Annotated in this window: 453 protein-coding genes, 12 tRNA genes, 1 pseudogene and 2 riboswitches (2 of these 468 running past the window's edge); of the genes and pseudogenes, 196 read left to right on the forward strand and 270 right to left on the reverse strand. The window is 59.0% G+C overall.

Annotated features, from left to right (window positions below; genetic code table 11):
- The 7 genes from NYR50_RS05305 to lipA all read left to right on the forward strand — a co-directional run.
- Positions 1–180, forward strand: partial view of a pyruvate dehydrogenase complex E1 component subunit beta gene (locus NYR50_RS05305; RefSeq protein ID WP_418136994.1) — the end only. Its footprint begins 1,242 nt before the window's first position; the window shows 180 of its 1,422 coding nt (coding positions 1,243–1,422); the start codon falls outside the window, past its left edge; its stop codon occupies positions 178–180.
- Between the two features lie 12 nt (positions 181–192).
- The gene (locus tag NYR50_RS05310) at positions 193–477 is read left to right on the forward strand and encodes a hypothetical protein (protein ID WP_418136995.1); all 285 of its coding nucleotides are present in this window, start codon (positions 193–195) and stop codon (positions 475–477) included.
- A gap of 2 nt (positions 478–479) precedes the next feature.
- Complete coding sequence (locus NYR50_RS05315; protein ID WP_418136996.1) at positions 480–1,838, forward strand: pyruvate dehydrogenase complex dihydrolipoamide acetyltransferase; 1,359 nt, start codon at positions 480–482, stop codon at positions 1,836–1,838.
- Positions 1,839–1,850: 12 nt separating this feature from the next.
- On the forward strand, positions 1,851–2,495 hold the full coding sequence (locus NYR50_RS05320) for an SGNH/GDSL hydrolase family protein (RefSeq protein ID WP_418136997.1): 645 nt from the start codon (positions 1,851–1,853) through the stop codon (positions 2,493–2,495).
- A 60-nt stretch (positions 2,496–2,555) separates the two neighbouring features.
- Positions 2,556–4,001 carry a dihydrolipoyl dehydrogenase gene (gene lpdA / locus NYR50_RS05325; protein WP_418136998.1) on the forward strand — a complete coding sequence of 482 codons (1,446 nt, stop codon included), beginning with the start codon at positions 2,556–2,558 and terminating at the stop codon, positions 3,999–4,001.
- 80 nt (positions 4,002–4,081) lie between these two features.
- Entirely contained in the window at positions 4,082–4,330 is a 249-nt protein-coding gene (locus NYR50_RS05330) for a GlsB/YeaQ/YmgE family stress response membrane protein (RefSeq protein ID WP_121690273.1), read from the forward strand.
- Between the two features lie 104 nt (positions 4,331–4,434).
- Positions 4,435–5,403, forward strand: a complete 969-nt coding sequence (lipA, locus tag NYR50_RS05335) for a lipoyl synthase (RefSeq protein WP_418136999.1) — start codon at positions 4,435–4,437, stop codon at positions 5,401–5,403.
- Between the two features lie 204 nt (positions 5,404–5,607).
- Here lipA and NYR50_RS05340 read toward each other — a convergent pair whose 3' ends face one another.
- From NYR50_RS05340 to NYR50_RS05350, 3 genes are all read right to left on the reverse strand, one after another.
- Positions 5,608–6,540 (reverse strand): DMT family transporter, encoded by a 933-nt coding sequence (locus NYR50_RS05340; protein WP_418137000.1) that lies wholly within the window; start codon positions 6,538–6,540, stop codon positions 5,608–5,610.
- Between the two features lie 357 nt (positions 6,541–6,897).
- Positions 6,898–7,632 (reverse strand): AraC family transcriptional regulator, encoded by a 735-nt coding sequence (locus NYR50_RS05345; protein ID WP_418137001.1) that lies wholly within the window; start codon positions 7,630–7,632, stop codon positions 6,898–6,900.
- 128 nt (positions 7,633–7,760) lie between these two features.
- A complete protein-coding gene (locus tag NYR50_RS05350; protein ID WP_006315364.1) occupies positions 7,761–7,937 on the reverse strand; it encodes a hypothetical protein in 177 nt (58 codons plus the stop codon).
- 249 nt (positions 7,938–8,186) lie between these two features.
- Between NYR50_RS05350 and NYR50_RS05355 the strand changes: the two genes are divergently transcribed.
- Positions 8,187–8,756: an AAA family ATPase gene (locus NYR50_RS05355; RefSeq protein WP_418137002.1), complete on the forward strand. Its 570-nt coding sequence runs from the start codon at positions 8,187–8,189 to the stop codon at positions 8,754–8,756.
- A gap of 9 nt (positions 8,757–8,765) precedes the next feature.
- Positions 8,766–9,221 (forward strand): type II toxin-antitoxin system RatA family toxin, encoded by a 456-nt coding sequence (locus NYR50_RS05360; RefSeq protein WP_174008367.1) that lies wholly within the window; start codon positions 8,766–8,768, stop codon positions 9,219–9,221.
- Here the strand turns inward: NYR50_RS05360 and NYR50_RS05365 are convergent.
- Both NYR50_RS05365 and NYR50_RS05370 read right to left on the reverse strand, forming a co-directional pair.
- Positions 9,203–9,712 carry a CinA family protein gene (locus NYR50_RS05365; protein ID WP_418137003.1) on the reverse strand — a complete coding sequence of 170 codons (510 nt, stop codon included), beginning with the start codon at positions 9,710–9,712 and terminating at the stop codon, positions 9,203–9,205. The two genes, NYR50_RS05360 and NYR50_RS05365, sit on opposite strands and share 19 nt — an antisense overlap.
- Positions 9,709–10,896 (reverse strand): bifunctional 2-C-methyl-D-erythritol 4-phosphate cytidylyltransferase/2-C-methyl-D-erythritol 2,4-cyclodiphosphate synthase, encoded by a 1,188-nt coding sequence (locus NYR50_RS05370; RefSeq protein ID WP_418137258.1) that lies wholly within the window; start codon positions 10,894–10,896, stop codon positions 9,709–9,711. Before NYR50_RS05370 ends, NYR50_RS05365 begins: the two co-directional genes overlap by 4 nt.
- 276 nt (positions 10,897–11,172) lie before the next feature.
- On the opposite strand from NYR50_RS05370, the gene dusB reads away from it, so the two are divergent.
- The 8 genes from dusB to hflX all read left to right on the forward strand — a co-directional run bounded on the left by dusB (position 11,173) and on the right by hflX (position 21,933).
- Positions 11,173–12,189 carry a tRNA dihydrouridine synthase DusB gene (gene dusB / locus NYR50_RS05375; RefSeq protein WP_418137004.1) on the forward strand — a complete coding sequence of 339 codons (1,017 nt, stop codon included), beginning with the start codon at positions 11,173–11,175 and terminating at the stop codon, positions 12,187–12,189.
- A complete protein-coding gene (locus tag NYR50_RS05380) occupies positions 12,186–13,334 on the forward strand; it encodes a two-component system sensor histidine kinase NtrB (protein WP_418137005.1) in 1,149 nt (382 codons plus the stop codon). The genes dusB and NYR50_RS05380 overlap by 4 nt, the downstream gene beginning before the upstream one ends.
- Positions 13,331–14,782 carry a nitrogen regulation protein NR(I) gene (gene ntrC / locus NYR50_RS05385; RefSeq protein ID WP_418137006.1) on the forward strand — a complete coding sequence of 484 codons (1,452 nt, stop codon included), beginning with the start codon at positions 13,331–13,333 and terminating at the stop codon, positions 14,780–14,782. The genes NYR50_RS05380 and ntrC overlap by 4 nt, the downstream gene beginning before the upstream one ends.
- Before the next feature lie 151 nt (positions 14,783–14,933).
- The gene (locus tag NYR50_RS05390; protein ID WP_418137007.1) at positions 14,934–17,195 is read left to right on the forward strand and encodes an ATP-binding protein; all 2,262 of its coding nucleotides are present in this window, start codon (positions 14,934–14,936) and stop codon (positions 17,193–17,195) included.
- Complete coding sequence (locus NYR50_RS05395; protein ID WP_174008373.1) at positions 17,185–18,549, forward strand: sigma-54-dependent transcriptional regulator; 1,365 nt, start codon at positions 17,185–17,187, stop codon at positions 18,547–18,549. Before NYR50_RS05390 ends, NYR50_RS05395 begins: the two co-directional genes overlap by 11 nt.
- A 48-nt stretch (positions 18,550–18,597) precedes the next feature.
- Positions 18,598–19,974 carry a Trk system potassium transporter TrkA gene (trkA, locus tag NYR50_RS05400; protein ID WP_006315355.1) on the forward strand — a complete coding sequence of 459 codons (1,377 nt, stop codon included), beginning with the start codon at positions 18,598–18,600 and terminating at the stop codon, positions 19,972–19,974.
- A 184-nt stretch (positions 19,975–20,158) separates the two neighbouring features.
- Positions 20,159–20,401, forward strand: coding sequence for an RNA chaperone Hfq (gene hfq / locus NYR50_RS05405; protein WP_003496145.1), 243 nt, complete (start codon positions 20,159–20,161; stop codon positions 20,399–20,401).
- A 92-nt stretch (positions 20,402–20,493) separates the two neighbouring features.
- Positions 20,494–21,933 (forward strand): GTPase HflX, encoded by a 1,440-nt coding sequence (gene hflX, locus NYR50_RS05410; RefSeq protein ID WP_418137008.1) that lies wholly within the window; start codon positions 20,494–20,496, stop codon positions 21,931–21,933.
- Positions 21,934–22,128: 195 nt separating this feature from the next.
- Here the strand turns inward: hflX and mazG are convergent, their stop codons facing one another.
- The 3 genes from mazG to NYR50_RS05425 all read right to left on the reverse strand — a co-directional run bounded on the left by mazG (position 22,129) and on the right by NYR50_RS05425 (position 23,881).
- Positions 22,129–22,974 (reverse strand): nucleoside triphosphate pyrophosphohydrolase, encoded by an 846-nt coding sequence (gene mazG, locus NYR50_RS05415; protein WP_092770358.1) that lies wholly within the window; start codon positions 22,972–22,974, stop codon positions 22,129–22,131.
- A 75-nt stretch (positions 22,975–23,049) separates the two neighbouring features.
- Positions 23,050–23,637, reverse strand: a complete 588-nt coding sequence (locus NYR50_RS05420) for a deaminase (protein ID WP_092770356.1) — start codon at positions 23,635–23,637, stop codon at positions 23,050–23,052.
- Between the two features lie 97 nt (positions 23,638–23,734).
- The gene (locus tag NYR50_RS05425) at positions 23,735–23,881 is read right to left on the reverse strand and encodes a hypothetical protein (protein ID WP_167304298.1); all 147 of its coding nucleotides are present in this window, start codon (positions 23,879–23,881) and stop codon (positions 23,735–23,737) included.
- Positions 23,882–23,898: 17 nt separating this feature from the next.
- On the opposite strand from NYR50_RS05425, the gene cysG reads away from it, so the two are divergent.
- From cysG to NYR50_RS05450, 5 genes are all read left to right on the forward strand, one after another.
- Complete coding sequence (gene cysG / locus NYR50_RS05430) at positions 23,899–25,362, forward strand: siroheme synthase CysG (RefSeq protein WP_092769093.1); 1,464 nt, start codon at positions 23,899–23,901, stop codon at positions 25,360–25,362.
- Positions 25,355–25,669 (forward strand): DUF2849 domain-containing protein, encoded by a 315-nt coding sequence (locus NYR50_RS05435; RefSeq protein WP_006315350.1) that lies wholly within the window; start codon positions 25,355–25,357, stop codon positions 25,667–25,669. The genes cysG and NYR50_RS05435 overlap by 8 nt, the downstream gene beginning before the upstream one ends.
- 8 nt (positions 25,670–25,677) lie before the next feature.
- The gene (locus NYR50_RS05440; RefSeq protein WP_418137009.1) at positions 25,678–27,348 is read left to right on the forward strand and encodes a nitrite/sulfite reductase; all 1,671 of its coding nucleotides are present in this window, start codon (positions 25,678–25,680) and stop codon (positions 27,346–27,348) included.
- 10 nt (positions 27,349–27,358) lie between these two features.
- Complete coding sequence (locus NYR50_RS05445) at positions 27,359–27,865, forward strand: DUF934 domain-containing protein (protein ID WP_418137010.1); 507 nt, start codon at positions 27,359–27,361, stop codon at positions 27,863–27,865.
- A gap of 146 nt (positions 27,866–28,011) precedes the next feature.
- On the forward strand, positions 28,012–28,824 hold the full coding sequence (locus tag NYR50_RS05450; protein WP_080808967.1) for a ferredoxin--NADP reductase: 813 nt from the start codon (positions 28,012–28,014) through the stop codon (positions 28,822–28,824).
- 70 nt (positions 28,825–28,894) lie between these two features.
- On the opposite strand, the gene NYR50_RS05455 is transcribed toward NYR50_RS05450, so the two are convergent.
- Positions 28,895–30,235: an MFS transporter gene (locus tag NYR50_RS05455; protein WP_418137011.1), complete on the reverse strand. Its 1,341-nt coding sequence runs from the start codon at positions 30,233–30,235 to the stop codon at positions 28,895–28,897.
- A 134-nt stretch (positions 30,236–30,369) separates the two neighbouring features.
- Between NYR50_RS05455 and NYR50_RS05460 the strand changes: the two genes are divergently transcribed.
- Entirely contained in the window at positions 30,370–30,873 is a 504-nt protein-coding gene (locus NYR50_RS05460) for a hypothetical protein (RefSeq protein ID WP_418137012.1), read from the forward strand.
- A 29-nt stretch (positions 30,874–30,902) separates the two neighbouring features.
- Here the strand turns inward: NYR50_RS05460 and NYR50_RS05465 are convergent, their stop codons facing one another.
- The 5 genes from NYR50_RS05465 to NYR50_RS05485 all read right to left on the reverse strand — a co-directional run bounded on the left by NYR50_RS05465 (position 30,903) and on the right by NYR50_RS05485 (position 36,895).
- Entirely contained in the window at positions 30,903–31,706 is an 804-nt protein-coding gene (locus NYR50_RS05465; protein ID WP_418137013.1) for an endonuclease/exonuclease/phosphatase family protein, read from the reverse strand.
- Positions 31,707–31,859: 153 nt separating this feature from the next.
- Positions 31,860–34,724, reverse strand: a complete 2,865-nt coding sequence (gene gcvP / locus NYR50_RS05470; protein ID WP_418137014.1) for an aminomethyl-transferring glycine dehydrogenase — start codon at positions 34,722–34,724, stop codon at positions 31,860–31,862.
- On the reverse strand, positions 34,724–35,086 hold the full coding sequence (gene gcvH, locus NYR50_RS05475) for a glycine cleavage system protein GcvH (RefSeq protein ID WP_006315335.1): 363 nt from the start codon (positions 35,084–35,086) through the stop codon (positions 34,724–34,726). Before gcvH ends, gcvP begins: the two co-directional genes overlap by 1 nt.
- Before the next feature lie 28 nt (positions 35,087–35,114).
- On the reverse strand, positions 35,115–36,254 hold the full coding sequence (gene gcvT, locus NYR50_RS05480; RefSeq protein ID WP_418137015.1) for a glycine cleavage system aminomethyltransferase GcvT: 1,140 nt from the start codon (positions 36,252–36,254) through the stop codon (positions 35,115–35,117).
- A 151-nt stretch (positions 36,255–36,405) separates the two neighbouring features.
- A riboswitch (glycine riboswitch) is annotated at positions 36,406–36,493 on the reverse strand.
- Positions 36,494–36,709: 216 nt separating this feature from the next.
- Complete coding sequence (locus tag NYR50_RS05485) at positions 36,710–36,895, reverse strand: DUF3008 family protein (RefSeq protein WP_418137017.1); 186 nt, start codon at positions 36,893–36,895, stop codon at positions 36,710–36,712.
- A gap of 172 nt (positions 36,896–37,067) precedes the next feature.
- Between NYR50_RS05485 and NYR50_RS05490 the strand changes: the two genes are divergently transcribed.
- Together NYR50_RS05490 and NYR50_RS05495 are read left to right on the forward strand one after the other, a co-directional pair.
- Positions 37,068–37,448, forward strand: a complete 381-nt coding sequence (locus tag NYR50_RS05490; protein WP_418137018.1) for a hypothetical protein — start codon at positions 37,068–37,070, stop codon at positions 37,446–37,448.
- Positions 37,449–37,534: 86 nt separating this feature from the next.
- Positions 37,535–38,518: a copper chaperone PCu(A)C gene (locus NYR50_RS05495; protein ID WP_418137019.1), complete on the forward strand. Its 984-nt coding sequence runs from the start codon at positions 37,535–37,537 to the stop codon at positions 38,516–38,518.
- 61 nt (positions 38,519–38,579) lie between these two features.
- Here the strand turns inward: NYR50_RS05495 and NYR50_RS05500 are convergent, their stop codons facing one another.
- Both NYR50_RS05500 and NYR50_RS05505 read right to left on the reverse strand, forming a co-directional pair.
- On the reverse strand, positions 38,580–39,008 hold the full coding sequence (locus NYR50_RS05500) for a plastocyanin/azurin family copper-binding protein (protein ID WP_418137020.1): 429 nt from the start codon (positions 39,006–39,008) through the stop codon (positions 38,580–38,582).
- A gap of 119 nt (positions 39,009–39,127) precedes the next feature.
- Positions 39,128–39,418, reverse strand: a complete 291-nt coding sequence (locus NYR50_RS05505; RefSeq protein ID WP_418137021.1) for a hypothetical protein — start codon at positions 39,416–39,418, stop codon at positions 39,128–39,130.
- Between the two features lie 198 nt (positions 39,419–39,616).
- On the opposite strand from NYR50_RS05505, the gene crcB reads away from it, so the two are divergent.
- From crcB to NYR50_RS05535, 6 genes are all read left to right on the forward strand, one after another.
- A complete protein-coding gene (crcB, locus tag NYR50_RS05510; protein ID WP_418137022.1) occupies positions 39,617–39,994 on the forward strand; it encodes a fluoride efflux transporter CrcB in 378 nt (125 codons plus the stop codon).
- 66 nt (positions 39,995–40,060) lie between these two features.
- The gene (locus tag NYR50_RS05515; protein ID WP_010971647.1) at positions 40,061–41,050 is read left to right on the forward strand and encodes an RluA family pseudouridine synthase; all 990 of its coding nucleotides are present in this window, start codon (positions 40,061–40,063) and stop codon (positions 41,048–41,050) included.
- A gap of 6 nt (positions 41,051–41,056) precedes the next feature.
- A complete protein-coding gene (locus NYR50_RS05520; protein ID WP_174008392.1) occupies positions 41,057–41,725 on the forward strand; it encodes an HAD family hydrolase in 669 nt (222 codons plus the stop codon).
- Between the two features lie 29 nt (positions 41,726–41,754).
- Positions 41,755–42,549 carry an ATP12 family chaperone protein gene (locus NYR50_RS05525; protein ID WP_174008393.1) on the forward strand — a complete coding sequence of 265 codons (795 nt, stop codon included), beginning with the start codon at positions 41,755–41,757 and terminating at the stop codon, positions 42,547–42,549.
- 60 nt (positions 42,550–42,609) lie between these two features.
- Positions 42,610–43,098: a hypothetical protein gene (locus NYR50_RS05530; RefSeq protein ID WP_418137023.1), complete on the forward strand. Its 489-nt coding sequence runs from the start codon at positions 42,610–42,612 to the stop codon at positions 43,096–43,098.
- Between the two features lie 235 nt (positions 43,099–43,333).
- Positions 43,334–43,723: a RidA family protein gene (locus NYR50_RS05535; protein WP_418137024.1), complete on the forward strand. Its 390-nt coding sequence runs from the start codon at positions 43,334–43,336 to the stop codon at positions 43,721–43,723.
- A 60-nt stretch (positions 43,724–43,783) separates the two neighbouring features.
- On the opposite strand, the gene fghA is transcribed toward NYR50_RS05535, so the two are convergent.
- From fghA to NYR50_RS05550, 3 genes are read right to left on the reverse strand one after another with little or no spacing between them, the layout of a single operon-like run.
- Positions 43,784–44,617 carry an S-formylglutathione hydrolase gene (gene fghA / locus NYR50_RS05540; RefSeq protein ID WP_418137025.1) on the reverse strand — a complete coding sequence of 278 codons (834 nt, stop codon included), beginning with the start codon at positions 44,615–44,617 and terminating at the stop codon, positions 43,784–43,786.
- Between the two features lie 29 nt (positions 44,618–44,646).
- Positions 44,647–45,336, reverse strand: coding sequence for a DUF1345 domain-containing protein (locus NYR50_RS05545; protein ID WP_418137026.1), 690 nt, complete (start codon positions 45,334–45,336; stop codon positions 44,647–44,649).
- 25 nt (positions 45,337–45,361) lie between these two features.
- Complete coding sequence (locus tag NYR50_RS05550) at positions 45,362–45,817, reverse strand: YaiI/YqxD family protein (RefSeq protein WP_418137027.1); 456 nt, start codon at positions 45,815–45,817, stop codon at positions 45,362–45,364.
- 165 nt (positions 45,818–45,982) lie between these two features.
- Here NYR50_RS05550 and NYR50_RS05555 point away from each other — a divergent pair, with 165 nt between their 5' ends.
- Positions 45,983–46,435 carry a DUF5680 domain-containing protein gene (locus tag NYR50_RS05555; RefSeq protein WP_174008398.1) on the forward strand — a complete coding sequence of 151 codons (453 nt, stop codon included), beginning with the start codon at positions 45,983–45,985 and terminating at the stop codon, positions 46,433–46,435.
- A gap of 53 nt (positions 46,436–46,488) precedes the next feature.
- Here the strand turns inward: NYR50_RS05555 and NYR50_RS05560 are convergent, their stop codons facing one another.
- The 15 genes from NYR50_RS05560 to NYR50_RS05630 all read right to left on the reverse strand — a co-directional run bounded on the left by NYR50_RS05560 (position 46,489) and on the right by NYR50_RS05630 (position 60,984).
- Positions 46,489–47,145: a peroxiredoxin gene (locus tag NYR50_RS05560; protein ID WP_418137028.1), complete on the reverse strand. Its 657-nt coding sequence runs from the start codon at positions 47,143–47,145 to the stop codon at positions 46,489–46,491.
- Between the two features lie 164 nt (positions 47,146–47,309).
- Entirely contained in the window at positions 47,310–47,930 is a 621-nt protein-coding gene (locus tag NYR50_RS05565; RefSeq protein ID WP_418137029.1) for a DUF1062 domain-containing protein, read from the reverse strand.
- Positions 47,931–48,287: 357 nt separating this feature from the next.
- On the reverse strand, positions 48,288–48,911 hold the full coding sequence (locus NYR50_RS05570; protein WP_418137030.1) for a cytochrome b: 624 nt from the start codon (positions 48,909–48,911) through the stop codon (positions 48,288–48,290).
- 3 nt (positions 48,912–48,914) lie between these two features.
- Positions 48,915–49,691 (reverse strand): anti-sigma factor family protein, encoded by a 777-nt coding sequence (locus NYR50_RS05575; RefSeq protein WP_418137031.1) that lies wholly within the window; start codon positions 49,689–49,691, stop codon positions 48,915–48,917.
- On the reverse strand, positions 49,688–50,194 hold the full coding sequence (locus NYR50_RS05580) for a sigma-70 family RNA polymerase sigma factor (RefSeq protein ID WP_418137032.1): 507 nt from the start codon (positions 50,192–50,194) through the stop codon (positions 49,688–49,690). The genes NYR50_RS05575 and NYR50_RS05580 overlap by 4 nt, the downstream gene beginning before the upstream one ends.
- Positions 50,195–50,199: 5 nt before the next feature.
- A complete protein-coding gene (locus NYR50_RS05585) occupies positions 50,200–50,589 on the reverse strand; it encodes a hypothetical protein (protein WP_418137033.1) in 390 nt (129 codons plus the stop codon).
- 110 nt (positions 50,590–50,699) lie between these two features.
- On the reverse strand, positions 50,700–51,266 hold the full coding sequence (locus NYR50_RS05590) for a YceI family protein (protein ID WP_418137034.1): 567 nt from the start codon (positions 51,264–51,266) through the stop codon (positions 50,700–50,702).
- A gap of 396 nt (positions 51,267–51,662) precedes the next feature.
- Positions 51,663–53,444 carry a chloride channel protein gene (locus tag NYR50_RS05595; RefSeq protein ID WP_418137035.1) on the reverse strand — a complete coding sequence of 594 codons (1,782 nt, stop codon included), beginning with the start codon at positions 53,442–53,444 and terminating at the stop codon, positions 51,663–51,665.
- Positions 53,445–53,543: 99 nt separating this feature from the next.
- On the reverse strand, positions 53,544–54,368 hold the full coding sequence (locus tag NYR50_RS05600; protein WP_418137036.1) for an MBL fold metallo-hydrolase: 825 nt from the start codon (positions 54,366–54,368) through the stop codon (positions 53,544–53,546).
- A 2-nt stretch (positions 54,369–54,370) separates the two neighbouring features.
- Positions 54,371–55,153 carry a TatD family hydrolase gene (locus NYR50_RS05605; protein ID WP_418137037.1) on the reverse strand — a complete coding sequence of 261 codons (783 nt, stop codon included), beginning with the start codon at positions 55,151–55,153 and terminating at the stop codon, positions 54,371–54,373.
- 10 nt (positions 55,154–55,163) lie between these two features.
- Complete coding sequence (gene metG / locus NYR50_RS05610) at positions 55,164–56,714, reverse strand: methionine--tRNA ligase (protein WP_418137038.1); 1,551 nt, start codon at positions 56,712–56,714, stop codon at positions 55,164–55,166.
- Between the two features lie 111 nt (positions 56,715–56,825).
- Positions 56,826–57,851 carry a DNA polymerase III subunit delta' gene (locus tag NYR50_RS05615; protein ID WP_418137039.1) on the reverse strand — a complete coding sequence of 342 codons (1,026 nt, stop codon included), beginning with the start codon at positions 57,849–57,851 and terminating at the stop codon, positions 56,826–56,828.
- On the reverse strand, positions 57,844–58,518 hold the full coding sequence (tmk, locus tag NYR50_RS05620; protein ID WP_035216759.1) for a dTMP kinase: 675 nt from the start codon (positions 58,516–58,518) through the stop codon (positions 57,844–57,846). Before tmk ends, NYR50_RS05615 begins: the two co-directional genes overlap by 8 nt.
- 131 nt (positions 58,519–58,649) lie before the next feature.
- Complete coding sequence (locus NYR50_RS05625) at positions 58,650–59,822, reverse strand: D-alanyl-D-alanine carboxypeptidase family protein (protein WP_418137040.1); 1,173 nt, start codon at positions 59,820–59,822, stop codon at positions 58,650–58,652.
- 73 nt (positions 59,823–59,895) lie between these two features.
- On the reverse strand, positions 59,896–60,984 hold the full coding sequence (locus NYR50_RS05630) for a septal ring lytic transglycosylase RlpA family protein (RefSeq protein WP_418137041.1): 1,089 nt from the start codon (positions 60,982–60,984) through the stop codon (positions 59,896–59,898).
- A gap of 329 nt (positions 60,985–61,313) precedes the next feature.
- Between NYR50_RS05630 and NYR50_RS05635 the strand changes: the two genes are divergently transcribed.
- Complete coding sequence (locus NYR50_RS05635) at positions 61,314–61,658, forward strand: hypothetical protein (protein WP_010971673.1); 345 nt, start codon at positions 61,314–61,316, stop codon at positions 61,656–61,658.
- Between the two features lie 107 nt (positions 61,659–61,765).
- Here NYR50_RS05635 and NYR50_RS05640 read toward each other — a convergent pair.
- From NYR50_RS05640 to NYR50_RS05655, 4 genes are all read right to left on the reverse strand, one after another.
- Positions 61,766–61,855 (reverse strand) — tRNA-Ser (locus NYR50_RS05640).
- 100 nt (positions 61,856–61,955) lie between these two features.
- A complete protein-coding gene (locus tag NYR50_RS05645) occupies positions 61,956–62,120 on the reverse strand; it encodes a hypothetical protein (RefSeq protein WP_010972605.1) in 165 nt (54 codons plus the stop codon).
- Positions 62,121–62,449: 329 nt separating this feature from the next.
- On the reverse strand, positions 62,450–62,677 hold the full coding sequence (locus NYR50_RS05650; RefSeq protein WP_080808875.1) for a hypothetical protein: 228 nt from the start codon (positions 62,675–62,677) through the stop codon (positions 62,450–62,452).
- Positions 62,678–62,692: 15 nt separating this feature from the next.
- The gene (locus NYR50_RS05655) at positions 62,693–62,956 is read right to left on the reverse strand and encodes a hypothetical protein (RefSeq protein WP_035258829.1); all 264 of its coding nucleotides are present in this window, start codon (positions 62,954–62,956) and stop codon (positions 62,693–62,695) included.
- Positions 62,957–63,093: 137 nt separating this feature from the next.
- On the opposite strand from NYR50_RS05655, the gene NYR50_RS05660 reads away from it, so the two are divergent.
- The 3 genes from NYR50_RS05660 to NYR50_RS05670 all read left to right on the forward strand — a co-directional run bounded on the left by NYR50_RS05660 (position 63,094) and on the right by NYR50_RS05670 (position 65,777).
- Complete coding sequence (locus tag NYR50_RS05660) at positions 63,094–63,813, forward strand: hypothetical protein (protein WP_418137042.1); 720 nt, start codon at positions 63,094–63,096, stop codon at positions 63,811–63,813.
- A 138-nt stretch (positions 63,814–63,951) separates the two neighbouring features.
- Positions 63,952–65,433: a D-alanyl-D-alanine carboxypeptidase gene (locus NYR50_RS05665; RefSeq protein ID WP_174008419.1), complete on the forward strand. Its 1,482-nt coding sequence runs from the start codon at positions 63,952–63,954 to the stop codon at positions 65,431–65,433.
- 83 nt (positions 65,434–65,516) lie between these two features.
- Positions 65,517–65,777, forward strand: a complete 261-nt coding sequence (locus tag NYR50_RS05670) for a hypothetical protein (RefSeq protein WP_174008420.1) — start codon at positions 65,517–65,519, stop codon at positions 65,775–65,777.
- A 97-nt stretch (positions 65,778–65,874) separates the two neighbouring features.
- Here the strand turns inward: NYR50_RS05670 and gyrA are convergent, their stop codons facing one another.
- Positions 65,875–68,667: a DNA gyrase subunit A gene (gene gyrA, locus NYR50_RS05675; protein WP_418137044.1), complete on the reverse strand. Its 2,793-nt coding sequence runs from the start codon at positions 68,665–68,667 to the stop codon at positions 65,875–65,877.
- 217 nt (positions 68,668–68,884) lie between these two features.
- On the opposite strand from gyrA, the gene NYR50_RS05680 reads away from it, so the two are divergent.
- Positions 68,885–69,514 (forward strand): MarC family protein, encoded by a 630-nt coding sequence (locus tag NYR50_RS05680; protein WP_006316239.1) that lies wholly within the window; start codon positions 68,885–68,887, stop codon positions 69,512–69,514.
- Positions 69,515–69,646: 132 nt separating this feature from the next.
- Positions 69,647–70,795, forward strand: a complete 1,149-nt coding sequence (locus tag NYR50_RS05685) for an HPP family protein (protein WP_418137045.1) — start codon at positions 69,647–69,649, stop codon at positions 70,793–70,795.
- 43 nt (positions 70,796–70,838) lie between these two features.
- On the opposite strand, the gene NYR50_RS05690 is transcribed toward NYR50_RS05685, so the two are convergent.
- The 3 genes from NYR50_RS05690 to NYR50_RS05700 form a co-directional block, all read right to left on the reverse strand.
- Positions 70,839–71,114, reverse strand: a complete 276-nt coding sequence (locus tag NYR50_RS05690; RefSeq protein WP_180217544.1) for a type II toxin-antitoxin system RelE/ParE family toxin — start codon at positions 71,112–71,114, stop codon at positions 70,839–70,841.
- A gap of 7 nt (positions 71,115–71,121) precedes the next feature.
- Positions 71,122–71,388 carry a type II toxin-antitoxin system ParD family antitoxin gene (locus NYR50_RS05695; protein ID WP_080808855.1) on the reverse strand — a complete coding sequence of 89 codons (267 nt, stop codon included), beginning with the start codon at positions 71,386–71,388 and terminating at the stop codon, positions 71,122–71,124.
- Between the two features lie 90 nt (positions 71,389–71,478).
- Complete coding sequence (locus NYR50_RS05700) at positions 71,479–72,048, reverse strand: single-stranded DNA-binding protein (RefSeq protein ID WP_162991783.1); 570 nt, start codon at positions 72,046–72,048, stop codon at positions 71,479–71,481.
- Between the two features lie 264 nt (positions 72,049–72,312).
- On the opposite strand from NYR50_RS05700, the gene uvrA reads away from it, so the two are divergent.
- A complete protein-coding gene (uvrA, locus tag NYR50_RS05705; RefSeq protein WP_010971680.1) occupies positions 72,313–75,234 on the forward strand; it encodes an excinuclease ABC subunit UvrA in 2,922 nt (973 codons plus the stop codon).
- Positions 75,235–75,287: 53 nt separating this feature from the next.
- Entirely contained in the window at positions 75,288–76,088 is an 801-nt protein-coding gene (locus tag NYR50_RS05710; protein WP_418137046.1) for a DUF72 domain-containing protein, read from the forward strand.
- A gap of 6 nt (positions 76,089–76,094) precedes the next feature.
- On the opposite strand, the gene dusA is transcribed toward NYR50_RS05710, so the two are convergent.
- Positions 76,095–77,105 (reverse strand): tRNA dihydrouridine(20/20a) synthase DusA, encoded by a 1,011-nt coding sequence (dusA, locus tag NYR50_RS05715; protein ID WP_418137047.1) that lies wholly within the window; start codon positions 77,103–77,105, stop codon positions 76,095–76,097.
- Between the two features lie 138 nt (positions 77,106–77,243).
- On the opposite strand from dusA, the gene NYR50_RS05720 reads away from it, so the two are divergent.
- Positions 77,244–77,933: a fumarylacetoacetate hydrolase family protein gene (locus NYR50_RS05720; RefSeq protein ID WP_174008427.1), complete on the forward strand. Its 690-nt coding sequence runs from the start codon at positions 77,244–77,246 to the stop codon at positions 77,931–77,933.
- 31 nt (positions 77,934–77,964) lie between these two features.
- Positions 77,965–78,495, forward strand: coding sequence for a gamma carbonic anhydrase family protein (locus NYR50_RS05725; RefSeq protein ID WP_418137048.1), 531 nt, complete (start codon positions 77,965–77,967; stop codon positions 78,493–78,495).
- A gap of 42 nt (positions 78,496–78,537) precedes the next feature.
- On the opposite strand, the gene zur is transcribed toward NYR50_RS05725, so the two are convergent.
- Genes zur through znuC form a run of 3 tightly spaced genes read right to left on the reverse strand, consistent with a single transcriptional unit; the run spans position 78,538 to position 80,694 of the window.
- The gene (gene zur / locus NYR50_RS05730; protein ID WP_080808835.1) at positions 78,538–78,951 is read right to left on the reverse strand and encodes a zinc uptake transcriptional repressor Zur; all 414 of its coding nucleotides are present in this window, start codon (positions 78,949–78,951) and stop codon (positions 78,538–78,540) included.
- Entirely contained in the window at positions 78,948–79,766 is an 819-nt protein-coding gene (gene znuB / locus NYR50_RS05735) for a zinc ABC transporter permease subunit ZnuB (RefSeq protein WP_418137049.1), read from the reverse strand. The genes zur and znuB overlap by 4 nt, the downstream gene beginning before the upstream one ends.
- Complete coding sequence (gene znuC / locus NYR50_RS05740) at positions 79,759–80,694, reverse strand: zinc ABC transporter ATP-binding protein ZnuC (RefSeq protein ID WP_006316254.1); 936 nt, start codon at positions 80,692–80,694, stop codon at positions 79,759–79,761. Before znuC ends, znuB begins: the two co-directional genes overlap by 8 nt.
- A 104-nt stretch (positions 80,695–80,798) precedes the next feature.
- Here znuC and znuA point away from each other — a divergent pair, with 104 nt between their 5' ends.
- Positions 80,799–81,788, forward strand: coding sequence for a zinc ABC transporter substrate-binding protein ZnuA (znuA, locus tag NYR50_RS05745; RefSeq protein ID WP_006316255.1), 990 nt, complete (start codon positions 80,799–80,801; stop codon positions 81,786–81,788).
- Between the two features lie 21 nt (positions 81,789–81,809).
- Here znuA and NYR50_RS05750 read toward each other — a convergent pair whose 3' ends face one another.
- Complete coding sequence (locus NYR50_RS05750) at positions 81,810–82,862, reverse strand: LacI family transcriptional regulator (protein WP_418137050.1); 1,053 nt, start codon at positions 82,860–82,862, stop codon at positions 81,810–81,812.
- Between the two features lie 488 nt (positions 82,863–83,350).
- Here NYR50_RS05750 and NYR50_RS05755 point away from each other — a divergent pair, with 488 nt between their 5' ends.
- The 3 genes from NYR50_RS05755 (at position 83,351) to NYR50_RS05765 (ending at position 87,502) form a co-directional block, all read left to right on the forward strand.
- Positions 83,351–85,849: a beta-mannosidase gene (locus tag NYR50_RS05755; RefSeq protein ID WP_418137051.1), complete on the forward strand. Its 2,499-nt coding sequence runs from the start codon at positions 83,351–83,353 to the stop codon at positions 85,847–85,849.
- A gap of 103 nt (positions 85,850–85,952) precedes the next feature.
- On the forward strand, positions 85,953–86,984 hold the full coding sequence (mgrA, locus tag NYR50_RS05760) for an L-glyceraldehyde 3-phosphate reductase (protein WP_418137052.1): 1,032 nt from the start codon (positions 85,953–85,955) through the stop codon (positions 86,982–86,984).
- A gap of 191 nt (positions 86,985–87,175) precedes the next feature.
- Positions 87,176–87,502: an RcnB family protein gene (locus NYR50_RS05765; RefSeq protein ID WP_003525025.1), complete on the forward strand. Its 327-nt coding sequence runs from the start codon at positions 87,176–87,178 to the stop codon at positions 87,500–87,502.
- A 66-nt stretch (positions 87,503–87,568) separates the two neighbouring features.
- Here NYR50_RS05765 and gndA read toward each other — a convergent pair whose 3' ends face one another.
- The 5 genes from gndA to ccoG form a co-directional block, all read right to left on the reverse strand.
- Positions 87,569–88,999 carry an NADP-dependent phosphogluconate dehydrogenase gene (gene gndA / locus NYR50_RS05770; RefSeq protein WP_110760435.1) on the reverse strand — a complete coding sequence of 477 codons (1,431 nt, stop codon included), beginning with the start codon at positions 88,997–88,999 and terminating at the stop codon, positions 87,569–87,571.
- Positions 89,000–89,150: 151 nt separating this feature from the next.
- A complete protein-coding gene (gene ccoS, locus NYR50_RS05775) occupies positions 89,151–89,312 on the reverse strand; it encodes a cbb3-type cytochrome oxidase assembly protein CcoS (RefSeq protein WP_174008434.1) in 162 nt (53 codons plus the stop codon).
- Positions 89,309–91,600 (reverse strand): cation-translocating P-type ATPase, encoded by a 2,292-nt coding sequence (locus NYR50_RS05780; protein ID WP_418137053.1) that lies wholly within the window; start codon positions 91,598–91,600, stop codon positions 89,309–89,311. The genes ccoS and NYR50_RS05780 overlap by 4 nt, the downstream gene beginning before the upstream one ends.
- Positions 91,597–92,097: a FixH family protein gene (locus tag NYR50_RS05785; RefSeq protein ID WP_418137054.1), complete on the reverse strand. Its 501-nt coding sequence runs from the start codon at positions 92,095–92,097 to the stop codon at positions 91,597–91,599. The genes NYR50_RS05780 and NYR50_RS05785 overlap by 4 nt, the downstream gene beginning before the upstream one ends.
- Positions 92,094–93,677, reverse strand: coding sequence for a cytochrome c oxidase accessory protein CcoG (gene ccoG / locus NYR50_RS05790; RefSeq protein WP_418137055.1), 1,584 nt, complete (start codon positions 93,675–93,677; stop codon positions 92,094–92,096). The genes NYR50_RS05785 and ccoG overlap by 4 nt, the downstream gene beginning before the upstream one ends.
- Positions 93,678–93,797: 120 nt before the next feature.
- Between ccoG and NYR50_RS05795 the strand changes: the two genes are divergently transcribed.
- From NYR50_RS05795 to NYR50_RS05805, 3 genes are read left to right on the forward strand one after another with little or no spacing between them, the layout of a single operon-like run.
- Entirely contained in the window at positions 93,798–94,202 is a 405-nt protein-coding gene (locus NYR50_RS05795; protein WP_418137056.1) for an SRPBCC family protein, read from the forward strand.
- 11 nt (positions 94,203–94,213) lie between these two features.
- A complete protein-coding gene (locus NYR50_RS05800) occupies positions 94,214–94,570 on the forward strand; it encodes a VOC family protein (protein ID WP_418137057.1) in 357 nt (118 codons plus the stop codon).
- Between the two features lie 16 nt (positions 94,571–94,586).
- The gene (locus NYR50_RS05805) at positions 94,587–95,033 is read left to right on the forward strand and encodes a VOC family protein (protein WP_418137058.1); all 447 of its coding nucleotides are present in this window, start codon (positions 94,587–94,589) and stop codon (positions 95,031–95,033) included.
- Between the two features lie 54 nt (positions 95,034–95,087).
- Here the strand turns inward: NYR50_RS05805 and ccoP are convergent, their stop codons facing one another.
- From ccoP to ccoN, 4 genes are read right to left on the reverse strand one after another with little or no spacing between them, the layout of a single operon-like run.
- Positions 95,088–95,951, reverse strand: coding sequence for a cytochrome-c oxidase, cbb3-type subunit III (ccoP, locus tag NYR50_RS05810; RefSeq protein ID WP_418137059.1), 864 nt, complete (start codon positions 95,949–95,951; stop codon positions 95,088–95,090).
- A 3-nt stretch (positions 95,952–95,954) separates the two neighbouring features.
- Entirely contained in the window at positions 95,955–96,107 is a 153-nt protein-coding gene (locus tag NYR50_RS05815) for a cbb3-type cytochrome c oxidase subunit 3 (RefSeq protein WP_174008442.1), read from the reverse strand.
- Positions 96,108–96,119: 12 nt separating this feature from the next.
- Entirely contained in the window at positions 96,120–96,851 is a 732-nt protein-coding gene (gene ccoO, locus NYR50_RS05820) for a cytochrome-c oxidase, cbb3-type subunit II (RefSeq protein WP_080825074.1), read from the reverse strand.
- Between the two features lie 11 nt (positions 96,852–96,862).
- Entirely contained in the window at positions 96,863–98,485 is a 1,623-nt protein-coding gene (ccoN, locus tag NYR50_RS05825; protein ID WP_418137060.1) for a cytochrome-c oxidase, cbb3-type subunit I, read from the reverse strand.
- Between the two features lie 346 nt (positions 98,486–98,831).
- Here ccoN and NYR50_RS05830 point away from each other — a divergent pair, with 346 nt between their 5' ends.
- From NYR50_RS05830 to NYR50_RS05840, 3 genes are read left to right on the forward strand one after another with little or no spacing between them, the layout of a single operon-like run.
- Positions 98,832–100,445 (forward strand): SulP family inorganic anion transporter, encoded by a 1,614-nt coding sequence (locus NYR50_RS05830; RefSeq protein WP_418137061.1) that lies wholly within the window; start codon positions 98,832–98,834, stop codon positions 100,443–100,445.
- Complete coding sequence (locus tag NYR50_RS05835) at positions 100,442–101,059, forward strand: ParB-like protein (protein ID WP_111807845.1); 618 nt, start codon at positions 100,442–100,444, stop codon at positions 101,057–101,059. Before NYR50_RS05830 ends, NYR50_RS05835 begins: the two co-directional genes overlap by 4 nt.
- Positions 101,056–103,131, forward strand: a complete 2,076-nt coding sequence (locus tag NYR50_RS05840) for a mechanosensitive ion channel family protein (RefSeq protein ID WP_418137062.1) — start codon at positions 101,056–101,058, stop codon at positions 103,129–103,131. The genes NYR50_RS05835 and NYR50_RS05840 overlap by 4 nt, the downstream gene beginning before the upstream one ends.
- Before the next feature lie 44 nt (positions 103,132–103,175).
- Here the strand turns inward: NYR50_RS05840 and cobU are convergent, their stop codons facing one another.
- Complete coding sequence (gene cobU / locus NYR50_RS05845; RefSeq protein WP_418137063.1) at positions 103,176–103,697, reverse strand: bifunctional adenosylcobinamide kinase/adenosylcobinamide-phosphate guanylyltransferase; 522 nt, start codon at positions 103,695–103,697, stop codon at positions 103,176–103,178.
- 502 nt (positions 103,698–104,199) lie between these two features.
- On the opposite strand from cobU, the gene NYR50_RS05850 reads away from it, so the two are divergent.
- Both NYR50_RS05850 and NYR50_RS05855 read left to right on the forward strand, forming a co-directional pair.
- A complete protein-coding gene (locus tag NYR50_RS05850; protein WP_174009101.1) occupies positions 104,200–104,892 on the forward strand; it encodes a DUF599 domain-containing protein in 693 nt (230 codons plus the stop codon).
- Between the two features lie 92 nt (positions 104,893–104,984).
- Positions 104,985–105,950 (forward strand): heparan-alpha-glucosaminide N-acetyltransferase, encoded by a 966-nt coding sequence (locus NYR50_RS05855; RefSeq protein WP_418137064.1) that lies wholly within the window; start codon positions 104,985–104,987, stop codon positions 105,948–105,950.
- Positions 105,951–106,138: 188 nt separating this feature from the next.
- Here the strand turns inward: NYR50_RS05855 and NYR50_RS05860 are convergent, their stop codons facing one another.
- Together NYR50_RS05860 and mgtE are read right to left on the reverse strand one after the other, a co-directional pair.
- The gene (locus NYR50_RS05860; RefSeq protein WP_003515319.1) at positions 106,139–106,525 is read right to left on the reverse strand and encodes a MerR family transcriptional regulator; all 387 of its coding nucleotides are present in this window, start codon (positions 106,523–106,525) and stop codon (positions 106,139–106,141) included.
- A 70-nt stretch (positions 106,526–106,595) separates the two neighbouring features.
- Entirely contained in the window at positions 106,596–108,023 is a 1,428-nt protein-coding gene (gene mgtE / locus NYR50_RS05865) for a magnesium transporter (RefSeq protein ID WP_006316295.1), read from the reverse strand.
- A 392-nt stretch (positions 108,024–108,415) separates the two neighbouring features.
- On the opposite strand from mgtE, the gene NYR50_RS05870 reads away from it, so the two are divergent.
- From NYR50_RS05870 to NYR50_RS05880, 3 genes are read left to right on the forward strand one after another with little or no spacing between them, the layout of a single operon-like run.
- Positions 108,416–110,716, forward strand: coding sequence for an FdhF/YdeP family oxidoreductase (locus NYR50_RS05870; RefSeq protein ID WP_418137065.1), 2,301 nt, complete (start codon positions 108,416–108,418; stop codon positions 110,714–110,716).
- 16 nt (positions 110,717–110,732) lie between these two features.
- A complete protein-coding gene (locus tag NYR50_RS05875; protein ID WP_418137066.1) occupies positions 110,733–111,032 on the forward strand; it encodes a hypothetical protein in 300 nt (99 codons plus the stop codon).
- A gap of 14 nt (positions 111,033–111,046) precedes the next feature.
- The gene (locus NYR50_RS05880; RefSeq protein ID WP_418137067.1) at positions 111,047–111,541 is read left to right on the forward strand and encodes a peptide deformylase; all 495 of its coding nucleotides are present in this window, start codon (positions 111,047–111,049) and stop codon (positions 111,539–111,541) included.
- Between the two features lie 3 nt (positions 111,542–111,544).
- Here the strand turns inward: NYR50_RS05880 and NYR50_RS05885 are convergent, their stop codons facing one another.
- Positions 111,545–111,973, reverse strand: coding sequence for an OsmC family protein (locus NYR50_RS05885; protein WP_418137068.1), 429 nt, complete (start codon positions 111,971–111,973; stop codon positions 111,545–111,547).
- A 121-nt stretch (positions 111,974–112,094) separates the two neighbouring features.
- Here NYR50_RS05885 and NYR50_RS05890 point away from each other — a divergent pair, with 121 nt between their 5' ends.
- Positions 112,095–112,262 (forward strand): Thivi_2564 family membrane protein, encoded by a 168-nt coding sequence (locus NYR50_RS05890; RefSeq protein ID WP_003502827.1) that lies wholly within the window; start codon positions 112,095–112,097, stop codon positions 112,260–112,262.
- 73 nt (positions 112,263–112,335) lie between these two features.
- On the opposite strand, the gene NYR50_RS05895 is transcribed toward NYR50_RS05890, so the two are convergent.
- Both NYR50_RS05895 and NYR50_RS05900 read right to left on the reverse strand, forming a co-directional pair.
- Complete coding sequence (locus NYR50_RS05895) at positions 112,336–112,761, reverse strand: PAS domain-containing protein (protein WP_418137069.1); 426 nt, start codon at positions 112,759–112,761, stop codon at positions 112,336–112,338.
- 581 nt (positions 112,762–113,342) lie between these two features.
- Positions 113,343–113,427: transfer RNA gene (locus NYR50_RS05900), tRNA-Leu, on the reverse strand.
- Between the two features lie 189 nt (positions 113,428–113,616).
- Here NYR50_RS05900 and lipB point away from each other — a divergent pair.
- The 3 genes from lipB to NYR50_RS05915 all read left to right on the forward strand — a co-directional run bounded on the left by lipB (position 113,617) and on the right by NYR50_RS05915 (position 116,489).
- Positions 113,617–114,348 carry a lipoyl(octanoyl) transferase LipB gene (gene lipB, locus NYR50_RS05905; protein ID WP_418137070.1) on the forward strand — a complete coding sequence of 244 codons (732 nt, stop codon included), beginning with the start codon at positions 113,617–113,619 and terminating at the stop codon, positions 114,346–114,348.
- A 66-nt stretch (positions 114,349–114,414) separates the two neighbouring features.
- Positions 114,415–115,482, forward strand: a complete 1,068-nt coding sequence (locus NYR50_RS05910) for an NAD(P)-dependent alcohol dehydrogenase (RefSeq protein WP_174008456.1) — start codon at positions 114,415–114,417, stop codon at positions 115,480–115,482.
- Positions 115,483–115,553: 71 nt separating this feature from the next.
- Positions 115,554–116,489, forward strand: coding sequence for a DMT family transporter (locus tag NYR50_RS05915; protein WP_418137071.1), 936 nt, complete (start codon positions 115,554–115,556; stop codon positions 116,487–116,489).
- 11 nt (positions 116,490–116,500) lie between these two features.
- On the opposite strand, the gene NYR50_RS05920 is transcribed toward NYR50_RS05915, so the two are convergent.
- The 5 genes from NYR50_RS05920 to yajC all read right to left on the reverse strand — a co-directional run bounded on the left by NYR50_RS05920 (position 116,501) and on the right by yajC (position 121,338).
- A complete protein-coding gene (locus tag NYR50_RS05920) occupies positions 116,501–116,959 on the reverse strand; it encodes a hypothetical protein (protein ID WP_418137072.1) in 459 nt (152 codons plus the stop codon).
- Positions 116,960–117,082: 123 nt separating this feature from the next.
- Complete coding sequence (locus NYR50_RS05925) at positions 117,083–117,928, reverse strand: phytoene/squalene synthase family protein (protein ID WP_418137073.1); 846 nt, start codon at positions 117,926–117,928, stop codon at positions 117,083–117,085.
- Between the two features lie 23 nt (positions 117,929–117,951).
- Positions 117,952–118,344 carry an Mth938-like domain-containing protein gene (locus tag NYR50_RS05930; RefSeq protein WP_418137074.1) on the reverse strand — a complete coding sequence of 131 codons (393 nt, stop codon included), beginning with the start codon at positions 118,342–118,344 and terminating at the stop codon, positions 117,952–117,954.
- On the reverse strand, positions 118,344–120,908 hold the full coding sequence (secDF, locus tag NYR50_RS05935) for a protein translocase subunit SecDF (protein WP_418137075.1): 2,565 nt from the start codon (positions 120,906–120,908) through the stop codon (positions 118,344–118,346). Before secDF ends, NYR50_RS05930 begins: the two co-directional genes overlap by 1 nt.
- Positions 120,909–120,990: 82 nt before the next feature.
- Positions 120,991–121,338, reverse strand: a complete 348-nt coding sequence (gene yajC, locus NYR50_RS05940; protein WP_006316308.1) for a preprotein translocase subunit YajC — start codon at positions 121,336–121,338, stop codon at positions 120,991–120,993.
- Between the two features lie 207 nt (positions 121,339–121,545).
- On the opposite strand from yajC, the gene NYR50_RS05945 reads away from it, so the two are divergent.
- Both NYR50_RS05945 and fdhA read left to right on the forward strand, forming a co-directional pair.
- Positions 121,546–122,418, forward strand: coding sequence for an ATP-binding protein (locus tag NYR50_RS05945; RefSeq protein ID WP_418137076.1), 873 nt, complete (start codon positions 121,546–121,548; stop codon positions 122,416–122,418).
- Positions 122,419–122,578: 160 nt separating this feature from the next.
- Positions 122,579–123,769 carry a formaldehyde dehydrogenase, glutathione-independent gene (gene fdhA, locus NYR50_RS05950; RefSeq protein ID WP_046800115.1) on the forward strand — a complete coding sequence of 397 codons (1,191 nt, stop codon included), beginning with the start codon at positions 122,579–122,581 and terminating at the stop codon, positions 123,767–123,769.
- A gap of 86 nt (positions 123,770–123,855) precedes the next feature.
- On the opposite strand, the gene NYR50_RS05955 is transcribed toward fdhA, so the two are convergent.
- Positions 123,856–124,518 carry a TetR/AcrR family transcriptional regulator gene (locus NYR50_RS05955; protein WP_174009102.1) on the reverse strand — a complete coding sequence of 221 codons (663 nt, stop codon included), beginning with the start codon at positions 124,516–124,518 and terminating at the stop codon, positions 123,856–123,858.
- A gap of 115 nt (positions 124,519–124,633) precedes the next feature.
- Here NYR50_RS05955 and NYR50_RS05960 point away from each other — a divergent pair, with 115 nt between their 5' ends.
- The gene (locus NYR50_RS05960; RefSeq protein ID WP_418137077.1) at positions 124,634–126,028 is read left to right on the forward strand and encodes a cytochrome P450; all 1,395 of its coding nucleotides are present in this window, start codon (positions 124,634–124,636) and stop codon (positions 126,026–126,028) included.
- Positions 126,029–126,086: 58 nt separating this feature from the next.
- Here NYR50_RS05960 and NYR50_RS05965 read toward each other — a convergent pair whose 3' ends face one another.
- From NYR50_RS05965 to NYR50_RS05975, 3 genes are all read right to left on the reverse strand, one after another.
- Positions 126,087–126,290 carry a DUF3126 family protein gene (locus NYR50_RS05965; protein ID WP_003502851.1) on the reverse strand — a complete coding sequence of 68 codons (204 nt, stop codon included), beginning with the start codon at positions 126,288–126,290 and terminating at the stop codon, positions 126,087–126,089.
- A gap of 120 nt (positions 126,291–126,410) precedes the next feature.
- Positions 126,411–127,235: a serine O-acetyltransferase gene (gene cysE, locus NYR50_RS05970; RefSeq protein WP_006316316.1), complete on the reverse strand. Its 825-nt coding sequence runs from the start codon at positions 127,233–127,235 to the stop codon at positions 126,411–126,413.
- Positions 127,236–127,434: 199 nt separating this feature from the next.
- Positions 127,435–128,211 carry an alpha/beta fold hydrolase gene (locus tag NYR50_RS05975; protein WP_418137078.1) on the reverse strand — a complete coding sequence of 259 codons (777 nt, stop codon included), beginning with the start codon at positions 128,209–128,211 and terminating at the stop codon, positions 127,435–127,437.
- 170 nt (positions 128,212–128,381) lie between these two features.
- On the opposite strand from NYR50_RS05975, the gene NYR50_RS05980 reads away from it, so the two are divergent.
- Positions 128,382–128,627 (forward strand): zinc-finger domain-containing protein, encoded by a 246-nt coding sequence (locus tag NYR50_RS05980; protein WP_003495891.1) that lies wholly within the window; start codon positions 128,382–128,384, stop codon positions 128,625–128,627.
- A gap of 29 nt (positions 128,628–128,656) precedes the next feature.
- Positions 128,657–129,838: an FAD-dependent monooxygenase gene (locus tag NYR50_RS05985; protein ID WP_418137079.1), complete on the forward strand. Its 1,182-nt coding sequence runs from the start codon at positions 128,657–128,659 to the stop codon at positions 129,836–129,838.
- A gap of 9 nt (positions 129,839–129,847) precedes the next feature.
- Here NYR50_RS05985 and NYR50_RS05990 read toward each other — a convergent pair whose 3' ends face one another.
- Positions 129,848–131,035: a cystathionine beta-lyase gene (locus tag NYR50_RS05990; protein WP_418137080.1), complete on the reverse strand. Its 1,188-nt coding sequence runs from the start codon at positions 131,033–131,035 to the stop codon at positions 129,848–129,850.
- A 376-nt stretch (positions 131,036–131,411) separates the two neighbouring features.
- Here NYR50_RS05990 and NYR50_RS05995 point away from each other — a divergent pair, with 376 nt between their 5' ends.
- From NYR50_RS05995 to NYR50_RS06020, 6 genes are all read left to right on the forward strand, one after another.
- Positions 131,412–132,434, forward strand: a complete 1,023-nt coding sequence (locus NYR50_RS05995) for an amino acid ABC transporter substrate-binding protein (protein WP_418137081.1) — start codon at positions 131,412–131,414, stop codon at positions 132,432–132,434.
- Positions 132,435–132,543: 109 nt separating this feature from the next.
- Complete coding sequence (locus NYR50_RS06000; protein ID WP_418137082.1) at positions 132,544–133,740, forward strand: amino acid ABC transporter permease; 1,197 nt, start codon at positions 132,544–132,546, stop codon at positions 133,738–133,740.
- A 2-nt stretch (positions 133,741–133,742) separates the two neighbouring features.
- Positions 133,743–134,900: an amino acid ABC transporter permease gene (locus NYR50_RS06005; RefSeq protein WP_174008510.1), complete on the forward strand. Its 1,158-nt coding sequence runs from the start codon at positions 133,743–133,745 to the stop codon at positions 134,898–134,900.
- Positions 134,901–134,911: 11 nt separating this feature from the next.
- Positions 134,912–135,685, forward strand: coding sequence for an amino acid ABC transporter ATP-binding protein (locus tag NYR50_RS06010; RefSeq protein WP_306018692.1), 774 nt, complete (start codon positions 134,912–134,914; stop codon positions 135,683–135,685).
- Between the two features lie 327 nt (positions 135,686–136,012).
- Positions 136,013–136,087 (forward strand) — tRNA-Glu (locus NYR50_RS06015).
- A gap of 451 nt (positions 136,088–136,538) precedes the next feature.
- Positions 136,539–136,613 (forward strand) — tRNA-Glu (locus NYR50_RS06020).
- 129 nt (positions 136,614–136,742) lie between these two features.
- On the opposite strand, the gene recJ is transcribed toward NYR50_RS06020, so the two are convergent.
- From recJ to NYR50_RS06045, 5 genes are all read right to left on the reverse strand, one after another.
- Positions 136,743–138,551, reverse strand: a complete 1,809-nt coding sequence (gene recJ / locus NYR50_RS06025; protein WP_418137083.1) for a single-stranded-DNA-specific exonuclease RecJ — start codon at positions 138,549–138,551, stop codon at positions 136,743–136,745.
- Positions 138,552–138,648: 97 nt separating this feature from the next.
- Positions 138,649–138,873, reverse strand: a complete 225-nt coding sequence (locus NYR50_RS06030; RefSeq protein ID WP_167305577.1) for a hypothetical protein — start codon at positions 138,871–138,873, stop codon at positions 138,649–138,651.
- 208 nt (positions 138,874–139,081) lie between these two features.
- Positions 139,082–140,392 carry a homoserine dehydrogenase gene (locus NYR50_RS06035; RefSeq protein ID WP_006316330.1) on the reverse strand — a complete coding sequence of 437 codons (1,311 nt, stop codon included), beginning with the start codon at positions 140,390–140,392 and terminating at the stop codon, positions 139,082–139,084.
- 61 nt (positions 140,393–140,453) lie between these two features.
- Positions 140,454–141,674, reverse strand: a complete 1,221-nt coding sequence (locus NYR50_RS06040) for an LL-diaminopimelate aminotransferase (protein ID WP_003524851.1) — start codon at positions 141,672–141,674, stop codon at positions 140,454–140,456.
- Between the two features lie 303 nt (positions 141,675–141,977).
- Complete coding sequence (locus tag NYR50_RS06045) at positions 141,978–142,937, reverse strand: nucleoside hydrolase (protein WP_418137084.1); 960 nt, start codon at positions 142,935–142,937, stop codon at positions 141,978–141,980.
- 182 nt (positions 142,938–143,119) lie between these two features.
- Between NYR50_RS06045 and NYR50_RS06050 the strand changes: the two genes are divergently transcribed.
- A complete protein-coding gene (locus tag NYR50_RS06050) occupies positions 143,120–143,923 on the forward strand; it encodes a TSUP family transporter (protein WP_418137085.1) in 804 nt (267 codons plus the stop codon).
- 56 nt (positions 143,924–143,979) lie between these two features.
- On the opposite strand, the gene NYR50_RS06055 is transcribed toward NYR50_RS06050, so the two are convergent.
- The 8 genes from NYR50_RS06055 to hemN all read right to left on the reverse strand — a co-directional run bounded on the left by NYR50_RS06055 (position 143,980) and on the right by hemN (position 152,075).
- A complete protein-coding gene (locus tag NYR50_RS06055; RefSeq protein WP_418137086.1) occupies positions 143,980–144,675 on the reverse strand; it encodes a hypothetical protein in 696 nt (231 codons plus the stop codon).
- A gap of 278 nt (positions 144,676–144,953) precedes the next feature.
- Positions 144,954–145,883, reverse strand: a complete 930-nt coding sequence (locus NYR50_RS06060; protein WP_418137087.1) for a lipid A biosynthesis lauroyl acyltransferase — start codon at positions 145,881–145,883, stop codon at positions 144,954–144,956.
- A 5-nt stretch (positions 145,884–145,888) separates the two neighbouring features.
- Positions 145,889–146,917 (reverse strand): zinc-binding dehydrogenase, encoded by a 1,029-nt coding sequence (locus NYR50_RS06065; RefSeq protein WP_006316337.1) that lies wholly within the window; start codon positions 146,915–146,917, stop codon positions 145,889–145,891.
- A 142-nt stretch (positions 146,918–147,059) separates the two neighbouring features.
- Positions 147,060–148,340: a beta-ketoacyl-ACP synthase gene (locus tag NYR50_RS06070; protein WP_006316338.1), complete on the reverse strand. Its 1,281-nt coding sequence runs from the start codon at positions 148,338–148,340 to the stop codon at positions 147,060–147,062.
- Positions 148,341–148,352: 12 nt separating this feature from the next.
- Positions 148,353–149,549, reverse strand: coding sequence for a beta-ketoacyl-ACP synthase (locus tag NYR50_RS06075; protein WP_418137088.1), 1,197 nt, complete (start codon positions 149,547–149,549; stop codon positions 148,353–148,355).
- Between the two features lie 208 nt (positions 149,550–149,757).
- On the reverse strand, positions 149,758–150,237 hold the full coding sequence (locus NYR50_RS06080) for a 3-hydroxyacyl-ACP dehydratase FabZ family protein (protein ID WP_418137089.1): 480 nt from the start codon (positions 150,235–150,237) through the stop codon (positions 149,758–149,760).
- Positions 150,238–150,326: 89 nt separating this feature from the next.
- A complete protein-coding gene (locus tag NYR50_RS06085; protein WP_003495848.1) occupies positions 150,327–150,611 on the reverse strand; it encodes an acyl carrier protein in 285 nt (94 codons plus the stop codon).
- Between the two features lie 114 nt (positions 150,612–150,725).
- Entirely contained in the window at positions 150,726–152,075 is a 1,350-nt protein-coding gene (hemN, locus tag NYR50_RS06090) for an oxygen-independent coproporphyrinogen III oxidase (RefSeq protein WP_418137090.1), read from the reverse strand.
- 212 nt (positions 152,076–152,287) lie between these two features.
- Between hemN and fnrN the strand changes: the two genes are divergently transcribed.
- Entirely contained in the window at positions 152,288–153,013 is a 726-nt protein-coding gene (gene fnrN / locus NYR50_RS06095) for a transcriptional regulator FnrN (RefSeq protein ID WP_418137092.1), read from the forward strand.
- A 554-nt stretch (positions 153,014–153,567) separates the two neighbouring features.
- Here the strand turns inward: fnrN and NYR50_RS06100 are convergent.
- Positions 153,568–153,993: a hypothetical protein gene (locus tag NYR50_RS06100; RefSeq protein WP_418137093.1), complete on the reverse strand. Its 426-nt coding sequence runs from the start codon at positions 153,991–153,993 to the stop codon at positions 153,568–153,570.
- 140 nt (positions 153,994–154,133) lie between these two features.
- On the opposite strand from NYR50_RS06100, the gene NYR50_RS06105 reads away from it, so the two are divergent.
- The 6 genes from NYR50_RS06105 to NYR50_RS06130 all read left to right on the forward strand — a co-directional run bounded on the left by NYR50_RS06105 (position 154,134) and on the right by NYR50_RS06130 (position 160,766).
- A complete protein-coding gene (locus tag NYR50_RS06105; RefSeq protein ID WP_418137094.1) occupies positions 154,134–155,993 on the forward strand; it encodes a PHA/PHB synthase family protein in 1,860 nt (619 codons plus the stop codon).
- Positions 155,994–156,024: 31 nt separating this feature from the next.
- Positions 156,025–156,744 (forward strand): DNA/RNA nuclease SfsA, encoded by a 720-nt coding sequence (gene sfsA / locus NYR50_RS06110; RefSeq protein WP_418137095.1) that lies wholly within the window; start codon positions 156,025–156,027, stop codon positions 156,742–156,744.
- Between the two features lie 31 nt (positions 156,745–156,775).
- Entirely contained in the window at positions 156,776–157,609 is an 834-nt protein-coding gene (map, locus tag NYR50_RS06115; RefSeq protein ID WP_169539112.1) for a type I methionyl aminopeptidase, read from the forward strand.
- A gap of 13 nt (positions 157,610–157,622) precedes the next feature.
- Positions 157,623–158,465 (forward strand): RadC family protein, encoded by an 843-nt coding sequence (gene radC / locus NYR50_RS06120; RefSeq protein ID WP_418137096.1) that lies wholly within the window; start codon positions 157,623–157,625, stop codon positions 158,463–158,465.
- Positions 158,466–158,602: 137 nt separating this feature from the next.
- Positions 158,603–159,025 carry a TadE/TadG family type IV pilus assembly protein gene (locus NYR50_RS06125; protein WP_418137097.1) on the forward strand — a complete coding sequence of 141 codons (423 nt, stop codon included), beginning with the start codon at positions 158,603–158,605 and terminating at the stop codon, positions 159,023–159,025.
- A gap of 1 nt (position 159,026) precedes the next feature.
- Entirely contained in the window at positions 159,027–160,766 is a 1,740-nt protein-coding gene (locus tag NYR50_RS06130) for a TadG family pilus assembly protein (RefSeq protein ID WP_418137098.1), read from the forward strand.
- A 65-nt stretch (positions 160,767–160,831) separates the two neighbouring features.
- Here NYR50_RS06130 and NYR50_RS06135 read toward each other — a convergent pair whose 3' ends face one another.
- The 4 genes from NYR50_RS06135 to rpiA all read right to left on the reverse strand — a co-directional run bounded on the left by NYR50_RS06135 (position 160,832) and on the right by rpiA (position 165,270).
- On the reverse strand, positions 160,832–162,208 hold the full coding sequence (locus NYR50_RS06135) for a class II 3-deoxy-7-phosphoheptulonate synthase (RefSeq protein WP_174008523.1): 1,377 nt from the start codon (positions 162,206–162,208) through the stop codon (positions 160,832–160,834).
- A gap of 251 nt (positions 162,209–162,459) precedes the next feature.
- Positions 162,460–163,848, reverse strand: a complete 1,389-nt coding sequence (gene gor / locus NYR50_RS06140) for a glutathione-disulfide reductase (protein WP_418137099.1) — start codon at positions 163,846–163,848, stop codon at positions 162,460–162,462.
- Between the two features lie 143 nt (positions 163,849–163,991).
- Positions 163,992–164,558, reverse strand: a complete 567-nt coding sequence (locus NYR50_RS06145) for a DUF2059 domain-containing protein (protein WP_174008525.1) — start codon at positions 164,556–164,558, stop codon at positions 163,992–163,994.
- A gap of 16 nt (positions 164,559–164,574) precedes the next feature.
- Complete coding sequence (gene rpiA, locus NYR50_RS06150; protein ID WP_418137100.1) at positions 164,575–165,270, reverse strand: ribose-5-phosphate isomerase RpiA; 696 nt, start codon at positions 165,268–165,270, stop codon at positions 164,575–164,577.
- Between the two features lie 190 nt (positions 165,271–165,460).
- Between rpiA and NYR50_RS06155 the strand changes: the two genes are divergently transcribed.
- A complete protein-coding gene (locus NYR50_RS06155; RefSeq protein ID WP_418137101.1) occupies positions 165,461–166,162 on the forward strand; it encodes an HAD family hydrolase in 702 nt (233 codons plus the stop codon).
- A 200-nt stretch (positions 166,163–166,362) separates the two neighbouring features.
- On the opposite strand, the gene NYR50_RS06160 is transcribed toward NYR50_RS06155, so the two are convergent.
- Complete coding sequence (locus NYR50_RS06160) at positions 166,363–168,231, reverse strand: L,D-transpeptidase family protein (protein ID WP_418137259.1); 1,869 nt, start codon at positions 168,229–168,231, stop codon at positions 166,363–166,365.
- Between the two features lie 208 nt (positions 168,232–168,439).
- Here NYR50_RS06160 and NYR50_RS06165 point away from each other — a divergent pair, with 208 nt between their 5' ends.
- Positions 168,440–168,730, forward strand: a complete 291-nt coding sequence (locus NYR50_RS06165; protein ID WP_143242099.1) for a hypothetical protein — start codon at positions 168,440–168,442, stop codon at positions 168,728–168,730.
- Positions 168,730–170,121, forward strand: a complete 1,392-nt coding sequence (gene fumC / locus NYR50_RS06170) for a class II fumarate hydratase (RefSeq protein WP_418137102.1) — start codon at positions 168,730–168,732, stop codon at positions 170,119–170,121. The genes NYR50_RS06165 and fumC overlap by 1 nt, the downstream gene beginning before the upstream one ends.
- A 259-nt stretch (positions 170,122–170,380) precedes the next feature.
- On the opposite strand, the gene NYR50_RS06175 is transcribed toward fumC, so the two are convergent.
- The 4 genes from NYR50_RS06175 to NYR50_RS06190 form a co-directional block, all read right to left on the reverse strand.
- A complete protein-coding gene (locus NYR50_RS06175; protein WP_174008529.1) occupies positions 170,381–172,009 on the reverse strand; it encodes a CTP synthase in 1,629 nt (542 codons plus the stop codon).
- Between the two features lie 159 nt (positions 172,010–172,168).
- The gene (gene secG, locus NYR50_RS06180; protein WP_418137103.1) at positions 172,169–172,621 is read right to left on the reverse strand and encodes a preprotein translocase subunit SecG; all 453 of its coding nucleotides are present in this window, start codon (positions 172,619–172,621) and stop codon (positions 172,169–172,171) included.
- Between the two features lie 115 nt (positions 172,622–172,736).
- Positions 172,737–173,507, reverse strand: a complete 771-nt coding sequence (gene tpiA, locus NYR50_RS06185; RefSeq protein ID WP_137084310.1) for a triose-phosphate isomerase — start codon at positions 173,505–173,507, stop codon at positions 172,737–172,739.
- 215 nt (positions 173,508–173,722) lie between these two features.
- On the reverse strand, positions 173,723–174,604 hold the full coding sequence (locus tag NYR50_RS06190; protein ID WP_418137104.1) for an alpha/beta fold hydrolase: 882 nt from the start codon (positions 174,602–174,604) through the stop codon (positions 173,723–173,725).
- 225 nt (positions 174,605–174,829) lie between these two features.
- Here NYR50_RS06190 and parE point away from each other — a divergent pair, with 225 nt between their 5' ends.
- Positions 174,830–176,950 (forward strand): DNA topoisomerase IV subunit B, encoded by a 2,121-nt coding sequence (gene parE, locus NYR50_RS06195; RefSeq protein ID WP_418137105.1) that lies wholly within the window; start codon positions 174,830–174,832, stop codon positions 176,948–176,950.
- Between the two features lie 233 nt (positions 176,951–177,183).
- Complete coding sequence (locus NYR50_RS06200) at positions 177,184–177,867, forward strand: patatin-like phospholipase family protein (protein ID WP_162695351.1); 684 nt, start codon at positions 177,184–177,186, stop codon at positions 177,865–177,867.
- 190 nt (positions 177,868–178,057) lie between these two features.
- Here the strand turns inward: NYR50_RS06200 and NYR50_RS06205 are convergent.
- The 4 genes and pseudogenes from NYR50_RS06205 to NYR50_RS06220 form a co-directional block, all read right to left on the reverse strand.
- Positions 178,058–178,135 (reverse strand): annotated as a pseudogene (locus tag NYR50_RS06205) (hypothetical protein); the annotation flags it as partial.
- A gap of 69 nt (positions 178,136–178,204) precedes the next feature.
- Positions 178,205–178,699, reverse strand: coding sequence for a hypothetical protein (locus NYR50_RS06210; protein WP_418137106.1), 495 nt, complete (start codon positions 178,697–178,699; stop codon positions 178,205–178,207).
- A 37-nt stretch (positions 178,700–178,736) separates the two neighbouring features.
- The gene (locus NYR50_RS06215) at positions 178,737–180,077 is read right to left on the reverse strand and encodes a hypothetical protein (RefSeq protein WP_162695347.1); all 1,341 of its coding nucleotides are present in this window, start codon (positions 180,075–180,077) and stop codon (positions 178,737–178,739) included.
- Entirely contained in the window at positions 180,046–180,882 is an 837-nt protein-coding gene (locus NYR50_RS06220) for a hypothetical protein (protein WP_418137107.1), read from the reverse strand. Before NYR50_RS06220 ends, NYR50_RS06215 begins: the two co-directional genes overlap by 32 nt.
- Positions 180,883–180,932: 50 nt before the next feature.
- Here NYR50_RS06220 and istA point away from each other — a divergent pair, with 50 nt between their 5' ends.
- Positions 180,933–182,459 (forward strand): IS21 family transposase, encoded by a 1,527-nt coding sequence (istA, locus tag NYR50_RS06225; protein ID WP_418137260.1) that lies wholly within the window; start codon positions 180,933–180,935, stop codon positions 182,457–182,459.
- Positions 182,449–183,261 (forward strand): IS21-like element helper ATPase IstB, encoded by an 813-nt coding sequence (gene istB, locus NYR50_RS06230; protein WP_418135855.1) that lies wholly within the window; start codon positions 182,449–182,451, stop codon positions 183,259–183,261. The genes istA and istB overlap by 11 nt, the downstream gene beginning before the upstream one ends.
- A gap of 713 nt (positions 183,262–183,974) precedes the next feature.
- Here istB and NYR50_RS06235 read toward each other — a convergent pair.
- Both NYR50_RS06235 and NYR50_RS06240 read right to left on the reverse strand, forming a co-directional pair.
- Entirely contained in the window at positions 183,975–184,676 is a 702-nt protein-coding gene (locus tag NYR50_RS06235; protein WP_112493532.1) for a hypothetical protein, read from the reverse strand.
- Entirely contained in the window at positions 184,666–185,589 is a 924-nt protein-coding gene (locus NYR50_RS06240; protein WP_162695346.1) for a hypothetical protein, read from the reverse strand. The genes NYR50_RS06235 and NYR50_RS06240 overlap by 11 nt, the downstream gene beginning before the upstream one ends.
- A gap of 551 nt (positions 185,590–186,140) precedes the next feature.
- On the opposite strand from NYR50_RS06240, the gene NYR50_RS06245 reads away from it, so the two are divergent.
- On the forward strand, positions 186,141–186,533 hold the full coding sequence (locus NYR50_RS06245) for a very short patch repair endonuclease (protein ID WP_418137261.1): 393 nt from the start codon (positions 186,141–186,143) through the stop codon (positions 186,531–186,533).
- Here the strand turns inward: NYR50_RS06245 and NYR50_RS06250 are convergent.
- From NYR50_RS06250 to NYR50_RS06290, 9 genes are all read right to left on the reverse strand, one after another.
- Positions 186,525–192,398, reverse strand: a complete 5,874-nt coding sequence (locus tag NYR50_RS06250; RefSeq protein WP_418137108.1) for a DEAD/DEAH box helicase — start codon at positions 192,396–192,398, stop codon at positions 186,525–186,527. The genes NYR50_RS06245 and NYR50_RS06250 overlap by 9 nt on opposite strands.
- A 2-nt stretch (positions 192,399–192,400) precedes the next feature.
- The gene (locus NYR50_RS06255) at positions 192,401–194,386 is read right to left on the reverse strand and encodes a hypothetical protein (RefSeq protein WP_418137109.1); all 1,986 of its coding nucleotides are present in this window, start codon (positions 194,384–194,386) and stop codon (positions 192,401–192,403) included.
- Positions 194,387–194,419: 33 nt separating this feature from the next.
- The gene (locus tag NYR50_RS06260; RefSeq protein ID WP_418137110.1) at positions 194,420–196,873 is read right to left on the reverse strand and encodes a hypothetical protein; all 2,454 of its coding nucleotides are present in this window, start codon (positions 196,871–196,873) and stop codon (positions 194,420–194,422) included.
- Positions 196,874–196,919: 46 nt separating this feature from the next.
- Positions 196,920–198,746 (reverse strand): DNA cytosine methyltransferase, encoded by a 1,827-nt coding sequence (locus NYR50_RS06265; RefSeq protein ID WP_418137111.1) that lies wholly within the window; start codon positions 198,744–198,746, stop codon positions 196,920–196,922.
- A 112-nt stretch (positions 198,747–198,858) separates the two neighbouring features.
- Positions 198,859–199,233, reverse strand: coding sequence for a hypothetical protein (locus NYR50_RS06270; RefSeq protein WP_418137112.1), 375 nt, complete (start codon positions 199,231–199,233; stop codon positions 198,859–198,861).
- Between the two features lie 93 nt (positions 199,234–199,326).
- Positions 199,327–199,473 (reverse strand): hypothetical protein, encoded by a 147-nt coding sequence (locus NYR50_RS06275; protein WP_418137113.1) that lies wholly within the window; start codon positions 199,471–199,473, stop codon positions 199,327–199,329.
- Positions 199,474–199,806: 333 nt separating this feature from the next.
- On the reverse strand, positions 199,807–200,415 hold the full coding sequence (locus tag NYR50_RS06280) for an ATP-dependent Clp protease proteolytic subunit (RefSeq protein WP_418137114.1): 609 nt from the start codon (positions 200,413–200,415) through the stop codon (positions 199,807–199,809).
- A gap of 43 nt (positions 200,416–200,458) precedes the next feature.
- On the reverse strand, positions 200,459–200,815 hold the full coding sequence (locus NYR50_RS06285) for an SRPBCC family protein (protein WP_006315391.1): 357 nt from the start codon (positions 200,813–200,815) through the stop codon (positions 200,459–200,461).
- Positions 200,812–201,126, reverse strand: a complete 315-nt coding sequence (locus tag NYR50_RS06290) for an ArsR/SmtB family transcription factor (protein WP_306018768.1) — start codon at positions 201,124–201,126, stop codon at positions 200,812–200,814. The genes NYR50_RS06285 and NYR50_RS06290 overlap by 4 nt, the downstream gene beginning before the upstream one ends.
- Before the next feature lie 156 nt (positions 201,127–201,282).
- On the opposite strand from NYR50_RS06290, the gene NYR50_RS06295 reads away from it, so the two are divergent.
- A complete protein-coding gene (locus NYR50_RS06295) occupies positions 201,283–202,839 on the forward strand; it encodes a phospholipase D family protein (protein WP_418137115.1) in 1,557 nt (518 codons plus the stop codon).
- Between the two features lie 15 nt (positions 202,840–202,854).
- Here NYR50_RS06295 and NYR50_RS06300 read toward each other — a convergent pair whose 3' ends face one another.
- From NYR50_RS06300 to NYR50_RS06310, 3 genes are all read right to left on the reverse strand, one after another.
- A complete protein-coding gene (locus NYR50_RS06300; RefSeq protein WP_174008540.1) occupies positions 202,855–203,688 on the reverse strand; it encodes a response regulator in 834 nt (277 codons plus the stop codon).
- Between the two features lie 158 nt (positions 203,689–203,846).
- Positions 203,847–206,360 (reverse strand): GcvT family protein, encoded by a 2,514-nt coding sequence (locus NYR50_RS06305; protein ID WP_418137116.1) that lies wholly within the window; start codon positions 206,358–206,360, stop codon positions 203,847–203,849.
- Positions 206,361–206,524: 164 nt separating this feature from the next.
- On the reverse strand, positions 206,525–209,170 hold the full coding sequence (locus tag NYR50_RS06310; RefSeq protein ID WP_418137117.1) for a mechanosensitive ion channel family protein: 2,646 nt from the start codon (positions 209,168–209,170) through the stop codon (positions 206,525–206,527).
- Between the two features lie 145 nt (positions 209,171–209,315).
- Here NYR50_RS06310 and NYR50_RS06315 point away from each other — a divergent pair, with 145 nt between their 5' ends.
- Both NYR50_RS06315 and NYR50_RS06320 read left to right on the forward strand, forming a co-directional pair.
- Positions 209,316–209,570, forward strand: a complete 255-nt coding sequence (locus NYR50_RS06315; RefSeq protein WP_418137262.1) for a GlsB/YeaQ/YmgE family stress response membrane protein — start codon at positions 209,316–209,318, stop codon at positions 209,568–209,570.
- 154 nt (positions 209,571–209,724) lie between these two features.
- A tRNA-Lys gene (locus tag NYR50_RS06320) sits at positions 209,725–209,800 on the forward strand.
- A 493-nt stretch (positions 209,801–210,293) separates the two neighbouring features.
- Here the strand turns inward: NYR50_RS06320 and NYR50_RS06325 are convergent.
- The 3 genes from NYR50_RS06325 to NYR50_RS06335 all read right to left on the reverse strand — a co-directional run bounded on the left by NYR50_RS06325 (position 210,294) and on the right by NYR50_RS06335 (position 213,433).
- The gene (locus NYR50_RS06325) at positions 210,294–211,196 is read right to left on the reverse strand and encodes a sugar phosphate isomerase/epimerase family protein (protein WP_418137118.1); all 903 of its coding nucleotides are present in this window, start codon (positions 211,194–211,196) and stop codon (positions 210,294–210,296) included.
- 121 nt (positions 211,197–211,317) lie between these two features.
- A complete protein-coding gene (locus NYR50_RS06330) occupies positions 211,318–212,490 on the reverse strand; it encodes a Gfo/Idh/MocA family protein (RefSeq protein ID WP_418137119.1) in 1,173 nt (390 codons plus the stop codon).
- A 19-nt stretch (positions 212,491–212,509) separates the two neighbouring features.
- Positions 212,510–213,433: a TIM barrel protein gene (locus NYR50_RS06335; RefSeq protein WP_418137120.1), complete on the reverse strand. Its 924-nt coding sequence runs from the start codon at positions 213,431–213,433 to the stop codon at positions 212,510–212,512.
- Between the two features lie 133 nt (positions 213,434–213,566).
- Here NYR50_RS06335 and NYR50_RS06340 point away from each other — a divergent pair, with 133 nt between their 5' ends.
- Entirely contained in the window at positions 213,567–214,577 is a 1,011-nt protein-coding gene (locus tag NYR50_RS06340) for a LacI family DNA-binding transcriptional regulator (RefSeq protein ID WP_418137121.1), read from the forward strand.
- 98 nt (positions 214,578–214,675) lie between these two features.
- On the opposite strand, the gene NYR50_RS06345 is transcribed toward NYR50_RS06340, so the two are convergent.
- On the reverse strand, positions 214,676–215,113 hold the full coding sequence (locus NYR50_RS06345) for an energy transducer TonB (protein WP_418137122.1): 438 nt from the start codon (positions 215,111–215,113) through the stop codon (positions 214,676–214,678).
- A gap of 319 nt (positions 215,114–215,432) precedes the next feature.
- Between NYR50_RS06345 and NYR50_RS06350 the strand changes: the two genes are divergently transcribed.
- The 4 genes from NYR50_RS06350 to NYR50_RS06365 all read left to right on the forward strand — a co-directional run bounded on the left by NYR50_RS06350 (position 215,433) and on the right by NYR50_RS06365 (position 217,094).
- Positions 215,433–215,765: a hypothetical protein gene (locus tag NYR50_RS06350; protein WP_174009110.1), complete on the forward strand. Its 333-nt coding sequence runs from the start codon at positions 215,433–215,435 to the stop codon at positions 215,763–215,765.
- 167 nt (positions 215,766–215,932) lie between these two features.
- Positions 215,933–216,184 carry a hypothetical protein gene (locus NYR50_RS06355; protein ID WP_006315380.1) on the forward strand — a complete coding sequence of 84 codons (252 nt, stop codon included), beginning with the start codon at positions 215,933–215,935 and terminating at the stop codon, positions 216,182–216,184.
- 202 nt (positions 216,185–216,386) lie between these two features.
- Positions 216,387–216,617, forward strand: a complete 231-nt coding sequence (locus tag NYR50_RS06360; protein WP_003502959.1) for a hypothetical protein — start codon at positions 216,387–216,389, stop codon at positions 216,615–216,617.
- Positions 216,618–216,905: 288 nt separating this feature from the next.
- Positions 216,906–217,094 carry a hypothetical protein gene (locus NYR50_RS06365; RefSeq protein ID WP_006315378.1) on the forward strand — a complete coding sequence of 63 codons (189 nt, stop codon included), beginning with the start codon at positions 216,906–216,908 and terminating at the stop codon, positions 217,092–217,094.
- A 144-nt stretch (positions 217,095–217,238) separates the two neighbouring features.
- On the opposite strand, the gene NYR50_RS06370 is transcribed toward NYR50_RS06365, so the two are convergent.
- Complete coding sequence (locus NYR50_RS06370) at positions 217,239–217,487, reverse strand: hypothetical protein (RefSeq protein WP_006315377.1); 249 nt, start codon at positions 217,485–217,487, stop codon at positions 217,239–217,241.
- A 679-nt stretch (positions 217,488–218,166) separates the two neighbouring features.
- Between NYR50_RS06370 and NYR50_RS06375 the strand changes: the two genes are divergently transcribed.
- A complete protein-coding gene (locus NYR50_RS06375; RefSeq protein ID WP_174020314.1) occupies positions 218,167–218,604 on the forward strand; it encodes a PACE efflux transporter in 438 nt (145 codons plus the stop codon).
- Positions 218,605–218,634: 30 nt separating this feature from the next.
- Here NYR50_RS06375 and NYR50_RS06380 read toward each other — a convergent pair whose 3' ends face one another.
- From NYR50_RS06380 to NYR50_RS06400, 5 genes are all read right to left on the reverse strand, one after another.
- A complete protein-coding gene (locus NYR50_RS06380; RefSeq protein ID WP_418137123.1) occupies positions 218,635–219,603 on the reverse strand; it encodes an alpha/beta hydrolase family protein in 969 nt (322 codons plus the stop codon).
- Positions 219,604–219,706: 103 nt separating this feature from the next.
- Positions 219,707–220,312 (reverse strand): ABC-type transport auxiliary lipoprotein family protein, encoded by a 606-nt coding sequence (locus NYR50_RS06385; protein ID WP_418137124.1) that lies wholly within the window; start codon positions 220,310–220,312, stop codon positions 219,707–219,709.
- 15 nt (positions 220,313–220,327) lie between these two features.
- Complete coding sequence (locus tag NYR50_RS06390; RefSeq protein ID WP_006315371.1) at positions 220,328–221,698, reverse strand: MlaD family protein; 1,371 nt, start codon at positions 221,696–221,698, stop codon at positions 220,328–220,330.
- An 8-nt stretch (positions 221,699–221,706) separates the two neighbouring features.
- Positions 221,707–222,543, reverse strand: coding sequence for an ABC transporter ATP-binding protein (locus NYR50_RS06395; RefSeq protein ID WP_080808643.1), 837 nt, complete (start codon positions 222,541–222,543; stop codon positions 221,707–221,709).
- A gap of 10 nt (positions 222,544–222,553) precedes the next feature.
- Positions 222,554–223,714 (reverse strand): ABC transporter permease, encoded by a 1,161-nt coding sequence (locus NYR50_RS06400; protein ID WP_418137125.1) that lies wholly within the window; start codon positions 223,712–223,714, stop codon positions 222,554–222,556.
- 143 nt (positions 223,715–223,857) lie between these two features.
- Here NYR50_RS06400 and dgcA point away from each other — a divergent pair, with 143 nt between their 5' ends.
- On the forward strand, positions 223,858–224,841 hold the full coding sequence (dgcA, locus tag NYR50_RS06405) for an N-acetyl-D-Glu racemase DgcA (protein ID WP_418137126.1): 984 nt from the start codon (positions 223,858–223,860) through the stop codon (positions 224,839–224,841).
- Between the two features lie 256 nt (positions 224,842–225,097).
- Here the strand turns inward: dgcA and NYR50_RS06410 are convergent, their stop codons facing one another.
- Positions 225,098–225,928 (reverse strand): UDP-2,3-diacylglucosamine diphosphatase, encoded by an 831-nt coding sequence (locus NYR50_RS06410; protein ID WP_174008554.1) that lies wholly within the window; start codon positions 225,926–225,928, stop codon positions 225,098–225,100.
- A gap of 238 nt (positions 225,929–226,166) precedes the next feature.
- On the opposite strand from NYR50_RS06410, the gene NYR50_RS06415 reads away from it, so the two are divergent.
- A complete protein-coding gene (locus tag NYR50_RS06415; protein ID WP_174008555.1) occupies positions 226,167–228,482 on the forward strand; it encodes an NADP-dependent malic enzyme in 2,316 nt (771 codons plus the stop codon).
- A 134-nt stretch (positions 228,483–228,616) separates the two neighbouring features.
- Positions 228,617–229,732: a DUF2865 domain-containing protein gene (locus tag NYR50_RS06420; RefSeq protein WP_418137127.1), complete on the forward strand. Its 1,116-nt coding sequence runs from the start codon at positions 228,617–228,619 to the stop codon at positions 229,730–229,732.
- A 205-nt stretch (positions 229,733–229,937) separates the two neighbouring features.
- Here NYR50_RS06420 and bluB read toward each other — a convergent pair whose 3' ends face one another.
- Both bluB and NYR50_RS06430 read right to left on the reverse strand, forming a co-directional pair.
- On the reverse strand, positions 229,938–230,654 hold the full coding sequence (gene bluB / locus NYR50_RS06425) for a 5,6-dimethylbenzimidazole synthase (RefSeq protein ID WP_418137128.1): 717 nt from the start codon (positions 230,652–230,654) through the stop codon (positions 229,938–229,940).
- Between the two features lie 95 nt (positions 230,655–230,749).
- Positions 230,750–230,933, reverse strand: a riboswitch (cobalamin riboswitch).
- A 70-nt stretch (positions 230,934–231,003) separates the two neighbouring features.
- Positions 231,004–231,834: a TolB family protein gene (locus NYR50_RS06430; protein ID WP_418137129.1), complete on the reverse strand. Its 831-nt coding sequence runs from the start codon at positions 231,832–231,834 to the stop codon at positions 231,004–231,006.
- A 190-nt stretch (positions 231,835–232,024) separates the two neighbouring features.
- Here NYR50_RS06430 and NYR50_RS06435 point away from each other — a divergent pair, with 190 nt between their 5' ends.
- Entirely contained in the window at positions 232,025–232,402 is a 378-nt protein-coding gene (locus tag NYR50_RS06435) for a glyoxalase superfamily protein (protein WP_418137130.1), read from the forward strand.
- A gap of 239 nt (positions 232,403–232,641) precedes the next feature.
- Here NYR50_RS06435 and NYR50_RS06440 read toward each other — a convergent pair whose 3' ends face one another.
- Positions 232,642–234,321 carry an NAD+ synthase gene (locus tag NYR50_RS06440; RefSeq protein WP_418137131.1) on the reverse strand — a complete coding sequence of 560 codons (1,680 nt, stop codon included), beginning with the start codon at positions 234,319–234,321 and terminating at the stop codon, positions 232,642–232,644.
- Positions 234,322–234,543: 222 nt separating this feature from the next.
- Between NYR50_RS06440 and NYR50_RS06445 the strand changes: the two genes are divergently transcribed.
- From NYR50_RS06445 to sthA, 3 genes are all read left to right on the forward strand, one after another.
- A complete protein-coding gene (locus tag NYR50_RS06445; RefSeq protein ID WP_418137132.1) occupies positions 234,544–236,484 on the forward strand; it encodes an LTA synthase family protein in 1,941 nt (646 codons plus the stop codon).
- Between the two features lie 115 nt (positions 236,485–236,599).
- Complete coding sequence (locus NYR50_RS06450; protein WP_418137133.1) at positions 236,600–237,133, forward strand: DUF1003 domain-containing protein; 534 nt, start codon at positions 236,600–236,602, stop codon at positions 237,131–237,133.
- A gap of 740 nt (positions 237,134–237,873) precedes the next feature.
- Positions 237,874–239,277 (forward strand): Si-specific NAD(P)(+) transhydrogenase, encoded by a 1,404-nt coding sequence (sthA, locus tag NYR50_RS06455; RefSeq protein WP_418137134.1) that lies wholly within the window; start codon positions 237,874–237,876, stop codon positions 239,275–239,277.
- A gap of 199 nt (positions 239,278–239,476) precedes the next feature.
- On the opposite strand, the gene NYR50_RS06460 is transcribed toward sthA, so the two are convergent.
- Positions 239,477–240,124 (reverse strand): hypothetical protein, encoded by a 648-nt coding sequence (locus NYR50_RS06460; protein WP_418137135.1) that lies wholly within the window; start codon positions 240,122–240,124, stop codon positions 239,477–239,479.
- 438 nt (positions 240,125–240,562) lie between these two features.
- On the opposite strand from NYR50_RS06460, the gene NYR50_RS06465 reads away from it, so the two are divergent.
- Entirely contained in the window at positions 240,563–241,552 is a 990-nt protein-coding gene (locus NYR50_RS06465) for a carbon-nitrogen hydrolase family protein (protein ID WP_418137136.1), read from the forward strand.
- 133 nt (positions 241,553–241,685) lie between these two features.
- Here the strand turns inward: NYR50_RS06465 and tig are convergent, their stop codons facing one another.
- On the reverse strand, positions 241,686–243,164 hold the full coding sequence (tig, locus tag NYR50_RS06470; RefSeq protein WP_418137137.1) for a trigger factor: 1,479 nt from the start codon (positions 243,162–243,164) through the stop codon (positions 241,686–241,688).
- Between the two features lie 239 nt (positions 243,165–243,403).
- A tRNA-Leu gene (locus NYR50_RS06475) sits at positions 243,404–243,486 on the reverse strand.
- A gap of 647 nt (positions 243,487–244,133) precedes the next feature.
- On the opposite strand from NYR50_RS06475, the gene NYR50_RS06480 reads away from it, so the two are divergent.
- From NYR50_RS06480 to NYR50_RS06515, 8 genes are all read left to right on the forward strand, one after another.
- Positions 244,134–244,280, forward strand: coding sequence for a DUF1127 domain-containing protein (locus NYR50_RS06480; protein ID WP_006314448.1), 147 nt, complete (start codon positions 244,134–244,136; stop codon positions 244,278–244,280).
- Positions 244,281–244,732: 452 nt separating this feature from the next.
- Complete coding sequence (locus NYR50_RS06485; protein ID WP_003515516.1) at positions 244,733–244,876, forward strand: DUF1127 domain-containing protein; 144 nt, start codon at positions 244,733–244,735, stop codon at positions 244,874–244,876.
- A 460-nt stretch (positions 244,877–245,336) separates the two neighbouring features.
- Positions 245,337–246,806 (forward strand): methylenetetrahydrofolate--tRNA-(uracil(54)-C(5))-methyltransferase (FADH(2)-oxidizing) TrmFO, encoded by a 1,470-nt coding sequence (gene trmFO / locus NYR50_RS06490; protein ID WP_418137263.1) that lies wholly within the window; start codon positions 245,337–245,339, stop codon positions 246,804–246,806.
- 150 nt (positions 246,807–246,956) lie between these two features.
- Positions 246,957–248,084, forward strand: a complete 1,128-nt coding sequence (locus NYR50_RS06495) for an S-(hydroxymethyl)glutathione dehydrogenase/class III alcohol dehydrogenase (protein ID WP_006314443.1) — start codon at positions 246,957–246,959, stop codon at positions 248,082–248,084.
- A 282-nt stretch (positions 248,085–248,366) separates the two neighbouring features.
- Positions 248,367–249,107: a hypothetical protein gene (locus tag NYR50_RS06500; RefSeq protein ID WP_418137264.1), complete on the forward strand. Its 741-nt coding sequence runs from the start codon at positions 248,367–248,369 to the stop codon at positions 249,105–249,107.
- 106 nt (positions 249,108–249,213) lie between these two features.
- On the forward strand, positions 249,214–249,477 hold the full coding sequence (locus NYR50_RS06505; RefSeq protein ID WP_418137138.1) for an acyl carrier protein: 264 nt from the start codon (positions 249,214–249,216) through the stop codon (positions 249,475–249,477).
- Entirely contained in the window at positions 249,474–251,006 is a 1,533-nt protein-coding gene (locus NYR50_RS06510) for an AMP-binding protein (RefSeq protein ID WP_418137139.1), read from the forward strand. Before NYR50_RS06505 ends, NYR50_RS06510 begins: the two co-directional genes overlap by 4 nt.
- Positions 250,990–252,267, forward strand: coding sequence for a type III PLP-dependent enzyme (locus tag NYR50_RS06515; RefSeq protein WP_418137140.1), 1,278 nt, complete (start codon positions 250,990–250,992; stop codon positions 252,265–252,267). Before NYR50_RS06510 ends, NYR50_RS06515 begins: the two co-directional genes overlap by 17 nt.
- Here NYR50_RS06515 and NYR50_RS06520 read toward each other — a convergent pair whose 3' ends face one another.
- The 6 genes from NYR50_RS06520 to coaD all read right to left on the reverse strand — a co-directional run bounded on the left by NYR50_RS06520 (position 252,268) and on the right by coaD (position 257,717).
- Positions 252,268–253,425, reverse strand: coding sequence for an aminodeoxychorismate synthase component I (locus NYR50_RS06520; protein WP_418137141.1), 1,158 nt, complete (start codon positions 253,423–253,425; stop codon positions 252,268–252,270).
- Positions 253,426–253,596: 171 nt separating this feature from the next.
- Positions 253,597–254,727, reverse strand: coding sequence for a tRNA guanosine(34) transglycosylase Tgt (tgt, locus tag NYR50_RS06525; RefSeq protein ID WP_174008610.1), 1,131 nt, complete (start codon positions 254,725–254,727; stop codon positions 253,597–253,599).
- The gene (queA, locus tag NYR50_RS06530; protein WP_418137142.1) at positions 254,727–255,827 is read right to left on the reverse strand and encodes a tRNA preQ1(34) S-adenosylmethionine ribosyltransferase-isomerase QueA; all 1,101 of its coding nucleotides are present in this window, start codon (positions 255,825–255,827) and stop codon (positions 254,727–254,729) included. Before queA ends, tgt begins: the two co-directional genes overlap by 1 nt.
- Positions 255,828–256,077: 250 nt before the next feature.
- Positions 256,078–256,587 (reverse strand): peptidylprolyl isomerase, encoded by a 510-nt coding sequence (locus NYR50_RS06535; RefSeq protein WP_174008612.1) that lies wholly within the window; start codon positions 256,585–256,587, stop codon positions 256,078–256,080.
- A 36-nt stretch (positions 256,588–256,623) separates the two neighbouring features.
- On the reverse strand, positions 256,624–257,193 hold the full coding sequence (locus NYR50_RS06540; protein WP_080808608.1) for a peptidylprolyl isomerase: 570 nt from the start codon (positions 257,191–257,193) through the stop codon (positions 256,624–256,626).
- A gap of 29 nt (positions 257,194–257,222) precedes the next feature.
- Positions 257,223–257,717, reverse strand: a complete 495-nt coding sequence (gene coaD / locus NYR50_RS06545) for a pantetheine-phosphate adenylyltransferase (RefSeq protein ID WP_418137143.1) — start codon at positions 257,715–257,717, stop codon at positions 257,223–257,225.
- Positions 257,718–258,155: 438 nt separating this feature from the next.
- On the opposite strand from coaD, the gene NYR50_RS06550 reads away from it, so the two are divergent.
- The 8 genes from NYR50_RS06550 to NYR50_RS06585 all read left to right on the forward strand — a co-directional run bounded on the left by NYR50_RS06550 (position 258,156) and on the right by NYR50_RS06585 (position 265,830).
- Complete coding sequence (locus NYR50_RS06550) at positions 258,156–258,335, forward strand: hypothetical protein (RefSeq protein ID WP_006314430.1); 180 nt, start codon at positions 258,156–258,158, stop codon at positions 258,333–258,335.
- Positions 258,336–258,376: 41 nt separating this feature from the next.
- The gene (locus tag NYR50_RS06555) at positions 258,377–258,511 is read left to right on the forward strand and encodes a hypothetical protein (protein WP_006314429.1); all 135 of its coding nucleotides are present in this window, start codon (positions 258,377–258,379) and stop codon (positions 258,509–258,511) included.
- 301 nt (positions 258,512–258,812) lie between these two features.
- Positions 258,813–260,672 (forward strand): peptidyl-prolyl cis-trans isomerase, encoded by a 1,860-nt coding sequence (locus tag NYR50_RS06560; protein ID WP_236776990.1) that lies wholly within the window; start codon positions 258,813–258,815, stop codon positions 260,670–260,672.
- A gap of 14 nt (positions 260,673–260,686) precedes the next feature.
- A complete protein-coding gene (trpD, locus tag NYR50_RS06565) occupies positions 260,687–261,715 on the forward strand; it encodes an anthranilate phosphoribosyltransferase (protein ID WP_418137144.1) in 1,029 nt (342 codons plus the stop codon).
- 10 nt (positions 261,716–261,725) lie between these two features.
- Positions 261,726–262,541 carry an indole-3-glycerol phosphate synthase TrpC gene (gene trpC, locus NYR50_RS06570; protein WP_418137145.1) on the forward strand — a complete coding sequence of 272 codons (816 nt, stop codon included), beginning with the start codon at positions 261,726–261,728 and terminating at the stop codon, positions 262,539–262,541.
- 7 nt (positions 262,542–262,548) lie between these two features.
- Entirely contained in the window at positions 262,549–263,055 is a 507-nt protein-coding gene (gene moaC, locus NYR50_RS06575; protein ID WP_418137146.1) for a cyclic pyranopterin monophosphate synthase MoaC, read from the forward strand.
- Positions 263,056–264,273 carry a gephyrin-like molybdotransferase Glp gene (gene glp / locus NYR50_RS06580; RefSeq protein WP_418137147.1) on the forward strand — a complete coding sequence of 406 codons (1,218 nt, stop codon included), beginning with the start codon at positions 263,056–263,058 and terminating at the stop codon, positions 264,271–264,273. It begins immediately after the preceding gene.
- 486 nt (positions 264,274–264,759) lie between these two features.
- Positions 264,760–265,830: a diguanylate cyclase gene (locus NYR50_RS06585; protein WP_418137148.1), complete on the forward strand. Its 1,071-nt coding sequence runs from the start codon at positions 264,760–264,762 to the stop codon at positions 265,828–265,830.
- A 209-nt stretch (positions 265,831–266,039) separates the two neighbouring features.
- Here NYR50_RS06585 and NYR50_RS06590 read toward each other — a convergent pair whose 3' ends face one another.
- The 3 genes from NYR50_RS06590 to NYR50_RS06600 all read right to left on the reverse strand — a co-directional run bounded on the left by NYR50_RS06590 (position 266,040) and on the right by NYR50_RS06600 (position 269,014).
- On the reverse strand, positions 266,040–266,648 hold the full coding sequence (locus NYR50_RS06590; RefSeq protein WP_418137149.1) for a pyridoxamine 5'-phosphate oxidase family protein: 609 nt from the start codon (positions 266,646–266,648) through the stop codon (positions 266,040–266,042).
- 51 nt (positions 266,649–266,699) lie between these two features.
- Positions 266,700–268,508, reverse strand: a complete 1,809-nt coding sequence (locus NYR50_RS06595) for a monovalent cation:proton antiporter-2 (CPA2) family protein (RefSeq protein ID WP_418137150.1) — start codon at positions 268,506–268,508, stop codon at positions 266,700–266,702.
- A 137-nt stretch (positions 268,509–268,645) separates the two neighbouring features.
- The gene (locus NYR50_RS06600) at positions 268,646–269,014 is read right to left on the reverse strand and encodes a gamma-butyrobetaine hydroxylase-like domain-containing protein (RefSeq protein ID WP_080808588.1); all 369 of its coding nucleotides are present in this window, start codon (positions 269,012–269,014) and stop codon (positions 268,646–268,648) included.
- Between the two features lie 132 nt (positions 269,015–269,146).
- On the opposite strand from NYR50_RS06600, the gene moaA reads away from it, so the two are divergent.
- The 5 genes from moaA to mobB all read left to right on the forward strand — a co-directional run bounded on the left by moaA (position 269,147) and on the right by mobB (position 273,699).
- On the forward strand, positions 269,147–270,196 hold the full coding sequence (gene moaA, locus NYR50_RS06605; protein WP_418137151.1) for a GTP 3',8-cyclase MoaA: 1,050 nt from the start codon (positions 269,147–269,149) through the stop codon (positions 270,194–270,196).
- A gap of 168 nt (positions 270,197–270,364) precedes the next feature.
- Positions 270,365–271,333 (forward strand): DMT family transporter, encoded by a 969-nt coding sequence (locus NYR50_RS06610; RefSeq protein ID WP_418137153.1) that lies wholly within the window; start codon positions 270,365–270,367, stop codon positions 271,331–271,333.
- A gap of 1 nt (position 271,334) precedes the next feature.
- On the forward strand, positions 271,335–272,534 hold the full coding sequence (locus NYR50_RS06615) for a multidrug effflux MFS transporter (protein WP_418137154.1): 1,200 nt from the start codon (positions 271,335–271,337) through the stop codon (positions 272,532–272,534).
- Entirely contained in the window at positions 272,531–273,187 is a 657-nt protein-coding gene (mobA, locus tag NYR50_RS06620; protein ID WP_418137155.1) for a molybdenum cofactor guanylyltransferase MobA, read from the forward strand. Before NYR50_RS06615 ends, mobA begins: the two co-directional genes overlap by 4 nt.
- The gene (mobB, locus tag NYR50_RS06625) at positions 273,184–273,699 is read left to right on the forward strand and encodes a molybdopterin-guanine dinucleotide biosynthesis protein B (RefSeq protein WP_418137156.1); all 516 of its coding nucleotides are present in this window, start codon (positions 273,184–273,186) and stop codon (positions 273,697–273,699) included. Before mobA ends, mobB begins: the two co-directional genes overlap by 4 nt.
- 96 nt (positions 273,700–273,795) lie before the next feature.
- On the opposite strand, the gene NYR50_RS06630 is transcribed toward mobB, so the two are convergent.
- The 13 genes from NYR50_RS06630 to NYR50_RS06690 all read right to left on the reverse strand — a co-directional run bounded on the left by NYR50_RS06630 (position 273,796) and on the right by NYR50_RS06690 (position 289,718).
- Complete coding sequence (locus tag NYR50_RS06630) at positions 273,796–275,364, reverse strand: peptidoglycan DD-metalloendopeptidase family protein (RefSeq protein WP_174008627.1); 1,569 nt, start codon at positions 275,362–275,364, stop codon at positions 273,796–273,798.
- A gap of 345 nt (positions 275,365–275,709) precedes the next feature.
- Positions 275,710–276,363, reverse strand: coding sequence for a protein-L-isoaspartate(D-aspartate) O-methyltransferase (locus NYR50_RS06635; RefSeq protein ID WP_035215918.1), 654 nt, complete (start codon positions 276,361–276,363; stop codon positions 275,710–275,712).
- Complete coding sequence (gene surE / locus NYR50_RS06640) at positions 276,360–277,130, reverse strand: 5'/3'-nucleotidase SurE (protein WP_174008628.1); 771 nt, start codon at positions 277,128–277,130, stop codon at positions 276,360–276,362. Before surE ends, NYR50_RS06635 begins: the two co-directional genes overlap by 4 nt.
- 209 nt (positions 277,131–277,339) lie before the next feature.
- Positions 277,340–278,623: a serine--tRNA ligase gene (serS, locus tag NYR50_RS06645; protein WP_418137158.1), complete on the reverse strand. Its 1,284-nt coding sequence runs from the start codon at positions 278,621–278,623 to the stop codon at positions 277,340–277,342.
- 99 nt (positions 278,624–278,722) lie between these two features.
- Complete coding sequence (gene tatC / locus NYR50_RS06650) at positions 278,723–279,526, reverse strand: twin-arginine translocase subunit TatC (RefSeq protein WP_418137159.1); 804 nt, start codon at positions 279,524–279,526, stop codon at positions 278,723–278,725.
- A complete protein-coding gene (gene tatB / locus NYR50_RS06655) occupies positions 279,523–280,263 on the reverse strand; it encodes a Sec-independent protein translocase protein TatB (RefSeq protein WP_418137160.1) in 741 nt (246 codons plus the stop codon). Before tatB ends, tatC begins: the two co-directional genes overlap by 4 nt.
- Before the next feature lie 53 nt (positions 280,264–280,316).
- A complete protein-coding gene (locus NYR50_RS06660; protein ID WP_006314389.1) occupies positions 280,317–280,529 on the reverse strand; it encodes a twin-arginine translocase TatA/TatE family subunit in 213 nt (70 codons plus the stop codon).
- Positions 280,530–280,659: 130 nt separating this feature from the next.
- Positions 280,660–281,394 carry an SMC-Scp complex subunit ScpB gene (gene scpB, locus NYR50_RS06665; RefSeq protein WP_418137161.1) on the reverse strand — a complete coding sequence of 245 codons (735 nt, stop codon included), beginning with the start codon at positions 281,392–281,394 and terminating at the stop codon, positions 280,660–280,662.
- Positions 281,387–282,232 carry a segregation and condensation protein A gene (locus NYR50_RS06670; protein ID WP_418137162.1) on the reverse strand — a complete coding sequence of 282 codons (846 nt, stop codon included), beginning with the start codon at positions 282,230–282,232 and terminating at the stop codon, positions 281,387–281,389. The genes scpB and NYR50_RS06670 overlap by 8 nt, the downstream gene beginning before the upstream one ends.
- Positions 282,233–282,290: 58 nt before the next feature.
- The gene (nagZ, locus tag NYR50_RS06675) at positions 282,291–283,307 is read right to left on the reverse strand and encodes a beta-N-acetylhexosaminidase (RefSeq protein WP_418137163.1); all 1,017 of its coding nucleotides are present in this window, start codon (positions 283,305–283,307) and stop codon (positions 282,291–282,293) included.
- A gap of 262 nt (positions 283,308–283,569) precedes the next feature.
- The gene (locus NYR50_RS06680; protein WP_418137164.1) at positions 283,570–286,602 is read right to left on the reverse strand and encodes an SPOR domain-containing protein; all 3,033 of its coding nucleotides are present in this window, start codon (positions 286,600–286,602) and stop codon (positions 283,570–283,572) included.
- Between the two features lie 66 nt (positions 286,603–286,668).
- Positions 286,669–288,426, reverse strand: coding sequence for an arginine--tRNA ligase (gene argS, locus NYR50_RS06685; protein WP_418137165.1), 1,758 nt, complete (start codon positions 288,424–288,426; stop codon positions 286,669–286,671).
- Positions 288,427–288,500: 74 nt separating this feature from the next.
- Positions 288,501–289,718 carry a deoxyguanosinetriphosphate triphosphohydrolase gene (locus NYR50_RS06690; RefSeq protein ID WP_418137166.1) on the reverse strand — a complete coding sequence of 406 codons (1,218 nt, stop codon included), beginning with the start codon at positions 289,716–289,718 and terminating at the stop codon, positions 288,501–288,503.
- A gap of 214 nt (positions 289,719–289,932) precedes the next feature.
- Between NYR50_RS06690 and erpA the strand changes: the two genes are divergently transcribed.
- Both erpA and xth read left to right on the forward strand, forming a co-directional pair.
- Positions 289,933–290,265, forward strand: a complete 333-nt coding sequence (gene erpA, locus NYR50_RS06695) for an iron-sulfur cluster insertion protein ErpA (RefSeq protein ID WP_010971818.1) — start codon at positions 289,933–289,935, stop codon at positions 290,263–290,265.
- 301 nt (positions 290,266–290,566) lie between these two features.
- Positions 290,567–291,364 carry an exodeoxyribonuclease III gene (gene xth, locus NYR50_RS06700; protein ID WP_418137167.1) on the forward strand — a complete coding sequence of 266 codons (798 nt, stop codon included), beginning with the start codon at positions 290,567–290,569 and terminating at the stop codon, positions 291,362–291,364.
- Between the two features lie 42 nt (positions 291,365–291,406).
- Here xth and exoR read toward each other — a convergent pair whose 3' ends face one another.
- From exoR to NYR50_RS06745, 9 genes are all read right to left on the reverse strand, one after another.
- Positions 291,407–292,201 (reverse strand): exopolysaccharide production regulator ExoR, encoded by a 795-nt coding sequence (gene exoR, locus NYR50_RS06705; RefSeq protein ID WP_006314377.1) that lies wholly within the window; start codon positions 292,199–292,201, stop codon positions 291,407–291,409.
- Positions 292,188–292,496 (reverse strand): hypothetical protein, encoded by a 309-nt coding sequence (locus NYR50_RS06710; protein WP_230057775.1) that lies wholly within the window; start codon positions 292,494–292,496, stop codon positions 292,188–292,190. Before NYR50_RS06710 ends, exoR begins: the two co-directional genes overlap by 14 nt.
- Before the next feature lie 268 nt (positions 292,497–292,764).
- Complete coding sequence (locus NYR50_RS06715) at positions 292,765–294,048, reverse strand: outer membrane protein transport protein (RefSeq protein ID WP_418137168.1); 1,284 nt, start codon at positions 294,046–294,048, stop codon at positions 292,765–292,767.
- Positions 294,049–294,500: 452 nt separating this feature from the next.
- On the reverse strand, positions 294,501–297,344 hold the full coding sequence (locus tag NYR50_RS06720) for a valine--tRNA ligase (protein ID WP_418137169.1): 2,844 nt from the start codon (positions 297,342–297,344) through the stop codon (positions 294,501–294,503).
- 218 nt (positions 297,345–297,562) lie between these two features.
- Positions 297,563–298,564, reverse strand: coding sequence for a cell division protein PopZ (gene popZ, locus NYR50_RS06725; protein WP_418137170.1), 1,002 nt, complete (start codon positions 298,562–298,564; stop codon positions 297,563–297,565).
- A gap of 391 nt (positions 298,565–298,955) precedes the next feature.
- Positions 298,956–299,627 (reverse strand): protein-L-isoaspartate O-methyltransferase family protein, encoded by a 672-nt coding sequence (locus NYR50_RS06730; RefSeq protein WP_006314372.1) that lies wholly within the window; start codon positions 299,625–299,627, stop codon positions 298,956–298,958.
- 185 nt (positions 299,628–299,812) lie between these two features.
- On the reverse strand, positions 299,813–300,022 hold the full coding sequence (locus tag NYR50_RS06735; RefSeq protein ID WP_162991794.1) for a hypothetical protein: 210 nt from the start codon (positions 300,020–300,022) through the stop codon (positions 299,813–299,815).
- A gap of 74 nt (positions 300,023–300,096) precedes the next feature.
- A tRNA-Cys gene (locus NYR50_RS06740) sits at positions 300,097–300,170 on the reverse strand.
- Positions 300,171–300,410: 240 nt separating this feature from the next.
- Complete coding sequence (locus NYR50_RS06745; RefSeq protein WP_080824959.1) at positions 300,411–300,563, reverse strand: DUF3309 family protein; 153 nt, start codon at positions 300,561–300,563, stop codon at positions 300,411–300,413.
- A gap of 757 nt (positions 300,564–301,320) precedes the next feature.
- Here NYR50_RS06745 and NYR50_RS06750 point away from each other — a divergent pair.
- Positions 301,321–301,626: a hypothetical protein gene (locus tag NYR50_RS06750; RefSeq protein WP_010971825.1), complete on the forward strand. Its 306-nt coding sequence runs from the start codon at positions 301,321–301,323 to the stop codon at positions 301,624–301,626.
- 94 nt (positions 301,627–301,720) lie between these two features.
- The gene (locus tag NYR50_RS06755; RefSeq protein ID WP_174008642.1) at positions 301,721–301,966 is read left to right on the forward strand and encodes a DUF982 domain-containing protein; all 246 of its coding nucleotides are present in this window, start codon (positions 301,721–301,723) and stop codon (positions 301,964–301,966) included.
- A gap of 508 nt (positions 301,967–302,474) precedes the next feature.
- Here the strand turns inward: NYR50_RS06755 and wrbA are convergent.
- Complete coding sequence (gene wrbA, locus NYR50_RS06760) at positions 302,475–303,074, reverse strand: NAD(P)H:quinone oxidoreductase type IV (protein ID WP_418137171.1); 600 nt, start codon at positions 303,072–303,074, stop codon at positions 302,475–302,477.
- A 276-nt stretch (positions 303,075–303,350) separates the two neighbouring features.
- Here wrbA and NYR50_RS06765 point away from each other — a divergent pair, with 276 nt between their 5' ends.
- The 5 genes from NYR50_RS06765 (at position 303,351) to NYR50_RS06785 (ending at position 311,129) form a co-directional block, all read left to right on the forward strand.
- The gene (locus NYR50_RS06765) at positions 303,351–304,142 is read left to right on the forward strand and encodes a competence/damage-inducible protein A (RefSeq protein WP_174009115.1); all 792 of its coding nucleotides are present in this window, start codon (positions 303,351–303,353) and stop codon (positions 304,140–304,142) included.
- A gap of 101 nt (positions 304,143–304,243) precedes the next feature.
- Positions 304,244–305,089, forward strand: coding sequence for a universal stress protein (locus NYR50_RS06770; RefSeq protein WP_080808530.1), 846 nt, complete (start codon positions 304,244–304,246; stop codon positions 305,087–305,089).
- A gap of 282 nt (positions 305,090–305,371) precedes the next feature.
- Entirely contained in the window at positions 305,372–305,869 is a 498-nt protein-coding gene (gene gpt / locus NYR50_RS06775) for a xanthine phosphoribosyltransferase (RefSeq protein WP_418137172.1), read from the forward strand.
- Between the two features lie 665 nt (positions 305,870–306,534).
- Positions 306,535–310,353: a vitamin B12-dependent ribonucleotide reductase gene (locus NYR50_RS06780; protein ID WP_418137173.1), complete on the forward strand. Its 3,819-nt coding sequence runs from the start codon at positions 306,535–306,537 to the stop codon at positions 310,351–310,353.
- Between the two features lie 47 nt (positions 310,354–310,400).
- Positions 310,401–311,129, forward strand: a complete 729-nt coding sequence (locus tag NYR50_RS06785; RefSeq protein ID WP_418137174.1) for a hypothetical protein — start codon at positions 310,401–310,403, stop codon at positions 311,127–311,129.
- A gap of 395 nt (positions 311,130–311,524) precedes the next feature.
- Here the strand turns inward: NYR50_RS06785 and NYR50_RS06790 are convergent, their stop codons facing one another.
- On the reverse strand, positions 311,525–312,850 hold the full coding sequence (locus NYR50_RS06790) for an Nramp family divalent metal transporter (protein WP_418137175.1): 1,326 nt from the start codon (positions 312,848–312,850) through the stop codon (positions 311,525–311,527).
- Positions 312,851–313,267: 417 nt separating this feature from the next.
- Here NYR50_RS06790 and NYR50_RS06795 point away from each other — a divergent pair, with 417 nt between their 5' ends.
- Entirely contained in the window at positions 313,268–313,495 is a 228-nt protein-coding gene (locus NYR50_RS06795; RefSeq protein ID WP_006314358.1) for a hypothetical protein, read from the forward strand.
- A 15-nt stretch (positions 313,496–313,510) separates the two neighbouring features.
- On the opposite strand, the gene NYR50_RS06800 is transcribed toward NYR50_RS06795, so the two are convergent.
- On the reverse strand, positions 313,511–315,244 hold the full coding sequence (locus NYR50_RS06800; protein WP_010971835.1) for an ABC transporter ATP-binding protein: 1,734 nt from the start codon (positions 315,242–315,244) through the stop codon (positions 313,511–313,513).
- Between the two features lie 231 nt (positions 315,245–315,475).
- On the opposite strand from NYR50_RS06800, the gene NYR50_RS06805 reads away from it, so the two are divergent.
- The gene (locus NYR50_RS06805; RefSeq protein ID WP_418137176.1) at positions 315,476–316,714 is read left to right on the forward strand and encodes an AI-2E family transporter; all 1,239 of its coding nucleotides are present in this window, start codon (positions 315,476–315,478) and stop codon (positions 316,712–316,714) included.
- A 401-nt stretch (positions 316,715–317,115) separates the two neighbouring features.
- Here NYR50_RS06805 and NYR50_RS06810 read toward each other — a convergent pair whose 3' ends face one another.
- Complete coding sequence (locus NYR50_RS06810; RefSeq protein ID WP_418137177.1) at positions 317,116–317,571, reverse strand: GNAT family N-acetyltransferase; 456 nt, start codon at positions 317,569–317,571, stop codon at positions 317,116–317,118.
- 107 nt (positions 317,572–317,678) lie between these two features.
- Here NYR50_RS06810 and NYR50_RS06815 point away from each other — a divergent pair, with 107 nt between their 5' ends.
- Positions 317,679–318,086 carry a hypothetical protein gene (locus NYR50_RS06815; protein ID WP_174008653.1) on the forward strand — a complete coding sequence of 136 codons (408 nt, stop codon included), beginning with the start codon at positions 317,679–317,681 and terminating at the stop codon, positions 318,084–318,086.
- A 67-nt stretch (positions 318,087–318,153) separates the two neighbouring features.
- On the opposite strand, the gene NYR50_RS06820 is transcribed toward NYR50_RS06815, so the two are convergent.
- The 3 genes from NYR50_RS06820 to NYR50_RS06830 all read right to left on the reverse strand — a co-directional run bounded on the left by NYR50_RS06820 (position 318,154) and on the right by NYR50_RS06830 (position 320,612).
- Positions 318,154–319,308 (reverse strand): DUF2336 domain-containing protein, encoded by a 1,155-nt coding sequence (locus NYR50_RS06820; RefSeq protein WP_418137178.1) that lies wholly within the window; start codon positions 319,306–319,308, stop codon positions 318,154–318,156.
- Between the two features lie 105 nt (positions 319,309–319,413).
- Positions 319,414–320,031 carry a flavin reductase family protein gene (locus NYR50_RS06825; RefSeq protein WP_174008655.1) on the reverse strand — a complete coding sequence of 206 codons (618 nt, stop codon included), beginning with the start codon at positions 320,029–320,031 and terminating at the stop codon, positions 319,414–319,416.
- Positions 320,031–320,612: a nitroreductase gene (locus NYR50_RS06830; RefSeq protein ID WP_418137179.1), complete on the reverse strand. Its 582-nt coding sequence runs from the start codon at positions 320,610–320,612 to the stop codon at positions 320,031–320,033. Before NYR50_RS06830 ends, NYR50_RS06825 begins: the two co-directional genes overlap by 1 nt.
- 109 nt (positions 320,613–320,721) lie before the next feature.
- On the opposite strand from NYR50_RS06830, the gene NYR50_RS06835 reads away from it, so the two are divergent.
- On the forward strand, positions 320,722–321,702 hold the full coding sequence (locus NYR50_RS06835; RefSeq protein WP_418137180.1) for a hypothetical protein: 981 nt from the start codon (positions 320,722–320,724) through the stop codon (positions 321,700–321,702).
- Positions 321,703–321,957: 255 nt separating this feature from the next.
- Here NYR50_RS06835 and thrS read toward each other — a convergent pair whose 3' ends face one another.
- From thrS to NYR50_RS06855, 4 genes are all read right to left on the reverse strand, one after another.
- The gene (gene thrS, locus NYR50_RS06840; protein WP_418137181.1) at positions 321,958–323,961 is read right to left on the reverse strand and encodes a threonine--tRNA ligase; all 2,004 of its coding nucleotides are present in this window, start codon (positions 323,959–323,961) and stop codon (positions 321,958–321,960) included.
- Positions 323,962–324,087: 126 nt separating this feature from the next.
- Positions 324,088–324,612 (reverse strand): DUF1697 domain-containing protein, encoded by a 525-nt coding sequence (locus NYR50_RS06845; RefSeq protein WP_418137182.1) that lies wholly within the window; start codon positions 324,610–324,612, stop codon positions 324,088–324,090.
- On the reverse strand, positions 324,609–324,968 hold the full coding sequence (gene yidD / locus NYR50_RS06850) for a membrane protein insertion efficiency factor YidD (protein WP_418137183.1): 360 nt from the start codon (positions 324,966–324,968) through the stop codon (positions 324,609–324,611). The genes NYR50_RS06845 and yidD overlap by 4 nt, the downstream gene beginning before the upstream one ends.
- A gap of 3 nt (positions 324,969–324,971) precedes the next feature.
- Positions 324,972–325,418 (reverse strand): iron-sulfur cluster assembly scaffold protein, encoded by a 447-nt coding sequence (locus NYR50_RS06855; RefSeq protein ID WP_418137184.1) that lies wholly within the window; start codon positions 325,416–325,418, stop codon positions 324,972–324,974.
- Positions 325,419–325,699: 281 nt separating this feature from the next.
- Here NYR50_RS06855 and folE point away from each other — a divergent pair, with 281 nt between their 5' ends.
- From folE to NYR50_RS06870, 3 genes are all read left to right on the forward strand, one after another.
- Positions 325,700–326,326: a GTP cyclohydrolase I FolE gene (gene folE, locus NYR50_RS06860; protein ID WP_418137185.1), complete on the forward strand. Its 627-nt coding sequence runs from the start codon at positions 325,700–325,702 to the stop codon at positions 326,324–326,326.
- 126 nt (positions 326,327–326,452) lie between these two features.
- Positions 326,453–326,905, forward strand: a complete 453-nt coding sequence (gene hisI / locus NYR50_RS06865) for a phosphoribosyl-AMP cyclohydrolase (RefSeq protein WP_418137186.1) — start codon at positions 326,453–326,455, stop codon at positions 326,903–326,905.
- A gap of 95 nt (positions 326,906–327,000) precedes the next feature.
- Positions 327,001–327,939 (forward strand): patatin-like phospholipase family protein, encoded by a 939-nt coding sequence (locus NYR50_RS06870; RefSeq protein WP_418137187.1) that lies wholly within the window; start codon positions 327,001–327,003, stop codon positions 327,937–327,939.
- A 79-nt stretch (positions 327,940–328,018) separates the two neighbouring features.
- Here NYR50_RS06870 and NYR50_RS06875 read toward each other — a convergent pair whose 3' ends face one another.
- A complete protein-coding gene (locus NYR50_RS06875; protein WP_006314341.1) occupies positions 328,019–328,453 on the reverse strand; it encodes a CBS domain-containing protein in 435 nt (144 codons plus the stop codon).
- Positions 328,454–328,607: 154 nt separating this feature from the next.
- Positions 328,608–329,345: a rhomboid family intramembrane serine protease gene (locus NYR50_RS06880; protein WP_418137188.1), complete on the reverse strand. Its 738-nt coding sequence runs from the start codon at positions 329,343–329,345 to the stop codon at positions 328,608–328,610.
- A 355-nt stretch (positions 329,346–329,700) separates the two neighbouring features.
- On the opposite strand from NYR50_RS06880, the gene NYR50_RS06885 reads away from it, so the two are divergent.
- The 4 genes from NYR50_RS06885 (at position 329,701) to NYR50_RS06900 (ending at position 332,391) form a co-directional block, all read left to right on the forward strand.
- On the forward strand, positions 329,701–330,258 hold the full coding sequence (locus NYR50_RS06885) for a PAS domain-containing protein (RefSeq protein ID WP_418137189.1): 558 nt from the start codon (positions 329,701–329,703) through the stop codon (positions 330,256–330,258).
- A gap of 182 nt (positions 330,259–330,440) precedes the next feature.
- Positions 330,441–331,058 carry a PilZ domain-containing protein gene (locus NYR50_RS06890; protein ID WP_006314338.1) on the forward strand — a complete coding sequence of 206 codons (618 nt, stop codon included), beginning with the start codon at positions 330,441–330,443 and terminating at the stop codon, positions 331,056–331,058.
- Positions 331,059–331,180: 122 nt separating this feature from the next.
- Complete coding sequence (locus NYR50_RS06895; protein WP_418137190.1) at positions 331,181–331,588, forward strand: DUF1993 family protein; 408 nt, start codon at positions 331,181–331,183, stop codon at positions 331,586–331,588.
- Between the two features lie 194 nt (positions 331,589–331,782).
- Positions 331,783–332,391, forward strand: a complete 609-nt coding sequence (locus NYR50_RS06900) for a transglutaminase-like cysteine peptidase (protein ID WP_006314336.1) — start codon at positions 331,783–331,785, stop codon at positions 332,389–332,391.
- 256 nt (positions 332,392–332,647) lie between these two features.
- Here the strand turns inward: NYR50_RS06900 and NYR50_RS06905 are convergent, their stop codons facing one another.
- Positions 332,648–333,082 carry a DUF1489 family protein gene (locus NYR50_RS06905; RefSeq protein ID WP_418137191.1) on the reverse strand — a complete coding sequence of 145 codons (435 nt, stop codon included), beginning with the start codon at positions 333,080–333,082 and terminating at the stop codon, positions 332,648–332,650.
- Positions 333,083–333,147: 65 nt separating this feature from the next.
- Positions 333,148–334,551: an L-serine ammonia-lyase gene (locus NYR50_RS06910; protein WP_174008667.1), complete on the reverse strand. Its 1,404-nt coding sequence runs from the start codon at positions 334,549–334,551 to the stop codon at positions 333,148–333,150.
- 93 nt (positions 334,552–334,644) lie between these two features.
- On the opposite strand from NYR50_RS06910, the gene NYR50_RS06915 reads away from it, so the two are divergent.
- Complete coding sequence (locus tag NYR50_RS06915) at positions 334,645–334,812, forward strand: hypothetical protein (RefSeq protein WP_174008668.1); 168 nt, start codon at positions 334,645–334,647, stop codon at positions 334,810–334,812.
- 391 nt (positions 334,813–335,203) lie between these two features.
- Complete coding sequence (locus NYR50_RS06920) at positions 335,204–335,554, forward strand: hypothetical protein (protein ID WP_418137192.1); 351 nt, start codon at positions 335,204–335,206, stop codon at positions 335,552–335,554.
- Between the two features lie 9 nt (positions 335,555–335,563).
- Here NYR50_RS06920 and NYR50_RS06925 read toward each other — a convergent pair whose 3' ends face one another.
- Positions 335,564–336,328, reverse strand: coding sequence for a phosphodiester glycosidase family protein (locus NYR50_RS06925; protein ID WP_174008670.1), 765 nt, complete (start codon positions 336,326–336,328; stop codon positions 335,564–335,566).
- A 107-nt stretch (positions 336,329–336,435) separates the two neighbouring features.
- A complete protein-coding gene (locus tag NYR50_RS06930; protein ID WP_003515706.1) occupies positions 336,436–336,597 on the reverse strand; it encodes an entericidin A/B family lipoprotein in 162 nt (53 codons plus the stop codon).
- Between the two features lie 192 nt (positions 336,598–336,789).
- On the opposite strand from NYR50_RS06930, the gene NYR50_RS06935 reads away from it, so the two are divergent.
- On the forward strand, positions 336,790–337,566 hold the full coding sequence (locus tag NYR50_RS06935) for a formyl transferase (protein WP_418137265.1): 777 nt from the start codon (positions 336,790–336,792) through the stop codon (positions 337,564–337,566).
- Between the two features lie 90 nt (positions 337,567–337,656).
- Positions 337,657–338,577: a methylenetetrahydrofolate reductase gene (locus NYR50_RS06940; RefSeq protein WP_418137194.1), complete on the forward strand. Its 921-nt coding sequence runs from the start codon at positions 337,657–337,659 to the stop codon at positions 338,575–338,577.
- A 53-nt stretch (positions 338,578–338,630) separates the two neighbouring features.
- Here NYR50_RS06940 and NYR50_RS06945 read toward each other — a convergent pair whose 3' ends face one another.
- The gene (locus NYR50_RS06945) at positions 338,631–339,569 is read right to left on the reverse strand and encodes a LysR family transcriptional regulator (protein WP_006314318.1); all 939 of its coding nucleotides are present in this window, start codon (positions 339,567–339,569) and stop codon (positions 338,631–338,633) included.
- Between the two features lie 238 nt (positions 339,570–339,807).
- On the opposite strand from NYR50_RS06945, the gene NYR50_RS06950 reads away from it, so the two are divergent.
- Together NYR50_RS06950 and NYR50_RS06955 are read left to right on the forward strand one after the other, a co-directional pair.
- Complete coding sequence (locus tag NYR50_RS06950) at positions 339,808–340,026, forward strand: hypothetical protein (protein WP_174008673.1); 219 nt, start codon at positions 339,808–339,810, stop codon at positions 340,024–340,026.
- 271 nt (positions 340,027–340,297) lie between these two features.
- The gene (locus NYR50_RS06955; protein ID WP_174008674.1) at positions 340,298–341,338 is read left to right on the forward strand and encodes a GlxA family transcriptional regulator; all 1,041 of its coding nucleotides are present in this window, start codon (positions 340,298–340,300) and stop codon (positions 341,336–341,338) included.
- 110 nt (positions 341,339–341,448) lie between these two features.
- On the opposite strand, the gene NYR50_RS06960 is transcribed toward NYR50_RS06955, so the two are convergent.
- Positions 341,449–342,924: an NAD(P)H-hydrate dehydratase gene (locus tag NYR50_RS06960; protein WP_418137195.1), complete on the reverse strand. Its 1,476-nt coding sequence runs from the start codon at positions 342,922–342,924 to the stop codon at positions 341,449–341,451.
- 358 nt (positions 342,925–343,282) lie between these two features.
- Between NYR50_RS06960 and NYR50_RS06965 the strand changes: the two genes are divergently transcribed.
- The 4 genes from NYR50_RS06965 (at position 343,283) to hspQ (ending at position 346,537) form a co-directional block, all read left to right on the forward strand.
- Positions 343,283–343,621, forward strand: a complete 339-nt coding sequence (locus NYR50_RS06965) for a P-II family nitrogen regulator (RefSeq protein WP_003508042.1) — start codon at positions 343,283–343,285, stop codon at positions 343,619–343,621.
- A 72-nt stretch (positions 343,622–343,693) separates the two neighbouring features.
- Complete coding sequence (glnA, locus tag NYR50_RS06970; RefSeq protein WP_065115890.1) at positions 343,694–345,103, forward strand: type I glutamate--ammonia ligase; 1,410 nt, start codon at positions 343,694–343,696, stop codon at positions 345,101–345,103.
- A 96-nt stretch (positions 345,104–345,199) separates the two neighbouring features.
- On the forward strand, positions 345,200–346,120 hold the full coding sequence (locus NYR50_RS06975; protein ID WP_418137196.1) for a DMT family transporter: 921 nt from the start codon (positions 345,200–345,202) through the stop codon (positions 346,118–346,120).
- Positions 346,121–346,207: 87 nt separating this feature from the next.
- Complete coding sequence (hspQ, locus tag NYR50_RS06980; protein ID WP_418137197.1) at positions 346,208–346,537, forward strand: heat shock protein HspQ; 330 nt, start codon at positions 346,208–346,210, stop codon at positions 346,535–346,537.
- Positions 346,538–346,635: 98 nt separating this feature from the next.
- Here the strand turns inward: hspQ and NYR50_RS06985 are convergent, their stop codons facing one another.
- Positions 346,636–347,292: an invasion associated locus B family protein gene (locus tag NYR50_RS06985; RefSeq protein ID WP_006314309.1), complete on the reverse strand. Its 657-nt coding sequence runs from the start codon at positions 347,290–347,292 to the stop codon at positions 346,636–346,638.
- 307 nt (positions 347,293–347,599) lie between these two features.
- Here NYR50_RS06985 and NYR50_RS06990 point away from each other — a divergent pair, with 307 nt between their 5' ends.
- From NYR50_RS06990 to NYR50_RS07000, 3 genes are read left to right on the forward strand one after another with little or no spacing between them, the layout of a single operon-like run.
- A complete protein-coding gene (locus tag NYR50_RS06990) occupies positions 347,600–349,447 on the forward strand; it encodes an extracellular solute-binding protein (protein WP_418137198.1) in 1,848 nt (615 codons plus the stop codon).
- A gap of 38 nt (positions 349,448–349,485) precedes the next feature.
- On the forward strand, positions 349,486–350,154 hold the full coding sequence (locus NYR50_RS06995; RefSeq protein ID WP_418137199.1) for a DsbA family oxidoreductase: 669 nt from the start codon (positions 349,486–349,488) through the stop codon (positions 350,152–350,154).
- Positions 350,155–350,206: 52 nt separating this feature from the next.
- Complete coding sequence (locus tag NYR50_RS07000; RefSeq protein WP_418137200.1) at positions 350,207–351,139, forward strand: DMT family transporter; 933 nt, start codon at positions 350,207–350,209, stop codon at positions 351,137–351,139.
- 58 nt (positions 351,140–351,197) lie between these two features.
- Here NYR50_RS07000 and NYR50_RS07005 read toward each other — a convergent pair whose 3' ends face one another.
- The 3 genes from NYR50_RS07005 to NYR50_RS07015 form a co-directional block, all read right to left on the reverse strand.
- A complete protein-coding gene (locus tag NYR50_RS07005) occupies positions 351,198–351,542 on the reverse strand; it encodes a hypothetical protein (protein WP_418137201.1) in 345 nt (114 codons plus the stop codon).
- A 387-nt stretch (positions 351,543–351,929) separates the two neighbouring features.
- The gene (mfd, locus tag NYR50_RS07010; protein WP_418137202.1) at positions 351,930–355,427 is read right to left on the reverse strand and encodes a transcription-repair coupling factor; all 3,498 of its coding nucleotides are present in this window, start codon (positions 355,425–355,427) and stop codon (positions 351,930–351,932) included.
- 3 nt (positions 355,428–355,430) lie between these two features.
- A complete protein-coding gene (locus tag NYR50_RS07015; RefSeq protein ID WP_418137203.1) occupies positions 355,431–355,742 on the reverse strand; it encodes a succinate dehydrogenase assembly factor 2 in 312 nt (103 codons plus the stop codon).
- A gap of 187 nt (positions 355,743–355,929) precedes the next feature.
- On the opposite strand from NYR50_RS07015, the gene recG reads away from it, so the two are divergent.
- Together recG and NYR50_RS07025 are read left to right on the forward strand one after the other, a co-directional pair.
- Positions 355,930–358,035, forward strand: coding sequence for an ATP-dependent DNA helicase RecG (recG, locus tag NYR50_RS07020; protein ID WP_418137266.1), 2,106 nt, complete (start codon positions 355,930–355,932; stop codon positions 358,033–358,035).
- 12 nt (positions 358,036–358,047) lie between these two features.
- Positions 358,048–358,320 carry a hypothetical protein gene (locus NYR50_RS07025; protein WP_080808398.1) on the forward strand — a complete coding sequence of 91 codons (273 nt, stop codon included), beginning with the start codon at positions 358,048–358,050 and terminating at the stop codon, positions 358,318–358,320.
- A 27-nt stretch (positions 358,321–358,347) separates the two neighbouring features.
- Here NYR50_RS07025 and NYR50_RS07030 read toward each other — a convergent pair whose 3' ends face one another.
- The 12 genes from NYR50_RS07030 to pcsA form a co-directional block, all read right to left on the reverse strand.
- Entirely contained in the window at positions 358,348–358,638 is a 291-nt protein-coding gene (locus tag NYR50_RS07030) for a type II toxin-antitoxin system RelE/ParE family toxin (protein ID WP_418137204.1), read from the reverse strand.
- A complete protein-coding gene (locus tag NYR50_RS07035; protein WP_418137267.1) occupies positions 358,635–358,883 on the reverse strand; it encodes a CopG family ribbon-helix-helix protein in 249 nt (82 codons plus the stop codon). The genes NYR50_RS07030 and NYR50_RS07035 overlap by 4 nt, the downstream gene beginning before the upstream one ends.
- A gap of 116 nt (positions 358,884–358,999) precedes the next feature.
- Positions 359,000–359,668 carry a DUF502 domain-containing protein gene (locus NYR50_RS07040; protein ID WP_174008682.1) on the reverse strand — a complete coding sequence of 223 codons (669 nt, stop codon included), beginning with the start codon at positions 359,666–359,668 and terminating at the stop codon, positions 359,000–359,002.
- Positions 359,669–359,681: 13 nt separating this feature from the next.
- Positions 359,682–360,185 (reverse strand): GNAT family N-acetyltransferase, encoded by a 504-nt coding sequence (locus tag NYR50_RS07045; RefSeq protein WP_418137205.1) that lies wholly within the window; start codon positions 360,183–360,185, stop codon positions 359,682–359,684.
- Positions 360,182–362,008 (reverse strand): glutamine--fructose-6-phosphate transaminase (isomerizing), encoded by a 1,827-nt coding sequence (glmS, locus tag NYR50_RS07050; RefSeq protein WP_418137206.1) that lies wholly within the window; start codon positions 362,006–362,008, stop codon positions 360,182–360,184. Before glmS ends, NYR50_RS07045 begins: the two co-directional genes overlap by 4 nt.
- A 204-nt stretch (positions 362,009–362,212) precedes the next feature.
- The gene (gene glmU, locus NYR50_RS07055) at positions 362,213–363,574 is read right to left on the reverse strand and encodes a bifunctional UDP-N-acetylglucosamine diphosphorylase/glucosamine-1-phosphate N-acetyltransferase GlmU (RefSeq protein ID WP_418137207.1); all 1,362 of its coding nucleotides are present in this window, start codon (positions 363,572–363,574) and stop codon (positions 362,213–362,215) included.
- A 210-nt stretch (positions 363,575–363,784) separates the two neighbouring features.
- A complete protein-coding gene (locus tag NYR50_RS07060; protein WP_418137208.1) occupies positions 363,785–364,522 on the reverse strand; it encodes a FadR/GntR family transcriptional regulator in 738 nt (245 codons plus the stop codon).
- Between the two features lie 214 nt (positions 364,523–364,736).
- Positions 364,737–365,810 carry a BMP family ABC transporter substrate-binding protein gene (locus NYR50_RS07065; RefSeq protein WP_418137209.1) on the reverse strand — a complete coding sequence of 358 codons (1,074 nt, stop codon included), beginning with the start codon at positions 365,808–365,810 and terminating at the stop codon, positions 364,737–364,739.
- 38 nt (positions 365,811–365,848) lie between these two features.
- The gene (locus NYR50_RS07070) at positions 365,849–366,769 is read right to left on the reverse strand and encodes an ABC transporter permease (RefSeq protein ID WP_418137268.1); all 921 of its coding nucleotides are present in this window, start codon (positions 366,767–366,769) and stop codon (positions 365,849–365,851) included.
- The gene (locus NYR50_RS07075) at positions 366,769–367,860 is read right to left on the reverse strand and encodes an ABC transporter permease (RefSeq protein ID WP_006314291.1); all 1,092 of its coding nucleotides are present in this window, start codon (positions 367,858–367,860) and stop codon (positions 366,769–366,771) included. Before NYR50_RS07075 ends, NYR50_RS07070 begins: the two co-directional genes overlap by 1 nt.
- On the reverse strand, positions 367,850–369,409 hold the full coding sequence (locus NYR50_RS07080; RefSeq protein ID WP_418137269.1) for an ABC transporter ATP-binding protein: 1,560 nt from the start codon (positions 369,407–369,409) through the stop codon (positions 367,850–367,852). The genes NYR50_RS07075 and NYR50_RS07080 overlap by 11 nt, the downstream gene beginning before the upstream one ends.
- Before the next feature lie 211 nt (positions 369,410–369,620).
- Positions 369,621–370,346, reverse strand: a complete 726-nt coding sequence (gene pcsA / locus NYR50_RS07085) for a phosphatidylcholine synthase (RefSeq protein ID WP_418137210.1) — start codon at positions 370,344–370,346, stop codon at positions 369,621–369,623.
- Between the two features lie 210 nt (positions 370,347–370,556).
- Here pcsA and NYR50_RS07090 point away from each other — a divergent pair, with 210 nt between their 5' ends.
- Complete coding sequence (locus tag NYR50_RS07090; RefSeq protein WP_418137211.1) at positions 370,557–371,765, forward strand: UbiH/UbiF family hydroxylase; 1,209 nt, start codon at positions 370,557–370,559, stop codon at positions 371,763–371,765.
- Here NYR50_RS07090 and NYR50_RS07095 read toward each other — a convergent pair.
- Positions 371,749–372,687: an AEC family transporter gene (locus tag NYR50_RS07095; protein ID WP_418137212.1), complete on the reverse strand. Its 939-nt coding sequence runs from the start codon at positions 372,685–372,687 to the stop codon at positions 371,749–371,751. The two genes, NYR50_RS07090 and NYR50_RS07095, sit on opposite strands and share 17 nt — an antisense overlap.
- Before the next feature lie 27 nt (positions 372,688–372,714).
- Positions 372,715–373,461 (reverse strand): cytochrome c biogenesis CcdA family protein, encoded by a 747-nt coding sequence (locus NYR50_RS07100; RefSeq protein ID WP_006314286.1) that lies wholly within the window; start codon positions 373,459–373,461, stop codon positions 372,715–372,717.
- 281 nt (positions 373,462–373,742) lie between these two features.
- On the opposite strand from NYR50_RS07100, the gene NYR50_RS07105 reads away from it, so the two are divergent.
- Positions 373,743–373,818 (forward strand) — tRNA-Lys (locus NYR50_RS07105).
- A gap of 479 nt (positions 373,819–374,297) precedes the next feature.
- Entirely contained in the window at positions 374,298–375,149 is an 852-nt protein-coding gene (locus NYR50_RS07110; protein ID WP_418137213.1) for an AbiJ-NTD4 domain-containing protein, read from the forward strand.
- Between the two features lie 355 nt (positions 375,150–375,504).
- Here NYR50_RS07110 and NYR50_RS07115 read toward each other — a convergent pair whose 3' ends face one another.
- The 5 genes from NYR50_RS07115 to NYR50_RS07135 all read right to left on the reverse strand — a co-directional run bounded on the left by NYR50_RS07115 (position 375,505) and on the right by NYR50_RS07135 (position 378,064).
- On the reverse strand, positions 375,505–375,972 hold the full coding sequence (locus NYR50_RS07115) for a dATP/dGTP diphosphohydrolase domain-containing protein (RefSeq protein ID WP_418137214.1): 468 nt from the start codon (positions 375,970–375,972) through the stop codon (positions 375,505–375,507).
- Positions 375,969–376,412 (reverse strand): GTP pyrophosphokinase, encoded by a 444-nt coding sequence (locus NYR50_RS07120; RefSeq protein WP_418137215.1) that lies wholly within the window; start codon positions 376,410–376,412, stop codon positions 375,969–375,971. Before NYR50_RS07120 ends, NYR50_RS07115 begins: the two co-directional genes overlap by 4 nt.
- Complete coding sequence (locus NYR50_RS07125) at positions 376,409–376,687, reverse strand: hypothetical protein (protein ID WP_418137216.1); 279 nt, start codon at positions 376,685–376,687, stop codon at positions 376,409–376,411. The genes NYR50_RS07120 and NYR50_RS07125 overlap by 4 nt, the downstream gene beginning before the upstream one ends.
- 208 nt (positions 376,688–376,895) lie before the next feature.
- Positions 376,896–377,597, reverse strand: coding sequence for a hypothetical protein (locus NYR50_RS07130; RefSeq protein WP_418137217.1), 702 nt, complete (start codon positions 377,595–377,597; stop codon positions 376,896–376,898).
- Positions 377,597–378,064, reverse strand: a complete 468-nt coding sequence (locus NYR50_RS07135) for a hypothetical protein (RefSeq protein WP_418137218.1) — start codon at positions 378,062–378,064, stop codon at positions 377,597–377,599. The genes NYR50_RS07130 and NYR50_RS07135 overlap by 1 nt, the downstream gene beginning before the upstream one ends.
- A 210-nt stretch (positions 378,065–378,274) precedes the next feature.
- Here NYR50_RS07135 and NYR50_RS07140 point away from each other — a divergent pair, with 210 nt between their 5' ends.
- Positions 378,275–378,403: a hypothetical protein gene (locus tag NYR50_RS07140; RefSeq protein WP_418137219.1), complete on the forward strand. Its 129-nt coding sequence runs from the start codon at positions 378,275–378,277 to the stop codon at positions 378,401–378,403.
- A gap of 5 nt (positions 378,404–378,408) precedes the next feature.
- On the opposite strand, the gene NYR50_RS07145 is transcribed toward NYR50_RS07140, so the two are convergent.
- Positions 378,409–379,662, reverse strand: a complete 1,254-nt coding sequence (locus tag NYR50_RS07145; protein WP_418137220.1) for an oxidoreductase — start codon at positions 379,660–379,662, stop codon at positions 378,409–378,411.
- A gap of 286 nt (positions 379,663–379,948) precedes the next feature.
- Positions 379,949–380,620: a S1C family serine protease gene (locus tag NYR50_RS07150; protein ID WP_418137221.1), complete on the reverse strand. Its 672-nt coding sequence runs from the start codon at positions 380,618–380,620 to the stop codon at positions 379,949–379,951.
- Between the two features lie 173 nt (positions 380,621–380,793).
- Between NYR50_RS07150 and NYR50_RS07155 the strand changes: the two genes are divergently transcribed.
- The 5 genes from NYR50_RS07155 to NYR50_RS07175 all read left to right on the forward strand — a co-directional run bounded on the left by NYR50_RS07155 (position 380,794) and on the right by NYR50_RS07175 (position 382,870).
- Positions 380,794–381,033, forward strand: a complete 240-nt coding sequence (locus tag NYR50_RS07155; protein WP_173992658.1) for a hypothetical protein — start codon at positions 380,794–380,796, stop codon at positions 381,031–381,033.
- A gap of 73 nt (positions 381,034–381,106) precedes the next feature.
- Complete coding sequence (locus tag NYR50_RS07160) at positions 381,107–381,313, forward strand: dehydrogenase (RefSeq protein ID WP_418137222.1); 207 nt, start codon at positions 381,107–381,109, stop codon at positions 381,311–381,313.
- The gene (locus tag NYR50_RS07165) at positions 381,297–381,776 is read left to right on the forward strand and encodes a hypothetical protein (RefSeq protein ID WP_418137223.1); all 480 of its coding nucleotides are present in this window, start codon (positions 381,297–381,299) and stop codon (positions 381,774–381,776) included. The genes NYR50_RS07160 and NYR50_RS07165 overlap by 17 nt, the downstream gene beginning before the upstream one ends.
- 2 nt (positions 381,777–381,778) lie before the next feature.
- The gene (locus NYR50_RS07170) at positions 381,779–382,441 is read left to right on the forward strand and encodes an SOS response-associated peptidase (RefSeq protein ID WP_418137224.1); all 663 of its coding nucleotides are present in this window, start codon (positions 381,779–381,781) and stop codon (positions 382,439–382,441) included.
- 12 nt (positions 382,442–382,453) lie between these two features.
- Positions 382,454–382,870: a hypothetical protein gene (locus tag NYR50_RS07175; RefSeq protein ID WP_418137225.1), complete on the forward strand. Its 417-nt coding sequence runs from the start codon at positions 382,454–382,456 to the stop codon at positions 382,868–382,870.
- Positions 382,871–383,598: 728 nt separating this feature from the next.
- On the opposite strand, the gene NYR50_RS07180 is transcribed toward NYR50_RS07175, so the two are convergent.
- The 3 genes from NYR50_RS07180 to NYR50_RS07190 form a co-directional block, all read right to left on the reverse strand.
- Positions 383,599–383,943, reverse strand: coding sequence for a hypothetical protein (locus NYR50_RS07180; RefSeq protein WP_418137226.1), 345 nt, complete (start codon positions 383,941–383,943; stop codon positions 383,599–383,601).
- Between the two features lie 117 nt (positions 383,944–384,060).
- On the reverse strand, positions 384,061–384,300 hold the full coding sequence (locus NYR50_RS07185; protein ID WP_418137227.1) for a hypothetical protein: 240 nt from the start codon (positions 384,298–384,300) through the stop codon (positions 384,061–384,063).
- On the reverse strand, positions 384,297–385,223 hold the full coding sequence (locus NYR50_RS07190) for a glycoside hydrolase family protein (RefSeq protein ID WP_418137228.1): 927 nt from the start codon (positions 385,221–385,223) through the stop codon (positions 384,297–384,299). Before NYR50_RS07190 ends, NYR50_RS07185 begins: the two co-directional genes overlap by 4 nt.
- 312 nt (positions 385,224–385,535) lie before the next feature.
- On the opposite strand from NYR50_RS07190, the gene NYR50_RS07195 reads away from it, so the two are divergent.
- The gene (locus NYR50_RS07195; RefSeq protein WP_418137229.1) at positions 385,536–386,210 is read left to right on the forward strand and encodes a class I SAM-dependent methyltransferase; all 675 of its coding nucleotides are present in this window, start codon (positions 385,536–385,538) and stop codon (positions 386,208–386,210) included.
- A gap of 86 nt (positions 386,211–386,296) precedes the next feature.
- Positions 386,297–387,736 carry a hypothetical protein gene (locus NYR50_RS07200; RefSeq protein ID WP_418137230.1) on the forward strand — a complete coding sequence of 480 codons (1,440 nt, stop codon included), beginning with the start codon at positions 386,297–386,299 and terminating at the stop codon, positions 387,734–387,736.
- 43 nt (positions 387,737–387,779) lie between these two features.
- On the opposite strand, the gene NYR50_RS07205 is transcribed toward NYR50_RS07200, so the two are convergent.
- From NYR50_RS07205 to NYR50_RS07245, 9 genes are all read right to left on the reverse strand, one after another.
- Positions 387,780–388,241, reverse strand: coding sequence for a hypothetical protein (locus NYR50_RS07205; protein WP_418137231.1), 462 nt, complete (start codon positions 388,239–388,241; stop codon positions 387,780–387,782).
- A 1-nt stretch (position 388,242) separates the two neighbouring features.
- Complete coding sequence (locus tag NYR50_RS07210; RefSeq protein WP_418137232.1) at positions 388,243–389,739, reverse strand: gp53-like domain-containing protein; 1,497 nt, start codon at positions 389,737–389,739, stop codon at positions 388,243–388,245.
- Complete coding sequence (locus NYR50_RS07215; protein ID WP_418137233.1) at positions 389,732–389,947, reverse strand: hypothetical protein; 216 nt, start codon at positions 389,945–389,947, stop codon at positions 389,732–389,734. The genes NYR50_RS07210 and NYR50_RS07215 overlap by 8 nt, the downstream gene beginning before the upstream one ends.
- Positions 389,948–389,965: 18 nt before the next feature.
- On the reverse strand, positions 389,966–392,863 hold the full coding sequence (locus NYR50_RS07220; RefSeq protein WP_418137234.1) for a phage tail protein: 2,898 nt from the start codon (positions 392,861–392,863) through the stop codon (positions 389,966–389,968).
- A 43-nt stretch (positions 392,864–392,906) separates the two neighbouring features.
- Positions 392,907–393,335: an N-acetyltransferase family protein gene (locus tag NYR50_RS07225; protein WP_418137235.1), complete on the reverse strand. Its 429-nt coding sequence runs from the start codon at positions 393,333–393,335 to the stop codon at positions 392,907–392,909.
- On the reverse strand, positions 393,335–394,000 hold the full coding sequence (locus NYR50_RS07230) for a hypothetical protein (RefSeq protein WP_121592272.1): 666 nt from the start codon (positions 393,998–394,000) through the stop codon (positions 393,335–393,337). The genes NYR50_RS07225 and NYR50_RS07230 overlap by 1 nt, the downstream gene beginning before the upstream one ends.
- A 19-nt stretch (positions 394,001–394,019) precedes the next feature.
- A tRNA-OTHER gene (locus NYR50_RS07235) sits at positions 394,020–394,129 on the reverse strand.
- A 17-nt stretch (positions 394,130–394,146) separates the two neighbouring features.
- On the reverse strand, positions 394,147–394,791 hold the full coding sequence (locus NYR50_RS07240; RefSeq protein ID WP_418137236.1) for a hypothetical protein: 645 nt from the start codon (positions 394,789–394,791) through the stop codon (positions 394,147–394,149).
- 3 nt (positions 394,792–394,794) lie between these two features.
- On the reverse strand, positions 394,795–397,107 hold the full coding sequence (locus tag NYR50_RS07245) for a tape measure protein (RefSeq protein ID WP_418137237.1): 2,313 nt from the start codon (positions 397,105–397,107) through the stop codon (positions 394,795–394,797).
- A gap of 54 nt (positions 397,108–397,161) precedes the next feature.
- On the opposite strand from NYR50_RS07245, the gene NYR50_RS07250 reads away from it, so the two are divergent.
- A complete protein-coding gene (locus NYR50_RS07250; RefSeq protein ID WP_418135477.1) occupies positions 397,162–397,494 on the forward strand; it encodes a hypothetical protein in 333 nt (110 codons plus the stop codon).
- A gap of 13 nt (positions 397,495–397,507) precedes the next feature.
- Here NYR50_RS07250 and NYR50_RS07255 read toward each other — a convergent pair whose 3' ends face one another.
- The 19 genes from NYR50_RS07255 to NYR50_RS07345 all read right to left on the reverse strand — a co-directional run bounded on the left by NYR50_RS07255 (position 397,508) and on the right by NYR50_RS07345 (position 409,758).
- Positions 397,508–397,657: a hypothetical protein gene (locus NYR50_RS07255; RefSeq protein ID WP_418135478.1), complete on the reverse strand. Its 150-nt coding sequence runs from the start codon at positions 397,655–397,657 to the stop codon at positions 397,508–397,510.
- A 29-nt stretch (positions 397,658–397,686) separates the two neighbouring features.
- Positions 397,687–398,067: a gene transfer agent family protein gene (locus NYR50_RS07260; protein WP_418135479.1), complete on the reverse strand. Its 381-nt coding sequence runs from the start codon at positions 398,065–398,067 to the stop codon at positions 397,687–397,689.
- Complete coding sequence (locus NYR50_RS07265; RefSeq protein WP_418135480.1) at positions 398,067–398,516, reverse strand: phage tail tube protein; 450 nt, start codon at positions 398,514–398,516, stop codon at positions 398,067–398,069. Before NYR50_RS07265 ends, NYR50_RS07260 begins: the two co-directional genes overlap by 1 nt.
- 37 nt (positions 398,517–398,553) lie before the next feature.
- The gene (locus tag NYR50_RS07270) at positions 398,554–398,952 is read right to left on the reverse strand and encodes a DUF3168 domain-containing protein (RefSeq protein ID WP_418135481.1); all 399 of its coding nucleotides are present in this window, start codon (positions 398,950–398,952) and stop codon (positions 398,554–398,556) included.
- The gene (locus NYR50_RS07275) at positions 398,945–399,403 is read right to left on the reverse strand and encodes an HK97 gp10 family phage protein (RefSeq protein WP_418135482.1); all 459 of its coding nucleotides are present in this window, start codon (positions 399,401–399,403) and stop codon (positions 398,945–398,947) included. The genes NYR50_RS07270 and NYR50_RS07275 overlap by 8 nt, the downstream gene beginning before the upstream one ends.
- Positions 399,400–399,756, reverse strand: coding sequence for a head-tail adaptor protein (locus tag NYR50_RS07280; protein WP_418135483.1), 357 nt, complete (start codon positions 399,754–399,756; stop codon positions 399,400–399,402). Before NYR50_RS07280 ends, NYR50_RS07275 begins: the two co-directional genes overlap by 4 nt.
- A 125-nt stretch (positions 399,757–399,881) precedes the next feature.
- Positions 399,882–400,229 carry a head-tail connector protein gene (locus tag NYR50_RS07285; RefSeq protein ID WP_418135484.1) on the reverse strand — a complete coding sequence of 116 codons (348 nt, stop codon included), beginning with the start codon at positions 400,227–400,229 and terminating at the stop codon, positions 399,882–399,884.
- A 1-nt stretch (position 400,230) separates the two neighbouring features.
- Positions 400,231–400,572 (reverse strand): hypothetical protein, encoded by a 342-nt coding sequence (locus tag NYR50_RS07290; protein ID WP_182590403.1) that lies wholly within the window; start codon positions 400,570–400,572, stop codon positions 400,231–400,233.
- Positions 400,550–400,810 carry a hypothetical protein gene (locus NYR50_RS07295; RefSeq protein WP_418137270.1) on the reverse strand — a complete coding sequence of 87 codons (261 nt, stop codon included), beginning with the start codon at positions 400,808–400,810 and terminating at the stop codon, positions 400,550–400,552. The genes NYR50_RS07290 and NYR50_RS07295 overlap by 23 nt, the downstream gene beginning before the upstream one ends.
- Positions 400,811–400,858: 48 nt before the next feature.
- Positions 400,859–402,061 (reverse strand): phage major capsid protein, encoded by a 1,203-nt coding sequence (locus NYR50_RS07300; protein WP_418137271.1) that lies wholly within the window; start codon positions 402,059–402,061, stop codon positions 400,859–400,861.
- A gap of 10 nt (positions 402,062–402,071) precedes the next feature.
- The gene (locus NYR50_RS07305; protein ID WP_418135485.1) at positions 402,072–403,190 is read right to left on the reverse strand and encodes a S49 family peptidase; all 1,119 of its coding nucleotides are present in this window, start codon (positions 403,188–403,190) and stop codon (positions 402,072–402,074) included.
- Positions 403,191–403,199: 9 nt separating this feature from the next.
- A complete protein-coding gene (locus NYR50_RS07310; RefSeq protein ID WP_418135486.1) occupies positions 403,200–404,426 on the reverse strand; it encodes a phage portal protein in 1,227 nt (408 codons plus the stop codon).
- Positions 404,426–406,066, reverse strand: coding sequence for a terminase large subunit (locus tag NYR50_RS07315; RefSeq protein WP_418135487.1), 1,641 nt, complete (start codon positions 406,064–406,066; stop codon positions 404,426–404,428). Before NYR50_RS07315 ends, NYR50_RS07310 begins: the two co-directional genes overlap by 1 nt.
- A 12-nt stretch (positions 406,067–406,078) precedes the next feature.
- Positions 406,079–406,534 carry a terminase small subunit gene (locus tag NYR50_RS07320; RefSeq protein ID WP_418135488.1) on the reverse strand — a complete coding sequence of 152 codons (456 nt, stop codon included), beginning with the start codon at positions 406,532–406,534 and terminating at the stop codon, positions 406,079–406,081.
- A gap of 119 nt (positions 406,535–406,653) precedes the next feature.
- Positions 406,654–406,974 carry an HNH endonuclease gene (locus tag NYR50_RS07325; protein WP_418135489.1) on the reverse strand — a complete coding sequence of 107 codons (321 nt, stop codon included), beginning with the start codon at positions 406,972–406,974 and terminating at the stop codon, positions 406,654–406,656.
- An 807-nt stretch (positions 406,975–407,781) separates the two neighbouring features.
- A tRNA-Met gene (locus NYR50_RS07330) sits at positions 407,782–407,858 on the reverse strand.
- Positions 407,859–407,998: 140 nt separating this feature from the next.
- Entirely contained in the window at positions 407,999–408,952 is a 954-nt protein-coding gene (locus NYR50_RS07335) for a hypothetical protein (RefSeq protein WP_418135490.1), read from the reverse strand.
- Positions 408,953–408,973: 21 nt separating this feature from the next.
- Complete coding sequence (locus tag NYR50_RS07340) at positions 408,974–409,504, reverse strand: VRR-NUC domain-containing protein (RefSeq protein ID WP_418135491.1); 531 nt, start codon at positions 409,502–409,504, stop codon at positions 408,974–408,976.
- A gap of 92 nt (positions 409,505–409,596) precedes the next feature.
- Positions 409,597–409,758, reverse strand: a complete 162-nt coding sequence (locus NYR50_RS07345) for a hypothetical protein (protein ID WP_019567255.1) — start codon at positions 409,756–409,758, stop codon at positions 409,597–409,599.
- 386 nt (positions 409,759–410,144) lie between these two features.
- On the opposite strand from NYR50_RS07345, the gene NYR50_RS07350 reads away from it, so the two are divergent.
- Positions 410,145–411,674 carry an alpha/beta hydrolase gene (locus NYR50_RS07350; protein WP_418135492.1) on the forward strand — a complete coding sequence of 510 codons (1,530 nt, stop codon included), beginning with the start codon at positions 410,145–410,147 and terminating at the stop codon, positions 411,672–411,674.
- 188 nt (positions 411,675–411,862) lie between these two features.
- On the opposite strand, the gene NYR50_RS07355 is transcribed toward NYR50_RS07350, so the two are convergent.
- The 5 genes from NYR50_RS07355 to NYR50_RS07375 form a co-directional block, all read right to left on the reverse strand.
- A complete protein-coding gene (locus NYR50_RS07355; protein ID WP_092733488.1) occupies positions 411,863–412,066 on the reverse strand; it encodes a CsbD family protein in 204 nt (67 codons plus the stop codon).
- Between the two features lie 57 nt (positions 412,067–412,123).
- Positions 412,124–414,337, reverse strand: coding sequence for a bifunctional DNA primase/polymerase (locus tag NYR50_RS07360; RefSeq protein WP_418135493.1), 2,214 nt, complete (start codon positions 414,335–414,337; stop codon positions 412,124–412,126).
- Positions 414,338–414,396: 59 nt separating this feature from the next.
- The gene (locus tag NYR50_RS07365) at positions 414,397–415,260 is read right to left on the reverse strand and encodes a restriction endonuclease (RefSeq protein WP_418135494.1); all 864 of its coding nucleotides are present in this window, start codon (positions 415,258–415,260) and stop codon (positions 414,397–414,399) included.
- 53 nt (positions 415,261–415,313) lie between these two features.
- Complete coding sequence (locus NYR50_RS07370; RefSeq protein WP_418135495.1) at positions 415,314–416,663, reverse strand: DNA cytosine methyltransferase; 1,350 nt, start codon at positions 416,661–416,663, stop codon at positions 415,314–415,316.
- Positions 416,664–416,847: 184 nt separating this feature from the next.
- Positions 416,848–417,222 carry a DUF6511 domain-containing protein gene (locus NYR50_RS07375; protein ID WP_418135496.1) on the reverse strand — a complete coding sequence of 125 codons (375 nt, stop codon included), beginning with the start codon at positions 417,220–417,222 and terminating at the stop codon, positions 416,848–416,850.
- 62 nt (positions 417,223–417,284) lie between these two features.
- Between NYR50_RS07375 and NYR50_RS07380 the strand changes: the two genes are divergently transcribed.
- A complete protein-coding gene (locus NYR50_RS07380; RefSeq protein ID WP_418135497.1) occupies positions 417,285–417,536 on the forward strand; it encodes a DUF982 domain-containing protein in 252 nt (83 codons plus the stop codon).
- Positions 417,537–417,538: 2 nt separating this feature from the next.
- Here the strand turns inward: NYR50_RS07380 and NYR50_RS07385 are convergent, their stop codons facing one another.
- Positions 417,539–418,597 carry a DNA-methyltransferase gene (locus tag NYR50_RS07385; RefSeq protein WP_418135498.1) on the reverse strand — a complete coding sequence of 353 codons (1,059 nt, stop codon included), beginning with the start codon at positions 418,595–418,597 and terminating at the stop codon, positions 417,539–417,541.
- Positions 418,597–420,006 (reverse strand): helicase, encoded by a 1,410-nt coding sequence (locus NYR50_RS07390; RefSeq protein ID WP_418135499.1) that lies wholly within the window; start codon positions 420,004–420,006, stop codon positions 418,597–418,599. The genes NYR50_RS07385 and NYR50_RS07390 overlap by 1 nt, the downstream gene beginning before the upstream one ends.
- A 99-nt stretch (positions 420,007–420,105) precedes the next feature.
- Between NYR50_RS07390 and NYR50_RS07395 the strand changes: the two genes are divergently transcribed.
- Positions 420,106–420,378 (forward strand): hypothetical protein, encoded by a 273-nt coding sequence (locus NYR50_RS07395; RefSeq protein ID WP_112539695.1) that lies wholly within the window; start codon positions 420,106–420,108, stop codon positions 420,376–420,378.
- Here NYR50_RS07395 and NYR50_RS07400 read toward each other — a convergent pair.
- Complete coding sequence (locus NYR50_RS07400) at positions 420,375–420,902, reverse strand: siphovirus Gp157 family protein (RefSeq protein ID WP_418135500.1); 528 nt, start codon at positions 420,900–420,902, stop codon at positions 420,375–420,377. The two genes, NYR50_RS07395 and NYR50_RS07400, sit on opposite strands and share 4 nt — an antisense overlap.
- 205 nt (positions 420,903–421,107) lie before the next feature.
- Here NYR50_RS07400 and NYR50_RS07405 point away from each other — a divergent pair, with 205 nt between their 5' ends.
- Positions 421,108–421,530, forward strand: a complete 423-nt coding sequence (locus NYR50_RS07405) for a hypothetical protein (RefSeq protein ID WP_418135501.1) — start codon at positions 421,108–421,110, stop codon at positions 421,528–421,530.
- Positions 421,531–421,560: 30 nt separating this feature from the next.
- Here the strand turns inward: NYR50_RS07405 and NYR50_RS07410 are convergent, their stop codons facing one another.
- A complete protein-coding gene (locus NYR50_RS07410; protein WP_418135502.1) occupies positions 421,561–423,369 on the reverse strand; it encodes a DEAD/DEAH box helicase in 1,809 nt (602 codons plus the stop codon).
- Between the two features lie 185 nt (positions 423,370–423,554).
- Here NYR50_RS07410 and NYR50_RS07415 point away from each other — a divergent pair, with 185 nt between their 5' ends.
- Entirely contained in the window at positions 423,555–423,869 is a 315-nt protein-coding gene (locus tag NYR50_RS07415) for a hypothetical protein (RefSeq protein WP_418135504.1), read from the forward strand.
- Here NYR50_RS07415 and NYR50_RS07420 read toward each other — a convergent pair.
- The 12 genes from NYR50_RS07420 to NYR50_RS07475 all read right to left on the reverse strand — a co-directional run bounded on the left by NYR50_RS07420 (position 423,866) and on the right by NYR50_RS07475 (position 431,075).
- Positions 423,866–424,402 carry a sigma-70 family RNA polymerase sigma factor gene (locus tag NYR50_RS07420; RefSeq protein WP_418135505.1) on the reverse strand — a complete coding sequence of 179 codons (537 nt, stop codon included), beginning with the start codon at positions 424,400–424,402 and terminating at the stop codon, positions 423,866–423,868. The genes NYR50_RS07415 and NYR50_RS07420 overlap by 4 nt on opposite strands.
- Before the next feature lie 23 nt (positions 424,403–424,425).
- Positions 424,426–425,355, reverse strand: a complete 930-nt coding sequence (locus NYR50_RS07425) for an oxidoreductase (protein ID WP_418135506.1) — start codon at positions 425,353–425,355, stop codon at positions 424,426–424,428.
- The gene (locus NYR50_RS07430; RefSeq protein WP_418135507.1) at positions 425,355–425,942 is read right to left on the reverse strand and encodes an HNH endonuclease signature motif containing protein; all 588 of its coding nucleotides are present in this window, start codon (positions 425,940–425,942) and stop codon (positions 425,355–425,357) included. The genes NYR50_RS07425 and NYR50_RS07430 overlap by 1 nt, the downstream gene beginning before the upstream one ends.
- Positions 425,921–426,976 carry a DNA polymerase III subunit beta gene (gene dnaN, locus NYR50_RS07435; protein ID WP_418135508.1) on the reverse strand — a complete coding sequence of 352 codons (1,056 nt, stop codon included), beginning with the start codon at positions 426,974–426,976 and terminating at the stop codon, positions 425,921–425,923. The genes NYR50_RS07430 and dnaN overlap by 22 nt, the downstream gene beginning before the upstream one ends.
- A gap of 136 nt (positions 426,977–427,112) precedes the next feature.
- Positions 427,113–427,670: a DUF669 domain-containing protein gene (locus NYR50_RS07440; RefSeq protein WP_418135509.1), complete on the reverse strand. Its 558-nt coding sequence runs from the start codon at positions 427,668–427,670 to the stop codon at positions 427,113–427,115.
- 187 nt (positions 427,671–427,857) lie between these two features.
- Positions 427,858–428,664 (reverse strand): ATP-binding protein, encoded by an 807-nt coding sequence (locus tag NYR50_RS07445; protein ID WP_418135510.1) that lies wholly within the window; start codon positions 428,662–428,664, stop codon positions 427,858–427,860.
- Positions 428,665–428,753: 89 nt separating this feature from the next.
- Positions 428,754–428,981, reverse strand: coding sequence for a hypothetical protein (locus NYR50_RS07450; RefSeq protein ID WP_418135511.1), 228 nt, complete (start codon positions 428,979–428,981; stop codon positions 428,754–428,756).
- The gene (locus NYR50_RS07455) at positions 428,981–429,181 is read right to left on the reverse strand and encodes a hypothetical protein (RefSeq protein WP_418135512.1); all 201 of its coding nucleotides are present in this window, start codon (positions 429,179–429,181) and stop codon (positions 428,981–428,983) included. The genes NYR50_RS07450 and NYR50_RS07455 overlap by 1 nt, the downstream gene beginning before the upstream one ends.
- Positions 429,182–429,218: 37 nt before the next feature.
- The gene (locus tag NYR50_RS07460) at positions 429,219–430,208 is read right to left on the reverse strand and encodes a hypothetical protein (RefSeq protein ID WP_418135513.1); all 990 of its coding nucleotides are present in this window, start codon (positions 430,206–430,208) and stop codon (positions 429,219–429,221) included.
- On the reverse strand, positions 430,208–430,489 hold the full coding sequence (locus tag NYR50_RS07465) for a hypothetical protein (protein ID WP_418135514.1): 282 nt from the start codon (positions 430,487–430,489) through the stop codon (positions 430,208–430,210). Before NYR50_RS07465 ends, NYR50_RS07460 begins: the two co-directional genes overlap by 1 nt.
- A complete protein-coding gene (locus tag NYR50_RS07470) occupies positions 430,486–430,734 on the reverse strand; it encodes a hypothetical protein (RefSeq protein ID WP_418135515.1) in 249 nt (82 codons plus the stop codon). The genes NYR50_RS07465 and NYR50_RS07470 overlap by 4 nt, the downstream gene beginning before the upstream one ends.
- On the reverse strand, positions 430,731–431,075 hold the full coding sequence (locus tag NYR50_RS07475; RefSeq protein ID WP_418135516.1) for a hypothetical protein: 345 nt from the start codon (positions 431,073–431,075) through the stop codon (positions 430,731–430,733). Before NYR50_RS07475 ends, NYR50_RS07470 begins: the two co-directional genes overlap by 4 nt.
- 103 nt (positions 431,076–431,178) lie before the next feature.
- Here NYR50_RS07475 and NYR50_RS07480 point away from each other — a divergent pair, with 103 nt between their 5' ends.
- The 8 genes from NYR50_RS07480 (at position 431,179) to NYR50_RS07515 (ending at position 436,449) form a co-directional block, all read left to right on the forward strand.
- On the forward strand, positions 431,179–431,781 hold the full coding sequence (locus NYR50_RS07480; protein ID WP_418135517.1) for a hypothetical protein: 603 nt from the start codon (positions 431,179–431,181) through the stop codon (positions 431,779–431,781).
- Positions 431,782–432,420: 639 nt separating this feature from the next.
- On the forward strand, positions 432,421–433,209 hold the full coding sequence (locus NYR50_RS07485) for a LexA family transcriptional regulator (RefSeq protein ID WP_418135518.1): 789 nt from the start codon (positions 432,421–432,423) through the stop codon (positions 433,207–433,209).
- Positions 433,210–433,314: 105 nt separating this feature from the next.
- Positions 433,315–433,683 (forward strand): hypothetical protein, encoded by a 369-nt coding sequence (locus NYR50_RS07490; RefSeq protein WP_418135519.1) that lies wholly within the window; start codon positions 433,315–433,317, stop codon positions 433,681–433,683.
- Entirely contained in the window at positions 433,680–433,814 is a 135-nt protein-coding gene (locus tag NYR50_RS07495; RefSeq protein ID WP_418135520.1) for a hypothetical protein, read from the forward strand. Before NYR50_RS07490 ends, NYR50_RS07495 begins: the two co-directional genes overlap by 4 nt.
- A gap of 375 nt (positions 433,815–434,189) precedes the next feature.
- Complete coding sequence (locus tag NYR50_RS07500) at positions 434,190–434,402, forward strand: hypothetical protein (protein ID WP_418135521.1); 213 nt, start codon at positions 434,190–434,192, stop codon at positions 434,400–434,402.
- The gene (locus tag NYR50_RS07505; protein ID WP_418135522.1) at positions 434,399–435,184 is read left to right on the forward strand and encodes a hypothetical protein; all 786 of its coding nucleotides are present in this window, start codon (positions 434,399–434,401) and stop codon (positions 435,182–435,184) included. The genes NYR50_RS07500 and NYR50_RS07505 overlap by 4 nt, the downstream gene beginning before the upstream one ends.
- The gene (locus NYR50_RS07510) at positions 435,168–435,410 is read left to right on the forward strand and encodes a helix-turn-helix transcriptional regulator (protein ID WP_418135523.1); all 243 of its coding nucleotides are present in this window, start codon (positions 435,168–435,170) and stop codon (positions 435,408–435,410) included. Before NYR50_RS07505 ends, NYR50_RS07510 begins: the two co-directional genes overlap by 17 nt.
- Positions 435,400–436,449 carry a tyrosine-type recombinase/integrase gene (locus NYR50_RS07515; protein ID WP_418135524.1) on the forward strand — a complete coding sequence of 350 codons (1,050 nt, stop codon included), beginning with the start codon at positions 435,400–435,402 and terminating at the stop codon, positions 436,447–436,449. Before NYR50_RS07510 ends, NYR50_RS07515 begins: the two co-directional genes overlap by 11 nt.
- Positions 436,450–436,821: 372 nt before the next feature.
- Here the strand turns inward: NYR50_RS07515 and NYR50_RS07520 are convergent, their stop codons facing one another.
- The 4 genes from NYR50_RS07520 to NYR50_RS07535 form a co-directional block, all read right to left on the reverse strand.
- Positions 436,822–437,379, reverse strand: a complete 558-nt coding sequence (locus NYR50_RS07520; RefSeq protein ID WP_418135525.1) for an ankyrin repeat domain-containing protein — start codon at positions 437,377–437,379, stop codon at positions 436,822–436,824.
- A gap of 323 nt (positions 437,380–437,702) precedes the next feature.
- Complete coding sequence (locus tag NYR50_RS07525) at positions 437,703–438,446, reverse strand: glycosyltransferase family 25 protein (RefSeq protein ID WP_418135526.1); 744 nt, start codon at positions 438,444–438,446, stop codon at positions 437,703–437,705.
- 132 nt (positions 438,447–438,578) lie between these two features.
- Complete coding sequence (locus tag NYR50_RS07530) at positions 438,579–439,841, reverse strand: YcbK family protein (RefSeq protein ID WP_418135527.1); 1,263 nt, start codon at positions 439,839–439,841, stop codon at positions 438,579–438,581.
- A 157-nt stretch (positions 439,842–439,998) separates the two neighbouring features.
- The gene (locus tag NYR50_RS07535; protein WP_006314281.1) at positions 439,999–440,439 is read right to left on the reverse strand and encodes a VOC family protein; all 441 of its coding nucleotides are present in this window, start codon (positions 440,437–440,439) and stop codon (positions 439,999–440,001) included.
- A 192-nt stretch (positions 440,440–440,631) separates the two neighbouring features.
- On the opposite strand from NYR50_RS07535, the gene NYR50_RS07540 reads away from it, so the two are divergent.
- Both NYR50_RS07540 and NYR50_RS07545 read left to right on the forward strand, forming a co-directional pair.
- A complete protein-coding gene (locus NYR50_RS07540; RefSeq protein ID WP_092768544.1) occupies positions 440,632–441,210 on the forward strand; it encodes a cold-shock protein in 579 nt (192 codons plus the stop codon).
- Positions 441,210–441,692: a DUF192 domain-containing protein gene (locus NYR50_RS07545; protein WP_418135528.1), complete on the forward strand. Its 483-nt coding sequence runs from the start codon at positions 441,210–441,212 to the stop codon at positions 441,690–441,692. The genes NYR50_RS07540 and NYR50_RS07545 overlap by 1 nt, the downstream gene beginning before the upstream one ends.
- Before the next feature lie 60 nt (positions 441,693–441,752).
- Here the strand turns inward: NYR50_RS07545 and NYR50_RS07550 are convergent, their stop codons facing one another.
- Positions 441,753–442,001 (reverse strand): BON domain-containing protein, encoded by a 249-nt coding sequence (locus NYR50_RS07550; protein ID WP_003522642.1) that lies wholly within the window; start codon positions 441,999–442,001, stop codon positions 441,753–441,755.
- Positions 442,002–442,214: 213 nt separating this feature from the next.
- On the opposite strand from NYR50_RS07550, the gene NYR50_RS07555 reads away from it, so the two are divergent.
- Both NYR50_RS07555 and NYR50_RS07560 read left to right on the forward strand, forming a co-directional pair.
- On the forward strand, positions 442,215–442,484 hold the full coding sequence (locus NYR50_RS07555) for a DUF982 domain-containing protein (RefSeq protein ID WP_006314278.1): 270 nt from the start codon (positions 442,215–442,217) through the stop codon (positions 442,482–442,484).
- Positions 442,485–442,694: 210 nt separating this feature from the next.
- Positions 442,695–443,837, forward strand: a complete 1,143-nt coding sequence (locus NYR50_RS07560) for a ceramide glucosyltransferase (RefSeq protein WP_418135529.1) — start codon at positions 442,695–442,697, stop codon at positions 443,835–443,837.
- A 52-nt stretch (positions 443,838–443,889) separates the two neighbouring features.
- Here the strand turns inward: NYR50_RS07560 and NYR50_RS07565 are convergent.
- Positions 443,890–443,966 (reverse strand) — tRNA-Pro (locus NYR50_RS07565).
- Positions 443,967–444,235: 269 nt separating this feature from the next.
- Here NYR50_RS07565 and NYR50_RS07570 point away from each other — a divergent pair.
- Positions 444,236–444,541 (forward strand): ETC complex I subunit, encoded by a 306-nt coding sequence (locus NYR50_RS07570; RefSeq protein ID WP_010971882.1) that lies wholly within the window; start codon positions 444,236–444,238, stop codon positions 444,539–444,541.
- A 62-nt stretch (positions 444,542–444,603) separates the two neighbouring features.
- Positions 444,604–444,680 (forward strand) — tRNA-Arg (locus tag NYR50_RS07575).
- 53 nt (positions 444,681–444,733) lie between these two features.
- Here the strand turns inward: NYR50_RS07575 and NYR50_RS07580 are convergent.
- The 3 genes from NYR50_RS07580 to NYR50_RS07590 all read right to left on the reverse strand — a co-directional run bounded on the left by NYR50_RS07580 (position 444,734) and on the right by NYR50_RS07590 (position 445,968).
- Positions 444,734–444,952 carry a hypothetical protein gene (locus tag NYR50_RS07580; RefSeq protein WP_418135530.1) on the reverse strand — a complete coding sequence of 73 codons (219 nt, stop codon included), beginning with the start codon at positions 444,950–444,952 and terminating at the stop codon, positions 444,734–444,736.
- A gap of 216 nt (positions 444,953–445,168) precedes the next feature.
- Entirely contained in the window at positions 445,169–445,519 is a 351-nt protein-coding gene (locus NYR50_RS07585; protein WP_418135531.1) for a cupin domain-containing protein, read from the reverse strand.
- A gap of 293 nt (positions 445,520–445,812) precedes the next feature.
- Positions 445,813–445,968, reverse strand: a complete 156-nt coding sequence (locus tag NYR50_RS07590; protein WP_418135532.1) for a hypothetical protein — start codon at positions 445,966–445,968, stop codon at positions 445,813–445,815.
- Between the two features lie 237 nt (positions 445,969–446,205).
- Between NYR50_RS07590 and NYR50_RS07595 the strand changes: the two genes are divergently transcribed.
- The 4 genes from NYR50_RS07595 to NYR50_RS07610 all read left to right on the forward strand — a co-directional run bounded on the left by NYR50_RS07595 (position 446,206) and on the right by NYR50_RS07610 (position 449,792).
- Positions 446,206–447,504 (forward strand): efflux RND transporter periplasmic adaptor subunit, encoded by a 1,299-nt coding sequence (locus NYR50_RS07595; RefSeq protein ID WP_174008699.1) that lies wholly within the window; start codon positions 446,206–446,208, stop codon positions 447,502–447,504.
- 14 nt (positions 447,505–447,518) lie between these two features.
- A complete protein-coding gene (locus NYR50_RS07600) occupies positions 447,519–448,238 on the forward strand; it encodes an ABC transporter ATP-binding protein (RefSeq protein WP_418135533.1) in 720 nt (239 codons plus the stop codon).
- A complete protein-coding gene (locus NYR50_RS07605) occupies positions 448,228–449,436 on the forward strand; it encodes an ABC transporter permease (RefSeq protein ID WP_080808281.1) in 1,209 nt (402 codons plus the stop codon). The genes NYR50_RS07600 and NYR50_RS07605 overlap by 11 nt, the downstream gene beginning before the upstream one ends.
- 65 nt (positions 449,437–449,501) lie before the next feature.
- Positions 449,502–449,792, forward strand: a complete 291-nt coding sequence (locus NYR50_RS07610; protein WP_006314125.1) for a hypothetical protein — start codon at positions 449,502–449,504, stop codon at positions 449,790–449,792.
- Between the two features lie 202 nt (positions 449,793–449,994).
- Here NYR50_RS07610 and sufA read toward each other — a convergent pair whose 3' ends face one another.
- The 4 genes from sufA to sufD all read right to left on the reverse strand — a co-directional run.
- Positions 449,995–450,384 (reverse strand): Fe-S cluster assembly scaffold SufA, encoded by a 390-nt coding sequence (gene sufA / locus NYR50_RS07615; RefSeq protein WP_418135534.1) that lies wholly within the window; start codon positions 450,382–450,384, stop codon positions 449,995–449,997.
- A 111-nt stretch (positions 450,385–450,495) separates the two neighbouring features.
- Positions 450,496–450,879, reverse strand: a complete 384-nt coding sequence (locus NYR50_RS07620) for an SUF system Fe-S cluster assembly protein (RefSeq protein ID WP_010971890.1) — start codon at positions 450,877–450,879, stop codon at positions 450,496–450,498.
- Between the two features lie 37 nt (positions 450,880–450,916).
- The gene (locus NYR50_RS07625) at positions 450,917–452,167 is read right to left on the reverse strand and encodes a cysteine desulfurase (RefSeq protein WP_418135535.1); all 1,251 of its coding nucleotides are present in this window, start codon (positions 452,165–452,167) and stop codon (positions 450,917–450,919) included.
- Positions 452,160–452,594 carry the 3' end of a Fe-S cluster assembly protein SufD gene (gene sufD / locus NYR50_RS07630; protein ID WP_418135536.1) on the reverse strand. The gene runs 837 nt beyond the window's last position, so only the last 435 of its 1,272 coding nucleotides appear in the window; the start codon falls outside the window, past its right edge — the gene reads right to left on this strand; the stop codon is at positions 452,160–452,162. The genes NYR50_RS07625 and sufD overlap by 8 nt, the downstream gene beginning before the upstream one ends.

Consider the following 452,594-nt stretch of genomic DNA (forward strand, 5'->3'; position numbering starts at 1 on the left):
TCGGTCGGTGACTTCATCGCCAACCAGGTCATGCGCGCCGCTTTCGATTATCTTGATGCGCCGATCCTGACGATTGCCGGCAAGGACGTTCCGATGCCTTACGCGGCGAACCTAGAAAAGCTGGCTCTGCCCAACGTCGATGAAGTCGTTCAGGCTGTCAAAACCGTCTGCTACAAGTAAGGGGAGGTGACTTTGAGTAAAATTAAACAAATCCTCCCCGCAACTGAAAATTGGTATCGTGTTCTCGGTTCCAAGGCGTCTCCTCAGTTCGAACGCGTCGTCTTTTGGGCTGTTGTCAATGACGGTGAAGGCGATGTGATTGCCGGTGTCCCACGTGAGTATATCGGCGTCATCGGCGCCGTTAGCGAATGGCTGAACGATGTCGCCGGATATATCGAAGTCTCGCCATCGCAGCTGGATCGGCTGGCGGAGCATCCTGAAGAGTTGGATCAATATAATCTCGTTTGGGGGGACTAGTCATGCCTATCAACATCACCATGCCTGCCCTTTCCCCGACGATGGAAGAGGGCAATCTGGCCAAGTGGCTGGTCAAGGAAGGCGACAAGGTCGCCCCCGGTGACGTGATCGCCGAGATCGAGACCGATAAGGCAACCATGGAAGTGGAAGCCGTCGACGAGGGCACGGTCGCCAAGCTCGTCGTTGCCGCTGGTAGCGAAGGGGTCAAGGTCAATGCCCTGATCGCCATTCTCGCCGCCGATGGCGAGGATGTGGCTGAAGCGGCAAAGGGCGGCGATGCCGCTCCTGCCAAGGCGGAAGCTCCCAAGCCGGAAGCCGCAAAGGCTGAAGCGCCGAAGGAAGAAGCTGCTCCAGTCAAGGCTGAAAAGCCGGTTGCCGATCAGGCGGCCGCATCTTCCACACCGGCCCCGGTCGCCAAATCCGGCGAGCGCATCTTCGCTTCGCCGCTTGCGCGTCGTCTTGCCAAGGAAGCCGGTCTCGACCTTTCGGCCGTCTCCGGTTCCGGCCCGCATGGCCGTATCGTCAAGACCGATGTGGAAAAGGCTGCCGCTTCCGGCGGCGCAAAGGCTGCTCCCGCCGCTGCTGCATCCGCAGGCGCACCGGCCCCGGCACTCGCCAAGGGCCAGTCCGACGAGGCCGTTCTCAAGCTGTTCGAACAGGGCTCCTACGAACTTGTGCCGCATGATGGCATGCGCAAGGTCATCGCCAAGCGTCTGGTCGAATCCAAGCAGACGGTTCCGCATTTCTACGTTTCCGTGGATTGCGAACTGGATACGCTTCTGGCGCTGCGCGCCCAGCTCAACGCCGCTGCTCCTGAAAAGGACGGTAAGCCGGCCTACAAGCTCTCGGTCAACGACATGGTGATCAAGGCGCTGGCGCTGTCGCTGCGCGATGTACCTGACGCCAACGTCTCCTGGACGGAAAGCGCCATGGTCAAGCACAAGCACGCGGATGTCGGCGTTGCCGTTTCCATTCCGGGTGGCCTGATCACGCCGATCATCCGCAAAGCGGAAGAAAAGTCGCTCTCCACCATCTCCAACGAGATGAAGGACTACGGCAAGCGCGCGAAAGAGCGCAAGCTAAAGCCCGAGGAGTATCAGGGCGGTACGACTGCCGTGTCCAACATGGGCATGATGGGCGTGAAAAGCTTCTCCGCCGTTATCAACCCGCCGCACGCCACGATCCTGGCGGTCGGTGCGGGCGAACAGCGCGCTGTCGTGAAGAACGGCGAGATCAAGATCGCCAACGTCATGACGGTCACGCTTTCCACCGACCATCGCTGCGTCGATGGCGCGCTCGGAGCCGAACTGATCGGCGCGTTCAAGCGCTACATCGAAAACCCGATGGGCATGCTGGTTTGATCGGAGAGTAACATGGTGAAGTCGGTCCTCTGCTTTGGCGATTCTCTCACCTGGGGATCAAATGCGGAAACGGGTGGCCGGCACAGCCATGACGATCTTTGGCCGAGCGTCCTGCAGAAGGCGCTCGGTCCTGACGTCCATGTGATCCACGAAGGACTGGGCGGTCGCACCACCGCTTATGACGACCACACCGGCGATTGCGACCGCAATGGCGCAAGGCTTTTGCCGACGCTGCTGCACAGCCACGCGCCGCTTGATCTCGTCATCATCATGCTCGGCACCAACGACATGAAGCCGTCGATCCATGGATCGGCCATCGTCGCGATGAGGGGTGTGGAGCGGCTGGTGAAACTTACGCGCAACCACGTCTGGCAGGTGCCGGATTGGGAAGCGCCTCACGTGCTGATCGTGGCACCGCCGCAACTATGCGAAACGGCCAATCCGTTCATGGGCGCGATCTTTCGTGATGCTATCGATGAATCGGCGATGCTGGCGTCCGTCTACAGAGACCTTGCCGATGAACTCGATTGCGGCTTTTTCGATGCCGGGTCTGTTGCCCGCACGACGCCGGTGGACGGCGTTCATCTCGATGCTGAAAACACGCGGGCCATCGGCCGCGGGCTGGAGCCCGTCGTTCGCATGATGCTCGGACTTTGACACTCATTCTGGTTTCGGGACGGCGTGCCGTCATCCGAATAAGACAAGGCAGGATTTCCTATGGCTCAATCTTATGACGTCATCATCATCGGTTCGGGACCGGGCGGTTATATTGCCGCGATCCGTGCCGCCCAGCTCGGCATGAAGGTTGCCGTCGTCGAGCGCGAGCATCTGGCGGGCATCTGCTCCAACTGGGGCTGCATTCCGACCAAAGCCCTGCTGCGCACCGCCGATGTCATGCACACCGCCACCCATGCCAAGGATTACGGTCTGACGCTGGAAGGCTCGATCAAGCCTGACGTGAAGGCAATCGTGGCGCGCTCGCGCGGCATTGCTGCGCGCATGAACAACGGCGTCGGTTTCCTGTTCAAGAAGAACAAGGTCGATATCATCTGGGGTGAAGCGAAAATCACCAAGCCCGGCGAAATCGTTGTCGGCAAGTCCACCAAGCCGGTGGTTCAGCCGCAGGGTCCGGTTCCAAAGAACACGCTGGGCGAGGGCACTTACACCGCCAAGCACATCATCGTCGCAACAGGCGCCCGCCCGCGGGCGCTGCCTGGCATCGAGCCGGACGGCAAGCTGATCTGGACCTATTTCGAGGCGATGAAGCCGGAAGAACTGCCGAAGTCGCTGCTCGTCATGGGCTCGGGCGCCATCGGCATCGAATTCGCCAGCTTCTACCGCACCATGGGCGTCGATGTTACCGTCGTCGAGATCATGAGCCAGGTCATGCCGGTCGAAGATGCAGAAATCTCTGCCTTCGCCAAGAAGCAGCTGGAAAAGCAGGGCATCAAGATTCATCTGGAGACCAAGGTTTCCAAGGTCGAGAAAGCCGCGAATTCCGTTACCGCGACGCTGGAGAAGAAGGACGGCTCGTCTGAGAAGATCACCGCTGATCGGATGATTTCGGCTGTCGGCGTCGTGGCGAATGTCGAAGGCATCGGCCTGGAGGCCGCCGGCGTGAAGACCGATCGTGGCTTCATCGTCATCGACGGTTACGGCAAGACCAATGTGCCTGGTATCTACGCCATCGGCGATGTCGTTGGCCCGCCGTTGCTCGCCCACAAGGCCGAGCACGAGGCCGTCATCTGTGTCGAAAAGATCGCCGGTCTGCCGAATGTCCACCCGATGGACAAGCTCAAGATTCCCGGCTGCACCTATTGCAACCCGCAGGTTGCCTCGGTTGGTTTGACCGAAGCCAAGGCCAAGGAACAGGGCCGCGACATCCGCGTCGGCCGCTTCTCCTTTGCGGCGAACGGCAAGGCGGTTGCGCTCGGTGAAGACCAGGGCATGGTCAAGACCATCTTCGACAAGAAGACCGGTGAGCTGCTCGGTGCCCATATGGTCGGTGCGGAAGTCACCGAACTCATTCAGGGCTTCGTCGTTGCCATGAACCTCGAGACGACGGAAGAAGATTTGATGCACACGATCTTCCCGCATCCGACCATTTCGGAATCAATGAAGGAAAGCGTGCTCGACGCTTACGGACGTGTGCTGAACGCATAAGTGTCCCGTGATGTCCGGCATTGTCTAACCTTGCCGGGTGTCCCATATGTCTCGATACTGGTTCTTTCAGGAGCGCGTGAATGGAAAGTGTAGGCTGGATTGCAGCAATCATCATCGGCGGTCTCGCCGGCTGGCTTGCGGGCAAGCTCATGGATATGCGCTTCGGCATTTTCATGAACATCGTGCTCGGCATTGTCGGCTCGGTCGTCGCGGTCTCGGTGCTTCGAGCTCTTGATGTCTTCGTGCAGGATAGCAGGCTCGGTTATTTCATCACCTCGTTCCTCGGCGCCAGCCTGTTGCTGTTTCTGGCAAAGCTGGTGCGGCGCTGAAAAGGCTTGGTGCCCGGAAGGGGCTTACGCTTTTTCTGGAATTGTTCTAAAGCATCCGGCCAACAGATGTTTAGGTCGCGAAAAGCGATGGAAGCAGGTTTTTAATGGTCACTATTCTCGACAGGTCGTCCGACGACAAGCGCATCCGCCATCCGGAAAAGGCGCATCGGCCCGATACCGAGGTTATGCGCAAACCGGAATGGATCCGCGTCAAGGCGCCGACCTCCAAGGGCTATCACGAGACGCGCGAACTGGTGCGCAGCCACAAGCTGGTAACGGTGTGTGAGGAAGCCGGCTGTCCGAATATCGGCGAGTGCTGGGAAAAGAAACACGCGACCTTTATGATCATGGGTGAAATCTGCACCCGTGCCTGCGCCTTCTGTAACGTCGCGACCGGCAAGCCCAATGCGCTTGACATGGACGAGCCTGAGAACGTCGCCAAGGCCGTCAAACAGATGGGCCTTTCACACGTCGTCATCACCTCGGTGGACCGCGACGATCTCGTCGACGGCGGTGCTGAACATTTCGAAAAGGTCATCTGGGCGATCCGTGCCGCATCTCCGACGACGACCATCGAAATCCTCACGCCCGACTTCCTGAAGAAGCCCGGTGCGCTGGAGCGTGTCGTCGCCGCCAAGCCTGACGTTTTCAACCACAACATGGAAACCGTGCCGGGCAATTACCTCACGGTTCGTCCCGGCGCGCGTTATTTCCACTCCGTGCGCCTGTTGCAGCGCGTCAAGGAACTGGACCCCACCATGTTCACCAAGTCCGGCATCATGGTCGGTCTGGGTGAAGAGCGTAACGAAGTGCTGCAATTGATGGACGATCTGCGCACCGCCGACGTGGATTTCCTGACCATCGGCCAATACCTGCAGCCGACCCGCAAGCACCACAAGGTCGAAGCCTTCGTGACGCCGGAAGAGTTCAAGTCCTACGAGACTGTGGCCTATACCAAGGGCTTCCTGATGGTGTCCTCCAGCCCGCTGACGCGTTCTTCCCACCATGCGGGCGATGATTTCGAACGCCTGCGTGCGGCCCGCGAGAAGAAGCTGCTGGCTGCTGCGGAATAAGGGACGGATAGTTCGGCAACATAGATTTCTGGATCGGGCGATATGCGCTCTCTCCACCGTCATGCTCGGGCTTGTCCCGCGCATCTGCTACCTATCGATTGTACGATACGTGATTGGATCCTCGGGACAGGCTCGAGGATGACTTGAGTGGGAGGTGAGGCTTGTGAAATAGGTCAACCGCCTGTTGCTGGCCTGCTAACCCCATCACACCACAACCTTCTCCGGCCGATGCGCCCGCATGCACAGCACGACGCTCAGCACCACCGAGCAGATCGCCACGATTTCAACAATGGTCGGCCCGCGCCCTTCCCACAGAAAACCATAAAGCAGAGCAAACAGCGTCTCGAACAGGATCATCTGCCCAACCATGGTGAGCGGCAGCATGCGGCTCATGCGGTTCCAGAAGGCATTTCCGAGAATGGAGGCGGTGAAACCGACCCCGGCGGCGATGGCGGCGAAATGCAGCCAGTCTCTCGAACTATGGCTTTCTCCGCCAAAGCCGAAGGCCGGAACGGCGAGCAGCAGGGCAAGCCCGCCCGTCACCACACCCGTCATCATATTCCAGTCATCGGCGCTGACATCGTGAAGACGCGACAGCCAGCGAGCATTGCCGACGGCAAAGGCCGTCCAGGAGGCCAGTGCCCCGAGCGCACAGGCAAGCCCGATGAGACGCGAGACATCCAGCCCCGCATCGTTTTCCGTCAGCGACTGCCAGGAAATACCGATAATGCCGATTGCGCCGAAGGCGAGCGATGGCCATAGCCGCTTTAGCGACACCGCGCCATGATCACGGCTGCCGATGATGGTGACGGCGACCGGCAGGAAACCGATGATGATCGAGGTGAAGGCGACGCCGCTCAGCTTCACCGCTGTCGAGATGAAGACATAATAGGCGATGTTACCGATCATGCTCAGCCAGCCGAGTGCAATCCATTCGCGCGCACCGAAATGGGCCGATACGCGTTTGAGGCGCGGCCCGATGATGATGAGGGAAATCAGTCCGTAAGTCAGATAACGCGCCGTCGATAGTTGCAGCGCGGAAAAATCTGGCACCAGTTTGGGCGCGAGGAATATGCCGCCCCAGAGCGCGCCCGCCAGCATGCCGTAAAAAGCCCCGAGACCTGTCCTGTTGTTCATGTCATGTCACATCCGCATTCACTTTGTCCGCGATGTGCCACAGCCCTTTGCGGCTGTCTTGACAAAAACTCCTGAGGATTTGTTCGCCGCTCTGATTGGAGTTTTTAGAGGGTTGTCCGTTTGCTGATCGAGGGTGCGTGTGGTTTACCCCCCTCTGCCCTGCCGGGCATCTCCCCCTCAAGGGGGGAGATCGGCAGGAGGCGCTATCTCCACTTCATTCTCAAGCTTAGAGATGAGCGAGACCTTGCCGCAGATCGATCTCCCCCCTTGAGGGGGAGATGCCCGGCAGGGCAGAGGGGGGTAAAGCCCCACGCATCTCAATCCGCTATAAACGGACACCCCCCGGAAAGCTCACATCTAGTGAATGCCGCGGTTCCGGCGATAGGCGGCCGGCGTTTCCCCTACCGCATTGCGCAGTGCGCGCGTCAGCGCCGTCTGGTCGGAAAAACCGGCCCTGAGCGCGATTTCCGCAATCGGCAGGCTGGATTCTCTAAGCAGCGTGCAGACCTTGTCCATACGCAACCCGGCCAGCCAACGGTGAGGCGGGAGACCGAATTCTTCGAGAAATAGCGCATGCAGGCGGCTGTCGCTGATCGACATGCAGGCCGCCAGCATGTCGATGGTCCAGGGGAAGAACGGCTCCGCCTTGACGACCGCACTGAGTTTGCGCAGGCGCAGGCGTATACCGGTTTTTTCAGTGGCTAGGCTGTCCATCAGCAGCGGCGCCCAGAGACCGGCGATATCGTCGCGCCGACCGTCGATTTTGATCAGGCCGCACATATAGGCAATCAATTGCCGTGTATCAGGCGCAATATCGAGAAACGGCACGCGTGCGAATCTCTCCAGCGTCTGCTCAGGAACGACACTTTCATCGATATCGACCACCAGCGAATGGTTGATGTCAGTCGCTTCCTGCGTGTGCGGCACATCGCGATGGATGAAGACGCCGCGCCCGGTGGAGAGTTCATCCTGCCGTCCGGCCACGTCGATCCGCAGGTGGCCGGAGACTGGAAGAACGATCTGCACGAAGCCATGCCGTTCCCTGGGTCTTTCCTGCCGGTAGGTTCTGATATCTGCCGATGCGACTGTCATGACGCTGTCGTTTCCAGTGTGCAAAGAAATGGCCGCCTCGAAAAAGCGGCCGGTTTCATTGCATGATTATGACATCGTCTTGAAGATTGGGCCAGCCGGCTTTATCGCTCGGTTATGGGAAACGGCAATTAACAGCCTTCCTTGACGGTCGATTCGCCGCGTTTGCGCTTTCGCAAAACCGGCTTGTTCTCTCTCGCCTCGCATTTGGCGACGTCGATGAGATAGGCAAGCATCGGCATTTCGTTCATCGATGCGAGTTGCTTGGCGGATTCGAGAAGGTTGATGATGTTGGAAAAATCGTCCATCGGCTCACTCAGTGGCTCAAAGCGGTTATGTATCGGGTGTGAACCCAAGGATGAATAAGCGCGGTGAAAATGGGAGGTTCCAGCGCCGTTGCATCCCATGGGTGTAATATTAGTCGCAAATAAATAGCAATCCCTGCGAGGGGGTTGCAATAGTTAAATTTCCGTAACGTCGGACGGTGGCGTCGTGCCGTTGCAGAATATTGCCCACTTTATTGGACAATCCACGGCGACGAGGATGAGGTTTATTCGATGCCGAACTATCTGGAAAACGTCAAGGATGCCGCTGCGATTATAGCGTCAGCACGCCGCATCATGGTCGTCGGCTGCTCCGGCGGTGGAAAATCAACCCTGTCGCAAAAACTCGCAGCCGCCTTCGGGCTTCGCTATATTTCCATGGACCGCGACATTTTCTGGTTGCCCGGCTGGCAGTTGCGCCCGCGCGAAGAACAGCGTCAGAGGATCGCGGCCATCATCACCGAAGACCGCTGGCTAATGGATGGCAGCAATCCGTCATCCTTCGATTTGCGTCTGCCAAGAACGGATATCGTCCTCTGGGTACGAATGCCGCGCTGGCTTTGCCTGTGGGGCGCCGTCAGCCGGATCGCGAAGGGTTATGGCAAGGCCCGGCCTGAAATGGCGGCAGGATGCCCGGAAAGAATAGACCTCGATTTCCTGCGTTATATCTGGAATTTCGAACGCCGCCATACTCCGGTCTTCGAAGAGAGTTTTGCGCTTCATGGCCCCAACGTGCCGATATTCCAGCTGAAAAGCCGAAAACAGATCCGTCGCCTTCTTGATCTTCTTGTTGTCGAGGATTAACTGCCGTTTATGCCACAGTTCGAAACGCATCGCCTTGTTAAACACTCGCCCGACCGCATGTACGACCTCGTCGCCGATGTGGAGAAATATCCGCAGTTTCTGCCGCTTTGCGAGGCGCTCTCTGTCCGCTCGCGCAAGGAACGGGATGGCAAGGTGCTGCTGGTGGCGGATATGACGGTGGGCTACAAGGCCATTCGCGAGACCTTCACCACGCAGGTGTTGTTAAACCCTGCCGAGCGCGCCATCGATGTGAAATATATCGATGGCCCGTTCAAATATCTCGATAATCGCTGGCGTTTTGAAGCGGCCGAAAATGGCGGCGCGGCCATTCATTTCTTCATCGACTATGAATTCAAGAACCGTCTGCTCGGCGCTGTCATGGGCTCGATGTTCGACCGGGCTTTCCGCATGTTTGCGGAAGCCTTCGAAACCCGTGCCGACAAAATTTACACCGACCCGGCCTGATTGAGGGCAATCAGCATCTCAAGCGCGGTCCTGACCGTCGCAAGTCGGATTTCAGTACGGCCGATATCTCCGTAACGCATTTCGTGATGCAGGAAGTTGCCGTTGCGCGCCTTGGCGGCCAGATGTACCAGCCCCACCGGTTTTTCGGCTGAGCCGCCGCCCGGGCCGGCAATGCCGGTCACCGCCACGGCAAAATTCGCACGCGAGCGGAAGAGGGCGCCATGCGCCATCTGCAATGCAGTCTGCCGGGAGACGGCACCAAATGTTATCAGCGTTTCGCTGCCAACCCCCAGCATGTCTCTCTTGGCGTCATTGGTATAGGTGACGAAACCACGGTCGACGACGGCGGAGGAACCGGCAATCTCCGTCAGCGCGCCGGCGATTAGCCCTCCGGTGCAGCTTTCCGCCGTCGAGACCATCAAGCCACGGCCGCTGAAATCGGTGATGATTCGCCGCGCCAGTTCTTCGATGTCTCCGGGGAAAAGGCTCATAGCGGTCTGCCTCGGTAGACGACGGTGGCGGTGGCGATGGCTGCTATGCCTTCCCGGCGGCCGACGAAACCGATCGTCTCATTGGTTGTCGCCTTCACCGAGCAGCGCTCCAGCGCAATGCCGAGCATGTCCGAAAGTGCTTCACGCATGGCCTGGCGATGTGGGCCGATGCGTGGCGCTTCGGCGATCAGCGAGACATCGGCATTCATGATCGTGCCGCCATTGTCGCGCACGACCTTTGCCGCATGTTCGAGGAAGATGCGCGAGGCCGCACCCTTCCATTGCGGGTCGGAAGGCGGGAAATGATCGCCGATATCACCGGCACCGCAGGTGGCGAGCAGGGCGTCCGTCAGCGCATGCAGCGCCACATCGGCATCGGAATGGCCTTTCAGTCGCTGATCGTGCTCGATGAAGATGCCGCAGAGCGTCACGCCGTCGCCGGCCTCCAGCTGGTGCACGTCGTAACCATTGCCGGTGCGCACATCGGGCAAGGCGTGGGAGAGCTTTTCATCAGCCATGGCGATATCCCGCTTGAGAGTGAGTTTCACATTATCGACCGAACCTTCGGTCAGCGTCACCGTCAGTCCCGCCCATTCGGCAATCGACGCGTCATCGGTGAAATCGGTTTTGCCGGACGCAGCGGCGGCACGATGCGCGTCGAGAATGTTGCTGTAGCTGAAACTTTGCGGTGTCTGCGCCGCATAAAGTCCCTGCCGGGAAATCGTCTCCACAACGCGATCATCCAGGCCGCGCTTCAGCGTATCGGTGACGGGCAGGGCAGGCAGAACGCCACCCGCACCCGCCCGATGCAGCGCCACGATACGCTCCAGCATGTCCGCGGCGACGAAAGGCCGTACGGCATCGTGTATCATCACATGGGTAAGGCGGTGCGACGAGAGTGCCTCAAGCCCGGCCAGTACCGATTGCTGACGTGTGGCGCCGCCCGTGACTGTGGTGATCCGCTCGCCGGCATCAAGCCGCGCAAGGATCGGTGACAGCAGGGTCGCATCGTCGGCATGGTTGACGACCACGATCGGGCAGGCGTCGTTCCAGCGCAGGAAGGTCGCCAATGTGTGCTCGATCACGGCCCTGCCGCCGATCGGGCGATATTGCTTGGGCCCTTCCTCGGGTGAGCCTGCTCTTTCACCGCGTCCAGCGGCGACGATGACGATGCCGAATTTCATAGTACTTTCCTGCATTGGTCATATGCTTTGTGTGCAACCCTTAGCGGTTGACAGTCCTGCTCTAGCGTTTCAAAACCCGGATGGCCAGCCCGATAAGACGCGCATTCGCCCCTGCATGTCGCAGGATCGATCGTCATCGCGCCTTTGAACCTGCACAAATTGCTGCCGACAGCAAAACAGGCAGGCAGCCGCCCAGCAAATAAAAGGTGCAACCCTCTAAAAGTGCTTGGCAACCGCACAAACACTGTCTAAAAATAATGCAAATAACCCTTCTGCATGAAAGATCATCATTTGCCTCTTCCGGAGTTGTCAGAACCGTTCAGCATCGGCTCAGTCACGATCCGTAATCGTGCGGTGCTGGCGCCCATGTCAGGCGTGACGGATCTGCCGTTCCGGCAATTGGCCTGGTGTTACGGCGCAGGTCTGGTCGTGACGGAAATGGTCGCCAGCCGCGAACTCGTCGCGAACAGGGGCGAATCCTGGGCACGGCTGAAAAATGCCGGCATGGTTCCGCATATGGTGCAGCTTGCCGGGCGCGAGGCGCATTTCATGGCTGAGGCCGCGAAGATCGCCGCCGATAACGGCGCCGGCATCATCGATATCAATATGGGTTGTCCGGCCAAGAAGGTGACGGGCGGTTATTCCGGCTCGGCTTTGATGCGTGATCCCGACCATGCACTGTCGTTGATCGAGGCGACGGTTAGCGCGGTTGATGTACCGGTAACGCTGAAGATGCGGCTCGGCTGGGACGAAAACACCATCAACGCGCCGGAGATCGCCCGCCGTGCCGAGGGGGCAGGTGTGCAGCTTATCACTATTCACGGCCGCACCCGCATGCAGTTTTATGAGGGACGGGCGGATTGGGACGCCATCCGCGCCGTGCGCGAGGTGATTTCCGTGCCGCTGATCGCCAATGGTGATGTGGAAACGTCCGAGGATGCGCGCGAAATCCTGCGCCGTTCCGGCGCGGACGCCGTCATGGTCGGCCGCGGCGCGCAGGGTCAGCCCTGGCTGCCGGCGGTACTCGCTGGCCATCCAGCGCCGCAGCGCGCCGATATTCCCGCCATTGCCGTCGAACATTACGAGATGATGCTGGAATTTTATGGAAGGGAAGCCGGTCTGCGGCATGCCCGCAAACATCTGGGCTGGTATCTCGACCGTTCCGCTCCTCAAATCGCCACGCCGGAAAAGGCTAGAATCATGACATCGCGTGACACGGGGGAGGTGGCGGATCTGCTGCGCTCCGCCCTGAGCGACAATGCGGATGAAGAAGCCGCAAGGAAGGCCGCATGAGCGCTGATAAACACAGCCCAGCAGATGCGAACCCGCTCGCCATGGCGGTTCTGAACGCGGTGCAGAACCCGGTCATTCTGGTGGATGGGGAAGGTTTCATTTCATTCGCCAATTGGGAAGCCGAAGCCTTTTTCGGGGCGAGCGCCTCCCATCTTGCGCGCTACCGCGTCTCCACCTTCATCCCCTTCGGCAGCCCGCTTCTGGCGCTGATCGATCAGGTGCGCGAACGCCGCGCGCCGGTCAACGAATATCGCGTTGATCTGAGTTCGCCGCGCCTCGGTCAGGACAAGCTGGTCGACCTTTATGTCGCGCCCGTCGTCAGCGAACCGGGGTCGGTTGTCGTCGTCTTCCAGGAACGGTCGATGGCCGACAAGATCGACCGTCAACTGACCCATCGCGCCGCCGCCCGCTCGGTCACCGGCCTTGCTTCGATGCTGGCGCATGAGATCAAAAATCCGCTGTCAGGTATTCGTGGCGCAGCCCAGCTGTTGGAAATGTCGGTGCCTGATGAGGACCGCGCCCTTACCCGGCTGATCTGCGACGAGACTGACCGCATCGTATCATTGGTCGATCGTATGGAAATCTTTTCCGACGAGCGGCCGGTCGACCGCGTACCGGTCAATATCCACTCCGTGCTTGATCACGTGAAGGCGATTGCCAAGGCTGGTTTTGCCCGCAACATCAAGATATCGGAGAATTATGATCCCTCGCTGCCGGCGGTCTATGCCAATCGCGATCAACTGGTGCAGGTCTTCCTCAATCTGGTGAAGAATGCAGCCGAGGCAGTTGCCAATCAGCCGGATGGTGAGGTTGTGCTGACGACCGCCTATCGCCCCGGTATACGGCTTTCGGTTGCCGGCAGCCGCGAGCGCATCTCGCTGCCGCTTGAATTCTGCGTGCATGATAATGGACCGGGAGTTCCCGCCGATCTGCTGCCGCATCTCTTCGATCCCTTCATTACCACCAAGACGAATGGTTCGGGTCTCGGGCTGGCGCTTGTCGCCAAGCTCATCGGCGCCCATGGCGGCATTGTCGAATGCGACAGCCAGAACCACCGCACGACTTTCCGCGTATTGATGCCCGTCTCGCCGGAAGTGGCGCTTGACGACAGCTCTTTGCCGAACACGACAGGAAATGACAGATGACAGCTACGATCCTCGTCGCCGATGATGATGCCGCAATCCGCACGGTACTGAACCAGGCGCTCAGCCGTGCCGGTTATGACGTGCGCATCACCTCCAATGCCGCAACGCTCTGGCGCTGGGTGTCGGCGGGTGAGGGCGATCTCGTCGTGACCGATGTCGTGATGCCGGATGAAAACGCGTTCGACCTTCTGCCGCGCATCAAAAAAGCCCGACCGGACCTGCCGGTTCTCGTCATGAGCGCGCAGAACACCTTCATGACCGCCATCAAGGCTTCGGAAAAGGGCGCTTATGATTATCTGCCCAAGCCCTTCGACCTAACGGAACTGATCGCTATCATCGGCCGCGCGCTCTCCGAGCCGAAGCGCAAGCCGGCCAAACTCGATGACGACATGCAGGACGGCATGCCGCTCGTCGGCCGCTCGGCGGCGATGCAGGAAATCTACCGTGTTCTCGCCCGGCTGATGCAGACCGATCTGACGCTGATGATCACGGGTGAATCCGGCACCGGCAAGGAGCTGGTGGCGCGCGCGCTGCATGATTACGGCAAGCGCCGTAACGGTCCCTTCGTTGCCATCAACATGGCGGCCATCCCGCGCGATCTCATCGAATCGGAACTGTTCGGCCATGAGAAGGGCGCCTTCACCGGCGCACAGAACCGCTCCACCGGCCGTTTCGAACAGGCCGAGGGCGGCACGCTGTTCCTGGATGAAATCGGCGATATGCCGATGGATGCCCAGACGCGTCTGCTGCGCGTGTTGCAGCAGGGCGAATATACCACGGTGGGCGGCCGCACGCCGATCAGGACTGATGTCCGCATCGTCGCCGCCACCAACAAGGACCTGAAGCAATCGATCAATCAGGGTCTCTTCCGCGAAGACCTCTATTATCGCCTCAACGTTGTGCCGCTGCGCCTGCCGCCGCTGCGCGATCGTGCCGAGGATATTCCTGATCTCGTCCGCCATTTCATCCAGACGGGTGAGAAAGAAGGGCTGGAGGGCAAGCGTTTCGAGACCGAGGCGCTGGAAGTCATGAAGGCCTATGCCTGGCCGGGCAACGTGCGCGAGCTGGAAAACCTGATCCGCCGCCTGATGGCGCTTTATCCGCAGGAAGTCATTACCCGCGAGATCATCGAGCAGGAATTGCAGTCGGATGTTCCCGATAGCCCGTTGGACAAGATGGCGGTTCGCACCGGTTCGCTCACCATTTCGCAGGCGGTCGAGGAGAACATGCGGGATTATTTCTCCAGCTTCGGCGATGGCCTGCCGCCGCCCGGCCTTTATGATCGCGTACTGCGCGAACTCGAATATCCGCTGATTCTCGCGGCTCTGACGGCAACCCGCGGTAACCAGATCAAGGCCGCCGATCTTCTTGGCCTCAACCGCAATACGCTGCGCAAGAAAATCCGCGAGCTCGGCGTTTCCGTCTATCGTAGTTCCCGCCCCAGCTGAGAATGTTGACAAGGCCGCAGTTGTCGTTGCATTTTCGCCACATTGTGTTGCTTGGAAAGCACTAGGAAGGATATAGATTCGCCTGATGAGGGACGAGTCTTGCCTGACTTCAGGACTGTGGTGCTGGCTGGCCAGCGATTGGGAGTAGTGCATGCGGAAACCCGCCGCCGAACACGACGTTGCCGACGAGGCAGCGGGAATGGTGGTTGCCGATCGCAGGATGTCATTTGCCCTGCCGGGGCTGGTGCTCGCCGGCGTTGCCCTTGTCTGTGCTATCATCACCCTCTTCGTGCTTATGGGCGTGACGCCGATTGCGCCGACCACCAATGTCGTCATTGCCTCGGTGGTGATCAATTCGATCTTAGTGATCGGCCTGATCTTCCTCATTGCCCGCGAAATTAACCGGCTGCTGAAGGCACGTAAAAAGGGCAGGGCGGCGGCACGACTCCATGTTCGCATCGTCGTGCTTTTCTCCATCGTCGCGATCACGCCGGCCGTCCTTGTCGCCATCTTCGCCAGTCTGACGCTGAATGTCGGTCTCGACCGCTGGTTTTCGATCCGCACCCAGTCGATCGTCGAGTCGTCAGGCAATATCGCTCAAGCCTATATGATGGAAAACGCCGGTTATCTTCAGGGCCAGACCCTGTCGATGGCCACCGACCTCGATCGCAACCGCGCACTTTTTTATCTTGATCGCACCGGCTTCGTCGATCTGATGACGCGTCAGGCCAAGGGCCGCGGCCTGCTCGGCGCATTTCTGGTGCAGGAGGATGGCGACGCGGTTGCGCAGGCCGATATCAAGACCGAAAAACCGCTTCCCGCTATTCCGCACGACGCGCTCGAAAAAGCCGCCGCCGGTCAACCGACCCTTATCCCGCCCGGTATTACCAACCTCGTTGGTGCCATCATTAAACTCGAAGGCATCAGCGGCACGTTCCTCTATACCGTGCGTGCGGTCGATCCGAAGGTGATGACCGCTATGCGGCTCATGGAAGAGAACCGGGCGGAATACAAGAACATGGAGGCGGGTCGCGCGCCGCTGCAGATCGCCTTTGCGATCCTCTATCTCGGTTTTGCGCTGATCGTGCTTCTGGTCGCTATCTGGACGGCAATCGCGGTTGCTGACCGGATTGTGCGGCCGATCCGTCTTCTCATCAGCGCCGCCGACAGTGTCGCCACCGGCAACATGCATGTCCTGGTTCCCGTTCGCGCCGTCGATGGCGACGTCGGGCGCCTGTCGCGTACCTTCAACAAGATGGTCTCGGAACTGCGCAGCCAGCAGGAGCAGATCATCGAGGCCAAGGACGATATTGACGACCGCCGCCGCTTCATCGAAGCCGTGCTGTCGGGTGTGACCGCCGCGGTCATCGGCATTGACGAGAACCGCAGGATCACCATCGTCAACCCGTCCGGCGAGGAATTCCTGGCGCTGAATTTCGACCAGTTGATCGGCGCGCAGCTTTCCGAGATCGCTCCCGAGATCGATCAGGTCGTGACCGAGGCAAACACCTGGGCGCGCGGAAACTTCCGCAAGCAGATCAATATCATGCGACGGGGCAAGGAACGGACGCTGAATGTGCAAGTGACCCGCGAGGATGCCCGCGACGGCCGCGACAGCTACGTCATCACCCTCGACGACATTACCGATCTCGTCATAGCCCAGCGTTCCACCGCATGGTCGGATGTGGCACGGCGTATTGCGCATGAAATCAAGAACCCGCTGACACCGATCCAGCTTTCCGCAGAGCGCATCAAGCGTCGTTTCGGCAAGCAGATCGACGAAAACGATCGCGCCATCTTCGATCAGTGTACGGACACTATTGTCCGGCAGGTCGGTGATATCGGCCGGATGGTGGATGAATTCTCGGCCTTTGCGCGTATGCCAAAGCCGACGAAGGAAAAGTCGGACCTGCGGGCGATCCTCAAGGACGCTGCCTTCCTTCGCGAAATCAGTGCCGCCGACACGAAATTCTCAACGGAGTTTGGCGATATCCCGCTGGAGGGTATGTTCGATGCCCGCATGCTGGGACAGGCCTTCGGCAATCTCATCAAGAATGCGACGGAAGCGATCGACGCGGTGGAAGGCGAAAAGCGGCCGGGTAAAATCCTGGTGCGCGCCTCTTTCGACGAGGCCAATTCGCGTTTCGTGGCTGACATCATCGACAATGGCCGCGGCCTTCCCGTCGAGAACCGTCACCGCATTCTCGAACCCTATATGACGATGCGGGACAAGGGCACGGGCCTTGGTCTGGCCATCGTCAAGAAGATCATCGAAGAACATGGCGGGTATCTGGAACTCCACGATGCCCCTGCCGAATTCGACCATGGCCATGGCGCCATGATCCGAGTGCTGCTGCCCTATATCGAGGCGGTCGGCGGCGAAAATAACAAGGAAGCAGCATATGGCGTCTGATATTTTGGTCGTGGATGACGAGGCGGACATTCGCGAAATCGTAGCGGGCATTCTTTCCGATGAGGGCCACGAGACGCGTATGGCCTTCGACAGCGACAGCGCGCTGGCCGCCATTTCCGAGCGTGTGCCGCGCCTGATCTTTCTCGATATCTGGATGCAGGGGTCTAAGCTCGACGGTCTGGCGCTGCTGGACGAAATCAAGAGCCGCCATCCCGATATTCCGGTCGTCATGATTTCCGGTCACGGCAATATTGAAACCGCTGTCAACGCCATCAAGCGCGGGGCTTTCGATTTCATCGAAAAGCCGTTCAAGGCCGATCGCCTGATCCTGATTGCCGAGCGGGCGCTGGAAAACTCCAAGCTGAAGCGCGAGGTGCAGGAACTCAAGAAACGCAGTGGCGATGCGGTCGAACTCGTCGGCGCGTCGCTTGCGGTGTCGCAGCTTCGCCAGACCATCGACCGGGTCGCCCCCACCAATAGCCGCATCATGATCCTCGGCCCCTCCGGTTCCGGCAAGGAACTGGTGGCACGTATGGTGCATAAGAAATCTTCGCGCGCTACCGGACCTTTCGTGGCGCTGAATGCCGCGACGATTACGCCCGACCGCATGGAAATTGCGCTGTTCGGCACGGAAGGCCTGCCCGGGCAGCCACGCAAGGTGGGGGCCTTGGAAGAAGCCCATCGCGGCGTTCTTTATCTCGACGAAGTCGGCGAAATGCCGCGCGAGACCCAGAACAAGATCCTGCGCGTGCTGGTCGATCAGCAGTTCGAACGTGTCGGCGGCGGCAAGCGGGTAAAGGTGGATGTGCGGATCATTTCCTCCACCGCCCATCACCTAGAAAGCTTGATCGCTGAAGGCCAGTTCCGAGAGGATCTCTACCATCGTCTCGCCGTCGTGCCGGTGAAGGTGCCGGCGCTCTCCGAACGGCGCGAGGATATTCCTTTCCTCGTCGACATGTTCATGCGGCAGATTTCCGAACAGGCCGGCATCCGCCCGCGCAAGATCGGCGACGACGCCATGGCCGTTCTCCAGACGCATGACTGGCCGGGCAATATCCGCCAGCTGCGCAACAATATCGAGCGGCTGATGATTCTCGCCCGTCCGGAAGGTGGCGAAGCGCCGATCTCCGCCGACATGCTGCCTTCGGATATTGGCGACATGCTGCCAAAGATTTCGGCGCAGGGCGATCAGCACATCATGACCCTTCCGCTGCGTGAAGCGCGTGAAATGTTCGAACGGGACTATCTGATGGCTCAGATCAACCGCTTCGGTGGCAATATTTCGCGCACGGCGGAATTTGTCGGCATGGAACGGTCGGCGCTGCATCGCAAACTGAAATCTCTCGGCGTATAAGGAACCAAGGCGCCTCGTCGCAACCGATTATTCCGTCAGAGAGACAGCATGAAAGTCATCATTTGCGGCGCAGGGCAGGTGGGTTACGGCATCGCCGAACAATTGTCGCGGGAGGATAACGAAGTATCGGTCATCGATACGGCCGCGCCGCTGATTACCGCCATTACCGAGACGCTGGATGTGCGCGGTTATGTCGGCCACGGCGCCCATCCGGACATGTTGGCCAAAGCCGGTGCGGATCAGGCCGACATGATCATCGCGGTGACATTGCACGACGAGATCAATATCGTCGCCTGCGAAGTGGCGCATGCGCTTTTCAGCGTACCGACCAAGATTGCCCGTATCCGCGACCAGAGCTATCTGAAGCCGGAATATGCCGATCTCTTCAGCCGCGAAAACATGTCCATCGATGTCACGATTTCCCCGGAAGTCGAAGTCGGCAAGATGGTGCTGCGGCGCATCGCCTTTCCGGGTGCTACCGATGTGGTGCGCTTTGCCGAAGATACGATCTACATGCTGGCCATCGAATGCATGGAAGATTGCCCAGTCATCAATACGCCGCTGCTGCAGCTCTCCAACCTGTTTCCGGACCTCATCGCCACGGTGGTGGGTGTCTATCGTGACGGCATTCTCAAAGTGGCGCATTCCTCGGAGCAATTGCGCGTGGGCGACCTCGCCTATGTCATCTGTCAACGCCAGCATGCACGCCGCACCTTGAGCCTCTTTGGCCATGAAGAGCAGGAGGCGCAGCGCATCGTCATTGCGGGCGCCGGCAATATCGGCCATTTCGTCGCGCATAAAATCGAGGAAATGCAGTCGAAAACGCGGGTGAAGATCATCGAGGCCGATCGCGACAGGGCGATCGCCGCATCCGAACAGCTGAGCCACACCATCGTCATGCATGGCTCGGCCCTCGACCAGAAAATTCTGATGCAGGCGGATATCCAGGATGCCGACCTGATCGTCACGCTCACCAATAACGACCAGACCAATATTCTGGCCGCCGTCATCGCCAAACAACTCGGCTGCAAATCGAACCTGGCGCTGCTGAACAGTACCTCCTTCCATGATGTCGCCCGCTCGCTCGGGCTCGATGCCTATATAAACCCCCGCGCCGTCACGATCTCCCGCGTGCTGCAGCACGTGCGCAAAGGTCGTATCCGCTCAGTCTATGCCGTGCAGCGCGGTTCGGCTGAGGTAATCGAGGCGGAAGCGCTTGAAACATCGCCGCTGGTCGGCCAGTCTTTCCGTGATATCGATATGCCCGACGGCGTGCGCATTGGAGCGATCTATCGCGACGGTGTGGTGATCCGTCCGGATGGCAGCACGAAGATCAAGGCGAAGGATCGCGTCGTGCTGTTTGCTTCCGCCGATGCCGTGCGGGACGTGGAACAACTTTTCCGTGTTTCGATACAATATTTTTGACTGTCCCGAATCGAAAAAGCGGGTCAATACTCGTACTCATTTGGCTGTTTTCGCCGTTGCGGAACGGAACATGATTTGATACCAGAGTTTGAGGTCGGCCAAGCGGGGGACAAGACTCGGCCGGCTTATTATTGATTGATTATTTTCCGGTATCCCTGCCGGCAATAAAGAAAGAAGCGGCGCCATGGCGGAACGTTCTCAAAACCTTCAGGATCTCTTCCTCAATACCGTTCGTAAGCAGAAGATTTCGCTCACGATTTTCCTGATCAACGGCGTCAAGCTGACGGGCGTTGTCACCTCCTTCGACAATTTCTGCGTGCTTCTGCGCCGCGATGGTCACTCGCAACTGGTCTACAAGCATGCAATCTCCACCATCATGCCCGGCCAGCCGATGCAGATGTTCGAGAGCGAAGAAGGCGCGGCCTGATCAGGCTCCTTTAACGGTATCTTCGACAGAGACTGACCTGAATCGGAACATTTCCGGTCCCGTCAGGTTAATCTCCATGGCCGTCCGCGCGGATGCGGTCGGCCGTAACATTCTTTCTGGATAAGGCCGAACCCATTTCAACACGCGACACCTCGAACGAATCGATCATTCCGGAGCAGGAAAAGCGCCGCGACGACATGCGCGCGGTCGTTCTTGTACCCGTCCTCAAGCAGCAGCGCGAAAATCGTGACGCGGCAGCAGGCCCGGCTGCTCCCGGCCGTTCTGTCGAAGCCAAGCTTGAGGAAGCGAAGGGTCTGGCGCTTGCCATCGATCTCGAGGTGACCCAGGGGCTCGTCGTTCCGGTCAACCAGCCGCGTCCCGCAACCCTGTTCGGAACCGGCAAGATCGAGGAAATTGGTCATCTTCTGGATGAGACCGATTCTGGTCTGGTGATTGTTGACCATCCCCTGACGCCAGTGCAGCAGCGCAATCTCGAAAAACAGTGGAACGCCAAGGTCATCGACCGAACCGGCCTGATTCTTGAAATCTTCGGCCGGCGTGCTTCCACCAAGGAAGGCACGCTGCAGGTCGATCTTGCACATCTCAACTACCAGAAGGGCCGCCTCGTCAGAAGCTGGACCCACCTTGAACGCCAGCGTGGCGGTGCGGGCTTCATGGGTGGCCCGGGTGAAACCCAGATCGAGGCCGACAGGCGATTGCTGCAGGATCGCATCGTCAAGCTCGAAAAGGAGCTGGAGCAGGTGGTGCGTACCCGCCAGCTTCACCGTGCCAAGCGCCGTAAGGTGCCGCATCCGATCGTCGCACTGGTTGGCTACACCAATGCCGGCAAATCCACGCTGTTCAACCGCATCACGGGTGCGGGTGTTCTGGCCGAAGACATGCTCTTCGCCACACTCGACCCGACATTGCGCCGCATGAAACTGCCGCATGGCCGAACCGTCATCCTGTCGGATACCGTGGGCTTTATTTCCGATCTGCCGACGCATCTCGTCGCCGCTTTCCGCGCAACGCTGGAAGAGGTGCTGGAAGCCGATCTTGTTCTGCACGTGCGTGACATGTCCGATCCTGATAATGCCGCCCAGTCTGCGGATGTGCTGCGTATTCTCAGCGATCTCGGTATCGACGAGAAGGAAGCCGAAAAGCGCATCATCGAGGTCTGGAACAAGGTCGACCGTCTGGAGCCGGAAGCGCACGATGCCATCATGCAGCGCGCCGAAGGCCGCTCCGATATCCGCGCCGTTTCGGCAGTCACGGGCGAGGGCGTCGACGCCCTGATGGACGAGATTTCAAAACGCCTGTCCGGTGTGCTGACGGAAACGACCGTGGTGCTTTCTGTCGAGCAATTGCCGCTGATCTCCTGGGTCTACAGCAATTCCATCGTCGACAATCGTGAAGATCACGAGGACGGATCGGTTGAGCTGGATGTGCGCCTGTCGGAAGCGCAGGCTGTGGAACTAGAACGGAAGCTTGGAAAGACGGCTGGTCGCGAGCGGGAAGACTGGGAACGCTGAGCGCTTCTTGAAGGTACAAATTCCGTCAAATGCGACGTCATCCTCGGGCTTGTCCCGAGGATCCGCTACGGTATTCAAAATCGATAGGCAGCAGATGCCCGGGACAGGCCCGAGCATGACGGAGTAGGGCCTTCGCATCTACACACAATCCTCGAAGCGCTGAGCGCTCCTGCTTTTAATGCATGTCCCGAGTGGTCAGGACGAAACCGTATCAAGCGAACGCTCGATCCGTTTCGCCGCCTGCCACAAATCTTCCATCCTCTCGAGGCTCGCCTCTTTCAATGTCTCGCCATTGTCGCTGAGCGACGTCTCGATGTGATTGAAACGCCTGCGGAATTTCGTATTGGTGCCACGTAGCGCATCTTCCGGATCGGCTTTAACGTGGCGGCCGATATTGACCAGCGCAAAGATCAGATCGCCGAGTTCGTCAGAGACTTTTTCCGGCTTTCCCTCCGCCAGCGCCTCCCGCAGTTCGGCGATTTCCTCCTCGATCTTGTCGAGAATGGGAGCAGGGTCCGACCAGTCGAAACCGACGCGCGCAGCCTGTTCCTGCAACTTGAGAGCCTCCGTCAGCGCCGGCTGGCTGCGCTGCACGCCGCCCAGAAACCCAGCCTTGAAATCTTCGGTGATGCCCCGCCGTGCACGGCGTTCTGCCCTTTCACGCTTCTCCTCGGCCTTGATCTGGTCCCATTGCAGCTTGACGCTGTCAGGCGTATCGGCATCGGAAACGTCGAAGACATGCGGATGGCGGCGGATCATCTTCGAGGTGACGGCGTGCACCACGTCGCCAAAGGCGAACTCACCCCGTTCCTCGGCAATGCGGGCATGGAAAACCACCTGTAACAGCAGGTCGCCCAGTTCCTCGCAAAGATCGTCCATATCCTTGCGCTCGATGGCGTCGGCAACCTCGTAAGCCTCTTCGATCGTATAGGGTTTGATCGTCTCGAAGGTCTGCACGACATCCCAGGGGCAGCCGGTTTCCGGCTGGCGCAGGGCTTCCATGATCTCGATCAGGCGGGAAATATCCTTCGAGGCTTCCATCGTGTCTAAACCTTCGTTTTTAATTTTACGCATTGTCCGGACGGAAAACCGCTACGCAGTTTTCCCTGGAAATGCTTAATTCAGCGGAATATCGTTATGGCTCTTGGATGATTGATAGGTGGTGGAGAGATCATCATAAGCGGCCTTGATGCGGGCCGTCTGGGCCTTCAGCGTGGTTTTCAACGGATCGTCTTCGCTCTCCACCAGATCGGCGACGAAGAAAGAATTCCAGAAGGCGTTGCTGCGGCGATATCCGCCTGGCTCCAGCCCGAAAACTTCCTTGAGGATTTTCAGGTCGTGCGGGATCGCGAAAGCGTCGCGCGAATCCTCGTGGCTGAAGAAGGAATAGAAATTATCAAAGCCGGCCCAGGTGATGGCGGACATGCACATGGTGCAGGGTTCGTGGGTGGAGAGGAAAATCAGGTCCTTGGTATTCGGCTTTTCGCCCAGCTCGTAAAATCGCTTCAGCGTATGCACTTCGCCATGCCAGAGCGGATTTTCCAGCTCGTTATTGGTCTCGGCAACGACGAGTGACAGATCCGATTTGCGCAGGATCGCCGCTCCGAAAACCTTGTTGCCGAGGCTGACGCCGCGAGCCGTCAGGGGCAGGATATCGTGTTCGATAACATCGAGGAGGCGGGCGGCGAGCGACTGGCTGGTCAAGGGTCTGATCCTTCGTGCCGCTTTAAGGAAAGCGGTCTTCGTATGGGAAAATCGACAGGTGATTGTCATTCCTTGTTCGGCGCGGGCACCCGCTTTGTCAAGGGATTCCGAAGGGTTCCAAAGCCCCGCCAAGGCTGGAAAAATCCTTGCCGGTTTGTTTTCCTCCAAAACCGGGGTGTTCGAGAAATAAAAATCCAGGTGTCGGAAAGGCTTGAATTTCTGTTTCTTCAATCTTGCGCCGCAATGCGGGATATATGTCCAATGCACAACGAACATGATTTTTCCGCTGCTGGCGATCGCCTTTCGACCTTCCCCGCTTTCTTCCGGGTCGAGGGACGGCAGGTCGCTGTTTTCGGAAATGGCGACGAAGCCTTCGCGAAGGTGAGGCTACTCGCCAATACCAACGCGCATATAGTTGCCTATGCCGATCACCCGGAAGCGGATTTTGCGCGTTACATCAGCGAAAACAATATCGATCACCGTGCTGTGGCCTTCGCCAACCCGTTAGTTGACGACGCCACCCTGGTGTTCGCCGCAACGGGCGATGAAGCGCTGGATCGCGAAATCGTCTCTGTAGCGCGCACGAAGAAAATCCCCGCCAATGCGGTGGATCAGCCTGAATTCTGCGACTTCTTCACGCCTGCACTCGTTGCCCGCGCGCCAGTTGCCATTGCCATCGGCACCGAAGGGGCAGGGCCGGTTCTCGCCCAGATGATCCGCGCGCGTATCGACCAGATGCTGTCGCCGTCGCTCGGCAAGCTCGCACGTCTTGCGGTGCAATATCGTGATGCGGCCGAGGAGAACGTGCCGAAGGGCGCGTTGCGGCGCAATTTCTGGCGCCGGTTCTTTTCCGGCGCGGTTGCGGATGCCGTTGCTCTCGGTGATACCTCTTCCGCCCGTCATGCCGCAGATCGCCTGCTGCAATCGCCGGAACGCAGCGAAGGCCGCGTCTGGCTGGTCGGTGCAGGCCCTGGCGCTGAAGATCTGCTGACGCTGCGCGCGCAGCGCGTGTTGATGGAAGCCGACGTGATCGTCTACGACGCCCTGGTGCCGCAGGCGATCGTCGATATGGGCCGCCGCGATGCCGAAAGGCTCTCCGTCGGCAAGCGCAAGGGCTGCCACAGCAAGTCGCAAAACGACATCAATCGCCTACTGGTGCGCCTCGGCCAGGAGGGCAAACGTGTTGTGCGGCTGAAATCCGGTGATCCGCTGGTCTACGGCCGCGCGGGCGAGGAAATGGCAGCGCTGCGCGAGGCCGGCATCGCTTATGAAATCGTGCCGGGCATCACCTCCGCCTTTGCCGCGGCTGCGGATTTCGAATTACCACTGACGCTGCGCGGTGTCGCCTCTTCGCTGATTTTCACCACTGGTCACGACCTGATGGGCGACGTCCTGCCTGATTGGGCACGACTTGCCGTCTCCGGGGCCACCATTGCCGTCTATATGGGCCGCAGTGTTGCCGCTTCGGTGGCCAAGCGGCTGATTGATGCGGGACTTGGCGTCGAAACCACCGTCGCCGTCATCGAAAATGCCAGCCGCGCGGATCGCCGCCTGCTGCACGGCACATTAAACGATCTGCCCGACCTCGAATATCGTGATGAACTGACCGGCCCGGTCATGGTCATCATCGGCGATGCGGTGGCGGGCGCTAATTTCGACAGATCCGAGGCGCTTGCGCTTGCAGCCAAGCCGGCGAGCCTCAAACGGGAGTATGTGAATGGTTGACAAGGTTTTGACCGCCAATCGCCTGAGCGACGGTATTGCCGTCTGGCTTGACGCCAATGGCGAATGGACCGAGAATCTGCAGGATGCAATCGTCGCTCGCCATGCGGAGGCGGTGGCCTCGTTCGAGGAAATTGGCAAGCGCGATTTTTCCGCCAACAAGGTCGTTGACGTCAATGTCGTCGATGTCGTGGAAGAGAACGGCAAGCTCTGGCCGACGCGGCTTCGCGAGCGCATCCGCGCCGCCGGCCCGACGATGCACTATGCCACCGGCTACAAGCCGGCCGATGCAGCATTTATCGCAGTCTGAGGAAGAATATGTACCGTTACGACGAATTCGATCACGCATTTGTTGAAGGCCGCGTGGCGCAGTTTCGCGATCAGGTCGAGCGCCGGTTATCGGGCGAGTTGGCCGAGGACGCATTCAAGCCGCTGCGCCTGATGAATGGTGTCTATCTTCAGCTCCACGCCTACATGCTGCGCGTCGCCATTCCCTACGGTACGCTGAATTCGCAACAGATGCGGATGCTTGCCCATATCGCCCGCAAATATGACCGGGGTTATGGCCATTTCACCACCCGCCAGAACATCCAGTACAACTGGCCGCGCCTCTCGGACACGCCGGATATCCTCTCCGAACTGGCAAGCGTTGAAATGCATGCTCTGCAGACGTCGGGTAACTGCATTCGCAACGTGACCGCCGATCATTTCGCGGGTGCTGCCGCAGACGAAGTCGCCGATCCGCGTCCCTATGCGGAAATCCTGCGTCAATGGTCTTCCGTGCATCCCGAGTTCTCGTTCCTGCCGCGCAAGTTCAAGATCGCTGTCACGGGTGCCGAGCGCGACCGCGCCGCCATTCAGGTTCACGATATCGGCCTGCATCTGAAAAAGAACGACAAGGGCGAGATCGGTTTTGCCGTTTATGTCGGCGGCGGGCAGGGCCGTACGCCGATGATCGCCAAGAAGATCCGCGACTTCCTGCCGGAAGAGGATCTCTTGTCCTACACCACGGCCGTCATGCGCGTTTATAACCTGCACGGCCGCCGCGATAACAAATACAAGGCGCGCATCAAGATCCTCGTGCATGAGACCGGTGCGGAAGAACTGGCCCGTCAGGTCGAGGTTGAATTCGCGGAGCTGAAAAACACCGAGTTGAAGCTGCCGGACGCCGATATCGCCGCCATCGCTGCCTATTTCGCCCCGCCGGCGCTGATGGATCGCCCCGAAGGCTGGGAAAGCCTGGCGCGCTGGAAGCGTGCGGATGAAGGTTTTGCCCGCTTCGTCGAGCAGAATGTCGCGCCGCACAAGCATCCCGATTACGGCATGGTGACGATCTCGCTGAAGCCGATTGGTGGCATTCCCGGCGATGCAACCGACGAGCAGATGGAACTCGTCGCCGACATCGCTGCGGAATATGCCTTTGATGAAATCCGCATCAGCCACGAGCAGAACATCATCCTGCCGCATGTGGCGCTGGCCGATCTCGAGCCTGTCTATCGTGCGCTCGTGGGCGCGGGACTGGCGACTGCCAATGCCGGGCTGATCACCGATATCATTGCCTGTCCCGGGCTGGACTATTGCGCGCTTGCCAATGCCCGTTCCATTCCGGTGGCGCAGGAAATCTCCACCCGTTTTGGTTCCCCGGAGCGTCAGGCGGAGATCGGCGAGCTGAAGATCAAGATTTCCGGCTGCATCAATGCCTGCGGCCACCACCATGTCGGCCATATCGGCCTGCTGGGCGTGGAGAAGAAGGGTGCGGAACTCTACCAGATCACGCTTGGCGGATCGGGTGATGAAAACACCTCGATTGGTGAAATCATTGGCCGCGGTTTCGAGCCGGAAAAAGTGACCGACGCGGTGGAAACCATCGTCGACACCTATCTGGGCTTGCGCCTTTCGAAGGAAGAAACCTTCCTCGAAGCCTATCGCCGCGTCGGACCGCAGCCGTTCAAGGATGCGCTCTACGGTTCCGCCGCCGAAGCCGCCTGAGGAAATGGATATGACGAAAATCTGGACCCGCGACGGCTTCGTGGAAAACGATCCCTGGATGATTGAAACGGAAGAAGTGAAGGTAACGGCCGATCAGAAGCCCGTGCTTCCACTTGCCGATTTCCTTGTCCGCGCCGCCGAAAGCAACGATATTGGCCTCGGCGTGCTGATTTCGCCGGCGGACGACGTTACCAGGCTCGAGCCTTATCTCGACCGTATCGACCTTGTCGCCGTGAGCTTCCCGGCCTTCAATGACGGGCGTGGTTTCAGCCACGCTTCGCTCTTGCGCAGCCGTCTTGGTTTTGCGGGCGAGGTGAGGGCGGTCGGCGATGTTTTGATCGATCAGGTACCGCTGATGCTGCGCACCGGTTTTACCAGTTTTGCGGTAACCAACGAGACGGCGATCCGCCGTCTGTCCGAAAATCGCCTGCCGGAAATCCCGGTCTATTACCAGCCGACGGCCCTTCCCGCCACCGGTGGTGAGGCCTATAGTTGGCGTCGCCGTGCGGCCCAATGACGCGTGGTGCGGAAATATGAGTTTTCGATGCATATTTTCTGCGCGCATGGCAGTATTGATATTCTCATGCCTTCAAACCGCGACAAAAATGGTATAATTCCCCGGTCGAAGAATGTCGCTTATCGAATGAATGGACGGAACCTGAAATGAACGCGCCAGCCAAGACGGAAGATTTCGCGATCAAGATACCTGATGGTGTTTACGCCGAGACGGTTTTGTCGGTGGAGCACTATACGGATCACCTGTTCCGTTTCCGCATGACGCGTCCAGCCGGCTTCCGTTTCCGTTCCGGCGAGTTCGCCATGATCGGCCTGATGGTCGGTGAAAAGCCGATCTATCGCGCTTATTCCATCGCCAGCCCGGCCTGGGACGAGGAACTGGAATTCTTCTCGATCAAGGTTCCGGATGGCCCGCTGACCTCGCATCTTCAGGCAATCAAGCCCGGCGATACCGTGCTGATGCGCAAGAAGCCGACAGGCACGCTGGTTCTGGATGCGCTGACACCCGGCAGGCGGCTCTACATGTTCTCGACCGGCACCGGCATTGCGCCTTTCGCAAGCCTGATCCGCGACCCTGAGACCTATGAGAAGTTCGAAGAGGTTATCCTCACCCACACCTGCCGTGACGTGGCCGAGTTGAAATACGGCTTTGATCTGGTCGAAGAAATCCGCAACCACGAATTTCTGAACGAGATCGTCGGCGACAAGCTCAAGCATTATGCGACGGTCACCCGCGAGGATTATCCCTTCAAGGGCCGCATCACCACGCTGATCGAAAACGGCAAGCTGTTTGCCGATCTCGGTGTGCCGGCACTCGATCCCGCCATTGATCGCGGTATGATCTGCGGTTCCTCGGCAATGTTGAAGGACACCAAGGAACTGCTTGAAAAGGCCGGCCTGAACGAAGGCGCCAACAACAAGCCGGCCGAGTTCGTGATCGAACGCGCTTTCGTCGGCTGAATGCCTGACAGACCACAAGATTTCAGGAGGCCGTCAGGCCTCCTTTTTGTTTGCGCACTTCAATATGCCGCTATCGTGAAGCGCCTTCATCATCCTGTTTCGGCGCGATTTCGTTGCGATAGAAAAGGAAAAGCCCGATCGCAATCGCCGCGACGCCGCCGCCGACAAGATGCGACAGCGAATAACCGCCCTTCGTCACCAGCCAGCCCGCAACGACATTGCTGAATGATGCGCCGACGCCCTGAACCATCATGACGCTGGCAAGGCCGACATTAAAACGGCCGGTGCCCTTCAGGATTCTTTCCACCGCGACGGGGGTAACGATGCCAAGCAGGCCGGCGCCCACACCATCAAGAAACTGTACCGGAAAGATGACCCAGAAATCCGTAAAGGCCGAGGCGAGAAGACCGCGTATGGGCAGGGCGACGAGCGCGACGATAAACACCGTCGAAAGACCGAAACGGCGTATCAGCCAGGGTGCCATCGCAGCGACAAAAATCATCGCGAATTGCGCGACGCCGGTGATAATGGCTGTGGTGCGGAAGGGCGTTTGCAGTTCTATGGCGAAATCCTGCGCGATCAACCTGCCCATTGGCGCATTGCCGAAGTGGAAGACGAGCAGGATGATGGCGAGAAAGATCAGGCCGCGTTCGTGCAGCAATACGTTGATGCCGGATGGCCCGGGCTCTCCCTTGTCTTCGGCGAGGCCACGCGCGACCTTGTGGTCTATCCTTGCAGGATCAATGGCCGCCGTCGCGACCAGAGCGCCTGCGGCGGTCAGCAGCATCAGGCCGGTGATCCCGTTCATGCCGAAGAAGGTGACGACCACATAAGTCGCGAAAAGCGACGCGAAATTACCGCCGTGGTTCCAGAACTCGTTGCGTGAAATCTGGTTGGAGAACAGGCGCTCGCCGACAAGGCCGAGTGTGAGGCCGGCAAGGGCTGGACCGACCACGGCGCCGACCACAGCCGTCATGATCTGGCCGGTCCAGACGATCCACGCATCCGGAAAAATCAGCGTGATCAGCGCACCGATGGTCACGAGAACGACGGGGATGGCAATCAGCATCCTCTTCCACGTCGTGCCATCCACCAGCGCCCCGCATAGTGGCGTCGCAAGCAGGCCGACGAGGCCTCCGACCGTGGCGATCATGCCCAGCGAGAGCGAAGACCAGCCCTGTGTCGCCAGAAATGCATCCAGAAACGGCCCGAGGCCGTCACGGGCATCGGCGAGAAAAAAATTCAGAGCGGCAAGGGCAAAAAGCGTGCGGTCTGAGATGCCGCCGCTGCGCGGCAAACCACCGGAAGGAAGGCCGCCATGCGGTGCCGAAACGCCGATAGTCGTCATGAAATATGCTCCGAAAAATATGCAAAAGGGAATGGAAAATCGATCGAGGCTGGCGAGAAACATCTGTGCCCGCATTTGGTTGCATTGGCACGACAGAAACAGAGGTCTCTGGATATTTTTGATCGTTATGGAATTGGCTGGAGGAACGTTTAACCGTACTGGTGAGTTAGTCTTCGTGGAAAAAACGGATACTCGCCATGAAGATCAAGGCTTTTGCACTTTTATTTTCGGCCGGATTGCTCGGCACGCAGCCAGCACATGCGGATGAACGCGCATTCCTCTCGTCGCTGAAAGGCACATGGGCGGGCAAGGGAACCGTGATTACCCGGATCGGCACACCGCCGATCAACGTGAGTTGCACGCTGAATTCCAATGCGGGAGCATCGTCGCTCAACATGTCCGGCACTTGCCGGGGCCTTCTGGTGGTCAAGCGCGCAATCGCGGCCGATCTCTCGGAGAAGGGCGGACGCTATAGTGGTGCGTATACCGGCCCTTCAGGCCGCCCATCCGCGCTTTCCGGCACAAGGCGGGGGAACGCAATCAATCTGACGGTCAGATGGAACCGCGACATCAACGGCGACCGCATTGCCGCCATGACCATTGAAAAGGTTGGAGCCAACGGCCTGCGGCTGCGCACCACCGATAAGGACGGCAGGACCGGCAAGACGGTGGTGACGAGCGACATCCGGCTGGTCCGCTGACAAGCGGCCCCAGTGCGGCGTCCGGCTCTTCAGCTGAATTCAAGCAGCAAGGGGCAATGATCCGAGACTTCCGGCTGTCTTACGACGTCGAAGTGACTGACCTTGACGGCCGGATTGACCAGCAGGTAATCCGCATATCTGTTCGGTTTGGCATAATGCGAGGTCCGGGTGTCGGTGAAACCGCGGGTCGTAACGAGTTCGACAAGACCAAGCTCACTCAACACGGCGAAGGTCCTGCTATCAGGCAGAACGTTGAAATCGCCACAGACGATGACCCGGTCGCCATCCTCCGCAATATTCTTGACGAGTTGCACAAGACGTTTTGCCTGCTCCAGCCGGGCAGGGATATCATGTTTGCCTTCGAGGTCGCGCAGCCCATGCATATGGGCAATGACGACGGGCTGACCGGTCGTAAAATCGAAAACCCTGATGGCGTGGGCTGTGCGTGATCGCGGATGATCGCCATATCCGTCAGCCGAAAAGACGCCGTGCACGAAACCCTGCGCCTGCGCTATGATGGCGATGGATTTGCGAACAAAGGTCGCGAGGCCAAATTGGGAAGGATATCGTGTCTCGCCCTGCCAGAGGTCGCCCTGCGCCGCGGGACAGAATATCGCCACATGGTCCGGCAAGGCCTCGGCGACATCGCGAAAGAAGTTCGCCCGCTGCGGCAGCTCGATGCCATGATCGCGATAGCTCAACCAGTCCTGCGTGGCCGCCGGCGTGTGCACCACCTCCTGAAGGCATAAAATATCGGGGTCGGATGAGGCAATATAGGGAACGAGCTTGTCATGAAGCTTTCCGCCCCAACCATTCAGGCAAATCAGACGCATTCCCACTTCATCCCCTAACCGCGTCGCCTTGTCTAGCATGGAACCGGTGCGGATCAATCGTGCGAGAGAGACGACTGCGCGGTCGCAAAACTATCCATAATGAAAAAGGCCCGGATCGCTCCGGGCCTTCGTATTTTGGTTTGCAGCGATGCCTTATTCGGCCGCTTCGGCGTAAGCTTCCATCGGCGGGCAGGTGCAGATGAGGTTGCGGTCACCATAGACGTTGTCAATGCGGTTGACGGGCGACCAGTATTTGTCGATCCGGAAGGCACCGGGCGGGAAGCAGCCCTTTTCGCGGCTATAGGGACGATCCCATTCACCGACTAGGTCTTCCACCGTGTGCGGCGCGTTTTTCAGCGGGTTGTTATTCTTGTCCGCACGGCCTTCCTCGATGTCGCGGGCTTCTTCGCGGATCGCCAGCATGGCATCGCAGAAACGGTCGATTTCCGCTTTGGTTTCGGATTCCGTCGGCTCGATCATCAGCGTGCCGGCCACCGGCCAGCTCATGGTCGGCGCGTGGAAACCGCAGTCGATCAGGCGCTTTGCAACATCGTCCACCGTCACGCCGCAGCTATCCGCGAGCGGTCGTGTGTCGATGATGCACTCATGCGCCACGCGACCGGTCTCGGACTTGTAGAGCACATCATAAGCGCCCTTCAGCCGTTCGGCGATGTAGTTGGCGTTCAGGATCGCCACCTTGGTCGCCTGTGTCAGCCCTTCGCCGCCCATCATCAGGCAGTAGCTCCAGGAAATCGGCAGGATGGAAGGAGAACCGAAGGGGGCCGCAGACACTGCACCCTCACGACCGTCCGTCGTCGGATGGCCGGGAAGGTAGGGAGCCAGATGCGACTTGACGCCGATCGGGCCCATGCCCGGGCCGCCGCCGCCATGCGGAATGCAGAAGGTCTTGTGCAGGTTGAGGTGCGAAACGTCCGAACCGATATCGCCGGGGCGGGCAAGGCCGACCATGGCGTTCATGTTGGCGCCGTCGAGATAGACCTGTCCGCCATGCTTATGGGTGATCTCGCAGATCTCGCGAACCGTCTCTTCGAACACGCCGTGGGTAGACGGATATGTGATCATGCAGCACGAGAGATTTTCCGCATACTGCTCTGCTTTTGCACGGAAATCATCGATATCGATGTCGCCGTTGTCTCGTACCTTCACAGGCACGACTTTCATGCCGACCATCTGTGCCGAGGCAGGGTTGGTGCCATGCGCCGAGGTGGGGATGAGGCAGACGTCGCGATGGGTGCCGCCATTGGCGAGGTGGTAGTTGCGAATCGTCAGAAGCCCGGCATATTCGCCCTGCGCGCCGGAATTCGGCTGCATGGAGAAGGCGTCGTAACCGGTGACCGAGCACAGTTTTTCCGAGAGATCATCGATCATCTCCTTGTAACCGAGCGCCTGATTGGCCGGTACGAAGGGGTGGATGTCGGAAAACTCCGGCCAGGTGATCGGCAGCATTTCCGCAGTCGCGTTGAGCTTCATGGTGCATGAACCGAGCGGGATCATCGAGCGGTCGAGCGCCAGATCGCGGTCCGAAAGACGACGGATGTAACGAGTCATCTCGCTTTCGGCACGGTTCATGTGGAAGATCGGATGCGTCATGTACTGGCTGGTCCGCAGCAGGTCCTTCGGCAGGCGATAGTCCGGCTTGAAATCCGAAATCGAGAAATTGCCGCCGAACGCACGCCAGACAGCTTCAAGCGTTGCCGGGCGCGTGCGCTCGTCAAGGCTCATGCCGATCTTGGTGGCGCCAACCTTGCGCAGGTTCACACCTTCAGCGACCGCCGAGCGCAGGATGACGCCCTGCATATGACCGACTTCAACGGTGATCGTGTCGAAGAAGGTTTCCGGCTCGATGGTGTAGCCGAGCTTTTCCAGACCCTTGGCCATCAAAACGGCTTTCTGGTGGGTCTGCTGGGCAATTGCCTTGATGCCCTGCGGGCCGTGGAAGACGCCATACATCGAGGCCATGACGGCGAGCAGCACCTGCGCGGTGCAGATGTTCGACGTCGCCTTCTCGCGGCGGATATGTTGCTCGCGGGTCTGCAACGACAGGCGATAGGCGCGGTTTCCGCGTGCGTCGACCGAGACGCCGACCAGACGGCCGGGCATGGAGCGCTTATGTGCGTCCTTGACAGACATGTAAGCAGCATGCGGACCGCCGTAACCGACCGGAACGCCGAAACGTTGCGAGGTGCCGATGGCGATGTCAGCACCCATTTCGCCCGGAGACTTCAAGAGCGTCAACGCCAGAAGATCGGCGGCGACGGCAGCGATTGCGCCTGTCTGGTGCAAACGGGAAATCAGGCCTGTGAAATCGCTGACATGGCCGTGGGTGCCGGGATATTGGAAGATCGCGCCGAACACGTCGACCGGGTCGAGATCGGTGAAGGGATTGCCGATGATGACTTTCCAGCCGAGCGGAGCCGCACGGGTCTCGATCAGCGCGATGGTCTGCGGATGGCAATTGGCGTCGACGAAGAAGGCGGTCGCCTTGGATTTGGCGACGCGCTGGCACATCGCCATGGCTTCGGCAGCTGCCGTCGCTTCGTCCAGCAGCGACGCATTGGCGACATCGAGACCGGTCAGATCGCAGACCATGGTCTGGTAATTCAGCAGCGCCTCAAGACGGCCCTGGGAAATTTCCGGCTGGTAGGGCGTGTAAGCCGTGTACCAGGCCGGGTTTTCCAGAATGTTGCGCTGGATGACCGGCGGCGTGATCGTGCCGTAATAGCCCTGGCCGATCAGCGAGGTCAGGACCTGGTTCTTGTTGGCCGTCTCGCGCAGACGATCCAGCGCCTCGCGTTCGGTCAGCGCCGCACCCCAGGTGAGCGGCACCTTCTGGCGGATGGAGGAGGGAACGGTGGCGTCGATCAGGGCGTCGAGGCTCTTATAGCCGACGACCTTAAGCATGTCAGCCATTTCCGACGGCGACGGCCCGATGTGACGCCGGTTGGCGAAATCATAGGGCTGATAGTCGGTGAAATGGAATTCCGTGGGCGTCGTCATTACGCGATCAGCTCCTTGTAGGCCGCTTCGTCGAGCAGCGTATCGGCATCCGCAACGTTGGAAAGCTTCAGCTTGAAGAACCAGCCGGCACCCTGCGGGTCGGAATTGACCAGCGAGGGATCGTCGACGATGGCCTGGTTGATTTCGACCACTTCGCCGTCCAGCGGACAATAGACGTCGGACGCAGCCTTGACGGATTCCACGGTCGCAGCATCGCCATCCTTGGCGAAGGTTGCGCCCACTTCCGGCAGCTCGACAAAAACGAGATCGCCGAGCTGTTCAGCGGCGTGGCTGGTGATGCCAACTGTGGCGATATCGCCTTCGAACTTCAGCCATTCGTGTTCTGCGGTAAATTTCAGCATCGTGTTCTCTCCAGAGATGGAATGAGGATTAGCGTTTGTAGGTGGGCTTGATGAAGGGCAGGGCGGCGACGGTGACGGGCAAATATTTGCCGCGCACTTCCGCAAAGATCGCCGTGCCGGGAGCTGCGTAGGAAACAGGCACGTAACCCATGGCGACGGGGCCTTCGACCGAGGGGCCGAAACCGCCGGAGGTCACTTCGCCGATTTCCGTCACGCCTTCGGCATCCGCAAAAAGCTTCGAATGGCCGCGCACCGGGGCCTTGCCTTCCGGCTTCAGACCGACACGGCGGCGCGATGTGCCGTCCTTGAGCTCGCCGAGAATGCGTTCCGCCCCCGGAAAACCGCCTTCACGGTCGCCACCGGCGCGGCGGGCCTTCTGGATCGCCCATTCGAGCGAGGCTTCGATGGGGGAGGTCGTGGTATCGATATCGTTGCCATAGAGACAAAGGCCGGCTTCGAGACGCAGGCTGTCACGGGCGCCAAGTCCGATCGCTTCGCAATCGGGATGTTCGAGCAGAGCCTTGGCGATCTCTTCGGCCTTGTCTGCCGGCACCGAAATTTCAAAGCCGTCCTCGCCGGAGTAGCCGGAACGGGAAACGATGCAGGGCACATCATGCAGCGGTACGTCCTGCACGTCCATGAACTTCATCTCGGAAACGCCAGCCCACAGTTCTGCCAGCACCGCTTCGGCGCGTGGTCCCTGCAGCGCGATCAGGGCGCGGTCATCGAGAAGGGTGATCTCGCAGGCATCGGAAAGATGCGCCTTCATATGGGCGACATCGGCATCCTTGCAGGAAGCATTGACGACGACGAAAAGATGATCGCCACGATTGGTGATCATCAGGTCGTCGAGAATGCAGCCGTTGTCGTCTGTGAAGAAACCGTAGCGCTGGCGGCCTTCCTTGAGACCGAGAATGTCAACCGGCACCAACGTTTCAAGCGCGCGTGCGGCATCGGCGTTGTCGCCAGATTTCGCCTTCAGGATCACCTGGCCCATATGGGACACGTCGAACAGACCGGCGGAGGTGCGGGTCTGAAGATGTTCCTTCAGCACGCCGGCCGGATATTGCACTGGCATGTCGTAACCGGCGAAAGGCACCATACGGGCGCCAAGCGATATGTGCAGGGAATGCAGCGGCGTGGTTTTCAGCGCGGCGGTATCGTCCAAGGACGCCTCCAGGGTTGCGCGAGATATCGCGCGGGCTCAGGTCATGGCGCGAAAGCGCCGGTTCAAGAGCCCCCTCTGTCCTTGTCGCCTGAGATTGTTATCCCTTCGGCGAGCCGTCCTTAGATCAAGGTGGCTTCTCTCCAGAGTTCCGTCGTCACCGCTGGTCCTTTTGCCTGAGAGTTTCCGGGGCGGTTGCTCCTTCGGCACCGCAGTGAAGCGGTTTCTCCCAACGATGATGCGACGCTCATTATCTTCGAAGCCCCGCTATTGGCAAGGACCAAATGACGCATCTGAACAGATTCTTGCTCCATCTGCGCCATCGTCATTTCAGCCGTCCCGTAGGCCGCGTCTGCGTACCCATTCCACGTTCGTCATGGAGAGTGGGCAGACGGGGTTCTCACGAACGTCACAAGTTGTTTCAGCGACAGGAATTCGGCTCCAACGACGAGGCGCGGCTAGTCGGATTTTTTCTCCGGCAGGCCCTTGCGTTTTGTCGATGCAAAATCATCAAGTTCCTTTTCTGTCATAGACTTCTCCATGCTTTTTGAAGCGCCTTGTAAACTGGATTTTTTCACTTCGCCGCGTTTGGCGGCGAGCGCGGCACCCGCCGCTTTCTGCTGGGCTTTCGATTTGGCTGGCATGTCTGCCTCCTTTGAAACGATGGCTGGGCAAGGAAAATGCCGCTTCGCGTCGATCGTTCCCTTGCAACTATAAAGCCTGCGGCAAAATTCCCCTTTGAAATCGGGAGGAAAGCGGGATATCGCCTAGGATATGGATGCAAATCGAAAACGACGGCTGACAGGGATGGAGAAGATGCTTCGCATTTTCTGCGCGACCTTGATGTTGTCGCTCGGTTTTGCCCACAAGCCCGCGCTTGCGGTTAGCCCGCAGGTTGTCCTCGATGAGAGCTACCGGCTGCCGGATGGCACGTTTCCCGAGATTTGCCTCGGCCACGTCGGTGGGGCGAATGCCTCCCACAGCAAGGAAGGTCCGGCCCATTCGGGCGACGCCATCCTCTTCTGCGAGGCCTGCCTGCTGGCATCGTCCATTCTTCTGCCGATGCCCGATACGGAAGGCTGGCTGAAGACCGAGTTCGCCTGGCTCGACAATCGCCTGTCCGCAGAATGGAGCTTCCGCTCCGTCCTGACGATCCAAAAACCGGCTGCTCGCGGCCCGCCGTCTCTATCCGCCTGATTTTTCACACTACGGAATCATTGCCGCCTGTCAGCGGCACGGAGCGGCTGCGGAGCCCCAGGGGGCGCAGTCGCAGGGACAAACAAATGAAAACCACCAAGATCATTACCTGCACTCTCTTCGCCGCATCGGTTTCGACCGCGCCGGCTTTTGCTCACGCCACATTCGTGGACGGTTCGGCCGAACAGGACAGCACCATCGTTGCCGCCCTTCAGGTGCCGCATGGCTGCGATGGCGGGCTTGCCACCACGGAAGTGCAGATCAAGCTGCCGGAAGGCTTCATTTCCGCCAAGCCGCAGCCCAAGGCCGGCTGGGAACTGGAAATCATTAAGGGCGACTACCAGAAGACCTACAAGAACCACGGCAAGGACATCACAAGTGGGGCTGTCGAGGTCCGCTGGAAGGGCGGCAACCTGCCGGACGAGTTCTATGACACCTTCGCCGTGCAGGGCAAAATCTCCGGCATCGAAGTCGGGCAGGACCTGCCTTTCAAGGTGACGCAGCTTTGCGGCGACAAGGGCAAGGTCTCCTGGGATGAGGTCGCAGCCGCCGGCGTCGATCCGCATTCGCTGAAAAGCCCCGCTCCGACCATCAAGGTCGCTGCAAAGGCGCATGCGGGCGGGCATGATCATTCCGGCATGAGCATGGATATGGATGTCGTGAAAGCCGGCAACCTCGAAGTGTCCGATGGCGCGACCAAGGCCATGCTGCCGGGCCAGCCGGTTGGCGGCGGTTACGTGACCATCAAGAACACCGGCGACAGCGACGACAAGCTGGTCGGCATCGAATCCTCCGCCGCTGGCCGTGCTGAAATCCACGAGATGGCCATGGTCAATGACGTCATGAAAATGCGCAAGCTGGATGAGGGTATCGTCATTCCCGCCGGCCAGACGGTGGAGCTGAAGCCCGGCGGCCTGCACATGATGTTCTTCAATGTGAAGAAACCCTTTGCCGAAGGCGACAAGGTTCCTGTGACGCTGGTCTTTGAGAAGGCAGGCAAGGTCGAGATCGTGCTTTCGACGGGTGCAGCCAAGGGTGGTGACGCTAAAAGCGAACATCAGCACAACTGACGATAAAAAGAGGCTGCCGGAGCGCAATACTAATCCGGCAGCCTCAGTTATTCGGCCATTCTTATTTTGTAACGGTCAGCCTGGCCTGCATCCCTGCTTCGTAGTGACCCTTGATGTTGCAGAAGAGGAGATAGGCACCGGGCGTCAGCTTTGCCTTCAGCTGCCCGTCTCCACCAGGCTTGAGGTCGGCCACCTCGCCAAGGCTCTTCAACTGCTTTTCATCGACGCGATGTTTGGCTGTGTTGAGAGGAATTTTCTCGTCGGCCGACTTCAACTTTACGAGGATCATCTCGTGCTGTTCGCCCATCGCGTCATTATGCACCTGGAATACCGCGTCGCCAGCCTTGACCGTTGTCTGGTCCAAGGCAAGCGTCATCGGGCCTCCGCCTTCACCGCCTTCGGTCACTTTGATGGTGGTGGCAGCAAAAGCCGGCGCAGAGACTGTCAGCACCGCTGCAAAGAACGTGGCGTAGCGGATCAATGATGTCATGGGGTTCCTCCAGTGAATGTCGGAGGATTAGGAAATCTAACTGACAGCAACCTGAACGCGTGAAATTACACTGACATATATCATAAAATGGATACGGAAATTGCTATAAATGTATGATATTAAATCAGTTTATTTCCTTCATTGTCTTCATATGCCTGCTGGGCCTGTTCCAGCGTTGCCTGTTGCTCCTGGCGCTGGCTGGCAACCGTTAGGAAATAAAGCGCCAGGGCCGGTGGCTTGATGACGGTCATCATGCCGCGAAGCTGGAAATCCTCACCGCGTTCGGCTTTACGCGCCAACTCGTGAATAGCGTCTTCGATTTCGGTTTTGCGCGGAGCGCGCTGCGATGGCTTCACCGCTTCCAGCGCATAGGCTGCCGTATTTGCAGAAACAGAAAGAACCTGTGTCATTCAACCCCCGGCCATCTTTGCGACCCTGAAAACCGAATATTAGCACCCGCATCTTGTTGGAAGGCTAAATCGCGACGCTGCAATTTAATCGTATTTTAATGGATGAAAGCGCCGGGCAAAGGGGTTTCGCCAGCGGTTTCCTTGGTCTAGAAATGCGTCGGGCTGCCCGGTCCGGCAAACTCCGGAGACATCATTTCCATGATCAATATCGCTCTTGTCGCCACAGGCGGCGCAATCGGTTCCGTATTCCGTTATCTGGTCGGGGTCTGGAGCATGCGGCTGGCGGGTGCGAATTTCCCGTGGGGAACGCTCGCGGTGAATATCGTCGGGTCTTTCCTGATCGGTCTGATGGTCGAACTTGTGGCGCGGCGGTTGAACGCGTCCATGGAAATGCGTCTGTTTCTTGTCACCGGCGTGCTTGGCGGGTTCACCACATTCTCGTCCTTTTCGCTGGATGCGGTTGCGCTTTTCGAGCGTGGTGCGCTGGGTCTTTCGGCCGTTTACATCCTTGCAAGCCTTGTGGTTTCCATCGCTGCTGTTTTCGCCGGGCTGGCCTTGGGCCGCAACTTGTTCTAAAGGCTTGAACCAAACGGCGCGCCGACGAACAGAGCGCGCGATCAAGACAGAAAGACTGGAAATTTCATGGCAGGTATCGAGCATATCAAGGTCGAGGCCGACGAGGCCGGTATGCGCCTCGATCGCTGGTTCAAGATTCACTATCCGGGACTTGGTTTCGGGCAGCTGCAGAAGCTGTTGCGCTCCGGACAGGTGCGTGTGGATGGCGGCCGGGTGAAGACGGATGCACGGGTGCAGCCGGGACAGATGGTGCGCGTGCCGCCGGTCGATTCCGATATGAAGACCAAGACCGGTCCGATCGGATCGAAGGATCTCAAACATTCGGCAGACGGCGAACTTCTGGCGCGCATGCTGCTGCATGAAGATGACAAGGTCCTCGTATTCAACAAGCCCGCTGGCATTGCCGTGCAGGGTGGTTCCGGCGTCAATCGTCATATTGACGGTCTTCTGGAAGCATGGACCAGCCCGAAGGGCGAAAAGCCGCGTCTGGTGCACCGTCTGGACCGTGATACGTCAGGCGTGCTGGTGGTTGCCCGCACCCGTGGTGCCGCGCAGAAGCTGACGGCCGCTTTCCGCGAGCGCGATACCAAGAAGACCTATTGGGCGCTTGTTCGTGGCGTGCCGCGCAAACATCAGGACAAGATTTCCACCTGGCTGGTCAAGGAACAGACCCCCGACGGCGACCGCATGCGTATCGCCAAACACGGCGAGGAGGGGGCCGACCACGCCATTTCCTACTACCGTGTCATCGATACCGCCGCGCAGAATCTCGCCTGGCTGGAAATGGAACCCTATACCGGCCGCACCCACCAGCTTCGCGTTCACGCACTGCATATGGGACATCCGATTATCGGCGATCCCAAATATTACATTGACGATCCGAACTGGGATTTCCCGGGCGGCGTACAGAAGCGACTGCACCTCCATGCCCGCCATATCGACATACCGCATCCGAACGGCGGCCGGCTTCGCGTCAGCGCGCCCTTGCCGCCGCATATGGTGCAGACCTGGAACCTGCTCGGCCTCGACGTGGCCGATGGCGATAGGGAAGACTGACAAAAGATGAAACTCGTCCTTTTCGATTGCGACGGCACACTGGTGGACAGCGCCGGCCTGATCCATGCCGTCATGTCCGAGACCTTTGCCGATTTTGGAAAACCACGGCCTGATATTTCGCAGACCAAGGCGATCATCGGACTGACGCTGGATATCGCCATCGCCCGCATGCTCGGCAAGACACATGTGGATGACGAGGCGCTTGCAATGACGCAGCGTTACAGGGAGGTCTATCATCCTCTACGGGAGCGTCAGGAGATGACGACGCCGCTTTTCGATGGTATCGCCTCGCTGATCGATACGCTTTCGAAACGGGATGACGTGCTGATCGGCGCTGTCACCGGCAAGGGTCGGCGTGGGCTCACCCATATTCTCGAAACCCACGGCCTTGCCGATCACTTCATCGTTTCGCGCACGGCGGATGACTGCCCATCCAAGCCGCACCCGGCCATGGTGATGGAATGTTGCCACGAAACCGGCATGGTTCCAGCCGATACTGTCGTCATTGGTGACGCGATCTATGACATGCAGATGGCGAAAGCGGCTGGTGCAAAAGCCATCGGCGTTGCCTGGGGTTATGCCTCGGTCGAAGACCTCTGGAAGGCGGGCGCCGATGCGGTGGTCAACCATCCGAGCGAAATTCCGGCCCATGTTCCGGCCGACATTACCGAATGACCTTTCTACCCGACTGACGAGGATGTGCCATGCGTGATCTCCTGAACGACCTTTCGGAGGGCCTCAGCCACCCCGACCCGATCCTGCGCGCGCAGATCCAGATGCAGAAACCTCTACCGAAGCGGTTCTACAAGGATGTCACTGTTGCTGACGTGGAAGAGGGCGGCTTTACCATCCTGCTGGACGGCAAGCCGCTGCGCACGCCCGCCAAGAAGCCGCTGGTTGCACCGTCGCGGGCGCTGGCCGAACTGCTCCGCGACGAATGGGATGCTCAGAAGGAAGTGGTGAACCCGGTCGTCATGCCGGTATCGCGGCATGTGAATACCGCCATCGATGGCATCGCCAACGACACGCAGGCGGTTTTCGAAGACATACTCCGTTTTTCTTCATCCGATCTCCTCTGCTATCGCGCCGGCGATCCGGAAGCGTTGGTTGCACGGCAGACGGACCATTGGGATCCGGTTCTGGACTGGGCTGCCAATGTACTCGGCGCGCGCTTCATCCTCGTCGAAGGCGTGATGCATCAAGACCAGCCGCGCGAGGCGATCGCGGCCTTCGCTGTGACGCTGAAGAAATACGATACGCCGATTGCGCTCGCCGCGCTGCACACCATGACGTCTCTGACCGGCTCCGCCATTCTGGCGTTGGCATTGGCGGAAGGCGAACTCACGCTGGAAGAAGCCTGGGCACTCGCCCATCTGGACGAGGACTGGACCGCCGAGCAATGGGGCGAGGACGAGGAAGCGCTGGAACGCCGCGCCGTCAGGCTCATTGACATGCGTGCTGCCCTCAACGTGCTGGAGTCGCTGAAGAGCGCTTCTTAACGCTTTTCTAACCCTGATCGCCGAACATGCGGTTACCTCACGTTAGGGGAGCCGCAGATCATGACCACCCCGCTGAAACGCCTTGGCATTCTTGTGCTGGCGTCTTTCGTGCTCATGTCTTTCAGGCTGGAACCGGAAGCGACAAACACCGACCGGCTGCTTTATGATGTGCGCGGCGCATTTGTCGCAGCGCGCCCGGATGTCGCGCCGGCACTGATGCAGTCCATCCATGCGCAGGTCCAGAATGCGATCAAGATGACGGCGCGGGGTGAGACCAGACCACGTGTGGTGCTAACCATCCGTCTTGCATCCGTCAAACGTGCCCCCTTCCTGTTCGGAGAGCGGGCATCGGCCAAGGTCATCGTCCGTGCCGCAGCCGTAGCGACAGGCGAAGTCATCGCCGAGGCCAAATTCACCGCCACTGTCGTCAGCTTCGACAATCAGTCGATCGAACAGGAACTCGCCTATGGTGTCGCCGAGCGGGTGATCCACGAATTCAGGCTGAACCGGCCCGGCCCGACGACGCTTGCGACGGCCCTGTTTCCATAAACAGCAGAAAAGGCGGGAGGGGGGACATCCACCCATCCCCATTTATCCTGGAAATCTCACGCTCTGAAAAATTGCATCGCGATGCAGTGGATTTCACATACATTACGTATCTTAATTGACATACGCTGCGTACGTAACTATCTCACATACGTACCGTATGTAAAATGGCGTTCGAAGTTTAGCAAACAGCACTTCGCTCGTCCAAGGCCACTCAAGCCACAAAGAGAGATGCTAGATGACTGAACGCGAAGCAATTTTCCCGGCCAACAGGCACGCGCTTTACGAAGAACACGGCTACTCGGCCGCCATTCGATCCGGTGACCTTCTTTTCGTCTCCGGCCAGGTCGGCAGCCGTGCCGATGGAACGCCGGAACCCGATTTTGAACAGCAGGTCCGGCTCGCCTTCGAAAATCTCAAGGCCACACTTGCGGCGGCGGGGTGCACCTTCGACGACATCGTTGACGTCACGACGTTCCATACGGACCCGGAAAACCAGTTCGGAACGATCATGACCGTCAAGCAGGAGATTTTCAGCAAGTCGCCTTATCCGAACTGGACCGCCCTCGGCGTCAACTGGCTCGCCGGCTTCGATTTTGAGATCAAGGTCATCGCCCGAATCCCATGACACCGGATCAAGACGGAAACGGCGGCGCTAACAGGGCGCCGCCGGCCTGTTTCTTCAGCCTCAGCCAAGCCGCTCCGCATGCCATTTCAGATGGTCATCCATGAAAGTGGAGATGAAATAATAGGAGTGGTCGTAACGATCATGCATGCGCAGCGTCAGGCCGATATCCGTGCCCTTGATCGCCTCTTCGAACAGCCAGGGGCGGAGGCCTTTTTCCAGGAAACTATCGGCCTTGCCCTGATCGATGAAGAACTCGGGAAACCGTGCGCCATCCTCAACCAGCGAGCAGGCGTCATAGCGACGCCATGCGGCCCTGTCAGTACCGAGATATTTCTCCAGCGCCGGTTCCGACCAGTCGGCCGAAGAGGGGGCAACGATGGGTGCAAAAGCTGAGCAGCTCTTGAAACGCTCTGGGTGTTTCAGCGCAATCGTCATCGCACCATGACCGCCCATCGAATGGCCGAAGATGGATTGACGGCTCATATCGGCGCGAAAATGCTGGCCGATGAGGGCAGGCAGCTCTTCCGTCACATAGCTGTACATCTGGTAATGCTCTGACCAAGGCTCCTCGGTGGCGTCGAGATAAAAACCTGCGCCCTTGCCCATCTGCCAGTTGGTCAGCTCATCCGGCACGTCATTGCCGCGCGGGCTGGTATCCGGGCACACGACGATCAAACCGAGTTCAGACGCCATGCGGCGATATTCGCCCTTTTCCATGACATTGGCATGGGTGCAGGTGAGGCCTGAGAGATACCAGACAACCGGGCAGGGCTCATGGATCGCCTTTGGCGGCACATAGACTGCGAAGGTCATCTCGCTTTTGAGCGTTTCGGATTGGTGCGAAAAAACGCCCTGCATGCCGCCAAAGGCCGTATTCTGCGAAATGATGTTCATGAAGCCATTCCCTTAAGAAAAATTCCGGTTCAGCCCGCAAGCGAGACCGCGGCATTGACCGCCGCCGCGACCAGAACCGTGTTGAAGAAAAACGAAACGATGGAGTGCAGCATCGTCACCTTGCGCATGGCGGTGGTGGTTACCCCCACATCCGAGGTCTGCGCCGTCATGCCGATCACCACGGCGAAATAGAGGAAGTCGTAACCGCAGGGTTCCTTCGTCGCCGGAAAATCCATGCCGCCGCGATGCTGAGGCTTGCCATCGACCGTGGCCGGACGCCAGTAAAGATGGGCGTAGTGCAGGGCGGTCATGGTGTGGATCGTCAGCCAGCCGAAGATAACAGAGGCGAAGGCGATGAGCAGCGTCCAGACCGTTTCACCCGTGTGGTTGAGCGCCTGAAACAGCGACACCACGGCAACACCGACCGCAAGCAGCGTGACGGCGATGATGGCGACCGCAGGCAAATCGTCGCTGTCGGCATGGGCTTTCAGCTGCTGCGCGGTCAGCTTCGGCAGACGGAGGGCGACCAGCGTCAGATAGGTCAGGAAAAACAGAACCGCCGCGATCTCTATGGCGACGGAAGGCGCAAATGCCAGCGCCAGGCCAAGGCTGAGGGCCCAGACGAGAAAGGCAATAACGAAAGGCCGATGACGGCGATAGATATTGCTCTTGGGACTTACGGGGCTCTTGGCCGGGCTTTTCGGACTGGCGCGGGTCATGGACGACACCTTTCTGTTTGCAGCGTCATTTTTTGACACGGCGGCAGAAACGGTCAAGCGTCTCAAGAAAGGCCGAGCGGTCGCGCGGTGAAAAGGCCGCGTTATAGCCCTTGCTTTCCCCGGTTTCGCGCAGATGCGCACCAAGATCACGCATCGCCGTCGCCATGCCGATATTCGACGGATCGAAAACGCGCCCCGTCGGTCCCGTCACCAGCGCCCCCTTGGCAACACAGCGCCCGGCCAGCGGCACATCGGCGGTAATGACGATATCGTTTTCGATGGCGTGCTCGGCAATCCAGTCATCGGCCGCATCGAAACCCGCAGATACGATGACGTTTTTCACCATCGGATCGCGCGAAGGGCGCAGGCCTGAATTGGCGACAAAGGTTACTTCCAGCCCATGCCGCTCCGCCACCTTCAGAATTTCCGGCTTCACGGGGCAGGCGTCGGCGTCGACATAGATTTGCGAGTTTTGCGGCATGAGCACTCTTTTGGGATAATTCCTTCGATGCTTTTAAGGGCAAACGCCGCAATTACCAAGCCCGTCAGCGCTGAAATAGCCGCTCGACGCCGCGCAGCAGGATGCTTGCGACGATCGCGAAAACCGGCTATGTTCACTTTATGTTCTGGATCGTGGAGAGGGTCAATGTTGGAGGAGTTTATCGTGCAAGCCAAGTCTGCAACATATGTCGGCGGCGGCGATAAATCTGCGACCCCCACGCGGCAGGGATCGCACGATCTCGGTTATCGGGACGGAGACTGGCATTATGTCGACAGCTATTTCGGGGGAACCGATTTCATCGGCCAGGAGGTCGTCTGGCACCAGGGAACCGCGGTGTGGGGGATGAGTTATTACGGCCGTATTCTCAGGCCTGATATGATCGACGGCACGACGGCCGGCATGGTCATTCAGCGGTCGCTTTCCACGCTCTATCGGCAAGGCCGGTTTCTCGGCGGCTTTACCCATCCGGTGGAAAATCTGATCTATGTCGATACGAATGCGGGTGAATTCGGATCCTTCACGGGTGTCGAGCGCATCTACCGGGGACATGTCGAGACGTACCGGCTTGACTATCATGGCGGGATCATAAAGCCATGAGACGTGCGATGATGGGGCGATGATAGTTCACCGCCCCCGTTTTCGTTACGAGTTCAGCCGGGCTGCTTCGTCTTGCGCAGATAAGGAAGAACCGTGTCGTAGGAGCCGAAACGGGCAATCGCATCTTCGTTGGAGACGGCGGCGGTGATGATGACGTCCTCTCCCTGCTTCCAGTTGGCGGGCGTCGCCACCTGGTGTTTGGAGGTCAGTTGGATGGAGTCGATGGCGCGGAGAATTTCATCGAAATTGCGGCCGGTTGTCATCGGGTAGGTGAGGACGAGCTTGATCTTCTTGTCGGGGCCGATGACGAAGACGGAGCGCACGGTGGCGTTATCGGCAGGCGTGCGGCCTTCGGAACTGTCGCCGGCACCCGCCGGCAGCATGTCATAAAGCTTCGCCACCTTCAGGTCCTTGTCGCCGATCAGCGGATAATCGACATTGAAGCCGGTCGCGGTGCGGATATCGGCCTTCCATTTTTCATGGCTTTCGACCGGATCGACCGAAATGCCGATGATCTTGACGCCGCGTTTTTCGAATTCCCGCTGCAGGCCGCCCATGGCGCCAAGTTCCGTCGTGCACACGGGCGTGAAGTTTTTCGGATGGGAAAACAGGACTGCCCAGCCATCGCCGATCCAGTCGTGAAAACGCACCGGACCCTGGGTGGTCTCGGCGGTGAAGTCGGGGGCAATATCGTTGATACGCAGGCTCATAGTGTGTTTTCTCCCTGACGATTTGAACTGAAAATCTGATGGTTCTCTGCAATTTGTGTCCGGCGCAGGAGCTTAAGGTTTTTGCCTGAAATGGCCAGAGCTTTTCAGCGCCTGTCGATGACTGAGCAGGCGAGGGCCTGAACCCACAGACCCTCGCGCCGCCCTCAGAGACCGGTCGCCGCCGGTTTCCAGAATCGCTCCCTATCAAGCCCGTCGCCGCACTCGATCACAATCCGTGTACCGTCCCTGAGACGCCGCCGCAAAAGGTCGGATTGCGCCCGTATCTGGCCACCATCATGGAGCTTCTGCAGCATCGAGCGTGAAAGCCCCAGTTCGGAGGCCAGCAGGCGATCGAGACGTATACCAGCCGGAAACGGAACCGTGAGATCGATCTCGGCCGCAGCCCAGTCGGGAGGTTCGTCCCGTATCTTTTTCTCGATATCGAAGTCCGGAAACTCGTCGATACGTTGCGACTTGCGTCTCAACGCTTCGAGGTTGAAGGTTTCGGCTCTTATCCATTGCGGATCGTTGCACTGCAGCGCCTCGAGAACAGGCGGGCTTATGTCGCGAACATTCTGCCGCTCGAAGATTGGCCGGTTCCAGCTCTTGTCGCAGATCAGGCATCTGTAGATGAGCCAGGCATCGAGTTTACGGCCGTTGGCATTGAGCCGGATCTTGCCGCTGGCCTGAAATGCCCTGAGCTCACCGCATCCGTTGCAGGCAAGCCAGGGCTGGGGCGCCGTTCGTGGCGTGATGGTCCATTGGACCCGAAGAAGATTGCACATGGTGTCTTGGTCTTCCGTCTGGAAGTCCACCAAGATGGTGCAGGAGAAAACCCTTGCGGGTACGGCGTGGCGATGTCCTGGGTGGGTGAAGAGCGAAAACAGCAGGGCTGTGCAAGGCACATTTTAACAATGCCAAACCGGTCTCTTGCCACCACCCGATGAACGTGATCATACGCCGACAGCCTGTGGCCATCCGCAATACGGGTGAAACTGGATTGAGACCGGTATTTACTTAGGCAAAGTCTACCTCGATGCGCCAATGCTCTTCGCCGGCAACGATAACAAAGGATGATCCTGAAAGGGAGTCCTCCGCGCATCCTGCGGCTGAAACAGGTTGCGCCTGCAGCTTTTACGCAACTATTCGACCGCCTCCCTATTGTCCGGAAGCGAAAGCATGCGACGAAGGGTCGGATCTCTGCGGATGAAATGGTGCCATAGCGCCGCTATCACATGAAGAAGGACGATAACGGCCGCGAGATAGGCGAGGGTGGCGTGAACGTCACTCCAGAAGGCCTCGGCTTGATCGGAGATCGTCAAGGGCAATCCCGGAACGACAACGAGATCAAAGACGTAGCTGGGGATCTGCAAGGGAGAGGTCGACGCCACCGCCCAACCGGCGAGGGGAACGGCCAGGGTCAGGAACAGCAATGCCGCATGAGCGGCCCGCGCGGCGAACCTCGAAACTGGACCTTCGCTATCGACAGCCCGCGGCTTCTTACTGAAAACCGACCAGATGCAACGCGGCACGGCCAGGGCCAGCACTACAAACCCGATCGACTTGTGATACTGGAAAAGATTAAACTGAAGCACCGGATCGATGCTGTCGCGGCTCATCAAATATCCCAATGCGAGCTGTACTACGAAAAGGATAGCGATCGTCCAATGAAACGCGATCGCCACCAGCCCAAAGGAGGAGGGCGTGTTGCGCCAGTTGCGTCCAATGGTCGGAACTCTCTCGGAATTTTCGCTAAAATCCTGCATCGGTTAACTCAGCTGCTGATAGGTGTCTTTGGCGATGGCGTCCATGCGGTCCGTCGGCAGGTTGCCGACCAGAGCGCAGCGGATCATTTCGTCGTCCCATGACACTGTCTCCAGCGAACCGACGCTGGAGCGCCGCATGGCGCTGTCGCTCGAGTCGGCCGCAGCAACGATGTAAAGCGTGATACGCTGCCCACCTTTATCTTCGTACATAAGCTGGGCGGCAGGGCCTTCGGAACCGGGCAGCACACGGCCACCAACGAGGGAGAGGCCGTGACGGGTGAGATCCGGGATGTTGATCTTACGGTCCAGCCGCTTCGAGAGCCATTTCGGCAGGTTCTGAGCATCCTCGCTATCGGCGCGGACCTCCACCGGATGCAGAACGTCGCTCGCAAAAAGCTTATGTGCCTGCGTTGCATCCGCCACGATGGAAGCAGGTTCGGCAACGTCGGATACAAGCCCGCGTCCAAACCAGCCGCCTGTCAGCCCGATGGCAAGAACAAGGACGGCTGCCGCCGCCCTGTTGCGCCAGTCAGCCCGTTCCGATCGCATGCGCCGCTCAATGCGGAATACATCGAGGCGATCGGGTACAACATTGGTGTCGAGAGGGCCATAAAGAGCCGTCAGCGTCGCATTTTGCTGCTGCCACATCTTGACCTTGCGTGCGTCGGCCGGATTGGAGGTGAGGTGGGCACGAACGGCATCGAGCCTGTCGTCTTCAAGCTGCCCGTCGACATAAGAGAGCAGATCGGCTTCGGTTATCTGTGGCTCGTTGCCGGTCATTTTATCACCTTGAGATTTGGCTGGTCTTCCTGGGTCATGCGGGCAAGCGCCGTTCGGGCTCGTCCCAGACGGGACATCAGTGTGCCAAGGGGAATTTCAAGAATATTTGCGGCTTCCGCATAAGTCAGGCCTTCGACAACGACGAGGAGCAGGGCCTCACGGTGTTCGCCGGACAGTTTTTCGATGGCGCGGGCCATTTCCGCCAGCGCGACCCGACCCATCTGCGCCGCCGGCACGACCAGTTGTTCCGTAGCATCGTCAATCGGGATTTGCTGGGGCCGGCGTTTGCTGCCGCGCAGATTGTTGCGGTAGACATTGACAAGCACCCGATATAGCCAGGGGCGCAACGGACCCTGCGGTCGCCATAGTGCCTTTTTGCGGATCGCTCTTTCCAGACAGTCCTGGACGAGATCGTCAGCCGTGTCGCGATCATGCGTCAGTGCATTCGCATAACGTCGGAGCGCTGGTATGCAACTTGTCATCTCGTCCAGAAAGTCCGGCATTGGAGTTACTCCTTGGCAACGTGCCAAACGCCGCCGACGCCATCGCCTGTAATGTCGCCGGGTTTCTTGTCCATCTGCCAGCGATAAAGCGGCTTTCCGTCATGCGACCACTGCATCGTGCCGTCCTTGCGGGCGATCGGTTTGTAGTCGCCATCCGCCTTGTCGGTTTTCAGGGCGGCGAGGGGTGGCCATTTTTTCGCGCAGCCATCATAGCAGGCCGATGAGGCGTCGCCGTCATTGTCGAAAGTATAAAGGGTCATGCCTTTGGCGTCGGTGAGGATAGTGCCCTTGGCCGTCGCCTTTTCAACCACGGCGCCACCGGCATAAGGCTCGGCAAAGGCGGCGGTGGAGGCGAGCGCCATGGCGCCGGCCAGAACGAAATGATGTGCACGCATGAGATAGTCCTTTGAGGAAACGGATCGGACACCTTGCCCGATATTGGATAAAACACCGGTCAGCGGAATTTATTCCCGCCGCGCTGATTTTTTGATGCGTCCGCGGCTTTTTATCTGACGCCCTTCAGATCGATGTCGAACGCCACCGTATTCGAATAGAGCGGTATACCGACGCCCATGCCATAGGGCAGGCGCGGGACATTGCCTGTCACATGGAAGGTAACCGATCCCTTTTGCTGTTCAACGAATGTCGCGTGAAAGGTCTCGGGTCGAGAGACGCCTCTGGCTGTCAATATGCCTTCGACCACGGCGCTGCGCGGTCCGTCCTGAACGACCCGGTTGGACCGAAACACGATTTGCGGGTAAGCGGCGATATTAAAAACCGCGCTGGATTTCAGGAAGTTTTCCACCCGCTCTTGCCCCGTCTTGACGCTGGACGGATTTAAGCTGATTTCCACGTAAGACTTGGCCGGCTGGTCCGGATCGATGTCGAACCGGCCGGATATGTCGATGATTGCGCCCTTGATTCCGGGACCGGCAACCTGGTCGATTGAAAACCCGATATGGGAGGCGGGATCGATGCGATACCGGCCGGCAGCGGACGAGAACGGGCTGGCGGACACCGGAGTGCAGGCCAGTGCCGCCATCAGGAAAGTGAGGGAGTAGCTGTATTTCACGGTGGAGGTTCCTTTGTGAGTACGTGATCGCACTCAGGAGAACACCGCAGGGAAGCATTTAATCCATGTGATTGGTGATAGATCGTCAAATCGATGCAATCCGATCAGCCACAGAGACGCGATCTATGGTGATACAATAATCGCATAAGATAGATTATGGAACTTATTCGTCTCTGAAACCCCTGGATTTGCGCGATTATCGTTCGTTCGAGCGCGCCATATATGCCGCAACTGACCGCTTAGATCGATTTCAGTGAAACGCGCTTTTCCAGTTCCTTGCGTTCACTATACCCAGAATAAATGACTGAACCGTGCATTCCCGGCAGTTTTGAAAAGGTATGAAACAGAAAAATAGCACTTATATATCAATATATAGAGAGACATTCCTAATGTAATTTAGAGTTCCCCGGAAGCCTCCCGGCGCCTCAGATCAAGCTCTTCGCTATAACGTCTCAGCGTATGGCTCTCGGTCAGCAAGCCGACGGGCCGGTTTTCGATCTTGTCGTTGACGACGACCAGCGCTTCGCTTTCCGCCGCGTCGAAGGCGGCAGCTGCCTGCCGTGCATTCATGGTCGGCAGCAAGATGTCGTTCTTGTAGTGCAGATAGGTTTCGAGGCTGATCTTGCTCGGGTCGCGGTCCATCGGATCGGCATAGATTTCCGGCACGAGCACCATACCGGCGTAACGCCCGTCATCATGGGTCATGATCACCCGCTGCGTCGAGCCGAGCGGGAACTTCTCCTTGAAGGCCGGAAGCCCCATGCTGACATTGGCCTTGCGGATGTCCGCACGCATCATCTTGCCCACAGTCAGATCGCGGATCCAGCCAATATCATGGGCGCTGCGAATACTCTCGCCGCGCAGGTGAAAACGCCAGGTGGCGAAGGAGTAACCGAAGGTGGTGCGCACCACCAGCGAGGTGGTGATGACGGCGGCCAGCACAAGCGCCGTGATCTGGAAGTCGCCGGTCAATTCCAGCGCCAGAAACGTCATCGTCAACGGCCCGCCGATAATGGCGGCGGCAAAGGCACTCATGCCGATCACGGCATAAACGATGGGAGCCGTCGAACCGTATCCGATATAGGGTGCGCAGAGCGCGAAAATCTTGCCGAGCAGCGAGCCCATGAACAGCGAGGCGAAAAACAGGCCGCCGCGGAAATTCGAGCCGATGGAAATGGCGCTGGCGGCCGCCTTCAGTACAAACAGCCCGGCCAGCCCGTAGATGGTCAGTTCGGCGTCGATGTTGAGATGCAGCGCACCATGGCCGCTCGAGAGAACCTGCGGCGAAATCAGCGCCAGCCCACCCACCGCCACGCCGCCAAGCGTGGGACGCAGCCAGCCGGGAATGGCGCTTTTGCGTGCCGTTTCCTCGATGAAGGATACCGCCTGCATCAGCACGATGCCGATGGCGGCACAGACAACACCGAGGAAGATGGCCGGCACATAATCCGCCGGCGTTACACGGCTGGCATCGACAATATCGATCGACAGGCCATGCCCGCCGATAAGCCCGATGACGGTGGTCGCCACCAGTGCAGAGACGATGAGCGGCGCCAGCGTCACCACGGTATAGGTGCCGATGATGAGTTCGATGGCGTAGAAGGCTCCGGTAAGAGGCGCGTTGAAGGCCGCAGCGATCGCACCTGCGGCGCCACAGCCGACGAGGATGCGCATGTCCCCTCGCCTCAGTTTCAGTTTGATGCCGATCTTGGAAGCGACGCCGCTGGCGATCTGCGTATAACCGGCCTCAAGCCCGACGGACGCGCCGAAACCGTTGGAAACGATGTTCTGCACGCAGACGATGATGCTGTCGGTCAGCGACAGGCGACCGCCATGCAGCGCATTCGCCTCGATCGGGTCGATCATGGGCTTCTTGCGAGTCTTCGACAGAATGAAGATGATGAGGCCAAGCAGGATGCCGCCGATGATCGGCCCGAACAGCACGATCCGCCCGGACAGGTCGCTGCTGCTCAGCCGCTCCACACCGAAGACCAAAATATGCAACGCCGTGCTCAAGGCCCCAATCAGCGCGACCAGCAGGCCCGCCGCAACGCCGATGAGAACGGCGAGCGCGACGAGACCTAGCTCGCCACGCCGGAACATGGCCCGCAGCCGACTGGCGCGCAGATTGTCGAAGAAGCTCGCCATACTCGGTGCACGGAAAGGCTTGGTCGACATGCTGTTCCTTTTCAGGCGGCGCCAAAGCGCAACGCGCCTTAATTTGTTGTTTCAAAGCACATCATGCCCAAAACCCGAATGCGGTTTTAGGAGACGTGCTCAGGGCGCTTCGATCTCAACCTCGAAACGCATCTGGTCGTAGGCCGGTTCAACATGATCCGGCGTCTCACGCATCACCGTGTCATAATCGAGCGGAATATGCATGTGGGTCAAGATCGCCCGTTTGGGTGCGAATGCCTCGATCCAACCGAGCGCCTGTTCCAGCGAAAGATGGCTGGGGTGATATCGATACTGCAAGGCATCGATCACGAGCGCATCGAGGCCGGTAAGCTTGGGCACGCTTTCCGCCGGAAAATCGCTGACATCGGTGCAATAGGCAACGTCGCCTATGCGAAAACCAAGCGAATGCACGTCGCCATGCTGCTGCATATGCACCTTAAAGGGGATCGGCCCGCCTGCCCCGTCGATGATAACAGGGTCGTTGATATCGGCGATAAGCTGCGGCCTGACGATCGGCGGATAGTTGCTGCCCGCCGGCGTCTCCAGGCAATAGGCAAAACCGTCGCGGATACGCGCCATGGTGACGGGATCGGCCCAGATCGGAATACGGTGTTTCTGAAGAGCGAAATAGATGCGCAGATCATCGATGCCGTGCAGATGGTCGGCATGGGCATGGGTGTAAAGCACGGCATCGACGGCTTCCACCTTCGCGGCAATCATCTGCTCGCGAAAATCCGGGCCGGTGTCGATGACGACGGTGGTCTTACCACCGTCAGGGCCGATCTGCTCGACCATGAAGGCCGCGCGCGTGCGCCTGTTCCTGGGGTTTTGAGGATCGCAGGCACCCCAGTCGCCGTTGATGCGCGGCACGCCGGGCGACGACGCGCAACCGAGAACCGTGAAGCGACGACGGTAGATTGCCACACCTACACCCTTGTCATCTTGGAAAAGCAACGGAAGGCGTTTTCGGTGGTGATTTCGGCCATATGCTCGAATGAAACACCATGCACTTCGGCCAGAACTTCCGCGGTGTTGACCACATAAGAGGGCTCGTTGCGTTTCCCCCGCCAACGCTTCGGCGCAAGATAGGGCGCGTCGGTTTCAACAAGCAGCCTGTCCAGCGGCACGGTGGCGGCAATATCGCGGATATCCTGCGACTTCGGGAAGGTCAGGATGCCGGAAAAAGACACGTAACCGCCAAGCTCGACGCCCGCTTTCGCCAGCTCCAGACCGGCGGAAAAGCAGTGCAGGATGAAGGGAAATGCGCCCTTCCCGCTTTCGGCGCGCAGGATAGCGGCCATATCGTCATCGGCGCTGCGGCTGTGGATGACGAGCGGCAGCTTCGTTCTTCTTGCGGCCTCTATGTGGCGAATAAGGCCGGTCTTCTGGTCTTCCGGCTTTTGCGTATCGTAGAAATAATCCAGACCCGCCTCACCGATCGCCACGATCTTGTCGTGGCTCTCCGCCAGTCGCACAAGCTCGTCGGCGGAAATGTCTAGTTCCTCGTCGGCATTGTTCGGATGTGTGCCGACCGAGCAGAAAACCGAGGGATAGTGTTCCGCGATCTTCAAAAGCTCCGGCAGACGGCGCACCCGGGTCGAGATCGTCACCATCTGGCTCACACCCGAGGCGTGGGCACGAGCGATGATATCGTCGCGCTCCGCCTCGAAATCGGGAAAATCCAGATGGCAATGGGTATCGATCAGCATGGTCTTGCCTTCACGCTTCCGGGGCGACGTAACGCGGGAAGACCGGCTTCGGCGCTTCGAGCGGTGTGCCTGGAACCAGACGTCCGGCCTCGCCAAGCGCTGTGAAATCTCTGCCGTCGGCAGGCGCCGCAACGAGATCGAGCAGCTTGTCGCAGGACTGAGGCATGAAGGGCTGCAGCAGGATGCCGATCTGGCGCACCACTTCGGCCGTCACGTAAAGCACGGTGCCCATGCGCTCCGGATCGGTCTTTTTCAGCGCCCACGGCTCCTGCGACGCGAAATAACGGTCGGTGTCCGAAACGATGGCGATGATGGCGGCAAGCGCACGATGAATGAGCTGTTTGCCCATTTCCTCGCGGCAGACCGCAAGCAGCCCGTCGGCGGAGCCAAGCATCGCTTTGTCTTCATCGTTGAATGCGCCGGGCGTCGGGATCTGACCGTCGCAATTCTTGACGATCATCGACAGCGAACGGCTGGCCAGATTGCCGATGCCATTGGCGAGATCGGCATTGATGCGGGTGGCGATGCCCTCTTCGCTATAGCTGCCATCCTGCCCGAAAGAGACTTCGCGCATGAAGAAATAACGAACCGGATCGAGGCCGAAATGGGCAACCAGATTGGCCGGGTCGACGACGTTGCCGAGCGACTTCGACATCTTCTCGCCCTTGTTGAGCAGGAAGCCATGCGCATAAACCCGCTTGGGCAGCGGCAGCTTGGCGCTCATCAGGAAGGCCGGCCAGTAGACCGCGTGGAAGCGGATGATGTCCTTGCCGATAATGTGCACGTCGGCAGGCCAATATTTGGCGCGGGGACCGTTCCTGTCCTCGATATAGCCGGTCGCGGTAATGTAGTTGGTCAGCGCGTCAACCCAGACATACATGACATGCTTGGGATCATCAGGAACCTTGATGCCCCAGTCAAAGGTGGTGCGGGAAATCGACAGGTCCTTCAGGCCGGATTTGACAAACGAGATGATCTCGTTGCGACGCTCGGCCGGACCGATGAAGTCAGGGTTCTCCTCGTAGAGCTTCAGGAGTTTATCCTGATATTCGGAGAGCTTGAAGAAGTAGCTTTCCTCTTCCACCCATTCGACCGGCGTGCCCTGCGGCCCGTAACGGACACCATCGGCGCGTACTTCCGTCTCGTCCTCGGCGTAATAGGCCTCATCGCGCACGGAATACCAGCCGGCATAGCTGTCCTTGTAGATGTCGCCGCTATCGGCCATCAGGTTCCAGATATTGCGCGAGGTCTCGTGGTGACGCTCTTCCGTGGTGCGGATGAAATCGTCGTTCGAGGCGTTTAGCAGCTTGCCCATTTCACGGAACTGGTCGGAATTGCGCTGCGCAAGTTCTTCCGGCGAAATGCCTTCCGCCCTTGCCGTCTGCTGCATCTTCTGGCCGTGTTCGTCCGTGCCGGTCAGGAAGAAAACATCCATTCCGTCCAGGCGCTGAAAACGTGCCATGGCATCCGTCGCAATCAACTCATAGGCATGGCCGATATGCGGCTTGCCGTTGGGGTAGGAGATCGCGGTGGTGATGTAGAATGGTGTCTTGTCTGTCATGACGGTCTATCGACTTTACAGGCTGTTTTTTGGATAGACCGCTCTTAAACCATTGTTCGCAGCAGCGAAACAACAACTTCCCCATTTTGGGTATGATTCATATCGCGGCGCCTAAACCGAACGGATATCTTCCAGAATGGAAAGCACCATCTGCTTCTTGTCGAGATTATAGGCCTGCGCCACGGTGATGCGTTCCAAAAGCGTCGAGGAAAGCCGCGCATGTTTTTCCGCCGCCGCGATATCGCCCGCCATTGCCGCCACCCGGGCCCGTTCCATTAGCTCTTCCGTCACATGCTCCATGAAGAAGCCGAGAACGATGTCGCCGTCCTTCTGCGCCAGAACCTCGGCAAGCTTGTGCATCTTCTTGCGGGCGCCCGGCCCTTCCGCAGACATCACCTCGGCAAAGGCCTCGACAATGTCGGAACCGCCGTAATTCATCAGCTTCAACGCCTGCGCGACACTGCCCTTGGACGCCGCAAGCAGGGCGTCGCGCTTTTCGCCTTCAGGACTGATGTCGAGTTGATCGAGCGCTTGCACCATCGCCGCATCGGAAAGCGGCAGGAGCCGTAGCGGCATGCAGCGCGAGCGGATAGTCGGCAGCAATTTTCCCGGTGCATGTGAAAGCACGAGGAACATCGCCCGTTTCGGCGGCTCCTCCAGAATTTTCAGGATGGCATTAGCGGCGTTGCGGTTGAGATCGTCGGCCGGGTCGATGATGACGATACGCCAGTTGCCGGTGCCCGAGGTCTGCGAAAAGAAATGCCCTGCACGCCGCACCTCATCCACCGTGATCGCGGATTTGACGCGACCGGTCTTCTCATCCACCGGACGGGTGAGATGCAGGAGATTGTGCGAGGCGCCGGCAGTGATCTGCCGGCTGACGAGCGATTGCGGATCGGGGTCAGCAATGAAATCCGGTGCGGATGCGGGATCGGGGTGGGTCAGCACATGATTGGCGAACCGGAAGGCGAGCGTCGCCTTGCCGATGCCCTCCGGTCCTTCGATCAGAATGGCGTGGTGACCTTTGCCGGAGCGATAGGATTGCGCAAGGAACGCCTCCGCCTCTTCATGCCCGAAAAGCTTCGTGTTCTGCTGCGGCGCAATCGCGCCGTCGAGAACGCCCTGAACCTCACTCATGCGCCGCGTCCGCTGCGTTTCCCGCACGCTCGAGCAATGGCTCAACGAACGACATGACGTCTTCCGTGACCTTGTCTTCCGGCTGGTCGGCATTGACGATACGGCACCGACGCGGTTCGGCCAGCGCAATATCCAGATAGGCCTCGCGCCGCTTCTCGTGGGTCTCGATTTCCTCTTTTTCGAAGCGGTCGGGGGTTGCGCCCTCATCCGCACGTTTTCTGGCGCGCGCGAGACCCTTTTCGGCAGCGATATCGAAGATCAGGGTCAGCTCGGGCACGACGCCATCGATGGCTATCCTTTGCAGCGTCTCAATGAAATCAGGCTCCAGATTGCCGGTCGTGCCCTGATAGACACGCGAGGAATCGAGAAAGCGGTCGCAAAGCACGATCTCACCGCGCGCAAGCGCCGGGCGAATGACCTCTTCGACATGGTCGTTACGCGCCGCCGCAAACAGGATCGCCTCCATCCGCACGCCGAACGATTCGGCCGCACCTGACAGAATAACGTGTCGGACCGCCTCTGCGCCTGGCGAACCACCCGGCTCACGCGTGACGACCACCTCGAAACCACGGCCGCGAAGCGCCTCGGCAAGCGTGCGAATCTGCGTCGACTTGCCAGCGCCTTCGCCGCCCTCGAAGCTGATGAACAATCCGGTCTTTTCGGCCAATGTCTCGTCCTGCACGGGTTTCCTGAAATTCGAAATGCCTGTTTACAGCATCGAAGCGAAATGTGTGAAGCGCTTTTGAGAAAAACCAGTGCGTGAACAAAAGCATAGGAATAAGGCGGCGAAAATGGCCACTACAGCCAGAAGAGGAGCAATTCCTTCAGCGCGCCCGTCGCATTCTGGGTGAGCGAACCCTTGCCCACCGCCGTCTTCGTATAAAGCGGCACTTCACGCAGCAGCCGTTCGCCCGAAAATATCTTGAGTGTTCCAGCGTTCGCGCCGACATCCAGCGGCGCATTCAGCGGCCAGCGATAGACGATACGGCCGGCAATGCGATCCGGATTATTGACCGGCACCAGCACGCTGACATCTTCCTTCGGTGAAAGATCGATATGCGAGACATCGCCGCCATAAACGCTGACGGCGCCGACGGCTTCATCCTTGCTGAAAAGATGGCGTTTTTCGAAAGCCGTCAGGCCCCAGTCCACCACCCGGTGGGCTTCTTCCTGTCGCGTCTTGTCATCGGCAATGCCTGCAAGCGCCAGATAGACGCGACGCCCTTCCCGTTCGGCCGAAACGACAGCTGCAAAACCGCTGCCTTCCGCAAAACCGAGACCGAGACCATCTATGCCGCTGCCCGGCATCAACAGCGTGTTCTTGTTGCGCTGGAAAATCCGGTTCCACTCGAAGTCGGGCTTGGTGAAAAGCGCGTAGCGATCGGGATAGGTGTCGTGCAGATGCTGGGCGAGACGCACCATATCCCTGGCGGTCGTCCGGTTGCCGGGATCGGGAAGTCCCGTGGAATTGGAAAATATGCTGCGGTTCATGCCAAGTTCGCCCGCCCGCGCCGTCATGCGCTTGGCGAAAGCGGCATCCGAGCCGGCCATGCCTTCAGCCACGATAATGCAGCCGTCATTGGCATTCTGCACGATGATGCCGGTCAAGAGATCGTTGATGCCGACGGAGGATTTCAGGGCCGCAAACATGGTGGAGGTGCGCGAGGGAGCGCCGCCCGTGCGCCATGCATATTCCGAGACCGGATAGGCGGTCTCCGGCGTCACCTGCCCTTTGGAGAGCGCATCAAGCACCACTTCCACCGTCATCAGCTTGGCAAGCGATGCTGGCGGAAAGGACTGATCTTCATTTTGCGAAAGAAGCACCGTGCCGGTTTCGGCATCGATCATATAGGCCTGTTCAGCCTTGGCGATGAAAGGGGCTGTCTGCGCTTGCGCCGCGCCCGCACTGAAAAATGCAAAGGCGACCACAATGATGGCCGACCGGTAAGAGCGATGTATGGCCTTGCGCATGAAACCGCCCAGTCCTGCGTGCTGCAACCGGCTGCACGCCATGAAAGCGAAAGGCAGCCTTACTCTCAATTCGTCAGCGAGACTTCGCCTGCTGACGCTTCACATGGGCGAGTATCGATTGCTCGTTGAGCGCACCACGGTCGACGAGCACACTGTCGAAGGCACGCACGGACTTCGAAACCGTAGCTGATTCTTCGGAATAGGCCGCCGAATATTTGGAGGACGGCGTTGGCACGCGCAGATAATTTCCGCCGGGCGCTGCCGGCTCACGCATGAAATTGCCCTCCGGTCGCTCGGCCAGGAATGGGCCGATTTCCGGCAGGATAACAAACTGTTCGAAAGCCGGCTGGACGCCGTTGACGAGTGGCATGGCCTGAAGTGCGGCATTCTTCTTGGAGCCAACCAGCGCCATCTGCGTGGAGCCGCCATAATTCGGGTTAGACGCCGGCGCAGGCACGAAGTTCGGCGAAGCTGAAGCGACCATCACGCCCGTTGCAATCTGCCCTTCCGGCGCCACGCCCGGCGAGCGCGAACCCTTCGGAATATAGGAGGCCATCAGATAGGGCATGTCGTGACCGTCAAGCGGCGCACGGCCGGCATATTGCACACGCACATTCGCCGTACCTGTCGCCTTCATGTCGAGAAGATCGGCGGTCTTGCTGGAAACGTCGATCAGGCGACCTTCATGAAAAGGTCCGCGATCGTTGACGCGTACCAGCACCGACGCGCCATTTTCCATGTTGGTGATGCGCGCATAGCTCGGCAGGGGAAATGTCGGATGTGCGGCGGAAAGATGTTCTTTATCGTAAACTTCGCCATTCGCCGTCAGGCGGCCGTGGAAGGCGGAACCGTACCAGGAGGCGAGACCGGTCTTGTTGTAACCCGGCTCTTCTTTCGGAAAATAACGGCGGCCCTTGACCGTGTAGGCATTGCCGACCAGCTCTCGTCCGCCGCCCTTGGGAATGCTCTTCCCATCGGCCACACGCGGGCTGGCTTTGACGCCATATTCCGATTCCGAGAAATATTCCTTGCTGCGCTTGGGCTTAGGCTTTGTCTCAGAGGTTGTGGAACACGAAGCTGTCGCGGCGCAAAGCACGGAAATTGCAAGCCACTTCGCACCCGATCTGGTGCTGATGCCGAGTTTCTTGACCGTAGATTTCAAATCGTCTGCCCCACGCTTATTGGCCCACGCTTATTGGCTTGGAGAACCGCACCCTCACTTGCCTCGATAAATTACCCCTGCCATCGAAGCACCTAACAGTCGCTTAATCTTGTGCATAACGTGGCGAAAATGCGAACGACTTCTGCAAATTCGATAAAATTGTAACGAACGTGGTTAATGATTTCTATCCTTTCGGCCCGCTCTTGGGGTGCGATCTAACCGCCCCCGCCGTCTCTTCCCGGCCTATATGCAAGGAAAAAATGGATGACGACGGCGTTTTCTCCCCGCAAACAAACGAGCTTCCGCCGGTTTCGGCTGAGGGAGGAAACATGATCAAGTTTATGAAAACCACAGGCCTGGCAATCGGCCTCGCCTTCGCATCCTTCGCCGCAACGGTACCCGCGGGGGCGCAGGACATGGAGCTCAGAATCGGGCCGGACGGCGTTCGCCCTGTCATCCGCGATCGTGATCGGGACCGGGACATGGACCGCCGGGGTTCTCCCCGTATGCGCGGCTGTAGCGAACGCGAAGCGCGCGCCGCCGCCCGGGAAGCCGGACTGCGCGATCCCGAAGTCGTGCGCGTCACCCCCGGCCGTGTCGTGGTCGAAGGGTTCACGCGCCGCGGCCAGGATCGCATCACATTCGCAAACGAACGGGGCTGCCCGGAAATCTGATGATATCAATCACCGCATGGAACCCGCCGGAAGGCGGGTTTCTCGTCATGCCGATTTTTAGCCATCCCAAATCCTGACGACACGTCGGAATCATTGTTTTGGCTGAATGGCAGATGGGGTGGGATTCGAACCCACGGTACGCTCTCACGCACGCCGGTTTTCAAGACCGGTTCCTTAAACCACTCGGACACCCATCCTTCGGTGGTGAGGCTTTATAGCGTTTTGAAAATGGCCGTCAATCCCGCTACTTCAAGCGGATGCCTCTCTGCACTTTCCCTGCCAGGATCCCCTTGCGGATCATTGTCCGGGCGTGGTTCCAGAAGGCAGCAGCGAGCCTTCCCCGGAAGGAACATTGGGAACCTGCTGCGCTGAATCAAACAGTGTCAGGCTGAGAACGATTGCGACAAGCACCAGCAAAAGCGCCACGAAGAGGATTCCCGATTTATCCATACGTTTGCTCATGTCACGTTATGTTAAAGGCGAATATGTGCAATTCGAGGCAATGCAAAGAATAAAGCAAAAGTCTGTCAAGTTGTCTTACAGATTCACATAACTCATCGTTCAAAAATCTGCATATTGAGCGAAATTTATGCATAGGCGTACTGTTTGGGACGGAAATGACCTATCGCGTCAGCACTATTGTCACTTATATCAAGCCATCGCTCCCGGGCATTGCCCAACTTTCCCCGAGCGATCAACCTGCCCCGCCCGTTTGCGGGGCTTTTTTCTTTTATGGTCACGCAAGAGGAAAAGCAGCCAAAAGGCCAGCGCCGCGCTATAACGTCTTTGCCTCAAACGCCGATGCCTGGTCCGCCATTGCCGTGCCGGCCGTCGCCCCTGAGAATATCCTCGAACAGGTTGAGCAGCGCCGGCGGCAGGGTGTCGGAGAATTCCGCAATGATCTCGCTGGCGCGATTATAGGAATAGATGGCCGAGAGAGTCAGAACCAGAAGCACGATCCAGGGCCAGATCGGCTTGCGCCTTTGCGGGCCACCGCTCTGTTGTTGCGGTAAAGTCATCCTACCACCTCCCGTTCAGGCCTTCACGCGCGGTTCGCCTCCAGGCGCATAGGCGGTTTTCTGCTGAAAGCGGAATATGTTGCCACATTGGGCGCAGCGGATCATGAAATCCGTCGGATCGCCCGAGGCGCGTTCCGTGCGAAATCCCCTCGGCATGTCATCGATGCGAAAATCCACGTCCCGGCGGCTCTTGTCATCCGATTCCGACGCCTCGGCAAAACCCTGATGACCACATTTGGAACATTCGAGCTTTCGGGAATATCTGTCGCGCGCTGCCATCTGCCGTCCTTTGTTTGGTTGGTATCAGGTAGCAGCGGCAAAACGTCATTTCAATGCCGGCCGCCTCGGGTTAAAGCTTTGTACGGCTATTTTCCGTCTGGAAAATCATCCGGCGGCCGGAACGAATATGGAAGCCCATGCACAACCAAAGACCCCTGCTTTCATCGTCTCTCGTGCGCCGCGCAGCCCTCATTGCCGGAATTCTTCTCATCATCCTCGCCGCCCTCAATGTCGGCATCAAATGGTATGGCGAGCGGATCCTCAAAGCGGGACATGTGACCGATACCGATGAGGTGGCGATCACCATCGGCAACGATCGGCTGAAACTCGCCAAGAACACGCTGCGAACGCCTTTAGAGAGACAGGGCGGCGAAAGCGAACGGGTCGACCTCTATCTCACCTGGCCTGACCTCAAAGGATATGAGGAGGCGAATCGCGCGATCTTCGACGATCCCGCCCAGGCGGCGCGGCTGATCTTCGTCAAGCTCTCGCAAAGCACCATGTCGGAAGATATGTCCGGCCGTTTCGGGCCGATCTATTCACGGCTGACCGAAGGCGACCCCGTGCCGCTGAAACACGGCCTCCTGCTGCATCGCCTGCGCGCCGATTCCGGCTATGGCAAGGAAGTCATCCTGGCCGGCGAACGTGAAAACGACGATACCTTTGTGGCGCGCTGCCTCCTGCCGCAGCCACCGCAGGAAGGAACGGGCAGCGACTGTCAGAGGGACATCCATATCGGCCAGGACCTCAGCCTGTTCTACCGTTTCTCGGCCAATCTTCTGCCGCAATGGCAAAAGCTTGATGCGGATGTGAAAAACTATATCGCGCAACGCCTCGTAAAAGACGGAAAGCCGTGACACGGCACGGCACAGATTGGGTGCGAAAAGTCGCATTTTATGGAAGGCGGATACCTTTCATAAACCACTTGGTAACGCCATCCCGATAAAGTTTCTTCCCGGAGCATCGGGCGGGGCGTGTCCGAGCGGAACAGAAATATGCGATTGAAGAGTTCAGCAGTGTTGAAAAGTCTATCTGGAGCACATTCGCGCAAAGCGGGTGCAACGTCTTTCGTGAGGTTTGTTGCATTGACCCTTGCTGCGGCGTTCATAGCCGCAACATCCGTTCAGACCGCAAAGGCCGACCCGAAATATGCGGGTATCGTCATCGACGCAAAGTCTGGCAAGGTCCTGTATGGTGAGGATCCTGACGGTCTGCGTTATCCGGCATCGTTGACGAAGATGATGACGCTTTATCTGACATTCGAGGCGCTCAACAGCGGACGTATTTCGCTTGATTCCAGGGTGACTGTTTCGGCCAATGCCGCCAAGGAGCCGCCGTCGAAGCTCGGCGTGCGCGCCGGCGGCAGCGTTACCGTGGAACAGGCTATCCTTGCCCTCGTTACCCGGTCCGCAAACGATATGGCGACCGCGCTCGGCGAACATCTCGGCGGCTCGGAAGACCGTTTTGCCAGAATGATGACAGCAAAGGCCCGTGCACTTGGCATGACCCGCACGACCTATCGCAATGCCAACGGCCTGCCCAACACGGCGCAGATGACGACGGCACGCGACCAGGCCCGTCTCGGCATCGCGCTTCGCCAGCATTTCCCGCAATATTACGGCTATTTCAACACCCGAACCTTCAATTTCGGCAAGCAGGTGATTGGCAATCACAATCGCCTCGTCGGAACCGTGAAGGGCGTGGATGGCATCAAGACCGGTTATACCCGCGCAGCTGGCAGCAATCTGGCGACATCAGCGCAGCTTGATGGCCGCTCTATCGTCGCCGTCGTTCTCGGCGGACGCTCCAGCGCTGCCCGTGACGCCACCATGCGCAAGCTCGTCGCAACCTATCTGCCGCAGGCATCGCGCGGCGGCAACAGCAACCTGATCGCACAGACGCGGCCTGCCCCGGTCGAAGAACCCGTTACCGTTGCGGCAGCCGTTCCTTCTCCTTCCGTGGCCGTCGCAGCGACCGATTCCGGCCTGCCCAACGCCGGACCGGTGCCGCAGGCCCGCTACGAAGAAGCACCTGTCACAGCCTTTGCAGGCTCTTCTTCCAATGCCGCCGTCAAGGCCATGGAAGCCGCCACCTGGCAGAAGGGCAAGGATCCGATCGTTCGCGCACCGGTCGCTCCCGATCGTAATCTGATCACCAACTCGACCAAGTTGGACAATATCGTCACGGCATCTACCGCACCTTCCGTCTCCCCCAGGGCAGAGGCGCCGCAGGGTGGCTGGGTCATCCAGATCGGCGCATCGCCGGACGAAAACTCCGCCCGTGGCCTGCTGCAGAACGCGCAGGAAAAAGGCGGCGCGGCACTGCGCTCCGCAAAACCATTCACGGTTGCCTTCAGCAAGGACGGCTCCCAGATCTACCGCGCCCGTTTCGGCGGCTTTGATGGCCAGAACGCTGCGGTAAATGCATGCAACGCATTGAAAAAGAAAGGCGTCAGCTGCTGGGCGTCACTCCAGTAACAGATGTTTCCGCAGGCGGTGCTTCATGGTCGAAACATCGCCTGTCTCCTCGAATTGTGTAATGAGTAGCGAGGCTTTCCAAGATGGCAGTCAACGAGAATTATTCGGACATTGCGTCTGGCAACGGGCATGGCAGCCAGTCGGTTCTGCATCCCATCCACGAGGCGGCAATGCGTATCGCCGATCTCGGTCTCAACCGTTCCAAGGCAAAGACGCGTGATCTCGTCAGCCTGCTTCTGTCGCACGGTGCCCGCGCCTGGCGCGCCAACCAGCCGGAAGCCCGAATCCACCTTCATGTCGCCCGCCGCTCGGGCCGCGCACCAATCCATATCCGCATCCGGTAACGAACCGGACGTAGCAAGCAAGACCCAAAGAAAAACCCCGCGGCGCCTGAGCACTGCGGGGTTTTCTTTTGCTTGACGAAGGCAGAAACGAGGCGGCTTACGCCTCGCTCTCCGGTGCTTCAGGCGCATCCGGCAGATTATCATCCGCCTCTTCGCCATGACCGTTCTCCACCTCATCGTCGCCCTCAGGCTCGTTGATGCGCTCCACGGAAACCACTTTCTCGTCCTTGGCGGTAGAGAATATCGTGACGCCCTTGGTGGCACGGCTGGCGATGCGGATGCCGTTGACCGGCACACGAATGAGCTGACCACCATCGGAAACCAGCATGATCTGGTCGCCCTCTTCCACCGGGAAGGCAGCGACGAGTTCGCCGATTTCATTGGTCTTGGCGGTATCGGTGGCACGGATGCCCTTGCCGCCACGGCCCGAGGTCCGGAAATCGTAAGAAGACGAACGTTTGCCGAAGCCCTTCACGGAAACCGTCAGCACGAATTCTTCGCGGGCCTTCAGCTCCTGATAACGCTCTTCGCTGAGTTCACCCTCTTCCGTCACCTCCTCACCGACGAGTGCGATATCGTCCTCATCGACGCCTGCGGCGCGCCGCTCGGTGGCCGAGCGCTTGAGGTAGGCGGCACGTTCCCACGGTTCGGCTTCCACATGGCCAACGATGGTCATGGAGATGATGCGGTCGCCATCGGCCATGTTGATGCCACGCACGCCGACGGAGTTGCGGCCGGCGAAGACGCGCACATCGTCCACGGGGAAGCGGATGCACTGGCCGAGCGCGGTCGTCAGCAACACGTCGTCACGATCGGTACAGGTTTCGACGGAGAGGATTTCATCGCCCTCCTCGTCCAGCTTCATGGCGATCTTGCCATTGCGGTTGACCTGTACGAAATCGCCAAGCTTGTTGCGGCGAACGGTACCACGCGTGGTCGAGAACATCACGTCAAGCGTTTCCCAGGTCGTTTCGTCCTCGGGCAACGGCATGATGGTGGTGATGCGCTCGCCGGGCTCCAGCGGCAGCATGTTGATGAGGGCCTTGCCCTTGGACTGCGGCGTGCCGATCGGCAGGCGCCAGACCTTTTCCTTGTAGACGATGCCACGCGAGGAGAAGAACAGCACCGGCGTATGGGTATTGGCAACAAAAAGACGGTTGACGAAATCCTCGTCGCGAGTAGCCATGCCGGAACGGCCCTTGCCGCCGCGGCGCTGCGCCCGGTAGGTGGTCAGCGGTACGCGCTTGATGTAACCGAGATGCGAAACGGTGACGACCATGTCCTCGCGGGCGATGAGGTCTTCATCGTCCATGTCAGGACCGCCCTCGACGATCTGCGACCGGCGCGGCGTGCCGAACTCGTCGCGGATCGAAACAAGTTCGTCCTTGACGATCTGCTGGATACGCACGCGAGACGACAGAATGTCCAGATACTCGCTGATTTCAGCGCCGATCTTGTTCAGCTCGTCGCCGATTTCATCGCGGCCAAGCGCGGTGAGGCGGGCAAGGCGCAATTCGAGAATGGCGCGCGCCTGCTCTTCGGAAAGATTGTAGGTGCCGTCTTCGTTGATGCGGTGGCGCGGATCGTCAATGAGACGGATCAGGCTTTCCACATCCTGCGCCGGCCAGCGGCGTGTCATCAGCTCTTCGCGGGCCGAAGCCGGATCGGGAGCGTGACGGATGACGCGGATGACTTCGTCGATATTGGCGACCGAAATCGCCAGACCGACCAACACATGCGCGCGGTCGCGTGCCTTGCGCAGCAGATATTTGGTGCGGCGGCTGACAACGTCTTCACGGAAGGCAACGAAGGCCCGCAGCATGTCGAGCAGCGTCATCTGTTCCGGCTTGCCGCCGTTCAGCGCCACCATGTTGCAGCCGAAGGACGTCTGCAGCGGTGTATAACGGTAAAGCTGATTCAGGATGACGTCGGCATTGGCATCGCGCTTCAGTTCGATGACGACGCGATAACCCTGGCGGTCGGACTCGTCGCGCAGGTCGGAAATGCCCTCGATGCGCTTTTCCTTGACCAACTCGGCCATCTTTTCGATCATCGAGGCCTTGTTCACCTGATAGGGAACTTCGGTGATGATGATCTGTTCGCGGTCGCCGCGCATCGGCTCGATGGTGGCGACACCGCGCATGATGACCGATCCACGCCCGGTCTCATAAGCCGAGCGGATGCCTGAACGGCCCATGATCAGCGCGCCGGTCGGGAAATCCGGTCCGGGAATGATCTGCATCATCTCGGGCAGTTCGATCGCCGGATTTTCAATCAGCGCGACGCAGCCGTCGATAACCTCGGACAGATTGTGCGGCGGAATATTGGTGGCCATGCCCACCGCGATGCCGCCTGCCCCGTTTACCAGAAGGTTCGGGAACTTTGCGGGAACGACGACCGGCTCCTGCAACGTGCCGTCATAGTTGTCGCGGAAATCGACCGTTTCCTTGTCGAGATCGTCGAGCAGAGAATGCGCGGCCTTTTCGAGACGGCATTCGGTGTAACGTTCGGCCGCCGGCGGGTCGCCATCGATGGAGCCGAAATTGCCCTGTCCGTCAATCAGCGGCAGACGCAGCGACCAATCCTGCGCCATACGCGCCAGCGCGTCATAGATGGCCGAATTGCCGTGCGGATGGAATTTACCCATCACGTCACCGGTGACGCGGGCGCATTTGACGTATTTCTTGTTCCAGTCGATGCCGAGTTCGGACATGCCGTAGAGGATACGGCGATGAACCGGCTTCAGGCCGTCTCGCACATCGGGAAGCGCGCGGGACACGATAACGCTCATGGCGTAATCGAGATACGACCGCTGCATTTCCTCCATGATGGAAATCGGTTCAATGCCTGGCGGAAGTTTTCCGCCGCCGGGGGGGCTCTGGTCAGTCAAAACGGATCACATTCTCTGTTAAGAATCGGATGGATTTTTATAGCGGAAACAGCAACGTTAAGCCAATTTCCCGGCGAGTTTTGAACAGGCTTTTGCGTCATTTGCAAGACGAGCGCCGCTTTTCACGATTTAGCCCGGCAAAAGCACCGCTGCTCCCTTTCAATGTTCCGGCGAGTTGCGTAGGCTTCGCCGTAAAAACAGATAAGACGGGGAAAGAATGGCCAGCAGCGAAACGCTCATCAACGCGCTTACCACACTTCTGGTCACGCTCGATCCGCCCGGTCTCGCCCCCGTTTTCCTGGCACTCACCGTCGGCATGACGCGCGATCAGCGCAGCCAGGTAGCGTTGCGCGGCTCCATCATCGCCTTTGGTATTCTCGCGGTCTTCGCGCTCTTCGGTCTTGCCATTCTCAACCTGCTCGGCATTTCGCTCGGTGCCTTCCGCATCGCCGGTGGCCTTCTGCTGTTCTGGATTTCCTTCGAGATGATTTTCGAGAAACGCCAGGAGCGCAAGGAAAAGACCTCGGAAATCGCCATCACCAAGGATCATCTGCACAATCTGGCGGTCTTTCCGCTGGCCCTGCCGCTGATCGCCGGGCCGGGCGCCATTTCCGCCACCGTGCTGCTTGCCGGTTCGATGAAAACCACCGTCGAGATGGTGGTGTTGATCCTCATCCTCGCTTTCGCCATGGCCCTCGTTTATGCCGCGCTGATCGTCTCGGAACGTATGGACCGTTTCCTCGGCAATACTGGCCGCGCCATCCTCACCCGGCTGCTGGGCGTGCTGTTGGCAGCACTCTCGGTACAATTCGTGGTCGACGGCATAAAATCGGCCTTCGATTTCTGATCTCCGGTATGATCGCATGTCTGCGCAACAAAATCCCGCATCCGGCGATAACCCAGGAAAATCCATCCTTTAAATCCGGCCGCCGTTTCGGCTAAAAGACGCGCATCTTTTCCGGATTCGAAAGTTGTCATCATGCGCTCCACGCTGCGCCGCCTCATCCCGGATGCCGCCCCTGTCAGCAACAGGGAAAGACTGCGCTCCGCAACCGGTGCCTTTGTCGGCATTCTGCTGACGGGTCTTCTCGGCAGTTTGGCTCTGCGTTTCGATCCCACCCTGCCCGCCATGATCGCGCCGATGGGCGCGTCGGCCGTGCTTTTATTCGCCGTACCGTCCAGCCCGCTGGCGCAGCCCTGGTCGATCCTGTGCGGCAATCTGGTATCGGCTTTCGTGGGGGTAACCGCAGCGCTGCTGGTGCCGGATCCATTCCTCGCGAGCGCGCTCGCCATCAGCTTTGCGATCGCCGCGATGATGGCGCTGCGCTGCCTGCATCCGCCAAGCGGTGCCGTCGCGCTGACGGCCGTTCTCGGCGGCCCCGCCGTGCACAGCCTTGGTTATGGCTTTCTGCTCTGGCCGGTCGCCGGAAACTCGCTGATCCTTTTGGCCCTGGCACTCCTCTATAACAATGCCACCGGCCGCGCCTATCCCCACGGGCTGAAGCTTGGAAAGGCCGTCCACGGCACTACCGATCCCAACCCCATCCAGAAGATCGGTTTTTCTTCGACCGATCTCGATGAGGTGCTGAAGGAATATGACGAGGTTCTCGATATCGACCGGGACGAACTCGAGACCATCCTGCGCAAGACCGAACTGCGTTCTTACCGACGCCGCGCGCTGCATCTCGACTGCGCCAGTGTCATGTCGCGGGATGTGGTCGGTGTCGCCCCCGATGACAGCCTGCGCCACGCCCATGCGCTGCTGCACAGCCGCCATTTCAAGGCGCTGCCCGTCACCGACGATAAGGCCGAGATCGTCGGTATCGTCACCCAGACGGATTTCCTGGAAAAGGCAAGCTGGAGAAACGGCCGCCCCTCCATCGGCTTCCTGCAGCGGCTGCGCCTCATTCTGTCAGGCGCAAGCGCCCCCAACGATACCGTCAAGGACATCATGACCTCGCCGGTGAAAACCGTGCGACCGGAAACCTCGATCGAGGAAGCCATTATCCGTTTTGCTGAGGAAGGTCTGCATTACCTGCCGGTCATCGACGCCAAGGGAAAAATGGTGGGAATCGTGTCGCAATCCGATGTCATGGTTGCGATGCTGGCGGACAAGGTGGCGGCCTGAGCCTTTCCTTGGAGCCAAGAAACCAACCTGCCGTCGGAAGCCGTCAAAGCTTTAAGCGGCGGATGCTCCGACCATGGACAATGGTGAGAATGAGCACGCCGGAACCGTCAGTTTCATAAAAAATGACATGGCTTCCATGTTCGTGTCTGCGTATGCCTTCTCCAACAATCGTGGCTGAACGTCCCATACGTGGATTATTGCCAAGCAATTGGAAACAGCTTTCCATGCCGTCTTTGTACAGACGTGCCTGATTCAATCCGAACTGTTCAATACCATAGAGGAAGATGTCGAGAATTTCGTTTTCGGCTTGCGTGCTCAACCGATAATTATTCACGCAAGACGCCATGCGATGTCGCTACACGTTCAGCTTCCGCGAATAAATCATCCATGCTGCGGGACCCGACACCACTGGCGCGGGACTCCGCAACGATTTGGCGAAGCTCGTCAATGCTGAAATCCTGCCCTCGCCGGGCCCAGTCACGTCGTACGAGATCCCGCACGTAGTCACTGGCGCTGGCGTATTCACCCTTCTGGATACGGCTTTCGATCCAGTCTTTCATCGGGTCTGGCAAGGAAAAGGTCATGTTCGCCATGTCTCAAATCTCCTGTCAGCCCGATGATGATATCAATACATCAAAAAAACCACAAAATTCTGACTTGCGGCAGTGTCGACAGTATCAGCCTCAGAACGGAATATCGTCATCCATATCGTTTGAGAAGCCACCGGAAGGCTGGCCGCCGCCACGGGAAGAGCCGCCGCGCGGTGAGGACTGCTGGTCGTAACCGCCGCCGCTACCATAATCATTGCCACCGCCGAAATCGCCGCCACCGCTGCGACCACCACCGCCGCCGCCTTCACCGCGACCATCGAGCATCGTCAGCGTGGAGTTGAAGCCCTGCAGCACGATTTCGGTGGAGTAGCGGTCGTTGCCGGTCTGGTCCTGCCATTTGCGCGTCTGCAGCTGGCCTTCAATATAGAGCTTGGCGCCCTTCTTGACATATTGTTCAACGACCTTGCACAGGCCTTCGTTAAAAACCACGACCGTGTGCCATTCGGTCTTCTCCTTGCGCTCGCCGCTGTTGCGGTCACGCCAGGTTTCCGAGGTGGCGATACGCAGGTTGGCGATGGGGCGGCCATCCTGCGTCCGGCGGATTTCGGGATCGGCGCCGACATTCCCGATCAGAATTACCTTGTTTACGCTACCAGCCATCTCGTCATCCTGTCCGCCAGCCTTCATGACCGGCAATTGCATTTCAAAAAATCCCGCACACAATAACCACCGTCGCCCGCAAAGGGCACCGCAGGCAGGGAACTATCCACAAAGAATAATCTTAAGCTGCGGGAGCAGATATTCGCGCTTGCAATTCGTTCCTTTTTTGTTCTATTAAATCGCAGATTTCGAGTCAAGCATTCCGAAAAGCTGCGATCGATTGGAAATAGACCTCGACACCTCCGGCTGCGTCACTACATAAGGACGCGCTGCCATCAAGCCTGTTATTTTTGTCCGAGCCTTGTCATGAGTGAACTGAAGACGATTTCCATCCGCGGCGCCCGCGAGCACAATCTCAAGGGCATCGATCTGGATCTACCGCGCAACAAGCTGATCGTCATGACCGGGCTTTCCGGCTCGGGCAAGTCGTCGCTTGCCTTCGACACGATCTATGCCGAAGGGCAGCGCCGTTATGTCGAGAGCCTTTCGGCCTATGCGCGCCAGTTCCTGGAAATGATGCAGAAGCCGGATGTCGACCAGATCGACGGTCTGTCGCCGGCAATCTCCATCGAGCAGAAGACCACCTCGCGCAATCCGCGCTCCACGGTTGGCACGGTCACCGAGATTTACGACTATATGCGCTTGCTGTTCGCGCGTGTCGGTGTGCCCTATTCACCTGCTACCGGCCTGCCGATCGAAAGCCAGACGGTCAGCCAGATGGTCGACCGCATCCTCGCTTTCGAGGAAGGTACGCGTCTTTACATCCTCGCGCCGATCGTGCGGGGCCGTAAAGGCGAGTACAAGAAGGAACTGGCCGAGCTGATGAAGAAGGGCTTCCAGCGCGTCAAGGTGGATGGCCAGTTCTACGAGATCGCCGACGTGCCTGCCCTCGACAAGAAATACAAACACGATATCGATGTGGTGGTCGACCGTGCCGTGGTGCGCCCGGATATGGCAGCGCGCCTCGCCGACAGTCTCGAAACCTGCCTCAAGCTCGCCGACGGGCTGGCAATCGCCGAATTCGCCGACAAGCCTCTGCCGCCGGAAGACACCGCCGCTGGCGGCTCAGCCAACAAGTCGCTCAACGAAACCCATGAGCGTGTGCTGTTTTCAGAAAAATTCGCCTGCCCCGTTTCCGGCTTCACCATCCCGGAAATCGAGCCACGTTTATTCTCCTTCAACAATCCCTTCGGCGCCTGCCCCAGCTGCGATGGCCTCGGTTCGCAGCAGAAGGTGGATGAAAACCTGATCGTTCCCGAGCCGGCCCGCACGCTGCGCGACGGCGCCATCGCCCCTTGGGCAAAGTCTTCCTCGCCCTATTACAACCAGACGCTGGAAGCGCTCGGCAAGGCCTTCGGTTTCAAGCTGTCGAGCAAATGGACGGATCTTTCGAAGGAGGCGCAGCACGCCATTCTTCAGGGCACGGATGACAAGATCGAATTCAACTATCAGGACGGCGCCCGCTCCTACAAGACGGTGAAGAACTTCGAAGGCATCGTGCCCAATCTGGAGCGCCGCTGGAAAGAGACCGACAGCGCCTGGGCGCGGGAGGAAATCGAGCGCTACATGTCGGCAGCGCCCTGCCCGGCCTGCGCCGGTTATCGCCTGAAGCCGGAAGCGCTCGCCGTCAAGATCAACAAGCTGCATATCGGCGAAGTCACCCAGATGTCGATACGCAAGGCACGCGACTGGTTCGAGGTGCTACCGGAAAATCTCAACGCCAAGCAGAACGAGATTGCGGTCCGCATTCTCAAGGAAATCCGCGAACGCCTGCGATTCCTCAACGATGTCGGACTGGACTATCTCAGCCTGTCGCGCAATTCCGGCACGCTGTCCGGTGGCGAAAGCCAGCGTATCCGTCTGGCCTCACAGATCGGCTCGGGTCTGACAGGCGTTCTGTACGTTCTGGATGAGCCTTCGATCGGCCTGCACCAGCGTGACAATGCCCGCTTGCTCGAGACGCTGAAACACCTGCGCGATATCGGCAATACCGTCATCGTTGTCGAACATGACGAGGACGCCATTCTGACGGCGGATTATGTGGTCGATATCGGCCCGGCCGCCGGCATTCACGGTGGTCAGGTGATCGCGGAAGGTACGCCGCAGGACGTGATGGCCAATCCGAAATCGCTGACCGGCAAATACCTCTCCGGCGAACTCGGCGTTGCCGTACCGGCCGAACGCCGCAAGCCGAAAAAGGGGCGCGAGATCAAGGTTTTTGGCGCCCGCGGCAACAATCTCCAGAATGTCACGGCGGCCGTGCCGCTCGGCGTTTTCACCGCGGTAACAGGCGTATCAGGTGGCGGCAAGTCCACCTTCCTGATCGAGACGCTCTACAAATCAGCGGCGCGCCGGGTGATGGGCGCACGCGAAATCCCGGCCGAGCACGACCGCATCGACGGTTTCGAATTCATCGACAAGGTGATCGATATCGACCAGTCGCCGATCGGCCGCACGCCGCGCTCCAATCCCGCCACCTATACCGGCGCCTTCACGCCGATCCGTGACTGGTTCGCCGGCCTGCCGGAAGCCAAGGCGCGCGGTTACGCGCCTGGCCGTTTCTCCTTCAACGTCAAGGGCGGCCGCTGCGAGGCCTGCCAGGGCGACGGCGTCATCAAGATCGAGATGCACTTCCTGCCCGACGTTTACGTCACCTGCGACGTCTGCCACGGCAAGCGCTATAATCGCGAGACGCTGGATGTCACCTTCAAGGGCAAATCCATCGCCGACGTGCTGGACATGACGGTGGAGGAGGGCGTTGAGTTCTTCGCCGCCGTGCCGGCGGTGCGCGACAAGCTGCAATCGCTGTTCGATGTGGGCCTCGGTTACATCAAGGTCGGCCAGCAGGCGAATACGCTCTCCGGCGGCGAGGCGCAGCGCGTCAAGCTCGCCAAAGAACTGTCGAAGCGCTCGACGGGCCGTACGCTCTATATCCTCGACGAACCGACGACGGGCCTGCATTTCCACGACGTCAACAAGCTCCTGGAAATGCTGCATGCGCTGGTGGAACAGGGCAATTCCGTCGTGGTGATCGAACACAACCTTGAAGTCATCAAGACCGCCGACTGGATCATCGATATCGGCCCCGAAGGCGGCACGGGCGGCGGCGAAGTGGTGGCAACCGGCACGCCGGAAGACATCGTCAAGGTCGAGCGCTCCTATACCGGCCACTTCCTGAAGGAACTTCTCGACCGCCGGCCGGCCGGGAAACGCGAGGCTGCGGAGTAATCCGCAGCTTTGGCAAAGGTTCAAAAGGCCGAAAGCCTGAGGAGGAACAGCATATGTCAACATCAGGAACGATCCGTACCGGTATCGGCGGATGGACTTTCGAGCCTTGGGAAGGCACGTTTTATCCGGAAAAACTGACGAAGAAACGTCAGCTCGAACATGCCAGCCGGCAATTGACGGCAATCGAGGTGAATGGCACCTATTATAGCAGTCAGAAGCCGGAAACCTTCGCCAAATGGGCTTCCGAAGTCCCGGAAGATTTCATCTTCTCGCTGAAGGCGAGCCGCTTCGTCACCAATCGCAGGGTTTTGGCCGAGGCCGGTGAATCCATGACGAAGTTTCTGACGCAGGGGCTGACGGAACTCGGGTCTCATCTTGGCCCGATCCTCTGGCAGTTCGCGCCCACGAAGAAATTCGATGCGGACGATTTCGGCGCCTTTCTGGCGCTGCTGCCGGAAAAACAGGACGGCATTTCCCTGCGGCATGTGGTCGAGGTGCGCAACGAGACATTCCAGGTACCGGAATTCATCGATCTCCTCGCCAAATACAAGGTCGCCGTCGTCTGCGCGGATCATCATGATTATCCGATGCTGCCGGATGTGACCGCCGATTTCGTCTATTGCCGCCTGCAGAAGGGCGAGGACGATATCAAGACCTGTTATCCGCAGACCGGGATCAGCGACTGGGCAAAGCGGGTCAAAACCTATGCGGCGGGCGGCGTGCCTGATGACCTGGCCCTGATCGCTCCCGAGCGGAAGGTCGAAAAGACCCCGCGCGACGTCTTTGCCTTCTTCATCACCGGCGGCAAGATCAATGCGCCCGTGGGTGCGCAGGAATTGCAAAAAGCGGTCTGAGGCGTCTCAGCCGGCCAGTTCTTTCATCGGGTTGAAATCGATGGCGGCGAAAGCTGCCTCGATTACCTCCGGCCCCGCTCCCGGCGGGGTGGCATCGCTGGAGAGGATTTGCCGGAAACGGCGCGCGCCCGGCATACCCTGAAACAGGCCGACCATGTGGCGGGTGACGTGATTGAGACGTCCACCTGCGGCAATATAATCAGCAGCGTAATCCATCATCGTGTCCCGCAAAGCCATCCAGTCATAGTGGCGGGTTTCCTCGCCATGGATGCGATGATCGACATCGGCAAGGATCGAAGTGTTGTGATAGGCGGCCCTGCCGAGCATCACGCCGTCCACGTATTTCAGGTGCTCGCTTGCCTGGTCGAGATCGGCGATGCCGCCATTGATGCCGATGAAGACGTCAGGATTGTCCCGCTTCATGCGGTAGACGAGATCATAATCAAGCGGCGGCACCTCGCGGTTTTCCTTCGGCGAAAGCCCCTGAAGCCAGGCTTTGCGCGCATGGACCCAGACCGCATCAGCACCGGCCGCCACGACCCGCGCCAGAAAATCCGGCAACACGGTTTCGGGCTCCTGGTCATCAACGCCGATGCGGCATTTGACCGTGACCGGCACAGCCGCAACCGCTTTCATAGCCGAAATACATTGCGCCACCACTTCAGGCTCGCGCATCAGGCAGGCGCCAAAGGTTCCGGATTGCACCCGGTCCGAAGGGCAGCCGACATTGAGATTGATCTCGTCATAACCGTAATCACCGGCAATCCGCACCGCCTCGGCAAGCTTGGCGGGGTCCGATCCGCCGAGCTGCAATGCAACGGGATGTTCCTGCGGGTGGTAACCGAGCAACTTGTCGCGCTGGCCATGGATGATGGCGTCGGCAACGATCATTTCGGTGAACAGCAAAGCGCGCTTCGACAGTTGCCGGTGCAGAAATCTGCACCTCGTATCGGTCCAATCGATCATCGGGGCCACGGCGAAGATTTTTTCGCCGCTGGCAAGCGCTTGTCTGTACATGGATAAACCTCTTTGCGCCGGCTTCTACAGCAACGGACTGTAAAAAGCCAGTTTCGCTCGCGACAGCATTTTGAACTGGAAATCGCCCCGGAATCGCGGGACAAGACTCGCAGCCTCAAGAGACGACAGGAAATCCCCATGGCCGCCACCGTCATCCCCGCTCCGAAACCCGTTCTGCTGCCCGTCGAGGGCACGGACGACCTTTTCCCCGTGCGGCGGGTCTATTGCGTCGGCCGCAATTATGCCGATCACGCCATCGAGATGGGCCACGATCCCTCGCGTGAACCGCCCTTTTATTTCCAGAAGAACCCGGACAATCTGCTGCCAGCAGGTAATGATTTTCCCTACCCGCCGCTGTCCTCCAACGTGCACTACGAAGTTGAGTGCGTGGTGGTCCTGAAGAGCGGCGGCGCGGATATTCCGGCGTCGGAAGCATTGAACCACGTCTGGGGTTACGCCGTCGGCATCGACATGACCCGCCGCGACCTGCAGGATGGGTTGAAGAAAATGGGCCGCTCATGGGAAGGCGCCAAGGCCTTCGAATATTCCGCACCGGTTTCGGCCATTGTTCCCGCCGATAAAATCGGCCATCCCGCGACCGGCGCGATCTGGCTCGATGTCAACGGCGAACGCAGGCAGACCGGCGATCTCGCCCAGATGATCTGGAAGGTGCCGGAAGTGATCGCCGAGCTTTCCAAGCTGTTCACCCTTGCCGCCGGCGATGTGATCATGACCGGCACGCCGGCCGGCGTCGGCCCGATCGTGCGTGGTGACAGGATCGAGTGTGGCGTCGATGGTGTCGGCACGCTCTCGGTCAAAATCGCCTGATCGGCAGGAAACGCAAAGGGAGGATACCGCCATGCCGCTTTACCGCCTGGCCGACCGGGTGCCACAGACCCCTACCCCGGATCGTTACTGGATTGCTCCCGATGCCAATGTCATCGGTTCGGTCACGCTTGGCGAGGATGTCGGCATCTGGTTCGGCGCGACGCTGCGCGGCGATAACGAGCCGATCAGCGTCGGGCGCGGTACCAATATTCAGGAAGGCGTGATGGTGCACAGCGATCCGGGTTTTGCCGCTGTTATCGGCGACATGTGCACCATCGGCCACCACGCCATTATCCACGGCTGCAGCATCGGCGACAATACGCTGATCGGTATGGGCGCAACGATTTTGAACGGCGCAAAGATCGGCCGTAACTGCCTCGTCGGCGCCAACGCGCTGGTGACGGAGGGCAAGGAGTTTCCGGATAATTCGCTGATTGTCGGCTCGCCGGCGCGGGCCATCCGCACGCTGGATGAGGACACCGTGGCGGGCATTCGCCGTTCGGCGGAAAAATACATCGAGAACTGGAAACGTTTTTCGACGGATCTGGCGATCATCGAATAATGATGGATGGCGGGCGCCGACGCCCGCCCCTCACAATTGGCGTTATGCCGCGCAGGCGGCGCAAAGGCCGCGGATTTCAATGGTGGTCTTTTCCGCCTTGAACTTGCTGTCCTTCACCCAGCGCTCCAGACGGTGGTCGATCTCATGGTCGTGAAACTCCGTCACCTGCCCGCAGGATTCGCAGATGGCAAAAGCCACGCTTCCATGGTGTTGCGAGCAGCATTCGGCCTGCGTATGGGTGCAGGCAACAAACGCATTGAGGCTTTCCAGCCGGTGCACGAGACCGAATTCCACCAGCTTTTCCAGTGCCCGGTAAACCTGCAACGGCGCGCGGAAGCCATCGTCGCGCAGCTTGTCGAGGATCATATAGGCGCTGAGCGGCTGATGCGCGTTTGAGAGGGCATTCATCACCAGCGACTGGTTCTTGGTCAGGTTCTGCTGGGTCTGCGCATTCATGGCTTGCCTCCTTCATCCGCGGAGCGGGAAAAACCCGGCGCCGGCAACAGGCTTATAACGAACAGGATCACCGCGGCAACCACGATGGACGGGCCGGACGGCGTATCATAGGTCAGCGAGCCGAACAGCCCGCCGACAACGGCAACCGCGCCGATCAGCGAGGCTATAACCGCCATCACCTCCGGCGTGCTGGAAAAACGCCGCGCGGTCGCGGCCGGTATGATGAGCAGCGAAGTGATGAGCATGATGCCAACCACTTTCATGGCGATGGCGATCGCCAGCGCCATCAGCAATGTGAAGATGAGCTTCGATCGCTCCGGGTTCAGCCCCTCGGCTTCCGCCAGTTCGGTATTGACGGTGGAAGCGAGCAGCGACCGCCACAGGAAGACCATGGAAACGATGACCACCACCCCGCCGCCCCAGATCAGCGCGATATCGCTGCGGGTGACGGCAAGAATATCGCCGAACAGGAATGAGACGAGATCGATACGCACCCAGCTCATGAAGGCGACAATGACAAGGCCGATCGCCAGCGCCGAATGAGACAGGATGCCAAGCAGTGCATCGGAGGAGAGCGCCTGCCGCCGCTGCAGGAAAATAAGCAGGATCGAGACGGCGGACGCCACCAGAAAAACGCTGACGATGAGATTGAGTTGCAATAGCAGCGAGAGCGCCACGCCGAGTAGCGCCGAATGGGCCATGGTATCACCGAAATAGGCCATGCGTCGCCAGACGACAAAACAGCCGAGAGGACCGGCGGTGAGCGCAACGCCGATGCCGGCGACCATGGCGCGTACGAAGAAATCGTCAAACATGGCGTTCTCCCTGCCGAAGGCCGTCGGGCGCATGGTCCCCATGCTCCCCATGATCATGGCCGCAACCGCATTCGCCATCCTCATCATGGTGGTGCCCATGGTCATGATGATGATCATGCGCGTGATGGTGCCCGTCCTCGGGATGGCAATGGTCCGTCACCGTTCCATCCGCATGCTGCACCCGGCCATCGGGCAGATGGGTGTGGTCGTGACGGTGGCTGTAAACGGCCAGTGCCTTGGCCGCCGTGCCGCCGAAAAGCCGCATATATTCCGGGCTCTGGCTCACCGCCTGCGGCGTGCCGCGGCAGCAGACATGGCCGTTCAGGCAGATCACAGTATCGGTTTCCGCCATCACCACATGCAGGTCATGTGAGATTAACAGAATGCCGCAATCGTTTGAATTCCTGATATTTTTAATCAGATCGTAGAGAGCGATCTCACCGGAAAAATCGACACCCTGAACGGGCTCGTCGAGAACCAGCAGATCGGGCTTGCGGGCAATGGCGCGGGCGAGAAGTGCGCGCTGGAACTCGCCGCCGGAAAGATGCTGCACCTCGGCATTGGCAAGATGTGCGATGCCTGTCGCATTCAGCGCCGCGTCGATTTCCCGCGCAGGCAGCGGCCCGGTTAGCGTCATCAGCCGGCGCACGGAAAGTGGCATCGTCCAATCCACCGAAAGCTTCTGCGGCACATAACCCACGCGCAGACCGGCCTTGCGCGAGACCTTGCCCTCGCTCGGTTTCGCAACACCGATCGCCATTTTCGCGCTGGTGGATTTGCCGGAGCCGTTCGGGCCAATCAGCGTGACGATCTCGCCCCTGCTGACGGAAAACTCCACGCCACGCACCAGCCAGCGGCCGTTGCGCTGCACGCCGGCATTGGCGAGGGAAACCAGTATTTCTTTGCCCTCAAGGGCGGAATGAAGCATGGGATTGTCCGTTCGGCGATGTTGCCTACCGCTATTGCATACGTTATAGAGTTACGCAATAAATGTAATAACATAACTATACTTGTTCAAGTGGAGTGCATTTCATGAAATCGATCCTGATCCCGCTCATGGCGTCGGCGGCACTAGCAGCCGTCGCTTCGGGCGCTACCGCCGCGCCCGATGTCGTGGTCTCGATCAAGCCTGTCCACTCCCTCGTTGCAGCCATCATGAAGGGTGTGGGCGAACCGCAGCTCATCGTCGACGGCGCGGCCTCGCCGCATACTTATAATCTCCGGCCCTCCAATGCACGCAAGCTCGAAAAGGCGGATGTGGTGTTTTGGGTCGGCCCCGGACTGGAAGCCTTTCTGCAAAAGCCGCTGGAAGCGCTGGCCAGCAAGGCGACCGTGGTGGAGCTAGAAGATGCCAAGGGTCTCGAAAAACTGCCCTTCCGCGAGGGCGGCCCCTTCGAGGCGCACGATGATGGTGAAGAAGGCCATGAGGCGCATGCGGGCCACACCGAAGACGAAGGTGCGCATGAACATGAAAACGACCATGCCGGTTCCGAGGAGCACGAGCACGGCACCTATGACACGCATCTCTGGCTCGACCCTGCCAACGCCAAGGCAATGGCCCAGGCGATCGAAACGGCGCTGATTGCGGCCGATGCCGGCAACGCCGCGACCTATCAGGCCAACACCAAGAAGCTGATCGATGATCTCGATGCGCTCGACGCCGAAGTCGCGGAGACGGTGAAACCGGTGAAGGACAAGCCCTTCATCGTTTTCCACGATGCCTATCAATATTTCGAGCATCGTTATGGCGTGAAAACCGCGGGATCGATCACCGTCAGCCCCGAAACCCTGCCGGGCGCGGATCGCGTCAAACAGATGCAGGAGAAGGTTCGCCAGCTGGGCGCAACCTGCGTTTTCGCCGAACCGCAATTCGAGCCGAAACTGGTCTCAGTCATCACCGAAGGCACGGCAGCGAAATCGGCAACGCTTGATCCGGAAGCGGCGACACTCACGCCCGGCCCCGATCTTTATTTCAAGCTGATGCGCGGCATTGCCGGTTCGCTCAAGAACTGCCTGTCCTGATCGGAAACAGCGCCGGATTTCCTATGGCTTGGGCGCCATCGACGACCAGACCGGCCCGCTGATGCTCTGCAGCGTTTCAGCAGCTTCACCATTGATGCGGGCCAGCAACGCCTTGGCAAGCTCCCTGCCCGCCAGCTTGATGTCCTCGTTGACGGTATGGATTTGCGGTTTGATCCAGTTCAGGAATTCGGCCGACTGTTTCGAGACGATGTCGACATCCTCGCCGATCTTCACACCGGCGGCTTCGAACCCTGCCACCAGCGCAATGGTACTGCTGCCGCTGATAGAAACGATGCCGTCGGGCCGATCGGAAGACTGCATCAGCCTCTGGCCGAAATCCCGGATTTTTTCGAGTGGCGTCTCGATGGTGATGGCATCGATTGGAAATTCGGTGAGTCCGAAATCCCTTATCCCTCGATTGAAACCCTTGCGGGCATGGTCGTGAAACGAAAAGCGCGACGGCGGCACGATGACGGCGATCCTCTTGCGCCCGCATTGCGCCAGCCGCTCGACCGCTTCATAGGCGTAGGCCTCATTGTCGAAATCGTGGAAGGCATGTTCGATGCCCATATCCGAGCGCCCATGGGTGACAAAGGGCATGTTGCGCTCGGTCATGAAACGGACGCGCGGATCATTGGGCTCGATCTTGGAAATGATCACCCCATCCGCCGAACCCGTCTCGAGAATGTAACGGATCGGCACCATGGAATCCTTGGCATGGATATGGGGCGTGACGACCAGATGATATTGCGTGGTGGAGAGAACCTCGGTGATGCCAAACACCATCTGGCTGGTGAAACCCATCAGCTCTTCGTCGACACTCAGCACCAGTGCGATAACATTGGTCTTGCCGGTACGAAGCCGCACGCCGGCGCGGTTCGGCTGGTAGCCGATCTGCCGGGCGATCAGCCGCACGCGCTCCTTGGTCTCGGCGCCGATGTCAGGCGCATCCTTCAGCGCGCGAGAGACCGTGGTGATGCCTAGGCCAGTCATATAAGCAATGGTCTTCAGTGTCGGGCGACCGCCCATCGCCGAAGGCATATCGCCTCCGCCGGATTTGCCAGTATCGTTCATGTTATTTCGCCACACTTTACCGAACGCTAATCATAGATAGCTTTTGCTCCGTTGCAAAGGCAAACGTCGCTGGCAAACGGCGGGTCCCTCCCGTTTATCCGTCAATCCCACTATAACGATATAGAGCGCGAAAATATTTCCGGACGCCGCCTTTTCCTCAGCGCTTCAAAACCGCGTATATCGACGGAAACTCCTCTTGATAATTTAGATTAAAAGACACCATTCAAATGCATAATGTAAATAGATAAAATAATGAAACATTTACTCTATAAAACTTCGCCATTCCACTCGAAAACCACCCCGAATTAATGAGGCGCCAAGAGGTCATTCAAGGGAATGACGGAACGATTGTTTTACGGTAACGTTGCCGGAGGGAGGAAATCGCAAAGCCGGATAACATGTCGCGGCCGCTTTGCGCCCATCCATTCTCCCCATATTCTGACACAAGCCTGCATCATAATGCCGGCCATCTCCGTTGAATTCATATTATGCAGGGTCCGATCATGATTTCTTCCTCCACGCCCGAAACCGTCATCGATCTGGCCGGGCTCTGGCACTTGGCGTCAGTGGAAGGAGACCATGCCACCGAGATTTCCATTCCGGGCGATATTCACTCCGCGCTCAAAAATGCCGCCATCATTCCCGACCCCTATCACGGCGCCAACGAGAAGGCCGTTCAATGGGTCGCACAGCAGGACTGGATCATCGAGAGGACCTTCATCCTCGATGATGCTGAGGCGAGCTGGTATCTCGATATCGATTATCTCGACACCGTCGCCATCGTCTTCGTCAACGACGTTCCGATCCTGAGCGCCGACAATTGCTTCCGCCGTTACCGGCCCGATATTTCCCGTGCCGTGCGGCCGGGTGAAAACACCATCCGAATCCATTTCCATTCCAACATCACGGCTGGCGCGGAGCGGCAGGCGCGGCAGCCCTTTTATATTCCCTATCACCCCGGCAATTCGCCGATCGCCAATGGCAACATGCTGCGCAAGCCGCAATGCCATTTCGGCTGGGACTGGAACATCGCGATTGCGCCGCTTGGCCTTTACGGCAAAATCCTGCTGAAACGCCTCGATACCGCCCGCATCGAACACGTCGTCACCTCGCAGCACCATGTCGAAGGCGGCGTCGAGCTGCATGTGGCCGTCACGCTGTTTGCCGAGGGACCGGCGAGCCTGCCGGTCTATCTGTCGCTGGGCGACGAAAGGCTGCGGCTGGAGTGCGGCGTCGGCGCTGGCGAAACGGTGGTACGCCACGTCTTCTTCGTTGAAAATCCAGACCTCTGGTGGCCGGCCGGCAGTGGCGAGCAGACGCTCTACAAACTCACGGTGGAACTGCCGAATGAAACCGTCACCCGCCAGATCGGCTTTCGAACCATCGAGCTTCTGACCGACAAGGATGAGGCTGGCAGCCGCTTCGCCTTCCGCATCAATGGCCGGGAAATCTTCTGCCGCGGCGCCAACTGGATTCCGGCCGACGCGCTCTATTCGCTGACCAGCCGCGAAAAGACCGAAGATATCCTCTGCTCCGCAGTCGAAGCAAATATGAACATGATCCGTGTCTGGGGCGGCGGCTTTTATGAGGAAGACTGGTTCTACGATCTCTGCGACCGTTTTGGCCTGCTGGTCTGGCAGGACTTCATGTTCGCCTGCAATCTTTACCCCTGCAGCGAGGATTTTCTCGACAATGTCGAACATGAGGTCGACTATCAGGTGAAACGCCTCTCCTCGCATCCCTCTATCGCGCTCTGGTGCGGCGATAACGAGCTGGTGGGTGCGCTGACCTGGTTCGACGAATCCCGCAACAATCGCGACCGCTATCTTGTTGCTTACGACCGGTTGAACCGCACCATCGAAAAAGCCCTGAAAAAAGCCGCTCCCGAAGCGCTCTGGTGGCCATCGAGCCCAGCCTCCGGTTATCTGGATTATGGCGATGCCTGGCACGCGGATGGTTCCGGCGACATGCATTACTGGTCCGTCTGGCATGAGAACAAGTCGTTCGACAATTATCATCAGGTGAAACCGCGTTTCTGCTCCGAATTCGGTTTCCAGTCCTATACGTCGATGCCGGTCATCCGCACCTATGCCGAGGACAAGGACATGAACATCGCCTCCCCGGTCATCGAGCTGCACCAGAAAAATGTTGGCGGCAATGAACGCATCGCCGGCACCATGTTCCGCTATTTCCGCTTCCCCAGGGATTTCGAGAACTTCGTTTACCTCAGCCAGGTCCAGCAAGCGCTGGCGATCCGCACCGCCGTCGATTACTGGCGTTCGCTGAAACCCCATTGCATGGGCACGCTTTACTGGCAGCTGAACGACACCTGGCCGGTCGCCTCATGGTCGAGCCTCGATTATGGCGGCGGCTGGAAGGCACTGCACTATGCCGCCCGCCGTTTCTTCCAGCCGGTCGCGGTGTCGGCCATCCCTTCGGCAGATGGACGCCGGGTGACTTTCTCCATGGTCAACGACACGGCGGAGGATGTCGAGATCGACATGAACATCGTCGCACTCGCCATGGACGGCAACCGCGTGCCGCTGAAATCCGCCAACGGTACTTGCACGAGCGACAAAGCTGCGACGCTGACCGATATCGACATGGGCAGCCTGCCTGATGGCGCGATCCTCGCGTGGAACTTTATCGCCTCCAATGGCATGACCGGCGAAGGTCATCATGTGCGCGACACCTACAAGGTGCTGGAGCTTCAGCCCGCCGGCCTGGAATTTTCCGTTGGCCCGCTGAAAAACGGCCAATTCGAAATCGATGTCACCGCCGCCGGTCTCGCGCTCTTCATCATGCTGGAGGCAGATCAGCCCGGACGGTACTCCGACAACCTTTTCGACCTTGCAGCGGGCGAAACGCGTCGCCTTATCTTCACTCCGAAGGCGGTCGGCCCCCAGCCGCATTTCCGCATCTTCGATCTTCATACCTGCCAATCCTCGCCCAATCCCGGCATTGAAACCATGCGGAGAAAGGCATAACCATCCCTCTTGGGAATGACAGGTTCATTCGCGCCTGTCTTCAACAGTTCAAAGGGTTGCCGGGTTCTCCGGCAGCCAGTCATCAGCAAGTGGAGGAAGACCCATGGTTTGGCAACCGGCCGAAAACCGATACGTATCCATGAAATACAATCATTGCGGCAAGACCGGCCTGAAACTGCCGGCGATTTCGCTCGGCCTCTGGCACAATTTCGGCAACGACACGCCGCACCAGACGAAACAGGCCATCTGCCGCCGTGCCTTCGATCTCGGCATTACCCATTTCGATCTCGCCAACAATTACGGCCCGCCTCCCGGCAGCGCCGAAACCGCCTTCGGTGAAATCCTCAAGACGGATTTCAGAGGCTACCGTGACGAAATGATCATCTCCTCTAAGGCCGGTTACAACATGTGGCCCGGCCCTTATGGCGAGTGGGGCAGCCGCAAATATCTGATCGCTTCCTGCGACCAGAGCCTGAAGCGCATGGGGCTGGATTACGTCGATATCTTCTATTCCCACCGTTTCGATCCCAATACACCACTTGAGGAAACCTGCGGCACGCTGGACCAGATCGTGCGCTCCGGCAAGGCGCTCTATGTCGGCATCTCCTCCTACAACTCGAAGCGCACCCGCGAGGCCGCCGCTATCTTGAAGGATCTCGGCACGCCCTGCATCATCCACCAGCCGAGCTATTCGATGATCAACCGCTGGATCGAGGAAGACGGTCTTGTCGATACGCTGGAAGAACTGGGTATCGGCTCCATCGTCTTTTCGCCGCTGGCGCAGGGCATGCTGACGACCAAATATCTCGGCGGCGTGCCGGATGGCAGCCGTGCCTCGCAGAGCAAGTCGCTCAACCCGGCCTTCCTCAACGAGCGCAATGTCGAAAACATCCGCGCGCTGAACAGCATTGCCGAGCGGCGTGGCCAGACGCTGGCGCAGATGGCAATTGCCTGGGTTCTGCGCGGCGGCCGCATTACCTCAGCATTGATTGGCGCAAGCCGTGTCGAACAGGTCGAGGACTGCGTGAAAGCACTCGATAATGCCGAGTTCTCTACCGAGGAACTGGCCGAAATCGACCGTTACGCCAAGGATGCGGATATCAACCTCTGGGCAAAATCCGCCGAACGCGTCTGACGTATTAAACAGACCGTCCGGTCTCCGCCGGGCGGTCTAAAACTCCAAGAGCGGGACTTATGTCTGCAACTGAAAGATTAACATCCGAACCTAACCATTAACAACCATTACATAAATGTAATTTTAAATTCAGTTTCCGTTCATTCGTTTATTCGTAAGTTCTCCTCATCGAAACACGAGAGGAAACTTCCATGAAAAAGTTCGTCACCATTCTTCTGGCAGCCACCGTTCTTGCAGCACCGATGGCGCAGGCACAAAGCCGTCACGACGACCGCCATCGCGGCGTCACCGTCGAACGTCAGGTCACCACCAAGAAGGTCATCGTCAAGAAGCACCGCTGGGATCGCGGCCAACGCCTTTCGGCCCGCGAGCGCCGCAACATGGTGGACCGCCGTGACTACCGCCGTTACCACCTCGCAGAACCGCGCCGCGACCAGCGCTGGGTCCGCGTCGACAACCAGTTCCTGCTCATCAACGCCGTCAGCGGCCTGATCGTCGGCCTCGCCGCCGCCCGCTGAGTTGAACCATAAACCGAAATGAAAAAGGCCCGCTTGCGCGGGCCTTTTATTTGTCGTTTCAGCCGATCAGAAAATGTCGGCGCCGCTGCCCCATGGGCCGTGCGGCTTGTCCACACCATCGGTGCGTTCAAAACCATGTGCACCGAAGAAATCGCGCTGTGCCTGAATGAGGTTGGCGCTGCCGCGGCCACGGCGATAGGCGTCGAAATAACCGAGCGCCGAAGCAAGCGCCGAAACCGGCAGACCGGAGAGCACGGCATAAGACACCACACGGCGCAGCGGCGCGTCGGTGTCCTTGACGATGGCGGAGAAGGCCGGCGTCACGATGAGGTTGGCCACATGCGGATCCTTGGTGAAGGCCGAGGTGATCTCATCGAGGAATTCCGAGCGGATGATGCAGCCGGCGCGCCAGATGCGGGCGATCGTCGGCATCGGCAGGTTCCAGTTGAACTCCTTGGAAGCCGCCGACATGATGGCGAAGCCCTGCGCGTAAGCACCGACCTTGGCGGCCAGAAGCGCGCTTTCGAGATCGGCGATAAACGCCTTTTTGTCGGCGGGTGCCGCTGCGAGGGTCGGCAGACCGAAGATCTTCTCGGCAGCTTCACGCTCATCCTTCTGCGACGACAGGATACGGGCAGCCACGGCCGCCTCGATGGCGGTTGCGGCGACGCCCATGTTCTGGGCTTCGATGACCGACCATTTGCCGGTGCCCTTCTGGCCAGCCTTGTCTAGGATCAGATCGACCATCGGCTTGCCGGTGATCGGATCGGCCGCGCGCAGAACCTTCTCGGTGATTTCGATCAGGTAGGAATTCAGGCGGCCCTTGTTCCATTCGGCGAACACATCGGCGATCTCGACGGCGCTCATGCCAAGGCCATCACGCAGGATGCCGTAGATTTCGGCAATCATCTGCATGTCGGCATATTCGATGCCGTTATGGATGGTCTTGACGAAATGACCAGCACCGTCATTGCCGAGCCATGCCACGCACGGATCGTCATTATACTTGGCGGAAATGGAGGTCAGAACCTTTTCGACGCGCTTCCAGCTATCCTCGGTGCCGCCGACCATGATCGACGGTCCATGGCGCGCACCTTCTTCACCGCCGGAGACGCCCATGCCGATAAAGGTCAGGCCGCTGTCCTTGAGGTTATCGAAACGGCGGATCGTATCGCGGAAATTGGCATTGCCGGCATCGATCATGATGTCGCCGTTAGCCAGATGCGGTTTCAGGATTTCCATCTGCTGGTCGACCGGATCGCCGGCCTTGATCATGATGATAATCGGGCGCGGAGGACGAATGGCGGCGACGAATTCCTCGATGGTTTCGCAGGGAATAATCTGGCTCTGCAGTTCGCCCGCATCAGCGTAGAATTTTCGTGTAACTTCCGGGGTTCGGTTGAATACGGCAATCTTGTTGCCCTTTTCCGCGATGTTCAACGCCAGGTTCGAGCCCATGACGCCGAGACCGATCAAACCGATTTCTGCCTGTTCCACGGATGTGCCTCCATCTTGCTTTTAGGTGGTCGTGTTGTGGCACTGTAATAGGCAAACGGCAAGGCTAGGGGCGACTGAAACGATTAAATTTTGATGACGCAAGTCAGCTTTGCATATTTGCGGCAGGTCGAGGCAGCAACCGCGCCTGCCGTCAAGATGGTGGCCGGGGCCGGTCATCGCCGTCGTCTATCGCCCGCCAGGCCGCCCCGTCCATATCCTCATATTGACCTGAGCGCACCGACCAGAGGAAAGCAAAAAGCCCGAGCGCGCCCAGAAACAGCGCGACGGGAATGAGATAGATCAGCATGTTCATGCCAGTTGCGCCCCCTCGCCCGTAAATCCCGACTTCGCTTCATTCCGAGGGAGAATGGTGTCAGCAGCACCGGCAAGGCGCAGCGCATTGGCAACGACGATCAGCGAAGATGTCGACATGGCAATGGCCGCAATCATCGGCGTCGCAAAACCGGCAATCGCAATCGGTACGGCGATGATATTGTAGCCGATAGCAAGCGCAAAGTTCTGCCGGATGAGGCTACCGGCGCGCTGCGATGTCTCGATCGCGAAAGGTACGGCATCGAGGTCCTCCTGCATGAACACGAAATCGGCGGCCTGCCGGCCAATATCGGCGGCGGTGGCGGGCGCCATCGATACGTGGGCGGCGGCAAGCGCCGGCGCGTCGTTGATACCATCCCCGACCATCAGCGCCCTGTGCCCCTCGCCGGCAAGCGCGGCACAGCGCGCCGCCTTGTCCTTCGGCGACAGGTCCGCGCGCCAGTTGCCGATCCCCAGCCGCTGCGCCATCGCACTGACGGCGGCGGCCCGGTCACCCGAGACGATTTCCTGCGCAAGGCCCCGCACAGACAAGCTGCGCAATGCAGCAATAGCACCCGCGCGCGGATTGTCCTCGAAGCCGAAGCTCGCCAGATGCCGGCCGTCGAGTGACAGCACCACTTCCGACCGCGCATCGCCATTGTCGATCAGTGTCTCATCCGGGCAGGCGAAACGGCGATTACCGAGCCGGTAAGTGCCAGCTTCCGTCTCGGCCTCGACACCCGACCCCGGAATTTCCCGCACCGTCTCATAGGCCGGCAAGGCACCGCTATAGGCGGCATGCAGAGCCTTCGACAACGGATGGCGCGAATGGGCCGCAAGGCCGGCGGCAATCGCCATGATGGCCGGCTTCACATCTCCGGTCTCGACCAGCCTCGGCTTTCCGACTGTCAGGGTCCCGGTCTTGTCGAACAGCACGGTGTCAATTTCGGCCAGGCGCTCCATGGCGGAACCTTCCTTGACCATGATGCCGTGCCGGAAGAGCCTTCCTGCGGCAACCACCTGCACGACGGGAACGGCAAGGCCGAGCGCGCAGGGGCAGGTGATGATGAGAACCGCAATGGCGATCAGCATCGCCTGTTTCCAGTCACCGCCGAAAATGCCCCAGCCGAGAAACGTCACCAGCGCCAGAAGATGCACCACGGGCGAATAATAGCTCGCGGCACGGTCGGCGATACGCCGGTAACGCGCGCGCCCGCCTTCGGCCGCCTCCATCAACCCGATCACTTCCGACAGGAAGGAATCCTTTGCGGACGCGGTCACCCGGGCGACAAGTGAACCGGTGAGATTGAGCGTGCCGGCCTGCAGGCTGTCGCCGGCCACGACGCGGCGCGGCGCGCTTTCACCATTGACGATGGACATGTCGAGATCGCTGCTGCCGGAGACCACCACGGCATCCACCGCCACCCGGTCACCCGCCGCAATCGCAATCGACATTCCGGGTGCGATATCCGCAAGCGACCGGTAGTCCCGCACCCCGTCCGTATCGATTACCGTTGCCCCTCGTGGCGAAAGCCGGGCAAGCCCGGCAATGGCCGAGCGCGCCTTGTCGCGCATGATATGGTCCAGCGTGCGGCCGATCAGGAGGAAGAACAGCAGCGACACGGTCGCATCGAACCACGCATGTTCGCCGTGATGGATCGTCTCCCACAACGAAACGGCATAGGAGAGCGTGATGGCGAGCGCAATCGGCACATCCATGTTGGTACGGCCGTGTTTCAGCGCGTTCCAGGCTGACTGGTAAAAGAAACGCCCGCCATAGATCAGCGCCGGCGCGGCGATCATCGCCGATATCCAGTGGAACATGTCACGCGTCGCGGCATCCGCCCCCGACCAGACGGAGACCGACAAAAGCATGATATTGGCGGAAGCAAAGCCGCACAGCGCCACCGCCCTGATCAGCTGCGAGCGCAAGGCGTCTGAAGCATCCTGCCCGCTGGCGAAAAGATGCGTGCGATATCCCGTCGCAAGGATGGCGCGGGCAATGTCGGCGGGATCGGTCCTGACGCCATTGACCTCTTCTTTCCAGACAACCACCGCACGTTTCGAGGACAGGTTCACCCGCGCCCGCTCCACTTGACCGAGACGGCCGAGCGCGGTCTCGATGGTGGTGATGCAGGCGCCGCAATAAACACCGGGCACGCTGAGATCGGTCTGGCGCAACCCCTGCCCCAGATCGCGGCTCGCCAGCATCAGCTCCTCCGACGATGGCGGATTGAGCGGTTCGCCGAGCTGCAGCGAACCTTCCGTTCCCGGTGCGCAGCAGCTCATTTTCGCCCCCTGATGACGGCGATCCGCGTGCCCTCATGCACGATGATCCTGCCTTCCTTGACGGCGGTGACCTCGACGATCCACTGACCGGGCAACATGTCATGCGCAGCGGTGAAGACACCCGTCGAAACCGGGGTGAGCTCCATGTCGAAATTCTGGCTCTCACCGACAGGTCGGCGGAAATGCGCCGTCACCGTATCCGTGTCGACGGGGCCGGTTTCGGCATGGAAGACCTCGTAGCGCACGGTCTTTTCATCCACCACCAGCCTGCCCTTGATGCCGGTCGCGGCCCTTGCCTTGGCGGCTTCCGTCTTGGCGTTGAACTGCTGGCTGGCCACATAGGTGTTGGGCACGACAAGCCCGCTCCAGCTGTGGACCGCGTTCCAGGCCATGATCATGTTGACGGTGATGACGGTGCCGAAGAACAGCACCATCACGCCGAGCATGTGCCAGCCGGTGAAAACAAACCCGGAAGCGCGTTGATTGTTCACTGTCATTTTTTCACTCCCGGAGCATTGAAGACCGCATCGTAGCGGGCCGTTTCGTGGCCGGCCGTATCGCTGACGATGAATTCGAAATTTTCCGCCGTCCGCGCGACATCCTGGCCCGGCAGGGTGACGAAGACCTTCAGCGTCGTCGCCTCGTCTGGCTCCACCGTCACCTCGAAGGCGCGCGCAGCCGTGTCCGGCATGCCGTTTATCTTCATCACCGCATTCGGAAGGCCCTCGATCGTCAGGCTCATTATGCGCGGCTGCGGCACCATGTTGAGGATGCGGACGGTGTAGCCGTTGCGGATCGAACCATTCGATTCCAGCACATATTGCGGATTACGGTCGTGCAGGACATTGAGCGCCAGCCGCTCACGCGTCACCAGAGCAACCAGAAGACCGATGCCGACGGCGGCCCAGATCATCGTGTAAAGCAGCGTGCGCGGGCGGAAGATGATGCGCCAGTTGAAGTGGCGGACGCGCTTGCTGAAATTGCCGTCCTCCTCGCGCACATTGGCGGGGCGGATGGCGTATTCGCCGTTGCCGGTCGCCAGCGCCATGTTGGACTGATATTCCGACAGCGTCGCATAAGCGATCAGCCCGCGCGGTTTGCCGATCTTGTCCATCACCCCGTCACAGGCATCGATGCAGAGCGCGCAGGTAATGCATTCCAGCTGCTGCCCGTCCCTGATGTCGATACCCATGGGACAGACCACGACGCAGGCATTGCAATCAACGCAATCGCCGATGCTCTCCCCTGCGGCCGCAGCCTTCTTAGCGTGACGCGAGCGCGGTTCGCCGCGCCAGTCATTATAGGTGACGACAAGCGAGTTCTCATCCAGCATCGCCGCCTGTATGCGCGGCCAGGGACACATGTAGGTGCAAACCTGTTCCCGCATCAGCCCCCCGAAAACATAGGTGGTGGCGGTCAGGATGGCGACGGTCGAATAGGCGATCATCGGCGCCTGACCCGTGACAAATTCCCTTGCCAGCGTCGGCGCATCGGCGAAATAGAAAATCCAGGCACCGCCGGTCAAAACGCCGATCACCAGCCAGATCGCATGTTTCAGCACCCGCTTGCGCAATTTGCCGAATGTGAAGGGCGCCGCATCCAGCTTCATGCGGGCGTTCCTGTCGCCCTCGATTGCCCGTTCAACGACCAGAAACAGGTCGACCCAGACGGTCTGCGGACAGGTATACCCGCACCATGCGCGCCCGATGGCGGAGGTCACGAGAAACAGCCCCAGCCCCGCCATGACCAAAAGGCCGGCAACAAAAAAGAACTCCTGCGGCCAGATTTCAATGAAGAAGAAATAAAAGCGCCGGTTGGCGATATCGATCAACACCGCCTGATCGGGCGCATAGGGCCCGCGGTCCCAGCGCAGGAACGGCGTCAGATAATAAATGCCGAGCGTGATCAGCATCACCAGCCATTTGAACCGCCGGAACCGGCCTTCGGCGCGCTTGGGAAAAATCTTCTTGCGCGCTTCATAGAGCGGTTTGCGCGTTTTTGCGGAATTGACGGCTTCCGCCTCCAGCCTTTCAACGGGCTGTTGCGGGCGATCCTGTCCGGCGCGATAGATGTTCATGATAGGAGTCCATTTTTATCTCCTTGCTTTCTCCCATCTCCGCGGTGAAACATCCTTGACTTACATCAAGTGACGACAAAGTGGCGCAGCCCGGGGAAAGCGCCGCCAGGGGAGGATGAAATGCCTGTCATGCAGTCGAGAATCATTCATCTGTCTGTCGAAAAACCGTGGGCTGAGGTTTATGACTTCGCCGCCAATCCAGAAAACATGCCCCGCTGGGCCGCAGGCCTTGCAGGCGGCCTCGAAGCCGATGGCGAAGACTGGATCGCGAAAGGCGGGCCGCTCGGTAAGGTGCGCGTGAATTTCGCACCCCACAATGAATTTGGCGTCATAGACCATGTCGTCACATTGCCTGACGGACTGAAGGTCTATAACGCGCTAAGGGTCACCCCGAATGGCAGCGGCACGGAGGTCAGCTTCACGCTGCTCCGACTCGAAGGGATGACGGATGAGGATTTCGAGCAGGACGCCAAGGCGATCACCGTCGATCTCGAAACGCTGAAATCGCTGCTCGAAGCGGATTGATGGAGTAAATGATGACAGAAAATACCAACGAACGGCGCATCGACTATGTCGAATTCAACGTCTCCGATATCGAGCGCAGCAAGGAATTTTACGGCGGGGCGTTCGGCTGGTCCTTCAAGGATTACGGTCCGCAATATTGCGAATTTTCCGATGGGCGGCTGACGGGCGGCTTTACCACCACCGCGCCGGTTTCGGCCAAGGGCGGACCGCTCGTTATTCTCTACGCCGCCGATATCGAGGATGTGCAACGGCGCATCGAAGCCGCTGGCGGCCAGATCAGCGTCGCAATCTTCGCCTTTCCCGGTGGCCGGCGTTTCCATTTCATCGATCCGGATGGATACGAGCTGGCCGTGTGGTCGAAAAACTGATCGGCAGGAGCCCGCCATGACTTTGACAACGCCGCCTTTTTCTTTGGTCGGTATCGATCATATCGTCTTTATCGTCGACGACATGACGCGGGCGCTCGATTTTTACCGGAACGTGCTGGGGTGTAGGGATGGTTACTCTTACCCTGCTCTCGGGATGGAGCAAGTCTGGTGCGGAAATGTCTTGATCGTGCTGTGGGATGTCACGCACCCCGGTGGCACGAAGGCTGCTCCGCCCGTCGCCGGAGGACGTAATGTCGATCACATCTGCATAGCGACCGGCCCTCTGAACCATGATGCGCTTCGCGCCCATCTGGCGAAATTTAACGTCACGATAGAACAGGAAGCCTTTCACGGCGGCGCGAGAGGAATGGGACATTCGTTTTATTTCCGTGATCCCTTCGGCAACAAGATCGAGTTGAAGGGGCCAGCCGAATATCCTGATGGACGGGCGGAAAACGCCTGATCTGAACAAAAAAAGGGCGCCTCCCCGGCGCCCCTTCTTTACATTCTACTTGCCTCATTCGCCCCCACCAAGCGAATGCACGAAGATCGCCAGCTGTTTGACGGTCGTATCGCCAAGACGTTCACCCCAGGCGGGCATGACCCCGTGCTTCGGCGAACGGATCTGCGCAACGATACCCTCTTCCCCATGCGCCTTCAGCCAGATCGTGTCGGCCAGATTGGGCGCGCCGAATTCGCGATTGCCCTTGGCATCTTCCCCGTGGCACGAGGCGCAATTGTCGGCAAAGAGCTGCTTGCCGGGCTCCACCAGCGCCGGGTTGGAAGGGGTGCCGGTGAGGCTGACGACATAGGCGGCGACCTCGCGAATTTCGTCCGATTTCAGAATGTCACCGAAAGCAGGCATTTCCGAAGCGCGTGTATCCGCATCATCTGCAAAACGGATGCCGTGCTTCACCGTCGTGTAGATATCGTCGACGCTGCCGCCCCACATCCAGTCGTCGTCATTGAGGTTGGGATAACCCTGTCCGCCTTCCGCGCCCGAACCGTGACACTGAATGCAATTGACCTTGAAAGCGGCAGCGCCGCCCGAAAGGGCAAATTGCATCAGGGTTGGATCCGCCTGAATTTCAGCAAGCGACGAATTGGCGATCTTGTCGACATAAACGCTCTGTGACTGTTTCGCATCCGCAATCTCCGCGGCGATTTCGCCACGGCTGCTCCAGCCGAGCAACCCTTTCGTTGCGCCTGATATCAGCGGATAGGCCGGATAGGCGATGGTGTAGCCAATGGCCCAGAGGATCGTGAAATAGAAGGTCCAGACCCACCAGCGCGGCATGGGATTGTTCAGCTCGCGAATACCGTCCCATTCATGGCCGGTGGTTTCGACGCCGCTGATGTCATCAATGTGTTTTTCGGACATATTCTAGTCCTCCCTGAGCGGAATGCTGGCGGCATCGTCCGCGGCTTTCTTGGAGCCGGGGCGAAGGGTGAAAACGACGACGCCGGCAAAGAACAGGGTCATGACAAGCAGGCCCCAGCTGTCGGCGAAGTGGCGCATGGCCGTGTAGGTTTCCATCGTGTCGCCTCCTCACCGGTATCCGGCGGCATCGTCGTAGGTCGAGAAATCGACCAGCGTGCCGAGCATCTGCAGATAGGCAACCAGCGCATCCATTTCGGTCAGCTTGGCCGGATCGCCGTCGAAATCGCCGACCTTCGCCTTCGGGTAACGAGCAAGTAGCTCGCTCGTATCAGCGTTGGGATCGGCTTGCGCGTGCAGATCGGCCGCCGATTTCTCGATCATCTCGTCACTATAGGGCACACCGACGGCGCGGTTGGCCTTCAGCTCCATGGACACATCCGTGATCTTCAGCGGCGTGGTCTTGAGGAACGCATAGGACGGCATGATCGATTCCGGCACCACAGAGCGCGGATTGGCCAGGTGCTGCACATGCCATTCGTTCGAATAGCGGTCACCGACACGCGCGAGGTCAGGCCCCGTGCGCTTGGAGCCCCACTGGAACGGATGGTCGTACATGGATTCCGCCGCCAGGCTGTAATGCCCGTAACGCTCCACCTCGTCACGGAACGGCCGGATCATCTGGCTGTGGCAGACATAACATCCCTCGCGGATGTAGATGTTGCGACCGGCCAGTTCCAGCGGCGTGTAAGGTCGCATGCCCTCCACCTTCTCGATGGTGTTTTCGAGATAAAAGAGCGGTGCGATTTCGACGATACCGCCGATGGAGACCACAAGCAGCGAGCCGACCAGAAGCAGGGTCGCGTTACGTTCGATGACGCCGTGTTTGTCGAGTATGGACATCGGCCCCCTCCTTATTCAGCAGGCTGTAGCGAAGGAGCCGCGCCTTTGCTGGCGCCCTCCTCGCGTTGATGACCGAGGATGGTCATGGTGACGTTGTAGGCCATGATCAGCGCGCCGCTGAGGAACATCAGGCCGCCCAGTGCACGCATCACGTAATAGGGGAACAGTGCCGCGACCGATTCCGCGAAGGAATAGACGAGGAAGCCCTGCGTATCGTATTCGCGCCACATCAAGGCCTGCTGGATGCCGGCCACCCACATCACGGCGGCGTAGATGACGATGCCGATCGTGGCGAGCCAGAAGTGCCAGTTGACCAGTTGCAGGCTGTAGAGACGATCCCTGCCCCACAGTTTCGGCGTCAGGTAATAGATCGCGCCGAAGGTGATCATGCCGTTCCAGCCGAGTGCGCCGGAATGAACGTGGCCAATGGTCCAGTCTGTGTAATGGCTAAGCGAGTTGACGGCCTTTATCGACATCATCGGACCTTCGAAGGTCGCCATGCCGTAGAAGGCAACGGCCATCACCATCATGCGCACAATGGGGTCGGTGCGGATCTTGTCCCAAGCGCCCGAAAGCGTCATCAGACCGTTGATCATGCCGCCCCAGGAGGGCATCCACAGCATGATGGAGAAAACCATGCCCAGCGTCTGCGCCCAGTCCGGCAGTGCCGTATAGTGCAGATGGTGCGGGCCGGCCCAGATATACATGAAGATCAGCGCCCAGAAGTGGATGATCGACAGGCGGTATGAATAGACCGGGCGGTTCACCTGCTTGGGAATGAAATAATACATCATGCCGAGGAAGCCGGCGGTCAGGAAGAACCCCACAGCGTTATGGCCGTACCACCATTGCGTCAGCGCATCCTGCACGCCCGAGAAAGCCGAGTAGCTCTTCACGCCGAGGAACGAAACCGGAATGGCGAGATTGTTGACGATGTGCAGCATGGCGATCGTCACGATGAAGCTGAGGTAGAACCAGTTGGCCACATAGATATGCGGCTCCTTGCGCGTGAGGATCGTACCGAGGAACACCAGCAGATAGGCGACCCAGACAATGGTCAGCCAGATGTCCACATACCATTCCGGTTCCGCATATTCGCGGCCCTGCGTGATGCCGAGCAGATAGCCGGTGGCGGCCATGACGATGAAGAGGTTGTAGCCCCAGAACACGAACCAGCCGAGATTGCCGCCGAAAAGGCGCGCCCGACAGGTTCTTTGCACCACGTAAAAGGAAGTGGCGATCAGCGCATTTCCGCCGAAAGCAAAGATGACTGCCGAGGTGTGCAGCGGCCGCATGCGGCCAAAATTGAAATAGGGTGCGATGTTGAGATCGGGAAAGGCGAGCTGAAGCGCCACGACGACGCCAACCAGAAAACCGACGACACCCCAGAACACAGTGGCGATGACGCCGTATTTCACCACCTCATCGAAATATTCGGAGTTGCGGCGAGCACGCGCGGCCGGATCGACGGGCGCGAAGGAGACACGGCGCAACAGAAGCACCGTGCTGACCACAAGTGTAAAGAACAGCACCCACATATGGGCGGCGAACAGACTGTCATGGGCAAAAGCCGCCCCGAGCAACGCGAGAAAGGCCCCGAGGGCCACGATCGCGGTTTCTAACGTATAATTCATTGTTGGTTTCCCCCAACGTGCAAGCCGACCGACGAAAGGCAGGTTATGCGCCTGGGAAAGCGGAAACGCGCCTTTGCGTCGGTTGGAGCATTGCCACCGGCAGGGCAACGCCACCTTGATCCAGATCAAGAAAGCAAAGCTGTCGCAGCCCAGGCAAAACAGGGTTCGGCTTCGTGAAAGGAATTGCGGAAGAACAAAAATGACCTGCTCCTGGCACGACGGCTTTCAACGGCCCCGGAACTCATCGATCCGCGCTGCCAAGCCACTGGATTTCCATCGAGACTTCACGCTAATCCTGATATTGTCGTGTTTGGCGCGAGAACTCCGGTGAGGATCATGGTGCGGCATGGGTAACAACGGGCGGGATATTCTCGCAGGGCTTTCCGTCGCCGGGCTGATGTTACCGGAGGCGATCGCTTATTCCGGCATAGCCGGTGTTCCGCCACAACATGCATTATATGCGGCCATGGCAGGCTGTCTTGTTTATGCCCTTCTTGGCCAGAGCCGTTTCGCCATCATCTCGCCAACCTCGTCATCCGCCGCGATTCTTGCAGCCATGCTGACCGCGCTCGTGCCGCAGCCCGGACAGAAAATGCTGCTGGTCGCCGTCGCGGTGTTTCTTGTCGGGCTGCTGTTCCTTGCCGCCGGCACATTGCGGCTCGGCGCCCTGTCGAGCATCATTTCGAGGCCCGTGCTGCGTGGCTTTGCATTCGGACTGGCGATTCTCATTTCGCTCAAACAGTTCCCCGCGATCTTCGGCATGCCGGAATCAGGAGCCGGCACATTCGAGGCGATCTGGCAGATATTGACCCACCCAAACCAATGGAACGGTTTCAGCCTGTCGATCGGCATCGCCGCTCTTCTCCTGCTGCTTTTCGCAAGACGTTATCCGCAGCTTCCGGGAAGCCTCATCATCATTGCGCTGGCAATCCCCATTTCGGTGCTGTTCGATCTTAAGCAGCGCGGCGTCGATGTCGTCGGCGCGATCGATCTATCGGGTATCTGGGGAAACTTCACCGCGATCTCCCTTGACGAACTGGCGCATGTGGCGCGTTTCGCCCTGCCTCTAGTGTTGATCCTGTTTGCCGAATCCTGGGGAACGATACGGGGCCTGTCGTTACGGCACGGGGAAAATGTGGATGCCAATCGTGAACTGAAGACGCTTGGTATTGCGAATGTCGCGAGTGCCGCCTTGCAGGGTATGCCTGTCGGGGCCGGATTTTCCGCCGGCGCCGCGAGCGAAGCGGCCAATCCGCGCACGAGAACGGCCTCGGCAATCGCGGCAATCGGGCTCGCCTGCTTCACCTTTGCCTCGGCCGACTGGTTTGCCTATATCCCGCATGCCGCCCTTTCCGCCATCATCATCGTGGCCTTGCTTCATGCGCTGGATCCATCTCCGTTTTTCCGGCTCTGGCGGTTGAGGCAGGACCTCGTGCTTGCCCTGGCGGCAACCGCCGGCGTGCTTTTCCTTGGCGTCCTCAACGGAATGCTGGCAGCAATCGTGCTGTCTTTCGCGGTATTCCTGCAAAGACTTTCCTCCCCGCGCATCGTGATGCTCGGCCGCCTCGGCGCGAGCCACGACTTCGTGGACGTGAAGCGACATCCGGACGCCGCGGAGCCGGCCGGCATGCTCGTCCTGCGCCCGGCGCAACCGCTTTTCTTCGGAAATGCCGAGCCGACATTCGCGGAAATCACCCGCCGCATACTCGCGAGCCCTGACATCAACGCCGTCATCATCAGCCTCGAAGAGACATTTGAACTCGATACGACAGCCCTTGAGGCGCTGCTGGAATTCGACGCCAGCCTGCGCGGGCGCAACATCGGAATTCGCTATGCCCGAATGCACGATGCGGTGCGCGACGTTGTCGCCGCTGGTGGCGGAGCGGATCTTTTGCGTCGGGCAAACTACAGCGTTGACGATGCCGTTGCCGCGATGGACGGCCTCAGGGAGGAAAAATGACGCATATTTATGAGCCTCGTCTGTCTCGTATTGCCATCGACAAGTTACGACCGACGCAGATCGCAGTGGGCTTCCGCGAGGTCGAGCTGAAAAGAAAGGAGTGGCGTGAAACCAGGAAAAAAGACGGAGACGATTTTCTGGGAAACCACATCGTTCCGGTCGTGGCTGGTCCAAAGGACAGGGCCTATCTCATCGACCACCATCACCTCGTTCTCGCACTCTCCAAGGAGGGCGTGGAACATGTGCTGACAAGCGAGGTTGCCAAGTTTTCCCACCTTGGCAAGGATGAGTTCTGGTCGGTGATGGACCATCGCAACCTGATCTATCCCTTTGATGCTCAGGGCCTGCGGCGGCAACCGGGCGACATCCCGAAAAACATACACGATCTCGAGGATGATCCTTTTCGATCCCTTGCCGGAGCCCTGCGCATGGCCGGCGGTTACGCGAAAGTCACTATTCCCTTCTCCGAATTCGGCTGGGCCGATTTTCTGAGACGACGAATCGATCGTGATCTCCTCAGCGACTCCTTTGACGAAGCATTGGCCGAAGCGATGAAACTGGCGAAATCACGGGAGGCCCGGCATCTTCCGGGCTGGTGTGGGGTTGAGGAATGAATGTTTTATCCCGCCTTTTGAGGTTCTGCGCCCGCTTGCTGGCTCTCTGGCTGGCCTTGTGCCTGTTTTCTCCCTCCGCCGTCTTCGCTCAGACTCTCACGCCCGCAAATCCGGCAAATCAGACCACGGAACAAAAAGTCGACCAACTCCTCAACCTCATGGGGCAGGACGATGTTCGCAGCCTGCTGGCGCAACGGCTGTCCGATACGTCTGACGTGGCCGCCCCTGATGACGGCAATATGAGCGTGCTCGACCAATGGGCAAGCAAGCGGCGCGAACATCTGGCACGGCTCGCCGGTGATGCCCCGGCTATTCCCGGGGAATTGTCGAAGGCGGGAACAACGCTCGTCAACGAAATCGAGGCTTATGGCGTTCTCCGTTTCCTCGCCCATGTCGCGCTGCTTTTCGGAGTGGGAATCGCGGCAGGGATCGCGACCTACTGGATAACCGCCGCCCGCACCGCGCGCGCCCTGCCCGGCAATGTCGCCGAATTTGCGCTGGCGACAGCCTCGAGACGCCTGCTGCCCGTGGTGGGATATGGCCTTTCGGCGACGATCATGTTTTTCACCATTCCGTGGCCGCCGCTCTTAAGCGCGGTGCTGCTTCCCTGGCTTGCGGTCAGCGTCGGCCTTCCGCTTGTGAAAGCGGTCGTCGATCTGTTGAAACGGGTCATCAACGACGGATTAAATTCGCGGCGCCAATTCTGGCTCACACGCTCTCTCGATCTCCTGGCCGTAGCGATCGTCTGCTGGGCCGTGCTGCGCATGCTTGTCAGCCTCGGGGTGACGGCGGCCGCAGTCAAACTCATCTCCTATACGATGATCGCGGCACTCTTTGCCCTTGGCGTTTATTTCATCTGGCGCCAGCCGCAGGCGGACGCGAATACCGAGCGTCGGCGGTCGCTGGATGTGGCCTTCACCTTTTACCTGTTCATCCTGTTTGCCGTCTGGATCGCGGGTGCTGGCGTGTTTTTCTGGCTGGGTTTTTTTGCGCTGGTTCTTCCCGGTGCCGTCGGCACGCTGGGAATAGCGGCGCGAAAAACCGCGACCGCGATGGGCGGCTATTCCGAAACGGACTTCCGCCCGGTTCTGGCGCAACGCAGTGTCCGGCTGCTGGTGCTGGGCGCCGCCGTCATATGGCTCCTGTTCCTCATTCGAAACCATCCGGGCGCGCTTCCGGGCGGATCGACCGTGAGCGCGATGTTCACCGGCTTGCTGCATGGTATTCTGGTCCTGCTCTTTGCCGACCTCTTCTGGGTAGCGATCAAGACGGTGATTTCGCGGCGGCTGGAAATGAATGCCCCGGCGGCGAGCGAGCATGGCGTGCCCGCCTCCGACGACAGATTGCAGACAATCCTGCCGATCCTGCGCAACATGCTGGGAATCCTGATTAGCGCCGTCAGCGTCATGACGGTTCTCTCCGAACTTGGGGTCGACATTGGCCCCCTGCTCGCCTCCGCCGGGATTTTCGGGATCGCCATTGGTTTTGGTTCGCAGACGCTGGTGAAGGACATCATCAGCGGTGTCTTCTACATGATCGACGATGCTTTCCGGGTGGGTGAATATATTCAGAGCGGTTCATACAAGGGAACCGTCGAGTCCTTCAGCATTCGCTCGGTGAAACTGCGCCACCATCGCGGACCGATCTATACCGTGCCCTTCGGGTCGCTCGGCGCTGTCGAAAATATGAGCCGCGACTGGTCGATCGACAAGTTTCTCGTCACCGTTGCCTTCGATACGGACCTCACAAAAGTGAAATCGATTACCCGCGAGATCGGCAAGGCATTGAAGGATGACCCGGAATTCGGGCCGATGCTCATCGAGACGGTCAAGCTCAAGGGTGTCGAACAGTTCGGAGACTACGGCATGACGCTCGGTTTCGGCATGATGGTGAAACCAAACGGCCAACAATCAATCATCCGCCGAAAAGCCTATTCGATGCTGAAGGATGCCTTTGAGAAGAACGGCATCGAATTCGCGACGATGAGCGGCACCTCTCCCGGAAAACCAAAGCCAGGTCCACAACCGCCCGAGGAGCCGCCATCGGAGATGACCGATAATTTCAGGCCCTAGCGGACAATAGCCCGAACATCTCCCGAAAACGTTAGGCTCGGGGTTCAGCCCTTCATCTTCAACGGCAGCCCGGCGGCGACAAAATAGACCTCGCCGGCAATGGCCGCGATGCGCTGGTGCAGACGGCCGGCATGATCGCGGAATTCGCGCGCCATGCGGTTTTCCGGCACGATGCCGAGGCCGACCTCGTTGGAGACGAGGATCAACTTTGCATGCGTCGACGCGATTGCCGATTCCAGTTCCGCGAAGGCCGTCTCCATATCGGCATTCTCCATCATCAGATTGGTGAGCCACAATGTCAGGCAATCGATGAGGATGACGCTGTCAGGGCTGTCGAGCCGCTGCAGCACGGTAGCAATATCGACCGGCGCTTCATGGGTGGTCCATTCCCCGCCGCGCCGTTCCTGATGATGGCTGATACGGTCCCGCATCTCGTCATCCCATGCCCGGCCGGTTGCGATATAATGCAGGCGTCCACCCGCTTTTCCCGCAAGCTCTTCGGCAAAACGCGACTTCCCGGAGCGCGCGCCGCCAAGAATGAAAACGGTGCGGTTTTTATCTGTCATGGAAAACCTGAAAGGAAAGAATGAAGCGGACCGGCATCTTTGCGGTATCGCAAGCCAGGGACAGACGGTCATGAAGGGAACGATTCGTAGAAAAAGGCGTCCCCCGGTTGCTCATGCCGGACTGCCGCTGATACCGGATCGGAGAAACAGGACCTGCCCGCAGTATGCGGGACATCAAAAGCCGTGATTACCCCGGATGCCGGAAACACCGGTCCTGATAAAAGGCTAGGTGCGAAAGACCATCCTGTCAATCGGCGGGCGGCCGTGCCGGAAAATGACGCGGAACCGGTACGCAAAACCTGACCCGGAACCGGCAGACCTGTCGTCCGCGAAGTGATTGATAAAGCGACTTGGTTACCGGAACGTTAGCGAAAATCCGAATGGTGCGGCGGCAACGCCACAAGAGAATATCCGGTGACGGCAATCGCCGCCATTGCCTTGCCATAGCCTTCAAATCAATATGCTTTCAAAGATTCGCAAACAGCAAGGTGCCCTGCCCGTGATGACCGTCATGGACTATATTTCGATCGTCGTTTTCATCCTGTTGTGGGTTACCTACAGCCATATCACGACGAGAAAGCGGCTGTTTTCGCGCGCCAGCCTCAATCAGGCCATGGCCGAGCGCCGTCGCGACTGGATCCTGAATTCGCTGAAACGCGACCTGAAGATGATCGATACGCAGATTATGGCCGGCCTGCAGAACGGCACCGCCTTTTTCGCTTCCACCTCCATCTTCGCCATCGGCGGATGTTTCGCCTTGTTGGGCGCCACTGACCAGGTCGAATCGGTGTTTCGCGACATGCCCTTCGTGCATTATGCCGGGCGCACGGCCTTTGAACTGAAGGTCATCGGGCTCACCTGCCTGTTCGGTTATTCCTTCTTCAAATTCGGCTGGTCCTATCGTCTGTTCAACTATTGCACCATCCTGTTCGGCGCCATTCCCATGGTCCACGATGTCAGTACGGACCGTGAGGCGGCGGAGCGCGCGGCCGAAAACGTCATAAAGATGAACATCATCGCTGCTAAGAACTTCAATGACGGCCTGCGGACGATCTTTCTGTCCATCGGTTATCTCGGTTGGTTCATCAGCCCCTATGTCTTCATCGCCAGCACCATCATCATCATCGTGGCGCTGTTGCGCCGCCAGTTCTTTTCAGAGGCCCGCCGCGCCATCATGGAAGAAAACCGGCCTTGAAATAGCCGCACTTAAAGGGCCAAGCCCACACGTCATTTCAAGCATATCCAAGTGAATGCCGGCCCCTCGAAAAGCTAAAAAAAGCGGAAAACATGGACACAGACGCAGCCGCAAATGAAAACCGCCGCAAAGGTCGCATCGGCGGGCTGGATACCCTCAGAGGGCTCGCGCTCCTCGCCATGGCGTCCTACCATTTCACATGGAATCTGGAATATTTCGGCTATCTCGAACCCGGCACGGCAACCACGGGGCTCTGGAAGCTTTATGCGCGCGGCATCGCAAGCTCCTTCCTGTTTCTTGCCGGCTTCAGCCTGTTTCTCGCCCATGGCAAGGGTCTGAACTGGCAGTCCTTCGGCAAACGTTTTGCGATGGTGGCCGGCGCAGCCCTGCTCATCACCGTCGCCACCTATTTCGCTTTTCCGGACAGTTTCATCTTCTTCGGCATATTGCACAATATCGCCGCCGCAAGCCTCGTGGGGCTACTGTTCCTGCGGGCGCCCGCGCCCGTGACGCTGCTTTTCGCGATCGTTGCATTTGTCCTGCCGCAATATCTGCAGTCCGATCTTTTCAACGCAAAATGGCTGGCCTGGATCGGCTTTTCCACCATACCGCCGCGCTCGAATGATTACGTGCCGCTGCTGCCATGGCTTGCGCCTTTCCTCGGCGGCCTTGCGGTTTCCCAATTCGTCACGCCGCGCGGCTGGCTTGATCGTTTTCGCAATCCAAGCGCGCCGCGCAATCTCGTCGCCAGCGCCGGCCGCCATAGCCTCGCCTTCTACCTCATCCACCAGCCGGTGCTGATCGGCCTCGTTTATACACTCTCCCTCGTCGCCCCGCCTCCGCCGGTCGATCAGGTCGAGCTTTATAAATCAAGCTGCGAAAAAAGCTGTGTCGAACAGCCGAACGCGGCGGAACTCTGCCAGCGTTTCTGCGGCTGCACGCTGGAAAAGCTGCAAGCGGAAAACCTGTTCGACACGATGATGGAGGGCAAGCTCAGCACGAATCAGCAGACGAAGGTCAGCGAAGTGGCGCAGCAGTGTACGGTTGAGGCGCAGTAGCCGTTGGTCTGCGAGACCGGCGAGCGTTCCCGTCACACTCGGCGTCATCCTCGGGCTTGACCCGAGGATCTATCCACGTTGCATAAAATCATACCGCTGCAGATCCTCGGGACAAGCCCGAGGATGACGGAGGAGGAATATTAATTCTTAACCGATGACGTACTGCGAATATCTCACGAAATCTTCGCTCAGGTCCCCACACCGATTTCGGCAAGCCGGGTCAGACATGCTTCTTCAACATTGTCGAGCTCCGCCAGCGTCTCTTCGATGTCCTTGCGTTTCTGCCTGAGATCGGCGCGCTTTTCATCGACCTTCTTCATCAGCAGCACCAGCTGACCCGATTCGCCCGGCGGCTCCTTGTAGACATGAATAATCTCGCGAATTTCGGCGATGGTGAAGCCGATCCGGCGGCCGCGCAGGATTTCCTGAATGAGACGGCGATCGGCAGACCTGAACAGACGGGTGCGCCCGCGACGCTCAGGGTGAATCAGCCCCTCGTCCTCGTAAAATCGCAAGGTGCGGGTGGAAACACCGAATTCGCGTGTCAGTTCGGTTATGCTATAATACTTGTCCAAAGGCCTATCCGATTCATGGTCGGAAGATATTATTTGACCTTCACGTAAAAGTCAATTTTTGCCATCTTGCCTATCCGGAAATACCGTACCACCAGGTCGCGATTCCCAGAAAGGCGAAAAAGCCGACAATGTCGGTCACCGCTGTCACGAAGACCGCGGAGGAAACGGCGGGGTCAGCGCCGAACTTGTCGAGAACCAGTGGTATGAGAATGCCTGCCAGCGCCGCCGCCAGCATGTTGAGACACATGGCCGTGGCGATGATGCCGCCAATATGGATATCCTGAAACCAGACCCCGGCGACGATGCCGATGGCGCAGCCGAACAGCATGCCGTTCAGGATGCCCACCCCCGCCTCACGCCGGATGATGCGGGCGGCATTGTGAATATCGAGGCTTTTGGTGGCAAGCGCCCGCACCGATACGGTCATGGTCTGCGAGCCGGCATTGCCGCCCATGCCTGCCACCGCCGGCATCAGGATTGCGAGCGCAATGATTTGCTGGATCGTCGCGTCGAACAGGCTGATGACGGAAGCGGAGAGAAAGGCAGTGAGCAGGTTGACCGCAAGCCAGGGCACGCGCGAGCGCGAGGTGCTGACGATACTGTCCGACAGTTCTTCGTCACCCACACCGCCGAGACGCAGCAAGTCCTCCTCCGCCTCTTCCTGAATGACGTCGACCACGTCATCGATGGTGAGAACGCCAACCAGTCGGCCGTTATTGTCGACCACGGCGGCGGAGAGAAGGTCATATTGCTCGAAAAGCTGCGCTGCCTCTTCCTGGTCCATCTCGGCCGGAATGGAGTGGTTGGTCTCGTGCATGATCGTTTCGATCTTCACCTGACGCTTGGCGCGCAGCACCTTGTCGAGATCGAGCGCGCCGACGAGCTTGAAGGTCGGGTCGATGACGAAGATCTGCGAGAAGGATTCGGGCAGTTCCTCTTCTTCGCGCAGGTAGTCGATGGTCTGCCCCACGGTCCAGAACGGCGGCACGGCGACGAATTCCGTCTGCATGCGGCGGCCGGCGGAGCTTTCCGGATAATCCAGCGCCCGCATCAGCCGCACGCGTTCAGTAAACGGCAGTTGCGAGAGAATATCCTCGCGGTCCTCGTCGTCGAGGTCCTCGAGAATGTAGACCGCGTCGTCCGAATCGAGTTCGCCGATACCGGCGGCGATCTGCTCGTTCGACATCTGGTCGACGATATCGAGACGGATGCCCTCATCCACCTCGGTCAGCGCCGTCATGTCAAAATCGGAACCCAGAAGCCTGACCAGCGCGTGGCGCTGTTCCGGCAGGATGGATTCGAGCACGTCGCCGAGCTCTGACTCATGCAGCCGCGCAACATTCTTGCGCAGGAAAAGCAGGTCGCGATCGGCGATCGCAGCGCCAACCATCGCCAGAAAATCGGAGCGGACGGACCCATCTTCCGCGTAAATATCGGAGAGCGCTTCTGCCGGCTTTACGTCGTCGGGCGCGACAGGATCGTCGTCACGGTCTGTCATCTGGCGTCCCCTCGTATTCAAATGCCGCAGTGCACGGATGCGCAGGCAGAATGGCGTTAAAAAGCATATTGTCAACAACCGGATAGCTGCAGATGCACAAGCTTCCCGGCTGCGGCGAAAAATCCATTCAACATTCCTCTTCCTATCCGCCGGCGGGGCATCGGCCGGCGGCAACAAGCATGTTTAGCCAATCTTTGCGGCTTGTTTTGCGACAACGTCCACCCCCTTTACGCCGTTCCCATTTCAATTGTCGAACAGCGAATAAGGGTTCTGCCGCAATGCACAATTAAGACATTGACAGCGGCCACGGATCGGGGCTTCTGAAGATGTTTTTGACAAACGGCAAACGCCGACAGCCAGAGACGAGAAGACAGTTTCCGGGAAAAAGAACCATGAGCAAAACGGATTTCATAGGCAAGGCGTCGACCGCCGCAGGTGGCTGGGGCGCACTCAAAAGCGTTGGCAAACGCCTGCTGGAATCCGGTGCACCGATTTCCGGCGCCCGCACCCTTTTGAAGACCAACCAGCCGGACGGGTTCGACTGCCCGGGCTGCGCCTGGGGTGACCCCGAACACGGCTCCTCCTTCGAATTCTGCGAAAACGGCGTCAAGGCAGTGTCATGGGAAGCGACCGAGGCACGGGTTCTGCCGGATTTCTTCGCCCGCCACACGGTCTCCGAACTGCGGGGCTGGTCCGACTATGATCTGGAAAAACAGGGCCGCCTTACCCATCCGATGCGGTATGACCGGGCGAGCGACACATATCTGCCCGTTTCCTGGGACGATGCCTTTGCCGAGATCGGCCGTATCCTCAACGGCCTCGATAGCCCCGACCGGGCTGAATTCTACACATCCGGCCGCGCCTCCAACGAGGCGGCCTTCCTATACCAATTGATGGTGCGGCTTTACGGCACCAATAATTTCCCCGATTGCTCCAACATGTGCCACGAGGCGAGCGGCGTTGGCCTCAATGCGTCGATCGGCGTCGGCAAGGGCACGGTGCTGCTCGAGGATTTCGAACAGGCGGACGCCATTTTTGTCATCGGGCAAAATCCCGGCACCAACCACCCCCGCATGCTGGGCGACCTGCGCCGCGCCGCCCTTCGCGGCGCCCGGATCGCCGTCTTTAATCCCATCCGGGAAAAGGGTCTGGAACGCTTCGCCGACCCGCAGGACAAGATCGAAATGATCACCGGCAGCAGCACGAAGATCGCCACCAACTATTATCAGCCGCGCCAGGGCGGCGACATGGCGGCGGTGCGCGGCATGAGCAAGGCGGTCTTCGCGGCAGACGATGCCACAAGGGCAGCGGGCGAGCCCGCCATTATCGACTACGACTTCATTGCCGACCATGCCGCCGAATTCGAAGCCTATCGCGCCGCGGTCGATGCAACGAGCTGGGAGAGCATCCTCGACCAGTCCGGCCTGACCCGCGCCGAGATCGAAGAAGCCGCACGTATCTACATGAATGCCGGCTCCGTCATTGCCACCTGGGCCATGGGCGTCACACAGCACCGCCACTCGGTCCTGATCGTTCGCGAAATCGCCAACTTCATGCTGCTGCGTGGTAATGTCGGCCGTCCCGGCGCCGGCCTCTGCCCGGTGCGCGGTCATTCCAACGTGCAGGGCGACCGCACCGTCGGCATCGACGAAAAAGCGCCGCCGGCGCTTCTCGACGCACTGGAAAAAGAACTCGGCGTTCCCATGCCGCGCAAGCCCGGCCACAATACCGTTGAGGCCGTGGCCGCCATGCTGGATGGGAAGGCTCAGACCTTCATCGCACTCGGTGGCAATTTCATGCGGGCGACGCCCGACAGCCCGCTGATCGTCAAGGCGTTCGAAAAGCAGAAGCTCACCGTCAACATCGCCACCAAGCTCAACCATTCGCATCTGGTGCCGGGCGAAACCTCCTTCGTGCTGCCCTGCCTCGGCCGGACCGAGATAGACCGCAATTCGCTGGGCCGGTCGCAGATCGTCACCGTCGAGGATTCCATGAGCATGGTGCATGGTTCCGGCGGCATTAATCCGCCGGCCTCGGATGCACTTCGCTCGGAAGTCGCCATCGTCGCCGGCATCGCCGAAGCCACGCTCGGCAATGTCAATGTAAACTGGAAGGCGCTCGCCGATGACTACGATCTCATCCGCGACATGATCGAGCGCGTCATTCCGGGTTTCGACAATTTCAACGAGCGTGTCCGCATTCCCCGTGGTTTTCATCTGCGCAACGCCGCCGCCGAACGGCAATGGAACACGCCGGCGAAAAAGGCCACCTTCTATAGCGGCCCCCTGCCCGAGAAAACCGAGCACCAGCAGGCGCTGACGCGCGACAATCTTTTCGTGCTGCAGACCTTTCGCAGCCACGATCAGTACAACACCACGATCTACGGCATGGATGACCGCTATCGCGGTGTCTATGGCGAGCGCCAGGTCATTTTCATGAACCCTGCGGATATGGAGGCGCTTGGCGCCCATTCCCGTCAGCGTGTGGATGTCATCGGTGAATATGGCGACGGGGTGGAGCGCATCGCCAGGAACTTCCGTCTGGTGCCCTATAATATCCCGCGCGGCAGCGTCGGCGGGTATTATCCGGAGCTGAACGTGCTGGTGCCGCTGTCGAGCTACGGCGAAGGCAGCTTCACGCCGACATCGAAATCGGTGCTGGTTTCCGTCCGCCTGCTCGCCGATGCCAGATGAGCCGGATGCCCGCTTGATGGATGAGGAACGATCCGCGGCGGCTTTTCTGGCAGCCGTGGGAAAACTCCAGCAATCGTCTCCAACGCTGACGATGACGGGAGCAGCAATCCTGCTTGCGATCCATCAGGACATCGCAACCGATAGCCGCAGCATTGCCAACCGGCTGGGGCTTGCACATGCCCTCGTTCTGCGCGAAATCACTATCCTGTCGCCCCGCTTCCTGCGAGTGACGAAACGCGACGCCCGCACCCAGCGCAGCTTTCTGGAGGCAACCGGGGAAGGACGGGCGCTTGCCGCCTCGTCCTCGCAGATTTAACGAAGGAGCATTTCTTGGCAATCAGGCCGATCCTGCCCTACCCCCATGTCGGTCTTTCCGATATCTGCGCACCGGTTACGGTTTTTGACGATCATCTGCAGGAACTGGTAATAGATCTGATCGACACGATGCGCGCCGCCCCCGGCGTCGGCATCACGGCGGCCCATATCGGCGTGCTGCAACGTGTCTTCGTGCTCGAATTGACGCCGGGAACCGTCCTGACCTACATCAATCCCGAAATCACCAGCCAATCTCCGCAGACGATGCGGCATATGGAAGGCAGCGTCTCGATGCCCGGCTTCACCGACGAGGTGGAGCGGCCTTCTACGGTGGAGGTCAGGTTTCAGGATATAACTGGCGCGGAACACGCTGAGACCGCCGAGGGCTTCCACGCCATCTGTATCCAGCATGAGATCGACCAGCTTGACGGTATCTTCTGGCTGAAGCGCCTCTCCAAGCTCAAGCGCGACCGGCTGGTGAAGAAGTGGGAAAAATCCCGAAATTCGTGACGGTCAGTCGTTTATCGACAGTGTAAATTCCGCATTGCCCTTCAGCGTGTTGCTGACGGTGCAGATATCCTCCGCCATATGGGCGAGTGCGGCGCGGGTCGCTTCATCGAAATTGCCCGTAATCTCGATCCTGATATCGAAACGCAGAATACGATACGGCTCATCTGCGGATTTTTCCCCTGACACGTCGACGGCAACGCCTTCGAAACGGTCAAGCATCCCCAACCGGCTCGCCGCAATCCGGGCGCTCAGCGCAAGGCACGCGGCAAGCGACGAATAAAGAAGATCGATCGGGTTGAAGCCCGGTTCCGAGACACCGGTCACGATCTCCAGAGCACCGCCGGTCACCGTCGACATCATCGGCCGGCCAAGCCGCCCGACTTTTGCCCTGGCGCCGACCGGCCTCAACTTCACTTTTGCACCATCCACCATCAAGCGAATCCAAATTTAATCGCGCGCAACCAACCGTATGGAACAAAAAACCGTCTGGCGCTTTTTATTCACACGACGGTGAACGACCGTTGAACCTTTATTTTACAGGGAGCTGGGACATATGGTTACATCTACGCTCGTCAGCATTCTGATCACCTTCCTGGTGATCGTGCTCGTCTTGTGGCTCATCGCGCGACTGCCGGTCGGTGGCGGCGCAAAACAGATCGCTCAGGTGATCGTCATTATCATCGGCATTATTTCGCTATTGAAATATCTCGCCGTATTCTGATGTCCCGGCGGAGCGAAACGAGAAAGGCGGCGAAAGCCGCCTTTTTTTTGCGCATTCGTCACGGGCATGATCGCTACTGGCGGGGCTCGAACTGAAAGGCTTTCTTGACGGTGATGTCCCGGACGCTGCCAATGCCGAGAAACGGCGTATTATCAGCATCGAAAATCGCCCTGCCTTTCGCCACGATCCACCGGCTCGAACCATCAGGCAGATGAATCTTGTAGCGCTGATCGAAAAATACCCCTGTCGTGATGCTCTCAAAAATTGCGTGCGCCACCTGATCGCGCATTTCGAGATCGATTCTCTCGAGAATCTCTTCGATCGTCACCCCGCGTGACGCGACCTCCTGGGAAAACCCATGACATTCCGCGGTGACCGCATCCATGATCAGCCTGTTGTCGGAAATGCTCCACATATAATAGCCAAGCGCATTGTCTGAATCCGTCTTGTCCCCCAGCACGAAAACCTCCAGACATTTTTTCCTGACAAAAGCTAACATCAGACCTCTAATATTCCACCCCTTGTTTTTGTAGGGGGAACCGTCCGACTACTACAGCGTGCATCGATATCCACCGAAATTTATTCTCTGTTTGATCCACACGCCCGTTAGACGGACCGATAAATTTCGAAGAGATATCGCAAAGTCAGCAACCTGCTCCTACATAATCGAGCGAAGAAATTTCAAAGGAGGTCAATATGCGACAAACCACTCTCGCTCTCGGATTGATGGTTGTGACTGTCGCTCTCACGGGATGTCAAACGTGGGAGAGTCCATATCGCGGAAGCGGATGGCGGATGGATCAGGTGATGGACGGCGATCCTTATCGCGTCGGCGATGGCAACCACCAGGAGAACGGAACGGCGTCGAATATCATTCGACGCTAGACCACAGTAAATATGCCCGGGTGGCGGCAATCCCATGATTTGCCGCCCCGAAACTTAACGACACAGCTGCGGAGAAAATCACGTCGGTATGGTTGGGGCTTGGTCCATTTCGGTCCAACGAGCCTGTCGGCTTCCAGGAAGCCAAGAGTTAACCGATTGGCTAAAAAAGAAAAAACCCGCCGAAGCGGGTTTCTTTGGTGCGGTCGAGAAGACTCGAACTTCCACGGGTTGCCCCACAGCGACCTCAACGCTGCGCGTCTACCAATTCCGCCACGACCGCATCGTGGTAGGCGTCGACTTGCGCCGACGGGGGTGCATGTAGCAAAAGGATTTTGGGTGCACAAGAGCGTCGTGACAGTTTTTTGAAATTAAAAATCGCACTGCACCATCCTATATGCAGGAAGCCCGGAAATGCTGGGGTTGCAGCCTTGTCGCCATTTTGCGAGAAGGCTGTGGAAAGGACTTTTTCATGCTCACACGCACGGATATCGAGACAAATATGTTTCCTCTCGCCGGTTCGCCGCCGGTTCGCTGGCGAATCTCGGAAGGCCTCGTCCCTTATGGGCAGGCTATCGAGGAAATGGAGCGTGAGGTTGCCGCTATCGCTAGCGGCGAGGCCGACGAACTCGTCTGGCTGCTGGAGCATCCTCCGCTTTATACCGCAGGCACAAGCGCCGATGTGGCCGACCTCATCGAGCCGGACCGTTTTCCCGTCTTCGCCACGGGTCGCGGCGGCGAATACACCTATCATGGTCCGGGCCAGCGGGTTGTCTACCTCATGCTCGACCTGAAACGCCGGCGGCAGGATGTGCGTGCCTATGTGGCGGCGCTGGAGGATGTCATCATCCGCACGCTCGACAAGATGAATGTCCGCGGCGAGCGGCGCGAGGATCGCGTCGGTGTCTGGGTCAGACGGCCGGAAAAGCCGCTCCTGCCGGATGGCGGCATGGCAGAGGACAAGATCGCAGCGCTCGGCATCCGTCTGCGCAAATGGGTGAGCTTTCACGGGCTTTCGATCAATGTCGATCCAGATCTCGGGCATTTCTCGGGCATCGTTCCCTGCGGCATCAGCGCCTATGGCGTCACCAGCCTTGTCGATCTTGGATTGCCGGTTATGATCGGCGACGTCGACGTTCTGCTGCGCGAGGCCTTCGAGGAGGTTTTTGGCCCGGCAGTGCCCGAAACCGGCGCAGGCGGCTGATCCTACCGCAACCTTTGTCGCAGGCCGGTGTTTGATGCATCGATCACCACAAGAGGAGGAACGACCATGTTCACAACGTCCGCCTATGCCTGCGATGACGGTTCTTCGCCGATGAAGCTCGCGACCATCAAGCGCCGCGATCCCGGTCCGCGCGATGTCGAAATCGAGATCGAATTCTGTGGCGTCTGCCACTCGGACATCCATACGGCCCGCAGCGAATGGCCCGGCTCCCTTTACCCCTGTGTTCCCGGCCACGAAATCGTCGGCCGCGTCGGTCGGGTGGGATCGCAGGTCACCCGGTTCAAGACGGGTGAACGCGTCGGTGTCGGCTGTATCGTCGATAGCTGTCGCGAATGCGCAAGCTGCGCCGAAGGGCTAGAGCAATATTGCGAAAACGGCATGACCGGCACCTATAACTCCCCTGACAAGGCGATGGGCGGCGGTGCGCATACGCTTGGCGGCTATTCCGCCCATGTGGTGGTGGATGACCGCTATGTGCTCAATATTCCCGAAGGGCTCGATCCGGCAGCCGCAGCACCGCTGCTCTGCGCGGGTATCACCACCTACTCGCCGCTGCGCCACTGGAATGCCGGTCCCGGCAAGCGGGTCGGTGTGGTCGGTCTGGGCGGCCTTGGCCATATGGCCGTCAAGCTTGCCAATGCCATGGGTGCGACTGTCGTGATGATCACCACCTCGCCAGGCAAGGCGGAAGACGCGAAAAAGCTCGGCGCGCATGAGGTGATCGTTTCCCGCGATGCGGAGCAGATGAAGAAGGCTGCTTCGAGCCTCGATCTCATCATCGATGCTGTCGCCGCCGACCACGACATCGACGCCTATCTGGCACTGCTGAAACGTGATGGCGCGCTGGTGCAGGTGGGCGCGCCGGAAAAGCCGCTTTCGGTGATGGCCTTCAGCCTCATCCCCGGCCGCAAGACTTTCGCCGGCTCGATGATCGGCGGTATTCCCGAGACCCAGGAAATGCTGGATTTCTGCGCGGAAAAAGGCATCGCCGCCGAAATCGAGATGATCGATATCGATCAGATCAATGACGCTTATGAACGCATGATAAAAAGCGATGTGCGTTATCGTTTCGTCATTGATATGAAGAGCCTGCCGCGCCAGAAGGCCGCCTGACCTTTGGAAGGGGGCGGCCTTGCGGACGTCCCCTCCCGTTAGACCTTCTGGTCGAAAGCGTAGCCTGACCCATGACCAGCCAGACCGGTTTCAACGACATCGCCAAGGGCATGACCATCATGGCGGGCTGCATGCTGGTGCTGCCGGTCATGGATGCGATCGCCAAATACATGGCGATGAGCGGCGGCATGTCGCCGGCGCAGGTGACTTTCTACCGATTCTTTTTTCAGGTTCTGTGCACCCTGCCGCTGCTGCTGGTGGTGTCACCCGGGGCGCTGTTCAGCGCCAAACGGCCATGGATGAACTGCCTGCGCGGCGTGCTGCATGCGTCCGCCAGCCTGATGTTCTTCGCCGCCGTCAAATACATGCCGCTTGCCGATGTCTTCGCGATCTATTTTGTCGAGCCTTTCATGCTGACAATGATGTCGGCCCTCTTTCTTGGCGACAGAGTTGGCTGGAAACGCTGGACGGCGATCGTGGTGGGTTTTGGCGGCGCGCTGATCGTCATCCAGCCGAGTTTCGAAATCTTCGGCTGGACCTCGCTCCTGCCGGTCGCCTGCGCCTTTTTCTATACGCTTTATCTGTTCCTGAACCGCGCCATCGGTGATGCCGACAGCCCGCTTGTCATGCAGACCATGTCCGGCATTGCCGGCACGCTGTTCATGGCGGCAGCACTTTTTGCCGGCGATGCGCTGGGAGACAAGGACTTCGCTGTCTCGCTTCCCCAATCCGCCTTCGCGCTTGTCCTGCTGGTTCTGCTGGGATCGATATCCGGCTACATGCACCTGCTGATCGTCAGGGCCTTTCGGCTGGCGCCGCTGTCTTTGCTGGCGCCATTCCAGTATTTCGAGATCATCTCGGCGACGATTCTCGGCTATGCGCTATTTTCGGACTTCCCCACCCCATCGAAATGGCTCGGTATCCTCATCATCGTCGCATCCGGCCTGTTCATCATCTGGCGCGAGCGCCAGCAGCCCGCCTCAACCCCGCCGCTCGACGGGCAATGACGCAGGCGGGCTCAGGCGCCTGAGGGCAGCGGCCCTTCATCGTGATGATCCTGCGCCTCCACGAGGCTGCCAAGCAGCCACAGCGAAACCTCGGCCGCCTCTCCGGCAGATTTGAAGCGGTATGAGCCGCTATATTTCGGCATATCGAAGAAGGTGACAACGAAACCATCACCGGTTTCCAGACTTTCGACCCGGATGCGCTCGGGATCGATCATCACACAGACATAGTGGGACCCCATATTGCGCATGAAACCCGCCTTGTTATCATGCAGCCGCACGAAAGCCGCGCCGCCATCCGCTGTCATGTGCAGGCTTCTGATCGCCTCATTAGGGAAGGCACGGGCGAAATCCATGATCGCCTGCCCCACATCATGGCTGCTATCGTCTTCGGTCGCCCGCGACATGCGCCAGGCATAAACGGCAAAGACCGAAAGCAGTACGAAAACGATAATCCAGATCGCCAAATTCATCCGGGACGCTCCCTCAGTACCGAAACCCTTCGATTCGCGACTCGAAACGACACGAACCCGATCTGGGTTCATAAAGCCCGAGGCTTGCGTGAAGTGTGGCTCCCGGTGACAGGCGCCCTGTGATCAGAAACGCTTGAGGAAAGAGGCCTTCGCAATCAGCCATTGCCGGCGAAGCGGCGACAATTGTAGATCGCCGTCAAACACCCCTGCCCCCGCCTTTCTGGCTGCAACGATGACCGGGCCGGACAAAGCGACGGGCAGATAGGCAGCAAAGAGGTTTTTCGAGATCATCGCGCGTCTTGCCTTCTCGATATGATCGAGCGCATGAGCAGCGAAAATTTCAACTGCGATGCCGATACGCTGCCTGTCCTGACCTGCAAGAAAGGTTTCACGATCGAGACCAGCCGCAGCCAGCATGTCCGCGGGAATATAGACCTGCCCGCGACGCCGGTGAAGCGGCATGAGCAGCAGCATGCCGGCCATCGCCTGGGCCACACCCGCATGTCCCGCCGCTTCGGCGCTTTGAGCGGCATCCTCAGCGGAAAGCACGAGGCTTGCGAGCTGGATCAGGGCCGAGGCGGTTTCGCCGGCGTATCCCTCAAGCGCGTTGCGATCCTCGAACAGATCGTCATAGAGATCGAAGATACGTGCCTCGATCATATTGCCGAGCACCGGGCGCGGCAGGCGATATTGCTCGATCGTTGTCTGAAGCGCTGCGGCCACCGGATGGGACTGGCTGTCACCGTGTGGATTGCCGTCGATAAGGTCACGCCACCATTGCATGCGCACCTCACCCGGCAGCGCTTCACGCACGGAATCGCGGATGCGGGCGATTTCGGCGTTAAAGGCATAAAGGGCAGCCAGAGCGTTGCGCTTGTCGGCAGGCGACAAAAGGCAGGCGAGATAACGGTCACGATCGGTGTCGCGCAGCGTCGCGAGGCAGACGTCGAGATTTTCTGTGGGTTCCATGGTTCCCCGCGCGCGAAACGCCCTCAGCCTTCGACTGCAATCAGCGCCGCGGCCACGGCGCGCGATTCCGAAAGCATGATATTATAGGTCCGCACCGCAGCACCCGTGCTCATCGGGTCAACCGAAATGCCCGCCTCTTTAAAAGCCGCACGCAATTCTTTCGGCAGGACCCGCATGCCGTCACCCGTGCCGATCAGCAGCACTTCGATATCCTGCGCTTCCGCCAGAACCTTTTCGAAATGCCCGACGGTCAATTCTTTCGCATCAATGGGCTCCCACCCGTAGATGCCCGAAGGCAAAAGCAGAAGGGAGCCGCGATGCGACATGTCGGCAAAGCGGAAGCCGCCATTGCCATAAGCATCGAGGGGCGCCCGGCCTGGAAAATGGGCCGGGCGTATTTCGATCCCGCCGGCCATCAGACGGCAGGCTTGCCGCCGATGGCATTGCCGGACTTCTCATCCTTCTCGTCTTCCGCATCCTTGCTGTCAGGACGCAGTTTGAAGGCGATCAGCACTGGCGCCGCGATATAGACCGAGGAGAACACGCCGATACCGACGCCGAACAACATGGCGAAGGTGAAGGAACGGATGACCTCGCCGCCGAAGAGATACAGTGCCAGCAGTGCCAGAAGCACGGTCAGGCCCGTAAGGATCGTGCGCGACAGGGTCTGGTTCAGCGAGACGTCGATGATCATCGAAAGCGGCATCTTCTTGTATCGCCGGAGGTTTTCACGGACACGGTCGTAGATGACGACAGTGTCGTTCAGCGAATAACCGATGATCGTCAGGATCGCCGCGATACTGGTAAGGTTGAACTCTATCCCCAGGAAGACGAACAAGCCGATGGTGAAGACCACGTCATGCACCATGGAGATGACCGCACCGAGCGCAAACTGCCACTCGAAACGAACCCAGATGTAGATCATGATCGCCGCCATGGCGAGCACGACGCCGATAGTGGAGGACGTGGTCAGGTCGCCGGACACGGCAGGACCGACAACTTCCACACGGCGGAAATCATATTTGTCCTCAAGCTCGCCGCGCACCATGGTGATGGCCGACTGCTCGGCATTTTCGCCGCCGTCCTGCGCCTGAATGCGGATGAGCACATCCTGCGGCGAACCGAAGTTCTGCGCCTGGATTTCACCGAGGTTGAGCTGGTTCAGACGCTCGCGAATGTCGGCAATATCGGCATCGCCCTGCTTGGAGCGTACTTCGATGACCGAACCACCCTGGAAATCGATGCCGAGGTTCAGGCCCTTGGCGACGAAGCCACCGACGCAGGCGAGCATGATCGCGCCTGTTATCACGAATACCACGCGGCGATAGCGCATGAAGGGAATGTCGCGACCATCGAACATGGCGGTGCGAACACCCTTGGGCAGATGTTTCGGACGGCTGCGGCGAACCCAGTAGCCGAACATCCAGGCCGTCAGCGTATAGGCCGTGAACACGGTGGTGATGATACCGACGGCGAGCGTCACGGCGAAGCCCTTGACCGGACCGGTGCCCATGTAAAACAGCACGCTCGCCACGATCAGCGTCGTCAGGTTGGCGTCGATGATGGTCGCAAAGGCGCGTGTAAAACCATTATCCAGCGCCTGGATCAGCGGTTTGCCGCTCTTCACCTCTTCGCGTATTCGCTCATAGATCAGAACGTTGGAATCCACCGCCATACCGATCGTCAAGACGATACCGGCGATACCGGGCAAGGTGAGCGTCGACCCGATGACACTCAACACGGCGATCAGCATCACGACGTTGACGATAAGCGCGATATTCGCCAGCAGGCCGAAGAAGCCATAGAAGACGAACATGAAAATGAGGACGCCAACGGCGCCGATAGCGCTGGCCGTAAGGCCGGCGGTGATGGAGTCGTTACCAAGGCTCGGACCGACGGTGCGTTCTTCAACCACCGTCAGCGTGGCCGGCAGCGCACCGGCGCGCAGCAGAACCGCGAGGTCGTTGGCGCCCTGCACCGAGAAGCTGCCGGAAATCTGTCCCGAACCGCCGATGATCGGCTCGCGGATGACAGGTGCCGAGATGACCTGATTGTCAAGCACGATGGCGAAAGGCTTGCCGACATTCTGCTGCGTCGCCTGCGCAAAGCGCTGCGCGCCGCGGCTGTCGAAGCGGAAGGTGACGACGGGTTCGTTGGTCTGCTGGTTGAAGCTTGCCTGTGCATCGACGAGATTGTCGCCGGACACGAGCGCGCGACGTTCCACCAGATAGGGAACCGGCGGATCGTCCTGCGAATAGAGAACTTCCGAGGTCGCGGGCGGACGGCCGTTCATGGCCTCCTGCGCCGGCATGGTCGTGTCTACCATGCGGAAGGACAGCTTTGCGGTCTGGTTGAGGAGGGATTTCAGGCGCTGCGGATCCTGAAGACCCGGCACCTGCACGATGATGCGGTCGGAACCCTGCCGCTGGATGAGCGGCTCGGTCGTGCCGACTTCGTCAACGCGGCGGCGCACGACTTCGATCGACTGCGAAACGGCCGACGACAGACGATAATCGATGCCCTCATCCGTCAGGTTGAGACGCAGCAGACTGTCGCCGCCGTCATTCATCGTCACTTCTGTAATGGAGCCGCCGACCAGCGTTCCGGCAGACACCGGCTGCGTCAGATCACGAAGTGCGGTCTTGGCTGCTTCCATCTGCGCGGGATCGCTGATGCGAACCTGAATTTGCTGGCCGTTGCCGGTGAGCCCCGAATAGCGGATGTTGGCGTCGCGAAGCTGCGTGCGCACATCGCCGACGATCGTTTCAAGCCGTTCCTTGACAATGTCGGAACGCTCGATCTTGAGCATGATATGCGAGCCGCCCTGAAGGTCGAGACCGAGCGTTACCTTGTTGTCCTTATACCAGGCAGGCATGCTCTCCAGCTGTTTTTCCGAAAACAGGTTGGGAGAGGCGATGAAGACGCTTGCCAGCACAAGCAGCCAGATGAAGACTGTTTTCCAACGGGAAAAATGAAGCATTTCGATCTCGGTCAGGGTTGGGGTTGCGCGGACAGCGCAACCCGTCAAAATTCGCAATCGGGCGTCCGGTTGTCCGGCAGGATCAGGAAGCGGCTTCCGTCTTGACCACTTCGCCCTTCACACGCACTTCGGCAATATAAGCGCGGGCAGCACGGATTTTCACGCCTTCGGCGATTTCGACTTCGAGTTCATTGTCGTCAATGACCTTGGTCACCTTGCCAACGATGCCGCCGCCAAGAACAACCTGATCGCCACGGCGAATGCTGGTCAGCGTTTCCTGGCGCTTCTTCATCTGTGCGCGCTGCGGGCGGATGAGGAAAAAATACCAGACGACCATAAGCGGCGCAAACAGGAAAAGCATCTCAAGGCCGGAACCGAAGCCCGATGCGCCACCAGATGCGTCCTGGGCAAAAGCTTGACTAAAAAACATATAAAACTCCTCAACGATTACGGCACGACCTCGTATGCCGCCCCAGCTTTCAAGCCGCCGGAATATAGTGGGGAACGCCGGGATTGCAACAGATGCAGGGCCCTCGCCGTACCGATTCCGGACCTCTTAACCTTTATGGGCTCGAAACACCATGCTAGGCCGGGCGCAAAACAGAGTTTTGAACATCAGACAAGCGGAACAAACACCATGATTCGAGAAGAAACGGCCTCCCTGCTTCTTTCAGAACTGCGCCGGCTCACCAACGCCGTGGAGCGGCTTGCCGGACCGGCGCCCGCTGCAAACGACTGGAATGCGGCGGATTGTTTCGTCTGGGTGCCGGTGAATTCTTTCCTTCAGCCGGTTGCCCGCCCCAACCGCATCGCGTTGAAACTCATTCGCGGCGTCGATCATGTGCGTGATATCCTCCACGAAAACACGCTGCGTTTCGCGGAAGGTTTTGCCGCCAACAATGTGCTGCTGTGGGGCGCGCGCGGCATGGGCAAATCCTCGCTGGTGAAGGCCGTTCACGAAGATGTGCGCACCGCAAGCGGCGCTTCCCTGAAGCTGGTGGAAGTGCACCGCGAGGACATTCACACCCTGCCCGCTTTGCTCGACATCCTGAAAATCTCGGATCAGCGCGTCATTCTGTTTTGCGACGACCTTTCCTTCGATCACGACGACACAGCCTATAAGTCGTTGAAGGCGGCCCTCGACGGTGGCATTGAAGGACGGCCCGACAACGTCCTGTTTTATGCGACCTCCAACCGCCGTCACCTTCTGCCGCGCCACATGATGGAAAACGAGCAGTCGACCGCCATAAACCCTTCGGAAGCGGTCGAAGAAAAGGTGTCGCTGTCGGACCGTTTCGGCCTGTGGCTCGGCTTCCACAAATGCGGCCAGGAAGATTATCTGGCGATGATCGACAGCTATGCCGAGCATTTCGATCTGGGTCTCGACCGCGAGACCCTGCATCACGAGGCGCTGGAATGGGCGACGACCCGTGGCGGGCGCTCCGGTCGCGTCGCCTGGCAATATATCCAGGATGCCGCCGGTCGCCTCAGAAAACCACTCGACAGATAACGCCACCATGACATCAGCCGACACGCGGTGTCGTTACGACCACACCGCGTGTCGTATTCCCGAACGCGACTTCTCCCGCCAAATGGTTTGCTAAGCCATGGAGTCATCCTGCCCGCGGAGGAGCTGGCAGGCACGGTGTTCAACCACGGAGGAGATGGATATGAGCAGGAACAGAGGCGTCGTTTACCTGAAGCCAGGCCAGGTCGAAGTCCGCGACATCGACGACCCGAAGCTTGAGGCGCCGGATGGCCGCCGCATCGAGCACGGCGTCATTCTCAAGGTGATTTCCACGAATATCTGCGGCTCCGACCAGCACATGGTGCGCGGCCGCACCACCGCGATGCCCGGCCTCGTCCTTGGCCATGAGATCACCGGCGAAGTCATCGAAAAAGGCGTCGATGTCGAGATGCTCGAAATCGGCGACATCGTCTCCGTGCCGTTCAACGTCGCCTGCGGCCGTTGCCGCTGCTGCAAGTCGCAGGATACCGGCGTCTGCCTGACGGTGAACCCGTCACGCGCCGGCGGCGCTTACGGTTATGTCGATATGGGCGGCTGGATCGGCGGACAGGCCCGCTATGTCACCATCCCCTATGCCGACTTCAACCTTCTGAAATTTCCCGATCGCGACAAGGCGATGTCGAAGATCCGCGACCTCACCATGCTGTCCGACATCCTGCCGACCGGCTTTCATGGCGCGGTCAAGGCGGGCGTCGGCGTCGGCTCCACGGTCTATGTCGCGGGTGCCGGCCCGGTCGGTCTTGCCGCTGCCGCTTCCGCCCGCATTCTGGGTGCGGCTGTCGTCATGGTCGGCGATTTCAACAAGGATCGCCTCGCCCATGCGGCAAGAGTGGGTTTTGAACCCGTCGATCTTTCCAAGGGCGACCGGCTGGGCGACATGATCGCTGAGATCGTCGGCACCAACGAGGTAGACAGCGCCATCGACGCCGTCGGCTTCGAAGCCCGCGGCCATTCCGGCGGCGAACAGCCGGCCATCGTTCTTAACCAGATGATGGAAATCACCCGCGCCGCCGGCTCCATCGGCATTCCCGGTCTCTACGTTACCGAAGACCCCGGCGCGGTTGACAATGCGGCAAAGCAGGGCGCCCTGTCACTGCGCTTCGGCCTTGGCTGGGCGAAGGCGCAATCCTTCCACACCGGCCAGACACCGGTGCTGAAATATAACCGTCAGCTCATGCAGGCCATCCTGCACGACCGCCTGCCGATTGCAGACATCGTCAACGCCAAGATCATCGCCCTTGATGATGCCGTGCAGGGATATGAAAGCTTCGATCAGGGCGCGGCCACCAAGTTCGTGCTTGATCCGCATGGCGATCTGCTGAAGGCAGCCTGATTAACCGACAATTCGTCCAGTGAATGAAAGCGCCCGCGGCAACCTCGTCGCGGGCGTTTTTGTCTCAATGTCTCCGACTGGAGATATTATGCTTCGCTTGTGGCAAGCGCTTCGAGCGCGGCGATGGCGTCCGCCGAGAGATAAGGCCTGAACAGGCTTGAGACCTGCCGCAAGCCCCACTCCAGTTGCTGCGGCCCAAATTCGCTGACACCTTCCTGCAGAGCGAGATAGGCGGCCCAATAGGTCGAGACGATCCAAAGATTGGTCAAAACCGCATCGTGCTCGCTTTCGGGAATAGTCACCAGCCCCGCTTTCTGCATGCGCCCGATAATGTCTCCGACGGCAAGCCGCATCGCGGCGCTTATCGTCCTCACCGGCTCCACCAGCCCCGGCGCAAGCGCAAGCAGACCGACGAGGTCACGAAACAGAAAGCGGTAGTTCCACACCAGCGAGAACCATTGCCGCAGGAAACCGGCATAGGTTTCCGCCGCCCCCTCATCCGCCCGATTGACACTTGCAACCAATGCCACCGCATCGGCCTCGAAGCGCGCGAACAGGGCAAGAACCAGCGATTCCTTGGTACGGAAATGATAATAGAGATTGCCCTCGTTGATCTTCACCGCTTCGGCAATCTCCGCCGTTGTCACACGGTCTGGCCCCCGCCCGTTGAAGAGATCGAGAGCGGAGTCCAGAATCCTGTCGCGCGTGGAGGATCGAGCGCGCGCCGGCCGTTTCGCATCATTGCTCATCATCGAAATCGCTTCCCGCTATTGAAACTTAAGGTGCCCACCTTAAATCAGTCAAAATAAGGTATACACCTTAACGGCAAGTTGCCATTATTCAACGGACATAAAGGACAAGCAGATGACCGAAACCGGCTTTCGCACCCCGTCCACCGATACGACCGGGCCGCAACACGTATCGAAACTCGCCACGGCGCGTCTCGCTCTTTCCCTTATCCGTAATCCGTTGAAGGCATTGCCGCCGGAGATTTTCAGCGAACCAGCGGTCTTCAACCGCCTCGGCGGTGTGATGCGGGTTCATCTGGCCGATCCCGTGCTGATCCACGAGGCTCTGGTGAAGAATGCCGCTCTGCTCGGCAAAGGTGAGGACGTGCGCCGGGCACTCGGCCCCGCGCTTGGCCAGGGCCTTCTGACGGCCGATGGCGATCACTGGAAATGGCAAAGGCAATCCGTCGCCGCCGCCTTCCGCCATGAAAAGCTGCTGGAGTTGCTACCCGTTATGATCGAGACGGCACGGCGCACGCAAACGCGCTGGCGCTCGTCTTCCACCGCCGACATCGATATAGGCCATGAAATGATGCGGACCACCTTCGACATCATCGTTGAAACCATGATGTCCGGCGGATATGGCATCGATATTGCGCGTGTCGAACAGAGCATTGCCGATTATCTGAAGCCGACAGGCTGGACCTTCGCACTAGCCATGCTGGGTGCGCCGGAATGGCTGCCGCATCCCGGCCGGCGCAAATCCCGCGCCGCTGTCGATTATCTGCGCGCCAGCCTTGCGACGGTGATCACCGGCCGGCGGCAAAAGCCAACCGACCGACCCGATCTCGTCTCCATGCTGCTGGAAGCCATAGATCCGGAAACCGGCCGCATGATGAGCGATGAGGAAATCATCGACAATCTGCTGACTTTCATCACCGCCGGCCATGAAACGACGGCGCTCGGCCTTGCCTGGACCTTCCACCTTCTGTCGCAGAACCGGGAAACGGAAAGAAAAGCTGTCGAGGAAATCGAGGCCGTTACCGGCGGTGAGCCGATTACGGCAGAACATATCGCCAGCCTCGGCTACGTCAGGCAGGTGTTTTCGGAAGCGATGCGGCTTTATCCGCCTGCCCCCGTCATAACGCGCACCGCGCTGCAGGACTTCAGGCTCGGCGAACACGATATCCCGGCCGGAACCGTTCTTTACGTGCCGATTTATGCCGTGCACCGGCACACGGCCCTTTGGGACGAGCCCGAACGCTTCGACCCATCACGCTTCGAACCCGAAAAGGTGAAAGCGCGCCATCGCTACGCCTATATGCCGTTTGGCGCCGGGCCGCGCGTCTGCATCGGCAATGCTTTCGCGATGATGGAGGCAGTGGCGATCCTTGCCGTCATCCTCCAGAAGAACCACCTCGAAAACAGAACCATGGCGTCGGCGGAACCGCTGATGCGGGTGACATTGCGGCCGCAGGAGCGGCTGATGATGCAGATCACAGAGCGACAAAACAAATCGCCCGCGGCGTAACCACCACGGGCGACTGTTTTATTGAATGTGAAACCCATCCGTCACCGGATGGTGACGATCAGAGATCGACGTCAAGGATCGCCATGGAGAAGTTGTACGAGCGGTCGCCGTCTTCGTCATCGATGTAGACGACGCCGAGAAACTCTTCGCCCAGATACACTTCGGCGGAATCATCCTTGCGCGGACGCGCCTTGACGATCATCTTCTCGTTGAAGGTGCGCTTGAAATAGGCGTCGAGTTTTTTGATTTCGTCGGCTTTCACCACTATTCTCCTGTGCGGTTCGGGTTGGGCCGCTTTTGGCATGGGACAAAGGCGAAAGTAAAGTGAAAGCGGCACATCGCCCATGTCTTTCCCATGGACGAGTGCAATATTCACGGCCTCTCAGATATCGGCCCCGATGAGCTGGTCCATCAGACGCGAGGGTTCCGAACACCCTGCTTCTCCCACCACCCGCGCCGGCACGCCGGCAACCGTGGTCTTCGGCGGAACGGGTTTCAGCACCACCGATCCGGCGGCAATACGCGAGCAGCTACCGATCTCGATATTGCCGAGAATCTTGGCGCCTGCCCCGATCATCACGCCATTGGCGATCTTCGGATGGCGGTCTGCCCCCTCCTTGCCGGTGCCACCAAGCGTCACGCCATGCAGGATGGAAACGTTGTCGCCGATAACGGCGGTCTCACCAACCACCAGTCCGGTGGCATGGTCGAGGAAGATGCCCTTGCCGATGCGCGCGGCCGGATTGATATCCGTCTGGAAAATGCTCGACGAGCGGCTCTGCAGATAAAGCGCCAAATCCTTGCGACCTTTCTGCAGCAGCCAGTGGGCAAGGCGATGCGTCTGGATCGCCTGGAACCCCTTGAAATAAAGCAGCGGCTCCATGAAGCGCGTGCACGCCGGATCGCGGTCGTAAACGGCCTGAATATCGACGCGCAGCACACTTCCCCATTCCGGCCAGTCCTCCAGCATGTCCTGGAAGGTCTGGCGCAGAAGCACGGCCTGCATGTCGGGATGATCGAGGAGCTCGCAGATACGGTAGATCACACATTCTTCGAGAGAGCGGTGATTGAGGATCGTCGAATAGAGAAAGGCTGACAGCAGCGGGTCCTGCGCCGCAGCGCTTCGGGCCTCATTCAGCAGGCTGCCCCAGATCGGATCGACGATCGCCAGCTGTTCAGGCTGACGGGCCTCAGTACGTGCGACCATGAATGGTCTCCTCGTTTGCAGTGGTCGTTCTTTATACAAAAAAAGACGCGCATTAGAAATGGGATTCGAATGACGACTTTAAAGACGGCAATGCTTCAGTTTTTCTTCATGCAGCATAAAAAACCGTTTCTTGCCATCCTCAGCGTTGCCGCATTTGTGGACGGAAAACCGGGCTCCGCTTTTCTGGAAACTTTTCAGATCAAAGAGAGCGGTAAAACTTCAGCACCGCCGCCTTGAACACCCGGTCGCCAACGGCCAGCATATGGTCACGGCCGGGGATGTCGATCGCCCGCGCATGCGGCATGATCGCGGCCAGCTCCGCACCCGATCCGGCGATGTCGTCCTTCGTTCCAACCGCGATCAGCGTAGGTGCATCGATCTTTTGTGCCTGTTCGCGCGTGACGAGAACCCGCGAGGTCTCGATGCAGGCGGCAAGCGCCAGCCGGTCGCTTTTCGTCTGGTCGGCAAAGGCGCGGAACATGCGGCCGCGCTCATGGGTGACTACATCGAGCGAAGGGGCAAGCAGCGCCTCGGCGATCGGATCCCAGTCTCCCACGCCTTCCACCATGCCGATGCCGAGCCCCCCGAACACCAGCGACCGCACGCGTTCCGGATGAGCCATGGCCAGAAAGGCGGAAATCCGTGCGCCCATGGAATAACCCATCACATGCGCTTCCGCGATGCCGAGATGATTGAGCAGCGCCACTGCATCCCCTGCCATGACCGGTGGATAATAAGCCTCGGAATCATGCGGCTTGTCACTTGCACCATGGCCGCGATTGTCGATGGCAATCACCCGGTAACCCGCCTCTCCCAGCGTCTTCACCCAGCCGGGATGCACCCAGTTGACGTTGGCGCTGGAGGCGAAGCCGTGGATCAACAAAACCGGATCACCCGCCGGATCGCCCTCGTCGAAATAGGCAAGGCGAAGGCCGTCATGGGAAAAATCGGAAAATTGCGGCAGGTTGAGATTCATCAAGGACATCCTTTTTGCCGGACCATATGGCAGGAAAGCGCAAGATTGAACATGTTTTGCTGACGATTTTTATGGAGATGCAATGCGTTTGAGGCTACATATCCGCAACGACGAGCCGATGCGAGAAGACGGATTGCGGCTCGATAACGATATTGCATTTGGAGACGAACATGGCCGGGCATTCCATTCCCCACTTCCAGAACGATGGCGGACACAGCGTGATCGAGATCGGCGTCAAGGAATTCATGTGCACCGGCGCTTCCGTGCCCTTCGATCATCCGCATATCTTCATCGATATGGGCGACGACAATGAGAAGGTCTGTTCCTACTGCTCCACCCTTTACCGTTACAATCCGTCGCTGAAGGCCGAGCAGACCAATCCTCCGGGCTGCGTTTTCCATGTGAAGGCCGCCTGACCTTCCACTCTTCCTGATCGGGGCGCATCATGCCCATAAAATCCGTAGCCATTATCGGTGCCGGCATTGCCGGTCTCACCGCTGCCCTTGCTTTTGCCCGGCACGGTATAGACTGCGACATCATCGAACAGGCCGGCGAGCTGGCGGAAGTCGGCGCCGGCCTGCAGCTTTCCCCCAATGCCGCCCGCATTCTGGCGACACTCGGCGTCCTGCCTGACATCGAGGCCCGCTGGACCGAACCGGTCAGCGTCGACCTCGCCTCCGGAAAATCGCTGGCCACGCTGCTCTCCCTGCCAATGGGCGCGGTCGCCCGCAGCCGCTGGGGCGCACCCTATGGGGTGTTGCACAGATCGACGCTGCAAAGCGCGCTTATCCAGGCGGTGACACGCACCCCCCTCTGCCGGCTGCACCTCGGCAAACGTATCGAAAACGCCACTGTGGATGTCATTGCCGCAACGACGTTTCGTGATCACGATCTGATCGTCGGCGCGGACGGCGTCTGGTCCACGGCCCGTTTTGCCGTGCCTTCCGCGCCCACCGCCACCTTCTCCGGCAATGTCGCCTGGCGCTTCACCGTCGCCGCAGACGAGGTGCCATCCGCCTTCAACAAAACCGCCGTCACGGCCTATCTCGGCTCCCGTGGCCATATCGTTGCCTATCCGCTGAAGGAAGTCGGAGGCTTCAACATCGTCGCCATCGCGCTCGGCGCCGATCCCGGTGCGACGTGGCGGGCGGAATCGAGCGGGCGGCAGAAAGCCCTGTTGCTGGAACAATTTCGTGGCTTCAGCCCTGACATCGTTCGATTGCTCGCTTCGTCTGAAAATCCGACCTTCTGGCCGCTCTATCAGGCCGGTCCCGGCCGCTGGCACAATGGTCGCGACACCGTGCTGATCGGCGATGCCGCACACGCCATGATGCCTTTCGCCGCCCAGGGTGCGGCCATGGCAATAGAGGATGCGTTCGAACTTGCGGGAACGATGGCAGGTAGTAACGGCGAAAAGCCCCTGCCCGTGCCACAGGCCCTCGCCGTCTTCGAGTCGCTGCGCCTGCCGCGCATAGAAAAGGCCCGCAAGCGGGCCTCTCTCAATCGTTTTGCCTATCATGCCAGCGGCCCGGTGCGGATTGCACGGGACCTGGTGTTTTCCACCCGTCCCCCGGAAGCTTTCCTGAAGGACTTCGACTGGCTCTACGGCTATCACGCCAGGGGCTGACGGCTGGGATCAGACCCCGGCCGCGGCTGAAAAACCGGCATCGAGGTCTTTCTTGAGATCGGCGATATCCTCAAGCCCGATCTGCAGACGGATGACCGGTCCTTCCGACGGGCCCTTCGCAATGGTCCTGTCGATGAGCGATACCGAAACCGCAAGCGATTCGTAGCCGCCCCAGGAATAGCCGAGCCCGAAGAACGTCAGCGCATCGAGGAAGGCAGATGCCGCCTGCTTGTATTTGCCCTCTTCCGCCTTCAATACGAAGGAGAAAACACCGCTTGCACCCTTGAAATCACGCTTCCAGAGTTCATGCCCGGCAAAGCTCGGCAAGGCCGGATGCAGCACGCGCACAACGTCGTCGCGACCTTCCAGCCATTGAGCGATATCCAGCGCGCTCTTCTGATGGTGTTCCAGCCTGATGCCCATGGTGCGCATGCCGCGCAGGATCTGATAGGCATCGTCAGGGGTGACGCAGATGCCGAGATTGGTATTGGCCTGATAAAGCGCCTTCCAGTGCTTTTCATTGGCCGAAACGAAGCCCATCAGCACGTCGGAATGGCCCGAGGGATATTTGGTGGCGGCGTGAATGGAGACATCGACGCCAAAATCGAGCGGCTTGAAATAAAGCGGCGTCGCCCAGGTATTGTCCATCGTCACCACGCAATCATGCCGGTGAGCGATGTCAGTGATCAGCCGGACATCCTGAATCTCGAAGGTGTTGGAACCCGGCGCTTCCAGATGCACGAGCTTCGTATTCGATCGGATAAGCGCCTCGATGCCAGCCCCGATCGCGGGATCGTAATACTCCACCTCCACGCCCAGCTTCTTCAGCATGGTGTTGCAGAAACGGCGGGTCGGGAAATAGACGGAATCAACGACCAGCGCATGATCGCCAGCACCGAGATAGGCAAGGAACGGCACGGTAATCGCCGCAAGGCCCGAAGGCACGAGAATGGTTCCGAAGGAACCTTCCAGCTCGTTGACCAGATTGCAGAGAGCGTCCGTCGTCGGCGTACCATGGGTGCCATAGGTGTATTTCTGGTTTTCGGTCGAAAGCGTCTCCGCATCGGGAAAAAGCACGGTCGAGCCACGCACGATGGGAGGATTGACGAAACCGAAACAGTCCGCGGGATCGTTGCCGCCATGGGTCAGGCGCGTATTCACACCTGCGGCGGAACGCAGGTCATTGGTCTTGGTCATTTCAGATCAGCTTTCGAAGGAACAGTGACGCGTGCGACAATGCTGAGAGCACACCGCAAGGTCAAGTCCCGCGAAGAGCCTCGAGGCGGGCCAATTGATCCATCATGGAGCAGCATACAAGAAGTATACAAAATTCGTGCAAGTGCATTTTCTCGCAAAAATATGCTTATATTTTCACCCTTTGCACACTTCCCGACCAAAATTTGGAAAATTCCGTTTTATAGGCACAATTATTGTCCCCACGTCTTGACCCCGCTGCCAATTGCGATTGTGATAGAAAAAGCGGATCGAAAAGGTCTTGCTGAAGGGGGAGCTGGGGTAAAAGAAAACATGCCGGTCCTCTTCCATCGACGATAACAAACAAAGGTTGGGAAAAATGAAAAAGGCAATTCTGTCGGCCGCTATCGGCGCAGCAGTTTTGGGAGGAGCCTCGGTCGCTTCGGCTGCGACGCTTCAGGATGTGAAGGGCAAAGGTTTCGTCACCTGTGGCGTCAGCGCCGGCATTCCGGGATTTTCCAATCCCGATGACAAGGGTGAATGGTCCGGCATCGACGTGGACTATTGCCGTGGTATTGCCACAGCGGTTTTCGGTGACCCTTCCAAGGCGAAGTTTGTAGCTCTTTCGAGCAAGGACCGATTCCCGGCTCTCCAGTCCGGTGAAGTCGACGTTCTGACCCGTAACACCACCTGGACGATCAGCCGCGACACGTCGCTCGGCTTCAACTTCCGTACCGTCAACTATTATGACGGCCAGGGCTTCATCGCCAAGAAGGGCCTCAACGTGAAGTCCGCCCTTGAGCTTTCCGGCGCCGCCGTCTGCGTTCAGACCGGCACGACCACCGAGCTCAATCTCGCCGACTATTTCAAGACCAACAATCTCCAGTACAATCCGGTCGTTTTCGAAAAGGAAGCCGACGCAACTTCCGCTTATGATTCCGGCCGTTGCGACGTCTACACCACCGACCAGTCGGGCCTCTATGCCATCCGCCTGAAGCTGAAGAACCCTGATGACAACATCGTTCTGCCTGAGGTCATCTCCAAGGAGCCGCTCGGACCGGCCGTTCGCCAGGGTGACGACCAGTGGTTCGACATCGTGACCTGGGTTCATTACGCCATGGTCAACGCCGAAGAACTTGGCATCACCTCCAAGAACGTCGACGAACAGAAGACCAGCGCCAACCCGGACGTGAAGCGTCTGCTCGGCACGGAAGAAGGCACCAAGATCGGTACCGATCTCGGCGTCGGCAATGACTGGGCCTACAACATCGTCAAGCTGGTGGGCAACTACGGCGAAGTCTTCGACCGCAACGTCGGCGCAGGCTCTCCGCTGAAGATCGAGCGTGGCCAGAACGCGCTGTGGACCAAGGGCGGCCTGCAATACGCACCGCCGGTCCGTTGATCGGCCCCATCATCGGCTAGATCACGACGGGAGGCTGGGCAACGCCCGGCCTCCATTTTAGAATTATATAAATAAGCTCGCAAAGAGCATATAAAAGGGAAAGGTGCCTATGGCAGGCAACGCGGTCAGTTCGCAACGATCGCGCGCGCAAAGCGCGTCGTCACTTATCAACGATCCACGCATACGCGGCATTTTCTATCAGGTCCTGACAGTCGTCATCCTGGCCGCCTTCGTCTGGGTCATCGTGACGAATACGATCACCAATCTTCAACGGTCAAACATTTCGTCCGGCTTCGGCTTCCTTAATGGAAGAGCCGGTTTCGACATCGGCCAGTCGCTGATCGCTTATACGAGCGACTCGACCTATGGCCGGGCTCTGCTCGTTGGTATTCTCAACACGATCCAGGTCGCATTTTTTGGCATCATCGCCGCCTCGATCATTGGTTTCATCGTCGGCATCGCCCGGCTGTCCAATAACTGGCTGATCTCGAAGCTCGCGCAGGCCTATGTGGAAATCTTCCGCAACATCCCGCCGCTGCTCGTCATCTTCTTCTGGTACAAGGGCGTCATCTCGGTTCTGCCGCAGGCGCGCGATTCGCTGGAGCTGCCACTTGGAAGCTATCTCAACAATCGCGGCTTCTTTTTTCCCAAGCCCCTCTGGGGAGAAGGCACCTGGCTGATACCGCTCGCCTTTCTGGTCGCAATCGTCATCAGCTTTTTCGTTTATCGCTGGGCAAAGGCGAGACAGGAACAAACTGGCCAGCAATTCCGCACCGGCATCACGGCCGCACTTCTCATCATCGGCCTTCCGGCCGCGACATTTCTGGCGCTTGGCTCACCGCTGACATTCGACTTCCCGATTGCCGGGCGGTTCAACCTGTCGGGCGGCGCGGTCGTTGCACCTGAATTCATGTCGCTCTTCCTCGCTCTCTCCTTCTACACCGCCTCCTTCATCGCCGAAATCGTTCGCGGCGGCATCAAGGCCGTGGCGAAGGGCCAGACGGAAGCTGCCGACGCGCTCGGACTTCGTTCCAGCACCACGACGCGCCTCATCGTCGTTCCGCAGGCGATGCGCATCATCATTCCACCGCTGACAAGCCAGTTTCTCAACCTCACCAAGAACTCCTCGCTCGCGGTCGCGGTCGGGTTTGCCGACATCGTCTCCGTCGGCGGCACGATCCTGAACCAGACGGGTCAGGCCGTTGAAGTCGTGGCGATCTGGCTGGTCATCTATCTCTCGCTGTCCCTGCTCACGGCCGTGGTCATGAACTGGTTCAACGCGAAAATGGCTCTGGTGGAGAGATGACGATGACAATCAGCAACCATGCCTTCGTGCGCCAAACCATTGAAGAAGCCCGCCCCGCGCCATCGAGTGCGGTCGGGGTAACCCATTGGCTGCGCACCAAACTCTTCGCCACGCCCAAGGATACCGTTCTTACCGTCCTTGCCATCGCCCTTCTCGTCTATATTTTGCCGCCGATCATCGAGTGGCTGTTTATCGACGCGGTATGGACCGGTAGCGACCGCCTTGCATGTCTCACCGCCTCTCAGGGCGGTGCGTTGCCGGACGGACAGTCCGGCGCCTGCTGGGCCTTCGTTTCGGCGAAACTCGGCCAATTCGTCTTCGGCCGCTACCCCATAGACGAGCGCTGGCGTCCGATCCTCGTGATGGTGATGTTCACCATTCTGTTGATCCCGATGCTTATTCCGAAAGCACCGTTCAAACGCCTCAACGCGCTGGCGCTTTTCATCATCCTGCCCTTCATTGCGTTTTTCCTGCTCATCGGCGGCGTCTTCGGCCTGCCTGTGGTCGAAACGCAGCTCTGGGGCGGCCTGATGGTCACGCTCATCCTGTCCTTTTTCGGGATCACGGTGTCGTTGCCCTTCGGCATTCTTCTCGCCCTTGGCCGGCGGTCAAACCTGCCTGTGATCAAGATGCTCTGCGTGCTCTTCATTGAAGTCATCAGAGGCATCCCGCTGATCACCGTGCTGTTCTTCGCCAGCATCATGCTGCCGCTGTTCCTGCCCGATGGATGGACCTTCGACAAGTTCCTGCGCGCGCTGGTCGGCGTGTCGCTGTTCTCGTCTGCCTATATGGCGGAGGTGATCCGTGGCGGTCTGCAGGCCATTCCCAAGGGACAATATGAAGGTGCCGACTCACTCGGCCTGAACTACTGGCAGAAAACGAGACTGATCGTGCTGCCGCAGGCACTGAAGCTCGTCATTCCGGGCATCGTCAACACCTTCATCGGGCTTTTCAAGGACACGTCGCTGGTCTCGATCATCGGTATGTTCGACCTGCTCGGTATTGTCACACTCAACCAGTCGGATGCGAACTGGGCGACGCCTGTCACCGCCATGACTGGCTATATTTTCGCAGGCTTCGTATTCTGGATATTCTGCTTCGGCATGTCGCGTTATTCGCTGTTCATGGAACGGCACCTCGACACCGGGCATAAACGATAAGGGACGCTCAAATGGCAGAAACCCAAGCAAAAAAACTGGCCGTCTCGACAACGGACGTGGCAATCGAAATCACCGGCATGAACAAATGGTATGGCGATTTCCACGTATTGCGCGACATCAACCTGAAGGTCATGAAGGGCGAGCGCATCGTCATCGCCGGTCCTTCCGGGTCGGGCAAGTCGACCATGATCCGCTGCATCAACCGGCTGGAAGAACACCAATCTGGTTCCATCCAGGTTGATGGCATCGAGCTTACCAACGACCTCAAGAAGATCGACGAAGTGCGTCGTGAAGTCGGTATGGTGTTCCAGCACTTCAACCTCTTCCCGCATCTGACGATCCTCGAAAACTGCACGCTGGCGCCGATCTGGGTTCGGAAGATGCCCAAGAAGGAAGCCGAAGAAGTGGCGATGCACTATCTGAAGCGCGTCAAGATACCCGAGCAGGCGCACAAGTACCCCGGCCAGCTCTCCGGCGGCCAGCAGCAGCGCGTGGCGATCGCCCGTTCGCTCTGCATGAAGCCGAAGATCATGCTGTTCGACGAACCGACCTCGGCGCTCGACCCGGAAATGGTCAAGGAAGTGCTCGACACCATGGTCAGCCTTGCCGAAGACGGCATGACCATGCTGTGCGTCACCCACGAAATGGGCTTTGCCCGCCAGGTCGCAAACCGCGTCATCTTCATGGACCAGGGCCAGATCGTCGAACAGAATTCGCCTGCCGAGTTCTTCGACAATCCGCAGCACGAGCGCACACGGCTGTTCCTCAGCCAGATTCTGCATTGAGACTGCGGTCTTCATCGCACCCTCCAGCGGGGCCGTTTCGGCCCCGTTTTCGTTTAAGGCGATAACTCCGCTCCAACATTAGGCGTCATCCCCGAGCCACTTCAGTGAATCACCGCCGTCGCCCATAAGGGTGTTCCGCATGTTTCTCTAAACGCGAAAAGCGCTTGTGCCGCACAATCGATCGCCATTTAACCATTTGTTACGAAACAAGAATCCTTGTTTTTCAGACCTTTTGGCGGTCCATGTCATTTTTTTGTCAAATCATGCATTTTTCCGCTTGCAGACCTTCGGGAGCCTGACTATAAGGGCGCCACACCACAAGCGCACGCGCCCTTCGTCTATCGGTTAGGACGTCAGATTTTCATTCTGAAAAGAGGGGTTCGACTCCCCTAGGGCGTGCCACTTGCCTTCGTGTTCCCCCTCTCCAAAGATTTGAACCCGACGTTCAACGTCGCGAATTTGTCGCGCGTCAACATTGCTGCGGAACCGATTCCCGCGCGGCACGTTAGATTGCCGTCCCCCCGATGGAAGGCAAGCCGGACGAAATGCCATCGGTCAAATCAACCGGCTTGCCTTTCCACTCACTTCGACTACAGCGCCCGTTCGTACCGGACTGCGGCTTGATGCCAGCTTAGGGTTAGGAAGCCGTCTACCCGGCATCGTACGAGACGCATGCAAATCGTCGGTCCACGGCGATAGGGGCGATATTTCAAGGTCTTGACCAGGTCCGTCGCAGTTTTCCACAGCCCTTTCAGCGTCCATAAAAAAACTCGTCTCGAAGCAAGAAAAATCAATTTTTCCGCTTGCAGACGTTCGGGAGCCTGACTATAAGGGCGCCACACCACAAGCGCACGCGCCCTTCGTCTATCGGTTAGGACGTCAGATTTTCATTCTGAAAAGAGGGGTTCGACTCCCCTAGGGCGTGCCACTTGCTTCTCCCAGAAAATCAATAGCCTGCATCAAGATGTTCACGCATCGCGTAAACACACTGGCGCATATTTGATCTGCCCGTTCAGGGCAATGTTTCAGTAAAATTCAGAACTGTTCGGAAGCCCCGTCAGGGCGCGAAAGCCGCATCCAGCACGCGCAGTTGGACGCGCCTCTGGCCCTGCCAGAGATCGGCACCCACTGTGCCTGCCACGTGGATGTTCCTGCCGCGCGCATTCAGCAGCATCTGCCCCAGAGGCGCTTCGGCAGCGCGAAAGGCGATACCGTCCAGCCGCGAGCCATCCATGGCCTCCAGCGTGATCTTGACGTGTGCTGTGCCCACAAGCCGAACATCGCGCAGGCGATGCGCCGGCACGGCAAAGATCGGCTGCGAATGACCCGACCCATAGGGACCCGCCTGCTCCAGCTGATCGACAAGCTGCAATGTCGCGCCCGAAGCGCCGATGGCGCCATCGATCTTCAGCACGCTGCTTTCAACCAGCTCGTTCACCGTCTTTGCGGCCGCTTCTTCAAAGAAAGTCCTGAGCTTGCCGAGATTGGCACGCTCCACCGTCAGGCCGGCCGCCATGGCGTGACCGCCGCCCTTGACCAGCAATCCCGTCTCCACGGCAGCGCGCACCATGCGGCCCATATCGAAGCCGTTGATCGAGCGGCCAGAGCCGGTGCCCTTGCCGGAAGGATCAAAGGCAATGGCGAAAGCCGGACGGCGGAAACGGTCCTTCAAGCGCGAGGCAAGCAGGCCGACGATGCCTGGATGCCAGTTCTCACGCGCCGTGACGATGACGCCCGCACCCGAGCCGTCGCCATATTCATACAGCGCCTCGGCTTCGGCCTCCGCCAGCATCGCCGCTTCCATGGCCTGCCGCTCGCGGTTCAACTCGTCCAGCCGCTCGGCAATCACCTCGGCTTGCGAAGAATCATCGATGGTCAACAAACGACTGCCCAGCGCGGCGTCGCCAATGCGGCCGCCGGCATTAATGCGCGGCCCGATCAGGAAACCGAAATGATAAGGGGTAACAGGCCCGCCCAGTCCCGCCTTCTTGAACAGCGCCGCAAGTCCCGCATTGTTCATATGCCGTGCGGCAATCAGGCCCTTCACCACATATGCGCGGTTCAGCCCCTTCAGCGGCACCACATCGCAGACCGTCGCAAGCGCGACGATATCAAGCAGCGACAGCAGATCGAGCGTGAAGGCCTGCCGGTTGCGTCTGTCCTTCAGCAGCCGCAACGTGGCCACCAGCACGAGGAACACCACGCCGGCGGCACAGAGATGCCCCTGCCCCGAAAGATCGTCCTCGCGGTTGGGGTTGACCAGCGCCACGGCCGGCGGCAGTTCCGTGCCGACCTGATGGTGATCGATCACCACCACATCCGTTCCGGCGTCCTTCGCGGCCTGAAGCGACTCATGGCTGGTGGAGCCGCAATCGACCGTCACGATCAACGTCGCGCCGTTGGCGGCAAGCTGCTGCATCGCCGCCGGGTTCGGCCCGTAGCCCTCGAAAATGCGATCGGGAATATAGATCTCCGGCGTCAGCCCGAAATGCGCGAGAAAGCGATACATCAGCGCCGAAGAGGCAGCGCCATCGACATCGTAATCGCCGAAGATCGCCACCTTCTCGCCGGTCTCGATGGCACGCACCAACCGCTCGGCGGCCTTTTCGCAATCGGTCAGCATATGCGGATCGGGCATCAGGGAACGGATGGTGGGATCAAGGAACGCCAGGGCGTCATCGACACCGACGCCGCGCCCGGCCAGCACCCGCGCAATCAATTCGGGAATGGCATGTATCTGGGACATGGCAAGCGCGCGGTTCTGCCCGGCCTGATCCAGCCGCGACACCCAGCGCTGCTCTGTCGCCGACCGCTCCACGCTTAAAAACGCGCGGGCCACGGTATCGGCCGGCTCCAACATTGCCATCCTGTCCCTTCATCCTGTCGTGCGCGTTCCGCGCCTTGGTTAGAACGGGCTAAATGGCGAAGGCGCGTTTTTCAAGCAAAAACGCGCCTTGATGGAGTCACACCGAGAAAATCGAGAAAAACGGGCTGACAATCGACACAGCGCCGACCAGCAGCAGCAGCGAGAAGACGGCGAGTGAACACCAGTTGCGCTCATGCTCGGCCATATCGAATTCCATGCTGCGAATATTGTCGTTGGCGGTGTGCGGCCGCGCCCGGTGATGGGTAGCCAGCATGCTTGCGCGCTTATTGTCCTTGAACAGGATGATCGATGTCACGGCCACGCCTCCCTCGCTTGGTGAACGGGATTAACCATAGGGCCGAATCGTGTCGTATTCCAGCGGTTCTGAAGCCATTTCCTCAAATTTTATGACAGCTGAAACATCGTCCCTCTAAATAGTTTTTGATATCCCCGCGAGGTTTCACGATGAAAAAAGGCCGCGCATCCATACGGAAGCACGGCCCTCGGCTTTGGACAAATCGTCAGGCGTTTCAGGTCCGCTCGATGCGGATGACCTGCGGTTCGCTGACGAGATATTTCTCGTTCTTGATCGCCTTCACGGCCTTGCGGATCGCATCTTCCATCGTCGCATGGGTGACGAGGATGATGGTCTGCGGCGCGCCTTCCACATGCACGCGCTGGCGCTGCACGATGGATTCCAGCGAGATGTTATTGTCGGCCATGCGCGTGGCGATGGAGGCGAAGACGCCCGCCTGATCCTTCACCGTCAGACGGATGAAATAACCGCCCTCATGGCTCTTCATCTTGGCGCGGCGGTACTCCGTCAGCGACTTGGCCGGACGGCCGAGCACAGGCACCTGCTGGGCGCCTGGACGGCTCTTGGCGATATCGGCGATGTCACCGAGCACGGCAGACGCCGTGGCGTTGCCGCCCGCCCCTGGGCCGACCATCAGCAATTCGCCGAGAATGTCGGATTCGATCGCCACCGCATTGGTCACGCCATCCACCTGGGCGATGACGGAGTCGAGCGGCACCATGGTCGGGTGCACGCGCTGTTCGATGCCGGAGTCAGTCACCTGCGCCACGCCGAGAAGCTTGATGCGGTAACCAAGCTCGGCAGCCGCCTGAATATCCTCGATGGAGATATTGGTGATGCCTTCGAGATAGATGTCGTCGGCAGCGATCTTGTTGCCGAAGGCAAGCGTGGTCAGGATCGACAGCTTGTGCGCGGTGTCATTGCCTTCGATATCGAAGGCCGGATCCGCTTCGGCATAACCGAGCCGCTGCGCTTCCTTCAGGCACGCCTCGAACGACAGGCCTTCCTTCTCCATCTTGGTGAGGATGTAGTTGCAGGTGCCGTTCATGATGCCGTAGATCCGCGACACATGGTTGCCGGTGAGCGATTCACGCAGCGCCTTGATGACCGGGATACCGCCCGCCACCGCCGCCTCGAAATTGAGAAGCGCGCCCTTGTCCTCGGCAATGGTCGCCAGTTCGACGCCATGCTTGGCAAGCAGTGCCTTGTTGGCTGTCACCACATGGAGACCACGTGAAAGCGCTGCCCGCACCGCGTTTTCCGCCTGTCCGGAAGCACCGCCGACCAGTTCGACGAACACGTCGATATCGGCTTCGCTCGCCATCTGCTCGGGCGTATCGAACCAGGTAATACCCTTGAGATCGATGCCGCGGTCGCGCGAACGGTCGCGCGCGCTCACCGCAATAATCTCAATCGCGCGTCCGCAGGTAATCGCAAGTTCGTTGCTTCTCTGCTGGAGGATGCGCACGAGCGAAGCGCCGACAGTGCCGAGCCCCGCTATGCCGATTCTCAATGAATCTGCCATGGGTATGTTCCTGATTTGCTGGTGATGGTGGCGGCCGAGGCCCGGCCGCCTTCGGTTGCCCTTATCTGTGGGCGTTGAGCGAAACGACGTTATGCATCGTTTCGTCAGCACTCGACAGGAAACGCTTCAGATTGCGCGCCGCCTGACGAATTCGATGCTCGTTTTCCACGAGCGCGAGACGGACGTAATCATCGCCCATTTCGCCAAAGCCGATGCCGGGAGCAACGGCGATATCGGCCTTCTCGACCAGAAGCTTGGAAAACTCCAGGCTGCCGAGATGACGGAACTTTTCCGGGATCTTCGCCCAGGCGAACATCGTCGCTGCCGGCGGCGGAACCTCGAAGCCGGCCTTGCCGAACGTATCGACCATGACATCGCGGCGGCGGCGGTAAACGCTGCGCACTTCGGCGATGTCGGAACCGTCGCCGTTGAGCGCATGCGTCGCCGCCACCTGGATCGGCGTGAAAGCGCCGTAATCGAGGTAGGACTTCACGCGGGTCAGCGCCGCGATCAGCCGCTCGTTGCCGACGGCAAAGCCCATGCGCCAGCCGGGCATGGAGAAGGTCTTCGACATGGAGGTGAACTCCACCGCAACGTCGATGGCGCCGGGAACTTCGAGAACCGAAGGCGGCGGATTGTTGTCGTCGAAGTAGATTTCCGAATAGGCCAGATCTGACAGCACGATGATTTCGTGCTTCTTCGCAAAGGCGATCACATCCTTGTAGAAATCGAGCGAAGCGACATGTGCCGTCGGGTTAGACGGATAGTTGACGATCAGTGCCAGCGGCTTCGGGATGGAGTGGCGCACGGCGCGCTCCAGCGGTCCGAAGAAGCTCTCATCCGGCTCGACATTCATGGAGCGGATAACGCCGCCCGCCATCAGGAAGCCGAAGGCATGGATCGGATAGGTCGGGTTCGGGCACAGGATCACGTCGCCAGGTGCCGTGATGGCCTGCGCCATATTGGCGAAACCTTCCTTGGAGCCAAGCGTGGCGACAACCTGCGTATCGGGATTGAGCTTCACGCCGAAACGGCGGGCATAGTAGGCAGCCTGCGCGCGGCGAAGGCCGGGAATGCCCTTGGACGAGGAATAACGATGGGTACGAGGGTCCTGAACGACTTCGCAGAGCTTGTCGACGATCGCCTTGGGGGTCGGAAGGTCGGGATTGCCCATGCCGAGATCGATGATATCGGCCCCGGCCGCTCGCGCGCTCGCTTTCAAACGGTTGACCTGTTCGAAGACGTATTGCGGCAGACGCCGGACCTTATGAAACTCTTCCATCACTTTCCTCATGGGAATGGACCGGTTCTGCCGGCCCATAACGAAGGTTCGTTTTTTGTTTTTAAACGCCGCCGACACGAACCGACCCGGCAGGCGTTATTCATTGTAGCGCAAAGCACGCGAAAACCTAAAAGGCTTTTCTCAGGCCCACGCTGCATCACGATCATCCGCCAGCGCCTCTGGCACAGCCTTTTCAGCCCCCTCGGCAAGGCGGATCACGTAACGGGATCAAGGAACTTGCATAACGCCAGATCCTGGGAAAATGCAAGGCAAGCCATGCTCAAGAACGGCCATTCCTGTCGTTCAGCCGCGCTCGCCCTTCACAATTGCCGCGCGGATGACCGAAAGCACGCGCTCCGGCTTGATATCCGTGCAGACGAGCTGGCTTGGATGCCCGTCCCAATCACCCGGCGGAAAGGCGCGGCCATCCGGCTTCTGGATCGTCTGGCCATCGGCAAGACCGCCGCAGACGACGCGCACCGGGCCGCTGCGGGCCTCGAACAGCTCAGGCGCCACGAGATAAACGCAGGCGCAGCTGTCATGCACCACCATGCCGTCGCCGGTGCGGGTCTTGTAGAAATCGATATAGAATTGCGACAGGTCGGACAGCAGCTGCACGGGTTTGCCGCCGGCTTCAGCCATCTCCGCCATGAAAGTGCTGGTCATTACCGTTTTTGTGGTGACATCGAGACCAACGACCACCACGCGCCACGGGGCGGTGAAGACGAGATCGGCCGCTTCCGGGTCGCCGTGAATATTGGCCTCGGCCGCCGGCGACACATTGCCGTTGATATCGAAAGCACCGCCCATGACGATGACCTGCTTCACCAATGCCGCAAAATCCGGCTCCTCGCGTAATGCCAGCGCCAGATTGGTCATGCGACCAACGGCAATAAGCGTCACCTCGCCGGGATTGGCCTTCACGGTCTCGATAATGAAGCGATGCGCGGGACGCGGATCGAGCGGCAGGTCGATGGTCTCGGGAATATCGATATCCCCGAGACCGTTCTCGCCGTGAATGAAGGTCGGCCAGTGCCCCTCCTTGCGGGCGGGATCGAAGGTCACGCCCGCCCCCCTGGCAACAGGCGCGGTCATCTGCCATTCCCGCTTGAGGAAAAGCGCATTGCGGGTGGTGATGTCGATGGGGGCATTGCCGAAAACCGTGGTGACGCCGATCAGATCAATATCGGGGTGCCGGTGCAGGAAAAGAAGCGCCATGGCGTCATCCACACCGGGGTCCGTATCGAATATCACTTTATGCATAATGCCCTCATCCATATGTCTCGAGCGCCATCCGTCCTTCCGGCGACGCGCCACGGAAACATAACGATAAGCGGCCACACCGCAATCCCCCTGCCCGCAGCCGAACGCACAGAAAGAGATTGCTTGGTCGCACTTTCGGTGAAAGAAGAAGCCCTCTCCTTCCGCCTGCCCGGACATATCAAGTGCAAGACATCGCCCTCAACGTTTTCATCGTCCTCTTCTGCGTCGCCATCTTTGCCGGATTTATCGATTCCATCGCCGGCGGCGGCGGTCTCATCACCATTCCTGCGATGATGATCATGGGCATTGCGCCGCTCGATACGCTCGGCACCAACAAGCTGCAGGCGCAGTTCGGGTCGGCCTCGGCGACACTTGCTTATGCCAGACGCGGCCACGTCAATCTGAAAGAGCAATTGCCGATGGGGCTGATGGCCATGGCCGGCGGAATGCTGGGCGCGCTGACAGCCGCCTTCGTGCCGGCCGATCTCCTGCGCACCATCATGCCGTTTCTGCTGATTACGATTGCGCTCTATTTCGCCTTGAAGCCGCAGCTCAGCGACATCGACAGCCACCGTCGCATCACACCCTTCGTGTTCGGCCTGATGGTCGCGCCGCTAATCGGTTTTTATGACGGCGTTTTTGGTCCCGGCGCGGGTTCCTTCTACATGCTCGCCTTCGTGGCACTGGCAGGTTTCGGCATGCTGAAGGCAACCGCCCACACCAAGCTGCTAAACCTCGGCTCGAATTTCGGCGGTTTTGTCGTCTTTGCGATGGGCGGAGCGGTTTTGTGGAAGCTCGGCCTCGCCATGGGCTTCGGCCAGTTCATCGGGGCGCAGGTCGGGTCACGTTTCGCGATGAAAAACGGCGCGAAGATCATCCGCCCGCTTCTTGTTGTTTCCTGTCTCGCCATGGCGACGAAGCTTCTTGTCGATGCATCTTCCGCCTGGTCGATCGCCACGATCTGGGAAACCATCTTCCCGAAATAAGGGATGGTGAGGCGCCTTTTCTCCGTCAGTCAGGCAACAGACCGGCGTCCGCTGCCTCAGCCTGCGGCGCGGCGCCGGCGATCAGCGATTTCGCGGATCACCACCATCGCGCCCACAAGCTTGTAGGCGGAGGAGTAGCAGGGCGACATTTCCAGCGACTTGACGACCGTGCGGCCATTCTCATCTTCCGCATAGGTATATTTCGACGTATCGCCCTTGAAGCAATTGTCGAGCTTTTCCCTGAGAATGTTCTGGAACCGGTGAACGCCGACCAGTTCGGCGATGTGGCAGCCGATAAGCCCTTCCGGCGCGTTACGCTGAAATGCATCGAGAGAATTGGCGAAGGAAACACGGTAACCGGGAGACACGATCACGACAGGCTCGTCCAGATCGTTGAGCATGTCCTCATCAAGGATCAGATGACGGTGATGCCACGCCAGCGTATCCTCGTCCTCGTCACCGACGACCTTTGCCTTTAATGGCATGCCGACATAACGATCGACCAGGGTTCGCAGCAGCTCGGAGTTGCGCTGCACGCAGCCGAGATCTTCCGCCTCGTGATTGAGGAGATCGATCGCAAAACGGAACTGCTCGCGAATATCTTCGGAACTTTCGGTCTTGCGTCCAACAATCCGCTCGAGGAGCAGCTCCAGTTCACGCTCCAGCACGGCAATCTTGTCGGATTCGTTCTTACCAACGGCAGATTGCAGCTCCGTATAACGCAACCAGAACAACTCAATCAAATCTTTCAACCCAACTCTCCCTGAACGGGCATATGCCCCGCTCTCAATGCGAACGGATTAGCCCATTACCCCTGTTTATAGCGTCTTCGCGCTTAAAAATGACGTAACGAAATGCAGGAACGCCGTGAGGATTAATGTTCAAAATATCACATCCACGGGTATTTTTTCAATTTCGATAATCCATGAACGAGAAATGAGGTTCCACCAATATGAAAAAATATCGAAATGCATGAATTCGCGGTCGACTTTTGTGAAATATCAAAAGATCCGGCCGCACGGCAATCACCTCAAATCTGGTGCTTCACGTCCCAGCGATCATGATACCAAAGCCATTGGCCGGGATATTCTCGCACCCAGCTTTCCACCTTGTCGTTCAGCAGCTGCGCCGTCGCCTGAATATCGACATTGCCCTTCTGATCCCGGGGAATTTCAACCTTCGGCTCTATTTCCAGCCTGTAGCGATTGTCCGGAAGGCGAATGCAACGGGCGGGATAGACATCGCAATTGAACTGCCGCACCAGCTTGGCAAGCAGCGGGTTGGTGCGAACCTCAAGCCCGAAGAACTTCGTCGTCAGCCCCTTGCCGAACTTCTGGTCGACAAGCACACCCACACCGCCGCCCTTTTCCAGCTGCCGCGCCAGCGCGAAGGAGGAGCCGGCATGCGACGGCACGAGATTGCCCATGCGTTCCTTGCGGAAATTGAACACCTTGTCGGCCACGTAGGGATTGTTCGGCGGCCGGAACAGCACCGTCACATCAAGACCAAAGGCCGAGCCTGCGACCGGCAGCAGTTCGAAATTACCGCTATGGGCGGTAAAGACGATGAAGGGCCGCGGATTGTCGCGCAATTCGAGAAAGGTCGGAGTACCCTCGACCTCGATGCGGCCGGGTTCGTTCTTTTCCGGGTCGAAATCGAACAGCCGGTCGAGAAACACATATTCCGCCGCAAGCCGGCCCATATTGGCCCAGCTGTCCATGGCGATCGCCAGCCGCTCCTCTTCGGATTTTTCCGGAAAGGCGCGCGCCAGATTGTAGAGCATCAGCTTGTGGCGGCCGGTTTTCGGCCCTATCAAGCGCGCCAACCGGTCCGCGGCGCGAATGCCCGCATCGGCCGGAAAGAGCTTCAGCAGGTTGAGAAGGCCAAAGGCGAATGTCGCGATCAGCCACTGCCGGAAGTGGTCCAGTTTCAGGACGATCCGCGTCAGGAATAATTTCACGCTGGTCAATCCATCCGCAGGACGATCTTGCCAAACACCTGGCGCGTTTCCATGCGCTCCAGTGCCCGGTCGATATCGTCGAAGGTGACTTCGGTGTCGATGACGGGATGAACGATGCCGCGCGCCATCTTCTGCATGGCATTGGCCATGTTTTCCATGCGGCAGCCGAAGGAGCCGAGCAGCTTCAACTGCTGCTGGAACAGCATCATCAGGTTGATTTCGGTGGAAACGCCCGAGGTGGAGCCGCAGGTGACGAGACGGCCACCGCGCTTCAGCGAGAACATCGAGGCGACGAAGGTATCCTTGCCGACATGTTCGAAGACAACGTCAACACCCTTCTTTTTCGTCAGCTTGCGCACGACGCCTTCGAAACGGTCGGTCCGGTAATTGATGACATGATCGGCCCCGAGCGCCTTCGCCCGTTCGATCTTGTCGTCGGAACCGACCGTGGTGATGACGGTGCAGCCCATCTTCTTGGCAAGCTGGATCGCCGCCGTGCCGATGCCGGAACCGCCGGCATGGATGAGGATGGTTTCGCCGGGCTCAAGCTTGGCATTGTCGAACAGCATGTGCTCGACGGTGCCGAAAGTCACCGGCGCGAGCGCCGCAGCGACGGCGTCAATACCATGTGGGGCCGGCACGAGCTGGCGGGCGGGAATATTGATCTTCTCCTGCGCGAAACCGTCGAGATGGAAACCGTGGACGCCCTGGACATGTTCGCACAGATTGTCGCGGCCTTCACGGCAGGGCTTGCAGAGCCCGCAGGTGCGCGCGCCATAGACCGAGACCAGCTGGCCCGGCAGCACATTCGAAACGCCGGGACCGATGGCCTCGACCACGCCGGAGGCTTCCGCACCGATGGTGAGCGGCATCTTGCGCTTGGCGAAAGCCATGCCGCGCCAGCCCCAGACGTCGATGTGGTTGAGCGCCACGGCCTTGACGCGCAGCGTCACCTCGCCCGGTCCCGGAGCATCCGGTTCAGGCAGGTCCACTTTTTCGAGCTTCCGGTCGTCCACGAGTTGAAGAGCGCGCATATTTCAGTCCTTCGCCCGAGGGCGTTATCTAAAAATCATTCCAGCAAAACTCTGTAACGGTTTTGCGGCTGGAATGCGTAATCAAAGAGACGAGAGCGTTTCCGCAGTGCTTTTGGAAACGATCCTGTTGTGGCGGAACCGGTTAAGCCGGTTCCCGCGTCATGACAAGGCTTGCATTCTGCCCGCCAAACCCGAAGGAGTTGGAGAGAACCGCACCCACCTGCGCATCCCGCTTCACATTCGGCACCACGTCGAGCGTAATGGTCGGATCGGGATTGTTGTAGTTGATCGTCGGCGGCAGGGTCCCGGTCAGCATGGTCTGCAGCGAGAACACCGCTTCCACGGCGCCTGCGGCCGTCAGCGTATGGCCAATCATCGACTTGTTGGACGACAGCGGAATGTTCTTCAGGCCTTCGCCGAAGACGGCCAGCATCGAGCCATATTCCATCTTGTCATTCTCAGGCGTCGAGGTGCCGTGAGCATTGATATAACCAATGTCGCTTTCGGCCACGCCCGCATCGGCAAGTGCCGCACGGATCGTCGCGATCGCCGGGCCGCCATCGGGCGAGGAGCGCGTGCGGTGGAAGCTATCGGCCTTTTCGCCGGCGCCCTTGATGATGCCGAGAACCTTTGCGCCACGAGCGACGGCGGCTTCGAGCGATTCCAGCACCAGCGTTGCAGCACCTTCAGCGATCACGAAACCGTCGCGATCCTTGCTGAACGGCTTGGAGGCCTTTTCCGGCGGGTCGTTCTGGGTCGAAAGAGCCGACAGAAGCGAAAAGCGGATCAGGGCCTCGGCGCTGACGGAACCGTCGGTGGCAACCGTTAGAGCGCGCTCCGTGCGGCCCTGGCGGATCGCCTCGACGCCAAGCTGAATGGCGGTCGCACCCGAAGCACAGGCCGTAGACAGCGTGACCGGCAGGCCGCGTGTGCCAAAACGGTCGGAAAGACGTTCGGAAATCGCGCCGAACAATGCGGCTTCCTGGAATGCCGGATCGGGACGCTGGCGCAACGCCGTCATGAACCGCTCATAGGCGTCACCCGGCTTTGCGGCTGGCGGAGATCGGTCGGCAAGCTCGAAACGGGCGCTCCATTCCGGCTCAATCGGTGGCGCTGCGAGAAACAGCGGCCCATCGAAATCACCCGATATACCGGCCTGCGCCAGCGCCTCAATGGTGGTTTCACGCGCGAAAGCATAAGAACGCTCGACGGAGTTCGGAACCGGGATATCGATGAAATCCACCGTGCCGCTGATGCGGGTCGAGAGCCCTTCAGTCGGGAAGCGGGTGATCTTGTGAATACCCGACTTGCCTGATGTCAGCGCTGCCCAGTTGTCGGCAAGTCCCTGACCGAGCGAGGTGATGATGCCCATGCCGGTCACGGCAACGATCGGGCGACCGAGATGATCCTTAAAATTGGTCATGGTCTTTTCTCCTCACACGTCACGGGACAGGACGGCGACACCTTCGCCGCGCACATGGCCAACGGTGGTGACGACAGCCTCCGTGGCCGCCTCGCCCATCGGCTTTTCCGCAGCCGCATCGAAGGTAGGAACCTTCGCGCCGCTTTCAAGCGTCAGCGCCGCAAGAGCGAGCCCGAGCGGAAACTGCGCCTCAAGTCCATGACCGGTGACACCGCCGAAACCACGAATGACCGAATTTGGCAGTACTTTTTCGAGAATATCCTTCTCGCGGGCTGTCACCTCGTCATAACCGCTCGCACCGGAAAACACGACGGTCGCAGCGCTGTCCTTTGCAGGCGCAAGCAGGCGCTCCATGCGCTTTTCCATCTTGCCGTCATCGCGGCTGCCACGGTCGCCCTCGATGGCGTCGATGCGGGCATAGATGCGCGCGCCACGCTCGCTGGCATGCCTGCGCGATTCCAGCACGAGGAAGGCACCAAGCGAACCGGAAATCATGCCGCCGCCGTCCTGGTCGCCACGCGACCAAAGCGGCTGCCATCCACCCTGCGCATGTGCGCCGATGGCTTCGAACAACAGGATCATGTCGGGACGTTCAGCCGAGAAAGCACCACCGACGAGCGCGTGGCTCGATTCGCCGGAACGGATGCGGTGGAATGCGGTTTCGACGGCAGAAATGCCGGCCGCTTCTTCGCCCATGAAGGTGCGGGAAGACCCGGTGACCTTGTGCACGATGGAGATATTACCGGCCATAAGATTGGAAAGCTGGGCGAGAAACAGCGTCGGGCGCAGTTCCGTCGTCAGTTTCTCGTTGAGCAGCTTTTCGCGGTCGTTGCGCTTCAGGGCCTCATCGACGATCAGCGTGTCGACATTGATGTCGCGCTCGCCGCCGCCGGCGGCAACGATCATGTCCATGGTGGCGCAGGCTTCGGTATTCTCCTTCAGCCCGGCATCGTCGAGTGCAAGTCCTGCGGCAAAAACGCCGAGACGCTGCCAGTTTTCCATCTGGCGCTGGTCGCCGCGCTTGGCGATCTGTGCCGACCAGTCGATTTCCGGCATGGGATGGACCGGGTAGGGCTTGAATTTTTCGGTCTCGACAACCGGCTCCGGCACGGCGGCTCCAGAAAGAAGCGCCACATGCGCCTGGCTGCCAACGCCGTGACAGGTCACGATGCCGACCCCTGTTATCACCACATCATTGTCAGATTTCATCGTCTGTCATCCTTTGCAGCCGGCCCCGCCGAAACGGTCACGGCTATCCACAGCGGTTGCGAACAACCACTTCATGCGTTGCGGAATAAAGCGCGCGATGCGGATTGGCAATGGTGAAGGCCCGTTCGGCCATCGCGAGCCCACGATTTTCATGCATCGAAACCGGGCCGACGGGAAAAACGCCCTCTTTCGAAACGGGCGGAAGCGCTTATTTCTGCGCATCCGCGGCAATGGCCGCCATCAGGCCAACTTCCTCGGCCCGCTTCTTGACGACGGGACCGAGCGGGATTTCGCTGAACGGCATGGTGCGCAGTTTCAGCTGCGCATCGCAGACCTTCTTGCCGGCAGATGTGATCTTCGCCTTGGTAACGGCAAAGCCCGAACCGTCATGCTCCAGCACCGCCTCGATGTCGAGAACCGCGCCCGGCTCCACGAAGGTGCGCATCTTGGCGCCATCGACCGACATCAGGAACGGCATGGACGCAAAATCGGAAAATGCCAGAACCATCATGCCGGAAGCCTGCGCCATGGTCTCGATCAGGAGCACACCCGGAACCAGCGGCATGCCGGGAAAGTGGCCTTCGAAAACCGGGCTCTGGTCCGGAACGACCGACTGCGCCTTCAGCGTGCGCGTCGCCATATCCACGGATTCGACCTTGTCGATCATCTGGAAATATTCAAGCAGCATCGGTCCGGCCCGTTTCTGGTCGGTTGCGACCCGCCCAACAAGGCCGGGTCCAGAAAAAGAAATGCCCGCTTGACGCGGGCATTGTCACATCAGCCCTTGGCTGCGCGCAATTCGTCGATCTTTGCACAGAGGTTCTTCAGCACGAAGTATTCTTCGGTGGAAACCTTGCCTTCGTTGACTTCCTGCGTCCACTGCTCGAGCGGAATCTTGATGCCGAATTCCTTGTCGATCGCGAAAACGATATCAAGAAAGTCGAGGCTGTCGATGCCCAGATCGTCGATCGTGTGGCTCTCCGGCGTAATGGTTTCGCGGTCGATTTCGCTGGTTTCGGCGATAATGTCGGCAACCTTGTCGAATGTAGCTGTCACGCCCATAATCCTTATTGTCGTTCGTATGAATTATCCTGTCTGACGCACCACATAGGCAAGTCGCACAAAAAAGCCAATGGTTTCGTGACGTAACTTTGAAATTTGCCCTGAAACTGTTGCCTAAACAGCAACCGAATGACGACCGCGTCCATTGCCGAGATAGGTATCAAAGATTGCAGCGATATTACGCACGAAGGGTTTCCCCGTCTCCGTGACGGCAAAAATTCCGGCCTCCATACGCACCACACCGTCGCTGTTGCCGGCGGCGAATTGCTGCGCCTGCGTCCGCACGGAATGGCTCGCTTTGCCGAAACGCTGGTCGATATCAGCAAAGTCGAGCGCAAAATCGCACATCAGCCGCTCAATGACATGCGAGCGCACCTGATCCTCTTGCGACAACTCTATGCCCTTGACCACGGCAAGCCCGCCCTCGCCCACTATGCGCTGATATTCCCCTGTTGCCACCATGTTCTGCACATAACCCTGCGGCAGCCGGCCGATCGAAGACGCGCCGAGCCCGATCAGCGCATCGGCCGTATCGGTGGTGTAGCCCTGGAAATTCCGCCGCAGGGCCCCGGCCTCGACGGCCTGGCACAAGGTATCCGCCGGCTTGGCAAAGTGGTCGATGCCGATTGCACGATATCCCGCCTGCTTCAGCATCTCGCCCGCCATCGTCATCTGGCGGTAACGCTCAGCAATATCAGGCAGCGCGTGTTCGGGGATCAGCGACTGGTGTTTTTTCATCCACGGCACATGGGCATAACCGAAAAGCGTCACCCGGTCCGGATCGAGAGAGACGATCTGACCAACCGTCTTCTTCAATGTCTCGCAGGTCTGGAACGGCAGGCCATAAAGAATGTCGCAATTGACCGAGTGCACGCCCCTCGCCCGCACCGCATCAACGACGGATTTCGTCTGTTGGAAGGACTGGATCCGGTTGATGGTTTTTTGCACTTTGTCATCGAAGTCCTGCACACCAAGGCTTGCCCGCGACATGCCGACGGCAGCAAGCGCATCGTAACGGCTGTCATCCAGATCGTTCGGGTCCATCTCGACGCTGATTTCGGGGTCTAGCCCGAAGGTGAAATGGCGCCGCAGACAGTCCATCAGGCTGACCATGTCATCAGGCTTCAGCATGGTGGGCGAGCCGCCGCCGAAATGCACGGCACTCACCACCGCATCGGGCGAAACAAGCGCGCCAACGGCAGCAATCTCCTGCTTAAGTGCTTCCAGATAAACGGCAATCGGCTCGTATTTCAGCGTGTGCTTGGTGTGACAGGCACAGAACCAGCAGAGCCGGTCACAATAGGGAATGTGCAGGTAAAGCGATATCCGGTTCCTGTGGTTGAGCGCGCCGAGCCAGCCGCGATAGGTCGTGTCATCGATTCCCTCGTGGAAATGCGGAGCGGTCGGATAGCTGGTGTAACGCGGCACTGCACCCGAATATTTGCGAAGAAGTTCCGTATTCATCACCGGATTTGCCTTTTATCAAGAAAATGTCGATTTCCTTCCTCTCAGTAGCGGCTGCGACAGTTTGCAACTTTGACTTCAATCAAATTGCGCCATAAGTTCTTGCTAAAGTAGACGCGGGGACGACGGCTACATGGCTCAAGCCCTAAAGAGACCGGATTTGATACCCACGGTCGCATTTCGTTCCTAAAAGCCAGCATTGGAAAAGGCTTATGGACACGCTGCAGAAGACCATCCACAATTCGGAGTACCCCGTCGTATGCCGCTCCTGCGAGGCGCGTCACGGCGGTCTCTGCAGCACGTTGACGCCGCAGCAGCTCTGCGACCTCAACCGTCACTCCAGCCGCAAGAAACTGGAAGCCGGCAACGAGCTGTTGGGCCAGGGTGAGCTCGTCACCTCCTATGGCAACATCCTCAATGGCGTGGTGAAGCTTTCGAAAATGATGTCGGACGGTCGCCAGCAGATCGTCGGCCTGCAATTCGCACCGGATTTTCTTGGCCGCCCGTTTATGGCGGAAAGCAAGATGACGGCGGAAGCTGCGACCGATGTGGAGATTTGCCTTTTTCCGCGCCGTATCGTCGACCGTATGGTCACGGAAGTGCCTGACATGGAACGCAAGCTGCACAGCCAGTCCCTGAAGGAACTGGACGAGGCGCGCGACTGGATGCTGACGCTGGGGCGCAAATCGGCGCAGGAAAAGGTTGCCAGCTTCCTTTATATGATCGCCACTCATATCGACCCGGAAAATGAAGACAAATCCTGCTTCGATCTGCCGCTTTCACGCGCCGATATCGCTGACTTCCTCGGCCTCACCATCGAGACCGTTAGCCGGCAAATGACTAAGCTGCGCAAGGAAGGCATTATCCGCATCGAGAACAACCGCCATATCACGGTGCCGAATCTCGACGTTCTGAGCGAAGCCGCCGGTAACGACTGACGAAATTAGCCCTTTCACCGCCCCTGAAGCGCGGATGCCCCGAAATTGATGTGTGGCGCCCGCGCCTGAGCGGGTGCGAGCGCAAAACCGGCAAGAACCAGCAAAGCGGCGATGCATTTCATGATATTTCACCCCGTGCCCCGCTGTTTCAGCGGCCTGTTTGTTATGGCTGCATCATAGCAACCAAACCGCCTCTATCCGCTTAACATCTTGGGTAAGCGGATGGTTCAGAGGCAGGGTAAAGAAGGGGTTAGGATTGCCGGACGGCGCGCGCCGTCTAATGTCTTTACGGAAGGCTCGGCATCGCCACAAGTTTCTTCTCCCGGGGGGAGAAGGTGGCCCGAAGGGTCGGATGAGGGGGCAAGCTCGCGGTTTATCACTACCCTCGCCCCCTCATCCCGCTGCCGCGACCTTCTCCCCGGCAGGGAGAAGAAACAAGCGGTAATCGCTCGCTTCATATGCAGCCTTTGGCTCATATGGAACGGTTCCATTGGGGGGTATGTGAAGACGTTAAAGCGCAGTCTAGCGAACCGCGTCAAATGCGCGGTCGAATCTCACTGCGAAGCACCAGGCGTCGCAACCGGCTTCTGGTTTTCGACAAGCGCCCGCAACTCGGCAACCCGGCGTTTGTATTCGGCTTCCGAAATCTGACCGTTGCGCCGTGCCGCACCAAGGTTCGAAAGGCTTTTTTCCATCTTGGAGGCCTCGTCATCGCCCATCTGGCTGCCGGCAGCCGTTAGAGGCTGGGAAAAGGTCGGATAGGTGCCGGTGTCGCGCTTCTGGCTTACCGCATTGTCGCTGACGGGGCGCGGGCCGACAATTTCGGTCGTCGGGCGGCGCATATGGGCGGGTGCGACGATCGGCTCCGGGGCCTTGCAGGCCGCAAGCGTGGTGGCGAGCATGGCGCCGGAAAGCGAAAGCACGGCGATTCTCGCGGCATTTTCCGCATATGTTCCGAATGTGCCCATCTGCTTGCCCATCGTCGTGTTCCGCCTGTAAGGATATCTTCCGATATCGAATTCGACTGCGGTTCGGCGCTTTATGAGCCTCCCCTTGCTGGTGGAACTTGTATTCGTTTTCATGCAGAATGTGCAAACACAAATTTGGTGGAGGATCGTGCATGGCAGGTGTTGACGGTGGGGCTGGGAAAAAGGGTGGCAAAACGCCCGGCTTCGACGCCAGTACCGCCGAGGCCTACCTGATCCGCGACCCCGAAACCTTCGCGATCAATATCGCCCGTGCGCTCGAAAACCTCGGCAAGGCCGCCTCCGAATGGCTGGCCCCGCGCGAACGCGGCGACATTCCCCAGGCAAGCGCCGATCCGGTAACCGATCTGGTCAAGACGCTGTCGGATGTCGCCGAATATTGGATGGCCGAACCGAAACGGTCGCTGGAGGCGCAGACCCATCTTCTCTCCAGCTATTACGATCTGTGGACGAAATCGCTGGCGCAATTTTCCGGCGAAGCCGATTCGCCACCGGAAAATGCGGCCGAAAGCGGCCCCGCACAGCGCAGAAGCAAACGTTTTGCCGATGCCGACTGGCAGACCAATCCGTTCTTCGATTTCCTGCTGAAAGCCTACCAGACCACCGTCGGTTTCGCCGACCGGATGGTGACGGAAGCTGATGGGCTGGATGAGCATACCCGCACCAAGGCGCTGTTCTACATGCGGCAGGTGACGGAAGCGCTTTCGCCAGCCAATTTCGTCTTCACCAATCCGCAGGTCTTCCGCGAAACGGTCGCCTCCAGCGGCGCCAATCTCGTCAAGGGCATGGCGCAGCTGGCGGAGGATGTTGCCGCCGGCAATGGCCACCTGAAACTGCGCCAGACCGATTACAGCAAATTTGTCATCGGCCAGAATATCGCCGTCACACAGGGCAAGGTGGTGGCGAAAAGTCCGCTCTGCGAAATCATCCATTATGCGCCGACGACGGAAAAGGTCTTCAAGAGGCCGCTGCTGATCGTGCCGCCCTGGATCAACAAGTTCTACATTCTCGATCTCAACCCGCAGAAATCCTTCGTTGGCTGGTGTCTTGAACAGGGCCATAGCGTGTTCATGGTCTCCTGGATCAACCCGGATGCGCGCCTCGCCGACAAGAGCTGGGACGATTACATCCGCGAGGGTATCGATTTCGCCCTCGACACCATCGAGGAGCGGACCGGCGCGAAAGACATCAACGCCATCGGTTATTGCGTCGGCGGCACGCTGTTATCCTCAGCGCTGGCGCTGCATGCGCAGGACGGCAATGAGCGTATCCGCAGCGCCACGCTGCTGGCCGCCCAGACCGATTTCATCCATGCCGGCGATCTCAAGGTCTTCATCGATGAAGGCCAGCTGGCGGCGCTGGACAAGCACATGCAGGCGGTCGGTTATCTCGATGGCTCGATCATGGCCACCGTCTTCAACATGCTGCGCGCCTCCGACCTCATCTGGCCCTATATGGTCGATAACTACCTGCGCGGCGCCGAACCCCTGCCCTTCGATCTTCTCTACTGGAATTCCGATTCGACCCGGGTGACGGCCGCCAGCCATTCCTTCTATCTGCGCAATTGTTACCTCGAGAACAATCTCGCCCGCGGGCTGATGCGCGTTGACGGCAAGCGCATCAATCTCGGCGATATCACGATACCCGTCTACGATCTCGCCACCCGCGACGATCATATCGCGCCGGCGAAATCGGTCTTCACGGGAGCTGCCCTGTTCGGCGGGCCGGTGGAATTCGTGCTCGGCGCTTCCGGCCACATTGCCGGTGTCATCAACCCGCCGCAGCTTGCGAAATACCAATATTGGACAGGGCCGTCACCGTCTGGAGACTTCGAGGCCTGGCAGGCGGACGCCACGGCCCATAAGGGTTCCTGGTGGATGCACTGGCAGAACTGGATCGAAAACCAGAGCGCCGAGAAGGTGAAGGCGCGTAAGCCGGGAGACGGCAAGCGCCCGGTGCTCGGCGATGCGCCAGGAACCTACGTCCTTTCCTGATCTCATCCACCACTCTCATCTTTCAGGCCCCATGCTCTTCACGCCCCCGCTTGTTCCCGCCACACTGATTTCCCGCTACAAGCGTTTCCTGTTCGATGCCGTTCTGGAGGACGGCACGGCGATTACCGGCTCCTGCCCCAATACCGGCTCCATGCGTGGGCTGACGACACCTGGCTCCCGTATCTGGCTCTCCGAACATGACAGCCCGACCCGCAAGTACCGGCACATGTTTGAAATGGTCGAGGCCGATGGCACCGTGGTCGGCATCAATACCGGCATGCCGAACCGGCTGGCGGAAGAGGCGATCCTGAATGGCCGCATCCCGGAACTGGCCGGCTATTCGACAATCCGCCGCGAACAGAAATACGGCCGCAATTCCCGCATCGATTTCCTGCTGTCGGAACCCGGCCGGCCGGATGCCTATGTGGAAGTGAAGAACGTGCATTTCATGCGCGAGAAGGGTCTTGCCGAATTCCCCGATACCGCCACCAAACGCGGAGCCAAACATCTGGAAGAACTGGGTGACGCAGCGGAAGCTGGTTACCGCACAGTGATGCTCTATCTCATCCAGCGCGACGATTGCGAGCGGATGCGCATCTGCGCCGATCTCGACCCCATCTATGCACTGGCGTTTCAGCGGGCGATGGCACGCGGTGTGGAGGCCTATGCGGTGAAATGCACGGTCTCGCCGACACAAATTTCGGTCAGCGGAACGGTTAAGATGGACGAATGGCGTCCGGCTGTTTTATGAACAGGGACGTAAAGACACAGAAAGCACTATGATGGTCACCTATATAGACGCAGCCTCCGCCCCCCTCAAGAACACGGGCGTCATCCGCCTCTATACCCCTGAGGATTTCGATGGCATGCGCAAGGCGTGCCAGCTGACGGCGCGTTGCCTCGATGAGCTGGCGGCGATCGTCAAGCCCGGCGTGACGACCGACGCCATCGACCGTTTCGTCTTCGAATTCGGCGCCGACCATGGCGCGCTGCCGGCAACGCTGAATTATCGCGGTTACACGAAATCCGTCTGCACCTCGATCAACCACGTCGTCTGCCACGGCATTCCGGATGAAAAGCCGCTGCGTGACGGTGATATTGTCAATATCGACGTCACCTATGTGCTTGATGGTTGGCATGGCGATTCGAGCCGCATGTATCCTGTCGGCCAGATCAAGCGCGCCGCCGAGCGGCTGATGGAAGTGACCTATGAATGCCTGATGCGCGGTATCGCGGCGGTGAAGCCCGGTACACGCACCGGCGCGATCGGCGCGGCGATCCAGGCCTATGCGGAAGCGGAACGCTGCTCCGTGGTGCGTGATTTCTGCGGCCACGGCGTCGGGCGTCTGTTCCACGACACGCCCAATATCCTGCATTACGGCCAGCCGAATGAAGGCCCGGAAATCCGTGAGGGAATGATCTTCACCATCGAGCCGATGATCAACCTCGGCAAGCCGCATGTGAAGGTGCTCTCCGACGGCTGGACGGCGGTGACCCGCGACCGCTCCCTCTCCGCGCAATATGAACATGCCGTCGGCGTCACGGCCACCGGCTGTGAAATCTTCACGTTGTCGCCGGGCGGCTTCGATCGCCCGGGCCTGCCGCCGCTCGCATAAGGCCAGACCGCCTATGGCAAAACGCCCTGCCCCGCCTTCCGCCGATCTTTCCCCGACGTCAGGCTTTGAGGCGGGCGAAGGCGATCTGTTCGACGGTGCGGATGAGCGCGGCTTTTTCGCTGAACCGCGAAGCGCGCCGAAGAAGGCCGCGCGGGCCGCAGCCGCTACGGAACAGGGACCGGATGCCGCTCACTATCACGGCCACCGCGACCGGCTGCGGGCACGTTATCGCGATGGCGGCGATGCAGCGCTTGCCGATTATGAATTGCTGGAACTCCTGCTGTTCCGGCTGATCCCGAGACGCGACACCAAGCCAATTGCCAAGGCGCTCATCGCCCGTTTCGGAACGCTCGGCAGCGTGCTCGGCGCCCCATTGCCGCTATTGCAGGAGGTGAAGGGCGTCGGCGAGGCCGTGGCGCTTGATCTGAAGCTCGTTGCCTCCGTGTCTCAGCGCATGCTGAAAAGCGAAATACGCAACAAGCAGGTCTTGAGTTCCTGGTCGTCGGTCATTGACTATTGCCATGCCGCCATGGCCCACGAGACGCGCGAGCAGTTTCGCATCCTCTTCCTCGACAAGCGTAATGTCCTCATCGCCGACGAGGTGCAGGGTCAGGGAACCGTGGATCACACACCGGTCTATCCGCGCGAAATCGTGCGACGGGCACTTGAATTATCTTCTACAGCCTTGATTTTAATACATAATCACCCAAGTGGGGATCCGACCCCTTCGCGTGCAGATATTGAGATGACCAAAACCATCATCGATACGGCAAAGCCGCTCGGCATCACCGTCCACGATCATATCATCATCGGCAAGGACGGCCACGCCAGCTTCAAGGGCCTTCGGCTGATCTGAAGCAGACGCGAATGATTAAGAACAGCTGCAACCCATAAGAGCGGCATCAACAAAAAATTAACACCTATAAATTAGCATTTCCGAAAATAATAAAACAAGGCATCGAACCTTGGTGCCTTTAGGAACGGGGGTGCTTTATGCGTAATGCAGTGCGTTTCCTTCGCGACAGGGCCGGCTCATCTGCCGTCGAGTTCGCCATTGTTGCTCCGATCTTCTTTCTCGTCCTGCTTACCATGATCGCATACGGCATCTATCTGATGGCGGCCTATTCGGTACAGCAGATCGCCGCCGATGCGGCGCGAACGGCCGTTGCCGGGCTGAACACGAGCGAACGTCAGCAGCTTGCCCGGGATTTCGTCACCAAAAGCGATCTCAGCTACGCTTTCATGGACAAGACGCGCTTCACCGTCAATGTCGCCACCGATCCCGCCAATGCCAACCAGTTTACGGTGAAGGTCGAATACGACGCCCGCAACCTGCCGATCTGGAGCCTCTACAGCTACACCCTGCCTGAGCCAGTCATCCGGCGTTTTTCCACCATTCGGATCGGAGGAGCATGACATGCGGACCATTCCTTCCCTGCTTCCCCGCTTCCTCAAGGATAAAACGGGCAACATCGCCATTTCGGCCGGGCTCACCGCGCCGCTCTTCATCGGCATATTGGCGCTGGGCGTCGACTACGGTTACCTGACATTGCAGAAACGGCAATTGCAGCAGACCGCAGATCTCGCGGCCATCTCGGCGGCAGCCAATGCCACGGACGCCGAAAAGGCGGTCCAGCAATATTTCGCCCTCAACGGCATGGATCTCGGCGTCAAGACCGACAAGGGTCTCTTGACCGCCAATGGGCTGCAACCCTTCGACCCCTTGAATGAATTTGCGAGCAGCAAGGGTTATGCCGAAGTCATCAAGGGCCACTACGAGCCGGATGCGACCGTGCCCGTCGGCCAGCGTTTCATCGACAATGCGCTGCCCACCAATGCGATCAAGGTGAACATCGTCGAACAGGGGCAGATATTCTTTGCCTCCGCCTTCACCAAGCCGCCCAAGGTCTCGGCAGTCGGAACGGCCTCGTCCCAGAAGATCGCCGCATTTTCGGTTGGATCGCGGCTGGCGAGCCTCGATGAGGGAATTCTCAACAGCCTGCTCGGCGGCCTGCTCGGCACCACTGTGTCGTTGAAACTCATGGATTATCAGGCGCTTCTCGCCGCCGACGTCAATGCGCTGAAGATCGTCGAGGCGCTGGCCATCGATCTCAACCTCACCGCCGGCACCTACAAGGATGTGTTGCAGACGGAAATCAGCTACGGCAAATTCCTCGACGTGCTGACCAAAACCACCGGCTTGCAGCCGGCCGTTGTCAACATTTTGAATACACTGCAAAAAACGGCCAACAAAAGCAACGTCAAGATCAAGCTCGAGGAAATCCTCAATCTCGGTCCCTTCTCCGACAAGCTGATCGGCACGGGTGAAAACCTCAAGGTGACAGCCGGCGTCTTCGATCTCATCAATGCCGCTGCCGTGGCGGGCAATGGCGGCAACCAGCTGGCGCTTAATCTCAACGCCAATCTTCTCGGCCTCGCCTCGGTCAAGGCAACGCTTGCCATCGGTGAGCCGCCCGTCGAAACACCGTCGCTCGCCGTTGGCGGCCAGGGCACCATCGTGCGCACCGCGCAGACCCGGCTGGCGGTCAATGTCGTGGTCGACGGGCTGCAGGCCATTGCCGGCCTCAAGGTTAATCTTCCACTTTATGTGGAAGTCGCCCATGCCGAAGCGCGGCTTGCCGATATTCGCTGCACGGGTGGCGGACAGGGAACGGTGGATGTGGAAGTCGTTCCCGGCGTTGCGGAAATCGCGCTCGGCAACGTCGACACCACGGCTTTTGCCAATTTCGGCAAGGACCCGCGTGTCACCAAGGCGGCCATCGTGGATTCGGCGCTGCTTGCCATCAATGGCAGCGCCATGATCAATGCCACCAACATGACGAAGACCAAACTGACCTTCACGCAATCGGATATCACGCAAGCCAAGATCAAGAGCGTCTCGACCAAGGACACGGTCACCACCCTTGTCAGCTCGCTGCTGAAGAACCTCAATCTGGATATCCGGCTTCTCTTCCTCAACCTCGATCTGGGAGGTCTGGCGGGCATCCAGGCAGCGCTTGCCAACACGCTTGCGGTGGTCACCGCTCCGGTCGATCAGCTGCTCTACAACGTGCTTCTGGTTCTCGGCGTCAAAATCGGCGAAGCCGATGTGCGAGTGACGGATGTTCGCTGCCAGCAGCCGGCGCTGGTGCAGTAATTTAGCACTACGCATGAAAAAGCCGCCGGAAGGTCTCCCGGCGGCTTTTTTGTTATTGCGCCAGATCAGGCGTTGGCGATTGCCAGACGCTTCTCGTCGCGGCCACTCTTCATGCGCTCGGACAACAGAAACGCCAGTTCCAGTGCCTGATCGGCGTTGAGGCGCGGATCGCAATGGGTGTGGTAACGGTCGGACAGCGAATCCGCTGTCACGGCGCGGGCGCCACCCGTGCATTCCGTCACGTCCTTGCCGGTCATCTCGATATGGATGCCGCCCGGATGCGTGCCTTCGGCACGGTGGATCTGGAAGAAGCTTTCGACTTCCGACAGGATGCGCTCGAACGGACGCGTCTTGTAGTGGTTGAGCGTGATGGTGTTGCCATGCATCGGATCGCAGGACCAGACAACCTTGCGGCCTTCCTTCTCGACGGCACGAATAAGCTTCGGCAGGCTGTCGGCTACCTTGTCGTGACCGAAGCGGCAAATCAGCGTCAGGCGGCCGGCTTCGTTTGCCGGGTTCAGTGCATCAATCAGCTCGATCAGATTGTCGGGCGTCAGCGACGGACCGCACTTCAGGCCAATCGGGTTCTTGATGCCACGGAAATATTCCACATGCGCATGGTCGAGCTGACGCGTGCGGTCACCGATCCAGATCATATGGCCCGATGTCGCGTACCAGTCGCCCGACGTGGAATCGACGCGGGTCAGCGCCTCTTCGTAACCGAGCAGCAGAGCCTCGTGGCTGGTGAAGAAATCGGTCTCGCGCAGGCTCGGATTGTTCTCCGCGCTGATGCCGATCGCCTGCATGAAGTTCATGGTTTCGGAAATGCGGTCGGCCAGCTTGCGGTAGCGGTCCGCCTGCGGGCTGTCCTTGATGAAACCAAGCATCCACTGGTGGACGTTTTCGAGATTGGCGTAACCACCCATCGCAAAAGCGCGCAGCAGGTTCAGCGTCGCCGCCGACTGGCGATAGGCGTCGAGCTGGCGCTCCGGGCTCGGAATGCGCGAGGCCTCGTTGAAGTCGATGCCGTTGATGATGTCACCGCGGTAGGACGGCAGCGTCACACCATCGAGAACTTCCACGTTGGAAGAGCGCGGCTTGGCGAACTGGCCGGCAATGCGTCCCACCTTAACCACTGGCAGCTGCGCGCCATAGGTCAGCACCACGGCCATCTGCAGGAAGGCGCGGAAGAAGTCGCGGATATTGTCGGCGCCATGCTCGAGGAAGCTTTCGGCGCAGTCGCCACCCTGCAGCAGGAAGGCGTTGCCTTCAGCCACATTGGCAAGCTGTTTTTTGAGGCGGCGGGCCTCACCGGCAAAAACCAGTGGCGGATAGGTCGCAAGCGTGGCTTCCGTGGCCGCAAGCGCCGCCGCATCCGGATATTCGGGAACCTGCTGGATCGGTTTTTGACGCCAGCTGCCGGGGGTCCAATTCTGTGCCATGTTCTTACCCTTTTTTCGCCCGCGCAATAGCGACGCGGCCGCCTCCAAAATTTGAGCGGCTTATAGCTCCAAGCATCGACTTTGCATAGCCGATGTCAGGGCTAACAGGCTCATTCTGCCCGTTTTGGGCGCTCCAGACGTACAAAAGTCAATTCAAACGATTTAACGAACCCGCCGCCCTCCAAAAAACACCCGTTTTCGAAGGGCGGCGGGCGAATTTGGACAGCAATCCGATCACGCCTGTATCGGCGTTACACGCGCTCGCCGTTCACCACGCGGTAGCTCGGCGAATACATCGTCACCAGTTCTTCGGCAGCCGTCGGGTGAACCGCCATGGTGCGGTCGAAATCATCCTTGGTGCAGCCGGCCTTCAGCGTGATGCCGAGAAGCTGCGCCATCTCGCCCGCCTCGTGGCCAAGAATATGCACGCCGACAACCCTGCGGTCGCTAGCATTGACGATCAGCTTCATGATCGTCTTTTCCTGACGGCCGGAAAGCGTCGCCTTCATCGGCCGGAACTGGGCGCGATAGACTTCCAGTTCCGGATGTTTCTTGCCCGCTTCCTCTTCCGAAAGACCGACCGTGCCGATTTCCGGCTGCGAGAACACCGCCGTCGCAATCAGCTCGTGATCCGGCTTGGTCGGGTTGTTCTTGTATTCGGTCTCGATGAAGCACATAGCCTCGTGGATCGCTACCGGCGTCAGCTGTACCCGGTCGGTGACGTCGCCCAGCGCGAAGATGCTGGGCACGTTCGTGCGCGAATAGTCGTCGACGATGATCGCGCCCCGCGCATCCACCTTCACACCGGCATTTTCAAGACCGAGGCCCTTAGTGTTCGGATCACGACCGAGCGCCAGCATCACCAGGCCGACATGCAGCGAGCTGCCCTGCTTGGTGCGCGCCACGAATCCACCGGCGCCATCCTTGCTGACTTCCTCGATGATATCTTCCAGAATGATGCGGATGCCCTTGGCCTCCATCGCCTCATGCAGGCCCTTGCGCATGTCGTGATCGAAACGCGACAGGATTTCCTTGCCGCGATAGATCAGCGTCGTTTCCACGCCGAGCCCATGGAAGATATTGGCGAATTCGACAGCGATATAACCGCCGCCGGCAATCAGGATCGATTTCGGCAGTTCTTCCAGATTGAAGGCCTCGTTGGAGGAGATCGTCAGCTCATGGCCGGGCAGCGCCTTGTGCTCGTTCGGCGTGCCGCCAACGGCAATCACGATACGCTCGGCCGTGTAGGTCTCACCGGTTTTCGTAAGCTTCACGGTATGGGCATCGACCACTTCCGCGCGGCTGTCGAAAATATCGGCCTTGGCGTTCTTCAGCCCCTTGCGATAGAGGCCTTCGAGCCGGGTGATTTCCTTGTCCTTCGCCGCGATCAGCTTTTTCCAGTCGAAGCTACGGTCGCCGACGGTCCAGCCAAATCCTTCGGCATCCTCGAAATATTCAGGGAATTGCGAGGCATAAACGAACAGCTTCTTCGGCACGCAGCCGCGAATGACGCAGGTGCCGCCATAACGGTATTCTTCAGCAATTCCCACGCGCTTGCCGAGCGAGGCCGCCACACGGCCGCTGCGCACACCGCCGGAACCGCCACCGATAACGAAGAGATCGTAGTCATAAGCTGTCATAGTCAAAACCCCTGCTCAAAACCGCCATGACCGCGATATGGGCCAGCGGTCTGTTCACGCCACATATAGGTGCTGCGACGCACAAATGAAAAGCCCGGTCTTGCGGCCGGGCTTTGAAAATTTCTGAACCTTTGAAGGTCGCCTTACGGCTTGGCTGCGGGCGCGCCGCCGGTAGCGTTATGATCAGCCGGAAGCGGCTTCAGATCGGCGCCGGCAACCTTCTGCAGTTCCGTCATGCTGGCGGCGTTGAGATCGCGGTTAATGCCGGCGGCCCAGATGTCGGCAGCCTTCATCAGTTCGCGCGTCGCGATCGGGCCATCCTTAAGGAGCTTCTTGCCGGCTTCGCTGCTGTAGAAGGCGGAAATGGCATTCAGCTCGTCAACGGTGAAGGCGCGCGCATAGGTGAGTGCCGCTTCGCGTTCCAGATCGGCGCGGCGCGGCGCAAGCTCAAGCGCCTTGGCATCAACCGTCGTGGTGATGGCGTCCTGCACGTTCGGTGAGGCCTGAATGAGTTCGCCCTTCAGGCGCTCGGCCAGACCCGGCAGAATGTCGTCAAAACGGTCAGTAACGCCAAGAGAGGTGATTGCCTTGCGTGCGGCAGCGATGTGCGCTTCGGAAATCTCCTGCGCGCGTGCGGCAGTACCGAACACGATGCCGGAAATGAGGATCGAAGCAGCGGCAGCTTTGCCCAGTCCCGCTAGTTTGATCATGAAAATCTCGCTCCTGTTATACTGCCTGCATCACGCGGGCACCTTCAGGGCCGGCGATGATGGCAAGCGATGCCAAATTTATGAAAAGTCCGTGCTCGACAACACCGGGGATAGTGTTCAGCTCGCGTGCCAGTGCTTCTGCATCAGGAATACGGCCAAAAGATGCGTCGAGGATCAGGTGCCCGCCATCCGTCATGAAGGTGCCGTCACCGGAAGAACGCATCGTCAGTTCGCCCGAAAGACCCGACCGAGCCGCCAATTTTTCGATGGCGATGCGTGTCGCCACCTGACCGAAGGGATTGATCTCGATGGGAAGCGGAAACGCGCCCAGCGTCTCCACGACCTTGCTCTGGTCGGCGATGACGATCATGCGGCCCGATGCTGCCGCCACGATCTTCTCCCGCAACAGCGCACCGCCGCCGCCCTTGACGAGGCGTAGCGCATGATCGACTTCGTCGGCGCCGTCGATGGTCAGATCCAGTTCCGGCAATTCATCGAGGGATTTTAGCGGCACGCCAAGCTCCACGCACAGACGCGCGGTACGCTCGGATGTCGGAACGCCCTCGACCTTCAAGCCGGCCGCGACCTTCTCGGCCAGAAGACGGACGAATTCTTCGGCCGTCGAACCGGTGCCGATACCAAGCCGCATGCCGTCCTGCACATGGGACAATGCGGCCTCGGCGGCCTTGATCTTCATCTGGCGGGCATCCATGTGCCTGAAACTCCGGTAGCTTTGTCGTCGCCGTGCTGTTTACACGGGTCGAAAGCCAAACGAAAGCCTTTTTCAAGCCAACGAACAGAACGTTGTGGCGCGGTTGCAAAGACAGACCCGTTTGCCTAGGCTTGGCGTCAATCAAAGCACTGATCGTTCAGCACCCGCATTCTGCAAGAGGCCCGTTTCCGTGACATCCCGCCCGCTCTCCCCGCTCGCAATTTTCGATCTTGACGGCACGCTCGTTGATACCGCCGCCGATCTCGTCTCCAGCCTCAACCACACCATCGCCGCAGCCGGGCTTGCCCCCGTCACCTATGACGATCTGACGCATCTGGTCGGCCAGGGCGCCCGGGTGATGATCAAGCGTGCCTTCGCATTGCGCGAAACGGAATTGCCGGAGGCCGATATCGATCCCCTCTATGAGCGCTTCATCACCCATTACCGCGCAGAAATGCCCGGCGAAAGCCGCCCCTATCCCGGCATCGTCGAAACGCTGGACGCGCTCTCGCAAGCCGGCATCACGCTTGCCGTCTGCACCAACAAGACAGAAATCCTCGCTGTGCCGCTGCTCGAAAAACTCGGCCTGACACCTTATTTCGCGGCGATTACCTGCGGCGACACCTTCGCCTTCCGCAAGCCGGATGCGCGCCATATTCTCGGCACCATCGAAAAGGCCGGCGGCGACTTGCAGCGCTCGATCATGGTCGGCGACAGCATCAACGATATTCTCGCGGCAAAGAACGCCGCCGTGCCGTCTATCGGCGTGACGTTCGGTTATACGGATGTGCCGATGGTGGAACTCAAGCCGGACGTCGTACTCGACGATTTCGCCGCTCTGACGCCAGCGCTCTTTGAGAAGCTGGTTTCCAAGGGTGCTGCGGCGGCCTGAGAGGCTGTACGACATAAAAACAGAAATGGGGCGAATGAGGATGACACCTCCTCACGCTCGACGTCATCCTCGGCCTTGCGCCGAGGATCTAATCACATCCAATAGAATTGAGACGTTGCAGATGCTCAGGACAAGCCCGAGCATGACGGAAGAGGGAATTCAGCGCCGTTTCCGGCGCTTTTTCTCTCGATTGTACTCTATCAGATCGACGCGGCCCGCGCCTTCGTCGTCACGGCGAATGCCTTCTGCACATAGCTGTCGCGGTCATAGACATCGTCGAAGAACTGCACCTTGCCGTCCTTGTCCGGCCAGGCGGTGAAATAGGCCACATAGACCGGTATCTTCACCGGCACCTGCACCGCGCGGTTCTTACCCGCTGTAATCTGCTCATTGACCTTGTCGATGCTGGAGCCAAGAACGGCAGCAGCCATGCGGCGTGGATCGACCAGACGGATACAGCCGTGGCTCAGTGCCCGCATGTCACGGTTGAAGAAGCTCTTGGCCGGCGTATCGTGCATGTAGATCGCATGCGCGTTCGGGAACAGGATTTTCAGGTCGCCCAGCGCATTGTCGCTGCTAGGCGGCTGGCGCACGGAAACGGCGTTGGTGGAGCCGTACCAATTGACGCTGCTGGAGGAGACCGCACGGCCGCCCACCTGCACTTCGTAACCCAACCGGTCGAGATAGGACGGGTCGCGGCGCAGCTTCGGCAGCATCTCGTTGACGATGATCGACTGCGGCACGCCCCAATAGGGATTGAACTCGACGGTCTGGATTTCGTCCTGGAAGAAATAGGTCTGGTTCGCCTTGGAACCGACCACCACCTTCATGCCGAACTGCTCCACGCCGTCATTGTGGTAATAGGCCATGAATGCGGGCTGGTTGATGAAGACGTAACGCTGGCCGAGATCGGCCGGCAGCCAGCGGATCTGCTCCATGGCCACCTGCACCTTGGCAATCTTGGCATCGTTGCTTTCGCCGACCATGGCGCGCACGGTCGCACGGCCGATGACGCCATCCGGCTTCAGGCCGTTTTCGCTCTGGAACGCCTTCACCAGATCAACGAGATCAGGCGTATAATCCGGCGTCTGCTGATAGCCGGAAATGATCGCCGCATGTTCGGCCTTGAAGGCCGGCGATGCGCGATGCTCGATCGCCTTGACGACACTGGCCATATCGGCGCTGCTATTGCCGGGCTTCAGCACCAGATCGGCGGGAACGCGAACGGTGTGAGCCGCATCGCCCTCGCCGCGCAGGCGGGCAAGTTCCGCTTTCAACGCCAGGTATTCGGCGCTCGATGGTTCACGGCTGCGCAGATAGGCGGCGACATCAGGGCTCAGGCCCGCAAGCTTCAGCACCGGCGCAAGGTTGACGGTCTTGCGCTTGAAATCATGGTAGCCCGACAACCGGTTCGGATCGACGCGGCCACGCGTCGTATCCTGCACATAGGCCAGAACCTTGGCCGACAGCGCCAGTTCGAACTGCATCTGGGCCCGCTGATAAGAATCCGAGGTCGATACGGAGGCCGTTTCGACCGGCGTGCCGGTCGCAGTCGTGCCGGCAGCATTGTTGCTGATGCTGGCGGTCACATCCCTTGCCGGTGCGGAAATGCTGTAATCGGCCGGATCGAGGCCGCTCTCGCCAACCGTCTCGAAGAAAGCGAGGACGGCGTTGGCGCGCTCGGTCAGTTCACCGCCGGAAACCCACAGCGTCTTGCCGCCCGCGCCGTAATAGGCCTCCAGTGCCTTGCCGATCTCAGGCGTGGCGCTGAACTTCAGGTTGGCAAGGCCTTCGCCGAAATTCGCCGTGTTTACCACACGAGCCGCATCCGCCTTGTAATCGTAATAACGCGGGCCGGAAACGCGCGGCAGAGGCTCGGGATCGGAGGCATCCGCACTTTGTCCGGCGCTTGATCCGGAGCCGGATGGCGAGGTAACGATGCCGGCCGGCGGCAGTTCACCGCGATCACGCGCGATCTTGCCCGGGCCGCCGCGCAGGAGGTCCATCAGCGTCACCGCGCCGGCGCTGCCGGGAAGAGCGGTGGAAACGGAAAGACCGAGAGCCAGCACCAGTGCTGCCGATGATTTTCCAGATGTGACTTGCAATTTGATCCTCGTAGCACCCAGCACCGCCCGAAAACGGCGGGCATCAGTTTCATGCCTGTCTAGCCGATAGACGGCCCGTTGAAAAGAAAACGCCTAAAGCCCACAACCGTGCCGAAATGAACCTCATGATACAGCCAAAGCCATAAAAACGTAATTTCCAGAATTGGCGAGAATGGTTAAATTTCCATTTATTTCATTCACTTTGCCGTGGCCCGCCACTGCCTTTTCGCATCACGGAAAGCCCGGTCTTCAAGGCATTTCAAGCCGTAGTAAAAATGACACGCCACGCCGTTTTTCACGCCATCACCCTGACGAGGTCGAAATCGCTCAAGGTCGTGGGAAATATCTGCCTCTGCCGCATTGCAGCGCTTTCATTGCCGGCGCGATGATTCTATATATCGGCCGCGCAAGGCGGGCGAAGTGCCGTTTTGGCGGAGGAAAACGAGTAAAAAGGCAAGATTGATGACAGCCACACGGACAGAAACCGATACATTTGGCCCTATTGAAGTTCAGGCCGATCGCTACTGGGGCGCGCAGGCGCAGCGCTCGCTCGGCAACTTCAAGATCGGCTGGGAAAAGCAGCCCGCCTCTGTCGTTCGTGCCCTCGGCATCGTCAAGCAGGCCGCTGCCCGCGCCAACATGGCGCTTGCAGGCCTCGACCCCAAGGTGGGAGATGCCATCATCGCCGCCGCGCAGGAAGTCATCGACGGCAAGCTGACCGAGCATTTCCCGCTCGTCGTCTGGCAGACCGGCTCCGGCACCCAGTCCAACATGAATGCCAACGAGGTGATTTCCAACCGCGCGATCGAAATGCTCGGCGGCGAAATGGGCACCAAGAAGCCTGTTCACCCGAATGACCACGTCAATATGAGCCAGTCCTCGAACGACACCTACCCGACGGCGATGCACATCGCCTGCGTGGAAGAGATCGTTCACCACCTGTTGCCTGCCCTCAAGCACCTGCACACGGCGCTGGAAGCCAAGGTCAAGCAGTTCGAAAAGATCATCAAGATCGGCCGTACCCACACGCAGGACGCGACCCCGCTGACGCTCGGCCAGGAATTCTCCGGTTACGCCGCTCAGGTCGCCTCGGCAATCGCCAATATCGAACTCACCCTGCCCGCGTTGGCGAAGCTCGCCCAGGGCGGTACGGCGGTTGGCACGGGCCTCAACGCGCCGGTAGGATTCGCCGAAAAGGTCGCCGAGGAAATCTCCAAGATTACCGGCCTTTCTTTCGTTACCGCGCCGAACAAGTTCGAAGCGCTTGCCTCGCATGATTCCATGGTCTTCTCCCATGGCGCGATCAATGCGGCGGCTGCGGCACTCTTCAAGATCGCCAACGACATCCGCTTCCTCGGCTCCGGCCCGCGCGCCGGTCTCGGCGAATTGTCGCTGCCGGAAAACGAACCCGGCTCGTCAATCATGCCGGGCAAGGTTAACCCGACCCAGTCGGAAGCACTGACGCAGGTCTGCGCCCACATCTTCGGTAACAATGCAGCGCTTTCCTTCGCAGGCTCGCAGGGCCACTTCGAACTCAACGTCTATAATCCGATGATGGCCTACAACTTCCTGCAGTCGGTCCAGCTTCTGGGCGATGCCGCCGTCTCCTTCACCGACAATTGCGTCGTCGGCATCGAGGCCCGCGAAGACAATATCAGGAAGGGCGTCGAAAACTCGCTGATGCTGGTAACGGCGCTTAACGGCAAGCTTGGCTACGACATCTGCGCCAAGATCGCCAAGACCGCCCACAAGAACGGCACGACGCTGCGCGAAGAAACCGTCGGCGGCGGATACCTCACCAACGAGGAATTCGACCAGTTTGTGCGCCCGGAAAACATGATCGGCCCGAAGTGATCGGTTTCGATTTTGAGGAAATGGAAAACGGGCCTTCGGGCCCGTTTTTTTGTTTAAACATATATGGCCGCAGACGTTATCGGGTAGGCGACAGACCTCTCCTCAAACGCGGCGTCATCCTCGGTCTTGTACCGAGGATCTGCCTACATATCGCCAATCGCAGCGTAGCAGATCCTCGGGACAGGCCCGAGCATGACGACGGAGAGCGCATCAATAAAAAAGGGCCGCAAAAGCGACCCTCCTTGCATCATTCAAACCGTCAAACCAGCCGGCTCTGCTCCACCGCCGCTTCGACGAAGCTGGCGAAAAGCGGATGTGGGTCAAGCGGGCGGCTCTTGAGTTCCGGATGATACTGAACGCCGATGAACCACGGATGGTCAGGATATTCCACCGTTTCCGGCAGGACACCATCCGGAGACATGCCCGAAAAGACGAGGCCGCAATTTTCCAGCCGGTCCTTGTAGTCCACATTCACCTCGTAACGGTGACGGTGGCGCTCGGAAATGTCAGTGGTGCCATAGATTTCGGCGATCTTGGTGTCTTTCTTCAGCGCCGCCTTGTAGGCGCCGAGACGCATCGTGCCGCCGAGATCGCCCTTCGACGAACGCTTCTCCAGCTCGTTGCCCTTCACCCATTCGGTCATCAGGCCAACAACAGGCTCGGATGTCGGACCGAATTCGGTCGAAGAGGCATTTTCGATACCGGCGAGATGACGGGCCGCTTCCACGACCGCCATCTGCATGCCGAAGCAGATACCGAAATAGGGCACGTTGCGCTCACGCGCGAACTGCGCCGCCATGATCTTGCCTTCGGAACCGCGCTCACCGAAACCGCCGGGCACCAGAATGCCGTTGACCTTTTCGAGATAGGGCGTCGGATCTTCCTTTTCGAAGACTTCCGACTCGATCCACTCCAGCTTGACCTTAACGCGGTTGGCGAAGCCACCGTGATGCAGCGCCTCGATCAGCGACTTGTAGGCGTCCTTGAGGCCGGTATATTTGCCGACGATCGCAATCGTTACCTCGCCTTCCGGCGTGCGGATGCGGTTGCAGACCTCTTCCCACTGTTCCAGGCGCGGCTTCGGTGCCGGTTCGATGCCGAAGGCGGCCAGCACTTCCGAATCGAGACCTTCATTGTGGTAGGCGATCGGAACGTCGTAGATGTTGGCAACATCCAGCGCCTGAATGACGGCGGAAGGACGCACGTTGCAGAACAGCGAAAGCTTGCGGCGTTCCGCTTCCGGGATTTCCCGGTCGGCGCGCACCAGCAGGATGTCGGGATGGATGCCAAGCGCCTGCAGTTCCTTCACGGAATGCTGGGTCGGCTTTGTCTTCAATTCGCCGGCCGCCGGAATGTAAGGCATCAGCGTCAGGTGAACATAAATTGCGGTGCCGCGCGGCAGGTCGTTGCCGAGCTGGCGGATCGCCTCCATGAACGGCATCGCCTCGATGTCACCCACCGTGCCGCCGATTTCGCAGATGACGAAGTCGTAATCGTCATTGCCTTCGGTCACGAAATCCTTGATCTCGTTGGTGACGTGCGGAATGACCTGAACGGTCGCGCCGAGATAGTCGCCGCGGCGTTCCTTGTCGATGATGTTCTTGTAGATGCGACCGGTGGTGATGTTGTCGGTCTTGGTGGCCGAACGCCCGGTAAAGCGTTCATAGTGGCCAAGGTCGAGGTCCGTCTCGGCACCGTCATCCGTCACGAACACTTCGCCGTGCTGTGTCGGGCTCATGGTGCCGGGATCGACGTTCAGATAGGGGTCGAGTTTACGAAGCCGCACCCGATAACCACGGGATTGCAACAAAGCTCCGAGTGCTGCTGCGGCGATGCCCTTACCTAGAGAGGAGACCACGCCGCCTGTGATGAATACATATCGCGCCATGGGATTCACCGGTTACCTTTTTACCTCTGATTCCGCCAGCCCAAATTTCATGCTTTCGAAAATTCGCTGTTGACGAATTTACGATGGGACGCGGCGGAATGCGAACAAAAGAAAACCGGCAGGCTTTTGGCCTGCCGGAGCGTTAAATCAGAACCGGGCTTATTGACCGGTCGGAACTGCGTTCGGATCGGCGGGCTGCGCCGGTGCCGGGGCGGCCGCGCCGGAAGCGGCAGGAGCCGTCTGGGCGGGCGCTGCTGCGCCACTATTGGTCGGAACGCCATTTCCAGCCGGAGCCGGCGTTGCGGGCGTCGTGGCCGGGCCAAGCGTGTCGAGAATGCCGTTGCCCTGGCCTTGCGTGGCCGGAATACGGTTCAGAATATCGGTTGGACGCGATTCGTAACGGGTCATAAGACCAAGGCCGAGCGACGTCAGAAAGAACAGCGCGGCGAGGATACCCGTGGTGCGGGTCAACGCATTGGCCGTTCCGCGCGCGGACATGAAGCCCGAACCGCCGCCGATACCGAGGCCGCCGCCTTCGGAACGCTGGATCAGGACCACGCCGACAAGCGCCAGCACGATCATGAGGTGTATAACAATCAAAACGGTCTGCATGACAATCCATTCCATGCCCCGCGCGGAGCACTACAAAGAAGGTTTCGCGGCTCTTTACATGAGGCGAAGGTTTATTCCAAGCCCCTTTCCAACCCCTGTGACAGGAAAGCTGGTCTCAGGCCGTCAGTTGCTCATATGCCGCATAGATGGAAAGGAAGTCCGAGGCTTTCAAGCTGGCGCCGCCGATCAGCGCGCCATCGACATTCTCGACGCCCATCAGTTCCAGCGCATTGGCAGGCTTTACAGAGCCACCATAGAGAATGCGCATGGTCTTGCCGGCGTCACCGAAGCGCTTGACGAGTTCGTCGCGCATGAAGGCATGCGCCTCGCGCACATCCTGCGTGGTCGGGGTAAGACCGGTGCCGATCGCCCAGACAGGCTCATAGGCAATGACGGTGTTTTCAGCGGTCGCCTCGTCCGGCAGGGAACCGGCCAGCTGGCGCTTGAGGATATCGAGCGTCTGGCCCGCCTTGCGCTCATCAGCCGTCTCGCCAATGCAAACGATGGCGATAAGATCGGCCTGATGGGCCGCAACGGCCTTGGCGCGCACCAGATGATCGGTCTCGGCATGGTCGGTGCGGCGCTCGGAATGGCCGACGATGACATGGGTGCCGAAGCAATCGGCGATCATCTCGGCAGAAATATCGCCGGTATGCGCGCCAGACGCGTTCTGATGGCAATCCTGTGCGCCGATCAGCAGCGGGCTGTCATCGCACAGCGCCGTCGCCACATAAAGCAGCGTCGAGGGTGGGCAGATCAACGCATCCACCTTCTCCGACAGCGCGCCCTTGACGCCCTCTGCCATGGCCTTGATCTGATCGAGCGAGGCACGGGTGCCGTTCATCTTCCAGTTTCCGGCAACAAGCGGTCGAACATTCGGCGTCATGCGTATCCCATTCCCTTTGTCTCGAGGCTGCAGCCTTTGGCAGCACCCCTTCCCTCGGCCGTCTCACGGCCCATAATCGCGACAGAAACACTGCCGGAAATCCCAGGATATTCCTTTAAACGGCCCCGGCAACAAATGGTACAAAAAAGCGGGCCAAAGGTTCAAAACGTCGGCCAATTTCTGGAAATTCGCCGCCGCTGACCCAAACAGAGGCCTCAGCGGCTTAAAATCCAGTTCAAAACCGCCCGCCAGTCGGTCATGCGCACCGGCGTTCCGTGGCTGCCGGTTTCGAACCGCGTAAACCGCGCCGGCTCCCCGGCCTTCAGCAACGTACGGAAGATCGTCGCTTGGCTGTCGGCCGAATAGACCTTGTCGGCGCTGCCATGGGTGAACCAGACGGGTTTCTTCGCCTTGGCAAAGGCGCTTTTCGGAAAATCGGGATCGACTGCACCGCCAAGGATCGCCATCCCCTTGAGATTGGCGACGGCAACCTTGTCGCGGCTGACGCCATAACAGATGAAACTACCCATAGACGCGCACGTCAGCACCACCGGCTTCCCACCCGATTTTCTGGCCGCATCGGCAATCAGCGCCGCGACGTCAGCAACGCCGTTTTCATCGAAGGAGCGCACGCTCGGCACATAATAGGTTCCGCCATTGGCGACTGCGAGATTCTTCAGCCGGTTGAAATTGCCGCCGAACGTATAGTCATTCATGCCGAGCCGCCGATCGCCGCCGCGCCCGTGGATGAAGATGACCGTGAAGGCCTGACCGCTCGCCGGCCCGACGCGACCAACCTCAAGCGCCCTGCCCTCGACGGACATGGTTTCCAGCGCCTGCGCCTTCTTCGGCGCCATATCGACATATTGCCGCTTTACACGGCGTTCCGGCACCTCGTCACGGCCGTTAATGTCGCGAATTTCCTGATAGTGGATGACTTCGGACGCGCCGCCATCGGCGGTGGAAAGCACCGTCTGGGCGGAAAACAGCTCATCCTTGAAAGGCCGCAGCGGCCCGTCGGCAGCCGGGGCCGCAACCGGCATGGCCGCAACAGTGAGGCTGAAAAGAGTACAAAACGTGAAATGAGCTGTGGACATGCCTTGGCTAACCGTTCATTCGTGGCTGCGAGACTTGCCATCGCAAGGCCGGCAGCGCAATCCTCCTGTTGCGAACCCCTGACACAATCGTGGCATAGGATGCGCCGCGCTCGCCCAAGCGGACCCGGTTCAATCGGACGGGAACCGCATTTGGCGTTATGATTGACGCGACTGACATAATGATTCGCATGGCGAAATTCTGACACACGCTTTTGAACTTTGGACATGATGGACGACAGCAACGATCTCTTCTCCGGTCTTCCGGCGGCACAAAACAGCGAAACGGCAACGAACGAGGACGCGGGTAAACCCGTGAAGGCCCCGGTGACCGCAGCTGCGAATGTGAACGTGCAGCCGAAACCCGCAGCCGTTGCGGCAGTCGCTTCACCCGCCCCGCCGCCGCCCGTGTCTCCATCCGGTGACGACTACGGCGCATCTTCGATCCGCGTGCTCGAAGGGCTGGAGCCGGTGCGCATGCGTCCGGGCATGTATATTGGCGGCACTGACGAAAAGGCGCTGCACCACCTCTTTGCCGAAGTCATCGACAACTCCATGGACGAGGCCGTCGCCGGCCACGCCAATTTCATCGAGGTCCATCTCGATGCCGAAGGTTTTCTGACGGTCACTGACAACGGTCGCGGCATTCCGGTGGAAAACCACCCGCAGGTTCCCGGCAAATCGACGCTTGAAGTCATCATGACCAAGCTGCATGCCGGCGGCAAATTCGACGGCAAGGCCTATGAGACATCGGGCGGCCTGCATGGTGTCGGCGTTTCCGTGGTCAATGCGCTGTCCGACCTGCTGGAAGTGGAAGTCGCCCGTAACCGCAAGCTTTACCGCCAGCGCTTTTCGCGCGGCGCGCCGATCGGCGGACTTGAGGAACTGGGCGATGTGCACAATCGCCGCGGCACCCGCGTGCGTTTCCATCCCGATCCGCAGATTTTCGGCGATCACGCGAAATTCGAACCGGCCCGCATCTTCCGCATGGCCCGCTCCAAGGCCTATCTCTTCGGCGGCGTCGAAATCCGCTGGAGCTGCGACCCCGGCATGGTGCCGGCCGATGGCGAAATCCCCGAAAAGGCCGTGTTCCATTTTCCGGGTGGGCTGAAGGATTACCTCGCCGCCACGCTCGGCAAAGAATTCACCGTCACCCGCGAGATTTTCTCCGGCCGCACCGAAAAGACCGGCGGCCATGGCGCGCTGGAATGGGCCGTCACCTGGTATGGTGGCGACACGCAGATCCACTCTTATTGCAACACCATTCCGACCCCCGAAGGCGGCACGCATGAGGCCGGTTTCCGCATCGCGCTCACCAAAGGCCTGAAGAATTATGCCGAGCTGACGCAGAACAAGCGCGCCAAGGAAATCACCACCGATGACGTGATGATTTCTGCCGCCGGTATGCTCTCCGTCTTTATCCGCGAGCCGGAATTCGTCGGCCAGACCAAGGACAAGCTGGCGACCGTCGAAGCCCAGCGCATCGTTGAGAACGCGCTGCGCGATCCCTTCGACCATTATCTTGCCGGCAATCCGGGCGAAGCGGACAAGCTGCTCGACTGGGTGATCGAGCGCGCCGAAGAGCGCCTGCGCCGTCGCAAGGAAAAGGAAGTCAACCGTAAGACGGCGGTGCGCAAGCTGCGCCTGCCCGGCAAGCTGGCGGACTGCTCGCAGAACACAGCTGAGAATGCGGAACTTTTCATCGTCGAGGGTGACTCGGCTGGCGGCTCGGCCAAGCAGGCGCGCAACCGCGCCAATCAGGCCATCCTGCCGCTGCGCGGCAAGATTTTGAACGTCGGTAGCGCCAGCCGCGAAAAACTCTCCGCCAACCAGCAGATCGCCGATCTCATCCAGGCACTCGGCTGCGGCACACGTACCAAATATCGCGAAGAAGACCTGCGATATGAGCGCATCATCATCATGACCGATGCCGACGTCGATGGCGCCCATATCGCCTCGCTGCTCATCACCTTCTTTTATCAGGAAATGCCGGAACTCATCCGCGGCAACCACCTCTATCTGGCCGTGCCGCCGCTCTACGTCATCCGCCAGGGTGCCAAAAGCGCCTATGCCCGCGACGACGCCCACCGCGCCGAGCTGATGGAAACCGTCTTCAAGGGCAAGAAAGTCGAAATCGGCCGCTTCAAAGGCCTCGGTGAAATGATGGCCGCGCAGCTGAAGGAAACCACCATGGATCCCGAAAAGCGCACCCTGCTGCGCGTCGAGATCGACGACGTGGATTTCGAAGGCACCCGCGAGGCGGTCGACAATCTGATGGGCACCAAGGCCGACGCCCGCTTCCGCTTCATTCAGGAACGGGCGGCCTTCGCGGATAATCTGGATATCTGATTGAGAAACCAATCCAAGTACTGGCCAATTAACGATAGTTTTGGCCATTTCGGAAGCTAAAACTGGCCAACGTCGCAATTGACTATCTCCGGGCGTCGACAGGTTCCCGGAGAACTGCCAGCAAGGTGAAACTGAAATATAGGTGAATTGAATGCATCGGGGGATGATCAACCGAGGAAGGCGGCCGTAACTACCAGCAGAGCACACCCGATGATGCGCAGGATCCAGTCGGCCTGGCATTTCCTGCGCAGTCTGAACCACTACAGGTACGAGCGCGATGCGCTCGAACGAAGCCTGACCGAAACCTTCGGGAACAAGCTTCTCGGCCATGCCGAACGGCGGCTCGTGATCCCGTCCTTCAGCATCTCTTCAAGACACCGCATCACGGTGATTACCAGCGGGACTGGAAACAGCGGATGGTGGATGTCGCCCTTTCGACCTCTTCGGCGCCGACCTTCTTCTCGACCTACCGGAACGGCGACAGACATTTCGCGGACGGCGGCGTATGGGCGAACAACCCGATCATGACAGCCCTTGTCGATGCGCTGGCATGCTTCGACATCGACCGCAGGGACATCCGAATCCTGTCATTGGGATGCGTCGAATCTGACTTTGCATTCTCGCAGCGTCAAATGACGAGAGGCGGTATCTGGCACTGGAAGGAAATCATCTCGTCCGCGATGAGGCTGCAGAGTCAGAACGCGCTGGGTCAGGCCGGACTCCTGATCGGTCAAGATCATCTGCTCCGCATCGACGGAGACCCGATGCAAGACGCCATCCAACTTGACGATTACCATCGGGCGGCCGCCGAGCTCCCTGTGATCGCGGAGCGTCTAGTTTCGATGAACTACGACACACTTGCAGATTTCTTCGCCCAACCGCGGAGGCCATTCTCGGCCTTCCACGGGCCGCGCTAGGCTCGGGTTTCAGCCGACGTCGTATGATTTTCTTGCAGAGCTCACCGCGCGAGTGAAGGGTCTTCCCAGTTCGAAGTCATTCAAGGAACTGGAAGAGCTCTTCCGAAGGGCGGTAGCCGTATGGCGTCGGCGGCTGACGCCATCTTGTCGTGGACGATCCTCAGCCTTAGGCGGCTTTCGTTGCTACGAACTAAACAGGCTCCCTAACCTCCTCGATGATGTCCGGGTGCTTGTCGAGAATCGACAGCAGCTTGACTAGGAATACAGAAAGCTTCGCTTGGCCGCGCTCATAACGAGAGAACGCATTGTCGCCCCCTCCAAAACACGCGTCCCTAGTTCATGGACAGGTGAATGTCAGAACTCTGCGTTTGGCCCAGCCATGTATGAACTGGCGGAGTTCTTCTGTGCGGTCGGCAGGAGACACTTTTCCATCACGCATGGCGACAGTCGCTCCGTGACCGACTAGCCATGGCTGCAATCCGAGCCTGTCGAAATTCTCCCCGGCGTCATGCCGCCCAGGATTCAGCCATTGTATAAAAAGGTCGAATTCGTTGCCGATAACGTAGTTGAGCGTGTCCTTCACATTTTCGATGTATTGGATTGAGCACAGAACAATCTGACAAGTTTGATCATTGAGGATCTCGCCCGCATACAACTGTCGTTCTTCGGGTGATCCGCTAATCAGGAACACCTCGACGCACTCGCCTCCATACAGTGTCAGCGTCCGCGTTCTTGTCCCAGTTCGAACGGTCGCGCCGAAGAGGGCGTTCCATGTTGTCGATTTACCGGAATTGCGGTTTCCCAACACCCCCACGAACAGGCGATTTCTCATTAGCTCTTACCTCAGATGAGATTGATAGTGATGAATGTCATTGCACAGGGGCTGGTACTGGGAGTGGTCCAGATATCAGGAAGACGACAACAACCGCCAAAGCCAAGACCGATCCTCCGCCGAGAAAGCATGCGACCTTGAACGCAAATTCGGAGCGTCCGGTCGGATCCGTGACCAGTTCCTTGTAATCAACAGGAGGAATGAATCGGTACAATCGCTCGTGCCATTTCTTTCGCGCTTTGCGTTGCATGTTTACAAACACCCAGCCAGTAAGGATCACCATGAGCACATAGGCCACCGCGACGGACATCAATCCCGCGACAAGGATGCCGTTTACCGAAGTGGTGACCTTCGCAGCGAGTAGGCCGAGTCCAACTGCAAGCGCGCTAGCTACCGCTGCCGAGGTCTGGCGGGTTGCTTCGGTGACCTTGCCAGTCTCCTCAGTTATGGCCTTCCGGAGTTCTGCGAGTGACTTGAGGGTGTCCGCACCCACTGACGAGAGGTGCATTTCATAGGCTATGCGTGCCCCATCGAGCGCCGTTTTTAACTCCTCCAGCAGTAGCTTTGTCGCCGATTTCGTGGTTGCGGCTGATCTGGCTATCTCCGACGCGAGCAGCAGGTGCCTCGTCTCGGTTTCCCGTTCACTCTCGAACACCCAGTTCGCCGCCCTCTGAAGATCGTCAAAACCGCTTCCAGTGGCAAACGCGGCAGCATCCTCCTTCGAAGGTTTTTCAAGAAACAGTCTAGGTGGTCCACGGAACTTCAATGAGCCTGTTTCTGCGTCAATCTCATTAGAGAGCGACAATGCAAGTGCTATGGTCGCCGCTTCAGCCCATGAATTGCGGCATCGATCGGCTACACCTCGGTCTCCGTCGGGGTTGCGCAGGATCCACCGCCCAACACTGGATGGAACGATCCTTTCGGCCGAATATTCCCGAACGAAGTAGCGAGGGTTTTTCGTCGGAATCTCATCGAAAGCTTCGGTCTCCCTCCCCCACGGAAGAAACGCTCTTTCCCAAGTGCGTATCGGCGCTAGTAGGCCTGCGATCCACCAGAACCGATGCGTGACGCCGGGATCCATGAGGAGGTCGCGGAAGCCCTGCTCCGACAACACCTGGAGAACATCGTTATCTGTAGCGGATTTGGTTATGACGATCCTGAATGGTTGCAAAGCCTCAGTGAGATCATCGACCTCCCATCGGGTTCCCGCCTCGTCGGAGATCGAATGAACGAAGCCATTCGAAAAGCAAAGACCAGCAAGCTCACGCGCATCGGGCGCAGTGAGATTCGAAATACTGACCGAGCGCTCACCCTCTCGGACATAGCCTCCGAGGGTGACGAGTTCGTCAATGCGTTGTCCTAGATCCCTCGCGGACAACATCTTCCTCCGTTGGTCTTGCTGTTCTGATTGTGATGACCTCACCGCCGCCAGGCAGGCGCTGCAGTTCAATCACGCTCCGGTCGACGTCGTCAGGATAGAGGACGGTGACGCCCTCTTTGGTTTTGAGCCGTCGAAGCGAAGGCTTCTGCAGCACCGACCTGTCCGGCGGGAACTCAAGGCCGTCCAAGTTGGCGGACCTCAGCTTTCGGCTCACTCTATTGAGGACGTCTTCTGTAAGAGTTTCATTTCCGATGCCGTCCGCGGCTGCAATTATTGCTTCGGAAATCGCGGCGCTGGTCACAAGACTCCGATCACGCAGGGTGGCCTGCGCTCGACGGAAGGCTTGTGCAACTCCGCCATCCGGTAAATGCTCACGTATCTGAGTGAGCGTATCCAAGAGAATACCGCGAACTGTTTTAGTGAGTTCTTCATCAGATCGGTTTCGCTTGACGTGCAGGAACTGGGAAAAGTATTCGGCTATGTCGAGGCCCGGCATAATCCGATCGGTCGCAGATATGCAAGCGACGGCTGCGCCGCCACTCACACGTATGATTGCGGATTTTTGTACGGCCTTCTTTTGAGCTACGAAAGCCTGAAGGATCAACCTTAACAGGTCGCCGCTTTGGCCCGAAGATTGCTCTATGACTTGCTGGTAGTCGTACTTGATCAGGCTGTACAGACGGTCGTTGGTGTCGGACGAGCGCAGCTCGAACACAAAAAACGCGCCAGGTTTGCTTGACTGTTGATTTCCACTGAGAGCTGACCCGGCGCAGCCCGATATTTCCATTGAGAATTGACCCATGTTTCAACCGTCCCTCGCATGTTTTCAGTGGGGGCTCTGGAGTGATCGACATGGCGTTACTGAGCGTGATCCGACGCTGGCATTTTCGAGACCATCTCTCAATCCGGGAGATTTGCCGCAGGACTGGCTTGTCCCGGAATACCATCCGCAAATACCTGCGCGCCAACGGCGTGGAGCCGAAGTTCAACGTCCCGGAGCGGCCGAGCAAGCTTGATCCGTTTGCGGATCGACTGTCGGCCTGGCTGAAGACAGAATCCAAGAAAGGCCGCAAGCAGAAGCGGACGATGAAGCAGTTGCATGCCGATCTTATGAGCATCGGCTATGAGGGCTCCTATAACCGCGTTGCGGCATTCGCTCGGGAATGGCGTGATGATCGGCAGAGAGAATTGCAAACGACGGGCCGTGGGACATTTGTGCCGCTGGCATTCGAGCCCGGAGAGGCTTTCCAGTTCGACTGGTCGGAAGACTGGGCGATCATCGGCAATGAGCGCACCAAGTTGCAGATCGCCCATACGAAGCTGAGCTACAGCCGCGCCTTCATCGTCCGGGCCTATCTGCTGCAGACGCATGAGATGTTGTTCGATGCCCATAATCACGCGTTCCGCGTCTTCGGTGGCATCCCTGGCCGCGGCATCTACGACAACATGCGCACAGCGATCGACAAGGTCGGCCGTGGCAAAGAGCGAGACGTCAACGTGCGCTTCATGGCAATGGCCAGTCACTACGTGTTCGAGCCCGAGTTCTGCAATCCAGCGTCCGGATGGGAAAAGGGACAGGTCGAGAAGAACGTTCAGGATGCCCGTCATCGCTTCTTTCAACCGATCCCTCGCTTTCCATCATTGGAAGCCCTGAATGATTGGCTTGAGCTTCGGTGCAAGGAGTTCTGGGACAAGACGCCACATGGCCAGATGCGTGGCACTATCGCCGACATCTGGGCTGAGGAAGTTCCAGCCCTCATGCCCGTTTCCAGGCCGTTCGACGGGTTTGTCGAATACACGAAGCGGGTCACACCTACCTGCCTCGTGCATCTGGAGCGTAACCGCTACAGCGTTCCGGCATCCTTTGCTAATCGACCGGTGAGCCTGCGGGTCTATCCGGATCGTGTTGTTGTTGCCGCGGAAGGCCAAATCGTTTGTGAGCACCGTCGCATCATTGATCGCTCGCATGATCGACCGGGCCAAACCATTTATGACTGGCGGCATTATCTGGCGGTGGTGCAGCGAAAGCCAGGGGCGCTTCGCAACGGCGCTCCATTCGTCGAGCTTCCCGATGCATTCCGGACCTTGCAACAATATCTGCTCAAGAAGCCAGGTGGCGACCGCGAGATGGTCGATATCCTGGCACTCGTTCTTCAGCACGACGAGCAGGCAGTGCTCTCGGCCGTCGACATGGCGCTAAAGTCCGGTGTTCCGACGAAGACGCATGTCCTGAACCTGCTGCATCGCCTCGTCGACGGAAAAACCTTCACGCCGCCGACCCTCGACGCACCTCAGGCCCTGACGCTCACCAACGAGCCCAAGGCCAATGTCGAACGATACGATACCTTGAGAAAGACGGAGGTTCGCCATGCGTCATAACCCGGCAAGCGGCGCGATCGTCATCATGCTGCGGCAACTGAAGATGCACGGAATGGCCCACGCCGTCGGTGATCTGACCGAACAGGGATCGCCGGCGTTCGAGGCTGCCATTCCAATCCTGTCCCAGCTTCTCAAGGCGGAAACGGCCGAACGAGAGGTCCGATCGACGGCATATCAGCTCAAGACGGCACGCTTCCCCGCTTACCGTGATCTGAATGGCTTCGACTTTGCCAGCAGCGAGATCAACGAGGCGCTCGTGCAACAGCTTCATCGCTGCGACTTCCTCGATGACGCAAACAACATCGTTCTGGTCGGTGGTCCCGGCACGGGCAAGACGCATATCGCAACCGCGATCGGCGTCCAGGCCATCGAGCATCATCACAAACGGGTCCGGTTCTTCTCCACCGTCGAGTTGGTCAATGCGCTGGAGCAGGAGAAGGCCCAAGGTCGTTCGGGACAGATCGCCAATCGCCTCGTCCATTCCGATCTCGTCATCCTCGACGAGCTGGGATACCTGCCGTTCAGCGCCTCAGGTGGTGCACTGCTCTTCCATCTGCTGAGCAAGCTTTACGAGCGCACCAGCGTTATCATCACGACCAACCTCAGCTTCAGCGAATGGGCCAGCGTCTTCGGTGATGCGAAGATGACCACCGCGCTGCTCGATCGCCTTACTCATCATTGCCACATCCTCGAGACCGGAAACGACAGCTTCCGCTTCAAGAACAGTTCGGCTCATGAACCCAAACCGACGAAGGAGAAACGCAGGACCTTGACCACTACGACCACCACAAACGATACCTAAAGGCGGGTCACTTCTCGGTGGAAACGCCGGGTCAGCTCTCAGTGGAAATCAACAGCCGTGCTGGTTTCCACAAAAGGAATCAGCCTGATGAACACCAAGTTTCGCCTTTCTGATTTGGTACCTGCTGGCTTTATCGCCGAACGCATCACTCACATTGACGATGAGACTTGCATCTTCCTTTCCGGAGCTGGCGCGACTGCGTCATGTCCGGCATGCGCGTATCGAGCATCTCGTCCACCATTTAGCGCTTGCACTGGGAGGACGCCCAACGGCGCGGTTTGCGCAGCGGTTGATGCTTCCCGTCAGTAACGATACCTACTACGAGTTATCCGCAGACAGGGATTCCTCTCAAAGTCGTTCAAGGAGCTTGAAGAGATCTTCCGCAAGGCGGCGCGTGACGAGGATCACGAGTTCCTCCGCCTCCTGAATCATAATCTCACCTTCTGGCAGAAGATTCAGAAGACTCCCGCACTCCGCGCCTTTCAGGGGCTAATTCACACTCCGCACGGAAGTCGCTCGGAGCCTTGCGAAGATCCGCGAATTCCGAAGATCGGCCGCTCGACCCGTGCCACCTCAAGTCTCATCCTGGACTCGGCCAACGATGCTTGGAAAGGCAACGGAGCGGGTAAATGCACCTGCGCAGTCTCGTTTCCTAGTCAAACCGTGGAGCTCGAATGGTATCCGCCGTTGCCTGTCATAAGATGCAATTCCCGTTAGAACTGTATCCCTTGCGTAAGACGCCCAACTCGATACTGGATATACCGCTCCCGCAATTGATCGAGATCGCCTGGGTATCGATAGGTGTCACCGGGAATATCGTGTGACTGCCGTTCCTTCAGGCGCAATCTTACACGATCCCTGTATGACGGTTCTGCCGCCAACAATAAACGCGCGTCGTAAATGCGATCTTCACGCAGATAGTGATCGAGCGTCTCGATCTCATCGTAGGTTGCTGTGGGGGTGACTACCAGCAAATCTCTTGGTCCGAAACGCTCGCGGACTCGCCTTAAGTTTCCAGAAACTGCCGCAGGTTCTATCAGCCCGGATGTTACGAGCACCGCCACGTCTGAATGTTGTTCGTTGAGGCTGTGAAACTCTTTTTGGACAGGTGCAATATCTTTGAGAAGTGGCTCTGAAGACAGAGCATGATACTTATTCCAGAAGCAAGTGACGCCAAGGTCCGCGGGTAAGCTTTCAACGTCCATCTGCAACCCGAAACTACTCAGAAAGCCAATGGCAAGATTGTAGTCTGCAGCCCTCACGATCAACTGGACGATCTTCTGGCCTGTTTGAACGCTCTCCGACAAGAATTGTCCGAGAATATTTCCGGCCATGATATCGGGTTCGAGCGAAGCGTCCCTATCGATAAAATCGAGGAGCTGATCTTGGATTTCCTCTGATTGTTCAAAAACCACCGTATTCCCCCCATAGGATGGGCGATAGCTCACCCCATGTCATAGGCTCTCTCAATCTTATCATCTCCTCGAAATCGTCCCCGGATTGTCGGCCTATATGACAACCCGATACCTGACCTCGTACTTTGGGCTTTGTACACTTAAAGTGAACCTGATCTCCGCAAACGACAACCGACATCCCGGGGACGGCAAGAATTATCTCCTCTGTTCGGCTATCAAGCTTTTCATCGCCAGCACAGGTAAATGCTCCGTCGTACTTTGTTGAGAGTTTTCCGGAGACGTATGCCAAGTCAAGCATCTCGTTATTCGGTAGATTGAGAGCGATCGCCTGAAGACCCATGAAGAAGTCTTCGTAGTCACGGCGCGTTGCGTCAAGCGGGATGAGTTTCGATAGGCTGTCAGGGAACCAAGCGTAGTGCCTTTCAATGTCGTTGACGTTGCTTGAGTTAGGGAAAACGACGACTTTCATCTCTTTAGACTTGAAGTCGCGCGTATCGTCGAGTTCTTTTTCGTGCTGACTTGTCGGCACTACAAGACTGTAGGTGGCAGTGATCTTCCGGCCCATATCGAGGAGCATTTGGGACAGGAAGTTTTCAGCGATTGTATGAGGGCCTGAATTCCACTCGACCACCGCGCCTGACTTGATTTCATACCAATAGATGCCATCGGTATTATGTACGACGAAATCATCGATGAACGAGCGAACCTGGACGCCGAATTTAATCGTGGTCGGATCCGCATTCGCTTTCTTAGCCCGGATTGCCTCCTGAGCGATGCGATAGGCTATAAAACGTAGTTCAAATACGACCCCGTTCCTTCCCGAGCCTCCCCCCGTGATCTTGTTTTTCAAATATCGCGCGTCTTCCGCGCTTGATATCCGGTCGACTTCAGCCTGAGTAGGAATAAGTGTCATGTCGATCCCCAATTAGATGTCGATGCGGATAGCTAGCCGGGCGACATTAAATTTCAGTAGACATTCCTTCCAAACTCTCGGACTCAAATACTAAAAAGCAAGGTACTTGGCTCAAGAGAAATCATCGAAAGTCCGGCGTCTTCACCCTGATCTGATCGCTATGCCCTTAGGTATCCACAATATCCCGGGCCTTTGGCATTCCACGCGGATGTGGTGCTGGTCTCCCTCATCATTCCGTTCATGCGCTAACCATTTCTCGCAGATAGCTGCGCGCGGAGGGCTCAATATGGGTATCGCCCTTGTCGAAATCCGCCGGTGGAATCAAGATGGCGCTAGGAATGTTTCTCGTTCTCGCAGGCACGATGAACTCTCACTGGGATGGATCGCATCCTCTAGGCGGCATTGGAGAGAACCATGCCCAAATGGCTCCTCGGCTTACCTCTAGGCCTCCGCTGACGTGGGAGGAAAGGTATTCGCCATTTTCAGGCCATGCGAATATCGCAAAGTTAAGCATGGATTATACTCCTCCCTCTTCTCCTGTACGCCGACGAATGCAGAGAACTCGCGGCCGCGACAATCCGTTCGAGCGCTCCGTAAGATCACGAGTACATGCCATGGGCATTCGTTACAGGATCCATTACCCGGTCCCGGGCATGAAACGCTTCACCTGCGACTTCGCAATACCCGGCCTGAAGATCGCTGTTTTCCTAGATGGCTGCTTTTGGCATGGATGCACCACGCATCCGCCTTCCGTAAAGAAGAACAGCGTTTTTTGGCTGGAAAAGATCGCCCGAAACCAGGCACGCGACATCCGTGTGCGCGAGCATCTCGAAAAAATCGGATGGACGACATTGCGCTTCTGGGAGCATGAACCGGTCGAGTTCATCATTGATAAGATAGCTTCGACCGTCCAAAATCTCCGAGCCGCCGCAATCTCATCTTGAGGACGAGCGCGCGCGCTGTAACACATGAAGGGGGCGTCGTGACAGTTCGAAACTGTCGATCGCGACGTAATTCCGATCCAGACCCAAGGAATCTAATAGACGCTCCGCGTTCCATAGGGGATGGACGACCACGCCCCAGCGGCTGTTGCGCTCGTCGAGGGAGAAGACCGGGATTTCCGGCCTCCCCTTCACGCTCGATACCGTGTTGCCGGGGATGAATGTCCTCGTCTGCAGGGCGAGTTCCCTAGCGGTCGCGGGCCAGTCGTTCAGTTCGAAGTGGCCGTAGTTGCCGTCGATCCCGCACTCATAGCAGGGATCGAGCATCGCCCGAAGGTAGGAAAGCCCGAGCCGCCAGTCGAGGAGGCCGTGAAAGTTCCTGTTGTTGTACCTCTGCAGACACCTGTAGCAGGAAGCTCCGCACCGCTTCATGTGATCGGGGTCCGCGACGTCGGTTCTCGGCCACGCGCCCTCCTCGTTAAGGATGCTGCCGATCAGGGCTGAGACCGGAATGGTGCTGTCACCCAGCAGGTGGCGGCAGAAACCCGAGCCGTTCGGAAGCGCGTCCGATATCTGAAGATACGGCAAACGCTCCCCGTTCCGCGTGTGCATGATGTTCGGCGCCAGCGCGTCGAATTCCTCCGGCGCGATGTCGAGATCGAGGGCTGCGCGCTGGACGATGATCTCCGTCGCCGAGATGGCCGCGGCGCGGACGCTCGTGCGGGATGGATCTCGGCGGCCCATGGAGAGGCCGATATCCATGTCTAGCAGGCGGAGGTTCGGATTGAGGTTGATCGGTCCGATCTGCAGCGAGTTGGTGACCTTTGTGGAGGCGAGCCATGCGCTGATGGGCGGCTCCTCGACAGCCCTGTAGCGGCCGTTCTGGTCGTCGGCAAGGACATCCGTGGCAATGGCCTGTCCCGAAAGCCTCAGAAGCGGCTTGTCAGGCCACCACCAGATGCGCTGGGCGTTGTTGTCGACCACTTCCTGCACCTCGAAGCCTGTGAAGTCCGTTTCATCCCTGAAGCCCGGATTGACAAGGAAGATCTCGGACTGCTCCGCGAAGTTGACGCTGAGATTTGCGTCGGTCTTCTGCTCGTCGGGCTTGCCAAGGCTCGCGAGCGTCATGCGCTGGCCGACCTTGGCTGCAAGGTTCTCGTCCGTGGGGATGAGTTCCGTACGGTATGCCGCGGGCGTGATACACCGGATCCCTGCATCGGCCAGAGGTGCGTCGCAGGCATGGCAGGCAACGGTATGTTCTGTGCCTCTGCTCCACGCGCCACACTGGCCGCAGAAGCGGAGGTGGAAGTCGTCCTTCCTCCATTCAGAGATGGGATCCACCGGGCCATCGAAGTTCGTCGCATGCTGATCAGGATCGAGCAGCACGCCTGTGAACCCGATGCAGCGGTGGCGCAGCTTCTCGCGTGTTCGCACGCTTCCAGGCGCGAAATCGAAGATCGCCATGTCCTGGTCGCGATCAATGGTGTCCCACTCGGCCTCGAAGTTCCCCTTCCCGTTCGCCTTCTTCAGCTCCACGTAGAGATTCCGCGACCGCGTCGGCATGCCGTATAGCGGCAGCAGCCCGCGTTCGGCGAGCGCCGCCGCGATGCCAACCGCCTGGAGTCCGAACTCCTCTTCGAGGCTGTCGATGGCCGCGAGCACGGTGTCCGCCGAGACCGCTGTCAGGATCCTGCCCATATCGCATCCGGACACCGCGGCGAGGATAGTAGCAAGACGGATGCGCTGATGATCTGTCCGCTCCAGTGCATCGGCCAGCCGACTCCGCCAGTTCATATCCTCCCTGAAATACTCTCTGCAGTAGAGGAACTCTCCGTGAATGTCGCCGGGAACGACATCGTCACCGGCCCATGTCCCGCCGGATTCCTCGCGCAGGATGCGGAAGGCTTCAACGAGCCAGAACTTTCGGAGCAGGCGGGACGGAATGTCCGTAAGTCCAGTTGTGATGAACGGAGGCGGCGGGGCCGAGCCCGTGATCTCGATCGGGTTGTGGAAGTAGTGGATGTCGTGGCTCTTGCTGCGGCAGACCGTCAGAACCGTCGAGAAGGCCTGTCCTCGGCGGCCGGCACGGCCCACGCGCTGCTGATAGTTGAACCGCTGCGGGGGCATGTTGCCCTGATAGACAGCCTGCAGGGAGCCGATGTCGACACCCACTTCCATGGTCGTCGTGACGGAAAGCAGATCGGCCGTGTCGAAGAGCCTTCGCCAGCGGAAGTCCTCGTCGCTCTCGTTGTCCTCCTTGACGAACACGCCCTTGAACTGCTGCAGCCTCTCGGCCGGATCGCTCGTCTGGCCCGTAAGCTCCTCGCATTTGAGCCTGAAGTGCGGCTCGTCGCTCGAGATCGCCCGCATCACCCTGCGTCCGAGGAAATTCTCTCCGGATATCTTCGAAGCCGTCAGATGCTCGGGCCGGGTGAGCGTCTCCCCGCATCGCGTGCAGCGTCCGAACCCGGAATGCAGATGAACGCGGCCGCAGCGCTTGCACCGCCAAGCGGCTCCGGCCTGATCGGCGGCACGGAAGTAGAGCATGCTGATGTCGATCGATCCATCGCCTCTGGTCTGCCCAAGTGTGCTGCGAAGCTTGGCCAAGAAGTCATTGCACTCCTGCTCCGGATGCTGGAGGATCTTCTCCATCAGGCGGCGGAACTTGTTGTCGCCCCTGCCGAGCATGTCGAACGCGTTGCTCCAGGCATTGCGGGTCACGTCCTGGAACTGGTTGGGCGTGATCCGGTACGCGTCTGCGAAGATGCGTAGCATCGCGTCGTCGCGCGACTTCTCAGGCGTGTATTCCTCGGAGCGATAGAAGCTGGGCCATCCGAGCCCGGTCTCCTCGAGCGCGAAGTATGTCTTGCTGAACAGGAGGTCTGTCGCGTCCAGCGGCTGATCGTCCTGCACCTTTTCGCGGGCCTTCCGGATCAGCTTGAGCTGTTCCTCGGGAACATCATGCTTCCACGATATCTGATCGTTTCCATCCCTTTCGAAGAACTCGTACCAGGCGTGGCGCTTGTTGATGCGGTTAAGCTTGGTGTCGGCACCCTCAACCGGAGTGGAGCCGAGCTTCATGAGTTCCGTAAGGATCGGACGCGTGAGGTTGCCGACCTTGTCGCGCTCGAACTCGAAGAGCTCCTTGAGGGGGATGCTCGGAGGGTGGCCGGCTGCGTCCTTGCGCTTCTTGAGGGCCTTGAGGCGCGGCTGGAGATGGTCAGCGTCCTTGTCCGCCATCATCAGCGCAGTGATTTCCTGCTTGAGGCGCTGGTACTCGTCCTCGTCTTGAGCACCGTAGGCATGATCGAGCGCAATGCGGGTCGCCGCCGAGATGAGGATCTCACGACGTAGGTCGCGCTGATGCTGCACTTCCACCTCAAGCGCGAGGTTCGCCGCATCCTCGCGGCTGTCGCTGAAGGCGACGAGCTTTCCATCGCCGCCCTGCGCCTTCAGCGAGGCGACCAGTTCGGTAGCGAGGAGCTGGGAAGTCTTGCCGAAACCTGTCCTAAAGCTTCGGATAGGCGACAAGCGGCCTTCGCGCCTCTTGGAGTTCGCCTGACGATAGCGTCCCGAGTAGTCGGTTCCGCACTTGGCGCAGCAGAACGGCACGGCAGTGCCGTCGTCTTCGGCGGTGCGGCTCTGAAACCCGTCGGTGCCTGACCAGCGAAGCAGGTGGCCGGGCACGTCGCCATTCTCTTCCTTTTCACTCACGACACCCGTTCGCGGATTGAGATATCCCGGTGTCCAGCGATATGGTGTCCTGCCTGTCCGGATCTCGACTTCGGGCTGCACCTGGCTCGGCCAGAAGAGCGCAAACTCACGGAAGCTAGCATCCTCGAACCGTATGGAGGACGCACTTTCGGGAAGCTTTTCGAGTTCCTGCGGAGCCGGAAGAAGCGAAACCCTGCGCGACGAGCCTGGATCCGTCTCCCCGCGCTTGCCGCCTAGATAGAGATCTCCGCACGCCTCGCAGTAGAGCATCTCGAAGAGCCGCTTGCGGCCTTCCTGGTCGATTTCCCCGTCGTAGTTCTGGCCACGCTCGATGCTGGGTGCGCCCCAGACCACGGCACCGTCGTCGCCTCGATGGATTGACGCGAATAGGCCTTCGATGTTGCGGACGAAGCAGTGCATCCTGAAGCCGGGCAGCGCCGCGACAGTGGCGCGCTTCGGCGCGAGTTCGCCTGGCAGGACGGTGGCGGGAAGGTCAGGGATGGCGCGCAGGGCAAGCAGACCGCGGACGGCCAGCCTGTCGTCGGCGTCGAACAGCGCATTGCCGATGTCTGTGACCGTGCGCGGGAGCTTCGCACCGGGTTTTTCGGGGTTCTGAAGTGCGAAGTCGAGCATTGCCGCCGCAGTCGCCGTGGCCTCTTTCAGCATGGTGGCCGGGGTCTTTCCGGCAGCGCCGGGTATGCTCGCAGCCGCCGCGAGGAAGCGGTCGAAGAGTTCGCGAGGGCTCCTTCGATGATCCAGTTCCTCCACCACGCGTGCTAGATCGGCGAGGGTTTCGCGGGACGGCATTGCCTCGGGGCGCTGGACTTCGATCGGGCGGCCTGTAACGACGCTCTTTCTCCAAACTTCGTTGATGTCTTCGGCCCCGGCGGTTCCAGCGTCGCCGAACATGTTCTTGAGGTAGTCGATGCTCGCAGGAGCGTTTTCCTCGTCCATCGGCAGCGACGCTGACGAGGCGAGAATGCGCAGCTTGTGGGCGTGGGCCGGATCGGTGAGACCGAGACGCTCAAGTAGTACCTTGAGCAATCCGGCCATTTCTGCACCCGCGGATCCGCGGATAAGGTGGAGTTCGTCGAGCACGAGGAAGAAGCGCGCATCCTTGTTCTCCATGAGCCATGCGCGTGTCTGCGACAGGATCGGGTCATCCACCTCGCGCACCAGCATCGCATTCAGAATCGACTGGTTGGTGACGAGGATGTCCGGCGGGGTCGCCTGCATGTCCCAGCGCGAGATCAGTTCGGCGCCGTCGGTCGTCGGGAAGATGTATCGCAGGTCGGGATCATTTTCGGCCGCGAGCCGCTGCTGGATGGACTGGTAGTGCTGCAGCTCCGTCTTCAACTTCTTGCGTGCGCGCGCGTTCCGCTTCTTCCATGCCTCGTCCTTGCTCTTGCGGGGATGGCTCAGGAAGCCCGTGACAGGGGACTTGCCCGTGTACCGTCCGAAGAAGATGCGGTTCCCGTTGAAATGACGGGCCATGACATCCTGCGCGCCGTCTGAATCAAGCGCCTTGCGCAGGCGCACCATCTGGTCCTCGACGAGTGCGTTGAGCGGGTAGAGAACGAGGGCGCGGACCGCCTTGGGCCTGTCGGGGTGCTCGTTCCTGCGGTGGTGCTGGAATCGGGCACGGTCTTCGAGCCAGTCGTCATCGAGAGGCTGCACGGGTGCAGGCCACGACGTGGCTTCCCGTGCAAGCTGGGCGAGGATCGGCAGCATGAACGATTCCGTCTTACCGGAACCCGTGCCCGAGGTGACGATGCCGGGCGTTCCGTCGCGTGCGCCCTTCTCCAGCATCTCGATCTGATGGAGGTAGGGTGCGTAGGCTCCCTTGATCGCGGGGCTGGACTTGTCCCGGTCGAATAGGCCGGAAAGCGCGAGTTCGACGAAGGCCTGACGTTCGGAACGGGAGAAGTGAGGCAGGCGGCTTTCAGGATCATCGATCAGCCCCTCCAGTCCGTATCCGATGGGTTCGTAGCGTGGAACCGTCTCGAAAATCGGGTCGAGTGCAAGTTGCCCGGGAGTGGTGAGAAGCTCCCGCCTCATCGCCGATACGCGCGGATCATCGATCCGGTACGCCGTATCCAGATAAGCGAGAAATTGATCGATCATCCGGTTGAAGCCGCCAATCGGATCAAACATGTTCAGCCCTCTATGTTCTTAAAGTATTTGTTGTGTTCGTGCTCGTCGCCTGCGGATGTCGCCGCGAGCCATTTCGCCTGCCGCAGGAAGACGTCGGCGAGATCGGAAACCCTCATCCACGATGGAGTACGCGCAAGTGCCTTCGCCAGCCCCTGCACAACCGGGCCTTCCAGTCCGCGTTCGATGAGGAGATCGATGGCCTCGCGGTTCCGCTCCTGATCAGAATTCATCGACGGCCAGAGACCCTCGAACTTCGCGGAGCCGGGGCGTGCAGACTTCGTGGTCGCCAGCGGAAAGAGATGCCGGAGCGCGGAATCGGGGATGGAGATCCGCATGCCGTCGGTGCCTGCGCTCGCGATGACCGCAAGGTTGCGGGGCAGCTTGCCGACCCGTCTCATCTCAACGATCTGCGGCAGCCAATATTCGCAGGGAGCGCTGGTGATGCTACACAATGCCGCTGCGGCCAGCGCCTCTGGCCGCTCTTTCGCTTTGCCTATTGCGGTGAGGAGGCCGGAATGTTCGTCGTTGAGGATATCCGCCAGAGAGACCTTGGTCGGGTCGCAGAACACGATCGCCGCCTCGCCCCCGGCCAGAGCCGTGGCGATGTCTACCGCCGCAGCCGCGGCATTAGCGCCGATGAGCACCGGAACGCTGTCAGTGCTCGTCGCGATGACGGCGGCGATCTCCGAAGCCGACAGACCCGTCGCGACAGCCATCTCGCGGAGGGTCTTTTGCCTCTGTTCGTCGGAAGCCATTGGCTGCATCGGAGGCTGTTCCGGCGGGGCCGCCACCGGATTGGCGGGGACGGCGGTGATCTGAGCGATTTCGTCCCGCATACGGGCGACTTCGTCGCGGATGGCTGCGGTCTCGCGGGAGGATTCGCTCCTAATCCCTTCCGCTGCGCTCGCAAGCCTGTTGCGGAGCGTGTCCTCGTGCTTCTCGGTCTCTTTTCTGAGGAGTGCTTCCCGGTGCGAGAACGTTGCAAGCTTGGCTTCCGCGTCTGTGATGTCGCCTCGAAGCGCAGCTAGCCGTGCGTTGCTCGCCTCCGTCTCGCCGCGGATCTCTGCCTCCAGTTGGATTCGAAGCCGGGCCTTCTCGGATTCCTCGAAGCTGGCGAGCATTTCCTTGAATGCTGGATCCCGTCCCAAAATGTCGGGCAAGATTTCGGCAAGCTCGCTGCGCATTGCCAGTAGTCCCGCAACGGCCGCCAGGTCAGCCTTCTCGTCCTCGCTAACAGCCCTGTCGGCGAGGAGGCGCAGCAGCTCCGCCGGAGCCACAGACCGTGCGCCAACCGGAAGGCTGACCGCAGCAATCGAGCGGGACAGCCATCGCTCCGCCGACTGAAAAATCTCCTCCTCGGAGCGAAGATCGGCGTTTTTCGGTTCCGACCATTTAGGCTGGGAGACGAACACGACGAGGCCATGCGCCAGCCTTATCATGTCGGGTCGGTTTTCTAGCGAGACCGTGGCGACTGAGCGCAGCGACTGATGCCGCAGTCCATAGCGCCCCGCTGGCAGGGCATCGAAGCCCGCGGCCAGCCATTGGCCGGGCCTGACCTCGATCGATGAGACAGGAGCCTCGAGCGGAATATGCAGCGTTCCGTCCAAGAGCGCGGAAAGCCGCTCGTCGGGGTCGCCATCCTGAGGGCTGAAGCCAACATTGAGCCTTGTGGCGGCCGCGAATGACACGGCATCGAGCTTACCGGGCACGGCGAAGTCGTTGGCGATCTTTGGGAGGTCGAAGATGGAGCTTTTTCCACGGATCCTCGTTGTCATCGGTGAAATGGCGGCCGCCAGGGCGGGGACAGGTGTGTCGTCCTTGTGAAGAGCGAGCTTCTGCTCCTTCTTCTCACCACCAACCAGCCAGAAGGAATCCGTGCCGCCAAGAGTCATCCTGCTGTCGCGGGTCTCCTTGACCTTGCCGCCATGGGTGTCGCCATCCTTGACCTCGGCGATGATCGCGATATCGTGTGCGATGACCTGTTTCACCCTGTAAACCGTTTTCCCTGAAACTGACATTCGCTATCTCTTTCCCGGTATGCCGCGGGCGATCCGCGTCGTCCGTGATCTGCTGTCATAGATCGCCCGGCCCCGGTTGGAGGCCGATGCGAGAAGCCTGTCTATCCACCGCGTGCCTTCGGCTTCTTCCTCCCCTTCGTTGTCCGTGACAGACACGAGGCCGGAGATGGCCGCGAGGGAGGAAGCGCCGACGGCGTACTGGTACTGCCACCCGTCTTTGTAAGCGCCAGGAGCGGCATTGCAGAGAACCCTGTCGGATGCCCATCTCGCCCAGCTCGACGGAAGGAGGACGCGAGCGCGCCGTGGCTTGAGGACACCGCCGGACTGGAAGAAAACCGGGCCCCTAGCGCGCAGATGGTGGGAGAGGATCGCCACGGACGGCGAGACGAAGGTCTTCACAGGCTTTCCCTCCACTACCGAGCGATAGAGGAAGGGATTGCGCGATTCCTTCCTTTCAAGCCTGTAGAGACCATCGACGATCTTGTCGTCGTACCGGACTGCGAAGAAGCCACGCTCCTCATCGAGCCTGCCGATCACCTGGTAGCCGTGCACGCCGTCGGGATCGCCGACATCGGCGCGCCCCAGCTTCGACGTGGGCTTGTCGGCGATGGCCATCCTTTCGATGAAGTCGCGGCGCACGCCCTCGTCCGGACACCTGACGGCATATCTGGGCAGCGCCCACTTCGACAGGCCGTTCCATGTCTCTACCCTGGCTCCGGCCGCTCCCGCCGCGGCATGAAGGCGTTCGAGCACCGCGATCGGCGTCGGGCCGCTGATCCTGACGAGATCGGAGCCGACGCGCTCGGCCATCAGAGGATTCTGAAGTATCCGGCGGACCGGGAAATGGCGCAGCAACGTCATCTCCAGCCAGCCAGCATCGGAGAAGGATCGAAGCAGATCCCATTCGGAAGGACGGTCGTGCTCCGGCATGCCTCTTTGGATGATCTCGATGGCCTCGGAGAACGAAAGCCCCCGCGCCGTCCGTTCGTAGAGCGCCTCGCCGATCGTCACTAGCTCATCGCAGGGAGCTATGCGGTCTCCAGCCCATTCTTCGACGGTGGTGATAAGTGATGGCGCCGTGTCGTGGTGGAACTCATCCTCCGAGACCTCCCTCGATAAGTCGAAGGAAAGGCGGCGAAGCTCCCCGACCTCGTTCGCCCGCAGGACAAGCAGTATCTCGCGGGTTTCCCGGTTGCTGCGGGCGACGAACGTTCCTGAATGGATTCCATTCAGGAACGAGAGACCCTCTTCGCTGCGAACCATGTCAATCGGCTTGCCATTCCTCTCCACGCGGATGGCGGCCGGCATCGGACCTGCAATCATCGGAGCCAGCGGCGTGCGGCCAAGGTACGCGCCGCCAACCCTGATGCCGTCCCGCCATCCGAATTCCCTCGGCGCGCTCGCCGTCTGGGCGCCGCCTCCGACCTGGTTTCGAAAGTGGGCAACCACCCAGTTTGCGTTCAGTCCGGCAACAGATCGAATTGCATCAGCATCGCATGCAGCGAGTTTCGCGCTTGTCATCAGGAGGATGTTGGATGGCGATGTTCCTGCCCGGTATTTGCCCCAGCCGCGGCTTTCGAGGAACACGATCCCGTTACGAACCAGCTTTCCCAGAGCCTTTGGAATGAACTTAAGCGCTTCCTCGGGGGTCGAAATCGGTACCCGGTCGCCGAGTGGAGACACCCGAAACAGCTCGTGCTCGCCGAAATTGCCTTCCGCGATCTCGACTTCCTCGAATGCAGCCTGTTCCGCCACGAGCGAATACCACGCCTGCCAGAAGGGTGTTCCCATATATTCGCGGACGCCGCGTTTCCGCGCGATGTCGAATTTTTCGAAGTTGTACACGAACGACTGCATAGTCTGACCGCTCATGTTGGCTGTCGCGATTTTGTTGGCGACGGTAAGTGGGTCGAGAAGCCGTTCCGGAGGAATGGAATCCCGCACCTTTCGCAGCTCCACCTTGTGTCGCCAGGTCGGAAAGGCCATCTGCAGCGTGCGGCCGATGCGGCTGATGTTGTTTGGAATGTTCTCCGGCAGCACAAGATCGATCTGGTGTTCCCGCCAGAGAAACTCTTTCAGGTGCCGCCACATCAGGTCGAGACCGTTCATCGGGAACCCGGTGAAATACTCGTTGAGTTGCTTTGCGAGAAGATCGTCGCGGAAGTCTCGATCCCCGCGCTGCCTTGTCTTGGTCGTCTGCATCCAGCAGAGGAACACGAGGATCCTCACGTAGTCCGGAACACTTCCCTTCCTCGGTGCCATGTCGCCGGAAAAGCGAGCCTTGAGGATGTCGATGTGCGGAAGGGTCTTGATGAGCTGCTTGCGAGCCTCTTCCAGATCGGTGACCCCGAAGATGTCGAGGAGATCGTCATCGGCTACGTAGACACTGGCAACCGGACCGGTGCTGCCCGGAGCCAGAAAATATCTTTCGATGCATTCCGTCTCGAAACTTCTCAATTTTCGCCTCCCCTTCAGATCCCCAACCGAAGCCTGCCCCGAGACCCTACTGGTAGCGCAGGTCGTCCTCCGCTGACTTGCCCCTGCCCTTCTGGCGCGCCGGCTGCGGGTGGAGCACAAGATGCGGAGCCTTGAGCGATGCTTCCGGCGACATGTCCGTGTCCTCGAATGTCAGCCGCGCGAGACGGAACGTTCCGTTGTCGCTTCCGAGCAGGACAGCAGCGCCATCCTCCGGCATCGTCAGTGGGGGAAGGTCCGAGACGCGCCGCTCGGAAAGCTGGTCGTGCAGCAGCTTCAGGCGTGAGCGGAGGTAGCGAACAGGGATGTCGAGTTCGACCTGGCCCGGCTTCGATCCGACGACGGCGAGAAGCTGGACGATCGCCCGGTCGATCGCGTCGACGTCGCCTTCCTTCGTCAGGGGCAGCGCAATCATGCCTGCGGCACCGATGCCGCGGCGCTGCTGTTCCTCGTAGACGGCGACGAGATCCTGATCGGTGAACTTGTCGCGGGAGGCGCGCCACTCGTCCCGCCTGCGGTACCGAAGCTTCGTGTTGCTCAAGCGGTATCCGTTCGCGGCCACGGCACCGGCAGGAATCGGTTCGCCCCATCCTACTGGCCAGTATGTTCCACTGCCATATCCGTCGCGCGACCGCTCGGAGTCGTTCTTCTTGTTCATGTAGCGCTTCACCATCGGGGGAAGCTTGCGTCCGCTGGCGATCACCTCGGAAGTTATCCTGGCTGGGACACCTTCGGCACCTCCCGCCAGAAGATGGCTGACAAGTTGCATCATGAATAACGGAGGAACGGCATTGCCGACTTGCCGATACTGCGCGTCGCGGGCTCCAAAGAACTCGAACGAATCCTTGAAACCCTGTAGTCGGGCACCTTCACGTACGGTAAGCGCGCGGTCATGGATCGGATGTGTAAAGCACCCTGAAGTGACGTTGCCGAAGCCAGCCGAAATTGTATAGGCGGGAGACGCCTCATGCAGACGTCCATACAGCGTCGCGTAGTCGGTTAGACGGACCCGGCGAAACCTATCGGGAAGAAGCTCCGGGGGAATGTCCTTCCAACAGCCCCCTTGAGGAACCTTGGAAATTCGCTTTTTGTTGATCTCGGAAAGAGTGTAGCAGTGATGGTTGGGAGCCTTGCCAGCCCCATCGCGGACGAAGCCCTGAAACGGAGTGAGCGATTCGGCCGCCACCAGTGTAGCTACTGCAGACGTATCCGTATGAGAATCGAAGAGATCTGAGAGGGCTTCGTGGACGCTGACATATTCAGGCATCTCGCCGGACGCGTCAGGGATGTGTGTCGGAATCGGGAAGTTTGCCGGAATGGAGTCAACTGTGGCAACAAGGATGAAGCGGTTGCGGAGCTGCGGCAGGCCATAGTCGGCCATGTTCACGACATCGGCGAAAACGTTGTATCCCCTGTCCTCGAATAGCTTGAAAAGCTCCTTCACGATGACGAGGTTCTTCCCGTAGACCACGCCGGGGACATTCTCCATGATGACGCGCCGCGGCTTGCGCCCGACGGCGGTGAACCCGTCCAGAAGTCTGATGAAGTGAACGAACAGAGCGTTGCGCGGGTCATCGAGATGGAACACGCCCATCGTGCTCACCGCCTGGCAGGTCGGACCCGCAAAGAACCAGTCGATCTGTTCGATCCCGGCGCGCTCGACCACGTCGGCTGCGGAGACAAGCGATACATCACAGCAGTCGACCAGGGCATCGGGATGGCTATTGCGGAAGGTTCGGGTTGCATCGGTGTCGATGTCCAGAGCCCATTTGACTTCGAGATCAGGGATCGCAGCGCAGGCGCCTGCCGACATGCCGCCGCAGCCGGAATAAAGGTCGATAGCTGTCTGCTTCATGATTCCCCCATACATTGAATCAATAGTAGCAACACAACGTGGGTGCGGCGACAGTTTTGTTGACTTGAAAGAATATTTGGAGGCACGAGATCTCGACACATGCCAGCGTGGATCACCCTAATCCACCCTTTGGCCTAGAAACGATATGCATCACCTCACATCCCCGAACCACGCCGCGATTTACGATGGCTCGCGCAATCTCTTCCGCCTCCTGCCTCCGAGCTTGGATGATCATCGTCGCTCTCAGTAGCCCCGCCTCTAACAACCGCTCGATCCTCCGCCGTAGAACAGGATCATCACGCCGCAGTTGTTCCAATTCCTTGGAGCTTGAGACATCACAGTATTGGAGTGATTCCAGCCCCAGACTTGCGAGCATAATCGTAGCAATATCCGAAGCTCGCTGCAGATCGGATCCAGCAACGCCGCCGGAACCATCAAAAACATCACCAAGGATGACTTCTTCGGCTGCCATTCCGCCCAGCAGCATCGCAATCTCGTCCAGATAGGACTGGCGGCTTCGATTTGGTGTGTAGCTCCGCCGCCATTGCACGTGCCCGATACTCGCGTCTCTATGGCTGGCCTATCTCGTTACGACAATCATCTCGATCTCGGCCACGGACAGAACGGCACCGACGATCGCGTGACCGGCTTCATGCACAGATGCTGACCAAAGCTCATCGTCGCCGATGGGTGCGGCCACTGGCACAACTGAAAGCACATCCGACATTCGGACTTCCCTACCTTGGCGACGGGCCATCCGACGAGCATCCTTCGCGACCTGCGCGATATCCGTTGGAGCGGGAGTGGCCAGTATTCGGTTACATTTCTCACTGATCATCCCCATTGTTTCCGGCGGGGCAGTGCGTCGAACGACCTTCAGATCACTGAGGACGTGCAAAGGCTCTCTTCCGTCATGCTCGGGCTTGTTCCGGGCATCTGCAACGTATTGATTTTAGGCGATGTGGTCAGATCCTTGGGACAAGCCGAAGGATGACGTCGAGTATCGAGGAAGTGCTGCCGGCCGGCGCCAATATCAGCAGGAAATCCGAATAGGCCAGCCCTATGCCGCCGCATCCTCTCGCACTTCCAGAATGCGGTCGATCAGCCCCCATTCCAGAGCCTCCTGCACCGTCATGAAGCGGTCGCGATCCATCGCGGTTTCGAATTCTTCGTAGCTGCGCCCGCAATGCTCGGCATAAAGCCGTGTCATGCGATGTTTCGTCTGCCTGATCTCTTCGGCATGGATGAGCATGTCCGACGCCTGCCCCTGGAAGCCACCGGAAGGCTGGTGAATGAGGATGCTGGCATTGGGCAACGCCGCCCGCGTGCCCGGCTCACCCGCCATCAGCAGGAACGACCCCATCGAACGGGCCGTGCCCATGCAGAGCGTATGCACCGGCGCGCGAATGTAACGCATGGTGTCATACATGGCGAAACCGCTGGTCACCATGCCACCCGGCGAGTTGATATAGAGGTGGATCGGCTTCTTCGGGTTTTCCGCTTCGAGAAACAGCAATTGCGCGCAGACCAGCGCGGACACCGTATCGTTGACCTCACCGTTGAGAAAAATGATCCTTTCCCGCAGCAGGCGGGAATAGATGTCGAAAGACCGTTCTCCCCTTGAGGATTGTTCGACTACCATAGGGACGAGTTGCATCGCTTCGCGCATCGGCGAACTCCTGTCGTTTGAAAATGTTGGGAAACGTGCCGGATCAGGCCGCGAGCTTGATCGGCGAACCGTTGTGGTTTGCAGCAGCCTTCGTCATCCGGCCGGACTTGATGGCGGGCAGGTCGTGAATAATACGCAGACTGGTGCCGCCACGGTCATTCGACGCGATCTGGAACGTCACGGTGCTTTCCAGGAATGGCGGCGTGTCCTCCCGCAGCCTGTAGCAGACTTCCTGTCCAGGCGTGACCTTGATCGCTTCGGGCTGCGCCAAGGCCTCCTTCGGCAACCAGTGTTCCCGAAAGGCGGGAATGCTGATCGCCCGCCACACCTTCTGCGGCGGCTCGTCCAGATCATATTCAAGCTCGATGGCATCCGGCACTTTGGGTATCTGCCTGTTCATTGATCCATATCCTTCAGCAAGAGCTTGAGTGCGTCGATACGCTGCGGCCAGTAGGCGCGGTATTTGTCGAGCCATGCCGCGATGCGCGTCAGCCCGTCCGGATCAACCTCGTAATTGACAAAACGGCCCTGCCGCCTCTCCACCACGAGCCCCGCCCCGCGCAGTACCGAAAGATGCTGCGACATGGCCGGCTGGCTGATCTCGATCCCTTCACGCAGGGCGGAAGCGTTCATGGCGCCATCCGCCAGCTTCTCAAAAATGGCACGGCGCGTTGGATCAGCCAGCGCTCGGAAAATATCATTCTCTGTCATGACAACACATAAGCACGTACTTATGTCATTCACAAGTCCTCTGATGCTGAAGCCGGATTTTTTTGTCACTCCAGCATCTGCTGTGGTGAACGCTTTATCCCCCTCGCGCGTTTGTATCCCGCCTGATAATCTTCGGGCCGGGAGTGACAAAAAACAGTGACTGCATTTACGGTCTTCATCATCATTCTTCTCATGCTTATTGGGCCGAGCCTGTTCGTCGTCATCGGCAAACAGCGGGAAAAGGCCATTCCCAAACGCCCCTCCACCGCCCTGCCGGTTACCGAAGACGAAACGGCGCTGGACCGGCACTGGCAATCGATCAGAAACGGCTGGAACGAGAAGAATGCACTCTGCCTCTTACATTCCAACCTCGATGCCTTTGCCGTGCGTGTGGCGGCGGCGCGGGCCGCCGGGCGCAGCCTCGATCTCATGTATTACATGTGGAATGCCGACCTGACCGGGCGGCTGATGATGCGCGAGGTCATCGCCGCCGCTGATCGCGGCGTGCGGGTGCGGCTGCTGCTCGATGATCTCGGCGTCTCCATGTCAGACCGCATCTTCCATGCCATCGACAGCCATCCCAATATCGAACTTCGCCTGTTCAATCCCACCCGGGCACGGGAAAACATCCTGCATCGCAGCCTCGAACTGGTACTGCGCTTTCGAAGCGTCAACCGGCGCATGCACAACAAGGCATGGATTGCCGATGGCCGCGCCGTGATCGTCGGCGGCCGAAATATTGGCGACGCTTACTTCGACGCCGCCGAACGGGCGAATTTCCACGATTTCGACATTCTCGGTTTCGGCGGGATCGTTGCCGACGCCACCGAAATCTTCGACGATTACTGGAACAGCGCCGTTTCCGTGCCGGTACGCTCGCTGCTGGCGCGCCGACCGAACAAACTTGCCAAACTGCGGCGCGAACTGGACGCCCTGCCGCAAAGCGAAGCCGCGAGACCCTATCTGGAGCGGGTGGAGAGCCAATATGGTCGTGATCATTTCCTGATGTCGGACCGCCTGCACTGGGTCGATACGGCAGATGTGCTTGCCGATCCGCCCGAAAAAGCGGCGGGAAAACGCCGCAAGGGCCATAATTTCCTGATGGAAAGCCTGTTGCCGCTGATGCAGGCGGCGGGAGAAAGCCTGCACATTACTTCTCCCTATTTCATTCCCGGTAAACAGGGTGTGGAGATTTTTCTCGATCTCGCCGAACGCGGCGTGTCGCTCGCCATCCTCACCAATTCGCTGGCCGCAACCGATGTCGCCGCCGTTCACGCCGGTTATGCGCGTTACCGGAAACCGCTCCTCTCCGGCGGGGTACGTTTGCATGAATTGCGTTCGCAGGCGGATCAGGGCAGCTTCACCCTGCGCGGTTCGGGACAGGCAAGCCTGCACACCAAGGCCTTCACCCGCGATGGCGAGACCGGCTATATCGGCTCACTCAATTTCGATCCCCGCTCCGCCTCGCTCAATACGGAAATGGGCGTAGTGTTCAATTCAGCCCCGCTGGTGGCCCGCATGGACGAGATATTCGCCGAAGAAATCCGCCGCACGATGAGCTTCGAACTTGATATCGACAGCGCCAACCGCATCGTCTGGATGACGGAAGAACAGGGGCAGCCCAAAATCTACCGGCGCGAACCCGACGCGGCCATCAGCCGGCGGATCGTCGCCGGCATCATGCGTTTCCTGCCGCTTGAATCGCAGCTCTGACGGGGAAAACCAGGCTCAGGCCGCTGGCCTTATCCCCGCTTTTGCCAGCTGTATCTGCACCAGCGTATCGAGGTTCTGATTGACGCGGCAATAGAACTCCTCGTCGATGAAGGGCCGCAGCATGAAGTCATTGCCGCCCGCCTTCAGGAACCGCGCCGAAAGCAGCCGGTTGGTGGAGGACGACACGCCAATGATGCGCAGCTCATGCGATCCGCGCACGGTGCGGATGCGCCGCGTCAGTTCGAAACCGTCAATATCGGGCATGTTATAGTCGGTGACGACAAGACCGATATCGGGATTGGCCTTGAGGATTTCGAGCGCCTTCGCACCGCTATCGGCAAGGCTGACGCGGAAATTATAACGCTTGAGGCGGCTCGACAGCAGCGCCCGCGCCGTCGGGCTGTCATCGACGATCAGCACATGGTGGCGGTGGTTGGTGAGGAACCGACAGACCGATTCCGTCAGCATGTCCACAGCGAAGACATTGTCCTTCAGGATATAATCCACCACATCCTTGGCGATCAGCGTTTCGCGGGTCGCTTCGTGAAAGGTGCTGGTGAAAACGATGGTCGGGATCGAAAGATCGATCAGATATTCCAGCGCCTCACCCTTTTCCGCCCCCGGCAGGTTGATGTTGGAAATGGCGAGCGTCACCGGCTCGGGCGAATGTTCGTAACAGGCCTGCAACTCTTCGAACGAGCGGCATACCTCCACGGAAACACCCAGCATCTCATTGAGCCGCATGCTCACCATCTGGGTGAACACATTGCTGTCTTCCGCCAGTAAAATGCGGTTGTTGGTAAAAGGCACGCCCGAATATTGCATGCCCGTAATGCCCAGGAAATTCATTCTGCCCCGATCCCCAATCGTATGTGAGGAAAACATATCAGGCTCATTTTTCAGAATCATTAATAGCACTTTTGCCGGCAAGGAATGCGGGCATATGCTTACCTAAACGGAAATACGGCCCGCGAGGGGCCGTATTCCAGCTTTGGGAGGGAATGATCTTATGCGCGCAGCAGCGCATTTTCCGTGTCGAACGGGCTTTCTTCCACCACTTCGGCATCATAAAGCGTACCGAGAATGCGGATCTTCAGCTTTGTGCCAACCGCCGCATATTCCGGTTTGAGCATGGCAAGCGCAATCGACTTGCCGATACGCCAACCGAAACCGCCGCTGGTGACACGACCGGCAAGAACGCCGTTTTCATCCGAAATCGCTTCCGACCCGCGGGCATCGACATCCGTATTGCCCGACACGGTCAGCGTCGAAAACACCGATTTCAGCCCGGCTTCCTTGTAGGCCACCAGCGCATCACGGCCGATGAAGGATTTTTCCGGCCGCAGGAAGCGGTCGAGACCGGATTCATAGGCGTTATATTCCACCGAAAGCTCGCGGCCCATGTTGCGATAGGACTTTTCGAGCGACATCGACACCATGGCCCGGATGCCGAACGGCTTGATGCCGAATTCCGCACCCGCTTCCATCAGCCGGTCGAAGATGTAATTCTGCATCTCGATCGGATGATGCAGCTCCCAGCCCAGTTCGCCGACGAAGTTGACGCGCAGCGCATGCGCCGTCGCCACGCCAACGGAAATCTGCTTGCCGGTGAGCCAGGGGAAATCCTTGTTCTCGAGGCTGGTGCGGGTCAGCTTCTTCAACAGATCTCGCGACTTCGGACCGGCCAGCACCAGCACGCCGTATTTTTGGGTGATCGGCTGCAGCACCACGGAACCGTCGGTGGGTGCAAGGCGGCGCAGCACGTCATGGTCATGCGCTTCGAGACCGCCTGCCGAAACCATGTAGAACCGGCCAGGCGCCCATTCATAAACAGTGAACTCAACCTTCACGCCACCATTCGGCGTCAGAAGATGTGTCAGCGCAATGCGGCCGCGCTTCTTCGGCACGATATTGGCCAGAATGCTGTCCAGCCAGGCGCGCGCGCCGGGTCCGGAAACCTCCATCTTGGCGAAGGCCGACATATCAAGCACGCCGACATTGTTCGTGACGTTCTTCACCTCGTTGCCGACATGTTCGAAATAGTTCGAGCGGCGGAACGACCATTTCTCTACGATGCGGCCGTCATCCAGCGGCGGCGCGTAATTGTGGCTGGTGATGACATCGGCGCCAACGCCGAGGTCTTCTTCCCGCAGCGCATAACCTTCCGGCGCATACCAGTTGGCACGCTCCCAGCCGTAGACGGAGCCGAACACGCCGCCGAGCTTTTTCAGACGGTCGTAAACCGGCGTCGTCTTCAAGGGACGAGCGGCGGAACGCTCCTCATCGGGATAATGCATGGTGAAGACGTTGGCATAGGCTTCCTCGTTCTTGGCAATGAGGTAACCTTCCGTCGCATGCGGTCCGAAACGACGCGGATCGACGCCCATCAGGTCGAGCGTGGGTTCACCATCGACGATCCATTCGGCCAGCTGCCAGCCGGCACCGCCGGCAGCGGTGATGCCGAAGGAATGGCCTTCGTTCAGCCAGAAATTCTTGAGGCCCGGCGCGGGGCCGACAATCGGGTTACCGTCAGGCGTATAGGCGATCGCGCCATTATAAACCTTCTTGATGCCCACTTCACCGAAGGCGGGAACGCGCACCATCGCGGTTTCGATATGCGGCATCAAGCGGTCGAGTTCTTCCTGGAACAGCTCATATTCGCTGTCGTCGGAGGGACCATCGACATAACAGACCGGCGCACCGACTTCATAAGGACCGAGGATCAGACCGCCCGCTTCCTCGCGCATGTACCAGGCAGAGTCCGATTCACGCAGAACGCCCATTTCCGGCAGGCCCTGACGGCGGCGCTCGAGAATGGCCGGATGCGGCTCGGTGACGATATATTGATGCTCGACCGGAATGACCGGAATATCGATGCCAACCATCTCGCCGGTCTTACGGGCAAACGAGCCGGTGCAGGACACGATATGTTCGGCAATGATCTCGCCCTTGTCCGTCGTCACCTTCCAGTGACCGTCTTCCAGCTGCTCGATGGCGGTGACTGTCGTGTTGCGATAGATCGTCGCTCCACGGTCACGCGCGCCCTTGGCGAGCGCCTGCGTTAGGTCGGCGGGCTGGATATAACCGTCGTCGGGGTGCTGGATGGCGCCGAGCAGGCCATCGGTTTCGCAGAGCGGCCAGATTTCCTTCACCTGCTCCGGCGTCAGCATGTTGACGCGCACGCCAATGGTCTCGGCGATGCCGGCATAATACATATATTCGTCCCAGCGGTCCTTGGTGCGGGCGAGACGGATATTCGAGACCTTCGAGAAACCGACATTCATGCCGGTCTCTTCCTGAAGCTCCTCATAGAACTTTACGGAATATTTGTGGATCTGGCCAACCGAGTAGCTCATGTTGAACAGCGGCAAGAGGCCTGCCGCATGCCAGGTGGAACCGGAGGTCAGCTCCTTGCGCTCGATGAGAACGCTGTCGCTCCAGCCCTTTTTGGCAAGATGATAAAGCGTCGAGACGCCGACAACGCCGCCACCGATCACCACCGCCCGTGCATGTGTCTTCATTTACAGAACCCCTGAAAAGCGCCGGCCTCGCCTTATTCCGCCGACATTGGATGGGAGGAATATGAAGCGCTTGCCTGCCGTTCAGCCGCCTGATTGCGACATGGCCATGGGGTGCTGCGACAGGGAAGAAATTGCTGTCGCAGACAAGGCCATGTCGCTGATCATCATTTGCCTTTGCCGGGGGTCTTGGCGGTTGCGGCGTTTGCGGGAGCCGCCTCGTCGTCCCTCTTGGGTCCGTCTTTCGGGGGCGTTGCACCAGGACCCGGCGCAGTAGCCGCCCCTGTATGGCCCACCACGGCCTTGTCGCCCTCTTCCGAAAGCAGCGCCGCCAGCATCTGCGGATTGGCGTCGCCTTCCACGTGGATGTTGAGGTTGCGTTGCGGGAACGGGATGGCGATGCCCTCTTCGCGGAAACGGTGGAGGATGGCGATCCGCAGCGCATTTTTCACCGCAAGCCCGTTCGACAGGTCGGCAAGGTGGAAACGCAACTCGAAATCCAGCGAAAAATCGCCGAAACGCAGGAATTCCACATGCGGCTCCGGGTTGCGCAGCACCGGCGGCTGGGCGCGCACCAGCTCCAGCAGAATATCCATCACCTGCTGCGGATCGGAATCATAAGCCACGGAAACCGGAATTTCCGCCCGCATGATGCGGTTGCGGTGTGTCCAGTTCCCGACAGAAGAATTGATGAATTCCGAATTCGGCACGATGATCGACTGGCCACGAAAAGTTTCGATTTCGGTGGCGCGCACGGAAAGCCGCTTGACGGTTCCCTCCGTCGTGCCGGTCACCACCCAGTCTCCCACCTTGAAGGGGCGTTCGACCAACAGGATGAGGCCCGAGACGAAATTCGAGACGATGTTCTGCAGGCCAAAACCGATACCGACCGAAAGCGCGGAAGCGACCAGCGCCAGGCTCGAAAGATTGAGCCCGGCGGAAGAGACGCCAAAGATGGCCGCAACGGCAATGCCGAGATAACCGATGCCTGTTTTGACCGAGTTGCGCACCCCGGCATCCACCTGGCCCCGCGCCATGACGTTATTGTCCAGCCACTTCTGAAACCAGCGGGTGATGATATAGCCGATCGCGAAGACAAGGACGCCGCCGAACAGGCCGATCAGCGAGATGGAGGCATTGCCGACGGTGATGCCGGTCAGCAGGCGATAGGCCCAGCTTTCGATATCGCCCGGCTGGAAACCCCAGGAAAACAGGATGAGCGGCACGCCGAAAGCAAGCGCCACGACATAGATGCCGAGCCCTGCAGCAAGGCCGGCCTGATCGAGCGCAACCGGGCCGAGACCGAAACGTCTGCCAAGATAACGTCCGGCAAGGGATTCGCCAAAGGCACCCTGCCGCGAAATCGCCTTGCCGGAGAGAATGCCGATATACATGGTCGCCAGCACCGCACCGGTCGCGACGATCTGCGTGGCGAGGAACCGTGCAAGCCCGACATAACCCGTGAGGCAGGCGCCGATGAGGATGAGGCCACCCACCCGCAGCAGAATGACGAGCCAGCGCGGCAGGCGCTGGTTGCCGGTGTCGTAATCCTGTCCCTCGCCGATCATCGGCCGCAGGAACGATACGGTGAGCAGAATGAGCCCGATGATGATGGAAGCGATGAAACTCTTGGCGACGGTAACGATCAGCGGCGAATAAAGCGTCTCGCTGATCGTGCCGAACAGATAATCGAGACCGTTGACCAGCGCCATCAGCAGCACCGCCGAAGACAGCGTATGCGCGCCCTTGTTGGATACCTTCAGCAGGCGCCATTCCGGCTGCGTCGGCGCAAAGATCGCATAGCTCAGCCGCGAGACGAAATAAACGAAACCGGTGATCGCCATCGCCCCGAACAGGATCGGCGCTATGTCGGACCGCAATACGTTGAAATTATCGAGGAAGAACGCCGAAGTGACGAGGAACAGGAACAGCGACAGCGACTGCACCATGGTTGACCAGAAGGCCACCGAAAGCCTTCTGAGATAAGAAGGCTCGCCCGTAAAGGCGCGCCGGTCCATGCGGCTGCCAAAAAAGCGGTAACCGCCGACCAGAAACAACAGCGCCGCCATGATCGACAGCATCACGGCCCCGAACATCGGCAACCGCTTGTAGTTCCAGACATAGGCCGTCCAGTTGCTGAAGGCATTGTTGAGGTTGGTCAGCTCCGCCAGAAAGGCGGAGGATGCGTCGCCCAGCGTCTGGGCGGAAACTTCGGTGCGCTTGAACAGGGTGGCGGCAAAAAGCGCCCGGCGAACCGCCGTGATATTATTGGAAATCTGCGCGGCATTGTTGGCGGTAGCCTCCACTTCGCCCGCCATGGCATTCACCTCGCCGCGCTCCGCCGTCAGCCGGTTTCGCTCTTCCGTGACGAGGCTCGCTTCCGGCGGCTGGCCTTCGCCTGGCGCCGCACCCAGTGCATCCAGCCGGGTCTTGATCTGGTCCAACCGCGCCCGAAGTTTGGCATTGGCGGCTGCGGCATCGGCAGCGATGCCATCGGCCCGCCCCTTGAGGTCGACGAGCTGGACGTCGTCGCGTCCACCCGCCTCCACCTGCCCCGAGATGAATGCGATATCCGTCTTCCATTTTTCGAGATCTGATCTCGTCTGCTCGACCGTCGAGGCCTGGATGGCGCCCGGCGCTGCCGGCGTCGTTGTTTCCTGCGCGAGGGCCGGCATCACCCAGAGGCTGCTGAGGAGGGCAAAAAGAACGGCCAGAATCGGGGTCAGGCCGCCACCTCGCCGACCAGCGGCCGCTCGCCCGCGCAACACCCGCCCGCCATTCATCCATCCGCCGAACATCAATCGCACATCCATGCCTTTCGTCTCTTTGCGCCGCTTCAGGCTATTTAGCGCCTGTGGCGCGGAAAACCACCCGCATCAGGCGAGGTTTTCAGGAGTTTGCTTGCTTTTCACCACAGGAATCATCACCTTTGATGATGCAGCAACATGGGAGGAAATCATGGAATCTGCTGGCATTGGCTGGATTGCAGCTATCATCATCGGTGGTGTCGCCGGGTGGCTCGCCGAACAATTCATGAAAAGCAATATGGGTGTTTTCATGAACATCCTTCTTGGAATCGTCGGCGCGATCATCGCCAACGCCATTCTTGCAGTATTTGGAATCGTTTTGACCGGCTGGCTCGGTTATCTCATCGCCGGCTTCGTTGGCGCCTGCATCCTCATCGCCATCGGCAGAGCTTTCAGACGCGGGTGAATAAAAGGAAAAATCCATAAACCCCGGATTTCCAGGCTTTTCCAGCGCGACTGAAATTTTTTCGTCACAAAAATCGAAGAAATTTCATTTCCGCGCTGGACAAGCCCAAACTTCCTCTTTATAGCCCCCCTCACACCGCCACACGGTGCCGGTCGGGTGATTAGCTCAGTTGGTAGAGCAGCTGACTCTTAATCAGCGGGTCGTAGGTTCGAGCCCTACATCACCCACCAAATCTTCTTGAAATGACAAGACGTTGCGATGCTTAGTTGATGCATCGCATCAATGTCCGGCGGAGGAAATCTTTCCTCCGGGTTGCCTTTGCCAGCCGGCCTGGCCTTCCAAAAATCTGCAACTTCCGTTCCGACGCTCTCCCTCGCACCTTAACCACATTCCGCGGTCTGCATTCTGGCAATACTCCACTGATCTCGATGGCAAGGAATGGCGCGCTAGCGCCAAGACCGCCAGTCTGACGCTCGCCAAAGAGTTTGCCGAAGACTGGTATCTGGAACTTCGCGGCAAAAGCCGCATCGGCCAGTTGGAGATAGAACGACCTTTGCGGACGCAGCCAAGCAGTTCGTCAAGGAGTACGTGACCATCGGTTATCGCCGATGGTCATTAGCCTACAACTCGATCTGCGCGCCAATCCCAAGAGCATCGTCCACCACCACACCAAGGTACCGGACGGCGCTTTCCTCATTGAGGGAGTGCCATCGGCGCTGGTGTCTATTTGGGCCAATATTTCTCGATGTAGCGGTTCATCTCCGACAGCATGAACTTGCCGGAGTGATCGGCCCTGTCTTCCCAAGCGAAGACGCAGGCCGTCATGATCCCGTCAAAACCGATCTCCGCCAGAGTGCCAAAGAAATCGTCCCACGGAACCTCTCCCTGGCCAATATTGAGGTGCTGATGCACACGAGCCTGCGTTCCAGGTGGGTTCAGGATGTAGCGCAGGCCTGAGCTTGCCTTGTGATTGAACGTGTCGCCCACATGCACGTGAGCGAGAACATCCTTGGCCTCGCGCAGCATCGCCTTGGTATCATCGCCGAAGTAGAAGGTGTGCGGCGCGCAATAGAGGAACTTCACATTCTTCGAGTTGACGGTCCGGATGATATCCAGAGCCGGCTGCAGTGTCTCGCACCAGTCTTCCGGATGCGGCTCGATATTGAGCTGGATGTTTTCACGTTCGAACACCGGCACCAACTCCTCCATTGAGCGCCACCAGGCGTCCTCGCAGGCCTCGATCATCGATCCCGTGTGGCAGCAATAGCAACTTCCCTTGTCGGGATGCGGTCCACGGCCGAACTCGGAATTCATCGTGTCGATTTCCATCTCGACGGCAATTTCGATAGCACGCTTCCAGTGCTTCACGGCCGCCTTGCGCTCCGTCTCATCGTTCGATGCCCAACGATACATGGGGAGAAGCGAAGCGATCTTGACGTTCTCGGCCGCCAGCGCCTTCTTGAACTCCTTCATGCGCTGCGGGAACACGCGCGGCGCCTTGAACCATTCGAGAAAATCGGCGCGCGGGCTCATCTCGATCCAGTCATAGCCAAGCTCGCGCACCTTGCGCGGCAGTTCCTCAAGGCTCAAGTGACGATGCATGAACGGGTCTATGGCGATACGCATTTCTGCCTCCGGGCGAATATGTGTTGAGGTTGCGCTTTCTGGCGCGGCTGTAGCTATTGCGGGCCAGAGGTGTGGCCCGCAATCAGAGGCACGGGTCCGACCGTCGTACCCTGTTATCCAGTCACCGATAGTCGACCCAGACGCCGCCGAGGTCGGCAGACCGCACGCAATTCTCCACCCAGCGAACGCCTTCCACTCCTGCCTCCACCCCCGGATACCGAAGGTTGGCAAGGCGTTCGCCATCGTTTTCGTTGCGCGCTTCCATGGCGATGGCGAAGCGGTCGTAAAGGTTCGCCCACGCCTCGAAGAGACCCTCCGGGTGACCTGCACCAATACGATCGTCGGCAAGCGCCTTTGCATGCAGATAGCCCATGCCACGCTCCAGGATGCGAACTGGTTCGCCTTGAATCTCAAATCGAAGCTGGTTCGGCTGCTCGTCCCACCATTCGATCGAAGCCTTCGAGCCAACGATGCGAACCTTCTGTCCGTGCATGGAACCCGCATTGATAGCGCTCGACCAGACCGTGCCAAACGCCCCGTTGTCGTATTCCATCAATGTCACGGCGTTGTCCTCAAGCGGCGCACGCGTCCTGACGAAGCTCTGGCGAGCGCAGAGGAGCCGTTTGATATGAAGATCAGGCAGAATGACCTCGGAAATATAGAGCGGATGTGTTCCGATATCGCCAAGCACATAGCTCGGCCCCGCAAACCGTGGATCTACTCGCCAGCGTGTGGCCGGATTCTGGAGTTCGACAGCCTCGTTATGGAAGCCGTGGGCGAATTGAAGGTTGACGAGCCGGATTTCGCCCAGTTCGCCTGCCGCTACAAGTTCCCGTGCATGCTCGATCACCTGATGCCCGCTATAGCCATAGGTCACGCCGACAATACGACCGCGTTCCTCTGCAATACGTTTCAGATCCTCGGCCTCGGCGACTGTGAAGCAGAGCGGCTTTTCGCACACGACATGCAATCCGCTTTCAAGAGCGGCTTTCGTGATTTCGTAATGGGTGTTGTTGGGGGTCGCGATCGATACCGCCTCGATTCCATCTGGACGCTTTGCTTCCTCCGCAAAAAGCGTCCGCCAGTCCGAGTAGCATCGAGCCTCGTCCAATCCCAGCTCCACGCCGAAGGCACGGCCACGGTCTGCATCGATATCGAACGCACCCGCGACAAGATCGAAGTAGCGATCACGAAGCGCGGCACTGCGGTGAATGTAGCCAATCTGGCTGCCGCGGCCGCCGCCCACCATGGCCCAGCGAAGAGGTCGTTTCGTTTGACGAGTTCCGTAAATCATAAATTTCTGTCCCGAATTGTTAGAATCCAGCCGACTTGAGATAGTCGCGGCTGAGTTTCACATCGGCGAGGCTACCGCCGGCATTGCGAGGATCACGCTCTTGCTCCACCGTGATGAAGCCTTCATAGCCAAGCTCATCGAGAAGAGTCCGGATTGCCGGATAGTCGATGCAACCGTTTCCAATCGGGCACATCACGCCTTGCCCGCAAGCTTCGAAGAAACGGATGTGTTCGCCCATGACGCGGTCGAAAACCGCCTTGTCGATATCCTTGAAGTGAATGTAGTCGAGGCGGGCGGCGTACGTGCGTAGAGTTTCGACAGGGTCCATTCCGGCATACCAGGTATGGCCGGTGTCGAGACAAAAGCCCGCGACCTCCTGTGGAATGTCGGCGGCGAGACGGGCAATCTCGTCCTCGAATTCAATATAGCCGCCGGCATGCGGGTGAATGGTGGCGCGAACGCCATATTTGTCGCGGGCAAGCTCGGATATGGCCCGTATATTGTTCATCATGCCGGCCCACGCAGCGTCATCGAGCCGGGGCGCCCTGTCAGAATGACCCGCCGCATAATCGCGCTCGTCGTGTCCCCAATCCATCACCGTCAGATAGGGCGCGGAGAAGCGCTGACCTGCGGATTTCTGTGGCCTTGGCAGGCGGGTGATCAGAGAGCAGATCTCGTCGGTCTGTCGCAGAAGGCTCTCGCGGTTTTCCGAAGCGACAAGGTCGTTGAAGATCGTTCCGGCCACGATATAGAGCCCTCGGCTCGTCAGCGCCGAAGACACCAGCTCGATGTCCAGAGGCACGTAGCCATAGGGTCCAAGCTCCATTCCGCCGTATCCGGCAGCCTTAACCTCATCGAACACAAGCTCCCATGGGGGCAGGTTCGGATTGCGCACGTCATCGACGCCCCAGCAGCACGGTGCCGTGGTGACTGTAATACTCATGATGTTCTGGTCCTTCCCTGGCGCCGCTCACCTTGTGGGCGACCCTCCTCGACGCAGAGATGTAGCTTGAGATATTCGGTTTACAAAGTTCGATTTTGATGGGATTCCATCAGAATGAGCGATGGAGCGGCAGATGGTTGCACGAAAGGTGAGCATTACGGATGTGGCGAAAGCAGCCGGCGTCTCGACTGCCACCGTCGATAGGATTTTGAACAATCGCGGCGGGGTGCGCGCTGATAAAGAGGACCTCGTGCTGGCCACGGCGCGTGCGCTTGGTATTGATCGGGCGTTGGACCGGACGCCCTCTCGAGCCCTGCGCGTCGCGGTCCTCATGCAGCCTCCGGTCAATCCATTTCATGCAGCGTTGAGAGAAGGCATCGATCTTGCTGGGAGAATGTACACAACGCTGAATGTGCAATTTTTCGTCCACCACATTGATCCCCGCAAGCCCGCAGCTATTGCCGCAGCCGTCCGCGATTGTCGCTCATATGACGGTCTCGTCATCACGAGCCCTGACGATATTCGCGTCAGGGAAGCCGTCGCGGTGCTGTCGCGCAAGATACCCGTGGTGACCCTGGCGACGGACCTCACGGATTGCGGACGCGCTGCCTACGTCGGACCGGACGATCGGCAAGCGGGCCGCGTAGCCGGAGACCTGATGGGGCTTTTCCTGCGGCAGGGCGGGCGGGTGATCGTGATCGCCGGGTCGCGCGACATCACCGGCCACCGGGAAAGGGAGGAAGGCTTTCGCGCAGTCCTGACCGAACGTTATCCGGAATGTAGCCTTGCTGCGGTTCTTGAGACGGGGGAAAACCAGGAGGAAGCAGGCAGAGTGGTGGAGATTGCATTCCGCGACGATCCCGGCCTGCGCGGCATATATCACCTGTCCGCCGGTGCAGTGCCGATCGTGAGCACCCTTCAACGCCTTGGGCGGATCGATGATACGGTGGTCATCACGCACGAACTCACTCCTGATCGACGAATGCTTCTGAAATCCAGGAAGATCAACGCGGTCATCGACCAAAAACCGCTCTTGGAGGCGCGACTTGCCGTCGAGACAATCTCGAAACTCCTTGGCCGCTTACCGGGAGATGGACTTTCCGTCGCCACGGACATTCAGATCTTTCTGTCTGAAAATGCGTAGCAGATCGTTGGACTTCAGCGATCTCTGCGAAGTGCTTGGGGACCCCCACCACCCGTAGGCCTCGACAGCTACTCTTGCGAAATTGCGGTACGAGATGGCTACAAAGCCGTTTCCGAAGAGTTTTTTGTCCCCACGAAGCGCGGCTCCAGTGGGCGGCCAGCAATGCGGCTTCCGAATTCCTCCGTGAAAGGTACCGGCGCTGCCTGCTTTACTGCATTGATGGCGGCTTCGATAAAGGCCTGCCGTCTCGGGCTCTCTTCTTGCGGACGCGCGGCAATGACGACCACTTTTCCCCTTATCTGCCCATCCTTGTGGAGAATAAACCGCAGCGTCACCACCAGCCCTTCCGTATCCTCCGGCGGTACCCAGCAGGCATAGATCGCATCAAACATTTCGTTGAGATTACGGGCCGGGGTCGGATCCCGGCAGATACGCGACTGAGCTGAAACCTGCGTCATGTCAGCTGCGAGCAGAATGCTCAAAGCCACAAGAAAGGGCAGCTTGAAACAACGGCACAAGGACATGCAGCCGATCATTCAACAATCCTGTTGTTAAAGCAATATTTTAGATATCAATAAATTAAAATCAATAATAACTGGATATACCATAAGTAAAAATACAAAAAAATCAAACAGAAATAATACGATAAGAAATCGAGAATAATATAATACATGAAATTATTTAATATAAATGATTTTAAATTACGTTTTCAAAATTAATAAAAGCATAAAAACACACGAAGAAGACTATACGGAAACGCAATTTCGCCTCTTAACCAACGACAGCAGTTTATATTGCAAGTCTCTGATTTAGCTGTATGGATGACCTGCCAGAACAAGTGGCAAAGGGGATATCATGACATCAAAATGGGTTATGGCAGCATTTTTTGGCGCCACAATGGCGGCTGCCGGTGCGGCGCAGGCGGAGGACCTTGTGTTCACGCTGAAGAACGGAACAGGGTCCGTTCTCAACGCCTTCTACACCTCGCCCGTCGGCGTTGGTGAGTGGGAAGACGACGTCTTCGGAAAGAACGCGCTTGGTCCGGGCGAAACAATAGAAATCACAATCGCCGATGGCCGCAAAGTCTGCAAATACGACATGCGCTTCGAGTTCCAGGGCGATGCGCTCGAAGACCTGGAAGACACGCAGAATCTGTGTGAACTCGGCGAATACACGATCACCGAATAAGTCAGCGTCCATGCAGCCCTGCCTGGTTCTGGCGGGGCTCGCAACGCCATTAGGTATTGCCCCTCGGTTTCGACCTCCAGCGACGACGGTCCAGCAGAAAACTGCCGGAACGATGATTATCGGCGTTGCCGCAGCACCTTCTCCCCAAAGCTGTCTCAATCATCCCTATGATCGGGGCCATGAGATTACTCATCAACATATCGCTTTTCATTCTCGGCGCTGTCGGGAGCGGCATATGCGCGTTTTTATTATCGGCAGCCCTGGCCGATTCCGGCTTTCTCGGCTCCTGTTTTGAGGGAAACTGTGCCTATGCGGCGCTTTTTATGGTGCTGCCTGTCACGTGGTTCGTGCTTTTTGCGCTTTATGTCATGGCGCTTTTGATCTGGCGGCGAAAACCGTTCCGGAACGGAAGGCTCTGAAAAAGAGTATGGCGGCATCATCGCTACCGAACGTTCGTTGACAGCGATCGAGACTTGTCGTTAACGTCCGCCTGCTGGGGGATTCGCTGCCAGTGATATGCGGTGCTCTTAAACGTGCCCGATATCACGGGCCTCTGAATGTGCATGTTCCGATTTGCGTTTTGCGTAGGATGAGCATGTCGGAAAACAGGGAGACCAAAGGATGCGGGCCGCAATTAATTCCCCGTCGCTTTCGATCGACACCATGGACTATCAGGCCGAGTGCCAATTCGCGCTGGAGCCTTCCATTCAAGGGCTGATCGAAAAAGCGGAACATGCCGGCTGGAACCGCCAGCAGGCCGCCCTTGCCATCGTCGCGCTCGCCAGCGAGCATCTCACCGATCTCCTGACCGCCGGCGGCCTCCCCGCGCCGGACCAACGCCCCCTCTCCTGATCTCCTCCTGATGCCGGGCGGATCCAAGCCCCGCCATATCGAGACATCATCACGAAAATCGACCCTGTTGACCCGGAGTGTCCCGACCGACACTGCCGGAACGCTGACTCGCGTGGTGGAAGCTGCCACGCAGCTGGAGTCGGTCTCGTGTGACCTCGCGGCCGGCTGCCCTGCTTCAGGCCATGCTCATCCTCGAACACATATCGTTTGCCCGTCAGAAACCGTGCCATAGTGTTGACACAAGCCACCAATAATTAGAACATAAAGTGAACATTATGGAGGTCAGCGATGAATACGTCAGACGCAGCCATAGAAAATGCCCTTTCCGTCGTCGCCCGCTCCCGCGACATGCGTGAGCGCGCGCTTGAACGGCGCCGCGAACTGCAACGGCGCACGGAAGTCATCATCACCCGGCCGCTTTACGTTCTCAAAAAGAACGAAGGGCCGAAGCAGCTGTCGCTTAAACTCGATAGCTAGTCGCCATGGACACGCTGGAGAAGGCTCGCGAAGCAGGCCTTGAGCGCCGGATATCCCCTGCTGGCCCTGGTTTTCAAAAAGCGAAATCCCGTGCGGATCACCTTACGCATGGGATTTTCTGAATGAAGAAGTTATTGTTCTTGTCTATTGCATGCGCTGCATTGCGGCTTCGGGCTCACCGGTCGTGGCAACTGCTGCCGGAAGTCGGTCAGTCTTTTTCAGGACGACGATGGGCTTGTCCACCGGGTCCGTCGGCGGAACGATACTTGCGGTTTTGAATTCACGGTCGACGGCAGGAACGGAAGCGTTGATCTTTTCATGACCTGCGCATTCCGCAAGCGCTGCACTGGCGGAAAAACCAAAGACAGCGGCGATAATGAGAACTGATTTCATGTCATTCTCCGTTCGCTTTTATGGCAATCTCCAGTCTAGGTGGAGACGAGCCGGATTGAAAATCACACTTTAGAGACATCTAAAGCTCATCATCATGTCGGCAGTCGCCGTTTCGATGTGCGGACAAGTCGAAGGGCTATTAAATCGCCCTAGTTGTTCCGCACATCCAGCGGATTTCGGCAAAGCGGTCTGCGAAATATCATCGCCACGTAACTTCCCTTCAGGGAAATGAGACTGGGCGTATAAGTCGAAACCGTCGCCGTGTTGGCGGCCTTGATCGTTCTTCCCTCAGAGGGTTTCTGTTGCATGGCACGCCTCCTTCCATGAGCGATAACGAAAATGCGCCGATCTTGTTCCGCATTCATGCGAAGGGTGGTCAGCCGAGAAGGTAAGGAGCGTGGCGTGTTTCTTCTCCCCGCCGGGGAGAAGGTGGCCCGAAGGGTCGGATGAGGGGGCAAGCTCAGCGATAACCAGCACGAACGCCCCCTCATCCCGCTGCCGCGGACTTCTCCCCCTCGGGGAGAAGAAACAAGCAGCGACCTCCCCGTCATCCAAACTCCAAAAAATGCCCTATACTTGAAAAATCCACCCGAAACCTCTATATGGTCAAGCGCGAGGACGACCTCGGCCAAATCGGCGACAGCATGCGGGACGGCCCGGTCATATACCGGAGAATGAAATGCGCTCCCTGCAAGATCGTATCCGCCACGCGCTCAGCTTTGAAATCATAGGCCTAATGCTCGTCATTCCCTTGGGCGCGCTGCTCTTTGGCATGCCCATGGAAGATATCGGCATCGTCGGCCTCGTCAGCGCCACGCTCGCCACGGTCTGGAACTATGTCTACAATCTCGGCTTCGACCATGCCATGCAGCGGCTGAAGGGCACGACGCTGAAGACGCCGGCCATACGGGTCGCCCACGCCGTGCTGTTTGAACTCGGCCTGCTGATCGTGCTGATGCCGTTCATCGCCTGGTATCTGAATATCAGCCTTGCCCACGCGCTGGTGATGGATATCTCCTTTGCGCTGTTTTACGTGGTCTATGCTTTTGTCTTCAACTGGAGCTACGACCGGATTTTCCCGCTGCCGGAATGGAAGTCGCAGCAGGACGCCGCCTGATCGACGACGGCCACAGCCGGCAAAGACGGTTCAGAGCAGCGACGCCTTGAAGAAGCTCACGACATCAGCATTGAACCCACGATGGAACTCCGCCCGGTCGAAGCCCGCCGCGTCGCTGCAAATCTGGGGCGCGGCTTTTGCCATCTCTGCCGGGCAAGGTGCGATGAAGGAAAAATGCCCTGCCCCCTTCACCATCCGATAATCCGGTTTCACCGGCAGATCGTCGCGCAGCCTCACAATATCCTGCGGCATGACGCCATCGCCACCATCCTCGGAACTCCAGAGTTGCACGGGAATTTTGACCGTCTTCACATCGCCTGAGCTCGGGAAGGCATTGAGCGGATCGGCAAGAACGACAGCCTTCACCCGTGCATCCTGGCCTCGGTGTTGCGGCAATGCCGTCTTCTGGCGCATCTGCGCGCAGATCGGCGCCTGCGGGTCCGGACAGGCGAGCCCCGCATTGGCAAAATCGGGAATGCCGCCGGCAAGCACCAAAGCCGCATAACCGCCGCGCGAAAAGCCGAAGACGCCGACCCGGTCGGCATCGATCGAACGGGCTTCACCCCAGCCTGCCAGCAGATAATCGAGCAGGCCGATAATATCGGCCGGCCGGTCCGTCAGCGCCGAGAGATCGCCCGCCCGCTTCATGTCGAGCGCGTTGTCGCCGGGATGATTGATCGCAACAACGATGAACCCAGCATCCGCCAGCGCCGTCGCAGTGTCGCGATGGCTGAAATATGTCCCGGCAAAACCGTGGGAGATCAACACCAGCGGGTACTTCCCGTCAGGGATCGGGCAATCGCGCACTGCAGGCAGAAGGAAGGGACCGATCCGGACCTCTCCCGGCGCCGCCGCGCAGGGCGACCACACAGCAGCCTTCAAGGGCGGCTCTCCGGCAGCGGATGCAATCTCGATCAGCCGCAGGCCGGCCGCCATGGCGCCGCCCGTTCCGGACAGGCTGGAAAACACGAAAAGGCAGAACAGCAGCAAAAATCGCATCGCAAACTCACAGGCCCGAAACATGATGTGCGAGGGCCGTCAGCCACCGCCCTTGGCCCGATGCTAGAACGATTTCTTGTCGCGGAAATGACTGCCCTGGCGCTTAAAGTGACTTCAGCGTCCAGGCCACAATCTCCCGCGTGGCAGCGGCGAAGGCCTGATCCAGCGCCTTCACGAAATTGGCGTTGCCGGAACCGCTGACACGGGCGCTGGCGCGGAACACTTCCTGCGCCTTTACCGTGCCGTTGCGGTCGTTCAGCAGCTTCACCGATATCTCGATATTGGCGACATTTCTTGCCGTATCGATCTCGAAGGCGCGGATATCGCTCACGACCTGATAGTCGATCGCCAGCCCCTGCCCCGGCCGCCCGACGCCGCCGAGCTTGCCAGTATCCTCGAAGGCTTCCACGAGCTTGGATTGCACCATGCGCGGCAGACGGTCGCTCCATTGCGAGTTGCCGAGATATTGCACTTCCGAGCCGGAAAGCCGCACCACGATGTTTTCGCTATCCAGTGCCTTCAGCGCCGTCGGATCGGCAATCAGCAATTGCCGGCTTTTCAGCGAAGGCCCCTGGGTAACGGCCGCCGAAGAGACGGAGAGATCGAAGGTGTCGTTATTCGGCGCACCCGCACAGCCTGCCATCAAGGCGGCAAACAGCGGAGCCACGAAGAGGGCGCGGCACTTTTGGCCGTTCATCGATAGTCTCATTGGCCTATACCCCTCTTAGCGCCTTGTTCTGCCATCATATTGTTTCACGGTTTCGCCGCCGAAAATCAACCGCTGCGGATCACGGTCGATATTGGTGATGGCATTGTTGAGATTGTCGACCGTCTGTCGCGTGCTGCCGATCAGCGCCTGGAAATCTTTCAGGCCGGAGCTGGAGAAGCGGGTCAGATTATCGGCAATCGGCCCGATGCGGGCATTAAGATTGTCCGCTACCGCCTTGAACGAGGTAAGCGTCTCGCGCGCCTTGGCAAACAGCGAGTTGGCGTCGTCGGTGCCGAGCATGCCATCCACCTTGGCGAGAATGCCGTCGACGCGGCTAGAGGCGAGGTTCAGCTTGCGACCCATCTCAGTGAAATCGGAAACCGCCTGGTCGATATCGGCGCGACGGGCACCGACATCGTCGGCTATCCGCTTGAAATTCGCCACGGCGTCACGCGCATCGGCGGTCGCTGCGGAAACATCGCCCACCACGGTGCTGACCTTGGCGGGATCGACGGAGGCCAGAAGCTCATCCGCGCGCTTCACGACCGTCTGCACCTCCGTGCTCGCCGCCTCGAAATTGCGCGCCGTGCTCTGCACCGTCTCCATGATGCCCTGGATATCGCTGGAAGCGGAGGCAACATCCTTCGTCACCTTGTCGACATTCGACAGGATGGAGTCGATCTTGCCGGCATCCACCGCCTTCACCAGATTCTCGACGGCGGTCAGCGTGCCGTCGAGGCGCACCGAGACCGACTGTACGGTGGTGGAAAGCGAGCTGAGGCTGGCAATGAAATTCTTGATGCCATCGGAATTGGCCGCCAGCGCATCGGAGAACTTTTCGGCATTGCGCACCGTCTGCGTCAGCGGGCCACGGGCATCCTGCACGAAACCCTGCAATTCGCCGATCGCGCCATCGGCGCGCTTCAGGATCTTGTCAGCCGTGGCAAGCAGGTTGGTGACGCTGGAAAGATCGGCCGTCAACTCGGCGGGAACGCCGCTTTCGACGGACTTCTGGAGAATGCGCTCGCCATCCTTGTTGCCACCGGAAAGCTCGATATAGGCGGCGCCCGTCAGGCCCTGAATTTCAAGCACGGCGCGTGTGGAAGGGAAAACCGGCGCATCCGCCTGCACTTCGGTAAAGGCGATGGAATAGGCCGGGTCGTCGCGGTCGATCGCAAGACCACGCACCGTACCAACCGGAATACCGTTAAAACGCACCGGCGAGCCGACGGAAAGACCGTTGGCGGAACCGGGAATACGCACCACGAGCTGCGCTGTCGGGCCGCCACGGCCGAATTCCGCCATCCAGTAAACGAAGCCGAATGCGGCCGCGATCACGATCAGCGTGAAAATTCCGACTATGGTGTAGTTCGCCTTGGTTTCCATGCTTCCCGTTACTCCACCGGATTTTCATGTTTGCCGTCCGGAAGAACGACAGAGCGCGCCCGTTTGCCGCGGAAATAGGACTGCACCCAAGGGTCGTCGCAGGCAAACATGTCCTGCAATGTCCCTTCCACGAGAACCCGCTTGTCGCCGAGGACCGCAATGCGGTCACAGACGGAAAACAGGCTGTCGAGGTCGTGCGTCACCATATAAACGGTCAGGCCGAGCGAATCGCGCAACCGCGCAATCAGCATATCAAATTCCGCCGCCCCGATGGGATCGAGGCCGGATGTCGGCTCATCGAGGAAAACGAGGTCGGGATCGAGCGACAAAGCCCGGGCAAGGGCCGCACGCTTGATCATGCCGCCCGAGAGTTCGGACGGGTATTTGTCGCCGGCATCGGGCTTCAGGCCCACCATCTCGATCTTCAGATAAGCAAGCTCGTCCATCAGCTTTTTCGGCAGATCGAGATATTCCCGCATCGGCAGCTGGATGTTTTCCTTCACCGTCAGGCCGGAAAACAGCGCGCCCTGCTGAAACAGCACGCCGAGCCGCTGGTCGAGCATCATGCGGTCGTCTTCACTCGCCTTGTCGTAATCGGTGCCGAGAATGCGGATCGCGCCCGCCTGCCTGGGCAGCAGCCGCAGGATCGCGCGCATCAACACGGATTTGCCGGCGCCTGATGGCCCGATGAAGCCGAGGATTTCGCCGCGATAGACATCGAGATCGAGATTTTCCAGCACGTTCCTGCCGTTGAAACCGACAGTCACGCCCTCGACGGAAAGCACCGCCTCGCGGCCGTCCTTCGCCGTTTTCGTCTCTTGCGGTTTCTGGTCCAGTGTTTCCAACGCGCCCTCCCTAAAAATCGATGGCTGCGTAGAAGATGGCGAAAAGACCATCCACCAGAATGACGACGAAGATCGATTTGACCACCGACGAGGTGACGTGTTTGCCGAGCGATTCCGCCGAACCGCCCACCTTCATGCCCTCGACCGCCGCAACGATGCCGATGATCAGCGCCATGAACGGCGCCTTGATCATGCCTGCGGCGATGGTCGATTCCTCAACCGCACCATGCAGGCGCGACAGGAACACCTCGAAGGTAATGCCGGAATAGGCCAGCGCCACGATGGCCGCGCCGAAAAGTGCGGCGAAATTGGCAAGGATGGTCAAAAGCGGCAGCGCAATCGTCAGAGCCACCAACCGCGGAAACACCAGCACGCCAACCGGATTGAGCCCGATCACCTTCAGCGCGTCGATTTCCTCGCGCATCTTCATCGAGCCGATTTCCGCCGTGATCGCGCTGCCGGACCGGCCGGCGATCATGATCGCGGTCAGAAGCACACCGATTTCACGCAATTGCAGAATGCCGACGAGATCGACGACGAAGACTTCCGCACCGAAATATCTGAGCTGGAACGCGCCCTGCTGGGCGATGATGGCGCCAATCAGGAACGACATCAGCATGATGATCGGCACGGCGCGCACGCCCATATGGTCGATCTGGTTGACGATCGCCGCCGGCGATACGCCGCGCCCACGCCCGAGCTTCATCTGCGCACCGCGCACGGCCGAGCCGAGAATATACATGCCCGCCAGGAAATCCGCGCCGTTCTGGACGACGGCCTGACCGATGGGCGCGAAGATCCGTTCGGCAAGCCCAAACTTCTTGGCGGCCTCGCCTTCCATCTCCACCTTCTCAGGCAATTGCCCGATGACCTCTTCAATACGGTCATTTCCCGTAACAGCGACGGTGGCGCCCTTCGCCTCGAGATCCCTGCGCAGACGCTGGATGATCCAGGCTCCGGTCGTATCGATAGCCTCGACGGCGGACAGATCGAGTTCCACTGCGCCGCTCGACGCATTCTTCTCTATCTTCTCGAGAATAGGGAAAATGCCGGAGAGATTGCTGTTGCGCCAGGAGCCGCTCATGACATAACGCGAGCCGCCGCCGGAGACGGCATCGTCTTCGGTGATTGCGGCCGGGTTCGCCTGTTGCCGTGTGTCCTGTTCTTGCATAATGCTCCGAGCGAGTGCAGCCGTCACGAGATTCTTAATGGTTTCATAACGGTTTGGCCTTCGGCAAGCCACAGTGACGGCCGACAATTCGCGATAAATTTGGCGTCATGTGTCTTTTGACGCCTATTAGGAAGTGAAAAAACATGCCCCGTTACCTTCAAGCCACAACTGAACGTTTCGCCGTTGCTGGCAGCTTCACCATTTCACGCGGCACCCGCACGCATGCGGATGTCGTAACGTGCACCATCCGCGATGGTTCCTTCACCGGAATTGGCGAATGTGTGCCCTATCCGCGTTATGGCGAAAGCATCGAAGGCGTCATCGCCGATATCGAAGCGATGGCGGATCGAGTAGCCGCCGGCCTGACACGGCAGGAATTGCAGCAGGCCATGAAACCGGGTGCCGCCCGAAATGCAGTTGATTGCGCGCTCTGGGACCTCGAAGCGAAGATGAGCGGCAAGAGCGCCGCCGAACAGGTTCTCGGACAAGCGGCACAACCACTCATCACCGCCTATACGATTTCGCTCGCCGACCCGGACACCATGGCCGCAAAGACCGCGGAAAATGCCGGCCGCCCGCTCCTGAAGATCAAGACCGGCACCGCCGATGACGAAGCCCGTCTGCGAGCCGTGCGCGCCGCCGCACCCGAGGCGCGTATCATCATCGATGCCAACGAAGGCTGGAACGACGACAATATCGAATATTATCTGAAGCTTGCGGCGGAACTGAAGATATCGCTGATCGAACAGCCCATGCCCGCCGGCAAGGACGCCATGCTCGCCCGCATCGAACACCCGGTGCTGATCTGCGCCGATGAAAGCGTGCATTCCACCGAAGACCTCGCCGGCCTTCGCGACCGTTACGATGCAATCAACATCAAGCTGGACAAGACCGGTGGCCTGACGGAAGCGCTCGTCATGAAGGCGGAAGCCGAACGGCTCGGTTTCACCATCATGGTCGGCTGCATGCTCGGCACCTCGCTCGGTATGGCCCCCGCCGTGCTGGTCGCCCAGGGAACAGCCTTTGCCGATCTCGACGGGCCGCTGTTGTTGGCGCAGGATCGTGAGCCGGGGCTGGTTTATGAGGGTTCGCTGGTTTATCCGGCGCGGCCGGAACTGTGGGGGTAAGCCCTGAAATTAAAAACAGATGAGGTGCTACGCCGCCGCGTATTTCTTCTCCCCGCCGGGGAGAAGGTGGCCCGAAGGGTCGGATGAGGGGGCACCGTTGCCGGATTTCGGAGAGCTTGCCCCTTCATCCCGCTGCCGCGACCTTCTCCCCGGCGGGGAGAAGAAACAAGCGACATCCACTCGCCCCACACGAGCGCGTATTGATCTCAAGGAAAACACCGAAGGCCGGGTATCCCTTTAGCCCGCAGGCCCCAACTCACGCCGCGTGCTTGCCGATCAGCCCCGGAATATTCACCGGTTCCATTTCATCCGAAGCATGTTCAGCGGTGGCTTCACTCGTCTGCATCCAGGTGATCAGCTCGAAGCTGCCATCGGCATTTTCGGCGATCGCCGTGCAGCTTTCCACCCAGTCGCCGGTGTTGATGTAGCGAATGCCGTCCATGTCTTCCATGACAGCGTGGTGAATGTGACCACAGATCACACCATCAACATTGTTGCGCCGCGCCTCGTCGACCACCACACGCTGGAATTCGCCGATGAAGTTGACGGCGTGTTTGACCTGCAGTTTGGCCCAAGCCGAAAACGACCAGTAAGGCAGGCCGATGCGGCGACGCACGGCGGCAATGGCGATGTTAATGGCGATTGCCGCGTCATAGGCCCAGTCGCCGAGATAGGCGAGCAGGCGGGCGTTGCGCACCACCACGTCGAACTCGTCGCCATGGATGACGAGATATTTCTTGCCGTCGGCGGCCTCGTGGATCATGCGCTCGGCCACTTCGATGCCACCGAAATGCATGCCCGGAAATTCCCGCAGGAATTCGTCGTGATTGCCGGGAATATAGACGATGCGCGTGCCCTTGCGGGCCTTGCGCAGCAGCTTCTGCACCACGTCGTTGCAGCCCTGCGGCCAGTACCAGCTGCGGCGCAGCCGCCAGCCGTCAACGATGTCGCCGACCATGATGATCGTCTCGGCCTCGTGGTATTTCAGGAAGTCGAGCAGGAAATCCGTCTTGGCCGCCTTGGAGCCAAGATGAACATCCGAAATGAAAAGCGTTCTGAACTGTCTGGTTTCGATTTGACCGGCCACGGATTTATTCCCCCTGTTCGGTTGCGTCCCTGCGGCTTTCTTACCTCTCAGAACCAGACTCGTGTTTCAGCAACATGACAGAGGTGGGTTTTTGTATGGAATATGACGAAACGCTTCACGAAAACGCGAATAAGCCATGCCTGCATTTGCATGAGGAGGCGGTAAATAACGGCTGTACCCCGGGGAAGTTTGTTGTATTCAGGGGGCCGGAATTGAACCAGATATGACGGTGGAAGACATGACCTCTCACGATAAGAACAACACGCCCGCCAACACGGCAAAGGCCGACATCGAGGAACAGGCGCTCTTTTTCCACCGCTACCCACGCCCCGGCAAGCTGGAAATCCAGGCCACCAAGCCGCTCGGCAACCAGCGGGATCTGGCGCTTGCCTATTCGCCGGGTGTCGCCGCTCCCTGCCTCGCCATCCATGAGAACCCGGAAATGGCAGCGGAATATACCGCGCGCGCCAATCTCGTCGCCGTCATTTCCAACGGCACGGCGGTGCTGGGCCTCGGCAATATCGGCCCGCTCGCTTCCAAGCCTGTTATGGAAGGCAAGGCCGTCCTCTTCAAGAAATTCGCCGGTATCGACGTCTTCGACATCGAGATCGACGCACCCGGCATCAACGACATGGTCTCGACCATCGCCGCGCTGGAACCCACTTTCGGCGGCATCAACCTTGAGGATATCAAGGCGCCGGAATGTTTCGAGGTGGAACGCCAGCTGCGCGAAAAAATGAACATCCCGGTCTTCCACGACGATCAGCACGGCACGGCGATCATCGTCGCCGCCGCCGTCACCAACGCGCTGGAACTGGCCGGAAAATCGCTCTCCAGCGTCAAGATCGTTGCATCAGGCGCCGGTGCGGCAGCGCTTGCATGCCTCAACCTGCTGGTCGCCATGGGTGCCAACAAAGAGAACATCTGGGTCCACGATATCGAAGGCCTCGTTTATGAAGGCCGCAACACGCTGATGGACGAGTGGAAGGAAGTTTACGCCCAGAAAACCGACAAGCGCGTGCTGGCAGATTCGATCGACGGTGCGGACGTCTTCCTCGGCCTTTCCGCCGCCGGCGTGTTGAAGCCGGAACTTCTGGAGCGCATGGCGGAAAATCCGCTGATCCTGGCGCTTGCCAACCCCAATCCGGAAATCATGCCGGAGGCGGCCCGTGCTGCCCGCCCGGATGCGATGATCTGCACCGGCCGTTCGGATTTCCCGAACCAGGTCAACAACGTTCTCTGCTTCCCCTATATCTTCCGCGGTGCGCTGGATTGCGGCGCAACCACGATCAACGAGGAAATGAAGATGGCCGCCGTGCAGGCCATCGCCGAGCTTGCCCGCGAGGAAGTCTCGGAAGTCGCCGCCAGAGCCTATAGCGGCGAAACGCCGATCTTTGGCCCGAACTATCTCATTCCCTCGCCGTTCGATCCGCGCCTCATCCTGCGCATTGCACCCGCCGTTGCCCGCGCTGCGGCTGCAAGCGGCGTCGCCACCCGGCCGATCACCGATTTCGAGGCCTATTTCGACCAGCTGAACCGTTTCGTCTGGCGCTCCGGCTTCATCATGAAGCCGGTCTTCAATGCCGCCAAGGCGGCCGAAAAGAAGCGCATCATCTTTGCCGAAGGCGAAGACGAGCGCGTGCTGCGCGCCGCCCAGGTGCTTTTGGAAGAAGGCACCGGCATCCCGATCCTGATCGGCCGTCCGCAGATCATCGAGACGCGCCTGAAGCGTTTCGGCCTGCGCATCCGTCCGCATACGGATTTCGCCGTGGTCAACCCGGAAGACGATCCGCGCTACCGCGAATATGTCGATGACTATTTCGCCCTCGTCGGCCGCGCCGGCATCAACCCGGAGGCGGCCCGCACCATCGTGCGCACCAACTCCACGGTCATCGGCGCGCTATCGGTGAAGCGTGGCGAGGCGGATGCGCTGATCTGCGGCCTCGAAGGCCGATATGACCGGCATCTGCGCGACGTGAACCAGATCATCGGCAAGCAGGAAAGCGTGCGGTCCTTTGCTGGCCTCAGCCTGCTCATCACCCAACAGGGCGCACTGTTCCTCACCGATACTTTCGTGAACAACGATCCGGCCTCCGAGGAAGTGGCTGAAATGGCCATTCTCGCGGCCAGGGAAATCCGCCGCTTCGGCATCACGCCGAAGATCGCGCTCGCCAGCCATTCCAACTTCGGCTCACGCGATTCCGAAAGCGCGCGCAAGATGCGCCGCGCGCTGAAGATCATCCAGCAGGCAGCACCCGAACTGGAAGTGGATGGCGAAATGCAGGGCGGTTCCGCACTTTCAGAAGCGCTGCGCAAGCGCGCCATGCCGAACAGCGTGCTGACCGGCGAAGCGAACCTTTTGGTCTTCCCGAACCTCGATGCCGCCAACATCACGCTTGGCGTCACCCGCACGCTGACGGAGGGCCTGCATGTCGGCCCGATCCTGCTCGGCACTGCCCTGCCCGCCCACATCCTGTCGCCCAGCGTCACCTCGCGCGGCGTCGTCAACATGGCGGCCTTTGCGGTGGTGCAGGCCTCGCACCCTTCGGTGTGATGAAAGCGCATTAACGCAATTTTGAACATGCTGTTGCCGCAATGCGGCAACAGCTTATGTTATCTTCCTGAAACACGGATTTCCTGAAGCATAACACCCCTGCCACCGGCCGGGGACATCAAACGGATCGACAATTGACCCGCCGCAGCCGCATCATCGGCCTCCTGCTTCCCCTTGTTTTGATCGCTCCGGCCGCCGCTTTTGCGGATCAGGTCTGCGATACGCTTTATGCGCAATTGCGTGAACCGCCACGCGTCATCGGCAATACGGCCGAGGTGCGGCGTTACGCCAATGCGCTCGCCCGCCAGAATATCGTCATCCGCAAGATCAGGAACGACATGCGCAGCTATGGCTGCTCCTCGGGCAGCGTCATCGTTTATGGCAATCCCAATGCCGGCCTCTGCGCCGAGATCGGCGATGCGCTGGTGGATGCCGAAGCCGAACGCGACGAGATCATCCGCGACCGCGACGATGCCATGGCCGCCGCACGCAATGATGACGGCGACGTCAGGCGCCAGCGCATTCTCGCCGCGCTCGATGCCAATGGTTGCAGCACAATGCCGGAAATGGACATGCGATCGCCGCCAACGCCGGACGTGACGCGTTATCCCGATGCCTTCCGGCAAAATGGCATCGATCCCGGACAGGCGGGCCTTTCGCCCTACCCCAACGCCGCCGCCGAGGGCGGGCTTCGCACACTCTGCGTGCGCACCTGCGACGGTTCGTTCTTCCCGATTGCCTCCAACGCCTCGCCGCTCGATTTCCGCGCCCAGGCAGAGCAATGCCAGAAAATGTGCCCGGGAACCGAGACGGAACTCTATTTCCATTCCATGGCGGATCAGGAAACATCAGACATGGTGTCCGCCGAAAGCGGCAAACCCTACAAAGACCTGCCGACCGCCTTCGCCTATCGCAATTCCTCACCGAAAGCGCCGGGCTGCGCCTGCAACATGGCCGCCTACCACCAGGACATGCAGAAGCAGGAAGAGGCCGCCCGGCCGCAAGCCGAAAAGCCCTATTCCAGCATCACCACCATTCCATCACCCCAAGGTGACAAGAATGGTGACAGGCCGCAAAAACCCGCCGAGCAGCAACAGGCCGCAAAGCCGCCGGAGCAGCCGGTTCCCGAACGCGACTACGACCCGAACGACGCAAAAGTGCGCGTCATCGGCCCAAAATTCCTGCCGGACCGGACAGGCCGCATCGACCTGAAGAACCCGGCGCTGAAGGGCATCCAGCCGCAGCAATGACCCCTGTTATTTGCCAATAATAGAACAAGCGTGTGCCACTTGTTTCTTCTCCCCGCCGGGGAGAAGTCCGCGGCAGCGGGATGAGGGGGCAACGTCGGCGATATTCGGAGAGCTGGCCCCCTCATCCGACCCTTCGGGCCACCTTCTCCCCGGCGGGGAGAAGAAACACGCGGCAACGTCCCGCCTTATTCACAGGCCTCCGCGTCTACACCCCACCCCAGCGATTACGAAACACCAGCTCTTCCAGCGGCACGCGCTGCCGCCAGCCCTTCACCGCCAGCTCCGGCTCGGTATAGAGCGCATCGACGCGCCCGAGGCACAGCCAGGCGACGATTTCGATATGCTCGGGGATATCGAGAATGGCGCGAACATCGCTGTCGTGGAAAATGCTGACCCAGCCGACGCCGATGCCTTCGGCGCGGGCGGCGAGCCAGAGGTTCTGGATGGCGCAGACGGTGGAATAGACATCCGTGCGCGGGTTGTGGGTGCGGCCCAGCACCACCTTGCCGCCGCGGGTGGGATCGCAGGTGACGCAGATGCTGAGCGGTGCCTTGCGGATGCCCTCTAGTTTCAGGCTGCGATAAAGCGCCTGCCTCTCACCCTCAAACATCGCCGCCGCCTCCTCATTGGCGCGGCTGAAGGCCACAAAGGCCGCCTGGCGCACCGCGCCATCGGTGACGAGGGTGAAATTCCACGGCTGCATGAAACCGACAGAGGGAGCCGAATGCGCCGCTTTCAGCAGGCGTTCCACCAGCTCCTCCGGCAAGGGATCGGGCAGGAACTGGTCGCGCACATCACGCCGCGTCTCGATGGCGCGGTAGATCGCCTCGCGTTCCGCAACGGAAAACGGGCGGGCGGCTGAAAGCGCGTGATCGAATGGATTGGTTTGCAATGAATTGCCATCGGACGGATCGGTCGGCATCGTTTAACTCCAACAATGCGGGCACGCCGGTGCCGAAACCATGCTGGGTTCGCAAGCGCGGCGCGCCTCTTCAGCAACCTGCCGCCGTCCGCGCGGTTCGGTCTATCCTGCCAGGCCGGTCTTCTGACTAGGCTTCATCCGCCCCTTTCGCCTTCCCGAATTGCTTCAGTGGCATGAGAAAAAGAGCATCCGCCTCACAGCGTTGGGCACGTTCCGGTCTTTCACCGGATTCCCGATTCTCCCGCCACAAGGGCGGGCACCTGACCGGAGAAGCTATGGGCAAAAAAGCTTGCAAGCACAAGTGTCCTGCGGGTGGTGCGGCAATGTGGCCTGCCGCACCTTACCGTCATCATTCCACCGGAAAATACCTGACATAAGCAAACTCATCGCCATCCGGCGACCAGTTGGGCGAGTTCATCGTGCCCTGCCCGCCAAACAGGTCGAACAGCGTTTCGACATTGCCGCCATCCATATCCATCAGCCGCACCCGCACATCGAGATCACGCGGATGGTCGAAGACGTCGGCGTCATAAGAAACGAACACCACCTTGTCACCCAAAGGAGACGGATGCGGAAACCAGTCGCCATAGGCGCTGTCGGTGATCCGCTCGACAGCCGAGCCATCCACCCGCACGCGCCAGATCTGCATCTGGCCGGTGCGGCTGGAGTTGAAATAGATCCACGCACCGTCAGGCGAATAATCCGGGCCGTCGTTGCGGCCTTCACCATGGGTGAGGCGCGTTTCAACACCGCTGTCTATGTCCATGGAATAAATATCGAAAACCTGATCGCGAATGCCGCAATATGCAAAACATTTCCCATCCGGCGACCATCCGTGCCAGTAGGAAGGCAGGTTCTTCGTCATCAACCGCGGCGCACCGCCCGCCGACGGCAGCAGATAGATGGCGCTTTTGCCGAATTCCACCTTGTCGGAGATGGCGTAGAGCGAACCGTCGGGCGAAATGCCGTGGTCGTTATTGCAGAGCGTGGCAAAGCCGGTATCGACCTTTTCCGGCGACGCATCACCGGCAAGAGACAGGCGATACAGCAACCCTTCGCTGTTCAGCAGCAGATATTGTCCATCCGGCGACCAGTTCGGTGCTTCGAACAACTCAGGCGTCTGCCACACAACCCGCATCTGCCGGGTGCGGATGTTGAAGATTTCGATGGAGCTGCGCATGCTGCCTCCCGGGCCTGTCTTCACTCTGGATCGGCGTTGAATGGGGCGCATATTCCGTTTGCATCCGCCACCACCGTGATTATGATCCTATGGCCGCAGGCACCGTCCTGCAAATTCAAATCGGAAAAAACGCCAGCGTTCCGGCACCGCCCGCGCCGCTCCCCGTTTCTCCCAGATCCGAGGTCCCGCGATGACTGCCATCGCCGATCACGGCATCCGCTTCGGCCGGATCGCCGCAATGCTTGCTGTCAAAAATATCGAAAAGGCCCATGATTTTTATGTCGATGTGCTCGGTTTCGAAAAGACCTTCGAAAACGGCAACCCCGTCGGTTTCATGATCCTGAAACAGGGCAATGCCGAGCTGCATCTGACATTGCAGCCGGCCCACAAGGCAGCCCCTTTCAACGTCGCGCATATGATGGTGAGCGATGTCGATGCGCTGCATGCGATTTGCAAGAGCCGGGGGCTGCGCGTCATCAAGGGCCTGCAGGACAAGGATTACCGCCTCAGGGCCTTTGTCTTTGAAGACCCTGACGGCAACCGCATCGATGTGGGGCAGGTTATTTGAGATGAGTGAAGAGTGGCGCGGAGTTTTCTCCGCGCCATTCATGAACCCCCATCGTGGACCGAGCGCATGCCGCTTGTTTCTTCTCCCCGCCGGGGAGAAGTCCGCGGCAGCGGGATGAGGGGGCAAGGGTAGTGAGGTACGGCAACGTTGCCCCCTCATCCGACCCTTCGGGCCACCTTCTCCCCGGCGGGGAGAAGAAACAAGTGGCACCGCCGAACCTACCAGCATTGTCCCTTCGACTACCGATCCCGGAACCGGTTGGTAATCGGATAACGCCGGTCACGCCCAAAATTCTTCTTGGTGATCTTCACACCGGGAGCCGATTGCCGGCGCTTGTATTCGGCCAGATAAAGCAGATGCTCCACCCGGTGCACGGTTGCCACATCATGGCCACGCGCCAGAATTTCCTCGACCGACATCTCCTTCTCGACAAGGCATTCGAGAATATCATCCAGCACCGGATAGGGCGGCAGCGAATCCTGGTCGGTCTGGTTGGGGCGCAGTTCGGCCGATGGCGCCTTGGCGATGATATTGGCGGGGATCACCTCGCCGGAAGGGCCAAGCGCGCCCGGCGGCACATGGGCGTTGCGCCAGCTGGAAATGGCATAGACCTGCATCTTGTAGAGGTCCTTGATGGGATTGAAACCGCCATTCATGTCGCCATAAAGCGTCGCATAACCCACCGACATTTCCGACTTGTTGCCGGTCGTCACCACCATCGAGCCGAACTTGTTGGAGACGGCCATCAAAATGGTGCCGCGCGTGCGGCTCTGCAGGTTTTCTTCGGTAATGCCCTCTTCCGTGCCCTCGAAGAGTTCTGAAAGTGCCGCAAGAAAGCCTTCCACCGGCTCGACGATCGGCACGATATCGTAACGGCAGCCGAGCGCTCTCGCACAATCGGCGGCGTCCTTCAGCGATTCTTCCGAGGTGTAGCGGTAGGGCAGCATGATGCAGCGTACCCGCTCTTCGCCCAGCGCATCAACGGCAAGGGCTGCGCAGATCGCCGAATCGATGCCGCCGGAAAGGCCGAGAACCACGCTCTTGAAGCCGTTTTTGTTGACGTAGTCCCTAAAGCCCAGCATGCAGGCGCGGTAATCTGCCTCCTCACCCTCGGGAATTTTCGAGAACGGCCCACTTTCGCATCGCCAGCCGTCTGCCGTGCGTTTCCAGTCGGTGACGGCGAGCGTAGCCTCGAACTGGCTCATCTGGAAGGCCAGCGTCTTGTCGGCATTAAAGCCGAAGCTCGCACCATCAAATACCAGCTCGTCCTGCCCGCCCAGCTGATTGGCGAAAACCAGCGGCAGGCCGCTTTCGATCACCTGGCGCAACGCCACCTGATGGCGCACATCCAGCTTGCCGCGATAATAGGGCGACCCATTCGGCACCAGCAGGATTTCCGCCCCGCTTTCGGCCAGTGTCTCGCACACGCCCATGTCGTTCCAGATTTCCTCGCAGATCGGAATGCCGATCCGCACACCGCGGAAATTATAGGGTCCGGAAATCGACCCTTCTTCGAAAACACGTTTTTCGTCGAACTCGCCGTAATTCGGCAGATCGATCTTGTCACGCAGCGCGATGATCTTGCCACCATCCAGAAGCGCCACCGAATTGTGCCGGCCCGTCTCGCCCTGACGCGGAAAACCGATGACGACGCCCGGCCCGCCATCGGCAGTCTCCGCCGCCAGTTCTTCCACCGCCTTCAGGCAGGCCTTCAGAAAAGCCGGCTTAAGCACCAGATCCTCCGGCGGATAGCCTGAAATGAACAGCTCTGTCAGAAGCAGGAGATCGGCACCCTGCGTTGCCGCATCGGCCCGCGCCTCACGCGCCCTGGCGAGGTTACCCGCCACGTCGCCAACAGTCGGATTGAACTGCCCGACGGCAATTCGAAGATGGTTCTGGATATCGTGTCTGTCGCTCATGCCATTTCAATACCGCGCCCGTGGCCGCTCCGCAACGCGGCAATTGCATGCCGTCGCTTGGGCAAGACGCCATGGCTGCGTTCACGCTAAGGTTATCACCGCCCCAGCCATCCTCCGCAAAGTTCATGTCGCGTTCATCGCGCTTATGTGACAGTTACATGACACTTTTGCGACGCCCGATTCACCTCCCCGGATCGGCGCTGCCGCCTGAAATACCGGAGTATGAGTTTGAGAGATTCGGCGCCAAAAACAACGGCTTCCGAAAAGGCTGATCTTGTCTTTTCGCCTGCGGGACTGAGGAGCCTTTCGAAGCTTTCTGGCATGGCCTATACGCTTGCCAATCTGACGGTCGCATCCATTGTGCTCGTCGTGGCGCTGGAATGGATCGCCCGCGGTTCGCTCCGTGATGTCGGCACTTTCCTCACCTCCCCGGCCCGCCCGGGCGTGACCACCATTGCCGCCGTACTCGCCCTTCTGGTGGCGCTGGATGCGCTGCTTGGCCGGCGTTACCTGTCGCTGATTGCCGTCGCGCCGCTCTGCGCGCTGACGGGACTGATTTCTGCCCAGAAACAGACCTATCTCTCCGATCCACTATACCCTTCCGACCTTTTATTCGGCCGGCAGATCCTCGAGCTTTTGCCGACCATGCTGAAGGCCCAGCCCCTGACGGCGGCACTGATGGGCCTCGGCCTCTGCGCCGCCATCGCAACCCTTGTAGCGCTATGGCTGCTGGCGCGCCGCCATTCGCCGGGCCTGAGCTGGCGCGAGCGGGCCGCGGGTCTTGTGCTGGCGTTGCCGCTTCTCGCCGGTCTTGCCTCGCTGATGGACTATTCGCATTATTCCTGGGTGCGCGATCGCCTCAACATCATTCCCATGATGTGGGATCAGCAGGAGAACTACCGCCATAACGGTTTCCTGATGGCCTTCGCCTTTAATATCCCCATGGCCAATGTCGCGGCGCCAGAGGGTTATGGCGACAACAGCATCGCCGACCTCACCTCGAAATCCGCCTCCTTCGCCGCCAACAAGGGCGATTACCCTGATGTCATCATGCTGATGAGCGAATCGCTATGGGATCCGACCCGGCTGGAGAATGTCGAACTTTCGGCCGATCCCATGCCGACGATCCGCGCCAAACAGTCCGGCAATGTGTTTTCGCCGGAGTTCGGCGGCATGACGGCCAATGTGGAATTTGAGGCGCTGACCGGCTTTTCCAACGCCTTCCTGCCCTATGGCAGTATTCCCTATCAGCAATATATCCGCCGTCCGGTGCCCTCGCTCGCCAGCTTCTTCCGGGGCGAAGGATATTCCGCTATCGCCATGCACCCGTTCCAGGAATGGTTCTGGAACCGCAAGCAGGTCTACAAGAATTTCGGCTTTGAAGAATTCCGCTCCGAAGAGACGCTGCCGGCGATGGAAAAACGCGGCAACTTCGCCTCCGACGATGCGCTGATGAACGAAATCATGGCGACCGCCGATACGGCGAAGAACCCGCTCTTCCTTTTTGCCGTCACCCTGCAGGGACACGGCCCCTACGAAGCGGCCCGTTATGCCGAAAACACCATTGACGTTACGGGCGGTCTTACCGCCTCAGCCTCGCAGGCGCTTGCAACCTATTCGCAGGGCATCGTGGAAGCCGATGACGCGTTGTTGAAACTGATGCGCTGGGCAAAGAAGCGTGACCGCGAAACCATCATCGTCCTCTTCGGCGATCACCTGCCGCCGCTCGGCCAGACCTTCGTGGAGAGCGGTTACATCCCGGGCATGGTGGCCAGCCGCCGCGCACCGCTTGATGTGATGAAGAAGGAACATGAGACACCGCTCGTCGTCTGGTCCTCCAAAAAGGGCGTGCGCAAGAATATTGGCACCATCAGCCCTGCGCTCCTGCCCTATCATGTGCTGAAGACCGCAGGCTTCTCCGATCCTTTCTACACCGGCACGCTGGGTGACGTTCAGCAGGAATTTTCCGTCATCGACCGGCACATGCTGGTGACGAAGGACGGCAAGGCCATGCCCGACTGGTCGATCGCGCCGAACGCCGTTCCCGATGTGGTGCGCGATTATCGCCTGCTGCAATTCGACATGATGTTCGGCGCGCAATATGGCCGCGAGCGTTTCTTCCCCGGCTTTAACTGGCTGCATGAGGGAACACCGGCGGTGTGATGGTTCTGGCTAGGGCGCCTGAACCGCATGGCGGTGGAAATCGTTTGAATTCCGCCACCATGCGGGTTTATCTCGGAAAACCGCACAGGCACCTCATCAGAACCGGAGACACACCGTGTCAGATATCTCCGACTTTATCGTCTCGCATTTCAAGCGCTCCTCCCGTGAAATCGGCGAGGTGGAACGGCGCATCCTGGAACTGTCGCACCAGAAGAAGCTGGTTTCGAGCGACATCAATGCGGAATTTTCCGCCGGCGCCAGTTTGGGCGACAGGCTGGCGGATAATATCGCCAAGGTCGGCGGTTCCTGGGGGTTCATTCTCAGCTTCTGCTTTTTCCTGATCTTCTGGGCCATCATCAACACCATCGTGCTGACCACCCGCGCCTTCGACCCCTACCCCTTCATCTTCCTCAACCTGCTTCTGTCGATGCTGGCCGCCATCCAGGCGCCGATCATCATGATGTCGCAGAACCGCCAGGCCGCCCGCGACCGTTTCGAGGCCGCCAAGGACTATGAGGTGAACCTGAAGGCCGAGCTGGAGGTTCTGTCGCTGCATGAAAAGATCGATGTGAAGGTGCTCGCCGAACTGGCGTCACTGCGTCAGGACATCGCCGCCATCCACCACCACGTCACCCGCAAAGACGACTGACGCGAAAAAACATCTTCCCCGCTTTTCCCCACCCCCCGCCGCACTGTTAGAGTGAACGCAGTCCTGCCGGGTGGACGCCAGACGTGGCGGAAACTAAAGGACGGTCCTGGTGGTGGAACGCTGGCAACGTTCGTGGAAAGGACCATTTCGCAAAGCGCCGTGCACGGCCCTTGCGAGATACGGCATGGTGAAAGACCCGGCTGCGCACCGCATCCGACCCACACCAACCTCACGTGAAGCGCAGCCGGGGATCGCCCGGTGCTCTCCATCCCCCGCTCGGCAACGCCGTGCGGGATGAAGGTGTTGGTTTTTTTGGGGGGTTCAGGAAGTGAACGGAAGTGCGTGTGGCTTACCCCCCTCTGCCCTGCCGGGCATCTCCCCCACAAGGAGGGAGATCGGCAAGCGGCGCTATCGTCACCTCATTCTCAAGCTTTGAGATGGGCGAAACCTTGCGGCGTATCGATCTCCCCACCTGTGGGGGAGATGCCCGGCAGGGCAGAGGGGGGTAAGCCCCGAGCACCTCCGTAAATCGACGACTCCCGAAAATCCATCCCCAGTTACGAATCCGTCAGATTCTTACGCTACAGATTGACGCAGGCGTTTGTTGCATTGCACACTTGCGGGCAAGGCTGATACGGGAATCACTCCCCATCGTCCAAATGGCATCACGACCATTTCGCGACGACGCCACGCCGGATGCGACATCCGGTATCGAAATGCATTCTGTTCCGGGGTTTTTCATGTACCAGTTCGATCTGATTGTTATCGGCAGCGGTCCGGCGGGAAGACGGGCCGCCATTCAGGCCGCCAAGCTCGAAAAGAAGGTTCTGGTCATCGAGAAAGGCAGCCGTGTCGGCGGTGTTTCCGTGCATACCGGCACCATCCCGTCCAAGACCCTGCGCGAAACCGCGCTCAATCTCACCGGCTGGCGCGAGCGCGGTTTTTACGGCCGTGCCTATCGCGTCAAGCAGGAGATCGACGCCGACGATCTGCGCCGCCGCCTGCTCATCACGCTCGATCACGAGGTCGAGGTGCTGGAGCACCAGTTCGCCCGCAACCGCGTGCAGCACATTCGCGGCACGGCAAGCTTCGTCGACGCTAACACCATGAAAGTGGTGAAAAGCGACGGTGAAGTCATGACCGTCACTGCCACCTCCATTCTGCTCACCATCGGCACCCGGCCCTACCGGCCACCGCATATTCCCTTCGATGGCGCAGCGGTGCTCGATTCGGACGAAATCCTCGAGATCAAGGAATTGCCGCGCTCGATGGTCGTCGTCGGCGCCGGCGTCATCGGCATCGAATATGCGACGATCTTCAGCGCGCTCGACACGCAGGTAACGGTGGTGGAACCGCGCGAGACCATGCTGGAATTCATCGACAAGGAAATCGTCGAGGATTTCACCTATCAGCTGCGCGACCGCAACATGAAGCTGATCTTCGGCCAGAAGGCGGAAAAGGTGGAGCGCGACGAGAGCGGCAAATGCCTCGTTTCGCTCAGCAACGGCCGCGTCCTGAAAGCCGAGACCGTACTCTTCGCCGCCGGCCGCGTCGGCGCAACCGATACGCTCAACCTGTCCGCCTGCGGGCTGGAAGCCGACAGCCGTGGCCGCTTGAAGGTCGATCCCGAGACCTTCCAGACCTCGGTGCCGAACATCTATGCCGCCGGCGATATCATCGGTTTCCCGAGCCTTGCCTCCACGTCAATGGAACAGGGCCGCATCGCCGCCCGCCATGCCGTCGGCGCACCGGCCGGCGAACCGCCGCAATTCTTCCCCTACGGCATCTATGCCGTGCCGGAAATATCCACCTGCGGCCTCACGGAAGAGGAAGTGGTTGAACGCGGCATTCCCTATGAATGCGGCATCGCCCATTTCCGCGAAACCTCGCGCGGCCACATCATGGGCCTCGACAGCGGGTTGCTGAAGATGATCTTCTCGCTGAAAACCCGCCGCCTGCTCGGCGTCCACATCGTCGGCGAAGGCGCGACAGAACTGGTGCATATCGGCCAGGCGGTGCTAAACCTCAAAGGCACGGTGGAATATTTCGTGGAGAATACGTTCAACTATCCGACGCTGGCAGAAGCCTACAAGATCGCCGGGTTGGATGCGTGGAACCGCATGGGTGAGCTGAAGAAGGATTGAGGCTTTGTTGCAGGTAAGAGATCATCTGCGATGTGCGAAAACCTCTCCTGCCGTCATGCTCGGGCCTGTGCCGAGCATCTGCAACGTTTCGCTTGATGCGACGTGATCAGATTCTTGGGCCAAACCCAAGAATGACCCCGCCTATGGAACGAGGATGCCTATCACCTTGCATTCATTCGATGATGGGTGACGCGCATCCTCACCACCGGATACTATACCGCGCACTCACTCCCGGCCGGAAATGATCCTCATATCCCTGATCAAGCGTCCCCCGCACCGTCAGATGATCGCCCAGTTTCTGCTCCACCGCCACACCGCTGCTGAACTCGTTGAAGCTGTTGCGGCTCGCCCCCGTCAGCACGAAGGCAGTGCCGGTTTCGGAGCGGGACAGGCGCAGCGACTGCGATACATCAAGCCCGTTCCATTGCTGCGCCGTGCCGTCATAACGCACGGTGAAATTACGGTTCGCCTCGATATCGAGTTCCGGCGTGACGATGCGCTTCTGCTGCGAGGTCATGGAAACACTGCTCGACCCCGTCAGCGCGTTGAACATGACGCCGACGTCCCGCGCGAGTGAAACACCAGGCAGCTGCTCGGCCAGCAACGTAACATTGCCCCACACCCGCACCGGCGTATCCACCACCTGCCCCGACTTCGAAGCACTCATGCCCATTTCCAGCCCGGCGCGGATCGGCGTATCGACCGGCAGCTTCGCGCCGATGCGCGCGGTATAAGATCGGTCGGAATTCTTGACCGGCTTCCAGATCAACCCGGCGTCATCGGCACGGGCTGCACCCGCGGCGATGAAGAGCGATAATACAAGGGCAAAACCCGTTCGGAGCGACATACTTGTCCCTGGCAAATTAAGGGCGCGCCGGGAGAACCCGGCAAGCACGGTAAAAGCTTAAGGCCAATGGTTTGGCAGCGATGAGGCCACATCAGAGCGGCGCACGAGGCCCGAACGGCCGCAATGCGCGACCGGGGCAAATCATGCTGCGCAGGGTGCCAGATGAACGGGAGATGAACAAGAGCAGATGCAGCAAAAATTCATGCTGCACCGCATTGTGATCGGAGATCGTCACGCAGCCGAGTGCCCCGGCCGCTTGACGAATCGGTGTTTTCCAACGGATATTTGTCACCGCGTAGCCTGCGCTAAACCTCCATGACCTTCCCCAGCAGGGTCTTCAACGGAGGCAAAGGGACTATTGTCTCAGGTAACTGTCTTGGTCCGATCGTTTCGGGTGGGTTGCTGGGGAACTGCGTCCGAAACGTGAAAGGCCCGACAATGACTGAAAATAGCAATCTGAAACGTCGTGTAAGAGCTCGCGCAGCCAAAACCGGCGAATCTTATACAGCTGCTCTCCAGCATGTTCGCAGAATACCGGACGCTCCTTCGAGCAACTCAATACGAGTGGCGGTCGCGCAGACATCCTTGTTCAACGATCCTCGCGACGTTTCCGCCCTGAAGACCTGCGGAAACGAGATACGCCGTCTCATGGGTAATGCCCACAAAGCTGGCGCTCGCCTCATACATTTCCCTGAAGGGGCAACGTGCTGGCCTCATAAACGGATCATGTCAGAGACTGGTCCGAGGGAAATCGGACCTTCTGACTGGACACGCTTTGAATGGCAAACTTTGCGCCAAGAACTCGAGGCGATCAGAAAACTGGCGCGTAAGTTGAAACTCTGGACAGTTCTAGGTGCCGTCCACCGACTGACACCGCCGCACCGGCCATATAACAGCCTCTATGTCATCTCTGATCGTGGGAAGCTCGTAACCCGATACGATGAGCGCCTGTTGTCGAACACCAAAATCTCGTTCATGTACTCGCCGGGCAACGCCCCAGTGACGTTTGAAGTCGATGGATTCCGTTTCGGTGGCGCGCTCGGCATGGAGGCGCACTATCCGGAAATATTCATGGAATATGAGAAACTGAATGTTGATTGCGTGCTGTTTTCTACCGCGGGCGAAGACGCTTCAAATGCCCCTGCGTTTGCCGCCCAGATATTGGGTCATGCAGCGAGCAACACCTATTGGGTCAGCTATTCCACACTTGCCGCCCAAAGTCCCGGCGCCCCATCGGGAATAGCAGCACCGGATGGTCAATGGGTCGCTCAATGCCCAATGAGTGGTTTACCGGCAATCGCGCTGGCGGACGTCATCATCGATCGGGAACATCCCGCGCGACCATGGCGGCAAAAAGCTCGTACCGATCTATATGCCCCTCATCAGGTGGATAACGATCCGAGAAGCGATAGCCGGAAGGAGTTCTAGCGTAGCGCCCAGTGGCGATGATTATGCCGCTGGCCAACCGGTTCAAGGCCGAACACATCGCATCCTGAATCAAACGAAAAGGCCGCAGCTTTCGCCACGGCCCTTCCATTCAATCAGCTTGCACTGAAGAAGATTATTCGGCGTCGGCCTCAGTGGCCTTCTTCTTGGCCGGAGCCTTCTTCTTCGGAGCGGCTTCTTCGCCTTCAACGGCGTCGTCCGCCTTGGCGGCAGCCTTTTTCTTGGCCGGAGCCTTCTTCTTGGTTTCCGTTTCTTCTTCGCCGTCGTCAGCCAGCAGCTCTTCCTTGGAAACGGTCTTGTCCGTTACCGAGATTTCGGTGAGCAGCTTGTCGATGACCTTCTCTTCGAAGATCGGAGCGCGCAGCGAAGCCGAAGCGCCTGGCGTGTTGCGGAAGAAATCGAGGATTTCCTTCTGCTGGCCGGGGAACTGCTGCAGCTGCTGGAACAGCGCGCGCTGCATTTCTTCTTCGGTCACTTCGACGCCGGCCTTTTCGCCGATTTCGGAGAGAACGAGGCCGAGGCGGACGCGGCGTTCAGCAAGCTTGCGATATTCTTCGCGGGCTTCTTCTTCGGTCGTGTCTTCGTCAGCAAAGGTCTTGCCGGACTGAGCGAGATCGGTGTTGATCTGGCGCCAGATGTTGTCGAACTCGGCGTCGACGAGGCCAGCCGGCGTGTCGAACTTGTACATTTCGTCGAGCTGGTCGAGGATCTGACGCTTGACCTTCTGGCGAGTGACGTTGCCGAACTGGCTTTCGATCTGGCCCTTGACGATTTCCTTCAGCTTTTCAGCCGATTCGAGACCGAGCTTGGTGGCCAGTTCGTCGTTGATTTCGACAGCAGCAGCGGCAGCAACTTCCTTGACGGTGACGTCGAAGGTGGCGTCCTTGCCTGCGAGGTTCGCAGCCGGGTAGTCGGCCGGGAAGGTCACGGTGATGGTCTTTTCGTCGCCGGCCTTAACGCCAACGAGCTGGTCTTCGAAGCCGGGGATGAAGCGGCCCGAACCGAGGACCAGTTCAGCGTCTTCAGCAGCGCCGCCATCGAAGGCAACGCCGTCAACCTTGCCGAGATAGTTCATGGTGACGCGGTCGCCATCAGCGGCCTTGCCCTTCTTGGTCTCGTAGGTACGGGCGCTTTCGGCGATCTTGAGGATCTGCTCGTTGATTTCGTCTTCGGAGACTTCAACAACTTCGCGGGTAACCTTGATGCCGTCATTCGCCTTCAGTTCGATGGCCGGAATGATTTCGTAGGCAACGGTGAATTCGAAATCGGATTCGGCCGACAGGATCTTTTCGGCTTCCTGCTCGTCTTCGGTCATGGAGATGGCCGGCTGCGTTGCAGACTTCTCGCCGCGGCTGGAAAGGATTTCGGAAGGCTTTTCACGAACCAGCTCGTTGACGAGGTCGGCCATGATGGACTTGCCGTACATCTTCTTCAGATGGCCCATCGGCACCTTGCCGGGACGGAAACCGTTGATGCGAACCTTGTCCTTGGCGTCAACCAGGCGCTCGTCAAGACGGGCCTTCATGTCGGCAGCCGGGATAACGATTTTGAGTTCGCGCTTCAGCCCATCAGCGAGCGTTTCGATAACCTGCATTTTCCTAACCTTCACATCATGGCGGCGGTGCTCAGACAGCCGTTGGTTTACTTTCGAGCACTGCGCCGGAAACATCGTTCCCCGGCCGTGGCTTCCCTTATTTCTTTACACAAGCGCCTGCCGGACACCGTTACGCCTGCACCGGAGAAAAGACCAAAGGGGAGAAATGAACCCCGAAGCTCCCCGCATCTTATGAAGATGCACTCTGGCACAAGCGTGGCACAGCCATGCTTTTCTTGTGGTGCGGGTAGAGAGACTCGAACTCCCACGCCGAAGCGTTGGTACCTAAAACCAATGCGTCTACCAATTCCGCCATACCCGCACGTTGGGCGGCGGTATGTCACAATGTTCTGAAAGGGTCAAGCACGCCTTGTCGCCGCCTTTCGTTTCGTCCGGACTTTTATTGACCGCACCGAACTGATGGAAGGCGGCGAGCCCTCTTCCGCTGCTTGCCACCAGTGCGGGATGGAAATGAGCAGGCAATCAGGCAGGCGTTATCCCGAACAGGAAAACCACCCGCATCTCCACCCTTCGTTCTCAATGCAGCCCCGCGCCTGCTAGGGAAGCGCATCCGGCAAGGTGGGCAATATTTATGCGGCTATGCTGACATTATATATAGCACCGCCTGCGGCTGGCAGTGCCGAAGGTCGCCGGCCGTCAAATCCGCAATTCAGACTTCCGCCCTTGCCCACCGCCCCGCACCGGCTTGCCGCGCACGTCTACCCATCACAGACGCCTCCAAAGCCACCAAAAGCTCATAAATTGGTCACAAATTATGCATAAATCGCCGCAATCGGGTCAATTTCCCGGCTTGCCTTGCATTCCTTGCATAGGTGACATCTTGCTTTGTCTGTTTTTGTTTCGCTTAAACCGATTATATTCATGGTCATACAGAGATCAGTTCAGCCCCGGACCAAAGCCTCCCAAGACTGGCCGCAGAGACTGAACAGCACGAAGAGGAAGATGAAAATGAACATTGCACGCTCGCTGACCAACTGGCGCAAGTATCGTCAGACCGTAACCGAACTCGGCCGCATGAGCGACCGCGAACTGAATGACCTCGGCATCGGCCGTCAGGACATCCGTCGCGTCGCCAAGACCGCCGTCGGCTTCTAATAATAAAACGCGCCGCCGCTCATTGCGGCGGATGCGCAGACGATTTCCCCAAAAAGGCCTGAGGCTCCCGCCTCTGGCCTTTTTTCGTTTGGGCTCCGAACACCCAAATGCATCGTCGTGCATCTTTCACGGCATGACGCATCAAAACGCATGCGTCAAAGCAGCACCGGCAGGCCCTCCGGCCTCCTCCGCCGGCCCGAAACACCCGCCAAAACCCTCCGCATCAGCCGAATCCAGCAAAAACGCCCGAAACGCAGGCACTTCCGCCCATATTTTGCTCAGGTGCCGCTCGAAGCCGCAAATTTAGCCGACATAGTGCACAAATGCATGGCAGTAGCCTAAATTCTGCACTGCACAACATGGCTCAATGTCTATATATAAAACATCAACAGCCGAGAGCACAGAAACACTGAGCCGGCCGACGAAATCAAAGAAAGATTGAGGAAAAGATCATGAACCCTATCCGCATTGCAAAGAACTGGATCTCCTACCGCCGCACGATCAACGAACTTGGCAGCCTGTCCAACCAGGCCCTGAGCGACATCGGCCTGACCCGCTACGACATCCGTAACGTTGCTTCCCGTTCGTTCCGCTAAGGCGTAAAAGATCGTCCCGCTGCCCGACCTCCAGGGCGCGACGATCGAGCGACAGGTTTTAAGAAAACGGCGCCTCTGGCGCCGTTTTTGATTCTGGGGTTTGCTAAAGACACCAACCTCTGGAAAAGCGCCCGGCATCGCAGCATATTTCTTCTCCCCGCCGGGGAGAAGGTGGCCCGAAGGGTCGGATGAGGGGGCAAGCCCGCGGTCTATCTCTACCCTCGCCCCCTCATCCCGCTGCCGCGGACTTCTCCCCGGCGGGGAGATGAAACACGCGGCATGCGCTCGATCCACAACGCCAACCGGCTCTTCCCCCGCTTATGCCCCCGCAAAAACATTTGGCTGCCCCGGCCATGCATGCTAGTGCATCCCGCAACAATGCCGCGTCCCCAAGGGACCCGCGCGGACCCATCACTCGAATGACAGCCGCCTGACGGGAGCGTTGCCCCGCATGCGGTTCATGGACGCCAGCATGCAAGACAAGACCCATTCTCCCATTCACGTCGTGGGCGGCGGACTGGCCGGTTCGGAAGCCGCATGGCAGATTGCGCAGAGCGGCGTGCCCGTCATCCTGCACGAAATGCGCGGCGTGCGCGGCACGGATGCGCATAAGGGCGATACGCTGGCGGAACTGGTCTGTTCCAACTCCTTCCGCTCCGACGATGCGACGGCCAATGCGGTCGGCGTCATCCATGCGGAAATGCGGCTTGCCGGCTCACTGATCATCGCCTGCGCCGACAAACATCAGGTGCCGGCCGGCGGCGCACTTGCCGTCGACCGTGACGGGTTTTCGCAGGCCGTGACGGATATGCTTGAAAATCACCCGCTGGTGACAATTGTCCGCGAAGAAGTAACAGGCCTGCCCCCGAAGGAATGGGGCAGCACCATCATCGCCACCGGCCCGCTCACCTCGCCGGATCTGGCGGCGGCGGTTCAAGCAGAGACGGGCGAAGACGCACTGGCATTTTTTGATGCCATTGCCCCCATCCTGCACCGCGACAGCATCAACATGGATATCTGCTGGTACCAGTCGCGTTACGACAAGGTCGGTCCCGGCGGCACGGGCAAGGATTATATCAACTGCCCGATGGATGAGGAACAGTACAACGCCTTCATCGACGCGCTGATCGCCGGCGACACGGTCGGTTTCAAGGAATGGGAAGGCACGCCCTATTTCGACGGCTGCCTGCCGATCGAGATCATGGCGGAGCGCGGCCGTCAGACGCTGCGCCACGGCCCGATGAAGCCGATGGGCCTCACCAACGCCCATAACCCCACCGTCAAGGCCTATGCGGTCGTTCAGTTGCGGCAGGACAATGCGCTCGGCACGCTCTACAACATGGTCGGTTTCCAGACCAAGCTGAAATACGGCGTGCAGGCGGATGTGTTCCGCATGATTCCGGGTCTGGAAAAAGCGGAATTCGCGCGCCTCGGCGGCCTGCACCGCAACACCTATATCGATTCCCCCATCCTGCTTGATCGCTCGCTGAAGCTGAAGTCGCGGCCCGACCTGCGTTTTGCCGGCCAGATCACCGGCTGCGAAGGGTATGTGGAAAGCGCCTCCGTCGGGCTTCTGGCCGGCCGCTTCGCCGCTGCGGAGCGGAAGGGCGAGGCCCCGAGCCTGCCGCCGGCCACCACGGCGCTGGGCTCGCTGCTCAACCATATCACCGGCGGCCACCTCTCCTCAAATGATGAGCCGGGCAAACGTTCCTTCCAGCCGATGAACATCAATTTCGGCCTGTTCCCGGAACTGGAGCCGGGCTCCATCGTCAAGCCTGATGGTGTGAAACGTTTTCGCGGCAAGGACAAGACGATCATGAAACGCCAGCTGGTTGCAGCGCGGGCGCTGAAGGATTGTGCGGCGTGGCTTGGCGTGGAACACGTCGCGACGGAAGTCGCAACGGAACAAGAGAGCGACGCAACGCCATAGGCCCTGCCCGCATCTATCAGCCAGAATAAAGGGGCGTGTGACCGCACACGCCCTTTTTCCATTCCGGGTCACCGGATTTTGCCTTGCCCGGCCAGCCGCGCTCGGGCAAAACCATTTTACTTTGATATTAAAAGACTGAGGAGATCGAATATGGACGTTCGCGCCGCCGTTGCCATTCAGGCAGGAAAACCGCTCGAGGTCATGACCGTTCAGCTTGAAGGTCCCCGCGCCGGTGAAGTGCTGATCGAGGTCAAGGCCACCGGCATCTGCCACACCGACGATTTCACCCTCTCTGGCGCTGACCCGGAAGGCCTCTTCCCGGCGATCCTCGGCCATGAAGGTGCGGGCATCGTCGTGGATGTCGGCCCCGGCGTCACCTCGGTCAAGAAGGGAGACCATGTCATTCCGCTCTACACGCCGGAATGCCGCGAATGCTACTCCTGCACCTCGCGCAAGACCAATCTCTGCACCTCCATCCGCGCCACCCAGGGCCAGGGCGTGATGCCTGACGGCACCTCGCGCTTCTCGATCGGCAAGGACAAGATTCACCACTATATGGGTTGCTCGACCTTCTCGAACTTCACCGTCCTGCCGGAAATCGCGCTGGCCAAGATCAATCCCGACGCGCCATTCGACAAGGTTTGTTACATCGGCTGCGGCGTGACGACCGGTATCGGTGCCGTCATCAACACCGCCAAGGTCGAGATTGGCTCCACGGCGATCGTCTTCGGTCTCGGCGGCATCGGTCTCAACGTGCTGCAGGGCCTGCGCCTTGCCGGTGCGGACATGATCATCGGCGTCGATATCAACAACGACCGTAAGGCCTGGGGCGAAAAATTCGGCATGACCCACTTCGTCAATCCGAAGGAAGTCGGCGACGATATCGTGCCCTATCTCGTCAACATGACGAAGCGCAATGGCGACCTGATCGGCGGTGCTGACTATACGTTCGACTGCACCGGCAATACCAAGGTCATGCGTCAGGCGCTGGAAGCCTCGCATCGCGGCTGGGGCAAGTCGGTCATCATCGGCGTCGCCGGCGCCGGCCAGGAAATCTCCACGCGTCCGTTCCAGTTGGTCACCGGCCGCAACTGGATGGGCACCGCCTTCGGCGGCGCGCGCGGCCGCACCGATGTGCCGAAGATCGTCGACTGGTACATGGAAGGCAAGATCCAGATCGACCCGATGATCACCCACACCATGCCGCTCGAAGACATCAACAAGGGCTTTGAGCTGATGCACAAGGGTGAATCGATCCGCGGCGTCGTTGTTTATTGATTCCAGGCGAAGGCGGGCGCGCCTGACGGTGCGCCCGCCATTCATGCAAATGTGATCGCCGCCGGCCTCCTGCAGCCATGGCGATTAACGGCACGGTAAATCTATCGTCGTAAGCCAATACTGCGCGGCGGAGTTGAAAATCTCTCCCCGGCCAGAGCAAGGCCAGTGAGCGGAGAGCGACCCCTGAAAATCATACCGATAGACAACGGAAACCGCGCCGCCGCCGTTGGACTTCTGGCGAAAGGTTTCCCTGAAAAAAGCGAGGCCTTCTGGGCGCGTGGCCTGTCGCTTATCGGTGAACATCACGAGCGGCGTCATCTCGGCCCGATCGGCCAGTTGCTGATGAAGGGCGACGATGCCGCAGGTGTGCTGCTGACAATCAGGAGCCGCCTGCCCGATACCGGCCGGGTTATCGTCAATCTTTCAAGCTGGTATGTCGAGCCGTCCTGCCGCTGGTTCGCGCCACGTATGCTGCAGATGGCATCATCTGATGAAAACGAACTCTTCACCGATCTCACCGCCTCGCCCGAAGCCAGCAAGCTAAACGAGCGACTGGGTTTTCACACGGTGACGGATTGCACTTTGTTTTATCCCCTGCCGCTTTCGGCATTTCGTCCGGCCGGCGCGCGGCTTCATCCGCTGACGCGGACAACGGCGGAAACCCTGTCTTCTGAAATACGCGACATGCTGGAAGACCATGCCCGTCTCGGCTGCATCGTGGCCATCCTGGAGGCGGAAGGCCGTGCCTATCCCTTGGTGTTCTTGAAAACCACGACGAAGAAACTGCCCTCCGCCCGCCTGATCTATTGCGAGGACCGGCAGATCGCGCAGAGGCACCTGCCCGCCATTGCCCGCCACCTGCTTGGCAAAGGCCGGCTTGCCCTGACCATGGCGGCTGTCGAAAAAGACCGTCGCGCCGGTGGCTTTGCCGCACATAAATTCGCGCCAATACAAGTAAAAGGCGCATGGAACCCACAGTTTATTAACGAAACATACTCAGAGTTGGTGTTATTGCCACCCTAGGTATTCTAGTGAATCTTGCGTGACCTGATGGAATCCTGGCCTTCACAGGCAAAGCGTCATTCCGGGCCGGGTCCATGGGGATCAAACGGGGAATTGGAGAACAAGCATGCTCGTAGCGAAAGAAAATGAAATCGACGTTGCCGACACCATTTATTCCTACCTTGCTGACCGTTTTCCCGCCTACGCGCCTTTCTCCGCCGACACCGAGCTTCTCGAAGGCGGCGTGATCGATTCGCTCGGTTTTCTGGAACTGATGGTCTTCCTCGGCGAAAGTTTCGGCATCATTCTGAATGACGAGCATTTCACCCCTGACAATCTCGGCACGCCCGCCGATCTCATCACCTTCGTTCTCAGGGAACGGAGGAGATGACACCGCATTTCCTGCTGCACCACCTTCTGGCTGCCCGCGCGGCAAGCGAGGATCAGGCGCTTGTGCATAAGGAACAATCGCTGAATTACCGCGAATTCGCGGAGGCAGCGGCACATTGTGCAGCGGCATTGCAAGAAGCCGGCGCAGAGCGCGGCGATCGCGTCGTCATCTACCTGCCGCGCGGCTTCGAGGAATGCTGGTCGATCTTCGGCGTCAGCATGGCATCCGGCGTTTTCGTGCCGGTCAATGCGCTGCTGAAGGCGCAGCAGATTCGTCATATCGTTACCGACTGCGGCGCGAAGATCGTCATCAGCAGCTTGGCAATGATGGATGAGTTGAAGGCAGCACTGACTGACCTTCCCAATGTCAAGATCCTGCCGGTGGAAGAGATCACGGGACGCAAAGGCGCTCCCGTCAGCCCCTCGGCGGCGATCGGCGAAGACCTCGCGGCCATCCTTTATACATCCGGCTCCACCGGCTCGCCCAAGGGTGTGATGCTGTCACACCGCAATCTTCTGGCCGGCGCCCGCATCGTGCGTACCTATCTCGATATTACCGGCAAGGACCGCATTCTCTCCCTCCTGCCCTTCAGCTTCGATTATGGCCTCAACCAGCTGCTGACGGCGGTGGAACAGGGCGCGACCACTATTATCTCCACCTTCCGGCTCGGCGACGAGATCGTCCGCGATCTGCGCGACCAGGCCGTGACCGGCCTTGCCGGCGTGCCGACCATCTGGGCGATCCTGACGCGGGCGGCCCCTTTGCTCGCGAAAACCCACTTGCCGCATCTGCGCTACATCACCAATTCCGGCGGGCGTGTGCCGCAGGAAACCGTGAAAGCACTGCGCGAAAAGCTGCCGGACACGCAAATCTACCTGATGTATGGCCTGACCGAGGCCTTCCGCTCCACCTTCCTGCCGCCTGATGAAATAGACCGCCGCCCCACCTCCATCGGCAAGGCGATCCCGGAATGTGAAATCTTCATCGTCACCGATAAGGGAGAAAGGGCGAAACCGGGCGAGCCCGGCATTCTCGTGCATCGCGGCCCGACAGTCTCTCTCGGCTACTGGAACCGGCCGGAAGACACGGCAAAGGTGCTGCGCCCGCATCCCTTCATTCCGGCAACGCTCGGCGGCGAGACGGTGTGTTATTCCGGTGATCTGGCGGTGGAGGACGACGACGGTTTCTTCAGCTTCGTTGCCCGCAACGATGCGATGATCAAATCCTCGGGTTATCGCATCAGCCCGACTGAGGTCGAGGAAAGCCTGATGTCGACGGGGCTCTTCCGAGAGGTCGCCGTCATCGGCCTGCCGGACCCGTTTGCCGGCGAAAAGGTACACGCCGTGGCAACCGCGGCCAATGAGACTATCGATGTTTCGGCAGCGCTGAAGAAGGCCGCCGAAATGCTCGCCCCCTTCATGATCCCGCGCGCCATCGAACTGGTCGAGCGGCTGCCGATCACCGCCAATGGCAAGGTGGATTACCGCGCGCTGGTGCGCGAACGGACGGACAATGGCGCCCACGGATAAATCCCAGAACCACGGCCCGGCCCTTGCCGCCGGACTATTCGATATTAACGAAAACGATCTATTGATCGGCGGACTTTCGGTGCGCGATATCGCTGCCAAGACCGGAACCCCTTGTTTTCTCTATGATAACAGCGCCATGCGCCGCACCTATCGCGATCTCGAAACAGCGCTTTCCGGTTTTGCCGATATCTATTATTCGGTGAAGGCCAATCCCCTGCCCGCCATCATCTCGCTTTTCCGCGAAGAAGGCGCCGGCGCGGAAATTGCCTCCGTTGGCGAATATCGCGCTGCCGTGAAGGCCGGTGTCGCGCCTGATAACATCATCTTCGCCGGCCCCGGCAAAAGCATGGCCGAATTGCGCGAGGTGATCGAGGGCGGTATCGGCGAAATCCACATCGAGAGTGCGGAGGAAATCGCCCGCATCGAGGCGATTGGCAGGCCGGTCAAGGCGTCGATCCGCATCAATCCGGTGCCGGATGCGCAGGCAGGCGCCATGCGGATGGGCGGCAAGGCCACGGCCTTCGGGTTCGACGAGGAAGAGCTGGAAAACGTCCTGAAGCTCTTTGCGAACGTTCAGCATATCGATCTCGTCGGTATCCATATCTACGGCGGCACGCAGATCCTCGATGCCGACATGCTTGTCTCCCAATGGCGACACGGCATTTCCCTTGCAGCTCGCATGGCTGACATGCTCGGCAAGCCGCTCGAAACCATCGATCTCGGCGGCGGCCTCGGCATCCCCTATTTCGCCGGGGAAACACCGCTCGATCTCGCCAAGGTGGCTGCCGCCATTCCCGATCTCAAGGCGCTTCTAAAGGCGCATCCGCTGATCGCCGATGCCCATGTCATCGTAGAACCCGGCCGCTTCCTCGCCGGCCCCGGTGGCCTCTATGTGGCGGAAGTGAATTCGGTAAAGATCTCCCGCGGCACCACCTTCGTGGTAACGAATGGCGGCATGCACCATCACCTTGCCGCCTCCGGCAATCTCGGCCAGATCGTCAAACGCAACTACCCCATCGTCGCACCGGCCATGATGCAGGCGGCGTATGAGGAGACGGCCACCATCGTCGGCCCGCTCTGCACCCCGCTCGATACGCTCGCCCGCAATGCGGCCGTGACGAAACTGAAAGCCGGCGATCTCGTGGCCATCCTGCAATCGGGGGCCTATGGCGCAAGCGCCAGCCCGGTCGGATTCCTCAGCCATGCAGCAGCCAAGGAAGTGCTTGTGGAGAATGGGGCGTTTGAGGTGATCGGGCGATAATCACACCCGCAGCAACCTGTCCCCCACCGCGAATTTCGATTTCAGCAAGCACTCATCATATTCCGCCTCCGCATTAGAATCGAACACGATGCCGCCGCCGACATTGAAGACCGCACGGCCGTCATCGAACAGCGTCATCGTGCGGATCGCCACCGAAAAGCGCATATCACCATTGGGGGACATAAAGCCGATCGCGCCGCAATAGGCGTTTCGCGACGACGCCTCCAGTTCACGCAGGATTTTCATCGCCCACATTTTTGGCGCGCCGGTAACCGAGCCGCAGGGAAACAGGGCCGAAAAAATGTCCTCCACGGTCACCTCGGGCAGAAGCTTCGCCCTGACATGGCTGACCATCTGGTGCACGGTGGGATAGGTCTCGATATCGAACAGGCGCGGCACATCGAGGCTGCCGACTTCGGTGATGCGGGAAATGTCGTTGCGCAGGAGATCGACGATCATGCGGTTTTCGGCCAGCGTCTTTTCGTCCGCAAGCATCGCCGCGATGATCGCCCGGTCCTCTTCCGCATCCGCGCCGCGCGGCGTGGTTCCCTTCATCGGGTGGGTCTCGATGAAACCCTCGCCATCGACCGAGAAAAACAGTTCCGGCGAGCGTGACAGGATGACCGGGCCGCCAAGATCAACCAGCGCACCGTATTTCACCGGCTGCCGTTCGATCAGTGACCAGAAGGCCGTCAGCGGATCGCCATTCCAGCGGGCATGCACGGGCATGGTCAGATTGCCCTGGTAACAGTCACCCCGGCGCAGATGCTCGTGCAGCTGCTCGAAACGCTGCCGATATTCGGGAAGTGTCCATGCCGCGATCGGATCAGTGAGAAACGCGTCCGCATCCGGCACCGCGTCAGGCCGGGCAAAGCGGCCCTCATCCGGCTGCGGGCCGGAGAAGACGCCGAAGTTCAGAAACGGCACATTGCGGGGCTCCGCTGCAAAGGGCGCAAGCTTTGGCTCGAACAGGAAACCAGCCTCGTAGGACATGTAGCCGGCAAGGTATTTCCCGGCACGCCGCAACTCTTCCATGCGCTGAAGCGCGGTAAAAAACGCCTCTGGCTCGTCCGCGACGATGATTTCTTCCGGCTCGGTGAAGGCTGTCACCGTGCCGGTCGTATCATCCCGGAAAAGAACATAAGGCGCATGTGCCAAGGAAAAATCCGTAGAAGGAAAGTTTGGGGCGTTTAAAGCGGCGGATGGAAACCTCTCCTCCGTCATCCTCGGGCTTGTCCCGAGGATCTGCCGCTCGTTGATTTCTGCTACAGTGGTGGATCCTCGGGACAAGCCCGAGGATGACGTCGAGTGAGGGGAACGCTCTGCAACCTAGACCGGGTCTATGTCGCCTCGCGCCCACATTTCGACGGTTTCCGCATAAAAATCGGCGAAACGGCCTTCTTCGATCGACTTGCGGATACCCTGCATCAGCTCCTGGTAATAGGCAAGATTGTGCCAGGAGAGCAGCATGCCGCCCAGCGCTTCATTGGAACGCGTGAGATGATGCAGATAGGCGCGGGAATAATCGCGCGAGGCCGGGCAGTTGGACTGCTCGTCGAGCGGGCGCATATCTTCGGCATGGCGGGCGTTGCGGATATTGACGCGGCCACGGCGGGTAAAGGCCAGCCCATGACGGCCCGAGCGGGTCGGCATCACGCAGTCGAACATGTCGATGCCGCGCGCCACCGATTTCAGGATATCGTCTGGCGTGCCGACACCCATCAGGTAACGCGGCTTTTCGGTGGGTAGCACCGGCAGGGTGATATCGAGCATGCCGAGCATCACATCCTGCGGCTCGCCGACGGCAAGACCGCCAACGGCATAACCCTTGAGATCAAGCTCTTTCAGCCCTTCAGCGGAACGGATACGCAGGTCCGGCTGGTCGCCGCCCTGCACGATGCCGAACATGGCCTTGCCGGGCTGTTCGCCAAAGGCGACGCGGCAGCGTTCCGCCCAGCGCAGCGACATTTCCATGGCACGTTCGATTTCTTTGCGCTCGGCCGGCAGCGCGATGCACTCGTCGAGCTGCATCTGGATGTCCGAATCGAGCATGCCCTGAATTTCGATCGAGCGTTCCGGCGACATGTGGTGCAGCGAACCGTCCACATGGCTCTTGAAGGTCACGCCCTTCTCGTCGAGCTTGCGCAAACCGGACAGCGACATGACCTGAAAGCCGCCGCTGTCGGTGAGGATCGGGTGCGGCCAGCGGATCAGCTCGTGCAGACCGCCGAGACGGGCAACACGCTCCGGACCCGGCCGCAGCATCAGGTGGTAGGTATTGCCGAGAATGATATCGGCGCCCAGCTCGCGCACCTGATCCAGATACATGGCCTTGACGGTGCCAACGGTGCCAACCGGCATGAAGGCGGGCGTGCGGATGACGCCGCGCGGCATGGCGACTTCGCCGAGGCGCGCGCCACCGCTCGTGGCTTTCAGGGTGAAGGTGAATTTCTCGTGCATCAGTTTTTCCGGAACAACAGGCTGGAATCGCCATAGGAATAAAAACGGTATCCGGTTTCGATGGCGTGCCTGTAAGCGTCACGCATCGTTTCGAGACCGCAGAAAGCCGAAACCAGCATGAACAGCGTGGATTTCGGCAGGTGGAAATTGGTCATCAGCATATCGACAGCGCGGAAACGATATCCGGGCGTGATAAAGATGCCGGTCGCATCGGACCATGGGTGGATGGTGCCATCTTCGGCAGCCGCACTTTCGATCAGGCGCAGCGACGTGGTTCCGACGCAGACGATGCGCCCGCCCCGCGCCTTCACCGCATTCAGCCGGTCGGCGGTTTCCTGCGAGACGTGGCCGATCTCGAAATGCATCTTGTGATCGTCCGTATCGTCGGACTTCACCGGAAGGAAAGTGCCTGCCCCAACGTGAAGCGTCACGAAATGTCGCTCGATGTCGGCCTTGTCCAGTGCTTCGAACAGAGCGGGGGTGAAATGCAGCCCGGCGGTGGGGGCAGCGACAGCGCCCTTCTCTCGGGCGTAAATGGTCTGGTAGTCGGTCTGGTCCTGCGCATCTTCCGGCCGCTTGGCGGCGATATAAGGCGGCAAAGGAATATGGCCGACCGAGGCAATCGCCTCGTCCAGCACCGGGCCGGAAACGTCGAACAGCAGCGTGATTTCGCCATCCTCGCCCTTTTCCTCGACGGTGGCTTCCAGATGGGCAAGCCCGCAGGCCCCGCTGAATGAATTAGCAGTGTCGCGCTCATAACCGAAACGGATACGGTCGCCTTCCTTGATGCGTTTGCCGGGCCGCGCGAAAGCCTTCCAGCGCGACTGGTCGGTGCGCATGTGCAGCGTGGCCGAAATCGCCGTCTCCGGCGCACCGTCGCGCAGGCGCACGCCTTCCAGCTGGGCGGGAATGACACGGGTGTCGTTGAAGACAAGCGCATCGCCGGGCCTCAGGAAGGACGGCAGGTCGAAAACGCGATGGTCCTCCATGCAATTTTCATTCGGATCGACCACCAGCAGGCGCGCGCTATCGCGCGGGTTCGCCGGGCGAAGGGCGATATTCTCCTCGGGCAGATCGAAATCGAACAGGTCTACACGCATTGCAAGGGCTCTCGAAAATATCAAAACCCGCCCTGCATTGCGTGGGGCGGGTGGAAGGTGATGACAAGGGCGCCTCTACACTCGACGTCATCCTCGGGCTTGTCCCGAGGATCTAACCACGTTGACGTTGTGGATCGCTAGATCCTCGGGACAAGCCCGAGGATGACGTCTGAGTGGTTGGCAACCTTGTCATCAATGTGAAACGCCCCGCAGTTTCCTGCGGAGCGGGTAAACGCTTTATACGCTACGCTCAAGCCGCAGAAGCAAGCTTCATGGAAACGATGGAATCGGGATCCTTCACCGGCTCGCCGCGCTTGATCTTGTCGATGGCTTCCATGCCTTCGATGACCTGGCCCCAGACGGTGTACTGCTTGTTGAGCCACGGGGAATCCGTGAAGCAGATGAAGAACTGCGAATTGGCGGAGTTCGGGCTCTGCGAACGAGCCATGGAGCAGGTGCCGCGTACGTGCGGAATGGCGGAGAATTCGGCCTTCAGGTCTTCCTTTTCGGAGCCGCCCATGCCGGCGCGAGCCGGGTTGAAGCTTTCCGAACCCTTCTTGCCAAACTTCACGTCGCCGGTCTGGGCCATGAAGTCCTGAATGACGCGGTGGAAAACGACGCCATCATAAGCGCCTTCCGATACCAGTTCCTTGATGCGGGCAACGTGGCCCGGCGCAACTTCCGGAAGCAGCTGGATCACGACCTTGCCGGTCGTCGTTTCCATGATGATGGTGTTTTCCGGATCCTTGATCTCGGCCATGGTTATTCTCCTCTTTTCGGGCTCTATTGCCCTACCTTACTTCTTGCCGACGGTGACCTTGATCATCCGGTCGGGGTTGGAAACTTCGCCGTTGCCGCCGGCGCCACGCTTGATCTTGTCCACGGCTTCCATGCCGGACACGACCTTGCCGACCACGGTGTACTGACCGTTCAGGAACGGACCGTCGGCAAACATGATGAAGAACTGCGAATTGGCGGAATTCGGATCGCTGGAGCGGGCCATGCCGACCACGCCGCGCGTGAACGGCGTCTTGGAGAATTCAGCCGGAATATCGGCCATGTCGGAACCGCCGGTGCCGGCGCGCTGGGCGTTGAAGCCCTTCTCCATGTTGCCGTATTGCACGTCGCCGGTCTGCGCCATGAAACCGTCGATGACGCGGTGGAATGCGACGTTGTCATAAGCGCCCTTTTTCGCCAGCGCCTCGATCTGCGCCACATGCTTGGGCGCAACCTGAGGCATCAGTTCGATGACAACAGGGCCGTCCTTCAGCTGGACGGTCAGAAATTCAGCAGCCGAAGCGAAAGTGCTGGCGGCAAGCGCACCGGCAAACAGGGCGCCGGCAAAGGCAAATCGAACGAGTTTCATCGGATTGGCTCCAGAATGTAGGGCTGAAGTCAGCGCTTCAGCTTGGCGTTGAGGGCTTCAAGCACGGCTTTCGGCACGAAGGCGTCGACATTGCCGCCCATGGCGGCGATCTGCCGGACCAATGTGGCTGTAATGGGTCGCGACGAGGTGCCGGCGGGCAGGAACACGGTCTGAATATCAGGCGCCATCTGGCGGTTCATGCCGGCCATCTGCATTTCATAATCGAGATCGGTGCCATCGCGAAGGCCGCGCAACAAAAGATGCGCGCCATGCTGGCGGGCGGCATCGACAACCAGATTGTCGAAGGAGACGACTTCCACGCGCGCCGCCTCGCCCGGCAGGGTTTCGGAAAGCGCCCGGCTTATCAGTGTCGCCCGCTCCTCGAAGCTGAACAGCGGTGCTTTTCCGGGATGGATGCCAACGGCGACGATGACTTTGGACGCCACGTTCAGCGCCTGGATAAGCACATCCAGATGTCCGTTGGTCATCGGATCGAATGATCCTGGATAAAAGGCAATCGTCATATCGCTCTCAGATGGTGGGCGCGCTTCGATGCTGGGTATTCATGTGCCCGCCTTTTGTCATGGAGAGCCACGCGGCGCAAGACTTTATAACCACGCACCACAACCGGAAGGGTGGCGTGAACCGCGCATGAACGGGCCGTTCAGTGCGGTTTCACAGCTATTTTGTTTAAATGCACAGCATCGGGAAACCGAAACGCTCCTCACCCGTTAATCACCCGGAGAATTGAAAATGCTGGCCTTCATGATCGTCCTTTCGGTCATCGCATCATTCGCAGCTGAGTATCTTTTTCTCGAATGACGCCCCTCGCCAGTTTTCTGAACGCCAGATGAACGAGCCATTCAAGGAAGTTTCACCGGGGCGATGCTAATCGATTTTTACGGTTAACGCGGAACATGTTGAAACATGGTGCGTTAATAAAACACCAAAGGAACAGACAGATGTTTGTAAGAGAAAAACAGTCTACTTCGGCGAAAATCAGCGTCATCAGCACCGCCTGGACAGTACTGGTTATCGCAATGGTAGCAACGACGTTTAGCCTTTATGATCAGAAGCCTGAAGCCCAGGGACCGGACTACCCGCAGCTGACTGCCCGTTATCAGTATATGAATTATTACTGAGTAGCGGGGAGAATTTCCTCAAAACCCTAGGAGACGATATCATGTTCACATTTCTGACGATGCTTCTGGCCCTGATCAGCGTGATGTTCGTGACGTCAATGATCTCCGTCGTCGCCGAGATGCGGCGTGAGGATGAGGAATTCAAGGCGACGATCCGTCGAAACCGCGCTTTCTGAGCGCGGCGGATCGGCCTCAGCGCTTTTTAAAATGATTCTTCGCGACCGCCTGGACCCTCCGGGCGGTTTTATTTTGCCGCCTCACGGGGCACTACGGAGAAGATGACGGCGGAAAAACCGCCCTCCAATCACACAAGCGTTTTCAAAACCCCGTTTTTCCAAGGCAAATTCCCTTCAATTTCCCTTTGGATTGATTTAAGGAACGCCGATACGTTGCGGGCCGGAAGGCTGGCGACCGCGATGACGTTCCTGTGAGGTTTGCATAACGATGCTCGATTCCCTGAGAAATGCTTCTCGAACCATGGCAGCCAAGCTGCTGCTTCTCCTGCTTGTTGTTTCGTTCGGCGTCTGGGGCGTCTCCGCATCGCTTGTCACCGCCAATTCCCATGCCGTCATGACGGTGGGCGACCAGACGGTCAGCCCGCAGGAATTCCGGCTTGCCTATCAGCGCCAGGTTTCCGATCTCAGCCGCCAGTTCGGCACGAGACTGACGACCGAGCAGGCCAAGGCCTTCGGCATCGATCGTCAGGTGTTCAGCCAGCTTGCGGCCGGTGCGTCGCTTGACGAACTGGCCTCGAAGATGAATCTCGGCCTTTCGGAAAACCGCCTCGCCAACCTCATCGCCGAGGACCCGGCCTTCAAGTCGGTCAACGGCCAGTTCGACCGTAATCTCTTCAGCGAGCGCCTGCGCAATTCCGGCTTCCGCGAGGATGACTATATCAAGGAACGCAGCAAGGTTGCCGTCAGAAGCCAGATCGTCGAAGCCGTCTCCGATGGTTTTGCCGCACCGCAGGTGCTGGTAGATGCGCTGAAGCAGTATCGCAACGAACAGCGCGCCGTCGATTACGTCATTCTCTCCAACGCCGTCATCCCGCCGGTGAAGGCACCGGGCGACGACGTGCTCACGCCCTGGTTCGAAACCAACAAGTCGAAGTACCGCGCGCCTGAGTTCCGCAAGTTCACCTATGTGAAGCTGGAACCGTCCGATATCGCCGAGCCGGCTTCGGTAACGGACGCGCAGATCGCCGATTATTATAACAGCCACAAGGACAGCTTCCGCACCGCCGGTCGCCGCACCGTCGAGCAGCTGACCTTCCCGGACAAGGAAATGGCCGCCGCTGCCGCCGAGCAGATCAGGCTCGGCAACACCACCTATGACCAGGTGGTTAAGGATCAGGGCAAGACCGCCTCCGACGTCACGCTTGGTGAATTCACCAAGGATACCATCCCCGACCAGTCGATTGCCGATGCCGCCTTCGCCATCCAGAAGGATGGCGGCGTATCGCCGGTGGTTGACGGTTCCTTCGGCCCGATTCTTCTGCGCGTCACCGGCATCAAGCCGGAAACCACCCGCACGCTTGACGAAGCGAAAGAAGATATCCGCAAGGACCTCGCCACTGCCGCCGCTGCGGAAGAAATCACCAATGTGCATGATCGCTATGAGGATCTGCGCGCCGGTGGTTCTTCGCTCGCCGATGCCGCCAAGCAGCTCAACCTGAAGCCCGTCACCATTGACGCCATCGATGCCGCCGGCCTCAATGAAAAGGGCGATGCGATCGAGGGCCTGCCATCGCCGCAGCTGGCGCAGGACGTGTTCAAGACCGAACCCGGCACCGACGCCCTGCCGATCAATCTCGGCCGTGAAGGTTATATCTGGTTCGACGTCGAGCAGATCATCCCTGCCCGCGACCGCACGCTTGCCGAAGTCCGCGACGATGTCGTGGCCGACTGGACGGCGGAGCAGCAGCGCACCGCGCTGGCCGCCAAGGCAGACGAGCTGAAGGCCCGCGTTGAAAAGGGCGAAACGCTGGAAGCCGTCGCCGGTGAGCTGAGCCTTGCCGTCGAGCAGAAATCCGGCCTGCGCCGCACCAGCGAGGATGCGATTTTCGGCCGGCAGACCATCGCCGCCGTTTTCTCGGGCGCCGAAGGCGTGGTCGGCACCTCGGCCGATGCCGACGGTTCCAGCCGCATCCTCTTCAAGGTCACCTCCGTTGACACCAATGCGCCTGCAGACGCGCTTGCCAATGACGACCAGCAGTTTGCCGCCATTGCCCGCGCGGCCGGCGACGACATGCTGGATCAGATGGTCAACCGTCTGCAGAATGATTATGGTGTGACCATCAACCAGGCCCTCGCCGATCAGGCGATGGTCGGTTTCTAACCGGGGGGCGAGACATGGCCGAACTGAAGCCGCTGATCGCCAAGGTCGCGAACGGAGAAAGCCTGAACCGCGAGGATGCGCGCACGGCTTTCGACATTCTGATGTCGGGCGAAGCCACCCCATCGCAGATCGGCGGTTTCCTGATGGCGCTGCGTGTGCGCGGCGAAACGGTCGACGAAATCGTCGGCGCGGTTTCTTCCATGCGTGCCCGCATGCTGCCGGTTTCGGCCCCCGCCAATGCCATCGATATCGTCGGAACCGGCGGTGATGGCATCGGCACCTACAACATCTCGACGCTGGCCTCGATCATCACCGCCGGCACGGGCCTGCCGGTCGCCAAGCACGGCAACCGGGCGCTGAGCTCCAAATCCGGTACGGCGGATGCCCTCTCCGCGCTCGGCGTGAGGCTCGATATCGGCCCCGATCTCATCGCCCGCTGCATCGCAGAGGCCGGCCTCGGTTTCATGTTCGCGCAGATGCACCATTCCGCCATGCGCCATGTCGGCCCGAGCCGCGTCGAACTTGGCACCCGGACCATCTTCAACCTGCTCGGCCCGCTCTCCAACCCGGCCGGCGCAAAACGGCAATTGCTCGGTGTCTTTTCGCCACGCTGGCTGGTACCGCTTGCCGAAGTTCTGCGGGATTTGGGTTCGGAAAGCATCTGGGTCGTGCACGGCGACGGCATGGATGAAGTCACCACCACGGGCGTCACCCATGTAGCCGCGCTGGAAGACGGCAAGATCCGCACCTTCGACCTGACGCCGAAGGATTTCGGTGTCGAGCCGGCACAGATGAATGACCTCAAGGGTGGCGATGGCATCGCCAATGCGGCAGCCCTGCGCGAAGTTCTCTCCGGCAAGCGCAACGCCTATCGTGACATATCCTTGTGCAACGCGGCTGCGGCGCTGGTCATTGCCGGCAAGGCGGAGACGCTGAGCGAGGCGATGACGATTGCCAACGAGGCACTCGACAGCGGCAAGGCCGCCGCGGCGCTCGACCGTCTGGTCGCCGTATCCAACGAAGCCAATTCAGGGCAGGAATGAGAGCGAGACCATGAGCGACATTCTCAAAAAGATCGAGACCTACAAGCTGGAGGAAATCGCCGCCGCCAAGGCCAAGGTTTCTCTGGCCGATCTGAAGGCCATGGCTGCGGACCAGAGCGCACCGCGCGGTTTCTATAAGGCGCTGCGGGCTAAACAGGCCGCAGGCAAGTTCGGCCTCATCGCCGAAATCAAGAAGGCCAGCCCCTCCAAGGGCCTCATCCGCCCGGATTTCGACCCGCCGGCGCTGGCCGCCGCCTATGAGGCAGGTGGTGCCGCCTGCCTCTCGGTCCTGACGGATAGCCCAAGCTTTCAGGGCGCGCCGGAATTCCTGACCGCCGCCCGCAATGCCTGCGCTCTGCCGGCGCTGCGCAAGGATTTCATGTTCGACACCTATCAGGTGCATGAGGCCCGCGCCTGGGGTGCGGATTGCATCCTGCTGATCATGGCATCGCTTTCCGACGACGAGGCGAAGCGCCTCGAGGACGAGGCTTTTGCGCTTGACATGGACGTGCTGATCGAAGTTCATGATGCGGAGGAAACCGAACGGGCGCTGAAGCTCACTTCCCCCCTTCTCGGTATCAACAACCGCAACCTGCGCACCTTCGAAGTCGGCCTCGAAACCAGCGAGAAACTAGCGGGCCTGGTGCCGGCCGACAAGCTGCTGGTGGGCGAAAGCGGCATCTTCACCTTCGAGGATTGCCAGCGTCTCGAGAGAAGCGGCATCAGCACCTTCCTCGTCGGCGAAAGCCTGATGCGCAAGGACGATGTGACGGCGGCGACCAAGGCCCTGCTGACCGGCCAATCCGGCATTCTGGCCGCGGAATAATGCGCCCATGAGCGATAGCCAGAAGCTCACCCATATCGATGCCAGCGGCGAAGCCCATATGGTCGATGTCGGCGACAAGGCCGAGACGATCCGTGTCGCCGTCGCCGAAGGTTTCGTGAAGATGAAGCCGGAAACGCTGGCGCTCATCCGCGACGGCAATGCCAAGAAGGGTGACGTCATCGGCACCGCGCGCCTCGCCGGTATCATGGCCGCCAAACAGACGGCAAACCTCATCCCGCTTTGCCACCCGCTGATGCTGACCAAGGTGGCGGTGGATATTACCGAAGAGGCCACCCTGCCCGGCCTGCGGGTCGAGGCGATGGTGAAACTGTCGGGCAAGACCGGCGTGGAAATGGAAGCGCTGACCGCCGTCTCCATCGCCTGCCTGACGATCTACGACATGGCGAAAGCCGCCGACAAGGCGATGGAAATCGTCAACATCCGCCTTCTCGAAAAGAGTGGTGGCAAATCCGGTGATTTCAAAGCCAGCGTTTTCGGGCGACAGGAGAACTGAATGAAACCGCTGCTGCCCGTGGACGAGGCCATTACACGCCTTCTGGATGCAGCAGTTCCGGTAACGGACAGCGAGACCCTGCCGCTCGCCGACTGTGATGGCCGCGTTCTCGCAAGCGATGTCGCGGCGCGCCTCACCCAGCCCCCTTTCGATGCCTCCGCCATGGATGGTTATGCGCTGCGCAGCGCCGACGCGCCGGAGATCGGCTCGGTCCTCACCCTCATCGGCCAGGCGGCTGCCGGCCATGCCTTCGCAGGCAAGGTGGGCAAAGGCGAGGCCGTGCGCATCTTCACCGGTGCACCCGTGCCTGAAGGAGCCGATACGATCCTCATTCAGGAAGATGCGGAAGTGCTGGAAGGCGGCAAGATCCGCACCACCTTCGCTGTCGCCGCCGGGCGACATATCCGCCCGCGCGGGCAGGATTTCACTGAGGGCGAAACGGCTCTGGAAGCCGGCCGCGAACTCGGCTTCACCCACCTGACGCTGGCGGCGGCGATGAACCACGCAACGCTGTCAGTTTATCGCAGGCCACGCATCGCCATTCTCGCCACCGGCGACGAATTGCTGCCACCGGGAAGCGCGCCCGAACCCGCACAGATCATCGCCTCCAACACCTTCGGAGTCGCTGCACTGGCCCGGCAGGCAGGCGCGGAGGTTATCGATCTCGGTATCATCGCCGATGATGACAGCCTCATCCGCGCCGCCATCGGCAAGGCCGTTGCGGCCGGGGTGGATATACTGGTGACGCTCGGCGGCGCTTCCGTCGGTGACCATGATCTGGTGCAGGCGGCCCTGAAGGCGGAAGGCATGCAGCTCGATTTCTGGCGCATCGCCATGCGCCCGGGAAAACCGCTGATGGTCGGCGCGATCGGCAGCACGCAGGTTCTCGGCCTGCCCGGAAACCCGGTCGCAAGCCTCGTCTGCGGCCTGCTCTTCCTGGAGCCGCTGATCCGCAGGATCGCCCGTCGTGCGCCGCTGCAGCGCGGCACATCGGCCCGCACCGCAACGCCGCTGAAAGCCAACGACCATCGGCAGGACTACCTGCGCGCCCGTTTCAGCACCGACGAAAACGGTGCGCTGGTGGCGGAAGCCTATGCGAAGCAGGATTCATCCATGATGAAGATATTGGCCCATTCCGATGGCCTGATCGTGCGCCCGCCGCACGCGCCGGAGGCCGCGTCCGGGGCGACATGCCCGGTTATAAGGCTAAAGCCCTGACAGGCAGCGGTCCGGATTTCGACCCGCAATGAGCAGCCTTTTCCAAATCGTGCCGAATGGTTGCCCCCCTTCACAAAGTGGAGCCAGTGCCAGCCGCATGGCAGGGGAAGCACAGATAAAACTGTAACATCCCTGTATCTCGACACGGATGATAAAAAGAACCGCCTGAAAGCAGAGTCTCCCCGGCGTCATGCCTTTCCCCCAGCGGAAAGCTTCTCCATATTGTTGTGCCAAAATAAATCACATGAATCCTGTTATTGGGATTGACAGAATAAATGCGATACTGGCACCAAGACGAACAGTAGAGACAAAAACTACGGAAATCCTACAAAATGAAAATTACTTATTATTATCAATTAAATAAGATAAAAATCGACGAAAAAGAAATTTCAGGGAACAGAAATTAGTTTTCCATAAATTAAGCTTTCCAAAACAGCTCGTGTAATAATAATCATAGTCGATAAGCAGACTCACTGGAGTTTCTTGATGAACACGGCATCCACGCCCAAAACCACGGGGCCCGACATTGCCGGGCAGATTGCCTATGCCATGCGGAGCATGGGTGTTTCGCCGATCCCGCGTAATTATAGTCTGTTTTACGAAGCCTATATCGGCTCGAACCCGGCGCTCACGAAAGATCTGGCGGCGCTTGGCAACCGGGTCACGCAGGAGGATCTGGACGAGCTGTCATCGCGTTACGGCGAAGGCAATCCCAACCGCTCCATCGACGACGCGCAGGACAAACTGCGGCGCGAACTGGAGGCGCTGCTGGGCACGCTGAAGCGCGAACAATCCTCCATCGAGAACTACAACCGCATTCTCGGCGAAACGCGCCAGCGCATCGATGACAAGAACGCCGCCAGCAACAATATTCTGAGAAATGCGATTTCACTGCTGGCCGATGCCACCGGCTCGAAAATCATCGATGGCGAAAAGACGTTCAACGACGTCAACCGCCATGCCGAGGAAATGCATCAGGTGCGCCTTGAGCTCGATGAATATAAACGCATCGCCAACACGGATTCGCTGACGCGCCTCTCCAACCGGCGCGCTTTCGACGACCGGCTGGCCTCCGTTTATGACAGCTCCATCGGCCTGCAATATACCACGCTCGTCCTCCTGGATATCGATCACTTCAAGCGCATCAACGACACCTTCGGCCATCCGGTCGGCGACAAGATTCTCGCCACCGTCGCCTCCGTCATCCGCGCCAATGTGCGCAAGGATGGTTTCGTCGCCCGAAGCGGCGGCGAGGAATTCGCCATCATTCTGGACGGAAACACGCCGGAAGAGGTGATGGTGATGTGCGAGCGCATCCGCCTGTCGCTGGAAAGCACACCCTTCCGCAATTCGAGATCAGGTGCCGATTACGGCACGGTCTCCATCTCGATAGGCTTCGCATCAGCCGCACGCGCCACCAATCCCAGCGAACTTTACGGCCATGCCGATACGGCGCTCTACCACGCCAAGGAAACCGGCCGGAACCGTTCCGTCTTTTACGAGGACGGCATGCAGAACAATTATACCGGCAAGAACTGGCTGATTTATCGGACGTGAAAATTAGAGGGCAGCAGCCGTTCCGTTGACGCCCTCATTCATGTGCTTGTCACAGGAATCCAGCCAGACCAAGTCCTTGGGCTGAGAAGACTCTTCCCGCCGCGCAGATGCGCGTCGACTGGATTCCTGTGACAAGCACAGGAATGAGGGCGGGGTGACACAAGTGCATGCCCTTTAAGTGCCAACCTGTTGCTGCGGCAATTGATGCCTCACCACATGGTCTTCGCCGCCCGCACCGCCCATTCCCGATCATAAGTTTCCTGATCGAACTCCGCCTTCGCCGCCTTGAGGAGCAGGCCGGGTGTCGGTAGCGAGGCAGGGTCTACGAAATTGGCGGGGTTCCACAGTTCCGAGCGCATCAGCGCCCTGGCGCATTGGAAATAGACCTCGTCAATCGTCACCACGATGACGGTGCGCGGATGTTTGCCGTCCATCTCGAAGCTCTGCAGCAACTCCGTATCGACGGAAACCACGGCGTGGCCATTGATGCGCATGGTCGTATTCGAACCGGGGATCAGGAACATCAGCGCCACCCGCGGGTCACGCACGATGTTCAGAAGCGAATCGACGCGGTTGTTGCCGCGCCAGTCCGGCAACAGCACGGTCCTGTCATCGGCCACCCGCACCACGCCACCCTTGTCGCCGCGCGGTGAACAGTCCATGCCTTCAGGCCCCACCGTCGCCAGCGCGAGGAAGGGCGATGCCTCGATCATCTGCCGGTATTCCGCCGTCAGCGTGGCCGTCACCTTGGCGACCGAGGCTTCGCTCGTGCCGTCATAAATGGCATTCAGTTCCTCAACCGTGCGAATGATGGTCATGTCAGTTCCAATCCCTCGAAATCACCCCGCGCCGCCGAAAGGCGCAATCCCCTATTCTTCCGCTTCCGCCTTTTCCCGTTCCGCCCGCTCGCGCGCGGTGCGCGCGGCGACGAGATCGGCCGGCTGGGCATTGCCGCGGATCAGCGAACGGCCGGCATAGATGCCGCCGACGACTTCCATGGCGAAACGCTCCTCGTCGCGGTCGCGGAATTCCTCCACCAGGCGGGCGGCGTCTTCCCGCTCCTCGCCCATGGCGCCCAGCACTTCCTCGCTGAAATTCAAGGCTGATTCCAGCGTCTCGCGAATCTGGTAGTCGACGCCAGCCTTCAGAAGATCGATCGCATGGCCGCGGTCATAGGCACGGGCAAGCACGGGAACCAGCGGGAATTCATGCTTGACGATTTCCGCGATCCGCACGGCCGCGTCCTTGTCATCAACGCAGATAAGCACGGCCCGCGCCGTGCTGGCGCCCGCCGCATGCAGGATTTCCGCCCGCGATCCGTCGCCATAATAGACCTTGAAGCCGAACTCCGCCGCATCGCGCACGAAGTCGGCATCCTTGTCGATCAGCGACAGCGTATAACCGCGCGCCAGAAGCGGCTGGCTGACGATCTGGCCGAAACGCCCGAAGCCGATCAGCAGAATGCTGCCTTCGACATTCTCAGGCACATCGAGATCGTCGGTATTGGGAACCGCCGCCGGCACCAGCCGGTCATGCAGGATGACCATCAGCGGCGTCAGCACCATGGAAATGATGATCGTCGCCGTCAGAATGGCGTTGGCCTCCCGGTCGAGAATGCCGGCGCTGACGGCGGCGGAATAAAGCACGAAGGCGAATTCGCCGCCTTGCGCCATCAGCACCGCCCGCTCGAGGCTTTCACGCCGCGTGGTGCCGAGCGCCCGCGCCACGCCATAGATCAGGAAGGCTTTCAGCAGCATGTAGCCCGCGACGCTGACGACCACGAGCTGCCAGTTGGCGGCAATGACGGCAAGGTCGATCGCCATGCCGACGCCAAGGAAGAACAGGCCGAGCAGAATGCCGCGAAACGGCTCGATATCCGCCTCCAGCTGATGACGGAAGGATGATTCCGACAAAAGCACGCCGGCCAGAAACGCCCCCATGGCCATCGAAAGACCGCTGACCTGCATTAGCAGTGCCGACCCCAGCACCACCAGCAACGCCGCGGCTGTCATCACCTCGCGCGCGCCGGAGGCCGCCAGCAGGCGGAAGAACGGGTTGAGCAGATAACGCCCGGCGAGGATGAGTGCACCGACAGCGGCAAGCGCGATGCCGATCGAAAGCCAGCGCTCGGAGGCGGTCACATGTTCCCCACCCGAACCGAGAAAAGCGACGAGCGCCAAGAGCGGCACGATGGCGAGGTCCTCGAATAGCAGGATGGCGACGATGCGCTGCCCTTTCAGGCTCGACATGCTGTTGCGTTCCTGCAGCATCTGCATGACGATCGCCGTCGAGGTCAGCACGAAGCCAGTACCGGCAACGAAGGACATGATGACGGGAAAACCGAGGCTGACACCCACCAGCGTCAGGCCACCCATGCAGACCAGAACCTGCAATGCGCCGAGCCCGAAAATATCCTGCCGCATCGACCACAATCGCGACGGCTGCATTTCAAGACCGATGATGAACAGGAACATCACCACGCCCAGTTCGGCGACATGCAAGATAGCCTGCGAATCGGAAAAGAAACCGAGGCCATAAGGCCCGATCACGAGGCCGGCGGCCAGATAACCCAGCACCGAGCCGAGGCCGATGCGCTTGAAGATCGGCGCGGCGATAACGCCCGCCGCCAACAGCACGACCACCTGGGCCAGATCATTTCCGTTCGCTTCTACAGCCACACGCCACCCCGTTTTAATAGTGAGACGAGAGCTTTGCCCTCGCCTGATTATCCGCAATGCGTAAGAAGATTTCCGCCGTCATGCCGGACTTGATCCGGCATCCAGCCACGGCGAGGGTGCCTCCCCCGGTATTTTCTCTACCGGAAGCGCGGCTCCCTGCTCAAGCCCTTCTCCGCAAGCTGCCGCTCATAATCGGCAAACAGCGCGTCGCCGGTTTCACCCAGCTCCTTCAGATATTTCCAGGTGTAGATGCCGCTATCGTGGCCATCGTCGAAAACGATGCGAACCGCATAATTGCCGGTGGCGACCATCGAACGGATCGTGACATCGCGTTTGCCGGGCACCGTGACCTTTTGTCCCGGCCCGTGGCCCTGCACTTCCGCCGAGGGCGAAAGCACCCGCAACATCTCGGCGCCAAGCCGGTAAATGCTTCCATCGTCGAAGGAAACGGTCAATTCCCGCCGGTCTTTCGACACAAGCAGCTCGGTCGGCCAGGCATCACTCATTTTTCACTTCCGCAGGCTCGTCATATGCGTCAGAATTACGGACTTGCCTCACGATAGGCAAGCCACTACATCAGCTATAAGCCACATAGTCGGCCCCGTGTGTCCGGCGCGTGACGCGGTGAGGATGGAGACGTGAACAGTTTTTCCGGCTCGCTTGAAAAAGCGAAAACCCTGACGGAAAACAACGCCCCGATGGTGGACCCTTTCGGCCGCGCCATCACCTATCTGCGCGTCTCCGTGACCGACCGCTGTGATTTTCGATGCACCTACTGCATGTCCGAGCAAATGACCTTCCTGCCGAAGAAGGACCTGCTGACGCTCGAAGAACTCGACCGGCTCTGTTCCGTCTTCATAACGCGCGGCGTGCGCAAATTGCGGCTGACCGGCGGCGAGCCGCTGGTGCGCAAGAACATCATGTCGCTGGTGAGGAACCTTGGTCGGCATGTCCAAAGCGGCACGCTCGATGAATTGACGCTGACCACCAACGGCTCGCAGCTTGCGAAATTCGCAGCCGAACTTGCCGATTGCGGCGTGCGCCGCATCAATGTCTCGCTCGATACGCTCGACCGGGATAAATTCCGCCAGATCACCCGCTGGGGGGATATCGACCGAGTCATGGAAGGGCTCGATGCCGCGCAAGCAGCGGGCATCAAGGTCAAGCTCAACGCTGTGGCTCTGAAGGATTTCAACGACGCCGAAATGCCGGAACTGATGCGCTTTGCCCATGGCCGCGGCATGGACCTTACCGTCATCGAAACCATGCCGATGGGCGAAATCGAGGAAGACCGCACCGACCGCTACCTGCCGCTCTCGCAGCTGCGCGCCGATCTCGAACAGAACTTCACCCTTGTCGACAGCGACTTCCAGACCGGCGGCCCCGCCCGTTACGTGACGGTGAAGGAAACCGGCGGCAGGATGGGCTTCATCACGCCGATGACCCATAATTTCTGCGAAAGCTGCAACCGCGTTCGCCTCACCTGCACCGGCACGCTTTATATGTGTCTCGGCCAGGACGATGCCGCTGATCTGCGCACGGCGCTGCGCGCCTCCGACAGCGACGCCTATCTTTCCACCGCCATCGATGAAGCCCTGCTGCGCAAGCCGAAGGGGCATGATTTCATCATTGATCGCACCCATAACCGTCCCGCCGTCTCCCGCCATATGAGCGTGACTGGCGGCTGAGGCCGGCTGAACTTCTTTCTCGTCCACCCACCCATATAAACGGTTGAATTGCCAGCTCTACCGTGCCACGTCTCTATGCATGGAGGAATGCGTGGTCGTGCCTGGGAGGCTGCCCACTTCGCCCGGCAAGGGCGGCGGGATACTGCGCATGGTCTGGGATATTTGGGAATGGCATTGACGGACAATACGCGCGGCGCACTTTTCATGGCGCTCGCAATGGCAAGCTTCACGGCCAATGATGCGCTCACGAAGTCCGTCACCCCCTACATCAATACCGGCCAGATCATGTTCGTGCGCGGTATCATGACCGTGGTGCTGATCTATATCGCCGCCCGGCATTTCGGGGCGCTGCGGCCGCTGAAGACCCTGCTGCGGCCCATCATCATCCTGCGCTGTCTCTGCGAGGTGACAGCCGCCGTGCTTTATCTGACGGCGCTCGGCCTCATTGAATTCTCCAACGCATCGGCCATCCTGCAATCCCTGCCGCTGGTGGTGACGCTGGGGGCTGCACTTTTCCTGCGCGAGCCGGTCGGCTGGCGGCGCTGGGTGGCCATCATCGTCGGTTTCATCGGGGTGCTCGTCATCATCAGGCCGGGTCCTGAAGGTTTCACCCCGGGCGCGCTGCTGGTCGTCGCATCGCTCGCCGTCACCGCCGCGCGTGATCTCCTGACCCGGAAAATGTATGCCGATGTGCCCTCGCTCGCCATCACCGTCATCACCGCCTTCGTCAACATGGCGGTGGGCGGACTTCTGATCGTGCCATTCGGCGGCTGGCAGCCGATGAATTTTACGATCGTGTCGCATCTGGCCGGTTCGGCCATTCTGGTGATGGTCGGTTATCAGGCCATCATCCTGTCGATGCGAACAGGCGAAATCTCCTTCGTCGCACCCTTCCGTTACACCGGCCTGCTCTGGGGTTTCATGATCGGTGTGTTCTTCTTCAACGAAAAAATCGACAGCTACACCATCATCGGCGCCATGATCGTCATCGGTTCGGGCCTTTATACCTTCTATCGCGAAAGCCTGCGCAAACGCTCGCAGATGGCCAAGCGCGCGGCCGCGACACCCACGGCCGCAACCACGGTACGACCGGCTTCCGTTACGAAAGCTACCGTAACGGAAGAGGCTGGAGAATAACATGAAGAGCAGCCGTTTCCTCGACCGCACCACCCCGCCCCACATCATCACGCTTGTGGTCATCGCCGGCGTCGCGGCGCTGTGCATGAACCTGTTCCTGCCTTCGCTCTCCGCCATGGCGCTTTATTTCGAGATCGATTACGCGGTGATGCAATTTGCCGTGTCGGGTTATCTTGCCGCCACCGCCTTGCTGCAACTGGTCATCGGCCCGCTCTCCGATCTCTTCGGCCGCCGTCCTGTGATGCTGGCCAGCATCGCGATCATGATCGCCGCCACGCTGGTCTGCATGTTGGCCTCCGATATCACCGTTTTCATGATCGGGCGCGTGGCGCAGGCGGCCGTGGTTTCCGGCTTCGTGCTCGCGCGCGCCATCGTGCGCGACATGGTGCCGATGGAGCAGGCCGCCTCGATGATCGGTTATGTGACCATGGGCATGTCCGTGGTGCCGATGGTTGGCCCCACCGTCGGTGGGCTGCTGAACGACTTCTCCGGCTGGCAGTCCAGCTTTGCGCTGCTTGCGCTTCTCGGCGCCGGCATTCTGGTGCTCGCTTGGTTCGATCTCGGCGAAACCAATCAAAGCAAGTCGGCGAGCTTTTCGCAGCAGTTCCACGCCTGGCCGGAGCTTCTGCGCTCGCCGCTGTTCTGGGGTTATGCGCTGACCTCGACCTTCTCGTCAGGCATGTTCTTTTCCTTCCTCGGCGGCGCGCCCTTCGTCGGCAGCGTGCTTTACGGGCTGACACCCGCCATGCTCGGGCTGCAGTTCTTTTTCATGGCCAGCGGTTACATGCTCGGCAATTTCGTCTCCGGCCGTTATGCCAGCCAGATCGGCATCAGCAGAATGATGCTGTCGGGCAATGTCATCGCCATCGCCGGCATCGTCACCGCCATCGCGCTGATAACGGGCGGGGCCGAAAGCGCCTATGCGTTTTTCGTGCCGCTTGCCCTGATCGGCGTTGGTAACGGTGTCACGCTGCCCAGCGCCAATGCCGGCATGGTCAGCGTCCAGCCGCATCTGGCAGGCTCCGCCTCCGGGCTGGGCGGCGCCATGACCATCGGCGGCGGGGCGGCGCTTTCGGTGCTCGCCTCCTCGGTCCTGTCCAAGGAGGACGGAACCTGGCCGCTTCTTATGGTGATACTGGCGACCGGCCTTGTCGCCCTTCTCACCACCTATGTCGTAAGGCTGCAGGAACAGCGGCAATGATCGCCCCTCCCCGAAAAATACCCGGTCTCGTGCCCCCTGGTCTCATATTGGCCGGCGGGCTCTCGCGCCGCATGGGCAGCAACAAGGCAATGGTGACGCTGGGCGATGCGCCGCTGCTTTCCCATGTCATCCGCCGCATTACACCGCAGGTCTCAGACGTCACCATCAATGCCGCCATCACCGACAAAGGCAGCTGGGCAGAAGGGTTCGGCCTTCCGCTTTTGCCAGATACGCTGAACGGCCATGCCGGGCCGCTTGCGGGCGTTCTTGCCGGCATGCGGCATTTTCGCGATAGCGAGGCCGCCGGCGGCCATTTCCTGACAGCGCCCGCCGACTGCCCGTTTTTCCCCGACGATCTCGTGGCGCGGCTTTGCGAGCACCTCTCGGACGATGCGATCATCATCGCCGCCTCCAGCGGCCAGCTTCACCCCGTCTTCGCACTGTGGCCGGTGGCGCTTGCCGACGATCTCGAGGACTGGCTGAAGAACGATACAAACCGCCGCATCCGTGCCTTCCTCGCCCGCCACGTCACCATCGGCGTGGCGTTCCCGCCGCTGGAAACGGCCAGGGGCAGCCTTGACCCGTTCTTCAACATCAACACGCCGGATGAACTGGCGCTGGCGCGCAGCCATCTGGAGACTATGGAAACATGAGCAAGCAGAAGGTCTTCGGCATTGCCGGCTGGAAAAATTCGGGCAAGACCGGGCTTGCGGTGCGCATCGTCACCGAATTGACGGCCCGTGGCTACCGTGTCTCCACCATCAAGCACGCCCATCATGATTTCGATATCGACAAGGTCGGCGCCGATAGCTGGCGTCACCGCCAGGCCGGCGCACACGAGGTCACCATCGTCTCCGGCACCCGCTTCGCCATCATGCATGAGCTGCGCGGCGAACCGGAGCCCTCGTTCGAGGACATCCTCTCCCGCCTCGCCCCCTGCGATCTGGTGCTGATCGAGGGTTACAAATACGAGCCCGTGCCGAAGATCGAGGCGCGCCGACTGGAAGCGGCAAAAACCGAACCGCTCGCGCCGCTCGACCCGCATATCGTCGCGATTGCCGCAGATCATGAGGTGGCGGACACTGCCCTGCCCGTTTTTGATCTCGATGATACAGGTGCCATTGCCGATTTCATCGAGAGGACGGTTGGATTGGTGAGGGGATAATTGCCCCTGGAACTGGGGGACGATTACCGAGCCGACAATAAAAATGAAAAAGCCGGGCTCATCACCCGGCTTCATCATTCCTTGAGAACGCAATACCTATTCAAGGAAACCTGATGGGTTCACCGGCGTCGCATCCTTGCGAACTTCGAAGTGAACCTGCGGACGCTTGGCGCTGCCAGTCATGCCTGATGTGGCGATGGTCTGGCCACGCTGAACCTTCTGGCCGCGCTGTACGTCGAGATTGGCGGCGTTGCCGTAAACCGTGACTTTGCCGTCGTCATGGCGGACCAGCACCGTGTTGCCGAGCTGCTTCAGGCCGTTGCCGGCATAGATGACCACGCCGTTTTCAGCGGCCTTGATCGGCGTGCCCTCGGGAACCGAGATGTTGATGCCGTCATTGCGGCTGCCTTCGACATTGTCACCGAAATTGTTGATGACCGCGCCGCGAACCGGCCAGCGATATTTGCCGATGCCGGTGGATTCCGGAGCGACGGACGCCATGTCGGCCTTCTTCTCGATATCACTGACGCTGGCGGTGGCCGGTGTTGCGGGCACAGAGGTGGCGGGAGCAGCAGCCGGGGCCTTATAGGGCTCGGGCTTCACCGATGCGGTTTCGACGGCCTTGACTGCAGCAGCTTCCTTGGCAGGAACGGAGGCGGTCTTGATTGCATCCGTGCCGGCACCCGGCATGTTGAGCGTCTGGCCGACACGAATGCTTTCGGTGGAAATGCCGTTGGCGGCCTTGAGAGCGGCAACCGAGACACCGTTTGCACGGGCGATCTTGGCCAGGCTGTCGCCCGGCTGAACCTTGTAACCACCGGTCGGCGGCAGCGGCTTGCCGCCCGGAGGCGTCAGCTTGCCGGCTTCGGCGGAAAGCTTGTCACGGGCGGCGGCCTGCGACGGCAGCACGGCCACATTCCCATCCGGGGCACGCAGCGGTGTCGGCTGGTCGCCATTGCGGTTGAGAGCGATATTGCCGGCGGCATCCTTGGCGGCGTTGCGGGCCTGACCGAATTTCGGAATGAGGATCGACTGGCCAGCCTGCGCCGAAGACGCGGTTTTCAGGCCATTGACCCGCAGCAGTTCCTTTTCCGGCACGCCGTAGCGGTTGGAAATGGTCGCAATGCTTTCGCCGGGGCGCAGCGTGACCGAAGACGCGCCGTCCGTGTGCCAGCCGTTCTTGTCGGAACGAACCGTCGCGGTCGTCAGATTGTCGGTTGGCGCGGCGGCCTGCCGGGCAGGTGCCGCAAGAGACGGCGCGGCTGGGCGCTGGGCCGACGGGAAAGGCTGGGCCATGGCTTCGTTGCGGGTCGACGGATCGCGGCTTGCCACCGCCGTCGGCGCCGACAGCTCGGAGCGCTGCACCGGCGAGGCCGAAGCGCGGGCGGTCGAAGGCTGAACGCCGCCATAACCACCGGATTGCTGCGGATAGGAATTGCCCGCCATGTTCTGATTGGCGTATCCGCCCTGCGGCGCGGCAGAGGCGTAACCGCCGTTCATGTCGCCCTGCGGAACCGGGGCCTGCCCATAAGCACCGCCGCCCTGACGGGCTGGAATTGACGCCGTTGTCATCCGATCCGGTCCACTGGAAAAGAGGCCGCTGAACCGCGTTGCATCCGAGCTACAGCCCGTTGCGACGCTTGCCAGCAATGCCGCTGCGAACATTTTTGCGACTGATTTTCCGATTTTAGACGAATGTCTCATACGCATGACTCGATCTACACTGACGCCAACCCGCCGCATCGAGATCGACCCGGCACAAATTTCACTTCTTGCAAGGCCCATTTCCCGAGGTGGGGAAAACCATGCGTCGATGTTTATGATTAAAGCGCGTTAGTGTTACCACGCCGTTAAAACGTTAAGCCGCTCAGCGCTTTTTTGACACTTCGATAACCATGACGAAAACTGGATGCGTCATGTCGAGACAATAATGATATTGAAAATCAGATAGTTGCGACAATTCAGAACATTAGAAGACAAAAATGAATTGCCTTCAAAATTTTCATTTCGTCACAAATGCCGCGCAATATGGCTGCCGAGTGGCAGATACGGCGTCTCGAACAGCTCTTCCTTCTCGAAGCGGCTGCCGGTCTTGGAGAAGCGGGTCATCACGCAGCGCTCATCTTCCAGGATGATCGGCGCGATCATCATGCCGCCGGAAACGATCTGCTCGGCAAAGAAGCGGGGCATAGTGGTGAAGGCGGCGGTGGAGACGATACGGTCGAAGGTGCCCTCACCCACCAGACCGTTGCTGCCATCCGCCTGGCGGATGACGACGTTGCGGATGGAAAGATCGTCGAGACAGTTCTGCGCCTGCTGCACCAGCGTCTTGTAACGCTCCAGCGAAAACACCCGCTCCACCCGGCGCGCGATGATCGCCGTCATGAAACCGCTGCCGGTGCCGATCTCAAGCACGCGCTGGCCGGGTTTGAGCTGCAGGCGGGCAAGGATTTTCACGGCCATGTCCGCGCCTTCCATGAAGGAACCGCAGTCGATCGGGATCGTGCGGCTGGAATAGGCGTCGGCCGCAAATTGCGGCGGCACGAATTTGGAACGCGGCGTCTGCTCAACCGCCGTCAACAGGTCGAGATCGGAAATCCCCTCGCCCCGCAGGCGGAGAACGAGAGCGGCAAAACCTTCCTTTTCGACCATGGCAGATTTCAATCGGCGACTCCGAATCCAAGCGCTTGCGCAACCCGATCCTTGACCGTGTAGTCCGTCAGGTCAAGCTTAAGCGGCGTGACCGAAATCTTGCCGTGCTTCAAAGCGTGGATATCCGTGCCCTCGCGGAAGGTACCGAGGCGTTCGCCGAAGCGTAACCAGTAATAAGGAAGACCACGACCATCCTGGCGTTCTTCCACCGTCAGGCCGAAATCGAGCTTGCCCTGCCCGGTGACTGACACGCCCTGCACATCCTTTGGCGCACAATTGGGGAAATTGAGGTTGAGGAAGGTGCCGTCAGGCAGATCGACATTCATCAGCTTGCTCAGAAGATCCGGCGCATAGGTCTCGGCAACCTCCCACGGCACGACACGGCCTTCGCCGTGGCTGAAGGCCTGGCTAAGCGCGAAGGAGCGCACGCCTTGCAGCGTGCCTTCGATGGCGCCGGCAATGGTGCCGGAATAGGTCACGTCATCGGCCATGTTGGCGCCGGCATTGACGCCAGAGAGCACGAGATCGGGCTTTTCCGGCAGGACTTCGCGAATACCCATGATGACGCAATCGGTCGGCGTGCCACGCAGCGCGAAATGCTTGTCGGAAACCTTGCGCAGCCGCAGCGGCTCGGAAAGCGTGAGCGAGTGTGCGAGACCGCTCTGGTCGGTTTCCGGCGCAACGATCCAGACATCGTCAGACAGCGTGCGGGCGATACGCTCCAGCACCGCCAGACCCTCGGCATGGATACCGTCGTCATTGGTCAGCAAAATCCGCATGTTTCTCTCTCCGCTCTTTATGTCTTCAGGGACGGAGCATCCTCTCCTCCGGCGGTGAAGTGTGCAGTTCTCTCAACGTCATCCTCGGGCCTGTCCCGAGGATCTAATCACGTCTCAATAAATCGACAGGTTGCAGATCCTCGGGACGGGCCCGAGGATGACGTCGGCGTAATTGGCAGAACTCGCCCTTCCAATAACGCTGCGCTCCTTCAAGCCGCCTTCTCGATCCGCGTCAGACCGCCCATATACGGCAGCAGCACGTCCGGAATTGTGACGGAACCGTCGTCGTTCAGGTAATTTTCGAGAACCGCGATCAGGCAGCGGCCGACAGCCGTGCCGGAGCCGTTCAGCGTGTGCACGAACTTCGTCGCCTTGTCGTCCTTGCCGCGATAACGCGCATTCATGCGCCGCGCCTGGAAATCACCGCAGACCGAGCAGGAGGAAATTTCACGATAGGTGTTCTGGCCGGGCAGCCACACTTCCAGATCATAGGTCTTGCGGGCGCCAAAGCCCATATCGCCGGTGCAGAGCGTCAGGGTGCGGAAATGTAAGCCCAGACGCTTCAGCACTTCTTCGGCGCAGGCCGTCATGCGCTCATGCTCGGCAACGGCACTTTCCGCATCGGTGATGGAGACAAGCTCACACTTCCAGAACTGATGCTGGCGCAGCATGCCGCGCGTGTCGCGTCCGGCCGAGCCCGCTTCCGAACGGAAGGACGGTGTGAGCGCGGTGAAACGCAGCGGCAGTTTTTCCTGCTCGAGAATTTCGCCCGATACGAGGTTGGTCAACGTCACTTCCGCCGTCGGGATCAGCCAGCGGCCATCGGTGGTCCTGAACAGGTCCTCGGCGAATTTCGGCAATTGCCCGGTGCCGAACATCGCCTCGTCACGCACCATCAGTGGCGAAGAGACTTCGGTATAGCCGTGTTCGCGGGTGTGCAGGTCGATCATGAACTGGCCGAGCGCCCGTTCCAGGCGCGCCAGCTGGCTGGTCAGCACCGTGAAACGCGAACCGGAGAGCTTGGCCGCCCGCTCGAAATCCATGTAGCCGAGCGCTTCACCAATCTCGAAGTGTTCCTTTGCCGCGTGGTTCCAGCCGGGCTTCTGGCCGGTGACGCGGGTCACCACATTGTCATGCTCGTCCTTGCCGTCAGGCACATCGTTGAAGGGCATGTTCGGCAGGCGCGACAGGGCGTCGTTCAGCTCGGCGGAGACCTGACGGTCCTCCTCCTCGGCGCGCGGCATGTTTTCCTTGATGTCGGCGACTTCGGCTTTCAGCTTTTCCGCCAGTTCCATGTTCTTCTGCGCCATGGCGGCGCCGATTTCCTTGGAGGCGGCATTGCGGCGGGACTGCATGTCCTGCAGGGACTGGATGACGGAACGGCGCTTTTCATCGAGAGCGATCAGACCTGCCGCCGCGGGCTCTACGCTGCGCCGTGCAAGGGCCGCATCAAAAGCTTCGGGGTTTTCGCGTATCCATTTAATGTCGTGCATCGTCGTTCCAGACCGTTGTTGCATCGTCGCGTTTTACAGCAAAACGCCGGGAATGAACCCGGCGCGAGGATTTTTTGAGCGGTGAGACCTTCAGAAAAATCAGGTCTCTTCCAGCTCCGTGCTTTTGGATTCCGCCGCACGTTTCCTCTCCACGAGTCGAGCCATGTAGATGGAAATCTCGTAGAGAATGATCGCAGGCAGCGCAAGACCGATCTGGGACATGGGGTCCGGCGGCGTCAGCACGGCGGCGACCACAAAGGCCATGACGATGGCGAATTTGCGCTTTTCCCTGAGCCAGTCGCTGGTCAGAAGCCCGACGCGCGCCAGAAGCGTGGTGACGACCGGCAACTGGAATACCAGACCGAAGGACATAACCAGCGTCATGATGAGGCTTAGATATTCTGACACCCTCGGCACCAGCGAAATCGCCACCTCGCCTGTCTCTGGCAATCTCTGCATTCCGATGAAGAACCACATCATCATAGGAATGAACATAAAATAAACCAGCGCGGCGCCGATCAAAAACAGAATCGGCGAAGCGATCAGAAACGGTAAAAAGGCCGCTCGTTCGTTTTTATAGAGGCCGGGAGCGATGAATTTGTAGAGCTGGGAGGCGATCACCGGAAAGGAGATCACCAACGCCGAGAACATGGCGACCTTAATCTCCGTGAACAAGAGTTCTTGCGGCGCGGTATAGATCAGCCCGGATTTCGACACATCAAGACCGGCCCATCCGATAGCCCACTTATAAGGCAGGACAAGCAGGTTGAAGAGGTGCTTGGCGACGGCGAAACAGGCGATGAAGGCGATAAAAAACGCGCCGAGCGACCAGATCAGCCGCGTGCGCAGTTCCATCAGGTGTTCGATAAGCGGCTGCGGCTTGTCCTCGGTATCCCCGCTCATGCTTCATCCTTTTTGGGCTTTGCAGCCTTGGTTCTCGCCGCTTTTACCGGCTTCGCATCAGCCACCGCCACGGATTTTTCGGCCGCGATCTTCTTGACGGTCGCCTTTTTGGCGACGGCCTTTACGGTCGGCTTCGGGACGGCCGGTTCACCGGCATTGGTGGCGACGGTGGTTTCCGGCGTTGCCACGGCCTTGCTGCGGCTCACACGTTTCGGCGTGGCGGCAACCGCTTCGGCCTCGACGGTGGCAATCGATTTCACCCGTGCGCGTTTCGGTTTCTCTGCCGCGACCGCGGCTGCGGCAACTGGAGCCGGTGCTGCGACGACGACTGGCGGCGTATCCGGAAGCTTCATATCCGGCTCGGGCACGCTGACCAGCGGCGCAACAGGCTCACTCGTGGCCGGTGCTGCGGTGGACGACAGCCCATCGGAAGGGCTCGTCGCCTTCTGCAGATCGGACTTGATCTCATTGCCAAGCTGGCGAAGCGGGTTCATCGCATCGCGCAGCGAGTTGGTCGGGTTGAGATTGCGGACATCGGAGATGGTCTGGCGCACATCGTCCATGTCGGCCTCTTTCAGGGCCTCATCGAACTGGGTGCGGAAATCCCCCGCCATCTTGCGAAGGCCGGCCATCGTCTTGCCGAAGGCGCGGATCATGGGCGGCAAGTCTTTCGGTCCGACAACCACGATCAGCACGACCGCAATCACCAGAAGCTCGCTCCAGCCGATATCTAACATCAATATGCTCCCGAGACCCGAACGCCAGTCTCACAACAAACGGAACAGGCCGCTTACTTGATCTCGTCAGCCTTGTGGTCGACAGTCTTGGCATTCGCGTTGGCATCGGCCGGCGGCGGCGTCTGGTCTTCGTCAGCCATGCCCTTCTTGAAGCTCTTGATGCCCTTGGCGACATCACCCATCAATTCCGGAATCTTGCCGCGTCCAAAGAGGACGAGAACGATCACCAGCACGATGAGCCAATGCCACACACTAAAAGAACCCATAACTGCAACTCCTGAATTTCGCTTTCAGACGATGTAAGACGTTTGAAAGGCTTTTTCAAACGACAAATCGTCACTGCGACGGGCCGTGCCCATAAACTTTTCGCGTGTATCCCGTGGGCCTATGACGATATCAATCGTCACCATCGCCGCCACCCGGCGCAAGGAGGCCCAGTTCCTCCAGATCGAGCTGCGTGATCGGGTCTTCATCCTCACGCAATTCGTCGCTCATCATCGGCAGAGGCACGCCGAAATTGGACGGTATACGGCCCGAAAGCAGCCCCGCTCCCTTCAGTTCCTCAAGGCCCGGCAGATCCCGTAACTCCTCAAGGCCGAAATGATCGAGAAACTCCACCGTGGTGCCGATCGTCACCGGCCGGCCCGGCGTACGCCGACGACCGCGGAAACGCACCCAGCCTGCCTCCATCAACACGTCGAGTGTGCCGCGTGAGGTCTGCACACCACGGATTTCCTCGATCTCGGCGCGTGTCACCGGCTGATGATACGCGATAATCGCCAAAACCTCCAGCGCCGCGCGTGACAGCTTCTTCGGTTCCTTCTCCTCCGTACGGATGACGAAGGAAAGATCACCCGCCGTGCGGAACGCCCATTGCCCGCCCGCCTGCACGAGATTGACACCACGCTCGCCATAGGCAGCTTTGAGCCGGTGCAGAATGGCGACAATATCCATGCCGCGCGGCAATCGCTCGGCAATAAAAGCAACGGAAACCGGTTCGGCCGAGGCGAAAACCAGCGCTTCTGTGATCCGCTCGGCCTCCTTCAGCTGGCGTTCGGAAAATACGGTGGGTTCTATTCCCACCCCATCTGTCACGATCGTTGCTTCGGCTGTCTCATCGTTATCAATCACTGTCAGCCCTCTCGGCATTCACCGCACGGTCGTCCCTTGTGCCACGGCGCATATAGAGGGGCTGGAAAGCGCCCTCCTGCCGGATTTGCAGCGATCCCTCGCGCACCAACTCCAGCGAGGCGGCAAAGGCGCTGGCGATGGCCGTCACCCGCATGGCGGGATCGGGCACATATTGCAGCAGATATTGATCGAGCACCGTCCATTCACCGACATCTCCGAGGAGACTGTTGAGAAGCTCGCGCGCCTCCACCAGCGACCAGACCTGCCGTTTTTCGATCGTGACCTGGGTGATGGCCTGCCTCTGCCGCAGATTGGCATAGGCGCTCAGAAGGTCGTAGAGGTTCGCCTCGTAAGCCGAACGGTTGATATGCGGAATATGCTCCGGGGCACCACGGGCAAAGACATCACGGCCAAGCTGGGCACGGTTGACGAGGCGTTCCGCCGCCTCGCGCATCGCTTCCAGGCGTTTGAGCCGGAAGGCCAGCGTCGCCGCCATTTCCTCGCCGGACGGGCCGTCGTCCTTCGCCTGCTGCGGAATGAGCAGTTTGGATTTGAGAAAGGCGAGCCAGGCCGCCATGACCAGATAATCGGCCGCAAGCTCGATGCGCACGCGGCGTGCGCTTTCCACGAATTGCAGATATTGCTCGGCAAGCGCCAGCACCGAAATGCGCGACAGATCAACCTTCTGGGTGCGGGCAAGGTGCAGCAGCAGATCGAGCGGGCCTTCAAAACCCGCGACATCGATGACCAGCCCGGCCTCGCCCGTCAGCCGCTCCGGCGTCACATCCTGCCAGAGCTTGTCCATCGGCGTTGAATTGCGAGACTTGTCTGCGGCCATTGTTCCATCCGCCGGATGTCCGGCCTGTGATCCCGAGTGGACGACCGCCGCCCGATCGTCAGGAAACGGCCCACATGGCGTTGAATTCGGCTCTCAGTTCCGCCTCGTCAGACGGGTCGGCGGCGGGAAAACCCGCTTCCACGGCCCGCACCCGCTCCAGCGAACGGCCGGAAAGAACGGGAACCTCCTTCACGACTTCAAGCATTTCACCCATCACGCCATTGCAATGCAAGACTATATCGCAGCCACCCGCAACAATATTCGCAGCCCGCTCGCCGAGCGTGCCCTTCAGCGCATTCATGGAGCTGTCGTCGGACATCAGCAGACCGTCAAAACCGATGCGGCCGCGAATGATCTCATCGATCACCTTCTTCGACGTCGTCGCCGGCCGCTCGCGGTCGACGGCGTTAAAGACGAGGTGCGCGCTCATCGCCATCAATTCATGCTTCAGGGCCCGGAACGGCACGAAATCACGGGCATCCAGCTCATCAAGCGGCACATCGACTACAGGCAGTTCGTGGTGCGAATCGACCATGCCGCGACCGTGGCCTGGCATGTGTTTCATGACAGGCAGCATGCCGCCCGCCTTCAGCCCGTCGGCCGCCGCCTGCCCCATCTCGGCTACCATGGTCGGCGAGTAGCCATAAGCGCGGTTACCGATGACGTTGCTGGCGCCTTCCACCGGCACGTCGAGCACCGGCAGGCAATCGACATTGATGCCGAATTTCATCAGGTCAAAGGCATGCAGGCGCGACATCAGCCAGGCGGCGCGCAGGCCTTCTTCGCGGTCGCGCTCGTAAATTTCACCGAGAATGCGGGCATTCGGATAGGCCTGCAGGATCGGTGGCTTGATGCGCTGAACGCGTCCGCCTTCCTGATCGATCAGCACTGGCGCGTCCGGCCGTCCAACGGCATCACGCATCGCGGCGACGAGATCGGTGATCTGCTGCGGCTCGCCAATATTGCGCCCGAACAGGATGAAACCCCAGGGCTGCTCGCCGCGGTAAAGGGCGATCTCGTCGGCAGTCAGCGAAAGCCCGCTGCATCCGAGGATCATAGCTTTGCAATCGGTCATGGTATCACGCCTGTCTTGGAATAGATGGGAAGAACTTTGCCTGCTCCTCGGCCGGTGCGAGGGCGGCGACGTTTAACGTTCGTCACCCCGGCCTCCGAGCCGGGGTCCAGCGCGATCAAGTCCTTGATCGCATAAGACTCGTCTCACGGCGCAGACGCGCCGTGGCTGGATGCCGGATCAAGTCCGGCATGACGGAGGTTAGGTGCTCCGTCACTGTTGTTAGACAATCAGCGCCGGGGGTACTCCCCCCGGCGCGTCTCTATTACCGCGCGACCAGGCAGCTGCCACCGGCTGAGCGGAACTTTTCGCACAGCGCCACGGCTTCGTTCTTGTCGCCGGCCGGGATACGGACGCGGTAGAACGTGCCCTTGCCGGCGATTTCGGCAGCCTTGATGTCGACGCCGCGTCCACCGATGACCGAGCCGAACTTGGCGGACATGTTCTGGTAGGACTTCTGGGCTTCGGCCTGGCTCGGCAGCGAGGCGATCTGGATATAATAACCACCGGCAGACGGCGTGCTGGTCGCAGCGGGTGTTGCCGCTGCGGTCTGCTGCTGTGCAGCCTGCGGCTGGGCAGGAGCGGTCGTCGCGGGGCGGACATTGCCCTGGTTGGTCACCGTTGCCACCACATTGGCAGGCTGCGAGGACGGGCGCGCCGCCGGAAGCGGTGCTGCCGATTGCGTAGACGGCTTGGCGGCGGCAGGCGTGTTGGCCTGCGGCTGAGCCTGCTCCGGCGCCACCGGAACCCGCGAAGCGGCGATGACGGCGGGAGCGCCCTCACCCGGCTTGGCGGCCTGGGGTGCTGCAAGCTCCGCGACCTTGTCGGCCTTTGGCGGCTGGGCAGCCGGTGCATCGACTTCCTGCGCCACCAGCGTACCGTCAGGCTTGACGATCATGGTGCGGACCTTGCGTGGCGAAACGCCTGTGGCACCAGCGCCCTCGTTCTGTGAGGCCTTTTCTTCCGGCGAAAGCAGGCGCGGATCCTCGGTCTCGCCAACCGGCGTGCCGGCTGCTTCCATATCCGCGTCGTTTTCGCCTTCCAGCGGCAATTGTTCGGGGATCAGCGTGCGCTGAACCACATCGACCGGTTTTTCGTTGCTGGAGATCAGCGCCGGCTGCTTGGGATCAGCAGCGGCGCCGCCGGCCACGCGGTCATAAACCGCCTTGTCCTGATTTGGTACGACGCGACCGCCCGGATTTTCCGGTACGACCTTCATCGGATCATTGTCAGCCGAGATGATGACCGGCGCGCCATTCGAGCCGGTGCCCGACGAACCGCCTGACACCAGCGCGTAAACGCCGCCGCCGATCAGCACCAAACCGATTGCAGCTGCCACCGGCATGATCCAGCGGCGACCACCGCGTTCATCCTCATCGCGATAGGCGGCCTGATGATCGACATAGGTTTCGGCATCGCGGGGGGCATTGCCACGGGAAGCGGCAGCCTCCTGCATGGAGCGGCGGAAATCCTCTTCCAGCGCCCGCTCGAACTCATCGGCCTCTTCCGGAGCCGGCGCAGGGCGCGCCTGGGCGGCACCGCGGTTTTCCGCATGTTTGTGACGGTCAAGACCACCGGCGACTGCGGGCGCAAACAGCGTCGCAAGCTCGGTATCGATATCGAGATCTTCCTCGTGACGGCGAGCGGCCGGCTTGGGCTCGAAAACCCCGACCGGCAGTTCCGGCACATCCATCTCGATGATGGTTTCCGGATGCTCTTCCGTCTCGCCGATCTGCGACGGATCGAATGGCAGGCTTTCCAGCGTCTGCGGCACGGCCGGCTGCGCGGCAACAGGGCGCGGCTGAACCGGAGCGGCAACGACCGGCGCTGCGGCGATCGGAGCGGCGGCAACAACGGACGCGGGGCGCGGCTGCGGCGCAGGCTCGTGCCTCACCGGCTGCGGCGCAACAGCAGCAATCGGCGCGGCAGGCTGCGGACGCACGGGCTGCGGCGCGGGTGCAACCTCCGCCTCGGCGATTTCGGAAAGATCCAGATCAAGGTCGAGATCATCAAGCGCAAGCTCGAAATCATCATCATTGAAGCCGGCGAAATCCGCGAAATCCGGTTCCTCGATGGGCGACGCGGGCGCGGCGGCGGCAACTGTTACTGCCTTCGCGGGCGCTGCGGTAAACACAGGCGGCTCGACTTTCGCAGCCGGAGCCGCGGGTTCGGTCTTGACGGGCTGCGCCTCACCGCGCTCGGGAATGGAATATTGCGCAACGCCGTAAATCAGCTCATCCATCGGCGAGAGATTTTTTGCGGCCGGCCTCTCGGCAATTGCCGGCGCCAGCGGTTCTGCGGCAGGCGTGAACACCTCGGCGACCGACGGGGCAAAGGATGGTGCGGTCTCTTCGGCCTGAACAACAGCAGGAGCGGGCTCGACCTGCGGTTCAACCCGCGACGCAGCCGGGTAAAGTTCGGATCGCGGTTCGACCCGTCGCGGATCGACGGCCGAAACATCACGGCGCGCGCCGAAATTGGCGAGCGGCAGCCTCAGGCTGGAAAATTCCAGCGAAGAACGGCCGCCATGCGACGGAGGACGGACCGAAACCGGCGCGGGCGCTGCTTCCGCAACGGCACTCTCCACCTCGTCAGCGAGATCGAAAGCCTGCGGCTCCGGTGCGTAGGCGTGAGCATCGGCAGAAATATTGCTGGAAACATCGGCCGGGAGTTCCGGCATGGCATGCCATTCAGGCTGGGACGGCTCGATGGCCTGCGGCTCTTCCCATGCAAGCTCGGGGGCGACCTGCGGGGCGGCCTGCTGATAGACAACCGGCTCGGCAGCGCGCGGCTGGCGCGAATGCACATCAAAAACTTCCGCCACCGCACCGGCGTCGTCACGGAAATCCGCGCGAATATCCTGCTGTCCGGATGTTTCGACGTAATTGTGGATATAGGCCTGATCGACCTCGGGAAGCGGCTCCTGCCTCACCTGCGGCTGCGGCGTGGGTTCGGCCATTGGCGCAAGCTCGGGCTCGCGACGGGCGAAAACCTCCTCGACGCGCTGCATGAAGTCGGTGGGGTGGATGCCCGCACGAACATCGTTTGCCGGATCAAGAACGACCGGATCGGCGTGCGGCGCATCGTAAACCTCAAATTCACGAAGCAGCTCGTCTTCGAGATTGAATTCGGGTTCGCGGCGGACGACCGGCGATGCAGCGCGTGGCTGGACCTCGGAACCCGCATGCGAAGGACGATCGTCAAAGCCGACGATACGCGCCAGTTCTGCCAGAGGATCGTTGTCAGCGAAGCCTTCGGACCGGGCGTCCCGGTTATACGCGACATTTTTTTCGACCATTACGTGTTCCACCATCTACGCATTGCAGCTCTTGCCAGCGTATTGTGAGCAAATAATGGTGATATGTTATCGCATTTCGTCAGGTGCGTCCGCTCCTAAAAGCGTAAGGCCGGACTTCAAAACATTCGCGACAGCATTCACCAGCCCGAGTCTGGCAATGCTCAATTCTCGGTTTTTATCGTTAATAAAACGTAATTCCTGCTGGTCTTTGCCTTTGTTCCAGTGTCCATGGAAGGAACCGGCGAGATCATAGAGGTAAAAAGCAAGCCTGTGCGGCTCATGCGAAAGGGCCGCGGATTCGATCAGGCGCGGATATTCGGCGAGCTTCGCAACCAGCTGCAACTCGTTGATATCGCTAATTAAAGCAACAGACGCCGCCATGTCTTCGGCAGACGGCGCAAGGCCCGGAAACGCCTCTTGCGCCTGACGGAAGATCGACTTGCAGCGGGCATGCGCATATTGCACGTAAAAGACCGGATTATCCTTCGATTGTTCGGTCACTTTCGCGAAATCGAAGTCCAGCGGCTCGGAATTCTTCCGATAGAGCATCATGAATCGCACGGGATCGCGACCCACTTCGTCGACAACATCGCGCAGCGTCACGAAGTCGCCGGAGCGTTTCGACATCTTCACCGGCTCGCCGTCACGGAACAGCTTGACGAGCTGGCAGAGCAGCACCGTCAGCTTCGACTTGCCTTCGGAGACGGCGCGCGCGACGGCTTCCAGCCGCTTCACATAACCGCCATGGTCGGCGCCGAGCACATAGATCATCTCGGAAAAACCACGGTCGAACTTGTTCTTGAAGTAGGCGACGTCGGCGGCGAAATAGGTGTAGGAACCATCCGACTTCATCAGCGCGCGGTCCATGTCGTCGCCCACTTCCGTAGAGCGGAACAGCGTCTGCTCGCGGTCTTCCCAGTCGTCAGGCAATTCGCCCTTCGGCGGCGGCAGCGTGCCCTTGTAGACATGGCCCTTGAAGGTGAGATCGTTGATCGCCGAAAGGATCGGGCCGCCATTGCCCTCATGCAGCGTGCGCTCCGAGAAGAACACGTCGTGCCGCACATTGAGCAGCGCAAGATCCTCGCGGATCATCACCATCATCGCGTCGATCGCCTTGTCCTTGACGATCGGCATCCACTTTTCTTCGGGCATGGCGCGCAGCTTGATGCCAAATTCATCCGCCAGCGCCTGGCCGACCGGAACGAGATAATCACCGGGGTAGAGACCGGACGGAATGGAGCCGATATCCTCGCCCAGCGCCTCGCGGTAACGCAGGAAGACGGAACGGGCCAGCACGTCGATCTGCGAGCCGGCATCGTTGATGTAATATTCCTTGGTGACGCCGTAACCTGCGAATGCAAGCAGGTTCGCCAGCGTGTCACCCACGACAGCACCACGGCAATGGCCGACATGCATCGGGCCGGTCGGGTTGGCGGAGACATATTCGACATTGATCTTCTGGCCGGCGCCGACGGTGGAGCGGCCGAAATCGACGCCCTGCCCGATCATGTCGGCCAACAGACACTGCCAGTAACCGACGGAAACCTTGAGATTGATGAAGCCGGGACCCGCGACATTGACGCCGTCGACATCGCCATCCGCCTGGAGTGCAGGCACGATAAGTTCGGCAAGCGCGCGCGGATTGGTGCCAAGAGGCTTCGCCAGCACCATGGCTGCATTGGTTGCGACATCGCCATGGCTGAGATCACGCGGGGATTCGACGGTAATTCGACTGAAATCGACCTTTTCGCGGTTCTCTTTCACGAGATCGAGGGTCTCGAGCGCGTTTTTGATCCTGGTATCGAAATCGGCAAAAATGTTCATCGTTCCAACCTGCGCGAAGGGCTTCTGTTTGTCTCGGTCGTCATAACCGGGTGGCTTCGCGATCGCCCGCTGCCCTATCGCAAATCGGGAGTGTGGTCAAACAGCCGCTGGTGGGCGCGCAGTGCATAACTGTCGGTCATGCCCGCCAGATAATCGCCCACATGCCGGGCCTTCGCGGCCACGCTCATGCCGGAAATGCTGTCCACCCAGTAGTGGCTCTGCATCTCCGCCGGCGTTTCCATATAACGGTGGAAAAGATCAGTGACGATCTGCGTGGCGCCGGCGCGGATGCGCATGATTTCCGGATGGCGGTAGATATGGCCGAACAGCAGCTTCTTGATCTGCCGGTCGGTTTCGGCCATTTCGGGCGAAAACGTCGCGACGGTGAAATCGGCGGCGCGGATATCGGCCGCACTCTGCGGCTTGAGCCGGGCGAGATTCTGCTGCGCGACACCAATCACGTCTTCCACCATATGGGTGATCTGCCGGCGCATGATTTCGTTGGCGAAACGCTCCTTGTCTAGCACGGGATATTTACCCCGCACCTCGGCCATCAGCTTGCTCAGGAACGGCACTTCCTCCAGCATCTCGAAGGTGAGATAACCGGCGCGCAGACCGTCATCTATATCGTGGGTATTATAAGCGATGTCGTCGGCAATCGCCGCCACCTGCGCTTCAAGGCTGGCATAGCTGCCGATCTCGAGATCCTGCAACTCGCAATATTCGAGGATGGGCAGCGGAACCGGCCCTTTTATCCCCTCCCCCTTGGCATCCACCAGCGGGCCATTGTGCTTGACGAGGCCTTCCAGCGTCTCCCAGGTCAGGTTGATGCCGTCATATTCGGCATAACGGCGCTCCAGCTTGGTGACGATGCGCAGCGACTGGGCATTGTGGTCGAAACCGCCATAGGGCAGCAAAACCGCATCCAGCGCGTCTTCCCCGGTATGACCAAATGGCGTGTGGCCGAAATCATGCACCAGCGCCACGCCTTCGGCCAGATCCTCGTCCAGCTTCAGCGCGCGGGCGAGCGCCCTTGCGATCTGCGCCACCTCGATGGTGTGGGTAAGCCGCGTGCGATAGTGGTCGCCGTCAGGGCTGATGAAGACTTGCGTCTTGTGCTTCAGGCGGCGAAAGGCCGTTGTGTGGACGATGCGATCCCGGTCACGCTGGAATTCCGAGCGGGTGAGGCTTCCGGCTTCGGGAAAAAGACGCCCGCGCGTCGTCCATGGATCCGAGGCGAACACCGCCCTCTCCCCACTTCCGAAACCCAATGCGCGCTGGTCTATGATCATACATTCACCTGTTGTCTTCTCCGGCCGTGGCATCCTTTTGGGCTCGGCCATTGACCTTTTCATTCACCCTTCATACCTATCGCAGAGGTCAGCGCAAAGCGTCATCGCCGCGTGGACCGCCTTCCACAGGCTATAGACCGTTAATTTGACCGGTTTATAATGGTGGCAACGAGATTATTGCTCTCCGGTTCTTGACCCCGGCAGGAGAAACGACATGGAAAACAGCGACATTACCCTTTCGGAAGCAGCGGCGAAGCGAATCGCGCAGATCGTCGCCGCCGATGCCGGCAAACAGGCGCTGCGCGTCTCCGTCGAAGGCGGCGGCTGCTCGGGCTTCTCCTACAAGTTCGATCTGGCCGAAAACCCGGCCGATGACGACATCGTGATCGCCCGTGGCGACGCCAAAGTGCTGATCGACAGCATGTCGGTCATCTATATGGCCGGCTCCGAAATCGACTTCGTCGACAATCTTCTGGGCCAGTCTTTCCAGATCAAGAACCCCAATGCGGTGGCCAGCTGTGGCTGCGGGACGAGCTTTTCCATTTGATTAGGAATGACGCGCGGACCGTGCGTCAAACGCTTCCGGTATTAAGTAGCTCGCCATTTTTCCCCTCCCTCATCCCTGTGCTTGTCACAGGGATCCAGCCGACGCGCGTCTGCGCGGCGAGAGAGTCTTTTCCAGCCCAAGGACTTTGGCTGGCTGGATTCCTGTGACAAGCACAGGAATGAAGGAAGAGAGAACTCCGCCATTCTCATCGCTTTCCACCACATCCTCGCCACCACCTTCCAAAAACGGTAGCAATCGGTTTTGCATCGGGTAAAAGTACCCCCACAAAAGGGAAACTCCGATGAAGATTGCCACCTGGAACATCAATGGCGTCAAGGCGCGTATCGAAAACCTCTGCCAGTGGCTGAAGGACTCCTCGCCTGACATCGTCTGCCTTCAGGAAATCAAGTCGGTCGACGAGGGTTTTCCCCGGCTGGAGATTGAGGCGCTCGGTTATCACATCGAAACCCACGGCCAGAAGGGTTTTAACGGCGTCGCCCTGCTCTCGAAAGTGAAGCCGGACGAGGTCAATCGTGGCCTGCCGGGCGATGATGCCGATGAACAGGCCCGTTTCATCGAAGGCGTGTTTTCCGTGGAAGGCGGCGCGATCCGCGTCTGCTCGCTTTACCTGCCAAACGGCAATCCGCCCGACGATCCGGTCAAATATCCCTACAAGCTTGCCTGGATGGAGCGCCTGCGGCGCTTTGCGGAAGATCGCCTCGCCATGGAAGAGCCGCTGATCCTTGCCGGCGACTACAACGTCATTCCCGAACCCTTTGATTGCCACGACCCACGTGTGTGGGAAGGCGACGCATTGTTCCTGCCGAAGACCCGGGCGGCCTTCCGCAAACTGGAAAATCTGGGCTTTACTGACGCCGCGCGTGCGACGACCGACGCGGCAGGACTTTATTCCTTCTGGGATTATCAAGCTGGCGCATGGCCGAAAAACAATGGCATCCGCATCGATCATCTGATGCTGTCAGCGGAGGCAGCCGACAGGCTGCACTCGGTCGAGATCGAAAAACATGTTCGGGCCTGGGAAAAACCGTCCGACCATGTGCCGGTCTGCGGTTATTTCGATTTCAGCCCGGTCAACTGACGGGACGTCTGCGGGCGGGAAAAGCCGCCCCGATTGCCATTCTCAATCCGGATCGTTGAACTGCATGTTCTGCGCCATGGCGATGGCCGCGCGGCGATCGTTTTCGCCGGCGAGAGAAAACGCCTGCTCCTGAAGGTTCTGGATCCAGGTACAGTCGGCCACCGTGCACTTGTCGAGCGCCGCCGTCATGAAGGCCAGCCCCTGCGTCGTCTGGCCTTCCTGGAAGATCAGGTTGCCGAAAATCGACATGGCGCCGGCATGGCCGTGCTTGCGGGCCTGGTTGAGCCACTTCTTGGCCTGCTGCACATCGGCGCGGCCACCCTCGCCCGCGAGGATCATCTCCGCCAGCCGGAACTGCGCTTCAGCCACGCCAAAGGTGGAAGCCACCTGGAAATAAAGCTGGCGGGCCTGCGAAAGGTCCATTTTCACGGGGCTGCCGGGAATGCCGTGACGGTAATAATCGGCAAGGGAAAGAAGGGCGTTGACGAAGAAGCCGGTATCTTCCGAACCCGGTTCCACACCCTGGCTGGCGATTTCGCTGTAGATCTTGAAAGCTTCCAGATCGTTCTTGGCGACGCCGTCGCCATAGGCATACATATTGGCAAGCGCCCAGCGCGAGCCGGTATGGCCCTTTTCCGCCGCATAACGATAGGCCTCGACGGCTTCGTCCTTGTTGCCGTTCTTGTAGGCCTTGAAGCCAAACTTGAACAGGTCGAAGGGGCCGGATTCCTTGGTCACGCCCGCATTAATGTCAAAAGCCAGCACCGGCATTGCGAGCGACGCAAGCAACATGCCCATGAGGAGCGGCTTTAAAACGTTGGCTTCACATTTCAGCATTTCGGCGAACTTCTCTCACTCTTCCCGGCATATAGCCAATACTTGCGGAATACTGCAAAGCCGAACCCCGCCGGGTCGCGATTTTTCGAACACACTGCGTCTTTCCGGCAGCACTTTTCAGCGCACCACCGGTGGTCTTATGCGGCGATTGCCCTAATTTTCCAGTGAGACAGATATAGGCATAATTTCCGGCAACATAACGGCATTCCGTTATCTGCCGGCCAGCGCCAGACAAGAAAGCCGGGCGATATTCCCGCATTACTTGCTTAAACGCTGAATCCAAACCCGTTTTCACTTTCTGCAACTCCGCAGGCCCACATCAAACGCCTGCATGTTCTTCCATTCCCGCGCTCTTAAACATAAGCCAAGCACTCTGTTTGTGGCGGGAAATGGACAAATATGCCCACATTCCAACGCGACCACACGCTTGCAGAAAAGTGTTGCCAAATCGTCACAAAACTTTCGGGTTGGAAATTTTTATCGAGCAGGAATCATAGTCGCGCATGAAAAAAGGCCCGGTTGGTAAACCGGACCTTTATTTTAGCATCAACGAAAGGATGAGGTCAGAACTTGACCTTCACGCCCGTGGAGATCGCCGCAACGACATCGCTGCCGAAGCTATAGCCAGCCTCATCGCCGCACGTCGCGGTGCCGATGTTGCTGCAGCGTCCGCCGCCGATCGAGGATTCACCTGAGGTCAACAGGCCGACAGCACCAGCAATCTTGAACTCGACATTCGGAGTAGGCGAATAGACGACCTGGGTACCGATCATCCAGGTATCGGTCTGTGTGCCGATAACCGTCGAGGTGCCACGATCCCAGGTCAGGCTGACGGCACCGCTCCACTGGTCATTGAACTTGTGGCCGATACCGCCGGTAACCGTCCAGCCGTCACGATAATAAAGATCGAGCGAGGTGAGCGAAGTTACGCCCGCTATACAGGAGGAAACACCGACCTGGCAGAAGGGCACGACCTGAATCTGGCTCCAGTCCGTCCACTTGACCGAACCGAAAGCAAGCCAGTTCGGCGCGATACCGGACTGCAGCTTGAATTCGAGGCTATCAGGCATGGAAACCGAGCCATAGACCGGCGTGACTTTACCGCCATAAGCGACGAGGGCCGGGCTGCCGGCTGCCGGAAGGCTTCTGAGGTCGACCGTTCCGTTCAGATCGTGATCGACGGAACTGTTGTAGACAAGGCTGGTGCGGAAAGCGATTTCCGGGATTTCATAGGCGACACCCGCACGCCATCCCCAGCCGTCGCCTTCCATATCCAGCTTGCCGACGCCGGAATAAACGGACGGATAGGCCGGACCGAGCGCTGTCGGCGAAACGACCTGACGGTATTTATAACCGCTGATTTCCTGATAGAAGCCACCGCCGATGATCGAGAAATCACCCTTGCCGAGATCGAACTTCACCCGGCAGGTCGTCGCGTAATTGTGCGACTTGACCTTTGTCTCGATATTGTAGCTCGATCCCTGCCAGATGCCGGGGTTAAGGTCCGCCCCCCATGGCTGTGAGTAATCGAACATGCAGTCACCGAAATCGCCAATCGCGGCCTTCGCGCCAACACGTGTCGACCAGTAGTTTTCGGAATCATCGGCGGTGGTAGACCAGGATGCGGGCAGCGGACCACCGCTCTTAACCGGATTGTCCCGCGCATTCTCCACCTTGCGCTGCGGTGCGACGAAGGTTGCAGAACTATCGAGAACATAATCGGACGGATCGAACAGCAGGTCGATATTGTAACCGCCACGCTCAAGGCCGCCGGCCAGTGAGGGCGTTACCGCCGCGATGCTGACTGCGAAACATACCGCGCCGCGAAAAATTGCAGTTTTTGCCATCTCTCTCCCCAATCAAGGCAATGTGATCATCAAAAGAGTGAAGTGCTTCGCGGCAAATGACAATCTGCCGCACCCTGGCACAGTTCTGCGGCACTTCTCCATTTTTTACGTAAGAATTCTATGCGGATGCCCTTAAATAGTCATTTTAGGTTATTTTTCTAATCCATATGGGCAGACCCGTCACGAAACGAAACAAATGCCTAAGGCAGACGGGAATTGTCGCCAAATAACCACAGTGAAAAGTTTCCCAAAAAACACTCTTATCGGGCCGTTTTTATTGGGTTTTTTCGACGTTCCACGGTCATTTTCACCGTCTCGTCCTTGAAATACCCTTGCTGAGCAGCCACAGCGATTCGACGCTGCAGCGCAACATTCCGGAACTGACAAAACACAAAAGCGCCCCGTTGGTACGGAGCGCTTTCGTTTATTCTGGTCATGGATGATTGCGCGGATTAACCGGCTTCGCTGACCCTCGAGAGAGCCGTTCTCAGACTTGCCAGCTGAACGTCCAGCTCAGCCTTGCGCTCGCGCTCGGCAGCCACGACTTCCGGATCGGCATTGGCGACGAACTTCTCGTTTGACAGCTTCTTGTCGATGCGTTCCATTTCCGCATCCACCTTGCCGATCGCCTTTTCGAGCCGGGCCTGTTCGGCCGCAAGATCGACGAGATTGCCGAGCGGCAGGCAGACCGTCGCCTCACCAACGATGATCTGCGCGGAACCCTTCGGCGCAACATCGCCGCCACGAATTTCATCCGCACGCGCTAAGCGCCGGATGGCGGCGGCGTGGCGGTCAAGCCGCGCTTCGGTGGAGGTGTTGGCGCCAACGACGACCAGCGAGGCGGTGGCGCCCGGCGGCACGTTCATCTCGGCGCGCGCGGAGCGGATGCCGGAGACGAGATCGATCAGCCAGTTGATTTCGGCCGCCGCCGCATCGTCGCGGAATTCCGGCTCCGGCCAGTCGGTGAGGCAAAGCAGATCATCCCGCTCTTCTCCCTCGCCGGCCGTATGCGCCCACAGCTCTTCGGTCATGAAGGGCATGAAGGGATGCAGGAGCTTGTAGATCTCCTCCAGAACATAGGCCGCGCAGGCCTGGGATTCCCGCTTCGCCTCTTCATCTTCGCCGCTGAAGACGGGCTTCAGCAGTTCCAGATACCAGTCGCAGAACTGGTTCCAGACGAAACGATAGAGGATGCCGGAGGCATCGTTGAAACGGAAATTCTCAAGCGCCGCCGTCACGTCGCGCGCCGTATTGGCAAGCTCGGTCAGAATCCAGCGATTGATGGTCAGCGACGCGGTTTCGGCCAGGAAATGCGGATCGCGCTTAACGCCGTTCATCTCGGCAAAACGCGTGGCGTTCCAGAGCTTGGTGCCGAAGTTGCGGTAACCGGCGATACGCGCCGGATCGAGCTTCACGTCACGCCCCTGCGCCGCCATGATGGCGAGCGTGAAACGCAGCGCATCCGCACCATATTCGTCGATCAGCTCCAGCGGATCGATCACGTTGCCCTTGGACTTCGACATCTTCTGGCCGTTCTTGTCGCGAACCAGCGCATGGATGTAGACCGTGCTGAAGGGTTCGACCGGATTGCCCGCATCGTCCTTCATGAAATGCAGACCCATCTGCATCATCCGCACCACCCAGAACGGGATGATGTCGAAGCCGGTGACCAGCACATTGGTCGGATAATAACGCGCCAGTTCCGGCGTCTGCTCGGGCCAGCCGAGTGTCGAGAAAGGCCAGAGCGCCGACGAGAACCAGGTGTCGAGCACGTCTTCATCGCGCGTCAGGATTTCGCCTGGCGCGAAGTTCTCAAGCTTCTCTTCAACCCAGGCCTTCCACGGGCCTTCATGGGCGATATAGTGCTGGATGGCCGCCTGCAGCGCCTCTTCCTCGGTCTTTTCAACGAAGACCTGCCCGTCCGGGCCGTACCATGCCGGAATCTGGTGTCCCCACCACAATTGCCGTGAGATGCACCAGGGCTGGATGTTTTCCATCCACTGGAAGTAAGTGTTTTCCCAGTTCTTCGGCACGAAATTGGTGCGGCCTTCGCGCACCGAGGCGATTGCCGGCTGCGCGAGCGTCTTGTTGTCCACCCACCACTGGTCGGTCAGGCGCGGCTCGATCGGCACGCCGCCGCGGTCGCCATGCGGGACCACATGCTTGTGCGGCTCGATCTTGTCGAGCAGACCGGCTTCCTCGAAGATTTCGACGATGATCTTGCGGGCGGTAAAGCGGTCCTGCCCTTCCAGACGATCCCAGGCGCCATGCAGGGCTGCGGGATGGCTGAGGCCCTCGAGGAAATCCTCGTTGTCCTTGATGAAGATCGTACCATCGATGTTCATGACGTTGATCGCGCGCAGGCCGCAACGCTTGCCGACTTCGAAATCGTTGAAGTCATGCGCAGGCGTGATCTTCACCGCGCCCGTACCGGCCGTCGGATCGGCATAATCATCGGCAACGATCGGGATTTTGCGGCCGACGATCGGCAGGATGACGTGCTTGCCGACGATGCCCTTGTAACGCTCGTCCTCCGGGTTCACCGCAACGCCGGTATCACCGAGCATGGTTTCCGGACGCGTGGTGGCGACGACGATGTAATCGCGTGTTTCGAATTCGGTGGGCGTGCCGTCGGCGTCAAACGCGACGGGGTATTCATAGGTCACGCCCTTTTCCAGCGGATAGCGGAAGTGCCAGAGGTTGCCCTTGACCTCGATCTGTTCGACTTCCATATCGGAAATCGCAGTCTGCAGCTTCGGGTCCCAGTTGACGAGGCGCTTGGCCTTGTAGATCAGGTTCTGCTTGTAGAGCGTGACGAAGACTTCGAGGACGGCCTCGGAGAGACCTTCATCCATGGTGAAGCGCTCACGCGACCAGTCGCAGGAGGCGCCGAGACGTTTCAGCTGGTTGAAGATCAGGCCGCCGGACTCGGCTTTCCATTCCCAGACCTTCTCCACGAAGGCCTCGCGGCCCATCTCACGGCGGCCCGGCAGCTGGTTCTCCATCAGCTTGCGCTCGACGACCATCTGCGTGGCGATGCCGGCATGGTCCATGCCCGGCTGCCACAGCACGTCCTTGCCGCGCATGCGCTCGAAGCGGACCAATATATCCTGCAACGTGTTGTTGAGCGCGTGGCCCATATGCAGGGAGCCGGTCACATTCGGCGGCGGGATGACGATGGTGAAGGTTTCCGCGCCCGGCTTGGCGTTGGCGCCGGCACGAAAAGCGTTCGCCTCGTCCCAGGCTTTGGCGATCTTCGGTTCGACGGATGCGGAATCGTAGGTCTTTTCGAGCATTTCCTGACCTGAATTTTAGAGTTCTTGTGTGGATTTTTTAAATAAGGATGGATGGGGGAGAGTCAACAGAAACCAACCCGGGTGCCAACCATTGCGTGGACCCACGGATGACTATGCCCCGATAACACCTTCATCTTCAACAAAAAAGCCGCTCCCATGCCGGAGCGGCTCCTGTTTCATCGCATCGGCAGCGATTACAGCCTGCGGACGGGCCGGCCTTAGCGGCGCGAGCCGCGCGCTACACGCTCGATTTCCTCACGCACGAGGCGCTCCACCAGCGTCGGAAGATTGTCTTCCAGCCAGTCCTGCAGCATCGGGCGCAGCATATCGGCAGCCATATCCTCGATCGAACGCCGTTCGACGCCGTCGAAAACCTCCGCCAGCTCGCTGAAGGATCGGGCGATCTGCGCACCGGCGGCGGCGGAAAGGAGATTGAGCGACAGGCCGTCCGCAATGTGCGCAGTTTCTTTCACGTCTGTCTCACCCGGCGCTTCCGGCTCCCGCAGATCGAAGATCGACTTTTCAGCGACAGGTTCGAGCGCGATGTCGAACCGTTCCGCCGTCACCGTCGTATCGATGGCACCGCGCAGCGAAAGCTGCTCGAAACGGCTCTCGGCCAACGGCGCATTTTCGATGGCAGCAGCAGCGGCACGATCCTCGGCGGCGAAGGATGCCGGTTGCTCAACCGCGCTTGTGGCAGCCACGGCGGCCATCAGCGGACGAATATCCGTCGGGCGCTGCGGCGCGGCGCGTTCAGGCGACGGCACTGCCGAAGGTTGCGAAACATTCGATACGGCGGAAGCCGGTGCAGCGGTCTCGGCCGCGCGCTGTTGCGCCTGTGCGGCGAAGGCCTGCGGCCCCATGGCGGCGTTGCGGTCTGCGGCGGCGCGCACACGGGCAGCGACATCGGCAAGCGACATGGTCTTTTCGGCCTGGCTTTCCTGCCGTTCAACCAACGGCGCGTCAAATGCCGGTGAAAAATCCGGCATCGGGCGCGCGGCATAGGCCTGGTTTGCGGCGGGGGGAACGCGCGCCGGCGGGCTCACTGGCTCCGCGGCGAACGCAGCTTCGCCGGAAGCCTCGTCCTCATCGTCATAGACCGGCGGCAACTGCCCGGAAAACGCACCGGCAGGTCCAGGCTCGTTGCTTTCGATGATCCGGCGTATCGACGCCAGAATCTCTTCCATGGACGGTTCACGCGCGACACTTGGCTGAGCCATATCAATCCCCGGTTTCTACTCTTAAGCACGCTTGCCGCATCCCCTTTGGGATACCGGACACGGCGCTTTACACCTGTTCAATCTATACATCGCGCCCATGACAACCAAAGCAGATCGCCGTGCCGATGCTCTGAAACAGTTCGGTCAAAACCGCCGGGCGTTTTTGCCGTCCCTGTTGCAGGGTCATGCGGGGCAGAAATACGCACACCCCGAATCACACCTAGTCTAGGGCAGCACAGTTAGGAACTAAATCACTGATTCGACAAGTTTCGCGGTGATGCACAGCTTTGTGAAAACCGCCGGTGATCACGCATTTTACCAAGACACCGGCCACAAAAAAGCCGAGGTGAAAAATCCACCCCGGCCCTCAAAAAAAACGATCGCGTAGGGATCAGAAAACGAACTCGGCCGCCTTGGCAAAACCCGGTACAGGCTTGACCGAGGCGTTGAAAAAGCTCGCAGCAGACGTGCTGTTGCCATCACGGCGATAGACCGTGGCCTTGGCGGCATTGCCATATCCGACAACGACGACAAGACGTCCGCCGTCGCGCAACTGGTCGGTCAGCGCCGCCGGCACTTCCTCGACCGAACCATTGATGAAAATCAGATCATAGGGCGCTTCACCCGCATAACCCTTGGCGAGATCGCCGGTCACGACAGCGACATTGTCATAACCGAGCGAAGCGAGCGTCTCGGTCGCCTGTGCGGCCAGCGCTTCGTCGCTTTCAAGCGAGACCACCGAACCTGCAAGCTGGGACAGGATGGCAGCCGCATAACCGGAGCCACCACCGACTTCCAGCACCACATCGTCCTTGGAGACGGCAGCGAGCTGCAAAAGCTTGGCCAGCGGCGATGCCTTCATGACATAACGGGCCGGGCGACCGTCAAGCGCCGGACAGATCTGCAGATCCTCATCCGCATAGGCAATCTGCCGCACACCCGCCGGCACGAATGCCTCGCGCGGCACGCTCAAAAACGCCTTCAGCACGGAATGCGACGTCACGTCGGTCGTGCGCAACTGGCTGTCGACCATATTGGCGCGTGCGGTTTCGAAATCCATCATGTCCTTATCGCCTCAATTTCAAGGATAGGGGCTGGAAACCAGCCCGAAGTCGGAAGATGCAGCCGACCGTTAAAACAATCTCATAATTGCCAGAAGCCGCGCTTTCAAGCGCGCTCATTGGCTGCGCTCCCAAAAAGCACTGGAGGGTGATGCAAATTTCTCGCGATTGCCAGGAAAATACGTCGTCAGGAGGCGGGAATATCCGGCATGATCCACCAGAAAAGCTGAACGAGATCGCTCCACAGCCGTGCCATATCCTCGATCATCTCGATCGTCGTCACATAGGCATAGATCGCCAGAATAGTAACGACACCGAGAAGCAGCCATGGCCACAGCCTTCGCTTCTTGTTGCCCGCGTCGTCCCGCTGATCCTGATCCACGCTCTCCTCCTGCATTCTGGCCGAAAACGGCGCGCGTCCGCATCATCTACGAGCGCAGATATTATATAATGCCGATGGTGAGAGAAATTTGGAGGCCTCGCCCGGAATTGAACCGGGGTACAAGGATTTGCAGTCCTCTGCGTCACCACTCCGCCACGAGGCCTCACACGCTCTTTTATTCAAGCGATGGCGGGCATTTAGAACGAATCCATTTTGGGCGCAAGAGGCTTCGTTCTGAATGTGGTGTTTTTTCGAACCGTAAGAGCGTAACGGATGAGCCCATCCCCTAAGCGCTTAAGATTACGTTGTTTTTTGTATCTTCCTCATATTTCAGAAGAAACAATGCCCGCATAGCGCGCGTTTGCGGCAATGCGGGCATGACGTATTCCCTTGGGGTGATCGATCAGATTCGCCCGATCAGCACCAGGATCAAGACGATGACCAGAACCAGTCCGAGGCCGCCCGACGGGCCATAACCGTAATTATGATACCCCCAGCTCGGCAGCGCGCCGATCAGGAACAGGATGAGCAGGATGACGAGGATGGTGCCGAGCATGTGTAACCCTCCACTGTTGGCATGTGTCTGTCTGCTTTAATGATGCAACCTGAGAAAAGTTCCCTTGCACTCCCCTCGCCGCGGCCTGTCCTGCGCAATGCATTCCAGCCGTTTCAAAGGGTTAAGCGATCATCGCACATGGTATGGCGGATCAAACTCCCGCCGCCCGCCGCATGATATAATTTGCCGGATAAGAATATTCGCTGTCGGGTGTCGTGGTCTTCCCGGATTTCGGTGCAGGCACCCGGCTGCCGGCTTACCGGGCCATGGCAGCGAATTATTCGAGGTGATTTCTCGGCCTATGTCGATTGGCCGTTGTCCGTCATAGTAAAAAAAGTCCCCCGTACCCTGAAACCGGCGGGAGACGGAGAGATCTGGCATTACTGGCAGTGCGCCGGATCTCTCCCGCCCCTCCCAAATCCTCTGGCACCTCCTAAATCCTCTGGCCCCTCCTAAATCCTCTGGGCAGTCACACGGATATTTTACCGGTGGTGCCATGCGCTCCCCTTGCCTTGCCGGTTTCACTCCGGCTAGACCCCGGACCGGGAGGAAGAAACGAGAATCATATGTCCGGTTTTGCGAACCTCATCCCGCTTTTCATCTTCGGCCTCCTGGTCTACGCTTTCTTCCGCTGGGTCGCGCGCGACATTCAGAATCCGAAAGGCAAATAGCCGGGACGCATTATGCCCGATATTCTTGCCCGCCGGGAACCGCAGCGCCTCCATATCGTTTTTATAGACGCACTTCGGAGGACAGGATGAAAACGCTCCTATCATCGGCCGCTATCACGCTTTCACTGGCACTTTCTGGATGCACGACCGCCGGGCCGGGTACCTATTCCGGACCTGCGCCCTATGTCGAACCCATCCCCGGCAGTATCATCTACAGGGGCCAGCCGCGCACCAAGCTGACGAAATCGCCGATCGGCAGCACCTTCACCCATGATTTCCGCATCGATGGCAGTACCAGGGCGGTAGAGACCTATCGCATCGCGCCTGACCGTTCGCTGGAACTCATCGACCGGCGCATCATTCGCGAATGGCTGTTCGGGCGCGACGACTGACCGCACCGCAACGGCGAGAAACGGGCCGGGAGCTGGATTGCGCATCCTGGCCGCTTGGTTTAGAGCCGGGCGCAACAACCAATATGGATAGGCGATGAACACGCGCTGGCAAAAACCCGTCCTGATCGCGTTTGAAACGCCGGGCGACTACACAAGCATCGAGACCACGCAGGCGGCATCCTGGGCCCTGATCGAGGATTGGCCGATAGAAGACGGCGATGCGCTGGACAAGGCCCTGCTGGTCTGCGCCGCCGTCGACGCCGGCAGGAAAAAACCGGAGGATGCGCGCAAGGCCTTCATCGCCGCCGCCATCGAGGCCGGTCTCGACATCAAGGCCTGATGACATCGGATCATTTGTCCGGGAAATGCGCCCTGCGGCGCGAAAACGTCAAGACAACGGGTTCGAAGGGTAAAAACAGATGGAAGCGTCCGCAAACATGAAAAAAGCCCTGTTCATTTTCCTCCTCTCCTGCCTCGCCATCGGGCTTGTTGGCCATCTGGTAGTCGCCTTCGTCGTTAACGGCTAAAGCACCAATATCCCCTTGGTCCGAGAACTGAGAGGCACGCGCTAGAATTTTCCGAATTTTACGTTTCTGTTATGGAACCGCGATAAACTCTCTTCGTTCTCTTTTCGCTCACCATGAGGAGGATTGAAATGCGTGACGGATTGAACGGTTTTCTCGAAATTTCGATGCTCGGCTTCGTGATCGCAAGCTGCTTTTTCATGGTCAATCCGCCGATCTGACCAGCCTCAAAAAACCATAAGTTCCACAGGTCCGGCGTCTCAAATGCCGGCGAGAAGAAAATACGGCCTTTTGGGCCGCATTTCTTTTTCAATCAAATCTGGCTCAAGCGGAAAGCTTGGCGGCCAGCTTGGCGACATGTGCGCCTTGATAACGCGCGGCTTCCAGCTCGATTGCGGAAGGCTGGCGCGAGCCGTCACCATCGGTGATGGTGGAAGCGCCATAGGGCGAGCCGCCCTTGATTTCATCGACACCCATCTGTCCCTGAAAGGCATAGGGCAGACCAACAACGGCCATGCCGTGATGCAGGAAGGTGGGAATGAAACCGAGAATGGTCGATTCCTGACCGCCGTGCTGCGTGGCGGACGAGGTAAAGGCCGAACCGACCTTGCCCACCAGCTTGCCGCTGAACCACAGGCCGCCGGTCTGGTCCCAGAAATTGCGCATCTGCGAAGCGACCGTGCCGAAACGTGTGCCGGCGCCGACGATGATGGCATCGTATTCGGCCAGTTCGTCCACCGTCGCCACCGGTGCCGGCTGATCCATCTTGAAGTGCGAGGACTTGGCGACCTCTTCCGGAACCAGTTCGGGAACGCGCTTGACCACGGCTTCCGCGCCGGTGGACTTCACGCCTTCGGCAACCGCATAGGCCATTGTCTCGATATGGCCGTAAGAGGAGTAATAAAGTACCAGAACCTTCGTCATTCTCTTCGTTTCCTTTGCTGGAACTGTTTCCGGCGTACCGGCCAGAAGCTTCTACAAAAACTCGATGATCATCGGTGTTGACCCGTCAACTCAATTTGAAGGCAACGTATCTGACAGACCCCGATACCGCCAGCCGGGGATTGCATACGCACTGTTCACCATGAGTGAACGGAAAACCGGAACGTCAACCATTTACAAAAAGACATTTTGCCAAAACCGCTTTGCATTCCCCGGGCGCAGGGCTAACGTCTGACGAAACAGATGACGAGTGCACCCATGTCCAATCCCTCCTCCACCTCCTCCGTCGTGACTGCCGCCATGCTCGCCATCGGCGACGAACTGCTGTCCGGCCGCACCAAGGACAAGAATATCGGGCACCTCGCCGATGTGCTCACCATGTCGGGGATCGACCTCAAGGAAGTGCGCATCGTCGCCGACGAGGAAGAATCGATCGTCGAGGCGCTGAACGCGCTACGCAGCCGTTATGATTATGTCTTTACCTCGGGCGGCATCGGTCCGACGCACGACGATATCACCGCGGATGCGGTCTCTGCGGCATTCGGCCTGCCCTGCGAACACGATGCCGAGGCGCTACGCCTCCTGGGCGACATGTATCGAGCCCGCGAGATGGAATTCACCGAGGCGAGGAAGCGCATGGCGCGTATGCCGAAAGGTGCCGCCCATATCGCCAACCCCGTTTCCGTCGCTCCCGGCTTCGTCATCGGCAATGTCTATGTCATGGCCGGCGTGCCGCAGGTTTTTCAGGCCATGCTCGACAATGTCATGCCGACCCTGCGCACCGGCGCGAAGGTCATGTCGCAGGCGGTGCGCTCGCCCTACGGCGAAGGCGATATCGGCACGCCGCTGACGGCCATCCAGAAGGCGCATCCCGAAACCAGCATCGGCTCCTATCCGAAATATGACGGGCAGCGTTTTTCAACCGAAATCGTTGTGCGCGCCCGCGACGCCGGCGTGCTGAAGGCGGCAGCCGAGGCGGTGGCGGCCATGATCGAAGCGATCGGCCAGGAGAAGCAGCTGGCCGCAAGCAAGGGCGATGCAACCGCCTGAGACAGAAGTTTCAAAGGCACGGAGTTGACCAAAATCAAGGTGGCCATCGACAAAAACGGCCATTCTCCGCACAGCAACCAGATGTCACCGAGGAGAGAGAAATGGGTTACAAAACGATACTGGCAGTGGTCGACAATGTTTCGAACACGCAGAAGCTCGGCGAATTCGTGGTGAGCCTTGCCGACCAGTTTTCCTCGCATGTGATCGGCCTGCATATGGAAACGCTCGCCGCCGTTCCGCTCGTCGCGCCGATGGAAATTCCCGATCCCGCCACCGTGCAGGCGCTGCAGGACGTGGCGCACAAGGAAACCACCGATGTCGGCACGCTCTTCGAGCGCACGCTTTCGGCCAACGGCATCTCGCATGAATGGCGCAGTTTCGTCACCTCGGTCGGTTACGCTTCCGCCTCCGCCATTGACAGCGCCCGCTGCGCCGATCTCGTCGTCGCGCGCCAGAGCAGCTCATCGGCATTGTCCGACAGTCGCTCGGATATTGACGGTTTTCTTTATGAAAGCGGCCGCCCCGTTCTTCTCGTGCCGCATGTGTTGACCGTCGCCAAACCGATCAAGCGCGTCCTGATCGCCTGGAATGGCTCCCGCGAGGCGACCCGCGCCACCTTCGACGCCCTGCCCTTCCTGAAGGCGGCCGACAGCGTCGAGATTTTCTCCGTCGACCAGTCCGAAAGCGAAACGCAGTCTGCGGGCCTTGCCGGCGCGGAACTCGCCGCCACGCTTGCCCGCCACGGCGTGAATGTCACGGTCACCTCGCAGGAAAAGATCGCCGGGCTTTCGCCGCAGGCCGCCATCGAGAACCGCCTGTCCGACAACAGCATCGACCTTCTGGTCATGGGTGCCTATGGCCACTCCCGCTGGTGGGAACTGCTGTTCGGCGGCGTGACGCGCACGCTGCTCGATTCCATGACGGCTATGACGTTGCTGTCGCGTTGAAAACGCGCATAGCGCCCTCGGCATCCCACCTGGACCGGGCGATTGCCGCTTGTTTCTTCTCCCCGCCGGGGAGAAGTCCGCGGCAGCGGGATGAGGGGGCAAGCTCTCCGCATATCTCTACCGTTGCCCCCTCATCCGACCCTTCGGGCCACCTTCTCCCCGGCGGGGAGAAGAAACAAGCGGCAATCTCTCCCCCTGCCCTTACGCGGAACGCTTGCCTTTTTGCCGGTCTTGCGGCTATTAGCCAAAGCCATCGACAATTTTGACCAGATGGTAGACGACATGTCCCTTCCCGATAAAGCCTTTCCCGTCTCCTGGGACCAGTTCCACCGTGATGCCCGTGCGCTTGCCTGGCGTCTTGCCGGCCTCGACAAAGAGTTCCGGGCGATCGTCTGTATTACCCGCGGCGGCCTCGTTCCGGCGGCGATCATTTCCCGCGAACTGAACATCCGCATGATCGACACGGTCTGCATCGCCACGCGTCACGACTATGTCAACCAGGGCGACACGGTTCTTTTGAAGGGCGTGGCCCCGGAACTGATGACCGATGCCGGCGAAGGCGTGCTTGTCGTTGACGACCTGACCGATACTGGCAAAACCGCGCTGGAAGTGCGCGAGATGCTGCCGCGCGCACATTTCGCCTGTGTTTACGCCAAGCCGAAGGGCGTGCCGACGATTGACACTTTTGTCACCGAGGTCAGCCAGGACACCTGGATTTATTTTCCCTGGGACATGGGCTTTACCTATCAGGAGCCGATCGCCAAGGGATCGCGCGGCTGATTGCCTGTCTCCGCTGCTATCCGCTCTTAAAAGCCGCCCCGTCGAGGGCGGTTTTTTGTGGGGAAACGTCTTTTTTGAAAGCTGCGGAAAACACGGAAAAACCGCAGTGTCGCCATTATGCCTCACCCCGGAAATGCGGGGTTTTGCCTTTCCGTTGCGGAAACCAGCCTCACGCAAGCTTCAAATTTTCCCGCCAAGTCACTGATTTTTCTAATTGCTTTTCCTATCCCCGTTTTCCACAGGCACTCCACACAATATCTTGTGGTTAAAAATGCGTTCCAATCTATGTCTTGACGAATCTATGTCACGAGAGGAAAGTGACACTTATGTTGCGGCGGCAACGGACCGGAAAGTAACGAGGCCGGTTCTTCTCCATATTCAGCGCGCAGATCCAGAGCGGCGTCCCGACCATGAGGGGGCGGTTCGCCGGTGGCTTTTCTGTGCCTATGGAGCCGCCGGAAACATAAAGCGGGGACTGGCAGCAAGAATGTGTTAACACTATATATAGTAGGCTTGCAGCCATCTTAAACACGAGATACAGGGATCGCATCCAAGGATGAACATCCCTTACAGATCGGCAACAACCGGCTGCGCGCACAGTTCGCACGGCTGGAACGGATTTTTGCGCCCTTTGCCGGGCGCCCAATAGACGAGGACACGAAACCATGCGCATCGAACGCCGCTTCACGAAGCCCGGCCAATCGTCTTATGCGGAAATCGAATTCCGCAAGGCCGTCAGTGAAATCAAGAACCCGGATGGTTCAATCGTGTTCCGTCTGGCGGATATCGACGTTCCCGCGCAGTTCAGCCAGGTTGCGACTGACGTTCTGGCGCAGAAATACTTCCGCAAGGCCGGTGTGCCGAAGCTGCTGAAGAAGGTTGAGGAAAACGACGTTCCTTCCTTCCTGTGGCGTTCGGTTGCCGATGAAAAGGCCTTGAAAGACCTGCCCGAGGGTGAACGTTATGGCTCCGAAACCGATGCGCGCCAGGTTTTCGACCGTCTGGCCGGCACATGGGCCTATTGGGGCTGGAAGGGCAAATATTTCTCAACCGAAGAAGATGCGTCCGCCTTCAAGGATGAGCTTGCCTATATGCTGGCGACCCAGCGCGTTGCGCCGAACAGCCCGCAATGGTTCAACACCGGCCTGCACTGGGCCTATGGCATCGATGGCCCGGGCCAGGGCCACTTCTATGTCGACCCCTTCACCGGCAAGCTGACCAAGTCCAAATCCTCTTACGAACACCCGCAGCCGCATGCCTGCTTCATCCAGTCCGTGGAAGACGATCTGGTCAACGAAGGCGGCATCATGGACCTGTGGGTGCGTGAAGCGCGCCTGTTCAAATATGGCTCCGGCACCGGCTCCAACTTCTCCTATCTCCGCGGCGAAGGCGAAAAGCTCTCCGGCGGCGGCAAGTCCTCCGGCCTGATGAGCTTCCTCAAGATCGGTGACCGCGCAGCCGGCGCCATCAAGTCCGGCGGCACGACCCGCCGTGCGGCCAAGATGGTCGTCGTTGATGCCGACCATCCCGATATCGAAGCCTATATCGACTGGAAGGTGAACGAGGAGCAGAAGGTTGCCGCTCTCGTCACCGGCTCCAAGATCGTCGCCAAGCACCTCAAGGCCATCATGAAGGCCTGCGTCAATTGCGAGGCTGACAATGGCGATTGTTTCGACCCGGCCAAGAACCCTGCCCTGAAGCGCGAAATCCGCGCTGCCAAGAAGGACATGGTGCCGGAAAACTACGTCAAGCGCGTCATCCAATTCGCGCAGCAGGGTTACAAGGACATCCAGTTCAAGACCTACGACACGGACTGGGATTCGGAAGCCTACCTCACGGTTTCAGGCCAGAACTCCAACAACTCCGTCTCGCTGAAGGATGACTTCCTGCGCGCTGTCGAGAACGACGGCGACTGGAACCTCACCGCCCGCAAGGACGGCAAGGTCATGAAGACGCTGAAGGCCCGCGATCTCTGGGAAAAGATTTCCCACGCCGCCTGGGCATCGGCCGATCCGGGCCTGCACTTCAACACGACGATGAACGACTGGCACACCTCGCCGGCCGCCGGCTCCATCCGCGCGTCGAACCCGTGCTCGGAATATATGTTCCTCGACGACACGGCCTGCAACCTTGCCTCACTGAACCTGCTGCAGTTCAAGGATGCCAAGACAAAGCGCATCGACATCGCCGATTACGAACATGCCGTTCGCCTGTGGACCGTCGTTCTCGAAGTCTCGGTCATGATGGCGCAGTTCCCGTCGCGCCAGATTGCCGAACGTTCCTACGAATACCGCACGCTCGGCCTCGGTTACGCCAATATCGGCGGCCTCTTGATGTCGTCTGGCATTCCCTATGACAGCGACGAAGGCCGCGCTATTGCAGGTGCCCTGACCGCCATCATGACCGGCGTTTCCTACGCCACCTCGGCTGAAATGGCCGGCGAGCTTGGCCCCTTCCCGGGCTTTGCGCCGAACCGCGACAGCATGCTGCGCGTCATCCGCAACCACCGCCGCGCCGCCCATGGCCTGTCGGATGGTTATGAGGGGCTGTCGGTCAACCCGGTCGCGCTCATCCATGCCGATTGCGCGGATCAGGACCTCATTGCCCATGCGACAGCCGCCTGGGACAAGGCGCTGGAACTTGGCGAAAAGCACGGCTACCGCAACGCCCAGACCACCGTTATCGCGCCAACAGGCACGATCGGCCTCGTGATGGATTGCGACACAACCGGTATCGAGCCCGACTTCGCGCTGGTGAAGTTCAAGAAGCTCGCCGGTGGCGGTTACTTCAAGATCATCAACCGCGCCGTGCCGGAATCGCTACGTTCACTCGGTTATTCCGAAAGCCAGATCGCCGAAATCGAGGCCTATGCCGTTGGCCACGGCAATCTCAACCAGGCGCCTGCCGTCAACGCCTCGACGCTGCGCGCCAAGGGCTTCACCGATGAGAAGATCGAAGCCGTCAATGGCGCGCTGAAAAGCGCCTTCGACATCAAGTTCGTCTTCAACCAGTGGACGCTCGGCGCTGACTTCCTCAAGGGCACGCTGAAAGTTTCCGACGAGCAGCTTTCCGACATGAGCTTCAACCTGCTGGAGCATCTGGGCTTCAGCAAGAAGGACATTGAAGCTGCCAACGTGCACGTCTGCGGCGCGATGACGCTGGAAGGCGCACCGTTCCTCAAGAACGAGCATCTGCCGGTGTTCGATTGCGCCAACCCCTGCGGCAAGATCGGCAAGCGTTACCTCTCGGTCGAATCGCATATCCGCATGATGGCGGCGGCACAGCCCTTCATATCAGGCGCGATCTCCAAGACGATCAACATGCCTAACGATGCAACAGTGGAAGATTGCGGCGCCGCCTACATGCTCTCCTGGAAGCTGGCGCTGAAGGCCAACGCCCTTTACCGCGATGGTTCCAAGCTTTCCCAGCCGCTCAACGCCTCGCTGGTGGAAGATGAGGACGACGAAGACTTCGTCGAGGAACTGATTCAGCAGCCGCTCGCCCAGCAGGCCGTGACGATCACCGAGAAGATCGTCGAACGCGTCATCGAGCGTGTATCGCGCGAGCGTGAAAAGCTGCCGAACCGCCGTCAGGGTTACACCCAGAAGGCAACCGTCGGCGGTCACAAGGTCTATCTGCGCACCGGCGAATTCGGTGATGGCCGCATCGGCGAAATCTTCATCGACATGCACAAGGAAGGCGCCGCCTTCCGTGCGATGATGAACAACTTCGCCATCGCCATTTCGCTCGGCCTGCAATATGGCGTGCCGCTGGAAGAATATGTGGAGGCCTTCACCTTCACCAAGTTCGAACCGGCCGGCATGGTGCAGGGCAACGACGCGATCAAAAACGCAACCTCGATCCTCGACTACGTGTTCCGCGAACTCGCCGTCTCCTATCTCGGCCGCCATGATCTCGCCCATGTCGATACGTCCGACTTCTCCAACACGGCGCTCGGCAAGGGTATCCAGGAAGGCAAGACCAACCTGCTCTCCACCGGCTGGACACGCGGTTACAAGCCGACGCTGGTTTCCAGCAACGAAGGTGACCGCGCCGCTTCCGAGCCCAAGGGTTCGGCAACGGCAGCCCCTGCCCGCGGCTCCGCCAACGTCACCTCCTTTGCCGGCTCCGCCGCCCGCAAGCTGGAACCGACAGTCGCGATCTCCACATCGGAAATCGTCTCCTTCAAGCGCGATTATGAAGAGCGTGCCAAGGAACTGGCGGTAGAGATCGCAGAAGAAGTGATCGACGAGGTGGTTCAGGAAGCCCAGCAGACCGCCACCGCCCTCTTCTCCGACAAAGCCGCCGCCGACGCGGCATCGGCCAAGGCGGAAGCCAAGAAGAAGGAAAACGAACGCCGCATGCGCTCGATCGCTCAAGGGTATACCGGCAACATGTGCTCGGAATGCCAGAACTTCACGATGGTGCGCAACGGCACTTGCGAGAAGTGCGATACTTGCGGTGCGACGAGCGGTTGCTCTTGATAAAAATGCAACCTCTCGGAATCATTCCAGATGAGAGACTTCAATACATGCCGCGGGAGATAATTCCGCGGCATGAGTACTGTTTTTGGCTCCACGACGAAATTACCCGGTTATTGGTTGAGGCAACTCAATCTGGGCACGTTGAGTTCTGGCACGACCTTTTAGAAGATGCACTAAGGAAAAATGGTAAAAGTGCAAGTGACGAATCGATATGGACTAAAGTAGCGGAAGCTGGAGGAATAGTATCGACTCCAATAAAGCTAGATATACTGTTGGGGCTGATTGCTGACACAATGCATTTCATTTACGAAGCGCTTACGGCCTTCGAAAAAAGAAAATTTAACGTCGCGTACGCCCTTCTTCGAAAACCGCTCACCGAAAACTTGATCATTATCTCGAAGCTAATACAGAACGATGATGCGTTAATAAAATCTTTCGCGGATGGTTCACTTCAAACAAAACAGGTAATGCAAATAGATCCAAAAGATTGCGTATCCTTGTTTGATGACGTCATCAAAGAACTATATTTGCAGGATTTCGCAACGGGCGATTTAATATATAAAATTGTCTTTGATAAAAAAACACCCAATGGATTACAGCTGAATATGCAGAAATCCATGCACCTTATCACCACCCGTCACCCAGCTCTAGCGACACCAAAATTTGGTCTAAATAGAATTTTTTATTACGAACATGGAGATGATAAATATAGTGTTTACAATACTTTGCCCATACTGCTTTTTTTCATTCTTCAACTATCCCTGAAAGGGTTCTAAAAATACTTTCCAATACATGAAATTACTGTCAATGAAATTTTGATTAGATCGGTTGGACTGTTCGGAAATCTCTATGAAGGCCGTTTAGATTCTTTATCTCGATCACTCAATAAACAGATAAATTTTCTATTTAAATGCGAATGGTGCGACCAAAGTGACGTGAAAATAAGAAAAAAATACGCTCCTTTATTTTACTTGAAAGATCAGGTGCATTGCAATAATTGCGAGCGATTGAGTCACACGCCGTTCACATATCTTCTGCGATCAGGGTCGTTGAATCTATTCGTTGAGGAGTCAGGGAAATTACCATCAGAATACGCAAAGCTCATTCCTGATGGCGTTGAAGCCTCGACCTAATGAGGTTGAAGAGGCGAGTTTCGGCACGCCCCGATCCATCACCCTATAAAATCAAACAGCAACTTCACATTCAGCACCGCGATCACCACCGCAATCAGCCACGCAAGAGCCGAGAGCCATAACGGTGCTTTCAGCTCGCCCATCTTGGCCTTGTCGGAGGTGAACATCACAAGCGGGAAGACGGCAAAGGAAAGTTGCAGGCTGAGCACAACCTGCGTCAGGATCAGCAGTTCGCCCGTGCCGCTGTCGCCATAAAAGATGGTGACGCCAGCGGCAGGAACGATGGCGATGGCGCGGGTGATGAGGCGGCGCAGCCATGGGGCAAGCCGCATCTTGAGGAAACCTTCCATCACGATCTGGCCGGCGAGCGTTGCCGTGACGGTGGAATTGATGCCGCAGCATAAAAGCGCCACGCCGAACAGCGTCGGCGCTATGGCAAGGCCGAGCAGCGGCGCAAGCAGACTATGCGCTTCCCCGAGTTCGGCGACATTGGTCTGCCCCGTCTTGTTGAAGGTCGCCGCCGCGAGAATGAGGATCGAGGCGTTGATGAGCAAAGCGAACATCAGCGCGATGGTGGAATCGAGCGTCGCGAATTTCAATGCCTCACGCTTTTCGGGTAGCGTCTCGCCGATTTCGCGGGTCTGCACGATGCCCGAATGCAGATAGAGATTATGCGGCATGACAGTCGCACCCAGAATGCCGAGCGCCAGATAAAGCATGTCCGGATTGGTGACAATCTCCGTCGTCGGCGCAAAACCGAGGATCACCTGCCCCCAGTCAGGGTCGGCCAGCGCCACCTGAATGGCGAAACACACGGCGATGACGCCGAGCAGCGTGATGACCAGCGCCTCCACCCAACGAAAACCGAGCCTCTGCAGATAAAGGATCAGGAACACATCGAGCGCGGTGATGAGGACGCCGATTTCCAGCGGAATGCCGAAAATCAGGTTGAGACCGATCGCAGTACCAATGACCTCGGCGATATCTGTCGCGATGATGGCGATTTCCGCCAGCAGCCACAAAACCATGGCCACGGGTTTCGGATAGGCATCGCGACAGGCCTGGGCGAGATCCCGCCCGGAACCAATCGCAAGACGCGCGCAGAGCGACTGCAGCACAATCGCCATGATGTTGGAAACCAGCGCAACTGTCAGCAGCGTGTAGCCGAATTTGGAGCCGCCGGCGAGCGAGGTCGCCCAGTTCCCGGGATCCATATAACCGACCGCAACAAGATAGCCGGGGCCAAAAAAGGCCATCGCCCGGCGAAACGTGCTGGCATCCGGTTTGATGCGGATCGAACTGTGAACGTCAGACAGCGAGAGATCATCGCCGTTCCGTCGCCATCCAAAAACTGGCTTGTCCATCTTCTGAGCTTTCATGGAAATCAAATTAATGCAATTGCAAATCATTCTCATAAAGAACAGGAACTGGCAAGCGGAGTTTCGCGGAAGACTGCCGGTTCTCCCCCCCCCTCCCGTCATTCTAACCCCAAGCCGGAGACCAGTCGGCCGAGGGGCCTGGAGGTGAAAATGGCTCCTCCCGCCACGCCAAAGCGTACTGCCGGAACTGCGGCTCAAGGCCTGCATGACGGAAATCGGAGTCAGACGTCTAGCGGCGCGTGCAGAATCACTACGCACGGACCAGTGGAGAATGGGAGCTATCGAAAGCCGGGGCTTCCACCCCTCACGGCCTTGTCATCACCGCTGCCCGGCCATTTCGGAACAGCTGCGAACCCGCCCGCGTTGAATGATCAGGACACAATTCAATAACCGAGGAAGTTCATGCGACACGGCCATAAATTCAGCCTGGCGAACCATCCGAGCCGATGGCCCAGATATATCATGGCGCACCGAAGGCCGCGCGACTGGCTGATGACGATCAGCGGCATCGTCCTGCTGTTCATCGTCGCCGCGGCGGTGGCCATGGGTTACCTGGTCACCAGCCATCCCGGCAAGCCGGAGCCGAACCCCGGCATCGTGGAGGAACAGGCTGCGGAAAACGGCGGGTAAGCGCAAAACCAGGCGTTAGCTCAGGCCCGCCAGATGCCCGCTGAATTGGGCCTCGTGCAACCGGCTGTAGTGGCCCTTGGCGGCCAGAAGCTCGGCATGGGCGCCGGTTTCGGCAATGCCGGTCTGGTCCACCACCACGATGCGCGAGGCATCACGGATCGTCGCCAGCCGGTGGGCGATGACGAGCGTGGTCCGGCCCTTGGCAAGCTCCGTCAGCGATTGCTGAATGGCGCGTTCGGTTTCCGTGTCGAGCGCCGAGGTCGCCTCATCGAGAATGAGGATCGGCGGGTTTTTGAGGAACATGCGGGCAATGGCAAGACGCTGCTTCTGCCCGCCCGACAACTTCACGCCGCGCTCGCCGATGACGGTGTCGAGCCCGAGCGGCATGGCCTCGATGACGCCATCGAGACGGGCGCGCCTTGCGGCATCCATGATTTCCTCATCGGATGCGCCAAGCCGGCCATATTCGATATTCTCGCGGATCGTGCCGCCGAACAGGAAAACATCCTGCTGCACGATGCCGATCTGGTTGCGCAGCGAGGCGAGCTTCATTTTCCTGATGTCGATGCCATCGATGGTGATCGAACCGCTGGTGACATCGTAAAAGCGCGGCAGCAGCGAGCAGAGCGTCGTCTTGCCCGCACCGGAGGGGCCGACAAAGGCCACGGTCTCGCCGGCGCTGATCTTCAGGTCGATATTGTCGAGAACCCGTTTGCCCTCGGCATAACCGAAACCGACATGGCGATATTCGATGGCGCCTGACAGAGCCGGCGCGTCGATGGCGTCAGGCGCGTCGACGATGTCGGGCGCTGTATCCAGAAGTTCGGTGAAGCGGCGGAAACCGGCAATACCCTTCGGATAGGTCTCGATGACCGAATTGATCTTTTCCACCGGGCGGAAAAACACGCCGACCAGCAGCAGGAAACCGACAAAGCCGCCTTCCGTCAGGCTGCCATTGAGAACGAACCACGCACCGCAGATCATCACGATCATCTGCGTCAGACGCATGCTCATATAACTGAGCGAGGTGCTGGCCGCCATGATCTTGTAGGCATCCAGCTTGGTGCGGCGATATTTCTGGTTGTCCTTCTCGAACAGCGAGCGTTCATGGTCTTCATTGGCGAAGGCCTGCACCACCCGCATGCCGCCGACATTTTCCTCGATACGGGCGTTGAAATCCCCCACCCGGCCATAAAGCGCGCGAAAATTCTGCGTCATGCGGCCGCCATAACGGCTGGTTACCCAGGCGGTGACCGGCACGACGGCGGCGGTGACGAGCGCCAGTTGCACATTGACCGACATCATAAGCAGGAAAGCGCCGATGAAGGTCATGATGGCGATGAACAGATCCTCCGGGCCGTGATGGGCCACCTCGCCGATCTCTTCCAGATCCTTGGTCAGCCGCCCGACCAGATGGCCGGTCTTCTGGTTGTCGAAATAACGGAACGAGAGTTTTTGCAGGTGATCGAAGGCCAGCCGCCGCATGTCGGTTTCGATATTGATGCCGAGCATGTGTCCCCAATAGGTGACGGTCGCCATCAGCCCGGTATTCAGCACATAAATGACCAGCAGACCCACCGAGGCGGCGAGGATGATCCCCCATTGGCCGCCCGGCAGAAGCACGTCGACAAAGGCCTTCACCGCCATCGGAAAACCGAGTTCGAGCACGCCCGACAGGACCGCGCAGGAAAAATCGAGAATGAACAGACCGCGATAGGGACGGTAATAGGCGAAGAAACGGCGAAGCATGGCATGACCTGGAGATCGGGCGCGGCAATCTGACGCCGCGGAAAACGGGAGTTTAATTGTCATATTTCAATGCGCGCGCCAAGACCGATGTTCTATTTTTACCAAAATCGTTCAATAGCTTCCGCAATAAACACACAACGGTAATGTGATCCGGTTATATTGCACTTATATGTATCGGTGTGACAAAGTGAATGCACCCCTTTGAGGGGAGAATGCGAGAAAGAGCCTGCCGTGAGTAACATTGACAGCCGTAAGCAGAATGGCGAACCGAGATGGCTTGGTCCCGCCAGCCCGACGCGGATCGCCCTGATACCGCCCATATCGGCTGCGCGCTGGCTGCTCCTTCTGGTCGTCCTTGCGGGCATCTATTTCTTCAACGGCTTTCTGGTTCCGGTTCTCGCTGCCCTCGTCATCGGTTTCGCCAGCTGGCCGGTCTATACGCGGCTTTTGCGGCAGGTGGGCGGCAACACCACGCTCGGCGCCACCATTGCCATCATCCTCATCATCGCCTTCCTCGTGGTGCCGATCTTCATCGCCGCCTCCTATACGGCAACCGAAATCCGCGAATGGTTCGGCTGGGCGGTGCATGTCAACAAGGCGGGCGCTCCCGTGCCGGACTGGATCGCGGCGCTGCCGGGCATCGGCCCCTGGCTCGGCGAACAATGGGTGAAATATATCGGCACGCCGGGCGCCATCGGCGAAGTGATCCAGCTCGTCAGCGGTGCCAATATCGGCAATATCTACCGGGCGATCCTCGCCGCCGGCAACGGCGCGTTCCATCTGGTGCTGACCCTGCTGTTCATGTTGATCGCGCTGTTCTTCGTGTATCGCAACGGCGCCGGCTTCACCCGCCAGATCGATCTCGTGGGTGAGCGCATCCTGCCGACGCGCTGGGAACGCATCTCCCGCGTCGTGCCCGCCACCATCAGCTCCACCGTCACGGGCATGACGCTGATCGCCATCGGCGAAGGCATCATCCTTGGCATCGCCTACTGGATCGCCGGCGTGCCCTCGCCCGTCACGCTCGGCGTGCTCACCGGCGTCATGGCCCTCATTCCGGGCGGCGCGCCGCTCTCCTTCACGCTCGTCTCGATCTATCTGGTCGCCAGCGGCTCGCCCGCACACGGGCTGGCGCTGTTCGTCTGGGGTTCGGTCGAACTCTTCATCGTCGACAAGACCATCCGCCCGAAGCTCGTCGGCGGCCCGATCAAGCTGCCCTTCCTGCCGACCTTTTTCGGCCTCGTCGGCGGCGTCAAGACCATGGGCTTCCTCGGCCTCTTCATCGGCCCGGTGCTGATGGCGCTGCTGGTCGCGATCTGGCGCGAATGGGTGCGTGAAGTGGAAATTTCCGCTGCCGTCAGCGCCGAGCTTCCGCCTCCGCCGCTCACACAGAACGATCCGGCCACGGAGGCTGTTTCGCATGAGGACGACAACGACGAAACGACAGCGTTTCGGAAAGCGGCTTTTTGATTGGTGAAGCCTGAGGCAGATGCCGCGGTTTGGATAAAGATAGATAATCCGCGAATCTTGCATCCGTCCATGCTCGGGCTCGTTTCGCGCATCTACGACTTATCGGTTCTCCGGTACGGGATTTGATTTTCGGTACGTTGCCGTCAGCCTCAAGTTTAAGTTCTCATTGAGGTCTGAAACGGGTTGGGAACGGTAAATACACCATCGGCGTCATCCTCGGCCCTGTGCCGAGGATCTAATCACGTCGAAAAATCAATCGGTTGCAGATAACAGGGACAAGCCCGAGGATGACGTTGGAGTGTTTGACGCGATCTGTTGTCCGTCGTCCGCGCTACTTTTCATGGCGTGTCAATTCCTTCGTTCCGGACACTGCAAGGTCGCGGCGAACCTGTGCCGTAGACTTAAAGCACCTTCTCCATGAACAGGCTGAGCGGATCGGGCTTATAGGGCGCAAAGGCCTCGATCTCCACAAATCCCGCCTTGCGGTAAAGGCCGATCGCCTCCGGCTGGCTGATGCCGGTTTCGAGCCGTATGGCGGAGAGACCAAGCTCCATGCCACGCGCAACAAGCGTGTCCATGATCAGCTGGCCGATCCGCAATCCCCGCGCCTCGGGATCAACGAACATGCGCTTCACCTCCGCCGTGCCGTCACCCGCCTCCACCAGCGAGCCGCAGCCGACGACTCGGCCATCGTGCCGCGCCACGAAAAACGAGACATTGTCCTTCTCGAGCGCGCCGATATCGACCAGGTGATTGCTCTCGGCGGGGTAAAGCGAGGCCATATAGGTGTTGGAGAGATCGATGAGGCGCAGAACGGCTTCCTGGCGCGGCGTTTCAAGCTTGATTTCGATGGCCAATGCGATGCCTGCTTTCTTTCAAAAAATGCGTATTTCGTCGTAATGTCACTGCAATCGGGATAGATGAGTTTCTAGAGCATTATTCCCGACAGAGGCAACCACACCCCATGAAAACAGCCCTCGTTCTCATGACCTTCCTTGGCTGCGACGACAGCGCCACCGATTGCCATTACCTCGCGACTTCACAGCAGCGCTGGACGAGCATCGAACTGTGCGACGCCGTGTCGGAAAAGGAGCTGGAACGCTTCGCTAACGCCTCCTATCCGGTCGTGGTGGCCGTGTGCCAGACACCGGGTGAGCAGACCCCGCAGACGGCCGGCACACAGCCTCCCGCCAATGCACAGCAGGCAACCGCAGAGGTTACGCCGAAGGAAGAGGAAAGCCTCACCAAACAGGCGATCGGCCGCGTCAGCCGCATCCTTCCTTCCACCGAGGGCATAAAGCACTTTCTGGGAACGCCGGTGAGGATGGTTGAAAACAGCTATTCGTGGATTGCCAAGCGATTCGATAAGTGATTGCGGGTGATGACTTTGGGCTGTTGTGGTGGATATCGCAGCTGAGCATTGCAAAAATGCTCAGCCCTCACGCCGCCTCGACCGAAAGTGCTTCCGCATAATAGCGGGCCTTTTGCCGCTCTTCCGCAATGGCGAGCTTGCGCACGGCATGCAGCAGTTCGAACAACGTTTCCGAGCCGCTGACGTCGCGGAAATGCGCCAGCAATTCGGCCGAGACGGAGGCCGCCGCTTCCGAAAGCTGCGAACGGGCGGCGCGGCGCCACATCAGCGTTGCCGCAATGAAGACGTCGACGACATCACCCGAAAGGCCGATCGACTGGAACAGGGCCTTCAGCGCATGCGGCCGCCCGGTTGCCAGAATGGCCCGCACCTTGCGGTCATCCAGACCGGAGAGATTGACCATTGCCGCCGTGAAGAACTCCAGCCGGCCCGAACAGACGGCATGGATCAGCAGCGCAGGCGTCAGCTCCAGCCGCTGGCGAAGATGCTCCACCAGCGCCGGCAGTTCCGGTGAAGAAACGCCGGCAGCGATGAGAATGGTGGCGGAATCTTCCGCTTCCCGAAACAGACTGTCGGCGCGGTTGCGGGCGATCATCGCATTGACGAGCCCCGACCCGGCGAGCGCTTCGCTGATGCGGCCCACCAGCAGGTGGCGCGCATCGGCAGGCAGCGACTCACGGCGAAGCAGGAGATCGCGGATGTCGGCATTCGAGCCGTGACGCTCGGCAATGCGCCGCAGCGAAAACGGCGTGATGAAGGCATCGTCATTTTCGAGCAGGATGAAGGTTTCCGGCAGGTCACCGACCTCGGCGAGCGCTGCGCAGACGCCACGCGGCAGGCCCGGTCTTGCAGCGATCAGGGAACGCGTCAGGCTTTCGCCGCGCCCGGCCAGATCGACCAGATCGGCCTCACCGAGAACCGGCGAACGGGCAATCACCGTGCAGGCGATTTCCGGCTGATCTTCGGCAAGCGAAACGAGAATAGCGCGCGGTGCGTCATGGGCATCCGCCAGCGCCTCGGCAAGCGCCAGCCGCACACGCGGTGAAGGATCATCCAGCAGATAGGTCATCGCCATATAGGCGGCATCGCGGTTTTCCCGCGCCATGTCGGCCTGCAGATAGGCACGGCCGAGCGCATTGGCGGCTTTTGCCCGCTCGCCCGATCCGGCCTTTTCAGACCAGCGAAGAAATGCCTGTACGATCACCTGAGCCTCGAAACACATTCATACACTGGATGACTGCATCATCGCCGCCACCATGTATGAAACTCTAGGCACAAATGGTTTACGTTTGGTTCACCATAAAATTTAACCCTTGCCGGCGAAGGATTATACTGACGGCGCAGCAGAGGGGCGCTGTAGCTGGAATACATCGCTGCCGCCATCGCAATAATCCATATAGCCCATGCGCGCCACCGGACGCGCAAGCCCCATATCGATGCGGCCATCCCGAATGATCGTCTCATCGATATGGATCGCCATGACCTGCCCGATCACCATCCATGATTCGGTCGGTTTGCCGTCGATATCGGTGAGCTGCTGGATCTGCGTCGCCCGGCACTCCAGAACCGCCAGAGCTTCGCGCACGAAGGGTGCATCGACCACCCGCCCGTCAACGGCGGTGAGACCGGCAAGGGCGAACTCATCGACATCATACGCAACCGGCGCGGAAGACGCGTTCATCCGGTCGACAAGATGGCGGCTGACGAGATTGGCGGTAAAGACGCCGGTCTCCTCGACGTTGCGCAGGCTGTCCTTGCGGCCGCTCGAGGAAAACATGACGAGCTTCGGCCTGTCCGAAATCGCGTTGAAGAAGGAATAGGGAGAGAGGTTCAAGACACCCTCCCTGCCCTTCGAACCGATCCAGCCGATCGGCCGCGGCGCGACGATCGCCTTGAATGGATCATGCGGCAGGCCGTGCTGATTGGTGTCGGTCGTATAGAACATCAGACGTCACCAACCCAGGTGACGACATCCGCCAACTCGGGGCGTGGCCGCTCCACCGGCGGGAATGTCGTCGAGCCGATGTGGATATAACCCGCGACCTTCTCTTCTCCGCTGACGCCGATCTCCGCAAGGAAGGCCGGGTCGAAAGCAAGCCACTCCGTCAGCCAGTTAGCAGCAAAACCGCTGGCATTGGCTGCGAAGATGACGTTGAGGCACACCGCGCCGGCGGACATGATCTGCTCCCATTCCGGGATTTTGAAATGCGGTTTTGCGGTGCTGATGACGGCGATGACGACAGGCGCGCGGGTGAAGCGCGTGCGTTCCACCTCCTGCTGCTGCAGATCGAGATCGGGGTTCTTCTCGCGCGCGATCCTGAGCGCCGCCTCACCGAGACGCACCCGCTCCTCGCCGCGATAAACGACGAAGCGCCAGGGGGCGAGCTTGCCATGGTCGGGCACGCGCACGGCAAGGCGCAGGATTTCCTCGATTTCCCCTTTCGAAGGGCCGGGTTCGCTGAGTTGCAGGGCCGGCGTGGAGCGGCGAACCCTGAGGTAATCGAGGAGCTTGATATCGCTGGTCATGATCAAAAATCTTCCATTCTGCTGTCATCGCGAAACTAGGGCCTTGAAATAGCCATGGCATTGGTTTTGAAGTGATCCGGGAAAAACAAGAAGTCAATCGGTATCGAAAATGTCGGCAATCAAAATCGCGGCACGTCTGGCCATTGCGTTCGCCGCGATCGGCGTTTTATCGGAAGCGGCCTTTTCGCAGGATGCCTTTAAAGACTTCAAGCAGCTCGGCGGCACGCCGAAAATGCCCAAACTCAACGCTTTCACCGCCCCTTCCGCTCCCGATGCCCCGACAAGCACCGCGCGCGATATCGCCATGGAAGCGAAGTTGACGAGCGAAGGCGACGCGGTGAAGGAAGGCCTCTCCTGGCGTGTCTTCAGCCCCATTCCGGGCACTGACGGCAAGCTGCCGATGCTGGCAAGTTCCGAGGGTGGTTCGGCGCAGTTTCATCTCGTGCCCGGCGAATATTTCGTCAACGTCGCCTTCGGCCGTGCGGGCGTTACCAAGAAGCTCAACGTGCCGGCCTCCGGTAATGTCCAGAAACAGGTGCTGATCCTCGATGCCGGCGGCTTCGTGCTGAATGCGATTGCAGGCTCCGACAAGCAGATTTCCGGCAACCAGCTGAAATTCTCCGTCTATTCCTCCGACGCCCGTCCGGATGGCGAACGCGGCCTCGTGATGGCCGATATCAAGCCCAACACCATCGTGCGGCTGAATGCCGGCACCTATCATGTGGTTTCCGAATATGGCAACGTCAACGCGGTGGTGCGCGCCGATATCCAGGTCGAAGCCGGCAAGCTGACCGAAGCGACGCTGCAGCACCAGGCAGCACAGATCACTCTCAAGCTCGTCTCCGAAGCCGGCGGCGAAGCCATTGCCGATACGGCCTGGTCGGTGCTGAACGGCGGCGGCGACGTGGTGAATGAAAGCGTCAGCGCCTTTTCGACCATGGTGCTGGCCGAAGGCGAATATACCGCCATCGCCCGCAACAAGGAAAAGGTCTACCAGCGCAACTTCAAGGTCACGTCCGGCCGGGATTCGGATGTGGAAGTGCTGATGAAGGACCAGGCGCCGGAAGACATGACCGGGGATTTTGAGTAGGTCGCGAAGCCGATCCTGAGACAGGTGGCGAAATCCGAAAAGCTCTCCTCCGTCATGCCGGACTGGATCCGGCATCCAGCCACGACGCGTCTGCGTCGTGAGAGGAGTCTTTCGCGATCAAAGACTTGATCGCACTGGACCCCGGATCTAGTCCGGGGTGACGGAGTGCGGATGCTCCTTTTCTGCCACTGTTAGCACCGCCTAAAAACATCGCCCCGCAAACAAAAACGGCCCCCGAAGGGGCCGTAACTGTTATCAGGCAACCTGCTTTTTCGCCGCAAGCTTGCGCTTCACATCCGGCGGCGTCGCCTCGTCCACAAGGCTGGTGATCGCCTCTTCGAGCGACATCGACGTCTGGTTCTGCGAACCGAGACGGCGAATGTTGACGGTGCGCTCTTCCGCTTCCTTGCGGCCGCAGACGATGATCACCGGAACCTTGGTCACCGAGTGTTCGCGGACCTTGTAGTTGATCTTCTCGTTACGGAAGTCGGTTTCCACCGCCATGCCCGCCTCGCGCAGCGCTTCGGCAACCTCGCGGCCGTAATCGTCCGCATCCGAGGTGATCGTCGCGACCACGACCTGAAGCGGCGCGAACCAGAGCGGCATGTGACCGGCGAAGTTCTCGATCAGAATGCCGAGGAAGCGCTCCATGGAGCCGCAGATGGCGCGATGGATCATCACCGGCTGCGTCTTTTCCGAATTCTGGTCGATGTAGAAGGCGCCGAAACGTTCCGGCAGGTTGAAGTCGACCTGCGTCGTGCCGCACTGCCATTCACGGCCGATGGCGTCCTTCAGCGTATATTCGAACTTCGGCCCGTAGAACGCACCCTCGCCCGGCAGGATGCCGGTCTTGATGCGGCCGCCGGACTGCTCCTCGATGGTCTTTAGAACCTCCAGCATCACGCTTTCGGCGCGATCCCAGAGATCGTCGGAACCCACGCGCTTGTCCGGGCGCGTCGAAAGCTTGACGACGATCTCGCTGAAACCGAAATCCTCATAGACGGAGAGGATCAGGTCGTTGATGCGCAGGCATTCCGCCGCCATCTGCTCTTCGGTGCAGAAGACATGCGCATCGTCCTGCGTAAAGCCGCGAACGCGCATCAGGCCGTGCAGCGCACCCGACGCCTCATAACGATGCACGTTGCCGAATTCTGCAAGACGCACAGGCATTTCGCGGTAAGACTTCAAGCCATGCTTGAAGATCTGAACGTGACCGGGGCAGTTCATCGGCTTCAAGGCAAAGACGCGCTGATCGGCTTCCTTGTCATCGGGATGGGTAAAGGCATGGGCGGATTTCACCGCGAACATGTTCTCCTGATACCAGCCCCAGTGACCGGAGGTTTCCCACAGCGACTTGTCCAGCACCTGCGGCGCATTGACTTCCTGATAGGTATTGGCGAGACGCCGGCGCATATAGGCCGTCAGCGTCTGGAACATGCGCCAGCCCTTGCCGTGCCAGAACACCACGCCCGGACCTTCTTCCTGGAAATGGAACAGGTCCATTTCGCGGCCAAGGCGGCGGTGGTCGCGCTTTTCGGCTTCGGCCAGCACGTGCAGATAATTGTCGAGCTCTTCCTGCGTCGCCCAGGCGGTGCCGTAGATGCGCGACAGCATCGCATTGTTGCTATCACCACGCCAATAGGCGCCGGCCACCTTCATCAGCTTGAAGGCCGTACCGATCTGGCCCGTCGAGGCCATATGCGGACCACGGCAGAGATCGAACCAGTCGCCCTGATAATAGATCTTAAGGTCCTGACCTTCAGGAATGGCATCGACCAGCTCGACCTTGTAGTTCTCACCCTTGGCGGCAAAAACTTCCTTGGCCTTTTCGCGCGACCAGATTTCGCGGGTGAACGGCTTGTTGCGCTGAATGATCTCCTTCATCCGCTTCTCGATCTTCGGCAGATCTTCCGGCGTGAAGGGTTCGTTCTTGGCGAAGTCGTAATAAAAGCCGTTCTCTATGACAGGACCGATCGTCACCTGCGTGCCGGGCCACAGTTCCTGCACGGCTTCCGCCATGACGTGAGCGGCATCGTGGCGGATGAGCTCCAGCGCACGGCCGTCTTCACGCGTGACGATCTCTATTTTGCCATCGGTGATGGTCTCGGACAAATCGCGCACGGTGCCGTCAAGCGCAATGGCGACGGCCTTCTTGGCAAGCGATTTTGAGATGGATTCGGCGACCTCACGGCCGGTCGTACCGGCGGGGTAGCTGCGCACGGATCCATCGGGAAATGTAAGGGAAATGGCTTCAGACATCGTCTCGTGCTCCTGTCCAGTCCCGCCAACGAATGCGGGTGGTGTTGGAATAATGATCTGCCCGCGATAAGCGAACAGGCAGGCTGATAAAGGCTTTTGCCATTCCAGTCAAAGGTGAAGGGCAGGTCAGCGAAGCATTTCCGCGAGACCATTGACCGTATTGGCGTTGCGGGTCGTGCCGATACCAAGCCGTTTGGTGGTCAGGACCGACAGCAGCCGGCTCTCGCTTGGTTTACCCTGAAAATCGATCCACAGGTCGCCGCCGACCACGGCAACCTCTTCCCGCTGACGGGACTTGTCGAATAATCCGAGAACGTTCCCGTCCAGCGGCTCCCGCATGACCCGAACGCAGACGTCAGGCGGATTGCCGTGCGGAAACGGATTGTCCTCCGCCAGTTTCAGCCAGTCGCTACCCGAACGAACGAGAATATCGACATGTTTGCCGAAACGGGCCTCAAAGGCACGCTCCAGCCTGTCCTCGATCGCGCGAACAGGTGCCGCCTCAGTGCTAAAAACCAGATTTCCGGTCGCGACAAGCGTCCTGCAGTCGGCAAATCCCAACTCTTCCGCCAGTGTCCTGAGATCGGCCATGATGAGCCGCTTGCCGGGGCCGAGCACGATGCTGTGCAGCAGGGCCACATAGTCATTCATCGATGCCGGCTCCAATAACGCCACGGCATCCACCAGCGCTTGCTGCCATCGAGTTCTTCCGGCACCGGATCCAGCCCGCTGGTGCCGCCAGGGCCGCAGCGCGCCACACGAAACAGCGCCATCCAGCCGCCAGCCCAGAGCCCATGGCGGGCAATCGCCTCATAGCCATATTCGGAACAGGTGGGAATATGACGGCAGGAGTTGCCGACAAAGCCCGATAGCGTCAGCTGATAAAGCCTGATGAAGCCGACGCCGAAAAGCCGTCCCGGTGTCTTCGCAAAGCTGCCCGCCCAATTGCGCGATCGCCCGGCTTTCGCCGCTGTCTTCTCATGCCGGCAGCCCGGTTCGCCGCACATCGACTAACCCGCAACGTTGAGAGCCGGCCGGCCTTCGATCTGGTCGAGCGCATCGACCACCGCCTCGAAGGTCAGCATGGTGGAAGCGTGGCGCGCCTTGAAATCCCTGACCGGCAAAAGCACTCGCATGTCCGCAAAACGGCCCGTCGGCCCTTCACCGTCCTGTTTCAGCATGGCGAGCATATCTTCCCGCGCCTGCCGGATTTCGCCGGTGGAAGCCCCGACAATGTGATGCGCCATGATGGAGGCCGAGGCCTGCCCCAGTGCGCACGCACGCACTTCATGCGAAAAAGCCGTCACGGTGCCGTCTTCGACCTTCAGATAGACCTTGAGTTTAGAGCCGCATAACCGCGAGTGTTTTTCAGCACTGGCATCGGCATCATCGAGAACTCCCGTCAATGGGATATTCCCTGCAAATTCCAGAATGCGATTATTGTAGATATCGTCCATCGAAAGTGTCCGGCGCGCTCAAAAATGCCCAAAACGGGACAGGTCAGATTTTTCAAACACAGCGTTTGTCGCAGTGAAGCTTTCCTGCCCTTCATTCTCATTATATGCTAACGAGCTTTCTGGACATCAAGCCGTGATCAAATTAACGGCTCCGATACCGAAAAAACAGCATCGGTCTTGCCAAAATGCTGTAAAACAACCAGATAGCAGCAGCTGCGAACATGAGTTCGCGATGAAAAACGAATTCAGGTGCGGCCTTTACCCGCATCGGGAGAGACGGAATGGATGCGATCGTGAAGAATTTCCCCGGCGCTGGCGCAAAACCAGACGTGGCCGAAGCTCGCCCAAGCCAGGCCGAAGCGGAAGAAGCCGTGCGCGTTCTCCTGCGCTGGGCAGGAGAAAATCCGACCCGCGAAGGACTTCTGGATACGCCGAAGCGCGTCGCCAAAGCCTATCGCGAGCTTTTTGCCGGTTATGAGCTGAATGTTCAGGACGTGCTTGGCACGACCTTCGAGGAAGTCGGCGGTTATGACGATGTGGTGCTGGTGCGCGACATCCCCTTCTTCTCCCATTGCGAGCACCATATGGTGCCGATCGTCGGCAAGGCGCATGTCGCCTATCTTCCGGCCGGCCGTGTGCTTGGCCTGTCGAAGATCGCCCGCGTCGTCGAAATCTTCGGCCGCCGCCTGCAGACGCAGGAAAACATGACGGCGCAGATCGCAAGATCGATCGAAGAAACGCTGAAACCGCGTGGCGTGGCCGTCATGATCGACGCCGAACATATGTGCATGTCCATGCGCGGCGTAAACAAGCAAGGGTCCACGACGCTGACCACCAGCTTCACCGGCACGTTCAAGAACGATCCGGCCGAGCAGGTGCGCTTCATGACCATGGTGCGGAACCGCTGAACATCGGACCGGAAACTGTAGCGCGGGTTTCCTGAAACCCGCTGCTCACACAAAATTTTGGAGTGGCGGACTGATTCCATGTCCTCCGCCGCTTTGAAACCTTCCGCTTTTCTCCCCGGGGTAGCCATGTCCATTCCCTTTCCGTCCGCGCCTGCGGACAAGGAAGTGCTCGAAAACGCAGGTCTCTTTTCGCCGAAATTCGATGCCCACGGCCTCGTCACCGCCGTGGTTACCGATGCGCGCGATGGCGAATTGCTGATGGTCGCCCATATGAATGCGGAAGCCCTGTCGCTGACGCTCGAGACCGGCATCGCGCATTATTACAGCCGCTCCCGCGACAAGATCTGGAAGAAGGGCGAAACCTCCGGCAACCTGCAGACGGTGAAGGAATTCCGCACCGATTGCGATCAGGATGCCGTATGGCTGAAGGTCTCCGTCGCCGGCCATGACGCGACCTGCCATACCGGCCGCCGCTCATGCTTTTACCGCGCTGTCGAGCTATCAAACGGCGATGCTGTGACGAAAATCACCGACGATACCCGCCATTTCGATCCGGCCACCACCTATTCGAATACATAATCGGCGACCTTCCATCGGCCGCACCAATTTGCTACCAATATAGCAGGCTCCGGGGATAAGGGCGGAACCTGAAAGGCAGGCAGGGAATGCGACCAATGTTGGGATGGGGAAATCGTCACAATAATCTTGCGGCTGGAAATCCCGAAGCCACCGGCAATGAGCCGCCCGTCACCCAGATTGTCGATACGCGCAGAATAGCGCTCGCCCTTGGCGGCGGGGCGGCCCGCGGCTGGGCCCATATCGGCGTGCTGCGGGCGCTGGACGAAGCGGGCGTGAAGATCGGCATGATCGCCGGCACCTCGATCGGCGCGCTGGTGGGCGGTTGTTATCTCGCGGGTAAGCTCGATGAACTGGAAGAATTCGCCAGGTCGCTGACGATGCGCCGCATTGCCGGCCTGCTCGACCTGACGATCGGCGGCGGTGGCCTCTTCCGCGGCATGCGGCTGACCAAGCGCATGCAGGAACATCTGGAAGGTCTGCGCGTCGAAAACCTCGACCACCCCTTTATCGCTGTCGCCACGGAACTGCGCACAGGCCATGAGGTCTGGATCCATCAGGGCGATCTCGTCACCGCGCTGCGCTCCTCCTATGCGCTGCCCGGCATCTTCGAGCCCGTGCAATGCAATGGCCGTACCCTGATCGACGGCGCGCTCGTCAATCCCGTGCCCGTTTCCGTCTGCCGGGCCTATGAGCAGGCGCTGGTCGTTGCGGTGAACCTCAATTACGATCTTTTCGGCCGTTCCGCCGTGGTCAAACACGCGGCCTCACCACAGGGCGGCGGCACACCGCCCGCGGAAACGGCGCCGCGTCCCGGCCTGCCGGGCGTCATGGTGCAGGCCTTCAACATCATTCAGGACAGGATTTCGCGCTCGCGCCTGGCGGGCGATCCGCCCGACCTCATGCTCCATCCGCGCATCAACGATATCGGCCTGTCGGAATTCCATCGCGCCAGCGAAGCCATTGACCGCGGATATCAGGAAACGCGCGCGCGTATTCCCGAACTCGAGCGCATGCAGCAGGCATTCCGGCGCTGAAGGCGAGCCCCTCGCCTCCTCACCGTGTCAGTTCCTCGTCGGAATGCCCGCCAGAACCCACCTTGCATGACAAATGGGATCATCCGGCAATATAGGCCTTGATATGCTCGGCCTCGGCCTCGATTTCGCCGATCCGCGCCTTCACCACGTCGCCAATGGAGATGATGCCGGCAAGGCGGCCATTTTCTTCAACCGGGACATGCCTGAAGCGTCCGCCGGTCATGATTTCCATCAGCTGATCGGTGGTGGAATTGTGCTGGCAGCGCACCACATTCTTGGTCATGGCGACGGAGACGGACTGCTGAAGGGAAGCCGCACCCTGGCCTGCAACGGCCTTCACGAGATCGCGCTCGGTGAAGATGCCGAGAACCACACCATCCGCGTCTGTCACGACGACGGAACCGATCTTGTGCGCATGCAGTGTGCCCGCCGCCTCACCGATGCTGACGTCGGGACCGACAGTCACGACATCCCGGCCCTTGCGGTCGAGAAGATCCTTTACGAATGTTGCCATGCCTTCCTCCTCTTTGCAGCGATTTGCAGTGCCGCAGTCTCCCCCGGCGGTTGCAAATCATGCGGTATGGTGCGCTGAGGCCCGCATGAATGCAATCCCGGATGGGACGCGCACAAGCAAATTTGCGCCGAAGCCGACAAGGAGCGTGATCGGCTTAACGTGACGGGCGATCGAAAAGGCTAAAGAACAGGAAGCCGAGCAGGAAGCCGAAGACATGTGCATCCCAGGCGATTTGGCCACCGACATCACCGAATAGCGGCACGCCGACTGCAATCAGCACATTGCCGAACAGCCACATCAGCGTGAAGATCAGCACGGTGCGGTTGGAAAGCGCCGCAAGAATGCTCTGCCGCGGCATCAGATGGCCGAAGGAGGCGCTGTAGCCACCGCGTACGGGAAAGGCGAAACGACAGGCCGCCCCCATCAGCGCCGAAACGACGCCGGACGCGCCGATCAGCACCGTGACATCACCCCAGTTCAAAGCCGCATGACCAAAGGCCGAAACGGCGGCGGAAATGCACCATAACAGCACGAAGCGCACTGTTCCGATCCGGCGCAGAACCGGCGCGCCGAAGGCCATCAGCCACAGGCCGTTGAAGAGAATATGCTCGATGCCGCCATGCAGGAAAGAATAAGTCACCGGCGTCCAGAGCCATTCCAGCCCCTGCTGAGAAAAAGGCACCGCATAACGCAGCGGAATGAAGCCGAAGGTGAAGATGAACCAGCCATTGCCTTCCTCGGAAAGGAGGTAGGCAGGAACGACATAGGCAATGGCCAGCGCTGCCAATATGCCGACGAGCAGCCCCGGCAGGTTGAAGATGGGATTGTTCGTGTCGTCTTTCGGTTCCGGCGTTTCCGAAACCGGCGGCTGTTCGCCGTCCTCATAGGACATGATCCCATCCCTGTTTTGGTCGAAATTGGTGTTCCCCGAGCAATATAGGAAGCCCGAACGAAAAAAAAGCCGTCCCGCCTTTGTAGTACGCGACGCCGAACCGCAACCGGTTCGAGCGCCGAGCCACGGGCGGTCCGGCTTGCCGGCACGCCCTTGGAATCACGGGCGGCGCCATCAATTGTGCTGAAGGGAGAGTTCCCCCGACATGGCGGAACGGATGCCATGACTGTGGTCGCCAGACAATCTCAACCATTTGTTAACCTTAACAAATCCGGTTGGCACGAAAATCGCTACACATAGAATTACAGACGTTCGGATGGACATGATGTCCCAAAAGCGAACAAGGAGAAATGCTATGAAAAGCATGGCCGGACTGGACATATATGCCTATTGGGATGAATTGCGCGGCAGCAGATCCGCGCCGCGTCGCGAGGATATCAATCCCGCAAAACTCAAAACCCATCTTGGCGATCTTTTCATCCTCACGGACAAAGGAGAGGCCACCCCTTTCTTCCGCCTTGCGGGCACGCGTCTCTGCGACCTGTTCGGCCGGGAATTACGCGACCGGCCGTTTTCGGAGCTGTGGCATCAGGTGAATGCCATTTTCCCCTGCCGGGTGGCGCGCGGCATCCTGCACCATCAATTGCCCGTTGTCTTCGATGTCGAAGCGGAAGACGATTATGGCGCGGTACCATTGGCGTTCGAAATGCTGCTTTTGCCGCTCCGCACGGATGCCGATGCCGCCCCGCGGCTGCTTGGCGCGCTGCTTCCCGAACGGCCGCGCCACGAATTCGCCGCACCCATCCGCTGCCTGTCGATGAAAAGCAGCCGCCTGCTGCGCATGGACATCGCGCCGTCAGAGCATCGGGCAGACATGGAAACCGCCTCTACGCCATTTGCGGGACGCTTCTGACGACCTGTCCCGCTACGCATGCCCAGGCCGCAGGGTTACCGTTGTCGCTGATTTTTAAGAAAAATAGGTCAAAGCTGTAACGATTTTACCGATCAGAAGAATTGTAGAGATTAAAGAATACAGTCTGTTAACTCGCGCAATGTAGAAACCTACCGTCATCATTCATTATAATTGCGCTGCTCATGTTTTCGTCCCGCTCGGTCAACACCGCCCAAATTATGCGCCCGGTTGAGGAAGCCCACCTCGACGATGCCGTCCGTGTGTCCTTCACCGGCCGCCTGATGTTGCCCGACCATGAAGAATATGATTGCACCGCGACCGAGATGACCGCCGAACGGGCGCAGTTCACCTGCTCGGGCATGGCCCGCAATGGTGACCGCGTCATCGCCTATCTCCAGCATATTGGCCGGATCGAGGGCACGGTGACGGCGCTGACCCCAGCAGGCTTCCTCATCGCCATCAACGCGCCGGAGCGCAAGCGGGAAAAACTCGCCGCCCAGCTGGCATGGATCGCCAAACGCCAGTTGCTCGGCCTGCCGGAAGACCGCCGCCATGATCGCCTGACGCCGCGTAACGCAAAAGCGCAGCTCGTTCTGGAAGACGGCGTGCTCGTCGCCTGCCGGCTGATCGACCTTTCCCTGTCGGGTGCAGCCATCGAGATCGAAAACCGGCCGCCGCTCGGCAGCCGGGTCCAGCTTGGCAAGAACATGAGCGGCAAGATCGTGCGCCACTTCATGGAAGGCGTCGCAGTCGAGTTCGACCGGGTGCAATCACCCGACGCGCTGATCGAGTTCATTTAAGATCGTCCAACGGATATGGTGCGGCTTCGCGCCGTTAAGCTGCGTGCGGTATTTTCAGCGCGCGGTGCCCTTCGCCATGGCCTCATAGTCGAGAGTAACCCCAGGCTGGGTTATCTCTCCCCTTGCGCCAGAGCAGGATGCAAAGATCGCCTTCCCGCAAGCGCCGCTTCACCTCGGAAGCCTTCATTCTCCCGTTCTCTCTGCCGAACTTCCATGTCCATACCGTGACTGCCTACGCCATCCTGCGCATGCGCGGCGTGCCGATCGGAAAACGCGATTATGAGGGCCAGCTGCGCACCAGATCGGCCCAGATTATTGCTCCCAGCGACCGCAAAAGCCGGTTTTCAAAGATTTTTCCAAGAAAAATGCGATTTTTTCGAAGTTTTTTTGCCGCCCTTTTCGGACTGTTCCAGCCTGAAACACTCATCCCAAAACGGGAAATCCACGTCTTCGCCAAGCCCTGCGAGCCGACCGCAGGCCACCACAAAAATCGCGGGGTGTGGAAAACCGCTTTAAATCCAGCGGTCTAGATGACTACCAAAAACCTAAAGCGGGAATGCGTAAAATTGTAATAAAAATTGGCTCAAAAACGCGTAAAAACTCACTCAAATACAGTTCAAAATAGCCGCTAATTTGCTGAAATTTAAGCTCAAATTGCCCCACCTAAATTTCCGTCGGCTCAAAATATAACTGCGAATGTCTCCTCACCACGGGGAGACAAGCAATGAACAAGAACAACCGTTTCGTATTCACTCTGATCGCATTCATCGTCAGCGCCTTCGCCCATCAGGCCAGCGCTTCGCCGGCCGCCGTCATGCGTGTGATCGGCAAGGCCAATCCGCCGATCGGCCACTATGAATTCTGCCAGACCTATCAGAGCGAATGCCAGCCGACCTCGCTGGACAACGGCCCGTTGCAGCTGACCGAAGAGCGCTGGAAGACGATGCTCGACGTCAACTACACCGTCAACACCACGATCACGCCGATGACCGACATGGAAATCTATGGCGTTGAAGAGCGCTGGGCCTATCCCACCACCGTCGGCGATTGCGAAGATTTCGTGCTTCTGAAGCGCAAGATGCTGATGAACAAGGGCTTCTCCCCCTCCAACCTGCTGATCACCGTCGTTCTGCAGCCGAATGGCGAAGGCCACGCCGTTCTGACCGTCCGCACCGACCGTGGCGATTTCGTTCTCGACAACATGCGCAACAAGGTGATGAACTGGTCGGAAACCGAATATACCTACCTGAAGCGTCAGGACACGGCCAATCCGGGCCGCTGGGTGAAAATTCAGGACGGCCGCGCCACCGCTGCGGTCGGCGGCATCCGGTAAATCACGGCAAGCCCCACAGCATACCGTCTCCGTCTCCCCAAATAAAAAGCCGGCTCCGCAAGGGCCGGCTTTTCATTTGCCGATGAACGCCTGACACTCGACGTCATCCTCGGGCCTGTCCCGAGGATCTGATCACGTCCAACTCAATTGAGACGTCGCAGATGCTCGGGACAGGCCCGAGCATGACGGAGGATAGCTTTCAGGACACCATCGACTCGGCCGGCGACACAAGGATTTCATTTTCATCCATGGAACGTCAGAGCAAGCCAAGCTCGGCCAGTTCCCGCCTGAGGTCGGATGGCATGTCTTCCCCGCCACCGCCGCCACCGAGATCGCGTGGCGCCTCGTCATTCTTCAGGTAACGCCAGCCCTGAAACGGCCGCTTTGGCGCAGGCGAGGTCTCGATCACCTCGGGGCCGAGAATGAGGTCGCAGCGGGTAATGCCGTCTTCCCCCTTGAAGGAGCGGATATCGAGCAGCTTCTGCCGCGCCTGCACCTGTCCCTTGATGACCCAGTAAAGCGAACCGCCTTCCAGCAGTTCCTCGACCCGTTTCGGGATCATACGGGTAGTGTGGACGCTATGCGGCTCAAGGCCGGCGGCAATGGCCGTCAGGGATCGATGCGCCACCCATTCCCTCAAATCCTGAAGGGAGTCCGCACCGACGCAAAGTTTAATGAGATGTAGAGGCATGCCCCTATCAATGCCTTTTTGCGACGGGCGTCAAGCATCTGGACGGTGCCTCACGCCCTGCCCGCTCAGCACTCCACAACGTTGACGGCGAGGCCACCGGTGGAGGTTTCCTTGTATTTTTCGCTCATGTCATTGCCGGTCTGGCGCATGGTCTCGATACAGGCATCGAGCGGCACGAAATGTTGTCCGTCGCCCTTCAATGCCAGCGAGGCAGCCGTTACCGCCTTCACGGCGCCGAGCGCGTTGCGCTCGATGCAGGGCACCTGCACCAGTCCCGCAATCGGATCGCAGGTCATGCCAAGGTGATGTTCAAGCGCGATTTCGGCAGCATTTTCGATTTGTTCAGGTGATCCGCCCATGACGGCAGCGAGCCCTGCCGCTGCCATGGCAGCAGCCGAACCGACTTCGCCCTGACAGCCCACCTCCGCGCCCGAAATGGAAGCATTATGCTTGATGATGCCGCCAATGGCCGCCGCCGTCAGGAGGAAATCCCGCACGTCGTCGACAGTCGCATCCTCGTGAAAATGCCGGAAATACCTGACCGTGGCAGGCACGACGCCCGCCGCACCGTTGGTCGGCGCGGTGACGACACGCCCGCCTGCGGCGTTCTCTTCGTTCACGGCCATGGCATAAACACTGAGCCAGTCATTCGCCATGACGGGGTTGAGCCGGTTGCTGCGCCACTCCTCATTGAGTTTCTCATAGATGGAACGGGCGCGGCGGCGCACTTTCAGGCCTCCGGGCATGATGCCATCCACCTTCAGACCGCGCTCGATGCAGCCGTTCATCGCGTCCCAAATCTGGTCGAGGCGCTCGTTCAGCTCGTCGCGTGAGACCGCCGTTTCTTCGTTGGCGCGCTTCATCTGGGCGATGGTGCGGCCGGAACGGGCAGCCATATCGAGCATTTCCCGCGCGGACGCAAAGGGATAAGGCACACGCGGACCGTTATCGATGGTCTTGCCGCGCTGCTTGATCGCCTCCAGTTCCGTATCGGTCACGACGAAACCGCCGCCGACGGAATAATAGATGCGCTTGATGAGCAGCCTGCCCTGATTGTCGAAGGCGGAGAAGATCATGCCGTTGGCATGGCCGGGCAGCGGGTTCTTCTTGTCAAAGACCAGATCTTCGGCCGGGCGGAACACATAGGACGGGTGGCCGGGCGGCGTGACCGTGCCTGCCTTTTCCACCGTCTCGATGATGGCGTCCATCGCATCGGGATCGACAAGGTCAGGCCGCTCACCGGTGAGACCGAGAACGACGGCACGCCCGGTGCCGTGGCCGATGCCGGTAAAGGCGAGAGACCCGTGCAGGCTGACCTTCAGCTGCGCAACGGCCGCACCCGCCGGCCGCGGCCACTCATCACTGAGGATCAGCGCCAGAAAGCGGTTCGCAGCCGTCATCGGCCCCATCGTATGGGAGCTGGAAGGACCGATACCGATCTTGAAGACGTCGAAGACCGAAAGAAACATGAAATATACCCTGCATAATGGATTTCAGCCCATCATATCCAAAGCTGCGGCGGATCGCCACAAAAGAGCGGCACCGGCTTTTGCAGCTGCGACATGAAGGTGCCGGAAACGAAAACAGCACGGTTTCCAGAGGAAACCGCGCCGTTTCAAAACCCGTCATTCAGGAGAGAAGCTTATGGGCTGCCAAAAATGTACGTCAATGCGAGAAAAGCGGCAAAGCCTGCAAGTGCGCGTATGGTGACGCCCCAGCAGGATTTCTGAGCGGTTTCTTCCATGATTACTCCAGCTATTCACTCTCCGGGGGATCTTCAAGACCCGGCCCGTTGAGGCAAGCATTTATTAAAATCCGGCGGCGAACGCAAATGCAAAAAGCGGCTAAATGAAGGCGTTTTCGATAAGCTGCCATTCGCCCCGTGCATAGGTCCGTGAAAAAACAAGGTGTTAGCAGCGGGCTTGAAAAGGCACGGTTCGGGGCTCCGCCGCAATTTAGGCTAAAGTGTAACCGTTTTTTAATGCTTTCCTACAAACCCCTGTTGAAAACCATCGCCGCCGGCACGTTACGGTCGAATTTCCTGCGGTGAAGGACCGCGGCTTGAAAGGCCACGGGCGCTGCTTTATCGACGATGGCAATGACAACGGGGCGAGTCTTTCCATGCAGCAGGCATCCTCTTTTCCCGACCGCGACACGGTCGCATCGAAACTCACCTCGCTGACCAGCGAGGACAAGGCCTGGGTGCTGCTGTTGATGGAAAACGCCCTGCAGGATGAAAATCTGCTGACTGGCCTCAATCTTTATCTCGACCAGCAGACAAGCGCCCGCTTTCTCAACAGTCTGAAGCTGGAAGCGACCGGCGAATGGCTGGGGGGCAATGCCCCTGCCCGCCTGCAGATCCGCATCGCGGAAATTGGCAAGGCGAGCCAGCACCCCGCCTATCTCGCCTTCCGCAAGGGGCTGACGGCATCGGCCGGTCTCGAAAAAGCCTATCCCAAAGCGCCGATCTGATTTTTCCGGCTAATCCGGTACCCTGTCGACAACGGCGATGATCGGCCCCATGGAAAACAGCTGGTCCCGCCGGTTCATCGCGGGAATATCGACGCTGGATATCGTGCCGTCCAGATAAAGCGCATTGGGCGCATCCAGCACATCCCTGAACAGCGTGCCGAAATCATAGAAGCGGACGGTCGTTTCCGAAATGGCGAAATGCACCCTGCCGTCGCGGGAGACACCGACGCCGTTGCGGCGTTTCAGGCTGTCGCTATCGGGCAGGAAGCGCGGATGCAGCTTCCCGTCGATTACCAGCATCGGCCCGGACTGGGTGGCGAAATCGGGTTTCGGGTCTGCCGCCAGATAGGCCTCGGTCTCCAGCACCCCGGCACTGTTGCCCTTAAGATAAAACACGCCATTCGGCAGAAGGTGGAAATTTCCCCAGCCGCCCAGCGTGCTGACCGGCGAACGCTCCACGCCGTTTTCGACGAACAGGCCAACGGGCGAATAGTCGGAATGATACATGCCGCCATTCATGGCGAAGACGCTGAACATGTGCTGCCCCCACAGAGCGGAGGACAGATCGGCAAAGCTCCGGTATCCCTGTCCGGAGACATGATCCTGATCATAGATGCGGATGGTGTTTTTTGCCGGGTCGAAGCTACAGACGGTATAGCGGCCGCCGGCATGGTCGATGCTCTTGCAGAAATCCGGCTGCCCGCCGGCCTGCGCCGAAAACGGCAGAAGCAATGGCAGCAATACCTGCGCCAGTTTCTTCATCGATACGATCATGCCCGCCCCTCTGATTCTCGTCAGGCGAACATTCGCAGGGAAATTCGGTCAAAGAAAAGGCGCTACCCGGGTTTTCGGGTAACGCCTTTCCGGGAGGGGAGCCTAGATTAGCGGCGTGCGGCGCGGTCCACGCTGCGGCCGGCATCCTGGGTCGCGTCAACGGCGTTCGCCGTATCCCGGCCTACGCCGCGAATGGTGTTACCGCAGGAACTGAGGGTGACGACAGTCAGCAAAGCGACAAAAACGGTCGAAAGAATACGTGTGATCATGTGAAACTACTCCCCTATGACTTGCCGTCCAACGGCAAGCGCCGATGTGATATGCGTCACAATAACGTGAGTCCGCAAAAACAGTTCCCGCTGCATTTCAAAAAATCCTGTCGATGAAAATTAACAGGGTTTTGAAGTTCCCAAGAGAAACTAGGTGCCAGGATCGTGGCTTAGGAAATTTCCGTGGGTGATATGACTGACATCAACAATCGGCTTCTCGTGATGACGGCAGGTGGCGCAAACCCCAATGTCATGATCAATGCATTGGCCGCCCGTTTTCCGGATATCCACATCTTCATGGAGCAGCCGGAAAGCAAGTCGGCCATTCTCAAACGCCGGGCACGGCGGCTCGGCTGGTTTGCCGCCGCGGGCCAGATGGCGACGATGGTTGCATCCCGCCTCGGCAAACGCTTCACGGCCCGAAGAAGCCACGAAATCATCGCCGAACACGGCCTGTCTTCCGATCTCCACCACGGTCTTCCCGTCACGCAATTTACCTCGCTCAACGACGAAGAATGCCAGAAAGCCGCCAATCTGCTGAAACCAGCGGTGATCTTCACCATTTCCTGCCGCCTGTTGACGCCGGCGACGCTGCGCACCCTGCAATGTCCGGTCATCAATTTCCACGCCGGTATCAATCCCGCCTATCGCGGCCAGATGGGCGGTTATTGGGCGCTGGTGGAAAAGGACCGCGGCAATTTCGGCGCGACCGTGCATCTGGTCGACAAGGGCGTGGATACCGGCGCCACGCTTTATGAAAAACGGCTGAAACCCTCGCCTTCCGACACCATCGCCACCTATCCGCTGCTTTTGACCGCCGCCTCGGTGGATATCGCCGTCAGCGCCATCGAAGACGCCCTGTCCGGCAGCCTCGCGCCGCAGCCGCCCTCGCCCGGAAAATCGGTGCTGCGCTTTCCGCCACCGATCTGGACATGGCTGTGGAACGGCCTGACGAAACGGATCTGGTAAAACTGCACGCAGGCACTCGCAGCCAAGCCTCGTCGCAGATGCAAGCCTGTCTTGCCGCAACAGACACAGACTTCGGCGGAAAAACGGTGCATGGTAATAAAAAGGATCATGCTCAAATTGCCAGATATTTCCGCCGCCTACCTCATTCCCGCCTCCATCGAAGCCTCACCCGCGCAGGTACTCGGCCCGGCAAGCCTCGCCGGGATCTTTCCTCGGGGTGTCCGCGTCTATCTGACGGACACCGGAGCAGCCTCGCAGGAAAAGCTGGTGGATGCCGCCACACATCTGCGCAATCTCGGTTATGAACCGGTGCCGCATCTTGCAGCGCGGCGCATCCCCTCGCGTGTGGAATTTGAGGAGCAGGTCAAGCGGCTGGCGGGTGAAGCGGGTGTTACCGATGTTCTGGTCGTCGGCGGTGGCGTCGACAGGCCGGCTGGTCCCTTCGCCTCCAGCATGGACATGCTGTCATCGGGCATTTTCGACCGTTACGGCATCAAAAAGATCGCAATCGCCGGCCACCCCGAAGGCAGCCCCGATTTCAGCGAGGAGACGGCGATTGCCGCCCTGAGGCTGAAACGCGATTTTGCCGAAAGAAGCGATGCGGCCATGCGCATCGTCACCCAGTTCGGTTTCGATCCCGCGCGCTTCATCGCCTGGGCGGAAGGCCTTGCGGCGTCAGGCATCGATCTGCCGGTGCATATCGGCGTTTCCGGCCCGGCCAAGATCACGACGCTGCTGAAATATGCAGCACTCTGCGGTGTCGGCAATTCCATCGCCTATCTCAAGAAAAATGCGCTTTCCCTGACCACGCTCGCCAGAGGCCATTCGCCTGACAGCATCGTTGGGCCGATCGAGCGGCACTGGCAGGCCAATCCGCAGGGGCCGATCCGGCAAATTCACGTCTTCCCCTTTGGCGGATTGCAGAATTCCGCCGACTGGCTGGTCAGCCGCGGAAGCTGGCAGACCGGCGACGCAGGCCGTTCGGCGCCGGTGGATTCAATGGCTGGCTGAAAGCCGCCTTCCTCACGGCGCGACGGACGAGGCCGTCGCGCGCGCTTCACACTTTACGCCGCCTTTGCGACCTCGACAAAGGCATTGCGGATGCTCTCTGCCACCGCCAGAACGGGACGGGACGCCTTGTCGCCCATGATCAGGCGAATATCGAAAGAGCCCAGCTCCGGCAGGCCTTCCTTGTCGCCCAGAATGACGAGATCATTCTGCACGTAGGACCGTGGCAGCGGCGCGATGGCGAGATCGGCGGCAATTGCCGCGCGCTGCGCCATGGTATGGCCGCTGAGATAGGCCACGCGGAAATTGCGCCCGCGCCGCTCCAGCGAAACGATCGCCTCCGAGCGCCAGATGCAGCCCTCTTCCCAGATCGAGATTGGCAGCGGATCACGCAGATACGCCGTGCCGCATTTGGCGCCGGCCCAGACGAGACGTTCGCGCATCAGCACCTCGCCCGTATCCCGAAGCGGATGCGAGGCACAGTTGACGAGCGCGAGGTCAAGCCGCTGCTCGTCCATGCGCTTGTAGAGGTTGGAACTGGAATCGATCGTGACATCGATCATGATGCCGGGGAAAACATCGGCAAAGCGCTTGAGAATGCCGGGCAGCAGGCCGCGCTCGCCGATATCCTCGGGCGCGCCGAGCCGCACCACGCCTGAAAGTTCCGGCATAACGAAACGCGAGACCGCCTCGTTGGAGAGCGCGATCATGCGCCGCGCATAGGTCAAAAGCGTCTCGCCATGCGCCGTCAATGTGACCGAGCGCGCATCACGCAGGAAAAGCGTCGTCTTCAACTGCTCTTCGAGCTTCTTGATCTGCATGGAAACAGCCGAAGGCGTTCTGAACACCACTTCCGCGGCGGTGGAGAAATTCCCCGTTTCGGCGATGGCGACGAAGGTTCTCAATATGTCGTTATCCAGCAACGGCAGCGGTTGGCGGAAAGTCACGGTCATGGCACGCACCTTCAAATATTTTGATTTATAGATGGATATCATTTCGTTTGATTGAATGTCAACAACCGCGCACCATCCGGGACATCGACAAACGGGGTGGATGAGCCTCGCAGGAAATGAAGCGACACCGTGGCACGGACTGAAATGCTCCTACAGCCGCTGCCATCAATTCATTCCCGCTGTTGATGGATGGCATAAGATTCATTCGCTTGCCTGATGATAAAGGCGAGCACATACCGAAGCCATAAACAGGATCGTGGTTCACGAAAGGATCAAAGACATGACCATGATACATTATCTGCCGGTGACAAACCGCTCTTCACTCCGCCCGTCGCCCAGCGGCTGGCTTGATCGCCTGTCCAGCCATTTGTCCGCCCGTTACGCGGAATGGCGCCGCGACAGGATGCTTCGTGCACTGGAGGCACTGCCACCCGAAACATTGAAGGATATCGGATGGCCGACGACCGACACCACCCGCATACATGCCGTCCGCAAATGATGGCCGACCGATGGCTCGCAACCAGTGAATGTGTTGCGAGCCACTATCTCCAATCCTGAGTTATGTTATGAAGGACGCAAATACACCTGCCTGTTTTGCATGCGACAGACCGCCTGTTTAGAAGGCGCGTCGCAAAATTTGCATATTTCAAAAGCTATTCTTTGACAGCTCCATTTTCGCGACGTATTTTTCGCGAAAGATGTCGCAATGAGGACATCCAGATTACCAATTCCAAGAGAGGAATTGTGTATTCGCAACGGAGCACGGGCAAATGAGCAGAGACTCCCAGAAGAAACGCTCAATCGTCTTTTTTCTCATTCCGCAATTTACCATGCTGCCTTTTACCGGAGCCATCGAGACCCTTCGTCTGGCAAACCAGATGCTGGGTTACACGGCCTACCAATGGCGTCTGGCGTCTCTGGATGGCGGCAAGGTCATGTCATCAAGCCGTATCTGTCTTGAAGCCGATACCTGTCTTGCCGACGAACGACGTTTCGTAAACGGTGAAAACCGTCCGGATATGGCGATCGTCTGTTCGGGTTTGAATGTCGAGCAATATGGCAATAAATCCGTCAATGCCTGGCTGCGCGAAGCCTATAATCGCGGCATCGCCATCGGCAGTCTCTGTACTGCGACCCATATTCTTGCCGAGGCGGGGCTTCTCAACGGCAAACGCTGTGCAATCCACTGGGAAAACCTCCCAAGTTTTGCCGAAGCCTTTCCTCAGGTGGAGGTCTATGCCGACCTCTTCGAAGTGGACAATAATATCTATACCTGCGCCGGCGGGACTGCATCCCTTGATATGATGCTGAGCCTGATCGGTCAGGACTTTGGCGAGAGCCTCGTCAACCGTGTCTGCGAACAGCAGCTGACCGACCGTGTGCGCAGCCCGAACGACCGCCAGCGCCTGCCATTGCGTGCACGCCTTGGCGTTCAGAACAACAAGGTTCTGTCGATTATCGAGTTGATGGAAGGCAATCTATCAGAGCCGCTTTCGCTTCTAGATATTGCCGACGCTGCCGATCTGTCGCGGCGACAGGTGGAACGCCTTTTCCGCCAGGAAATGGGCCGCTCCCCCGCCCGATATTATCTCGAAATCCGCCTCGATCGGGCACGGCATCTGCTGATCCAATCCGCCATGCCGGTCGTTGAGGTTGCGGTCGCCTGCGGCTTCGTTTCCGCTTCGCATTTTTCGAAGTGTTATCGCGAAATCTACAATCGCACGCCGCAACAGGAACGTGCCGAGCGCAAACTGCTGATGAGCGCATCGCGGATGGCAATGGCGAGCGAGGGAGGCAAGGCCGCACATTGAATGCCGGCGCATCTGCGTCGTGGGTCCTGGGTCGTGGGAAGCGTGCCGCGCGATCATGGAATTAACCGCACCGGACCTCGTCCGGGGCGACGCAGCATTGTCGGGCGACATCAACCGAATGGCATGACCGCGTCAGCGAGGTCTTCCGCCGTCATGCCTGCACCCACCCTCTGTCCCGCCTCGCCGTGCAGCCAGACACCGGCCGCAGCCGCCTCGAAAGCGGGTGTGCCCTGTGCCAGCAGCGCGCCGATGATGCCGGCCAGCACATCGCCCGATCCGGCCGTCGCAAGGCTCGCCGGCGCATTGGTGTTGACCAGCGCCCGGCCGTCAGGTGCGGCGATCACCGTGTCCGCACCCTTATAGACCAACACCGCGCCGCTGCGGGCCGAAGCGACCTGCGCCTTCTCGATCTTGCTGAGCGTTCTGTCGGCAGCGAGATCGGGAAATAGCCGGGCAAACTCGCCCTCATGCGGTGTCAGCACGAATTTGCCCGTACCGGATGTGATGCGCTCGAACAGGGCCGCCGTATGATCCTTGAAAGCGGTGATCGCATCGGCATCCAGCACGGCCGCCTTATCTCCGAGCAGCGACACGAATTGTCGCGCCTTTTCGAGATCACCGAAACCCGGGCCGAGAACGAAGGTGCCGTGACGCCGGTCGTCCAGCCAGAGCCCCAGATCATCGGCATTGTCCATCGGCGCATTCATCACAGCCGTCAGCGTCATGGAAAGCACGTCAAGTGCCTCTTTCGGCGCAGCGATGGTGACGATGCCCGCCCCCGCCTTCAGCGCCGCAAGCGCCGTCATGCGGCTTGCCCCGGTCGCATGGGCCGGGCCGGAAAAGACGGTCAGGTGCCCACGGCGGAACTTATGCGTCTCGAGATCGCTGGCGGGCAAGGCATCACGCCAGACAAGCGGATGGTTTTCCGCAACGGAGCCCGCGTGATCGGCAAGGAAGCGCAAGGGAATGCCGATATCGAACACCTCGAGCGACCCGCAAAGTTCCCGTCCAGGCATCAGCAGATGGCCGGGCTTGCGCGCCATGAAGGTCACGGTCCGCTCGGCCCTGAACGACGCGCCGAGCGGTACGCCCCGCCGTCCGCAGAGGCCGGAGGGCAGATCGACGGCGAGCACCGGCACCCTGGCGCTGGTCACCGCTTCGATTATACGGGCCAGTTCCTCGGGCAAATCGCGGGACAATCCAGCCCCGAAAACCGCATCGATCACCACATCACCGGCAAGAGGCGCATAGTCGTCAAGCGGCAGCGGCACGAGCCCGCTCCGTTCGAATGCCACCCGCGCATCGCCCTTCAGCGTGCCGGCATCGCCGAGATGATGAACCGTAACCGTCGCCCCGCTTTGCACAAGCACCCGCGCCGCCACATAGCCATCACCACCATTATTGCCGCCGCCACAGAGCACGACGAAACGCAGCGCCTGTGGATAATACCGCAGCGCAGAAGCGGCGACCGCCTGCCCCGCCCGCTCCATGAGATCATAAAGCGGAATACCGGATTGCCCGGCCGCCGCATCGATGCGGGCCATATCAGCAGGGTCGAAAAGGGAAAGCTGAGAGAGGAATGTCATACCGCGATCATCCCTTCAAAACGCCGGAAAGGCAATCGATACAAAAATAAGCATTTATGGATGAATAAAATATAGCCATTTGCACAAAATATAAACAAATCAATATTTAAGCGCTCCATGATCTTTAAATATTCAAAATCACTAAAATAATACAAATCAGCAGAATTGCTGCGGAATTTTTCGGGGTATAGCGAGAAATTGGCTGGAAAACCGCCAAAACCGAATGCATTTTGTCTCGGAAAGCCGGGTCAGCGAAGTTTTTTCTTCAAGCCCGCTTCCGATCTGGCACAATACGTGCATTCTTGTGGCAGAGCGGGAGTTACCTGCTTTAACGGGAGAAGCGGAGAGATATTTTCTCATGAAAAAGATCGAAGCGATCATTAAGCCTTTCAAGCTCGATGAAGTGAAGGAAGCCCTTCAGGAAGTCGGACTTCAGGGCATCACGGTCACGGAAGCAAAAGGCTTTGGTCGTCAGAAGGGCCACACGGAACTCTACCGCGGAGCAGAGTACGTCGTGGACTTTCTGCCGAAAGTGAAAGTCGAAGTCGTATTGGCGGACGAGAACGCGGAAGCCGTCATCGAGGCGATCCGTAATGCGGCGCAGACCGGACGTATCGGCGACGGAAAGATTTTCGTTTCCAATATCGAGGAAGTCATCCGCATCCGTACCGGTGAAACAGGCGTGGACGCCATATAATCAGAACCAGGTCTCAAGCCGGGGAGGCTTGGGTTTCACCTCGTCATCATCACACTCAAGGAAAACGTTTAAATGACGACCGCAAACGATATCTTGAAGCAGATCAAGGATAACGACATCAAGTTCGTGGACCTGCGCTTTACCGACCCCAAGGGCAAGCTGCAGCACGTCACCATGGATATTGTCTGTGTGGACGAAGACATGTTCGCCGATGGCGTCATGTTCGACGGCTCCTCGATCGCCGGCTGGAAGGCCATCAACGAGTCCGACATGGTGCTGATGCCCGATCCGGCCACCGCCCACATCGACCCGTTCTTCGCCCAGTCCACCCTCGTCGTCCTTTGCGACATTCTCGACCCGGTCTCGGGCGAAGCCTATAACCGCGACCCGCGCGGCACCGCCAAGAAGGCTGAAGCCTACCTCAAGGCGTCGGGCATCGGCGACACCGTCTTCGTCGGCCCCGAGCCGGAATTCTTCGTCTTCGACGACGTGAAGTACAAGGCAGACCCCTACAACACCGGCTTCAAGCTCGATTCGTCCGAACTGCCATCCAACGATGACACGGATTACGAGACGGGCAACCTCGGCCACCGTCCGCGCGTCAAGGGCGGCTACTTCCCGGTTCCGCCGATCGACAGCCTGCAGGACATGCGTTCCGAAATGCTGACGGTTCTGGCCGAAATGGGCGTTGTCGTTGAAAAGCACCACCACGAAGTGGCTGCCGCACAGCACGAGCTGGGCGTGAAGTTCGACACGCTGGTTTCCAGCGCCGACAAGATGCAGATCTACAAGTACGTCGTGCACCAGGTCGCCAATGCCTATGGCAAGACGGCAACCTTCATGCCGAAGCCGATCTTCGGCGATAACGGCTCGGGCATGCACGTGCACCAGTCGATCTGGAAGGGCGGCAAGCCGACCTTCGCAGGCGACGAATATGCGGGCCTGTCTGAAAATTGCCTCTACTACATCGGCGGCATCATCAAGCATGCCAAGGCAATCAACGCCTTCACCAACCCCACCACCAACTCCTACAAGCGTCTGGTGCCGGGTTACGAAGCGCCGGTTCTGCTCGCCTACTCCGCGCGCAACCGTTCCGCATCGTGCCGTATTCCCTTCGGCTCCAACCCGAAGGCAAAGCGCGTCGAAGTCCGCTTCCCGGACCCGACCCAGAACCCCTATCTCGGTTTTGCGGCCATGCTGATGGCCGGCCTCGACGGCATCAAGAACAAGATCCACCCCGGCAAGCCGATGGACAAGGACCTTTACGACCTTCCTGCCAAGGAACTGAAGAAGATCCCGACCGTCTGCGGTTCGCTGCGTGAAGCGCTGGAAAGCCTCGACAAGGATCGCAAGTTCCTGACCGCCGGCGGCGTGTTCGACGACGACCAGATCGACTCGTTCATCGAGCTGAAGATGCAGGAAGTCATGCGTTTCGAAATGACCCCGCATCCGGTCGAATTCGACATGTACTACTCGGCCTGATCGGCCTTCGGAGCGCCGTCCTTTCGGCGCTCCTCCCTCTCGGCGGTTTTCCACGGAAAGCCGCCGTTTTCTATTCTGCCGAATGTGACGTAAACAATGCCGATCAAGCCAGCCTCTCAGCAAACGCGCCCCATGGACTGGCTCATCTTTCTGGCGGTGCCGTTCTTTTTTTCCAGCAATGTCATTTTTGGCCGCGGCGTCGTTGGCGAAGTTTCGCCTTTTATCGCCGCCTTTATTCGCTGGATGGGATCGACGCTCATCATCGCCCCTTTCATGATTGCCGACTGGCGGAACTGCGTTGCTTTCGTGCACCGCAGAACGCTGCTCTGGCTCGTGCTCGGCATTCTCGGCATGGGCATCTGCGGCGGCGTGGTCTATTGGGGCCTCACCATGACGACGGCCGCCAATGGCACGCTAATCTACACCACCTCGTCGCTGTTCATCATCCTGTTCCAGCGCATCTTTCAGGGTCGGCCGATCCGAAAGCTTGAAGTGGCGGGCATGGTCATCGCCTTTGCCGGTGTCGCGGCCATCGTGCTCAAGGGCGATATCTCCGCTCTCCGGCACATGAATTTCAACATCGGCGATTTCGCGATTTTGACGGCGGCGATCGCCTTTGCCATCTATTCGCTGCTGCTGCGCGATCCCGCGGCGCGGCAAATGGCATCCTTCAGCCTTTTCGGCCTGATCGCCCTTTCCGGCGCGCTGGTGCTTCTGCCGCCGGCCGCATTGGAACTCGCGCAGGGCGGCATGCTGCCGGCCACCGGCATAGCCTGGGCGAAGATCGGCGGCATCATCCTCTTCGCCTCGCTGCTGGCGTTTTATTGCTTCACCCATACGGTGCGCGTTTTCGGCCCGGCCACGGCCGGCATCACGCTTTACATGATGCCGCCGGTCTCGATCCTCATGGCGGCGATATTCTTGGGAGAGAGCTTCGAGACCTATCACGCCATCGGCATCGTGCTTGTCACCGGCGGCGTCATTCTCGCCACCGCGCCGATTGGCAGAAAGCGCTGAGCTTTGCGGCAGACCGGCACTGGGACCGCTAGGTCTTGATATTTCGCATTCCGACACCAACTAGTATTGGGAAAGGAAATTCATGCCATGAAACAAAGAGACGCAAAATTCACGCTTGGCGAGATCGTCCGCCACAAGGTGTTTCCGTTCCGCGGCGTGGTCATCGACGTGGACCCGGAATATGCCAATACCGAGGAATGGTGGAACGCCATCCCCGCGGAAATCAGGCCGGAGCGCGACCAGCCCTTCTATCATCTTCTGGCCGAAAACGAGGAGACGGAATATGTCGCCTATGTTTCCGAACAGAACCTCGTGCACGATGAAAACAATACGCCGCTGAGAAACCCCAATATCGGCCGCATATTCGACAAGGCGCCGAACGGCGAATGGCGTCCGAAGATATCGACGGCGCATTAACGCCTGCCAACCATCTCCCCCCTCCCAGGGACATCAAGCGCATAAAAAAACCGGTCTGTTGCCAGACCGGTTTTGTCATTCTTGATGCTTTGTAGCGATCAGGGCTTGGGCGCCTTGGCGGCGTCCTGAGCGGCTTCCAGCTTCTTGCGGGCCTCTTCAGCCTTCTTCTGCATGCCTTCCTGCAGGCTGCGCTGGCTTTCGGCCAGCTGCGACTGGGTGATGGCAGCACCGTCGTAAGCACCGGTGAAACCGGAAAGCGCGATCTTGATCGGGTTCGGCGCGCGGCGGAAGTTGATGGAGGTGAAGACCACCTCGCTACCCTTCTTCAGCGAAGCGATCATGGCATCCGTCAGCGGAACTTCAGCCGTGCACTTGTCGGGAAGGCAAACGGCGTAATCGAGCTTCTGGCCCTTGCCGCCGTCGATCTGCATCATCACACCCGGGGGAATGAGACGCGCGGTCGGAACGGAAACCTGCAGCAGCTTGCGGTTGACCTTGCCTTCAACGGTGATGAGGCCGACAGCGGTGATCATCTGGCCGTTCTGGGCGAGAACCACGTTCTGCACGACGCAGACATCGTTGTCTTCCTGCTTGGAGCAGGTCTTGAACCAGCCGAGCGGCGGAGCGCCAGCGCCGCCCTGAGCGGCCGGGGCAGCATCCTGCGCCTGCGAAATGGCCGGAGCGGAAACCGCGCCCAGAGAGAGGACCAGAGCGGACAGAGCCGTCCGGGTGAATGTGTTTGCCTTTTGCATCATAAGAGTTCCGTCTCCTGAATGTCTGCCAGAACAGAACCTTTCAAGGCCCTGTCCGCCGATGGCGGTATCCTTCTGCCCGTTCAACTGTCGTTTAAATGAGGCAAATGCGTGACCCGTCTCTTCCGGCCACCCTGTTACATGCCGTTCGCGGCGATATCCAGCACTTCTTTAACTTTTTCTTGAGCGGACCCAAGATTTCCCGGCCCCGCATGGGTCATGCGATGTCCTTATGCTACATATCTGCCAGAATCATGACGATAAACCGGTTGTGACGCAAATCGGACGGACAGTTAGACAGGATAGTGACATGCGCAACCTTGCGGCCCTCCTCCCCGCATTGTTCCTTTTGGGATCATCCCTGCTTCCCGCCGGGACCGCCCTGGCGCAACCGCTGCACGGCATATCCATGCATGGCACGCCGGAGCTTCCCGCAGACTTCCGCCACTTCCCTTATGTCAATCCGGACGTGAAGAAGGGCGGCCGCATTTCTTATGGCGTCGTCGGCACCTTCGACAGCCTCAATCCCTTCGTGCTCAAGGGAATGCGCACCACCGCCCGCGGGGTGTGGGATCCGGAATTCGGCAATCTTCTCTATGAACCGCTGATGCTGCGCTCGAGTGACGAGCCTTTCAGCCTTTACGGTCTGCTCGCCGAAACCGTGGAATGGGACGAGGAGCGCAGCTTCGTCCAGTTCAACATCAATCCCAAGGCAAAATGGTCGGATGGCCAACCCGTCACGCCTGACGATGTGATCTTCAGCTTCAACCTCCTGAAGGAGAAAGGCCGCCCGCCCTTCAACACGCGACTTGCCGGCGTGGCCAGGATGGAGAAAATTGGCGATCGCAGCGTTCGGTTCACCTTCAACGACAAGGCGAATCGCGAAACGCCGCTCATTCTCGCCTCCTCCACGCCGATCCTGCCGAAACATGCGACCGATCCTGAAAAATTCGAACAGGCGGGCCTTGGCGATGTCATCGGCTCCGGTCCCTACCGAATCAAGACGCTGCGCCCGGGTGAGCGAATCGTCTGGGAGAGGAACCCCGATTACTGGGGCAAGGATATTCCCGGCAAAGTCGGTTTCGACAATTACGACGAAATCAGCATCACCTATTTTCTTCAGGTCACGACTATGTTCGAGGCCTTCAAGAAAGGCGATATCGACATCTACCCGGAGGGCGATGCCATCAATGGCACCTCCGATACATCCCATTGGGGACAAGCCTATAATTTCCCGGCCGTGCATCGTGGCGATATCGTCAAGGACGTGTTCCAGCCACAGCTTCCGACCGGCATGTTCGGGCTCGTCTTCAATACGCGTCGAGCCGTCTTTGCCGACGAGAAGGTGCGCGAGGGCCTTACATATGCATTCGATTTTGAATGGATGAACAAGAACATCCTCGGCGGGTCCTTCAAGCGCACCCAGAGCTACTGGCAGAACTCCCCGCTCGGCGCCTATGGCAATGCGGCCGATGAGCGCGAACTTGCGCTACTGGGCGACGCGGCAAAGTCCATGCCCCCGGAGCTTCTGGCCGGCACTTACGCCCTGCCCACGACTGACGGCACCGGTGCGGACCGCAAGGTATTGAAACTGGCCGTCGATAAGCTGAAAGAGGCCGGATACAGCATCAAGAATGGCAGGATGTCCGACGCCAACGGCCGTCAGCTCGCCTTCGAGATCATGACGCAGAACCCGGCGCAGGAGCGCATCGCGCTTGCCTATCAGCGCTCGCTCAACCTGATCGGCGTCGCCATGGGCATCCGCTCGGTCGATGACGGGCAATATCAGGCCCGCTCGAACAGCTTTGATTACGACATGATCATCCGCTCCCTGCCCTCATCGCTTTCACCGGGCATGGAGCAGCTGAACCGCTGGGACTCGATGTCGCGCGATGCACAGGGCAGTTTTAACTATGCGGGCGTTGCCAATCCCGATATCGACCGGATGATAGAGGCGCTGTTGCAGGCGCGCTCGACGGAAGACTTCCAGGCGGCCGTGCGCGCCTATGACCGCCTGCTTGTGGCCGGCCATTATATCATTCCGCTCTATTACATCGGCGCGCAATGGGTTGCGCGCTGGAAATATATCGACCGTCCGGATATGACCCCGATATCAGGAAATCAGAAACAGACCTGGTGGGATGCAAGGGTGCAATAACCCACCGCCGCCCGGTCCAGACAAGGGAAGATAAAACCATGGAACGCATCGTTGTCGACGTCGTATCGGATATGGTCTGCCCCTGGTGTTATCTCGGCAAGGCAAGGCTCGATCTCGCCATTGCCGAGGTTCAGGACGAAATCAGCGTCGATGTGAACTGGCGCCCCTATCGCCTCAATCCCGACTACCCGCCTGAAGGTGTGGACCAGAAAGCCGCTCTCGAAGAAAAGCTCGGCAAGGAGCGTCTGGAGCAGGCGCATGCCTCGCTGGTGCAGCTCGGCAAGGAAGTCGGCATCAACTATGATTTCGATGCGATCAAGATCGGCCCGAACACGCTCGACGCCCATCGCCTGTCGCTCTGGGCTCATTCGGAAGGCCGCGACATCCAGGAAAAGGTCGTGACCGGCCTGTTCAAGGCCAATTTCGAGGAAGGCCGCAATATAGGTGATCACGCCGTACTGTCTGACGTCGCCGCAAAGGCTGGCATGGATGCGAAAGTGGTCGAGCGGCTTCTCGCCTCGGATGCTGACAAGGACACGGTCGTTGCAGAAATAGACGCCGCGCAGCAGATGGGCGTTGCCGGGGTGCCGTTTTTCATACTCGATCAGAAATACGCCATAAGCGGTGCACAAACGCCTGACGTATTGATTGCTGCACTGCGGGATATTGCAAAAATCAAGGCGGACGAGCATAAGGCGATGAACTGACGGTCGAACCACCGGCAGCTTACCCTAACCGATAAACTGTTGGTGTTTTCCCGTGTCCGACAAGACCCTGAAAGGCATTCTGCTCGCCTTTGCCGCCTTCGCTGCCTACGCCTGGAGCGATGCCAGCGTTAAACTCATAGAAGGTCAGATTTCACCGATCGAATCGGCCTTCTTCGGCGCCTTGTTCGGCCTCATCGCCCTGCCCTTCATCCGCAAGCGTAATGACAGCTGGGTGGATGTGGTGAAGACGACCAACCGGCCTTTGTGGATCATCCGCTTTTTCGCCGCCGGCACGGGTGCCGTCGGCAGCGTCACGGCATTCACCCATCTTTCCATGGCCGAAGCCTTCGCGCTGATCTTCCTGCTTCCTTCCTTCGTCACCATCATGTCGGTGGTGTTTTTGAAGGAACAGGTGGGCATTCGCCGCTGGTCCGCGGTCATCATCGGTTTCCTCGGCGTGCTGGTCATCCTGCGTCCGGGCTTCCGTGAACTGGGTATCGGCCATCTCGGCGCCATCATCGGCGGCTTCAGCGGTGCGCTCAGCATCGTCATCTTCCGCGCCATAGGCCCCTCGGAAAAGAACGTCTCGCTTTATGGGGCCGGCGTGCTGGGCTGTCTCATCATCAGCGGCATCGCCATGGTGCCGACCTTTGTCATGCCGGGCGGCGAGCAATGGCTGCTGCTGGCGGGATATGGCCTGCTCGGCGCGCTTGGCAACGTGCTTGTCATGTATGCCGCCAAATATGCGCCCGCCGCCATGATCGGCCCGACGCAATATAGTCAGATGCTCTGGGCCATTCTGTTCGGTTATCTGATTTTCGGTGACCGCATCGACGGATGGATGCTCATCGGCATCGTCCTTATTGTCGGATCCGGCCTGCTGACGCTGATCCGTGAGAAGCAGAGAAAAGTGCCGCTGCCCGCCTCCATCGCCGCAACCGACCAGAACGTGGCTGTCGGCATTACACCGGAAGACGGGCGCTGACGCCTGAAGAATACAAAGAACCGGCGACGCATATTCACGTCGCCGGCATGGCATTCGATCAATCACAAACCCTGACCCGATACATGTCGCCCCAGGCATTCTGCCTCCAGGCAACGTGGCAGCGTGGATAAACGGGCTGGTAAACCACCGGCGGACCGTAGACGGGCGCAGCATAGGCTGGCGGACCATAGGCCGGAGCATAATAAGCGGGGCCATAGCCGTAACCGGGATGTCTTGCCCCGGCGATAAGCGCTCCGCCAATGATCGTGCCGGCAATACCGGCGGCAAGGCCGCGGCCGAAATTATTGCGCGCTTCCGCCTGGGTGGTGGTGGCAATTGTGGTGCCCGCAATTGTCAAAGCAACCAGACCAGCGGTGGCAAACCTGTTGATATTGGTCCACATCGTCCTGCTCCTTCATGACCCGGCGGCCTGAACGATCCGCCGCACCGGGTATGAAGGAAAGATTACGCCCGCGAAGACTACCGAGACATGTCCGTTTGGTTACATCGCCGTAATGTCGCTGAGCCTTTGCGGGTGGGGCTTTACGAGGGATTGGCCATTTGTTAGCGGGCCGAAGGTGGTTGGGGCTTTACCCCCCTCTGCCCTGCCGGGCATCTCCCCCTCAAGGGGGGAGATCGATATGCGGCGAGGTTTCGCCCCTCTCAACGTTTGAGGATGAAGCGACAAAAGGGCCTCCTGCTGATCTCCCCCCTTGAGGGGGAGATGCCCGGCAGGGCAGAGGGGGGGTAGCCCCACCCGTCAATGCCGTCAATGCCCCCAAAGCTCCCATCACGACCGCGCCAGCTCCGCCAACTGCGTCATGACCATCGCCGCACCCGTCAGCCGTTTTTCCGGAGTCGGCAGATCGCGGTTCAGGAACAGGCTGTGGTCCGGGCGGATTTTCGCCATGGATCCCTGCTTGCCGATGTAACCGACCAGCGCCGCCGGGTTCGGGAATTCCTTGTTGCGGAACTGCACGACGACACCCTTCGGCCCGGCATCCACCTTCTCGACATTGGCAATGCGGCAGAGTGACTTGATGTAGACGATCTTGAGGAGATGCTGCACCTCTTTCGGCAGCGGTCCGAACCGGTCGATCATTTCCGCGCCGAACCCGTCGATCTCGCTGATATCGGCAAGCTCGCCGAGACGGCGATAGAGACCCATGCGCAGATGCAGGTCCGGCACGTAATCTTCGGGGATCATCACAGAGGTGCCAACCGAGATCTGCGGCGACCAACCGCTGTCGCGCACCTCCTCATCACCCTTCACTTCGGCAACAGCTTCTTCCAGCATCTGCTGGTAAAGCTCGAAACCGACTTCCTTGATGTGGCCGGACTGCTCCTCGCCAAGCAGATTGCCCGCACCACGAATATCGAGATCGTGGCTCGCCAGCTGGAAGCCGGCGCCGAGTGTGTCGAGCGATTGGAGCACCTTCAGCCGCCGCTCCGCCATCGTCGTCAGCACCTTGTTGACCGGCAGGGTGAACAGCGCAAAGGCGCGCACCTTGGAACGACCGACACGGCCGCGCAGCTGGTAAAGCTGGGCGAGACCGAACATATCGGCGCGGTGCACGATCAGCGTGTTGGCGGTCGGCACGTCGAGACCGGATTCGACGATGGTGGTCGACAGCAGCACATCATATTTGCCGTCGTAGAAAGCATTCATGATGTCTTCGAGTTCGCCCGCCGGCATCTGGCCATGCGCCACCGCCACCTTCAGCTCCGGCACGTCCGATTGCAGGAAAGCGTGGATATCGGCGAGATCGGCAAGCCTCGGGCAGACATAAAAGCTCTGGCCGCCGCGATAATGCTCGCGCATCAGCGTTTCGCGGATTACCAGCGGATCAAAGGGCGAAATGAAGGTGCGCACCGCCATGCGGTCCACCGGCGGCGTGGTGATGAGCGACAGTTCGCGTACACCTGTCATGGCGAGCTGCAGCGTACGCGGAATGGGCGTCGCGGACAGCGTCAGCACATGCACGTCGCTCTTCAGCTCCTTCAGGCGCTCCTTGTGCTTCACGCCGAAATGCTGCTCTTCGTCGATGATGAGAAGACCGAGATTGGCAAAGCTGATGCCAGCGCCCAGCAGCGCATGGGTACCGACGACGATATCTGTCTTGCCATCAGCCACTTCCTTTTTCGTCAGCGTCAGTTCCTTGGAACCAACAAGCCGCGAAGCCTGCTGTACCCGGATGGGCAGGCCACGAAAGCGTTCCGAGAAGGTGCGGAAATGCTGGCGAGAGAGAAGCGTAGTGGGCACCACCACCGCCACCTGCACGCCATTCATGGCGGCAAGGAAGGCGGCGCGCAATGCCACTTCAGTTTTGCCGAAACCGACATCGCCGCAGATCAACCGGTCCATCGGTCGCCCGGCGCCGAGATCCTCGCGAACCGCTTCGATGGCGTTCAGCTGGTCCTCGGTCTCGTCATAGGGGAAACGGGCAGCGAATTCGTCATAAAGCCCGTCTGGTGCAACCAGCGCCGGCGCATGGCGCACCAGCCGCGCGGCCGCAATGCGGATAAGCTCGTCGGCCATGTCGAGCAGGCGCTTCTTGAGCTTGGCCTTGCGCATCTGCCATGCGCCGCCACCGAGCTTGTCGAGCGTGGCTTCCGCAGCGTCAGAACCATAACGCGACAGAAGATCGATGTTTTCGACCGGCAGGAACAGCTTGGCGTCGTCGGCATAATGCAGTTCCAGACAGGCGCGCGGCGCACCCGCCGCCTCGATGGTGCGCAGGCCGACGAAGCGGCCGATACCATGTTCGGCGTGAACGACCAGCGAGCCCTCATCCAGCCCCGCCACTTCCGCGATGAAATCCGCACCGCGCTTGCGACGCTTGGAGCGCCGCACCATGCGGTCGCCCAGAATATCCTGCTCGCCGATAACGGCCAGCGTTCCGGTCTCGAAACCGGCTTCAAGGCTCAGCACTGCTGCGGCCGCCTCGCCCTTGCCAAGCTTGTCCACTTCTTTCAGCGAAGTCACCGGCTTGATCTTCTCAAGCCCGTGCTCGTTCAGCACCTGCAACAGCCGGTCGAGCGACCCTTCCGACCAGCCTGTAATCAGCACCTTCCAGCCCTTGGCGCGGCGCTCGGCAATGTGTTTTACCGCCAGATCGAAAACATTGACCCGCTCTTCGTTATTGCCTTCGGTCGGAGGACGCGCCCAGCGCGGCCCGACATGCGCATCCAGCGTTGCGACCGGACGACCTTCCGTATCGTGTTCATTGAATGGCGTCAGCCGCACGGCGTTGACGGCGGCGAGTGCCGCATCGAAGCTCTTGCCGTCGAGATAAAGCTGTCCCGGCGATACCGGCTTGTAGGGCGCGCCCTGTGTCGAACCCTTGGTTTCGCCAGATGCGCGGCGAGCCTCGTAATAGTCGAGAACCAGCTTGGAGCGTTCCTTCGCCGCTTCGCGTGCCGTGTGGTCGGTGACGATGCGGAACCCGCTCAAATAATCGAAGGCGGTCTCGAGCTGCTCGTAAAACAGCGGCAGCCAGTGCTCCATGCCGGCGTAACGGCGACCCTCGGACACGGCCTGGTAAAGCGCATCATCGCGGGTCGCAGCGCCAAACAGCGACAGGTAATTCTTGCGGAAACGCCCAATCGTATCCGGCGTCAGCGTCACTTCGCTCATCGGGTTCAAGTCAAGCGAGCGCGCCTGGCTAATGGTGCGCTGGCTGGCCGGATCGAAAGTGCGGATGCTTTCCAGTGTATCGCCAAAGAAATCGAGCCGCACGGGCTCTTCCGTGCCCGGCACGAAGACATCGAGAATACCGCCGCGCACGGCAAATTCGCCAACTTCGCGCACCGTCGCCACCCGGTCGAAACCATTGCGCTCCAGCCGCGCGGCAATCTCCTCCATGCGGATCTGGTTGCCGGGCTTGGCCGAAAAGCCGAGATTTTCGATGATGTCACGCGGCGCCATCTTCTGCAGCATGGCGTTGACTGTAACCAGCACGATGGCCGGATGCGGTTTCTTCGCGTGACTGGTGAGACCGGTAAGCGCCGCGAGCCGGCGCGCCGAAGTGTCTGCACTCGGTGACACGCGGTCATAGGGCAGGCAGTCCCAGGCCGGCAGGGACATGACCGGAATGTCAGGTGCCACGAAACCGAGGATCTGTTCAAGATCGGCGACCCGCTGGCCATCCGACATCACGTAAGCCACCGATGTGCCCGCCCGCGCCATATCGGCAAGCAGCAGGGCTTCCATGCCTGATGGTACGTTTCCGATGGTCAGCGGCGTATCGGCCGACGACACCAGCTTTGCATCGAATCCGGCTATCATGTTTCAGGCCTTCAGGGTTTCGGCGGTGACGAGATCAAAATCGGGACGATAAGAGGCAATCTTTTCAAACAGAGGTGTCCGGAACTTTTCCGGCACCGGCTGCGCGCCCGTCACCATCTGGACAAGGTCGTTATCCTCTTCCGCCATGATAATCTCAAGCTCATCCAGCTGATGATCGGAAAGCCCGGCAATATTGTCTTCTGCGAATTGCCCGAGCACCAGGTCCATCTCGCGAATGCCCCGGTGCCAGCAGCGGTAAAGAATCCGCCGGCGTCTCGGATCGAGATCGGCACTCGTGCGCACCAGTCCAGTCATCGCATTCACCTTTCGGTTGGCTATTCAACAGGATGTTGATTGCGACCTCCTATAGAACAGGAGGCGAACGCTTGAAACCGGTTTTTATAGAAATAATGCCACGGCGGCTAAAATCTGCCGGTGATAAACCCTGTTTGTCGGACGCCAAGTCTTGCATAACGCGTCCCCTTCCCCGATTTTGCTGACCATGCGCCCGGCCATTCTCGATCCGCTGTTTGCCTCCGTCTTCACCCTTGCCGGTGTAGGGCCGAAGCTTGCCGATCTGCTGGCGAAATTGTTGAGCCGGGAAAGCGCCGACGACACCCGCGTCATCGATCTCCTGTTCCACGCCCCGTCGAACGTCATCGACCGTCGCAACCGCCCCGGCATTGCGCTTGCCGCACCCGGCGCCATTGTCACCATCCAGGGACGTGTCGACCGGCACCAACCGCCACCCGCAGGCAATCGCTCCGCCCCCTATCGCGTTTTCCTGCATGACGAGACCGGCGAACTGGCGCTGACCTTCTTCCGTGCCAAGGGCGACTGGCTGTCCAAGGCCCTTCCCGTCGATGAAGAGGTGCTCGTCAGCGGCAAGGTGGACTGGTTCAACGGCCGCGCCTCCATGGTGCACCCGGATTTCATGGTGAAGCTTTCCGAGGCGGAAAACCTGCCGCTGGTGGAAGCGGTTTACCCCATGACCGCAGGTCTTTCCGCAAAGGTGCTGCGACGGGCGATCGAAGGCGGGCTGTCGAAGCTGCCCGTATTTCCGGAATGGATAGACGAGACGCTCAAGACCCGGCAGGGTTTCGGGGATGTCGCCTCGAGCTTCCGCGAGCTGCATGACCCGCGCGACAGCGCCGATATCGACCCGCAGGCCCCGGCGCGCAGACGGCTCGCCTATGACGAATTCCTCGCCGGGCAGCTATCACTGGCGCTGGTGCGGCAACGACTACGCAAGGTGGCGGGCCAGCCGATCCGCGCCAAGGGTGATATCGCCGCAAAGATCCTGTCGCAGCTGCCCTTCTCGCTGACGGCAAGCCAAAGCGCGGCGGTGAAGGATATCCTGACCGATATGGCCGGCGAAGACCGCATGTTGCGGCTGCTTCAGGGCGATGTTGGCGCCGGCAAGACGCTGGTGGCGCTGATGGCCATGGCGACAGCAGTGGAGGCCGGCGGACAGGCGGTGCTGATGGCGCCGACTGAAATCCTCGCCCGCCAGCACTTCGCCACCATATCTAAACTTGCAAAGGCCGTAGGGCTTACAGTCGAGGTGCTGACTGGACGGACGAAAGGCAAGGAACGCCGCGAGATCGAGGAGCGCGTCGCATCAGGCGAAGCACAGATCGTCATCGGCACGCATGCGCTGTTTCAGGACAGCGTGAGTTACAAAAACCTCGTGCTGGCCGTGGTGGACGAACAGCACCGTTTCGGCGTGCACCAGCGCCTGCGCCTTACTGCCAAGGGCATCACGCCCCATATGCTGGTCATGACCGCCACGCCCATTCCGCGCACGCTGGTGCTGGCAGCTTTCGGTGACATGGATGTCTCCAAGCTCACCGAAAAACCTGCCGGCCGAAAACCCATCCAGACGGTCACAATTCCCACCGAACGCATCGGAGACATTGTCGAGCGTCTGCGTGCGGCGCTGAAGGACGGCAAAAAGGCCTACTGGATCTGCCCGCTGGTGGAAGAGACGGAAGAATCCGACCTGATGTCGGCCGAGGAGCGGCATGCGGTTCTGTCGCAGATGCTCGGCGCAAATATCGGTCTCATCCATGGCCACATGAGCGGCCCGGAAAAGGACGCCGCCATGCTCGCCTTCAAGAGCGGCGAAACCCGGCTGCTGGTGGCGACGACAGTGGTGGAAGTGGGCGTCGACGTGCCTGACGCGACGATCATGGTCATCGAACATGCCGAACGTTTCGGCCTTGCCCAGCTGCACCAGCTGCGCGGCCGGGTCGGGCGTGGCGATGAGGCCTCCACCTGCATCCTGCTCTACAAGGGGCCGCTCAGCGAAAACGGCCGCGCCCGACTTTCCATCCTGCGTGACAGCGAGGACGGCTTCCTGATCGCGGAAGAGGATCTGAAGCTGCGCGGAGAAGGCGAACTGCTCGGCACCCGCCAGTCCGGCACGCCGGGCTTTCGTATCGCCAGCCTCGAAGCCCATGCCGACCTCCTGGAAATCGCCCGTAAGGATGCGGCCTATGTCATCGAGCGCGACCCCGAATTGACCGGCCCGCGCGGCGAAAGCCTGCGCACCCTGCTCTATCTGCACCGCCGCGACGAAGCGATCCGCTTCCTGCACGCCGGCTGAAAGTGACCTGCCATGAACATGATCGACCCACGCCGCCCGCCACCCGCCTTCCGCAAGGGCTACGCGCTCTGCTCGCCGCAGAATATCCTGCAACCCGACACCTTCGCCAAAAGCCAGAAGAAGGCAATCGGCAAACAATTCAAGAAACCCGGCCGCAAGAGCGCCTGGGCGCAGGCGCTGGAAGAAGGCTGGACCGTGCGGCTAGTCTATATGCGGCTTTTTGTTCCGGTTTTCCACGCGACCACCACGGGGACAGAGGTGGACGATCTGGATGACGAGGATTGATTTGGGCACACTGAGAGTGTTGTTTGGTCAGAGCGCCGAAGGCCAACGCTGCGAGGTATGGATGATCGTCAAGATTTCGATATCCCGGCCGACGCGATAGGCGATGATATAGGAAATGTCGGAAAGCACAGCTTCCCGTGTTCCCTTGATACGCCCGACTCGTCCCACCGCCGGCTGCTCCTCCAACATATCGGCTGCCGAAACAATGCGGGAAATCACTCTGGCCGCAGCAGCCGGGTTATCCTGTTCGATATGCGCACCAATTTCATCGAGCCGTCGTAGCGCCCGCAAGGTCCACCGAATTCCCCGGTCACTCATAAGGGCCGGGCGGGTTTTACATATCTTCCGACAATGTTTGCGAGATTTTCCGGCGTTCCGAATTCGCCGCGATCCGCTTCAGCCAAACCGGCCTCGATTTCGGCAAGCTGCCACTCCTCGCGGGCAACAAAGTCCTCAATCGCTCGCACCGCCATATAAGACCGCGAGCGATCAAGCTTTTCCGCCAATTGATCCAGCTTTTCGGCAACCTCATCAGGCAAGCGCACCGTGAATGCAGTCATGATCGCAACCTTTCCTGGTTCACTATGATTATTTGTGAACCATATTGGTTCGTCAAGCTTGTGGTATTTCATCCTGTCGTGGGAATGGAGGAAACAATCTAATGCCTTGCTAAGGCCCTTCAAACCGGCGCGATCACCTTCGGCGGTGTGAAGTCCGGTGCCACCAGGCCGCCCGATATCAATAGTTTCGCCGCGTCCTCCGGCGTCATATCAAGCATCACGATCTTGTCTTTCGGCACGAACAGCAGGAAACCCGCCGTCGGCACTGGGGTCGGCGGCAGGAAGACCGCCACCATCTGCTGGCCCATCTCATTGAAACGGTGAGCAAGCTCGCCCTTGACTTCTGAGGATACGAAAACCATCGCCCACGTCCCGGGAGAGGGAAATTCGATCAGGCCGACTTTCTTGAAGGAGTTCGAATGCTCCTTCAGCACGGACTCGAACAGCTGCTTGATGCTTTTATAGATCGGTCGCACCAGCGGCATGCGGTTGAGAACGGATTCGCCGACGCCCACGATCCATTTGCCGATCAGGTTATTGCCGAGAAAGCCGATGAGCGTGATGCCGATAACGGCAATCAAGAGCCCGAAACCGGGGATCGCCACATCGAAATATTGCTCGGGATCGTAACGGGCGGGGATATAGGGTTTGACCCAGCTATCCGCCCATTGCAGGAAACTCCACACCAGCCACATGGTGATGGTGACAGGGGCGAGGATCAGAACACCCGTCAGGAAGCTGTTGCGCAGACGGGCTGCGAATGAAATTTTGACTGGAATATCGGTCATTTACCGTTCGGAATTAAGCGTTGTCGCCATCGAAACCCGGATGAAAACCGACAATGCCGGATGGAGTTCCGCCATGCAAGCGAAGAACTGTGAAATATTCGTCAGGAATCCCCTCGGCACTCAGGCCCTCGACAGGGCGAAAACCGAAGCGGCCGTAATAGGCGGGATCGCCGACAACAACGCAGCCGGCAGCGCTCAGCCGCTCCAGCACGGCAAGCCCGTCACGCGCCAGCTTCGAACCGACACCTTCGCCCTGCCTTTCCGGTGTAACGGAGAGCGGCGCAAGGCAGAACCAGCCGGTCTCGCCACTTGTCAGCGTCACCGGCGAGAAACCGACATGGCCGATGATGCCTTCGCTGTCTTCCGCAACCAGTGAAACCGTCAGAGCGCCGGCGTCCCGCAGCCGCGCGACGATCAGTTGTTCTGTCCCGCTACGGTGTTCGACGTTACGGAAGGCATCTTCCGTAACGCGAGCGATCGCTTCCTCATCACTCGGCTGTTCCGGCCGGACAATCATTCCACTGTCACCGATTTCGCCAGATTGCGCGGCTGGTCCACATCCGTGCCCATGAAGACGGCGGTGTGATAGGCGAGCAGCTGGATCGGCAGCGAGAAGACCATCGGCGCGATCAGCTCGTCGACATTGGGCAGCGTGATCGTCGCCATGGTGTCGAGCTTGGAAGCGGCAGCCCCCTTTTCATCGGTGATGAAGATGATACGGCCGCCGCGCGCAGCCACTTCCTGCATGTTCGAAACGGTCTTTTCAAAGAAGCGGTCGTGCGGGGCAATGACGATAACCGGCATGTTCTCGTCGATCAGCGCGATAGGCCCATGCTTCAGCTCGCCGGCGGCATAACCTTCGGCGTGGATATAGGAGATTTCCTTGAGCTTCAGCGCGCCTTCCAGCGCCAGCGGGAAGCTGGTGCCGCGGCCGAGATAAAGCACATCCTTGAAACGCGACAGATCACGCGACAGCGCCTCAATCTGCGGCTGGATGACGTTCAACACCTTGCTCATGATGCGCGGCATCTCGATCAGCTGCTGCACCAGCTGCTTTTCTTCACCCGGTTTCAGCGTGCCGCGGGCCTTGGCCGCAGCAACGGCCAGCGACGCAAGCACTGCAAGCTGGCAGGTAAAGGCCTTGGTGGAGGCGACGCCGATTTCCGGACCGGCGAGGATCGGAAAGATCGCATCGGATTCGCGCGCCATGGTCGATTCACGGGTATTGACCACCGCGCCGATCTTCAGACCCTCCTGCTGGCAATAACGCAGGGCCGCCAGCGTATCGGCGGTTTCGCCAGATTGCGAAATGAACAGCGCCGCCTGCGTGGGAACAAGCGGGATCTCGCGGTAGCGGAACTCCGAGGCAACATCGATTTCCACCGGCAGACGGGCATAACGCTCGAACCAGTATTTGCCGATCAGGCCGGACAGATAGGCCGTGCCGCAGGCGGAAATGGCAAGACCGGAAAGGCTGGCGAAATCAATCGCCTTGTCGGCATCCTTCACGGTCTTGGTGGAGAAATCGACGTAATGGCTGAGCGCATGGGAAATCACTTCCGGCTGCTCGTAGATTTCCTTTTCCATGAAATGGCGGTGATTGCCCTTGTCGACCACAAAAGCCGTCGCCTGAGAGATCTGCCGCTCGCGCTTCACCGGCCTGCCGGAGAAATCGATGATTTCCGCACCCTGCCGGGTCACGATGGCGCAGTCGCCATCGACCAGATAGGTGATCTCGTTGGTGAAGGGCGACAGCGCGATGGCATCCGACCCCAGGAACATTTCACCGCGGCCATAACCGACGGCAAGCGGCGGGCCGGAGCGCGCAGAAAGCAGCGTGTCGGGATCATCCTGGAACATCACGACCAGCGCATAGGCGCCAGTGACGCGGTTCAGCATCTTCAGCATCGCTTCCTGATGGCCAAGGCCGTCGCGGGTATATTTCGCCAGAAGCTGCGCCACCACTTCAGTGTCGGTCTGGGTGGTGAAGGTCGCGCCCTCGGCGGTCAACTCCTCGCGCAATTCGGCAAAGTTCTCGATGATGCCGTTATGGACGACGGCCACGCCATCAACGAAATGCGGGTGGGCGTTGGTTTCGTTCGGCACGCCGTGGGTCGCCCAGCGCGTATGCGCAATGCCGACGACACCCGGCAGCGGCTTTTCCGAAACCAGCTTTTCCAGATTGAACAGCTTGCCTTCCGCCCGGCGACGGTCCATCGCGCCATTGTCGATGGTGGCGACACCCGCCGAATCGTAACCGCGATATTCGAGGCGCTTCAGCGCATCGACAAGCCGTTCAGCAACGGGCTGCGTTCCGACAATTCCGACAATTCCGCACATATATTTCTCCAGACGGCGATCTCTTCACCGAAACTTCCAGAGTATTTCCGCCTTTCCCTGAAATGCGAAAATACACCACCTTTTTGTTCTGATGCATTTCCGGACGTAAAACCGCTGCGCACCTTTACTGGAAATGCTTTAACCGTTTCTCTGAAATCGGCAATTATCCCGCCGGTCACTTTCAGTATCGCTCGGTAACGTCTCTCAAGAGGATTTTTTCTTCGCTTCCTTCAGCGCTTTCGCCCGCTCGCGCAGGGCAACGGCCCGGCCCGGCTTCACCTCCTGGCGCGCGCGCCCGAAAGCCAGCGCATCATCAGGCACATCATCGGTAATCACGCTGCCGGAAGCGATATAGGCCCGCTCTCCAATGGAGACGGGAGCAACCAGAGACGAATTCGAGCCGATGAAGCTGTTGGCTCCGATCCGCGTTTCGGACTTGTTGTAACCATCATAATTACAGGTGATGGCACCCGCGCCTATATTGCTGCCTGCACCCACGAAAGCATCGCCGATATAGGTCAGATGGTTGACCTTGGCGCCCTCGCCGATCTCGGACTTCTTGACCTCGCAGAAATTACCGACCTTGGCGTTGGCGTGCAGGTTTGCACCCGGACGCAACCGCGCAAACGGACCAACAACCGCACCCTCGGCCAGATAGGCCCCTTCCAGATGCGAAAATGCATGAATGACGGCGCCCGGCTCGACCGTCACGCCGGGTCCGAAGACGACATTGGGCTCAATCAGCGCGTCCTGCCCGATCTTCGTATCGAAGGACAGGAACACGGTCTCAGGCGCGATCATCGAGACGCCATCGACCATCAATTCATGACGGCGGCGCTCCTGCCAGAGCTTTTCGATAAAGGCCAGTTCGGCGCGGTTGTTGCAGCCGACAAGTTCGTTTTCCGGCGCATCGATGGCAACGGCGCGGCGACCGAGCGAACGGGCGATCTCAACGATGTCAGTCAGATAATATTCGCCCTTCACATTGCCGTTGCCGATCCGGCCGAGCAGATCGAGCGCATTGCGGCCATTGATCGCCAACAGGCCGCTATTGCACCAGGTCACCTTGCGTTCTTCGTCGGTGGCATCCTTTTCCTCGCGGATCGCCACCAGCTCGCCATTCTCGACCAGCAAGCGGCCATACCCCGTGGGTCGGTCGGTATGAAAACCGATGACGGCAACGTCGGCACCGGCAGCAATCGCCTCGCGCGCCCGGTCGAGCGTTGCCGAGGTGATGAGCGGCACGTCGCCATAAGCGACGATCAGGTCGTCAAAACCGCGCTCGATGGCGGCGCGGGCAGCCAGAACGGCGTGGCCGGTACCCTTGCGTTCCGTCTGCAGAAAGGCTTCCACCTCAAGGCCAGGCAGGCTCGCGGCCGCAGCAACATTGTCGGCATCGCGCCCGACGACGAGCGCCACCGTGCCGACACCCGATCCAGCCACCGCCCCAACCACATGCGTGATCATCGGACGCCCGGCGACCGGATGCAGCACCTTGGATTTTGACGATTTCATGCGCGTGCTGTCGCCCGCTGCGAGAATAATGGCTAGAGAGCTGCGCTCCATAAGACCTCCAACACCCTGTCAACCGCCGCAAAGCGGATGGGACAGGGGCATATGTTTGACTTCACGCCATCCGGCCGGCCGGAAAGGCGCATCGGTAATGTAATTCCGGCATTGCTATAACGGCGGCCCGCTTAAGAAACCATGCAAATCCCAACCAAAATTTCCGCGGCGATTTTCATCAAACGTGATCAGCGGCAGGAGGCTCGTGATCTATTTGCGGGGATTGCGGGCGGTGAATTGCAGGATCTGCTGGCGGCCATTTTCGATCAGCCGTTCCATTTCACGGCGGGCCCCCGCCTCGTCGCGCAGGCGAAACGCCTCGACAAGCCTCAGATGCGAGGCGGAGACGTCGGAAATCTCGTGGGGATCGGCTTCCGGATTGCTCATCCGGAAAATCCCCACCAGCGCCGCCTTTATCAGCGAACCGACGGTGCGCATGAACGGATTGCCGGACATTTCTGTGATGAGCACATGGAAATTCATGTCGGCAAGCGCCCGCTTTTCCTTGGAATAGGCAGTGTTGCCCATCTCGTTGGCGTAAGCGGCAAGTTTGGTGATATCGGCGTCCTTTGCCCTCACGGCGGCCAGCCCGGCACCATAGGGCTCGAAAGCCTGACGGATATCATAGAGATGCAACAGGAATTCATCACTGACACCAGCCTCGAAATGCCACAGCAGCAATTCGCTGTCGAACATGTTCCAGCTTTCTCGCTCCGTCACCCGGGTGCCGATGCGCGCCTTGGGTGAAATCATGCCCTTGGCGGTCAGCGTCTTCATCGCTTCGCGCAGTACCGTGCGAGACACTTTCAGCCGCTCCATCAAATCGGCATCACCCGGCAGGATATCCCCCGTTTTGAAGGTGCCGGAGACGATATCGAGACCGAGCTTGTGAACGACCTGTGCATGATTTGTCCGCAGCTTTCGAAAACCGATCGCTGCATCGAGCATTCCGCGCTGCAAATGTCATGTCCTTCCGTTCGGCTGGCGATTTCAAAAAAATCGCGCCAGACGTGTGTATCTCAAGTCAGATTATAGTGAAAAACATCAAGTGGCGTGAAAAGCAAAGACAAACTTCATCCGCACAGTAAAACGTATGAAAATAAGCAAGGCCGCACATGAGTTTCATGCGCGGCCTTTCATCAGTAATGGAAGACAATCCGCATTATTGCGGCAGCTTGTCGTCCACGCCGGCAACGTAGAAGTTGAGGCCGAGCAGAACCTTGTCTTCGGCCTTTTCACCCGCCTTCAGCCATTCCGAACCGTCCTGCTTCTTCACCGGACCGGTAAAGGGGTGCAACTCGCCTGACTTGATCTTGGCTTCGGTTTCCTCAGCCATCTTCTTCACGTCGTCAGGCATGTTGGTGTAAGGCGCCATGGTCAGGATGCCGTCCTTCAGGCCGTCCCAGATGGATTCGGACTTCCACGTGCCGTCAAGCAGGGCCTGCGTGCGCTTGATGTAATAAGCGCCCCAGGTGTCCTTGATCGCGGTCAGCTGTGTCTCCGGACCGGCCTTGATCATATCGGAAGCCTGACCGAAGGCCTTGATGCCGCGCTCGGCTGCAACCTGCATCGGAGCCGTCGTGTCGGTGTGCTGCGTCAGGATATCAACGCCCTGGTCGATAAGCGCCTTGGCGGCATCGGCTTCCTTGCCGGGGTCAAACCAGGTGTTGGCCCAGACAACCTTGACCTTGAACTCAGGATTGACGGACTGCGCGCCAAGAACGAAAGCGTCGATGCCCATCACCACTTCCGGGATCGGGAAGGAAGCGATGTAGCCGGCAACACCCTTCTTCGACATCTTTGCGGCGATCTGGCCCTGAATGTAGCGGCCTTCATAGAAACGCGAATTGTAGGTCGCGACGTTTTCAGCCGTCTTGAAGCCGGTGGCGTGCTCGAACTTCACCTTGGGGAACTTCTGGGCCACCTTCACGGTCGCATCCATGAAGCCGAAGGAGGTGGTGAACACCAGTTCGCAGCCGGAACGGGCCATACGCTCGATGGCGCGCTCGGCATCCGGGCCTTCCGGAACGCTTTCGAGGAACGGCGTTTCGATCTTGTCGCCGAAATGCTTCTGCAGCTCTTCGCGACCGATTTCATGCGCCTGCGTCCAGCCGCCATCGGTGCGGCTGCCGACATAGATGAAGCAGACCTTCTTGGCGTCGGCGGCTTCAGCGGAGGAAACAACGCCTCCGAGCGCCGCGACGGACGCGGCAAGTGCGATGACCAGTTTTTTCATTTTTACCCCTGTTGGTTTGGAGACTTGCGGATTCTTCTTCACCTGTCCGGCACGAAGGATTTGCCCAGCGATGCCGGTGTGTTGATCAAGGTCGTGCGGCGATTATGCGAGATGATCACGAGCACGACAATAGTTGCAAGGTAAGGTAGCGCCGAAAGCAGCTGCGACGGTACGCCGATACCGAAGGCCTGCGCATGTAATTGGCCGATGGTGACGGCGCCGAACAGATAACCGCCCGCCAGCAGGCGCCACGGACGCCAGGAGGCGAAGACGACGAGTGCGAGCGCAATCCAGCCGCGCCCGGCCGACATGTTTTCCACCCATTGCGGCGTATAGACGAGCGACAGCTGAGCTCCTGCAAGGCCCGCACAGGCGCCGCCGAACATGACCGCCAGATACCGCGTGCGGATGACATTGATACCGAGCGCATGGGCCGAGGCGTGGTTATCGCCGATGGCGCGGATTTTCAGGCCCGTGCGGCTCTTGAACAGGAACCAGCTGATTCCAAAGACCAGCGCGATGGACATGTAGAAGATCAGGTCCTGCCGGAAGAGCAATGGCCCGATAAAGGGAATTTCCGACAGAACCGGAAAGACGATCGGCTGCAGCTTGATGCCCGGCAGGCCGACGAAACTTTCGCCCAGCATGCCGGAAACCCCAAGCCCGAGAATGGTCAGCGCAAGGCCCGTTGCCACCTGATTGGTGACAAGCGTCAGTGTCAGGAAACCGAACAGCAGTGAGAAGACCGCGCCCGACGCGATGCCGGCCAGAATGCCGAGATAGGGCGACCCCGTCATATGCGTGATGGCGAAGGCGCAGACCGCGCCCATGATCATCATGCCCTCGACGCCGAGATTGAGCACGCCGGAGCGCTCCGCCACCAATTCGCCCGAAGCGGCAATGACGAGCGGCGTGGCGGCGGTAATGACGGTGAGAAGAATGGCCTGAAGCATATCCATCATGCCGCTCCTTCTTTACGATGTGCCTTGCCGGTGAAGACGACCCGGATGCGGTAAAAGATCAGCGTGTCGCAGGAGAGGACGAAGAACAGCATCAGCCCCTGAAACACCCGCGTCACCTTGTCTGACACGCCGATGGAGAGCTGCGCCGCTTCGCCACCGAGATAGGTCAGCGCCAGCACCAGCCCGGAAAGGATGATACCGAGCGGATTGAGACGGCCGAGAAAGGCAACGATGATGGCGGTAAAGCCGTAACCCGGCGAAATGCTGGGCTGGAGATGGCCGATGGAACCGGAAGCTTCCGAAATGCCCGCAAGCCCGGCCAGTGCACCCGATAGCAGCAGCGAAAACCAGACCATGCGGCTCGATGAGAACCCCGCAAAACGTCCTGCTCTTGCCGATTGGCCAAGCACGGTGACTTCAAAGCCCTTCAGCATGTAGCGCATCATGAACCACAGTGCGATTGCCGCGACGATGGCGAACACGAAACCCCAATGCGCCCTACCCGAGGCCAGCATTTCCGGCAGCACGGCGCTGTCGTTGAAGGGTTTCGTCTGCGGGAAGTTGTAACCGCCGGGATCGCGCCAGATGCCGCGCGTCAGCCAGTCGAGGAAAAGCTGCGCGACATAGACCAGCATCAGGCTGACGAGGATTTCATTGGTGTTGAACTTCGTTTTCAACAGCGCCGGAATACCCGCATAAAGCGCGCCGCCGATGGCACCCATGACCATCATCAGCGGCAGGATGAGCGGCGAGTGCCAGTCGGGATAAAGCACCGGCAGGATGGAACCGGTGATCGCGCCGATGGTGAATTGCCCCTCTGCGCCGATATTCCAGTTATTGGAGCGATAACAGATCGACAGACCGACACCGATCAGGATCAGCGGTGCTGCCTTGATCGCCAGCTCGTGAAGCGACCAGACCTCGAGCAGCGGCTCGACAAAAAAGGCGTAAAGCGCATCGAGCGGGTTCTTGCCGAGCATGGCGAACATGACGGCGCCGACAAGCAGCGTCAAAACCAGCGCCAGAAGCGGCGAAAGCAGGGTGAAAAGCCGGGAGACCCCTGCCCGTTTTTCAAGCTCAATGCGCATGCTGGGCGGCTCCCGAATGTGACGTGTGAATGCCGCCCATCAACAGGCCGATCTTTTCTAGCGTCATCTCTTCCACCGGATGGGCCTCGGAAAGCTTGCCGTCGGAAATGACGGCGATATTGGTGGCAACCTCGAAGATTTCATCGAGATCCTGACTGATGACGATGACGGCAGAGCCCGCTTTTGCAAGGTCGACAAGCGCCTGGCGGATGCGGCTTGCGGCACCCGCATCCACACCCCAGGTCGGCTGGTTGACGACGAGCACGGAAGGCTGACGATCGAGTTCGCGCCCAACGATGAATTTCTGCAGGTTGCCGCCCGAAAGCGAACCCGCCAGCGGATCGGCTCCGCTTTTGCGCACATCCATGGTTTCCGAAATGCGCCGCGCCGCCGCCTTGATGGTCGAGCCCCTGACGATGCGCAGGAAACCGCCGGTCAGAAACGCCTTGCGGTCGGACCGCGCCCGCGCCAGCAACAGATTGTCGGAAAGGCTCATGCCGGGAACCGCGGCATGGCCATGGCGCTCCTCCGGCACGAAACCGGCGCCCATCAGCCGCCGGCCATTGATGCCGAGACGACCGACCGGCTTGCCGCGCAGATGGATGGCATCATTATTATAGACGGGATATTCGCCCGAAAGCGCATCGAACAGCTCGCCCTGCCCGTTGCCAGCCACACCGGCAATCGCCAGCACTTCACCGGCACGCACCTGCATCGAAATCGACTTCAGCGCCACGGCAAAAGGCGTGCGCGGCGCAACCGAGAGCCCCATGACCTCGATCTGCGGCGCACCGAGTGCATCGCCTGTTGGTCGCGAAACGCTTGCGACATCGCTGCCCACCATCATGCGCGCCAGCGATGCGGGGGTTTCCTTGCGCGGATCGCAGGCGCCCGTCACCTTGCCATGGCGCAGGACGGTGGCGCGGTCGCATATGCGCTGCACCTCTTCGAGGCGATGGCTGATATAAAGCACCGAGCGGCCTTCGGCCTTAAGCTTTGCCAGCGTCTCGAACAGCTTGTCGGCCTCCTGCGGCGTCAAAACCGAGGTCGGCTCGTCGAGAATGATAAGGCGCGGGTTCTGCAACAAAGCGCGGACGATCTCGATGCGCTGGCGCTCGCCGACCGACAGATCGGCCACATGCGCATTGGGGTCGAGCGGCAGACCGTAGGCGCGCGAAAGCTGTTCCGCTTCCCTGGCGATTTCCTTCAGTGAAATTTTCGGGTCGAGCGACAGGGCAATGTTCTCAGCAACCGTCAGCGCCTCGAACAGCGAAAAATGCTGGAAAACCATGCCGATGCCGAGCCTGCGGGCCTCGCTGGGCGAAGCCACCGAAACCGGCTGGCCCTGCCAGATGATGTCGCCCTCAGTCGGCGAGAGCACGCCGAACAGCATCTTGACAAGCGTCGACTTGCCGGCACCGTTCTCACCCAGAAGCGCATGGATTTCGCCCGGCGCTATATCGAGATCGATACCGTTGCAGGCGGCGAAATTGCCGAACAGCTTGGTCAGCTTGCGAACGGACAGGAGAGGCATGGCCTCCGGTGCCAAAGTTCCAGTCACGAGTTCCCTCTCTCACCGGACGTCCATGCCTTCTGCGAGGCGTTTCAACGGCCGCGGTCATTGTTCCCAATAGCGCCGCAAGTCGTATGCAATGCCGCGCCATCATGATGTATTGATAACTGTTTTGCTGCTGCGCACAACTGAAAAAGACGCTGCTTAAATGCAATTTGCACAAGCAATAAACGGCTTTATCTTTTTCCTATTTCGCGCCGAGGGAGGGGAAAAACTGCAAAATTCCACCGATGCAATAGAGATAGATGCCGCTCGCCACGAAGGCGATCACCGCCCAGGTCGGCGTTTCGAAATGCATCAGCAGCGCATAACCGCCAAGCGCGCACCAGATGGCCACGACGAGGAGATTAAGCGGCCGCAACCGCTTCACCCGCACCGGATGCAGGAAGTTGATCGGCAGGAATGTCAGGAACACCGAGACGGTGACGACGGTCATGGCCGTGGTGGCGCTGGCATCCATGACGAACAGGGTGAAAACCACCATGTTCCACACCACCGGAAAGCCGGAGAAGAAATATTCATCCGTCTTCATGCCCATATCGGCATAATAAATCGCACTCGACACCACGATCATGCCGGCCGCCACGAAGGACAAAGGCTCGCCGATCATGCCGCTCTGGTACAGCGCAAAGGCAGGCAAGAGCACATAGGTGACGTAGTCGATGATATTGTCGAGCGTATCGCCGGACCAGTTGGGCAGCACGTCCTTCACCCGCACCTTGCGGGCAATCGGGCCGTCGATACCATCAACCAGAAGCGCAAGCCCCAGCCACCAGAACATGTCGACAAAACGGTGCTCAGACGCGGCGACGACACCAAGAAAAGCCAGAAACGACCCGGAGGCAGTCAAGATATGAACGGAAAAGGCGCGGATTTCCGCATAGGGAACACGCTTGTAGTTGAAAATTTTCATGGTCAGCGCCTGCGCCCCGTTTTTTCATCCGCCCTGTTCATTCCGGTATGCGGCCATTCACCACGCTTTGCAACCGGCTCAATCCGCTTATCCTAAGACTAATATAGCGTCGCAACCCACGAATGTTTGTGTGCGGATGTTCCGGCGCGAAAGTGGATTTACCCGCCCAAAGCCTCTATGATGTTTTGGAAATAACAATGGATCACGACCATGAGACACTTCGATATCGCCATAACAGGTGCGGGACTTGCGGGCCAGATCGCGGCCATCGCACTGGCGCGGGCCGGGCGCCATGTGGCGCTCATCGCACCTTCAAGCGATAAGAAGGACCAGCGCACCACGGCGTTGATGGACCAGTCCATTCGTTTCATGGACCGTCTCGGCCTCTGGTCACGCGTAGCGCCTGCCGCCGCACGCCTTTCCACCATGCAGATCATCGACGGCACCGACCGCCTGCTGCGCGCGCCGACCGTGCAGTTCCGCTCCTCCGAAATCGGCCTCGATGCTTTTGGCTGGAATATCCCGAACGAGGCGCTGCTCGGCGTTCTCGGCGAAGCAGTGGAACAGGAACACAATATTACCCGCCTCGACACGACCGCCGAGACGATCAACATCGGCAATGACCGGATTTCGGTCACGATCGCGGATGGTGACGTGCTTTCCGCCGATTTTCTGATCGGCGCAGACGGCAGGAAATCGATGGTGCGGGAAGCGGCCGGCATCGGCGTCAAATCCTGGTCCTATCCGCAGACCGCCGTGGTTTTGAATTTTTCCCACAGCCGTCCGCATGGCAATGTGTCCACGGAATTCCACACACCGACGGGGCCTTTCACCCAGGTTCCCCTGCCGGGTGACCGCTCCAGTCTCGTCTGGGTCGTCACCCCACAGCAGGCGGAAGAACTGACGGCGCTGCCGCTGGAAACCTTGAGTCTTAAGGTCGAGGAACGCATGCAATCCATGCTCGGCGCGGTTACCGTGGAAAACAGCGTGCAGGCATGGCCGCTCTCCTCCATGACGGCGCACCGCTTCGGCAAGGGCCGCGTCGCCCTGATCGGCGAAGCTGCGCATGGCTTCCCGCCCATCGGCGCGCAGGGGCTGAACCTCAGCCTGCGCGACATCATTGCACTGACAGAACTGCTTGGCGCCGTCTCCGATCGGCCGATTGCGGCGGACGCCGGCAGCAGCTTCGACCGCAAACGGCGGGCGGATGTTTATAGCCGCACGCTGAGCGTTGATCTCCTGAACCGGTCGCTGCTTTCCGACTTCCTGCCCATCCAGATGGCGCGCGCGGCCGGTCTGCATGTACTCTCCGGCATCAGCACGCTCAGAAGCATGGTGATGCGCGAAGGCATCGAGCCGGGGCGCGGATTGAAGGCCTTGCCATCATTGCTGTTCGGCAGCTTCAAAAAGGCTGGATGAAATAAACCACGCCCGTCAGCGTGAAGACCGACAGCACCGTCGAGATCAGGATCGTCGCGGACGCCCTCTCCTGCCAGACATGATATTGCTGGCCGATGACGAACACATTCGTCGCGGTCGGCAGCGCCGCCAGCAGCACCGCGGAATAAATCCACACCGGCTCGAAGCGCCCGAGCGACGACAGCAGCAGATAGGCGGCGAGCGGATGCAATATCAGCTTGGCCGGCACGATATAGCTGATCTCCACAGGAACCCGTTTCATCGGCCGAAGCGCCAGCGTCACCCCCATGGCAAACAGCGCACACGGCGCCGCCGACTGCGCCAGATAATCCACCAGCCGCTGCACCGCCTCCGGCGGCTGCCATGACAGCGAAGCAGCGAGAAATCCGGCGATGACCGAGACGATGAACGGATGGGTGATGACCTTGCGCGCCACATCCAGCGCAAGCCTTCCAGCCGAGCGTTTATCCCCGCCCGCAACCGCCATCATCGCCGGCGCGACGATGAAATGGGCCGCGTTTTCAAGGCAGACGATCAGCGCCACCGGCACCGCCGCCTTCTCGCCAAGCGCCAGGAGCGCAAGCCCCGGCCCCATGTAACCGATATTGCCGTAGCTGGCCGCGAAACTCTGGATGGTGGTTTCGGCGAGGCTGTTCCGGCGCACGAACCGGCCGATCAGGAACACAGCCAAGAAAATGCCGTAGGTGCAGGCAAGGCTGGCGGCGACAAAATCCATCCGCGCCAGCTCTTCCACCGGCGTCTTGGAAACAAGCTTGAAAAACAGCGCCGGCAGAGCGGCATAGATAATGAAGGTATTCAGCCAGCCCATCGCCTCGACCGGCTGTTTTGTTATGCGCGCTGCACCGTAGCCGATGAAGATCAGGCCAAAAAACGGCAACAGCAATCCAATGATATCAGCCACGGTCGTTCCCTCACATCCGCGAGAGGCTTAGCCGATTTGCATCAGGATCGGAAAGGTCTCCTGGAACCAGATTGCGACATTGGTGATGAAACCGGACATGAAAGCGAGACCGGTGAGCACCAGCAGCACGCCGAGCAACTTTTCCACCAGCCCAAGATGGCGGCGAAAACGGACGAGGAAACGCATGAACGACCCGGAAAACGCCGCCGCGATCCAGAACGGCACCGCAAGGCCAAGCGAATAGACCGCAAGCAGCATCGCGCCATCGCCCACCGTATCACGCGAAGCGGCAACCCCGAGGATAGCCCCCAGAACCGGGCCGATGCAGGGCGTCCAGCCAAAGGCGAAGGCAAGACCCATGACATAGGCCCCGGACAGCGTGGCAGGCTTGCCCGCCCCTTGAAAACGCGCCTCGCGCGAAAACAGGCCGATGCGGAAAACACCGAGGAAATTCAGGCCCATGAGGATAATGATGAAGCCGCCGATCTTGGCGAGAATATCGAGATTCTGGCGCAGCAGCGTGCCGATCGTCGAAGCGCCTGCCCCCAGCGCCACAAACACGGTGGCAAAACCGAGCGTGAAGCAGAAAGCCGAAAACAGCACGGCTCTGCGAACCTCCGGCCGCGGCGCGGTCTCTTCCGTCCTGAACTGCTCGACCGAAACGCCCGCCATATAACAGAGATAAGGCGGCACCAGCGGCAGGACGCAGGGCGAGAGAAATGAAAGAGCGCCGGCCAGAAGCGCACTGAACAGGGAAATATCGGCAATCGACAAGAAAGAACTCCGCATCCCGCAAAGACCGGCGATTCTCAATAATCGCCGATGCTTCACGCTTCATTTTCGTGCATGTCATTGCTGCAAAACGATTTCACCCGTCTGCCCGACACGCCTGAAGCCGGTTTTATCCCCAGCCGCCCCCTCTCTCCAATCACCTTTTTGGGGGTGCGACAAAAAAAACCGTATTGAGTGTCGAAACCGCTTTTTTTGGGTTGACCGAACGGATCGCTCTACCTATGTTCCGCGCACTTCCGAAGGGCAGCCAAGCCCGGACACGGGAGAGCGTAGCTCAGCCGGTAGAGCAACTGACTTTTAATCAGTAGGTCCAGGGTTCGAATCCCTGCGCTCTCACCACCTAACCACCTGAAATCTTTGATAGAACCGGCAAGTTAGCGAGCGCTTGCGTACATCGCGGTTTGCGTAGTTTGCTGCCAGTTTGCAGAGTTCGTTCTGCGGGCGTTCTCGTGGTGCAACTTTTTGTTGATTTTCCTCTTGCGGGAATCGGTGCCGACAACCATCTCTCATTATGACTAGAGACAGCCGCGCATGAGGGGGCAACCTGGCTGTTCAAACTGGAAACACCCTCAAAAAGTCTGGCGGGCGATACGCGGTTACCCAAGACTTCGCCCAGAGATATAGGAGCTCCTTATGGATGCATCTTTGCTTCTCGAAGCCAGTCAGTCCGAACGGTCGTTTCGGTTGAAGCTTGACCTGAAGGTCAGTGTGGCTTTGATCCTCGGCTGGCTCGGCCTGTAATGCAGAAGCCTCTCCTGCTCGCGCGGGGGAGGCTTTTTGATACGCACCGGTGATGTCTTGGACTGCGAGGCCCTAAATTGGATAACGAGTTTTCATATCGCAAAGAGTTGACTTTTGAGCAGGCGGAAGGCGCAGATTCATTGCCCTCACAATTAGCTCTCAAAGAGGTATCAGACGCTCTTGTTGCAAAGATGTGGCAACTGTTTCACGACGAAATTGAAAATACTTCGGGAACGTGGCTTGGACCGCCATGGCGCGTTATACTGAAAGACCATTATGTTGATAGGCTTCGGCAACCCATAGACAAATTTGACACTCGAACCGCTTTTGCCAAGGCACACGTGAAGCATGTTATGTTCACGACCGACTACATTAGATTCTTTGGATTCATACAATATGTCCTTAGACATCCGAGCTGCCCCACCTCGCTCCGCAATCGCGTAAACCTCATTTTGTCCAGCAACCGTGCCGCGTACCGAGTTGTTGACGGTGACACTATCGCTCCATTCGCTACGGAGGAGGAAGGTGCGGCCGCTCAAAACGCTCTTGATGAATTGAAAGCGGCAGGAATGGATGGCGCTCGCTCCCATCTGAGAAATGCTATGAGTAGTCTTACGGCGGGTGCGTGGGCCGATTCCATTAGAGAGAGTATTCACGCCGTGGAATCGGTCGCCAGAACTATTGCACCTAATACTAATACGCTCGGGCCTGCACTGACAGCTCTCGAAAAGAACCGAGTGATTCACACAGCGTTGAAAACTGCTTTTGGATCAATTTACGGGTTCACGAGTGACGCCGGAGGAATACGACACTCTCTTTTGGAGAAGGGTGATGCTGATGTCGATGAAGCGGACGCTATGTTTATGCTTGGCGCTTGTTCTGCATTCGTCACGTACCTTATTCAAAAAAAGAGGGCGGCTGGACTCTGATTAATACTCGCTCCCTTGTAAGCGGCAATGTGCCTACCTAGATAATTTTCAACAAGAGACAGCCGCGTGCATTAGGGAGCCCCGGGCTGAGAAGCACTTCCGATAAAAAGGAATTAGCGAGTTAAACGGAAAAACCCTAGCATTGGTCAACGTGCGTCAGCGGTTCAATAAGGCCAGGCACACAGCGATAGAAAGGACCGTCCATGGACGCTCTTTTGCTCATCGAGACCAACCAGTCGGAGAGGAGTTTTCGATTGGCTTTTGCTGTGAAAATCAGCTGGCCCTCGATTTTTAGAATCTTCGGTTGGTAACCAAAGGAGCTCTTGTGCGGTTTATCCACACAAGAGCTTTTTCTTTAAGCCGCCATCCTCAACCGCTCGACAGCCTCGCTAGCTGACGCGCACTTAGGCCGGTCATCGATCAGCGTTCCCGCTGCCTTCGCGTCCAGCAAAATACCCATGCAGGCCCGAACGTGCGCCAGATGAGATGCCCCGCTCTCCGGATCGATATCCTCACCTGAGAACCATTGCAGCAAGTGCCGAATAGCTGCGCTGTAATATGTGGTGGCGTCGACGGGATCGTATTGCCAATTGAAAGCGCCGTACTTGGCGGCGCCGAGCGCCATGACGACGCTTTCCTCAATGATCGCAACAGGCGGGATGAACTGCGCTGACGGCTTCTTCACGCCAAAGGCTCGCTTCGGATTGGAGGAAGGCAACTTGCCGATGGCTTCCGCCAACGGCACTAGCTCTGCAGGAACCGGAACGTTATCATTCGCCGGTACGGCTGTGAGGCAGCCGGCGTCTTTGGATGTGATTGTCATACGCCGGTCTCCTCGATGATCGCCATGGCCTTTCGGTATTTCTCCAAGCGCGCCCGGTTCTTCTCGTCGTCAGGCAGCGCGCGCGAAACATCCATGTTGTCGCGGAGGTCGGCGATCTTCACCTGTCGCGCGATCGAGTTAGAGATCGCCCGCCGCACGAAATCGAAGTAGTCCTCACCTTCCTGCCGAGAGACGGCGAAAACAGCCGCGTGCACTTCTTCACCGAAGATCGCCAAGATATCGGCGTGGCTGACGCCAGTGTCCTCGACGACGTCATGAAGTACGCCGACGATTCGAGCGGTTTCGCTTTCCAGCGTGAGCATTACGCGAAGCGGATGCAGGATATAGGGCTGCCCCGCCTTGTCGGGCTGCCCCGCCTTGTCGGTCTGCCCTGCATGCGCATCGACTGCCAGTTTGATTGCTGTGTCTAAGTCACTCATACCGTCTCCTCAACCTTCTTTTCTTCATCCACCTTCGGCTTCACCACTGGCTTAAAGCGGCGCAGCGCAAACGGTGGATCCTCTTCGCCAAACTGCGGGCAAACACCGCGGTTCACGCCAGCCAGGCGGATGCCCGCGTAGTCTCCGCCGAGATATGTGCGGCACATGCCTACCCACGTCGCTGTGTAGGTCTCCCCGGCACGAATGCCGAGGTATTGCTCTGGAAGGGTGGCGTCGTCGATGCAGATCACTTCGTCGCCGGGTTTGATGCTCATGTGGAGACCTCGCGCGGCACAAACGGCCACGTCTCTGTGGTCACCTTGCACTCCATCCGTCCCGACCCTTTGCACCGGCAACAATTGTGTATCTCTGTGTCGTATTCCCTACGGTGATAGTCAGTCAGCACATCTCGAGTAGTGTATCCCTTGCCGTCACAGGTGCCGCAGACAACAACTGAATAGGCGTAAGAAGTCCTCGTGTCGCTCATGCCGCCCTCCTTGCCATCAACGCATCAAAAGTCGCCAGAAACTCCAGTTCCGCCTCTTCCGGCGACCAGTACCGCAGCTTCACGCCCAACTCTTGGCCAGCGTACCGCGCATGCCAAGGCATTGGCACAAGATTGACGAGCTCGTCGGCGATGATGCGATTGTCGGCATCGTGCACCGATCTCGGCAGTTCGCGGTCTAATTGAAACCGCGCCGCTATAGCCAGCCAGTTGTCTTGCTCGATGGCCCGGTAATTCGTTAGATAAGGCTTGAGCGGACGCGGAATGTCCACGCAGTACGCCTCCGACGCATCGTGCAGAAGGCCAGCCAAAGCAACCTCTGGCGCGTGTGTAGCCGCTAGGTGGCGTGCGATGAGAACCGAGTGTTCCGCGACACTGTAGAACTTGATGCAGTGACCAGCGTATCGGCATTGCAGGCCGAGCGAATGCGCGATGTCATCGATGTAGACTTCGTGCGGTCGCGGGTCCATCGGCCAGTATTGGCGGCCGGTGTATGTCTGCATGAAATCGCCGGTGCGAGGTGGTTCAGCTGGCACGAACACGCCGCGAGAGGCAGTATTGCTGCAGTCGGGGATCCACTGGCCTTCACGGTTATCGTTCGCAGCCACGTACTTGTCGAGCGGGCCGAAGGTGGTGGTGGCGAGTTCTGCCGGTACGGCTTGTTCTATTCGCATCAGCATCAAAACGCCTTCCCGCCAGCCTTAAGCCGGTTCTCAATCTTGTGGTCAGGACGGTTGGCATTGAATGCCATCTTCTCGATGATCGCTCCGCCGAGGTCATAGCCAAGGAAAGCCGCTAGATCGCCGATCCGGATCATAGCGTCGGCAAGTTCAACTTCAGCCATAGGCCGGTGCGGCAGCTTGTCGTCCATCAGCACCTTGCCAGGCTTTGACTTGCGATAGCCCTCCATCGCTTCGCTGATCTCGCTGTGGATCAGGCAGAGCATCTCAGGCACGTTGCGGTCCATCGCCTTGCCGGTTGCGAGGTCGGTGTACCAGCCTGCTCTGCGGCTCGCCGCGTGGCAGTCAGCTGCAAAGAGGTTGATGGCTGCGGCGTGATTGTGTGAAGGGCTGTTGTCGTTGGCGAACGCCGCTCTTGGTACAGGTGGGCGGTCGCCCTCTCCTGTTGTCTCTGGTGAAATTGCCATTCTCTATATCTCCTCTGTGGTGTGGTGATTCGACGCCATTTGGTGGATGGCGTCGGCTGGGGATTGCTGGGCATAAGTCGAAATCGTGATCGTATTTGCCCACGTTTTGCGGGTTTGTTCCGGATTGGTTCACAAACGACATTGACGCGCCGCCTGTAAGGTGTGCGTATTGCCATTGTGGTGCCAGCGAATCTTTCACTGGAGCACCAAATGAAGAACTTCCTCAAGATTAAGCATGGTCAGACAGAGGGCGAAGCACGTGGCGCCTTAGCCATTATCGCGCTCACCGTCATTGTGATCACACTCGCCATTATCCTGCGAGGGGCGTTCGTGGTGTGACTAGCTCACGCCACCGCCCTCGCCGGCTCATTGTCATTCGCAGCCGCAAACCGCCCGGCAACCATCTCCGGCCGCAGCGTGGCGCGAGCCACTTCGCCGAAGCGACGCGAATACGTGATGACCTTGGCGGATCGTCCAGACAGCCAGCCGCCGCCCGCAGCGTAAGCGTCAGGTGCGGCAAGCGTTTCGTGGCGTTCGACATACATCAGCGCGGACTTGCGGCCCTCATCGCTGTGCAGGTGGCCGACGTGGGCAAAAGCGTATTTCGAGGCGCCGAACATTTCGCGAAACATGCCTGCCAATGTCGCGTCGACCTGGGCCACGCCGCGCTTATGGCCGTGGTGATAGAAGAGCGCCGTGTCGCCCCACTTGTAGGCGTAATAGAGCATCGGGCTGGTATCGACCGACACGCGCGGCTCGTTCTCATAGATCGTCGCGAGAAGCTCTCGCACCCATACTGATGAGGCCGGATCATGGTTGCCCGACGCCATAACGACATGCACATGCTTATGCTTTTGAAGCAGCATGTCGACGACGCGCCGCAGCGTGCGAATGACGACGCGAACAACTTTATGAAGGCGAGAATCGGCGTCGAGAACGTGCTTATGCGCTGGCGTCACGCTCTCAAGAGCGTCGTGGTGCAATAGGTCGCCCAGCTGCGCGAGAACGGCCGTGTGCGCCTGCGGAGCGCCCGCCACAGCGGCGGCGAACCAGTCCAGCAGTAACTGCTCGGCCAGCCTTAGATCGTAGTCAGCGCCAGTTTCCTCGCGGTGGGCCAGCATACCGAAATGGCTGTCTGTCACTACGAACTGGTTGAGGAGGTCTTCTTCGACGTGCTGCGGCGCAGGCATTATCGTGATGCGAGGCAGGTCTTCCTTGAGCCCGTCGACCATCGCACGGAACGCAACTAGCTGGCCTTCCTGCTCCACCGCCGTCTTCTGCCACTGCTGGATAACGCGACCCTCAGCATCGACGAGAGCAGACACGCCTTTGACTACGTGCCCGGCAGGCACTTCGAAACGCTCGCCTCGCTCCTGCGTCTGCTGGATGAATGTGCCGCTTGGCGTGTTGCTGATCTTGCTGATGCGAAATCCGGGTAAGACAGGCTCCGTCCCGAGAAGGCCAGCCTCGGCGGCGCGCTTGACGCTATCAGCAAGTGCGGACTTGCCGATCCCAAGCACTTCTGCAGCTTTCACAAGCGTGCCGTGCTCGCGGTAGGCGTCGGCTCTTCGACGCAGTTCTTCTATGGGTAGAGGCATGAAGTCTCCTCGATATGGTGGTGAAGGCCGCTTGGTGGGGCGGCCGATTTTCTTTAGCGGTAAGGGATAGGGCCGTACTCGCTGGGGTAAGCAGTGTTTCCAAAGATCCAGAAACCGATGAACCATTTCAGCTTGAAAGATATCCCATACCAACGCGCTATTTCGTGGTCGGCGTAATCGTTTCGGCCTTCCGTGCTACTCCCCTTAGAAAGGAGAGTGCCGGTGTATGCTCTGATCTTGGTCGGATTGTCCGGGCCCCCATTGTGGAGCCGCAGCCCAAAGAAGCTCATATCGCCGACCTCCCAAGCAACCCACAAATCTCAGTAGAAGGCACAACAAAGCCATACCCGACAAGCGAGCCAGAGAAGCCAATCGGCGCAGCCATCACGCCGACAGTTATGCCGATCAGGTCGCCGTTGTCCGCGTAGACCGGACCGCCGCTGGCGCCCATCACGGTCGTGACGTCGGTCACGTAGACCGCGTTCCACGGACCTGTCTTGCGAGGCTCGCCGGCAATCTTGCCGTACGCGGCAACGAATTCGATTTGCAGGGGATTGCCGTAGGCCACGATAGGATCGCCAGCCTTCACAACGCGGCAGGCAAGCTTTGCAGATCCAAGGCCCGCCGACGACGTGCGCAGCAGTGCGATGTCATTGGCCTTATTGACCCAAAGGACATCAGCCTTGCGGAACTCGCCGCCCTTCGCTTTCAGCTGGACCTCTTTAGCGTCGCCGACGACGTGCGCAGCAGTGATGATAAAGCCGTCGCCTATGTGGACGCCGGAGCCGTGGCCGTCGTTGACTTGGATTTTGACGGTTGCGCTCTCGGTCGCCGGCAATGCCGGTGGAGGAAGGAGCGCATATGCGGCCGCAGATGTTGCGGCGACGACGAGAAATAAGGCAACGAGGAATGCTGTGGGAGAACGCCGCAACGCGGCACGCAGGAATCGTCTGAGCATGATTATCCCCTCTTTCTGGCGTCTGGCGCCAATGTGGTGGTGCTTCTGGTAAAGCAGGCTGGTGGGGCCGATAATGAAGCTATACTGTTTTTACAAATTTGTCAAGATTCCAAGACTCCACTTGACTCCATTCCAAAACGAGAACATTTGTAGAACAAACTGGAGTAGGCAAAATGGCAGACGGCGAGAAAATTATTGTCGTGCAGTTCAAAAACAGCCGTGGCGGTGTCGTTCCGGGTGAAATGCGGCAAGCTTCCAATCAAGCATCCGCCGAGAAAATCGCGAGCGCGATGGCCCCGCGTCACGTCGGCGTTGCGGCTTATGCCGTTACCGTGGACGAGGAAAGTGGCACCATGGCAAACCCGCGCCTGCTGGTGCAACACGGGCAAATTGCCGATTTGATGCCAGACTGATTTACCGGCGCGGGGACGCGCGCCTTTCAAAACAGGGAAAGATTTTGACACTCTGAGACAGGAGAATGAGAAAGTGCGCCCACACACCAGAGAGCCGGAGGCCGATCCGGTTGACCACATCATTGCATGGCACGATGGCGACAGCCGTGCGGCCATCGAGACGCTGATGGAAGACATTCAGCATTTGCGCCTGCAGCTCGCGCTTGCGACCGCAGCGATGGGCAAGGGTTTTACACGAGGCTGGCTACCGAATGAAGACCGGGATGACAGCAAACGATAACGGCTACGATTACAAGGAACTCGACAGAGAAAAAATATGGGTCATCTGCGAGGATTGTGAGATTCTTCGGTCGTTTGATGGCAATGCGGTGAAGGCGGAATTTATTGCGGCCCCAGCCCCAAGCCCGCTTCGCATGATTGCGCAGAGGCTTGTTGGATGTCCAAAATCGAAGGAAGATTTCGGCCCACGATGCAGGATGAGCTACTATTGGACGTTCGAGGAACGAACATCAAAAGCGGCGAAAGAAGAAACCTCCGGCGCGCGAGTGTTCGATCTACGCTCCTGGGAAGTCGTTGTGGCCGGGTGTGGATCGTGCAAGCATGTGACGGAGTTACCACGCTGGAAGCTCTTGAAGATGGTCGGCGGTAACACGACCCTCAAAGAATTACAGCCCCGCTTGAAATGCCGGAAGTGCGGCGAAAAGGGCGGCTCCTTTATCACGATTGCAAAATTGCCGAGGTGAGCATGTGTAATCTGTACCGCGTGAAAACCAATCAGGAATCGATCCGCGACATTGCGGGGATCATGCAGGAACGGCTTAACCTGGAGCCAGACGTTGATGTCTACCCCGACCGGCCGGCGCCAGTTGTGCGGAACGGTGAAAGCGGTCGGGAGTTGGCCGGGCTGACGTGGGGCATGCCCTCGCCTCAGTTCGTCACACAAGGCAAGCCTGACACCGGCGTGACCAACATCCGCAATGTTACCTCACCACATTGGCGGCGGTGGCTTCGGGTCGAGAACCGATGCGTGGTTCCGTGGACGACATTTTGCGAATGGGAAGACACAAAGCCCCGGAAAACGAAGCGCTGGTTTGCGATCAATGAGGAAACACCCCTCGCCTTCTTCGCTGGGATTTGGATAGACTGGCACGGTGTCCGCGGCTCGATGAAGAACCCGCGCGATGGCGACCATCAGCTTTTCGGTTTCCTGACGACCGACCCCAACAGCGTCGTGAAGCCAATCCACCCAAAGGCAATGCCGGTCATTTTGACGAATAAGGATGAGGTGGAGATGTGGCTGACGGCGCCATGGGAAGAAGCGAAAGCGCTTCAGCGGCCGCTGCCCGATGACGGCCTCGTGCTGTTGCCTGTAGAAGACGAGAGGAAGCCGTCCGATCTATTCGGATAGAGGAGAAGGCGCATGCTGATAAAGCCGAAGGTTTTAAGGAAGCATGGCATACGCGTTATCGGCCGACAGGCTGATGGAGACTACATAGACATAGACGAGATTGAGCTGAAGAGCATCGATGCTCAGCTCATCGAACAGGCTGCCGCCAAACCGGGTTTTCGCGACGTCTATGCTTATGCTGGAACTGAGAGATTCTGGTATGACGAAACCCGTGCTTCCGGCGCATCAATGCAGGTTTTGTTCAGTGATTCCCTGTCGCTGGCGGGCATCCTCTATCGCGACCCCGCTTTGTCGGGGCCCGTAATTCTCTGGGTTAAAGCCAGTTCACCGGCCGAAGCAATGCACCTATTTACGAAGGAGATGCAAGGCGGTGATGGGTCGCCCGTTGCGGCTTACGATCCGCCGCAAAACTCTCGCAAGGGGCACTAATCAATGAGCGACCAGTCTGACAAGGCCGGCGATGGCATCCATGAGAACCACTGGTGTGAGCATCCTGGCTGCCGTAAATGGGGAGGCTTCGGGTATTCCCGATCGAAGGCCGAAAAGTCATCATGGCATTGCTGGGAGCATTATCCGTACAAGGAGCCGTCACGGTGATGGTGAACTCAAGACGTTCAGAGCAGAGCGCGCGGCGCCGGTTTTGTGGGCGGTGGAAGATTTTGGGAGATCGGGTGAAAAGGGAGAGGTGAGCGGTGCCTGAACCAACTAAAAAGACTCAAGGCTCATCGTGGCTCGGGAGTTACATTGCGAACGCATCAGGTTTCTGGAAAGCGGCCATGTGCTTCCAAATCGCCTTCTTGGTTCTAATGCTGCTTCACGGCGGCGCCTTGCTTGCAGGCTGGCACAACGTTTCCAATCGGATAGTAGGCTATTCGTCTCTGGCTTTCGTAGGATTTTTCATATCGCTCCTCTGCCACGCATATGTGAGTATTAGGGCGTCCTTGAAACGGGACGAGGTGAAGAAGCGGTAGGATTATCCCTACGCCTCATGCATCTGACCTTTACCAGCCGTTTACATTGCTATGGCACGCTGAATCTAAGCGCGAAATGTATTTAGTACGCGCGTTTTTTCCCAACTAGCCCGCCACACTCGGCGGGTTTTGTTTTGCTCTCGCAACAAATAAAAAACCCGCCTGCCTCTCGGCAAGCGGGTTAACTCATGAAGCCCGCGTCGTGCGCGGCTTTGATTGATTTTCAACGATGCGATCCACGCGCAACGTCATCTTGTCGACGGCATCCTTCACGGCACCGATAGCGCCCATGATCTGCTCAGTCTGTTCGCGAAGGCCGGACTTTGAAACGTAGGTTTCCGCCACATGCAGGCGGTGAGCGGCGAGCTCTTCCCTCGCAAGGGACGCCATCGCCGAAGCCGCAGATGCGGCGCCAGACGCCTCCATCTTTGCGGCACTGATCTTCGCGTCGACGTACTTCCATAGGCCGAAGAGGAAACCGAACAGCAGCACGAAGAACCCGCCGACAGCCATGATTTCAGGGCCGGTCATGGTTTAACCCCGCAGAGTTTCTGCAGCTTCTCGTTTTCGGTGAGGATCTGCCGCTTCGTTTCTGACGTCATCTGGTCCTCGATAGACGGCCGCACCGGCTTTGCGATGTCGCAATAACTACCGCTTGTCGCGCATCCACTTGCCAAGAGCGCCATCAACGCCAGCGTCATCCAGATTTCTGATTTCATTTTCCACAACCCCGGCCTTCTTGATGGCCTTCGCGTTTGCTACGGCCTGTTCGTCTTTCGCCGCGGAGCGCCCTGCCCTCTGGCCGTAAAAAAATACGCCCGCGAGTATCGCGAGCGCTGTGCCGATTGCTGCTAGGTAGCCTTTGAGTTTTGCCCACAGGAGGATCAAACCGTCACCTCCTTGCCGCGCCAGCTATTCCAGCGGCGTGCGATCACATCGCGGTTGCGGTAGGCCACGTAACCAACGACTGCAACAAGCACGCCCGCAGCAATCCAGCCCCACGGAAGGCCTGCGGTGAAAGCGAGCAATCCAGAGCCAGCCGCCGAGCTCACGCCCTTTGTGACCACGTCCTTGGCCGCGCCTGCGTCGCGCCGAAGCTGAGCGAGCGTGGCTGGACCGATGATGCCGTCTGCGATCAGGTGCGGATGTGCCTTCTGATAGGCGATGACGGCCGCCTTTGTCTTCTCGCCCATCCAGCCGTCGATAGCGCCTGGATTAAGGCCGGCCGTGGTCAGCAATTCCTGTGCTTCTTTGACGAGTGGATCTGGCTGGGGTGGCGGCTCTGCGGTGGCTTCCTTTGTCGCGCTCACAATGCCGGTGTAGATGCCCTTTTCGAACAGCAGCGCCTCTTCCTTGCGGCGGCGCACGAGGCCGGGCAGCTTCTTCCCCTTCGCGGTGTTGTAGTTTCTCGCGAGGTGCGCGGCTGCGGCCTTGATCTGGCCTTTGCGCCAGAACTCAGCCCACGTCCACTTCATGGCGCCAACGCCAAGGTTGAACGTCACCGACGAGGCAGCATCAAGCTCGTGCTGCTTGCGGTTCTCAGGCGATCCGGCAACAACAGCGGGGACGTATTCGGCAGCAAGCACGGCGTCGAGGATCACGTCGCTCTGTGCGGCCGTGATCTTGGTCTTGCCTGGCACCAGCTTGGTAATGCCGATCTTTGCCAGTTCGCGGCGAACGGAATCGCTGCCCATCGTGAAACCTGTGCCGATCGTCGGAATGCCGACGGGGTCGAGATAGGCAGTGAGCGGATTGCCCTCGTGCAGGCGCACGAAAGCCCTCCCCTGTGTGGAGATTGTGGTGATTGGCATTTTGGTGTCCTAGTTGGGAAAGTGTTGGGAACCTTCATGCGGCCGGCGCATTAGTACCGCGCCATGTCCCCAATTCATGGTTTAAAGACCCGCGCACATCCGCCCCCCGTTGCGCGGGTCTTTTGTTTTTAATTTCCAAGTTGTATGAGGAGGCCGCCGCACGTCCCCTGAAACAGGTCGCCATACTGCGTGCGACGGGCCTCTTTTGTTTTGTGGGATATGGGTGCCGGGTTGCGGCGTTTTTAAGTTGTAGGCATTGCCATCTTCATGGGGCGATTGTACGAATTTTCGAGATCACTAATGGAGGGAAACATGGCTGTTGAGACCGCTGAGAATGTGTCTGAAATCTACCGCACTCGCTTTGTCGACACCGGGTTGGAGAAACGTGACCGTGTTTGGAAAGTGCTGTGCACGTCATATTTCAATTCTCGCGTCATCCGAAACGGTAGCATTCTCGATTTGGCATGCGGCTACGGCGAGTTCATCAACAATATCGATGTGAAAACCAAATATGCCGTTGACCTAAATCCTGACGCAGAAAAGCAACTGTCGCCCGGCGTAAATTTCAAGGCGACGAGGGCTGACGATCTGTCTCATATTCCTGACGGGACACTCGACCGCGCATTCACCTCTAATTTTCTTGAGCATCTGCCCGACAAAAAAGCATGCGATATCGTTTTGAGGGAGGTTCTTCGAACACTCAAACCGGGTGGCCAATTCATAATTCTCGGGCCAAACATCAAGTACGCCTACAAGGAATATTGGGACTTCTACGACCACTACCTTGAGTTATCTCACCTATCACTTGAAGAAGGTCTCAAAATGAACGGTTATAGCGTAGTCTCGAACATTCCGAGATTTCTACCGTTCACGATGGCCAACAAACAACCGACACACGACATTCTCATCAAGAGCTACCTGAAAATGCCGTTCGCATGGCCAATCTTCGGGAAGCAATTTTTGGTCACGGCCGAAAAACCTAAATAGTCAGATCGATATAAGGCGAAGCGATGCAAGCTTGCGCTCAATTGTGCGTTGTGTATGTGTTTCCCGCAAAGCGGACGGGGGAAGCGTTGTCGATAACTAGATTTTTTTCGTTGTATTTCGTGACGGCAATAGCGCTTTGGGTATTCAATCAACGCTTTGGTTTTCCGATCCAGTTTTTAAGAGCTGAGTCTGGGCTTGTTTTGCAGCAAGCATACTCGCCAAATTGGTGGGAGTGGATAAAGCCTTGCCTCACCTCTGCATATGGTGGGCACTTTATTCCAGCTGCGCTTTCGACTGAGTTGCTGGCTTCCTGGATGTTTGGGCCCAACGAGGCGCTTTGGAGTGTTCGGCAAGCCCTTGTCCTCGCGGCAATGAGCGTGTGCGCCGCATGTGCAATGCAACGCTCTATCCTAAACGTACATCCAGCCGCCGGAAAGCGCGCATCTTTGATTATCGGAGTTGCCATTGCTCTTTCTTTTGCGGTTCACCCGTTCGCCACAGAGCTTTTCAGCTGGCCAATTACGTGGTTCCAGATGGCTTGCCTCGCTTGCGTGGCCCTTGCACTGTACTGGCTCATGGAGTTCATCAATGAACCAACCAGACGGTCTGCATTTTTGTGCACATTATCGGCCTATGCTTCGATGCATTTTTTCGGAATAGGTCTCGCCGTTAGCGTGGCTGGGTTGATCTCTTTGGCGCTGTCAGCATATTCAATGGGTGCCTTTGCAAAGGCTCGATCCGCCTTAGTCGTTGGAGCATCCCTAACGCTTTTGCACGCCACCCCGACAGCACAAAGTGGTGGTGGTCGCGATGGCCCAGTTCAGATTTCTGCGAGCGTCTCTCGGTTCTTGACGTTGATTGTAGAGCAGCCAATCGCAGCGATCCGTGCGACATTTTCCACTCCATGGCTTTCTGTCCCAGACCTTCAATCCCAAACCTTGCAGACTATATCGGGTGCCGCGGGGCTAGTAGTCATCGCAATGATGCTAGCAAAACTTTGGACTTCAGCCGCTAGTGGTGAAGGCAGAAGGATTGCTCTTGCCTCAGCGATCACATTTCCTTTATTGGCCTATCTTGGCACTTGCCTGCTGACCGTCGCCCGAATTAGAGCTGAGACCGATCATGCAGCACTATCCCCTTTTTTGGTGGGCGGGAGATATTTGATTTTCCCGATGTTCTTTGGGATGCTGACGCTCTCGGTTGCCTTTCGCCCAAATCGGTTCAACGCAGCTATCAGCCTTGTAGTACTCGCCTGGTTCGTAACCTCGAGCGCATTTTTCGTCCGCGACGTCGCGCCCTCGCTCTGGCCAGACCGACTCTTATCCAATCAAGAAATCTGGTCGCAACTTGAAAAGGATCCAACGCGAAACATCGACCTAAAGCGATACCGGGAATTCACTGGAGGAAGCTGCGTTTACTCAAACATAACCGGCGGTCCGCCATGCGATGCACCGAGTGGCGACAATGAGGCAAAGTTGTATTGCGGCCCGATCAGGCCATCGATCCCAGGGAACAAAGAACTGTGATGCGCTCTGTAGGAATGCGCTTTTCGTTGATTCAGCTGTTCAGCTAGAGATTTGGCCAAGCGATTGGAGCTATCTCGGCAAGGAACTGCTCGACGGTTGGCTGCTGGCGCCGCCCTGTCTGCACCTTGGCCAACTCTCCATAAGCGTAGGACCAAACGTTATCGCGCCAGGCGACGAAGGCCTGAGCCTCTGCCGCCCATTTTGGCTTGGTAGATCCGATATAGGAGGCCAGTGTTACGCCGTCTCGGAACTGACGCTCGCGCGCCGTGCCGTCGACAAGGTTCTGGATGGCGTATTCGTAGTCGGTGATGGTGGGAGGGGTGGTTGAAGGCTCCACCGTGATGATCTGACCATCAACCCATTTCCGCAGACCGGGATTGCCGATAAATTCAAGCCATTGCGCATCTGTAATTTCAATGGCTTCTTTAGGAATGGCATCGCCGTGAATATCGGCAAAATAGAAGCCGGAGGGAAAGCCGTTTTCGTCAATCGTTGCATATCTCATATCAATACCCCAAAGCCCACCATTTGTACGTCTGCGATGCCACTCCGAAAGCGCCAGAATTTCCATATCTCGGACGCCAAGTCGCGGAACTCTGAGAAATCGTACTGGCATGAATAGACAGAACCTCCCCTGAAGCGGTTTGTGCGTTCGTGGCATTCGCCCCGTGAGCTAAAACAGCAGTCGGGAAAGCAACTGCAAATGTAGTGGTCGTGTCACCACTCGTCTGACCGAAATTAATCATCCACCCATTTGGAAAGATAATCGTCCCATTCGTGGATGTTCCTGAAAGCGATGCACCCATGGTGGCAAACATCGCTGCACCATTGACGTCATCTAAAATGGTACGCGCGAATGCGGTGAGGTCCGTTAGAGAGGCTGCGCCTGCGCCCGTGAAGTAAGCCAGCTTATTGGCAGCAGGGGTCAGCGCATGCAGAGCGGCAATCGCCCCGGTGATCGCTTTAATGAGTTTTCCAGTGGTGGCATCGAACGCTACCGGGAAGTTATCAGCAACCCCGCCAGCAGGCCCAACGACATCACCCGTACCCGAGCCATCCGTACCCTTACGGGCCAGCAGCCGCCAATAAGCGTTGCTCTCTGTCGGCAAGGTAGGCGGCGCATTGCCCGTGGTCGGCTGCAGCGCAAGCCACGTCGAGCCATTGTTGAGAACGATGTCGTTCGCCTCATATGCCGGCGCGCCGCTGTAGGCGCCTCGATCCACCACGCCCGGAGTGCCAGAGCGAGCGAACAGAAGCCACTGCGTGTTCTCCGTCGTTGGAAGCGTCGGAGGCGCATTTCCTGTCGTTGCGACCTTGGCAATCCACGTCGAACCACCAGACTGCACGATATCGCGGATCGCGTATGCCGTGCCTGCACTGTAGTTGCCGCGCTGGTTCACGCCGGCAGGACCGACAGGACCAGTTACATAGGACGGCGCACTCCAGTCGCCCGACGTTGCCGAGTTCTTGAAATAGATCGCCGACCGGCCATCGCCAATATCGATGACGAGGACAGCGAAGCCAGCAGCAGCCCCATTATATGCCGCCCTGCCCGCAAGGTTGGCAACGAATGCATCATACTGGACGCCTTGGACCAGAGCAGCCTTGTTGATCGTCCCAAACACACCCGGCCCAATGCCAATCGGAATATCATCCGTGCCGACCGAGATTTCAGACAGGCTGTCGAGATTGCCATTCGACAACGAAGCCAGCAGCCGACGCATAGCCTCGACAGCGGCAATCGTCGGCGACGTCAGTTCGACCTTGTAAGGCGCGTCCGTCTGCGCTGGACCGGGCCAGTCATCGGCAAGCAACAGTTCCGTATCGCTGACGATCTGCTCGATGACAATCGGGCGGCCGACGTGGATGCCGAACTTGTCACCAACCTTGATTGGGGTCAGGCCAGCAGCTTCCGTCAGCCAGCCCGTATCAGTGCCAGTAACCGTGCGAGAGCCTACAGCGACGGTTGCCGTGCCATCGCCGTACCATGTGGTGTTAGCCATTGGCGGGGTCTCCTTCGCCTTCACCTCGAGCGAGGCGCAGATCGGCTTCGAGACCGTTGATCTTGTCGAGGAGGATCTGGTTTTCCTGCTTCTGCATGGCGAGGTGTTGGGAGAGAAGAAGTGTGCGGTTCTTCAGGAAAGCTTCGCGCACTTCCGCTTCTTGCAGACCGACCAAAGCGTCGACCTGCATCTGATTTCCGGTTGCCATTTATTACCTGTCTCGATGTTAGCGCTTCATTACGAAGGCGCGCATGTAGCCGCCGCGCATGCCCGCTGCGTTGCTGGGTGCGGTTGATCTGAGTTGGAATTGGTAGGTCGTCTGCGTTCGCCCAGATGGCGGCGTATGCGTCATTACTTCCGTAGAGGGAGCGGTGGTGCTTGGAGCACCTCCGCCAAGAACTGTTCGCTGTCTCAGGGCAGCCCCGTCTTCTACGGCCCAAACCCTGTACTCGGCATTTCCGCCTGAGCCAGCGCCCACCGCCCCGTTGAACATAATTTCAATGAGGGGCGCTCCAGCGCCGTGAAAGCTTGTGAATGACAGTACTGTTGTGAACGTCGTGGAGAAGATGTCCCCACTGTCCCCGCTTGTCGCATCATATCTGGTTACCGCCCCCGGATCGATATTCGACGTGCCAACGGTCAGCGTACCGATGTAAGCACTCGAAATATCGACGTTGCCGAGGACAGCAGACAATGCCGAAAGCTGATTGACCCTCACCTCATCGAGATAGAGGACACCGGACTGGAACACGAACGGCCGCTTTATCGTGGCGTCGTCATCGCTCACCATGACGACCTGACCGGCCTTCATGATGATGCGCGTCGGACTTGCCGGGTTTGACGGCACGTCCATCAGGAACGATGCAGACCGATAGTTCTCATCATTGACGGCAGCCGTGATGCCGTATCGCGCCGCGTATCCTAAAGGGGCGGCGATGGCGGCCCATGCCACGTTTACGAAAGCAGAGCTGCCGCCCAGCGCCGCCGTCAGCGTTTCGACCTTGCCAGCAACGGCCATGGTCTCATTCACGGCAAGCTGGATATCTTCCCGATACTCAGCACGCGCTGCTCCAAGCTCTACGGACATTTCTCTGGCGAGATTTCGGGTGTCCTTGTAGGCAACGACCGAAAGCTCCATCATCCCCGCAAGGAGGCCGTCTATGGCATCCTGCGCGGTTCTGGTGCTGTTGCGGAGCCAGCCGAGCGCCTCTTCAACGCCGCTCAGATCGATATCAACAAACACATCCTTGTCGGAAAGAAGGATGTTCGGCGTGATGACGGGTATGAACCCGGACCACAACACCGGCCTGTCACCGCCGGGAATGTACCGGCCGCGGACAACGTAGCTTTGATTGGGCAGAAGGCTCTGCGAGATCAGCATTGAGCCGACTTGCGGCTGGTCGGTACGGCCCTCGCTTACCTTTTCAAGCGTGGCTTGAAGCCGGACCTCATACTCAATGCCAATGACATCATCGAGGCGACCGTCGCTATTATCCCACGTCAGCCGGATGGCAGGTCGCCTATCGTCACCAGCCGCGTCTTTGATTGTGGCCGGTTCGGCGAACCAGTCGACGATTGGCTGAGGCGTCGGACGAATGACGCCAAGCTGGCCGTCAACAGGAGGCTTGAACTCGGTATCGCTGCTCCAATCATAGTCAGTCGGATCGACCTCGGTAATGTCGATCATCACATCGAGGTTGGCGCGATCGGCAACGCCATCGAGCCTCATCAGTTTCGCGATGTAGCCGTTACGCTCAGACGTCCACGAAAACACCGTTCCCGGCGTCGCATAGGCCCAGAACTTTGGCGGCAGCACAATCGTATGCCTGCGGAACCGTCGAGCCTCTTCAAGCGCCGATTTCATCAAGCGCTGCACCTGCTCCGGATAAGGAACGAAGTTCAAGTCGACGTCAGCCATCAGGCGGCGATTGCCGTCGATCGCCTCAAGGTCAGTCCGATAGAGCGGGGGTGCTGTCTTGGCGACCCAACCATCTGCCGGCGAAGGGTAGCTTGCCGAAACACCGTTGATGGTGTCAGCCAGCCCGAGGAATGGCGTGAACTCTTGTTCTTCCGTCGACAGGATATCATCGTCGGTGAAGGCGATGACGGGAACATCCGGCGCACCGGAGTGCAGATAATAGACGCCGCCGACTTCGGAAATCTTGCCTTGACAGGCAGTCAGCAGCGCTTCGATAGCAGACGTCAATGGCGCATCGACCTGCACCTCGCCGCCGCTACGGTACATATGAACGTAGCCAGTCGATTCCAGTACGGAAGCCCGGCACTTGTCGATCTGCGCAATCCATGCCGCAGCTGGCAGACGCGATGACGAAAGGTTTTGCAGGCCATATACCCACTGGCCATTATAGTAGATGCCGCGAAGCAGATTGTAGATCTGGACTGCCGGCAGAAAGTCGCCATCGCCGCCCCAGGTCGCGGGATCTTCGTCGCGTTGGTCGCCTATGCCACCAACAGTGCTGTCCCGTGAAGGATCATAAAGACGCATGCCTTCAAGCACAAACTTGAAGGACGGCACGCCGGAGAACATATTTTTTGACACGCGAGCGGTGACGATCGCATAAGCAACGCCGCGCCCAATGCGATCCGGGTTCCACCACCTGTTGCCATTCGAAACCGATGTAAACAGGAAGCTGTCGGCCGTCGTCTGAGTGCCGTCGTAGAATTTTACCCAAAGGCTGTCGGGATATTCGTTGACCGAATAACCACGATCAGTCAGGCCGCCGAGCGTGACGCGCTCGCCATTAACCCAGACCTCGGCAAGACCTCGAACCGGCAAATCCGACAGGGCAATAACCTGCGTAAGATAGGCATTCGGCGTGTCGCCGTCCTGCCCCCAGGTATTGACGAACACGAGGGAGCCAGCGGTAGCGGTGCGACCAAGGATGAAGGAGCGAGGAACATCGCCGCCGCCCTGCAGTGTGCCGTTAATCGAGAACGTCGGGTCTTTTGGCTTACCTGCAAGAGACTGCGCGAGAAGGCTGAGGCCGACGCCGACGGCGGTTTTCAGCAGGAAGGAGCCGACAACGCCAAGGCCGCCAATAAAACCGGAGACAGCCGAAACCACGCCGGATATCGCGGCTGCGATGCCAGAAAAAATAGCCATCGATTTTCCTTGGTGGATGCGCTGCGCGATGCGCGCGCGGCCGCTAGAGCGGCTTCATGAAATGAGTTTCGACAGCGCTGTAGCCGCGCCGCTCGTAGAGGCTGGAAACATCATTGGTTGCGAGCGAAGCCATTCCGGCAGAGACGCAACCTACCGACCGCCCCCACGCCTCGTAGGCATCAAGCATCTTGATCGCGCCGCGACCGCGTGCCGCCGGCGTGACGTACCAGACCGTTTCCTTGGCAATTCGACCCGCGCCGAATGGGTGATCGAAAGCACATGCCATCAACACGCTCTGCGCAGGCTCGCCAGCAACTAGAACGCAAGCCACAGGCGACACCAGATGCTGCTGAAACAGCCGATCGGCATATGCCGCCTGGAATGGAAAAGTGAAGCCAGCGGCCTCATGGCTCTCACGCAGGAGCGCGACAACACGGTCGCGGTCCTGCGCAGTTGCGAACCGGACGTCCATCAGAATATCCCAAGAAACTTCTTGCGCTTCGGCTGCGTGGCGACCTTGCCCTTCTCGGATCCCCAGAAGAATTCCCACTCGGACGAGGTATCAGCATCGGTGAAGAACGCATCGCCGGCCTGTCGCAGCACCTGCGTGGCATGACTGCGCGTCGAAGGGTTGGAACGCGTCATTTCCTGGGTATGGCTGGCGCAAACCATTGTCACGCTGCCTTCCTCATTCTCAGAAGGCGTGTTGATCGTGATGGTATCGACAAACCCCACGAAGCGGCATTCGGCCGGCGCTACCATCTGGCGGCTGTCCGGATCAAATAGACCTCGATAAATCTCGACGCGAGCCTGACGGCAGTCGTATTGCCGCACCAGCGTCTGGACGTGCTCGCTCACCTGAGACAGGCGGATATTGACGTTCTGCACCGACAGGTTGGCGACGAGAGGGATGTCATCGATCTGCACCAGCGTGCCGGAGCCATACCAGTCACGAGTGACCGGCAGGCCTGTATCGGGGTGCACAATCGCCGCAGACACGTTGCCGACGTCCGACCACATGCCATCGGTTACAGGCGCACCAGTCGCTCGGTCGCGCGCAACAAACCAGAGGAAGTCGCGCGCCACCAGCTGCCGCGCCTCAAGCGCAGCAAGGTTTTCTGCTGAGATGTTTCTCATTGAGCTTCCAAGAAAAGGTGGGCGGGCGCAGGAATCGAACCTACGCTTTACTGCCGGTCGAAGACCCGCAGTAACTATCCGGATGACGTCGCCATCAACCGGCCTACTCTTCCACTGAGCTAGCCCGCCACGGACTTATACAACAATTATCTCGCTTCAATCGCCTGAAACGTGACCGTGCCGCGTCCCGTTGCCATGTCGGCAGTTGTCGAGATCGAGCCGGGCACGATCGCCATGATGCAGGAAGGCTTGACCAGCGTAGCGGCGACAGGTGCCGTAACGCCCGGCCACAGATGCGGGCGAACCTCAAACTGCGTCGTCACGCCACCTGCGCTGGCCGTTACGGGCTCCATAACCATGTGAAGGTCTTTGTCGCCGATCTGGATGAAATCCCCGACTGTGACTTTGTAGCCACCGGGAAGGCCTGAAAGCGAGATCGCCTTGCGGTTACTCGCAATCGTAGCCACCTGCCCTACCCCCGCGAATGCGCCGCCGGTTGGCCAACTGCCGTTCGGATATGCCACAGGGAAACAGCGAGACTTCGGGAATGCGCGGAACGTCTTGAGCCCGTTTTCCAGGCTCGTAAGCCGCGCACGCCAGTAATCCAGTTCGTTCGGCTTCATCGAGCGCGATTGCGCCGTCATCTGCCAGAGTGGCGAGCCCATGTCCTTGACGACTGTCTGTCCGCCAGCCGTGCGCGACTGTTCTTGTCGCCAAAGCAGATTGAACTCCGTCGACCAGCCTGGGAACTCGTCGAAAAACGATGTTGGGAGCGGGTATGTGATTGTCATGCCTTACCCCAACTTCACGTTTCGTTTCTGAGCAGACCGAACCGCCGCTTCTACGCGGCTCTGTAGCTCGCCCTGCATCTTGGCTAGCGCCTTTTCCTGTCTCGCGACGGCTTCAACAGATGCACCGCGGTTGTCGACGACAGGATTGAAGTTCACGACGACACCCGCCGACTGTGCGGACATGGATCGCAAAGTCGGCACACTCGGAACCGAAATCCCGACATACCCGCCGTCAGCGTAACCTTTCAGGCCGCGCCGCATAGCCTCCATGGCTGCGGGGCCGCCGGCAGCCTTAACTGCCGCCTGATCAAAGACGTATTCGCCTTTATGCACGACGCCGGCGGGCTGGTACTTGCCTCCGTCGCCGGTGTAGCCGCCTTCTGAGAAAAGCCCGCCTGACAGGCCGGCGTACCGAGACGCACCGCCGCCGAAGAGGCTGAACAGGCCGCTCAAGAACCCTCCACCGCCGCCGCCGGCATTGTTGATCTTGAAGATGTTGTTGAGCACATCGTCCAAGAGGGCATTACCGATCTTCTTCAGGCTATCTGCCAAAATGTCCGCCGCGCTTGCGCCCTCGACGAAGCCGTCAATGATGCCCCGTGTCACATCCTTGGCGGTGGCCATGGCTTCTTCGGCACGCTGGCGGATCTCATCTTGCTTTTCAGCAAGCTGCTCGGACGCAACCACGGCGTTCGCGTAGCCGGCGGCGAGCTGCTCGATGCTGGCCGTAAGTTCGGGCGTTATCTCGACACCAGCCTCTTGCGCGGCAGTGAGCAGGTCCTGCTTTGCCCTCGCGAACTCCAGTGTGTAGCCGTAGTCGTTCAGGAGAGGATTAAGGCCAGCCTGCGCTTCGGTTTCAGCCTTCAAAGCCGCCGTGCGCTTCGTGATCTGCTCGACTTCGCGAGCGTATTCGTCGGCACGGGTGCGGCCGGATCTCCCACTCTTCCCGCCGCCGCCACTGGATGTCACCTGATATTGAGGATCGGTGATGTCAATCGGCGTGAATTTCTTGCCAGAACCGCCCGACCCAATTGTTGGTGCCGTTGACGGGTATTCGATTTTTGTCTTTTCGAGGGCCGTCTGAACAGCAGTTGGAGCAAGCTTTGCGGCCTCTTCTTGCAGCCCCTTTATCTGACCTTCAAGTTGACGAACCTCTGCCTGCCCAAGGACATTCATGGGATTGGCTTTTATTTCAGCAATCTGTTTCTCAAGGTCGAGGCGTTTGGCTGTGATGTCGTTCAGCTTATCGGCGGACTTGACGGTAGACTCTATCGTCAGCGCGCCGCCAAGGTAGGAAACCTTGCCGTCCTTCCCGCCGAGCGCATCAACCACACCGGCGCCGATATTTTGAAGGCCACTAATCCTGCCAATCCACTCGGCCATGTTCTGCGCCGCAGTAGCACCTTCATTAAGGAGTTTGATTATGGCGCCAATGTCAGAAGACAGGCCATCCATGTCGACGCTGTTGACGAAGTTCGCCATGTTGTCGATGGCCGAGCCGAACGTGTTTGCAGCGTTCGAAGACCTATTGAAGTCGCGCGTGGCGTTAGTAAGTGCGGTTCGAAGGTTCTCCAGCCGCTGATCAAGCGTCAAAACTGCGCCAGCAACCTTCTGTTCAAGAACTGGTGCACCGGCATTGATGCCGTCAAAGAACGCTTTCGAAGAAAGCTGCCCATCCAGCATAATCTGCCGGAGCTTCGCAACGGAGCCGCCAGCCTGTTGAATGCCCGCTGCGGCAGCTTGCAGAATGGTCGGCGCGCCTTCAAGGATAGAGTTGAACTCCTCGGCGCGAACAACGCCAGATCCCAAGGCCTGCGAAAGCTGCAGCAGGGCGCCGGATGCTTCCTGGCTAGATTGGCCAGAAGCGCGAAGCGCAAGGGCGACATTGTTAGATAGGCTGACGATCTGCTCAGACGAAACGCCAAGTTCGCCTTGCACCAGCGAGACGCGGCCATAAAGCTGCACCAGCGTCTCAAGCGGCGCTGCATTCTTCTGCGCGGCTGCGAAAAGCTTCTGGTATACGCCCTCCAATTCCTCGCCGGACAGGCCAGCCACTTTTAGAGAGTTGTCGATCTTCGTAGCGCTATCGGAAAGCTGACGAAACCCCTGCGCGCCTCCGATAAGAGCAAAGGCTTTCGCAGCACCAGCAGCGACGCCAGAATAGCTGGCGGTCAGCCGCTTGTTCATTGATGCGAACCGGCTCTCGATCGCGCGCGCCTGCCGATTGGTGATCCCCTGCGCCCGGTTAAGCGCGTTTTGGTATCCCTTTACGTCGGCCGAAAGCTGAACGACGAGACGCTCTAGGTCTGTTGCCATTTATCTAGTTTCCCTGATAATGCGCGCTCAACCACGGCGGGAGGCGAGAAGTTTATGAAATTGGTGGTCAATACAGCAATAATACTTGCTGCTTTTGCGAGTGTCGCGGCGGCGGATACAGCTGAATTTGAATACGAGTCGTTCAGCCGCACTCAGACGGGAGCGGCTGAGCTTGTATTGAAGTTCCACAACAATTCCGTGAAAACGATCACCTTCATTGCCGCAGAGTGCGGCCTATTAGGAGAAAACGGTAAGGCGCTGACCACTCTGTCGGTTAATGCGGAAAATATCGCTCCCGGCGACGTCGCTTACGCAAAAAACTATGGACCTCAAGGTCTGCCGGTTAAAAAAGCCGACTGCCGTATTCGGGACGTCGAATACAAATAGAGTGACGCTGCCATTAACCGGATATCCACCCCCAAAGCTCATCGACTTCCTTAGCCGTCAGCCCGCCGTCATCCGGCGTGTTGGCCTCGACGTAGCCGTCAACAGCAGCCATGAATTGCCACACCGTCATATCGTTGACCTGCTGCGGCGTGAACCCAATCACAGCGCCGGTCCCGTAGATAGCAGCAAATCTCAGCTTTCCGTTTGGGAGTTCGTCGAGCTGTTTTCGGTTTGATTTGCTGCGTCTCCCTCCCCCACAGCCTCCTCCGGTGCGCCCATGAGGGCGGCCGACAGAATGACTTGCGCGGGAATGAGGCTCTCCATCGGTGGGCGAGCCTCGACATAGGCGCGTGTCAACTTGAGGGCTGGCGAAGGCTGCATCCCGCCACCGATCAGGCCGAGCCTGATGATGTTGCTGATGTCTTCGATGCGCCACTCGCCGCTGTGCAGGCGCTGGAGTACGACGTACGGACCGGCATCGGTCTTCTCTTGGAGTTCCCCCAACTGCCCCCAGGCGAGGCGGAACGAGTACGTCCCGTCTGCCCAATCGAATGTGACAGTCGCATCCCGCATTAAGGCGTGACCGGCGTAGTTACGCGAACCATCTCGCCGTCACTCTGGAGAGAGACGTTGTTGGTTGCGCGCTGGCCGTTGTTGGCGCCGACTTCCATGCTTTCGATATGCATGCGGCCGGTCCAGGTGATCGTCTTTGCTGGGAACTCCCATTCGACCTTGACCGGAATGCTGTCGATGCTCTCGAAGCCCTCAATCCATGTATCGACACTCTCTGAGGCAAGCACACCTTCGCCAGAAATGCTCATCGAGAGAGAAGTTGCGTCACGGCCAACCCAGTCGACCTTGTCCGGGTCTTCGCAGTCAGGGATATTGACCTCTTCAAGGCCTTTATTCAGCGTAATAGAGCGCTGCGTGAAGCCGCACGGAGAGGTGTAAACGATAGGATCTTCGTCATTACCAAGAAGAACGCGGACCTTGCCGCCCTTGATAGTTGTTGCAGCTGCCATAGGGCGTGCCCCTTAAAATTTAGTGATTGGTGAGGTTCTACGGCTCTTCGACGATCGCCGTGTAGCGAAGTGACGCCTGCTTAAGTGCGCCGTCGCGGATGAAGTCAGTGCGCCATGGATCGAAGGTCACGATGGCGTTGGTTGCCAAGTCAGGATCCCAGTTGCGCAGTGCTCGGCGCACGGCGCCAGCAATGTCGCGGATTTCCTTCATGGTCGTAGATTCCGACCAGCAGTCGATCTGCATCATGATCTCGCCGCCGTCGATGCAGTCGATAAGCTCTGCCACGTAGTTTGAAGGACCGATGCTGATGTAGGGTTTGGCCCATGTCGACTGCGGGATATCGGCGATGCGATTTCCAACCAGCGCGGTTACGGCTGCATTGGCTTTGAGGCGAGCAATAATCGCGCCTTGGAGCTCGAGGGTGGGATCAGCCATTCGCCGCCACCTCCTTCGCAGACTTGTTAATCGCGCGTGTTATGCGCGACTTCGTGCGCCGGCGCAGAGCGCGATAGGAGACGAAGAAGAACGGTTGCGCTTTGGTGCCTGGATGCTGAGTACCGGGGAACTGGCCGGCGTTTTCGTGCGCCTTGGTGGCGAACTCTACAAGGTGAGCATAGCGCACCTTGCTGTTTCCGGCGTAAATCGTGATTACAAGTTTGCCATCAGCGGACTTCACGGTGGCAATTTTCTGGCTGTATCTCGGAGCGTCGCCCCATGTCCAGCCAATCGAATCGCGAAGTTCGCCGCTATCAACGGCAACAAGCGACTTCATGAGCGCGACAATCTCGTCGGCACCCTGCGCCATTGCTTCCTTTATTCGTTTTTCAGCAGCGGCAGGAAGCTGTTTCAGTTTTCGATTGAGTTTGGCGAGGCCTAGAATAGTCATCCCGCCTCCCCCTGCACCACAAGCAGCTCGATCCACTGGTTGCGTTCGTCGATATTGACCGCAGCCTTGATTGCGTAGACCAGGCCAGAACGCTTATTCCGCGCCCGCCAAGCCGGCGTAATGGTGCGCGTTCGCTCGTTGCTGCGGACAGTCATGGTGTAGGGCTGCAAGCCTTGCAGGCGGCTGGCGATGACCGTTTCCGAACCGACGCGCGGTTCAAGGCGAGCAGGCTCAACGAAGACCTCATTCCATCCTATAATGGTCCCACCATACCCGTCATCGCCTTCGACCTCGGCCTCAAAGCCGATGCGCTCACTCAGCGAGCCTGCGCCCGCCCTCTTGCGTTTTGGCATTCGGTCGATCCTTGGTGGGTTCGGCGGCCTTGGCCGCTATGGCAGCCGCGGCGCATTTGCGCGTGACGTTGTAGAGGCCAGGTTGATATGCGACGGTGAAACCCGGCTGGCGCCAATCGAATGGTTTATGGAATCGTAGCCACATAGTCGTCTGCCACGGTTCGCCAGATACGCCACGGTGCCAGAAGCATCCGCACTGCGCGCGGAAGGACTGCGTCGCCTGTCGCCTTCTGATCGGGTTCCCGAACCTCGTAAAGATCGCCAGTCACAAGCAGGATCGCAGATACGATGGCAGGCGAAGCGGCGATGCCGTCGGCAGCCGTAGGCGTTTCGCCGATGGCGACCACTTCGCGATCTAGATGCTGCGTTACGATGCTTTCAGCGGCGTCGCGATAGAGGCCGATCTCCGTATCTTCATCTTCATGAAAGACACGGAGGTGCTTCTTGACGGTTTCGAGATCGACGATGGCCATATTAGGCCGCCACAACTGCGGCCGTCGGCGCGCTTGTGACGGGCACACTGCCCTTGTCGTTTGTGGCCGTGACGCGAACCGTGATAGCCTTACCAACGTCGCCAACTACAGGAACGTAGGTCGCCGCCGTTGCACCAGAAATCGCGACGCCAGCCGCAAACCACTGCCGCGCGTAAGTCGGCGAGCCGGACCATGTGCCAGTGGTCGACGTCAGTGTCTGCCCAACCTGGGCCGTGCCTGTGATGGCAGGCGCAACAGAATTCACCGGTGAGCCGATACCGTTGACGATACCGGCGCCGATATAGGACGCGACCCTGCGCTTACGAACCTTCGTTGACAGCATCGGGTTTGTCCTTCTTCTTCGTCGAGCGAGCAGAGGAGATCACCGGCTGGTCATCGGCTTCATCCGCGGCGCCGTCTTCCACGGCGGCCTGCACCTCGCCCAAAATATCGACGAGGCCCAGCTCATCAAGCTGCTTCGCCTCGCCGGCCTCGACCTGAAACGGATCGCTCTTTTTGGTCTTCAGTTCTTTGCCAACTGCGAACGTGCGCTTGGCCTTCACTTCTAGAAAATCGGTCATGTTCACTCCCTTTCAAGGAAAGGGGAGCCGAAGCTCCCCTCAGGTCAATCAGGCGCCTTCGACATCGCCGGTCACGAAGGACTCGGGGCGATAGACGGCGAACGCCAGACGCTCTTCAGCGCGGATCGTGAACATGTTCTTCTCGAAGTCGTCGACGTTCTCGCTGGAAAGCAGAACCTCGATTTCCATGCGGTCGAAGATCTGAGCTGCGAAGCTGAATGCACCGGTGAGGAACTCGCCTGCGGCCATGGCCTGCGTCGAAACGACCGGCAGGTTCCAGAGAGTCGGAGTGAGTGAACCCTGCGGATTGCCGATGATGTAATTGCCGCCGGCATCCTTGGTTAGCTCGATCTTTGCCCAGTCAATCGGGTTCAGAACGAACGCGGTTGCCGGATACTCAGCGAGCACGACCTGCAGAACAGCCAGACGGAGACGGTCGATGCCCGTTTCGTCGGCGGCAGCGAAGGCCGGGTTGAACGCGGTAGCCTGCGGAACCAAGCCGTGGATGTTCTGGCCGGTGCCAGAGCCATTCAGCAGCTGATTTTCTTCAGCGAACCGCAGACCATAGCGAGCGCGGCCGTCGATGTAGGAGCGAAGCGCGGGCGCGTCGTCCAGGATCTGGCGCGAGGCCTTGAACAGGTGCGCGATGGTGCGAACCGGCGCGGACGTCATGTCAAACGTCAGATCCGAATAAGGCTTCGCAGTCGTTTCAGCGACCGGCGCCGCATTGTTCGTGTAGCCCGTTTCCTTGACGTACTCGATCGAGCTCGAAGCAGTCTGACCAGGCAGAACGAGGTCGCGGATCGTCAGCTGGCGCTCAGGCAGACCAAAGATGCCAGGAACGCGCGCGCCGGGAACCAGAGAAGTACCCTGAGAGCGGCCGGCGCCGACAGTGGTATTGGCAGAGGTAATGGCAGCGCGGTCGGCCTTCACGCGGATAGAGCCGCGAGATGCACCGGTGAGCATGCCAGCCTTGAATTCGGTAGAGTCGATGACGAGGTCACCAAGCGACTTCTGCTCGTCTTCGTCGGTTTCCCGCTCGCGCGCGGCGCGCTTTTCCATGTCGGAAAGACGGGTCGTAATGTCACCGAGTTCGGACAACGCCTTGTCGGTCTTTTCTTTCAGCTCTGCCGAAACTTCGCCGTTTGCGACAAGCTTCGAGGTAAAGTCAGTGGCGAGATTGCCAACCTGCTCCTTGATGGATGCGAGGGAGGCGCCAAGTTCGCCAATTTTTTCTGCAAGTTCGGCCATGAAAGGCTCCTTATTGAATGAGGGGTGTTTTTGCTTCGGCCAAAATCCGTTCAATGGCTGCCAAAGCAGCAGCATCCGTCTCGACGTCAGGAGCCCCCTGACCATCCTTGAGGTAGAGCCGAGCGGCCCGCTCTGCCTCAGAGCCCGACAACCCCATCAGTCCCCTGATGCCGTTTTCGAACTCGCGTTTTGTGATTTGCTCGCCGGCGGACATCTTCGCAACCAGCGTCTGTGCGGCCTCAGCCTTCGCGGCGTTCGCGGCCTTGATGCGCTTTACCGGCGCAGGTTCCGCGTCCGCGCCGTAGCGGGCTAAGGTTTCGTCAAGCGTCGCAATGCGGTCGACCATTCCGCGGTCCATGAGGGCTTCTGCGTAGAACACGCGCCCCTGACCGTAGCCGTCCTCAACCTTGCTGACCGTCACGCCGCGCCCTTCAGCAACGGCTGCAACAAACCGATTGTACGAGCGGTTCACACCGTCCTGCACGTGGGCAAGCGTGTCCTTGCCAAGCGGCTCTGTCTCGTTGCCCTCGACCTTGTGCTTGCCGGCAGAAATGTAGGTGCGCTTGATGCCTCTCTGCTCAAGGGCAGCAGACATGTCATCGTGCGCCGTGTAAACGCCGATTGAACCCGCGCGGCCGGAAGGCGTGACGACAATTTCGTCGGTCGATGCCGCGATCCAGTAAGCAGCGCTTGCCGCAAGGCTGTTGACCTGCGCGATGATCGGCTTTTCGCCGCCGCGCAGCTTGCGAATTTCGGTCGCAAGCTCGTCTGTGCCTGGCACCGTGCCGCCAGGGCTGTCGATGTCGAGCACGACAGCCTTGATGTCCGCGTTCGAAAGCGCCTTGTGCAACGATTTCTTGATGCCGGCATACGATGTCCCGCCGCTCATCGCGGAAAACAGGTCCATTTTGTCGGCCAACACCCCGTAAACCGGGATAACGGCCACGCTGCCGCTGGATTCTGCGATTTCCTTGGCGCGCGCATCGTCGATCGATGCCGCGAACTCGGACGAAAACAGCTTCTCACCTTCGGCCCGCGCCACCAAAACATCAGCCAAAACGCCCAGTTTTTCGCGCTGAATAGCCCAAGGTTCGGCCAGAAAGACCGAAATCAGGTGTTCAAACTTCATGATTTTCCCTTATGCAGCGCGCGATGCTGGCGTTTGTGGCGCGTTATCGTTGGCCTGACCGACCTTATCGAGCGGGGTCATGGTGCCGTTGACGATTGCCTTTTCGCCGCCGTCGACTGGGGCCTTGTTCTCGTAAGAACGGGCCTCGTTTGGCGTGTAGATGCCGCTCGTGACCATCTTCGAAAGGAATTCAGCCCTCGCCGTGCTATCGCCGCGAAGCAAGCCTTCCATGTTGAATTTCACAATGGTGGTCTTGCGTGTTTTTTCGTCGAGAAGGTCGCGATAGACGGCAGATTCAATGCTTTTGACCAGAGGCCCAAGGCAAGTCTTGATGAACTGCAGGATCAGCTGCTCGATGCCACTGCCCCAGGTCGTCGTGCCGTTCGAAGCGTGCCCAATCATCACCGGAGGAACACCGAAAATTCGGCAAATCTGCTCAACGCTGAACTGGCGCACTTCAAGCATCTGCGCATCTTTTGGATTGATTGTTAGCTGCTCGTATTTGAGGCCAGCCTCAAGGACGGCGACTTTGCCGGGCTTGTTTGACCCTGAGAATTGCTTGAGCATCTCACTCAGCTGAGCGCGCTGAGGATCCTTGAGGATCTGGTCTGACGTAAGTATCCCGGCTGGCTGGAAACCGTTGGCAAACATACTTCCAGCAGTTTTTTCGCCCGCCAGAGCGTTACCAACCGTGTTTCTAACGACGCCGATGGGCGACATGCCTCGGTCACACCCAGGCAAGACAGCCCCACGAACGTGGAACATCTTGTCTTCGGCTATCCTGCGCTTCTTGCCGCTCTCCGTGACCTCATAGTATCGCGCGTTGCGACTATCGCGGCAGACGTTGACGGCAAGAGGCGGCAGCGGATTGAGCGCTACCAACTTGCCGCCGTTCAACTTCTTCTCAGCGAAGAAATTTCCGTCCAAGCACAAGCACAAGACGACCATGGCCCAGAAATCCGAGGCAGTGTCGTCCAGATTCGGCATGTCGTGCAGCAAGTCATACAGCGGCGAGGCACTATCCACTGTCACGCCATCGTCTTTGTAGACGTTACACGGCAGCATGATCACAGCATTCCGGATCAGATTGACGCACGCCCACACAGCATCAAGCTGGAGCGCCGTTTCAATCGTCACGCTTTCGCCGGATGTCGTGCCCAGCCCGAAGAACCCACGCCAGAACTCACCGTCGGTGAGCTTGATAGGTACTCCGCGCCATCTATCGAAGAGACCCATTAGATCACCATAACCATGTTGTTGATGAAGTCGTCCATGTCGCCGGTGTCACTGGTTTCGTAGGTTCCGGCCATCGCCGTTGCCATTGCCAAGGCGACTGCGCCGTCGATGCGGCGTTCGCGGTTGTGCTTGACCAGCTTTCGATTGCCTGCGGGATCGGCCTTGACGGTCGCATTCATCATGCACATCGTCAGTACGGGATGGTCGCCGTGGGCGAGATTGCCGTTGAGGATGATGCTTTCGAGCTCGCGTAGAGCTGGAGACATCGACTGGAAGCCCTGCCCGAACGGCTGGAACACAGCGTCGTCGCCTTCAAGCTGATCGTCGGTAAAACCAGCCTTCTGCAGCCAAGGTTTCAGATGCCTGAAATTCCAGCGGTCGAACGCAATCTTGCGGATGTCCATCTCTTCGAACTGGTCGCGCAGGTAATGCGCAACAAATTCGTAGTCCACTGTCTTTCCCGGGGCGGCTTCAAGTTGGCCATCCTTGTGCCACACGTCGTACGGCACACGGTCGGCCTTAGCCTTTGCGCGTATCCCGTCGCCGGGCAGCCAGAACGTCGGCTTAACGTGCCAAGTGGTCTTTCCGTCCTGCTCTTTCGGCGCCATGAGAACCAGAGCAGTCAGGTCGCTTACCTCAGAAAGGTCGAGCCCACCAAAGACAGGGAGACCATCAAAGTCCACAACTCGAGCGTTGCACGCTCGCCAGATAGCCGGCGACACAAACGGAGCATTCGCATCAATCCTTTGATTGAGATGTAGCCAACGAAAGCTGGCCTCTTCGGTCGGCATACGTGCCGCGCGCTCCGCGTCGTCGCGAACCGATGAAACGGACTTGAACCTGCCAAGCGCAGGGTTTGCCGCCCTCCACGCTTCCTCGTCGAGGACGTCGCAATCAGCCGGAGCCGTGTATAGGTGCGAAACCGTTCGTGGTGCTTTTGATGTCTCGGCATCGTCCAGCCATCGCGAGAAAAGGTCGCCGTCAGTAGCTGCCTGCGTCGAAATAGCGAAGATCATCGCCTTGTCGCCGTACGCGCCCTGCGACGTTACAATCGCTTCCACGAAGTCATCGTGCGGGCCTTTGATCTGGCCAACCTCATCGAGGATGGCGACCAACGGCGAGCCACCGTGCGCGCTCTTGGCTTCCGCCGAGCTGGCGCGATACACGACGTTCTTGCGCAGGCCGACAATCATTTTGCCGGATGGGACGATGCGATATAGCCCCTTCAGACGCGGCGACATCATCAGCATCTTGCTGGCGTAGTTGAAAACTTCCGCAGCCTGGTCGCGAGAACGCGCGCCCGACATGATGCGGCTGTTCGGAAACGCCTCCGGTCCAATCACATGGCCGAGCAACAGACAGGCGATGGTGGCCGTCTTGGAGTTCTTACGTGCGATCGACAGATAGGCTCGCGACGTGCCGTTCGGGTTGTCGTAGACTGACAGGATGAAGGCCACCTGGAAGTCGAGCAGTCTGATTGGCTGACCGACGAGCGCGCCCTCTGGCACAACCAGGTATTCTTCGATGAAGCGGCACATCTTTTCGCCGCGGGTGAGCTCCGACGTCGGTAGTCCGCGCCAGTCGCGCAGAACCGGGATCGGGCCGCACTTGATGGCGCCGACCACGGCCTCAGAAAGCATTCACAACCTCGATTAGGCTAGGAGTTCGTCGTCCACGGTTGCGCCCGCCTCAATCTCTTTGGCTTGGTCTCGACGCTTGGCCGCGTCCCTCGCCTCGCCTTGTACGGCGCGCGCATGCAGCGCCAGCGATCGGCGAAACGAAAGGATGGAAGAAGCGTGCATCTGGACTACCGACTTGCGTGGGTTGGCGACCGGCGTGCCTTTTTCGGTGACGGCAACTGAACCTTCGGTGCGAAGCAGGTCCTGCTCCCTCACAAGGTCGGCCATCGTGCGGGCAAGCATCGCAGCAATCTCAAGCTGGTGCGCCGACCAGTCGGCGCGGGCGTATTCGGCAATGACGTTCTTGAAAAATGGTACGTCGCCATCGTCGAGCGGAACGTTCTCTGGAAACTGGATGTCATCAGATGCCGCCGAGGCAATCCTCACGGCCTCATCAACGCTGTCGACACGGCTTTTCTTCTCAGACATGCGGAATCCCCTCGCGCACGCGCGCTTGCGCACGCGCTAGGCAAAAATCTGTGTTTGCATTTGAATTGCGTTACCCCGGCGGTCCTGCGGTGGCCGGCCGGCCACTTTCGAGGCACCCCCTACGCACCGACATCGATCGGATAACCATCAACGCCGATGACCACAGCCTGCTGGCCTCGCTCGATGCGAGCCTTCAGTGTGTCGTGGCATGGAGCGCATAACGATTGCAGGTTGCATGGGTCATAGAACAAAGCCTCATCGCCCTTGTGAGGTTTGACGTGGTCACACACCGTCGCTTCCGTGACATCCTCAATAGCCAGGCAGAAGCGACACAAGGGCTCGGCAGCAAGCTGCGCCTCGCGCAATCGCTGCCACCGTGCTGTCTTGTAGAGGCGACGGTAGAGTGCGGCCTCGGATGAGCGGCCGTAGGGTTTGGGCATTGCTGCTTCCTCAGCACCACTATGCAGTAAGGAGCAAAAAATACACCTTCTAGACAAATGCACAGTACGGTGCAATTGTAGGTTTATCCGCTCAAGGATCAGGGGGAAACTGATGGACAGCGTTCGTTTATTTGCGCCCGTAACCTTAGTCTTAGGTAGTTTACTATTGGCGCCTACCGGCGCCTTTTCCCAAACCCACAGTCAACAACCGTGTCCACGAGTGGATATCGTTCAACTGCGTAAGGACTTTGCGGCGATTAACCTTGACGGATACACCGTTGGGCACGTTCGCACGCTAAGCGTCGCCGATCAGTTTCGTCCCGATCGGCCCGATGCGAAAGTGATAGCGATAAAACCTATGTTCCCCACTGAGCCAACCTCAACACCGGAACCAAGGACACCATCAATCCCACATTGCCCGGACATCGTATTTAGCACCGACAATAAGACGCTAAACCTTGGCGACGATCTCCTCGCAAAGTTCAAGAGCTTTACTCCCACCGAAGAAATTCTCGATAGGGTAAGGGAACGACAAAGATTTGTGGTGGGACGCCGCATCCAATTTGATTTTCCAAGCCAGGGAGAGATGACGGCAAGAGTGCAGAGTGGTCCGGATCGACCGATGCCTGACGCTGGTGGAGGGGGTGGCAGTGAACGCCCCATCCCACGTAACCTGCCGAAACCAGGTAGGCCAGATACTAGGCCATAGCGCCGATCTTCGGAAGGAAAACAAAAGCGGCCCGCTCAACCAATTAAGGGAACGGGCCGCACGATCACCATGCAAGCGGAGGAGAACGCGCATGGGATTGGTTGCGGAGGTGAGATTCGAACTCACGGCCTTCAGGTTATGAGCCTGACGAGCTACCGGACTGCTCTACTCCACGTGATAGTTACCCGCTGCGTTCAGCGGCTGCACCGAATGCAGCATGACGGCGGGGCGACCTCAGTCGCGTCTCAGTGGGGATAGGTGTGTGCCTATCCCCTTCATAAGAGTACGCAACATCGCGCCACAAAAAGGCACATGCTATGCAGTTTTTTTGTGCTTTTCCGTCAGCGACAATATTTCTGCTAGTTCTAGAAGGGCTGTCTTACCTGCCCTGTCTGCGTAACCCTCACTGTATCCAAGACGCATGCCAATTGACTTTAGCGTTCCAGAAGCCGCCACCTCCTCAATGACCGAAGCCGCACTGCTTTTGCGATCCTCGGGCGCATCCCACATGATCGCCCCTTCCGATGAATTGCCTGATGGACTTGATACCCCACCGAGAAACCCTGCGCCGTCCGCAGGCACTAGAGGCCCGAAGGAAATCGGCACCGGTATGTCTCCGGCTTGCCGGGACCCATCGACGCCAAGCGAAGCAAGAAGCGCTCGTGCTGCCTCAACGCCTGGAAGAGGATCGTACATTGATGCGATTGCCGGCTCTTTCGATATCGACCGGTGCAGGTGATCTGCTTCGAACGGCGATTTGGTCGTAGGCTTGGTTTCTAGATAGAACGAAATTTTGCGGGTCTTCTGCGACTTGTCTTCTGTGTTCCTCGGGCGGTCAGTCGGCTTGAGCTTTTTTCCCTTCTTCGTGACACCCCACTCCGTCAGCAAACCGTCTCGAAATTTCAACCTGCCAAGCGTCACGTGGCACGATCCACCATGGCGTTCGTAGGTCTGCTGGACTGATTTACCATCATCGTCTTGACTGGCTGCAATCAGTTCGCCGACCGTGGGGCGGATTTCTTGTCGTGTAGGTTCGACATCCATAAACCAATTCGCAGCCTGCCTTGGCAGGGCTCCAGCAACAGCCGGTGCGAGATCTGGGTGATTGTCCCAAAGCCACCTTAAAGCGGGTAGCGTTCCTCTGTACCTTGGCGGTGGTTCCTTTTTCGGCTTGTTGTCGTTCGCGGCTGAGCGTGATTTGGCTTTTGGCGTGGTCGCTTCGTTCGACAACGTGAAAAGCTGCTCTGCAAGTGATCCGTGTCTGGCCATATCGTCTCCCCTGTGGTGCTCTTACTGCTGCTGCGCTTGCGTTGGGTGATTGTCGTTGTCGGCCAGCCAGCCTTTGACCAGTGCTACCGCCTTGCTGGCCGCTTCTGCCGTGGATGTGAACCGCACCACCTCAACTGGATGCCCGAGCCGCGCCAGCGATGCATGACGATCAACCTGAGCCGGAGATAGCCTGCCCTTGCCGACCTTGTTCTCGATCATCCGCAACGCGCCGCCCTTGAGGTAGATCCGCAGGTCAGCTTCGCCCGGCGTCATGCCGGTTGCGATTGCGTCGGCCTGGGCACGTGGGCCACGCTTGGCGCTGTTCATGTCGCCAGCAAGCAGGAACTGGCGGCTATACTCCGGCAGCGACCGCAGGGCGCGCACTTGGGCCGCCTGCCCTTCGCTTTCCTTGACGGGTGCATCGGCCACAGAGACTTTGCCCTTGGCGCTTGTGCGGATCACAACGCGCTTCCCGTTGACGCGGGTGGTTTGGGTGGTGGCTTTTCCCATGGCTGTCTCCTCGTGGTGGCTCGCCAGTGGTGGTGGCGACACACATACTTTCCGAGAGAGGCGCGAAAACGGGTAGTCGATTTGTGAAATATTTTTTGGCCAAAAGAAAAGACCGGCTGAACGCCGGTCGTTTTTTAGTGCTCGTCACCGCGATGCGGACATCGCTTCATCAGCTTCTTGATCGTCCGTCGATCTCCGCCGAACCGATCCATGACCTCGACGGCCTTTGGCAGGCTGACCGAATATTCCTGTTGCAGTTGCTCGACGGTGTATGGCTGCGTTTCGTTGTCTGGCATGGCGCCCTCCTTCTGAACCGCAAATGCGATCGCCCTGATTCGGGTTCCAGTCAAAATGCAGGTTGCACCCGGACCGCCCATCTGCCCGCCGCACGTTGCCTGAATAAATCATCTTGAGAACCGTGCGCGCGGCACACCGCCCTGCACGGTTGCACGTGTAGGGGTATATATAAATATATACCCTACTAAACGTGCACTAACCGGGCAGCGCTGTGCAGGTGTCTCCGCCCGGATGTGCACAGTTACTGCACGGATAAAAAATGCGCTATCCGGGCGGTATTAGAAGTTGTTATTGATTTAGAAATTGGTTGTATACTTATCATGAAATAGTCGGGCGGTTTCCATCGACGACAACATCGATGCGGCGGCATATCAGGAGTATATCCATGAATCTAGAACATGCTTCGTGGCTGCGAGAAGGCGTCGATGCCTGGAACAGACGAAGGAAGAAAGTTAAATTTTCGCCCTCGCTCTCTGAAGTCAATTTCTATGATTACCTGCCGCCAGACTTTCGTGATGCGCCAAAAACATCAAGGTACTTCGAGAATATCAATCTTTCAGGAGCTGACCTTCGCGGTAGCGATCTTTCAAGTCTAAATTTCTCGAGAGCAAAATTCAGAGGCGCTCAACTCAGCGGAGCCAACCTTTCACGGTCAAATTTCGACCACGCAGACTTCACTAAAGCGAACCTTACGAACGTAGAAATAGAAAATTCGCGCTTTTATTCCGCCCTATTTGATAGCGCTGTCCTCATAAACGTTGATCTGGAAAAGGCAGCGCTCATTAACGCACGATTCTCTGCATCATCGCTTTCTGATCGCCAATTAGCCACTGTGGTCGACCGGGCAGCATCGATCATCGAGACCATAGTGGGTGTGCAAATTCGCCGTACAGACCAACAAAGCCTAAATCAACCTAAGAAGTCATCTGAAAAGAAACCAAAGAACCAATACGATGTTTTCTTCGCAACCAACCGAGACCCTATTTTAACGCGTGGAAAGCTTGAAACTTTCGGGGCGAAGCGATTAGAATCATTAAGCTACGGCATATGCGAAGTCATCATTCCGGATGGACACCGGATCGGTCAGCTCGGCACATCACTCTGGAAAAAACTTTTGAACCTCAAGGACGACACCCTGAGGCGGGAGAGTTTAATCTCGCTCAGTGACGAGCTTTTTTGGCAGTTTCTCTCTGACACTGCAAGCAAGATGACACAGAAAAATACGCCAACGGTTTTCGTGCACGGTTTCAACACGAGTTTCGATGACGCCGTCCTACGCACTGCACAGCTTGGGTTTGATCTCGGCATAGGGCAAGGCATTGGACTTTTCAGTTGGCCATCCAAGGGAGACTTTCGGTCATACCTAGCCGACGAGGCCAACGCAGAGGCAAGCAAGTATGTTCTAGCGGATTTTATCGCTGACTTCGTGAAAAAAACCCCAGACAGGAAAGTAAATCTGATTGCGCACAGCATGGGGTGCAAATGCCTTGTAGGAGCCCTTGAGACCCTTTCAAATGGAAGAACTTCGGTTCTGAATCGTGTAGAGCAGGTAATATTATCAGCGGCAGACGTAGACTCTCAAATAATGCCCTATCAAGGCAAGCATATTATCGGAAGATGTAAGAGGGTGACTTCCTATGTATCCAAGGACGATTTCGCGCTAAAAATATCAGGCTGGCTCAGGTCTGTTTCACGCGTGGGATTTACTCCGCCTACATTCGTATTAGAGGGGATGGATACGGTGATGGTGAACGACGCAAACTTGGGCGACTTTTCCCATGGTTATTTTGCGAGTAGCAGGGACGTTATCAAAGATGTATTCGACATCCTGCAGAAAAATGCTGCCCCACATCTTAGGCATTCGCTCGTCAGAGAGACAGAGGGTGAAGCGGTATTCTGGAGAATGCGGAACTAGCCGTAACGTGCCGCTCAGTCCATCACAAAAAAGGCCGGTGCATCTCTGCCCCAGCCTTCCTGTAGCTATCGCTGTCTGCCAGTACATCTGTGGTCAGTGCGCAAGCTGTCTGGCCACATAACTTGCGAGAACATCTTTAGTTCCGTAAAAAACCGCCAGCCATTTCTGACCAGCGGCCCCGCACTACATTACCAACCCTGACGACCATACCAGTCGTCGATATCTTTCTTGGTCTGGTCCTTCTCATAGCCATAACGCTCCTGGATTTTGCCTTCCAGCTGCTCGCGCTTGCCATTGATGACGTCAAGGTCGTCGTCGGTGAGTTTGCCCCACTGCTCCTTAACCTTGCCCTTCATCTGCTTCCAGTTACCTTCTACACGGTTCCAATCCATTGATATGTCTCCTCTTTGTTGTGTGATGAGGAAACGCAGCAGGTGCTGGTTGGTTCCTTAAGCCGCCCTGACAAACACCGCCAACTCCCGCCGCACTGGATCGCGCTCCTCCCGCTCGACGAGCGCACCTTCACGCATCAGCGCAGTCACAAGGCTGGACGCCCGCTTTCGCTGGACGTTGTCATCCAAATCCAGCCCCACAGCGTACGCTACAGCGCTTCCGACCCAGTTCTTGGCCTTCGGTGACTTCTTGTAGTCGGAAGCGCTGACAGCCGCTAGAATCGACGCGCGCTGGTCCTCCGTGAGGTCTCCCGATACTTCCTCGGCGCTCGGCCAATGCCATTCCGTCACCACCGGCGCGAAGTCCTGGGGCTGAGCAAGGCCGGTCCCGTTTCCTAGTGGCGTCGACACGAGATGGCGCCACTCCGCCTTATGCGACAACGGCGTCAGGTTCGACTTGCCGTAGGTGGTGTAGAAGTATCCGAAACGATCTTCCTTGTTGATACCCGCCTCACCTGCTTGCTCTTCCGACATGCGGTTGAGGACGCGCACCGAGCGCGCCGCGCCGATCAGCGACACCGCACCGCGGGCATCTTCGACGGTAGCCTCTCGGTCGGCGACCTTGCGCAGATGATGCACGATGTCGATTGAGCAGTTGGTGTAGTCGGCGATCTGCGCCCAGAGCTTCGCCACCTTGTCGATTGCGCCGTTGTCGTTCTCGTTCACGCCGTGCGTGGACACGAATGGATCCACAATCATGACATCGATGCCATATCGCTCAATCTGCTCGACCACCGCCTCAACAATCGGCTGCTGGATGCGAACGCCAGCCTTCTTGTCTTCGACGGCGACGACCAGTTCCTGTTCGCGGCCGCTATCCAGGAAGAGATGCCCTTCAAGGTCTGCAGGCTTCAGCTTGTAGTGGATGCAAGCCGCCATGATGCGCCGCTCCATCTCGTCGCGCGGGTCTTCGGCATTGAATATCCACGTGCGCAAGCGCTTGGGTGGCTTGATCCCGAGCAGCGCCCTGCCCGACACCATAGCAAGGCCCTCAGCGATGCTGGCCGACGTCTTACCAAGGCCGCCCGGTGATACTGTTACAGACACATACTTGCGGATGAAGTGCGAGCCGTAGGCAAACTCACGGCGCGGCAATGTCTTGGGATCGATCCACTTGAATGCAGTGGCTGTGATTGGCGATTGCTGTTCTGTAGGCAAAGGCACGTTGTCGTTTGCGGGCTCGATATCACTGGCTGGTGACTCCTCTATTTTCGGTGCGGGTTCTGATATAATGTCCGCCTCTGCCGCAGCCGCCTGCTCGCGCAGCCTGCCCTTCTCAAGTCCGCGTTGGATCATCCGCGTGATGTCGACCAGGCGCGTGTTGTCGTGTGCCGGGAAGTCTGGCTCGGGAATGTGGCGCGGGTTCTGGATGCCAGCCTTCATCCCGTTCTCAATCGTCTTGCAGCAGCGCGACCAGTCCCTGCCCCAGCCGCGCGCGACGTCTTGCAGCAAGGCACGTGCCTCTGCTTCGCTAAGCGCACCGGCGCCGACGATGGTGCCGATCGAGAATGCAGCGTCGTTCAGAGCATTGTTGCGCGTGCCCATTGGCGCGCCAGCAAGGTCCGCCAATTCTCGATCAACGGCAGCATCAACGTACGCGTTGTTCGTCGCAGCCGACAGGCTGTACTGGGTGTGAGCGGGCGCCGACTTCGGCAGCAGCAGGTCGAGCAGCCACGCTGGCGCGTCGGCGATCTCGCGTGTGTCCGTTTCCCACTTGTAGGAGCGGCCGTTGGCCATCGTACTGCCAGCCGCGAGAACATAACCGCCCTCGGACCGGATATCGACGCCAGCACCAAGCGCGCCGCGGTTGCGAGTGCCGACGACGTACTTGAAGTAGATATGTAGGCCGCCGTTCGGGCTCGTCACGCGCGCCGTGTCGGGCAGCGGACCCTGCTCGGCTTCCATCTCCGACAGCCAGTCAAAGCCGTTGGCGCCGCCAGGTTTGTTGTCGATGTCGAGCGCGAAGAAGCCGGTCTTTTCGCCTGTCGGCAACCCAACGGCAGCATCCGGCCAGTCCGACCACCATCTCTCGATGATGCGCGGAAAGCGCGTTGCGCCCTTGAAGCCATTGGGGGTCAAAGGCGTCTTCTCGCCGAGCGTGATGACCTCGCCAGTCGCTTGGTCGACATTCTCCTCGGCGTGCGAGCGGCAGGGAAATACCGGCCAGCCTTGGGCGACGTAGTGTTGCGCTAGTTCAAGCGGCGTTTGCAATGTGGGTCTCCTCTGTGGTGGTGAGGCAGCACCGATTGGTGGTCGACGCTGTATGCTGTTTAAATTTCGGCGAAGAACTCCTTCACCACGCTGACTTTTTCGACCATCTCGGTTTTTACGCCGAGCTTCAATTCCTTGAGGATCGCGGTGAGATCCTCCCCGTTGATCAAATCAATTTCAGGCACGCCATCTCGTGTCGCTTCATCCAGGGCGCCTTTGGTGAAAGTACCCGTTGTGATAAATAGCGCCTTGTCAGTTCGCCCCTGCATGGCGCCCCTAAAATTGCGGAGGTCGCCCGCTCCGACGGTATCCTTGTAACGTTTGCATTGAACCACGACTTTGAAGGTCAAAACGCTGTTGACGGTTACTGTTCCGACTGCATCAATCCCGCCGTCACCTGAGCCGCCTGTCACAGTCACCTTTGAGAAGCCCAGTTCGAGCAGTAGGCGTTTCGCCAGCCGTTCAAATGCTGCTGGGTTCATGCTTTTGATGGTGTCCAGCACGTCCGTCTGCCATTCGATCTCATCGACTGGAGTGGTTGCCGGCAAAACAGGTTCGACGTCGACTTGTACCGTGTCGCTCCCCTTTGCTGATATGCGTTTTTTGTTAGGTGCAACGCTTTCAGCTTCCTCCTTGGAAACACTTCTCCCAATCAATGTCAGAACCCAGACGCCGCGTTTCGGGTTTTCCAGAATACCGGCGTGTTTTAGCCACGTCTGAACCCAAGCTACGCGATATGAGACTTCCGACGCTGGTCCATTGTGGTGGAGTTCCGTCATCACATCTTCCGATAACCCCATGATCTCCGCTATCTTGTCTAGCAATTGCTGCTTGTCAGCAGAGCCTCCAAGCTCCCTGAACGCAACCACGGTTGGCCATATAAAGTCGCCGTAACCAGGCACTTTTGTCTTAACTTTTAGCATGCGATCACCCCCAATTGATCTGGCGACGATCGCACGCTTTGGTTTCGCAAAAGTTAGGCTGCTCGTTTCTGGTTGAGTTCTATTGAGTTGTCGTTCGCCGGCATCAGATTTTGAATTCTCTCGCCGAGCCAGATGAATTTAGGAACGGCCCAGCTGTTGCCGAGAGCTTTGTAGCGTGGGCCGTCAGGTGAGTTAGCTTTGCCGCGCCATGGTATGTCCGTGTAGTTGTCGGGAAACCCTTGGAGGCGTTCGCATTCGACGGGAGTAAGGCGCCTAACTAGCCTGATCACATAGGTTTCAACTACTAAGCCGTTTTCGTCCCGGAAACCGGTATGTCTGTCACCGTTGCTGACCATAGCAGGCGTAATTGGGGCGCAAGTGATGATGGGCGTACCCCGGCCCGTTCCATCCTCGCTGGCATCCGCACCTTCACCTTTGAGTGTGTGAGCAATGTCGCCAGCGACGCTGACTGCCGACGGTACGAACAGAGGAGCGCCAGAATTTATGTGCTGATTTTCAAGCCCGAGCTTTTTGCCAAACGCGGCGTTTAGCGTTGACGCAACCTCGGCCGGCCATGTTGGGACATACGTCTCCTTCGTGGCATCATGGCTACAGTTTCCCTTCGCAAGCAACGGGTGTGAAACCTGCACCAGCCCACCATCTAAATCGAAGTCTGTTCCGAGCCCGCCGCCGCCTTTAGTGCGTGCGCTAATTGTGGGGGCAATGTCTTTCCGCGCTTCTCTGCTCGGCGGAGTACCCCTGAACATGCTTTCGGGCTCAAAAAGAACCGCTGCGGGATCTGCCCCGTTTCCAAAATCTGCGACAACGAGCACACGGCGGCGTCGTTGGGCCACTCCGAAAAATTGCCCATCTTTGACAGCCCACGCGGCCCGTCCTTTAGGTCCAGAGACCATACCGTGACGCGCCCACTTCCCTCTCCTCGGTGGTTCGATGGGGGAATCAGCGCCCACAAGTCCGGCGAGGAAGCAGCCGAAGGCGTTGTCTTTGGTGCTGAGAACGCCGACAACGTTTTCCCAGACGACATTCCGAAGTCCATTGTTAGCTGCGAGCTCATGCGCAAGCCTCACGAATTCGAGTGACAAGTTTCCTCGCGCATCGGCGAGAGATTGACGAAGGCCAGCCACACTGAACGCCTGGCAAGGCGTACCTCCTGCGAGAATGTCGACGCGACCAAGCGTCTTGATGTCGATCTTGGTGAAATCGCCAAGGTTTGGAACATCCGGATAGTGGTGCTTCAGCACGGCCGAAGGGAATTTCTCAATCTCCGAGAACGCCACGGCTTTCCAGCCGAGCGGGTGCCAAGCTACCGACGCCGCTTCTATGCCGGAGCATACCGACAAGAAGCGTAGGCCGGAGTTATTGTCATTTGCGTGTTTTATCACAGAGGGCCACTCCTTCCGCATTTATTGCATGCCCAACCACCAGTCATTGTCTCATACTCCCAAGGACATTCCGGGTAGCTCATGGCGCATGGTTCATGACGCTCGATGTATCCAACACCGCGGCATTCTCGGCAGTATTGTCTCTCGTTTGGCCTGGCTATTTAACAAGCTGTGCATTTTATTCTCAAAACGGCGCCTCACTGAGCGCCGCCCTCAACCCACGCGCACAGCCCTCCCACGCCGCCTTGACCATCATCCGCTGCATGAGTTCGTCGAAGTGCGCGAGGTCCGTCACGCCATGCTCCGCGATGTATTCGCCAACCGCATCAACGCCGGCGTCCAAGGCCCGCAGCTCGTAGTCATCGAGCCGTTCGATCTTCTTGTAATTGTCGATTCCCACAGCGCACCTCCGGCAGATAAAGTGAGGATCTTTGTCTCTACGGTTTTGGTTCACGCCGATCCCGAAGGCGTGCATGCCGCAGACGAAACACGTGGTGGGGTTATGGTTGGCGTCGACCGTTGGCGTGTGCTGGCGCGGTGTCGTTGGGAGTTTGGTCATGCTGCCACCGATGGAACAATGCAGCCCATGCGAAGTTGACTCGCACCGGGAGGTATCGCGTAATGGACCCGAAACAATGGAAAAAGCCGGTTACATTCCAGACCGGCAAGGTCGGCCAATACAGGACCATCAACAGCACGAGCGAAGCCGCGCTGACACTGATGAACCAATGGCCGACTGACGCCGGCAAGAAGTTGAACAACGCGAAGCAGATGTGCCTTGCCTTGCTGGAGGGTCTCGAAGAGCCGGTTAAGGCTCGCAAAGCCTTCATTAAGGCTGCCGAAGAGGCCCATGTGTTTGTTCGTGACAAGTGAGGTCATGCTGCCGCCTTGGAAAAAGCATGATTGTCATTGGCGGCAGCGAACAGATCAGCCACCGGCTGTTCGTTCGTACCCAACGACGCGATGTTTTTCACCGCCTGACGGAAGTATGAAGGCTTGAGCTCGAAGCCGACACCCTTGCGGCCCATTTCGACGGCAGAATATACCTCGCTCCCGATCCCAAGAAACGGCGTAAGTACCGTCTCACCGGGCAAGCTCCAGAGATCAATGCAGCGTTCGATCACGTCCAGTTGCAGAGGCGAGATATGCTGTTCGTCCTGCTCATCGCGCGCCGATCGGTATTGCAGCGTGCGTGTCTGGCGAATGTCACTCCAAACCGGCGATGCGTAGCGCTGCCAGACAAATACGGAGCGCCACTGCTCGAAACTCCATGGCGTGCGACCATCGGCAATTGTCTCTGCGGCATGGCGGTCATAGGCCTCGCGGCTGATGTCCAGACTTTGGTCTCCCACCCACATGTCAAACATGCCATCGACCGGCACCAGATTGTCACCCGGCTTGCGGAACGAAACGATGTAGTCGGCAAGTCCCTGCCCGCTGATGCAGCTATCCTTCGTGATCTGCTTGTGCAGCAGGCGAATGGATTTGGTACGTTGCTGGGCGACGACCGGGTCTTTCCAGATGCAGACTTCGGAATGGAAGATCCAGCCGGCGTCCTCGTATGCGCGGATGATCTCGCCTCGGAAATCGCGCATGCCGATGAAGCCGTTGCGTCTCTTGCTCGTCGGCAGCTGCATGCAGTGAACGCTATGAATGCGTCCCGGTTTTGTGACGCGCAACAGTTCCTGGATAAGGAACGCGTAGTGCTCCCAGAACGCGCCGCCCTCATTGTTGCTGATGTCGCGGTCAAAGCTCGAAAACTTGTAGAGGCCTTCGAATGGCGGAGAATGGATGCCGAAATGCACGCTGTCGCCAGGGATGGCGCGAATGAGCTCGCACGAATCCCCCTCATAAATGGCGTAGTTGTCGGTGATCACTTGATTTACGGCGTTGATGTCAGCTGTCAGTGCCGCAGTGTTCTGTGCGTTCGTCATTATGCGGCACCTCCTAGCCATGATGGGATTTGCATCGGTATCTTTGGGTCGTAGCTGGCCTTTTCACGCGCTTGTGCGTTGATCGCCTGCTTGGTGATGTTGGCAGTGTGGAGCACCATCGCCGCGGCCATGCGGTCGGCGTCAGCCTCCTTGCGTTTGAGGTTGGCAACCACAGCTCCCTCCGTCTCCGCGGCGATAAAGTGGGCCGAGACTTCGTTAAGTTGGCCGAAGCGGTAGAAGCGGCGAACGGCCTGATAGATTTGCTCGAAGCTATCGTTGAGGCCGACGAAGCCAGTGTCTGCGCAGTGCTGCCAGTTCATGCCGAACCCAGCGATTGAAGGCTTGGTGACCAGAACGCGGATGCGACCTTCGCTGAAATCGATCAGCTTGCGCTCCTTCACCTCTTCCTTGTCTGAACCGCGCACTTCGACCGCGCCGGGAATAGCCTTGGTCAATGCCTCGCTCTCGGCGTTGAGGTTGCACCACCACACGAAAGGCCTGTCAGGTGGCGTCATCGCTGCCGCGAACGCTACGCGATCCTCTACGCTGTCTCGGCGAGCCTTGATGCGCTCTTGGAGCGTAGACGCACGGCCACCAACGAGATCGTCAGTCGACATGGGAGCGGTAACCGTGTGATGCATCTGATGGAGTGCCGGCAAGAGATAGGCGCCGTCGTCGTAGCCAAGATCGGAAGGCTTGCGCAGCATGACGGCCCATGACGCCATCCATCGCCAGAAGTCGTTCTCTGCGTGACCTTTCAGCCGCCACTTCTGTGTCTCTCCGCCGTCGTGCGTGAAGAACGTCGCGAGCATGTCGGAGTAGGACATGATGCCGAGAAACTCAGCGTGGTTTCCGAGCTCCATGAAATCATTTGGCGCCGGCGTAGCAGTCGCTGCCAGCCGGAACGGTATGTCGTGGCACGCCTCGACGAGTTCATTGCGGTAATGACCTGTCTCGGATTTCAGAATGCTGCTCTCGTCGAGAATGACGCCAGAAAACTGCGATAGATCGAAAGCATCGATCTTCTGATAATTCGTGACGTTGATGCCTGGGCCGACGTCTGAATGCGCGCGCACGTGTCTGGCGGGGATGCCGAACTTCTCGGCCTCACGAACCATCTGAGCCGCAACGGCGAGCGGCGCGAAGTGAAGTATATCGCCTTGTGTCGACGCACTGACGGCTTGCCCCCAAGCAAGCTCCATGAAGCTCTTACCAAGGCCAGTACCAGCGAAGAGCGCAGCACGGCCACGCTTGAGCGCCCATGTCACGATGTCGCGCTGAAACGGGAACAGCACCGATGGAAGATCTGGAATCTCGGTCAGACCCGTTGGCGGGTCTAGGATGGCCTTTCTCGCCAAGAACGCAGCATAGGCGTCCGCTTGCGCACATGGCGCAACGTTCATGTTCATATTGTCTCCTCAGACTGTGGTGTTCCCGCCGAAGCGGGACGCCGCGTTGGTGGCGCGGCGGGTGATGTGGTACTTATGTCTCTAATTTACGGAGGTCGCATGTTACTCAAGAAGTCAAATGTTTATCGCAGAGGCGGTAGCGGCGCCACGCAAGAGATAGACGCTGAATGCCATAATCCCGGAACCGGGGCAAAAGACATGGGTTTCGCGTTGAGTTTCGACATGGGAACAGCGGCCAAAAGAGAGAAGCTTGCCGTCTTCATTCACAACAGTGACTTCGCTCTTCTAGCGTCGTTGATGATTGAGGCCAATAGAGATGCCGCCATCCAGGCTTTCGGAAAAGCTCTGGCGAAGTCGAAACCGCAAGACTAAGCCACCCTCACCGACAGCTGCTCGCCCGCCTCACCCATCTTTGCCCCTGGCACGTCTGTGCCAGCCTTGAGAAGTTCGGCAATCGCCTTCTTGTCCGGCGCGGTGGTGATTTTCACGACGTAGGTGGGCAGCAACGCCTCATCCACGATCTCAACAGTCGCAGCCTTCTTGCCGATCGAAATCGTCGCCTCGGCCAGCGGCACGCGCGGCACGCCAGCGGTTTTGAGCAGCTTGAACATGAGGCCGCGCATCGCCTCTTTGCGGCGCTCGGCACGTGACTTTCGCGCCTGCAGATCGGAGATACGACCGGCCACGGCCTTTGCCAGGCTGTCGGCGTCCCTTTCCGAGTTCACGATACGTGTGAGGACGGCGTGGAAGTTGGTCTCGCCTTCCAGCATATCAGCGCGGAGTTCTTCGTCCGCATCGAGCTCGGGATAAGCCGCAAGCATATCGGCGAAAAGCGCTTCGAGGTTGGCGACGTCGGCGGCCAAATAGTTGTCGTTGGCGGATCTTCTCTCGCTCATTCGTATCTCCTCAATGTGGTGACGCCATTGGTGTGGCGCAGAGTTTGAAGCTAAACCGTTTTTACAAATTTGTCAAGTTTTCCATTGAGCGAGATTTTTATTAGGTGCGCGAAGTTGAAAAGATCCACAACTTCTCCTACGTATTTTTTGCAAGCAACTACAGGAGACTAAATTGGGGCTTAGGGACAATCTGAAGAACAAAATTATGGAGAAAGAAAAGGACGCCTCAGCGTCTGCTCAAGCTGCGGATGGCAATCATGCTGCGTTGATGAAGCAACTGCTTCAGACGGCTGAGGAATCAGTTTGCCGTCTGCTTTCCGAAGAAAATGTGCAGAAAATTATTGAGCTCCACCTCGACAATATCGGCGGATTGAGGGTGGCAACCGTCGGCTGTTATCACGATAAAGCGGTGATCTATCGAGACGTTGGTTCATCTGTACCAAAACAATATCCACTCAATGATATTGACTTCAAGATGAACTCAACGGTCGCGCCTCAAGTTGTGAATTCTGCGGGTGTGCAGCAGGCGATAGCATCCCTTAAAAAAGAAGGGGTCATCGTAAATGCTCAATATGACGTGAAGTCTGGGGTTGTTCTTGTATCGATCGACTATCGAGGCATCATTTGATTACATGGCGGGGCCCAGCCCCGCCTTTCCCTAAAAAGGCACGTCATCGTCCATCAACACCCGCCAATCTTCCTCTTCAACAGGCGCATTGTCATTCGCCGGTGACACACGATTGTCGTTGGACGCACCGACGACATGGCCCACAACGTCCCAGTATTTCTGGCGCGGCTTGACCGTGATCTCCACCGTGTCTGCCAGCTCCGACTGACGCTCGATCCACTCCATGACCGTGCGCGGAAACGGCATCTTGCCACCATGCGCGCGCCAGTAGCGATCTGCCTTGGACTTCGGGAAGCCTTGGTGCTGAGGGCAGATCCACTCATTGATCGCGGTCATGCCGGACATGTAGCTGACCTTTACCGACGGCGGTTTGTCGCCTTTGCCTTCATGGAAGTAGAAGTTGCGTGAGGTGACTATTCGGGGTTCTGGCTCTGCCGTTGACATGATCGGCGTGTCTGCTGCGGTCGCTGTGATCTTCGGACTGTCGTCGATGTCGAACTCATACCCGCAGCAAGAGCAGGTACGCGCGGAGGCGTGCACCTTTTCGCCACAGCCGAAGCGTCCATTCTTGTCCTCGACGTCAAAGGGGCAAACCTTGACCGGAGCTTCGCCGTCGCCCTTGTTGGGCGTCTTTGGCTGCACCATGTCGACCGGCCCGTGCTTGTCGACGAGACCGGCGAAGTCCAGCACCAGGCACGATGGTTTCGGACCTGCCTTGATCGCCGCAATGCGATCCTGAGGCGTGTCCAACGGCATGCCGGGCGCATATATGACGCGCGTGCCGCGGCCCATCATCTGCACGTACAGCGAAACTGACAACGTTGGACGCAATGCAGCGATTAGGTCGACACCCTTGTGATTGAAGCCGGTGGTAAGGACAGAGTTGTTGGTCAGCGCGCGGATCTTGTAGGACTTGAAGTCTTCGATGATGCGCCTGCGTTCGTCCTTTGGCGTTTCGCCGCTGATCATCTCGCATGAGATGCCTCGCGAACGGATCTCATCACGAACGTGCTCGGCGTGCTCGACACCCGAGCAGAAGCAAAGCCACGACTTGCGGTCGTCGCCTTTGGCAACGATCTCATCAACAGCAGAACGCGTGACATCCATTTTGTCCACAGCGGCCTGCAACGCTGACTGCTTGTAGTCGCCACCCTGCCTTCCGACGCCCTTCATGTCGAACGTCGTGGCAGTAGCCTTGGACGAAAGCGGTGCAAGATATCCGTCGGCAACACCATCAGCGATCCCGTAGGTGTACACGATCTGGTCGAACAGACGATCGTCGCCCTCATCCAGCCGCCCGGTGTCCAGCCGGTAAGGTGTGGCGGTGAGCCCCAGGATCTTCATGTCTGGATTGATGGCACGCAGCGCCGCGATAAAGCGGCCGTACATCGTATTGCTGTTGGCAGGGATCAAATGGCACTCGTCCACCATCAGCACGTCGATATGCCCGATGAGCGCGGCTTTGCTGTGCACGGTCTGAATGCCCGCAAAGATGATCTGGCTGCGAGCATCACGGCGACCAAGGCCAGCAGAGAAGATCCCCGCTGGCGCAAAAGGCCAGATGCCAAGCAGCTCGAGGTAATTTTGCTCGATCAGTTCGGCGACATGGGTAGCGACAAGTATGCGCATGTCCGGCCAGCCTTCAACCAGCCTCTTGATGAGCGAAGCCATAAGCAGCGACTTGCCGCAGCCGGTCGCAAGATCAACGAGCGGATTGCCGGCCGTCGTTGACCAATAGTCGAAAACGGCGTTCTCTGCTTCTTCTTGGTAGTGGCGCAGTTGGAGCATACGAGATTCCAGACCTTGAGATAAACGATTGGATTGCAGGGTGGTCTGCACTGGCCGCTATTCTCGCGGCTGCTTTTGCTTTTTCGTCAGCCCGCCATGCAAAACGACAGGCGGACGCGGTCCTGGGTGACGTTGAGCCAGTATTCAGCGCCTATCAGTTGCCAGACGACGGTAGGAACTATCGCCACCGCGTCGCGATCGAGATTGTCAACCACAACAGGTTGCCGCTCTATGTCATGAGCATTACGCTTGAGTACCCTGATTGGGTGGTAGTCCACCGCGGAGCTGAAGAGGTCCGTGACATCATCGCGGCCCTCTACGACGTGATTATCGAGGGGAAGCGCGAGTACGTATTCGATGTGCCATTCCGCTTACCCGGTAGGTTCTCGAGCGATATGCCGGCAGTCAACACCAGTATTTTCAACGTGAGTTTTCCCGATAAAAACAAGCAGGGCGCCTTCGTGCTCGGGTTTCGAATTGGCTACCGGATGCACGGCTCAAAGGATGATCGCGTTGCTTTCGCTTCGGCCGGATTCGACGTCTTAGACTAACCCGCCTCCCGCAGCAGCCCAAGAACCCTCGCCCGCTCTTCGTTGACAATCTGGCGGACACGCTCTCTGGTGAGCCCGTGGTCGTTGCCAATGGCCTCCAGCGTCTCTCCCATAGCCCGGCGCATCAGCATCGTGCCGTTTCGGCCTTCCAGCAGGGAAACAACTCGCGATAGGTCGGTGCCCTCCTCCTGGTGAGGATCAGTAAAACCCGGCAGTTCTTCGAACGCCGAGAGGCTGCAGACCTCCGCAGAGCGCGACTTCGTGGAATTGGTGCGGACGAATTCCTGTGCAGTGCCTCGAACGCAAAGGACGGCCCAGGTCCAAAAGGTCTCAAGGCGGCATTCGCGATGACGGCGCAACATGACGACCATCGCCGACTGAAACAGCTCGTCAGCAGCGTCGTCGTTCTTGGTGATCTTTCGCGCCAGTCTTCGCAATGCCGGCTCGTAGGCCAACAGCTTGCGGTCGAACTCGGGACTGCGCGGATTGTTATCGTTGGCAGCAACAAGTGGCGTGCGTGCTACAGGCGGCATATTGGTCTCCTCGTGTGGTGTCGTTAGGCGTTGGTGGCGCCATCAATCCATGTCGTGCCGTCTCGCAGCACATAAGTGATCGTCTCGGCTTCCTCGTCGCAATCCGTCTGCTCGCCGGGCACGAGGGCCGGGATCGTCAGATGCGTAGGGCAGCCTTCCTTCTGCTCGTCGAACGAGATCGGCTTTGCCCATCGCGCGCATGACCAATGACCATCGCCGCCCATCTCCGGTGAAGAGTGGATGCACGACCGGCACGTGACGCGGGGCCATGCGCCCTCCTTGCAGGCAGGCTTGTGCTTGCAGAAGGTGCACTCAAACCAGTCTGCTGCCTCGTTGATACGGGATGGCGGCTCAGACGAATTGATGACGCGCTCCAATCGCGCCAGCAGGCGTAGGCAGAACTCCGGATCGTATTCGATGCGCTCGGCATAAAGCGTGTCGTCATCTTTGCAGCTGACGAGGTAGAGGCAGCGCGACAGACCGAACGCATGCATTCCCAACTGGCACTGGCCGTAGTGGAGTGGCTTCGCATCTTTGCAGCCTTCCTTAATAATCAGCTTCATGCCCTTGGCATTGCTTGATTTAAACTCAAGCAAATGCTCAGTCTTTGGTGCCTCAACAACGCCAATGGCCTTGCCGTCGCACTTGCCGCGCACGTGGCCCTGCACCAGCCTGATCTTGTCCTGCTGCCCGTAGACATCGACGCCGATGCGCTCAAGGTCGGCAACAAGCCGATCTTCTTCGATGTTGCCGGTTTCGAACAGGCGCAGCTGGCGGCCGTGATGCTTTTCGAGTGGCGATGCCCATCGAAATGCATACCAGAGCGCGCGATCGCATGGATTGTTGGCTTCGCCGACGGATATCCCGAGGCTATCCCATGATGATGCTGCAGCCTCGTAGGCTGCGTAAATGGCTCTGACCGTGCTGGATTCGGCGCGTGGTAGCGGGGCCATTATGCGGTCTCCAACAGGTTAACATTGTCGTTGGCGACAAGTCCGTGGTTTGGATGAAACCCAAAGCGAAGCTCAGCGGCCTCCCTAGCGGCTATCGCGTCTGCCTTGTCAGCGAAGTAACCTAGATGGTGGTTTTTCCCGCCGCACTTTATTCGCGCGTACCAGATGTTTCTCTGTCGAAACCAATAGACACCAATACGTCCGCTAGTGTTGTCGCTCGGCAGCGAGATGTTTTGACCGTTAGAAACGGAATCTGCGGCCCTTAGGTTTTTGATCCTGTTATCGGTCCTATCATGGTTGATATGATCGACTTGTTTCGGCCAATACCCGTAAACCATCGCGAAGATGATGCGGTGTACGAGCATCACATTCTTTTTTATGTTTACGTATAAGTACCCGGTGTTCAGAAGCGCCCCAACCTCCTTTTGAGCGAAGCGCTTGTTCCAAGCCAAGTATGTGCGATGAAGTTTAAAGTGCTCTGGCGTAGCATTTCGCCAGAACAACTTTCCCGTCTCAGAATCGTATCGGAACCGAAGACGCAGGTAATCAATGGTGATCTTCACGGCTACACACGCATTGGCATGCATACGCCAGTCCAGTTTGGCGCGGACGATGACTTAACGAGAGCCGGCGAGGCACCGTCTGCAAGGGCAAGCGTTGTAATGCCAGCGGGAATAGCATTGAGCATGTCACGAACGTACGCAGCGTTGAACCCGATTTCGACTGGTTCGCTTGAGTACTCTGCCTCGATCTCATCGATGGCATCACCGGCTTCGGACCTAACGGAGAGAGAAATGCCACCAGGGGTGACAGAGAATTTCACCGCACGTCCCTTTTCAGATGAGACGGTCGAAACGCGATCCGATGCCTTCATCAAGGCGTCACGATCAAAAGTAACTACCTTGGTGTTACATGCAGGCATTACTCGCCGATAATCTGGGAATGTTCCGTCAATCAGCTTTGACGTGATACGCACATCATCAGAGACGATGCGGATTTTCTGCAGGCTGATCGACACCTGCACTTTGCCCTTTGGCAGAAGGGCCACCGTTTTGCGTGGCACGATAACCGAAGGAAACTGCGTATCTAGCGGCAGGGCATTCAAGGCGAGGCGATGACCATCTGTTGCTACCGCTACAATGTCACCTTCGTGGCTGTGAATGAAAACACCCTGAAGAAAATAGCGCGTTTCCTCGGTCGAAATGGCGAACGACACTGGCGCGAACAATCCTGCCAGATCGATCTCGAATTCAGCGTCGAACTTGTCGTCGCCGAGCGTTGGGAAGTCACCTGCTGACAGCGTGGCAAGAGAAAAGCGCGACCGTCCGGACTTCACCAGAAGCTTGTCACCATCCAGTGTCATGGTGATGTCGCCGGTTGCCTTGCGTGCGATGTCGTTGAGCAGCTTCGCGCTGACGCAGATGTTGCCTGGCTTGCCGACCTCAGCAGGCACGCCTGCGGTGGCGATAATGTCGAGGTCAGTTGCAGTGATCGCAAGGCCCTCACCTGCGGCCGCAACTTGCACGCTCGACAGGATGGGAATGGTGGATCTTGCCTCGACGACCTTCGTTGTGGCCGCAAGCGCACGCGTCAGGTCTTCCTTGTGGATGACAAGGTGCATGGGTGTCTCCTCAATTGTGGTTAGCGGGCCGCTGGTGAGGCAGCCCGCGTTGGTGTGGGTTAGCGGAAAATAGCCCACCAGCAGACCGCGAAGGCGGCTGCACCAGCGGCACTTGCGAATGCGTCAGGGCAGCCCATTATTTTGCACCCCAGGGCCGGCGCGTCGTGCCGGCAGCCGCAGCGGCAGGCTTGTTGTCGTTGGTGGCTGCGGTGCGGCGGTTGTCGTTGGCTGCGGCTGGCTGAGGCGCAGGCTGGTTAGCGTCGATCGCCGGCGCCGGTACGTTGCCTTCGTCTTCGAAGAAGTACCGCTTGATTTCGGCGCGTGCGGCGTAGCCATTTTGCGCCTTTCCGAGGCCGACCTTTGCCGTGAACGCGAGGAAGTGAAGCTCTTCACTGTCCTCAACTGCCGAAACACCAACAGCGCGGCAGAGGCTGGCGAACTGCTTCTGTCCGATCTCCTGGGCTTGAGGGTTGGAATTTTCGAGATTGTAGGTCGTGAAGAGTTTGCGGCCCTTGAGGCTTTCGGGCTCGATGACGACCATCGTCGTCTTGAGAATGGTGCCGTTGCCTGCCTTCGTGGGGCCGACGTCGCTCGCCTCGATCTCGAGTTTGTAAATGCCGTTTGGAAGTTCGGCGTAGTCGTTCTGCTGTGTGTCGTGTGCGGTCGCATCAAATCTTTGACCAAGTCCTGCCATGCGTAGTCTCCTTGTGGTGTGGTGTGGTGTGGTGGTTAGCGGAGGTAGTAGCGGAAAGGTCCGCTACCGAATTGCGTCGATACCTGGTCGCGCCAGACATGAGTAAGCCAGACCCAGATCAACTGGCCGGAGCGCGTGCGAGCCTTTACGGGATGCCACGCGAACCACGATTCACCGCGGAACATGGTCATGCCGCCTCCTCTTCCTCGACAGCCGCGTGCGCCGTGTAGAAGTACTTCGATAGCTCGGCGAAGCCTTTGCCTTTCTTGAACGGGATGGACGGCGGCATGTTGAGGCGGTTCTTTGCTAGGAAGCCTGCGCGCTCATCGGTGAAGATGACGCGTTCAGAGCCAGACATGCCCTCGGCTTTCGCCTCTTTCTTGCCGAACCCTTTGTCGATCTGTTTGACCGAGGTGCGCTTGCTCATGAACAGGAGCGCGTCGCTCTTTTCCATGATGATGTCGGTGGCGCGATCCTGCAGCTTTGGCCGATACCGGTCGTAGGCGTCGACGAGAGGATCGTTGAACGACTTGACCTTGCTGTGCAGGATCTGGACGACGTGGACGCCAGCGCGGGACAGGGCACGAATGGCCGACATGTACTCAAGCCAGTCGTTATCAGCTTCCAGGTAGCCTTTACCAAAGGCGGTCGGAGAGCCCTTGTCGTTGCTGTCGATGGTGTCCCAGCCCATGCGCGCACAGGTAAAAGTCCAGACCATCTTTTCGAACGCATCCAAGCTATCGATGATGACAGTCTTGAAGGTGTGTTCTTCGGTGAGAAGGTGCTCGAAAGCATCCATCATCTCGTTGAAGTTTTCGATCTCAATCGACGGAACGTCGAGATCAACCGGCGTTTCTTCGCCGACGGTGTGCAAATAGATCGGATTGGGGAACTCCCCGGCGAGCGTGGTCTTGCCGATGCCCCCGATGCCATAAATGGCGAGAACAGGCGGTGTTTTGCGCTTGCTCGATCTCAGCTTGTCAAAGACTGACATTAAGCCTCCTCAGTGTGGTGGTGCGGTGAAAATGATGGCGGCGATGTAGGCGGCGGCTGCAAAGACAATGAGCCACCGCCAATGAGTGATCAGCGCGCGAACAGACGGCAAAACAGCCACCAGAAGGAGCCAAGCACGACAATCGCAACGACTGCGAACGGAAACAGCGTAATCAGGCCTATGGCCGCTGCTGCTGTAACGGCGGCGATTGCACCGCGCTTCAGGCCACGACAAACGTATTTGCGCGGCGTAGGCGTGACCGGCACGTGATCGAGCGGTGGTGCGGTGATGGATTCGGTGAACCAAGGGGACGTCATCAGAACGCTCCCAACCAAACACCTACGCCATGGATGATGCCGACAGGTGCGACGACGCAACCAAAGGCCAGCAGGATCCACGCACTTGCCTGAATACAGACATAGACGTGCGTCACCCAAGCGGCGACCGCGGCGACAACAGCGCTGAGCGGCACGAGCGTGATCAGCGTCGCGCCGAGGATTGCGAAAGAATCCTTCATAAAAAGTCTCCTCAATGATGTGGTGAAGTGCGGCTGGTTAGGCTGCTTGCTCGAAAGCTTCGACAGCTCGCTTTGCCGACAAGAGGTCAAGGCCAGCGACAGCCCGCAGCTCCTTGATCGCGTCGATCTTGAGGCCCAGCGCCGCCATGTTCTGCCACTTGTGGTCATAGACCGGCGCGGCTTCTTCATGCGTCGTGGTCAGCGTAAACACGCCGAACTGCTTGCCTTTGTATTTTGCCGCAAGGCGCTTGGCTTCCTTCTCGGCCGCGCCGGTGGACGCGTGAACGTGCGGCGTAGACGACGGCTTTGGATGGCCGTTTTCGATGAGGGCGACGATGGTGGTGGTGGGTGGAGCTGATGAATGTCGAACCGTCATCTCGCTTGGCCAAAACGGGAACTCTCGACCGTCATCCAGTTCCACCCTGAACCCCGCCGCGGCATTCGTCGGCGCTGTTTTGATGGTTCCAAAACTCCCGACGAAGTTGACGCGGTAGTTATCGTTTGCCGTGATCTCGACCCGATCGCCGACCTTGAACTTCGGCTGTTTGATCTTGAATGTGAAGGTCTTGCCGATGCAATCTTGAAGGATCCCGCCCAGCGTCTCGCTGTTGTCGTTGCTGGCCTTCGCCAGAGGCTCGTCGATCCATTCGGAGATGAGGTCGTCTTTGTGATCACCGTTCGAAATCGAGCCAACGAGGCCATTTTCAAGATAGTTCCACGAACCGTCAATCCGGTACGGACCGTCTGAACCATATGTGACTTTGAGGCGAACCGGCCCGACCTTCCGGCCGTCGCGCGTCTTGTAGAACTTGCCGGCCTCGATCCTGAGGGTGGCGGCAGAAGGTTCGAGGTTCGAGGCCTTCGCCCACCACTGTCCAGATTCAGTGAAATCCACATAGTACGTGTGGTCAATGGCGTCGTACCGGATGACTGTGCCGATCTCTCCGGTCTTCCCGTATCGACCGTGCCCGTTGTAATCTTCAGACTTGATCAGTCTAACTTCGTCACCCTTCTTAAACTCACCCATCACGCTGCTCCTTCCGTTGTTGTCTCGGCGGTCATTGCGCGCCGTTGTGTGAAGTCGACCTTGATGACGTTGGTGTCGTCATCCTCTTTCGCCGGCGGGTGGCCTTCCTGATCGTGCTCGATCTCGAAGCCGTGCCACCAGATCGTCGAGGCGCCGTCGGCAAGGCGCACCTGATACTCGCTGCCCCAGTTGCGGTCGCCGATGACGACGCCGGTCAGATGAGGATTTTGCCGGTTGCGGACCGGATCGCCGAAATTGAAGAATTCGCAGTCGCAGGTCATTCGAGACCCTCCGGCTTGATCATCCGCGGATATGCGAAAGGATGAGCGCAATTGTCGTCAGGGATGATGATTACAAACATATCATCACCAAGAGTGCTGATACCTGGCATGCCGCCGTTCTCAGCGACGATGTGCTCGCGCCGGATGGTGAAAACGTCAGCCGTAGGAAAGAACCCGCGGCCTTCGTATTTCCACTTCCCGCTCTCCTTGAAATACAGGTACGTGCAGTCCTCTTGCCGGGTCATGCCGCCACCCCACGCAGTGCGTAGTCATTGACCGCCTGCCCAGCCTGCAAGTCAGCATCGTCGATGTTGTCGTTCGCAGCGACGCGCGGCAGCGAAACTGGCATGAGGCCGGATAGCGTAGAGCAACCGCCGTTGTGCGGCGCCAAGTGCGTCACGCGGTCAGGGTTGTTGTCGTTGGCCGGGATGAAGGCGCGCTGCTTCTGCAGGCCGTATGTGCGCCGCAGCCGCTGGTATGCGGCCATGGGCTTGACGTTGTATCTGGCGGCGATATCTGCGACGCTCTCACCGTTTTCACGGCGCGCGTGCATATCCGCCAGCATAGTGCTGGTGATAAGCGTCATGTCGTCTCCTCTGGGTGGTGGCCGCCTTGTGGTTGACAAAGCGACAGGGTTGTGAAACTAAACTGTTTTTACAAATTTGTCAAGATTTCACCAAGGTGGATGCATGCCTGAAGTTAAGTCGCGCCTCCTGCAATCGATACTGAAAGAACAGAAGCGGAGAGCCGTAAAGGATCGCGCTGTCTACGAAGAACTAGGCGTGCCGCAGCAGACCTACAGCACCTGGAAGGCCGGCGTCATTCCAAGACCTAGGCAATTCCCGGCGATTGCCGCCTTCCTGGGTGTCTCCGAAGATGACGTGGCAGAGATGGCTCGCGAGGCGTCCGAAACCTCCCCCTCCATCACGCCCATTACAGTTGCCCGCACCTACGGCAAGATATCCGACCGCAAGGCTGGCAAGTTCAAGTTTGAACCCATCAATGACGGTCGCAAGCGTATCCCAGAAGGCCGTTACGCCATCGTCATCGATACCAAGGTTATGGAGCCTGTCTTCCACGTTGGCGTGAAAGCCTGGCTTGACCCTGCCCGATGGCCCGCCGTCGGTGACGACGTGCTTGCGCATTCGGGCGGCTTCGCCTGGATCGGGCGATTCGAAGGAATGAGCAACGGTGCGGTTCAGCTTAGCCGCTACGACGGATCGCAGCTTGAAGTGAAAAACGTGGAAGCTGTTCATGTCATCGTCCTTTCGGAGCGGGTGGTTACGGCATAACAGGTTGGCCGCCCGCAATGCCGCTTGACAATTCCTACAAATTTGTGTAGGAGATTGGCTGTCCGCTGTGGTGGCGGATATGGAACACGCGCTTTGATCCCGCCTTACGGCGAAGGTCTCCTCAGCGTGTCAGTACGGAGAAGGGGCGGAGTTACGGGTGGTGCCGGCTCATTACGCCCCTTTTCGTTTTCTGCTGCATGCACGACAACGCCGGCAGAGCTTCATGCTCCACCGGCGTTAAGTTTTCGAAGTCATTGTTTGCGGTCTTTCTCATAGTAGTCTCCCCTTCTGGCATTATTGGTTTTGTTATCGCCAGTCGGTTGCTGGCGCTTACGGCGGCCCGGTCACTGGCCGCCATCTTCTTCTGCGGTCGGGAACCTCATGCTCCCATCTTCTTCTCGCCATCATGGCGCTCATGCCGATCAGCGCTTGGGTCGTCGATCGTCTTCTTTCGCAATCCTTAAACATGCGCATTCCCTTTCATGCTGCAGGTTCGTCTTTCGGGTCTCTTGCCCTGTCGGCTTCTTGTGTGGCCGCTGTTGATTCACAAACTAACACAAACAAATTTAAGGTCAATAAGTTTGTTTGTGTGAATGCGTTATTTTTGATAATTGATTGTAGAAATCAGGGATCAAGGAAATGGAAACGGCCCTCACCCGCCTGCTCAATGAAAAACTTCGTGAAAAATTTGACGGCAACGCAAGCGAGCTCGCTCGGGTCGTTGGCACCAGCCAGCAGAACATCAGCAACTGGTTGAATGGGGATGTTATCAAACCTTCCTATTGGAAGGCGGCGGCGCGTGCTCTTGGTCTGCGAGAAATAGAACTAGACTCAATTATGTTGGCGGTTCGAAGGGATGCTGGACCCGATCTCCCCGCGGAGGCATGGGTACGAGATCTGGGCTTTCGAAAAATGCCACACACTGAAGACGAAGTCCCCGATTTCGATGATCGGATCCCTCTGCTGCGGCCCACTCGGCAGGCGCCAAACGCCACCGTTGCCCCCCGCCAACAGATTGTAACAACCAACAAAATGCTCCCCGTTCTTGGCATGGCTGTCGGCGGTGAAGATGGCCGTTACATATTTAATGGTAGCGTGATCGACTATGTTGTCTGCCCTCCGTCTCTAGAGAACGTGGCGGGAGCCTATGCGGTCTATATTGATGGCGAGTCGATGTATCCTCGCTTTAAGGCTGGCGAGACCGTGTGGGTCCACCCAGGTAAGCCAGCTCGTCGAGGCGACGACGTGATTGTGCAACTCAAACCTATAGAAGACGATGGCTCTCCCCCTTGGGGCTACGTCAAAGAATACGTCGGCCGGCAGGGCAACAACCTGGTTCTCCGGCAGTACAATCCACCAATCGAGATCCAGTTTGACGTCAACGAGGTTCTCACGACTCACCCGATCGTACTGGCCGGAAAATACTAAAAAACACAAATTAACAAACTTTGTGATTGACGATAAAAGTTTGTAGGTCTATATCTCCTCTTGTACCCAGCAAACCAAGCTGGCCACCACAAAAGGAGACAGACCATGTACAGACCGCGTCCAGAAGAGTTCGACAATATCTCTGTAGCCGCACACGGCGCGACTGCCCAGTCCGATGAGCCAATGAAGCGCCCGGACCACAAGGCCAAGAAGCACGGCAAGCCCAAGACGAAATACGAATACATGCGCCGCTTCCCCAAGAAGCCGCGCAACGGCGAGGAAGTCGGCGGTGGCCACTTCGTATTCCGCCGTGGTGACAGCACTGGACGCATTCGTCCCTGCATGTGGCCCTTCGAGCATCCCTCCTATGATTCCGCACTGGTCGAAGCCGCCCGCCTGCACTCTGAGCACGGCGGCACCTTTGAAGTGTTCGTTCGCATCGGCAGCGTCGAGGCGCTGGAGGCTGGCGAATGAGCGCAGCTGCTGTTGAGAAGCCGACAGTTCAGCAGATCATCACCGAAGAGCATGCCGACCTGTTGCGGGACATAGCCAGTTTTCTGGCTTTGTCGCTCTTCATAGCCGCAGTGCTGATCTGGGCTTACTGACACCCGCCCCGCATAGGGCTTCAGACAAGGGATAGGGAAATGGGAATCTTTGACCCGCCAACATTTGAGACGGCGATGTAAGGGATCAAGGCGTGGGACCGCTCCGTCAAGAACATGCCGCTTCTGTCCGATCAGATGCGCGGCATGAAAGACGGCCAGCAAACTTGGTCTACCACGCACGACTGGTCCGCAGTTCGTGATGGCCTGAGATTATTGGGACTTTTGAAGGATTTGCCGCCAACCTGCGATGACGGGTGGCGGATACCGACGACTGAGATCACAGAGTTAGGTTGCGAGGTTCGCGCCGCACTCCAATCCCCCACCAAGTAACCACAGCACACCACCCACCACCACACCACACCCGAGGAGACAATCATGTCCAGAAGACGCGACAACACCTACACCCCTGCCCCTTATGCCGGCGACGGCCTTGAAGTCGTAGCCAACCTTTCATCTGAAACCGCACCGACTACCGTTCTCATGGCTGTCGCCAAATGGCACGAGCGCAGGAAGGGCGGCCGCAATCGCGTCATTGCCTCCAAGCTTCGTGCTCTCGTCGCGGCGAATGATAATGGGAGGAGAAGATGAGCGTGGGGGGTATCGCTACGGCAGTGTCTAAGACTGCCCTGTCCGCTGCGGAGCCAGTGGCGTGGATTAACCAGCAAGAACTGCGATATCTCGAAATGGTGTCGGGCAATAACGGCTGGGGAAACCATCTGCGAAGCGTAACACTTGGCGGCGAGGAGGAAGGACGTTCGCCCCTCTACGCCAAACCTCCTGCGCCATCCTTGGCCGTGAAGGCTTTGGACTTCGACACCGTCTATGTGATCCCACGCGAGATGACAGACGAGGAATGGGCAGAGGTCAAATACAACGTTGATCGGAAGGCGAACCCTGACATTGATCTCTGGCGCATCAAGGAGGCCGTGAAATACGCGAACTTCATCGCCGGTCATCGTGGCCGCTCCGCCCTCTCCGCACAGGTGCAAGAAACGAATTGCGCCAAGTGCGGCTTGAAAAAGCATACCCCTCTGCGCGTAGACAGAATGGGCGGTTATGTCTGCCTGACCTGCATAGATATCGCCCTCTCCGCACAGGTGCAGGACGTGGCGGGGTGGCAGCTTGTGCCGGTGGAACCGACAGCAGAAATGGAAGATGCTGCACGGCACCTGATGATGTGGCTGGACTTCGCTCGGCCAACGGAAGCGGCCCTCATAGCTCATTGCAAACGACTCGGCAAAGAGCCGCCACCTGAATGCCGTGACGTTGATCATGTACCGCCTAAAGCCATGCGGCTGTTTTGGGTGTATCGCGCGATGCTCGCCGCAGCACCCGCGAAGCAGGAGGCCACCGATGTCACCAGCCAATGACAACGCCCCTCGCCTCATGGGCAGAAGAGAAGCTGCAGAATATCTTGGCATAGCCGAGTCCACGTTCTCGACGTGGGTGGCCACTCTCAAGATGCCGCAGCCGATCGCCGGCACCAGAAAATGGGACAAAAAGGCGATCGATGCTCGCCTTGACGAATTGAGCGGCTTGGCGGTCAATGACAATGAAGACCCATATGAGAAATGGATGAGGGAAAATGCGAGTTAAGCTCAAAGGGCTGATGAAGGTCAAAAAGACCCTCGCGAGCGGCAAGACCATCTATTACTGCTACGCCTGGCGCGGCGGTCCGCTTCTCAAAACAAAGAGCGGCGAGCCAATGCAGCCGGGCGATCCCATGTTGATCAAGGCGTTTTCGGACGCGACGAAGGATCGCCACGTTGACCCAAGCGAAACGTTGGGAGCCCTCATCACCGAATATAGGGCGTCGACCGAGTTCTTATCGAAAGCAGACAAGACACGCCGAGAATATGACCGGTACCTCGATCTAATTCGACAGAAGTTCGGCAAGGCACCATTCTTCATGCTTCAGGATCCGCGCTACCGAGGCGAGCTCAAGAAGTGGCGCGACAGCATGGCGGACAGGCCTCGCACAGCGGATTATGCGTGGACCACCCTTGCCCGCATCCTTTCCTTCGGCAAGGACCGCGGCAAGCTGTCAGTGAACATTGCGGAGAAAGGCGGCCGCCTTTATTCCGCCGACCGCACCGAAAACATCTGGACCGAAGATCACTTGCAGAAGCTGTTCGCCGTTGCGACGAAAGAGATAAAGGCTGCAGTTATCTTCGCCCTGTGGACAGGTCAGCGGAAAGGCGACCTGCTGGTTGCCCCATGGAGCGACTACGACGGCAAGACCATCAAGGTTAAGCAGAGCAAGACCGGCGCACGCGTAAAAATCCCTTGCGGCAACGAACTGAAACAGATTTTGGACGCGATGCCGCGACGGTCGACGGTGATTCTCACCAACACGAGAAAGAAAATCCCGTGGACGTCGGATGGCTTCGACACATCGTTCCAAAAAACAAAAGCAAAGGCTGGTATCGAGGATCTGACCTTCCATGACCTTCGCGGAACGGCTGTGACCCGTCTGGCCATGGCAGGATGCAACAACAGCCAAATCGCGTCCATCACCGGCCACAGCCTACGCGATGTCGACGCTATCCTTGACGCTCACTATCTGGGCGGACGAGCTGAACTCGCCGAGCAAGCAATTGCCAAGCTGGAGGATTATCAGGGGCAAAAGAAGTAGCTTGACGCAACCCTGAATGTAACCTTACTGTAAGGCGACTGAATTATTCAGTCGCTTTTTCAGTTTGCAGACTTACTGTAAGTCTTTGAAACTCGATGTACGTTACAAGATGCAGTTTGAAATTAAGCGCTTTAAAAACATTACATAAAAGACTGACTTTTAATCAGTAGGTCCAGGGTTCGAATCCCTGCGCTCTCACCAACGGAATCAATCACTTATCCGTTGAAAATACCCTTCACGCCGGTGAGATCATCCTCACATATGTGTCGCATCGAATGCTCCTGTCGGTTCTGCGGACATTTCTGTCACCGACGTGACGCATAGCCTCGCTTCCTTGTGGCGGCGGCGCAGGACACCCTTAAACAACCACCGCTACTTCTTTGCACCACTTGCGATCAGCATACGGACAAGAGCCGTGTCGCCAGTTTGTTTTGCAAATGAGAGAGCAGTTTCGCCAGCGGAGCCCTCGGCATTCGGATCTGCCCCTTGGGCGAGAAGCGCAGCCACCACATCAGGGCCGTTCTGCTGATTATTCGCCTGCATGATCAATGGCGTCCATCCCTTCTCATCGCGGGCATCGATATTCGCACCGCGCCTGACAAGCAGGGAAACGGTGTCTGGATCGGTGATGATATGGAGAATGGTCACGCCTTCGTCGTTCGCCGCGTTGATGTCGCCACCATTTTTAAGCAGAAGGTCGAGCACCTGCTCTTCGGGGTATATGTCGATGAGATGGATCGGCTGGAAACCGAACTTGTCTCTTGACGTTGCCAGACTGGGGTCAGCCGCAATCATGGTTCGAACGGTTTGGACATCGCCCACCTGAATGGCGTGGTGGAAGGCACCCACCCTGTCGGCATCCGTCGCCGGCGCTGACACGGCGGAAAGTCCAAAAACCATCAGCACGATGAGAAACGAGCGCGGTAGCATTGCGATCCAGAATGTTGAGTATCGCCCGATAACGGAGTCCCTGATCGGCGGGCCTCACGGTCCGCCCATGTTCTACTTGTTTTTAGCTTGATCGTGATGCCACTTGATGGAGAAAAACATGCCAACGCCTAACACGATAAGCTTGAACGGCAAGAAGACTAAAGGGAAAAAATCCCACATTTTGGACACTTCCAGACTTTGATTTAACACTCTGTGATAAAAGAGAATTACCTCAAAACTCCCTCACGCAACATCAGGCATTTTGACGCGGGTGGCTCGTAATATCACCACGTCGCGGCCTGCCGCCCTTTGGATGACCATCCCTACCGATAAGCGTAGATGTACCGGGCGATATTGTCGTAAAAGCTGGAAAGATAGGCGGGAACCCGACTGAAACGGGCAAACTTGCTGCCCCTATATTCGTCACGCGTGCCGACCAGCGTATCCGGGTCGCCGAATGGCAGGAAATCCTTATCGGTGATGTAGACCTCAGTGCCATAACCCCAGCCACATTCAAGAGCCCGGTCGAAGGGCAGCGTCATCCTTCGTGCCGTCTTGAGGAAACGCTCCGCAGCCCTGCGGGAGATGATGTAGCAGGCAGACGAGCCCTGCGGGCCATAGATGCACCGGCCGAACGTATCACCAAGGGCACTGGTTTTGCGGCCCTTGAAGCCCTTTCGACGGTGATTGGTCAGTTTTATGATCGCGTCGTCAGGCATCACCGCAACCATGGCCTTGACCCGTTCCGAGAAATCCGGCGTGAAGGCGACGTCATCTTCGACGATCACGGCGACAGGCGCATCGGTCGCGAGGAAGATTTCAAGCGCTTTGATATGGCTGGCGTAACAGCCATATTCTACCGGCAGGGCGTGGCGGCCATTGCGCAGCTCGAAGCCGCGCCGGTCGAAATCCCGCCAGCCGACAGGGGAAATGGTCTTGCCGTCCACCCCCTCTACTGGCCGCAGGTCGAGACCGAGGCCGGAGGCGCCTTCCAGCATCTTCTCCAGCCGCGACCGTGCGCGAGCAATCGAAACGATATAGATCGGGAAAGTCGAGGCATGCTGCATTCGAAGGCACCATAAGCGGGACAGAACGAACCGCCTCCTACAGCAAGCCGGGCCATCCGTCCATGCGGCTGCGATCTCCAGTCTTGTCGGAAGATGCGCCGAGTGGCCGTAATGCCGAAAAAACGAGCGGGATTATTTGCGCGGGGCGGTTCGGCGGCAGCGCCAGTTCCAGTCACGCGCTTCGCCGGTATCCATATGCACTGACTCAGTATGGCAATAGGTGCCCACGCCGCCACGATCCGGCAGGGAACGCAGATAGGCGGCGAGTTCCCATTTGGAAACACCCTTGATCTGGATGTCGGCGGCATCGCAGGTATAGTGCTTGGAGCCCTGCCGAATTCCCTTCGGCGGGCGATAACCGGAGGTGACGATCGCCGGGCTGTTATAGTGACGCTCCACATCCTTGATCATCCGCACCAGTTCCGGCTTGAAACAGCCGACTTCGACGTGGTCCGTCTGCAGGAAAAGACCGTTCGGGGAAACGCGGGTGAGACCCGAGAGGGAGGCGAGCTTCATCAGGCCGGTCGGCTGGTCATCCTCTTCATCGAGATGGGCGTCGTCGAATTCCTCGGACATCATCGCGCGGCCGGAAAGCGCAATACCCATAGACCCGTCAGCCGCTCCGGATAAGGCGGCGACCTCAGTATTGCCGGCCGTGCCGCTTTCGATCATTTTTGGCAGACGCTTCTTGGCGGCACCGGCGAAAAATGCCGCAAGCGTCAGGCTCTTGCCCTCGCCTTCTCGCCCCTCACCCGTCGCTGCGGCATTGGTGGCAGGCTGCGCAGCCGCGCGTTGTTCCGGCTGCGGCACCGGCACGGCGGCGGGCTGACGATTTTCGCTATGCTGTTCCGGCGGCACCTGAACGGCTACCGGAACAGGGACCGGCGCGGCAACGGGCTGCGGCTGCGTCGGCTGTATCGGCGCGGAATAGACACTGCTGACGGCGGGAATGATTTTCTGGGCGGAACCGCCCTGGGCTGCGGCCACGCCTTGAGCGGCTGCAGAACCGGGATGCGTCGCTGTGGAATAGATGCTGGACGTCCCGGCGGAAATTGCCGTCGGCTGCGTCGTCAGTCCGCCTATATCGGCGGCTGCACCATAACCCTGTGCGGGGCTACCGGGCGCCTGGTGTTGGGCCGGAACGTTGTTTACGCCGGCCGCCGATGCGACGGCGGGATCCACATAATGCCCCGGCTGCGCGCCGGTCGCCGGCGAAGCAACGGCGGCGGCGGCTGTCTGCGGCTTGTGCTGTGCGGCAATTTCCGGCTTCTTCGCCGTGGCGGCCATCTCGTCATCCGTCACCGCTGAAACGCAACCGGAAAGCCCGAGCAGCGAAACCGCGACGACAAAACGCTGACAGGAAAGGCGTCCTTTCGCATTCTCTGCAGTTTTCATGGATGGCCTCCGTATCTTGCATTTTCACCAGCAGCACGGCAACGGAATCGTGCGCTTCCCCGAAACGGAACAGGCCGTTTTTGATTCGCGGACTATGCCTCATCCCCGCGGGACAAGGCAAGTGCGCGAAAAACCGCCCTTATTCGCTCAAAAAACCCTACCAGGAACCGGTATTCTGCATAGATATCCACGGTTCGGCTGGTGCGAGGCTTTCGCCTTTCTGCAAAATTTCGAATGAAATACCATCCGGTGACCGCACAAAAGCCATGTGCCCGTCACGCGGCGGACGGTTGATGACGATGCCGCTCTGTTGAAGACGCGCACAGAAGTCGTAGATATTGTCGACTTCATAAGCCAGGTGGCCGAAATTGCGGCCGCCGGTATAATCCTCAGTATCCCAGTTATAGGTGAGCTCCAGGCACGGCGCCTTGTTTTCCTTCGCCGCAGCAATGTCGTCGCGGGCGGCAAGAAACACCAGCGTAAACCGGCCTTTTTCATTCTCGATTCGGCGTATTTCCGTGAGACCCAGAAGGTCGACGTAGAATTTAAGTGATTCGCCAAGGTCTTTGACGCGAACCATCGTGTGCAGATACCGCATTTTATTCCTCTCCATTACACGGGTCCGAAGCCGTTAAACGCACGATGGCAAGCCCCGGACAAGGACGGCGACATAAAAGCAGGTGCGTAAATCAAAAACTAGGGCTTGCGTGAAACCGTTACCAAGATGTTAATCTGGCGCACAGGAATCAGTTGACCGGTGTATGGCGCGTAATCGAGGGGTTGGCAGGATATGGCTGATAGGATGTCATCGAAAACGATAGTCGATGTCGAGGACCTTTCGGGCGATGCCGTCGACCTGACCGAAATCACCGGCGTCGTGAAATGGTTCGACGTCGCCAAGGGTTTCGGCTTCATCGTGCCCGATAATGGCACACAGGATGTGCTGCTGCACGTCTCGTGCCTGCGCCGCGACGGTTACCAGACCATACTTGAAGGCACGCGAATCGTCGCCCTCATCCAGCGGCGCGACCGCGGTTTCCAGGTTTTCCGCATCCTGTCCATGGATCAGTCGACCGCCGTTCACCCGTCGCAGCTGCCGCCGGTGCGCACCCATGTGCAGGTGACGCCGTATAGCGGGCTTGAGCGCGCCATCGTCAAGTGGTTCAACCGCACCAAGGGTTTCGGTTTCCTGACGCGCGGCGAAGGAACGGAAGATATTTTCGTGCATATGGAAACGCTGCGCCGTTTCGGCCTGACGGAGCTGCGGCCCGGCCAGGTGGTGCTGGTGCGTTACGGCGATGGCGACAAGGGCCTGATGGCGGCGGAAATCCATCCCGATAACCCGGTTTCCATCGGGATGTCGCATTGATGTCCGGCCTGCGTCCCATGCTGAAAAGTGCCGTCATGGCGCTTGTTTTTTTCACGCTAGCCGGCGCCGCACACTCTCAGGAACGCCAGACATTCACCTCCGAGCCGCTGACCATCGAGACGGCCTCGGGCAAAACCCAGGACTTCGTTGCCGAACTGGCGCTGGACGACGCCCAGCGCTCGCAGGGCCTGATGTTCCGCAAGTCCATGCCGCCAGAAAACGGCATGCTTTTCGATTTCGGTGAAACACGCGCCGTCGCCATGTGGATGCGCAACACCCTCATCCCGCTCGATATGCTGTTCATCGCCAGTGACGGCCGAATCACTCATATCCATGAAAACGCGGTTCCCCATTCGGAAGCGATCATCAGCTCCCGCGGGCCCGTGAAATTTGTGCTTGAGCTGAATGGAGGCGCCGCGAAACGTTATGGCATCAAGCCTGGCGACATTGTCCGCAGCGCGCAGATCGGCAACCGAAAATAACATTGCCGCGTTATTGTGTCTGAATGAGCCGGACGACCTTTCGCCCGGCTGGCGCAATAATCAGTAAACCGGCTCGATATGGCTCAAAATCCGGCAATTGGAGATGGAAGCGGCAAGATTGATGGCGATGTCGATCGCCTCGACCGAATCGGCCGTGCCTTCCAGATAGATCACGTCATTTTCGACGGTCGCGGAAATGCGCGACTTTTCGAGACCCGATTCGAAGGCCAGCGCCGAAGTGATTGCCTGACATACGCCAGCCATGCGGTCTCCGAAAAAGCTTTCCTGAATGCCTGACAAATTGAACATATGCGTTCTCCTTCTTATGGACACAACAACGCCCCGAGGGCGGTTTTGTTCATCTCCGGTTCATCTATTTGTTCATCTTCCATTCATCTTGGAAAATTGGAACCCCCTGATCGATCACATTTTAGGTGATCGGGAACCATTTCGTGAGGCGAGCATTTCGCGCATGGGAGCAAACACCGCCATGAAGGCGCGTGAAACAGGGAGGAAAATGACATGCTGATCAACAGAACAGAGCCGTGTCACCACGCCTCGTGGATGAAACCGGTGGCAATCCACCTGCCGCTTTGCGTCGCCGTGGAGATCTACAGCCCGCTGGTGGCGCTCGACATGCTGATGTACCGCTGGCCCGAGGAACATGGGCCTGAATATGAAGAAGCGCGCAGAAACTGCCTCAATGCCATTGCTGGCAAATGTGACATCGAGATAGCACGGGAATCGTTTCTCGTTGCAAGCAGTCATGCCCATATCCTGAACGTCCACTAAAAGTTACTGACCGTCATGATGATTGAGCCCTTCTTCATGAAGGGCTTTTCTTTGCGCGAGGCTTCCGCAGCGCTTTCGTGCACGGCGCAGCCTCGCGCCTGCCGATCATGACATGTAACTGTCACGCAAACGTTATAATCGGCAGAGACGAATTCCATGGAATCGATTGGCGGGTGACCCGCCGAAAGCTTGGGAGTGGAACTGGCCAGCATGGAAACCGTCTTTGCCCTTTGCGCAATTATGCTCCTCGCCTTTAATCTTCTCGGCATTGTTCTCGCCGGCTGGCGACTGACGAGACGGGACGCGGAAAACGATCTTGTCCAGCAAAAGCCGCCGGTCTCGCTGGTGGTGCCGTTGCGGGGCGTCGAGAACTTCACGCCGCTGACGCTCTCGCGTGCCTTCGGGCTCGACTGGCCGGATTATGAGCTGCTGTTCTGCGTCGCAGACGAATCCGATCCCGTGATCGCGGAAGTCCGCAAGGCCGCGGCCGCATTTCCCTCGGTCTCCATGCAATTGCTGATCGGTGACGACCGCGTCAGCGCCAATCCGAAGCTGAACAATTGCGTCAAGGGCTGGCGGGCCGCCGGGCATGAATGGGTGATTCTCGCCGATTCGAACGTGCTGATGCCAAAGTCCTACATTGCCACAATGATGTCGGCCTGGCGGCCGGATAGCGGGCTGGTCTGCTCGCCACCGCTCGGTTCCCGCCCTGTGGGGTTCTGGGCCAATGTGGAATGCGCCTTCCTCAATGGCTCGCAGGGCCGCTGGCAATATGCAGCGGAAGCGATCGGCATCGGTTTCGCACAGGGCAAATCGATGTTGTGGAACAAGCCGTTCCTGGAGGACCGTGGCGGCATTCGCGCACTCGCCGCCGAAATCGCCGAGGACGCCGCGTCCACGAAGCTGGTGCGAAGCGCCGGCCGCAAGGTGCATCTGGTCTCCGCCCCATTCGAGCAACCGCTCGGCCAGCGCCATGCCGGCGAAATCTGGTCACGCCAAACCCGCTGGGCGCGGCTGAGACGCGTGACCTTTCCGCAATATTTCGCACCGGAAATCCTGACCGGCGCGCTGCCGCCGCTTCTTTTCGCACTTGCCGCCGCCGCCATGATGGATGTGAACCTCGCCGCGACCGCCTCCGTCGTCCTCGCCCTCATGTACGGCCCGGAACTGGCGCTCGCTGCCCTCAATGGCTGGCCGGTATCGCTCTATACGCTGCCGGCCATGATCGCCCGCGACCTGATCATGCCCGTCGTCTGGGCGCGCAGCTGGATCGGCAGCGCGGTGGCCTGGCGCGGCAATGTCATGACGATCGGCACGGCTGAGAGCACCCTGGCGGGTCCGCCTGCGGAATAACTGAGAATATTTCCTGGGAGTTACGCCGGAAAGCTGATGTTCAGCTTTAAAATGGTCGGAGTGGAGAGATTCGAACTCCCGACCCTCTGGTCCCAAACCAGATGCGCTACCAGACTGCGCTACACTCCGCCGAGGCGATGGCTGGGGAATACACGGTTCACCTGAAGTCCGCAACAGGGAAATTCATCTTTGTTCAGTCATGGCCTAGATCGGCAAAATCCGCGGCCGGCGTGGCAGCGGTGGGATAAGGAAAGCGCGGGATAATCGTCTTGACTCTCACCTGAAGTCAGTCCATTTCAAATTCAACGTTCCTGACACGATTTGGTTATTCTATTCAGGTACGTGAAGAATAATTCGGGGATGTAAACGCCCCACTGTCCAACCGGAGCAGTTTCGACATGTCTGCGAAGATTTACCGCCCTGCAAAAACCGCCATGCAATCCGGCACGGCAAAGACCAATGTCTGGGTTCTGGAATTCGACGCCGAGGTTCCGCGCAAGATCGATCCGATCATGGGCTACACCTCCAGTTCCGACATGAAGCAGCAGGTCAAGCTGACATTCGAAACGCAGGAACAGGCCGAAGCCTATGCACAGCGCAAGGGCATCGAATACCGCGTCATCCTGCCGAAGGAAGCAACCCGCAAGGTGGTTTCCTACACCGACAATTTCCGCTTCAACCGCACCCAGCCCTGGACGCACTGAAACGGCGCACTGAAACACGCCCATTGAAGATTTCTGCTGGAGCATCCATTGCCCGGCATAACGGCCCCTTAGCTCAGCTGGATAGAGCGTCGACCTTCTAAGTCGAATGTCGCAGGTTCGAATCCTGCAGGGGTCGCCACCGCTCCTCAAATCACCGATGAATGACTGGACGGATTTTATCGCAGCACGCGATCAGTCTGCGTTTGCATCGCGGTTGTTCTTCATCGTTCTCCATTTCACGAGATAACCGAAACCCGGCCCTATCAGCATGCCGCCGATAACCCACTCGACCAGGGTCAAGGGTCGCTCATCCGGATCGTGACCAGTGACGTAGAGAAAGAGAAAAAACGCGACCACGCCGCCGGTCAGGAGCGTGAGCGGAAAAAGGACACTGTCGCGAAAACCCTTCATACATTCCACCTCCCTTGGCTGTGTTGATAAAGGTATTGGGTATGAGCCTACGGGCAAGCTGCTATTACAGTAGCGTCTACAAGTATCGCTTGGGCAACTTGCGCCAATTGCAGACACCTCAAATTGCTCCGGGAGGGATCATTTCGCCCATATCTGACTTTAGGAAGGCTATGTACTTCGCCAAAAACGGACGTGCCTCACGTCAACGGCTACTGCTTACTCGAGATCAATTTGATTGAAGACTGCCGAAACATGGATATCGATCATTTCCAGAGGGGCCGTCCCAGTGTTTTGATATTTGTGCGGCACGTTCGCAGGACCGAAAACGATCTGCCCCGCAGTTACGCAAAATTCTTGGCCGCCGACTGTAAATTTTGCCTCGCCACTTCGAACTATAAAAATCTCGTCGTAAGGATGCTGATGAAGCTTGGGACCCTTGCCGATTTCATCGGTGCTAAAGAACATCACAGACGCGTTTGTGCCAAATGCCTTTCCCTCAAACTCGCCGTGCCAGACATTTTCGGACTCCGCCCATTCTGCGCGGTTCATCACGCGTGCCCCTGTCATCGCTATCTCCTAATCAGGTCAGTGCGGTTGCAACTTAAGGCATAGCCGACTGGCAGCCACTTCGATAGTGTCGGTTTCAAACGGCCACTTGCTAAAGCCGCCTGTCCGCAACCCACCCCACCTCGACCTTTAGGAAACCAATCCCGGAATGACCGTTCAGGACCAACAGCCGCCATCAGAATCGGCCGTGCCCCAAACCTCAATCGCCTCCAGAAACACCCGCTTTAGCCGACTTGCACACTTGCGCCGTCCACTCTGCCCAAAGCAAAAGCGCCAACGCTGGCCCTTTCGCCCTACCCCCGCCCCATCAGCGTGAAATACCCCCAAGCCGCCACAAAAAACGCGACGACAGCCACAATCGTCAGCGCCTTCTTCGCTTTCGGCCCCATCGGCTGGCGCGGTTTTTTCGGTGGCACCGGTTTGCGGAACTTCACCACATTGTCGTTCATTCTATCATCGTCCTGAATGTCATTGCTGAAACCTCTGCTGTTTTAGTGGCATCGGCCTTTCCAGTGCTTATCTCTAGCAGACCAGAACTATCATAAATATTACCAAGTTTTCACTTCACCCTAGAGGCAAGCTATGTCACTTCCCACAATCAGAGGAATACACAGCGACGGACGGATGGACAAAGCGCAGAGCTGAAACAACCCTCTGTGGTATTTTGAATTTTGCGGGTGACGAGAATGAATGACGCCAACGGCAATGGCCGCGATACACCAGACAGCCAGCCCGATCTGCGTGAGATTCTGGGAACGAACAGAAACGGCCGGAAGAAGAAATCGCGTCGGTTTCTTTATATCGCGGCGGCCATTGTGCTGATTGGCGGCGGCCTTGGATATTATTACCAGTCACGCGCGGCGGGTGTTGCCTACAACTACACCACGGAACCTGCACGTCAGGGCGATCTTTCCGTCATCGTCACCTCCACCGGCTCGGTGCAGCCGACGGATCAGGTCGATATATCGAGTGAATTGTCCGGCACGGTGCGCAAGGTCAACGTCACCTACAATACGCCGGTCAAATCAGGCGATATTCTGGCCGAGCTCGACACCAACAAGCTCGAAGCCGATGTGCAGAGCGCCCGCGCCAAACTCGCCTCCGCCAAGGCCAACGTGCTGAAGGCGCGGGCCGATCTCGGCTCGGCAAAGACATCCATGGAGCGTCTGCGGTCTCTGGTGCAGAATAGGGTGTCCAGCCAGCAGGATTTGGATGCCGCACAATTCACCCACGATGCTGCCGCCGCGACGTTGCAGGTCAACGAGGCGACCGTGCTTTCAGCAGAGGCGGATCTGCGGCTCGCCGAGGTCAATCTCGGCAAAGCCAAGATCGTCTCGCCCATCGATGGCGTCATCCTCACCCGCAGCGTCGATCCCGGCGCCACCGTCGCCTCCTCGCTCAACGCGCCTGTGCTCTTCACCATCGCCGGCGATCTGCGCCATATGGAATTGCAGGTTTCGGTGGATGAGGCGGATGTCGGCAAGGTCGAAACCGGGCAGAAGGCCACGTTTAACGTCGATGCCTATCCCGACCGCAGCTTCCCGGCCGAAATCGAGACTGTCCGCTTCGCGTCCGAAACCGTATCCAATGTGGTGACCTATAAGGGCATATTGACTGTCGATAATGCCGAACTGCTGCTGCGCCCGGGCATGACCGCAACTGCCAATATCGTTGTTGAAGAAATCAAAGACACACTGCTGGTGCCGAATTCCGCGCTTCGCTACACGCCGCCGCGCGAATCCGCTTCCCGTGGCGGCGGGTTGATGAGCCTGTTCCGCCCGCCCCGCATGGGCCGCTCGCAGAACCGCGACGCCGGTCAGGCCGCGACGGGCAAAAGAACCGTCTGGGTGCTGCGCAACAACGCGCCCGTCTCCGTCGCCATCGAAACCGGCTCCACCGACGGCCAGCACACCGTGGTAAAATCGGGCGAGCTGAAAGCCGATGATCTGGTGATTACCGACGCTACGACCCGCAACGCCGGCTGACGGGGGAGAACCGCATGCAACAGCCGCCGCTCATCGAATTCCGCAATGTCGTCAAGCAATATGGCCGCGGCGAAGCAACCATTCGCGCGCTCGATGGCGTCAGCCTGTCGATCCACGAGAGGGAATTCGTCGCCATCATGGGGCCATCAGGCTCGGGCAAATCCACCTCGATGAACATCATCGGCTGTCTGGATGTACCCACGGCTGGCGAATATCTGTTTCAGGGCGTGCCGACCAGCGGCTTCGATAATGAGCACCTGACGCTGCTGCGCCGGCACATGCTGGGTTTCGTGTTTCAGGGCTTCAATCTTCTTTCCCGCACCTCGGCGGTGGAAAATGTCGAGCTGCCGCTGGTCTATCGCGGCATGAAGGCCTCCGAACGGCGCGCCCGCGCCATGGAGGCGCTGGCACAGGTGGGTTTGAAGGGTCGCGAGGATCACACCACGCAGGAGCTTTCCGGCGGCCAACAGCAGCGTGTGGCCATTGCACGCGCCATCGTCACCCGCCCTGCCCTGCTTCTGGCCGACGAGCCGACGGGTAACCTCGATACCAAAACCAGCAACGAGATCATGGAACTGATCACGGCGCTCAATCGCGACAGGGGCATCACGGTCGTCATGGTCACCCATGAAGAGGATATTGCCGCCCACGCCGGACGCCTGCTGCGCTTCGTCGATGGCCACCTCGCCTCCGACAGCGCGGCCGACGAAAAGGAGACATCCGATGTTCTTTGAAACGTCACGTCTTGCGCTGCGCGCCATCAGCCGCAACCTTTTGCGCTCCTTCCTCACCGTGCTCGGCGTCGTCATTGGTGTGGCCGCCGTCATCGCCATGGTCACCATCGGCAACGGCACGACGGAACAGGTGAAATCGGAACTGTCGCGGCTCGGCACCAACATGCTGTTCGTGCGCCCCGGTCAGTTCGGCCCCGGCCGCGCCAGCACGGAAGCCAAGCGTTTCGATGACCGCGATGTTGAGGCCATCCGCAACCAGATATCAGGCATCCGCGCCGTCGCGCCACAGAACCGCAGTTCCGCGGCCACTGTCATTTTCGGCGGCAAGAACCACCAGACGAGCGTCATCGGCACCACCAACGATTATCTGATAGCGCAGGACTGGACCATTGCGCTCGGCCGCGATTTCCAGCCTGCCGAAGACCGCGGCGGCCAGATCGGCTGCATCATCGGCGAAACGGTGCGTCAGGAACTTTTTGGCGCGGAAAATCCTGTCGGACAGACAATCCGAGTCAGCAATATCTCCTGCCCCGTCATCGGTGTCCTCGCCAGAAAAGGTCAGTCCGGCCTCGGTGACGATCAGGACGACACCATCATCATGCCGCTCAAAATCCACCAGCGGCGCATCGGCGGCACCACCACCATCTCCTCGATCATGGTCTCGGCACAGGACGGCGTTTCCACCGCCAAGGTGCAGAGCGACCTGCAGAACCTGCTGCGTGAGCGGCGGCGCATCAACATTGGCCGCGAGGATGATTTCACCGTCAACGACATGACACAGATCGCCTCTGCCATGACCGGCACGACGACACTGCTCACCGGGCTTCTGGGTGCGGTCGCCGCCGTCAGCCTTCTTGTCGGCGGCATCGGCATCATGAACATCATGCTGGTGTCGGTGACAGAACGCACCCGCGAAATCGGCATCCGCCTCGCCATCGGCGCGCTCGAAAAACAGGTGCTGACGCAGTTTCTGGTCGAGGCCGTCATGTTATCGGCCTTCGGCGGTATCGTCGGCATTCTGACGGGGCTCGGCCTTGCTTACGGCGTCGTCAGCTTCCTCAACGTGCCCTTCGTCACCAGCCCGTCGATCATCTTCCTCGCCTTTGCCTTTTCAGCGGCCATCGGGGTGATTTTCGGTTACTTCCCGGCACGGCGGGCGGCGAGTTTGAGCCCGATCGAGGCGTTGCGGCACGAGTGAGGAAAGCGGTCGATGCTGCAACGGCTTCGAGCGAATAGGTTCACAAATTGCCGGAAGGGGTTTCTATGTTCAAATCGGTATCGGACAGCGCGGCTGCCGCTGACGGCGGTTCACTCGCCCTCTTCGTGGAGCGAATGGATGGGCAGACAGAGCAGTTTGTGATCAATCGCTCTTTAGCGGCACGCGGGACACCGGCTTACAACAAAATCGTATCGAACCTTCGGCCGCTCTCCGCAGACGATTGCAAGATGATCGCTGCCGCTCTCGAACCGCTATTGACGACGACGCCACCGATTCATCCGCTGGCGGATTTCATCAAAACACTCAAACAGCAGGCGTCGCACCTCGATAGCTGATTTCCGGCGACAGTCAGTTCCGGGAATTGAAATCCGACACCTCTCCTCCGTCATCCTCGGGCTTGTCCCGAGGATCTAATCACGTTGAGTAAAATCAATCAGTTGCGGATCCTCGGGACAAGCCAGAGGACGACGTCGCGTTTGGAGGAGCGCGCATACACAAGAAAAATCTGCTTCGCCGACGCACAGGGCGCGTTGGCTCTTAAACGCTTGCCTCAGCCTCACGCTGCTTCGCCAGCGCCGCCAGATCGGCAGGCTTCAATTCGACCGATTCACCACAGCCGCAGGCCGAGGTCTGGTTCGGATTATTGAAGGTGAAACCCGAACGCATCTTGGTCACTTCAAAATCCATCTGCGTGCCGAGCAGGTAGAGAACGGCGGAGGGCTGAACCCAGACCTTCGCACCGTCGAATTCAACCAGATCGTCCTTCGCATCCGCTTCGGTCACGAGGTCAATGGTATATTCCATGCCCGCGCAGCCACCCTTCTTGATGCCGATACGCACGCCCTTGGCGTCGGGTCCGGAATTATCGACGATTGCTTTAACACGCGAGGCGGCAGCCCCGGTCATGGTCATGATCGCAAAGCCCATGGGCTCATTCTCCTTCGACAATCGAGTTCAAGGCTCGATGCTTATGGAATTCAATTTAAGTGCACCCGACAATGTCATCAAGAGATGACGCCTGTCAAAATCGCTTCAGTCTCAATACCAGCCGACGGCGACCTGCGCTTCTTCCGACATGCGCTCCGGCGTCCATGGCGGATCGAAGGTCATCGACACGTCAACGCCGGAAACACCTTCGACAGCGCCAACAGCGTTTTCCACCCAGCCCGGCATTTCGCCAGCCACCGGGCAGCCCGGCGCTGTCAGCGTCATGACGATCTTCACCATACGGTCGTCCTCGATATCGATCTTGTAGATCAGACCGAGTTCGAAAATATCGGCCGGAATTTCCGGGTCGTAGACGGTTTTCAGCGCCGAGATCACGTCGTCGCTGAGACGCGCCAGCTCGTCGGGCGGAATGGAAGACGGCTTTGCCGCTTCTTCCGTTGCATCTTGTGTCTTTGCAGTGGCTTCCGCAGTCATGGTCTGATCCTCAATCCTGATCTCATCTATGCCGATATCAGGCGAAAAATTTGCGCGCATAGTCCAGCGCCTCAACAAGACGATCTACTTCGGCGCGGGTATTGTAAAGGCCGAACGATGCCCGGCATGTGGAGGTGACGCCGAACCGTTTCAAGAGCGGCATGGCGCAATGGGTGCCGGCCCGCACGGCAACGCCGCGCCGATCGATCACCATCGAGACGTCGTGGGCATGGATACCCTCGAGTTCGAAGGAGAAAATACCGCCCTTGTCAGGCGCATTGCCGATGATGCGCAGAGAGTTGACCTCGCGCAACCGCTCCGCGGCGTAAGCAGCAAGATCGGCCTCGTGGGCCGCAATCGCGGCACGGCCGAGATTGTCCATGTAATCCAGCGCGTAACCAAGCCCGATCGCCTGCACGATGGGCGGCGTGCCGGCTTCGAAACGGTGCGGCGGCTCGTTATAGGTGACATTGTCTTCGGAGACGTCGAGGATCATCTCGCCGCCGCCCTGGAACGGCCGCATCTCGCGCAAGCGATCAGCCTTGCCGTAGAGCACACCGATGCCCGAGGGACCGTAAAGCTTGTGGCCGGTCATCACATACCAGTCGCAATCGATATCGCGCACATCGACCGGCATATGAACCGCGCCCTGCGAACCATCGATCAGCACCGGAATACCGCGCTCATGGGCAATGCGGCAGATTTCCTTGACCGGCACGATGGTGCCGAGCGCATTCGACATATGGGTGATGGCAACGAGCTTGGTGCGCTCCGTCAGGCTCTTTTCGAAAGCCTCGATGTGGAACGCGCCGTCATCATCGACAGGCACCCAGACGAGCTTTGCGCCCTGCCGTTCCCGGATGAAATGCCACGGCACGATGTTGGAGTGATGCTCCATGATCGAGATGACGATCTCGTCACCCTCGCCGATCTTGGGCATGCCGTAACCGTAAGCGACCGTATTGATCGCCTCGGTCGAGGATTTGGTGAAGACGATCTCGTCCACCGAACCGGCGTTGAGGAAACGGCGCACCTTTTCGCGCGCCGCCTCATAGGCGTCGGTGGCGGCATTGGAGAGGAAATGTAGGCCGCGATGCACATTCGCATATTCGTTGGAATAAGCACGCGAGACGGCGTCGATCACCACCTGCGGTTTTTGAGCGGACGCGCCGTTGTCGAGATAGGTCAGCGGCTTGCCGTAGACCTCGCGCGACAGGATCGGAAAATCCTTGCGCACGGCTTCGACGTCATAAGGGGCCGCCACTGCGGCGCGTTCGCTCTCAGGCATGATGTTCCAGCCAGCCGGAGATGATCGCCTCCAGCGCCTCTACCAGATTTTCTTCTTCCAGTTCCTCGACGATCTCGGCGACGAAGGCGTTGACGAGCATCGCCCGCGCCTTGGCCCGCGGCACGCCGCGCGCCATCAGGTAATAGAGATGGTTGTCGTCGATATCGGCAACCGTCGCACCGTGACCGCACTGAACGTCGTCGGCGAAGATTTCAAGCTCCGGCTTTGCCGAGAACTCGCCATCGTCGGACATCAGCAGCGTATTGCACGCCATCTTCGCATCGGTCTTCTGGGCATCGGGTGCAACCCGGATCATGCCCTGGAAAATGCCCTTTGCACGGTCGAACACCACGTTGCGGAACACTTCCGTCGAGGTGGTGTTCGGCACGTTGTGGCCAAGCACCATCGTCACGTCGGTATGCGTTTC

It is taken from the genome of Agrobacterium sp. El2ro-1b, from assembly GCF_048298475.1.
GTDB classification, from domain to species: Bacteria; Pseudomonadota; Alphaproteobacteria; order Rhizobiales; family Rhizobiaceae; genus Agrobacterium; species Agrobacterium fabrum.

Coding starts and splice junctions, on each gene's coding strand:
- NYR50_RS05670 (WP_174008420.1), top strand. CDS start 65,517: ATGGCAGTCAACGAGAATTATTCGGACATTGCGTCTGGCAACGGGCAT.
- glmU (WP_418137207.1), bottom strand. CDS start 363,574: ATGGAGCGCAGCTCTCTAGCCATTATTCTCGCAGCGGGCGACAGCACG.
- moaC (WP_418137146.1), top strand. CDS start 262,549: ATGAGCGATAGCCAGAAGCTCACCCATATCGATGCCAGCGGCGAAGCC.
- NYR50_RS06715 (WP_418137168.1), bottom strand. CDS start 294,048: ATGGCAAAAACTGCAATTTTTCGCGGCGCGGTATGTTTCGCAGTCAGC.
- NYR50_RS05495 (WP_418137019.1), top strand. CDS start 37,535: ATGAAAACCACCAAGATCATTACCTGCACTCTCTTCGCCGCATCGGTT.
- NYR50_RS06380 (WP_418137123.1), bottom strand. CDS start 219,603: ATGCGATTTTTGCTGCTGTTCTGCCTTTTCGTGTTTTCCAGCCTGTCC.
- NYR50_RS05390 (WP_418137007.1), top strand. CDS start 14,934: ATGCGGAAACCCGCCGCCGAACACGACGTTGCCGACGAGGCAGCGGGA.
- NYR50_RS06815 (WP_174008653.1), top strand. CDS start 317,679: ATGAAAACAGCCCTCGTTCTCATGACCTTCCTTGGCTGCGACGACAGC.
- wrbA (WP_418137171.1), bottom strand. CDS start 303,074: ATGACGAAGGTTCTGGTACTTTATTACTCCTCTTACGGCCATATCGAG.
- NYR50_RS06430 (WP_418137129.1), bottom strand. CDS start 231,834: ATGCGCAGCTCCATCGAAATCTTCAACATCCGCACCCGGCAGATGCGG.
- NYR50_RS06855 (WP_418137184.1), bottom strand. CDS start 325,418: ATGGACGATATCTACAATAATCGCATTCTGGAATTTGCAGGGAATATC.
- NYR50_RS05395 (WP_174008373.1), top strand. CDS start 17,185: ATGGCGTCTGATATTTTGGTCGTGGATGACGAGGCGGACATTCGCGAA.
- cobU (WP_418137063.1), bottom strand. CDS start 103,697: ATGACAGATAAAAACCGCACCGTTTTCATTCTTGGCGGCGCGCGCTCC.
- NYR50_RS07300 (WP_418137271.1), bottom strand. CDS start 402,061: ATGGCCGAACTTGCAGAAAAAATTGGCGAACTTGGCGCCTCCCTCGCA.
- NYR50_RS06300 (WP_174008540.1), bottom strand. CDS start 203,688: ATGAATTTCCTGGGCATTACGGGCATGCAATATTCGGGCGTGCCTTTT.
- NYR50_RS05575 (WP_418137031.1), bottom strand. CDS start 49,691: ATGACCGGCAACGAGCCACAGATAACCGAAGCCGATCTGCTCTCTTAT.
- NYR50_RS07405 (WP_418135501.1), top strand. CDS start 421,108: ATGGAGAAAGAAAAGGACGCCTCAGCGTCTGCTCAAGCTGCGGATGGC.
- NYR50_RS07480 (WP_418135517.1), top strand. CDS start 431,179: ATGCCTGAAGTTAAGTCGCGCCTCCTGCAATCGATACTGAAAGAACAG.
- uvrA (WP_010971680.1), top strand. CDS start 72,313: ATGAGTGAACTGAAGACGATTTCCATCCGCGGCGCCCGCGAGCACAAT.
- NYR50_RS07415 (WP_418135504.1), top strand. CDS start 423,555: ATGAGCATTACGCTTGAGTACCCTGATTGGGTGGTAGTCCACCGCGGA.
- NYR50_RS06190 (WP_418137104.1), bottom strand. CDS start 174,604: ATGTCCACAGCTCATTTCACGTTTTGTACTCTTTTCAGCCTCACTGTT.
- NYR50_RS06885 (WP_418137189.1), top strand. CDS start 329,701: ATGAAAAGCATGGCCGGACTGGACATATATGCCTATTGGGATGAATTG.
- NYR50_RS07210 (WP_418137232.1), bottom strand. CDS start 389,739: ATGGCTAACACCACATGGTACGGCGATGGCACGGCAACCGTCGCTGTA.
- folE (WP_418137185.1), top strand. CDS start 325,700: ATGGATGCGATCGTGAAGAATTTCCCCGGCGCTGGCGCAAAACCAGAC.
- NYR50_RS06585 (WP_418137148.1), top strand. CDS start 264,760: ATGAACACGGCATCCACGCCCAAAACCACGGGGCCCGACATTGCCGGG.
- NYR50_RS05870 (WP_418137065.1), top strand. CDS start 108,416: ATGAGCAAAACGGATTTCATAGGCAAGGCGTCGACCGCCGCAGGTGGC.
- NYR50_RS06790 (WP_418137175.1), bottom strand. CDS start 312,850: ATGGACAAGCCAGTTTTTGGATGGCGACGGAACGGCGATGATCTCTCG.
- NYR50_RS05505 (WP_418137021.1), bottom strand. CDS start 39,418: ATGACACAGGTTCTTTCTGTTTCTGCAAATACGGCAGCCTATGCGCTG.
- mazG (WP_092770358.1), bottom strand. CDS start 22,974: ATGGAAGCCTCGAAGGATATTTCCCGCCTGATCGAGATCATGGAAGCC.
- NYR50_RS05955 (WP_174009102.1), bottom strand. CDS start 124,518: ATGAGCAATGATGCGAAACGGCCGGCGCGCGCTCGATCCTCCACGCGC.
- NYR50_RS07075 (WP_006314291.1), bottom strand. CDS start 367,860: ATGCGCATTGAGCTTGAAAAACGGGCAGGGGTCTCCCGGCTTTTCACC.
- NYR50_RS05890 (WP_003502827.1), top strand. CDS start 112,095: ATGGTTACATCTACGCTCGTCAGCATTCTGATCACCTTCCTGGTGATC.
- znuB (WP_418137049.1), bottom strand. CDS start 79,766: ATGTTTGACGATTTCTTCGTACGCGCCATGGTCGCCGGCATCGGCGTT.
- NYR50_RS06600 (WP_080808588.1), bottom strand. CDS start 269,014: ATGAGTGATGCCTGGCCGACCGAGCTGCTTGTGTCGAAAGACCGGCGG.
- NYR50_RS06100 (WP_418137093.1), bottom strand. CDS start 153,993: ATGGGCAAGCAGATGGGCACATTCGGAACATATGCGGAAAATGCCGCG.
- NYR50_RS06220 (WP_418137107.1), bottom strand. CDS start 180,882: ATGGGTCAATTCTCAATGGAAATATCGGGCTGCGCCGGGTCAGCTCTC.
- fumC (WP_418137102.1), top strand. CDS start 168,730: ATGACAGCCACACGGACAGAAACCGATACATTTGGCCCTATTGAAGTT.
- NYR50_RS06690 (WP_418137166.1), bottom strand. CDS start 289,718: ATGATCATAGACCAGCGCGCATTGGGTTTCGGAAGTGGGGAGAGGGCG.
- NYR50_RS05945 (WP_418137076.1), top strand. CDS start 121,546: ATGATTCGAGAAGAAACGGCCTCCCTGCTTCTTTCAGAACTGCGCCGG.
- gcvH (WP_006315335.1), bottom strand. CDS start 35,086: ATGCTGAAATTTACCGCAGAACACGAATGGCTGAAGTTCGAAGGCGAT.
- NYR50_RS06660 (WP_006314389.1), bottom strand. CDS start 280,529: ATGGGTTCTTTTAGTGTGTGGCATTGGCTCATCGTGCTGGTGATCGTT.
- NYR50_RS06730 (WP_006314372.1), bottom strand. CDS start 299,627: ATGATGGATTTCGAAACCGCACGCGCCAATATGGTCGACAGCCAGTTG.
- NYR50_RS07595 (WP_174008699.1), top strand. CDS start 446,206: ATGAATGACGCCAACGGCAATGGCCGCGATACACCAGACAGCCAGCCC.
- NYR50_RS07265 (WP_418135480.1), bottom strand. CDS start 398,516: ATGGCAGCTGCAACAACTATCAAGGGCGGCAAGGTCCGCGTTCTTCTT.
- glmS (WP_418137206.1), bottom strand. CDS start 362,008: ATGTGCGGAATTGTCGGAATTGTCGGAACGCAGCCCGTTGCTGAACGG.
- NYR50_RS07345 (WP_019567255.1), bottom strand. CDS start 409,758: ATGCCAGACAACGAAACGCAGCCATACACCGTCGAGCAACTGCAACAG.
- NYR50_RS07310 (WP_418135486.1), bottom strand. CDS start 404,426: ATGGGTCTCTTCGATAGATGGCGCGGAGTACCTATCAAGCTCACCGAC.
- NYR50_RS07395 (WP_112539695.1), top strand. CDS start 420,106: ATGTTACTCAAGAAGTCAAATGTTTATCGCAGAGGCGGTAGCGGCGCC.
- erpA (WP_010971818.1), top strand. CDS start 289,933: ATGGAAAACAGCGACATTACCCTTTCGGAAGCAGCGGCGAAGCGAATC.
- NYR50_RS06990 (WP_418137198.1), top strand. CDS start 347,600: ATGCGCAACCTTGCGGCCCTCCTCCCCGCATTGTTCCTTTTGGGATCA.
- NYR50_RS07620 (WP_010971890.1), bottom strand. CDS start 450,879: ATGACTGCGGAAGCCACTGCAAAGACACAAGATGCAACGGAAGAAGCG.
- tatC (WP_418137159.1), bottom strand. CDS start 279,526: ATGAGCGGGGATACCGAGGACAAGCCGCAGCCGCTTATCGAACACCTG.
- NYR50_RS07005 (WP_418137201.1), bottom strand. CDS start 351,542: ATGTGGACCAATATCAACAGGTTTGCCACCGCTGGTCTGGTTGCTTTG.
- trmFO (WP_418137263.1), top strand. CDS start 245,337: ATGGACGCCAGCATGCAAGACAAGACCCATTCTCCCATTCACGTCGTG.
- NYR50_RS07555 (WP_006314278.1), top strand. CDS start 442,215: ATGCTGATCAACAGAACAGAGCCGTGTCACCACGCCTCGTGGATGAAA.
- NYR50_RS07540 (WP_092768544.1), top strand. CDS start 440,632: ATGGCTGATAGGATGTCATCGAAAACGATAGTCGATGTCGAGGACCTT.
- NYR50_RS07280 (WP_418135483.1), bottom strand. CDS start 399,756: ATGCCAAAACGCAAGAGGGCGGGCGCAGGCTCGCTGAGTGAGCGCATC.
- fnrN (WP_418137092.1), top strand. CDS start 152,288: ATGGACACGCTGCAGAAGACCATCCACAATTCGGAGTACCCCGTCGTA.
- NYR50_RS07145 (WP_418137220.1), bottom strand. CDS start 379,662: ATGCCTCTACCCATAGAAGAACTGCGTCGAAGAGCCGACGCCTACCGC.
- NYR50_RS05700 (WP_162991783.1), bottom strand. CDS start 72,048: ATGCAATTGCCGGTCATGAAGGCTGGCGGACAGGATGACGAGATGGCT.
- rpiA (WP_418137100.1), bottom strand. CDS start 165,270: ATGGATGCCCGCCAGATGAAGATCAAGGCCGCCGAGGCCGCATTGTCC.
- ccoP (WP_418137059.1), bottom strand. CDS start 95,951: ATGTCCGAAAAACACATTGATGACATCAGCGGCGTCGAAACCACCGGC.
- NYR50_RS05550 (WP_418137027.1), bottom strand. CDS start 45,817: ATGCCGCAAAACTCGCAAATCTATGTCGACGCCGACGCCTGCCCCGTG.
- gor (WP_418137099.1), bottom strand. CDS start 163,848: ATGACAGCTTATGACTACGATCTCTTCGTTATCGGTGGCGGTTCCGGC.
- NYR50_RS05450 (WP_080808967.1), top strand. CDS start 28,012: ATGAACGCGCCAGCCAAGACGGAAGATTTCGCGATCAAGATACCTGAT.
- NYR50_RS06830 (WP_418137179.1), bottom strand. CDS start 320,612: ATGACCAGCGATATCAAGCTCCTCGATTACCTCAGGGTTCGCCGCTCC.
- NYR50_RS07530 (WP_418135527.1), bottom strand. CDS start 439,841: ATGAAAACTGCAGAGAATGCGAAAGGACGCCTTTCCTGTCAGCGTTTT.
- sfsA (WP_418137095.1), top strand. CDS start 156,025: ATGCTCTTCACGCCCCCGCTTGTTCCCGCCACACTGATTTCCCGCTAC.
- NYR50_RS05360 (WP_174008367.1), top strand. CDS start 8,766: ATGCCACAGTTCGAAACGCATCGCCTTGTTAAACACTCGCCCGACCGC.
- NYR50_RS06955 (WP_174008674.1), top strand. CDS start 340,298: ATGAGCAGAGACTCCCAGAAGAAACGCTCAATCGTCTTTTTTCTCATT.
- radC (WP_418137096.1), top strand. CDS start 157,623: ATGGCAAAACGCCCTGCCCCGCCTTCCGCCGATCTTTCCCCGACGTCA.
- NYR50_RS07570 (WP_010971882.1), top strand. CDS start 444,236: ATGTCTGCGAAGATTTACCGCCCTGCAAAAACCGCCATGCAATCCGGC.
- gcvP (WP_418137014.1), bottom strand. CDS start 34,724: ATGACGACGCCCACGGAATTCCATTTCACCGACTATCAGCCCTATGAT.
- NYR50_RS07285 (WP_418135484.1), bottom strand. CDS start 400,229: ATGGCCATCGTCGATCTCGAAACCGTCAAGAAGCACCTCCGTGTCTTT.
- NYR50_RS06510 (WP_418137139.1), top strand. CDS start 249,474: ATGACACCGCATTTCCTGCTGCACCACCTTCTGGCTGCCCGCGCGGCA.
- NYR50_RS07170 (WP_418137224.1), top strand. CDS start 381,779: ATGTGTAATCTGTACCGCGTGAAAACCAATCAGGAATCGATCCGCGAC.
- NYR50_RS06440 (WP_418137131.1), bottom strand. CDS start 234,321: ATGAGCGACAGACACGATATCCAGAACCATCTTCGAATTGCCGTCGGG.
- NYR50_RS06290 (WP_306018768.1), bottom strand. CDS start 201,126: ATGACAGAGAATGATATTTTCCGAGCGCTGGCTGATCCAACGCGCCGT.
- NYR50_RS07490 (WP_418135519.1), top strand. CDS start 433,315: ATGTACAGACCGCGTCCAGAAGAGTTCGACAATATCTCTGTAGCCGCA.
- NYR50_RS05485 (WP_418137017.1), bottom strand. CDS start 36,895: ATGCCAGCCAAATCGAAAGCCCAGCAGAAAGCGGCGGGTGCCGCGCTC.
- NYR50_RS07470 (WP_418135515.1), bottom strand. CDS start 430,734: ATGACCCGGCAAGAGGACTGCACGTACCTGTATTTCAAGGAGAGCGGG.
- NYR50_RS06915 (WP_174008668.1), top strand. CDS start 334,645: ATGAAGGTGCCGGAAACGAAAACAGCACGGTTTCCAGAGGAAACCGCG.
- NYR50_RS06825 (WP_174008655.1), bottom strand. CDS start 320,031: ATGTTCTATACGACCGACACCAATCAGCACGGCCTGCCGCATGATCCA.
- sufA (WP_418135534.1), bottom strand. CDS start 450,384: ATGGGCTTTGCGATCATGACCATGACCGGGGCTGCCGCCTCGCGTGTT.
- NYR50_RS07385 (WP_418135498.1), bottom strand. CDS start 418,597: ATGACGAACGCACAGAACACTGCGGCACTGACAGCTGACATCAACGCC.
- map (WP_169539112.1), top strand. CDS start 156,776: ATGGTCACCTATATAGACGCAGCCTCCGCCCCCCTCAAGAACACGGGC.
- NYR50_RS07465 (WP_418135514.1), bottom strand. CDS start 430,489: ATGACCTGCGACTGCGAATTCTTCAATTTCGGCGATCCGGTCCGCAAC.
- fdhA (WP_046800115.1), top strand. CDS start 122,579: ATGAGCAGGAACAGAGGCGTCGTTTACCTGAAGCCAGGCCAGGTCGAA.
- NYR50_RS06335 (WP_418137120.1), bottom strand. CDS start 213,433: ATGAGTATTACAGTCACCACGGCACCGTGCTGCTGGGGCGTCGATGAC.
- NYR50_RS07510 (WP_418135523.1), top strand. CDS start 435,168: ATGTCACCAGCCAATGACAACGCCCCTCGCCTCATGGGCAGAAGAGAA.
- zur (WP_080808835.1), bottom strand. CDS start 78,951: ATGAATGCGCAGACCCAGCAGAACCTGACCAAGAACCAGTCGCTGGTG.
- NYR50_RS06165 (WP_143242099.1), top strand. CDS start 168,440: ATGGTTAAATTTCCATTTATTTCATTCACTTTGCCGTGGCCCGCCACT.
- NYR50_RS06045 (WP_418137084.1), bottom strand. CDS start 142,937: ATGCATAAAGTGATATTCGATACGGACCCCGGTGTGGATGACGCCATG.
- NYR50_RS07045 (WP_418137205.1), bottom strand. CDS start 360,185: ATGATTGTCCGGCCGGAACAGCCGAGTGATGAGGAAGCGATCGCTCGC.
- NYR50_RS07625 (WP_418135535.1), bottom strand. CDS start 452,167: ATGCCTGAGAGCGAACGCGCCGCAGTGGCGGCCCCTTATGACGTCGAA.
- NYR50_RS05960 (WP_418137077.1), top strand. CDS start 124,634: ATGACCGAAACCGGCTTTCGCACCCCGTCCACCGATACGACCGGGCCG.
- NYR50_RS06325 (WP_418137118.1), bottom strand. CDS start 211,196: ATGCGTATCGCCATAGACCCGTTCATGCATCGTCACTTGAGCCTTGAG.
- NYR50_RS06560 (WP_236776990.1), top strand. CDS start 258,813: ATGGCAGCCAAGCTGCTGCTTCTCCTGCTTGTTGTTTCGTTCGGCGTC.
- NYR50_RS06680 (WP_418137164.1), bottom strand. CDS start 286,602: ATGGTCGAAAAAAATGTCGCGTATAACCGGGACGCCCGGTCCGAAGGC.
- NYR50_RS05545 (WP_418137026.1), bottom strand. CDS start 45,336: ATGACCCGCGCCAGTCCGAAAAGCCCGGCCAAGAGCCCCGTAAGTCCC.
- NYR50_RS05795 (WP_418137056.1), top strand. CDS start 93,798: ATGCCTGTCATGCAGTCGAGAATCATTCATCTGTCTGTCGAAAAACCG.
- NYR50_RS07585 (WP_418135531.1), bottom strand. CDS start 445,519: ATGACAGGGGCACGCGTGATGAACCGCGCAGAATGGGCGGAGTCCGAA.
- NYR50_RS05800 (WP_418137057.1), top strand. CDS start 94,214: ATGACAGAAAATACCAACGAACGGCGCATCGACTATGTCGAATTCAAC.
- NYR50_RS06845 (WP_418137182.1), bottom strand. CDS start 324,612: ATGAATGACTATGTGGCCCTGCTGCACAGCATCGTGCTCGGCCCCGGC.
- NYR50_RS07240 (WP_418137236.1), bottom strand. CDS start 394,791: ATGACAATCACATACCCGCTCCCAACATCGTTTTTCGACGAGTTCCCA.
- NYR50_RS06010 (WP_306018692.1), top strand. CDS start 134,912: ATGGCAGAAACCCAAGCAAAAAAACTGGCCGTCTCGACAACGGACGTG.
- exoR (WP_006314377.1), bottom strand. CDS start 292,201: ATGCTGAAATGTGAAGCCAACGTTTTAAAGCCGCTCCTCATGGGCATG.
- NYR50_RS06555 (WP_006314429.1), top strand. CDS start 258,377: ATGTTCACATTTCTGACGATGCTTCTGGCCCTGATCAGCGTGATGTTC.
- sthA (WP_418137134.1), top strand. CDS start 237,874: ATGTACCAGTTCGATCTGATTGTTATCGGCAGCGGTCCGGCGGGAAGA.
- xth (WP_418137167.1), top strand. CDS start 290,567: ATGAAGATTGCCACCTGGAACATCAATGGCGTCAAGGCGCGTATCGAA.
- NYR50_RS06070 (WP_006316338.1), bottom strand. CDS start 148,340: ATGACCAATTTTAAGGATCATCTCGGTCGCCCGATCGTTGCCGTGACC.
- mobA (WP_418137155.1), top strand. CDS start 272,531: ATGATCGCCCCTCCCCGAAAAATACCCGGTCTCGTGCCCCCTGGTCTC.
- NYR50_RS06975 (WP_418137196.1), top strand. CDS start 345,200: ATGCCGATCAAGCCAGCCTCTCAGCAAACGCGCCCCATGGACTGGCTC.
- NYR50_RS06875 (WP_006314341.1), bottom strand. CDS start 328,453: ATGGCAACATTCGTAAAGGATCTTCTCGACCGCAAGGGCCGGGATGTC.
- NYR50_RS05345 (WP_418137001.1), bottom strand. CDS start 7,632: ATGACAGTCGCATCGGCAGATATCAGAACCTACCGGCAGGAAAGACCC.
- NYR50_RS07215 (WP_418137233.1), bottom strand. CDS start 389,947: ATGGCAACCGGAAATCAGATGCAGGTCGACGCTTTGGTCGGTCTGCAA.
- NYR50_RS07015 (WP_418137203.1), bottom strand. CDS start 355,742: ATGACTGGACTGGTGCGCACGAGTGCCGATCTCGATCCGAGACGCCGG.
- NYR50_RS05460 (WP_418137012.1), top strand. CDS start 30,370: ATGAAGATCAAGGCTTTTGCACTTTTATTTTCGGCCGGATTGCTCGGC.
- NYR50_RS05650 (WP_080808875.1), bottom strand. CDS start 62,677: ATGACTTTACCGCAACAACAGAGCGGTGGCCCGCAAAGGCGCAAGCCG.
- NYR50_RS07425 (WP_418135506.1), bottom strand. CDS start 425,355: ATGGCCCCGCTACCACGCGCCGAATCCAGCACGGTCAGAGCCATTTAC.
- tig (WP_418137137.1), bottom strand. CDS start 243,164: ATGCAGGTTATCGAAACGCTCGCTGATGGGCTGAAGCGCGAACTCAAA.
- NYR50_RS06750 (WP_010971825.1), top strand. CDS start 301,321: ATGAAAACGCTCCTATCATCGGCCGCTATCACGCTTTCACTGGCACTT.
- NYR50_RS05695 (WP_080808855.1), bottom strand. CDS start 71,388: ATGGCGAACATGACCTTTTCCTTGCCAGACCCGATGAAAGACTGGATC.
- NYR50_RS06175 (WP_174008529.1), bottom strand. CDS start 172,009: ATGGCGCGATATGTATTCATCACAGGCGGCGTGGTCTCCTCTCTAGGT.
- NYR50_RS06130 (WP_418137098.1), top strand. CDS start 159,027: ATGCGGACCATTCCTTCCCTGCTTCCCCGCTTCCTCAAGGATAAAACG.
- parE (WP_418137105.1), top strand. CDS start 174,830: ATGATGGACGACAGCAACGATCTCTTCTCCGGTCTTCCGGCGGCACAA.
- NYR50_RS05915 (WP_418137071.1), top strand. CDS start 115,554: ATGACCAGCCAGACCGGTTTCAACGACATCGCCAAGGGCATGACCATC.
- NYR50_RS05655 (WP_035258829.1), bottom strand. CDS start 62,956: ATGGCAGCGCGCGACAGATATTCCCGAAAGCTCGAATGTTCCAAATGT.
- NYR50_RS06075 (WP_418137088.1), bottom strand. CDS start 149,549: ATGAAATCTGACAATGATGTGGTGATAACAGGGGTCGGCATCGTGACC.
- dnaN (WP_418135508.1), bottom strand. CDS start 426,976: ATGCACCTTGTCATCCACAAGGAAGACCTGACGCGTGCGCTTGCGGCC.
- NYR50_RS06800 (WP_010971835.1), bottom strand. CDS start 315,244: ATGCTTCGCCGTTTCTTCGCCTATTACCGTCCCTATCGCGGTCTGTTC.
- NYR50_RS06360 (WP_003502959.1), top strand. CDS start 216,387: ATGCGGGCCGCAATTAATTCCCCGTCGCTTTCGATCGACACCATGGAC.
- lipB (WP_418137070.1), top strand. CDS start 113,617: ATGCTCACACGCACGGATATCGAGACAAATATGTTTCCTCTCGCCGGT.
- glnA (WP_065115890.1), top strand. CDS start 343,694: ATGACGACCGCAAACGATATCTTGAAGCAGATCAAGGATAACGACATC.
- NYR50_RS06940 (WP_418137194.1), top strand. CDS start 337,657: ATGGTAATAAAAAGGATCATGCTCAAATTGCCAGATATTTCCGCCGCC.
- NYR50_RS06250 (WP_418137108.1), bottom strand. CDS start 192,398: ATGTTTGATCCGATTGGCGGCTTCAACCGGATGATCGATCAATTTCTC.
- NYR50_RS07060 (WP_418137208.1), bottom strand. CDS start 364,522: ATGCTCGATGCAGCGATCGGTTTTCGAAAGCTGCGGACAAATCATGCA.
- NYR50_RS07545 (WP_418135528.1), top strand. CDS start 441,210: ATGTCCGGCCTGCGTCCCATGCTGAAAAGTGCCGTCATGGCGCTTGTT.
- NYR50_RS07445 (WP_418135510.1), bottom strand. CDS start 428,664: ATGTCAGTCTTTGACAAGCTGAGATCGAGCAAGCGCAAAACACCGCCT.
- NYR50_RS06330 (WP_418137119.1), bottom strand. CDS start 212,490: ATGATTTACGGAACTCGTCAAACGAAACGACCTCTTCGCTGGGCCATG.
- NYR50_RS05840 (WP_418137062.1), top strand. CDS start 101,056: ATGAATGTTTTATCCCGCCTTTTGAGGTTCTGCGCCCGCTTGCTGGCT.
- serS (WP_418137158.1), bottom strand. CDS start 278,623: ATGCACGACATTAAATGGATACGCGAAAACCCCGAAGCTTTTGATGCG.
- NYR50_RS07025 (WP_080808398.1), top strand. CDS start 358,048: ATGAACATGATCGACCCACGCCGCCCGCCACCCGCCTTCCGCAAGGGC.
- NYR50_RS05455 (WP_418137011.1), bottom strand. CDS start 30,235: ATGTTTCTCGCCAGCCTCGATCGATTTTCCATTCCCTTTTGCATATTT.
- NYR50_RS05585 (WP_418137033.1), bottom strand. CDS start 50,589: ATGCGTGCACATCATTTCGTTCTGGCCGGCGCCATGGCGCTCGCCTCC.
- NYR50_RS07295 (WP_418137270.1), bottom strand. CDS start 400,810: ATGACCGATTTTCTAGAAGTGAAGGCCAAGCGCACGTTCGCAGTTGGC.
- ccoG (WP_418137055.1), bottom strand. CDS start 93,677: ATGAACATCTATCGCGCCGGACAGGATCGCCCGCAACAGCCCGTTGAA.
- NYR50_RS07070 (WP_418137268.1), bottom strand. CDS start 366,769: ATGGATATGCTTCAGGCCATTCTTCTCACCGTCATTACCGCCGCCACG.
- mfd (WP_418137202.1), bottom strand. CDS start 355,427: ATGATAGCCGGATTCGATGCAAAGCTGGTGTCGTCGGCCGATACGCCG.
- NYR50_RS07040 (WP_174008682.1), bottom strand. CDS start 359,668: ATGACCGATATTCCAGTCAAAATTTCATTCGCAGCCCGTCTGCGCAAC.
- NYR50_RS06485 (WP_003515516.1), top strand. CDS start 244,733: ATGAACCCTATCCGCATTGCAAAGAACTGGATCTCCTACCGCCGCACG.
- NYR50_RS06270 (WP_418137112.1), bottom strand. CDS start 199,233: ATGCTGCTGGGCGGAATGGCAGCCGAAGAAGTCATCCTTGGTGATGTT.
- NYR50_RS06950 (WP_174008673.1), top strand. CDS start 339,808: ATGACCATGATACATTATCTGCCGGTGACAAACCGCTCTTCACTCCGC.
- tatB (WP_418137160.1), bottom strand. CDS start 280,263: ATGTTAGATATCGGCTGGAGCGAGCTTCTGGTGATTGCGGTCGTGCTG.
- tgt (WP_174008610.1), bottom strand. CDS start 254,727: ATGCACGAGAAATTCACCTTCACCCTGAAAGCCACGAGCGGTGGCGCG.
- NYR50_RS06385 (WP_418137124.1), bottom strand. CDS start 220,312: ATGAGACTATCGATGAACGGCCAAAAGTGCCGCGCCCTCTTCGTGGCT.
- NYR50_RS06340 (WP_418137121.1), top strand. CDS start 213,567: ATGGTTGCACGAAAGGTGAGCATTACGGATGTGGCGAAAGCAGCCGGC.
- yajC (WP_006316308.1), bottom strand. CDS start 121,338: ATGTTTTTTAGTCAAGCTTTTGCCCAGGACGCATCTGGTGGCGCATCG.
- NYR50_RS05930 (WP_418137074.1), bottom strand. CDS start 118,344: ATGGCCGGCGGGATCGAAATACGCCCGGCCCATTTTCCAGGCCGGGCG.
- NYR50_RS05370 (WP_418137258.1), bottom strand. CDS start 10,896: ATGAAATTCGGCATCGTCATCGTCGCCGCTGGACGCGGTGAAAGAGCA.
- NYR50_RS05975 (WP_418137078.1), bottom strand. CDS start 128,211: ATGAATCTCAACCTGCCGCAATTTTCCGATTTTTCCCATGACGGCCTT.
- NYR50_RS06910 (WP_174008667.1), bottom strand. CDS start 334,551: ATGTTTCTTTCGGTCTTCGACGTCTTCAAGATCGGTATCGGTCCTTCC.
- NYR50_RS05805 (WP_418137058.1), top strand. CDS start 94,587: ATGACTTTGACAACGCCGCCTTTTTCTTTGGTCGGTATCGATCATATC.
- NYR50_RS05920 (WP_418137072.1), bottom strand. CDS start 116,959: ATGAATTTGGCGATCTGGATTATCGTTTTCGTACTGCTTTCGGTCTTT.
- NYR50_RS06460 (WP_418137135.1), bottom strand. CDS start 240,124: ATGTCGCTCCGAACGGGTTTTGCCCTTGTATTATCGCTCTTCATCGCC.
- NYR50_RS07525 (WP_418135526.1), bottom strand. CDS start 438,446: ATGCAGCATGCCTCGACTTTCCCGATCTATATCGTTTCGATTGCTCGC.
- recG (WP_418137266.1), top strand. CDS start 355,930: ATGCGCCCGGCCATTCTCGATCCGCTGTTTGCCTCCGTCTTCACCCTT.
- NYR50_RS07155 (WP_173992658.1), top strand. CDS start 380,794: ATGGCAGACGGCGAGAAAATTATTGTCGTGCAGTTCAAAAACAGCCGT.
- NYR50_RS06280 (WP_418137114.1), bottom strand. CDS start 200,415: ATGCGCGAAGCGATGCAACTCGTCCCTATGGTAGTCGAACAATCCTCA.
- NYR50_RS07535 (WP_006314281.1), bottom strand. CDS start 440,439: ATGCGGTATCTGCACACGATGGTTCGCGTCAAAGACCTTGGCGAATCA.
- NYR50_RS07450 (WP_418135511.1), bottom strand. CDS start 428,981: ATGACGTCCCCTTGGTTCACCGAATCCATCACCGCACCACCGCTCGAT.
- NYR50_RS05895 (WP_418137069.1), bottom strand. CDS start 112,761: ATGTTAGCTTTTGTCAGGAAAAAATGTCTGGAGGTTTTCGTGCTGGGG.
- NYR50_RS06540 (WP_080808608.1), bottom strand. CDS start 257,193: ATGAAACTCGTTCGATTTGCCTTTGCCGGCGCCCTGTTTGCCGGTGCG.
- mobB (WP_418137156.1), top strand. CDS start 273,184: ATGAGCAAGCAGAAGGTCTTCGGCATTGCCGGCTGGAAAAATTCGGGC.
- NYR50_RS07325 (WP_418135489.1), bottom strand. CDS start 406,974: ATGCCCAAACCCTACGGCCGCTCATCCGAGGCCGCACTCTACCGTCGC.
- NYR50_RS06835 (WP_418137180.1), top strand. CDS start 320,722: ATGTCGGCAATCAAAATCGCGGCACGTCTGGCCATTGCGTTCGCCGCG.
- NYR50_RS05850 (WP_174009101.1), top strand. CDS start 104,200: ATGACCGTCATGGACTATATTTCGATCGTCGTTTTCATCCTGTTGTGG.
- NYR50_RS05720 (WP_174008427.1), top strand. CDS start 77,244: ATGGCCGCCACCGTCATCCCCGCTCCGAAACCCGTTCTGCTGCCCGTC.
- NYR50_RS07495 (WP_418135520.1), top strand. CDS start 433,680: ATGAGCGCAGCTGCTGTTGAGAAGCCGACAGTTCAGCAGATCATCACC.
- NYR50_RS05525 (WP_174008393.1), top strand. CDS start 41,755: ATGCGTGATCTCCTGAACGACCTTTCGGAGGGCCTCAGCCACCCCGAC.
- istA (WP_418137260.1), top strand. CDS start 180,933: ATGGCGTTACTGAGCGTGATCCGACGCTGGCATTTTCGAGACCATCTC.
- NYR50_RS06350 (WP_174009110.1), top strand. CDS start 215,433: ATGACATCAAAATGGGTTATGGCAGCATTTTTTGGCGCCACAATGGCG.
- NYR50_RS07275 (WP_418135482.1), bottom strand. CDS start 399,403: ATGACTATTCTAGGCCTCGCCAAACTCAATCGAAAACTGAAACAGCTT.
- NYR50_RS05330 (WP_121690273.1), top strand. CDS start 4,082: ATGGAAAGTGTAGGCTGGATTGCAGCAATCATCATCGGCGGTCTCGCC.
- NYR50_RS06495 (WP_006314443.1), top strand. CDS start 246,957: ATGGACGTTCGCGCCGCCGTTGCCATTCAGGCAGGAAAACCGCTCGAG.
- queA (WP_418137142.1), bottom strand. CDS start 255,827: ATGCGTGTAGACCTGTTCGATTTCGATCTGCCCGAGGAGAATATCGCC.
- NYR50_RS05490 (WP_418137018.1), top strand. CDS start 37,068: ATGCTTCGCATTTTCTGCGCGACCTTGATGTTGTCGCTCGGTTTTGCC.
- NYR50_RS05910 (WP_174008456.1), top strand. CDS start 114,415: ATGTTCACAACGTCCGCCTATGCCTGCGATGACGGTTCTTCGCCGATG.
- NYR50_RS05995 (WP_418137081.1), top strand. CDS start 131,412: ATGAAAAAGGCAATTCTGTCGGCCGCTATCGGCGCAGCAGTTTTGGGA.
- NYR50_RS07260 (WP_418135479.1), bottom strand. CDS start 398,067: ATGCGGGATGCGACTGTCACATTCGATTGGGCAGACGGGACGTACTCG.
- NYR50_RS07315 (WP_418135487.1), bottom strand. CDS start 406,066: ATGCTTTCTGAGGCCGTGGTCGGCGCCATCAAGTGCGGCCCGATCCCG.
- NYR50_RS06315 (WP_418137262.1), top strand. CDS start 209,316: ATGGAATCTGCTGGCATTGGCTGGATTGCAGCTATCATCATCGGTGGT.
- NYR50_RS06745 (WP_080824959.1), bottom strand. CDS start 300,563: ATGCTCGGCACCATCCTCGTCATCCTGCTCATCCTGTTCCTGATCGGC.
- NYR50_RS06630 (WP_174008627.1), bottom strand. CDS start 275,364: ATGTTCGCAGCGGCATTGCTGGCAAGCGTCGCAACGGGCTGTAGCTCG.
- NYR50_RS06275 (WP_418137113.1), bottom strand. CDS start 199,473: ATGTCGGATGTGCTTTCAGTTGTGCCAGTGGCCGCACCCATCGGCGAC.
- NYR50_RS05350 (WP_006315364.1), bottom strand. CDS start 7,937: ATGGACGATTTTTCCAACATCATCAACCTTCTCGAATCCGCCAAGCAA.
- NYR50_RS05885 (WP_418137068.1), bottom strand. CDS start 111,973: ATGGTGGATGGTGCAAAAGTGAAGTTGAGGCCGGTCGGCGCCAGGGCA.
- NYR50_RS06415 (WP_174008555.1), top strand. CDS start 226,167: ATGACCTCTCACGATAAGAACAACACGCCCGCCAACACGGCAAAGGCC.
- NYR50_RS05565 (WP_418137029.1), bottom strand. CDS start 47,930: ATGTGCAATCTTCTTCGGGTCCAATGGACCATCACGCCACGAACGGCG.
- trpC (WP_418137145.1), top strand. CDS start 261,726: ATGAGCGACATTCTCAAAAAGATCGAGACCTACAAGCTGGAGGAAATC.
- NYR50_RS05750 (WP_418137050.1), bottom strand. CDS start 82,862: ATGAACGATACTGGCAAATCCGGCGGAGGCGATATGCCTTCGGCGATG.
- ntrC (WP_418137006.1), top strand. CDS start 13,331: ATGACAGCTACGATCCTCGTCGCCGATGATGATGCCGCAATCCGCACG.
- ccoO (WP_080825074.1), bottom strand. CDS start 96,851: ATGTCCATACTCGACAAACACGGCGTCATCGAACGTAACGCGACCCTG.
- NYR50_RS07030 (WP_418137204.1), bottom strand. CDS start 358,638: ATGAGTGACCGGGGAATTCGGTGGACCTTGCGGGCGCTACGACGGCTC.
- NYR50_RS07430 (WP_418135507.1), bottom strand. CDS start 425,942: ATGCATGCCAATGCGTGTGTAGCCGTGAAGATCACCATTGATTACCTG.
- crcB (WP_418137022.1), top strand. CDS start 39,617: ATGATCAATATCGCTCTTGTCGCCACAGGCGGCGCAATCGGTTCCGTA.
- bluB (WP_418137128.1), bottom strand. CDS start 230,654: ATGCCGACCGATCCGTCCGATGGCAATTCATTGCAAACCAATCCATTC.
- NYR50_RS06105 (WP_418137094.1), top strand. CDS start 154,134: ATGGCAGGTGTTGACGGTGGGGCTGGGAAAAAGGGTGGCAAAACGCCC.
- NYR50_RS07140 (WP_418137219.1), top strand. CDS start 378,275: ATGAAGAACTTCCTCAAGATTAAGCATGGTCAGACAGAGGGCGAAGCA.
- yidD (WP_418137183.1), bottom strand. CDS start 324,968: ATGTGCGGCGAACCGGGCTGCCGGCATGAGAAGACAGCGGCGAAAGCC.
- NYR50_RS07125 (WP_418137216.1), bottom strand. CDS start 376,687: ATGAGCATCAAACCCGGCGACGAAGTGATCTGCATCGACGACGCCACC.
- NYR50_RS06795 (WP_006314358.1), top strand. CDS start 313,268: ATGCGACACGGCCATAAATTCAGCCTGGCGAACCATCCGAGCCGATGG.
- NYR50_RS05780 (WP_418137053.1), bottom strand. CDS start 91,600: ATGAGCTGCTGCGCACCGGGAACGGAAGGTTCGCTGCAGCTCGGCGAA.
- NYR50_RS05535 (WP_418137024.1), top strand. CDS start 43,334: ATGACTGAACGCGAAGCAATTTTCCCGGCCAACAGGCACGCGCTTTAC.
- NYR50_RS06925 (WP_174008670.1), bottom strand. CDS start 336,328: ATGATCGTATCGATGAAGAAACTGGCGCAGGTATTGCTGCCATTGCTT.
- NYR50_RS06285 (WP_006315391.1), bottom strand. CDS start 200,815: ATGAACAGGCAGATACCCAAAGTGCCGGATGCCATCGAGCTTGAATAT.
- NYR50_RS06880 (WP_418137188.1), bottom strand. CDS start 329,345: ATGTCCTATGAGGACGGCGAACAGCCGCCGGTTTCGGAAACGCCGGAA.
- NYR50_RS07180 (WP_418137226.1), bottom strand. CDS start 383,943: ATGACCGGCCCTGAAATCATGGCTGTCGGCGGGTTCTTCGTGCTGCTG.
- NYR50_RS07605 (WP_080808281.1), top strand. CDS start 448,228: ATGTTCTTTGAAACGTCACGTCTTGCGCTGCGCGCCATCAGCCGCAAC.
- NYR50_RS06035 (WP_006316330.1), bottom strand. CDS start 140,392: ATGGCAGATTCATTGAGAATCGGCATAGCGGGGCTCGGCACTGTCGGC.
- NYR50_RS06870 (WP_418137187.1), top strand. CDS start 327,001: ATGTTGGGATGGGGAAATCGTCACAATAATCTTGCGGCTGGAAATCCC.
- NYR50_RS06355 (WP_006315380.1), top strand. CDS start 215,933: ATGATCGGGGCCATGAGATTACTCATCAACATATCGCTTTTCATTCTC.
- NYR50_RS06145 (WP_174008525.1), bottom strand. CDS start 164,558: ATGATCAAACTAGCGGGACTGGGCAAAGCTGCCGCTGCTTCGATCCTC.
- NYR50_RS07165 (WP_418137223.1), top strand. CDS start 381,297: ATGACAGCAAACGATAACGGCTACGATTACAAGGAACTCGACAGAGAA.
- surE (WP_174008628.1), bottom strand. CDS start 277,130: ATGCGGATTTTGCTGACCAATGACGACGGTATCCATGCCGAGGGTCTG.
- dusA (WP_418137047.1), bottom strand. CDS start 77,105: ATGTACAGACAAGCGCTTGCCAGCGGCGAAAAAATCTTCGCCGTGGCC.
- cysE (WP_006316316.1), bottom strand. CDS start 127,235: ATGGTCGCACGTACTGAGGCCCGTCAGCCTGAACAGCTGGCGATCGTC.
- NYR50_RS05990 (WP_418137080.1), bottom strand. CDS start 131,035: ATGACCAAGACCAATGACCTGCGTTCCGCCGCAGGTGTGAATACGCGC.
- NYR50_RS06590 (WP_418137149.1), bottom strand. CDS start 266,648: ATGACCATCATTCGCACGGTTGAGGAACTGAATGCCATTTATGACGGC.
- NYR50_RS06085 (WP_003495848.1), bottom strand. CDS start 150,611: ATGGGCGTGACAGCTACATTCGACAAGGTTGCCGACATTATCGCCGAA.
- dusB (WP_418137004.1), top strand. CDS start 11,173: ATGAAAGATCATCATTTGCCTCTTCCGGAGTTGTCAGAACCGTTCAGC.
- NYR50_RS06900 (WP_006314336.1), top strand. CDS start 331,783: ATGAACAAGAACAACCGTTTCGTATTCACTCTGATCGCATTCATCGTC.
- NYR50_RS07455 (WP_418135512.1), bottom strand. CDS start 429,181: ATGAAGGATTCTTTCGCAATCCTCGGCGCGACGCTGATCACGCTCGTG.
- NYR50_RS06005 (WP_174008510.1), top strand. CDS start 133,743: ATGACAATCAGCAACCATGCCTTCGTGCGCCAAACCATTGAAGAAGCC.
- fghA (WP_418137025.1), bottom strand. CDS start 44,617: ATGAACATCATTTCGCAGAATACGGCCTTTGGCGGCATGCAGGGCGTT.
- secG (WP_418137103.1), bottom strand. CDS start 172,621: ATGCAGACCGTTTTGATTGTTATACACCTCATGATCGTGCTGGCGCTT.
- NYR50_RS06080 (WP_418137089.1), bottom strand. CDS start 150,237: ATGCTGCTTGAATATTTCCAGATGATCGACAAGGTCGAATCCGTGGAT.
- NYR50_RS07590 (WP_418135532.1), bottom strand. CDS start 445,968: ATGAACGACAATGTGGTGAAGTTCCGCAAACCGGTGCCACCGAAAAAA.
- dgcA (WP_418137126.1), top strand. CDS start 223,858: ATGCCCCGTTACCTTCAAGCCACAACTGAACGTTTCGCCGTTGCTGGC.
- NYR50_RS06465 (WP_418137136.1), top strand. CDS start 240,563: ATGACTGAAAATAGCAATCTGAAACGTCGTGTAAGAGCTCGCGCAGCC.
- NYR50_RS05530 (WP_418137023.1), top strand. CDS start 42,610: ATGACCACCCCGCTGAAACGCCTTGGCATTCTTGTGCTGGCGTCTTTC.
- NYR50_RS07600 (WP_418135533.1), top strand. CDS start 447,519: ATGCAACAGCCGCCGCTCATCGAATTCCGCAATGTCGTCAAGCAATAT.
- NYR50_RS07610 (WP_006314125.1), top strand. CDS start 449,502: ATGTTCAAATCGGTATCGGACAGCGCGGCTGCCGCTGACGGCGGTTCA.
- NYR50_RS06920 (WP_418137192.1), top strand. CDS start 335,204: ATGCAGCAGGCATCCTCTTTTCCCGACCGCGACACGGTCGCATCGAAA.
- mgrA (WP_418137052.1), top strand. CDS start 85,953: ATGGTTTGGCAACCGGCCGAAAACCGATACGTATCCATGAAATACAAT.
- NYR50_RS05755 (WP_418137051.1), top strand. CDS start 83,351: ATGCAGGGTCCGATCATGATTTCTTCCTCCACGCCCGAAACCGTCATC.
- NYR50_RS06755 (WP_174008642.1), top strand. CDS start 301,721: ATGAACACGCGCTGGCAAAAACCCGTCCTGATCGCGTTTGAAACGCCG.
- NYR50_RS07460 (WP_418135513.1), bottom strand. CDS start 430,208: ATGGGTGAGTTTAAGAAGGGTGACGAAGTTAGACTGATCAAGTCTGAA.
- NYR50_RS07380 (WP_418135497.1), top strand. CDS start 417,285: ATGGACCCGAAACAATGGAAAAAGCCGGTTACATTCCAGACCGGCAAG.
- NYR50_RS07355 (WP_092733488.1), bottom strand. CDS start 412,066: ATGGATTGGAACCGTGTAGAAGGTAACTGGAAGCAGATGAAGGGCAAG.
- NYR50_RS05980 (WP_003495891.1), top strand. CDS start 128,382: ATGGCCGGGCATTCCATTCCCCACTTCCAGAACGATGGCGGACACAGC.
- NYR50_RS05500 (WP_418137020.1), bottom strand. CDS start 39,008: ATGACATCATTGATCCGCTACGCCACGTTCTTTGCAGCGGTGCTGACA.
- pcsA (WP_418137210.1), bottom strand. CDS start 370,346: ATGAAAATTTTCAACTACAAGCGTGTTCCCTATGCGGAAATCCGCGCC.
- NYR50_RS05465 (WP_418137013.1), bottom strand. CDS start 31,706: ATGCGTCTGATTTGCCTGAATGGTTGGGGCGGAAAGCTTCATGACAAG.
- NYR50_RS06535 (WP_174008612.1), bottom strand. CDS start 256,587: ATGGCCGAGATCAAGGATCCGGAAAACACCATCATCATGGAAACGACG.
- NYR50_RS06370 (WP_006315377.1), bottom strand. CDS start 217,487: ATGAAATCAGTTCTCATTATCGCCGCTGTCTTTGGTTTTTCCGCCAGT.
- NYR50_RS06670 (WP_418137162.1), bottom strand. CDS start 282,232: ATGGCCGCAGACAAGTCTCGCAATTCAACGCCGATGGACAAGCTCTGG.
- NYR50_RS05855 (WP_418137064.1), top strand. CDS start 104,985: ATGGACACAGACGCAGCCGCAAATGAAAACCGCCGCAAAGGTCGCATC.
- NYR50_RS06785 (WP_418137174.1), top strand. CDS start 310,401: ATGCCGCGGGAGATAATTCCGCGGCATGAGTACTGTTTTTGGCTCCAC.
- cysG (WP_092769093.1), top strand. CDS start 23,899: ATGCACAACGAACATGATTTTTCCGCTGCTGGCGATCGCCTTTCGACC.
- NYR50_RS06930 (WP_003515706.1), bottom strand. CDS start 336,597: ATGATCACACGTATTCTTTCGACCGTTTTTGTCGCTTTGCTGACTGTC.
- NYR50_RS07270 (WP_418135481.1), bottom strand. CDS start 398,952: ATGGCTGATCCCACCCTCGAGCTCCAAGGCGCGATTATTGCTCGCCTC.
- NYR50_RS06400 (WP_418137125.1), bottom strand. CDS start 223,714: ATGCAAGAACAGGACACACGGCAACAGGCGAACCCGGCCGCAATCACC.
- secDF (WP_418137075.1), bottom strand. CDS start 120,908: ATGCTTCATTTTTCCCGTTGGAAAACAGTCTTCATCTGGCTGCTTGTG.
- NYR50_RS06480 (WP_006314448.1), top strand. CDS start 244,134: ATGAACATTGCACGCTCGCTGACCAACTGGCGCAAGTATCGTCAGACC.
- NYR50_RS05685 (WP_418137045.1), top strand. CDS start 69,647: ATGCGCTCCACGCTGCGCCGCCTCATCCCGGATGCCGCCCCTGTCAGC.
- trkA (WP_006315355.1), top strand. CDS start 18,598: ATGAAAGTCATCATTTGCGGCGCAGGGCAGGTGGGTTACGGCATCGCC.
- NYR50_RS06890 (WP_006314338.1), top strand. CDS start 330,441: ATGTTTTCGTCCCGCTCGGTCAACACCGCCCAAATTATGCGCCCGGTT.
- NYR50_RS06770 (WP_080808530.1), top strand. CDS start 304,244: ATGGGTTACAAAACGATACTGGCAGTGGTCGACAATGTTTCGAACACG.
- NYR50_RS07560 (WP_418135529.1), top strand. CDS start 442,695: ATGGAAACCGTCTTTGCCCTTTGCGCAATTATGCTCCTCGCCTTTAAT.
- NYR50_RS05615 (WP_418137039.1), bottom strand. CDS start 57,851: ATGAGTGAGGTTCAGGGCGTTCTCGACGGCGCGATTGCGCCGCAGCAG.
- NYR50_RS05315 (WP_418136996.1), top strand. CDS start 480: ATGCCTATCAACATCACCATGCCTGCCCTTTCCCCGACGATGGAAGAG.
- NYR50_RS05665 (WP_174008419.1), top strand. CDS start 63,952: ATGCGATTGAAGAGTTCAGCAGTGTTGAAAAGTCTATCTGGAGCACAT.
- NYR50_RS06135 (WP_174008523.1), bottom strand. CDS start 162,208: ATGGCACAGAATTGGACCCCCGGCAGCTGGCGTCAAAAACCGATCCAG.
- gpt (WP_418137172.1), top strand. CDS start 305,372: ATGTCCCTTCCCGATAAAGCCTTTCCCGTCTCCTGGGACCAGTTCCAC.
- NYR50_RS06735 (WP_162991794.1), bottom strand. CDS start 300,022: ATGCAGGAGGAGAGCGTGGATCAGGATCAGCGGGACGACGCGGGCAAC.
- NYR50_RS05985 (WP_418137079.1), top strand. CDS start 128,657: ATGCCCATAAAATCCGTAGCCATTATCGGTGCCGGCATTGCCGGTCTC.
- NYR50_RS06505 (WP_418137138.1), top strand. CDS start 249,214: ATGCTCGTAGCGAAAGAAAATGAAATCGACGTTGCCGACACCATTTAT.
- NYR50_RS06765 (WP_174009115.1), top strand. CDS start 303,351: ATGTCCAATCCCTCCTCCACCTCCTCCGTCGTGACTGCCGCCATGCTC.
- ccoS (WP_174008434.1), bottom strand. CDS start 89,312: ATGAACATGCTGATCTATCTCATTCCCGTCGCGCTGTTTCTGGGCGCG.
- NYR50_RS05875 (WP_418137066.1), top strand. CDS start 110,733: ATGGATGAGGAACGATCCGCGGCGGCTTTTCTGGCAGCCGTGGGAAAA.
- NYR50_RS05365 (WP_418137003.1), bottom strand. CDS start 9,712: ATGAGCCTTTTCCCCGGAGACATCGAAGAACTGGCGCGGCGAATCATC.
- nagZ (WP_418137163.1), bottom strand. CDS start 283,307: ATGACCGATTGCAAAGCTATGATCCTCGGATGCAGCGGGCTTTCGCTG.
- NYR50_RS05710 (WP_418137046.1), top strand. CDS start 75,288: ATGTCAACATCAGGAACGATCCGTACCGGTATCGGCGGATGGACTTTC.
- znuC (WP_006316254.1), bottom strand. CDS start 80,694: ATGCTTCATTCCGCCCTTGAGGGCAAAGAAATACTGGTTTCCCTCGCC.
- NYR50_RS07580 (WP_418135530.1), bottom strand. CDS start 444,952: ATGAAGGGTTTTCGCGACAGTGTCCTTTTTCCGCTCACGCTCCTGACC.
- NYR50_RS05635 (WP_010971673.1), top strand. CDS start 61,314: ATGATCAAGTTTATGAAAACCACAGGCCTGGCAATCGGCCTCGCCTTC.
- lipA (WP_418136999.1), top strand. CDS start 4,435: ATGGTCACTATTCTCGACAGGTCGTCCGACGACAAGCGCATCCGCCAT.
- NYR50_RS05560 (WP_418137028.1), bottom strand. CDS start 47,145: ATGAGCCTGCGTATCAACGATATTGCCCCCGACTTCACCGCCGAGACC.
- NYR50_RS07120 (WP_418137215.1), bottom strand. CDS start 376,412: ATGAGTGACTTAGACACAGCAATCAAACTGGCAGTCGATGCGCATGCA.
- NYR50_RS07290 (WP_182590403.1), bottom strand. CDS start 400,572: ATGCTGTCAACGAAGGTTCGTAAGCGCAGGGTCGCGTCCTATATCGGC.
- NYR50_RS07320 (WP_418135488.1), bottom strand. CDS start 406,534: ATGTCTGAGAAGAAAAGCCGTGTCGACAGCGTTGATGAGGCCGTGAGG.
- NYR50_RS07485 (WP_418135518.1), top strand. CDS start 432,421: ATGGAAACGGCCCTCACCCGCCTGCTCAATGAAAAACTTCGTGAAAAA.
- NYR50_RS06390 (WP_006315371.1), bottom strand. CDS start 221,698: ATGGAAACCAAGGCGAACTACACCATAGTCGGAATTTTCACGCTGATC.
- NYR50_RS05595 (WP_418137035.1), bottom strand. CDS start 53,444: ATGTCGACCAAGCCTTTCCGTGCACCGAGTATGGCGAGCTTCTTCGAC.
- NYR50_RS07225 (WP_418137235.1), bottom strand. CDS start 393,335: ATGGACGTCCGGTTCGCAACTGCGCAGGACCGCGACCGTGTTGTCGCG.
- NYR50_RS07175 (WP_418137225.1), top strand. CDS start 382,454: ATGCTGATAAAGCCGAAGGTTTTAAGGAAGCATGGCATACGCGTTATC.
- NYR50_RS06985 (WP_006314309.1), bottom strand. CDS start 347,292: ATGATGCAAAAGGCAAACACATTCACCCGGACGGCTCTGTCCGCTCTG.
- NYR50_RS07365 (WP_418135494.1), bottom strand. CDS start 415,260: ATGCTAAAAGTTAAGACAAAAGTGCCTGGTTACGGCGACTTTATATGG.
- NYR50_RS06435 (WP_418137130.1), top strand. CDS start 232,025: ATGACTGCCATCGCCGATCACGGCATCCGCTTCGGCCGGATCGCCGCA.
- NYR50_RS07440 (WP_418135509.1), bottom strand. CDS start 427,670: ATGGCAGGACTTGGTCAAAGATTTGATGCGACCGCACACGACACACAG.
- popZ (WP_418137170.1), bottom strand. CDS start 298,564: ATGGCTCAGCCAAGTGTCGCGCGTGAACCGTCCATGGAAGAGATTCTG.
- NYR50_RS07195 (WP_418137229.1), top strand. CDS start 385,536: ATGGCTGTTGAGACCGCTGAGAATGTGTCTGAAATCTACCGCACTCGC.
- hisI (WP_418137186.1), top strand. CDS start 326,453: ATGTCCATTCCCTTTCCGTCCGCGCCTGCGGACAAGGAAGTGCTCGAA.
- NYR50_RS06820 (WP_418137178.1), bottom strand. CDS start 319,308: ATGTGTTTCGAGGCTCAGGTGATCGTACAGGCATTTCTTCGCTGGTCT.
- NYR50_RS05605 (WP_418137037.1), bottom strand. CDS start 55,153: ATGCTGATCGATACCCATTGCCATCTGGATTTTCCCGATTTCGAGGCG.
- NYR50_RS07135 (WP_418137218.1), bottom strand. CDS start 378,064: ATGGCAATTTCACCAGAGACAACAGGAGAGGGCGACCGCCCACCTGTA.
- mgtE (WP_006316295.1), bottom strand. CDS start 108,023: ATGACAGACCGTGACGACGATCCTGTCGCGCCCGACGACGTAAAGCCG.
- NYR50_RS05570 (WP_418137030.1), bottom strand. CDS start 48,911: ATGCAGGATTTTAGCGAAAATTCCGAGAGAGTTCCGACCATTGGACGC.
- NYR50_RS06780 (WP_418137173.1), top strand. CDS start 306,535: ATGCGCATCGAACGCCGCTTCACGAAGCCCGGCCAATCGTCTTATGCG.
- istB (WP_418135855.1), top strand. CDS start 182,449: ATGCGTCATAACCCGGCAAGCGGCGCGATCGTCATCATGCTGCGGCAA.
- hspQ (WP_418137197.1), top strand. CDS start 346,208: ATGAAACAAAGAGACGCAAAATTCACGCTTGGCGAGATCGTCCGCCAC.
- NYR50_RS07550 (WP_003522642.1), bottom strand. CDS start 442,001: ATGTTCAATTTGTCAGGCATTCAGGAAAGCTTTTTCGGAGACCGCATG.
- NYR50_RS06935 (WP_418137265.1), top strand. CDS start 336,790: ATGACTGACATCAACAATCGGCTTCTCGTGATGACGGCAGGTGGCGCA.
- NYR50_RS06905 (WP_418137191.1), bottom strand. CDS start 333,082: ATGCCTCTACATCTCATTAAACTTTGCGTCGGTGCGGACTCCCTTCAG.
- znuA (WP_006316255.1), top strand. CDS start 80,799: ATGAAATCGATCCTGATCCCGCTCATGGCGTCGGCGGCACTAGCAGCC.
- NYR50_RS06365 (WP_006315378.1), top strand. CDS start 216,906: ATGAATACGTCAGACGCAGCCATAGAAAATGCCCTTTCCGTCGTCGCC.
- recJ (WP_418137083.1), bottom strand. CDS start 138,551: ATGGCAATGTTGGAGCCGGCCGATACCGTGGCCCGCGCGTTTTTAAGC.
- NYR50_RS07130 (WP_418137217.1), bottom strand. CDS start 377,597: ATGCTGATGCGAATAGAACAAGCCGTACCGGCAGAACTCGCCACCACC.
- argS (WP_418137165.1), bottom strand. CDS start 288,426: ATGAACATTTTTGCCGATTTCGATACCAGGATCAAAAACGCGCTCGAG.
- NYR50_RS05355 (WP_418137002.1), top strand. CDS start 8,187: ATGCCGAACTATCTGGAAAACGTCAAGGATGCCGCTGCGATTATAGCG.
- NYR50_RS06515 (WP_418137140.1), top strand. CDS start 250,990: ATGGCGCCCACGGATAAATCCCAGAACCACGGCCCGGCCCTTGCCGCC.
- NYR50_RS05445 (WP_418137010.1), top strand. CDS start 27,359: ATGACGAAAATCTGGACCCGCGACGGCTTCGTGGAAAACGATCCCTGG.
- NYR50_RS07475 (WP_418135516.1), bottom strand. CDS start 431,075: ATGACGCTTATCACCAGCACTATGCTGGCGGATATGCACGCGCGCCGT.
- NYR50_RS05725 (WP_418137048.1), top strand. CDS start 77,965: ATGCCGCTTTACCGCCTGGCCGACCGGGTGCCACAGACCCCTACCCCG.
- coaD (WP_418137143.1), bottom strand. CDS start 257,717: ATGACGATTGCCTTTTATCCAGGATCATTCGATCCGATGACCAACGGA.
- NYR50_RS06375 (WP_174020314.1), top strand. CDS start 218,167: ATGCGCTCCCTGCAAGATCGTATCCGCCACGCGCTCAGCTTTGAAATC.
- NYR50_RS05815 (WP_174008442.1), bottom strand. CDS start 96,107: ATGGAAACCTACACGGCCATGCGCCACTTCGCCGACAGCTGGGGCCTG.
- NYR50_RS06720 (WP_418137169.1), bottom strand. CDS start 297,344: ATGCTCGAAAAGACCTACGATTCCGCATCCGTCGAACCGAAGATCGCC.
- NYR50_RS06995 (WP_418137199.1), top strand. CDS start 349,486: ATGGAACGCATCGTTGTCGACGTCGTATCGGATATGGTCTGCCCCTGG.
- NYR50_RS06305 (WP_418137116.1), bottom strand. CDS start 206,360: ATGAAGACACATGCACGGGCGGTGGTGATCGGTGGCGGCGTTGTCGGC.
- NYR50_RS07220 (WP_418137234.1), bottom strand. CDS start 392,863: ATGGCTATTTTTTCTGGCATCGCAGCCGCGATATCCGGCGTGGTTTCG.
- NYR50_RS06965 (WP_003508042.1), top strand. CDS start 343,283: ATGAAAAAGATCGAAGCGATCATTAAGCCTTTCAAGCTCGATGAAGTG.
- NYR50_RS07090 (WP_418137211.1), top strand. CDS start 370,557: ATGAGACACTTCGATATCGCCATAACAGGTGCGGGACTTGCGGGCCAG.
- NYR50_RS06000 (WP_418137082.1), top strand. CDS start 132,544: ATGGCAGGCAACGCGGTCAGTTCGCAACGATCGCGCGCGCAAAGCGCG.
- thrS (WP_418137181.1), bottom strand. CDS start 323,961: ATGTCTGAAGCCATTTCCCTTACATTTCCCGATGGATCCGTGCGCAGC.
- NYR50_RS05835 (WP_111807845.1), top strand. CDS start 100,442: ATGACGCATATTTATGAGCCTCGTCTGTCTCGTATTGCCATCGACAAG.
- hemN (WP_418137090.1), bottom strand. CDS start 152,075: ATGAATACGGAACTTCTTCGCAAATATTCGGGTGCAGTGCCGCGTTAC.
- NYR50_RS06210 (WP_418137106.1), bottom strand. CDS start 178,699: ATGAGAAATCGCCTGTTCGTGGGGGTGTTGGGAAACCGCAATTCCGGT.
- NYR50_RS07515 (WP_418135524.1), top strand. CDS start 435,400: ATGCGAGTTAAGCTCAAAGGGCTGATGAAGGTCAAAAAGACCCTCGCG.
- NYR50_RS06615 (WP_418137154.1), top strand. CDS start 271,335: ATGAAGAGCAGCCGTTTCCTCGACCGCACCACCCCGCCCCACATCATC.
- NYR50_RS07505 (WP_418135522.1), top strand. CDS start 434,399: ATGAGCGTGGGGGGTATCGCTACGGCAGTGTCTAAGACTGCCCTGTCC.
- NYR50_RS07150 (WP_418137221.1), bottom strand. CDS start 380,620: ATGCTCAGACGATTCCTGCGTGCCGCGTTGCGGCGTTCTCCCACAGCA.
- NYR50_RS06960 (WP_418137195.1), bottom strand. CDS start 342,924: ATGACATTCCTCTCTCAGCTTTCCCTTTTCGACCCTGCTGATATGGCC.
- hflX (WP_418137008.1), top strand. CDS start 20,494: ATGCGGTCGGCCGTAACATTCTTTCTGGATAAGGCCGAACCCATTTCA.
- trpD (WP_418137144.1), top strand. CDS start 260,687: ATGGCCGAACTGAAGCCGCTGATCGCCAAGGTCGCGAACGGAGAAAGC.
- NYR50_RS06310 (WP_418137117.1), bottom strand. CDS start 209,170: ATGGATGTGCGATTGATGTTCGGCGGATGGATGAATGGCGGGCGGGTG.
- NYR50_RS07115 (WP_418137214.1), bottom strand. CDS start 375,972: ATGACAATCACATCCAAAGACGCCGGCTGCCTCACAGCCGTACCGGCG.
- NYR50_RS05680 (WP_006316239.1), top strand. CDS start 68,885: ATGGCCAGCAGCGAAACGCTCATCAACGCGCTTACCACACTTCTGGTC.
- NYR50_RS05440 (WP_418137009.1), top strand. CDS start 25,678: ATGTACCGTTACGACGAATTCGATCACGCATTTGTTGAAGGCCGCGTG.
- NYR50_RS05380 (WP_418137005.1), top strand. CDS start 12,186: ATGAGCGCTGATAAACACAGCCCAGCAGATGCGAACCCGCTCGCCATG.
- NYR50_RS07190 (WP_418137228.1), bottom strand. CDS start 385,223: ATGCCAATCACCACAATCTCCACACAGGGGAGGGCTTTCGTGCGCCTG.
- NYR50_RS05660 (WP_418137042.1), top strand. CDS start 63,094: ATGCACAACCAAAGACCCCTGCTTTCATCGTCTCTCGTGCGCCGCGCA.
- metG (WP_418137038.1), bottom strand. CDS start 56,714: ATGACAGACAAGACACCATTCTACATCACCACCGCGATCTCCTACCCC.
- NYR50_RS05520 (WP_174008392.1), top strand. CDS start 41,057: ATGAAACTCGTCCTTTTCGATTGCGACGGCACACTGGTGGACAGCGCC.
- NYR50_RS06245 (WP_418137261.1), top strand. CDS start 186,141: ATGCAGAGAACTCGCGGCCGCGACAATCCGTTCGAGCGCTCCGTAAGA.
- NYR50_RS05645 (WP_010972605.1), bottom strand. CDS start 62,120: ATGAGCAAACGTATGGATAAATCGGGAATCCTCTTCGTGGCGCTTTTG.
- glp (WP_418137147.1), top strand. CDS start 263,056: ATGAAACCGCTGCTGCCCGTGGACGAGGCCATTACACGCCTTCTGGAT.
- NYR50_RS06345 (WP_418137122.1), bottom strand. CDS start 215,113: ATGATCGGCTGCATGTCCTTGTGCCGTTGTTTCAAGCTGCCCTTTCTT.
- NYR50_RS06610 (WP_418137153.1), top strand. CDS start 270,365: ATGGCATTGACGGACAATACGCGCGGCGCACTTTTCATGGCGCTCGCA.
- NYR50_RS05830 (WP_418137061.1), top strand. CDS start 98,832: ATGGGTAACAACGGGCGGGATATTCTCGCAGGGCTTTCCGTCGCCGGG.
- NYR50_RS05925 (WP_418137073.1), bottom strand. CDS start 117,928: ATGGAACCCACAGAAAATCTCGACGTCTGCCTCGCGACGCTGCGCGAC.
- NYR50_RS05625 (WP_418137040.1), bottom strand. CDS start 59,822: ATGCGCAAGGCCATACATCGCTCTTACCGGTCGGCCATCATTGTGGTC.
- NYR50_RS06065 (WP_006316337.1), bottom strand. CDS start 146,917: ATGCGCGCTCTTCAACTCGTGGACGACCGGAAGCTCGAAAAAGTGGAC.
- lpdA (WP_418136998.1), top strand. CDS start 2,556: ATGGCTCAATCTTATGACGTCATCATCATCGGTTCGGGACCGGGCGGT.
- NYR50_RS07250 (WP_418135477.1), top strand. CDS start 397,162: ATGAAATTGGTGGTCAATACAGCAATAATACTTGCTGCTTTTGCGAGT.
- NYR50_RS06040 (WP_003524851.1), bottom strand. CDS start 141,674: ATGGAAGAGTTTCATAAGGTCCGGCGTCTGCCGCAATACGTCTTCGAA.
- NYR50_RS05555 (WP_174008398.1), top strand. CDS start 45,983: ATGTTGGAGGAGTTTATCGTGCAAGCCAAGTCTGCAACATATGTCGGC.
- hfq (WP_003496145.1), top strand. CDS start 20,159: ATGGCGGAACGTTCTCAAAACCTTCAGGATCTCTTCCTCAATACCGTT.
- NYR50_RS06265 (WP_418137111.1), bottom strand. CDS start 198,746: ATGAAGCAGACAGCTATCGACCTTTATTCCGGCTGCGGCGGCATGTCG.
- NYR50_RS07335 (WP_418135490.1), bottom strand. CDS start 408,952: ATGGCCAGACACGGATCACTTGCAGAGCAGCTTTTCACGTTGTCGAAC.
- NYR50_RS07305 (WP_418135485.1), bottom strand. CDS start 403,190: ATGAAGTTTGAACACCTGATTTCGGTCTTTCTGGCCGAACCTTGGGCT.
- tpiA (WP_137084310.1), bottom strand. CDS start 173,507: ATGACGCCGAATGTTCGACCGCTTGTTGCCGGAAACTGGAAGATGAAC.
- ccoN (WP_418137060.1), bottom strand. CDS start 98,485: ATGAATTATACGTTAGAAACCGCGATCGTGGCCCTCGGGGCCTTTCTC.
- NYR50_RS05515 (WP_010971647.1), top strand. CDS start 40,061: ATGGCAGGTATCGAGCATATCAAGGTCGAGGCCGACGAGGCCGGTATG.
- NYR50_RS07420 (WP_418135505.1), bottom strand. CDS start 424,402: ATGCCGCCTGTAGCACGCACGCCACTTGTTGCTGCCAACGATAACAAT.
- NYR50_RS05435 (WP_006315350.1), top strand. CDS start 25,355: ATGGTTGACAAGGTTTTGACCGCCAATCGCCTGAGCGACGGTATTGCC.
- NYR50_RS07400 (WP_418135500.1), bottom strand. CDS start 420,902: ATGAGCGAGAGAAGATCCGCCAACGACAACTATTTGGCCGCCGACGTC.
- NYR50_RS06445 (WP_418137132.1), top strand. CDS start 234,544: ATGAGTTTGAGAGATTCGGCGCCAAAAACAACGGCTTCCGAAAAGGCT.
- NYR50_RS05580 (WP_418137032.1), bottom strand. CDS start 50,194: ATGCCGGACTTTCTGGACGAGATGACAAGTTGCATACCAGCGCTCCGA.
- NYR50_RS07065 (WP_418137209.1), bottom strand. CDS start 365,810: ATGAAAAAACTGGTCATCGCACTTGCCGCGTCCGTCGCGGCGCTCGGA.
- NYR50_RS07245 (WP_418137237.1), bottom strand. CDS start 397,107: ATGGCAACAGACCTAGAGCGTCTCGTCGTTCAGCTTTCGGCCGACGTA.
- NYR50_RS07205 (WP_418137231.1), bottom strand. CDS start 388,241: ATGAGATATGCAACGATTGACGAAAACGGCTTTCCCTCCGGCTTCTAT.
- NYR50_RS06240 (WP_162695346.1), bottom strand. CDS start 185,589: ATGACACTTATTCCTACTCAGGCTGAAGTCGACCGGATATCAAGCGCG.
- NYR50_RS05340 (WP_418137000.1), bottom strand. CDS start 6,540: ATGAACAACAGGACAGGTCTCGGGGCTTTTTACGGCATGCTGGCGGGC.
- NYR50_RS07390 (WP_418135499.1), bottom strand. CDS start 420,006: ATGAACATGAACGTTGCGCCATGTGCGCAAGCGGACGCCTATGCTGCG.
- NYR50_RS06550 (WP_006314430.1), top strand. CDS start 258,156: ATGTTTGTAAGAGAAAAACAGTCTACTTCGGCGAAAATCAGCGTCATC.
- NYR50_RS05765 (WP_003525025.1), top strand. CDS start 87,176: ATGAAAAAGTTCGTCACCATTCTTCTGGCAGCCACCGTTCTTGCAGCA.
- NYR50_RS07375 (WP_418135496.1), bottom strand. CDS start 417,222: ATGACCAAACTCCCAACGACACCGCGCCAGCACACGCCAACGGTCGAC.
- NYR50_RS05785 (WP_418137054.1), bottom strand. CDS start 92,097: ATGACAGTGAACAATCAACGCGCTTCCGGGTTTGTTTTCACCGGCTGG.
- NYR50_RS05320 (WP_418136997.1), top strand. CDS start 1,851: ATGGTGAAGTCGGTCCTCTGCTTTGGCGATTCTCTCACCTGGGGATCA.
- NYR50_RS06125 (WP_418137097.1), top strand. CDS start 158,603: ATGCGTAATGCAGTGCGTTTCCTTCGCGACAGGGCCGGCTCATCTGCC.
- NYR50_RS07500 (WP_418135521.1), top strand. CDS start 434,190: ATGTCCAGAAGACGCGACAACACCTACACCCCTGCCCCTTATGCCGGC.
- NYR50_RS06945 (WP_006314318.1), bottom strand. CDS start 339,569: ATGATATCCATCTATAAATCAAAATATTTGAAGGTGCGTGCCATGACC.
- NYR50_RS07520 (WP_418135525.1), bottom strand. CDS start 437,379: ATGCTACCGCGCTCGTTTCTCATCGTGCTGATGGTTTTTGGACTTTCC.
- NYR50_RS07230 (WP_121592272.1), bottom strand. CDS start 394,000: ATGAGAAACATCTCAGCAGAAAACCTTGCTGCGCTTGAGGCGCGGCAG.
- NYR50_RS07350 (WP_418135492.1), top strand. CDS start 410,145: ATGAATCTAGAACATGCTTCGTGGCTGCGAGAAGGCGTCGATGCCTGG.